Source organism: Streptomyces sp. NPDC001339 (genome assembly GCF_042895955.1).
Taxonomy (GTDB): Bacteria; Actinomycetota; Actinomycetes; order Streptomycetales; family Streptomycetaceae; genus Streptomyces.
Window position 1 is genome coordinate 229,488 of the sequence record NZ_JBIAWT010000002.1, and the last position, 461,373, is coordinate 690,860.

Sequence of the window (461,373 nt, forward strand, 5' to 3'; positions counted from 1 at the left end):
GACCGGCCCGACGGCCGGGATCTCCTCGTCGTCCACCAGCGTCCGTCCTAGCCGGTCAAGGCTCGGATCAGACCCTGGCCGGCCTGACGCATCACAGAATTACGCGAACTTTCAGACATGCTCACGATGGGCGGCACTTCCTGAAGTCCAGGGCTTCAGGGCTTTGACAGGCGCAAACGGTGGACGCTGTGTCCATGAAGGCCGGCGGACAGGCAGGACTCCGCGGGTTGACGAACACGGAGCGCACATCGAGGCTGGGCAGGTTGCCGGAGAGATCGTGCCCGGTAAGGCCCTGGTCCACCGAGCGCAGAACCCCGCAACCAGAGGTGATCGGAGCGCCGGGATACCAGACACTGGCGGTAGATATCTGGGGCCTGTCTACCGCTCACCGCAGTGACCGGCCCGGATCAGGTCATTCCCGGCCGACGCCAGCCTACTGTCGTGTGGCAGATCGGAACCTCGGACGTCATCAACTGCGGGGAGGATGGCATCGCCGACAAGCAGTTACGGCGAGGCGTTCACAAGGATCGTCCACGCTCTGCGGAAGGGGGCGCTCCCGCAGCCCGTCGCTCGCCACCGATCCAGGGCTCGACAACGCAGGTCAGGCCGCTCCGAACCAGGGACTGCTCAGGGATTTTTCAGGGACTTTCAGCTCTGTCCCAGGGACTTTCCAGGGACTTTTCGCTGAGTAAGCAGGAAAGGCCCCGACAGCCCTGAAAGGCGCGAAGCACCAGGTCAAGGCCGGTTTTCTACCAGCCGAGGATGCTCGCCAAGCCGTGTCCCTGCGCAGACCGTGCCGGCAGGTCGAGACTGCGGGGATGAGGGTGTCGGCGATGGTGGTGAGAGTCACCCGGATCAGCGTCACTGTGGGCGCTGATCCGGGTGAATTCGCCTTTGAGCAGGGCTGGTTGGCGGCGTTGCCGCACTCGTCAGTACGAGTAGAAGCCCGAGCCCGACTTGCGGCCCAGGCGGCCTGCGTCGACCATGCGGGCCAGGAGCGGGGGAGCGGCGTAGAGGGGCTCCTTGTACTCCTCGTACATGGAGGCGGCGACCGAGGCGACGGTGTCCAGGCCGATCAGGTCGGAAAGCTTGAGGGGGCCCATGGGGTGGGCGCAGCCCAGTTCCATGCCGTTGTCGATGTCCTCGCGGCTGGCGATGCCCGATTCGAACATGCGGATCGCGGAGAGCAGGTACGGGATGAGGAGGGCGTTGACGACGAAGCCCGAGCGGTCCTGGGCGCGGATGGCGTGCTTGCCCAGGACGTCCTGGACGAGCACCTCGGAGCGCTTGATCGTCTCCTCGCCGGTGGTGAGCGCGGGGATCAGCTCCACCAGCTTCTGCACCGGGGCCGGGTTGAAGAAGTGGATGCCGATGACCTGGTCGGGGCGGGAGGTGGCGACCGCGAGTTTCACCAGGGGGATGGAGGAGGTGTTGGAGGCCAGGATGGCGTCCGGGCGGGTCACCACCTGGTCCAGCACCTGGAAGATCTCGGTCTTGACCTGCTCGTTCTCCACGACGGCCTCGATGACGAGGTCGCGGTCGGCGAACTCCCCGAGGTCGGTGGTGAAGCTGAGCCGGTCGAGTGTCGCATCGCGTTCCGCGATGGTGATCTTGCCGCGTTCGGCGGCCTTGCCGAGGGAGTTGGTCAAGCGGGTGCGTCCCAGCTCCAGAGCCTCGCCGGTGGTCTCGGCGACCATCACGTCCAGCCCGGCGCGGGCGCACACCTCGGCGATACCTGCGCCCATCTGGCCGCAACCGACCACTCCGACACGTGCAATGTCGGCAATTGAGTTGGTCACCTCGTGCCTTTCGCTGATCTTCGGGGCCCGGCGGTACGCCGTAAGGGTCCGACGTCCGCCTCGGCCCCGACGTTACTCCGCGCCGTGCTGGGTTACGGGCACAGGGGCAGGCATTCTGATCTCTCACGACGGGACAAATCGGAAAAGATGGGGACTTTCGATGAGACGGATCACGCGGAGAGGCTTTGCGGTGGCCGCGCTCGGCGCGGGCTCCTCGCTGCTCACCGCCGGTGCCGTGACGCCCATGGGCGGCGGCGTGGCGCGGCGCGAGATGCGGGGGGTGTGGCTGGCGACCGTCGGCAACCTGGACTGGCCCTCCCGCACCAACCTCACACCCGCCGGGCAACAGAGGGAACTCCGCGCCCACTTCGACACCTTCGTCCGGTGCCGGCTGAACACGGTCTTCTTCCAGGTGCGCCCCACCGCGGACGCCCTGTGGCCCTCCCCGTACGAGCCCTGGACGCACGTCCTGACCGGGCAGCAGGGCCGTGACCCGGGCTGGGACCCGCTGGGCTTCGCGGTCCGCGAGGCACACCGGCGCGGTCTGGAGCTGCACGCCTGGTTCAACCCGTACCGGGTCGCCCACCACGCCGACCCCGAGCGGCTGGCCCCGAACCATCCGGCGCGCCGGCACCCCGAGTGGGTCGTCCCGTACGGCGGCAAGCTCTTCTACAACCCCGGGCTGCCGGAGGTCCGCCGGTTCGTCCAGGACGCGATGCTGGACGCGGTCAAGCGGTACCCCGTCGACGGGGTGCACTTCGACGACTACTTCTATCCGTACCCGATCGCCGGCAAGCACTTCGACGACGATGACGCGTACGCCGCGCACGGCGGCCGCTTCGGGAACCGGGACGCCTGGCGGCGGGAGAACACCGACCGGCTGGTGTACGAGATGGCGCGGCGGCTCGGCCGGATGGGGCGGAGCGGCCGGGGCGAGCGGTCGGCGGGGCGGCGGGTGCGGTTCGGCGTCAGCCCGTTCGCGGTCTGGCGCAATCGGAGCACCGACCCGCGGGGGTCCCGCACCCAGGCCGGGGTGCAGACCTACGACGATCTGTACGCCGACACCCGCCGCTGGGTGCGTGAGGGCTGGCTCGACTACATCGTGCCGCAGGTGTACTGGCCCCTCGGCACCAAGGCGGCGGACTACGCCGAGCTGGTGCCCTGGTGGTCACGGACGGTCGAGGGCACCGGCGTCGACCTCTACATCGGCGAGGCCCTCTACAAGCAGGGCGCGTCCGAGCCGGCCGCCTGGCACGACCCGGGCGAACTCTCCCGTCACCTCACCTTTGCCCGCCGCTATCCGCAGGTCGGCGGCCATGTGTACTTCTCGGCGAAGGAGGTGGCCGGCGACCGGTCGGGTGCCATGGCGCGGGTCGTGCATGATCATTACGGCCGCCGTGCGTGAGCATTGCGGCGGCCGTGTGTGAACATTGCGGCCGCGTGCGTGACCTTGCGGCCGTCGTGAGTGATCTTTGCGGCCGTCGTGCGTGACCCGTGAGTGATCACTGTGGTGGCTGTCTTCTACCGGCTACCGGCTACCGGCTTTTACCGGCCGGGCTCGACGTCGGAGGTCTTCGCGTGCTTGACGACCGAGTCGGGGCCGGGCGACATGATCGTCTCATGTCCGTCCGCGCCGCGGACGCGGTAGGGAGGATCGCCGTTCGTCCCCATCACCTCGATGATTTCGACCTCGTGGTCGTGCTGCCCGACGATCCTGCCGTGCACCACCAGCCGGTCGCCCTTGGACGCGTGCATCAGGGGTCCTCCCCGCTTCGGGCGGCCGTGCGACCGACCCGTACGGCCGACGACGCGACGGCCGGGCGGTTGAACGGCCAACGGTTCCAACGTTCCAACGGTTCTGACGGTTGACGAGCCTGAGCGGCTCGGGCGGCGGTACCGGACGGCGGTTCGGCGGTGCGGTACCCGCCCTCGCGGCAAGTTTACGTCCGGGGGCCGCTCACGCATCTGGGCAGGCTCCGTCCGCTCCCCGCCAGGACGTTTCCCCGCCGGGACGTTTCCCCGTGGGGACGTTTCCCCGCCGGCAGGTTCACCCCCGCGTCCGCTGGGTGACCGCGATGCAGGCCAGGACCGCCACGGCCGCCACCGGGGCGGCCGGCGGGAGGTGCTCGCCGAGGAGTACCACGGACCACACCAGGGTCAGCAGCGGCTGGGCGAGCTGCAGCTGGCTCGCCTTGGCGACGCCGATCGTGGCCATACCGCGGTACCACACGACCATGCCGAGGAACGTCGAGCCGACCGCCAGCCACAGCAGCCCGCCGACCGCGTGCGCCGTCAGGTGGAGCGGCTCGGTGGTCAGGGCGACCGCCGTGCCCGCCGCCGTCACCGGGAGCGTGAGCACCAATGCCCAGCCCATCACCTGCCACCCCGGCATATGGCGGGCCAGCCGGCCACCCTCCGCGTACCCGGCCGCGCACACCAGCAGCGCCGCGAACAGGTACAGATCGCCGCGGCTCGGCGCCCCGCCGCTCTGCTGTACCGCAAAGCCGATGACGACGGCGGCGCCGGCCACCGCCGCGATCCAGAACGTACGGGAGGGCCGCACCCCGGTCCGTACGACGGAGCAGGCGGCGGTGGCCAGCGGCAGCAGACCGACCACGACGGCTGCGTGCGAGGTGGTGGAGGTCTGCAGGGCGACCGTGGTGAGCAGCGGGAAGCCGAGGACCACACCGCCGGCCACCACCGCGATCCCCGCCCAGTGGCGCCGCTCCGGGACGGGCACCCGGCACCACACGAGTGCGCCGCCGGCCAGTGCGGTGGCCAGCACACTGCGGAGCACCACGACTGTCCACGGGCCCATGCCCTCCAGCGCCCAGGCGGTCGCGGGGAAGGTGAGCGAGAAGGCCGCGACGCCCAGGGCGGCGAGCAGGGCGCCGCGGGTGGCGACGGTGCCGCGGGTGCCACAGGCGGCGACGATGCCGCGGGTGCCATGGGCGGAGGGAGCCGTGGGCGCACCGGAGGCGGCACCGGTGGGGGAGGGGGAGCAGGCGCTGCCGGCCGCGGGGGCGCCAGGGGCCGGCCGGGGCTCCGGGGTGTGCACCGCTATCGCGGCTGGTGCAGTAGCGCTATCGTGGTCTCTCATGCAAGAGCGTAGCAGTGTCGCCGAACTGGCCGCATTCCTGCGCGGGGAGCTGAACCGCTACTCCGCTGGACAGAAGCTGCCCTCCAGTCGCGCACTTGTGGAGCGGCATCGGGTCAGCCCGGTGACGGTCTCCCGGGCGCTCGCCGAGCTGGCCGCCGAGGGCCTCGTCGTCACCCGGCCCGGCGCCGGCGCCTTCCGGGCCGAGCCGTCGCACGAGGCGCCCCGGCCGGTCGACACCTCGTGGCAGGAGATCGCGCTGAGCGCCGAACCGGCCGCCGACCAGGTGCCGCGCAGCGTCGACGCCACGGGGGTGCTGGCCACCCTCGCCACCCCGGCCCCCGGCGTCATCGAACTCAACGGCGGCTACCTCCACCCGGATCTGCAGCCCGCCCGCGCCCTCTCCGCCGCCCTGGCCCGCGCCGGGCGCCGGCCGGGCGCCTGGGGGCGGCCGCCGGTCGAGGGCGTACCGGAGCTGCGGGCCTGGTTCGCGCGCGAGATCGGCGGCCCCGGCGGTCCGCTCGCCGCGAGCGACGTCCTGGTCACCGCGGGCGGCCAGAACGCGCTGACCGCCGCGCTGCGCGCGCTCGCCGCCCCCGGCGCCCCGGTGCTCGTCGAGTCCCCGACCTACCCGGGCATGCTCGCCGTCGCCCGCGCCTCCGGGGTGCGGCCGGTACCCGTACCGATGGACGCGGACGGGGTCCGTACGGATCTGCTCGCCGACGCCTTCCGCGCCAGCGGCGCGCGGCTCTTCGTCAGCCAGCCGCTGTTCCAGAACCCGACCGGCGCGGTGCTCGCACGCGAGCGGCGCCGCGAGGTGCTCCGGGTGGCCCGGGCGGCCGGGGCGTTCGTGATCGAGGACGACTTCGCGCGGCTGCTCGGCCACGACGACGCTCCCGCCCTCCCGCCGACCCTGATGGCGGACGACCGGCACGGCACGGTCGTCCACATCCGCTCCCTCACCAAGGCCACCTCGCCCAATCTGCGGGTGGGCGCCCTGGCCGCCCGCGGCCCGGTCCTCGACCGGCTGCGCGCCATCCAGGTCGTCGACAACTTCTTCGTGCCGGGACCGCTGCAGGAGGCCGCCCTGGAGCTCGTCGGCTCACCCGCCTGGCCACGCCATCTGCGGCTGATCGCCGGTGAGTTGAGCATCCGCCGGAACGCCCTGATCACCGCCCTGCGGACCCAGCTGCCCGGGCTCGTGGCACGGGGGCTGGGGCCCGGGGCGGCGTACGGCGGCGACCCGGGGAGGGGCGGCGGACCGTACGTCCCGCCGGGCGGCTTCCACCTCTGGCTGCGGCTTCCGGACGGCACCGACGAGGCGGCGCTGACCGGCGCGGCACTGCGGGCCGGTGTCGCGGTGGCGGCCGGCCGCCCCTATTTCGCCGCCGAGCCGCCGGCCGCACATCTGCGGCTGGGTTTCGCGGCGGTGGCCGGCGTCGGCGAGCTGGCGGAAGGGATCCGCAGGCTGCGCGCGGCGTGCGCGGAGGTGGGCGTTCCGGTGGGGGACCGGTGACCGGACCCAGGCCGGTCGCCGATCCCTCCGGCCCGTCCGACGCCGCTCTCATTCGACGCCGCCCGCGTTCGACTCCGCCTCCGTTCGACGCCGCCCCCGTTCCTCTGCGAACCTCCCGGCATGACCGATCACGCCCCCGACGGCTACGAGATATCCACCGACCCGGCGCGCCTCGACGCCGACCGCGTCCACCACTGGCTGTCCACCGACGCCTACTGGGCCCTGGGCCGCCCCCGGGATCTGCATGACCGCGCCGTCGCGAGCTCGCTCAACTTCGGCCTGTACGCGTCCGGTTCCGGCCGCCAGGTGGCCTACGCCCGGGTCGTCACCGACCACGCCACCTTCGCCTGGCTCTGCGATGTCTACGTCTGCCGCGACGACCGCGGCAAGGGGCTGGGCACGGCCCTGGTGGCGGCGATCGCCGAGCACCTGACGCCCTGCGGGCTGAGCCGGCTGACGCTCGCCACGAAGGACGCGCACGGTGTGTACGAGAAGATCGGCTTCCGCAGGATGGCGGCGCCCGAGGAGTGGATGACGCTCGGACTGGTCGACCCCGGCCCGATCGCGTTCTGATCGAGTCCTGGACGGCTCCTGAACGGCTCCTGGGCTGTTACGGCTCCTGAACGGCTCCTGGGTCTGTTACGGCGTTTGCGGCTCCCACGGCTGCTGCCGATGCTGCTCTCACGGCCGGCCTCGTACGGTCTCGGTCTCCTCCCCGGCCACTGTCGCCGTCGGCCTCCGCGTCAGCCAGGCGTTCGCCGCCGCCACCCGGCCGCCCACCCGCAGTTTCGTGTAGGCGTGCTCCAGGTGCTTGTCGACGGTGCGCGGGCTGATGTCGAGGCGGCGGGCGATCTGCTGGTTCGTCAGGCCACGGGCGAGCAGGGCGAGTACGGCGGATTCCCGGCGGGTGATCCCGGTGGCGTCCGGTGGTGCCGGGGAGAGCCGGTCGAGTGCGTGGCCGAGCCGGATGCGCAGCAGGTCGGCGTTCGCCACGTCGTCCTCGGAGAAGTCGCTGCCGATTCCGCTCCGGTTGATCGCCACACACACCTTGCGCGGTACGCCCTGGGCGTAGCCGGCCGGGAACGACATCGCCAGCTGCTGCTCGGCGCCGAACGGCCGGTAGACGTCGGTGTAGGCGGCGAGGGCGTGGAATTCGCTGCGGGTCTGCAGCGTCGAGCGGCGCATCGCGGTGCCGGGGCCGACGGTGGTGTGGACCACCAACGAGTCGCTCGCCGCCTCCCGCGCGAACGCCTCCCGTACGTCCGCGGTCAGCAGACCGGCGGGGACGGTGCGCGGAGGGTCGGTGGAGCCGGAGCGTGGCGCCCAGATGATGCTGTCCCCGGGGACCGCGGAGAGCAGCAGCGGGAGCAGGGCCGGAACGAGGGTCTCCTCGTCGACGGCTTCGATCAGGAGGTCCACGACCGCGAGAACGCGTCGCAGACCGGCAACCGCGGCCGTGCTCATGTCCCCAGCCTACGAGGGGGCAGGGGTCAGTCAAGGGACGGCCCACCTCGCCCTGCACGCCCCACTCGGCCCCGTACGGCCCACCTCGCCCCGCACACGCCACCCGGCTCCCGTACGCCACCCGGCCCCAGTACGCCACCGCCCCGCTTGCCGCCTTCGGCCCCGGGGAGAGCGACACCCGGCCGGTCGGGGGAAGGCCGGCCGGGCGCGTCAGGCGCGGTCAGCGCCCGACGGCAGGGACGCGGCCGACCGGGCTCCCGGCGGCGAGCCGCGCGGAGGTGAGCGGCTGCCCGGCACCGGCCGCCCGGTTCTCGTCCACCGCACCCCCGCGCGCGACGCCGGCCGCTGCCGTCACGGCACTCACCTCCTCATCTCCCACTTCAGCAGCACGGCCGGCCCGCACGCCATACGGGATTCGCCGTATGCGGCGGGCCGGGAGCGCGGGCCGATACTGGGAGCGCGGGGCGCACCTGCCGGGAGGGAGGAGGTGCACCATGCGCAAGAAGATCGACTGCCGGGACTACCCGAGCGAGACGAAGTGCAGTCTCGTCATCTCCGGCGAGGAGGAGGAAGTGATCCGCGCCGCCAGCGAGCACGCGGTCTCCGTCCACGGGCACACGGACGGTCCGGAGCTGCGGGAACAGATCAGGGCGTCGCTGAAGGACGAGATTCCGCAGCACGCCTGAGCCATGGCACGGCCGGCCGGCACCGCCCCTTCCCGGTGCCGGCGGCCCCACCGCGAACGGGACCCGCCGGTCACGCGCTGGTCGGTACGCCCGCGCTGGCGAGGATCTCGCGCGCCGGGAGGGCGGTGCTCTCGGCGGCGGTCAGCCCCGAGGCCCTGAGGTGCGCGTCCACGATCCGCAGGCCGACCGCGTATCCGGCGAAGTCCGGCAGCCCCACGGGCTGGTGCCCCATGAGCCGTGCGGTGGCGTCGCCGAAGACGTACGCGGGCAGATTCGCCATCCCGGCCACGTCGATGGCGGCAGTGATCTTCGCGTACGCGCCGTCCAGTTCGGCACCGGTCAGCGCTGTCGCCCACGGACCCATGGCCTGCTCGCCGGCCAGCTCCCGTACGAACGCCTCGGCCAGTCCCTCGGCGACGACATGTTCCCCCACCGTGACGGTCGCCGGGTTCCAGCGCACATTCGCATAGCGCACATTGTGATGGAGCTCGTGCGCGGCGGCGTGGCCGATGTTCTTCAGGCTCGTGTCGGTGGGCCACATCAGCAGCTGGATCGCACCCGGGATCCCGCCTATCCCGAAATAGCCGCCGCTGCGGACCGTCAGGTGGTCGTCGTCGGGGTCGCCGAGCACCAGGACGACGTGCACGGTCCCGGCGTGCCCGATGCCGGGCGCCGCGGTGCGCAGGCGCTCCCACGCGGTGGTGAGCGCACCCTCGACCCGTTCCCACACCTTCGCGTGCTGCATCCGGCGCAGGGCGGGCGCGTACCGCGGGTCCTCACGGTCGAGCCGGAAGCCGCTGCCCTGCTGGTGCATCTGGACCAGATCCACCTCCCCCATCACGGACATCGCCCCCTGGAGCGGGCTGAGCATGTCCCGCAGGGCGCCGGGCCGCTCCTCCAGCGGCCGTGCCAGCAGGTCGAGCATTGCGGTTGCCGTGTCATGAACAACGATCTTCATGACACGGGACCGTAGGACCTCCCGCCGCGTGAGGGGCAAGTCACGGCCGGCGCCCCGGGCCGGTCGGGCGGCTGCCTGTGACGCCCATGACCGGCCGGTCTCTCCGCGGGTGTGACTGAGCGCTCTAGGGCCTGTGTCGGACGCCGCGGGGCAGGCGGAACTTCCGACACAGGCCCTGGTTCGGCGGATGAGTGCCTGAGCCGCCGGGCTGAGCGGCTCGCGGCCTACCCGGCCGGCGGGGTGCGGGTCCTGGCGCGGCGGGTCGCGCCGGTCCGGGCTGTGGACGGGAGCGGGCCGATTGCCTTGACCATGCGCAGGACGGGCGCGGTCTCCAGGCTGCGGATCGCTTCCAAGGTGCCCACCTTCTCGATGAGATAGCGGTGCAGCGCTGTCGGGTCGGGGCACAGAGCCTGGGCGGTCAGGTTGCTGGGGCCGGTGACGGCAGCCACGTAGGCGAGCTCGTGGTGCCCGGCCAGGGTGCGGGCTACGTGGTCGAGGTGGGCGGGGGAGACGGCCATCCACAGCATGGCCTGTGTGGTGATGCCCAGCAGGGTGTTGTCGAGCTCGACGTCGAAGAAGAGTTCGCCGCCGGCTCGCAGTTCGGCCAGCCGGCGCGCGACGGTGGTGGCCGACCAGCCGGTGGCCGCGGCGAGGTCGGTGAGGCTGGCCCGGCCGTCGCGCTGGAGGGCGGCGAGCAGGTCGCCGTCGGCCGGGGTGAGGGCGTGCCGCGCGGGACGGGCGGGCGCGGTGGAGGGCTGGAGGCGGCGGCGCTGCGCGGCGTCGAGGGTCTGTTCGCGGCCGGGCCAGGTGGTGGGTCCGCCAAGGTAGGTGTGCAGCACGCAGTGCGCGGAGACGGCGGTGATGCCGGCCGTGCGCGGGATGTCGTGCAGCAGTAGTGCATGTCCGGCCTGTGCGGCGGCGGTGGACGTGTGGACGACGGCGACGATCTCGGTGCCGCCCGAGGCCAGCATGACCCAGGAGGTGTCGGCGCGGCGGGCGAGCGCGGCCGCGAGGTCCTGGGCGGAGTGCGGGCCGGCGGTGAGCCGCAGCAGCCACTGCGTGCGCCCGGCCCGGACGGGGTCGGCCAGGCCCACCACCCGCAGCGACGCCTCGGCGCACAACCGTCGGTAGCGGCGGGAGACCGTCTGCGTCGAGACGCCGAGGACGTCGGCGATCGCGCTGAACGGTGCCCGGCCATCGATGTGCAGGGCGTGGATGAGACCGCGATCGATGTCGTCCAGCATGTGAGAATCATGCACTCAAGGCGACAACGTGGAAAATCTGCTCACTCTGTCGGCAGAAGTGGAAGCGGGATCGCGCCTCGGCGCACCGTCGACCCATGCGTTCCGAATCCACCACCACACCGCATCCGCACCGGTGGGCCGCGCTGGCGGTGCTCCTGCTGGCTGAAGCGATGAACCTCCTCGACGCCACCGTCATGACCGTCGCCGCCCCCGTGATCCGCGCCGACCTGGGCGGCTCCGACGCCGCCATCCAGTGGTTCAGCGCCGCCTACACGCTGCCCTTCGCCGTCTTCCTGATCACCGGCGGGCGCCTGGGCGACATCGTCGGCCGCCGGCGGGTCTTCCGCGCCGGCGTGGCCGCCTTCACCCTCGCCTCGCTGGCGTGCGCCCTGGCCCCGTCCACGGCGGCATTGATCGCGGTACGCGCCGTGCAAGGGGCCGCCGCGGCGCTCGTCATCCCCCAGACCATCGGCATGATCCGTGCATTGTTCAACGGCCGCGAGCTGGCCCGGGCTATGGGCTGCGTCGGCCCTGTCATGGGTCTGGCCGCTGTCACCGGTCCCGCGCTCGGCGGCGTGCTGACCCATGCCGATCTCTTCGGCTCCACGTGGCGCGCGGTGTTCCTCATCAACGTCCCCCTCGGCGCCATGGTCCTGCCGGCCAGCCGCCTGCTGCGCGAGGACCGCGCCGCCCGGAGGCCGCGGCTGGACCTCACCGGTACGGCGCTGGCGGTGCTGGGCACCGGCCTGGTCGTCCACCCCCTGATCCAGGGCGGCGCGTCGGGGTGGCCGGTCCGGTGCTGGGCACAGCTGGCCGTCGGCGGCACGCTGCTGGCCGGCTTCGCTGTTCACCAGAGGTGGCGCGGGCGAGGCGGCCGCAGCCCGTTGGTGGAGCCGAGCCTGTTCCGCGGGCGTGGCTTCCCCGCTGCTCTGATGGCGTCCGTGCTGTTCTTCGCCGCGGTCAACGGTCTGATGCTGGTGGTCGTGGTGCAGCTGCAAGTGGGGCTGCACAGCGACGTGCTGGCGGCGGGCTTCACCCTGCTGCCCTGGTCGGTGGCGATGGCTCTGTCGTCCTGGGCTGCCGGCTCCTGGCTCGTACCGCGGTACGGGGCCCGAGTCATGTCCGCCGGACTGCTGGCCCTGTTCGCCGGCACCGTGGCTGCGACGGTGGTGTACGCCGCCGGGCGACCCGGCTCCTACCCGTGGCCGCTGCTCCCGGCGCTGGCGGTGGTCGGACTCGGCCAGGGCCTGTACGCCGTGCCGTTCTTCACCACCGCTCTGCACCACGTCCGCCCGCACGAGACCGGCTCGGCGGCCGGTCTGCTCAACGCCGTCCAGCAACTCGGCGGCACCCTCGGCGTCGCCCTGCTCGGCAGCGTCTTCTTCCGCACCGCGGCGTCCGGCGCTCTCGTGCAGGAGAGCGCCTCGCTGGTGGGCGCCCGGAACGCCTTCTGCGCCGCGGCCGGGTTCGCCCTCGCCACGGCGGTCACCACGGCCTTCATGCGCCCGCAGCGGGTGTGACGAAGACTGATAGGTGGCCCCGTGCCGTTAAGTAGCCGGTGGTCAGCAGTGTGCGAAGAGTAGTAGTTGGCCCCGGCGAAGAACGATAGGTGGCCTCAAACGGACTCGGGCAGTCGTGATCATTACTGTGTGAGGGGGTCCCCGCCGTCGATCTCCTGGGACAGCTTGCCTGCGTACTCGGTGAGGAGCTGGCGCAGGGCGGCGTAGTGCGGGCCTGGGTCCGGGCGGCCGGAGAGCTGGTGCCAGGTGGTGGGGCGGCGGGCGGCCCATGCTCGTCGGATGTGTTCTGGCTGGGCCTGTTCGAGGGGCCTGGGAGCGAAGAGGTGCTCTCCGCCGGTGACGTGGGTCCAGACGAGGATGGACGCCAGTTGACGCTTCCGGTCGTCGAGAACCGGTTGTTTGCCGTGAATTTTGGGGAGTCGGGCGGTCAGCGTGCGCCATGCGTCTTCGGGTAGCACCCAGTTCCGCAGGGTGTCTCGGCGCCGCTGATAGTCGACGCGTGGGGCTGTGGTGTCGCGCAGATGCATGGCCAGCTCGAACACGGCGAAGCGGAAGTCCATGGGCGCTTCCTTGTGGGCGATCCAGAAGCGGTCGTCGTTGATGCTGGCGGGCATCTTGTCCGCGGGGATTCCAAGGATCAGGGCGGCTTCCCGGTCTGTGCACTGTGCGGTTCCGCGGACGAGATGGATGGCTGCACTGCGCCGCAGAAGCCGGTCGTCGAAGGGGAGGCGGGCGGGGCGGATGAAGCGCTCGTACCACTCTGGTTCAAGGAACGCCGGGATGTGGTGAGGCGCGATGCCGAAGCTGTGGAGAAGGAGAGTGGACCGCCCGGGGACTGTCGGGTAGGTCCTGATCAGCGGCTGCATGATCTCTCTCATCTGGTCGGAGCATGACTTCTCGTGGCGCGCGAAGAGCCGTGCCCAGGAGTTGCGGCTGTCGCTGTTGCGGAAGGCTGCGTCGAAGAGGCCGACGATCCGCTTGCGGGGGTTGTCGGCGAACAGCAACTCGTCGGCGACGCCGATCAGCGTGCCGCAGACCACAGGATCTGCCGGGGCCTTGTCTAGGGAGTTCACGTGGTGGCCGCGGAGCTTGCCCGGGGCGCGTTCCTTCCGCGTTTGGAAGTGCGCGTTCACGGTTTCCACGAGGTGGGATTCGACCAGGTGCCGACTCTCGGGCCAGGCGGCGGCGACGAATCCGACCATCAGCCGCAGGTCCGTGAGGTTATGGCCGGTTTCAACCCCCGGAAGGGCGGGGTCGAGTTCGGCGAGGATGTCGTTTTGCAGGGCGAGGAGTTCTGGGCTGGGCCGAATCGGATTCGGGGTGACGTCCAGCCGGGCCCCGCAGGCCCGTGGGTTGGCGCCTCGCCTGGAGTCGGGGGCGGGGTAACGGCACTGGGCGGGGTGAAGGCCGCGGGCTCCGGTGCGGATTAGCAAAGGGCCGCCGGCGGGGCGGTTGCCGGGCTTGTGGCACTGGGGGCACTGGTGTTGCAGGAAGCACTCGTGCTTGGGGCAGGCGAAGGTGACGGCCAGGTGCCACTCCTTCTTCCAAGGGCCGCCGTGCACCTGTTGGTTGGGGGAACCGTCCCCGGCCAGGCACTGAGGGCAGTAGCGGGGAAAGCCTGCGAGGAGCCAGCCGTCGATCCGGTGCCGCCCTGTGGTGGGCGAGCGTTCGAGGCTGCGAGCCAGCGGAGGGTAGCGGGTGTGGAGATCGGCGAGGGTGAGGGCTGCGGCTTCCTGCCTGGTCAGGCGGGTCGCGGCGGCGAAGGCGTCAAGCGTCTGCGGGGCCAGGCCGAGCAGAAGACGGTGGCTGAGAGGGCCAACGCCGCGCTCGTCCTGGGGCAGTAGCCCGGTGTGACGGGCCAGCTCGACGGGCGCCAAGTCGAGCCGGTGGGCGAGCCGCATCAGGTAGCCGGGCAGAGACTCCCCAGGCAGCGGGTCGAGGCTTCGAGGAAGGGGACGCATCGGCGGCTCCTTCAGCTTCCGGTGTCCGCGGCGGCGGGGCCGTGGTCGTCGAAACTGCTGTTGCGGACACGCTTGCGCTGACCGGTGGGCTTGTGCTCGGGGACGTGGGGGACCTCGCCGGCCTCGCGGTCGCGGCCGGGACCGTCCTCGGCGTCGATCTCGATGCCCTCCAGGAGGCTTTCCGTCAGGCACTCCTCGCCTGAGCCGATCGCTTCTTCGCAGCCGTCCTCAACCAGCCGCTCCAGCAGGCCGGCGACGCCGTTGGTGCGCTTGTAGAGGTATTCGGGCATGGTGCCGTCGGTGAGCATCCCTGCGGGGGCCTTCAGCAAACGCAGGCACTCCTCGACGCCCGCCAAGTGCTCGACCCAGGCGGAGATCTGGGCGGGGGTGTCATAGTGGAATCGGTCGAGTTCGACCAGGTCGAAGCGGCGCTCGGTCTGGGTTGCTTCCAGTCCAAGGACCTCGGTGCGTTTCGGGGGCGGGAAGACGACCTGCCCGCTTCGGGTGTCAAAGCGGCCCTCTCGCAGCAGCCCGGATTTGGGGATGTTGACGCCGATCAAGACGAGTGTGACGTGCATGCTCATGAACGCTCGGATCAAGTCGAGGGTGTCCTGATCGTCGGCCCGGTGCATGCGAAGCCGCGTAATGTCGTCCAGCACCAAGGCGCGAGTGCCGTGGTCGTGCAGCGAGGTGGCGACCTGCCGGACCAGGTCGGGAAGGTCCATTCGGCTCGTGATCGGGGCGCCGTAGAAGTTCAAGATGGCTTTGCATGTGCTCTTCGGCTTCGCCGTCACCGGGGTCTGGACGTAGGCGACCGGCGCCGGGAGATCACGGGTGCCCGGCAGCCCGTGCGGTGCCAGGAGCTTGCCCAAGCGCTCCCACTTCTCCTGGGAGTCCGCGGCAATCGCGCAGACCGTCTCTGTCTTGCCCTGGGCGCCGCCGCCAGTGACCATCACCCCAGCCCGTGTGGTCGGCTTCTGCTTGAGTCGATTGGTCGTCAGCCGCGCGGTGAGCCGCCGGGCGACCTTCCGGGTCATTGGGGTTTCCAGCATGGGCAGGTTGGCGTGGGTGGCGGCCCGGTGCAAGTCGTGCAGCATCCGTCCGCGCGGGCCAAGTGCCCGCCATGCAGCCAAGTCCAGCTGCGGGGCCGGGGTGAAGCTATCGCGGTTCGCGCGCCATTCGTCCCAGCCCTGCAGGGTGTCGCGCATCGGCGGCGGCCCGGCCAGCACGAACCGGGCCAAGGCGGCGTTCTGGTCATCCTCGCCGGTCATGCGCCCTCTCCTCCCGGTCCGCCGGTAGTCGCCTCGGGCTCGGTGTCGTCGTCGAGTAGGGCGAACAGGCTCCTGCGTCGCAGTGCCTCGCCGAGTCGTGGCGGCGCCTTCGGGCGGGAGGTGACGGCCGCCTCGCGGCGGCGCCGCATCTCCGCCTGGATGGCCTCGCCGGTCTGCTGGGCCTGGCGCGGCCATTGCAGCTGCACCACCTCGCTACCCGCCTTCGAGGGTTCCGGACGTGGCGGGGACTGGTCGGGACGGTCAGCTCGGGCTGCAGCGGCCTGGACCGAGCGTCGCGCGTGCTGGGTGCGCGTGCCCTTGCTCATCGCGGTGGGCCACTTCTCGACCGGGATGGTGCCGCCAAGCAACTCCAGCAGCACCGGCAGCAAATCGGCATCGCAGTGTGGGGAGACGCCCTGTGATCGGGCCTCGGCCAGCAGAGCGTCGGCGGTCGCGGAGGAGAAGGCCGGCACCTCCTCCTTGGGTGGCAGACCGTTCCATCGCAGCACGTGCCAGACCTCGGCGTCGGCAGGGTCCTGGAAGAACACGGTGCGGCGATCACGCCGGTCGGAGCGGATGACCCACTTGCCCTTGTGCCGGCCGCCGCGAGCCGACGGCTGGTCCCACCGTTCACGCAGGGAGGGGTGGTCTTTGCCGTACCAAAGTCCGCCGATCTTCACCCCTCGCCGGGCATGGATCTTCACGTAGTGCGGCGGCAGCAGCCGGTAGTACAACTCCGGCTTGGGAATCTGCAGAGCGAAGCCGCCCTGGTTCATCGCGGCGGCGAACAGCGTGTTCGGGCTGTGATCCTCGCCCGGCCCCCAGGCCGGCGCGTACTCGCCCAACTGCCGGTTTTGCCACACCTTCACGGCCCAGGTCGCGATCAGATGCTCCATCGCTTCCAGCGTCAGCACCGCATCGCCCTCCGGATCGGCGCCCCGGTCAGCGACGTCGACGCCGGTGTAGCCGGGCAGCACCTCGAACAGCAGACTCCGGATTCCTCCGAAAGCGCGTTCAACGGCTTGCTTGTCGGTGGGACGCAAGGTGCGGGCGGGAAGCACGTTGCAGCCCAGCGTGCGCTCGGCCTCCACCAAATGGTGGCTCTTGTAGGGGCCGCCATGATCGGTGGTCACCGTCTCCGGGGTGACGAACGGCAGCGCGGCGGCCCGGTGCCCGGCCAACTGCGCGACCACCGCCGCCGGGACGCCAGGGTAGGGCCACTCCATCTCCTCGCCCCAGCCCGACCGCATCGGCAGCGGCATCATCACTTCCCGCAGCAACATCGCCACGTCCACCGAAGTATCGGAGACCAGCGTGAGGCGGAAGGCCACCAGCGAGTGCGAGTAGCAGTCCAGTGCCAGAGTCAGATGCGCCGATACCGGCTCGCCGAACACCGTCTCGCGGATCTTCACCGGCAGCACCGTGGTGTCCAGAGCGACCACCTGGCCGGGCCGGTGCACCACCATCCGCGCTGTGGACGTCTCCGTCTGTTCGGCTGAGCGGACATATCGCTGGCGGGCGCCGCCGGGACCGAACCACTCGCGCCAGATCGCCCTCAGCGTGTCATAGCCCGGGACCTTCACCTCCGGCCCGAACCTCTCCCGCACGTACTGGTGAATCAGCCTCTCGCGGCTTCGCATGCTCATCCGGGCGCGGTGCACGGTCTCCTTGCGGACGGCGAAGATGGCCTCCCGCACTTCCTCGCTGACGCTGCGACGCCCGCCCGACTCGCGCAGCCACCGCCCGTCCGCGCAGCCCAGCAGCCCATCCCGGCGCCAGGCCGCGGCCATCCGCTTCAGGGTGCGCTCGCTGACATGATCCAGGCCAAGCGCTGCCGCCTCGTCCCGGCCCAGGGCCTTCAGCTCCGCGACCTTCGCCCGCCTCCGCTGGCCCAGCGTGGTGCGATCCGGGTCGTAAGCCTCGCGGGGCTCGCCCGGCTCGGCCCTGCGAGGGTCACCGGAGCGGAAGCCAGTCTCCGCCTCCAGCAGATGCGCAGCCCGCAGGCGGGCCTTGGTCTGCTGGGCCTCGGTCAGGTCGCCCCAGGTCGGCGGCTGCCGCTCAGCTGCCGTCGCCACCGGGCCGGCGGGCAGCACCCGGCAGTCCGGGTGCTGCATCAGCCAGCGAAGTGAGCGCCGCTCAGCCCGCCCGTCCTCGGCCCGCAACAGCACCCGTCCGAACTGCGGCTCGATCCCGGCAACACTCCAGTCCAGGCCATCGAAGCGCAGCCGGGAACCGGCACGGACCTCCAGCAGCCCCGCCTCGCCGGTCACGCCCCCGCCTCCTCAGCCGACCAGACCATCGAGTCGTCATCCAGCGGCCGGCCCAGATCCACCCCGAGCCGACGGTGCCAGAGCAGATGCAGAGCATGGGCACGAGCCACCGCCGGAAGCGAGGTGCGACGTACCAGCTCACCGAAGGTGACCGGAGCGGCCGCCGCCCCACCCAGGACCTCCTGCTGCAGCCTCAGCGGGTCATCCAGGTGCCGCCGCTGGGCCGACAACGCGTCCAGCACCGACCACACATGCCTCCGCCAGCCGGTCACCACCGCATACCGCCACCCGCTGGCGAACGCCGCCTCGTCGGACGCGGCGAACTTCAGCGCATCCAACTCCTTGATCAGGTGACCGGGGCGCACGTCGAACAGCCACCGTGAGCCGTCCGCCATCACCGCCAGGAAGTCCGGCGTGTGCTCGGTGCGGCCCTCGGCGTGCGCGAACTCCAGCCGGAACGGCTGCGGCAGAACCTCCTGTACCCGCAGGAAGTCCAAGGCCAGCAGCAGCCGCTGTTCCTCCAGCGACTCGAACCCGTGATGACGGCTGGTTGAGACCAGAAACTGCAGGCCAGGCCGGTGTCGCTGACGAGCCCGCCAGGTGAACCGGCGCACGGGCTGCGATGACAGCAGCGGCACCGCCGCCAGGTCCCGTACCGGCCAGACCACCTCGTCGCCGTCAAAGGACCAGGACGTGGTCCACGAACGCGTCCAGCACCCGCCCAGCAACAGTCGACCGTGTACGGACTCGGCGATCGTGTACGGGGCGATCAGCTCTTCCAGCCCGCACCGGTCCGAGCACACCACAGCTCCGGCATCCGCGTACATGACCCCAGAGGAGCAGCCATACGCGTACGACGGGGAAGGATCTCGCTACTTGATCGAAAGACGACGGGCCCGTGTCGCGGCGGGGCCAACAACAGATCGGAAGGGCCAACTACAGATCGTCGTCACAGCGGGCGGTGCCGGACGCGGCCCCGGGTATTGCATAAAACTGCCAGCCTCCGTATAGTCATGCCATCAAGGAGGAGGGGTCATGACGGTACGAGCGGCAGTGGCCGGTGCGAGCGGGTATGCGGGCGGTGAAGTGCTGCGCCTGCTGCTGGGGCACCCGGAGGTGGAGATCGGCGCGCTGACCGGGCACTCCAACGCGGGCCGGCGCCTCGGGGCGCTGCAGCCGCAGCTGCTCCCGCTGGCCGGCCGGGAGCTCCAGGAGACCTCCGCCGAGGCCCTGGCCGGCCACGACGTGGTCTTCCTCGCGCTGCCGCACGGCCAGTCCGCCGCGGTCGCCGAGGAACTCGGGCCGGACGTCCTGGTCGTCGACATGGGGGCCGACTTCCGGCTCAAGGACGCGGCGCAGTGGCAGCGCTTCTACGGCGGCGAGCACGCCGGTACCTGGCCCTACGGCCTCCCCGAACTGCCGGGCTGCCGTGCCGCGTTGGAGGGGGCCAGGCGTATCGCGGTGCCCGGTTGCTACCCGACCGCCGTCACGCTCGCGCTCTTTCCCGCGTACGCCGCCGGGCTGGTCGGCGACGAGGCCGTGATCGTCGCCGCCTCCGGAACCTCCGGCGCGGGCAAGGCGGCCAAGCCGCATCTGCTGGGCTCGGAGGTGATGGGCTCGATGTCCCCGTACGGCGTGGGCGGTGTGCACCGGCACACCCCGGAGATGATCCAGAACCTCAGCGCGGTCGCGGGCAACCCGGTCACCGTCTCCTTCACCCCGACCCTGGCCCCGATGCCCCGGGGCATCCTCGCCACCTGCTCCGCCACCGCCCGGCCCGGTGTGGACGCCGCCGCCGTACGGGCCGCGTACGAGAAGGCCTTCGCCGACGAGCCGTTCGTCCATCTGCTGCCCGAGGGGCAGTGGCCCGCCACGGCCTCCGTGTACGGCTCCAACGCGGCCCAGATCCAGGTCGCGTACGACGCGGCGGCCGGCCGTGTCCTCGCGATCGGCGCCATCGACAACCTGACGAAGGGGACGGCCGGCGGCGCCGTACAGAGCATGAACATCGCCCTCGGTCTCGACGAGGCCACCGGGCTCACCACGATGGGAGTTGCGCCGTGACCGTGACGGCAGCGAAGGGATTCACGGCGGCGGGTATCGCCGCCGGGATCAAAGACAGCGGAGCCCCGGACCTGGCCCTCGTGGTCAACACCGGCCCCCGCCGCGCCGCCGCGGGAGTCTTCACCTCCAACCGCGTCAAGGCCGCCCCGGTCCTGTGGTCCCAGCAGGTCCTCAAGAGCGGTGAGCTGACCGCGGTCGTCCTCAACTCCGGCGGCGCCAACGCCTGTACGGGACCGCAGGGCTTCCAGGACACCCACGCCACCGCGGAGAAGGCCGCCGAGGTGCTGGACATCGGCGCGGGGGACGTCGCCGTCGCCTCGACCGGGCTGATCGGCGTCACGCTGCCGATGGACAAGCTGCTTCCCGGTGTCGAGCGGGCCGCCGAGGCGCTGTCCGAGCACGGCGGGGAGAAGGCCGCCATCGCCATCAAGACCACCGACACCGTCCACAAGACCGCGGTGGTGACCAAGGACGGCTGGACCGTCGGCGGGATGGCCAAGGGCGCGGGCATGCTCGCCCCGGGCCTGGCCACCATGCTCGTGGTGCTCACCACGGACGCCGACATGGACGCCGCGACCCTGGACCGGGCGCTGCGGGACGCCACCCGGCTCACCTTCGACCGGGTCGACTCCGACGGCTGTATGTCGACCAACGACACGGTGCTGCTCCTCGCCTCCGGGGCGTCCCGACTCACCCCCGGATACGGCGAGTTCGCCGCGGCCGTACGGGACGTCTGCGACGACCTCGCGCGCCAGCTGATCGGTGACGCCGAGGGCGCCAGCAAGGACATCCGGATCGAGGTGATCAACGCCGCGTCCGAGGACGACGCCGTCGAGGTCGGCCGGTCCATCGCCCGCAACAACCTGCTCAAGTGCGCCCTCCACGGTGAGGACCCCAACTGGGGCCGGGTGCTGTCCGCCATCGGCACCACACGCGCGGCCTTCGAACCCGACCGGCTGAACGTCGCCATCAACGGCGTATGGGTCTGCAAGAACGGTTCCGTGGGCGAGGACCGGAACCTCGTCGACATGCGCTACCGCCAGGTCACGATCACCGCCGACCTCTCCGCGGGGTCCGAGTCCGCGGTCATCTGGGCCAACGACCTCACCGCCGACTACGTCCACGAGAACAGCGCGTACTCCTCATGACCACCACCCGGAAGCACACCGCCCTGCCCAAGGCCCGGACCCTCGTCGAGGCGCTGCCCTGGCTCACCCGTCACCACGGCAAGACCGTCGTCATCAAGTTCGGCGGCAACGCCATGGTCGACGACGAGCTGAAGGCCGCCTTCGCCCAGGACGTCGTCTTCCTGCGCCACGCCGGACTCAAGCCGGTCGTGGTGCACGGCGGCGGCCCGCAGATCAGCGCGGCGCTCGACCAGGCCGGTCTGGCCAGCGAGTTCAAGGCGGGCCTGCGGGTCACCACCCCCGAGGCCATGGACGTCGTCCGCATGGTCCTCGCCGGACAGGTCCAGCGCGAGCTGGTCGGGCTGCTCAACCAGCACGGCCCGCTGGCCGTCGGACTCACCGGCGAGGACGCGCACACCATCACCGCGACCAAGCATCTGCCGCGTATCGACGGCGAGTTGGTGGACATCGGCCGGGTCGGTGAGATCACCGGTATCGACACCGGCGCCGTCGAGGCCCTGCTCGCCGACGGCCGGATTCCGGTCGTCTCCTCGATCGCCCGTTCCCAGGACGAAGGTGACCAAGGGCATGTCTACAACGTCAATGCTGATACGGCGGCTGCGGCACTCGCTGCGGCGCTGGGCGCCGAAACGCTGATGGTCCTCACGGACGTCGAAGGGCTCTACGAGGACTGGCCGCACAGCGACGAGGTCATCAGCCGCCTCACCGCCACCGAGCTGGAGAAGCTGCTCCCCGACCTCGCCAGCGGCATGGTGCCCAAGATGCGAGGCTGCCTGCATGCCGTACGGAACGGGGTGCACACCGCCCGGGTGATCGACGGGCGGGTCCAGCACTCGATCCTGCTGGAGATCTTCACGGACGAGGGGATCGGCACGATGGTCGTGCCGGACGGGGAGAACGAGGGGGCGGCATGACGAACGGGGCGAACGACGTGACCGGCAACGGTGCGGACGCTGTGACCGGCAACGGCGCGAACGGCCCTACCGGCAACGGTGCGGACGGCGACGTGACCAACAAGGGGCTCACCGGCCGCTGGCAGGGCGTCATGATGGACAACTTCGGCACCCCGCGCATCCCGCTCGTCCGGGGGGCGGGCGCCACGGTGTGGGACGCCGACGGCAACGCGTACCTCGACTTCCTCGGCGGGATCGCGGTCAACGCCCTCGGCCACGCCCACCCGGCGGTGGTCCGCGCGGTCTCCGACCAGGTCGCCACTCTCGGCCATGTCTCGAACTTCTTCATCGCCGAGCCCACCGTCACCCTCGCCGAGCGGCTGCTGGCGCTGGCCGGAGGGCGCCCCGGCCGGGTCTACTTCTCCAATTCCGGCGCCGAGGCCAATGAGGCCGCCTTCAAGATCGGCCGGCTCACCGGGCGCACCCATATGGTCGCCACGACCGGCGGCTTCCACGGCCGCACCATGGGTGCCCTCGCGCTGACCGGCCAGCCCGCCAAGCAGGCGCCGTTCGCCCCGCTCCCCGGCGAGGTGAGCTACGTCCCGTACGGGGACGCCGAGGCGCTCCGCGCCGCCGTCACCACCGACACCGCCTTCGTCATCCTGGAGCCCGTCCAGGGCGAGAACGGCGTGGTCGTACCGCCGCCCGGGTACCTCCGGGCCGCCCGCGAGATCACCGCCGCCACCGGCACCCTGCTCGTCCTCGACGAGATCCAGACCGGCATCGGCCGGACCGGGCACTGGCTGCACTCCCTGGGCCAGGGTGTCGAGGCGGACGTCATCACCCTCGCCAAGGGCCTCGGCGGCGGCCTGCCCATCGGCGCCACCCTCGCCTTCGGCCCGGCCGCCGGCCTCCTCACCCCCGGCTCGCACGGCTCGACGTTCAGCGGCAACCCGGTGGTCTGCGCCGCCGCGCTCGCCGTCCTGGAGACCATCGAGAAGGACGGCGTCCTGGAGAACGTCCGGCGCGTCGGCGAGCGGCTGCGCGCCGGAATCGAGGCCCTGGAGCACCCATTGGTCGGCCAGGTCCGCGGTGCGGGCCTGCTCCTGGGTATCGTCTTGACGGAGCCGCTCGCGCCACGCGTGCAGCAGGCGGCTCAGGACGCGGGCCTCCTGGTGAACGCGGCCGTGCCGGACGTCATCCGGCTGGCTCCGCCGCTGATCCTCTCCGACGGGGAAGCGGATACGTTCCTCCGGAAGCTCCCCGCCGTCCTCGACGCGGCCCGGCAGGGGGCCGACGGGGTACAACGATCCGGAGACTGACGACACAGATGACGACCCAGCCGCAGGACAACGGGGTGCACAACGGCGGCCAGGCGGTACCGCAGACCCGCACCGCCCGCCACCGCCGGATCGTGGACATCCTCAACCGGCTGCCGGTCCGCTCCCAGAGCCAGCTCGCGAAGCTGCTCGCCGACGACGGGCTGTCCGTCACCCAGGCGACGCTCTCCCGGGACCTGGACGAGCTGGGCGCCGTGAAGATCCGCAACACCGGTGGTGAGCTGATCTACGCGGTGCCCAGTGAGGGCGGCGACCGCAAGCCGCGGGCGCCGCTGGGGGAGTCGGCCAAGGAGGAGCGGATGCGCCGCCTCGCCGGTGAGCTCCTCATCTCCGCCGAGGCCTCCGCCAACCTGGTCGTCCTGCGCACGCCTCCGGGCGCCGCCCAGTTCCTGGCCTCGGCCATCGACCAGGCCGAGCTCCACGACATCCTCGGCACCATCGCCGGTGACGACACGCTGATGCTCATCAGCCGCGACCCGGCGGGCGGCCAGGCGCTCGCCGACCATCTCCTCCGGCTGGCCCAGAAATCGCATTGAGCCCGTAGTCGCATCGACGCGGTAGCTGCACTGGCGAGTAGTGGCACTGACGCGGTCGTGGCACTGACGCAGGAGTCGCGCGGACGCTGCCACGCTGACGCGCCGGGCCGCCCGTAATCACTGATTGTCCCGAAAAGTATGCATATAGTGATGGAGGTCTCACCACTCTCTGCTGCGTCGGCCGAGCCCGGCCCGCAGGAAGGAGCACCTGAGCGTGAAACTCCAGCGGAAGGGCGGGCCGCGCACCGGGGCGGCCGGCGCGGCGGTCCTCTCCGGTCTCCTGGCCCTGACGGCCTGCGGCTCGGACGGTGGCGCCGGCTCCGGGGCGGCGGCCGGCGCCAGTGCCGCGGCGCAGCGCACCGTCGCCGGGATCGCCTGCGGCAAACCGGGCACCATCCGGGCCTCCGGGTCGACGGCGCAGCAGTACGCCATGCGGGACTGGATCAAGAACTACACCCAGGCCTGCCCGGACACCAAGATCGACTACACCGGTAACGGCTCGGGCGCGGGCCAGGACGACTTCCTCGCGGGCAAGACGGCCTTCGCGGGCTCGGACTCCCCGATGACCGCCGATCAGGTCGACCGGTCGAAGAAGGTCTGCCCGGGCGGCGGCCACGCCATCCACCTGCCCATGGTCGGCGGCCCGATCGCGGTCGGCTACCGCCTCTCCGGAGTCGACAAGCTGGTCCTGGACGCCCCGACCCTCGCCAAGATCTTCGACGCCCGGATCACCCAGTGGAACGATCCGGCGATCGCGCGGCTCAACAAGGACGCCAAGCTGCCGGCGACGAAGATCCAGCCGTTCCACCGCGCCGACTCCTCCGGCACCACGGACAACTTCACCTCGTACCTCGGCACCGCCGCCCCGGACGCCTGGCCGTACGCGCACAGCAAGGAGTGGGCGGCCGACGGCGGCAAGTCGGTCAAGGGTTCCGCGGACCTCGCCGCCGAGGTGCAGAAGACCGAAGGCGCGATCGGCTACTTCGAGCTGCCGTACGCGGTCGCCCGGATGATCCACACGGTCTCCATCGACACCGGCGCCCCGGCCCCCGTCGCCCCCAACGTGATCGCGGCGTCCCAGGCGATCGCCGGCGCCAAGACCATGAGCTCCGGCCGTGACCATGTCCTCAAACTGGACTACGCCACCAAGGCGCCCGGCGCCTACCCGATCGACGTCGTCACCTACGAGATCGTCTGCGACAAGGGCAACAAGGCGTCGACCTGGCCGACGACCAAGGCGTTCCTGACGTACATGGCCAGCCGGAAGGGCCAGGAGAACCTGACCTTCCAGGGCTATGCGACCCTCCCGGCCGAGGTCGTGAACACGGTCCGCGACGAGATCGGCCGCCTGTCATGAGGCGGCGCACTTCCCGGCTGCGCTGACGCGGGAGCTGCACCGGTGCAGGAGCTGCACCGGCGTAGGAACTGTCCTGGCGCAAGAACGGCCCAGGGCCTGCCTCACTGTGTGAGACAGGCCCTGGGCCTCTGTGCACCGTCGGGACGACAGGATTTGAACCTGCGACCCCTTGACCCCCAGTCAAGTGCGCTACCAAGCTGCGCCACGTCCCGGTGCTCGAACCGGCCGGAGAATTCCCGGTCGGGGCGTGCAGAAAGAAAAATACCCTGTCCTGGGCCATGAATCCAAAGCGGGTCCCCCGCAGAGGCTTCCCACGCCTCCGGCAGGGGCCGGACTTCCATGCTTCGATGTGCTTATGGGCGAAATGTCGGCCCAGGTCGGGATCCGCGTGCGCCGGGTGTACGAGCCGCCGGAGCCGGCGGACGGGGCGCGGGTGCTGGTGGACCGGCTGTGGCCCCGTGGCCTGGCCAAGGCGGACGCGCGGCTCTCCGAGTGGTGCAAGGACGTGGCGCCCTCGACCGAGCTGCGGCGCTGGTACGGCCACCGGGCGGAGCGGTTCGAGGGGTTCGTGGCGCGCTATCGCGCGGAGCTGGACGGGGAGGCCGCACAGGCGGCGCTGGAGCGGTTGCGGGGACTCGCCCGCGAGGGGCTGCTGACGCTCCTGACGGCGACGAAGGAGGTCCCGGCGAGTCATGCGGCCGTGCTCGTCGAGGTGCTGGGGGAGGAGTAGCGGGGTGAGGGTGGCCCCGTGTGGCGCGCCGACGCCCGGCCGCTGACCTGCGTATGTGCTCGCGCGTTGACGAAGCATGCAGAGGAGTGCATACTTATGCCAATCAGCGAATGCACCGTAAGGAGAAACCCGTGACCGAGCGCGTCGTACTCGCCTACTCGGGCGGCCTGGACACCTCTGTCTGCATCGGCTGGATCGCCGAGGAGACGGGCGCCGAGGTCATCGCCGTTGCCGTGGACGTCGGCCAGGGCGGCGAGGACCTGGACGTCATCCGCAAGCGCGCGCTGGCCTGCGGGGCGGTCGAGGCCGAGGTCGCGGACGCCAAGGACGAGTTCGCCGACGAGTACTGCCTCCCGGCGATCAAGGCCAACGCGCTGTACATGGACCGCTACCCGCTGGTCTCCGCGCTCTCCCGGCCGACGATCGTCAAGCACCTGGTCGCCGCGGCGAAGAAGCACGGCGCGACGAGGGTCGCCCACGGCTGCACCGGCAAGGGCAACGACCAGGTCCGGTTCGAGGCCGGCATCTCCTCCCTCGCCCCCGACCTCAAGTGCATCGCCCCGGTCCGTGACTACGCGATGACCCGGGACAAGGCGATCGCCTTCTGCGAGGAGAAGAACCTCCCGATCGCGACGACCAAGAAGTCGCCCTACTCGATCGACCAGAACGTCTTCGGGCGGGCCGTGGAGACCGGCTTCCTGGAGGACATCTGGAACGCGCCGATCGAGGACGTCTACGAGTACACCGAGAACCCCGCCACCCCGCGCGAGGCCGACGAGGTCGTCATCACCTTCAAGGAAGGCGTGCCGGTCGCCCTCGACGGCCGGCCCGTCACCGTCCTCCAGGCCATCCAGCAGCTCAACGAGCGGGCCGGCGCCCAGGGGATCGGCCGGATCGACCTGGTCGAGGACCGGCTGGTCGGCATCAAGTCCCGCGAGGTGTACGAGGCGCCCGGCGCCATCGCGCTGATCACCGCCCACCAGGAGCTGGAGAACGTCACCGTCGAGCGCGAACTGGCCCGCTACAAGCGGCAGGTCGAGCAGCGCTGGGGTGAGCTGGTCTATGACGGCCTGTGGTTCTCGCCGCTCAAGCGGGCCCTCGACGGCTTTATCGACGAGGCGAACCAGCAGGTCAGCGGGGACATCCGGATGACGCTGCACGGCGGCCGCGCGGTGGTCACCGGCCGGAAGTCGGACCAGTCGCTGTACGACTTCAACCTCGCCACCTACGACACCGGCGACACGTTCGACCAGTCGCTGTCGAAGGGCTTCATCGAGCTGTTCGGCATGTCGAGCAAGATCGCAGCCAAGCGCGACCTCGCCTGAGCCCGTCTCGTTAGCCGCGTACGACGGCCGCCTCCCCGCCTTCGCTGTGGGGTGGGGGTCCCCCCTGGTCTTCAAGACCTTGGGGGAGGCCGTACATCCCAGCCTTGAGGAGCAGAGCAAGTGAGCAACGGAAACAGCGGTGATGTACGGCTCTGGGGCGGTCGTTTCGCCGACGGGCCAGCCGAGGCGCTGGCCCAACTGTCCGCGTCCGTCCACTTCGACTGGCGACTGGCCCCGTACGACATCGCCGGCTCCCGCGCCCACGCCCGGGTGCTCCATACGGCGGGCCTGCTCACCGCCGACGAGCTTCAGCGCATGCTCGCCGGGCTCGACCAGCTCGAACAGGACGTCGCCGACGGCTCGTTCACCGGCACCGTCGCCGACGAGGATGTGCACACCGCCCTGGAGCGCGGACTCCTGGAGCGGCTCGGCCCGGACCTCGGCGGCAAGCTGCGGGCCGGCCGGTCGCGGAACGACCAGGTGGCGACCCTCTTCCGGATGTACCTGCGCGACCACGCGCGGATCATCGGCGGGCTGATCGCCGGCCTCCAGGAGGCGCTGGTCGGGCTGGCCGAGGCGCACCCGGACGTGGCGATGCCCGGCCGTACGCACCTCCAGCACGCCCAGCCGGTGCTCTTCGCCCACCATGTCCTGGCCCATGTGCAGTCGCTGTCGCGGGACGCGGAGCGGCTGCGGCAGTGGGACACGCGGACGGCCGTGTCGCCGTACGGCTCGGGCGCGCTGGCCGGCTCCTCCCTCGGGCTCGACCCGGAGGCGGTCGCCCGGGACCTCGGCTTCGAGCGCGGCTCGGCGGGCAACTCCATCGACGGCACCGCCTCGCGGGACTTCGTCGCGGAGTTCGCCTTCATCACGGCGATGATCGGGGTCAACCTCTCCCGTATCGCCGAGGAGGTCATCATCTGGAACACGAAGGAGTTCTCCTTCGTGACGCTGCACGATGCCTTCTCCACCGGCTCGTCGATCATGCCGCAGAAGAAGAATCCGGACATCGCCGAGCTGGCCCGGGGCAAGTCGGGGCGGCTGATCGGCAATCTGACGGGGCTGCTGGCGACGCTCAAGGCGCTGCCTCTCGCGTACAACCGTGATCTTCAGGAGGACAAGGAGCCGGTCTTCGACTCCTGCGATCAGCTGGAGGTACTGCTCCCGGCGTTCACCGGGATGATGGCCACGCTCACCGTCAACCGCGCGCGCATGGAGGAGCTGGCCCCCGCCGGGTTCTCCCTCGCGACGGACATCGCGGAGTGGCTGGTCAAGCAGGGCGTGCCGTTCCGGGTGGCGCACGAGGTCGCGGGCGAGTGCGTCAAGGAGTGCGAGGCGCACGGCATCGAGCTGGACGAGCTGACCGACGAGCAGTTCGCCAAGATCTCGCCGCATCTGACGCCGGAGGTCCGGAGCGTCCTGAACGTCCCGGGGGCGCTCGCCTCCCGCAGCGGCCGGGGCGGCACCGCTCCCTCGGCGGTGGCGGTCCAGCTCGCCGAGGTGCGGGCCGATCTGGTGGAGCAGCAGGAGTGGGCGGCGGCCGGGCGGCCGCGGCCGGCGGCGCGGAGGTAACAGCGGAGGTAACAGAGGCAGTCGCCACCCGCGACACCTGACAGTGGCCCGTACCCGGTCTCTCCGGGTGCGGGCCGCAGTCGTCCGTGGCGGGCGTGAGCGGTGCGCAGAAATGTCGACGTCCGACATCCGGCGTCCGGCGTCCGGCGTCCGGCGTCGCGAATGAGACATGAGCGTCTCATTCGGCTATCCTGTGTCTCATGGCCTTGGATCGTGAACGGGTACTCAGAGAAGCCGCCGCGCTGCTCAGCCGCCGGGCGACGGCGTCGATGGACGAGATCGCCCGAGCTGCCGGCATCAGCCGCGCCACCCTCCACCGGCACTTCGCCGGCCGGGACGCCCTGATCAGAGCGCTGGAGGAGCACGGGATCGCCCGGTTCGGGCAGGCGATGGACGCGGCGCGGCTGGACGAGGGGGACGCGCCCGACGCGCTGCGCCGGCTGATCGAGGAGTCCGGACCGGTCGCCGCCGTGCTGGCCTTCCTCTTCACCGAGAACCAGCTCTTCGAGGGCGGCCATATCAACGCCGGCTGGTCCGAGCTGGACACCCGGATCACCGCGCTCTTCCGCCGCGGCCAGGAAGAGGGCCACTTCCGGATCGACCTGAGCGCCGCCTGGCTCACCGAAGCGCTCTACGGCCTGATGGGCGCCGGTGCCTGGGCCGTCCACGAAGGACGCGTCGCCCGCAACGACCTCAACCACTCGATCGCCGAGCTGCTGCTCGGCGGCGTTCGACGGAGCATGGAGAAATGACCGAGACCATAGCGTCAGGACGGGCCGGTTCGGCCCATGTGGACGACCAGCCCCGCCCGGGCCGCTGGCTCGCGCTCGGCGTCCTCGTCCTGGCCGTCCTGCTGGTCGGCGTCGACGCCACCGTCCTGGGCCTCGCCACCCCCTTCCTCAGCGAGGACCTGCGCCCTTCGGGCCCCCAGCTGCTGTGGATCGGTGACATCTACTCCTTCGTCATCGCCGGTCTGCTGGTCGCCATGGGCGGCCTCGGCGACCGCATCGGCCGGAAGAAGCTGCTGCTGCTGGGCTCCATCGCCTTCGGCGCGATGTCGGCCCTGGCCGCGTACGCCACCAGCCCGGAGATGATGATCCTGGCCCGCGCGCTGCAGGGTGTCGCCGGTGCGACGCTGATGCCGTCCACCCTCGCGCTGATCCGCAACCTCTTCCACGATCCCAGGGAACGCAGTCTGGCCATCGGTATCTGGGGCGCGATGGCCTCGGCCGGCATGGCGGTCGGTCCGGTGCTCGGCGGCTTTCTGCTGGGGCACTTCTGGTGGGGGTCGGTGTTCCTGATCAACCTGCCGGTGATGGCGCTGCTGGTGGCCGTGGGCGCCAAGGTGATCCCGGAGTCACGCAATCCGGATCCCGGCCCCTGGGACATCCCCAGTGTCCTGCTGGCCCTGGTGGGCATCGTCGGCGTCGTCTACGCCATCAAGGAAGCGGCGGTGGAGGGCTACCGCTGGGACATCGCGGCGGCCGCCGTCCTCGGTGTGCTGGCGCTGGTGGTGTTCGTCCGCCGGCAGCTCACCCTGGATTCCCCGCTGCTGAACATGAAGCTGTTCCAGCACCGGGGCTTCAGCGGCGCGGTACTGGCCGACCTGCTGACCATCCTCGGGCTGTCCGGGCTGGTCTTCTTCCTCTCCCAGTTCCTCCAGATGGTGCAGCAGCGCTCGCCGCTCAACGCCGGGCTGGTCGAACTCCCGGCCGCGATCGGCGCGGTGGGCGCCGGCCTGGCCGCCGGCTGGGTCGCCCGCCGGCTGTCCGTACGGGTCGTGGTGGCCGGCGGCCTCGCCATCGTCGGCCTCGCGCTCGTCGGCTGCACCACCCTGACCCGGGACACCGGCACCGCCGCGCTCGGCGTCATCCTCTTCGTCGTCGGTGTCGGCGCCGGCTTCGCGTTCACCGTCACCGCCGATGTGATCCTCTCCAGCGTGCCCAAGGAGGAGGCGGGCGCCGCCTCCGCGGTCTCCGAGACGGCGTACGAACTGGGTGCCGCACTCGGCATCGCCCTGCTCGGCTCCATCGTCACCGGCATCTACCGCGGCTTCGGCACCCCGGCCGGCGTGCCTGAGCAGGCCGCGCAGGCCGCCCGCGAATCGCTCGGCGGCGCGGTCGACGCGGCCGGCGGTCTCCCCGCCGACCGGGCCGCGGTGCTGCTGACGTCCGCTCAGGACTCCTTCGTGGCGGGCCTGGAGGTCGCGGCGGGGGTGGGCGCCGTGGTGCTGCTCGCCGCGGCCGGCGCGGCCTGGTTCCTGCTGCGCGGTCAGGAGCTGGCACACAGCCCGGCCCCGGCAACCGCCCCGCCGACCGCCCCGGCACCCGATACGACGTACCGCTGATCCGCCGGACGGCGGGCGCACCGCCGTCCCAGGGCGTGTCCTGTGGAACGCCTCGGCCGCAAACCGCCATGATCCACACGACACGCCCTGGGGGCGACTGTCCCCCGCCTGTACACGCCCGGTACGCGCTTCGGTGACCGGCCGTTCCGCGCGGCGCGTTTGACTCTCCGTCGTCCCCCCACGGACGGCCCGCTCAGGAGAGTGACGCAGTGCGCGACATCGGACGACGTTCCTTCTTCACCGCCGCAGGAGCCCTGGCCACCACGAGCGCCATCGGAAGCAACGCCTACGCCACGGGCCACGCCCGTGACGCCGCCACCGCCGACGAATACGTCGACGTCCAGCTCCTCAACATCACCGATCTGCACGGCTATCTGCAGGGTGCGCCCGGCGCCCATTCCCAGATCACCGGCGCCGGCGGCAAGACCTACACGGTCGGCGGCGTCGCGTACCTCGCCGCCCATCTGGAGCGGCTGCGCGACGGCCGCCGCAACTCCCTCTTCTTCGCCCCCGGCGACCTCTTCTCCGGCTGGGAGTTCGACGCCGCCGCCTTCGTCGACGAACCCACCGTCGAAGCCCTCAACGCCATGGGCATGGACTTCGCCTCGGCCGGCAACCACGAATTCGACAAGTCGGTCCGTTTCCTGACCGAGCATATGGAGAACGGTGACGGCTTCCCGGTCGTCGGATGGGACAACGACTTCAAGGACTCGGCCGGCCGCCGGTTCCGGGGCGCGGAGTTCCCGTACTACAGCGCCAACATGGTGTGGGATGCGACCGGCGAACTCGTCCTCCCGCCGTACAACATCGTGTCGGTGGACGCCGGCCGGGGCCGGCGGCTGCCGGTCGGCTTCATCCATCTGACCGCCATCGGCAGCGAGTCCTTCCCCGGCTCCTACCAGCCGGGCCTGCGCACCCTGGACGAGCTGGAGACCGCCAACCGCTGTGCCAAGGAGCTCAAGTCACGCGGCGTCAACGCGATCGTGCTCAGCATGCACGACGGCGCGGTGGCCGGCAGCGACTTCACCAGCGGTACGAACCCCTCCGGGCCGGCGTACGAACTGGCGCTGCGCGCCTCGCCGGACATCGACGCCATCGTCACCGGCCACTGGCACAAGGCCTTCACGATGATGCTGCCCGACCCCTCCGGAAACCCCCGCCCGTTCGTCGAGGCCGGCTGCTACGGCCAGATCGTCAACGAGATCAGTCTGCGGCTGGACCCGGACACCGGAGCCGTCATCCGGGAGCTGACCACCTCCGTCAACCACCCCAACACCCGGGATGTGGCGCCGGACCCGGAGCTGAAGTCGATCGCCGCCTACTGGGCCGACCGCGGCTCCCGGCGCGGCCGCAGCCGGCTGGGCACCCAGACCGCCTCCTTCACCCGGCGGCGCAACGCGATGGGGGAGTCCACCATGGGCAACCTCGTCGCCGACTGGGCCCTGTGGGCCGGCCGGCAGCCGCACGGGCCGATGGACGACCCCACGGATCACTCCGACGGTCCAGCGGAGCTCGCGGTGATCGCGGTCGCTCCACGTGTCGGACAGGCGGTCATCGCCGGCGATCTGATCCGCGACGCGTCCACGGGCGGCACCGTCACCTTCGCCCAGGCCTGGAACGCCGTCGGTTTCGGCGACCCGATCATGACCGTCACCGTCACCGGCCGGCAGATCCACGACGCGCTGGAGGAACAGTGGGCGCCGGCTGCCGGCGGCGGCCTCGGCTTCGCCCCGCTGGCGGTCTCCGGCAACGTCCGCTACGCCTTCGACGCGGCCGGCCAGGTCGGCCGGCGGGTGGAGCCGGCCGATGTGCTCATCGACGGCACCCCGCTCGACCTCGCACGCCCCTACCGCCTGGCCGCCCCCTCGTACACCCTCATCAACCAGGACGGCTTCAGCGCCTTCACCGGATTCACCGCGCCGGTCCGGCACACCCGCGACTACGAGAGCTTCATCGCGTTCATCCGGGCCACGAAGAAGCTGGTGCCGGCGCCGCTGAACCGGGTGGCGGTCAAGAACGCCGGCCTGCGCGGCGCCCGCACCGGCACCGTCGTGCCACGTCAGGAACTGCTCCAGGACAACCACGGCACGGTGCCCCGGCCCGAGATGGCGCTGCGGACGGCACGGACCGGCGGCGCCGAGGGCCAGCGCGCGCCGGGCGGCCACCGGGTCCCCTGCTGACGACGGCTGCTTGTGTTCGCGACCGGACCGGGCCCGAGCCCGGGCTCGCGGACCAGGTTCCAGCTAGGGCCCTAGGCGGCCGTCCGGGCCTTGGTGGCGTAGACGTCGACGTACTCCTGGCCGGACAGCTCCATGACCTCGCTCATCACCTCGTCGGTGACGGCCCGCAGGACGTAGCGGTCGCGGTCCATCCCCTCGTAGCGGGCGAAGTCCAGCGCCTCGCCGAAGCGGACGGTGACCGGGGCGATACGGGGGAGGCCCTTGCCGCCGGGCTGCACCTTGTCCGTACCGATCATGGCGAACGGGACGACCGGAGCCCCGGTCATCAGGGCGAGCCGGGCGATGCCGGTCCGGCCGCGGTAGAGCCGGCCGTCGGGGGAGCGGGTGCCCTCCGGGTAGATGCCGAAGGCCTTGCCCTCCTCCAGGACCCGGCGGCCGGTCATCAGCGCCGCGACCCCGCCGTGGCCGCCGTCGCGGTCCACCGGGATCATGCCGGAGCTGGTGAAGAACCAGGCCATCAGGCGGCCCTTGACGCCGGTGCCGGTGACGTACTCGTCCTTGCCGATGAAGTACACCGGGCGCTTGACGATCAGGCTCAGGAAGAGCGAGTCGATGAAGGTGACGTGGTTGCCGGCCAGGATCACCGGGCCGGTCGCCGGAATGCGCTCGGCGCCCTCGACCTTCGGACGGTAGAGGACACGCATGACGAGTCCGAGAATCGCCTTCAGCACAATGCGGGACAACGGGCCCTCCGGGTCGTGACGGATCAACGTCGAGCGGGCGCAGCGGAACTCTGCAGCCCAGGACGATACTCGCGGGTCACTGCCGTGCGCACACCGGGTTGACATGGTCGATACGCACCGTTGATGTGCGTTACCTCCATGTTCCCCGGGTTGTCGTCGGGCGTCTCCCCGGCATGAGCCGTCCGTGCTTACCATCGGCGAGGTTCCCGGGGCAGGTGCGCAACACGCTGTGGCGCACCCCGGAAAACACCCGGAAGCACCTGGAAATACGGGGAAAGTCTCCGGAACACCTGGAAGACGGACGCAAGGAGCAGAGGTATGCACAACGGGCAGAAGCCGGGACGACGGACGGTGCTGGGGGTCGCGGCCCTCGGCGCGGGAGCGGCGGTCCTCGGCGGGGCCGGCCAGGCGAGCGCCCGGGGGCGCGGCGGGGCGGACCGGCGACTGCCGGTGCCGCTGGTCGTGGGCCACCGCGGCGCCAGCGGTTACCGCCCCGAGCACACCCTCGGCTCGTACCAACTCGCCCTCGACATGGGCGCGGACGTCATCGAGCAGGACGTCGTCCCCACCAAGGACGGGCACCTGGTGTGCCGGCACGAGAACGACATCACCGCCACCACCGATGTCGCCGACCACGCCGAGTTCGCCGGCCGCAAGACCACCAAGACCGTCGACGGCAAGAAGCTCACCGGCTGGTTCACCGAGGACTTCACGCTCGCCGAGCTGAAGACCCTGCGCGCCAAGGAGCGCATCCCGGACGTCCGCCAGCGCAACACGCTCTACAACGGCCGCTGGGAGGTGCCCACCTTCGAAGAGGTCCTCCAGTGGGCCGAGCGCGAGGGGCGCAAGCGCGGCCGCCGGGTGTGGCTCTACGTCGAGACCAAGCACCCCACCTACTTCCGCAAGCTGGGCCTGGGCACGGAGGAGACGCTCGCCAAGCTGCTGCGCCGGTACGGCCGGGACAAGGCGGGCTCCCCGGTCTTCCTGCAGTCCTTCGAGCCCAGCAGCCTCCAGCGGCTCGGCAGGCTGGGACTGCGCTGCCCGAAGGTCCTCCTGCTCGACGAGCCGACCGTCAAGCCCTGGGACTTCGTGGAGTCCGGTGACCCGCGCACCACGGCCGACCTGCTCAAGCCGGAGGGGCTGAAGTGGATAGCCGGCTTCGCCCAGGGCATCGGCCCGTGGCTGCCGCAGATCATCGCGGAGGACGAGAAGGGCAAGCTCGGCAAGCCCACCACCCTCGTCCGTGACGCGCACGCCGAGGGGCTGCTCGTCCACCCGTACACCCTGCGCAACGAGAACAGCTTCCTGCCGAAGGACTTCCGGGTCGGTGACGACCCCGCCGCGTACGGCAACTCCTTCGGCGCCCTGAAGGCGTACTTCGCCACCGGCATCGACGGGATCTTCTCCGACAACCCGGACACCGCGCTGCTGGCCGCCGCGGATTTCCGTAAGCGGTGAGCAAGTGAGCATGTGTTGAAGCGAGTCCTGAGCAAGCGCTGAGCGAGTCCCGAGCATGCGCTGAGCAAGCGCTGGGCACGTCGCGCCCCCGGACCGGCCGCCGACTCTCCGGACATTCCTTGCACTCATCTGAGTTGGGAATGTCACAGAAGAGCCGGCGGCTGGTCCGTTCCGTTTGTCCTGATCGCCTGCGCAGAATGCTCGGCGGCGGAGATTGCCGCCGCCGCATTCCGGGGAGTCCGGAAGTCAGGGCACCACGTCCGGGCGCACACACCACCCCCTCGGGGGTCTGGGATCCCCCAGAAAGCACCACCGCGCGCCCGGGCCGACCGAACTAGGGGAGGCATACGCGCATGGGCACGAGTGTGACCATCTCTGCGGCGACCGACCAGGATGCCGAGCAGATCCTCAAGCTGCAGTACCTCTGTTACCAGGAGGAGGCCGCGCGGTACGACGACTACGGCATCGAACCGCTCACCCAGACCCTGGAGTCGCTCCGTGCCGAACTGGCGGACGGCTGCGCGGTGGTGGCCAGGCTCGGCGCGGAGGTGGTCGGTTCGGTACGCGGTACGGCCGAGGCCGACGGGACCGGGCGGATCGTCAAGCTCATCGTGCACCCGCGGATGCAGCGGCACGGCCTGGGCGGCCGGCTGCTCACCGCCGTCGAGGAGCGGCTGGCGGCCGAGCGGTCGGTCAAGCGTTTCCGGCTGCTCACCGGGCAGCGCAGCGAAGGTCTGCCGCTCTACCGCAGCCACGGCTACGCGCCGGTGGGCACCGAACGGCTCGGCAGGCGGCTGAGCCTGGTGGCGCTGGAGAAGGGGCCGGGGAGCGAGCCGGAGACGGCCGCCGGCGCGGAGGCCACGGAGTGCGCGGCCCGGGCGTAGCGCGACAGGGAGGGCCCGCGCGGGGCGGGCCCGTCCCGGCTACCCGGTATGCCGTTCTGGCTACGCGGTATGCCGTCCCGGCTGGCTAGGCGGTGGCGGTACGCGCCCGGCGCAGCCACAGCAGGCCGGTGACCGGCAGCAGGACCGGGATGAAGAGGTAGCCCATGCCGTAGTCGGACCAGACGGTGGCGTCCGGGAACGCGGAGGGCTCCATCCGCGTCCAGGTGCCAACGGCCAGTACGCCCACCAGCTCGGCGGCGCAGCACACCAGGGCGGCCTTGCGGGCGGTCTCCCCGCCGCGGACGAGGGAGTAGGTGATGAAGCCGTAGACGACGCCCGCGAGCGCGGACAGGGTGTAGGCGAGCGGGGCCCGGTCGAAGTCCATGGCGATCTGGACGACGGAGCGCGACACGGCGCCGACGACCATCACGCCGTACAGCCAGACCAGCAGGATGCCCGGGCCGCTGATCAGCCGCCGACGGCCGCGGGACGCAGGCTCCCCGGTGGGCTTGCCGTCCGCTCCGGCGGGCTTGCCGTCCGCTCCGGTGGACTTCCCGTCCGCTCCGGTGGACTTCCCGGTCGCCGTCATCTCAGCCTCCCCAGATGTCGAACAGGCGCACTTCGAGGACGGCCAGCACCACACCGCCCGCGGAGACCGTCAGCGAACCCCAACGGGTGCGTTCCGAAAGGGACATGAAGCCCGCCGCGGGGATACAGGCGAACGCGCCGAGCAGATACGCCACGAAAATCACGCTGCCCTGCTCCGGCCGCTCGCCGCGCGTCAGCTGGACGATGCCGATGAGCAGCTGGACCAGGCCGAGCACCGCCACCACGCCCATACCGATGAAGTGCCAGTCCTTGGTCGGCTGGTTCCGGTAGGCGGCGAAACCGCACCAGGCGGCGAGCGCGAGCGCGGTGACGCTGATCGCGACCGTCAGGGCATCACACATGCGGCAGACCCTATTACGGGCCAAATGGCCCGATGCGCTCGCCCCCGGGCGCTCCTCGTGCCCGGCAGGGTCGTCGGGGCGGTCAGGGCCGTCAAGGGCAGCAGAGCCGGCAGCAGAGCCGGCGGCGGGCACAGTGGCGGGAGCAGCGGCGGGTAGGGCGACCGTGGCGTTGGCCACAACGCGGCGGTCCGGCGAGCGGTCCGCCGAGGCCCCCGTTCGTCCCCGCCGACGCCTTACCGGCGGTATTCGCGCTGGCCACGGGCGCGACGCTGGAGATCACCGGTGCCGGCCGAGGGGCCGTCCACGAGACGGCCGGGCATGTCCGCCATCCGGACAGGCTTGATCGAGCCACACCGCTGTCTGGTTTACTGACCGCCATGACCACGACGAGCTGCCGCACTCCTGCGACCGAGGCGAACCTGACGCCCGGTGCTCGTCGCGTGTGTCGAATGTGTGACAGCTGAGGGCCCCCGACCGAGCCTCGCGCCCCGAAGCGAGCCTCCCCCGAGCTCTCCGGAGCAGGGGGACCGCCATGTGCCGTAGGCCGATCCCCGACAGCATCGGCCGCCCCGCGTCACCGGAACCCGGAGCAGGGCCCGCGCGTCCGCCGCCCCTCCCCGTTCCCCTCTGCCGCACTCGCAAAGAATGCCCCGTGCCCGGCGGGCGAGCCGCCGAGTACTCGACAGTGACGGAATTCCCTGTGATCACCACAACGGGCCTGACCAAGGTCTACCGCTCAGGAGACCGCCAAGTCACCGCCCTGGACGGCGTCGACCTGCACGTCCGCGAGGGCGAGGTCTACGGCGTCCTCGGACAGAGCGGCGCCGGCAAGTCCACGCTCATCCGCTGCCTCAACCTCCTGGAGCGCCCCACCTCCGGCACGGTCACCGTCGCCGGCCAGGACCTGACCGCCCTCGCCGGACGGGGCCAGCGCGCCAACGCCGCGCTGCGCGCCGCCCGCAGCCATATCGGCATGGTCTTCCAGCACTTCAACCTGCTGTCCTCGCGCACCGTCCAGGACAACGTCGAACTGCCGCTGGAGATCCTCAAGGTCGACCGGCGCGAGCGCTCCCGCAAGGCGCTGGAACTGCTGGATCTGGTCGGCCTCGCCGACAAGGCCAAGGCGTACCCCGCCCAGCTCTCCGGCGGCCAGAAGCAGCGGGTCGGCATCGCCCGCGCGCTGGCCGGCGATCCCAAGGTGCTGCTCTCCGACGAGGCCACCAGCGCCCTGGACCCGGAGACCACCCGCTCCATCCTGACGCTGCTGCGCGACCTCAACCGCCAGCTCGGCCTGACCATCGTGCTCATCACGCACGAGATGGACGTCGTCAAGACGATCTGCGACTCGGCCGCGCTGATGAAGAACGGCCGCGTCGTCGAACAGGGCACCGTCGCCGGACTGCTCGCCACCCCTGGCTCCGAGCTGGCCCGCGAGCTCTTCCCGGTCGGCGGCGAGCCCTCCTCCGACGACCACACCGTCGTCGACGTCACCTTCCACGGTGAGGCCGCCACCCGCCCGGTGATCTCCGAGCTGGCGCGCACCTACAACGTCGACATCTCGATACTCGGCGCCGCCATGGACACCGTCGGCGGCAAGCAGATCGGCCGGATGCGGATCGAGCTGCCCGGCCGCTTCGAGGAGAACGTCGTGCCCATCGGCTTCCTGCGTGAGCAGGGACTCCAGGTCGACGTCGCCGCCGCGGACGCGGCAGAAGCCGCCGACGCCGCCGACGCCACCGCCCCCGCCGCACGTCCGGCGAACCCGGCGCCCGCCGCCCCGCTGCAGAAGGAAAGTGCCCAGTGACCTGGAACGAGATGCAGCCGCTGCTGTACGACAACACCCTCGACACCCTCTTCATGGTGTGGTGGTCGACGTTCTACGCGGTGCTCATCGGCATCCCCGTCGGCATCCTGCTGCACCTGACGGGCCGCGGCGCCATGCTCCAGAACGTCGTGGTGTTCAAGGCCCTCGGCACGCTCGTGAACGTCGGGCGGTCCTTCCCGTTCCTGATCCTGATCGTGGTGCTGATCCCCTTCACCCGGCTCGTGGTCGGGGTCTCCATCGGTCCGACCGGCGCGGTCGTCCCGCTGGTCATCGCCGCGATCCCGTTCTTCGCCCGGCTGGTCGAGTCCGCGCTCCGCGAGGTCGACCACGGCCTGGTCGAGGCCGCCCAGGCGATGGGCGGCGGCACCTGGACCATCGTCTTCAAGGTGCTGCTGCCGCAGGCGCTGCCCGCGCTGGTCGCGGCCGTCACCACCACCGTCATCACCCTCGTCGGCTACTCCGCGATCGCCGGCGCGGTCGGCGGCGGCGGTCTGGGCAACCTCGCCTACACCTACGGCTACCAGCAGTACGAGACCACCCTGATGATCACCACCGTGGTGGAGCTGATCGTCCTGGTGACCCTCGTCCAGCTTCTCGGCGACCTGGTCGTCCGCCGGCTCGCCCGCCGCGGCACCCGCACCACCTCCGTGCGCGTCGGCCTGCGCCGGGCCCGTACGGAGGAGCCGGCCGCCGTCACCGAGGCGGCCTGACCCCGGAGCCACCGGCTCCGCACCATGAAGCCCGGACCCTTTGCCGGGCGGACACCACACGGGACTCCCGTGTGCACAGGAAAGAGGCACTCTTCGTGCGTAACACCGTCAAGATCACCGTGGCCGTCGCCGCCGCCTCCGCCGTCGTACTCGGCGCGAGCGCCTGCTCGGCCCCCTCCGATGTCACCGCCGGTGGTGGCGGCAAGAGCGACAAGGACGCGCCCCTCGTCGTCGCCGCGAGCCCCACTCCGCACGGCGTCATCCTGAACTTCGTCAAGAACGAGCTGGCCGCGAAGGCGGGCCTCAAGCTCGAGGTGAAGGAGTTCAACGACTACAAGATCCCCAACAAGGTCACCGACGACGGCCAGGTCGACGCGAACTTCTTCCAGCACAAGCCGTTCCTCGACACCTTCAACAAGGAGAACGGCACCCACATCGTGCCCGTCCAGAACGTGCTCATCGAGCCGCTGGGCGTCTACTCCAAGAAGATCGGCAAGATCTCCGAGCTCAAGGCCGGCAGCACGGTCTCCGTCCCCAACGACCCGTCCAACGAGGGCCGCGCGCTCAAGCTGCTCGCCGACCACGGCGTGATCACCCTCAAGCCCGGTGTGGGCTCCGGCGCCAAGCTGACCGATGTCAAGGACGCCAAGGGCGTCAAGATCACCGAGCTGGAGGCCGCCCAGACCGCGCCGCGCCTCGCCGACGTCGACGCCGCCGTCATCAACGGCAACTTCGCCATCGGCGCCAAGCTCAAGCCCTCCGAGGACGCCCTGGCCCTGGAGAAGGCCGAGAACAACCCCTACGCGAACTTCCTCGCCGTCAAGAAGGGCAACGAGGACGACCCGCGGATCAAGAAGCTCGCCGAGCTCCTGAACTCCCCCGAGGTCAAGAAGTTCATCGAGGACAAGTACCAGGACGGCTCCGTCATCCCCGCCTTCGGACCGGCGAAGGGCTGACGCCTCCGGAACGGCAAAAGGCCGACGCCTCCGGAGCCGATGACTCCGGAAGCCACCCCGGGCCCCGGCCGAGCGCACCGCGCGGCCGGGGCCCGGCGCGTGCACACCCACCGGCCCATGCTGCATGCTGGTGCATTCAAGACGGTCAAGATGCCCCTGACCTCCGGGTGTAACAGCCTGCGACGTCCTGGGCACCACGGTCAACGGCGTGGGAGCAGCGGTATGACATCCACCTTTCCGGACATCTCCATCAGCACGGACCGGTTGGTGCTGCGCCCCTTCGAGGAGGCCGATGTGCCCGCCCTCGCCGAGATGATGTCCGACGAACTGGTCACGGCCTGGACGGCGCTGCCGCACCCGTACACCACCGCCGACGCCCTCGCCTGGGCCACCGGCAAGGCCGCCGCCGTACGCACCGAAGGCCGCGGCATCGCGCTCGCCGTCACCGAGTTCCTCACCCAGCGCCTGGTCGGCAGCGTCCACCTCGACCACACCGACTGGCGGGTCCGCAGCACGGAGCTCCGCTACGTCACCGCCTCCTGGGCCCGCGGCGAGGGCTACGCCTGCGAATCGGTCCTCGCGGTCGCGCAATGGCTCTTCCAGGACCAGAAGTTCGAACGGATCGAGCTGCGCACCGCCGCCGACAACACCGCGTCCCAGCAGGTCGCCCAGAAGGTCGGCGGCATCAGCGAGGGCGTCCTGCGCAACGCCTGGATAGCCCGCAGCCGCATGGAGGACGGCGGCTGGACCGAGATCCGCACCGATCTGATCGTGTGGAGCCTGCTCCCGGAGGACCTCGACGGGCTCCCCGGCCCGCCGGCCGACGCGAACGGATTCGCCTACCCGGAGTGGAACTAAGCCGGGTCTTCCGGGCCGGGGCCTGCGGGGCGCTCCGCCTCGGGGAACTCGCGCCCGACGCGCGCTCCGTACCTCGCGCGGTACTCTCGGCCTGCCGTCGCGTACCCGCGCGACCAGTGCCCACTCCACCACGCATACAGCGGTACCACCACGCATACAGCGGTACCACCACCGGCCTGCCGCCGCCCCGCGGCAGCCACCCCGCCCGCGTATGCCCATCAGCCCCCATCAGCCCCAATCAGCCCCAGGAGACTGACGAGCATGGCCGACCGGGTCACGGTGATCGGATGGGACGGCTCCCCGCTGACCGACGCCGCCCGCTCCGCCCTCGGCGCCGCCACACTGGTGGCCGGCGCCGCCCACCACCTCGCACTGCCCGAAGTCCCGCCGCACGCGGAGCGGATCCGGCTCGGCAGTGTGACGCTGGCCGCCCGCCGGATCGCCCAGCACCGCGGCACCGCCGTCGTACTCGCCGACGGCGACCCCGGCTTCTTCGGCGTGGTACGCACCCTGCGCGCGCCCGAGCACGGCCTGGAAGTCGAGGTGGTACCGGCCGTCTCCTCCGTCGCCGCCGCCTTCGCCCGGGCCGGTATGCCCTGGGACGACGCCCAGATCGTCGTCGCCCACGGCCGTGACCTGCGCCGCGCGGTCAACGTCTGCCGCGCTCACACCAAGGTCGCGGTGCTCACCGCGCCCGGCGCCGGCCCCGCCGAACTCGCCCTGCTGCTCGGCGGCGTCCACCGCACCTTCGTCATCTGCGAGGACCTCGGCACCGACCGGGAGCGGGTGACCGTCCTCACCTCCGACAAGGTCGCCGACCACGTCTGGCGTGACCCCAATGTCGTCATCGTCGTCGGCGGTTCACCGGGCGGCGCCGCGGCCCAGGAGACCGGCTGGATCGCCGGCCACGAGGCCGGGCACCCGGCCGGCCCGCGCGGCTGGGGACTTCCGGCCCGCGCCTACGGCGGTGCCCTGGGCGAAGGCGAGTCCGTCACGCTGCGCACCGCCCAACTCGCCCGCCTCGGGCCGCGGGTGGGCGACCTGGTCTGGGACATCGGCACGGGCAGCGGAGCCGCCGCGGTGGAGGCCGCGCGCTTCGGCGCCGCGGTCATCGCCGTGGATGCCGACCCGGACGCCTGCGAGCGCGCCGCCGCCGTCGCCCGCCGCCACGGCGTCCAGCTCCAGGTCGTCCCCGGCCGGGCCCCGCAGATCCTGGAGGACCTGCCGGAGCCCGACGTGGTGCGGGTCGGCGGCGGGGGAGCGGAGGTGGTGACCGCTTGCGCGGCCCGCCGTCCCGAACGGATCGTCACCCATGCCGCGACCCGTGACGAGGCCGAAGCCCTCGGCCGGGCGCTGGCGGACGGCGGATACGACGTCGAGTGCGCCCTGTTGCAGTCGGTGGACCTGGACACCTCCGTCTGGGTCGAACGCGAGCGGTCCGTGGTGTTTCTGCTCAGCGGGTATCGCCTTCCTCACCCGTGACCTGCCCTGCCACCCGCGCGCGGTAGGCTGGCGGATCGTTGCGCCGCCGTTCCGCATTCGGCTTCGTACGCCAATATCCGGAAAATGCCCTGGTTTTGGACGAGTATGAAGCTCTGGAGAGCGGACGTGCCGCGAGGCGTGCTCGCTCGTTCTAGCTATCGGGGCGTCGGCGCGCCCCGGTCGCGCGTGTCGCACGAGCGGTTGGAAGGAGCACTACCGATGGGCGAGGGGTACGCATGACCGACACCGGCCGGGTCCCGGGCGAGGGACAGCCGGAGAACGCAGGCGGACATCCCGGGCAGCCTCAGCAGGCGGCCGCCCAAGGGGGGACCCCCACCTCCGCCGCGGACGCCGGACCGACGGAACTGCCGGGCATGGTGCCTCCTCCGGGCGAATACCCCTACGTCGACGAGGCCGGTCAGGCTGATCAGGTCGATCAGGCCGATCAGACCGACGGTATCGCCGAGGACGACGATCTGCTGCTGATGCCGGGCGCTCAGGGCGCCTGGAGCGAGCAGCCCGCGCCGCAGCAGCCGCTTTCCCCGCCGCAGGAGACCCACCAGAGCCCGGCCCAGCAGCCCCGGCCCGGCGCGCAGTTCGAGACCCCGGAACCGGCCGCCGCCGTGGGCTTCGAGCCGATGCCCGCGCACACCGGTGACCACGAGAGCGGCGGCCGGGACTCCGGTTCCGTCGACCTCAGCGCGGTACGCATCCCCCAGCCCTCGTCACCGCAGCCGTCCGAGCGCGCCCGTGCCGCCGCGCCGTCCCCCGCGCGCCGTCCGCTGCACCTCGGCCCGCCCGTGCCCGACGCGACCGGCGGCGTCGTCCGTTCGCTCGCCGACCGCGGTCCCACTCCCACTCCCACGCCCACGCCTGAACGGAGCGCGGGGACCCCCGTCGTCTCGACGCAGACCTCCGCGCGGCCCGTCGGCCCGCCGACCGGCAACCCCGAATACTTCGACGCCCCGGCCGAGGCATCGGCGGACGCTCCGATGGGGACCGCGGCCGGAGCTCCGGCCGAAGGCGCCCAGGGCCCTGAGGCCATGACGCCGGGACAGCCCGCGATGTCGGGACAGTCCGCGACGCCGGAGCAGTCTGTGACGTCCGGATCGCACATGACGCCGGGACAGCCGGTGTCTTCTGGACAGCCGATGCCGGGTGCGCAGCCTCCCGCGGGCCGGCCGCACTCCACCGAGCAGCCTGCCGGGGACCCCGCGGCGGCCGCGCAGGTCTTCGCGACGTACGGCGAGCAGGCCTACGGCGGGCAGTTGTCCGCCGAGCAGGTCTATGGGGCCGCAGGCCAGGGCCCGTTGCCCGGACCGCAGCTCGGGGAGATCCCGTCGCAGCAGCCGGTGCGGGGTGCGGCCCCGGTCCAGGCGGCTCCGGCACCGGAACCCGCACCGGTGGGGGAGACGGAAGCGCCCGGCGAGTCGGACAGCGAGCCCGCCGGGGCGGTGGCACAGGACGGTGCCGAGCCCGTGGCAGCGGCGCAGGATCAGGAGTCCGTGAAGCAGGAGTCCGTGGCGCAGGACCAGGAGTCCGTGACGCAGGATCAGGACGCTGTGGTGCCGACGGCAGCGCGCCCGCCGGCGACACCGCAGCCGGCCGAGGACACGGCGCAGGCCGTCGCGGAGGCCGGGGAGGGGGGCGCCGCCGGTACCGCCACGGGTGAGGGGCAGTCCGCCGGTGTGCCCGAGGATGCGCCGGGCGAGGCGGTCGAGGCGGTGCCGGGCCCTCCGGTCCAGCCGGAGGCCACGGCTGCCGAGGCGCAGCCGGCCGCGGTGCCGGAGCCGGAAGCCACCCGGCCCGGCGAGGAGAAAGCCTCACCGGCCGGCGACAAGAGTGTGGAGAGTGCGGCCGTGGCGGAGGCGCCCCACGCCGAAGAGGTCGCCGCCGGGGCCCCCGCGGCAGAGCCCGTGGCCTCGCCGGCACCGGCCCCGGACGCGGCGTCGGCGCCGACCCCGGACGCGATCGCCGTACCGGAGCCCGCTGTGGATGCCCCGGCACCGGATGCCCCCGTCGACGAGGCCCGCGCGGCAGCCCAGGCCGAAGCGGAGGGACCGCAGCGGCAGCCTGCGACCCCGGCAGCAGAGCCGGTACCGGCCGAGCAGTCCGCCCCGACCGAGCAGCCAGGAGCCGAGCAGCCCGTACCGGCTGAGCAGCCAGGAGCCGAGCAGCCCGTCGCCGCGGCCACCGTTCCGGACGCCGCCGACGCACCCCCGGTACCGCAGGACCCGTCCGCCACCGGGCAGTCGCAGACGCAGCCCGCCCCGGCCGAGACCGTCGAGCCGCTGGCCGTCGAGCAGTTGCAACCCGCCGCTGAGCAGCCGCACCCCGCCGAGTCGGCCGCGTCGGTCACCGCCGACGACCGGCCGGGGACCGAGGCCACCGCCCCGGCACCCGTGGCCGCCCCGCAGGGCCCGGTCGCCATGCCCCCGGCGGAGAGCGCCGTGCCTCCGGCCGCGAGCGGTGTGCCCCCGGAGCAGGCCGTCATAGAGCCGTCCGTGCCGCAGCAGCCGTCCGCCGAGCAGCCGCAGCCCGACGCCGCAGCGGACGCCGGGGACGTCGCAGAGCCGGCGACACCTCCCGCTTGCGGGGGACAGTCCGCCGACGGGGCCGCGCCGGAGGCCACCCCCCAGGGCGCGGACACCCCGGCCGCACCACAGTCCACCGAGACCGGCGACGACACCCCTGCCCCGACCGCCGCCCCCGCTGCCGCACCGACCCCGGACACCGCGCCCGTCCCGCCCGCTGCGGACAGCACGACCCCTGCGGACAGCACGCCCCCTGCGGACGGCACGCCCGCCGAGCCGCAGCAGGACGCCACCACGCCCGAACCGGCGCCGACCGCCGGTCCCGCCCCGGCCGACGCCACCGCCGAACAGCCCGCCGAGGCGCAGACCGTCGCCATCCACATCCCGGCCCAGGCGGCCGGCGACCGGCCCGTAGCCGAGCCCGCCACGGGGCAGACCGGCCCGCCGGTCGCCCCCGCCGGCGAGGCAGCCCCGCAGCAGCAGGACGCCGCCGCACTCGTCCAGCTCGGCGAGGGCCACGAGGAGGACGAGCCGCAGGCCGAGGAGCCGCCGCGGTCCATGGACGGACCGCAGCTCGCGGAGGTGGCCGAGGCGGGCGACGCGGGCGAGGCCGCCGACGCGTCCGGCTTCCCGCTCGCCTCCCCGGCCACCGGGTACGACGACTCCGAGCGCGCCGCCGTGCACCGCGTGATGCGCGAGCGCCGCGACATCCGCAACGGCTTCCGCAGTGACCCGATCCCCCACGACGTACTGCTGCGCGTCCTGGAGGCGGCCCACACCGCCCCCAGCGTCGGCCACTCCCAGCCCTGGGACTTCGTCGTGATCCGCTCCGCCGAGACCCGCGAGAAGATGCACCAGCTCGCCACGGAGCAGCGCGACGCGTACGCCAAGTCGCTGCCCAAGGCGCGCGCCAAGCAGTTCCGTGAGCTGAAGATCGAGGCGATCCTCGAAACCCCGGTCAACATCGTCGTGACCGCCGACGCCACCCGCGGCGGCCGGCACACCCTCGGCCGGCACACCCAGCCGCAGATGGCCCCGTACTCCTCCGCGCTCGCCGTCGAGAACCTCTGGCTCGCCGCCCGCGCCGAAGGCCTGGGCGTCGGCTGGGTCAGCTTCTTCGACGAGCGGGAGATGGTCCGCGAACTGGGCCTGCCCGAGCACCTCGAAGTCGTCGCCTACCTGTGCGTCGGCTATGTCGACGAGTTCCCGGACGAGCCCGAGCTGCTGCAGGCCGGCTGGTCCAAGCGCCGCCCGCTGTCCTGGGTCGTCCACGAGGAGACCTACGGCCGCCGCGCGCTGCCCGGGGAGAGCCCGCACGACCTCCTCCAGGAGACCCTGCAGGGCATCCGCCCGCTGGACGCCAAGGCGCTCGGCGAGGCCTGGGAGCGGCAGAAGCGGATGACCAAGCCCGCCGGGGCGCTGGGCATGCTGGAGATCATCTCCGCGCAGCTGTGCGGACTGTCCCGCAAGTGCCCGCCGCCGATCCCGGAGCCCGCCGCCGTCGCGATCTTCGCAGGTGACCACGGCGTGCACGCCCAGGGTGTGACCCCCTGGTCCCAGGAGGTCACCGGCCAGATGGTCGCCAACTTCCTGGGCGGCGGCGCGGTCTGCAACGCCTTCGCCAACCAGGTCGGCGCCGAGGTGTGCGTCGTGGACGTGGGCGTGGCAGGCGAACTCCCCGCCACCCCCGGACTGCTGCCACGCAAGATCCGCCCCGGCACCGCCGACTTCACCACCGGCCCCGCGATGACCCAGGACGAGGTCCTCAAGGCCATCGAGGTGGGCATCGAGACCGCCCGCGACCTTGTGGCGGCCGGCAACAAGGCGCTGCTCACGGGCGAGATGGGTATCGCCAACACCACCACCTCCGCCGCGCTGATCGCCGTCTACACCGGCGCCGACCCGGTCGAGGTGACCGGCCGCGGCACGGGTATCAACGACGAGACCCACGCCCGTAAGGTCGAGGTGGTCCGCCGCGCCCTGGAGCTCCACCAGCCCGACCCGGCCGACCCGATCGGCGTGCTCGCCGCGGTCGGCGGCCTGGAGCACGCGGCCATGGCCGGTCTGATCCTCGGCGGCGCCTCGCTCCGTACGCCGGTGATCCTGGACGGGGTCAGCGCCGGCGCCGCCGCCCTGGTGGCCCGCGCCATCGCCCCCGAGGCACTGGCCGCCTGCATCGCCGGTCACCGCAGCGCCGAGCCCGGCCATGTCGCGGCGCTGAACAAGCTCGGCCTGCGCCCGCTCGTCGACCTCGATCTCCGCCTCGGCGAGGGCACCGGCGCCCTGCTCGCCCTCCCCGTCGTGCAGAGCGCCGCCCGCGCCATGCACGAGGTCGCCACCTTCGACTCCGCCGGAGTGACGGAGAAGAAGTGATGGAGAAGAAGTGACGGAGAAGAGCTGACCGGCGGCGGCCGGAGAAGGCCGCCCCGTATGCCCCCGGCCCGCAGCCCCATAGGCTGTGGGCCGGGGCCGTACCGCCATACGGGCCGTACCCCCTCGTCAGCCGCTCCGGAGCCGCAGCGACTGAGCCGGTCGTCGCCTCGCACCCACCGCCCTCGCACGCCCTCGCACCGTCCGCACAAGGAGCCGTACCGCCATGGCCGATCACGTCGCCGAACACCCCGCCTACCCCGTCGGACTGCGGCTGTCCGGGCGCCGGGTGGTCGTCCTGGGTGCCGGGCAGGTCGCCCAGCGCCGGCTCCCTTCGCTCGTCGCCGCCGGCGCCGACGTCCTGCTGATCTCGCCGTCCGCCACGCCGTCCGTCGAGGCGATGGCCGACGCCGGTGAGATCCGCTGGGAGCGCCGCCGCTACCGGGACGGTGACCTCGCCGAGGCCTGGTACGCGCTGATCTCCACCGACGACCCCGCGGCCAACGCCGCCGCGTCCCAGGAGGCCGAGGACCGCCGGGTGTGGTGCGTACGGGCCGACGACGCCGAGGCGGCCACCGCCTGGACCCCGGCCACCGGCCGCAGCGAGGGCGTCACCGTCGCCGTGCTCACCGGCCGGGACCCGCGCCGCTCCGCCGCCGTACGCGACGCCATCGTCGAGGGCCTCCGGGACGGCAGCATCGCCGCCCCGCACCACCGGCGTCCGCGTACTCCCGGCGTGGCGCTGGTCGGCGGCGGACCCGGCGACCCCGACCTGATCACCGTCCGCGGCCGCCGCCTCCTGGCCGAGGCGGACGTCGTCATCGCCGACCGGCTCGGCCCCCGCGACCTCCTCGCCGAACTCCCGCCGCACGTCGAGGTCATCGACGCCGCCAAGATCCCCTACGGCCGCTTCATGGCCCAGGAGGCGATCAACAACGCCCTGATCGCACACGCCAGGGCCGGCAAGGCCGTGGTCCGCCTCAAGGGCGGCGACCCGTTCGTCTTCGGCCGCGGCATGGAGGAGGCCCAGGCGCTCGCCGAGGCCGGCATCCCCTGCACGGTCGTCCCCGGCATCTCCAGCACCATCAGCGTTCCCGCCGCCGCGGGCATCCCCGTCACCCACCGCGGCGTCGCCCATGAATTCACCGTCATCAGCGGCCATGTCGCCCCCGACGACGACCGCTCCCTGGTCGACTGGCCGGCCCTGGCCAGGCTCCGTGGCACCCTCGTCGTCCTCATGGGCGTGGAGAACAGCGGCGCGATCGCCGCCGAGCTCATCGAGCACGGCCGCCCCGCCGACACCCCGGCCGCCGTCATCCAGGAGGGCACCACCGCCACCCAGCGCCGGGTCGACGCCACCCTCGCGACCCTCGGCGAGACCGTACGGAACGAAGGCGTCCGCCCGCCCGCGGTCATCGTCATCGGCGACGTGGTCGCGCTCTCCACCGCCCCCACCCCCAGGTAACCGGTCCCGCACGCGGCACGGGAACCCCGACACCGACAAGGCACGATCTCCCCGTGGCAGACATCATCACCATCGACGACCCGGACGACCCGCGGCTGGCCGACTACACCGGCCTCACCGACGTGGAACTCCGCCGCCGGCGCGAGCCCGCCGAAGGACTCTTCATCGCGGAGGGCGAGAAGGTCATCCGGCGCGCCCGCCACGCCGGTTACGAGATGCGTTCCATGCTCCTCTCCGCCAAGTGGATCGACGTCATGCGCGACGTCATCGACGAGGTCCCGGCGCCGGTCTACGCCGTCAGCCCGGCCCTCGCCGAGCGGGTGACGGGCTATCACGTCCACCGCGGCGCGCTCGCCTCCATGCAGCGCAAACCGCTGCCGGCGGTCACCGAGATCCTCGCCGGCGCCCGCCGTGTCGTGGTCATGGAGGCCGTCAACGACCACACCAACATCGGCGCGATCTTCCGGAGCGCGGCCGCCCTCGGCATGGACGCGGTGCTGCTCTCCCCGGACTGCGCCGATCCGCTCTACCGCCGCTCGGTGAAGGTCTCCATGGGCGCGGTGTTCTCCGTGCCGTACGCCCGCCTGGAGAGCTGGCCGCGCGACCTGGCCGCCGTACGGGAAGCGGGCTTCAAGCTGCTCGCGCTCACCCCTGCGGAACAGGCCACCCCCGTCGACCAGGCTGCCCCCCACACGCTGGAACGCGTCGCCCTCATGCTGGGCGCCGAAGGCGGCGGCCTCACCACCGGCGCCCTCCGTGCCGCCGACGAATGGATCCGTATTCCCATGGCCCACGGCGTCGACTCCCTCAACGTGGGTGCCGCCGCCGCGGTGGCCTTCTACGCGGCGACGACCGGCACGCGGTGACCGGCACGCGGTGACCGGCGGGCAGACGCGCTGAGCCGCGGAGGCCGCAGAAGCCCGCCGGTTTCCGACAGGCCTATGGCCCCTGCGTGTCCCCGTACGGAGCGGCCGGTGCGAGCGGGCCCTGCCGTTCCACCGCCTGTCCGCGGGCCGGTCCCTGTCCGCGGGCCGGCCCCTGGCAGCCCTGTGCCGCCGCGATGCCCAGCGCCACCAGCAGCGTCACCACGACGAAGACGATGACCCGCTGGCGGAGCAGCCGCCGGTCGGGGCCGGGCCGCCGGGCGCCCGGTGCCGGCCGCGCCGGGCCGCGCGAACCGTTTCGCCCGGTGGGCCGCGACGCCGGTGCCGGGTGCGGAGCGCGCCGCCCACCGGTGCGCGGGTACGGACGACGCTTCCCCGCACCCGGACCCGCACCCGTACCCGACGCCGGGCCGGCCGGCCGGGCCCCGGAGTCCCGGGGTGCCGGGGGACGGGACGGGTGCGGCCGCGGCGTGGACGTGCCCGCGGTCCGCCGCTCGGTGCGCTGGCGCGCGTACTCCTCGGCCCTGTGCCCGGTCGGCCGCTCCGCGGGACGGCGCTCGACGCGGCCCCAACCGGCCCCGGAACCGGCCCCGTTCTCCAGCGGCCCGCCCGACAGGCCGTGCACCTCACGGGCCGCGATCTCCTTGAGCCGCAGCGACAGCGACAGGGTGCTGGGGCGGTCCGCCGGGTCCTTGGACAGACACGTGGCGAGCAGCGGAGCGAGCGCGTCCGGCACCCCGGCGAGCTGTGCCTCCTCGTGGACCACCCGGTAGAGCATCACCTCCGAACTGCCCTGCCCGAAGGGGGAGTCCGCGGTGCAGGCGTACGCCAGGGTGGCGCCCAGCGCGAAGATGTCGGTCGCCGGTGTCACCGCGGCCCCGCGCACCTGCTCGGGCGCCAGGAAGCCCGGCGAGCCGACCGCCGTACCGACGTGCGTCAGCGTGCTGGCGCCGGTCGCCCAGGCGATACCGAAGTCGATGATCCGCGGGCCCTTGGGCGACAGCAGGATGTTGGACGGCTTGAGGTCACGGTGCACGACGCCCGCGTCATGGACGGCCAGCAGCCCCTCGGACAGCGCGGCGCCGATGGAGGCGACCTGCGCCGGGGACAGCGGCCCCTCGTCGTTGACCTTGTCGTGCAGCGAGGGCCCCGGTACGTACTGCGTGGCGAACCAGGGTCTGTCCGCGTCGAGGTCGGCCGCCACCAGCCGCGCCGTACAGCCGCCGCGGATCCGGCGGGCCGCCGAGACCTCGCGCGCGAACCGTGAGCGGAACTCCTGGTCCTCGGCCAGATCCGGCCGGATGACCTTCAGCGCCACCCGCTGCCCGCGCTTGTCCGAGCCGAGATAGACCACGCCCATCCCGCCGGCGCCGAGCCGGCGGTGCAGCCGGAACGTCCCGACGACACGCGGGTCCTCGCGTCGGAGCCGCATCATCGCCATGTCCGTCCCCTACCTGCGGTGGGGAGGCCCCTCCGCTGCCAACCGTCTGACGTGGCACAGCTTACGGATTGACGGCTCGCTGTGCTGAGAGGCCGCGCATGCGTCGGCGACCGGATGTCAGCGGCGGGTGCGATGCTCGAAACGCGGGCGGGAACCGGCCGTCGTACGGCCCGACTTCCCGGGGCCGGGCCCAATGTTCCGTGGCGGAAGGGGGATTGACGGAGCGGAAGATGGGGGCGTCCGGCGGGGCGAGGGCGGCGGGGGCCTGTCCCGGGCGGAGGAAAGGGGGAAATGGGGGCCGGCGGAACGCGTTGCGGGGGCGGGGCGGGTTCCGTGGGGGAGTGGTTGACGTGAGCGAGGTCACTTCGAGAGGCCGTGGAGGGGCGGCCGGGCGGCGGTATCTGGGGGATGTCCCCAGGTCTTCGGTGCCCTGTCTCCACCCAGGGGAGTAGACGGGACCGCTCCTCGTCATCCTCCTGGAGGCCGACCAATCGGTACGACGGCATGACGCCCGGCGCCCGCCGGATGCCTACTGTTGTTCTCAAGCGGCGGGCGCAGCACTCGTCCCCCGAGGTCAGACGTCCGCCGCGCCAAGACGACAGGAGCAGGACGATGGACCGGGTGCCAGGACGGACGGACCTTCGGCCGCGGGGGCGCCGGTTCGACTCGGCGTTCGGCGGCCGGCCGTCCTCGGGTACCCGCCATCCGCTGGTCGCGGTGGCCATGGTGCTGCCGCTGGCCCTCGTGCTCGCGGCGGTCTTCGGCGGCTTGGAAGCCGTCGCCACACAAGCGTCGTCCGTGGCCGGAATGCTGGGGCGCTGAACGGAGCCCCGGGCCCGGGAGAGCGGCCCGGGAGGGACCTCCGGCCGAACCCCGTGGGGACGGGGGTGCGGCGGACGGCACGAGAGGCCGGGCATCTGGGGAGATGCCCGGCCTTCGAGCTTTTCCGGCCTCCCGCAGGCTTTCCGCGCCCTCTCACGAGAAGCCGCGCAACGCGAGGAACCACGCAACGCCAGGAACCGCGCGACCCCAGGAACTGCGCAACTCCCCGGGAACCGCGGAAAGCCCGAGGGCCGGAGTGAATGACTCCGGCCCTCGGGCTTCAGTGTGGACGATACTGGGATTGAACCAGTGACCTCTTCCGTGTCAGGGAAGCGCTCTCCCGCTGAGCTAATCGTCCTCGGGACCGCGGGCCACAAGGACCCGCAGCTGCGTGCGCGATACTGGGATTGAACCAGTGACCTCTTCCGTGTCAGGGAAGCGCTCTCCCGCTGAGCTAATCGCGCGGGGATCCGGAAGAACCGGATCAGTGGACGATACTGGGATTGAACCAGTGACCTCTTCCGTGTCAGGGAAGCGCTCTCCCGCTGAGCTAATCGTCCTTGGAGGTGGAGACGGGATTTGAACCCGTGTAGACGGCTTTGCAGGCCGTTGCCTCGCCTCTCGGCCACTCCACCAGGAGTGCGGGGGTTCGGGAAGATCCCCCACTTCGAGCGGACGACGAGACTCGAACTCGCGACATCCACCTTGGCAAGGTGGTGCTCTACCAACTGAGCTACGTCCGCAGTGTCGCCCCCAGACTACGTCCGGAAGCTACCTGGCCTCCGGGGCGCTCCCGCGTCCCGGCGACGTGTTGAACTTTAGCGGATTCCGGGGCCAGTACAAAAACGCGTTTGTGCAGCGTGCTGCGCCGCTCGCTCGGCACAGGCGGCTCATGGGCCGCCGCCATAGACTCACTGACGTGCACGACTTCGCTCCTATGGCCCGCTTCGGCGGCCTGATAGCCACCGATCTGCGCGATGTGACGACCGATCCCGCGGCCCTGGATTCCACGGGCTGGTGGGCGGTGGCCGCCGACTTCGAGGGCTCGGTGGTCTGCGCCCGCTTCGGCGACGTACGTCCCGCCACCGCGGCGGACGCGTCCGCCCCCGACGGCTGGCGGGGCCCCGCGCGCGACGCCTGGACCAGCTCCCTGGACCGCGCCGCCTATACAGCCGGCGTACGGCGGGTCCGCGCGCACATCGCGGCGGGCGACGTGTACCAGGTGAATCTCTGCCGGGTGCTGACCGCGCCGCTGCCCGACCCCGCCCGCGCCGACGTGGATGCGCTCTCCGCGGTACTGGCGCACGGCAACCCGGCCCCGTACGCGGGCACGATCCGGCTGCCCGGCCAGGGCGTCGAGATCGCCAGCGCCTCCCCCGAACTCTTCCTGCGGCGCGACGGCCGCACCGTCTCGTCCGGCCCGATCAAGGGCACCGGCCGGACCGCGGCCGACCTCACGGAGAAGGACCGGGCGGAGAACGTGATGATCGTGGACCTGGTCCGCAACGACCTCGGCCGGGTCTGCGCCACCGGCACCGTCACCGTTCCGGCACTGTGCGCCGTCGAGGAGCACCCCGGCCTGGTCCACCTCGTCTCCACGGTGAGCGGGGAACTGGACCCGGCCAACGAGAAGAGCGCCTGGGCGGACCTGCTGGACGCCACCTTCCCGCCCGGCTCGGTCTCCGGTGCCCCCAAGTCCAGCGCGCTGCGGATCATCGACGAACTGGAGACCGCGCCCCGCGGCCCGTACTGCGGCGGCATCGGCTGGGTCGACGCCGACCGCCGCACCGGTGAGCTCAACGTCGGCATAAGGACGTTCTGGATCGACCGCACCCCGCCCGGGGGACCCGTCCTCCGCTTCGGCGCCGGCGCCGGGATCATCTGGGACTCCGATCCGGAGCGGGAGTGGGCGGAGACCGAGCTGAAGGCGAGCCGGCTGCTGGCGATAGCGTCGGAGCCGCACGAGGCGAGCGGAGGAGAGCGATGAAGATCTGGCTCGACGGGGCACTGCGGGACGCCGAGGGCGCCCGGGTCTCGGTCTTCGACCACGGCCTGACGGTCGGCGACGGGGTCTTCGAGACCGTCAAGGCCGACCACGGACGTGCCTTCGCCCTCACCCGCCACCTCGAGCGGCTGACCACCTCCGCCCGCGGCCTCGGCCTGCCCGCCCCCGACCTCGACGAGGTACGGCGCGGCTGCGCGGCCGTCCTCGACGCGAACCCGATGCCGCTCGGCCGGCTGCGGATCACCTACACCGGCGGCGTCTCCCCGCTCGGCTCGGACCGCGGCGAGACCGGACCCACGCTGGTCGTCGCGCTCTCCGGGACCGCGCGCCGCCCCGACACCACCGCCGCCGTCACCGTCCCCTGGACCCGTAACGAACGCGGTGCGCTCGCCGGCCTGAAGTCCACCTCGTACGGCGAGAACGTCGTCGCCCTGGCCCGGGCCCGTGAACAGGGCGCCTCCGAGGCGCTGTTCGGCAACACCGTGGGTGCGCTCTGCGAGGGCACCGGCTCCAATGTCTTCGTCGTCCTGGACGGCGAACTGCACACGCCGCCGCTGCACTCGGGCTGCCTGGCGGGCATCACCCGCGCGCTGACCCTCGCCTGGGCCGGCGCCAAGGAGACCGACCTGCCGCTGGACGCCCTGGAGCGGGCCGAGGAGATCTTCCTGACGTCCTCGCTGCGCGACATCCAGGCGGTGACCCGGATCGACGGCCGCCAACTGGCCGACGGCCCGGGCCCGGTGACCGCCGAAGCCATGCGGATCTTCGACGAGCGGGCCGCCGCCGACTTCGATCCGCGGTAGGAGAGCGGGAGAGTAGGAGAGCGGGAGGCCGGCGGTAGGAGATCCGCGGTGCCGTAGGAGGAGATCCGCGGCGGCGGTAGCGGAATCCGCGGTGAGGGGATCCGGGTCCGAGGCAAGGGGTCCGGGGTGATGACGGGCCCGCGCGGGGCGGGTACAAAGTCCTCGTGACCACTACGCTGCGCCCCGCCGGACCGGAAGAACGCCACGACGACGGCACCCGGGCCCGCCGGTACGACGTCTGTGTCAACAGCCGCCGGGTCGGCGGGGTCCGGCTGGCGACGGACGCCCAGTTCGGCGCGGCCGCCGGCCGGATCGCGGACCTGCGCATCGACCCCGCCGACCGGCGGCGCGGCCGTGCCACGGTCGCCGCGCTCGCCGCCGAGGAGGTCCTGCGCGGCTGGGGCTGCCGGCAGATCGAGCTGACCGTCCCGGCCGAGGCCGGGGCCGCCGTACGGCTCGCGGCCGCGCTGGGCTACATCGAGCGCGGCAGGACGCTGAGCAAGCCGCTGACCGAGGCGCCCCGGCTGCCCGAAGGCAGCAGGGACCGCCCGTTGAGCGCCGGGGAGTACCCGGCCTGGCGGGACGCGGCGGTCGCCGAGTACGTCCGGACGCAGGTGGCGCAGGGGACGTCCCGGGACCGCGCCGAGGAGGCCGCGCGGGCCGATCACCATGCGCTGCTGCCGGACGGCGCGGAGACACCGGGCCAGGTGCTGCGCCTCCTGGTGCACGGCGGTACGGACGTCGGCCACCTGTGGGTCGCCCTGGGCCGGCCCGGGCAGCCTGGCGGCTATGTCGTCGATGTGCGGGTGGCGCCGGACCACCGGGGGCGCGGGCACGGCCGCACCCTGATGCTGGTCGCCGAGCGGATCAGCCTCGCCGCGGGCGATGCCGTCCTTGGGCTGTACGTCTACGCGGACAACGCGCCGGCGCGGCGCCTGTACGACTCGCTGGGCTACCGGCCCGCCGCGTACCGGCTGTGGAAGCCGGTCCTCTGACCGCGCCGGGAGCGCCGCCGGCCCGATAGGTGTGACCGCGCCGGGGAGCGCCACCGGGCCCGCCACGTGACGGGCCCGCGCGGTCTCGGTCCTGGCGGTCTCAGTCCTGTTCGGGCGGTCTCAGCTCTGCTCGGCCAGCAGCCGGTCGGCGATCTCCTCGATCCTGGTGCGCAGGCCCTCCTGGCCCGTGCCGCCGTCGAGCCGCTCGTCGCCGATCACATACGTCGGGGTGCCGGTCACCCCGATCGCCTTGCCCTCGGCCTGGTCCGCGTCGACGACCAGCAGATGCCGCCCGTCGATCAGCGCGGTGTCCAGCTCCTCGGCGTCCAGACCCAGCTCCCCGGCGATCTCCAGCAGCAACTTCTCGCCGCGCTCGCCGAGCTCCTCGGCGCGCGCCAGCACCGCCTCGGCGTACGGCCAGCCCTGGCCCTGCTCGGCGGCCTCCTCGGCGGCCTGTGCGGCCGCGTAGGCGTGCTGGTGCTTGGGCAGGGGGAAGTGGCGCAGCCGGATCTCCAGCCGGTCGCCGTAGCGCTCCCGCAGCGCCCGCAGGTCCTCCAGGGCGGTGCGGCAGTCCGGGCACTGCAGTTCGCACCACACGTCCAGAACGGGGCGGACGGGAGGGGCGGGGGTGGTGGCGTCGTTCATGGGGCCAGTCTCCCAGCCCGCCACCGGCCGGCGCCCGGAGGTACCCCGACCTGCCACCCGAACCGGGACCCTGGGAGGATCCCGACCCTGACGCGACCCGGAGATGTCCCTGATCCCGCGCCGGAACGTGGCCTGCGCGGGGCCGGACAGGGCAGGATGGAAGAGAGCAGCGCGCCGCCTGCTCGCCCCTCGACCGGCAGGAGGACCGGATGCTGACCTCGACTGTCTGTGCCGCACTGTCGGCGGCGGGCCTGGGCATCGCCGCGCTGACGGCGTACCGCAAGAGGTTCCTGGCCGCGACCCGTATCGCCGCCTACGCGCTCGTTCCGATCGGCCTGGTGATGACCGGCGTCATCGACTGGGTGACCAGCGTCGTCTTCAAGCCCACGGTCTGGGCCGGCTTCGGGCTGCTGGCGCTCTCCACCGTGCTGTTCATGATCAGCCGGGGTGTGGAGCGCCGCCGGGGGATCGTCGGCCGTAAGGAGCGCGAGGCCGCGGGGGCCGCCGCCGCGTCCGGTGCGGTGGCGCCGGCGGCTTCGATACCGTCGCTCGGCGCGGGCCGGCCGGCGGCCGCCAAGGGGAAGGCCCCGCAGGCCGCGGACAGTGCACCGAAGGATGACTTCTCGGACATCGAAGCGATCCTGAAAAAGCACGGGATCTGATGAACTCCCGCTGCTGAGGGGCTATTTGGGCGTACTCGGACGATCATCTGCGCCATGATGCGCGCGAGATGAACGATGAGTGCGCCCTCACCCAGGACGACGCCCCGTCCCCCGAACCCCGCGGTTGCCTGTTCGCGCTGTCCCAGCCGCCGCTGATGCTCTTCCTCGCCGTGATCGGCTTGCTGCTGCTCCTCGGGGCGGTACACGATCTCTTCCTCCTGTGAGACCGCTGTGTGGGAGACCGCCGTCTGTGAGACCGCTGTGTGACGCCGTCGCCCCGTGCCCCGCCGTCAGCCTGCGGCCTCCCGCCGCCGTGCCCGGTAGGCGGCGACATGCAGCCGGTTTCCGCAGGTGCGGCTGTCGCAGTAGCGCCGGGAGCGGTTGCGGGAGAGGTCGACGAAGGCGTGCCGGCAGTCGGGCGCCTCGCAGCGGCGCAGCCGCTCGCGCTCCCCGGCCACGACGAGGAAGGCCAGTGCCATCCCGCCGTCCGCGGCCAGATGGTCGGCGGCCGAGGCGCCGGGCGCGAAGTAGTGGACGTGCCAGTCGTAGTCGTCGTGATCGGTCAGTCGTGGGGTGGTGCCGGCGGAGGCGACCAGCGCGTTGAGCCGTTCGGCCGCGGTGCGGTCGTCCCCGGCCGCGAAGACCTCGGCGAACCGCTCGCGCACGGACCGCACGGCCGTCAGGTCGTCGGGACCGAGCACTCCGAGTTCGCTGAAGCTGTGCCGCCGTACGAACTCCTCCAGCGCCGCGACGTCGGCCAGACGGTCCGGCGCGTCGGGTGATCCGCCACCCGGAGCCGTGTTCAGCAAGTCGACGACCACCTCCAGCGCGTACCGGGTGTCATGGGTGATCATCACGGTTCCGCTCCCTGGCCGGGTGGGGTCGGACGGGCGCCGCCCCGGTGTCGATGCCGAATGGTCGCCGACTCTAGCGCGTCCAACAGGCTCCGGCGCCGTCTCCGCGGTGGTCCCGCGACGACGACGCCGAAGTGTGCCGTATGGACTTGTCGGTCCTGCGCCGTCTCCCCGAGTCGGACGGTCGCAAGTGAGCGGGTGGGTGCTTTCGGTAACCGTTCTGCGTCTCAGCTTTCCGCGAGGATGTGGGAAAGCTCGGTGTCGAGATCGAAATGCCGGTGCTCCGTACCGGGCGGTACGGCGGCGTCGGTCCTCTTGAGGAACGACTCGAGGGCCCGCGCGGGGGCCTCGAGCAGGGCTTCTCCTTCCGGGGAGCTCAGGGCGATGCAGACCACGCCCTGCCCGTGGCTCCGGGACGGCCATACCCGGACGTCTCCGGTGCCCGTGGGACGGTGCAGCCCCTCGGCGAGGAGGTCGCGGGCGAAAACCCACTCGACGGTCTCCTCGGCTCCGGTATGGAAGGTGGCATGCACGGCATAGGGATCGGCCGTGTCATACCGCAGGCCCGCGGGTACAGGCAGTGAGGACTCGCTCGACACAACGAGGCGCAGGTGCAGCTCGCAGCTGACCGTGGTGTTCATAAGCGCCAGGGCCTTTCGCTCAGTGTGCGCTCGGGGATTCGCACGTCGGCGAAATCGACATGCCACCTACGGTGCCGTTGTAAACCCCTCTGACGGTTTTGGGTGGCTTCAGGTACCTCTTACGGCGGATTGCGAGATCGTCCTCGCCGGTAATTCCGTGGACCGTCCCGTCCGGTAAGTTTGGCGATATGAATGCGCAGAGTAACGGGGGGCCGGGAGTCGTCGAGGAGGGCGCCGTGGCACCGTCCGAGCGGCCCCTCGGTTCCCGGGCGCCGCGGTTCGTCAAGCGTTCCCGGCCGCTGCACCTGAGCTGGCAGGTCGGCGTCTTCGTGATCGGCCTCGCGGTGGTGGTGGTCGGCGTGATCATGCTGCCGCTGCCCGGCCCCGGCTGGCTGGTGATCTTCGCCGGTATGGCGATCTGGGCGACCGAGTTCGTCTGGGCGCAGCTGGTGCTGCGCTGGACCAAGCGCAAGGTCACCGAAGCGGCCCAGAAGGCGCTCGACCCCAAGGTGCGGCGCCGCAACATCATTCTCACCACCATCGGCGTGGTCGTCATCGCGGTGGCGCTGGCGGTCTACGTCTGGAAGTTCGGTTTCGCGATGCCCTGGAACGTCACCGAGTGACCGCACGTGGTCAATGTGTCGGCCGACGTGCGGTAATGTTGGCGGTGCGCCCGGGCGATTAGCTCAGCGGGAGAGCGCTTCGTTCACACCGAAGAGGTCACTGGTTCGATCCCAGTATCGCCCACCCGGACGACGGCCCGGAGACTCCAAGTCTCCGGGCCGTCGCGGTTATTGGGCATCCGTACGCCACGGGCGCACACTCGGAACATGCCCGACTGGCCGCGCCGACCGCACCACTACCGCTTCCGCAGCGTCTGGCTGCTGCCCGCCCCGCCGGCCGTCGTCTACGCCGTCCTGGCCGACGCCGAGGCCTACCCCCGGTGGTGGCCGCAGGTCCGCGAGGTGACCCCGCTCGACGACCGCAGCGGCACGGCCCGGTTCCGCTCCCTGCTGCCGTACGACCTGAGGGTCGTGGCGGCCGAGCGGGTACGGGACCCGGGCGCGGGGGTCCTGGAGATTGCGATGCGCGGGGACCTGGCGGGCTGGGCGCGCTGGACGGTCGGGCCCGCGCCCGGCGGCAGCCGCGCGGTGTTCGATCAGGAGGTCGAGGTGCGCAAACCGCTGCTGCGGCGGTTCGCGCTGGTGGGCCGCCCGCTGTTCACGGCCAATCACGCGCTGATGATGCGGTCCGGCCGGCGCGGGCTGGTCGCCTGGCTGGCCGCGGCTGAGCGAATTTGATGGATGGCCCGCGAGGCCTGTATTGTTCAGGTCGTTCGCGAGGGAAACCTCGCCGACAACCCGGGCGATTAGCTCAGTGGGAGAGCGCTTCGTTCACACCGAAGAGGTCACTGGTTCGAACCCAGTATCGCCCACCGGGATCAAGGGCCGGGCCGCCGAAAGGCGGTCCGGCCCTTATTCGTTGCCGGATTCGTTACCGGCCGCGCTTCCGGCTGTCCCGGTGATAACTGGTGCGTTGCCGAGCTCCCGTGCGGGATTTGCCGGGAATTCCTCTCGGATGCCGTGGCTTTGCCGGGAGTTTGCCGGGGTTTGCCGACGGCGGTCCGGAAATCCTGATCTGCCGTCAGGCGGCAGCCGGGAGTTCCGGACGTACCGGCCAGTGCGGATCGACCGGCTCGGCATTGCCGGTACGGGCGAACCACGCCTCCAGCCCGCGGGCCTGGGCGGCGTGCCAGACCGCCTGGCGGGTGTGCAGCTGCGCCGGACGCAGCCCCCGCAGCCGGTCGGCGAATCGGTGCCCCAGGGCCCGGACGACATGCAGCGCGGCGAGCGCGTCGGCGGCCGCCTCATGCGCGTCGGCCAGCTCGACCTCGTACTGCGCGCACAGGTCGGTGAGCGTACGGCGGCCCTTGCGGTAGCGGTCCAGATGCTTGTCCAGCACCCGCGGGTCCAGCACGCACAGCGGATGCGCGCCCAGATAGGCGGCGAGCGAGCTCGCGCGGTGCCGCTTCAACTCGCGCTCCAGCAGGGTCAGATCGAACGGGGCGTTCATCACCACCAGCGGCCGCCCGGCCGCCGACTGGGCCGCCAGGGCCCGCCCGACCTCCTCCAGCACCGGCGCCGGCCAGCGGCCGTGCAGCGCGAGATGGTCCGCCGTCAGCCCGTGCACCGCGGTCGCGGCCTCCGGGATCCGCACGCCGGGGTTGACCAGCCAGCGGGTGACGCGGGGCGTCGAGCGCGGGGTCTCCTGGACGACCAGGGCCGCGGAGACGATGCGGTCCCGCTCGACGTCGATGCCCGTCGTCTCGGTGTCGAAGGCGGCAAGTGGACCGTCGTACCAGCACGGCATCATCCCAACTCCTCCCGGCCGTAAAGGGGATGGCACGGCGAGCTACCCGACCTGGTGATACCCGGGCCGCCCGGTGGCCGAACCGCCCTTGTTTGCGGACCACTTGACGCGGAGACAACCACAGGGACGGACCGCGCGCTCCGCGCCTCCCGTCGTCCCTTCACGCACGGCAACGGCACAGCCCGGAAGGCAGCTCCGCGATGACGCTCGCGCAGCCCGAACGGGGCGGGCTGTCCCCCGCGAGCGGGCGGTACCCCCAGCCCCGGCCGATCACCCCGCAGCGCGGTGGACTCGCCACCACGGCCTGCATGGAGACGCTCCAGGTGGCGTACCTGCACGCGGTCGCCGCCGCCTCAGGATGCTCGCTGGCGCAGCCCTTCCCGGACAACGGGATCGACTGGCACGTCAGCCATGGCGCGCCCGGCCACACCGCCGACGACGAGGTCACCATCAAGGTGCAGCTCAAGTGCACCTACCAGACCGCCCCGCGCCCGCCGGGCCCCACCTTCGCCTTCACCCTCGACAACGACCACCTGGTGAAGCTGGCCCGCACGCCCGTCGCCGTGCACAAGATCCTGGTCGTGATGCTGGTCCCGCGGACCCAGGAGGACTGGCTGCGGGCCTCCCATGACCGTCTCGAACTGCGGCACTGCTGCTACTGGACCAATCTGGCCGGTCATCCGGTGACCGGCCGGCGCAGGACCACTGTGCGGATCCCGACCTCGCGGATCTTCGACGACCGAGCGCTCTGCGAGATCATGACGCGGGTCGGGGCGGGAGGGAGACCCTGATGCACCGGCCGACCGACGAACCAGACGCGCGGCCCCCGGACCCCGCGCAGCTCGACCCGGCGGTGCTCACCGCGCTGCTGGCCCGGCACGGCTGGCGGCGCCGGGGCGCGGCCACCGGCCGCTACGCCCGCTGGACGCCGCCCGGCGGGTCGTACGGCACCACCAGCCTGCTGGTGCCCTGCGACCGCCGCTTCCCCGACAGCACCGAGCTGCTCGCCGAGGCGCTGGCGGCGCTCGACCGGAGCCCCGCGCCCTCCGCCCGCGAGGTGCTGACGGGGCTCGCGGTGCCCAGCGACGAGGTCCGCTGGGAGCGCGAGGTCCCCGACGGCGGCTCCGGGGCCGCCCGCTGGGTGGCGCAGGAGCAGCTGCGCGGCGCCGCCCGCGCGATGCTGATCGCCGGCGCCCTGGGGACGTACGGGCGGGCCGGCTACTACGGTGCCCGGCACAAACGGCGGGCCGAGGACTTCCTGGACGAGGTGCTGGTCGGCCCGGCGGCGGCCGGGCGCCGGCTGACCGCGTTCGTCCCGGTGCGCGACGGCCGCGCGGCGGTCGCCGGGCTCCAGCAGGCCCTGCACGCCGCCCGCGACGCCACCGACTACCAGCGGGCCACCGGCGGTATGGAGGCCTTCGACGCGGCCGTGGAGCTGGGCGTCTGCCATGAGCTGGCCCAGGCGCTGATCGCGCTCGTACGGGAAGCGGAGGGGACACGGATCGCGATCGAGTGGTCACCGGCGGCGGGGACCCCGGCCGGCTGCCCGGCCCGGCCCGAACCGGTGGAGTTCTCGCCCGGCGACCTGCCCGCGCTCCAGCGGGCCGCCCAGCGCTATGTCCGCGCCGAACCCTCGCTGCCGGTGCAGGTGACCGGCGCGGTCGTCCGGCTGCGCCGGGAACGGCCGGACGGGCGCGGCACGGTGCGGCTGCGGGTGCTCGCCGGGGCCGACGTGGTGCGGGTACGGGTCGCGCTGGGGGAGGAGGACTACCGGATCGCCGGGCACGCCCACCTGGCCGGCCTGCCGATACGGGTCAGCGGACGGCTGGAGAGCCGGGGCGGCTTCCGGCGGATCACCGGCGGCCACGACGTCACCCCCGTACAGGTCGACGAGGCGGAGCGGGACCGGCTGCTGAAGTTGCTGCAGGAGAAGCCCGGCTTCTTCGAGGAGGCGTGCGGGGACGCGCTGGACGAGGAGCAGGAGAAGCAGGACTAGCAGGACCAGGAGGAGTGGGGCGAGGAGCGGTCCGGGGGACGAACCTCCGGAGGGTCCTCCCCCGGAGGAGGGACAGACCCGGGACGGCGGGGGCGGGGCAAACCGTTTCGCGGTCGGGCGCCGTGGCTCGGTACGATTCGGCTGCGCAGCAATCGCTGACGTGAGAGAGACATGAGTCAGGAGAGACCGGTGTCAGACGTCCGTGTGACCATCCAACGCGATTCCGAGCGGGAAGAACGCGTGGTGACCACGGGCACTACGGCCGCCGACCTCTTCCAGGGCGACCGCGCCGTCGTCGCCGCACGGGTGGCCGGGGAGCTGAAGGACCTGGCGTACGAGGTGGCCGAGGGCGACGCGGTCGAGCCCGTGGAGATCACCTCCGAGGACGGCCTGAACATCCTGCGGCACTCCACCGCGCATGTGATGGCGCAGGCAGTCCAGGAGCTGTTCCCGGAGGCGAAGCTGGGCATCGGCCCGCCCATCAAGGACGGCTTCTACTACGACTTCGACGTCGAGACCCCCTTCCACCCGGACGATCTCAAGCGCATCGAGAAGAAGATGCAGGAGATCCAGAAGCGCGGGCAGAAGTTCGTGCGCCGGGCGGTCAGCGATGACGCCGCGCGCGAGGAGCTGGCCGACGAGCCGTACAAGCTCGAGCTGATCGGGCTCAAGGGCTCCGCCGCGGACGCCGCCGACGGTGCCTCCGCCGAGGTCGGCGCCGGCCAGCTGACCATGTACGACAACGTCGACGCCAAGACCGGCGACCTGTGCTGGAAGGACCTCTGCCGCGGTCCGCACCTGCCGAGCACCCGCGTCATCCCCGCGTTCAAGCTGATGCGCTCGGCCGCCGCGTACTGGCGCGGCAGCGAGAAGAATCCGCAGCTCCAGCGGATCTACGGCACCGCCTGGCCGACCAAGGACGAGCTCAAGGCGCACCTGGAGTTCCTCGCCGAGGCCGAGAAGCGCGACCACCGCAAGCTCGGCGCCGAGCTGGACCTCTTCTCCTTCCCGGAGGAGCTGGGCCCCGGCCTCGCGGTCTTCCACCCCAAGGGCGGCGTCGTCCGCAAGGTCATGGAGGACTACTCCCGCAAGCGGCACGAGGCCTCGGGCTACGAGTTCGTGAACACCCCGCACATCACGAAGGAGCAGCTCTTCGAGACCTCCGGGCACCTGCCGCACTACGCCGACGGCATGTTCCCGCCGCTGGAGTTCGACGGGCAGAACTACCGCCTTAAGGCGATGAACTGCCCGATGCACAACCTGGTCTTCAAGTCGCGCGGCCGCTCCTACCGCGAACTGCCCCTGAGGCTCTTCGAGTTCGGGACGGTGTACCGCTACGAGAAGTCGGGCGTCGTGCACGGCCTGACCCGCTCGCGCGGTTTCACCCAGGACGACTCGCACATCTACTGCACCAAGGAGCAGATGCCGCAGGAGCTGGACACGCTCCTGACCTTCGTGCTCGACCTGCTGCGCGACTACGGCCTGCACGAGTTCGAGCTGGAGCTGTCCACCCGCGACGACTCCGACAAGTTCATCGGCTCGGACGAGGACTGGGAGGAGGCCACCGAGGCGCTGCGCCAGGCCGCCGAGAAGCAGGGGCTGCCGCTGGTCCCGGACCCGGGCGGCGCCGCGTACTACGGCCCGAAGATCTCGGTGCAGGCGCGCGACGCGATCGGCCGGTCCTGGCAGATGTCGACCCTGCAGGTCGACTTCAACCAGCCCAAGCGGTTCGGCCTGGAGTACACCGCGGCGGACGGCTCCAAGCAGCAGCCGGTGATGCTGCACCGCGCGCTCTTCGGCTCGATCGAGCGGTTCTTCGGTGTGCTGCTGGAGCACTACGCGGGGGCGTTCCCGGCGTGGCTGGCGCCGGTGCAGGCAACCGGGATTCCGGTCGGGGACGCGCACGTGCCGTATCTGCAGGAGTTCGCCGAGGAAGCCCGGAAGCAGGGGCTGCGGGTCGAGGTGGACGCGTCCTCGGACCGTATGCAGAAGAAGATCCGCAACGCCCAGCGCAGCAAGGTGCCGTTCATGATCATCGTTGGGGACGACGACATGAACGCGGGCACGGTTTCCTTCCGGTACCGGGACGGGTCGCAGGAGAACGGGATTCCTCGTAACGAGGCCATCGCGAAGCTGGTTGACGTGGTGGAGCGCCGCGTACAGGTGTGAGGTGCGCCCCGCGCACGCGGGGTTGTGAGGGGGCGGCCTGCTACCTGGGGCCGCCCCCTCGTCACGCCCCCACCGGGGAATATGCTGACCATCATGACAAGCGAGCCGGAGCAGCAGATCGGAGTCGGGACACAGGACGCCTTCCAGCGCCTGTGGACGCCCCACCGGATGGCCTATATCCAGGGGGAGAACAAGCCGACCGGTCCGGGGGCGGACGACGGCTGTCCGTTCTGCACGATCCCCGAGAAATCGGATGAGGACGGCCTCGTGATCGCGCGCGGTGAGCGGGTCTACGCGGTGCTGAACCTGTACCCGTACAACGGCGGCCACCTCATGGTCGTCCCGTTCCGGCATGTCGCGGACTACACCGAGCTGGACGGGCCGGAGACCGCGGAGCTGGCCGAATTCACCAAGCGGGCGATGACCGCGCTGCGTACCGCGTCCGGGGCGCATGGTTTCAACATCGGGATGAACCAGGGCTCGGTCGCCGGCGCCGGTATCGCGGCCCACCTCCACCAGCACATCGTCCCCCGCTGGGGCGGTGACACCAACTTCATGCCGGTGGTCGGGCACACCAAGGTGCTGCCCCAGCTGCTCGCCGACACCCGGGCCATGCTCGCCGAGGCCTGGCCCGCGTAGTCCAGCGACACGAAACCGGGCGAATCGGATATATCACCCTTATTTGGGTGAGTTGCCTCTCTAATGGGGAGGTGACTTCGCTGGATCGCCGCTTTGTGCTGCGCGCGGCCGCCTCGGCCTTGGCGGCCGGTGCGCCGGCGGCGGGCTGCGACCCGCACCGGGACGAGGGCTCCGGCACCGTACGCACCACCGACGGGCCGAGCACGTCCGGTGCCGGGCGGCGCCCGCCCGCCCCGGCGCACGCCGCCCGGCCGCCCACCCGGGTGCCCGGCCTTCCCGTACAGATCGAGCACGGGCCCCGGGACCGCCGCGCGGTCGCCCTGACCTTCCACGGCGCGGGTGACCCCAAAGTGGCGACCGCCCTCCTGGGCGAGGCCGAGCGGGCCGGCGCCCAGGTCACCGTCCTCGCCGTCGGCGCCTGGCTCGACGTACAGCCCGCGATGGCCCGCCGGATCCTCGACGGCGGCCATGAGCTGGGCAATCACACCATGCACCACCGCGCCGTCTGCGCCCTGCCGGCCGCCGAGGCGTACGCCGAGATCAGACGGTGCGCGGACCGGCTGCGCCGGCTCACCGGGAGCATCGGCAGCTGGTTCCGTCCGTCGCGGACCCGGCGGGCCACGGACCTGGTGGTCAGGCTGGCCCGCGAGGCCGGCTACCCGCACGTCCTGTCGTACGACGTGGACTCCCTCGACGCGACCGACCCCGGCGCCCCGGCCGTCCAGCGCACGGTCCTGGACGCGGTCCGGCCGGGCTCGGTCGTGAGCCTCCATCTCGGGCACGCCGGCACGGTGGCCGCGCTGCCCCCGATCCTCGACGGCCTTCGCCGGCGCGGTCTGCGCGCGGTGACGACAACGGAGCTAGTGACCTGATGGCTGACCGGAACCGTTCCCATTCCCCGAGTCGTGCCGTTTCCCCGACCCGCGCCGCGGGCCGGGGCCTTGGCCGCCGGGCGGCCGCGCTGCTCGCCGCGGCGGCCTGCGCGCTGGCCGCCGCGGGCTGCGGTGGCGGCGGCGCCGAGCCCGCCGCGCAGAGCCCGCGGCCGGTCGAGCGCGGGCCGGTCAAGGCGGACAGGCCGGGACTGCCCGGAATGCCGCCGCTGCTCGACGCGCGCGATGTGTACGCGGCGGACCGGCCGGGCAAGCTGGCGCCGCAGGTCAAGAGCTACCCCTCGCGGATCTATGTGCCCAACACCGGCTCCGACACGGTCAGCGTGATCGATCCGAAGACGTACAAGGTCACCGAGACCATCCCCGTGGGCATCCAGCCGCAGCATGTGGTGCCGTCCTGGGACATGAAGACGCTCTGGGTCAACAACAACCGCGGCCATGACCTCACCCCGATCGACCCCGCCACCGGCAAGGCCGGCAAGAAGGTCGAGGTCCACGACCCGTACAACCTCTACTTCACGCCCAACGGGAAGTACGCGGTGGTGATGGCCTCGATGGACCGGCAGCTGGTCTTCCGGGACCCGCACACCATGGAGGTCCGCAAGACCGTCCCGGTCAGCTGTGCCGGGGTGAACCACGCGGACTTCTCGGCGGACGGCCGGTACTTCATCGTCTCCTGTGAGTTCTCCGGCGAGCTGCTGAAGGTCGACACCGAGAAGATGAAGGTCGTCGGACAGCAGCGGCTGCCGTTCGACGGGGCGATGCCCCAGGACGTGAAGGTCTCCCCGGACGGCAGGACCTGGTACATCGCCGACATGATGGCCGACGGCGTCTGGGTCCTGGACGGCGACCGGTTCGGCCGGCCGAAGCTGCTGCCGACCGGCAAGGGCGCCCACGGCCTCTACGTCAGCCGCGACTCGAAGGTCATGTACATCTCCAACCGCGGCGAGGGCACCATCTCCCTCCTCGACTTCGGGACCGGGAAGCTCGTCGGCAGATGGCACATCCCGGGCGGCGGCAGTCCCGACATGGGCGGACTGTCCGCCGACGGCAAGGTGCTGTGGCTGTCCGGCCGTTACCACTCCGAGGTCTACGCACTGGACACCCGCACCGGCAGGACCCTGGCCAAGATCCCGGTGGGTCAGGGCCCGCACGGCCTGGCCGTCTATCCGCAGCCGGGCCGGTACTCACTGGGGCACACGGGAATCTTCCGCTAGGGCCCTTCTGACGGATCTCCGCGGCGTCACGACGCCCGGCACGCACTCTCGCCGCACCGCGCGAAAGCCCACGTAGCGCCGCTACGCGGACTTCCGCGCGGCATGCCGAGAGCACGCACCAGACGCCGCTCCTTCTCCCACGGAGATCCGTCAGAAGGGCCCTAGGGCCTGCGCCGGAAGTACCTGGGGGATAGACCCGGGGATATCCGTAGGGGGTGGTCGAACGGATCCCCTAGGGGGCGTGAGGGCCCCCTGCGGGGCCACAACGGGCGGCGGGGGAGCGGTATTCCCGTACGGGATACCGTGCCCATGCGCTGTGCTCGTCGCCCATGCGCTGTGCTCGTCGTCTATGCGCTGTACTCGTCGGCCATCCGTGGCTCCGCGCTCTGGACCATGCCGCTGAGGAAGAGCGAGCGGTTGGTGAAGCGTTCGGTGTCCACGCCGTTGTCCTTGAGGACGCTCACCGCGGCGGTGTGGACCGCGCGCAGTACCGGAGTCGCGGTGCGCAGCGCGTCGTCGGCCATGAAGCGGTGCCGCCAGGGCTTGTCGGCCCAGACGTGCCGCAGGCCGAACGGCTCGGGGAGGGTCAGCTTGCCGCCGAGGAAGTCCAGGACCGGCGGGAACCACGTCAGCGGGGCGCGGGCGGCGAGCCGGACCACCTCCCGCGGCTCGATCAGCGGGAGGGTCTGGGTCCTGGTCTCCCAGAACTTGACGACCTTGGCGACGTCCTTGGTCTTGGGCTCCGGCTTGGTCGTGAACAGGCCGTTGACCGGGCCGAGGGCGTGGCCGGTCACCTCGATGCGCAGCGTCTCGTGCAGCACCGTGACCGTGATCATCAGGGTGATCACCAGCTGGCCGTCCCACAGGACGAACTGCACGCCGAGGTAGTGGCGGTTGCCGCTGCCGAACTGCTGCTCGTTGCAGATCCGCTCCATCTCGTGCCCGCGGACCTGGTACGCCTCCACGTCGGTGCCCTCCGGGCGGCTGACGGCGCCGGCCTTCTCCCCGACCGGTGAGACGATCCAGTGGCGTACGGAGGGCGTGGGGAAGCCGCCGGTGTGCAGCGGGCTGCGCTCCAGCAGCCGCAGCCGGTCGTGGATCGCCCGGATCACGTCCCAGCTGCGGAACGGGTTGATCTCGGTGCCCTCCTGTGCGGGCGTCAGCTCCTCGGCGAGCTGCCAGCTGCCCCAGCGGGTGCCCATGCCGAGTATGCCCTTGGGACCGGCGTAGAAGACGACATTGCTGTTCTGCTCGGCGGTGACCTTCGCGAGGTTCTTCCGGAGGGTTTCGGCGGCGGTCTGGTTCGGGTCCTGCGGCACCGCCTCGGGGATCTTCGCGGCCACCCCGCCACCCTCCAGCAGCCCCTTCCAGGCCTCCCGCATGGCCACCGCGGTCCGCTCGCAGATCTGCTTGGCCCACCACCAGCCGATCACCGGCGCGACGACCATGGCGCGGGCGTACAGCGGCCAGAAGCCGTTCACCGGCAGCTTGACCATGAAGACCAGGGCGACACCGGCGAGCACGGTCAGCAGCACCGCACCGAACAGGGAGACGCCCTTGCCGTCGCCGCCCTTGGCGAACGTCCTGCGCAGCTGGAAGGCGCCCAGCCACAGCACCACACCGGGCAGGAACAGCAGCCCGAACAGCACCATCAGCAGCGTCAGCCGGACGTCCCGCTGCTTGCGGACGCGGGTGGCCGACAGGCAGTGCTCCACGACGGTCTGCGGTTCCGTACCGAAGGACTGGATGAGCGGTTTACGGCCGCCGCCGAGCATCCGCGCCTGCACGGCGCGCGCGAACGCCTCACCGAGATTGGGCTCGAACAGCGACAGCCGGGGCTTCTTGATCCCCGACGTGCCGGAGTCGGAGTCCGCCTTGGAGATGTCGGCGAGCGGGCTGTCACGATAGGCGGCCGAGGCCAGGGCCTGGGTCGCCGCCGTCTGCCCGGCGCTCCCCGAAAGCGGCACCTGCGCCCCAGGACTGAAGTCAAAACCGTCTGCCACTACCGCCCCCACCACTCGCATCCGATGATGCGGCTCTTCCCGACTTCCGCCGCCGGCACACCTGTTGAGCCCGGTGCGCCCGGCGCCCACCGTCGCACAGCGTGTAACAGTGAGGACCTCAGCGTACAGGCGCCTTCCGGCCCAAGGGAGTTGGGCCGGAAGGCGGGCCCGGCCGGCGGGCGGCCGGGCGTCGACTATCCGCCGTCGCCGTCCTGTTCGCGCAGCTTCCCGGCGAGCTGCGGCGGCATCGCCTCATGCCGCAGGTGGCGGCGGGAGAACCGGCCGCTGCCGTGCGAGAGGGAGCGCAGATCGACCGCGTACCGGCCGATCTCGATCTCGGGCACCTCGGCGCGCACCACGGTACGGCCCGCCCCGGACTGCTCGGTGCCCACCACCCGTCCGCGGCGTCCCGACAGATCGCTCATCACCGGGCCGACGAATTCGTCCGGAATCATCACGCTGACCTCGCAGACCGGTTCGAGCAGGTCGATCCGTACGTCCGCGGCCGCCTCGCGCAGCGCCAGCGCGCCCGCCGTCTGGAACGCGGCGTCCGAGGAGTCGACCGAGTGCGCCTTGCCGTCGAGCAGGGTGACGCGGACGTCGACGAGCGGGTACCCGGCGGCGACCCCCCGCGCGGCCTGGGCGCGTACGCCCTTCTCCACGGACGGGATGAACTGCCGGGGCACCGCGCCGCCCACGACCTTGTCGACGAACTCGATACCGGAGCCGCCGGGCAGCGGTTCCACCTCGATCTCGCAGATCGCGAACTGGCCGTGCCCGCCGGACTGTTTGACATGGCGTCCGCGGCCCGCGGCGGCCTCGCCGAAGGTCTCCCGCAGCGACACCTTGTGCGGGACGGTGTCGACCTGCACGCCGTACCGCGAGCGCAGCCGCTCCAGCGCCACCTCGACATGCGCCTCGCCCAGGCACCACAGCACCACCTGACGGGTGTCCTGGTTGTGCTCCAGCCGCATCGTCGGGTCCTCCGCCACCAGGCGGGCCAGGCCCTGCGAGAGCTTGTCCTCGTCGGCCTTGCTGTGGGCCCGGATGGCGACCGGCAGCAGCGGGTCCGGCATCGACCAGGGCTCCATCAGCAGCGGTGCGTCCTTGTCGGACAGCGTGTCGCCCGTCTCGGCGCGGGTCAGCTTCGCCACACAGGCCAGATCGCCGGCGATCGCCTGGGGCAGCGGGCGCTGCTGTTTGCCGAACGGGGCGGACAGCGCGCCGACCCGCTCGTCGACGTCATGGTCCTCATGGCCCCGGTCCGCCAGGCCGTGGCCCGAGACGTGAACCGTCTCATCGGGCCGCAGAGTGCCGGAGAACATCCGCACCAGCGAGATCCTGCCGACGTACGGGTCGGAGGAGGTCTTGACCACCTCGGCCGCCAGCGGGCCGGCGGGGTCGCAGCTGAGCGCCGGGCGCCGGGCGCCGTCCGGGGTGGTCACCTCGGGCGCCTCCCGCTCCGCCGGAGTGGGGAAGCCACCGGTGATCAGCTCCAGCAGCTCGACGGTGCCCAGCCCGTGCCGGGCGCCGTCGGGCGCCGGGGCCGCGGCCAGGACGGGGTGGAAGGAGCCGCGGGCGACCGCCGTCTCCAGATCCCCGATGAGCGTCTTGATGTCGATGTCCTCGCCGCCGAGGTAGCGGTCCATCAGGGTCTCGTCCTCGCTCTCGGCGATGATCCCCTCGATGAGGCGGTTACGGGCCTCCGCGATCCGCGGCAGCTCCTCGGCGGTCGGCTCGCGTTCGGTGCGCTCACCGGAGGAGTAGTCGACGACCCGCTGGGAGAGCAGGCCGATCAGGCCGTGTACGGGGGAGTGGCCGTCGGCGCCCGGCCGCCCGTACAGCGGGAGGTAGAGCGGCAGCACCGCGTCGGGGTTCTCACCGCCGAAGGCGGAGCGGCACACCTCGGTCATCTCGTCGAAGTCGGCGCGGGATGCCTCCAGGTGGGTGACGACCAGCGCCCGCGGCATCCCGACGGCCGCGCATTCGTCCCAGATCATCCGGGTCGCACCGGCCACCCCGTCGGCCGCCGAGACAACGAAAAGGGCCGCGTCCGCGGCGCGCAGACCGGCCCTGAGTTCCCCGACGAAATCGGCGTATCCGGGGGTGTCCAGGATATTGATCTTGATTCCGCCCCAGTCCACCGGGACCAGGGAGAGCTGTACGGAGCGCTGCTGGCGGTGCTCGATCTCGTCGTAGTCCGACAGGCAGCCGCCGTCCTCGACCCGTCCGGCCCGGTTGACCGCGCCGGATGCCAGCGCGAGGGCCTCGACCAGTGTGGTCTTTCCCGATCCGCTGTGGCCGACCAGCACCACGTTGCGCAGGGCGGTGGGCTGGCCGGCCGTTGGAGCCCGGCCGGCGGCTCCCGGGCGGGTAGTCGTCTTCTCGCTCATGTGTCTCGCCTCCAGGTCGACACTTTGCGGTGATTCGAGCTTTCCACCGAGGTCATCCCGCGTCCATACATGGCGCACGCCCGGATCCTCCCAACGGCTCCCCGGCCGGTCCGCGCGCCGGACGGCGCCGACCGCCGCCCGGAGCCGCCGCATGCACCCCGTGCCGCGGTGCGTACGCTGAGGCCCGTGGCCCCGTGGCTACGATGGGCCAGCCGGTGGCCCCATGACCGCGCGGCCCGTTTCGACCTCCGGGAAGGCCATGCTGAACAAGTACGCGCGTGCTTTCTTCACGCGTGTTCTCACGCCGTTTGCCGCGCTGCTCATCCGTCTCGGTGTCAGCCCGGACGCGGTCACCCTCGTCGGGACCGGGGGCGTGGTGGCCGGCGCCCTGGCCTTCTACCCGCGCGGCGAGTTCTTCTGGGGCACGGTCGTCATCACCCTGTTCGTCTTCTCCGACCTCGTCGACGGCAACATGGCGCGGCAGCTGGGCCGCTCCAGCCGCTGGGGTGCCTTCCTCGACTCCACCCTCGACCGGGTCGCGGACTCGGCGATCTTCGGCGGGCTGGCCCTCTGGTACGCGGGGGGCGGCGAGAACCTGGTGCTCTGCGCCATCGCGATCTTCTGCCTCGCCAGCGGCCAGGTGGTCTCGTACACCAAGGCCCGCGGTGAGGCCATCGGCCTGCCGGTCGACGTCAACGGCCTGGTCGAACGCGCCGAGCGCCTGGTGATCACGCTCGTCGCCTGCGGCTTCTCCGGCCTGTCCGCGTTCGGCGTCCCCGGTATCGACGTCCTGCTGCCGATCGCCCTGTGGATCGTCGCCATCGGCAGTGCTGTCACCCTCGGCCAGCGCGTGGTGACGGTACGCCGGGAGTCGGCCGAGGCCGACGCCGCCATCGCACAAGGGGGGAACCACGCATGACCCGGCTGCCGGGGATCAACACCGACAAGTTCACCGACGCGCTCTACGCACTGGGCTGGAGCACCGTCAAGAAACTGCCCGAAGGGGCCGCCACGGCCCTCGGCCGGACGCTCGCCGACACCGCCTGGAAACGCCGCGGCCCGGGCGTCCGCCAGCTGGAGGCGAACCTCGCCCGCGTCGTCCCCGACGCCTCGCCCCAGCGCCTGACCGAACTCTCCCGGGCCGGTATGCGCTCCTACATGCGCTACTGGATGGAGTCCTTCCGCCTGCCCGCCTGGCCCCAGGACCGGATAAGGACGGCCTTCGCCCCCGAGGACGTCCACCACCTCACCGACGGCCTCAAGAGCGACCGCGGCGTCATCCTCGCCCTGCCCCACATGGCCAACTACGACCTCGCGGGCGTCTGGGTCACCACCGCGCTGAACACCCCCTTCACCACCGTCGCCCAGCGCCTCAAGCCGGAGTCCCTCTACGACCGCTTCGTCGCCTACCGCGAGAGCCTGGGCATGGAGGTGCTGCCGCACACCGGCGGCGCCGCCTTCGGCACGCTCGCCCGCCGGCTCCGTGCCGGCGGCCTGGTCTGCCTGGTCGCCGACCGCGACCTCTCCAGCTCCGGCGTCCCCGTGACATTCTTCGGCGAGCAGACGAAGATGCCGGCCGGCCCCGCGATGCTCGCCGTCCAGACCGGCGCCATGCTGCTCCCGGTCACGCTCTGGTACGACGACACGCCCGTCATGCGCGGCCGGGTCTACCCCGAGATCGAGGTCCCCGGGACCGGCACCCGCGCCGAGAAGGCCGCCCGGATGACCCAGCAGCTCGCCGACACCTTCGCCTCCGGCATCGCCGACCACCCCCGGGACTGGCACCTGCTCCAGCGCCTGTGGCTGGCCGACCTCGAACAACCCCGGGAGGCACCGTGAAGATCGGCATCGTCTGCCCCTACGCCTGGGACGTCCCCGGCGGCGTCCAGTTCCACATCCGCGACCTGGCCGACCACCTCATCCGCCGCGGCCACCAGGTCTCCGTCCTCGCCCCCGCCGACGACGAGACCCCCGTGCCGCCCTACGTCGTCCCGGCCGGCCGCGCCGTCCCCGTCCCCTACAACGGCTCGGTGGCCCGCCTGAACTTCGGGTTCCTCTCCGCCGCCCGGGTACGCCGCTGGCTGCAGAACAACGCCTTCGACGTCATCCACATCCACGAACCGGCCTCCCCCTCCCTCGGCCTGCTCTCCTGCTGGGCCGCCCAGGGCCCCATCGTGGCCACCTTCCACACCTCCAACCCCCGCTCCCGCGCCATGATCGCGGCCTATCCGATCCTCCAGCCCGCCCTGGAGAAGATCAGCGCCCGCATCGCGGTCAGCGAGTACGCCCGCCGCACCCTCGTCGAACACCTCGGCGGCGACGCGGTGGTCATCCCCAACGGCGTCGACGTCGACTTCTTCGCCCGGGCCGAGCCCAAGGCCGCATGGCAGGGCAGGACCATGGGCTTCGTCGGCCGCATCGACGAACCCCGCAAGGGCCTGCCGGTCCTGATGAAGGCGCTGCCCAGGATCCTCGCCGAGGTCCCCGACGCCCGCCTCCTCGTCGCCGGCCGCGGCGACGAGCGGGAAGCCGTCGCCGGCCTCCCCGCCGACCTGCGCTCCCGGGTCGAATTCCTCGGCATGGTCAGCGACGAGGACAAGGCGCGCCTGCTCCGCAGCGTGGACCTCTACATCGCCCCCAACACGGGCGGCGAGTCCTTCGGCATCGTCCTCGTGGAGGCCATGTCGGCCGGCGCACCCGTACTCGCCAGCGACCTCGACGCGTTCGCCCAGGTCCTCGGCCAGGGCGAGGCCGGCGAACTCTTCACCAACGAGGACGCCGACGCCCTGGCCACCGCCGCCGTACGCCTCCTGGGCGACCCCGCCCGCCTCGCGGAACTGCGCGAACGCGGCAGCCGCCACGTCCGCCGCTTCGACTGGTCCACGGTCGGCGCCGACATCCTCGCCGTCTACGAGACCGTCACCGCCGGCGCCGCCTCCGTAGCCACCGACGAACGCGTGGGCCTACGGGCCCGCCGCCGGATGGCGAGGGACTGACCACCCGCCCAACCCTGCGGGGAACCACGCACGTTCGCCCCCACCGGCCTTCTTCCTCCCCCTCACGGGAGGGGCCGCGCCGCAGGACGAAGTCCGGAGGCGCGGACCCGCACCCGACAAACAACGCCCGCCGCAGGCGCTACGGCGAGAAACCACCACGGCGGGCAAGCCGACAACGTGCGGGGTGCCGCGACGGGCCAGCGGCGAAACGGAAGGTACGGCGCCGCAGCCGACAACGTGGGAAGCAAGACAAGCGCAGCGGACCGGTAGCGTTCCTCCGCGTGACCACGTTCCTCTCCCTCGCCACCGCCCTCATCCTCATCGGCCTCTACCTCGGCTGGACCGCAGGCCGCCTGGACCGGCTGCACGCCCGCATCGACGCGGCCAGGGCGGCCCTCGACGCCCAGCTCCTGCGGCGGGCCTCCGTCGCGCAGGAGATCGGTACGTCGGGCGTCCTGGACCCGGCCGCCTCGATCGTCCTCTACCAGGCCGCGCACGAGGCCCGGCAGGCCGAGGAGGACCAACGTGAGGTCGCGGAGAGCGAGCTGAGCCAGGCCCTGCGGGCCATCTTCGCGGAGGAGGCGCAGCTGGAGGCCGTACGGGAGGCACCGGGCGGTGAGCGCACGGTCACCGAACTCACCGCCGCGGTCCGCCGCGTCCCGATGGCCCGCCGCTTCCACAACGACGCCGTACGGGCCGCGCGCGCGGTCCGCCGCCACCGGGTGGTGCGGTACTTCCGGCTCGCCGGGCACGCGCCGTTCCCGCTGGCCTTCGAGATGGACGACGAGCCGCCGGCCGTGCTGGACGACCGTACGGCCGGAGCCTGACGGTCTCCGGCGGGGCGGGAACCCGCCACCTCCCCGCCCTGACGATCCAACGTTCCGGCCCCGACGATCCACCGGCCGCAAATTGGCCCTTTCCGCGGACACCCGGCAACCGGTTGGCTGGGCGCCACGCACAACCACCCCGCATCGAGTGAGGTCTAACCGTGTCCAGCACGCCCACCACGCCCCAGCACCCCGAGACCGGAACCGCCCGCGTCAAGCGCGGTATGGCCGAACAGCTCAAGGGCGGCGTGATCATGGACGTCGTCACGCCGGAAGAGGCGAAGATCGCCGAGGACGCGGGCGCCGTCGCCGTCATGGCCCTGGAGCGGGTCCCCGCCGACATCCGCAAGGACGGCGGCGTGGCCCGTATGTCCGACCCCGACATGATCGACGGCATCATCAACGCCGTCTCCATCCCGGTCATGGCCAAGTCCCGCATCGGCCACTTCGTCGAGGCCCAGGTCCTCCAGTCGCTCGGTGTCGACTACATCGACGAGTCCGAGGTCCTCACCCCCGCCGACGAGGTCAACCACTCCGACAAGTGGGCCTTCACCACCCCCTTCGTCTGCGGCGCCACCAACCTGGGCGAGGCGCTGCGCCGGATCGCCGAGGGCGCGGCCATGATCCGCTCGAAGGGCGAGGCCGGTACCGGCAACGTCGTCGAGGCGGTCCGTCACCTGCGCCAGATCAAGGGCGAGATCGCCAAGCTGCGCGGCTGCGACCACAACGAGCTGTTCGCCGCCGCCAAGGAACTGCGCGCCCCGTACGAGCTGGTCAAGGAGGTCGCCGAGCTCGGCAAGCTGCCGGTCGTGCTGTTCTCCGCCGGCGGTGTGGCCACCCCGGCCGACGCCGCGCTGATGCGTCAGCTCGGTGCCGAGGGCGTGTTCGTCGGCTCCGGCATCTTCAAGTCGGGTGACCCGGCCAAGCGCGCCGCGGCGATCGTGAAGGCCACCACCTTCTACGACGACCCGAAGGTCATTGCGGACGTCTCCCGCAACCTGGGCGAGGCCATGGTCGGCATCAACTGCGACACCCTCCCCGAGGCCGAGCGCTACGCCAACCGCGGCTGGTGACGTAAGAGCATGACTGGCACCCCCACCATCGGTGTGCTGGCCCTCCAGGGCGACGTCCGCGAGCACCTCACGGCGCTCGCGGACGCCGGTGCCCAGGCGCGGCCGGTCCGCCGTCCCGAGGAACTGGCCGAGGTCTCCGGCCTGGTCATACCGGGCGGCGAGTCCACCACGATGTCCAAGCTGGCGGTCGTCTTCGGCATGCTGGAGCCGCTGCGCGCCTTCGTACGGGCCGGGAAGCCGGTCTACGGCACCTGCGCCGGCATGATCATGGTCGCGGACAAGCTGCTGGACGGCCGTGAGGACCAGGAGACGCTCGGCGGCATCGACATGATCGTGCGCCGTAACGCCTTCGGGCGGCAGAACGAGTCCTTCGAGGCGGCCATCGACGTCGCCGGCGTCTCCGGCGGTCCGGTCGAGGGCGTCTTCATCCGGGCGCCCTGGGTCGAGTCGGTCGGCGGCGGCGTCGAGGTCCTGGCGACGTACGACGGTCACACGGTGGCCGTGCGGCAGGGTAACGTCCTCGCCACCTCCTTCCACCCGGAGCTCACCGGTGACCACCGGGTGCACGCCCTGTTCGTGGACATGGTGAGAGCCGCGGCCCGCGGGCAGGATGCGGCCCCGGCTGAGTAACGCCGGGTGATCCGGTCCCGGTAGGATCGAGGGCGTTCGTTTCGGAAATTGGTGACGCGAAGGAGACAGGCGGATGTCCGGCCACTCTAAATGGGCTACGACGAAGCACAAGAAGGCCGTGATCGATGCCAAGCGCGGCAAGCTCTTCGCGAAGCTGATCAAGAACATCGAGGTCGCGGCCCGTATGGGCGGCGCCGACATCGACGGCAACCCGACCCTCTTCGACGCCATCCAGAAGGCGAAGAAGCAGTCGGTGCCGAACAAGAACATCGACTCCGCGGTCAAGCGCGGTGCCGGCCTGGAGGCCGGTGGTGCCGACTACGAGACGATCATGTACGAGGGTTACGGCCCCAACGGTGTCGCGGTGCTCATCGAGTGCCTCACCGACAACCGCAACCGCGCCGCCTCGGACGTCCGCGTCGCCATGACCCGCAACGGCGGTTCGATGGCCGACCCGGGTTCGGTGTCGTACCTCTTCAACCGCAAGGGCGTGGTGATCGTCCCCAAGGGCGAGCTGACCGAGGACGATGTGCTCGGCGCGGTCCTGGACGCGGGTGCCGAGGAGGTCAACGACCTGGGTGAGTCCTTCGAGGTGCTCAGCGAGGCCACGGACCTGGTCGCCGTCCGTACCGCCCTCCAGGAGGCCGGGATCGACTACGACTCGGCCGAGGCCAACTTCGTGCCGACCATGCAGGTCGAGCTGGAGGAAGAGGGCGCGCGCAAGATCTTCAAGCTGATCGACGCGCTGGAGGACAGCGACGACGTGCAGAACGTCTTCGCCAACTTCGACGTATCGGACGCGGTCATGGAGAAGGTCGACGCCTGAGCCGTTGAGGGCAGGTATGAGCGGGCCGGTGGGACACGTCCCCCGGCCCGCTGCCGTTGTCAGTGGCGGCGGATAGCCTCGCAAGGACATCAAATCGCCGCTACGGGCCGCAACCATCAATTGAGGTACCCCGACGGCGATTGACCACGTCCGCGAGAGCGGCGGCGGTTTAGCCGCAGAGAGGGGAGGGGCGCCCGTGAAGGTGCTCGGGGTGGACCCGGGGCTGACGCGCTGCGGCGTCGGCGTGGTCGAGGGGGTGGCCGGCCGCCCGCTGACGATGGCCGGCGTCGGGGTCGTCCGCACGCCCGCGGACGCCGACATCGCCCACCGCCTCGTCCTCATCGAGCGCGGCATCGACGAGTGGCTGGACGCCCACCGCCCCGAATACGTCGCCGTGGAGCGGGTGTTCAGCCAGCACAACGTCCGTACGGTCATGGGCACCGCCCAGGCCAGTGCGGTCGCCATGCTCTGCGCCGCCCGCCGCGGACTGCCGGTCGCCCTGCACACCCCCAGCGAGGTCAAGGCCGCCGTCACGGGCTCCGGCCGGGCCGACAAGGCCCAGGTCGGCGCGATGGTCACGCGCCTGCTCCGGCTCAGCGCACCGCCGAAGCCGGCGGACGCCGCCGACGCCCTCGCCCTCGCCATCTGCCACATCTGGCGCGCCCCCGCGGTCAACCGCCTCCAGCAGGCGCAGGCCGCCGCCCGCCGCACCTCCGCTCCCGTCCGTACGCTGAAGGGCACCCGATGATCGCCTTTGTCTCCGGCCCGGTCGCGGCCCTGGCTCCCGATACCGCCGTGGTCGAGGTCGGCGGGGTCGGCATGGCCGTGCAGTGCACGCCGAACACGCTCTCCGCGCTGCGCGTCGGACAGCAGGCCAAGCTCGCCACCTCCCTCGTCGTCCGTGAGGACTCGTTGACGCTCTACGGCTTCGCGGACGACGACGAACGGCAGACCTTCGAGCTGCTGCAGACCGCCAGTGGCGTCGGCCCCCGGCTCGCCCAGGCGATGCTCGCGGTGCACTCCCCGGACGCGCTCCGGCTGGCGGTCGCAACCGGCGACGAGAAGGCCCTCACCGCCGTGCCCGGCATCGGCAAGAAGGGCGCCCAGAAGCTGCTGCTGGAGCTCAAGGACCGGCTCGGCGAGCCGGTGGGCGGCGGCCGCGCGGGCGTCGGCAGCGCCGTCACAGCCGGCTGGCGCGATCAGCTGCAGGCCGCCCTGATCGGGCTGGGCTACGCCACCCGCGAGGCGGACGAGGCGGTCGCCGCGGTCACCCCGCAGGCCGAGGCGGCCCTCGCCGCGGGCGGCGCACCCCAGGTGCCGCAGTTGCTCAAGGCCGCCCTCCAGACCCTCAATCGCGCGCGATGACCGCCGCCACCTGGGCCCACCGCCCCCGACCGCGCGCGATGACCGGCCCGGCCGGCGGGGCGCACCGCCCCCGACCGTACGACCATGACGGCGGCCCGGCCGCCCCGACCCCGCGAGGCAATCCGCAGTGAACTGGGACGACACCGCACCGCCCACCGAGGACGCCGCTCCCGGCGGCCCCGACCGGCTGGTCGGCGCCGCCGCGGACGGTGAGGACACCGCCGTCGAGGCCGCGCTGCGGCCCAAGGATCTCGCCGAGTTCGTGGGCCAGGAGCGGGTGCGTGAGCAGCTCGACCTGGTGCTGCGCGCCGCCCGGGCCCGCGGCGCCACCGCCGATCACGTCCTGCTGTCCGGCGCGCCGGGCCTCGGCAAGACCACCCTCTCGATGATCATCGCCGCCGAGATGGGCGCCCCGATCCGGATCACCTCAGGCCCCGCCATCCAGCACGCCGGCGACCTCGCCGCGATCCTCTCCTCCCTCCAGGAGGGCGAGGTCCTCTTCCTCGACGAGATCCACCGGATGTCCCGGCCGGCCGAGGAGATGCTCTACATGGCGATGGAGGACTTCCGCGTCGACGTGATCGTCGGCAAGGGCCCGGGCGCCACCGCCATCCCGCTCGAACTCCCACCGTTCACCCTGGTCGGCGCCACGACCAGGGCCGGACTGCTGCCGCCCCCGCTGCGCGACCGCTTCGGCTTCACCGCCCATATGGAGTTCTACGCCCCCGCCGAGCTCCAGCGGGTCATCCACCGCTCGGCCGGACTGCTGGACGTGGAGATAGAGGCCGACGGCGCCGCCGAGATCGCCGGCCGCTCCCGCGGCACCCCCCGTATCGCCAACCGCCTGCTGCGCCGCGTCCGCGACTACGCCCAGGTCAAGGCCGACGGCCTGATCACCCGCGAGATCGCCTCCCAGGCCCTGGGCGTCTACGAGGTCGACGCCCGCGGGCTGGACCGCCTCGACCGCGCCGTGCTCACGGCGCTGCTGAAGCTGTTCGGCGGCGGGCCGGTGGGCCTGTCCACCCTCGCGGTCGCGGTGGGGGAGGAGCGCGAGACGGTCGAGGAGGTCGCCGAGCCGTTCCTCGTACGGGAGGGACTGCTGGCCAGGACCCCCAGGGGCCGGATCGCGACGCCGGCCGCCTGGACGCATATGGGCCTGGTCCCGCCGCAGCCCCCGGCGGGCGGCGGCGGGCAGCAGGGCCTGTTCGGCCCCTGACGGCGCGGGGACTCGCCCGGGCAGGAACTGCGGTGCGATGCTGTGCGTTGTTCCACTGGTGGGGACTCGCTTAGACTCCGCCGATGCCGTCCGTAGCGGTCGGCATACCCACCCCCGTATATGAGGCCGCGGATGCGCGGTCGTGTGAAGGATCTCCGTCCCGTGAAACAACTCGTGACCCTCCTCCCGTTCATCGTCCTCATCGGGGCCATGTTCCTGATGACGCGGTCCGCCAAGAAGAAGCAGCAGGCGGCCGCGGCAATGCGCAACGAGATGCAGCCGGGCGCCGGCGTGCGGACCATCGGCGGCATGTACGCCACCGTCAAGGAGGTCCACGACGACACCGTCCTCCTCGAGGTCGCCCCCGGCGTGCACGCCCTCTACGCCAAGAACGCCATCGGCGCGGTGCTCGCGGACGAGGAGTACAACCGCATCCTGGACGGTGCCGAGGCCGTGCAGGGCGCCGAGCCGGTCGTCCCGGACGACGCCTCGTCGCTGACCGGCGAGGGCGCCGGCGCGGGCGACAAGATCGACCTCGGCAAGACCGAGGGCGAGCCGGGCAAGGACACCGGGGACAGCAAGGACACCGGGGACGCCAAGGACGCCGACAAGGCCGCTGCCGCGGACGAGAAGAAGACCGGCGGCGACGCGAAGTAATCCATCCCACGGAACCGCGGAGCACGCGTCGTGTCGTGCACCGCGGTTCCGGGACGGTTTAGGCTCCGGCGGGGGCAGTCCCCACAACATTCGTGGCCGCCCGGCCGATCACCCCGGGCCGAGGCGGTTGGACAGGGAGAAACGAGAAGGTGGCAGCACCGAAGAAGGGCCGCAGGGCGCCCGCGGGCCAAGGGCATCCGGGCCGCACATTGGTCCTGATCCTGATCGTGATGGTGGGGCTGATCGGAGGGATGTTCGTCTCCGGCACGCTGACCCCCCGCCTGGGCATCGACCTGGCGGGCGGTACGAGCTTCACGCTCCAGGCCCAGAACACGCCGGGCAAGCCCAACGCGATCAACGAGACCAACATGAAGACCGCGGCCGGGATCATGGAGCGGCGGGTCAACGGTCTGGGTGTGTCCGAGGCCGAGGTCCAGACCCAGGGCACGAACCACATCATCGTGAACATCCCGCGGGGGACGGACGCGAAGCAGGCTCGCCAGCAGGTCGGCACGACCGCCCAGCTCGGCTTCCGCCCGGTGCTGACCACGACCGTCGGTACCAAGAGCCCCGAGCCGGCGCCCGGCGCCTCGAAGGACGCGAAGGCCAAGAGCGGCAAGGGCGACAAGGACAAGGACGCCAAGGCCAAGAGCGGCGACAAGAAGGACGACAAGGCGAAGGGCAGCGAGGGGGACGAGGCGAAGAACGCCTCCGCGACCCCCAGTGCCACGCCCACTGCCCAGGGCCGCGCCGCCACGGCCGCCCTGAAGAAGGCGCCGTCCGACAAGCCCGGCCCGTCCGGCTCGCAGAAGCCGTCCATCCCCCCGGTGCCGCCGCCCGGCGGCGGTGCGGACATCCCGCCGGCCCTCCAGAAGCAGCTGGCCGCGCTGGACTGTTCCACGGACCGGAACCGCGCCCTGGCCAGTGAGAAGGCCGCCGGCGTCAAGCCGTCCGACCCCGTGGTGGCCTGCAACGAGGACGGCTCGCAGAAGTACGTGCTCGGCCCGATCGCCGTCGAGGGCACCGACGTCAAGGGTGCCAAGGCGGTCTTCGAGAGCCAGCAGGGCCAGGGCTGGATCGTCCAGCTGGACTTCACCTCCGAGGGCGGCAAGAAGTTCGCCGACATCACCGGCAAGCTCGCCGCCAAGGCCCAGCCGCAGAACCAGTTCGCGATCGTCCTGGACGGCCACGTCGTCTCCGACCCGCGGGTCAACGAGCGGATCAACGGCGGCAACGCCACCATCTCCGGCGGCTTCACTCAGCAGACCGCCGAGGACCTGGCGAACATGCTGTCCTACGGCGCCCTGCCGCTCTCCTTCAAGATCGACGACGAGACCACGGTCACCGCGGCGCTCGGCGGCGAACAGCTGAAGGGCGGCCTGATCGCCGGCGCCATCGGCCTGGCCCTCGTCGTGATCTACCTCGTCGCCTACTACCGAGGGCTGGCGCTGGTCGCGCTGGCGAGCCTCGCCGTCTCCGGCATCCTGACGTACGCGATCATGACGCTGCTGGGCCCGGCCATCCAGTTCGCCCTGAACCTCCCGGCGGTCTGCGGCGCCATCGTCGCCATCGGTATCACCGCCGACTCGTTCATCGTCTACTTCGAACGCATCCGGGACGAGATCCGCGAAGGACGCACGCTGCGCCCGGCCGTCGAGCGCGGCTGGCCGCGGGCCCGCCGGACGATCCTGGTCTCCGACTTCGTGTCGTTCCTGGCCGCGGCGGTGCTGTTCATCGTCACCGTCGGCAAGGTGCAGGGCTTCGCGTTCACGCTCGGCCTGACCACGCTCCTCGACGTCGTCGTGGTCTTCCTGTTCACCAAGCCCCTGATGACGCTGCTGGCCCGGCGGAAGTTCTTCGCCGACGGACACTCCTGGTCCGGCCTCGACCCCAAGCGCCTGGGCGCCAAGCCGCCGCTGCGCCGTCGTCGCACCGCCCCCACCCAGACGAAGGAGGCGTGAGATGTCCAAGCTCGGAAACCTCGGCGCCCGGCTCTACCGCGGTGAGGTCGGCTACGACTTCATCGGCAAGCGGAAGATCTGGTACGGCATCTCGATTCTCATCACCATCACGGCCATCGTCGGCCTGGCGGTGCGCAGCCTGAACATGGGCATCGAGTTCTCCGGCGGTGCGGTCTTCACCACCCCGAAGACCTCGGTGTCCACGTCCCAGGCGCAGGAGTACGCCGAGTCGGCGGCCGGCGGCCATCAGGCGATGGTCCAGCAGCTCGGCGACGGCGCGCTGCGCATCCAGATCTCCGATCTCGACACCAAGCAGGCGGTGCCGGTCCAGGAGGAGCTCGCCAAGCAGCTGAAGGTCCCGGCCAAGGACGTCAACACCCAGCTGGTCGGCCCGAGTTGGGGTGAGCAGATCGCCAACAAGGCCTGGCTGGGCCTGGGGATCTTCATGGTCCTCGTGGTGCTCTACCTGGCCATCGCCTTCGAATGGCGCATGGCGCTGGCCGCGCTGATCGCGCTGATCCACGACCTCACGATCACGGTCGGCGTCTACGCCCTGGTCGGCTTCGAGGTCACCCCGGGCACGGTCATCGGTCTGCTGACGATCCTCGGCTACTCGCTGTACGACACGGTCGTCGTCTTCGACAGCCTGAAGGAATCCTCGAAGGACATCACCAAGCAGTCCCGCTTCACCTACGCCGAGATCGCCAACCGTTCGATCAACGGCACCCTGGTGCGGTCGATCAACACCACGGTCGTGGCACTGCTCCCGGTCGCCGGTCTGCTGTTCGTCGGTGGCGGTGTGCTGGGCGCGGGCATGCTCAACGACATCTCGCTGGCCCTGTTCGTGGGTCTCGCCGCCGGTGCCTACTCGTCGATCTTCATCGCCACCCCGCTGGTGGCCGACTTCAAGAGCAGCGAGCCGGAGATGAAGGCGCTGGCCAAGCGGGTGAAGGCGAAGCGCGCCGCGGCCGCTGCCAAGGCCGCGAGCCAGGAGTCCGAGGACGTACCGGGCACGGAGGAGGCCGAGGACGCCGAGGACGGTGCCGAGGCCGGCACCGCGGTCGTCGGCCAGCGCCGGCAGCCCGCCGCCCGCCCCCGCGGACGCGGCCGTACGTCGGGCAAGCGCCGATGAGCGCCCCGGCTGCCCTGCGGGAGCAGCTGCTCAGCCGGATCGCCGATGTCCCCGACTATCCCAAGCCGGGGGTGATGTTCAAGGACATCACGCCGCTGCTGGCCGACCCGGCCGCGTTCGGCGCGCTCACCGACGCCTTCGCCGAGCTGTGTGCGCGCCACCGCGCGGACAAGGTCGTCGGCCTGGAGGCGCGCGGCTTCATACTCGCCGCCCCGGTCGCGGTCCGTGCCGGTATCGGCTTCGTGCCCGTACGCAAGGCCGGCAAGCTGCCCGGCGCCACGCTCGGCCAGGCGTACGAGCTGGAGTACGGCACCGCCGAGATCGAGATCCACGCCGACGCGCTGGGCCCGGGCGACCGGGTCCTGGTGATCGACGACGTCCTGGCCACCGGCGGCACGGCCGATGCGTCGGTGCAGCTCATCCGGCGGGCGGGCGCCGAGGTCGCCGGCCTGGCGGTGCTGCTGGAGCTGGGTTTCCTGGACGGCCGGCAGCGGCTGGAGCCGGGGCTGGCGGGCGCTCCGCTGGAGGCCCTGATCACGGTCTGAGGCGCAGCCCGGCCCGGGTCCGGCCCGCCTGTACGCACCCTCGTCGCAGCAGGGGCATCCGGAACGATCCGGGTGCCCCTGCTGCTGTGTCATGTACGGTCCATGGCCGCGCGGCAGCCGCGGCCGCAAGGTCGATACCATGGCATCCCGGCCCGTTCGAGGTCCTGGGGTCCGGAACCGCTTGAGGAGTGCTCTTGCCAGACGAGGCCCAGCCGCTCTCCCCCGGACTGCGTCCGACGGGGTCCGATGCCACGCGCCCGGACCAGCCGAAGCCGGCGAACGCGGCGTCCTCGCCCGCGCCCGGGCCCGAGCGGAACGGCGGGTCCGGCCGGACGGACCCGCCCCCGCCGCCGGCCACGGCGCCCGCCGCGCCCCCGGCCTCCGGCGACCGGTCCCGTCAGGCGCCCGCACCAGGGCCCGCCTCCGCCTCGTCCCGGCCCGCTGCCGCCCCGGCCCGCGCGCCCAAGCCGCCCGCCAAGGCCGACCAGCCCGCCGCACCCCGACCGCTGCCGCCGGCTCCCGCCGGCCGCTCCGGCTCCCCCAACCGGGTACGGGCCCGCCTCGCCCGGCTGGGCGTGCAGCGCTCCAGCCCGTACAACCCGGTCCTGGAGCCGCTGCTGCGGGCCGTCCGCGGCAACGACCCCAAGATCGAGACCGCGACGCTGCGCCAGGTCGAGCGGGCCTACCAGGTCGCCGAGCGCTGGCACCGCGGCCAGAAGCGCAAGAGCGGCGACCCGTACATCACCCACCCGCTCGCGGTCACCACCATCCTCGCCGAGCTGGGCATGGACCCGGCCACGCTGATGGCGGGGCTGCTGCACGACACCGTCGAGGACACCGAGTACGGCCTGGAGCAGCTGCGCCGCGACTTCGGCGACCAGGTCGCCCTCCTCGTCGACGGCGTCACCAAGCTCGACAAGGTCAAGTTCGGTGAGGCCGCGCAGGCCGAGACGGTCCGCAAGATGGTCGTCGCCATGGCCAAGGACCCCCGCGTCCTGGTGATCAAGCTCGCCGACCGCCTGCACAACATGCGCACGATGCGCTACCTCAAGCGGGAGAAGCAGGAGAAGAAGGCCCGCGAGACCCTGGAGATCTACGCTCCGCTCGCCCACCGGCTGGGCATGAACACCATCAAGTGGGAGCTGGAGGACCTCGCCTTCGCGATCCTCTACCCCAAGATGTACGACGAGATCGTGCGGCTGGTCGCCGAGCGGGCGCCCAAGCGGGACGAGTACCTGGCGATAGTGACCGACGAGGTCCAGGCCGATCTGCGCGCCGCCCGTATCAAGGCCACCGTCACCGGCCGTCCGAAGCACTACTACAGCGTCTACCAGAAGATGATCGTGCGCGGCCGCGACTTCGCCGAGATCTACGACCTGGTGGGCATCCGCGTCCTCGTCGACACGGTCCGCGACTGCTACGCCGCCCTCGGCACCATCCACGCGCGGTGGAACCCGGTCCCCGGCCGGTTCAAGGACTACATCGCGATGCCGAAGTTCAACATGTACCAGTCGCTGCACACGACGGTCATCGGGCCCAACGGCAAGCCGGTCGAACTCCAGATCCGCACCTTCGACATGCACCGCCGGGCCGAGTACGGCATCGCCGCCCACTGGAAGTACAAGCAGGAGGCGGTGGCCGGCGCCTCCAAGATCCGTACGGATGTGCCGAAGTCCGCCGCCGGCAAGGCCGGCAAGGACAGCGCCGCCGTCAACGACATGGCCTGGCTGCGGCAGTTGCTCGACTGGCAGAAGGAGACCGAGGACCCGGGCGAGTTCCTGGAGTCGCTCCGCTTCGACCTGTCCCGCAACGAGGTCTTCGTCTTCACGCCGAAGGGCGATGTGATAGCGCTGCCGGCCGGCGCCACCCCCGTCGACTTCGCGTACGCGGTGCACACCGAGGTCGGCCACCGCACGATAGGCGCCCGGGTCAACGGACGGCTCGTACCGCTCGAATCGACCCTGGACAACGGCGACTTGGTGGAGGTCTTCACCTCCAAGGCGCCGGGCGCCGGACCGTCCCGCGACTGGCTCGGCTTCGTCAAGTCCCCGCGCGCCCGCAACAAGATCCGCGGCTGGTTCTCCAAGGAGCGCCGCGACGAGGCGATCGAGCAGGGCAAGGACGCCATCGCGCGGGCCATGCGCAAGCAGAACCTGCCCATCCAGCGGATCCTGACCGGCGACTCCCTGGTCACCCTCGCGCACGAGATGCGCTACCCCGACATCTCCTCCCTCTACGCGGCCATCGGCGAGGGCCATGTCGCGGCGCAGGGCGTCGTCCAGAAGCTGGTGCAGGCGCTCGGCGGCCAGGACGAGGCCACCGAGGACATCGCCGAATCCACCCCGATCCGGCCGCGCTCCAAGCGCCGCTCCAGCGCGGACCCCGGTGTGGTCGTCAAGGGTGTCGACGACGTCTGGGTCAAGCTGGCCCGCTGCTGTACGCCGGTGCCGGGGGACCCGATCATCGGCTTCGTCACCCGCGGCAGCGGCGTCTCGGTGCACCGCGCCGACTGCGTCAACGTCGACTCGCTGTCCCGGCAGCCGGAGCGGATCCTGGACGTCGAATGGGCGCCCACCCAGTCCTCGGTGTTCCTGGTCGCCATCCAGGTCGAGGCCCTGGACCGCTCCCGGCTCCTCTCCGATGTCACCCGGGTCCTCTCCGACCAGCACGTCAACATCCTGTCGGCGGCCGTCCAGACCTCCCGCGACCGCGTCGCCACCTCCCGCTTCACCTTCGAGATGGGCGACCCGAAGCATCTGGGGCACGTCCTGAAGGCGGTACGGGGCGTGGAGGGCGTGTACGACGTGTACCGGGTCACGTCGGCCCGCCGGCCCTGAGCACATACGAAAGAGGGCCCGGTATGAGCTTCGTACCGGGCCCTCCTCGTCTGGCACCTCAGCCATTAATTGAGGAACCCCTACGGCGAGAAACCACCTCCGCGAGAGCGGCGGCGGTTTAGCCGCAAAAGTCAGCCGCCGAACTCCTCAAGGCCCTTGAGCGCCTGGTCCAGCAGCGCCTTGCGGCCCTCCAGCTCCCGGCCGAGCTTGTCGGCCTTGGCGTCGTTGCCGGCCGCCCGGGCCGCGTCGATCTGCTTCCGCAGCTTGTCGACGGCGTCCTGGAGCTGGCCGGTCAGCCCCGCGGCGCGGGCCCGCGCCTCAGGGTTGGTACGCCGCCACTCGGACTCCTCGGCCTCCTGGATGGCGCGCTCGACGGCGTGCATCCGGCCCTCGATCTTGGGGCGGGCGTCCCGCGGGACGTGGCCGATGGCCTCCCACCGCTCGTTGATCGACCGGAACGCGGCCCGTGCGGCCTTCAGGTCCGTGACCGGGAGGAGCTTCTCGGCCTCGACGGCCAGCTCCTCCTTGCGGGTGAGGTTCTCCCGCTGCTCGGCGTCGCGCTCCGCGAAGACCTCGCCGCGCGCCTGGAAGAAGACGTCCTGGGCGCTGCGGAAGCGGTTCCACAGGTCGTCCTCGTGCTCGCGCTGGGCGCGGCCCGCGGCCTTCCAGTCCGCCATCAGCTCGCGGTAGCGCGCCGCGGTGGCGCCCCAGTCCGTCGAGCGCGACAGCGACTCGGCCTCGGCGACCAGCTTCTCCTTGGCCTTGCGGGACTCCTCGCGCTGGGCGTCCAGCGATGCGAAGTGCGCCTTGCGCCGCTTGGAGAACGCCGAGCGGGCGTGCGAGAAGCGGTGCCACAGCTCGTCGTCCGTCTTGCGGTCCAGCCGCGGCAGGCCCTTCCAGGTGTCGACCAGGGCCCGCAGCCGTTCGCCGGCCGACCGCCACTGCTCACTGGCCGCCAGCTCCTCGGCCTCGGCGACCAGCTTCTCCTTGGCCTGCCGGGCCTCGTCGGTCTGCTTGGCCTTCTGCGCCCTGCGCTCCTCGCGGCGCGCGTCGACGGTCGCGACAAGCGCGTCCAGCCGCTTCCTCAGCGCGTCCAGGTCGCCGACCGCGTGGTGCTCGTCGACCTGCTGGCGCAGATGGTCGATCGCGGTCGCGGCGTCCTTCGCCGACAGGTCGGTGGTCCTGACCCGGCGCTCGAGGAGGCCGATCTCGACGACCAGGCCCTCATACTTGCGCTCGAAGTAGGCGAGGGCCTCCTCGGGAGTTCCCGCCTGCCACGATCCGACGACCTGCTCGCCGTCGGCGGTACGCACGTACACGGTCCCCGTCTCGTCGACGCGGCCCCATGGGTCGCTGCTCACAGCGCCTCCTCCACATGATGCCGACGAGGGCGTGCGGCCCCCCGGCATCGTCCACAGTTTCTGTCCGGCAGGGCCGCGCCCTGGCCGGTCCGACGGGCCGTTATGCCGTTATGCGGGTGAGGGTGGCAGCCGTCGGATCAGGCACCCTACACAACGCCAATCTAGGCGACCGGCAGGTCGGCTGTCCGCATCCAGCACGACCGAAATTCCGCGGTTCGCACGCGGGGGCGAACACCGCCGGCCCCGCGTACCGGGCAGGTCAGGACTTCTTGACGGCTGCCTTGTCGATCACGACGGTGGCGTTCGGCGGGGTGTTGCGGGTCCGCGGGTCCGGCGGTGCGGCACCGGCGTCGGCGATCTTGCGCAGTACGTCCATCCCGCTGGTGATGGTGCCGAACGGCGTGTAGTTCGGGGGCAGCTCGCTGTCCTGGAAGACGAGGAAGAACTGGCTGCCGCCGGTGTTGCGGGTCTTCTCGTCGCTGCCGTCGTACCTGTTGGCCATCGCGAGCGTGCCCGCCGGGTAGACGTTGCCCTTGAGCCGTGGGTCCTTGAGGTTCTCGTCCGGGATCGTGTAGCCGGGTGTCCCGCTGCCGGTGGCCGTCGGGTCGCCGCACTGCAGGACGTGAATGCCCTGATCCACCAGACGGTGGCACCTGCTGTGGTCGAAGTAGCCCTGACCGGCCAGGAAGGCGAAGGAGTTGACCGTGCGCGGCGCCTTCGCCGGGTCCAGCTTCAGGCCGATCGTGCCGCAGGTCGTGCTGAGCGTGGCGGAGTAGGAGGTCTCGGTGTCGATCGACATCGCCGGCTCCTTCTTCCAGGTCTTCTTCGACGGGCTGCCCGGTGCGGGCTTGCCGCAGGGGTCCGTCGCCTTCCGCGCGTCGGTCCGCTCGTCACCGTCGCCGGCGAGTCCGATGCCGGCGTAGGCGGCGGCGCCGGCGGCCAGGGCGACGGCGACCGCGGACGCGATGATCACGTTGCGGCGCCTGGCCTGGCGCCGCGACTCGGCCCGCCGCTGCCGCTGCCGCTCGAACTTCTGCCGGGCGAGCTGCCGCCGCCGCTGATCCCTGCTGACCACCGGTCGTCTCCTTGTCCGATCGTCCGTCTGTCGCTTCGCCGTGGCCGTACCGTATACGGGTTCGCCCTACGGGCGGCCATACGGGTTCGCCCTGCCGGGAGTCCCGCCGGTAGGCTCTGGAGCTGCCGAGATGTCCGGGAGCGGTCCCGCGGACCGACCCTCCACACCGACCTTTAAGGACGAACGTGCTGATTGCCGGGTTCCCCGCCGGGGCCTGGGGCACCAACTGCTACCTGGTTGCCCCCGCCGCCGGCGAGGAGTGCGTCATCATCGACCCGGGCCACCAGGCGGCCCAAGGAGTCGAGGACGCGGTCAGGAAGCATCGGCTCAAGCCCGTCGCCGTCGTTCTCACGCATGGTCATATCGACCATGTCGCCTCGGTCGTGCCGGTGTGCGGCGCACACGACGTCCCGGCCTGGATCCACCCCGAGGACCGCTACATGATGAGCGACCCGGAGAAGGCCCTCGGCCGCTCCATCGGTCAGCAGCTCATGGGCGAACTGACGGTGGGGGAGCCGGACGACGTCAAGGAGCTGAGCGACGGCACCGCCCTGGAGCTCGCCGGGATGGAGTTCTCCGTCGCGCACGCACCGGGCCATACCAAGGGGTCGGTGACGTTCAGGATGCCCGAGCAGGCGGACATTCCGCCGGTCTTCTTCTCGGGCGACCTGCTGTTCGCCGGCTCCATCGGACGCACCGACCTGCCGGGCGGTGACCACGCCGAGATCCTCCGGTCGCTGGAGCGCGTATGCCTCCCCCTGGACGACTCGACCGTGGTCCTCTCCGGCCACGGCCCCCAGACCACCATCGGCCGCGAGCGCGCCACCAACCCCTTCCTGCGTGAGGTGGCGTCCGGCCTCGGAGACGGCTTCACCGCCGCTCCACGACGAGGAATGTGACGAGAAGGCTTTCCGTGAGCACCTTCAAGGCCCCCAAGGGCACGTACGACCTGATCCCGCCGCAGTCGGCCACCTACCTCGCGGTGCGCGAGGCGATCGCCGCGCCGCTGAAGAACTCCGGCTACGGCTACATCGAGACGCCCGGCTTCGAGAACGTCGAGCTGTTCGCGCGCGGTGTCGGTGAGTCCACCGACATCGTGACCAAGGAGATGTACGCCTTCGAGACCAAGGGCGGCGACCAGCTCGCGCTGCGCCCCGAGGGCACCGCGTCCGTCCTGCGCGCCGCACTGGAGGCCAACCTCCACAAGGCCGGCAACCTCCCGGTCAAGCTCTGGTACTCCGGCTCGTACTACCGTTACGAGCGTCCGCAGAAGGGCCGCTACCGCCACTTCTCCCAGGTGGGCGCCGAGGCCATCGGCGCCGAGGACCCGGCGCTGGACGCCGAGCTGATCATCCTGGCCGACCAGGCCTACCGCTCGCTGGGGCTCAGCGACTTCCGCATCCTGCTGAACTCCCTGGGCGACAAGGAGTGCCGCCCCGTCTACCGGGCCGCGCTGCAGGACTTCCTGCGCGGGCTGGAGCTGGACGAGGACACCCGCCGCCGGATCGAGATCAACCCGCTGCGGGTCCTGGACGACAAGCGCGAGTCGGTCCAGGAGCAGCTCATCGGGGCGCCGATGCTGCGCGACTACCTGTGCGAGGCCTGCAAGGCGTACCACGAGCAGGTGCGCGAGCTGCTGTCCGCGGCGGGCGTGGCCTTCGAGGACGATGTGAAGCTGGTCCGCGGCCTGGACTACTACACCCGCACCACCTTCGAGTTCGTCCACGACGGTCTCGGCTCGCAGTCCGCGGTGGGCGGCGGCGGCCGCTACGACGGCCTGTCGGAGATGATCGGCGGCCCCGCGCTGCCGTCCGTCGGCTGGGCGCTGGGCGTCGACCGCACGGTGCTGGCGCTGGAGGCGGAGGGCATCACGCTCGACCTCCCGCCCACCACCGCCGTGTACGCGGTCCCGCTCGGCGAGGAGGCCCGCCGGGTGCTGTTCGGCGTGGTCACCGAGCTGCGCCGGTCCGGTGTCGCCACCGACTTCGCGTACGGCGGCAAGGGGCTGAAGAACGCCATGAAGTCCGCCAACCGCTCCGGTGCGCGGCTGGCCGTCGTGGCCGGTGAGCGGGACCTGGCCGAGGGCGTCGTCCAGGTGAAGGATCTGGAGAGCGGCGAGCAGACCCCGGTCGCGGTGGACGCGGTGGCCGACGAGGTCCGGCGCCGGCTGGGCTGAGGAGGCCCGTACGAGGCCCGGGGCCCGTACCCCGGGGCTCGCAGGGCCGGGGGCTCGTACCGCCCGGGCCGAGGCTGTACGACGGCGTCCCCGGCGGTGGCGCCGTCAAGCGTCCGCCTGCGGATTCACCCCGTTCGACTGCCGCCTCTTTATGCGCAGCGAACAGAGGGTCGTTGTCGAATTGGGGCACAATGAAGGGCGCGCTCGCCACCCCGCGGGCGCGCCCGGCCTCATCTCCCACCGACCGACGGAACGGCCCATGACGACGACAGCGGTTGACGACGTCTCTCTCGATGACGACCAGGCGAACGGCGCGGGCACCATCGGTGCGGGCCGCGGCTTCGCGTTGCTCCTGGTGATCACGGGCGCGCTCGGCGCGCTGGCGGCCTGGATCATCACGCTGGACAAATTCGAGCTGCTGAAGGACCCGAACTTCAAGCCGGCCTGCAGCTTCAACCCGATCATCTCCTGCGGCAGCGTCATGCAGAGCGAGCAGGCGGAGGTCTTCGGCTTCCCCAACCCGATGGCGGGGCTGGTCGGCTTCGGCGTGGTCATCGCGATCGGAATGGCCCTGCTGGCGGGCGCCCGCTTCCGCGGCTGGTACTGGATCGGGCTGAACATCGGCACCGGCCTCGCCTCGGTGTTCTGCATGTGGCTGATGAGCCAGTCGCTGTACAGCATCAACGCGCTCTGCCTGTGGTGCACGCTGACCTGGTGCGTCACGATCCTGATGTTCTGGTACACCACCGTGCACAACATCAAGCACGGCATCATCCCGGCCCCCGCGGGTCTGCGGAAGGCCGTCCTGGAGTTCCACTGGGTCGTGCCGGTGATCTGGTACGGCGTGATCGCGCTGCTGATCCTCACCCGGTGGTGGTCGACGTACTGGAGCACGCTGCTCTAGGACCCGTGCCCGGAAGTACGTGCCCGGAAGTACGGCGCCTGCCCCGGCGCCCGGATTCCTCAGGCCTCCTTCCTGACTGACGCCCCTGGTCACCGCCGTGGCCGGGGGCGTTGTCAGTGGGGTGGCATAGGCTCGTGATCGTGGAACCCGACCTGTTCACCGCCGCCGCCGAAGACCGCCAGGAGAAGGACCCCGCCGGGTCCCCGCTCGCCGTGCGGATGCGTCCGCGCACCCTCGACGAAGTCGTGGGCCAGCAGCATCTGCTCAAGCCCGGTTCGCCGCTGCGGCGGCTGGTGGGGGAGGGCAGCGGCGGCCCGGCGGGGCCGTCCTCGGTGTTCCTGTGGGGGCCGCCCGGCATCGGCAAGACGACCCTCGCGTACGTCGTCAGCCAGGCGACCAACAAGCGCTTCGTCGAGCTCTCCGCGATCACCGCCGGGGTCAAGGAGGTCCGCGCGGTCATCGACGGCGCCCGGCGGGCCTCCGGCGGCTTCGGCAAGGAGACCGTCCTCTTCCTCGACGAGATCCACCGCTTCAGCAAGGCGCAGCAGGACTCCCTGCTGCCCGCCGTGGAGAACCGCTGGGTCACCCTGATCGCCGCGACGACCGAGAATCCGTACTTCTCGGTGATCTCCCCGCTGCTCTCCCGCTCGCTGCTGCTGACCCTCGAACCGCTCACGGACGACGACCTGCGCGGCCTGCTGCGCCGCGCGCTCACGGACGCCCGCGGGCTGGCGGGGGCGGTGTCCCTCCCCGAGGACACCGAGGCGCATCTGCTCCGGATCGCCGGCGGTGACGCCCGGCGCGCGCTGACGGCTCTGGAGGCCGGGGCCGGGTCGGCGATAGCCAAGGGCGAGGAGGAGATCACCCTCGCGACGCTGGAGGAGTCCGTCGACCGGGCCGCGGTCACGTACGACCGCAGCGGCGACCAGCACTACGACGTGGCCAGCGCGCTGATCAAGTCCATCCGCGGCTCGGACGTCGATGCCGCGCTGCACTACCTCGCGCGCATGATCGAGGCGGGGGAGGACCCGCGGTTCATCGCCCGCCGGCTGATGATCTCGGCGAGCGAGGACATCGGCCTGGCCGATCCCACCGCCCTGCCGACGGCGGTGGCGGCTGCCCAGGCCGTCGCGCTGATCGGCTTCCCGGAGGCGGCCCTCACCCTCAGCCACGCCACCATCGCGCTGGCCCTCGCGCCCAAGTCCAACTCCGCCACCACGGCCATCGGCGCGGCGCTGGAGGACGTCCGCAAGGGGCTCGCCGGCCCGGTCCCGCCGCATCTGCGGGACGGCCACTACCAGGGCGCCAAGAAGCTCGGCCACGCCCAGGGCTATCTGTATCCGCACGATCTGCCCGGCGGTATCGCGGCCCAGCAGTACGCCCCGGACGCGCTGCACGGCAAGCAGTACTACACCCCCACCCGCTACGGCGCCGAGGCGCGGTACGCCGATGTCGTCGAGCGGGTGCGCGCCCGGCTGCGCGACGCCTCCGGCGAGGCCGCCGCGGAGTAGCCGGGGCGGACAGGGCACTTCTGCCGGGGCGGACAGGGCACTTCTGACGGATATCCGCGGCCGTCAGGCCGTCAGCAGTGCCCTACCCCTCCGCCGCCTCGAAGAGCACATGCATCGCCCGCCGCAGCTCCGCCACGTCCCGGACGGGCTCGGGGAAGTCGAAGCGGGCGTCGAAGGTCTGCCCGCGGTCGCCCGGGGCACGCTCCCCGGACCCCGGGACGAAGCGCACGCGCAGGCCGAAGCGGTCCAGGGCCACCGGCACGGCGCGGTCGCGCAGCCCGCAGAGCCGCCCGCGCTCGCCCAGCAGGGCACACAGGCCGCGCACCTGCTCGCTGTGCGCCGCGTCCAGATGCTGGAGGAGCTCCGCCTCGTGCGCCACCAGTGGGTCGGGGGCCGCGGCGGCGAAGGCGTCCGGCTCGACGGCCTCGGCGCCCCACAGGTCGTCCACCGCGCCCTCGCCGACCTCCAGGCGCAGCATCATCCAGGCGGCCCGCCCGCACGGGCCGGTGCTGCCCGGCTCCGGCCGCAGCGCCTCACCGATGCCGAGCAGCTCGCCCACGGGGTGCCGCTCGGCGAGCAGCATCGCCGCCCGGGCGCGCTGCTCGTTGCGTACGGGGGTCAGCCAGCCGGCCACCCAGGCCCGTCCGCGGATGCGATGGGGCACCGAAACCGGCGCGACGTCCGTGATTTCCATCACTGCGGTGAGGTCGTCGTCCTGGGCGTAGGCGGCCGCCCGAGCGGCCGCGGAGTCCCCAGGAACCAGCAACAGCACGTCTCCCTCGGGTGTTACGGTCCGGCAGACGGGTGCCGAGAGCCCGGTCTCGTCGGGGTCCTCGACACCGGGCAGGTTCAGGGACGCCATACCATGGGACTCGACGAGGGTTCGTACGCGCTCGGCGGCACTTGGCTGCTGGGCGTTTTCCTTGGGACGCGGCTGACCCGCTTCGGTGCTCTGACCAGCACCGGGCAGGGGGATCCCAGGTCGAAACATGCGTTCTCCTCGCGCTAAGGTAAGCCTCACCTAACTTACATGGAGGAACGTTCCACGTGAACCAGTCGCGCCCCAAGGTCAAGAAGTCCCGAGCGCTCGGCATCGCGCTCACCCCCAAGGCCGTCAAGTACTTCGAGGCCCGCCCCTACCCGCCCGGCGAGCACGGCCGTGGCCGCAAGCAGAACAGTGACTACAAGGTCCGTCTGCTGGAGAAGCAGCGTCTGCGCGCTCAGTACGACATCAGCGAGCGCCAGATGGCCCGTGCCTACGACCGCGCTCGGAAGGTCGAAGGCAAGACGGGCGAGGCCCTCATCGTCGAGCTTGAGCGCCGTCTGGACGCGCTCGTCCTGCGGTCGGGCATCGCCCGCACCATCTACCAGGCCCGCCAGATGGTCGTCCACGGCCACATCGCGGTCAACGACCGCAAGGTCGACAAGCCGTCCTTCCGCGTCCGCCCCGGCGACGTGGTGATGGTCCGCGAGCGCAGCCGCGAGAAGCACCCCTTCCAGGTTGCGCGTGAGGGCGGCTACGCCCTCGACGGCGAGACCCCGCGCTACCTGGAGGTCAACCTGCAGGCTCTGGCGTTCCGCCTCGACCGGGACCCGAACCGCAAGGAGATCCCCGTGATCTGCGACGAGCAGCTCGTCGTCGAGTACTACGCCCGCTAAGCACCACCGCAGGCGCAGCACCGCACCAGGCCCGCCGTCTCCCCACCGCTCGCGGAGGGGGAGCCGGCGGGCTCGCTCGTTGGCGGGCGGCGCGATCCGCCCGCGTCACGGGGAACGGGGTACGGACGGACAGTCACGGCGCGATAAGGTCGAGGCTGCCGTTCGAGCAGGACGAGACCAGATCAGAGCAGCAGTCGGACCAATCGAGGAGTAGGTGCCATCGTGTCCGGTGGAGAGGTGGCCGGGATCCTCGTGGCCGTCTTCTGGGCGATCCTCGTGTCGTTCCTCGCCCTTGTGCTGGTGAGGCTCGCGCAGACACTGAAGGCGACCACGAAGCTGGTGGCCGAGGTGTCCGAGCAGGCCGTGCCGTTGCTCGCCGACGCCTCCGCGACGGTCCGCTCCGCGCACACCCAGCTCGCCCGCGTCGACGCCATCGCCGCCGATGTGCAGGAGGTCACCGCCAACGCCTCCGCGCTCTCCTCGACCGTCTCCTCCGCCTTCGGCGGACCGCTGGTCAAGGTGGCCGCGTTCGGCTACGGCGTACGCCGCGCGATCGGCAGGAAGGGCGAAGCAGCCCCTGCCGCCGGGCGCGCGGAGCGCACCGTCGTCGTCGGCCGTACCCTGCCCGGCGCCCGCCGCGGCGGGCGCCGCAACCGCCGCTCCAAGGACTGATCACCGCGATGTTCCGCCGCGCATTCTGGTTCACCACCGGCGCCGCCGCCGGGGTGTGGGCCACCAACAAGGTCCACCGAAAGCTGCGCAAGCTGCAGCCCGACAGCCTCGCCGCCCAGGCGGTGGAGAAGGCCGTCGAGACCGGACACCGGCTGCGCCAATTTTCATTGGACGTACGGACCGGAATGGCGGACCGTGAAGAGCAGCTGCACGATGCCCTCGGGCTCGGTGCCCCCGATGAGGTGCGCCGGCTGCCCGCACCGCGCCGCGCGGCGCTCGAACCGCAGTACCGAACCACGAGAAGCACCGGACCGAACGGTCTGACCGGATCGAACGGTCCCACCGGACCGACTGGAAAAGAGGACCACTGATGGAGTCGGCTGAAATCCGCCGCCGCTGGCTGCGCTTCTTCGAGGAGCGCGGGCACACCGTCGTGCCGTCGGCGTCGCTCATCGCGGACGACCCGACGCTGCTGCTCGTCAACGCGGGCATGGTCCCCTTCAAGCCGTACTTCCTCGGCGAGGTCAAGCCGCCCTACAAGACGGCCACCAGCGTCCAGAAGTGCGTCCGTACGCCGGACATCGAAGAGGTCGGCAAGACCACCCGGCACGGCACGTTCTTCCAGATGTGCGGCAACTTCTCCTTCGGCGACTACTTCAAGGAAGGCGCCATCAAGCACGCCTGGGAGCTGCTGACCAGCTCGCAGGACGACGGCGGCTACGGCCTCGACCCGGAGAAGCTCTGGATCACCGTCTACCTCGAGGACGACGAGGCCGAGCGCATCTGGCACGAGGTCGTCGGGGTGCCCAAGGAGCGCATCCAGCGCCTGGGCAAGAAGGAGAACTACTGGTCCATGGGCGTCCCGGGCCCCTGCGGCCCGTGCTCCGAGATCAACTACGACCGCGGCCCCGAGTTCGGCATCGAAGGCGGCCCGGCCGTCAACGACGAGCGGTACGTGGAGATCTGGAACCTGGTCTTCATGCAGTACGAGCGCGGCGCGGGCATCGGCAAGGAGGACTTCGAGATCCTCGGCGAGCTGCCCAGCAAGAACATCGACACCGGCCTCGGCCTGGAACGCCTGGCGATGATCCTCCAGGGCGTCCGCAACATGTACGAGACGGACACCCTCCGCGTCGTCATCGACAAGGCCACCGAGCTCACCGGCGTCCGCTACGGCGCCGCCGACGGCTCCGACGTCTCGCTGCGCGTGGTCGCCGACCACCTCCGTACGTCCACGATGCTCATCGGCGACGGCGTCACCCCCGGCAACGAGGGCCGCGGCTACGTCCTGCGCCGCATCATGCGCCGCGCCATCCGCAACATGCGGCTGCTCGGCGCCACCGGCCCGGTCGTCGGCGAGCTGCTCGACGTGGTCATCAGGACCATGGGCCAGCAGTACCCCGAACTGCTGGCGGACCGCAGCCGCATCGAGACGGTCGCCCTCGCCGAGGAGGCCGCCTTCCTCAAGACGCTCAAGGCCGGCACCAACATCCTCGACACCGCGGTCACCGAGACCAAGGCCGCCGGCGGCACCGTCCTCGCCGGCGACAAGGCCTTCCTGCTCCACGACACCTGGGGCTTCCCGATCGACCTCACCCTCGAAATGGCCGCCGAACAGGGCCTGTCGGTGGACGAGTCGGGCTTCCGCCGCCTGATGACGGAGCAGCGCGAGCGCGCCAAGGCCGACGCCCAGGCCAAGAAGAGCGGCCACGCCGACCTCGGCGCCTACCGCGAGATCGCCGACGCCTCCGGCGAGACCGACTTCATCGGCTATGCCCGGACGGAGGGCGAGTCCCGCATCGTGGGCATCCTCGTCGACGGCGTGTCCTCGCCCGCCGCCTCCGAGGGCGACGAGGTCGAGATCGTCCTCGACCGCACCCCGTTCTACGCCGAGGGCGGCGGCCAGATCGGCGACACCGGCCGGATCCGGCTGGACTCCGGCGCCGTCGTCGAGATCCGCGACTGCCAGAAGCCGGTCCCGGGTGTGTACGTGCACAAGGGCGTCGTCCAGGTCGGCGAGGTCACCGTGGGCGCCGCCGCGCACGCCTCGATCGACGTGCGCCGCCGCAAGGCCATCGCCCGCGCCCACTCGGCCACCCACCTCACCCACCAGGCGCTGCGCGACGCCCTCGGCCCGACCGCCGCCCAGGCCGGTTCGGAGAACCAGCCCGGCCGCTTCCGCTTCGACTTCGGCTCCCCGTCCGCCGTACCGCAGACGGTCATGACCGACGTCGAGCAGAAGATCAACGAGGTGCTCGCCCGCGACCTGGACGTCCAGGCCGAGGTCATGAGCCTCGACGAGGCCAAGAAGCAGGGCGCCATCGCCGAGTTCGGCGAGAAGTACGGCGACCGGGTGCGCGTCGTCACCATCGGCGACTTCTCCAAGGAGCTCTGCGGTGGTACGCACGTCCACAACACCGCCCAGCTGGGCCTGGTGAAGCTGCTCGGCGAGTCCTCCATCGGCTCGGGCGTGCGCCGTATCGAGGCCCTGGTCGGCGTCGACGCGTACGGCTTCCTCGCCAAGGAGCACACGGTCGTCGCCCAGCTCCAGGAGCTGCTCAAGGGCCGCCCGGAGGAGCTGCCCGAGAAGGTCTCCGCGATGCTCGGCAAGCTGAAGGACGCCGAGAAGGAGATCGAGAAGTTCCGCGCCGAGAAGGTGCTCCAGGCCGCCGCCGGGCTGGCCGAGGGTGCCAAGGACGTCCGCGGGGTGGCGCTGGCCTCCGGCCAGGTCCCGGACGGCACCTCCGCCGACGACCTGCGCAAGCTCGTCCTCGACGTCCGCGGCCGGATCCAGGGCGGCCGCCCCGCCGTGGTGGCGCTCTTCTCGGTCGCCAACGGCCGCCCGGTGACGGTCATCGCCACCAACGAGGCCGCCCGCGAGCGCGGTATCAAGGCCGGTGACCTGGTCCGCACGGCCGCCAAGACGCTCGGCGGTGGTGGCGGCGGCAAGCCGGACGTCGCCCAGGGCGGCGGCCAGAACCCCGCCGCGGTGCCCGAGGCCATCGAGGCCGTCGAGCGCCTGGTGGCCGAGGCGGTCTGACGCGGTGAGCGACATGCGACGCGGCCGGCGCATCGCGGTGGATGTCGGGGACGCCCGGATCGGGGTCGCCTCGTGCGACCCCGACGGGGTCCTCGCCACCCCCGTCGAGACCGTCCCGGGACGTGACGTCCCGGCGGCTCACCGCCGGCTCAAGGCGATCGTCGAGGAGTACGAGCCGCTCGAAGTCGTGGTCGGCCTGCCCCGCTCCCTCAGTGGGGGAGAGGGGCCGGCCGCGGCCAAGGTCCGGGCCTTCGCCCAGGAGTTGGCGAGGAACATCTCACCCGTAGGGGTCCGGCTGGTCGACGAGCGGATGTCGACGGTCACCGCGACCCAGGGCCTGCGGGCCTCCGGAGTGCGCAGCAAGAAGGGCCGTTCGGTGGTCGACCAGGCCGCCGCGGTGGTCATTCTGCAGAGCGCGCTGGAGACCGAGCGCGTCTCCGGGGAGCCTCCGGGCGAGAGCGTCGAAGTGGTCATCTGATCGCGATACGGTAACGTGCCGCGCGATGCGGCGGCGGTTCGAACAGCCGCGCGTGCAAGTAGAGGCGGATCGGTACAGCAAGCGCGCTGCCGGAACGGAGCGCACCGTCTCTCGGCTCTAGGGGATCGATGACCGAGTATGGCCGGGGCTATGGCTCCGAACCGTGGCATCCCGACGACCCGCTCTACGGAGACCAGGGGTCCTACGGAGGCCAGGCGCAGCAGCCTCAGTGGGGCGGGCAGCAGTCCGTCCCACAGCAGTACCGCGGTCCCCAGCAGCACCCGCAGCAGCAGTACCACGAGGGCGGCGGCTGGGACGGTTCCCAGGCCGGGCCGCCCGTGCAGGGCGGGCCCGGCGCACCGGGAGGGCACCCGCCGCACGGCGGGCAGCTGCCGTACGACCCTTACGACACCTACGGCCGGCCGGCTCCGGCCGATCCGTACGCCGGCACCGGCCAGGACTACATGGGCCAGGGCTACGCCGGCCAGGACTACACAGGCCAGGACTACTACGGTCACGGCCACCAGGACCCGTACCAGCAGCAGCCGCAGCAGCACGTACCGCAGGTGCCGCAGCAGATGCCGCCGTACCCGCGGCACGAGCAGCCGTACCCGCCGCAGCAGTACGAGCAGCCCGCACCACCACCACCGCCACCGCACCACCAGGACGTAGGGGACGACTGGCGGGACGGGCCGGAGCGCCCGCGGGATCCCGAGCGCCCGCGCGAGCCGGGGCCGGAGCACTCGTTCTTCGCCGACGATGACGAGGGCGGCCGCCCCGAGGACGATCCGCGCGAACGGCGCGGCAAACGGAACGGCAAGGACCACGAAGAGGACCGCGAAGACGGCACGGTCGGGAAGAAGACCGGCAAGAAGGCCGGCAAGAAGAAACGACGCAGCGGTACCGCCTGTCTCATCGTGACGCTGCTCCTCGCCGGTACGGTCGGCGCCGTCGGCTATTTCGGCTACGACTTCCTCAAGGCCCGCTTCGGATCGGCGCCCGATTACGAGGGAGAGGGGTCCGGCGATGTCCAGGTCGAGATTCCGGACGGTTCGCCGGTCGTGAAAATGGGGCAGATCCTCGCGGAGAAGGGCGTCATCAAGAGCGCCGGTGCCTTCACCGAGGCGGCCGAGGAGAAGAAGGCGACGGCCCTTCAGCCCGGCACGTATTCCCTGCGCAAGAGCATGTCGGCGGCCGCGGCCATCGAGCTGATGCTGGACCCCAAGAGCCGTAACGGCCTCACGATTCGCGAGGGGCTGCGGGCCGGCGCGGTCTACGAGCTCATCGACAAAAAGCTCAAGCTCAAGCCGGGCACCACCAAGGACGTCGCCAAGAACGAGGTGAAAAACCTCGGACTGCCGTCCTGGGCGAACAACTCCCCGAAGATCAAAGACCCGTTGGAAGGCTTCCTCTTCCCGTCGACCTACAGCGTCGGCGGCCATGTGAAGCCGGCGGACGTCCTCAAGCAGATGGTGGGCCGGGCCACCAAGGCGTACTCGGGTTACGACCTCGAAGCGGCCGCGCGGAAATTCGGTCTGAAGTCCCCGCTGGAGGTCATCACCGTTGCCAGCCTCACCCAGGCCGAAGGCATGACCCACGACGACTTCCGGAAGATGGCCGCGGTCGTCTACAACCGGCTCGCCCCGGCCAATACCGACACCAACCAGAAGCTCCAGTTCGACTCGACGTACAACTACCTGAAGAACCAGAGCAAGATCGATATCTCCCTCAAGGAGATCAACAACTACGACGACCCGTACAACACGTACTTCTACCGGGGTCTGCCGCCCGGCCCGATCGGCAACCCGGGCATCGAAGCGCTGAAGGCGACGGTCGCCCCGGACACCACGAAGCGGTGGCTCTACTTCGTCTCCATAGACGACAAGAAGACGGAATTCGCCACCGACCTCACCGAGCACAACAAGCTCGTCGAGGCACGCAAGAAGTGGCAGCGGGAACACCCACAGAACGGGAATTGAGAACCAGCCGTGACGGACAGCAAGGCGGTACCGGCGGACCGGAAGCCGGCGCACCGGAGGGCGGCGGTCCTGGGGTCCCCCATCGCCCACTCCCTCTCCCCGGTCCTGCACCGCGCCGCATACGCCGAACTCGGGCTGACGGACTGGACGTACGACCGCTTCGAGGTCGATGAGGCGGCCCTGCCCGGCTTCGTGGAGAAGCTCGGCCCCGAATGGGCGGGGCTCTCCCTGACCATGCCGCTCAAGCGCGCGGTGATCCCGCTGCTCGACGAGATCACCCCCACCGCGTCCGCGGTCGAGGCGGTGAACACCGTCGTGTTCACGGCCGACGGGCGCCGCCTCGGCGACAACACCGACATCCCCGGCATGCTCGCCGCGCTGCGCGAGCGCGGGGTGCACCGCGTCGAGCGGGCGTCGATCCTGGGCGCCGGCGCCACCGCCTCCTCGGCGCTCGCCGCGCTCTCCCGCGTCTGCGCCGGCGAGGTCACCGCGTACGTCCGCAGCGACGCCCGGGCCGCCGAGATGCGCGGCTGGGGGGAGCGGCTCGGCGTGACCGTCCGTACCGCCCCCTGGACGGACGCCGCCGAGGCCTTCACGGCGCCGCTGACCATCGCCACCACCCCGGCCGGCACCACCGACGCGCTCGCCGCCGCGGTCCCCGGCCGGCCCGGCACCCTCTTCGACGTCCTCTACGAGCCCTGGCCGACGGCGCTGGCCACCGCCTGGGCCGCCCGCGGCGGCGCGGTGGTCGGCGGCCTCGACCTGCTGGTCCACCAGGCCGTCCTTCAGGTGGAGCAGATGACCGCTTGCGCGTCGGCGCCGCTGGCGGCGATGCGTGCGGCCGGAGAGGCGGCGCTGGCCGGCCGCTGAGGTGTCCGCCGCTGAGGTGGCGTCGTCGCAGGGTGGCGCTCCGGCGCCCGCCGATCCGAGGGGCGGGCACGGTGGTCCGCTCCGCGGACGGGGCGTCGGCCGGCCCGCGTGACGTGGGAGGATCAGAGGGAGACCGTACGCGGATGAGCAGTACTGAGGAGCACCGTTGAGCAGGTTGCGCTGGCTGACGGCGGGGGAGTCGCACGGCCCCGCACTCGTGGCGACGCTGGAGGGCCTCCCGGCCGGCGTCCCGATCACCACCGACCTGGTGGCGGACGCGCTGGCCCGCCGCCGCCTGGGCTATGGCCGCGGTGCCCGGATGAAGTTCGAGCGGGACGAGGTCACGTTCCTGGGCGGCGTACGGCACGGCCGGTCGCTGGGCTCCCCGGTGGCGGTCATGGTCGGCAACACCGAGTGGCCCAAGTGGGAGCAGGTCATGGCGGCCGACCCGGTGGACGAGGAGGTGCTGGCCTCGCTGGCCCGTAACGCGCCGCTGACCCGCCCCCGCCCCGGCCACGCGGACCTGGCCGGGATGCAGAAGTACGGCTTCGACGAGGCCCGCCCGGTCCTGGAGCGCGCCTCGGCCCGCGAGACCGCCGCCCGTGTCGCGCTGGGCGCGGTGGCCCGCTCCTTCCTCAAGGAGACCGCCGGTATCGAGATCGTCTCGCATGTCGTGGAGCTGGCGTCGGCCAAGGCGCCGTACGGCGTCTACCCCACGCCGTCCGACGTGGCGAAGCTGGACGCGGACCCGGTCCGCTGTCTGGACGCGGACGCCTCGAAGGCGATGGTCGCGGAGATCGACCAGGCGCACAAGGACGGTGACACCCTCGGCGGTGTGGTCGAGGTCCTGGCCTACGGCGTACCGGTGGGCCTGGGCTCGCACGTCCACTGGGACCGCCGTCTGGACGCCCGCCTGGCCGCCGCCCTGATGGGCATCCAGGCGATCAAGGGCGTCGAGGTCGGTGACGGCTTCGACCTGGCCCGGGTACCCGGCTCGCAGGCGCATGACGAGATCGTCGCCACCAAGGACGGCCTCCGGCGCAGCTCGGGCCGTTCCGGCGGCACCGAGGGCGGGCTGAGCACCGGTGAACTGCTGCGGGTGCGGGCGGCGATGAAGCCCATCGCGACGGTGCCGCGGGCGCTGGCCACCGTGGACGTCGTGACCGGTGAGGCGGCCAAGGCGCACCACCAGCGCTCGGACGTCTGCGCGGTCCCGGCGGCCGGTATCGTCGCCGAGGCCATGGTGGCGCTGGTGCTGGCGGACGCCGTGCTGGAGAAGTTCGGCGGCGACAGCGTGGCCGAGACCCGCCGCAACGTCCAGGGCTTCCTCGACAACCTGGCGATCACGTGAGGTCCCCGGCCGTCGTCCTGATCGGCCCGCCCGGGGCCGGCAAGTCCACGGTGGGCGCGCTGCTCGCCGAGCGGCTGGGCGTCGGCTACCGGGACACCGACGCCGATGTCGTCGCCACGGCCGGCCGGCCGATCGCCGAGATCTTCATCGACCAGGGCGAGCCGCACTTCCGGGAGCTGGAGCGCGAGGCGGTGCGCGCCGCGCTCGACGAGCACCCCGGTGTGCTCTCGCTCGGCGGCGGGGCGATTCTGGACGAGGGCACCCGTAAGCTGCTGACCGGGCTGCCGGTGGTCTTCCTCGACGTCGAACTCGCCGACGCCGTCAAGCGGGTGGGCCTGGACGCCCCCCGCCCGCTGCTGGCCGTCAACCCGCGCAAGCAGTGGCGCGACCTGATGGAGCGCCGCCGCCCGCTGTACACGGAGGTGGCGCGCGCGGTGATCGCCACCGGGGAGCGCACCCCCGCCCAGGTCGCCGAGGCGGTCCTGGAGGCACTGGAGCTACACCCGGCGGCGGGCGGTGCCTCGCGCGCCGCCCAGAGGGAGGAACAGGCATGACGGAGCAGGTCACCCGTATCCAGGTCGGCGGTACGGCGGGCACCGACCCGTACGAGGTGCTCGTCGGGCGGCAGCTGCTCGGGGAGCTGCCCGGCCTGATCGGCGGGGAGTGTCACAGCGGCGCGGAGCGCCTCGACTCGGGGCGGTGGCGGGCGACGGGCGGGCGCATCGCGGTGCTGCACCCGGAGGCGCTGGCCGCCACCGGTGAGGCACTGCGCGAAGACCTGGCCTCCCAGGGCTACGAGGCGATCGCGATCCAGCTGCCGAACGCCGAGGAGGCCAAGACCGCCGAGGTGGCGGCGTACTGCTGGAAGGCGCTGGGGCAGTCGGGCTTCACCCGCAGTGATGTGATCGTCGGGGTCGGCGGCGGTGCCAGCACCGACCTGGCCGGCTTCGTCGCCGCGACCTGGCTGCGCGGAGTCCGCTGGATCGCCGTACCCACCACCGTGCTCGGCATGGTCGACGCCGCGGTCGGCGGCAAGACCGGCATCAACACCGCCGAGGGCAAGAACCTGGTCGGCGCCTTCCACCCGCCGGCCGGCGTCCTGTGCGACCTCGCCGCCCTCGACTCCCTCCCCGTCCACGACTACGTCTCCGGCCTCGCCGAGGTGATCAAGGCGGGCTTCATCGCCGACCCGGTGATCCTCGACCTGATCGAGGCCGATCCGGAGGGCGCCCGGACGCCGGCCGGCCCGCACACCGCGGAGCTGATCGAACGCGCCATCCGGGTCAAGGCCGAGGTGGTGTCCGCGGACCTCAGGGAATCCGGTCTGCGGGAGATCCTCAACTACGGCCACACCCTGGCCCACGCGATCGAGAAGAACGAGCGCTACAAGTGGCGGCACGGCGCGGCGGTCTCCGTCGGCATGGTCTTCGCCGCCGAACTCGGGCGGATCGCCGGGCGCCTGGACGATGCCACCGCCGACCGGCACCGCGCCGTCCTGGAGTCCGTCGGGCTGCCGCTGACCTACCGCGGTGACCAGTGGCCCAAGCTGCTGGAGACCATGAAGGTCGACAAGAAGTCCCGGGGGGACCGGCTGCGCTTCATCGTCCTGGACGGCCTGGCCAAGCCGACCGTCCTGGAGAGCCCGGACCCGGCCATGCTGCTGGCCGCCCACGCGGAGATCGCGGAGTGAGCCGCATGACCACACGCGTACTGGTCCTCAACGGGCCCAATCTCGGGCGGCTGGGCTCCCGGGAGCCCGATGTCTACGGCGCCACCTCGTACGCCGGGCTGGTCGAGGAGTGCACCCGGCTCGGCGGCGAGCTGGGCTTCACGGCCGAGGTGCGGGAGACCAACGACGAGGGGGAGATGGTCCGCTGGCTGCACGAGGCGGCCGACGGCGCGATCCCGGTCGTCATCAACCCCGGTGCCTTCACGCACTATTCGTACGCCCTGCGGGACGCGGCCGCCCAGCGCACCGCCCCGCTCATCGAGGTGCACATCTCCAATCCGTACGCGCGGGAGGAGTTCCGCCACACCTCGGTCATCGCGGCCGTCGCCAGCGGTACGGTCGCCGGATTCGGCATCGGCTCGTATCGTCTGGCGCTCCGGGCGCTGGCCGAGGAGCTGAACAACTAGGGCGCTCAGGGCCCTTCTGACGAATCTCCGCGGCGCCTGGTACGCACTCCCCACCACGCCGGAACGGCGCGGGGCCCCATGCCGGAACGGCGCGGGGCCCTCATGCCGTACCGGGCGCCGCTCCTTGACGGGCAGACGTTGCCCGCCGGAGCACTGGACGTACCATCAGGGGCACAACGGCCCCCCGAGGCCGGTGGGTTATCGCACCACGTCGACCGCACGAGACGGAGAGCCGCCTGATGCAGTACGCAGTGGGGGCTCCGCTGCCGCCGCCCCACGGGCAGGCATCAGGGACCGGGGGCGCCATGCACTGGCCGCCCCACCCGGGACGGCCCGCCGTGCCCGGCACCCCGCCGGCCCCCGCGGCTCCGCCGCCGCCCGCGCCCCAGCCCGGCTGGCACGGGCCCGCCCCCCAGCAGGCGCCGCCCACGGGCCACAGCACCGCGGACCTCACCGGCCATGTCCGGCTGCCCGCGGGCGCCCCGGTGCCGCTGCCCAGCCCGCCCGCCGGAGCCGCGGCGCCGGACGCCGCGCACGCGGCCGTCGCGGTGCTGCTGATCGGCCCGGCCGGCGCCGGCAAGACCAGCGTGGCGCGCCACTGGGCCGACACCCGGCGGGTGCCGACCGCGCACATCAGCCTCGACGACGTCCGCGAATGGGTCCGGGCCGGGTTCGCCGATCCGCAGTCCGGCTGGAACGACCACTCCGAGGCCCAGTACCGCCTCGCCCGCCGCACCTGCGGCTTCGCGGCCCGTAACTTCCTCGCCAACGGCATCTCCTGCATCCTCGACGACGCCGTCTTCCCGGACCGTCCGGTGGTCGGCCTCGGCGGCTGGAAGCGCCATGTGGGGCCCGGCCTGCTGCCGATCGTGCTGCTGCCCGGCCTGGAGATCGTCCTGGAGCGGAACGCCCGGCGGACCGGCAACCGCCGGCTCTCCGACGAGGAGGTCGCCAGGATCCACGGCCGGATGGCCGGCTGGTACGGCTCGGGGCTGCCGATCATCGACAACTCCCAGCACGATGTCGCCACCACGGTCCGGGTCCTGGACGAGGTCGTCGCCCGTTCCCTCGCCAGCCCGCCCAGCTGGTAGCGCCCACGTTCCCCGGCGGTCCGCCGCGGTCCCCCGGGCGGGGGCGCTCGACCGGCCGCCCCGGGGGAGCGGCCGTACGCTGACGATATGTCCGAGTTGTACGCGGTCCGGCGCACGCGGCTGCGCGACCGCTGCGCCGCAACCGGAAGTACCGGCGCCCTGATCTCGCGCCCGGCGAACGTCCGCTACCTCACCGGCTGCGCTCCGCCGGGCGCCGCCCTGCTGATGGGCCCGGGCGAGGACGTGCTGCTGTGCGGCGGTCCGCTGAGCGGCGACCCGTCCGAGGGCCGGCCGGTCGACGACGTACGGGTCTCGGTGCTGCCCGCCCGCGACGGTGACCCGGTCGTGGCCGGCGCCGATCTCGCCGTACGGGCCGGCGCCGACACCCTGGCCGTCGAGGAGCACCACCTCACCGTCACCCGGCACCGGGCGCTCTCCCAGGTCGCGCCGCGGCTGCGGCTGACCGACCTGGCGTGTGCGGTCGAGGCGCAGCGGCTGGTCAAGGACGACGACGAGATCGCCTGCCTGCGGATCGCCGCCGAGATCGCCGACCAGGCGCTGGGCGAGCTGCTGGAGTCGATCCTGGTGGGCCGTACCGAGCGGCATCTCGCGCTGGAACTGGAGCGCCGCCTGGTCGATCACGGCGCGGACGGCCCGGCCTTCCCCACATCCGTGGCGACCGGGCCGAACGCCGGCCGCCCCGGGCACCTGCCCACCGACCGGCGGGTCGAGGAGGGCGACTTCCTCAGCGTCGGCCTGGGCGCGAACTACCGCGGCTACCGCTGCGAGATCGGCCGGACCTTCGTCATCGGCACCACCCCCTCGGACTGGCAGATCGAGCTGTACGACCTCGTCTTCGCAGCCCAGCGGGCCGGACGGGAGGCGCTCGCGCCGGGTGTGGAGTGCCGTGAGGTGGACCGGGTGGCCCGCCATGTACTCGACGTCGCGGGGTACGGCGAGCGGCTCGGCGCGTGGACCGGGCACGGTGTGGGACTCGAAATCGACGAGGACCCGCAGTTGTCCCCGGCGGCCATGGGTAAACTGGACGCTTGCGTGCCGGTCACCGTCGAGCCGGGGGTTCACATCCCGGGCCGTGGGGGTGTCCGGATCGACGACACACTCGTCGTCCGTCCCGATGCGGACGGCGGGCCCGAGCTACTCACGATCACGACCAAGGAGCTGCTCGCACTCTGAGCCGGAGCGGCTCGGTGGGCGCGCCTCCCGGTCCCACCACCTGCAGTCCAGGAGATTCCGCAACCGTGGCATCCACGAACGACCTCAAGAACGGCATGGTGCTCAAGCTCGACGGCGGCCAGCTGTGGTCCGTCGTCGAGTTCCAGCACGTCAAGCCCGGCAAGGGCCCGGCCTTCGTCCGCACCAAGCTCAAGAACGTGCTCTCCGGCAAGGTGGTGGACAAGACCTTCAACGCCGGCGTGAAGGTCGAGACGGCCACCGTCGACAAGCGTGACATGCAGTTCTCCTACATGGACGGCGACTACTTCGTCTTCATGGACATGGAGACCTACGACCAGCTGCACATCGACCGCAAGACGGTCGGCGACGCCGCCAACTTCCTCATCGAGGGCTTCGAGGCGACCGTCGCGCAGCACGAGGGCGAGGTCCTCTTCGTCGAGCTGCCGGCCGCCGTCGAGCTGACGATCCAGGAGACCGAGCCGGGCGTCCAGGGCGACCGCTCCACCGGCGGCACCAAGCCCGCCACCCTGGAGACCGGCTACCAGATCCAGGTGCCGCTCTTCATCACCACGGGCGAGAAGATCAAGGTCGACACCCGTACGAGCGACTACCTCGGCCGGGTGACCAGCTAACCGTGTCAGCCCGTAGCAAGGCCCGTAAGCGCGCCTTCCAGATCCTCTTCGAGGCCGATCAGCGCGGCGCCGACGTGCAGTCCGTGCTGGCGGACTGGATGCGCCACGCCCGGACTGACCCCCGGCAGCCGCCGGTGAACGAGTACACCCTGCAGCTGGTCGAGGGCTATGCGGAGCACATCGCCCGCATCGACGAGCTGATCTCCACCTATGCCGTCGACTGGGACCTGGACCGGATGCCGGCGGCCGACCGCTCGATCCTGCGGCTGGGTGCCTATGAGCTGGTCTGGGTGGACGCCACGCCGGACGCGGTGGCGATCGACGAGGCCGTGCAGCTCGCCAAGGAGTTCTCCACGGACGACTCCCCGGCGTTCGTCAACGGCCTCCTCGGCCGGCTCAAGGAGCTGAAGCCCGGTCTGCGGCGCGAGCCCGAAACGCGGTAGACGCCCGACAGAGCGTGCGAACGGGCCCGGAGGTTTCCATCCCCTCCGGGCCCGTTCGTATGCCCGCAGAGAGCCGCCGAGGGCCGTTCCCGCCCCTCCTCGCGCTCCCCGCGCTCCTCGTCCGATGTCGTCCGCCCTTGACGGATACCGGTTCTACCGGCTGAGCAGACGAAACCGCCGCCCCGGAAGTCCGAGGCGGCGGTACGTTTCTGCAGTGGTCTGCAGGCGGACTGCGGCTGATCCGCGGGTGCGGCGAGAGGCCGGTCAGATCTCCTCGTGCGTCACCGCGCGGCGGGCGTCGGCGTCCAGCACGCCCCAGCTGATGAGCTGCTCGGTCAGCACCGAGGGCGACTGGTCGTAGATCACGGCAAGGGTGCGCAGGTCGTCCTGGCGGATCGAGAGCACCTTGCCGTTGTAGTCACCGCGCTGGCTCTGGATCGTGGCGGCGTAGCGCTGCAGCGGGCCGGCCTTCTCCTGCGGGACGGTGGCCAGGCGCTCCAGGTCGAGCACGAGCTTCGGCGGCGGCTCGGCCGCACCGCCCGGTGTCGTACCCGGCAGCAGTTCCTGCACCGGAACGCCGTAGAAGTCAGCGAGCTCGGCGAGACGCTGCACGGTCACGGCGCGGTCGCCGCGCTCGTACGAACCCACCACCACGGCCTTCCACCGGCCCTGGGACTTCTCCTCGACGCCGTGGAGGGAGAGGCCCTGCTGGGTGCGGATGGCGCGGAGCTTGGCCCCGAGCTGTTTGGCGTATTCGCTGGACATAAGGCTCCCCGGACGCTGTGTCGATAATGCGGCTCAGCCGCGGGCTGGTAACTCACTGTGAGGTTACGCAGCGTAATCTGACTTCGTCAAGCGGAATGGGCCAGACCCTCACCCGTCAGGGGTGCGGACGGGTCCTGACGGGGCTCCTGGTAACCTGACTGCGTAATTCCGACGTCCTTTAAGACCGTCCCGTGAGGCGGAGAAGGAGGTCCGTTTCGTATGGACACGAACAGTTCCAGCGGTTCCGACGCGAGCGCTCGGCTCCCCGCGCGACCGGTGCTCGAAGGCCCGGACATCGCGCGCATGCTCACCCGGATCGCCCACGAGATCGTCGAGCGTGCCAAGGGCGCGGACGACGTGGTGCTCCTGGGGATCCCCACCCGTGGCGTCTTCCTCGCCCGGCGGCTGGCCGCCAAGCTGGCGGAGATCACCGGCCGCACGGTCCCGGTCGGCTCGCTCGACATCACCATGTACCGCGATGACCTGCGGCTGGGCCCGGCCCGTGCGCTCGCCCGCACGGAGATCCCCGCCGACGGCATCGAGGGCCGGCTCGTCCTGCTCGTCGATGACGTGCTCTTCTCCGGCCGCACGATCCGCGCCGCACTCGACGCCCTGAACGACATCGGCCGTCCGCGCGCCGTACAGCTCGCGGTCCTCGTCGACCGCGGCCACCGCGAGCTGCCGATCCGCGCCGACTACGTCGGCAAGAACCTCCCCACGTCACTGCGGGAGGCGGTCAAGGTCCAGCTCACCGAGGAGGACGGCCGGGACGCCGTGCTGCTCGGCGCCAAGGAATCCGCCCCGGCCGGCGGGCGCTAGCCCACCCCCGGCGGACCCGGTGACCCCGGGCCCGCAGGCATGCCCGCCCGGCGGACACGCCCCGTACCCCTCCACTCTCGGATCCTTCACCCACGGAGAAAACCGGATGAAGCGTCACCTCATCTCGGCCGCCGACCTCACCCGTGACGACGCCGTCCTGATCCTCGACACCGCCGAGGAGATGGCCCGGGTCGCGGACCGGCCGATCAAGAAGCTCCCCACCCTGCGCGGACGCACCGTCTGCAATCTGTTCTTCGAGGACTCGACCCGGACCCGGATCTCGTTCGAGGCCGCCGAGAAGCGCCTCTCGGCGGACGTGATCAACTTCGCCGCCAAGGGGTCCAGCGTCTCCAAGGGCGAGTCCCTCAAGGACACCGCCCAGACCCTGGAGGCGATGGGCGTCGACGCCGTCGTCATCCGGCACAGCGCCTCCGGGGCCCCCTACCGGCTCGCCACCTCCGGCTGGATCGACGCCCCCGTCATCAACGCCGGCGACGGCACCCACCAGCACCCCACCCAGGCCCTGCTCGACGCCTTCACCATGCGCCGCCGCCTCATCGGCCCGGACGCCGGCCTCGGCCAGGACCTCGGCGGCAAGCGCATCACGATCGTCGGCGATGTGCTCCACAGCCGCGTCGCCCGCTCCAACGTCGACCTGCTGCACACCCTCGGCGCCGAGGTCACCCTCGTCGCGCCGCCCACCCTCGTACCGGTCGGCGTCGAGACCTGGCCGTGCGAGGTGGCGTACGACCTCGACAGCACGCTGCCCAAGTCCGACGCCGTGATGATGCTGCGGGTGCAGCGCGAGCGGATGAACGCCGCGTTCTTCCCCACCGAGCGCGAGTACTCGCGCCGCTACGGCCTGGACGGCGACCGGATGGCGCGGATGCCCGAGCACGCCGTCGTGATGCACCCCGGCCCGATGGTCCGCGGTATGGAGATCACCGCCGAGGTCGCCGACTCCGGCCGCTGCACGGCCGTCGAGCAGGTGGCCAACGGGGTGTCCATCCGGATGGCCGTCCTCTACCTGCTCCTGGGCGGCAACGAGCCGGCCGCCTCCCACCCCCGTACCGAGGAGAAGTAAAGAACCATGAGCAAGATTCTGATCCGCGGTGCGAAGGTGCTCGGTGGCGAGCCGCAGGACGTGCTGATCGACGGCGAGACGATCGACCGGGTCGGTACGGGCATCGAGGCCGGTGACGCGACCGTCGTCGAGGCGGCGGGGAAGATCCTGCTGCCCGGGCTCGTCGACCTCCACACCCACCTGCGCGAGCCCGGCCGCGAGGACTCCGAGACCGTCCTCACCGGCACCCGCGCCGCGGCGAGCGGCGGCTACACCGCCGTTTTCGCCATGGCCAACACCTTCCCGGTCGCCGACACCGCGGGCGTCGTCGAGCAGGTCTACCGGCTCGGCCAGGAGTCCGGCTACTGCGATGTACAGCCCATCGGCGCCGTGACGGTCGGCCTGGAGGGCCGGAAGCTCGCCGAACTCGGCGCCATGCACGAGTCCGCCGCCGGGGTCACCGTCTTCTCCGACGACGGCAAGTGCGTCGACGACGCCGTGATCATGCGCCGTGCCCTGGAGTACGTGAAGGCCTTCGGCGGTGTCGTCGCCCAGCACGCCCAGGAGCCGCGGCTGACCGAGGGCGCCCAGATGAACGAGGGCGTGGTCTCCGCCGAGCTGGGGCTGGGCGGCTGGCCGGCCGTCGCCGAGGAGTCGGTCATCGCCCGCGATGTGCTGCTCGCCGAGCACGTCGGCTCACGGGTGCACATCTGCCACCTGTCCACCGCCGGCTCCGTCGAGATCGTCCGCTGGGCCAAGTCCCGCGGTATCGACGTGACCGCCGAGGTCACCCCGCACCACCTCCTCCTGACCGACGAGATGGTGCGCACCTACAACCCCGTCTACAAGGTCAACCCGCCGCTGCGCACCGAGCGCGATGTCATGGCCCTGCGCGAGGCGCTCGCCGACGGCACCATCGACATCGTCGCCACCGACCACGCCCCGCACCCGCACGAGGACAAGGACTGCGAGTGGGCCGCGGCCGCCATGGGCATGGTCGGCCTGGAGACCGCGCTGTCGGTCGTCCAGGCGACGATGGTCGAGACGGGCCTGCTGACCTGGGCGGACGTCGCGGACCGGATGTCCTTCAAGCCCGCGCAGATCGGCCGGGCCGCCGGGCACGGCCGGCCCATCGCGGCGGGTGAGCCGGCCAACCTCACCCTGGTCGATTCCGCTTACCGTGGAGAGGTGGACCCCGCGGGCTTCGCCTCGCGGAGCCGCAACACCCCGTACGAGGGCCGTGAGCTGCCGGGCCGGGTCACCCACACCTTCCTGCGGGGCCGCGCAACGCTCGTCGACGGGAAGCTGGCGTGACGTCTCCACTCATCCTTCTGGCCGAAGCGCAGCTGGCCGAAGCACAGCGGTCCGCACCGGTCACCGACTGGGCGGCCCGCCTCGGCTGGGTCGTCGGCCTCCTGGTCTTCGTCGCCTTCATCTACTGGCTGATGCGCCAGGGCTGGAAGTGGCGCGGCACCCTCCAGGGCGATCTGCCGGAGCTGCCCGCCCGCCCGTCGCCCACCACCACCCTTGCCGGAGGCGGCAAGCCGCCGCTGCCTGGAATGCCCGATGACCTGGGCGAGCCCCGGCTGACGCTCAGCGGCCGCTACCACGGCTCGACCACCGCCGGGCAGTGGCTCGACCGGATCGTCGCCCGCGGTCTGGGCACCCGCAGCCGGGTCGAGCTCACCCTCACCGACCAGGGCCTGGACGTGGTCCGGCCCGGCGCGACCGACTTCTTCGTGCCGGCCGCGCAGCTGCGCGAGGCACGGCTCGACAAGGGCATCGCCGGCAAGGTCCTCACCGAGGGCGGCCTCCTGGTCGTGACCTGGGAGCACGGCGACAAGCTGATCGACTCCGGATTCCGCTCCGACCGCGCGGCCGACCACACCGCATGGGCCGACGCCCTGAACCACCTGATCCACACGACGGAAGGCGCACGATGACGACCTCCAGCACCAGGGGAGCCGCCAGGGTTCCCGCCGTTCTCGTCCTGGAGGACGGCCGGACCTTCCGGGGCCGCGCCTACGGGGCCACGGGCGTGACCTTCGGCGAGGCCGTGTTCAACACCGGCATGACCGGCTACCAGGAGACCCTCACCGACCCGTCGTACCACCGCCAGGTCGTCGTGATGACCGCCCCGCACATCGGCAACACCGGTGTGAACGACGAGGACCCCGAGTCGCAGCGGATCTGGGTCGCCGGCTACGTCGTCCGCGACCCCGCCCGCGTGCCCTCCAACTGGCGGGCCCAGCGCTCCCTCGACGAGGAGCTGCGCACCCAGGGCGTCGTCGGCATCAGCGGCATCGACACCCGGGCGCTCACCCGCCACCTGCGGGAACAGGGCGCCATGCGCGTCGGCATCTTCTCCGGCAACGCGCTGCCCGACGAGGGCACCATGCTCGCCGAGGTGCGCCAGGCCCCCGAGATGCAGGGCGCCGACCTCTCCGCCGAGGTGGCCACCAAGGAGGCGTACGTCGTCCCGGCGATCGGGACGAAGAAGTTCACCGTCGCCGCGATCGACCTGGGCATCAAGGGCATGACGCCGCACCGCATGGCGGAGCGCGGCATCGAGGTGCATGTGCTGCCCGCGACCGCGACCGCCGAGGACGTCTACGCGGTCGGCCCCGACGGCGTGTTCTTCTCCAACGGCCCGGGTGACCCGGCCACCGCCGACCACGCCGTGTCTGTCATGCGCGAGGTGCTCTCCCGCAGGACCCCGCTGTTCGGCATCTGCTTCGGCAACCAGATCCTCGGCCGCGCGCTGGGCTTCGGCACGTACAAGCTCAAGTACGGGCACCGCGGGATCAACCAGCCGGTGCAGGACCGTACGACCGGCAAGGTCGAGATCACCGCGCACAACCACGGTTTCGCCGTCGACGCCCCGCTCGATCAGGTCTCCGACACCCCCTACGGCCGCGCCGAGGTCTCCCACGTCTGCCTCAACGACAACGTGGTGGAGGGCCTCCAGCTGCTCGACCAGCCGGCCTTCAGCGTCCAGTACCACCCCGAGGCGGCCGCCGGCCCGCACGACGCCGCGTACCTCTTCGACCGCTTCGTACAGCTCATGGAGGGCCAGCGTGCCTAAGCGCACCGATATCCAGTCCGTCCTGGTCATCGGCTCCGGCCCGATCGTCATCGGGCAGGCCGCCGAGTTCGACTACTCCGGTACCCAGGCCTGCCGGGTCCTCAAGTCCGAGGGCCTGCGCGTCATCCTGGTGAACTCCAACCCGGCGACGATCATGACCGACCCGGAGATCGCCGACGCCACCTACGTCGAGCCGATCACCCCCGAGTTCGTCGAGAAGATCATCGCCAAGGAGCGCCCGGACGCGCTCCTGCCCACCCTCGGCGGTCAGACGGCCCTGAACACGGCCATCTCGCTGCACGAGGCCGGCACCCTCACCAAGTACGGCGTGGAGCTGATCGGCGCCAACGTCGAGGCGATCCACAAGGGCGAGGACCGCGACCAGTTCAAGGAGGTCGTGGCGGCCGTCAACGCCCGCATCGGGCACGGCGAGTCGGCCCGCTCGGTCATCTGCCACTCCATGGACGACGTCCTCAAGGGCGTCGCGGAGCTCGGCGGCTACCCGGTCGTCGTCCGCCCCTCCTTCACCATGGGCGGTGCCGGCTCCGGCTTCGCCCACGACGAGGAGGAGCTGCGCCGGATCGCCGGCCAGGGCCTGACGCTCTCCCCGACCACCGAGGTGCTCCTGGAGGAGTCCATCCTCGGCTGGAAGGAGTACGAGCTGGAGCTGATGCGGGACAAGCACGACAACGTCGTGGTCGTCTGCTCCATCGAGAACTTCGACCCGATGGGTGTGCACACCGGCGACTCGATCACCGTCGCGCCGGCCATGACGCTCACCGACCGCGAGTACCAGATCCTGCGGGACATCGGTATCGAGGTGATCCGCGAGGTCGGGGTGGACACCGGCGGCTGCAACATCCAGTTCGCGGTCAACCCCGAGGACGGCCGGGTCATCGTCATCGAGATGAACCCGCGGGTCTCGCGCTCCTCGGCGCTCGCCTCCAAGGCCACCGGATTCCCGATCGCGAAGATCGCCGCCCGGCTCGCCATCGGCTACACCCTCGACGAGGTCCCCAACGACATCACCGAGCAGACGCCGGCGTCCTTCGAGCCGACCCTCGACTACGTCGTCGTCAAGGTGCCGCGCTTCGCCTTCGAGAAGTTCCCGGCCGCCGACGCCACTCTCACCACCACCATGAAGTCGGTCGGCGAGGCCATGGCCATCGGCCGGAACTTCCCCGAGGCGCTGCAGAAGGCGCTGCGCTCGCTGGAGAAGAAGGGCAGCCAGTTCGACTTCGTCACCGCCCCGGGCGACAAGGCGGAGCTGCTGGAGCTCGCCCAGGTCCCCACCGACGGCCGGATCAACACCGTGATGCGGGCGATCCGGGCCGGCGCCACCCCGCAGGAGGTCTTCGACGCCACGAAGATCGACCCGTGGTTCGTCGACCAGCTCTTCCTCGTCAAGGAGCTCGCCGACGAGATCGCCGCCGTCGACAAGATCGGCCCTCAGATCCTTGCGGAAGCAAAGCGCTACGGCTTCTCCGACGCCCAGATCGCGGCGATCCGCGGGCTGCGCGAGGACGTCGTCCGCGAGGTCCGGCACGCCCTCGGCATCCGCCCCGTCTACAAGACCGTCGACACCTGCGCCGCCGAGTTCGCCGCCCGGACCCCGTACTTCTACTCGTCCTACGACGAGGAGACCGAGGTCGCCCCGCGCGAGAAGCCGGCCGTGATCATCCTCGGCTCCGGCCCCAACCGCATCGGCCAGGGCATCGAGTTCGACTACTCCTGCGTCCACGCCTCGTTCGCGCTCAGCGACGCCGGCTACGAGACGGTGATGGTCAACTGCAACCCGGAGACCGTCTCCACCGACTACGACACCTCCGACCGGCTCTACTTCGAGCCGCTCACCCTGGAGGACGTTCTGGAGATCGTGCACGCCGAGACCCAGGCGGGCCCGGTCGCCGGCGTCATCGTCCAGCTCGGCGGGCAGACCCCGCTGGGCCTGGCACAGGCGCTCAAGGACAACGGTGTACCGATCGTGGGCACCTCGCCCGAGGCGATCGACCTCGCCGAGGAGCGCGGCGCGTTCGGCCGGGTGCTGACCGAGGCCGGACTTCCGGCCCCCAAGTACGGCACCGCCTTCTCCTTCGACGAGGCCAAGGCCATCGCCGCCGGGATCGGTTACCCCGTCATGGTCCGCCCCTCGTACGTGCTCGGCGGCCGCGGTATGGAGATCGTCTACGACGAGCCGTCGCTCGGCGAGTACCTTCAGCGGCACGCGGGGCTGATCTCCGAGCACCCCGTCCTCATCGACCGGTTCCTCGACGACGCCATCGAGATCGACGTGGACGCGCTCTACGACGGCCACGAGCTCTACCTCGGCGGCGTCATGGAGCACATCGAGGAGGCCGGTATCCACTCCGGCGACTCCGCCTGCGCCCTGCCCCCGATCACCCTCGGCGGCTTCGACATCAAGCGGCTGCGGGCCTCGACCGAGGCCATCGCCAAGGGCGTCGGCGTCCGCGGACTGATCAACATCCAGTTCGCGATGGCCGGGGACATCCTCTACGTCCTGGAGGCCAACCCGCGCGCCTCCCGTACGGTGCCCTTCACCTCGAAGGCCACCGCGGTGCCGCTGGCCAAGGCCGCCGCCCGGATCTCGCTCGGCGCCACCATCGCCGAGCTGCGCGCCGAGGGCATGCTGCCGAAGACCGGCGACGGCGGCACTCTGCCGCTGGACGCGCCGATCTCCGTCAAGGAAGCCGTCATGCCCTGGTCGCGGTTCCGCGACGCCTCGGGCCGCGGGGTGGACACCGTCCTCGGCCCGGAGATGCGCTCCACCGGCGAGGTCATGGGCATCGACTCGGTCTTCGGCACCGCCTACGCCAAGTCACAGTCCGGCGCCTACGGGGCGCTGCCCACCAAGGGCCGCGCGTTCGTCTCCGTCGCCAACCGCGACAAGCGCTCGATGATCTTCCCGGCGCGTGAGCTCGTCGCGCACGGCTTCGAGCTGCTGGCCACCTCCGGCACCGCCGAGGTGCTGCGCCGCAACGGCATCAACGCCACCGTGGTGCGCAAGCAGTCCGAGGGCGAGGGCCCGAACGGTGAGAAGACCATCGTCCAGCTGATCCACGACGGCCAGGTCGACCTGATCGTCAACACCCCCTACGGCACCGGCGGCCGGCTGGACGGCTATGACATCCGCACCGCGGCGGTGGCCCGTTCCGTGCCCTGCCTGACCACGGTCCAGGCCCTCGCGGCCGCCGTCCAGGGCATCGAGGCCATGAACCGCGGCGATGTGGGTGTCAGGTCGCTCCAGGAACATGCGGAGCACCTGACCGCGGCCCGCGACTAGCAGCCCACGAGCGAGGGGGACACCGGTACCGGTGTCCCCCTCCTCATGAGGACCCACTCAGGACCCACTCAGGACCCCCTGAGGATCCACTGAGGACCTACCGAGGACCCGTCTATGTACCAGCTCTTCTTCCGGCTCGTCTTCCGGCGCATGGACCCCGAGCGCGCCCACCACCTGGCCTTCCGCTGGATCCGCCGTGCCGCCCGCGTCCCCGTGCTCCGCACGTTCCTCGCGGCGCTGCTCGCCCCCCGCCACCGCGAACTGCGCACCGAGGCGCTCGGCCTGCGGATGCACGGCCCGTTCGGCCTGGCCGCCGGCTTCGACAAGAACGCCGCCGCGGTCGACGGGATGGCGATGCTCGGCTTCGACCACGTCGAGATCGGTACGGTCACCGGCGAGCCGCAGCCCGGCAACCCCAAGAAACGCCTCTTCCGGCTCGTACCGGACCGCGCGCTGATCAACCGCATGGGCTTCAACAACGAGGGCTCGGCCTCCGTCGCCGCCCGGCTGGCCGTCCGCAACCCGGTCTTCCGGACCGTCGTGGGCGTCAACATCGGCAAGACCAAGGTCGTCCCGGAGGCCGAGGCCGCCGCCGACTACGTGAAGTCCACCGAACGGCTGGCCCGGCACGCCGACTACCTGGTCGTGAACGTCTCGTCGCCGAACACCCCCGGCCTGCGCAACCTCCAGGCCACCGAGGCGCTGCGGCCGCTGCTCACCGCCGTCCGCGAGGCCGCCGACCGGACCGTCACCGACCGTCGCGTCCCGCTGCTGGTCAAGATCGCCCCCGACCTGGCCGACGAGGACGTGGACGCGGTCGCCGACCTCGCCGTCGAGCTCGGCCTGGACGGCATCATCGCCACCAACACCACCATCGCCCGCGAGGGCCTCGGCCTGGTCTCCGGCCCGGAGCTGACCGCCGAGACCGGCGGCCTGTCCGGCGCGCCCCTCAAGGAGCGCTCCCTGGAGGTGCTGCGCCGCCTCTACGCCCGTGTCGGCGACCGGATCACCCTGATCGGCGTGGGCGGCATCGAGACCGCCGAGGACGCCTGGCAGCGCATCCTGGCCGGCGCCACCCTCGTCCAGGGCTACAGCGCCTTCATCTACCAGGGGCCGTTCTGGTGCCGGACGATCCACCAGGGCCTCGCCGAGCGGCTGCGCGACAGCCCGTACGCCACCCTCGCCGACGCGGTCGGCGCCGAGCACCGGAAGGTGACCGCATGAGTCCCCTGGAGCCCTTCGGGGCGCGCCTGCGCCGCGCCATGGACGAGCGCGGCCCGCTCTGCGTCGGCATCGACCCGCACGCCTCGCTGCTGGCCGACTGGGGCCTGAACGACGACATCGCCGGCCTGGCCCGCTTCACCCGCACCGTCGTCGAGACGCTCGGCGAGCGGGTCGCGGTCTTCAAACCGCAGGCGGCGTTCTTCGAACGCTTCGGCTCGCGCGGCCTCGCCGTCCTGGAGACCGCCGTCGCCGAGGCCCGCGAGCGCGGTGCCCTGGTCGTGATGGACGCCAAGCGCGGGGACATCGGCTCGACCATGGCCGCCTACGCCGAAGCTTTCCTGCACCCGGACTCGCCGCTGTTCTCGGACGCCCTGACGGTCTCCCCGTACCTCGGCTACGGTTCCCTGCGGCCGGCCGTCGACCTGGCCCGGGAGAGCGGCGCCGGGCTGTTCGTCCTCGCCCTCACCTCCAACCCGGAGGGCGCGGAGGTGCAGCGGGCGGTGCGCGAGGACGGCCGGACCATCGGGGCGACCATGCTGGGCCACCTCACCGCCGAGAACGCCGGCGCCGAGCCGCTGGGCTCCTTCGGCGCGGTCGTCGGCGCCACGCTCGGCGATCTCTCCTCGTTCGACCTGGCGATCAACGGCCCGCTGCTGGCACCCGGCATCGGCGCCCAGGGCGCCACCCCCGCCGACCTCCCCACCGTCTTCGGGAACGCCGTGCGCAACGTCGTCCCGAGCGTCAGCCGGGGGGTGCTGCGGCACGGTCCGGACGCCGCGGGGCTCCGTTCCGCGGCGGACCGATTCACCGCCGAGGTGCGCACCGCGGTGGATCAAGCACCGTAAGGCGGGGCGTTTGGTCCCGAATTGTCCTGGTCAGCAGAGTCTGACCAGGACTTTTCCGCTGTTCTCGCTGACTCTGGCGCGATCGGCCGCTAGTCTCCGACGAGAGCACCGCGTGCAAGCGCGTTGCTCGTTGCTCCGCAGGTGTGGGGCGACTAGGTTCCACAACCGGTCCGTAATCCGACAGTTCGACATCCGAGGTGACGTAGGCGTGGCTCTTCCGCCCCTTACCCCTGAACAGCGCGCAGCCGCGCTCGAGAAGGCCGCCGCGGCTCGCCGGGAGCGCGCCGAGGTCAAGAATCGGCTCAAGCACTCCGGTGCCTCCCTGCACGAGGTCATCCAGCAGGGCCAGAAGAACGACGTCATCGGCAAGATGAAGGTCTCCGCCCTCCTGGAGTCCCTGCCGGGCGTCGGCAAGGTCCGCGCCAAGCAGATCATGGAGCGGCTGGGGATCTCCGAGAGCCGCCGCGTCCGGGGCCTCGGCTCCAACCAGATCGCGTCGCTGGAGAAGGAGTTCGGCAGCACCGGTTCCTGAATTTTCCGGCATCGCCGGGAAGCTGGAATAATCGCTGCATGAGTTCAGCAGTCTCCCGGGGGACGACCCCCGCGCCCCCGGCCAGACGACCGCGACTGACCGTGCTCTCCGGCCCCTCCGGGGTCGGCAAGAGCACGGTCGTCGCGCATATGCGCAAGGTCCACCCCGAGGTCTGGCTCTCGGTCTCGGCGACCACCCGCAAGCCGCGGCCCGGGGAGCGGCACGGCGTCCAGTACTTCTTCGTCGACGACGAGGAGTTCGACAAGCTCGTCGCCAACGGTGAGCTGCTCGAATGGGCCGAGTTCGCGGGCAACCGCTACGGCACGCCCCGCCAGGCGGTGCTGGACCGGCTGGACGCCGGCGAGCCCGTCCTGCTGGAGATCGACCTGCAGGGCGCCCGCCAGGTCCGGGAGTCCATGGACGACGCCCACCTGGTCTTCCTGGCCCCGCCGAGCTGGGAGGAGCTGGTCCGCCGGCTCACCGGCCGGGGCACGGAGGCGCCCGAGGTCATCGAGCGCCGCCTGGAGGCCGCCCGGGTCGAGCTGGCCGCGGAGAAGGAGTTCGATGTGACGCTCGTCAACACCTCCGTCGAGGACGTCAGCCGTGAGCTGCTAGCCTTGATGCTGCATCGATCTGGGGACGGGGACATCAGCGGCTGACGCAGGGATGTCCCCCGGCTCCCGGATCGCCGACGATCGACGCACCTCAGCGTTTCGTCGTGGGAACGCAATGATCGCAATTTCGTGGGATCGCAAGGATCGCAACCGGAAGGCAGAGAGTGTCCTCTTCCATCACCGCACCCGAGGGCATCATCAACCCGCCCATTGATGAGCTGCTCGAGGCCACCGACTCGAAGTACAGCCTTGTGATCTACGCCGCCAAGCGTGCGCGCCAGATCAACGCGTACTACTCGCAGCTCGGCGAGGGCCTGCTCGAGTACGTCGGCCCGCTCGTCGACACCCACGTCCACGAGAAGCCCCTCTCGATCTCGCTCCGCGAGATCAACGCGGGTCTGCTGACCTCCGAGTCCATCGAGGGCCCGGCTCACTGACCGGCACGGCATGCACCAAGGGCCCGGCGGAGCTTCCGCCGGGCCCTTGGTGTGTCATAGGGACAGGCGTGCCATCGGGGCACACCGGCGTACGGACCTGAGCTCGGGGAGCGGGGAAGCGATGGACAAGCGGGAACAGGAGCGGGAGCGGCGGCCCAGGGTCGTCCTGGGGGTCAGCGGCGGTATCGCCGCCTACAAGGCCTGCGAGCTGCTGCGCCGGCTGACCGAGTCCGGGCACGACGTACGGGTCGTCCCCACCGCCTCCGCCCTCCACTTCGTCGGCGAGGCGACCTGGTCGGCGCTGTCCGGCAACCCGGCCGGCACCGAGGTCTGGGAGTCCGTCCACGAGGTCCCGCACGTCCGCATCGGCCAGGCCGCCGACCTGGTGGTCGTGGCCCCCGCCACCGCCGACATCCTGGCAAAGGCCGCCCACGGCCTCGCCGACGACCTGCTGACCAACACCCTGCTCACCGCGCGCTGTCCGGTGGTCTTCGCCCCGGCGATGCACACCGAGATGTGGGAGCACCCGGCCACCCAGGAGAACGTCGCCACCCTGCGCCGCCGCGGCGCGTTCGTCGTCGAGCCCGCGGTCGGCCGGCTGACCGGCGCCGACACCGGCAAGGGGCGCTTCCCCGACCCGGTCGAGATCTTCGCGCTCTGCCGACGGGTCCTGGCGAGGGGAGCCGACGGCGCTTCCGCGCAGGACCTCGCCGGCCGTCATGTCGTGGTCACCGCCGGCGGCACCCGCGAGCCGCTGGACCCCGTGCGCTATCTGGGCAACCGCTCCTCCGGCAAGCAGGGCTACGCGCTCGCCGCCACCGCGGCCGCGCGCGGCGCCCGGGTCACCCTGATCGCGGGCAACACCGAGCTGCCCGACCCGGCCGGTGTGGACGTGGTCCCGGTCGGCACCGCGCGTCAGCTCCGTGAGGCCGTGCTGAAGGCCGCCGCGGACGCCGACGCGGTGGTCATGGCCGCGGCCGTCGCCGACTTCCGGCCCGCCGTCTACACCACCGGCAAGATCAAGAAGATCGACGGCCAGGAGCCCGAGCCGGTCATGCTGGTCCGGAATCCGGACATCCTCGCCGAGCTCTCCGCCGACCGGGCCCGCCCCGGGCAGGTCGTCGTGGGCTTCGCCGCCGAGACCGACGACGTGCTCGCCAACGGCCGGGCCAAACTCGCCCGCAAGGGCTGTGACCTGCTGGTCGTCAATGAGGTCGGTGAACACAAGGCGTTCGGCTCGGCCGAGAACGAGGCGGTCGTCCTGGCGGCCGACGGCACCGAGACCCCGGTCCCGTACGGCCCCAAGGAAGCGCTCGCCGACCGGGTCTGGGACCTGGTGGTGCCCCGAATGGCCGATACCCGTCCCTGAGCCCCGTCTCCCCGCGCCTTTTTCACCCTGTCGGCCCCGCAAAAGGCGGCGCGCCCCCTTGACCCCGTCCCATGATCAAGGTGATCGTCCTACCGTACTGCGTGGTGTCCCAGGTCACGGGGGGTCGATAAATCGAGACCATGTGCCCGAACGCCACAGACGACCGATAAACTGGCGAGTGGATCGGGCCGAGCGCAGCTCTCGGCCCTTCCGCCAATGATCAGCCAGCAGCCGCTGCAACCCCAGGGAGCGATGTGTCCCGCCGCCTGTTCACCTCGGAGTCCGTCACCGAGGGCCACCCCGACAAGATCGCTGACCAGATCAGCGACACCATCCTCGACGCGCTCCTCAAGGAGGACCCGACCTCCCGGGTCGCCGTCGAGACGCTGATCACCACCGGCCTGGTGCATGTGGCCGGTGAGGTGACGACCAAGGCGTACGCCGACATCCCCAACCTCGTCCGTAACAAGATCCTGGAGATCGGTTACGACTCGTCCAAGAAGGGCTTCGACGGCGCGTCCTGCGGCGTCTCGGTCTCCATCGGTGCGCAGTCCCCGGACATCGCCCAGGGTGTCGACACCGCGCACGAGTTCCGTGTCGAGGGTGCCGCCGCAGGTGAGGACGCGGACGAGCTGGACCGGCAGGGCGCCGGTGACCAGGGCCTGATGTTCGGCTACGCGTGCGATGAGACGCCGGAGCTGATGCCGCTCCCGATCAACCTCGCGCACCGGCTGTCCAAGCGCCTCTCCGAGGTCCGCAAGAACGGGACCATCCCCTACCTGCGCCCCGACGGCAAGACCCAGGTCACCATCGAGTACGACGGCCACAAGGCCGTCCGCCTCGACACCGTCGTGGTCTCGTCGCAGCACGCCTCCGACATCGACCTCGACTCCCTCCTCGCGCCCGACATCCGCGAGTTCGTCGTCGAGCACGTCCTCAACCAGCTCGTCGAGGACGGCATCAAGCTGGACACCGACGGCTACCGCCTGCTGGTCAACCCGACCGGACGCTTCGAGATCGGCGGCCCGATGGGCGACGCCGGCCTCACCGGCCGCAAGATCATCATCGACACCTACGGCGGTATGGCCCGCCACGGCGGCGGTGCCTTCTCCGGCAAGGACCCGTCCAAGGTCGACCGCTCGGCCGCCTACGCGATGCGCTGGGTCGCCAAGAACGTCGTCGCCGCCGGCCTCGCCTCGCGCTGCGAGGTCCAGGTCGCCTACGCCATCGGCAAGGCCGAGCCGGTCGGGCTCTTCGTCGAGACCTTCGGCACCAACGCCGTCGAGACCGACAAGATCGAGCAGGCCATCTCCGAGGTCTTCGACCTCCGTCCGGCCGCGATCATCCGCGACCTCGACCTGCTCCGCCCGATCTACGCCCAGACCGCCGCTTACGGCCACTTCGGCCGTGAGCTGGAGGACTTCACCTGGGAGCGCACCGACCGCGTGGACGCCCTGAAGAAGGCCGCGGGGCTGTAAGCCGCGTAAACCGCTGCCGTTTGATCCGACCCGGCCCCGGACCGTTCGACGGTCCGGGGCCGTGGGCTGTCCACAGCACCCCGTCGGCTGTCGGTCCCGTCTGCTAAGACTGATGCTGTGAGCAGGGAGAACGGGCGGGCGGAGGCATCGGAGGCCGGGGAGCAGCTGGCGCTGATCCGGGAGGCCGTGCGGGAGCGCAAGGAGGAGCGGGCCAGGCCGCGGACGTGGCGGGGGGCCGAGCTCGCGGCGGAGCTGCCGGTGGCGCGGGTGCTGGTGGACAAGGGACTGGTGCACCTGGACCGGTTCTTCGACTACGCCGTACCCGCGGCGATGGACGCCGAGGCGCAGCCCGGGGTGCGGGTGCGGGTGCGGTTCGGGGCCGGGGAGAAGGGGGGCCGGCGGGAAGGGGGAAAGCTGGTCAGCGGGTTCGTCGTGGAGCGGGCGGCACAGAGCGACTACCGGGGGGTGCTGGCGCCGATCGCGCAGGTGCTGTCGCCGGAACGGGTGCTGTCGCCGGAGCTGCTGGCGCTGTGCCGGGCGGTGGCGGACCGCTACGCGGGGACCCTGGCCGATGTGGTGCAGCTGGCGGTGCCGCCGCGCCGGGCGCGCGCCGAGGCCAAGCCGTCGCCCGCCCCCTTGCCGCCCAACGCGCCTCCTGAAGTGGGGAGTTGGTCACGTTACGGAGCCGGAGCCGGGTTCCTGGCGGCGCTGGCGCGGGGGGACGCGCCGCGGGCGGTGTGGACGGCGCTGCCGGGGCCGACCTGGCCGCAGGAGCTGGCGCGGGCGGCGGCCGCGGCGCTGGCGGGCGGCCGCGGAGCGCTGGTGGTGGTGCCGGACGGACGGGCCGCGGCGCGGGTCGACACGGCGCTCCGCGAGCTGATCGGAGAGGGCCGTCATGTGCTGCTGACCGCCGACGCCGGGCCCGAGGAGCGGTACCGGCGCTGGCTGGCGGTGAGCCGCGGCGCGGTGCGCGGGGTCGTCGGGACCCGGGCGGCGATGTTCGCGCCGGTCGCCGACCTCGGACTGGTGGCGCTGTGGGACGACGGCGACGCCAGCCACAGCGATCCGCACGCACCCCAGCCGCATGCCCGGGAAGTGCTCATCCAGCGGTCGGTGACCGAGCGGTCCGGGTTCCTGCTCGGCGGACTGGGCTGCACGGTCGAGGCGGCGCAGCTGGTCGAGTCGGGCTGGGCGCGCCCGCTGGCGGCGGACCGGGAACAGGTCCGGGCCGCCGCGCCGTTGGTCCGTACGGTCGGCGACGGCGACGAGGCCCGGGACGCCGCCGCGCGGGCCGCCCGGCTGCCGACCATGGCCTGGCAGCTGGTGCGGGACGCGCTCCGCAGCGGGCCGGTCCTGGTCCAGGTGCCGCGCCGTGGCTACGCACCCCGGCTGGCGTGTGAGCGGTGCCGTACGCCCGCCCGCTGCCGGGCCTGCGCCGGACCGCTCCAGGCGCCGGGGGCGGGTGAGTTGAGCTGTGTGTGGTGCGGACGGGCGGAGCCCGGCTGGCACTGCGGCGAGTGCGGCGGCGGGCGGCTGCGGGCCCAGGTCGTGGGCGCCCGGCGGACGGCGGAGGAGCTGGGCCGGGCGTTCCCGGCGGTCCCGGTGCGTACGTCCGGGCGCGACCACGTCCTGACGACGGTGCCCGCCGCGCCCGCCCTCGTGGTGAGCACCCCCGGAGCCGAGCCGGTGGCCGAGGGCGAGGGGTACGCGGCCGCGCTGCTGCTGGACGGCTGGGCGCTGCTAGGGCGGCCGGACCTGCGGGCCGGGGAGGAGGCGCTGCGTCGCTGGCTGGCCGCCGCCGCGCTGGTCCGGGGCCAGGCGGCGGGCGGCACGGTCGCGGTGATCGCGGAACCCACACTCCGTCCGGTGCAGGCGCTGGTGCGCTGGGATCCGGCGGGCCACGCGCTCCGCGAACTGGCCGAACGGGCCGAGCTGGGGTTCCCTCCGGTGTCCCGGATGGCCTCGGTGGCCGGCCGTGGCGAGGACGTGGCCGAGCTGTTGCGAACCGCCGAACTCCCGGCGGGAGCAGAGGTGCTGGGTCCGGTTCCGCTACCGGTCCCGGACCCCGGGCGACCGCGCCGCCCGGGTGATCCACCACCGGGCGAAGAGTGGGAACGCGCGCTCGTACGGGTCCGCCCCGGCCAGGGTGCGGCCCTCGCCGCGGCGCTCAAGGCGGCGCGCGTGGCCCGCCTGGTCAAGCGGGAGGGGGAGGCGGTACGGGTACGGATCGATCCGCTGGACCTGGGCTAGGGCCCGTCAGAAGGGCACTAGGGCCGGGCCAGGGCCTGTCCAGGGGCCTGCGCCGGAAGTCCGTCGTCTCCCCAAGGGGGGAGCGGGTCAGCCGTTGCGGGGGCCGGGGAAGGCGCCCGGGCGGGTCGGTTCGTCGCGGGACGCGCCCGAGGGCTGGGTGGGCATGGAGCGGGCGGCGGGGACGGACGGTGTGCCCGGCAGGCCCGAGGCCATCGTCACCGCGCGGGACGAGGCGGACGCCGGGGCCGCCGGAGGCTCCGCCGTCCGTACCGCCGACTCGCCGCCGCTGTCGGCAGCCGGCTGTGTGGTCGCCCTGCGGGCGCCGTAACGGCGGTGCACCGCCTGCTTGGTGACGCCGAGCGCCGAGCCCACCGCGTCCCACGAGAACCCCAGCGAGCGGTCGAAGTCGACCGCGGCGGTGACGAGGGTCTCGACGCTGTCCCGTAGCTCCTGGGCAAGACGCACGGTCGGCGCGGGCGCGCGTCCGTAGACGACGAAGCCCGCTGAGGGGCCCGTACGCCGCGGCCGGTAGACGTTGCCGAGCTGAGCGGTCAGCGTGCGCAGTGCGTCCACCTGCCGGCGGACCCGCTCGATGTCCCGCACCAGGAGATGCAGGCTGGCGCGCGCCTGGGCGTCGTGGGTTGCGTGGTCGGCCATGAGCAAGCCTCTCGAACCGGCGTGGAAAAGGTATCGGTGAAAGCGAGCGGGCCGCCAAAGCGGCCCGGTCGTAGGTCAATGCTGCTTGACCAACGCAACAGCAGCGGCTCTGGTCACGGTATGGGGGCGTACGAGCTTCCGTACGAGGCGCGGGAAATGTCGTACGCCCCCTGGGTGCACCGCCGCGGCCTGGGCCAAGGCCCCTAGACTGGTCCGTCGTTCCGCTGCGTGTGAGAGGTAGATCGCCACCCATGAGGCTTGTCTTCGCCGGCACCCCCGAGGTCGCCGTACCCGCCCTCGATGCCCTGATCGCCTCGGACCGGCACGAGGTCGTGGCCGTCGTGACCCGGCCCGACGCGCCCGCCGGGCGCGGCCGGCGGCTGGTCGCCAGCCCCGTCGCGGAGCGCGCCGAGGAGGCCGGCATCGAGGTGCTCAAGCCCGCCAGGCCGCGCGACGAGGACTTCCTCGACCGGCTGCGGGAGATCGCGCCGGACTGCTGCCCGGTGGTCGCCTACGGCGCGCTGCTGCCGAAGGCCGCGCTCGACATCCCCGCGAAGGGGTGGGTGAATCTGCACTTCTCGCTGCTGCCCGCCTGGCGCGGCGCGGCGCCCGTGCAGCACTCCGTGCTCGCGGGCGACGAGGTGACCGGAGCCTCGACCTTCCAGATCGAGGAGGGGCTGGACTCCGGCCCGGTCTATGGGGTGTTGACCGAGGAGGTCCGGCCGACGGACACCAGCGGCGATCTGCTCACCCGGCTGGCGTTCGCCGGCTCCGGGCTGCTCGTCGCGACGATGGACGGTATCGAGGACGGCACCCTCAAGGCCGTCCCGCAGCCGGCCGACGGCGTCACCCTCGCCCCGAAGATCGAGGTCGAGGACGCCAAGGTGGACTGGACGGCGCCGGCGCTCCGCGTCGACCGGCTGATCCGCGCCTGCGCGCCCGCGCCCGGCGCCTGGACACTCTTCCGCGGCGAGCGCCTCAAGCTGATGTCCGCCACCCCCGCCGCCGACCACACCGGACCCGGCCTCGCGCCCGGCGAACTGGCCGTCACGAAGAAGGCGGTGTACGTCGGTACGGGGAGCCACCCGGTCGAACCGCTCTGGGTCCAGCCGCAGGGCAAGAAGCCGATGAAGGCGGCGGACTGGGCCCGCGGCGTCCGCATCGCGGCGGGGGAGCGGCTGGGCGACTGACGACCGGCCCCAGGGCCCGCGTCTGGGCCCAGGGCCCGCGTCGGAAGTGCCGCCCGCTCGTCGCCGGTCCCCGCGCGCCGGTGTCTTCCGGCCCGCGTAGGCTGGGACGGAACCCCCCTCTCGTATCCGGAGCACCTTTTCTGTGAGCCAGCAGCCGCCCCGCCGTCACGGCACCCGTAAGCCCTATCGCCGCCCCAAGAAGGACCCGGTACGGATCCTCGCGTTCGAGGCGCTGCGGGCCGTCGACGAGCGGGACGCCTATGCGAATCTCGTTCTGCCGCCGCTGCTGCGCAAGGCGCGCGAGGGCGGCGACTTCGACGGCCGGGACGCCGCGCTCGCCACGGAGCTGGTGTACGGGTCGCTGCGGCGCCAGGGGACGTACGACGCGATCCTCGCGCAGTGCGTGGACCGGCCGTTGCGCGAGGTGGACCCGCCGGTCCTGGACGTGCTGACGCTCGGCGCGCACCAGCTGCTCGGTACCCGGATCCCGACGCACGCCGCGGTCAGCGCGACCGTCGAGCTGGCCCGGGTGGTACTGGGCGACGGGCGGGCCAAGTTCGTCAACGCGGTGCTGCGCAAGGTCGCGGCCGAGGACCTGGACGGCTGGCTGGCGCGGGTCGCGCCGGACTACGACGAGGACCCCGAGGAGCACCTCGGCATCGTGCACGCCCACCCCCGCTGGATCGTCTCGGCGCTGTGGGACGCCCTCGGCGGCGGCCGCGCCGGCATCGAGGACCTGCTGGCGGCGGACAACGAGCGCCCCGAGGTGACCCTGGTGGCGCGCCCCGGCCGGGCCACCGCGCAGGAGCTGCTGGCCGCGACCGGTGAGGAAGGCGCGCTGCCCGGCCGCTGGTCGCCGTACGCGGTGCGCCTCGCGGAGGGCGGTGAGCCCGGCGCGCTGGACGCGGTCCGTGAGGGGCGCGCCGGGGTCCAGGACGAGGGCAGCCAGCTGGTCGCGCTCGCGCTGGCCAACGCGCCCGTCGAGGGCCCGGACCGCACCTGGCTCGACGGCTGCGCGGGCCCCGGCGGCAAGGCGGCACTGCTGGCCGCCCTCGCGGCGGAGCGCGGTGCCGCGCTGCTGGCGTCCGAGAAGCAGCCGCACCGGGCGCGGCTGGTGGCGCGGGCACTGGCCGGCAACCCCGGCCCGTACGCGGTGATCGCCGCCGACGGCACCCGTCCCGCCTGGCGCCCTGCCGCCTTCGACCGGGTGCTGGTGGATGTGCCGTGCACCGGGCTGGGCGCGCTGCGCCGGCGGCCGGAGGCGCGCTGGCGCCGCCGCCCCGAGGACCTCGACGGCTTCGCCCCGCTCCAGCGCGCCCTGCTGCGGGAGGCGCTGGCCGCCGTACGGGTCGGCGGCGTGGTCGGCTATGCGACCTGCTCGCCGCACCCGGCCGAGACCCGGGCCGTGGTGGAGGACGTCATCAAGGGCCGCGGCGGCCCGGCGGTGGAGGTGGAGTGGGTCGACGCCCGGCCGCTGATGCCCGGCGTCCCGGCCCTCGGCGACGGACCGGACGTCCAGCTGTGGCCGCATCTGCACGGCACCGACGCGATGTATCTGGCCCTGCTGCGCCGCACCGGGTGAGGGCGGCCGGCGCCCCGCTTCCGTCCCGCGCCGACAGCGCCCCTGGTCCCGCGTCCGGGGGCGCCGGACCAGGGCGCCATACTGGTGGCATGGCCTTGATCAACCCCAGCATCCTGTCCGCGGACTTCGCCCGCCTCGCCGAGGAGGCGAAGGCCGTCGAGGGCGCCGACTGGCTCCACGTCGACGTCATGGACAACCACTTCGTCCCCAACCTCACGCTCGGCGTCCCGGTCGTCGAATCGCTGAGCAGGGCGACGGACACCCCGCTCGACCTGCATCTGATGATCGAGGACCCGGACCGCTGGGCGCCGCAGTACATCGAGGCCGGGGCCGGGTCGGTGACCTTCCACGCGGAGGCGGCGGCCGCGCCGGTGCGGCTGGCGCGGGAGATCCGGGCCAAGGGCGCGCGGGCGTCGATGGCGCTCAAGCCGGCCACGCCGATCGAGCCGTACGAGGACCTGCTGCCCGAGCTCGACATGCTGCTGATCATGACGGTGGAGCCCGGCTTCGGCGGCCAGGCGTTCCTGGACATCATGCTGCCCAAGATCCGCCGCACCCGTGAGCTGATCTCCCGGCACGGCCTGGAACTGTGGCTCCAGGTGGACGGCGGGGTCTCGGACGCCACCATCGAGCGGTGCGCCGAGGCGGGCGCCGATGTGTTCGTGGCCGGTTCCGCGGTCTACGGCGCGGACGACCCGGCCAAGGCGGTCCGCGAGCTTCGCGCGAAGGCCGAATCGGCGACCGCGGCGGCGGGCTGGGGCTGCGCGCACTGATCCCGGGAACCGGGGGGGCGGCGGTAGCCAGTGGAAACCCAGGGGCGGCGGGGTGGCCGGATCCGGCCACCGGCAGCTCCTTCGTGGCGGGGCCGTGCCACCGATCGTCCGTGGCGCCACTGAGTGTTCACGATCGTCGGGGCGCCGTTGGTCCCCGTTGCCCTCGGGTTTCTGAAAGGATGAGCAAAGACTCGATCAGGTGCGCAAAAGGGGAGAATTTCGTGGTAGCCAGCCGCCCGCAGTCGGGTATGGGCCCTGCCGAGCTGGTGCAGGCTGCGGCCATGGCCCGCCGTTTCTATCTCGAGGGCAAGTCGAAGATCCAGATCGCGGAGGAGTTCGGCGTCAGCCGGTTCAAGGTCGCGCGGGTGCTGGAGACGGCCCTGGAGCGTGATCTCGTACGGATCGAGATCCGGGTGCCCTCCGAACTGGACGCCGAGCGCTCCGACGCCCTGCGGGCCCGCTACGGCCTGCGGCACGCCGTGGTCGTCGAATCGCCCGCGGACGCTCCCCCCGCCTTCGGCGGCCAGACGCCGCCCGAGGACGCCGCCGACCCCGAGAACCTCGGTGAGGTCGCCGCCGACCTGCTCGGCGAACTGGTCACCGAGGGCGATGTGCTCGGGCTCGCCTGGGGCCGTTCGACCATCCACATGGCGGCCGCGCTGCACCGGCTGCCGCCCTGCACGGTCGTCCAGCTCACCGGGGTGTACGACGCCGGCACCGCCGACCGCGGCTCGGTCGAGGCGGTGCGCCGCGCCGCCGATGTCTCCGGAGGCGAGGCGCACCCGATCTACGCGCCGATGCTGCTGCCCGACCCGGCGACCGCCGAGGCGCTGCGCCGGCAGACCGGTATCGCCCGCGCCTTCGAGTACTTCGACAAGGTCACCGTCGCCTGTGTCTCCATCGGCTCCTGGGAGCCCGGCGTCTCGACCGTCTACGACATGCTGACGGAGGAGGAGCGGGAGCACTACGCCTCGCTGGGCGCCGCCGCCGAGATGTCCGCGCACCTCTTCGACGCCGAGGGCCGCCGGATCGGACGGGACCTGGGCGAGCGGTGCATCACCGTCGAGGCGGACCGGCTGCGTCGTATCCCCGAGGTCGTCGCCATCGCGGGCGGCCGGCGCAAGGCCGCGGCGATCGGCGCGGTGCTCCGCTCCGGCCTGGTGACGAGCCTGGTCACGGACACCGCGGCGGCCGATCACCTGCTGCTGGAGACCGGCCCCGGGCCGCGCCCCGCCCTGGACCGCGCGGACCCGGACGGATCGTGACGCCCGGCCGGCCGGGGCCGCCGGCCGGCCACCCCGGAGGCGCCCACCGGCGGGCAGCCGGTGCGGGCCTGTGACAGCATCGGCGCCATGAAGATCAGCTTTGCCCCGCGGCGTGCCGCCGCCGTCCTCGCCGCGCTGCTCGCCGGACTGCTCCTCGTCCTGAGCGGATGCGCCACCGGCGGTGCGGACAAGGGGAGTTCACCCCGGCCGCCGCGGGCCACCGCCTCCGGCGGCACCGTCGCGCCGGGCACCTCCGGCGTACCGGACTGGGCGCACGGCATACCGGTCGTCGAGGCCGGCCGGCTGCCCGTCCAGGCCCGGGACACCCTCCGGCTGATCGACGCCGGCGGGCCCTTCCCGTACCGGCAGGACGGGACCGTCTTCGGCAACCATGAGCGGCTGTTGCCCCGTCAGCCGCGCGGCTACTACCACGAGTACACGGTCCCCACGCCCGGCTCACGGGACCGCGGCGCCCGCCGCCTCGTCACCGGCAAGAGCCACGAGACCTACTACACCGACGACCACTACCGATCGTTCAGGGCGGTGCTGCGATGACGTTGCTGGTACTCGGCGGCCGGTGCGGGGTGCGGCCGGGGGTCCGGGGGGCGACCCCCGGGGGATGGGGCAGGGCGGTGCTGCGATGACGTTCCCGGTGTCCGGCAACGGCGGTGAGGTGCCCCGCCCGGTGCCCCGCCCGCTGGCCGCGGTGCTGGCCGGGCGTACGCCGCCGGGGGTGCTCACCTGGCCCGCGGACCGGCCCGTGGCGGATGCGCTGGAGGCCGCGCGGGAGGCCGGCTGGCGCGGCGCGGCCCTGGATCTGGCGGGGACGGCCGACAAGGCCGCGTTCATGGATCGGTGCGCCCGCTCGCTGCGGCTGCCGGACTGGTTCGGCCGCAACTGGGATGCGCTCGCCGACTGCCTGATGGACCTGTCCTGGTGCCCGGCCGGCCGCGGCCGGCTGCTGGTCGTCACGGGCTGGCAGGACTACGCGGCCGCCGCGCCCGACGACTGGAGCGTCGTGGAGTCCGTACTGGCCGACGCGGTGGGCTACTGGCGCGACACCGACACCGGACTGGTGGTGATCATGGCCAGGGGACGGGGCCGGCAAGGGACGTAGGGGGCATGCAAGGGATGTAGGGCACGCAAGGGGCGTAGGGCACGCAGGGGGCACAGCGCCGTCCGGAGGCCCGGCCCGCGCGCGGCCTTGGCGGATCGCACACATGGCCCCACGGCAGCTCGGACAATCGTATGAGCCCAGGTCAGGGCCCGTATCCTGGCCATATGCGATTCCTCAATCCGAAGAACGGCGCGCTCGAAGAGAGTTCTTCGGTGCCCTACGACCTGACCTACGACGATGTGTTCATGGTGCCCAGCCGCTCCGCCGTGGGCTCCCGCCAGGGTGTGGACCTCTCCGCGCCCGACGGGACCGGCACCACCATCCCCCTCGTGGTCGCCAACATGACGGCGATCGCCGGCCGCCGGATGGCCGAGACCGTCGCCCGCCGTGGTGGCCTGGTCGTCATCCCGCAGGACATTCCGCTCGATGTCGTCACCGACGTCGTGACCTGGGTCAAGCGCCGTCATCTGGTACTGGACACGCCGATCGTGCTCTCCCCGGTCGCGACGGTCGCCGACGCGCTGGCGCTGCTGCCCAAGCGGGCACACGGCGCGGGCATCGTCGTCGAGGGCGGCCGCCCGATCGGTGTCGTCACCGAGCACGACCTGGCCGGGGTGGACCGCTTCACCCAGGTCTCCGAGGTCATGTCGAAGGACCTGCTGGTCCTGGACGCGGACATCGACCCGCGTGAGGCGTTCAACCGCCTCGACGCCGCCAACCGCAAGCTCGCGCCCGCGGTCGACGAGAGCGGCATGCTGGTCGGCATCCTCACCCGCAAGGGCGCCCTGCGCGCCACCCTGTACACCCCCGCCGTGGACGCCGACGGCAAGCTGCGGATCGCCGCCGCCATCGGCATCAACGGCGATGTGGCCGGCAAGGCCCAGGCGCTGCTGGACGCCGGCGTGGACACCCTCGTCGTCGACACCGCGCACGGCCACCAGGAGTCGATGATCGAGGCGGTCAGGAAGGTACGGGCGCTGGACCCGCAGGTGCCGATCGTGGCCGGCAACATCGTCGCCGCCGAGGGCGTCCGCGACCTGATCGAAGCCGGTGCGGACATCATCAAGGTCGGTGTCGGACCGGGCGCGATGTGCACCACCCGCATGATGACCGGCGTCGGCCGGCCGCAGTTCTCCGCGGTGCTGGAGTGCGCCGCCGAGGCCAAGAAGTACGGCAAGCACGTCTGGGCCGACGGTGGGGTGCGCCACCCGCGCGACGTCGCCATGGCGCTGGCCGCCGGTGCGTCCAACGTCATGATCGGTTCCTGGTTCGCGGGCACGCTGGAGTCGCCCGGCGACCTCCAGCACACCGCCGACGGCCGCCCGTACAAGGAGAGCTTCGGTATGGCCTCGGCCCGTGCGGTGCAGCGCCGGACGAGCGAGGAGTCGGCCTACGACCGGGCCCGCAAGGCGCTCTTCGAGGAGGGCATCTCCACCTCGCGGATGTTCGTCGACCAGGCGCGTCCCGGCGTCGAGGACCTGATCGACTCGATCATCGCCGGTGTCCGCAGCTCCTGCACCTACGCGGGCGCGGCCTCCCTGGAGGAGTTCGCCGAGAAGGCCGTCATCGGCGTGCAGAGCGCCGCCGGCTACGCCGAGGGCAAGCCGCTGCACGACAGCTGGAGCTAGTTCCCGACAGGCAACGTTCGGGCAACTCTCGCCCACCGGCCCCGCACCGACCACTCGGTGCGGGGCCGGTCGCGTATCCGGTCCGGGACGCCGGGTGACCATGGCGTCCACCCCTTGGACGGTTCCTTCGGAGACCGTCCGGAATCCGTCCTACCGGTGCCCGATACGCAACGAATCTCCGGGCTGCCCGCCGGTGCGCAACGATCGTCCGCGGTTGCGCAAGGAACCTGCATTACGGCAGCTCAGCGGCGCACCGTAAGGTCTGCGCTAAGTACGTGGAGTGGCGGCGACCGCCTGCTCGGCGGTCGGCGTAGGCTGCTTTGGCATGCCCGCGTACGGATCGCTGTCGGTGGCCGCCATCCGACCGGCAGCGATTAAGGAGCCACCTCAGTGTTGGAGCACGGCGCAGCCCCGCCCCCGGGGGACACCAACACCGAACCGCCCGCCCCTGGAGCCGTCGGCACCGGGGTGATGCGGCGCAAGCCGGTCGAGCGGCTGGTCGCCGAGAGCGGCAAGGGGCAAGGGGGTTCGCTCCGCCGCTCGATGGGTGTCTGGCAGCTGACCATGATCAGCGTCGGCGCCACTCTCGGCACCGGCATCTTCGTCGTCCTCGGCAAGGCCGTCCCGGTCGCCGGTCCCGCGGTCATCCTCTCCTTCGTGCTCGCCGGCCTCACCGCGCTGTTCTCGGCGCTGTCGTACGCGGAGCTGGCGGGCACCATCCCGGTCTCCGGGTCCTCGTACTCCTACGCCTACGCCACCCTCGGCGAGGTGGTCGCCTGGGTCTGCGGCTGGTGCCTGATCCTGGAGTACGGCGTCTCGGTCGCGGCTGTCGCGGTGGGCTGGGGCCAGTACCTGAACGAGCTGCTCGACGGTGTCTTCGGCTTCACCATCCCGGACGCGCTGGCCGCGCCGCCCGGTGACGGCGGGATCTTCAACCTGCCCGCACTGCTGGTCGTCCTGCTGGCCATGGTGTTCCTGATGGGCGGGGCCAAGGAGAGCGCCCGGGCCAACACGATCATGGTGGTAGTCAAGATCGTCGCGCTGCTGCTCTTCTGCGGCGTCGCCGTGCAGGGTGTGCGCTCCGGGAACTACGCCAACTTCATGCCGCTGGGCATGGCGGGTGTCAGCGCCGCCGGCGCGACCCTCTTCTTCTCGTACATCGGCTTCGACGCGGCCTCCACGGCCGGCGAGGAGGCCAAGAACCCGCAGCGTGATCTGCCGCGCGCCATCATGCTCTCGCTGGTGATCGTCACCGTGCTGTACTGCCTGGTCGCGGCGGTCGCGGTGGGGGCGATGCCGTGGCAGAGCTTCGAGGGCTCGGAGGCCGCGCTGGCCGGCATCCTCAAGGCGGTCACCGGCCAGAGCTGGTGGGCCGTGCTGCTGGCCTTCGGCGCGGTCATCGCCATCGCCAGCGTCGTGCTGACCGTGCTCTACGGCCAGACCCGCATTCTCTTCGCGATGTCCCGGGACGGGCTGGTGCCGAAGGCGTTCTCCAAGGTGCACGCCAAGACCGGGGTGCCGCGCATCAACACCGTGATCGTCTCGCTGTTCTGCGGTGTGCTGGCCGCCGCGGTGCCGCTGGCCGAGCTGGCGGACGCCACCAGCATCGGCACGCTCTTCGCCTTCGCGCTGGTCAACGTGGCCGTGATCGTGCTGCGCCGCACCCGGCCCGAGATGCCGCGGTCGTTCCGTACGCCGCTCGCTCCGCTGTTCCCGGCGATCGGCTTCCTGATGTGCGTCGGGCTGATGCTCAGCCTGGGCGTGGTCACCTGGGTGGTCTTCGGTGCCTGGATGGCGGTGGGCCTTGTGATCTACTTCGGTTACGGCAAGCGCCGCTCCCGATTGGCCACACCAGAGAAGTGATCCACCCGCAGTGCGACTGAACGATCTCGACGAACGCATCGTCCACGCCCTCGCCGAGGACGCCCGCCGCAGCTACGCCGACATCGGCCAGGAGGTCGGGCTCTCCGCCCCGGCCGTCAAACGCCGGGTGGACCGGCTGCGGGCCGACGGTGCCATCACCGGCTTCACCGTACGGGTGGACCCGGCGGCGCTCGGCTGGGAGACCGAGGGGTACATCGAGGTCTACTGCCGCCGGAACACCTCGCCCGAGGCGATCCACCGCGGCCTGTCGCGCTACCCGGAAGTGGCGTCCGCCTCCACCGTGACCGGTGAGGCGGACGCCCTCGTCCAGGTCTTCGCCTCCGACATGCGGCACTTCGAGCGGGTGCTGGAGCGGATCGCGGGCGAGCCGTTCGTCGAACGGACCAAGTCCGTCCTGGTGCTGTCGCCGCTGCTCCGCCGCTTCAGCTCGGGCGCGCCGGGCTGACCTCTCCGTCGTCGCCCGGTGTGCTCGTCCGGCGCAGGCCGGTGACCACGGCGGTGCCGAGGACGAGCACCACGCCCGCCGCGATCCGGTAGCCCAGCGCCGCGCCATCGGTGAAGGCGGCCGCCGCCGAGGTGCCGTCGCCGGTGCCGGCCGTGAAGCGTACGGACAGGACGGTGCCGACGACGGCGATGCCCAGCGCCGCGCCCAACTCCCGTGCCGCGCCCTGGAGTCCGGAGCCCATCCCCGCGCGCCGGGGCGGCACGGAGGCCACGATCGCATGCGACAGGGACGGCATCGCCAGCCCCGCTCCGGCCGACATGATCAGCAGGAACACCACATAGCGGAGGTACGGGGTACCGGCGTCTGCCGTGGACAGCAGCAGCAGTCCGGCCGCGATGAGCGCCAGGCCCACGCCGACCGTCCGGGCCTCACCGGCCCGCTGGGCCCAGCGCAGCCCGTAGCGCGTCACCGCCATCATCCCGGCGGCCAGCGGCACGATCGCGAAGCCGGTCTGGAGCGGTGAGTAGCCCTTGACGTACTGGAGGAACTGGGCGTTCACGTAGAAGAGCGCGAACATCCCGAAGAACGCCAGGCCGATACCGAGGACGCCGGCCCGCAGCCGCGGCAGCCGGAACAGCCGGGGATCGAGCACCGGGTGCGCGGCCCGCAGCCCGTGCCGTACGAACACCGCGAAGGCCACCAGGGCGAGGGCGAAGGCGCCGGTCACCGCGGCGGAGGTCCAGCCCCGGCCCGGGCCCTCGATGACGCCGAAGAGCAGCGCGCCCGCCCCCAGGACCAGCAGTGCCGAACCGGGCAGGTCGAGCACCGCGGTCTGCCGGGGAACCCGCGGCGCGGCCGAGGCGACCCAGACCAGCAGGGCCGGCCCGAGCAGGACGTACGCCCAGAAGAGCCCCTGCCAGGGCAGGTACTGGAGGATCAGCGCGCCGCCCGCGTTGCCCGCCATCCCGCCGATGCCGAGCGCCGTGCTCCAGGCGGCCACCGCCCCGGCCCTGCGCTCCGGCGGTGTGGCGTGCAGCAGAACGGACATGGTCGCCGGGACCAGCAGGGCAGCGCCCGCGCCGGAGAGGGCGCGGCCCGCCAGCAGTACCGGAAGGGCTGGTGCCAGCGCGCTCAGCAGCGCGCCCGCCGCGAAGACGCCGAGGCCGGTCAGCAGCATGCCCTTGCGGCCGAATCTGTCGCCGAGCGCGCCCGCCGGGATCAGCAGCCCCGCGAAGACCAGTACGTAGCTGTCGACGATCCACAGCAGCTGGGAGGCGGACGGATGCAGCCCGCTCGCGGCGATCTTGGGTATCGCCAGGTTCATCGCGGCCACCAGCGACTGGGCGACCAGCACACAGGCGCACATCGCGGCGGTCACCGAGCGGCGTCCGGCGCGCGGGCCGGTGGCCAGGGCGGGGGAGGGAGTCACGGTCGAGGTCATGGCCGGGACGCTAGAGTCCGGGTGGGATAACCTCAACTGCAAGGTGTGCACTCCATGATTGCGCGAAACGCAAACATCGACCTCAACCTGCTGACGGCGCTGGACGCCCTGCTCGAAGAGGAGAGCGTGACCGCGGCGGCCGACCGCCTCGGGCTCTCCGGCCCGGCCATGAGCCGCGCCCTCGGCCGGATCCGCCGGACGATCGGCGACCCGGTCCTGGTCCGCGCCGGCCGCCATATGGTGCCCACTCCGCGCGCCCGGGAGATCCGGGCCGAGGTCCGCCGCCTGGTCGAGGCGGCCCAGGGCGTGCTGGCCCCCGCCGCGCCCGCCGACCCGGCCCGGCTGGCCCGGGCGTTCACCCTCACCGCCAACGACCTCCTGGTCACCGCCGTCGGCCCGCGGCTGGTCGCCCTCGCCGCCGCGGAAGCGCCGCAGGTCGTCCTGCGCTTCCTCGGCGAAAGTCCGGTCGATGTACCGCTGCTCCGCGAGGGCGCCGCGGACCTGGAGCTGGGCGTCATCGACAGCCATGAGCCGGAGATCCGCACGGAGCGCCTGTACCGCGACCACCCGGTGGCGGTGGTCCGCGCCGGCCATCCGCTGACCACCGGGAAGCTCACCGCGCGCCGCTACGCCGACGCCCCGCACCTCAACCACACCCGCCGCGGCCGGCTGACCGGGCCCATCGACGCCGCGCTCGCCGAACTCGGACTGCGCCGCAAGGTCATCGCCACCGTCCCCACCTTCGCCGCCTCCCTGCTGATGGTCCGCGACAGCGATGCGGTCGGCATGGCGAACGAGGCCACCGCGGCCTCGACGATCCGCAGCCTGGGCCTGCGCACCCTGCCGATCCCGCTCGACCTGCCGCCGATGACCATGGAGATGGCCTGGCACCCGCGTCAGGAGGCCGACGCCGGGCACCGCTGGCTGCGCGGGCTGGTACGGCGGGCGGTCACCGAGGTGATCGGCGCGGCACCCGACACGGCACCCGATACGGCACCCGATACGGCACCCGATACGGCACCCGCTCCCACCTGCGAGAACGCCGTACGCAACGAATCGCCGCGGAGCCGCTTGAACGCGCAATGAATCGTCCGTCGGCACGCAACGGAGGCGCCTTGTCCGGCATCGCCGGCGCCCCGTACCGTCAATGCGTCCCGCCGCCCGCACCCGTTCCGCCGAGGGGTCCCATGACGTCGCTGCACACCGCCCTGCTCCAGAGCTCGGGGCAGCCCGGCGACGTCGCCCACAATCTGCGGGTGCTCGACGACGCCGCCCGCACGGCGGCCGCGCACGGCGCCGGACTGCTGGTCACGTCCGAGATGTTCCTCACCGGGTACGCCATCGGCGACGACGTCCCCCGGCTCGCCGAGCCCGCCGACGGCGACGCGGCGCGTGCCGTCGCCGAGATCGCGGTGCGCCACGGCCTCGCCGTTGCCTACGGCTTCCCCGAGCGCGACGGTGGGACGGTGTACAACGCGGTCCAGCTGATCGGCCCGGACGGGCGGCGCCTGGCCGCCTACCGCAAGACGCACCTCTTCGGCTGCTTCGAACGCGAGTGGTTCACCCCGGGCGACCAGCCCGTCGTCCAGGCCGAGCTGGGCGGCCTCCGCATCGGCCTGATGATCTGCTACGACGTGGAGTTCCCGGAGAACGTCCGCGCGCACGCCCTCGCCGGCACCGACCTGCTGCTGGTGCCCACCGCACAGATGCACCCGTTCCAGTTCGTCGCTGAATCGCTGCTGCCGGTGCGCGCCTTCGAGAACCAGATGTACATCGCGTACGTCAACCGCACCGGCCCGGAAGGGGAGTTCGAGTTCGTCGGGCTCTCCACGCTGGCCGGACCCGACGGCGTCGCCCGGGCCCGGGCCGGCCGCGGCGAGGAGCTGGTCTTCGCCGACGCCGACCCGGAGTTCCTCGCCGCCTCGCGCGAGCACAACCCGTATCTGCGCGACCGCCGCCCCGGCCTGTACGGGTCCCTCGTCTGAACCCCTTCCTCCACCCCATCCCTCCTCTCCACCAGCTCCACCGTCAGTTCCCCGCGCAAGGAGTCCCCGCCCCATGACGTCCACGGTGCCCCCCGCCGTCCAGCACACCGACGGCCAGCCGCCGATCACCATGTTCGGCCCGGACTTCCCCTACGCGTACGACGACTTCCTCGCCCACCCGGCGGGCCTCGGCTCCGTCCCCGCGACCGAGCACGGCACCGAGGTCGCGGTCATCGGCGGCGGGCTCTCCGGCATCGTCGCCGCGTACGAGCTGATGAAGATGGGCCTCAAGCCCGTCGTCTACGAGGCCGACGAGATCGGCGGCCGGCTGCGCACCGTCGGCTTCGACGGTTGCGACGAGGAGCTCAACTGCGAGCTGGGCGCGATGCGCTTCCCGCCGTCCTCCACCGCCTTCCAGCACTACATCGATCTGGTGGGCCTGGAGACCAGGCCGTTCCCCAACCCCCTCGCCCCCGACACCCCGTCGACCGTCGTCGACCTCAAGGGCGAGTCCCACTACGCCCGTACGGTCGATGACCTGCCGCAGGTCTACCGCGACGTGATGAACGCGTGGAACGCTTGCCTGGAGGAGGGCGCCGACTTCTCCGACATGAACCGCGCCATGCGCGAGCGCGACGTCCCGCGCGTCCGCGAGATCTGGTCCAAGCTCGTCGAGAAGCTCGACAACCAGACCTTCTACGGTTTCCTCTGCGACTCCGAGGCCTTCAAGTCCTTCCGCCACCGCGAGATCTTCGGCCAGGTCGGCTTCGGCACCGGCGGCTGGGACACCGACTTCCCCAACTCCATCCTGGAGATCCTCCGCGTCGTCTACACCGAGGCGGACGACCACCACCGCGGCATCGTCGGCGGCAGCCAGCAGGTCCCGCTGAGGCTGTGGGAGCGCACCCCGGAGAAGATCGTCCACTGGCCGTACGGGACCTCGCTGAAGTCGCTGCACGACGGCGAACCGCGCCCGGCGGTGACGCGGCTGAACCGCACCGCCGGGAACCGGATCACCGTCACCGACACGTCCGGCGACATCCGTACGTACCAGGCGGCCATCTTCACCGCGCAGTCCTGGATGCTGCTGTCCAAGATCGCCTGCGATGACGAGCTGCTGCCCATCGACCACTGGACGGCGGTCGAGCGCACCCACTACATGGAGTCCAGCAAGCTCTTCGTGCCCGTCGACCGGCCGTTCTGGCTGGACAAGGACGAAGAAATCGGGCGGGACGTCATGTCGATGACGCTGACCGACCGGATGACCCGCGGTACCTATCTGCTGGACAACGGCCCGGGCCGGCCCGCCGTCATCTGCCTCTCGTACACCTGGTGCGACGACAGCCTCAAGTGGCTGCCGCTGGACGCGAACGAGCGGATGGAGGTGATGCTGAAGTCGCTCGGCGAGATCTATCCGAAGGTCGACATCCGCAAGCACATCATCGGCAACCCGGTCACCGTGTCCTGGGAGAACGAGCCGTACTTCATGGGCGCGTTCAAGGCCAACCTGCCCGGCCACTACCGCTACCAGCGGCGCCTGTTCACCCACTTCATGCAGGACCGCCTGCCCGAGGACAAGCGCGGCATCTTCCTCGCCGGTGACGACATCTCCTGGACCGCCGGCTGGGCCGAGGGCGCCGTACAGACCGCGCTCAACGCCGTATGGGGCGTGATGCACCAGTTCGGCGGCGCCACCGACCCGACCAACCCGGGCCCCGGCGACGTCTACGACGAGATCGCCCCGGTCGAGCTGCCCGAGGACTGAGTCCCGGGAACCGAGTGGGCGGCCGGGGAGTTCAGACCCCGGCCACCCGCGCCGCCGTGTACATCTCCGCCGCGAGATCCGTCAGCTCCGCGGCGTCCCTGGCCCCGCCCTGCAGATCGATGAGGATCTCCTCCACGCCCACCGCGGCATGCGCGGCCAGGTCCTCGGCGATCTGCTCGACGCTGCCCTGGAACGGGCGGCGGTTGCCGCCCTCGTACGGGGCGCGGGTGTGCTGGGTGTTGACCCGCAGCACGCTCCGCACCGGCTCCTCGCGGCCCCGCTCGGCGGCCGTCTCCCGCAGCAGCCGCCACTGCTCGGCGAGCGCTTCGGCGCCCGCGCCGACCGGCATCCAGCCGTCCGCCCGGTCGACCAGGCGGCGCCGCGCCCGCGCGCTGGTGGCGGGCAGCAGGATCGGGATCGGTCGCTTCGGCTTGGGGCCGACGGCGGACGGGGCGATGGTCGTCAGCGATCCCTCGTACGCCACCGGGTCCGGGCCCCACACCGCGCGGCAGACGTCGATCACCTCGTCGAGGACTGCGCCGCGCCGCTCGAACGGGGCGACCGCGGCGGCCGCGTACTCGTCCAGCGACCAGCCCGTGCCCAGGCCCGCGACCACCCGGCCGCCGCTCGCCGCGTCCAGGGTGGCGAGGCCGCGGGCCAGCTGGAACGGTACGTGCAGCGGGGCGACCAGGACGCTGGTGCCCAGCCGGGCCCGCTCCGTGGCCGCGGCGGCCAGCGCCAGCGTCACCAGCGGGTCGGCGACCGCGCGGTACTGATCGGGCCAGGGCAGGCCCGGAATCCCGTACAGCCCCTGGGTGGCGGGCTCGGGGAACAGGATCCGCTCGAAGACCCAGAGGCTCTCGTAGCCGGTCCGCTCCGCGGCCCGCGCCACCTCGGGAACGTCCCGTCCGATGTCGTACTGCCGCGTCTGCGGAAGGCCCAGACCGAGTCGGATGGCCATGCGCCGCACTCCTTCGTCTCAGGTGTCCCGGCTGTCCAAGGTGTCCCCTGACTGTCTCCGGCACTCCAGAGCAACGTACCCACGGTGTACGGAAGTTCAGCGGTGAAATGTCGGTGCGGCGGCCCGTGCGGCGGCGCGGTCACCCGTGCGGCGGCCCGGTCACCCGGGCAGCGGCCGGCGGCCCGGTCACCCGGGCAGCGGCGTCAGCAGCATCCGGCCCACCAGCCCCACCCCGGCGTCCAGCCGCTCGGTGAACTCCTCCGTCACCTCCGGCAGCCCGCGCACGCACCACAGCGCCCGGGCCGCCACCCAGGCACCGTCCCGGGCCTTGTCCAGGCTCCAGGACCCGATCAGATGCGTCAGCGGATCGGCGACGTCCAGTACGTCGGGGCCGGGCATCAGCCGTTCGCGGATCCGCTCCTCCAGGCTGGTCAGCACCCCGCCCACCCGGGCGAAGTCGGTCTCCAGCGCGTCCGGTTCGCACTCCAGCGCCCGGCAGGTGTCCAGCACCGCCAGCGCCAGGTCGTGGCCGATATGGGCGTTGATCCCGGCCAGCGCGAACTGCAGCGGACGCACCCCCGGGTGGCGGCGCAGCTGGAACAGCGGCCGCCAGCAGGCGGGCGGCCGCCGCCCCGCCGTCGCGGCGTCCACCGCGTCGAAGTAGCGCCGCGCGAACCGGACGTCCAGCTCACCGGCGGCCCGCGCGTCCTGGAAGGCGCCGCCCTCGATCCGCCGCGCCACCTCCTCGGTGACGGTCAGGTAGACGCTGTTGAAGACGGCCACCCCGTCCCCGGCGGGCAGCGCCGCGTCCAGTGCCCGCATCCGCGCCAGGACGTCCACGATGCCGCGAGCGGGAGAAGCGGGAGAAGCGGGGGAAGCGGGGGAAGCGGGAGAAGAGGGAGGAGCAGGAGGAGCGGTGGGAGCGGCCGGAGCGGCCACGGTGTCCGCCGGCCCGAGGCCGTCGTCCTCACCGCGTTCCCGGTCCGTCGATTCCTGAGATGTCGTCATCCGCCCAGCCTGTCAGCGGAACGACGGAAATCCGCCGGTGCCGGACGGCGTTGACCGGAACGGGGGAACGTCCGGCGCCGAGGTGATGTCCGGCAACGGGGCAATGTCCGGCGCCGCCCTGCCGCTACGCCTTGTCGTAGGACGAGGTGCCCTCGTCCAGCAGCGGCGGCTGCGCCTTCAGATGCGCGGGGGCCAGTGCGCGCAGCACGTGGTAGCCGGTGAGCACCACGATCGTGCCCAGCGCGATACCGCTCAGCTCGAAGTGGTCGCCGAGGCGCAGGCTGACGCCGCCGATGCCGATGATGATGCCGGCGGCGACCGGTACGAGGTGCAGCGGATTGCGCAGATCCACCTTGTTGTGCACCCAGATCTGGGCGCCGAGCAGGCCGATCATGCCGTACAGGATGACGGTGATGCCGCCCAGCACCCCACCGGGTATCGCGGCCACCACCGCGCCGAACTTCGGGCACAGACCGAAGAGCAGGGCGAACCCTGCCGCTGCCCAGTAGGCCGCGGTGGAGTAGACCCGGCTCGCCGCCATCACGCCGATGTTCTCGGAGTATGTGGTGTTGGGCGGGCCGCCGAGCGCCGTGGAGAGCACCGAGGCCGCACCGTCCGCGGAGATCGCGGTGCCGAGCTTGTCGTCCAGCCGGTCACCGGTCATCTCCCCGACCGCCTTGACGTGCCCGGCGTTCTCCGCGACCAGCGCGATCACCACGGGCAGCGCGACCAGGACCGCCGACCATTCGAAGCTCGGCCCGTGGAGGTGCGGAAGGCCGATCCAGTCGGCCTGGCCGACGGCGGAGAAGTCCAGCCGCCAGTGGTCGGTGACCTTCCCGGCCCCGTTCACGGAGTGGATCATTCCGAAGACCCGGTCGAAGAGCCAGGAGACGGCGTAGCCGAAGACCAGCCCGAGGAAGATCGCGATACGGGACCAGAAACCACGCAGGCACACCACGGCACCCCCGGTGACCAGCATGGTCAGCAGCGCCACCCACTGGTCCTGCGGCCAGTACGTACGCGCCGTCACCGGCGCCAGGTTGAAGCCGATCAGCATCACCACCGCGCCGGTGACCACCGGAGGCATCGCGGCGTGGATGATCCGGGCCCCGAACCGCTGCACGGCCAGCCCCACGAGGAACAGCACCACACCAACGGCCAGCACCGCACCGGTCACCGTCGCACTGGTGCCGCCCTGCGCCCGGATCACCGCGGCGACCCCGACGAACGACAGCGAACAGCCCAGGTACGAGGGCACCCGGCCGCGCGTCGCCAGCAGGAAGATGACCGTCGCGACACCGGACATCATGATCGCGAGGTTGGGATCGAGACCCATCAGTACCGGGGCGACGAAACTCGCACCGAACATGGCGACGACATGCTGCGCGCCCAGGCCCGCCGTCCGCGGCCACGACAGCCGCTCATCCGGTCTGACCACGGCTCCCGGGGCCGGGTTGCGCCCGTCGCCATGCACGGTCCAGCGCACACCGAGGCCCATGACTGCTCCAGTTCTCCATGACGGTGATGACCGTCCGTACGGGGGATGACCGGGCAATGTTAGAGCGGCGTCAGTCCCTCTCCTCCCGGTATGCCAGGATCCGGGACGGCCGGGAACCGGCTATGTCCTCCGTCACTGTCCCGTCACTCGTCCCGACCGTCCCGTCAGTCGTCCCGACTGTCCCGTACTGTCCCGTCACTCGTCCCGGCTCACCGCCCGGAACGGGGCCCGGTACGCACCCGCGGGCTGTGAGGCAGCCCACAGCACCTCGCCCGCATGGGTCGCGATCAGCCGTGGCAGACTGAAGCTGTACTGACATAAGAGCAGCAGCGCACTCCGGGGTCGGTGTAATTCCGAACCGGCGGTAACAGTCCGCGACCCGTCCGCAGCCAGCGGCCGGTTGAGCAGGTGGAATTCCTGCACCGACGGTGAAAGTCCGGATGGGAGGCAGTGCGCGGCGGGCGAGTCTCGGTACACCGCCGTCGGCGGCGCGTCCGGTCGTTCTCCGGGCGGGCCTTGTCGTACGTCCGTGGTGTTCCCGTTGCTCCGTCCCGCTTCTGTCGTATCCGACAGCCCCGGAGTCCGTGCCCGAAGAGGCAGGAGGACCCGGTGGCCACCCGAGCCCCCGTCGAGACCGCGGCGATGCGCCGAGCCATCGAGCTCGCCGCGCGCGGCCTGGGGCACACCAGCCCCAACCCCGTGGTCGGCTGTGTCGTCCTGGATTCCGGCGGCCGTACCGCCGGCGAGGGCTGGCACCAGCGCGCCGGCGGCCCGCACGCCGAGGTCCACGCCCTGCGCGCCGCGGGTGACCGGGCCCGGGGCGGGACCGCGGTGGTCACCCTCGAACCCTGCAACCACACCGGCCGTACCGGCCCCTGCGCCCGGGCGCTGATCGACGCCGGGATCGCCCGCGTCGTCTACGCCGTCTCCGACCCCACCCCGGCCGCCACCGGCGGCGCCGTCACCCTCGCCGAGGCCGGTATCGACGTCGAGGGCGGACTCCTCGCCGACGAGGCCGCGGCCGGCAACGAGGCCTGGCTGACCGCGGTCCTGCGCCGCCGCCCCTTCGTGCTGTGGAAGTACGCCGCCACCCTCGACGGCCGGATCGCCGCCGCCGACGGCACCAGCCGCTGGATCTCCTCGCCCGAGTCGCGCGCCGATGTGCACCGGCTGCGGGCCGCCGCGGACGCCGTGATCGTCGGCTCCGGCACCGCCCGCGCCGACGATCCGCAGCTCGGCGCCCGGACCAGCCTGTCCGACGACGACATCAGCCAGCCGCTGCGGGTCGTCGTCGACTCCGGCGCCACCGCCGTCAAGGCCGGCGCCCGCGTCCTGGACGGCACCGCGCCGACCCTCATCGCGGTCGCCGAGGACGCCGACGCCGCCCACCTCGAAGGTCTCGCCCCGCTGCTGCGGCTGCCGCGCGCCGCCGACGGGCCCGGCCTGTCGATCCCCGCCCTGCTCCAGGCCCTGTACGAGCGCGACGTCCGCTCCGTGCTCCTCGAAGGCGGGCCCACACTCGCCGGGGCCTTCCTCGCCGCCCAGGCCGTCGACAAGGTCGTCGGCTACCTCGCACCGGTGCTGCTCGGCGCCGGACCGGCCGCCGTCGGCGACGCCGGAATCACCACCATCGCCCAGGCGTTGCGGCTCGATGTGACCGGTACCGAACGGCTCGGCCCCGATCTGCGCATCACCGCCACGCCCATCCGTCCTGCCGTCTCTGCGCATGCCGTCTCCGCGCATGCCCGCCACGAGGAGAACTGAAGTGTTCACCGGAATCGTCGAAGAACTGGGTGAGGTCGTCGCCGTCGAGAACCTCGGTGACAGCTCCCGGTTCCGGCTCCGCGGCCCCGTCGTCACCGAAGGCGCCAAGCACGGCGACTCGATCGCCGTCAACGGCGTCTGCCTGACCGTCGTGGACACCGTCGACGGAGAATTCACCGCCGATGTGATGGCCGAGACCCTCCACCGCTCCAGCCTCGGCGCGCTGACCACCGGCTCGCGGGTCAACCTGGAGCGCCCCATGGCGCTCGGCGGGCGGCTCGGCGGCCACCTCGTCCAGGGCCATGTCGACGGCACCGGCACCCTCGTCGAACGGATCCCCGGCGAGCACTGGGAGATCGTCAGGATCGCCCTGCCTGCCGCGCTGTCCCGCTATGTCGTCGAGAAGGGCTCCATCACCGTCGACGGGGTCAGCCTCACCGTCGTCGACGCCGGTGACGCCCACTTCACCGTCAGCCTCATCCCGACGACCCTCGCGCTCACCACCCTCGGCATCAAGCAGGCCGGCGACCCCGTGAACCTGGAGGTCGACGTCCTCGCCAAGTACGTCGAGCGGCTGCTGGCGCGGGGCTCCGGCGACCTCGCGGACCTGACGGACGTCGAGGAGATCAAGGAGATGGGCCGGTGAGCCTCCTCGACCCGCTGAACGGCGAGGCCTTCACGGCCTTCGGACAGCACGTCATCTGGTCGGACATGATCGGCAACACCGTCGGTCTGGCCGCCCTGGCGCTCGGCTGGCGGCGCTCGATATGGACCTGGCCGGCCCAGTTCCTCTCCGGCCTGATCCTCGTCGCCGCCTACGCCTCCGCCCACCTCAGTGGCGGTGTCGGCAAGCAACTCCTGGTCATCGGCGTGGCGTTGTGGGGCTGGCGGCAGTGGCAGCGCGGCCGGCGGCAGGCGCAGGACGGCTCGATCGCCGTCCGCTTCGCGAGCTGGGGCGAGCGCGGTCTGCTGCTCGCCGGCACGGCCCTGGGCACCGTCGCCGTCGGCACGCTCTTCACGCTGATCCCGCAACTGTCCTGGAACCCCTGGCCGGACGCCTACATCTTCGTCGGCACGCTCGCCGCGATGGTGGCCCAGGCCCGCGGCCTGGTCGAGTTCTGGTTCGCCTGGCTGCTGGTCGACCTGGTCGGCGTCCCGCTCGCCTTCGGCAGCGGGCTCGCCTTCTCCGGTCTCGTCTACGTCGTCTATTTCGCCCTCGTCGTATGGGGCCTGCGCGACTGGTGGCTGCGCTCGCGCCGCGCCGCGGCGGCCGCTGAGGCCCGGGCCGTCCTGGAAGGAGCACTTTCGTGAGCGACGCACGCGCGGCCGCCGGGTCGCAGACAGCAACGAAGGCCGCACCTCTGCGCCGCGCGGGCGGAGAAGCGAACAAGGGAGCACGAGCATGACCGCCCTGAAGAGCTGGTACGACGCCGGGGACTCCGAGTCCCTGGCGCTCGACCCCGTCGAGCAGGCCATCGCCGATATCGCCGCCGGCCGCCCCGTCGTGGTCGTGGACGACGAGAACCGCGAGAACGAGGGCGACCTCGTCGTCGCCGCGGAGAAGGCCACCCCCGAGATCGTCGCCTTCATGATGAGCGAGTGCCGCGGACTGATCTGCGCCCCCATGGCGGGCCCGGACCTGGACCGGCTGGAGCTCCCGCAGATGGTCGAGCGGAACACCGAGTCGATGCGGACCGCCTTCACGGTCTCCGTCGACGCCACCGCCGCGCACGGCGTGACCACCGGCATCTCCGCCGCCGACCGCGCCACCACGCTGCGGCTGCTCGCCTCCGGCGACGCCACCCCCGGCGACTTCGTCCGGCCCGGCCACATCTTCCCGCTGCGCGCCAAGCCCGGCGGCGTCCTCGTCCGCAACGGCCACACCGAGGCCGGCGTCGACCTCGCCCGGCTCGCCGGACTGCGTCCGGCCGCCGCCATCGTGGAGATCGCCGGCGAGGACGGCGCCATGCTGCGGCTGCCCGAGCTGGTGCCGTTCGCCCGCAAGCACGGCCTGTCGATCATCTCCATCGAGGACCTGATCGCCTACCGGCAGTCGTCCGAACCGACCGTCCGCCGCGAGGCCGCCACCCGCCTGCCCACCGCGCACGGCGAGTTCACCGCGTACGGCTACCGTTCCACGGTCGACGGAGTCGAGCACATCGCACTGGTCGCCGGCGACCTCGGGGACGGTGAGGACGTCCTGGTCAGGGTCCACTCCGAGTGCCTGACCGGCGACATCTTCCACTCCCTGCGCTGCGACTGCGGCCCCCAGCTGGACGCCTCGCTGCGGCGGATCACCGAGGCGGGCCGAGGGGTGGTGATCTACCTCCGCGGCCACGAGGGACGCGGCATCGGACTGCTGTCCAAACTGCGCGCCTACGAGCTCCAGGAGCGCGGCCGCGACACCCTCGACGCCAACCTCGAACTGGGGCTGCCGGCCGACTCCCGCGACTACGCGGCGGGCGCGCAGATGCTCCGGGACCTGGGCGTCCGCTCGCTGCGCCTGATGACCAACAACCCCGACAAGACCGCCGCCCTGGTGCGGCACGGCCTCACGGTCACCGGCCGCGAGCCGATGCCCGTCCAGGCCGGCGAGCACAATCTCCGCTACCTGCGCACCAAGCGGGACCGGATGGGCCACGACCTCCCGTGGCTGGACGGCGAGCACGCCACCACCTGCGGCAACCAGTAGCCACCACACCCTCACTCCATCCACCACCCCACTTTCACTCGTACGAGGAGAACCGTGAGCGGCAAAGGCGCACCTGAACTGACCGTGAAGAACTGTGGCGACCTGCGGGTGGCCGTGGTCGCGGCCCAGTGGCACACCGAAGTCATGGACGGCCTGGTGAACGGCGCGCTGCGCGCCCTGGCGGACCTGGGCATCGACGAGCCGACCGTGCTCCGGGTCCCCGGCAGCTTCGAGCTGCCGGTGGCCGCCAAGGTCCTCGCGGGCCGCGGCTACCACGCGGTGGTCGCCCTCGGCGTGGTCATCCGCGGCGGCACCCCGCACTTCGACTACGTCTGCCAGGGCGTCACCCAGGGCCTGACCCAGGTCAGCGTGGACACCGGCGTCCCGATCGGATTCGGCGTGCTGACCTGCGACAACGATGAGCAGGCGAAGGACCGCGCGGGCCTCGAGGGCTCGCACGAGGACAAGGGCCACGAGGCGGTCACCGCCGCTGTCGCCACCGCCGTCACCCTCCGCTCGCTGTCCGAGCCCTGGCACTGAGCGGGCGGGGCGAGCGCGTAGGGTGGTGACCATCATGTCCAAGAAGACGTTCGAGGAGCTGTTCGCCGAGCTCCAGCAGAAGGCCGCCACCGGCGACCCGGCCACCTCCCGCACCGCCGAGCTGGTGCAGGCCGGCGTCCATACGATCGGCAAGAAGGTCGTCGAGGAGGCCGCCGAGGTCTGGATGGCGGCCGAGTACGAGTCCCATGAGGCGGCCGCGGAGGAGATCTCCCAGCTCCTCTACCACCTCCAGGTGATGATGGTCGCGAAGGGCATCTCCCTCGACGACGTCTACGCCCACCTCTGAACCACCCCTCGCCCCCCACTTCTCCTCCCCGCTTCAACTCGCCCCAGTCGCAAAGGAATTCGCTCTCATGCTGCGCATCGCTGTCCCCAACAAGGGTTCACTGTCCGAGCCTGCGTCGGCGATGCTCCATGAGGCCGGCTACCGCCAGCGCAAGGACCGCCGGGAACTGGTCCTGGTCGACGCCGGGAACGAGGTCGAGTTCTTCTTCCTGCGCCCGCGCGATATCGCCGTCTACGTCGGCTCCGGCAAGCTCGACATCGGCATCACCGGCCGTGACCTGCTGCTGGACTCCGGAGCCGACGCCGAGGAGATCCTCCAGCTGGGCTTCGCCGGCTCGACCTTCCGCTACGCCACCCGCCCCGGCACGGCCAAGGACGTCGCCGACTTCGGCGGGATGACCATCGCCACCTCCTTCTCCGGTCTGGTCGGCAAGCACCTCGCCGACAACGGCGTCGACGCCTCCGTCGTCCGCCTCGACGGCGCCGTGGAGACCGCGATCCAGCTCGGCGTCGCCGAGATCATCGCGGATGTCGTCGAGACCGGCACCACCCTGCGCAACGCCGGCCTGGAGATCATCGGCGAGCCGATCCTCAAGTCCGAGGCCGTCGTCATCCGGCGTACCGGCGCCCCCGAGGACGACCCGAAGGTGCGCCAGTTCCTCCGCCGCATGCAGGGCGTCCTGGTGGCCCGCCGGTACGTGATGATGGACTACGACATCCGGGTCGAGCACGTCGAGAAGGCCGTTGCCCTCACGCCCGGCCTGGAGTCGCCGACCGTCTCCCCGCTGCACCACGAGGGCTGGGTCGCGGTCCGCTCGATGGTCCCGTCCAAGGATGCCCAGCGCATCATGGACGAGCTGTACGACCTCGGCGCCCGCGCGATCCTCACCACCGGCATCCACGCCTGCCGGCTCTGACCACCGGGATCCACGCCGGCCGGCCCCGACCGGCCGGCACCCCGGCTCCGGTTCCTCCGCTCCTCCCTCTCCTCCGGGCCCCCTCCGGCACCCCCTACGTACGACGGAAGGCGACGACGTGTCCGCGGTACCCCAGCCTTCGCTGCCCAGCCTCCCGGTGACCTTCCGGCCGACCCGTACCCGGGTGGTCCTGTACGCCGTCGCCGTCGCCCAGCTCGCCGCCCTCACGGCGATCGCGCTGGCGCTGCCGGAGCTGAGCGGCGGCGAGCGGCTCAGCTTCATCGTCACCGGACTGCTGGTGGGGTCCGTCCTCCTGCTGCTCAGCCGCCCCAAGGTGGTCGCGCGGCAGGAGGGCGTCACCGTGGTCAACCTCACCACCAAGCGCGAGCTGGCCTGGGCCCAGGTCGTCCGGGTCAACCTCCGGCCCGGCGACCCCTGGGTCCACCTCGACCTCGCCGACGGCACCAGCCTGCCCGCCATGGGCATCCAGCCCGGCATCGGCCGGGACCAGGCCGTCCGCGACGCCCGGGCGCTGCGCGACCTCACCGAGAAGCATGGTGTGCTGGACCACACGGCCCGGTGAACCTGCCGTACCCCGGGCCCTGATGTTTACTCTGTTCCCCGGGGCGCGCCCCTGCGCCCTGCCCCTCAGTGGGCCCATCGCGACCCGAGGAGTGACTCCCTCCGGCAATGGACGGATCGTCCTGTAGTACCTGCGCCGCCCCTCCGCATACGACGGGGGCGGCGGCATGACCGGCCCCCTGCTGCTGCTCGCGGCGGCTCTTGCGCTGATCCTGGCCAACGGCTTCTTCGTCGCCGCCGAGTTCGGCCTCGTCACCGTCGAGAAGGCGGATGCCGAACGGGCCGCGGCCGGCGGCGACCGCCGTGCCCGTACCGTCGTCTCCGCACTGCGCGAACTCTCCTTCCAGCTCTCCGGCACCCAACTCGGCATCACGATCACCTCTTTGGTCGTCGGTATGCTCGCCGAGCCCGCGCTGGCCCAGCTGCTGTCCGGCCCGCTGCACGCGACCGGTCTGCCCGCGGCCGTGGTGCCGGGCGTCGCGGTCGCCCTCGGCATGCTGGTGGCGTCCGCCGTCCAGATGGTCGTCGGCGAGCTCGTGCCCAAGAACTGGGCGGTCTCCCGGCCACTGTCCGTCGCCCGTTTCGTGGCCGGTCCGCAGCGGGCCTTCTCCGGCTTCTTCCGCCCGGTGATCACCCTGCTGAACACCGTCGCCAACCGGCTCGTCCGCATGCTGGGCGTGCAGCCGACCGAGGAGCTGGCCTCCGCCCGCACCCCTGGCGAACTGGTCTCGCTGGCCCGGCACTCGGCCCGGGCGGGCGCCATCGAGCAGGACACCGCCGACCTCTTCGTCCGTACCCTCTCCCTGGGCGAGCTCACCGCGGAGAACGTGATGACTCCGCGGGTACGGGTCAGCGCCCTGCAGGACACCGCGACCGCCGAGGACGTGGTGAACCTGACCCGCGCCACCGGCCTGTCCCGCTTCCCCGTCTACCGCACCCGCCTCGACGAGGTCGTCGGCATGGTCCACCTCAAGGACGCGCTGGCCGTCCCGGCACACGACCGGCTGCGCACCCCGGCGGCCCGGATCGCGGTGCCGCCACTGCTGGTGCCCGAGACGCTGCCGGTGCAGCCGCTGCTGGAACGGCTGCGCAGCGAACAGCCGATAGCAGTGGTCGTCGACGAGTACGGCGGCACCGCCGGTGTGGTCACGCTGGAGGACATCATCGAGGAGCTGGTCGGTGAGGTCCGTGACGAGCACGACGGCGTGGACCTGCCGGAACTGGGCCAGGCCCCGCCCGAGGAGGGCCGCCCCGCCTGGGACGCCGACGGCGGCTGCCGGGTGGACACCCTGCGAAGGATCGGCCTGCAGGCCCCGGAGGGGCCGTACGAGACGGTGGCCGGGCTGGTGGCCCACATACTCGGCCGGATCCCGGCCCCCGGCGACACCGCGGAACTCGACGGCTGGCGGCTCCGGGTGCGGCTGGTGTCGCACCACCGCGCCGAGCGGATAAGGCTCGTCCGGACCGCGACGGCCACCGTACCCGCCGTGCGCGAGCCCGCCGCGGCCGTTGCGGAGGTGTCCCGATGACCCTGGCCCAGCTGCTCTTCGCGATACTCCTGGTCCTCGCCAACGGCTTCTTCGTCGGTGCCGAGTTCGCCCTGGTCTCGGTACGCCGTTCACAGATCGAACCGCTGGCGACGGAAGGTTCCGGCAGGGCCCGGCAGGTGCTGCACGGGCTGGAGAACCTTCCGCAGATGATGGCCGCCGCCCAGTTCGGCATCACCGTCTGCTCCCTGACGCTGGGTGCGGTGGCCGAACCGACCGTCGCCCGCCTCCTGGAACCGCTCTTCGAGGCGGTCAGCCTCCCCGCTCCGCTGGTCCACCCGCTCGGCTATGTCATCGCCCTGGCGCTGGTGGTCTTCCTCCACCTCGTCATCGGCGAGATGGTCCCCAAGAACCTGGCGATGGCCGCACCGGAGAAGACCGCCCTGTGGTTCAGCCCGGGCCTGGTCGCCTTCGCCCGGGTGTGCCGCCCGGTCACGGCCCTCCTCGGCGCCTGTGCCCACGGTGTGCTGCGGCTCTTCCGCGTCGAACCGAAGGACGAGGTCGAGGCGGTCTTCACCAGCGAGCAGCTGACCCACCTCGTCGAGGACGCGGGCCAGGCGGGCCTGCTCGAACCGGCCGCCCAGGAGCGCCTCGCCGACGCCCTGGAACTGGGCAGCCGCCCCGTCACCGATGTCCTCCTCGACCCGTCGGGCCTGATCACCGTCGAGCCGACGGTGACGCCCCGCCAGGTGGAGGAGCTGACCGTACGGACCGGCTACTCGCGCTTCCCGGTGTGCGCGCCCGGTGGGGCGTACATGGGCTATCTGCACGTCAAGGACGTCCTCGACCTCGAGGACCGGGACCGTGCGGTGCCCCAGCGGATCTGGCACCCCATGGCCACGCTGCGCGCCGAGCTCCCCCTGGACGACGCCCTGACGGCGATGCGCCGGGCCGCCTCCCATCTGGCGGCGGTGGCCGACGGGTCCGGGCGGGTGCTCGGGCTGGTGGCCCTGGAGGACGTGCTGGAGATGCTGGTCGGTGAGGTCCGTGATCCGTCGCACCGCCGGACGCCGGCCGTCCGCCGGGAGCGCCGGGACGCGGGGGAGCGGGTCACCGAGCCGCGCGCGGAAGCCGTGCTGCCGGCGGAGGACCGCGCCCTGGCCGGCTGAGGCCGGGGGCCGGGCGGGGCCCGGGACGTCAGGCTGTGTCTTTCCGGTCTCCAGCTCATGGAGAACCGGATAGACACGGCCTAGAGCTCCGGGCCGTCCGGCCCCCGGCCCGACAGGACCTCGCCGTAGGCCTGCATCAGGTCCGGCAGCCGCAGAGTGGCCAGGTCGTCCCGGGCCGGTGTGCCCCGCCAGGTGGACAGCCGCAGATCGCGGTAGGCGCAGCTCTTCTCGTAGAGGGTGCGCAGAAAGCGGCCGTTGCCGAGCTCGTCGATCCAGCCCTCCTCGACGACATGGGCGCTGATGCTGGCGAGCTCCTCGAGGGCCTCCTCGTCCCAGTGGTCGCCGTTCTCGGCGGCCAGCACCTCCCCGATGGCGGTCAGCTCCGCCGGCCGGTAACTGGGGAAGTCCACGCGGCTGGTGAAGCGGGAGGACAGGCCGGGGTTGGCGGCCAGCAGCCGGTCCATGCCCTCCGGGTAGCCCGCCAGGATCACCACCAGCCGGTCGCGGTTGTCCTCGGCGCGCTTGAGCAGCACCTGCAACGCCTCGTCGCCATATGCGTCGCCCTTGCTGTAGCCGGAGTTGGACAGGCTGTACGCCTCGTCGACGAAGAGCACACCGCCCAGCGCGGAGTCGATCAGTTCATTGGCCTTCACCGCGGTCTGGCCGAGGAACTCGCCGACCAGATCCGACCGTTGGGCCTCCACGAGATGGTCGCCGCCGAGCAGCCCCAGCGCGTAGAAGACCCGTCCCAATATCCTGGCCACGGTCGTCTTGCCGGTGCCGGACGGCCCGGAGAAGACGAAGTGCCGTTTCGGCGGCTGCACCGGCAGCCCCTGGCTCGCCCGCAGCCGCGCCATCCGCAACTGCGCCGACAGCGCCCGCACCTGCCGCTTGACCGGCTCCATGCCGACCATGCGCTCCAGCTCCGCGAGCGCCTGCTCCAGCAGGACCGGGTCGGCGGGCCCGGCGGGCAGCCGCTCGGCGCCCCGCGGCCCCGGCGTCGCGGCTCTCGCCCGGACCGTGGGGTCGCCGCCGGCCGGCGCGCCGCCGCCGCCCGCCTGGAGGTCCGGCCCCTCCGCCTCGCCGGCCGCCAGCAGTTCCCGGCCGTCGACCGGGTCGAGCGGCGCCAGCGGGTCCGGATCGCCGCCGGCCTCCTGGACGGGGCCTGACGCGGAGACCGTCGCGAGGCCCGCGCCCTCGTCCAGCCCGTCCACGTCGGCGATCGCGGTGAGCCGGGCCGCGGTGTCCATGAAGGCCGGGTCCACACGGTGCACCGCCCGGTACAGGGGGAGGGCCGCGGCGCTGCGTCCCGTCCCCTCATGGGCCCGGGCGAGCCAGTACCGCAGCTCCTTGCGCTGCGGCTGCTCGCTGCGGCACCGCATCAGCGCGGCCGACAGCAGCGGCTCGGCCTGTCCGTACATCTCCAGCCGCACCCGCGCCATCCCGCCGAACAGCCCGGCCTCGATGCCCAGTACGGGATCGCTCAGCAGCGGCTCGGTGTGCCGTACGAGCTGCTCCCAGTCCTTGACGAGGTAGGCCCGGCAGGCGTGCAGAAAGCGCACCTGGGGGTCGGTGTCGACCGGCGGGCAGCCGGCCAGTGCCTGGTCGAGTTCGGCGACATGGCGGCCGTCGAGCCAGTGCGAGGCGTGCGCCAGCAGCAGATCGCGGGGGGTCTCCAGCACCGGCTGCACCCACCAGCCAAGCCAGTACCAGGAATTGAGGGTGCGTCGGTGGCGGGTGCGCATCTCGCCGAAGCGGTCGCGGTGCCGGTGCATCCGCAGCAGGGCGATGGCGGTGTCGGCGCGCAGGGCGTGCAGCCCGAGCCAGGCATCGGCCATCGACGGGTCGAGCCGCACCGCGGCCCGGAACTCCTCCTCCGCCTGCGGATACGCGCCGACCGTGTAGGCGTCGACCGCGCGCAGCCAGGCGAGCTCGGCCGGGGCGGGCGAACCCTGAGTGCCGCATTCCATCCGTCCCCCTACAACCGTCCCCCGTGTGTGCCGCCGGGCGCGTGCCTGCCGCTCCTGGGGAACGGGCGTACGGCGTAAGGAAGTTGACCTCGCCGCGCATGGGAGTCCCCTGGCCTGCGGTGGCACCGACTCGCATGGTACCCGCGGGATCGCCGCAGGCCGTAGAGGGCGGCACGGGGCAAGAGTGGAGTGGGAACAGACGCTTTGGCGCAGCGCCACGGCGCGAAGAGTGCGGTGACCCAGGGTGAGGGAGGGGCGGCACGCGGCGGCGGCGCGGGATAGTTTTACGCAGAACGAAGCCCCCGATCACGGGGGAACAACCGGGGGCTTCGCATCTGCGGGCGGTCCGTTGAACCGCACATTGAGAACGTAAGTCCTGTACGCCCCCCAGGTCAAGCCGAGTTGGAGCACTCGGCGGGTCCCTGTCGTCCGCAAACGGGGTACCGGCCACTCTCTGCTACGGAGCGTGAACTGTGGGGCCGGTCATGGCGTCGTGGAAGGCCCCACGCGTACCTCGTACCCCACCCGCCCCTGGTGCACCAGGAAATCGGCGTACGGGCGCGAAGGATCCGCCGCGAAGTGCGCGCGCTCCGCCGGAATCCAGCCACTCCAGAAAGCGGAGAGGTCTGGTCCGTCCCGGAGTTGACCCCTCTCCCAGGAATGCTCGCTCGCCAGTTCCATCCACAACAGGCAGGCCAGAGAGGGCCGGATGGCCCGCCGGCCCGCGCCGACGCCCTCGATCAGCACCACCGGCGCGGGCGCCAGCTCACGCGCCCCGGTGAACTCCCCGCGCGCCCAGTCATAGATCTCGTACCGCGCGGTCTCCCCCCGGGACAGCGGCTCCAGCACCTGCGCACCGAACCGGCCGCTCCACGCGAACAGCTCCTCATGGGTGGCGAGGTCATCGGTGTGCACCACCGGGGCGCCGCCCAGCTCCTCCGCCAGCCGCCCGGCGAAGGTGCTCTTGCCCGACCCGGCATGCCCGTCCACGGCGATCAGCCGCACCGGCCCGCAGGACGGCGGCAGCCCGCGCAGCCGGGCGGCGAGCCGGGCCAGGTCACCAGTCATCCCGCCAGCGTACGCGGCTGCCCCGCACCCTCCGCCGCGCGAGTGGTCCGCACCCGTATTGCCGCCGCGCCGCGCGGCGCACCGGCTTCCGCAGCACATCCGGACCGGTGATAGTTGACCCACTGCCCCTCCCGCACCACCGTTCCGCCCACCGCCCGCCCCGCCCCCTCGTACCCGCCCCTCGTACCCCGCCCCTCACACCCGATCGCACGCATCCGACCGCACGCATCCGACTGGGGGAGACCACCATGACCAGTTCCGCGCCCCGGCGCACCGTCCTGGCCGCCGCGCTCGCCGCCGCGGCGGGCATCGCCACACCGGCCTCCGCGGCCACACCGGACGCCCTCGCACCCCGACCGAGCCGCCCGAGCCGACCGGAGGGCCCCGTGGACCACGTCGACCAGCACGCCTGGACCACCGCGGCCGACTGGACCGAGGGCACCGGCCGCGGCACCCGGGTCACGCACGACCCCCGCCCCGGCGTCGTGCTCGCCCGGCCCACGGGCACCACCACCTACCGGGACCCGCACACCGGCCGCACCACCACCTGGGAGTACGCCACCTGGACCTCCCCGGCCCACCGCCTCAGGGTCCCGTCCACCGAGGCCGTCGCCTCCTGGAACGCGCACACCCCGGCCGGCACCTGGATCACCGTCGAACTGCGCGGCAGGTACAGCGACGGCACTCGCACCCCCTGGTACGTCATGGGCCGCTGGACCGCCGGCGACTCCGACGCCGACATCCGCCGCACTTCTGTCGACGGCCAGAAGGACGGCAAGAGCTCCGTCTCCACCGACACCCTCGCCATCGACACCCCGTCGAGCGGCCTCCGCCTGACGTCGTACACCCTCCGCCTCACCCTCCACCGCAAGCCCGGCACCACGCTCACCCCCACCGTCTGGCGGCTGGGCGCCATGGCCTCCGACGTCCCCGACCGCTTCGAGGTCCCGGCCTCCGAGCCCGCCCTGGTGGGCCGTGAACTGCCCGTCCCCCGGTACTCGCAGGAGATCCACAAGGGCCAGTACCCGGAGTACGACAACGGTGGCGAGGCCTGGTGCAGCCCCACCTCGTCCCAGATGGTCATCGAGTACTGGGGCCGCAAGCCCACGCCCGCTGATCTCGCCTGGGTCAACCCCTCCTACGCCGACCCCCAGGTCTGCCACGCCGCCCGCCGCACCTTCGACTACCAGTACGACGGCTGCGGCAACTGGTCCTTCAACGCCGCCTACGCCGCCACCTACCGGGACCTCCAGGGCGTCGTCACCCGCCTGGCCTCCCTCAACGACGCCGAGCGCCTCATCCACGCCGGCATCCCGGTGATAACGTCCCAGTCCTTCCTCAAGACCGAACTCGACGGCGCCGGTTACGGCACCGCCGGCCACCTGATGACCGTCATCGGCTTCACCAGAACCGGCGACGTCATCGCCAACGACCCCGCCTCCCCCGACGACCACGCCGTCCGGCGCGTCTACCCCCGCCGCCAGTTCGAGAACATCTGGCTGCGCACGAAGCGATACGACGAAAAAGGCCAGGTCAGAAGCGGTACAGGTGGTGTCTGCTACCTCTACTTCCCCCTAAAGTCAGCACCAAGTCAGCACCGCATCCTGAAGGAGCTCGGAATCCTGTAGCGGATCAGGCCGCCAGTCCCACCGACAGCTCCTCGGGCAGGTAGCCCTGGAAGGTCGTCGCCACGACCTGACGGCAGTGCTCACGCCCGTCCTGGGTGAGGTGCCCGTAGCGATCGACCGTGACCTTGATCGACCGGTGCCCAGCCAACGGGACACCTCATGAATGGACACCCCGTTAGCCAAGGTCACGGTCGCCCATTTATGCCGGAGGTCATGCGGTGTGTATTCCCGGAGCCCCAGCCGCTTGATGACCCGGTCCCATGCAGACCCTTCGCAGCCCAGGCACACGATTGATCAGCCTTCGGACAAGCGGCAAGCTCACTGCCATTTCCACCCTGTTGGCGAACAGTCTGCGAGCCTACGGCGTCCAAGACTGCTGTCTTGCTGGGCGCCGAGAACTACTGGAGATCCCCTCGACGCGGAGCCGGAACGGCACCATGTGACCATGCCGATATGACATCTGGCCGAATCATCTTCCTCAATGGCACCTCCAGTTCAGGGAAGTCAAGCATCGCCCGGGAGCTTCTGGACATCCTGAATGACGGCGTCTTCTTCCACTTGGCGGTCGACAGTTTCAACGCGATGCGCAGCAAGCGGGAGCTCGGGGCGGAGGAGCTCGACGCCACGCTGCGGCGGACCAGGATGGGCTTCCACCGCTCGATTGCAGCCATGGCCGAGGTGGGCAACGACATCGTGGTCGACCATGTGTTGAGCGAGCCGTGGCGGCTGCTCGACTGCCTGACGGTGCTGCCGACCGAGGACGTACTGTTTGTCGGCGTCCACTGCCCGCTGGACGAGCTGGCCCGCCGCGAGCTGGCCCGGGGCGACCGCCCGCCGGGCCTCGCGGCGCACCAATACGACCTGGTCCACGCCCACGCCGACTACGACGTGGAGTGCGACACCAGCACGGCAAGCCCACGCGAATGCGCACAGCGCATCAAGGAGTTCCTCCCGCACCGCCCCAGCCCCGCCGCCTTCACTCGCCTCCGACGACGCTACCTGACGGACAGCCAAGAACCGCCGCCGGCGAAGCACAGCCTCTTCGGCTAGGGCCAAACGCGCTCATGCCACGCGTCCGACAGGGCAACTTTCGCCTGATCGTTGACTCGTGGTAGTGCTGATCCCGGTGTCGATCTACGCAGCGGCTCTCTCCAACCTGATTGTGGAGACGCCGCAGCTGATCGAGACCGGGGTTTCTGCTCCCAGTTCTTGCTGCTCGCAGTCTGTCGATGCCTCCGGACCCGGTGACACCACCCCGAGCCAGGGGAGAGCTGCCTCGCCGCCGACCGGGCTGGGCCGGTCGGCGGCGAGGCAGGGCGAGGGCGAGGGCGAGGGGTCAGGGTGTGGTGGTGAGGGTGGGCCAGAGGGTGGTGGCGGTGAGGGGGCGGGCCAGGCGGTGTGCCCAGTAGGTTTCGTCGCCGTCTTCGTCGCGCCAGGACCACAGGCGGGTGGTGGCGAGGTGGAGGGGGTTGAGCCGGGTGATGCCGATGGCGCCGTGGAGTTGGTGGGCGATGCGGGTGATCTCGGTGGCCGAAGCGGATGCCTGGGTCTTGGCGGCGGCGACGGCGAAGTATGCGGCCGTCCCGCCGGTGTCCAGTGGCACGGCGGCGGCCTGGACGGCTGCGCGGACCAGGGCGGCTTCCTCGATCAGCCGCGCCTCTTCCTGCTTGACGGCCTGGAAGCGGCTGAGCGGACGGCCGAACTGGGTGCGGGCGGTGGTGTGAGTGACCGTCAGGTCGACGCAGCGTTCGGCGGCTCCGGCGATCAGGGCGGAGCGAGCCAGGGCCGCGCGGAGCCGGGCTTCGTCGAGCAGTTCGGGGGAGATGCGGCGGACGTGGGAGGCGGGGATCTCGAGGGCGGCGAGGTGCAGGTCGTCGCGGGGTTCCTCGGCGAGGTTGCCGCCGGGGGTGAGGGCGGCCTGGTCGGGGGTGAGGGTGAGCAGGACGGGGCCGAAGGGGGCGGTGGCCAGGACGACCACCGCGGCGGCGGCGCGGGCCCAGGGGACGCGGCGCAGGGTGCCGGTGACCAGCAGGGTGTCGTCGTCGCCCAGGCAGCCCGACGAGCCGACGGGGGAGGCGGCCGGGTGGGCGTAGCGGACGGTGAGCTCGGGGGCGATGGCGTAGCTGAGCGGGCCGTCGGGGACGGGGAGATGGGCGCGGTGCAGCAGCGGGCGGGCGACCAGGGCGGTCTCGGCGAACGGCTCGGGGACGACTCGGCGTCCCGACTCCTGTGCGGCGGCGAGGAGTTCGGCGGTGGAGGCGTCCGCGGCCGGGAGGGGCACGGCGTCGGGGGTGGTGTTGGTGACGACGGCGATGGTGTCCGGGTCGGCGAAGAAGGTGGTGGTGTCGTAGGCGTCGGCGGGGATGACGGGGGTGCTGGTGTCGATCGTGTGGGTGCTCATCGGTGCTGCTCCAGACCGCGAGTGATGATGCCGCGAAGGATTTCGTTGGTGCCGCCGCGCAGGGTGTAGCCGGGGCTGTGCATCTGGGCGAAGGCAAGCAGTTCGGGGTGGGTGCCGGGGGTGGCGTGAGGGTCGGCCGGGGTCGGCAGGATGCTGCGGACGGTGTCGGTCAGTGTGCCCTCGAAGCGGGTGCCGAGGTCCTTGACCAGGGCGGCCTGGATATCGGGCGACGCCCCGGCGTCCAGCGCGGCGGCCACGCCGAGGGACAGTCGGCGGATGCTGTGCAGACGGGCCGTCAGGATGCCGACCCGGGTGAGTTGTTCGGCCGTGGCAGAACGCTGCTCGAGCTCGCGGAGCAGGGAGACCAGCAGGGGGAAGGCGGACAGGTAGCGTTCCGGGCCGCTGCGTTCGAAGGCGAGCTCGCCGGTGACCTGCTTCCAGCCGTCGCCCCGCTGTCCGAGCAGCATGCCGTCGGGGACGTCGACGCCTTCGAGGTGGACGGCGTTGAAGCGGTGCTCGCCGCTCATCAGGTGGATCGGCTCGATGCGTACGCCCGGGGCGCGCAGGTCGACGATGAACTGGCTGAGTCCGGCGTGCTTGTCCTCGGCCTCATCGGTGCGGGCAAGGACGATGGCGAAGTCGTTGACGTGGGCGCCGCCGGTCCACATCTTGGTGCCGGTCAACTGCCAGCCATCGGAGGTGCGTTCGGCGCGCGTGGCGACCGAGGCGAGGTCGGAGCCGCTGCTCTTCTCGCTCATGCCGATGGAGAAGAAGCACTGCCCGGCGGCGATCTGGGGCAGGAAGAAGCGGCGCTGCTCCTCGCTACCGTGCTGGAGGATGGAGGGGCCTGCTTGCCGGTCGGAGACCCAGTGGGCGCTGACCGGGGCGCCGGCGGCGAGCAGTTCCTCGATCACCACATAGCGCTCCAGAAAGCCGCGGCCCGCCCCGCCGTACTCGGTGGGCAGCGCCATGCCGACCCAGCCGCGCCCGGCGAGGCGGCGGCTGAAGCCGGGATCCCAGCCCGCCAGCCAGGAGTCGGGGCGGCCGAGTACGGTGCCGCGGGCGCGCTCCTCCTGGAGAAAGGCGCGGACCTCGGTGCGGAGTCGACGGGCCGATTCGGGCAGGGCGACATCAGGGAATGCGATCGGTGAAAGCGTCGAAGGAGACATGGTTCATTCGCTCCCGGGTTGGTGAATTGATCGATGCACTTCTTTTCGTGACGGAAACAGGTCAGCTCGTGGGGTGCAGCAGGGAAGGGGCGAAGCCGACTTCGCGGAGCACCTCGTCGGTGTGCTGGCCGATGCCCGGGCAGGGCCGCAGGCGCGGCTCGGGGTCGGCCGAGTAGCGCACCGGGCGGCCGATGACCCGGTAGCGGCCCTCGGTGGGGTGCTCGGCCTCGTACAGCAGGCCGCCCTCTTGGGCGTAGGCGGTGGTGGCGGCGGAGGCCAGGTCGAGCACGGGGGTGGCGGCGATGCCCGCCCGGTCGCAGAACTCCTGCCACTCGGCACTGGTGTGCCGCAGCGTCAGCTCAGCGAGCAGCGGATAGAACGCGTCGGCGTTGCGGGCCCGGTCGGGGCCGGTGGAAAAGCGCGGGTCGGAGGCCAGTTCGGGGCGGCCGACGAAGGCGGTGAAGTCCTGCCAGTTGCGGTCGCTGTGCGGCAGGATGCACATCCAGCCGTCGGCGGTGCGCAGGGCGCGGCGCTGCGGGCTGAGCGAGCGGGCCGAGCCGAACTCCCCGTCGGCCTCCAGAGCGGCCGCTCCCAGGTGCTCGACCAGGTTGAAGGCGAGCATGGTGTCGGCCATCGGGACTTCGATGCGCTGACCGGTGCCGCCGTGTTCCCGGTAGTGCAGTGCGGCCAGTACCGACTGGGTGATCTGCATGCCGCAGATCTTGTCGGCCAGCACGGTGGGAACGTAGTGGGGTTGGCCGGAGACCTTGTGGTTGAGCCAGATCAGGCCACTGGCCGCCTGGATGATGTCGTCGTAGGCGGCGCGGGTGCCGTAGCGGCTGTCGCTGCGAAAGCCCTGGGCTCCTGCGTAGATCAGGCCGGGGTTGACGGCCGCGACGTCGTCGTAGCCGAGGCGGAGCTTCTCCAGGGCCTGCGGGCGCAGGTTGGTGATGAAGACGTCGGCGGTGCGCAGCAGGGCGAGCAGGGCGTCGCGGCCGTGCGGGGCCTTGAGGTCGATGGCGGCGCTGCGCTTGTTGCGGTTCAGGTTGAGTGCCGGGCCGCCCATGCCGGGGTGGCGCCGGGGCGGGTAGTGGCGCGTCATGTCGCCCGTGGGCGGCTCGACCTTGATCACGTCCGCGCCCAGGTCGCCGAGTTGCTGGGCGGCGTACGGGGCCATGATCACGCCGGCCAGTTCGATGACGCGGACTCCGGCGAGGAGTCCGCGGCCGGACGGGCCGGTCGGCTTCTCGGACATCTTCCGGTGCCTCCTGGGGATTCGGGTGGGACGGGCGAACGGGGTGGTGCGGTACGGGATCGCGCTCCGAAGGGACGCGGGGCTGTGTCGATATGCGGCTTTGCCGGGGGCGCGACCATCCCCCAAGCTCTCAACTTCGTTCGAGCAGGGGGGACCCCCACCACCGGCCCGCAGATGACGTACGGCACTTCCTGCGGATCGCTCAGCGCCACTGGAGCGCAGCAGACCCGAGCGGGGAACGCCGGCCGGGCTGGGGGACCGTGCGCCTGCTGTACGCGAAGGGTGTCGCCGGTTCGGTGAGCGGGCCGAAGTCGGTCCCGGTGGTCGAAAGGGCGGCGAGCGGCGTACGCCCGGGCCGGGGCAGGTCGATGACGTCCCCCCGTGCCAGCAGCCCGAGTTCCTGCACCCAGTGACACACCCCGGCCAAGGTCACGCGGATCCGCCAGGAGCCGCCCTCCGCCGCACGCCGGCGCAGGACCGTTGCCACGGCGGCGGCCCCGAGGTACGCGGCGAGGTAGTCATTGAGCAGGTACGTCGGCGGCAGCGACGGCCGGTCGGTCCACTCCTCGACGGCGAACCCGGTTGCCGCGCAGGCGAGTTGGTCGAACCCGCCGCGTTCACCCCAGGGTCCTTCGGCGCCCCAGGCGTGGTATTCGAGGGTGATGAGTCCGGGGCGGCGCCGCACGAGGTCCTCGGTCGACGCCCCGTGCCGGGCAAGACCCCGGTAGGCGTGCACGAAGACGTCCGCGTCCTGGAGCACGTCGTGGAAGGCCGCACGGTCGTGACCGTCGCGCAGGTCGCAGTAGGCGTTGCGCTTGCCGCCGCCGGTCATCGCGATCATCGGGATCGGGTCGGGGCGGTCGGGACGCGACAGGTGCAGCACGTCGGCGCCGAACTGGGCGAGCAGTCGCGCCGCGACGGGACCCGCGATGACATGGGTGAGATCGAGCACCCGTACACCCGCGAGCGCCTCATCGGCCGCACCGATCGGCTCCAGTGGCCGGACCGGTCCGTCACCGACGCGTTCGATCTCGACGACCGGGCGCTGCGCGACATACCGCCCCGCGGGGTGCGCGAGCCACTCGTCCCGGCTGCGCACCACGCAGGCGACGCCGCCCCGTGCGCAGATGGCCTCCTCCAGCGTGAAGGCGTCCCAGCCGGCCGCGGCCCGCGCGATCCCTACCTTGTCGAGCCCGCACCTCAGCACGGAGCCGACCGCGTCCCGCAGATGCGGATAGGTGGTGATGAGGAAGATCCACCGGCCGTCGCGGGCCCGGTAGAAGTCGTTATTGCCGAGCAGCGTCGGATCATCGAGCAGAACACCGAGCGGGCGCCCCGAGAGCGTCGTGTGGTACGTCGCCATGAGCTGGTCGATCGCGGCCCCGGCCTGCACTTCCACCCTCTGGTGCGGGTGGCCGCGCTGTTCGCCGACCGCCGCCGTCTGCCGCCCGAAGACCCCGATCGCGGCGGACATGGCATCGGCGAGGCGGTGCACCGAGGGCACCAGGGGATCGGCTTCGACGACGGTGATGTCCTCGGCTCCCCGGGCCGGATAAGGATCGCCGAGGGTGTGCAGCAGCCGGGAGAGCATCTCGCCGGTGGACGACGGAGGTGTCGGCTCGGTCGTGGTGAGCGCGTTCGAAGTCATGCCGGGATGCTCGTTCCCGGCACTGCACGGGCGCCCGCATTCACGGATATCCGTGAACTGATGCGAACGTCACGTCCGCCTCTCCTGGATGTGCGCGAGGAGCCGGGCCGCCGCCCGGTCCAGACTCAGCCGCTCCGAGCGGCCGCGACGCCGGTGCGTCAGAACGAGGGCGCCCGTGACGATGGAGCCTTCGGTGACGGGGATCGCGAGTGCGCTGACCTCGGGGTCGGCCAGACCCTCGCTGCGGCTGATCCGCGACGCGCGGATCGCAGGAAGGGCGCGGCGGAACTCCGCGACCGCCTCGGGGTCGTGGCGGGCGAGCTCGTCGAGCAGCCCACGGCGCTCCGCCTCGTCGGTGAAGGCCAGCAGCAGTCGGCCCGCGGCGGTACGCAGCAGCGGCCGGGCCATATGCTCGTCGGCGAGCGGCAGGAGGCGGGGGATCTCGTCCTCGCCGCCGCGCGCGAGGTGCACGGCGTCGAGCCCGACCCGCACCGTGAGCAGCACCGGGGTACCCGCGACGCGGCTCAGTTCGTTGAGCTCGGCCTGACCGATCCGCGGGACGACCCGGCCCGCGATGAGGTTGAGGACGTGCGGGGCGGGCCCGAGCCTGAAGCGCCCGTGCTGTTCCAGCAGAAAGCCGGTCGCGGCAAGGCCGTTGACCAGGTCCTGCACCGAGCTCGCCGGCGCCCCGACCGTCCGCGCCAACTCGGCCACGGTCACCCCGCCCGGCGCCCGCGCGGCGGCCTCCAGGATCCACGCGACCCGGTCCACCGTACGGTGACGCCGCCGTCGGCCGTGCTCGCTCATCCCGCCCCACCTTGTCCTTCTTGTACGCCGCCGGTCACGAGCGCCGACACGGCCCGTCGATCCTTTCCCGCACCACCCCGACGAGCAATCCGGCCCCGGCCCCCGCAGACGTCACAAGCCCGGCAGCAGAAGGTGGTTCACGCAAAGGCGGAAGGACCGTATCCGGGTCGAAGCCGTCCGCCTCGGCGAGCTCATCGAGGTGATGGCACGTTGCGCAGTGGACTTCCCAGGCCCCGTCGAGTCCCTTGCCGAGAAACCCGCCGCCACACCCACACCGAGCACGGCGAACAGCCGCCCGCGAACCGATTCCTCATGCCTCCCCTTTCGCGCCGGCGCACACCTACGATCAGGTAATTGCGGTTGCTCTGAGCAACGTACCGGCCTCGCACGCCCTGGAGTCATACCTGAACCGCGTCGAGGCGGACGCCGGCAAAGGGACAAGATCGTGAGACAAGTTGCCGTGGCCCCTGGAGGAGACACACCAAGAACACGCAGACCGCCATCACGGAACGGAACATTTCAATCGAGGGCCTGCACGCATCGCCTCCGCAGCCCTGGCGGGCGTGTTGCTCTTGGGAATGACCGCTGCTCAGAGCCAGACGTTCGCAGCTCCGGCCACCGCCTCGGTGTCCGCTGCAAGTGATGTCTCGCCGGCGCGGGCACTGTGTGAAGGCGGTGACGAGTTCCGTGGGGGTGTTGTTGTCGAAGGTGGCCAGCCGGCGGGGCGGGCCGAACGGTTCGGAGTGCACCGCGATCTTTTCGGGTGAGCTTCTTCAGGGCGCGGTCCAGGTGCTCGGCCCGCGCGGCGAGCGGGCCCATCACCTCGATCACCCAGCGGCGCGCCGTGGACGCGGAGAATCCGGTTGCCGTCCGCCATGTCCGAGAGGCGCTGGTCATGGCGCAGGACCGCGAGGACGATCGCGGCGATCTGTCCGGGCGGCAGCTTGCGCCACCGCGAGCGGATCCTCATCAGATGTCCGCGCAGCACATCGCCGATCAACGTCAGGGTGGCCGTGGACACGTGAGGCTGGACTGGTAGACAACCGTCGCGGCGCTCCTGGCGGAGCTGGTTTTCTTTGACATGCGCTATCAACTGCCGCCAGGTGCACGCACGTTATGGCAACGGCCACAGCCGCGCCGGGGCGTGCTCACAGCGTGGTGGTGAACTTCCCGTCACCGAGCTTGCACAGCCAACCCCGCTCCCCGAGCCGCTTCAACTTGACGCGCAACGCCTCCACGCGGGCCGGCTCCAAGGAGGCGCCGAGTTTGGTGCAGACCTGCTTGACCATCATCGGACCGTCGGCCCGCCGCACCGCATCCATGATCCGCCGGTAGTCCTCGGGCAACGCCGCCTCGTCCTTGCCCCGCTCGCGTCGCGGCACCAGCAGCACTGTAAGAACCGCGACTTGCCCGACGGCCGGCGGTGTCCGATCTGTTTCCTCGCGGTGCTGTTCGACCAGTCGGCGCGCGACCCGCTCGGCCACGGCGAGTTCCTCCAAATCGTCGCGCACCTCTTGGAGTTCGGCGTTCGTACTGGTGGGCTCGCCTATGCAACTGTCGCCAGTTCCGCACTTCTCAGGAGCCGTCTTGCGCATACTCAGATACGTCACCGCCGTCTGTGCCGCCGCCGCGGCGACGGTCTTGGCCACCTCCACGTCCGCGGCAGCGGAGACCGGCCCCGAGCAGGACAATTTCCTTCCCGCCCTCGGCCATTCCATCCTCCACCTCGACATCGATCCGCCGGGCGCCAACGACTGGAACTGCCGTCCCAGCGCCGCCCACCCGCGTCCGGTCGTCCTGGTACACGGGACCTACGAGAACCGCTACAACAACTGGGCCCGGATGTCCCCCGAGTTGAAGGCCCAGGGCTACTGCGTCTACGCCCTCGACTACGGCGACACCGACGACGCCGGAGTGGCTCTCGCTCCCACCGTCAAGGGTTACGGAGACATCAGGAAGTCCTCCGAGGAGCTGGCAGCCTTCGTGGACAAGGTGCTCGCTGCCAGCGGCTCCGGCCAGGTGGACCTTGTCGGCCACTCCCAGGGCGGGATCCTGGCCCGCTGGTATCTCAAGGCCGACGGAGGCGCGAACCCGACCGACCCCTCGAAGAACAAGGTCAAGAAGGTAGTCCAACTCGCCGCGACCAACCACGGCACCACCCTCAGCGGCATCGAGACTCTCGCCGACATGCTCCACATGCTGGGATCCGGGGAGAAGTACTTCGGGAAGGCGGGCATCCAGCAGTACGAGAAATCCGACTTCATCAAGGAGCTCAACGCCGACGGCGACACCGTTCCCGGGGTCGAGTACACCGTGATCGGCACGAAGTACGATGAGGTCAGTACCCCCTGGCAGAACACGTTCATGACGGCGGGGCCCGGAGCAACGGTGCAGAACATCACCTTGCAGGAGGGCTGCTTCGTCGACTTCTCCGCCCATCTGAGTATGTCGTACAGCCCGCGTGCGATCGGACTGGTCAAACGGGCCCTGGACCCCTCAGCCCCAGCGGCTCCCTGTGTGCCGAGGGCGCCCGCCTTCTGATTCCGGCCCGCCCAGCTCTGGTGGCTGATGGCGACATCGCGCCGGTGAGGACGGAGATGCTCCCCTTCCATCGCGTACTCGTGGGGCTCGGCTCGGACGCGGCCACGACCGTGAGCCTGGCGGTGCCGATCACCTCGTACTTGGGGCTGACGAGCGCGTAGTCGATGTTGTGCCGCACGCAGTACGCGTGACGGGTGGAGACGCCATCCCGGTGTTTGCCGGACGCGCACAGGGCCGCCGCGTCGTCCAGGGGGTGGCGGTGACCCGGGCGCCGGTGAGGTGGGCGAGGATGCGGGCCGGCTCGCGAGCGGAGACGGGGCTCTGTCTTGGTGCAGGTCCACGCCGCGCCCTGGCGCGCGGGCCCGGAGCCGGGGGCGGTGGCCGTGCACGTGCCGTGGCCCTTTGGAACCACCCGGCTGGCCGCCGACGGTGCGGCGGCGGCCGGTGAGGCCCAGGGCTAGGAGGGCTGCGGCCAGGGCGAGTGCGGCTGATGCCGCGAGCAGATGCCTGGCGCGTTTCACGATGGTCCCTTCTGGTGTGGTCCTTGTTGGTCACGCGGTCGTACGGATGATCGGGATGGCAGGAACCACTGACCGGACCCAGGTTCGAAATTTGCAATCTTGTCCGGATTTCATGACGGGTCCGGCGCTCTCCGGGGGTGGGTAGCCATCCGTCGGAGCCGGATACGAGCGCCGTGCGGGGAGCCGGCACCGGGAACGAGGCGCGGGGTGGTCCGCGGCCGGCTTCAATCCCCAGGCTGGCGCGCGGGTATGCCCCCTCGTCAGGTCCGTGCCCTGTCTGCCGCGTCCGGCAGACCCCCGGTCGTCCCGCGGCTGTACCTGCTCCCGGCGCTCTCGGCGCCCGCTGGCCGCGTGCTGGACGGACATCACGGTGAACTCGGGCAACGCCCGCGCGTACCAACCGAGAACAAGCCATTCCGCCCCGGCGTGATCAAATTTGCTGATTCCGTCATCGTTTTTTCATCGGGTGGCCCTAGGTTCAGTCGCGCTCAGCGCCATCACACTGACCACACCACCGGCCGGGGTTCCCGCCTGCGTGCGGGCCGGCCAAAGGGGGAAGACAACGATGCGTCACTTAAGATCGACCGGCCGCTTTGGCAGAGGGCTCATAGCCTTCACTGCTGCGGCTGCCTCCGCGGTAGCCGCCATGAGCTTCGCGGCCGAACCGGCCGCCGCCGCCCCGGCAAAGCCCGCCGCTGCTCAGGCAAAGCCCGGCGAAACCTGTACGGCGGCCGACCTCGGCACACGCCACCCGTACATCAAGAGCACCGAAGTGTCCCCGACGATCACCCACTTCAAGGGCTGGTACGTCACCGAGGGCACAACCGGCACCCAGACCGTCACCACCAGCACCCAGACGACCATCTCGGTCTCCGTCGGCCTCAACGGCAATGTCGAGGGCAGCTTCGCCGTCGAGACCCTCGGCAAGGTCGGCGCGAGCCTGGGCCTGAATGTCAAAGTCGACTACACCTCCACCAGCACCGAGTCGAATGCGGTCACGTGGAACTTCAACCAGCCCGGATACTACGGCGCCTACAAGGGCACCAAGAAGGTCACCGGTACGTATGGAAGCCTCAACTGCAACCGCGTCCAACAGGGCGACGGCAGTTGGGCGCTGAAGTGGATCGAGGGGCCCGACGGTGGCAACTTCACCACCTACACCGCCCTCGAGGAAGGCGCGGTGCGCTGCCAGGACAAGGTGCCCGCAGGCAGCATCATGGCCAAGGCACAAGGCCTCCTCGACTGCGGCTCGGCCGCTGCGAAGGCCAAGCACCCGGCGGGTGCGGTGGCGCCGACGGCGAAGCAGATGCGGGACCGCCCCGTGCAGCGCCCGGCTCTCACCAGCGGCACCTCCGCCGAACAGCCCAAGGCCACCGGGCGTAGCGTGCGAGCCGCTCTCAACTGCACGGCCGAGGTCTACAAGATCGCCGTACCCGGCAAGCCCCTGTCCTGGGGCGCGCCGATCCTGGCGGCCGACGGTGTCCGCCTGCGGCCCTCGTCGATCTTCAGCGCCCACCTGGACAACTGGCGCCTGTGCAACGTGACGGAGCGCAACGGGGTCCTCGAGGCGTCGCTGTGGAACTGGGGCATGGGCACGTGCGCGACCATCGCCGCGCAGAACGCGGCCACCGACCGGGCGGTCCTGCAGACGGCCTCCTGCACGGAGGACGACCTCCAGCGGTTCTACATCTACCGCGACGTACCCGGCAGCTCGAAGATCGGTGTGCAGAACAAGTACACCGGCTCCATGATGGGCCACGACCGGTACGCGGACGGGGAGTTCATACGCCAGTACTCCAGCGGCAGGCAGGACGGTACGGGTACGTACACCCTGATCGGAGTCTGACGGCCCACACTCCGTGAGCAGCCCCGCACGCGAACCCCCGACCTCCCGGTTTCGTGCGGGGCCCTCCGCGTCGCTACTCGGAGTTGCTGACTCAACTTCTCTGCCCGGACCTCCAGTTCCGCCCTGCGAGCAGTGATCAGCTCGTGCAGGCCCCCTCGCGCATCCTCGATCACCCCACGCACCTCCCGCCCGGATCGTGCGGACAGGCGTCCCGCGCACACCGGGGAATCCCCGGATCAGTGATCACCGCAACGGCAGGCGATCTTGACTATGGCGGGTCACGGGAGTGTAAGCGAGCCGCGTCGGGCTTGGGACAGGGGCTTGTGGAGGGAGGCGGTGGATCGAGTTCGTGGGTCGGACTGATCGGCTCAGTGCAGCCAGGATGCGGGGTGGAGTGCCGTCCAGGCGGTCGGCCGAGCCCCGGAGAGTGTTGGTGGCTTCCTTCAGGTCGTCGCGGGCGTAGACCATCTGCTCCTGGATGACGCAAAATGCGGCCAGCCGGGCGTCCTGGAGGTCTGCGTTGGCGGGGGCTTCGGCGAAGCGGCGCAGGGAGCCGAGCTGGGCGTACGCCTGGGTGTAGTTCTCTATAGCGCGCCCGGCAGGTACCGATGCTGAGGTGTAGGCGTCGATGACCAGTCCGAGGTCGAGCCCGGGGGAATCGATCTCCGCTGTACCGGGCCGCCTCCGACAGGGCCTTGGTCAATTCCGCGTTGTGTCGGCTAGTTCTGTGTCGGCGGTTGAGGGAAGCAGGGCAGCGCGGTGGTGCGGGCGCAGTAGAGCGAGTGCGTCTGGCTCCAGGGCGTGCAGAAGTTGCCTCTCATGCTCCTGGACCCACTCGTGGAGCCCGGAGTCGAAGGCGAGCTGGATGAGGCCGGCGAGGAGCGCCGGCTCGTCTTCGGCGACCTCCTCCAAATCCAAGCGGCTCATCACGCCGTCGAGTTGTTCGCGAGTGGGCTTTCTGTATGGCGGGGCGTCCCAGGCTGCCAGGAGGAGAAGTCTGCGCAACTCGGCCCAGCAATCGTCGTAATAATTCCCGTCAGAGATCTTGGCGAAGCGCTCCAGGAGCTCCGTCATTTGGTTCCGATCGGCACCGGGACGCCCGCGTTGTGCGATAACGCACTCCATCAGTGGGGTGGCGACGCCCGGAATGAATTCCGGATCGCGGAACTCCGGGCTCAGTCGATCAAGTATGGACAACACCGTCTTGGCGGGAATTCGTGGAGTCTCTTTGCGCAGGATGCCAAGGACCTGGCAGAGGTAGCGGGATGCATGGAGTGAGTCGCCAAAGTCGCCAATGTCCTCCAGCGCAGCTGCTGCCTGCCGGTACAGGGCGACCCGCTCTGACAGCGAGCCGGTCTCGAGTTGGGCGTCCAGGTGCAGTCGGCGCAGGGTCGCGCCCGCGAAGGTGGCATCAGCATCCCCTTCGGGGACCACCACAGTGTCCACCTCGTACTCATTCAGTACGGGCCAGGCGGTATGGAAGAGGACATCGAGGTCCCGGTCGCACCTGAACGTGATCCGCTTCCACATGCTGGCGATGTCGGCCCTGGCGGGTATCGATGAAGCCGTCGCCTGCTCTCCGAGGTCCAAAGCCCAGTTGAGCCGCCGCAGTTCCTTCCTTTCAGGGAAGTGTTGCTTGCGCTTGGTGAGCAGAACATCGCGCCGTTCCTCCCTTTCCTGGCGCCAGACCCGTGCCACTCCCACGTGTCGGCACAGTGCTTTCCAGGACACGTCCGTGAGTTGGGACTGCCACAGCGCCGTCAGACTGCGCCACTCCTCCACAGGGTTATCAGCCTTCGTGAGGTCAGAGAAGTGGATGCCCTGTTCGCCCGCGAGCTGATAGCACAGCAGGACCAGGTTGGCGCTGTAGCAGGCCAGTCGACCCGGGATGGTGCGTGGGCGCGGCGTGTACGGCAGATGCGTACGGGTCGGGCGATCGGTGAGAGCTGTGCGGAACAGGTCCTTCAGGAGGGCCATCACCCGGTCCCGAAAATCTGGTGGCCCGCCCGCAATCAGCGCCTCCACATTCGGCAGTACCTGTTCGCGGTCCGTGAGCGGCGCGAAGGAGAGCAGCGCGTACAGGAGGCCGTCGTCTGGCTCTGCCACCCCGCCTTCTAGTGCTTCCCGGAGGGCAAGCATTACCCGACGGGCCGCTAGGTATTCACCGAACGTCGCGTGCAGGAACTCGAACGCTCGATACGTGGTGTCGGCCAGGACCGCCTGCGCTTCGTGGACGAAGAAGAACCGGCCGAAGAACTGCCCCGACTCGGACATGTCCAGGCCGTCGGGACCGTGCAGCGCACACGTATCGCTCCGTACATCCTCGGCGCGGACGCTCTGCACGCTGCGGTTGATCATGCCCAGGGCAACCACTGATAGCCGCTCCAGTTCGCGCTCCGTTTCGGCCGCCACTTCCTCGGGGAGCGGCTCGCGGTGGTGGGCTTTGCGGACCTGGCGGCGCACAAAACTGCACAACAGCTCCTCGTACAGCTGGACCTGGCTCAGCCCGTTGGCCTCGGCGTGGGACAGGGCGCCCGTCGTGGCCTCGTACAGCGCCAGCAGAAGTAGCAGCAGCGGCTGGCGGGCAAGGTCCCTGTGGCGCAGCACGGTTTCCGCGGCGAGTGGGCTGGTGGCGTTCTGGGCGAAGAAGGTGGCGTTGGCAGCGTTCCAGGTGGCCAACCAGCGTTCGATGCGGGCGTCGTCGAAGGATTCGAGGCGGACTACGGGGGTGCCGTTGGGGATTTCCGCGCGGTCGGTGACGACCGTGCGGCTGGTGACCAGCACAGCGACCGGCCGGCCAAGTGCCGCCTCACGTTCCTGGAACTCGGCAATGTGCTGAAGGTAGCTCCAGTGGCTGGCCGTACTGGCCTGCAGCAGTTCGTCGAAGCCGTCGAGCAGCAAGAGAGGCAAGCGGCCGGGTGCTGATCTGACCAGTTCTGGCCAGGTGGTGGGCTCGCCGGTGGCCCTCTCCAGAGCCTGCTCGATCTGCTGCTGGAGATGTGCGTCGGCGTCCACGGTCCGTAGCTCGACCGTCACGGGCAGGAAGTCGCAGTTTGGGAGGCGGGCTGCCAGCAGGCGGCACAGCAGAGACTTGCCAGCCCCGGGGTGGCCGAGGACCAGGAGAGGCCGCAGGACGGCTTGGGGCGCGGTGAGATGGGTGGCCAGATACTGCTGTAGGTCCGGGCCCAGCGGCTGCTCCAGCCACCAGTCATCGTGTTCGGGCCGGGCGCTGCTGATCATAGTCACCGCGCGGAATGCGGGGTTGATGTAAGCGTCCTCCAGCACCGGTACGACAGGCTCCGCATCGCTGCCCGGCATACCGAGGCGACGCGGTATTGCAGCCACAGGGCGGTGGGCGGCGGCCAAGGCCAGCCGTGCGACCGCGGCTGCCGCACCGTCCAGGGGTGCACGTTGGGGTCCACCCGCGGCCGAGTCGGCCATCAGGCTGCCTAGGCCGCGCAGGCCCGGCGAGCTGTCGTCGGTGAGCATCTTGGGTGGCTGTGGGGATCCGGGCTGCAGGGCCAACTCCGGGCAGCCGCCCTCGGTGGCGAGCCGGTGCAGCTCGCGCGCGTATGCCTCGGCGACCAGCCGGGCCATCACCTCCCGCGTGGGTGCGCCCGGGCGATCCAGCGCGGCAGGCAGCGAACGGCGGCAGCCCTCGCGCAGCGCGGTAGCCGAAGCGCTGTCGCCGATACCGGTCCCGCGGGACGGCGCGGGAGCCGAGGGCCGTGGCCTGAACAGATCCTCGACAAGAATGCTCGCCGCGAGTGCGCGGAGCTTGGTGTGGTCATCCTCGCGGGCATCGGCGACCTCCTCGTTGCGCGTCTCCGCGCAGCCCTCACTGCCCCCCGCATTCGGCTCCACTGCTGACCCATCGCACAGCCCAACGTCCAAGCCAAGCGTCACCTTCAGCAGAACCATCAGCCGCACCACATGCCCCACCACGGACCCGACCGCTGTTCGCGTCAGCCGGTCGGCGCCCACCGCCTGGGCTGGGAAGTCCGCCAGCACTGCCCGGCACAGGGCGTACAACCGGTGGGCGAAGTCCAGCGGCTCGGTGACTGCACGGTTGGTCTGTTCGCCGAGCAGTGACGTGAGTTTGTCGATGTGCCGACCGCCTACGTGGATCAGGAAGACCAGCGCTTGCGGCCATTCGTACTCGGGGAGCCGGGTGAGCTCTGCAGGGTCCATAGTGAAGGGAGGTGGCGGCACGCCCGGACCGGATGGATAGGTCCCTTCCGTACTCCTACCAGCCACCGTAGGGTTCCGGGTCGCCGGGCCGCCGTACCGCTGCAGCCCTTCAACCACGTCCTCCAGCTTTGCCAAGCGGCGATGCCAGCCGTGGAGCTCCCGGTCCAGAGCCGTGCCCTTCAGCCCCTTCTCCGTCCCGCAGCGCGCGACGATCTCGCGGACATCGTTCCAGGCGGGTGGCTGCTTGATCCGCCCGCGCAGCAGGTCGCTGACCGCGGCTTCCGACTTGGCCAGCGTCCGGGCGATCTGATTCTGGCGCAGCCCCGCGGCCCGTACCAGGCACCGCAACTCTTCACAGAAGTCGGCCACAGGCCCTCGATCGATCTCTTCGTCCGCCACCCCTGGCGCCCCCCCCGCTTTCCAGTCCCCGTGTGCGTTCTGTCCCCAGTCACCGCATACGGCGCCCTTCAGCGCACTTCGGTGTCCGCTCCTCAGCCTAGGTCCTGACCAGTGGCGTTCACGGGTTCTTCGGCGTTCTTCGGCGGGCACCGGGCGGCAACATGTTGGCCCCGAGATTGGTGGAGTAACCGATTCGCCGATGAGCTAAAGGATTTCCTGATGACCCATCACTTCATCTCGCTGGGCTGGCTGCTTCTCATCGCTGCGGTGGTGCTGCCCGCCGTATGGTCGCGACGGGCCGATCGTCGCCGGGCCGCCGCCCGGCTGGTGCAGGCCATGGTGGAGGCCTTTGGGTCTGGGCGACGGGGCTGAGACCCGTGGGGCTTCAGTCGGACTGCCCTGCGCGTGGCTGTTCTAGTCCTCCCTCGCGGCCGGCTGGACTCGATTCAGGCGCCTGGTCCCGTATTTCGGAATCGCAGCCGTTGCACGCTGCCGAGGCAACAACGCCCTAGCGGACGCCCGCCGTTGCCAAGACCGCGACGCGCACACGTAGGCCACCGCGCCACGTGATTGGCCAGCCAACCACCATGCGTAAGCGGACGGTGGAGCCCGCGTCGTAGGGCAGAGCATCATGCAGGGTGGCGCTGACCGGCAAGGACAGCACCATCCAGCTTGACCCAACACCCCGGGTCAGGGATTCGATTCCGCACGTAATGCGCATCTCGTTGTAGGGGATGGATGCCCGTTGTCCCATGGTCGCGAAAACTGCCGTCGACCAGGGATATCCCAGGAGATTTTCACGGACTTCCCGCCCTTCCCAGGGGGGACACGGACTTTCCAGCCGTGTAAGCAGGGTGGGCCCTGACCAGCACTGAAAGACGAAAACGCACTGGTCAGGTCCTGCGGCATCAGCGCTCGATGATGATCACCGCGAGCCCGCCCTGCGCCGTCTCTTTGTACTTGACGTTCATGTAGCCTCTCGCTCACGGTAATTGTCTTCCAGCCAATGCTCTATCTCGCTGGGCCAGAACCGCAGTTGTTGCCCTACCCGGAAGTTTGGTATGGCCTGCTTCTCGTGATTGTCGTAAATCCATGAGGCGGGCTTTCCGAGAAATTCAGCCAGGGCCAGCACGGTCCACATCGCTTGATCCATCGCTTTTCACTCCGTGGGTCGGGAGTGCGACACGTTAGGGACGAATCCCGGCCGCGCCAAACGACTGCGTGCGGTGGCCCTGGAGTTGTAAGCCGCCATGGCCGGGCTCTCTGCGGGGGAGACGGGGTAGCACAGAGCGAGGAATGAGCGCGTCCCGGCCGAGGGCTACCACCACTTCCATGCATCAGCGTCTGAAGTCAGCACGGATCCAGGGCAGCGCCCCCCCAACGGACCGGGAAGGGCAGCAGCGGAGTCGAGCGTCTGCCAGGAAACCGCACCCAGTTCGAGAACATCTGGCTGCGCACGAAGCGCCACGACGCGAACGGCCAGGTCAAGAGTGGTTCCGGGGGTGTCTGCTACCTCTACTTCCCGGTGGAGGCGGCGCCCGCTCAGTACCGTGTGCTGAAGGAGCTGGGAATCCGGTAGCGGTGCACGCCGCCGACCCGGCCGACAGCTCCTCCGGCATGCCTCACCGCGTGTGAAGTGCCCACTTGCCGCTCTCGACGGGGGCCGTTCCGGGCAGGGCGATGAGTTCGGGCTTGAACAGGGGCGGGGCGCCCATCGCGGGCTCCCAGGTCGCCAGCTTCTCGTCCTGGGGGACCTCGATGCGACGGTCCACGGCGAGGTCGGCGACCACCTTCAGCAGCAACCGCACACCGAGCGGGGCCAGGTGCTCGCGCCAGAGGCTCTGCGCGGTCGAGCCCGGGGGCACGAAGAGGTGCTCCTGGGCGGCGAGCGGGCCGGCGTCGGTGCGCTCGGTGAGGTGGTAGACACTCCCGCCGGTCACCTTGTCACCGTCGCGGATCGTCCACCGGATCGCGTCCCGGCCGCGGTGCAACGGCAGCAGGCTGGGGTGGTAGCCGATGGTGGCGACGGCGGCCCTGGCACGCGTATGGCGGCCGAGGAAGGCGTGGGAATGCGCGGCGATGATGATGTCCACGCCGTCCGGGATGTGCATCGCGCGCAGTTCGGCCGAGTCCGTCCACGGGATGTCCCGGGGGTACGCCCAGGAGCGCAGGCGGTCCCAGGACATCGCGTTGCTCTCGTCGGACTGCCCCTTGCGCAGCCGGGGGGCGGCGACGCCGACGATCTTGTGTCCTTCGTCCAGCAGGGCGTCCGCGACCTGTACCGCGAATCCCCCCTGGCCTGAGATGTAGATGTTCATCACTCGTGCTCCCTGCGGTCGCTGGTCGGGTTCTCCACGGTGGTCAGGCCGCCGGCGTTTCCGTCATCGCCGTGAAGTGCCGCTCGACGTAGTCCAGGGCAGCGTCACGGTCCGGGCAGGAGTGGACGACCTGCCAGCCCTTCGGCACGTCCAGGTACGGCCGCCACAGCGCGTACTGCTTTCCGGCATTCATCACCACCAGCCAGTCGCCCTCGCCGCCGGTGAAGGGATTGCCGCTCATCAGTCGACCTCTTTCAGTCCGGAGTGATCGGGCCGGAACCGCACCGGCATCGTGGAGAACCCGGTCAGGAAGTTGGACCGGATGCGCAGCGCCTCGTCGGTCTGCTCGAATCCGGTGGTGAAGTCCCGCAGCGCCATGAGCAGTTCGGAGATCTCCACCTTGGCCAGGTACGAGCCGACGCAGAAGTGCGGGCCGTAGCCGAAGGCCATGTGCTTGTTGGGGGTACGGCCGAGGTCGAACACCCCGGGCCGGTCGAAGACCCGCTCGTCCCGGTTGCCGGAGGCGTGCCAGAGCGTGACGATCTCGCCCGGCCGCAGCCGTACGCCGTGCAGTTCGGTCTCCTCCAGGACACTGCGCCCGAAGTGCATCGTGGGGGACGCCCAGCGCAGCACCTCGTCCACGGCGGTGTCGGTCCCGACCTCACCATGCTTGAGCCGCCGCCACTGCTCGGTCTCCGCCGCGAGGGTGCCGACGCAGTCGATCATCGTGAGCCGGCTGGTCTCGTCGCCGCCGATGATCAGGCTGTAGCAGTTGAGCACGACGTCCTCGTCGGACAGCGGCACACCGTCGATGGAGCTGCCGACCAGCATGCTGATCACGTCGTCGCCCGGTGATTCGCGCCGCTCCTCGACGAGGTCCATGAAGTACATCAGGATCTCGTTGCGGGCCATCTCGGAGTCGACCTCGTCGACGTCCTCGTCGTCGGCCGACAGCGCGGTCTTGGTCTGGGTGAGCAGGAAGTCCCGGTCCTGCTCGGGCACGCCGAGCAGGTTCGAGATCGTGGTCATCGGGATCCGGCTGGCGATCTGCTCGGCGAAGTCGCAGCCGCCGGCCTCGACCGCCTCGCGGATCCACTGCCGGGTGTTGGCCCGCACCGTCTGCGCGACCTCGTCGAGCACTCTCGGCGAGAGCACCCGCTGGAGGATCTTGCGCAACTCGTGGTGCCGGTGCCCGTCGGTGACGGCCAGCATCCGGCCGGCACCGGCGTCACCGCCGCCCAGCAGCGTGACGAGCACATTGCCGCGCTCGGACGTGAAGTTCACGTTGTCGCGGTAGGTGGCCATGATGTCGTCGTAGCGGGAGAGCACCCAGAACCCGCGGCGGCCGTCGACCGGAGGGTTCCAGTGCACCGGGGCGCTGTCCCGCAGGGTGCGCCAGTACGCGTCGAGGTCGTGGTCCGCGAAGGTGTTCGGGTCGCCCAGGTCCACGGTGTCCAGTGCCGGTGGCTGTGCCTGCGCCTGTGTCGGTGTCACCACGGTCACCAGTCCGTACGCCAGAACCGGCGGGGCCGGAACGGGTAGGTGGGCAGGGGCACGCGGTGGCTGGTCTCCCCGAGGTGCAGGGAGCTGAAGTCCACCCGCTGGCCGTTCACCCAGGCGGCGGCCAGATCGGACAGCGCCTGTTCGTCCTTTCCGGACGGCACGATCCCGTTGTCGTTGCGGCGGAAGGAATCCGCGTTCACCTGCGGCGCGTTACCAGTGGTGGCGACCGGGCCGCGGGGGGTGTCGTCGCACAGCGCTTCGATGAGCTCCGCACGGCTGCGGACCACGGCCGCCCACCGGCGGTCCATCACCTTGCGGCCCATGGTGAGGCTGAAGCAGATGTCGTCGAGCCGCAGCTCGGGGTGGGCGATCAGCCAGTCCTTCAGCTTCGCGCGCTGACGGGCCAGCGCCTCGTCGTCCAGGGCGGAGAGGGTGGCCAGGCGCGGCCTGCCGACGGCCTCGGGGGCGCGCTCGGCGACCGCCGGCGGCTCCTCCAGCACCAGGTGCGCGTTGTAGCCACCGCCGCCGATCGAGGTGATGCCCGCACGGCGGATGCCGGACTCCGGCTCCCAGTCCGCCGCCTCCAGCTGCGGTACGAACGGGGTGCTGGGGAAGTCGAGGTCCTGGTTGACCTCCGTCAGGTTGATCGTCGCCGCCAGCTTCTTGTGGTACAGGGCCATCACGGCCTTCATCGCACCGAAGCCGCCGGACACCACACCGCCGTGGCCCACGTTGCCCTTGACGCCGCCGATCGAGGTGGTGCCGGTCTGCTTGCCGAACGCCATGCTCGCCGCGTGCACCTCGAGCTCGTCGGTCATCGGCATGCCGAGACCGTTGGCCTCGTACATCGACACGGTGTCCGGGGTGACGCCACCGACCTCCATGGCGTTGGCGATGCAGGCGCTCATCCGCTCGGGCTGGGCCAGACCGTAGGCCATCACGCTGACACCGTTGTTGTTGACGGCCGAGCCCTTGACCACGGCGTAGATGTGGTCGCGGTCGGCGACGGCCTGGGCCACCGGCTTGAGCAGCACCGTGACGACACCGCTGGACAGCGCGGTGCCGGTGCCGTTGGCGTCGAACGGGCGGCAGTGGCCGTCCTTGGACAGGATGCGGTTCTCTTCCCACAGATGGCCGCGGGGGTGCGGCAGGCGGACCATGGCGCCGCCGGCGATCGCCATGTCGGTCTGGCCGAGCAGCAGCGACTGGCAGGCCAGGTGCACCGCGTAGTGGAAGCCGGCGCAGACGGCGGCGACGGTGACGGCCTCGCCGGTCAGCCCCATGTAGTACAGCGCGTTGGAGGTCATGGTGTCCGGCGACCACGCCAGGCTGGCCTCGATCGCCTCGGGGCCGACCGACACCCGGTCCGGCGGGGAGCTGTAGAGCGCGGCGGTCTGCGGGTTGTTGGCGCCGTACATGCCTATTTCGGCCTTGAGCCGGTCCGGGTCGTAACCACCGTCCTCGAGCGTCTCCCACGCGCTCTCCAGGAACAGCCGGTTCTCCGGGGTCATCGCGGCCGCCATGCGGTCGCTGATGCCGAACACCGACGGGTCGAACTGGTCGTAACCGTCGAGCACGCCGCAGGCCCGCACGTAGAACGGGCTGTGGATCAGGGTCTCGTCGACCTGGATGTCGTCCTTGGCCAGGAACGACACGGTCTCCCGGCCGTGGAGGAGGTTGTCCCAGAACTGTTCTTTGGTGCGGGCGCCGGGCGCCCGGCACGACATGCCGATGATGGCCACATCGCCCGGGTCGTACTCCTGCTCGGGGCTGTCGGTCATGGAAAGGCTCCTGGTTCGAGTCGAGTTGGGGGTGGCTCAGCTGCCGGTGGAGGTGGCGCGGCCCCGCAGCGCGGCGCGGCGGGCGTTGGCGCGGACGCGGGCGGACTGGACCACCTCGGAGGTGCCGCTCTCGTCGTCGAGCCAGCGGCCGAGGGAGGAGATGTCACGGAAGTTGAACAGGTCGGGCACGCGGACGCGGCGGTCGAACCGCCGGGTCATCAGCCGGGCCAGCCGGACGAGCAGCAGTGAGTCGCCGCCGAGGTCGTAGAAGGCGGCCTTGACGTCGATGCTCGCCGGTTCGAGGTCGAGCAGTTGGCCCCAGATCTCCGCCAGCGCCACCTCGGTCGGCGTGCTCGCGGCCGTCATGGGCGGGCCGGCATCGGCGGCCGGCGGCTCGGGCAGCGCGGCGCGGTCGAGCTTTCCGCCCGGCGCCAACGGCAGTGCGGTCAGGAACACGATCGTCCCCGGCACCATGTAGTCGGGCAGCTCGGTGGCGAGCTTGCCGGCGATGGCGGTCTGGAGTCCGGTGTCCAGCCAGGCGCCGTCCCGGGGGTCGCCCTCGGGCACGACGTAGCCGATGAGCCGGTTGCCCCGTACGACGGCGGCGGCTTCCCGGACCTCGGGGCAGCCGGTCAGCCGGGCCTCGACCTCCTCCAGCTCGATGCGGTAGCCGCGCAGCTTGACCTGGTGGTCGGCGCGGCCGCCGAACTGGAGCTCACCGTCGTCGGTGAAGGTGACGACGTCACCGGTGCGGTACATGCGCTCGCCGTCCAGGAACGGGTCCGGCACGAACCGTTCGGCCGTGGTGCCCGGCCGGTTGACGTAGCCGTGGGCGAGGCCGGCGCCGCCGATGTAGAGCTCACCGGGCGCGCCCGCGGGCAGCCGCTTCAGGTTCTCGTCGAGCACATAGGCACGGGCGTGGGCCGACGGCGGGCCGATCGTCGGCTCGCCGGTCTCGTCCTCCGGCACCAGACCGATCGAGCAGAAGACGGTTCCCTCGGTGGGCCCGTAGGCGTTGAAGACCCGGTCGGCGCTGGTCTCCCGGTACGCCCGGTCCACCAGCTTGCGCCGCAGGGGCTCGCCGCCGAACACGACCGTGCGCACGTTCGGCGGCAGATACCCGGCATCGAGCAGGCTGTTCATCACCGACGGGATGACATTGAGGTGGGTGATCCTGTCGGCGTACCGGCTCTCCGGCAGGTGGACGGCGCTCTCCACGAGCACGACGGCGCCGCCGCGGCACAGCGCGGCGAAGATCTCCATCACGGACATGTCGAAGCAGACCGAACTCGCCGCCGAGACACCGCTCAGGTCACGGCCCTCGAAGACCCGGTCCATCTCGGACAGCATGGCCACGCAGCCGCTGTGGTGGATGGCCACGCCCTTCGGCCGGCCGGTGGATCCCGACGTGTAGATGAGGTACGCGGTGTCGCCGGGCACGACCGGCACGGGCTTCTCGCCGGGCTCGGTCGTCACGGTCTCGCCCAGCACGACCACGGTCGGGCCGGCCGGGCAGTTGGCCCGGGACGCGGGCGTGGTCAGCAGCAGGCGGGTCCCGCTGTCCCGGACCATGAAGGTCAGCCGCTCGGCCGGATAGTTCGGGTCCAGGGGCACGTAGCAGGAGCCGGCCCGCAGCGTGGCCAGCATGGCGACCAGCAGGTCGGGGGTGCGCTCGACGCAGATGCCGACCGGGACACCGGGACCGGCGCCGTCGGCGACGAGCCGTTCGGCCAGCACACGGGAGCGCTCGTCCAGCTCGCCGTAGGTCAGGACGCCGGCTTCGGAGTAGACCGCGGTCGCGTCGGGGTTCTTGACCGCTTGCTCGAGGAACTCGGAGTGCAGGGTCTCGGTCACTGGTCCGTCTCCTCGGGGAGGCCGTTCGACGCGATGTCTTCAAGGGGCAGGTCGGGCTGGGCGATCGAGTCGAAGAGCACGGTGCGGTAGAGCGCGAGCAGTGCCGTCACGGTCTCCCTTTCCAGGTAGCTCGGTTTGTACTGGACGTGGCCGGCGACCTCGCCGTCGATGTCGGCCATCGAGATCTCCAGGTCGAACTTGGCGAGGTGCCTGCGGACCTGAAGCGGTTCGAGCGGCAGGGCGCCGTCGGGCGCGAGGGTGTCGCCGAGGCCGTGGAAGAGCTTGACGGACCGGGGGAACGCGTCCGAGGACAGCCAGTTCACCACCACGTCGAACCACGGGGAGCGGCCCTCGGCCCTCGGCGGCTTCAGCTGGGACGCCAGCAGGTCGAGGGGGTAGTTCATATGCTCCAGGAGCCCGAGCGAGAAGGCATGGACCTCGCGCAGCAGGTCGCGGAAGCTGCGGTCACCGGACGGGGTCGCCCGTACGAGGACCGTGTTCAGGTAGTAGCCGATGGCGGATTCCCAGCCGGGTTCGGCGCGTTGGGCGATGGCGGTGGCCAGTACGGAGTCCTCGGCCCGGGCCGCGCGGTTGAGCGTGGCGAAGAACCCGGTCAGGACGACGGTGCTGATCGACACGCCCTCGCGGACCGCGAACTCCCGGAGCCGGCACGTCTCTTCGGTGCTCCAGCGGAACGTGAGGTCGCGGCCCTCGTAGGTGACGCCCGGCGGCCGCTCCTTGGTGGACAGGTCGAGGTGGGCGGGCGCGTCGGCCAGCTTCTCCGACCACCAGTCCAGTGCCGCCTCGGCCGCCGGTCCCGCCAGCCACTGGCGCTCCCACTCGACGAACTCGGTGTACGGGGCGACCGGCGCGCTGTCGGCGGGGTCGGCACCCTCGTAGTACTCCTGGAGTTCGCGGATCATCACGTCGGCCGACGCCGCGTCCGACGCGATGTGGTGGACGAGCACCAGCAGGTAGTGGTCCGCGGGACCACGCGTCATGAGGACGACCCGCACCAGCGGTCCGTTGTCCATGTCGAGCGGCAGGTGCCCGTACCGGGCCAGTTCCTCGCGGGCCTGTTCGTCGTCCAGGTCCGTGCTGTCCACCACGAGGAACTCGTAGACCGGTTCGTCCAGAATGACTTGGTACGGACGGCCGCCGGCCTCCACGAAGATCGTGCGAAGCGCGGGGTGCCGTTCCATCACGGCCTGTACGGCGCGGTCGAGCGCCTTCTCGTCGACCGCGGTCCGGATCCGGGCGGCCACCATGAAGTTGTAGGGCACGGCGTCCGGCGAGACCATCTGCATGAACCACAGCGAGGCCTGGCCGTGCGAGGCCGGTGCCAGTTCGAGGCCGAGGCCGTCGGCGCGCAGCTGGTCCAGTGCCGGTGCGTCGGTGGGCTCCAGCAGTCCGCGCGCGTCCAGTTCCTCCAGCAGTTCCTCGGCGTCCAGCTCGGACAGTTCGTCGAGGAACGCCGGGGCCGTCCTGGCCTCCGGTTCCGGATCGGGAACCGGCACGGCCACCGCCGTCGGCCGGGCCGGCTCCGGCTCCGCGGCCGGTGCCGGCGCGGCCGCCGCGGTCGCCGCCGCCCCGCCGGTGATCTCGACGAAGTGGCCGACGACCTCGGATATCGTCCGGCCGTCCAGGAACACCACCGGCGACACCCGATGCCCGAACAGCGCCTGCATCCGGTTGACGAGGCGGATCGCCAGCATCGAGTCCAGGCCGAAGTCGCGCAGGCCCGCGTGGGCGTCGAACCTGCTCACCGGTACGCCCAGCGCGTCGGCGAGCTCGGCGAGGACGATGTCCTCCACCGACCTGTCCGCCGCGGGCTCGTTCGCCACCGGTGCGACCGCGACCGGGGCCTCGGCCATGGGTGCGGCGGGGGCAGGGGCGGGCGCCTGCGCGCTCTCGCGGCGGGGCGTGGTGTCCAGCCAGTAGCGCTCCTTCTGCCACTGCACGAGCGGGGTCTCCACGGCCTCGACGTCGTCGGCGAACAACGAGTCGAAGGTCAGCGGAAGGCCCCTGACGTACAGGGACGCGGCGGCTCCCAGCAGGCAGCGGACGTCGCTCTCGCCGCGCCGCAGGGAGTTGATTGCGTGCACCTGGGCACCACGGGTCAGCGCGATCTCCTCGACCGCGCCGCGCAGCGTCTCGTGCGGGCCGATCTCGATGAAGGTGCCGATGCCGTCCTCGACGAGCGCACCGATCGTCTCGGCGAACCGGACCTGGTTGCGCAGGTTGTGCACCCAGTAGTCGACGTCGGCGACCGGGTCCACCGTGTCGGCCAGTGCCGTGGAACGGAACTCGATGGTGTTCGCCAGCGGGGTGATGCCGTCGATGCGCTCGCGCAGCGGCTGGATCAGCGGATCCATGCCGGGGCTGTGCACCGGCCGTTCGACCCGGATGTTCCTGGTCGAGATCCCGGCCCGCTGGAGGTCGGCCTCCAGGGCGCGGACGGCGTCGGGCGCGCCGGAGACCGCCGCGCTGGTGGGGCTGTTCACCACGGCGATGGCCAGGTGCTCGGCGTACGGGGCGATCCTCGGCAGCAGTTCCTGCTCCGGCAGGTCGACCGAGATCATGACGCCGGGGGCCGCCTTGCGTTCGAGCAGGTGAGACCGGGCGACCACGACGCGGGCGGCGTCGTCCAGCGACAGCGCGCCGGCGACACAGGCGGCCGCGACCTCCCCCAGGCTGTGCCCGACGACGGCGGCCGGCCGGATGCCGAGTTCGAGCCAGACCTTCGCCAGCGAGACCTGCAGGGCGAACAGTACGGGCTGCTGGAAGTCCATCTCCTCGTACCTGGACTCGTCGGCCAGGGCGGCGAGTTCGTCGAGCACCGAGCAGCCGTCGGCCGCGCGCACGGCGGCGTCGCAGGCGTGCATCCACGTACGGAAGCCGGCGTGCTCGCGCATGAGCTCACGGCCCATGCCGACCCACTGCGTTCCGCCGCCGGAGAACACCAGCGCCACCCGCCGGTCGGTGTTGCCGGCGACCGTCCCCGTGACGGCATCGGGGTGCGGCTGACCGGCGGCGACCCGGGCGAGCCCGTCCAGGACGTCCTGACGGTTGCGGGCGAACAGCGCGATCCGGTGGTTGTGGTGGGTGCGCCTGGCCGCGAGCGTGTAGGCGAGGTCGGAGACCCGCAGGCCCGGGTCGCGTTCGACGTGGTTGGACAGCTCGCGGCAGGTGTCGGTCAGCGCACCCGCCGTACGGGCCGTGACGGGGACGAGGTGTACCCGCTCGTCGGCCGCGGCGTCGCCCTGGCCCGGCGTGACGTGCCGTCCCCGGTCGCCCGTGGTGAACGGGCCGGGGGTGACGGTGAGTCCGGCGGTGTACAGGGCGCCGAGCGAGCCGAGCAGGGTCGAGGCCTCGTCGGCGCCGCGGCGGAGCGAGGGCAGGGTGGTAGCCGTCAGGATCTCCGCCACCGACTTGAGCAGGACGGGGTGCGGGCTGAGTTCGATCACCGCGTCGATGTCGTGGTCGCGCAGGTTCGTCAGGGCGTCGACCACCCGGATCTCCTGGCGCAGGTTGTCCGCCCAGTAATCGGGACCGAGCTCCGCGCCGTCGACGAGTTCGCCGGTGACCGTCGAGATCATCGGGATACGCGTGGTCCGCGGCGTGATGCCGTCGAGTTCGACCTTCAGCGGGGCGAGGACATGGTCGACCAGCGACGAGTGCGGGGCGTGGCCCATCCGCACCCGGTGGTTGGTGACGCCCGCTTCGGTCAGCCGCTGGACGAGGTCGTCGATCTCCTCCGGGGTGCCGGTGACCAGGGTGGAGTTCAGGCCGTTGCGGCCGGAGACGGTGAGGCGGCCGGTCAGGTACGGCTCGACCTCGTCCGCCGGGGTCATGACGACGATGCCCTCGCCGCGGCCCACGGCCAGTTGCTGGAGGAGCCGGCCGTGGTGGGCGGCCAGGCGGGAGGCGTCCTCGAAGTCCAGGGCACCGGCGATATGGGAGGCGGCGAACTCGCCGACGCTCTGTCCCACGACGACTTCCGGCTCCACCCCCAGCGAGCGCCAGGCTTCGGCCAGCGCGACCTGCATGGCGAACAGCAGCGGCTGGAAGACGTCCATGTCGTCGATGCGGCCGTCGGGGGCCAGCAGCTGGTCGACGAGCGAGAAGCCCAGCAGCTCCCGCATCCGCTTGTCGGACCTCATCATGGACCGGCGGAACACGGGCATCCCGGCGAGCAGTTGCCTGCCCATGCCCACCCACTGCGAGCCGTTGCCCGAGAACAGGAACGCCACCCGCGGCGGGCGTGCGGTCTTCTCCCCGACGCTCAGTCCGGCGGCCGTCGCACCGCTGCCGAAGGCGTCCAGCCGAGTCCTGAGCTCGGCCATGTCGCGGGCGGTGGCCGCGAGCCGGAACGTTCCGTCGCCGGGCGCCCGGCCGCAGACCGCGCGCAGGTCGGTCTCGTCACGCAGCGCCAGGGCCTGCTCGGCCAGCGCCTCGCGGGAGTCCGCGGCCAGCAGGAGGAGCGAGCTCTCGGGGCGCGGCAGTTCCTCGACGGCGACGTGACAGATCGCGCCGCCGAAGCCGAACGAGCTGACGCCTCCCCGGCGCGCGTCGGACCGTCGCGGCCACGGCGTCAGCCGGTCCTGGACGGTGAGGTGGTACTCGTCGAACATGATCTGCGGGTTCGGCGCGGTGTAGTGCAGGCTCGGCGGCAGCACGCCGTTGCGCATCGACATCGCGAGTTTGACCAGGCCGACGATGCCGGCGGCCGCCTCCAGGTGCCCGACGTTGGATTTGACGGAGCCGAGCCGCAGCGGCTCGGCGCGGTCGCCGCCCAGGACCGCGCCGATGGCGTTGGCCTCGATCGGGTCGCCCAGCGGCGTCGCGGAGCCGTGGCACTCGATGTAGTCCACGAGGTGCGGTGCGATGCCCGCCCGCTGGTAGGCGGTGCGGAGCATCTTCTCCTGTGCCTGGGGGTTCGGCGCGGTCATGCCGTTGCTCAGACCGTCGTTGTTGGAGGAGCTGCCCTTGATCAGGCAGTACACCGGCAGGTCACGTTCGAGCGCCACGCTCAGCGGGGCGAGTACGACGACGCCGGCGCCCTCACCGCGGACGTAGCCGTTGGCGCGGGCGTCGAACGACTTGCAGCGGCCGTCCGGAGCGAGCGCGCCCATCGCGTCCATGGCGGTGTAGTAGTCGGAGACGAAGCTCAGGTTCACGCCGCCGGCGAGCACCAGATCGCTCTCGCCCAGCCAGATCGACTGGCATCCCACGTGCACCGAGACCAGCGATCCGGCGCAGGCGGCGTCTATGGCCATGCTCGGGCCCTGCAGGCCCAGGATGTAGGAGACGCGGTTGGCGATGATGCCGTCGTGCATACCGGTCGCGGTGTGCGGGGTGATCTGGCTGTCGGGACCGCGGTAGTGCGCCAGCGCGGCGTAGTCGCCCCAACAGGACGCCATGAACACGCCGGTGTCGCTGCCGACGAGGCTGTCGGGCGCGACCCCCGCGTCCTCCAGAGCCTCCCAGCACAGCTCCAGGATCAGGCGCTGCTGCGGGTCCATCTGGACGGCTTCGCGGGGTGAGATACCGAAGAACAGCGGATCGAACTGGTCGATGCCGTCGATGAACCCGCCCCACCGCACCCGGTCGTTGAGGAGCTCGCGCCGTGCGGCGGGCACCGGTCCCACGGCATCGCGGCCCTCGGACAGCAGCTGCCAGAACGCGGCCGGGTCGGGTCCGCCGGGGAACCGGCAGCCGATGCCCACGATCGCCACGGGTTCGTGCGTTCCCGTACGACGGCGGTCGTCGCCCGGAGCCGCGGCCTCCGCGGCACGCGGCCCCTCGGCGAGCGCACGGGACAGCTCGTCGACGGTCGGGTACTGCCACATCCAGGTGACCGGAACTTTCCAGCCGAGGAATTCGGACAACGAGGCGGCAAGAGCCGACGACTTCACCGAGTCCAGGCCGTACTGGTGCAGCGGTGCCCGGCGGTCCACCGCGTCCTGGGACACGTCCAGCAGATCGACGACGCGAGAAAGCAGGAAATCTGTGAGGGCGCGTAGATCACGCGCTCCGCGCTCTTGGGGCACTTCGCCTCCTCGGCAGGGCGAATGGAAGGGGTGGGAAGAGGCTGCCGCCGCCGGATGGAAGGCCCGGAAACTCCTTCAACCGCGTAAGAGCAGCGGGATCGACGGCTCGGCGCACATGCGGCCGTGCCGGTTCACAGGGCCGGGGCCGACGGTCCTCACAAGGGATCAGTCAGTGCCCGGACATCTGGCCATGGGAACGGTTGACGACACGGAAGGTTCGCTACGCCGGCGTTCGCCGCGGCGCGCTGGAGAAAGTTGAGGAAGCCCGGTCAGGGCAGAGAGAGCCGTGTGGCGCTCGGCGGCCTGTACCGCCCCGGAGATGAATGCTCAGCTGCCGAAAGACCAGTAAGTGCACGGTAATTGACCCCCCGATGAGTCACCCTGACCGCAGCAGATCATGACCTGACGCGGATCACTGCCGACGAGCCTCAAGGTCCGCTTTATCCACGTCCACGCCTATGTGGACTGGAGTGGACCGGATTACGAGGTGATCACCCGATCGGCGAACGTCAGACTGCCACTCTGTGAGCGGGTGAGACAAGAGTGATCCACTGGCTGGAAGCTGCACTGGCAGGATTTGACCCCCGAGTGGCTGGTTCACCAGTGTTCAAAATGGGGCATTCCTGGCCTATCCCCGGACTGTATCGATGAGTCGTCGAAGTCGCCGGCGATACAGGCCGACGGTAGGCAGGCCGTTTTCGGTTTCGCATTCCGGTTTCGCAGGCGCACCACCAGCGCGGGTTCCGGCTTCCGTAATCTGCCGGACGCTTTGAACTATGCGTTGTTTCCGGCCAGTTGGAAAGTAAGCGGTTGACCTGCTGCGCGGCGCAGTGATCGTCTTGTGCGGTTCGTGTCCAACCCGCCTGGGGAGAGGAAGCAACACCGCCATGCGCAACAGACCATCACGGGGGCGGGGCCTGCCGGCCGCGATAGGCGCGGCGCCGCTGGTGACCGTCAGCTTTGCCGGCCAGGCGCATGCCGGCCCTCACGAGTTCCTCGGCAGGTGCGCATGACCAGCACCGCGGCGATGCCGCGGCACAGGCCGGGCCTGGCGCTCGGGGTGCTGGCCGGGGCGCTCGCACTGGATCTGAGCGGAATGGCCGTCCTGAACGCGGCCCTGCCGTCCGTCGGAGCACGCTTCGGTCTGGACGAGACCACCCTCCAGTGGGTCATGACCGCGTACGCCGTCACCTTCGCCGGTTTCCTGCTGGTGGGCGGCCGGCTGGCCGATGTGTTCGGCCGCCGGCGGGTGTTCGAGGCCGGGGTCGCCCTGTTCACGGTGGCGGCGCTGGCCGGGGCCCTGGCACCGGATGGCGCGGTGCTGCTCGGCGCGCGGGCGGTCCAGGGAATCGGCGCGGCGCTGTCGGGTCCGGCCGCACTGGCCCTGCTGACCGAGGTGTTTCCGGCCGGACCGGAGCGCGGCCGCGCGCTGGGTGTGTACGCCGCGGTCGGCGCGGCCAGCTTCAGCGGCGGGATGCTGCTGGGCGGCGTACTGACCGAGTTCCTCGGCTGGCGGTCGGTGCTGTGGTTCTCGGTGGCGCTGGGCGTGCTCGTGCTCGCGGTCACACGGGCCGGACTGCCCGATGGGGCGGGCCGCAGAGGTCCGCTGGACATGGCCGGTGCCATTCTCGGCACCCTCGGCCTCACGCTGCTCGTCGTCGGCGTGAGCTGGGGCGGAGCGGGGGCATGGGGCATCCTCGCTGCCGCGGTGGTCTTCCTGGTGCTCTTCGTCGTGCGTGAACGCCGCACGGCCGACCCGCTGTTGCCGCTCGCCCTCTTCCGGATCTCCTCGGTGCGGCTCGCGACCGCGTCGGCGTTCCTCCAGTACACGGCGGCGGTCGGGATCGTCTTCTTCGCGCCGCTGTACTTGCAGGGGATGCTGGGGTACTCCCCGGTCGAATCCGGTCTCGCCCTGGTGCCGATGTCGCTGACGGTGTTCCTCACGGCCACCTTCGTCACCGGACGGCTGCTGGCCAAGTACAGCCCGCGGACGCTGATGGTCACCGGACTGATCCTGATCGGCGCGGGAACGGCGCTGTGGATGACCACCCCGCAGGACGGCAGCTTTGTGCTGCATGTGATGCCCGGGCTGGTGGTCAGCGGTATCGGCCAGGGGCTGAACTTCCCCGCGATGACGACGTCCGGGCTCACCGGCGTTCCGGAGCACCAGCACGCGGTTGCCGGAGCGGTGAACGTCGTCGCGCAGCAGATCGGTTCCAGCGCCGGAGTCGCGGTCCTGGTCCTGGTCGCGGCGACCGGCGGCACCCAGCTGGGGGGCTATCACCTGGCCTACCTCGCAGCCGCCGTCGCGTGCGTGATCGGTGCCGTGGGAATCGCGATGGTGCGACCGAAGCCGGCCTGACCGTCGCCCGGTTCCTCGACCATCGAGGACTCGGCGCCCTCCTCCGCCGTCATCGCTCCGACGATCCGTTCGCCAGAGCGATGACGCGGCCGCCGACTCGGCCGTCAGGCCCTCACGAGCTCGAAGAGCCGGTGTTCGACATGGGCGTCGGGCTCGCCCCGGGAGGCGGCGACCAGCTGCACCTGCCATCCGTGCTCCGCGGCGGCACGCTCCATGGCCGCACGGTCCCCGATGTCGCCGAGGCCGAGGAACAGCCGCCCGCCGGGGGCCAGTACCCGCGCGGCTCCGGCCACGTAGGCGTGACAGCCGGCCATCCCGGCGTCGAACACGGCCCGGGTGAGTCCGTCCGGGTAGCGGTAGTCGGGGGAGATCGCCACGTACGGCATGTTCCAGAAGACGCAGTCGAACCGGTCATCGCCGTCGAGCTCGGCGAAGACGTCGCTGACCATGGCGGTCACGCCGGACGCGCCATGCCGCCGGGCGTTGCGCGCGGTGTTGTCCACGGACTGCGAGGTGATGTCGGTCGCCGTCACCTTCGCACACCCGGACAGGGCCGCATGGACCGCCGTCACGCCGGCGCCGCACCCCACCTCGAGGAGCGAGCCGCCCTGTGGGTACGGCAGGTGCGTGGTGTAGAACTCGGTGGAATAGGAGAGGGTCGGCAACCACACCTCCGGTAGCAGCTCCCAGGTGCGCCCGAGGAGCTGGAACTCGCCGGCGCCGTGCCGACGTGTCTCGGCCACCAACGCCATGCTTTCGTCGTATCCGTCGACGGGCAACGGTTCCTCCTTGCTCCGGCTTACTGGCTCCGGCTTACGGGTACCGGGACAGAAGCGGTGTTGTGTGCGCAGGATCACCATCCGGCGGACGCTGTTCAAGCTCCGTGACTCGGCGCGCCTCGTCGGAGGGCGTTTTAGTTGTATAAATTGCGCTGTATGCCCTAGTGGGGCATGGTCACGTATGGACGGAAGCTGGCTACGGCGATCAGCTCGACCCGAAGGCGAAGGCAGGGTGAAGGCGACCGAGATGCCTTGACCTCCCCTGACCTCGTCCCCGGAGTGTACGGGCCGGTTTCAGGGGGCGGTGACCGTATGGGGGACGACTACCGGGGCGCCGTCGCCGGGGGCGTGGAGGATGTCGGCGTTCAGCCCGTACAGCTCCTTGACGAGGGGCGCGTCGACCGTCTCGCGGGGAGGGCCCTGGGCGATGACCCGGCCGTCCTTCATGGCGACGACGGTGTCGGCGTAGCGGGCGGCGGCGGCCAGGTCGTGCTGGACCATGACGACGGTGCGGCCCGAGGCGGCGACGTGGCGGACGAGTTCCAGGACCTCGACGACATGGCCCAGGTCGAGGGCGCTGGTGGGTTCGTCGAGCAGGACGACGGGGGTGTGCTGGGCGAGGACCATCGCGAGCCAGCAGCGCTGGCGCTGGCCGCCCGAGAGCCGGTCGAGGCGTTCCGCGGCCAGGTCGAGCATGCCGGTGGCCGCCAGTGCCTCGTGCACGGCCCGTTCGTCCTCGCGTGACCACTGCCGCAGCAGCCCCTGGTGGGGGTGGCGGCCGTAGCGGACGAGCCCGGCGGCGGTGACGGCCTCGGGGGCACGCGGCGACTGGGGGAGCAGGGCGATGAGGTGGGCGGCCTGCCGCTGCCGGAGGCGCCAGACGTCGGCGCCGCCGACGCGTACCGTGCCCGACGCGGGCCGGTGCAGGCGGGCGAGGGCGCGCAACAGGGTCGACTTTCCACAGCCGTTGGGGCCGACGATCGCGACGACCTGCCCGGCGGGGACCGTGAGGTCGACGTCCCGCACGACGGGGCGGCCGGGGAATCCGGCGTGGAGAGCGCGGACTTCGAGGTCGGTCGAGGGGGGCGTTGAGGGGCCGGTCGACAGGTGGGCCGACGGGGCCGTCGGGTCGGCCGAGGGGCCGGTCGAGGCGTCCGTCGAGGAGGCGGTCGACGGGTCGGTCGCGGAGGTGTCGGATGCGGGCGTGTCGGTCATCTTGGTCATGCCTTTCCGGCGGTCCGGTCCGGGCGGGACTCCCCGCGGAAGAGGACCCAGAGGAGGAAGGGCCCGCCGAGGACGCTGGTGACGACGCCGACGGGGAGTTCTACGGGGGCGACGACGCGACCCAGCGCATCGGCCGCGGTGATGAGGGCGGCGCCGGTGAGGGCCGAGCCGGTGATCGGGACGCGGGTGGGTCCGGCCAGCCGCTGGGCCAGGATCGGGGCGGCGAGGGCGACGAACGCGATGGGCCCGCCGACCCCGACGGCGACACCGGCCAGGGCGACGGCGAGGGCGAGCGCGGCGGCCCGCACCCGTCGCAGGTCGGTGCCGAGGCAGGCCGCCACATCGTCGTCGAAGCGCAGGAGCTGGAGGCGGTGTCCGGCCGCCAGCGAGAGCGGGACCAGGAGCAGAAGGGCGATCAGCATCGGCGTGCCCACGCTCCCGTCACGCCCGTTGAGGCTGCCGACGGTCCAGAGGAAGACGCCGCCCGCGGTGTTCTCGTTCTGGCGGGACATGATGAGGTCGCTCACGGCGCCGATGAACGTGGAGACGCCGATACCGACCACGAGCACCCGGTAGCCGGCTGCGCCCGCCCCGCCCGCGCACAGTACGACGACCACCGCGGCGGCGACGGCGCCGAGCGGCCCGAGCCACCAGTCGCCGACCATGCCGGTCGTCGAGCCGGCCGCGGCGGCGACGACGGCGGCGGTGGCGCCCTCGTTGACGCCGACGAGGTCGGGGGTGGCGAGCCGGTTGCCGGCGAGGGTCTGGGTGAGGCATCCGGAGATGCCGAGCGCGGCGCCGGCCATCAGTCCCACGACGATACGCGGCAGCCGGAAGTCCCGTACGACCATCACGGTCCCGGGGTCGCCGGTGCCGAGCAGCCCGGAGACCGTCTGCGCCAGGCTCATGCCGGTCGAACTCGCCACCGCTGCAAGGGTGATGAGGACGGCGAGCAGCGGTACGAGGAGTGCGGCGGCGAGCGCGGCGCGGCGCGGGAAGAGCCAGGAGAGGGGGCCGGTGCGCAGCACGGTGCTGTCGGGCGGGGTGACGTCCATGGCGTACGGCTTCTCCTCCAGGGACTTCTGCGCCTTCAGAAACTTCTGCGCCTTCAGGGACTCCTGAGCCTCCAGGGACTTCTGTGACGACTCCTGCGACGCCCTGTCCCTCATGCCCCTCGCATCCCTCCTGTCCCTCGGGTCCCTCATGCCGAGGCCCCCGCGGTGGACAGCCGGGAGGAGCGGGCGATCCAGACGAGCAGCGGTCCGCCCACGAAGGCGAGCAGCACGCTGACCGGGGTCTCCCAGGGCCGGATGACGACCCGGGCGAGGACATCGGCGAGGATCATGACATCGGCCGCGATCAGTGCGGACAGGGCGAGTTGGGCCGTCAGACGCGCTCCGGTGAGGGCCCGGGCGGCGTAGGGGGCGAGCAGTCCGAGGAAGGCGATGGGGCCGGCGACGGCGACCGCGCAGCCGGAGAGCAGGGAGACGGCCGCGGCGGCGGCGAGCCGGATCCGGCCGGGGTGGTGGCCGAGCGAGCGGGCGCTGTCGTCGCCGAGTCCGAGGGCGGAGAGCGGACGCGCGCAGCCGAACGCGGTGAGCAGGCCGGCGGCGGCCGGCGGCAGCAGGGGGAGGAGGTCGGAGGCCTCGACCCCGGCGAGCGAGCCGATCGTCCAGTAGCGGTAGGTGTCGTAGGTCGACTGGGTGCCGAGCAGGACGTACGAGGTGAGGCCGTGGAAGGTGGCGCCGAGCGCGGATCCCGCGAGGACGAGCCGGAGCGGGGATCCGGCGGCGCGCCCGGACCCGGCGAGCAGCAGGACGACCGCGCTCGCGGTCATCCCGCCCAGCAGGGCCCACACCAGCAGCGCGGCGGGGGAGGAGGCGCCGAAGAAGGTCAGCCCGAGGACGACGGCGAAGGCGGCGCCGGAGTTGACGCCGAGCAGCCCGGTCTCGGCGAGCGGGTTGCGGGTGGCGGCCTGGAGGAGGCAGCCGGCGGTGCCGAGGCAGACGCCCACGAAAACCGCGGCCAGGGTGCGCGGCAGGCGCACGTCCTCGATGGCGAGTCGCATTTGGGTGTCGGCGCGGGCGGCCGGGTCGCCGACGAGGTAGTCCCAGGCGTCGCCGACGGAGCTGGAACCGGTGCCGACGAGCAGGGACACCAGGCCGAGGCCCAGGAGGAGGACGAGAAGTCCCGCGGCGGGCCAGAGGAGGGGGCGGGGCTCCCGCGCGCGGCGTTCGCGTCGGCGGGACCGGTACCGATCCGGCCAATTCGGCCGTGTCGTTGCGCGTGTTGTCGCCATTGTCGTCCGTAATCCATTGTGGCGGTGTTGGCCATAGGTTAGCCTAGCCTAAGTTCACGCCGACTCCGGCGATACTGCGGACTTCCGCATGCCTCAAACGCGCCCCGTGTCACGCGCGTTCACCGCATGCGACGCCGGGACCCCGGTCCGGGGCCGCCCCGCAGTCCCCCACCGACAGAGACAGAAGGTCATGGAGCCGAACCCGCCCCGTCCCTCCTCGCGCCGTGCCCGCGCCACCGTCGTGGCCGCCTTCCTCGCCCTCGGCGCGTCGGCGCTCACCGCCTGCGGATCCTCCGGCGGGGGCGACGGTTCGGCCGGTGCGGGCAAAGGACCCACGACCCAGGTCGCCGACGCGACCGGCGCGAAGGTCGACGTTCCGGCCTCGCCCCGGCGGGTCGTGACGCTCAGCGAGATGGACCTGGACTCGGCGCTCGCGCTCGGCGTGCGGCCGGTGGGGCTGACCGCCGGCCGCGGCCAGAAGGGCGCCCCCGCCTACCTCGCGGACCGGGCGAAGGGCATACCCGTGGTGGGCGCGGTGACCGGCCCGGACGTGGAGAAGGTCGTCCAGGCCAAGCCGGACGTGATCCTCGCCGGGCAGCTCGCCGACAAACAGGTTCTCCAGCAGCTGCGGAGGATCGCCCCCACCGTCGTCACCGTCGACAAGACCAAGAACTGGAAGAAGTCCCTCGAGATCACCGGCCGGGTGCTCGGCAAGAGCGACGCGGCCGAGAAGTTCCTCACCGGCTACGGCACCAAGGTCGCGGCCCTGAAGAAGGACCTCGGTGCCGAGGCCGGGGCCAAGGTGTCCGTGGCCCGCTACTCGGCGAAGGGCACCAACGTCATCCAGCAGGGTGTGTTCATCAGCGATGTCCTGAAGGACATCGGCTTCGCACGGCCCGGCATCCAGGCCCGTAAGGGCGAGGGCCACTCCACGCCGATCAGCGAGGAGAACCTCAAGGAGATCGACGGGGACTGGCTGTTCATCGGCACCCTGGACCCGGGCACCACGCGCGACAGCCTGCTGGACAAGCTGGCCGGCAAGCCCGCCTACCAGCAGCTCGACGCCGTACGGGACAAGCACGCGACCGTGACCGACGGCTCCAAGTGGACGAGCCTGGGCGGTGCCGAGGCGGCCGTCTCGGTGCTCGACGACATCCGGAAGGCGATGGTCAAGTGAGCGCCCACAGCCTGCCGGGCACCGACGGCCCGCTGATAACCGACCGTACTCCAGCGGTGACTGACGCCCTCTCGGGAGCTGACGGCAGGGCGGACGTCGGCCAGGAGCTCGCGGGACGGCTCGCCCTGGTGACGGGGGCGGGCCGGGGTATCGGCGAGGCCGTGGTCGCGGCGCTCGTCGAGCGGGGTGCCCGGGTCCTCGCCACCGACCTGGCTCCCGAGGGCCTCGACGCGCTCGCCGCGAAGTACGGCGCACACGGGACGGATGAGCACCGCACGCACGGGACGCCTGAGCGGGGGACGCACCGCAAGTACCGCGACCAGGTCACCGTCCGCCCGCTCGACGTCACGGACGCCGCCGCCGTCGAGGCCCTGATCGCCGAGGCCGAGGACACCCTCGGGCCGCTGGACATCGCCGTCAACGTCGCCGGGATCCTGCGCTGTTCGGACGTCGTGGACCTCACGGACGAGGACTGGGCCGCGGTGTTCGCCGTCAACACCACCGGCGTCTTCCACGTCTCGCGCTCCGCCGCCCGCCGGATGGCCGGGCGCGGCGGCGGCAGCATCGTCACCGTCGCCTCGAACGCGGCGGGCATCCCGCGCGCGGGCATGTCCGCATACGCCGCGTCGAAGGCCGCGGCCGTGATGTTCACCAAGTGCCTGGGTCTGGAGGTGGGTTCGCGGGGCGTGCGCTGCAACACGGTCTGCCCCGGCTCCACCCGCACCGAGATGCAGCGCGCCATGTGGGCCGCGGCCGGCCTGCCCGACGACGAGGGCGCGCGACGCGTGATCGAGGGGGACCCCGCCGCCCACCGCACCGGTATCCCACTCGGCCGGATCGCCGACCCCGCCGACATCGCCGAGGCCGTCGCCTTCCTGGTCTCCGACCGCGCCCGCCACATCACCCTGCACGACCTGTACGTCGACGGCGGTGCCACCCTCCGGGCCTGACCCGGCCCGGGGCCCGAGCCCTGGACCCGGGTCCGCACCGGCCCAGGGCACGGACCCGCCCCGGAAGCGGAACCGGCCCATCCGAACACCTCACGCCGCCCACAGCGGCTCGTCCCGCACGGGAGACCCCCATGCCACGCTGGAGACACGCATGTCCGCCTCGCTGACCGAAGCCACCGCTTCCCTCACCCCGCCCCCGGTCGCCCCCGGTGCGGCGACCGTCCTGCTCGACGCCTACCGGCCCGCCACGGACCGGTTCCTCGCCACGCCCCGGCACACCCTGCTGGGCCACGGCACCGCCGTCGAAGTACCCCACGACACCCGGCCGTTGACGGAGCGGGTGCGCGAGGCCCTTGAAGCGCGCCGGTGCGCGGGCGACCCGGCACCGGTCGTCGTCGGCTCGCTGCCCTTCACCCCGGACGCCCCACCCGCCCTGGCCGTCCCGGAGTCCGTACGGTGGGCGCCGCCGCTGCGCGAGGACCCGCCGGCCGTCCTGCCCGCACCCGGCACCGGCGGGCGGACCGGCTGGCAGGTCAAGGAGGTTCCGGCCCCCGAGGAGTACGGTGCGGCCGTCGCCGCCGCGGTCCGGCGGATGCGGGCCGGGGAGTTCGACAAGGTCGTCCTCGCCCGCACACTGGAACTGACCGCTCCTCATGAGCCGGACCTGACGGCCATGCTGGGCCGCCTGGCGCGCCGCGACCCGGCCGGGTACACCTTCGCGGTGCCCAGCGGCCCGGGCCGTACCCTCATCGGCGCCAGCCCCGAGCTTCTCGTCGCCCGGCACGGCGGCCGCCTGACCGCCAACCCGCTCGCCGGGTCCGCCCCGCGCAGCGCCGACCTGGCCGAGGACGTACGCCGCGCCGCCGCCCTCCTGGAGTCGGCGAAGGACCTGCACGAACACGCCGTCGTCGTCGACGCCGTACGCGAGGCGCTCGCACCGTTCTGCCCCCGCCTGGAGGTGCCCGGCCGCCCCACGCTGGTGCGCACCGCGGCCATGTGGCACCTGTCGACCACCGTCACCGGCGAGCTCGCCGACCCGGACGCCACCGCCCTGGACCTGGCGCTGGCCCTGCACCCCACCCCGGCGGTGTGCGGCACCCCGACCGATGTGGCGCGCGCCGTCATCGCCGAGTCGGAGCCGTTCGACCGCGGCCCCTACACCGGCATGGTCGGCTGGCAGGACGCGGACGGCGACGGCGAGTGGGTCGTGACGATCCGCTGCGCCGAGGCCGAGGGCCGCGCCCTGCGGCTGTTCGCGGGCGCCGGAGTGGTGGCCGCCTCGTCGCCCGAGGCCGAGACCGCCGAGACCGGCGCCAAGTTCCGTACGTTCCTGGACGCCGTGGGGGCCGCGCTGTGAGTGAGCTCGCTAAGCAGCCCGTTCCCGCCACCACCCCGGGCGTCGACGCGCCCACCTGGCCCGACGGGTTCGCCCGGCGCTACCGGGCGGCGGGCCACTGGCGCGGGGAGACCTTCGGCGGCATGCTGCGCGAGCGCGCCGCCGCCCACCCCGACCGGATCGCCCTCGTCGACCCGGCGCCCGCACGGCGCACCTGGACCTATCGCGAACTGGACGAGCGAGCCGACCGACTGGCCGCCGGATTCACCGCCCGCGGCATCGCCAAGGGCGACCGGGTGGTCGTCCAGCTGCCGAACATCGGCGAGTTCGCCGAGGTCGTCTTCGCCCTCTTCCGGATCGGCGCCCTGCCCGTGTACGCGCTGCCCGCCCACCGGGAGACGGAGATCGGGCACTTCTGCTCCCTCACGGAAGCCGTCGCGTATGTGATCCCCGACCGGCACGCGGGGTTCGACCACCGCGATCTCGCCACGCGGATCGCGGCGCGCACCCCGAGCCTGCGGCACGTCTTCGTGGCCGGCGACCCGGGGGAGCACACCGCGCTCGCGGACGTACCGTGCGACCCGGCGGAGCCGCTCGCCGGACCCGAACCGCACGAACTGGCCTTCCTCCAGCTGTCGGGCGGCACGACGGGTGTACCGAAGCTGATCCCGCGCACCCACGACGACTACCTCTACTCGCTGCGGGGCTCCAACGAGATCTGCGGTGTCGACGCGGACACCCGCTTCCTCGTCGTCCTGCCCGCGGCCCACAACTTCCCGATGAGCTCGCCCGGCTGGCTGGGCGCGCTGTACGCCGGGGGCACGGCCGTCCTCTGCCCGCGCCCCGACCCGGAGACCGCCTTCCCCCTCATCGGGCGGGAACGGATCACCATGACCGGGCTGGTCCCGCCGCTCGCCCTGGTGTGGACGGAGGCCGGCCCGGCGACGGACAGCGACCTGTCCAGCCTGGAGCTGGTGCTCGTGGGCGGCGCCAAGTACAGCGCGGAGGCGGCGCGCCGCCTCACCCCCGCACTGGGCTGCCGCCTGATGCAGGTCTTCGGCATGGCCGAGGGGCTCGTCAACTACACCCGCCTCGACGACGACGAGGAGACCGTCCACACCACACAGGGCCGGCCGATCTCCCCGGACGACGAGGTCCGGATCGTCGACGACGCCGGACACGACGTCCCCGAAGGCGGCACCGGCCACCTGCTGACCCGCGGCCCGTACACGATCCGCGGATACTGGCGCGCGCCCGGGCACAACGCGACGGCCTTCACCGAGGACGGCTTCTACCGCACCGGCGACCTCGTGCGCCGTACCGCGACCGGTCACCTCGTCGTCGAGGGCCGGGCCAAGGACCAGATCAACCGGGGCGGCGAGAAGATCGCCCCGGAGGAGGTCGAGAACGTCCTCCTCGCCCACCCATCCGTGCACGACGTCTCCGTCGTCGCGGTGCCCGATGAGTACCTCGGTGAACGGTCCCTCGCCTACGTCATCCTGCGCGCGGGAGCCGAACCGCTGAAGCCCGTCGCCGTCAAGCGGTTCGTCCGCGAGCGCGGCCTGGCGGCGTACAAGGTCCCCGACCTCGTCGAGTTCGTGACCGCGTTCCCGCAGACCGGTATCGGCAAGACCAGCAAGAAGGGGCTGCGGTCCGCCGCCGCCCCCGCCGAGCAGCACTGAAAGGTCCCCCACCACCATGGCACTTCCCGCCATCGCCCCCTACCCGCTGCCGGCCGGGGACGAGCTGCCCGCCAACCGCGTCGACTGGACCGTGGACCCCACCCGCGCGGCGCTGCTCGTCCACGACCTGCAGAACCACTTCCTCGACGCGTTCCCGGCCGGTGAGCAGCCGCTGACCGGCATGCTCGGCAACACCGCCCGGCTGCTGGACGGGGCCCGCCGCCTCGGCGTACCGGTCGTCTACTCCACCCAGCGCGGGGGGCAGACGCCCCAGCAGCGCGGCCTCCAGCTCGACTTCTGGGGCCCGGGCGTCGCCAACGACCCGCACGCGCTCGCCATCCCGGACCAGGTCGCGCCGCGGCCCGGCGACCGGATGCTGACCAAGTGGAAGTACAGCGCTTTCGTCCGCACCCAGCTGGAGAAGGTGCTCCGCGACACCGACCGCGACCAGCTGGTCATCGTCGGCGTCTACGCGCACATCGGGGTGCTCATGACCGCCTGCGACGCGTGGATGCGGGACATCCAGGCCTTCGTCGTCGCCGACGCCGTCGCCGACTTCTCCCGCGAGGACCACGACCTGGCCCTCCGCTGGGCCGCCGGCCGCTGCGCGGCCGTGACCACCACCGACGCACTCTTCCAGGAGTCCTGAACACCATGGCCCTCACCCTCGACCAGATCCGCACGGACGTCGCCGACTGCCTCGGCGAGGACCCCGCGGACATTCCCGTCGACGACAACCTCGTGGACTGGGGCCTGGACTCGGTCCGGATCATGGCGCTGCTCGGACGCTGGCGCCGTGAGCACGGCGTCCAGGCGGACTTCGCGGACCTCGCCGAGCGCCCGGCCCTCGAGGCCTGGGCCCCGCTGCTCGGAGCCGACGCGTGACCGCGCTGCTCACCGCCGGTACCGCCGCCACCGGCTCCGGGCCCGGTGCGCCGGACGCCGGTGCCGCCGTACTGCCGCTGACCGCGGCCCAGTCGGGCATGTGGTACGCGCAGGCCCTCGATCCGCTCAGCCCCGCACAGAACACCGCGGAGTGCCTGGAGATCGACGGGCCGCTGGACCCGGACCTGTTCGCCGCCGCCCTGCGGCGGGTCACCGCCGAGGCCGACGCGCTGCGCCTGCGCGTCACGGACACCCCCGACGGTCCGCGCCAACACCTCCTGCCCTCCGTCGAGTTGCCCCTGACCGTGCACGATCTGACGGCCGCGGACGACGCCGAACGGCAGGCCGAGGCCTGGATGCGCGCCGACCTCGCCGAGCCCTGCGACCTGGCGGCCGGACCGCCGTTCCGGCACGCCCTGTTCCGCACCGGCGAACGGCGGTGGCTGTGGTACCAGCGCATCCACCACCTCGTCATGGACGGATACGGCTACTCGCTCCTCGTACGGCGCACCGCCGAGGTCTACGCGGCGCTGGTACGCGGCGACGAGCCCGGCCCGCGCACCTTCGGATCCCTCGCGGACCTCGTCGCCGAGGACGCCGCGTACCGCTCCTCCGACGGCTTCGCCGCCGACCGCGCCCACTGGACCGAGGCCTTCGCCGACCGCCCCGAGGCGCCCCGGCTGGCCGGCCGCGGCGCGCTGCCCGCCCGCACCTTCCGCCGCCGCACCGCGTACCTGCCGGAGGCGGCCGCCGAGCGGCTGCGCGACCTCGCCGACAGGCTCCGCGCGACCTGGCCGGACGTCCTGATCGCCGCCCAGGCCCTCTACACCTCCCGGGCCACCGCCCGGTCCGAGGTGGTGCTCGGGCTGCCCATGATGGGCCGCATGGGGTCCGTCGCCCTCCGCGTCCCGGGCATGGTCATGAACGTGCTGCCGCTGCGGCTCACCGTCACCCCCGACGCCACCTTCGCCGAGCTGGTGCGCCAGGTCGTGCTCGGCATCCGCCAGGTCCGCCGCCACCAGCGCTACCGCTACGAGGACATCCGCCGCGACCTGGGGCTGCTCGGCGAGTCACGGGGCCTGGTCGGCCCGCTCGTCAACGTCATGCCCTTCGACTACGGCGTGGACTTCGCGGGCGCGCCGGCCCGGGCCCGGAACCTGTCCGCCGGCCCCGTCGACGACCTCACGGTCAACATCTACGACCGCGCCGACGGCCGCGGCCTGCGCATCGACCACGACGGCAACCCCGCGCTGTACGAGGACGCCGACCTGGCCGCACACCAGGAACGGTTCCTGCACCTGCTGCGGCGGCTCGCCGAGACCGACCCCGGGCAGCCGCTCGCCGTGCACACCATCGCGACACCCACCGAACACGCCCTGGTCACCGAGGAGTTCAACCGCACCGACCGCGCACTGCCGCCGACGACCCTCATCGGCCCCATCGAGGCCCAGGCCGCGCGGACCCCGGACGCGACCGCGCTGGTCTTCGGGAACACGTCCCTCACCTACGCCGAGCTGAACGTGCGCGCCAACCGGCTGGCCCGGCACCTGCAGACCCTCGGCGCCCGGCCGGGAGCGCTGGTGGCGGTCTCGGTGCCGCGCTCGGCCGACCTGGTCATCGCCCTGCTCGCGGTGCTCAAGGCGGGAGCCGCGTATCTGCCGCTCGACCCCGACTACCCGGCCGAACGGCTCGCGTACATGCTCCAGGACGCGTCGCCGGTCTGCGCGATCACCGACCGGGCGGGCCACCTCCCGGAGGACACCGGGACCCCGCTCGTCGCGCTCGACAGGCTCGACCTGTCCGGGTACCTGTGGGTGAACCCGCCGCGCCCGCTGACCCCCGCCCACCCCGCGTACGTCATCTACACCTCCGGCTCCACGGGCCGCCCCAAGGGTGTCGTGGTGTCGCACCGGGCGATCGACAACCGGCTGCGCTGGATGCAGGACGCGTACCGGCTCACCCCCGGGGACCGGGTGCTCCAGAAGACCCCGTCCTCGTTCGACGTCTCCGTCTGGGAGTTCTTCTGGCCGCTGCGCGAGGGCGCCGCGCTCGTCGTCGCCGAGCCCGGCGGCCACAAGGACCCGGCCTACCTGGCCCGCCTGATCCGCGAACAGACCGTCACCACCTGCCACTTCGTCCCGTCGATGCTCCAGGTCTTCCTCGCCGAGCCGGGTGCCCCCGCGTGCGCGGACGCGCTGCGCCGGGTCTTCTGCAGCGGTGAGGCCCTGCCCCGCGAGACCGTGAACGCCTTCGGGCGGGCGCTGCCGGGCGTCGAGCTGCACAACCTGTACGGGCCGACGGAAGCCGCCGTCGATGTCACGTACCACGCCTGCGCCCCGGACGGCACCGGTCCGGTACCGATCGGCCGGCCCGTGTGGAACACCCGCCTGTACGTGCTGGACGCGGCAGGCCGGCCCTGCCCGCCCGGCATCCCCGGCGAACTCCACCTGGCGGGGCGGCAGTTGGCCGAGTGCTACCTCCGCCGCGCCGAGCTGACGGCGTCCCGGTTCGTCACCGACCCGTTCGGCCCGCCGGATACCCGGATGTACCGCACCGGCGACCTGGCGCGCTGGACGGCGGACGGCGAGGTCGAGTACCTCGGCCGCACCGACCACCAGGTGAAGCTGCGCGGCCAGCGCGTCGAACTGGGCGAGATCGAGGCCGCGCTGGCGGCCCGGGAAGGCGTGGACGGCGCCTGCGCCGTGGTGTGGGAGGACCGGCTCGTCGGCTATGTGACGGGCGGAGCCGATCCCTCCGCGGTACGCGCCGCGCTCGCCCGCGAGCTGCCCGAGCACATGGTCCCGGCGGCGGTCGTCGCCCTCGACGCGTTCCCGCTCAGCCCCAGCGGCAAGCTCGACCGCCGTGCGCTGCCCGCCCCGGTCTTCGCGGGCGGCGAGGGCGCCAGGCGCCCGGCCGGTCCCCGCGAGGAGGCGCTGACCCGGCTCTTCGCCGAGGTCCTCGGCGTCGAGAGCGCCGGTCCCGACGACGCGTTCTTCGACCTCGGCGGCACCTCGCTGCTCGCGGTGCGGCTGGTGACACGGGTACGGGAGGAGCTCGGCGCCGAGCTGACCATCGGCTCCCTCTTCGAGGCGCCGACCCCGGCCGCGCTCGCCGCCCGCGTGGCGGCCGCGGGCCCGGCCTCGGGGGACGCCCTCGATGTCGTCCTGCCGCTGCGCGCCGACGGGGACCGGCCGCCGCTGTTCGCGATCCACCCCGCGGGCGGCATCTCCTGGTGCTACGCGGGTCTGGCCGCCCGCCTCGGCCCCGGCCGGCCCGTGTACGGAATCCAGGCCCGCGGCCTGACCGGCGACGAGCCGCTGCCCCGCACCCTGGCGGAGGAGGCCGCCGACTACGCCGCACGCATCCGCGAGGTCCAGCCGCACGGCCCCTACCGGCTCGTGGGCTGGTCCGTCGGCGGTGTCCTCGCGCACACCGTCGCCGTACTGCTCCAGGAGGCCGGAGAGGCGGTCGAACTCCTCGCCCTGCTCGACGCGTTCCCTGCCGAGCAGTGGCGCGGACGGCCCGCACCCGAGGAGGGCGACGCCCTCACCGCGGTGCTGCGCATGGCGGGCTTCGACCGCACCGGCGAACGCACCCGCGACGACGTCCTGGCCACCCTGCGCCGGGCGGGCAGCCCGCTGGCCGGACTCACCGACCGCACCCTGTCGCGGATCGTCGACATCGTGCCCAACCACGCCCGCATGATGCGCGAACACCATCACCGCCCGTACACCGGCGACCTGCTGTTCTTCACCGCCGCCGCACCCCGCGCCGAGGACTGGCTCACATACGAGGCCTGGCACCCCCACGTGACCGGCACCCTCACCAACCACGACCTCGACTGCACCCACCCCCAGCTGATGCGTGACCAGCACCTGGACCACGTCGCCGCGGCGCTGACCGCCCGGCTGAAGGAGCTCGACCAGGGCTTGCAGTCCGTATAGCGGGAATACCCACCGGCCTCCTGCGGTGGTGATCCCGCAGGAGGCCCTCGCTATCCCTGGCTATCCCTGGGTGCCGAATTCTGCAACGGGGGAGCGGTCGTGCGGTCAGGACGCCGCGGCGGGGATGCGTGCGATATGGCTTCTTCGTTCGAGGCAACCAGGTACCTCTCATGCCTCAGCGCGCACCAACAATGTGCCTTCCTGCTCACTCTCCGGCGGCGCAACGACTTTCGCCGTGATGTTCGAGAAGCCGACCGACGCCAAGAGGTCAACCCATTCATCGGCCGAGCAGTCCCACCGTGAGACCGCTCGTGCCTGCCGTAGCGCTGCCCCTGGCTGTTGGTCCTTGGCCGGTGGCTTGTGTGAGAAGGCGAATACCCCGCCTTGGCTCAGACGCTCCCGCACCAGGGGCAAGAGTCGTTCCGGATCGGTGAACCACACTGCTCCAAAGATCGAGAACACTACGTCGAAACGCTCGGTGTGATCACTCAGGAATTGCGTCGCCTCCGCCGTGCGAAAGGTAAGGCCAGCAATGTGACCCCACCGTGCTTCCGCCTTCATGCGTTGGGTAGGGGCGACGTCGATTCCTACGCACCGAGCGCCGACTGTTGCGAGGTGGGCGAGGTTGCAGCCCGTACCGCACCCCAGTTCCAGCACCCGGCGCCCGCGCATCTGGCCGAGCAGGGACTCGCCCGGGCCGTGGTCGGGGTACTGGGTCCAGTTCAACCACGTGGTGGCGCCGGCGGCGTTGACGGCCCTTCTGGGCGTTCTGCCTGCGGCGTACCGTTCCCACGCTGCGGTAAGTGCTTCCATGCCGCTCCTTCCACGCAGGATGGCTCCCCCTCTCTGCGAGGGGGAGCCACCGGACCTTACTCGGCTCCGTCAGGCGACAGGGCTATCAGAACAGCAGGCGTGGCACTGGTGGCAGTCCGCCGCCTTGGCGTTCCACAGTTCCCGGTCGATGACGAATCCGGCGTCCCGGATGGCCTGGATCGTGGCCTTGAGGACGTACGGCTGGCCGGCCTCCTCCTCGGGCAGGTGCGGGACGTGGTGGATGTACTGTCCCGCGTGATTGAGGCAGAACTCCGTGTAATTGTTGGTGTCGAGCACGAACGTATGAACCCCGAAGTCCACGAGCCGGGCCGGGCCCATGTCCACGTCAGGGCGTTCGGCGGAGGTGACCAGATAGGCGATCGTCTGGTCGAAGGTGCGTTCGGCCAGATCGCGGGCCATCTCGTGGTCGCGCATGATGAGCCTTACCTCGCGCTCCCAGACTTCCGGGCTCACGCAGGTTCGGGGGTCCCGCGTTTGGACTGCTGTTGCCACGTGCGTCTCCTTCGTTGTCGGAGTGGTGCAGTGCACTTGCGACCCGGCCGGCCGACTCCGCTTCTCAGCGGCGTGCGACCGGGCGGGAGTCTGTCAGTTCGCTGGGGTAGGCCTTCCGGTGGCTGCCATGGTCAGCAGCACGACGGCTGTTCCCCACGTCAGTACGGCGAAGGTCCCGCCCCAGAACGTCCCGTGACAGGTGACCTCCTGCCCCTGAGCACGGCATGGCCCTGCACATTCCTGGCATGCTTCGCCAGAGCGGCGAGTTGGACCCGTTCCCTGCCGCTGGCCGGGCGAACGGCGATGGCGCGGGTATCCCAGCGAAAGCCAGAGGGGCGTATCAGGGTCATCCGCGCCCCCTTCCGCTCCCAGACCATGCCGACCATCTGAGAACCGCTGTCGAACACGGCCGTCCCGCGCGGCCACTCCGCCGTCTGTCTCATCGCTCCAGCCCTGTCGCCTGGGCGCGGCGTGGCTTCGACCCTTCACGGCGTTGCACCGTTCCTGTGGTGTCCGGCTGGCCGCCATCTCGTGCAAGCGCCACGCAGCGAAGGCACTCGCAAGAGGGCATGCCACTGCGGGTCGGAATCGCCGTGGGGCGGATCGTGCGTTCTCTTCGGATCACCGTCGTCTGCCCGGTCTCTGGGGCGATCCGATAGACCGTCAGTGTCATGGCCATTCCCCACTCCTTCCGTGCCCCCGTGTCGGTGAGAGACCACAGATGTACCGGGGTGAGCAGGCGAGGGGCGGCGACCGTCAAGGCGTCAGTCCGGCGTCATTTGTTTGCCAGAACCCGAGACCGACTGTCGTCCGGCGCCGTACCGTCGAAGGCGTGGGTGAACCGAACACGATCCTTCACGCCGTCAGGGTCAGCCTGCGCATGTCTCAGGACGAGTTAGCCCAGGCCATACGCGAGGATGGACGGGAGCACGGCGAACCAAACGACTGCGCCAAACGGAACGTGCAGCGCTGGGAGTCCGGAGCCGTTCGGATGCCTCGGAAGATCTACATCAGATCTCTGGAGCGCGTGACGGGCCTCCCCATCGAGGCTCTAGGGTTCGCGATACCGGTCCCGAACGCCCGAACGGCAGAAAGGACATCGGCCAATGGGCATGAACCGGTGCAAGGAGAGGCGGTAATCATGGGAGCCGAAACAGCCCTGGGAGGTGCTGTCCCCATGTCCAAGCACAACGATCACGGCACCATGTCGGGCATCTGGCTGTCCCGGTATGAGTACCACTCGTCAGGCAGGGAAGCCGACTTCACCGGCGAACACTTCGTCGTGATCATTCAGCACCGCAACAAACTAACCGTGCGGTCCCTGCCCGAGGCTTCGTCCAACCCCGACTCCCCGCTGACTATGGACCTGACCGTGGACGGGAACGTCGTAACGGGATCATGGCGTGAGGAGACGGCCCGTGACGGCTACTACGCCGGAGCGGTCTATCACGGCGCCTTGCAACTGCTGGTCGAACCGACGGGCCGGAAGATGACCGGGAAGTGGGTCGGGTTCGGTAAGGACTTCGATGTGAACACCGGCCCCTGGGAACTGATCTTCAAAGACGCGTCCACTTCCAAGGCCACGATGGAGCAGTACAGCCACCGGCCTTGAGCAGGGCTTCCCCGGTTGGTCACGTGACCGTGAGTCGGGTACGTTTTCCCAGTTCAGCTAAGTAATCCGCTGGTGCGCGAGGCGAGAGTTCGAGGCCAAGGTCGCCCTCTACCTCGATAGCCGGGACGTCCCCGATCCGTGGGGCAAGTACGCGGACGCAATCGCCGCGGTCGCCGCCCTGATCGAGGACGGCGCCACCCGGCACGTCCGGTAACACTGCCCGCGCGCCGTTCAGCCGGACGCCACGGACAGGATCACGTCCACCAGCCTGTCCGCCGCGTCCGGCCTCCCGTGCATCCGAGCCCGCTCCGCCATCGCTCCTCGCCGGGCAGGGTCCGTCAGCAGCGGCCCGACGGCATCGCGCAAGGAGTCGGCGGTGACGTCACCGACAAGGGAGACCGCGGCGCCGGCTTCCTCAAGGTGCCTGGCGTTGTGGGCCTGCTCGTTGCCGGCCGACGAGGCGAGCGGGATGAACACCGCCGGTTTGCCGAGGGCGGTGAGCTCCGCCAAGGTGCCCGCGCCGCTCCGGGAGACCACGACATCGGCGAGAGCCAGGACGTCGGGCAGTTCCGGGCCGACGAACCCGGTCAGGTAGTACCGCCCAGCCAGATCCGTGGGCAGTGCCGCGGCGTGCTGCCGCAGCCCCTCGACATGGGCCGGCCCGCACTGATGAACGACGTTCGCGCGCTCCAGCAGCCACGGCAGCACGCCCCGCACCACCTCGTTGATCTGCTGAGCGCCTTGCGCGCCGCCCGTGACGTAGAGGGTCGGCAAACGCCGGTCGAAACCGTGCAACTCCAGCGCCGCAACGGCCTTCTCTGCGTGCCCGGCCAGCACATCGGGCCTCACGGGGTTCCCCGTGACGACCGCGGCATCGCGCACCGCCTCCGGCAGAAGCGGCAGCGTCGACTCCGACGACACCGCGATACGCGTCGCCGAACTCGCCAACTTCCGGTTCGCCAGTCCCAGGCGCACCGTCTGCTCATGCAGCACGAGCGGCCGACGGCACATGCGCGCCGCCAGCCCAGCCGGAACGGCGACGTACCCTCCCGTAGCCAGGACCACATCCGGCCGGAAATCGCCAACCACCTTCCGGGCCTGGGCGACTCCGAGCGGCACCCGCGCCATATCCCGCACGTTCGCCGGCGACACGAGCTTGAGTGGGTTGCCGGACCGGCGGATCTTGCCGGTGGCGACGCCGGCGAAGGGAATGCCCTCGGACGGAGCCACCTGGGCCTCAAGGCCGTCCGGTGTGCCGATCCAGAGGACGTCGAGGGTGCCGCCGACCGCCGCCAGCCGGGCCTGCAACGTGCGGATCGGTCGTCCAGGGCCGGGCTCTGCCCCGGCTCGGGCCCTGTGTGCTGGGCTCCCGGTGGCGACGTGTCGGGCGGGCCGCTCGCCGGCGGTAGCCGGTTCAGGTGCCGGACAGCAGGTCCACCAGGCCGTCGGCCAGTTCCGTGCGCCAGCACAGGTAGTCGTGTCCGCCGTTGAACTCGCGGTAGGAGGCGTCGTGGTAGCCGGCGGCCGCGAGGGTCGCGCGCAGGCGGCGGGCGGCGGGGAGGTTCGCCCACTCCTGTTCGCCGAAGGAGAGCCAGAAGCGCACCGGCAGCCGCGGGCCGTCGGCGATCCGGCCGGTGAGCCACTCCGCGTCCGGACCGACCGGCCACCAGAACGACCCCGACTGCACCAGGGCGTTGCCGAAGCGGTCCGGCGCGGTGAGCGCGGCGTACGCGGCCGTCAGCCCGCCCAGGCTCTGCCCGGCGATCACGGTCCGGGCGGGGGCGGCGGTGATGGGCAGCCGCCCGGACGCCCACGGCAGCAGCTCGTCGGTGAGGAAGGCGACGTACTCCGGACGGCAGGTCAGCTCGGCCCAGCGGGTGGACGCGTCCACGGAATCCGGCAGCACGGCGGCGAGCGGCGGGATGCGGCCGTCCGCGATGAGGTTGTCGAGGAGGTGCGCGAGGCCGAGCCGGGGCTGCCAGTGCTCACCGTCCAGCAGGACCAGGACCGGGAGCTCCGCCGTTCCTGTCGCCGGCTGCTCCGCTGCGACCGGCGGCTGGTACAGCCAGACGCGCCGGGGAGCGCCGAGGTGTTCGCTCGCCACCTCGTGCTCGGTGACGGTGCCGCGCCCGGTGCCCGGCCTGGGCTCCCAGTCCACCGCGCGGGGGGCGGCGGGGAGTTCCGTGTACGGGACCGGGTCGGCGTCCCAACGGCCGGGAAGCGTACGGGTGTTGAACGGGTCGGTGCGCCGCTGGGTGCGCAGCCACCCCCAGTATTCCGGGCTGCCGGGTGCGGGTCCGTCGCTCTCGGCGCTCTTGGCGCTCTCCGTGCATGCGTCGACGCAGAGGTCGTACGTGCCGCGCCAGTCGTGGCGCAGCCGGAGCGTCCAGTGCCAGATGTCGGTACCGGGGACGTGCTCCATCAGGTTGCCCTCGGGGGCCCGTGGGTCGCCGAGCTTGTTGGGCAGGACCATCACGGCGCGGGTGGCGGGGGTGCCGCGCCACAGGAACGTCACGGCCAGGTGGTCGGCGCTGCCCTGAGGGTCGGCCGCGACGAGCGGGGTGCCGCGCTTGCGGACGTCCGCCCAGAACGCCTCGGTGGTGCCGTCCGCGGCGTCCGCGAGGTCCTCCGGAGCGGGCAGGGGCCACCCCGGGTCCGTGAGCCGGGGCACCGCCTGGGGGCGGGCGAGGCGCGGGGGGTGGTGCGGGGCACCCTCGGGCGGAACGGGCACGGGCATGCGGTGCACTCCGATGACGGTGAGATCAACTTAGGTACACCTTACCTTTGGGTCGGGTGCTGCTGCGAAGTCCGGTAGTAGCCACTGCGAAGCCTGGTAGTAGTCACTGCGAGGCCCGGTAGTGGGGGCGGGCGGCGTCGGACGGTCCCTGATGACGCCGGATGACACCGGATGACGCCGAACGGTCCTTGATCACGACGGCCGGGGGGATTACCGCGCTCCGCCCGTGCCACCGGAGATCCTCCGTCCGGAGGGCGCCGGGGCCGGAGCATTCCCGGTGACTTGAACCGCGCCGCCCGGGCGGTGACCATGTGCTTCAGCCCGGCGACCTCGGGCACCGGCACGACGAGAGACGCACGATCCATGCACCGCAGCCCTGCCGCTCAGCACCCCGAGACCGGTCCTGACTCGCACAATCCAGCCAAGGCTCCCTTCCGGATGAGTCTGCTGACCGCCACCTGCCTGGTGATGGGCAACATCATCGGCGGCGGCATCTTCCTGCTTCCGGCCTCGGTGGCCCCGTTCGGCACCCTCAGCCTCGTCGCCTTCGGCGTGCTGACCATCGGCGCCGTCGCCCTCGCCCTGGTCTTCGGCCGGCTCGCCGAACGCCACCCGGACACCGGCGGCCCCTACGTCTACGCGCGCGAGGCCTTCGGCGACTTCGCCGGATTCCTCTCAGCCTGGTCGTACTGGACCATGACCTGGGTCAGCAACGCGGCCCTCGCGGTCGCCGCCGTCGGCTATGTGCACGTCCTCTTCCCCGGCAGCGCGTCTGCCGGTACGGACCTCCTCGTGGCCCTGGGTGCGCTCTGGCTGCCGGCCCTCGCCAACCTCGCCGGGACCCGCTACGTGGGCGCCGTCCAGCTGGTCTCCACCATCCTCAAGTTCGTCCCGCTGCTGTTCATCGCCGTCGTGGGCCTGTTCTTCTTCGACCCGGACAACCTCGGGCCGTTCCAGACCGGCAGCGGCAGTGCCAGCGCGCTCGGCGGGATGTCAGCGGCCGCCGCGATACTGCTCTACTCCTACGTCGGCGTGGAGTCCGCCGCGATGAGCGCCGGTGAGGTCCGCGACCCCAAGCGCAACGTCGGACGGGCCACCGTCCTCGGCACCGTCGGCGCCGCCGTGGTCTACCTCCTGGGCACCGTCGCGGTCTTCGGCACCGTCGCGCACGACAAGCTGGTCGCCTCCAAGGCGCCGTTCTCGGACGCGGTCGACGCGATGTTCGGCGGCCACTGGGGCGGCACCATCGTCGCCTGCGCGGCCGTCGTCTCGATCATCGGCGCGCTCAACGGCTGGACCCTGATGAGCGCCCAGTCCCCGTACGCCGCGGCCAAGGACGGCCTGTTCCCCGCCGCGTTCGGCACCAAGCGGCGCGGGGTGCCGACCTTCGGCGTCCTGGCCGCGAGCGTGCTCGCCAGCGCCCTGACCGTCATCAACTACCTCATCGGCAGCGGCGGCGTCTTCGAGATCCTCGTCCTGATCACCACCTTCTCGGTGACCGTGCCGTACCTCCTCGCCGCCGCCGCCCAGGTCTACTTCCTGCTCAGCGGCCGCCGCGACAAGGTTCGCCCGGCCCGCTTCGCCCGCGATCTGACCCTCGCCCTCGTCGCCTTCGGCTTCACCTTCTGGCTCGTCGCCGGCGCGGGCTACGCCGCGATCTACCAGGGCGTGCTCTTCCTGTTCGCCGGCATCCTCGTCTACGCCTGGATGGCGGCCCGGCGGCGGAGCCGCCGGACCCCGGTGGCCGACGGCGCGCACACCGGCCAGGCACAGGCCGAAGCCGCACTGGTGGACCAGGAGGAACACCAGCGCCTTGCCGGGTGACAGCACGAGGGACAGCGCGCACAGGTAGAGCGTGAGGTGGGCCGGCAGCAGCGCAGCCTCCGTCCCCCAGTGCCGCAGGACGGGGGAGCGGAGCGCCCTGATGCCGGCCGGCCGTCCCGCCCGCCCACCGGGCGCGGACCGCCGGCCGGCGCGCCGTCTCCCGGGCGACCCGCGCCGTCCGCCCGTACACCCAGGCCAGGAACCCGGCCACGGCCGGCTGCCACCAGCTGTCACCCAGCACGAAGAACCCCGCCAAGCCCCCGGCGTACACCACACCCACCAGCGCGAACCGTGCCACGGCGCGGCCGTCCCCGATCGGCACACCCCTCGTCATACCGTCGAGTCTCCGGGCCCGGCCCGGCCCGCGACAGCCGGTACGCCCCCGGACCGGCCGGGGGGCCGCCGGTGGCGGACGGTGGGCCGGCCCCACCCCGGGTAGACAGCACACGGCACCGGCGAGACCAAGTACGGGGCACATGGCACCGGCGAGAGGAGAACGCGATGACCGCTCAGGCGCAACCGCTCACGGAGACGGAGATCGAGGACGGGCTGGCGGAGCTGCCCGGGTGGACCGCGGCCGACAACGCACTCCACCGCAGCTACCACTTCGGCGGGCACCTCCCGGCCGCGGTGATGGTCATGCACATCGCCCGGATCCAGGAGGAACTCGGGCACCACGCCGATCTGACGCTGGGCTACAACCGGCTCTCCATCGCGGTCAACACCCACAGCGCCGGCGGGCGGATCACCCGCCTCGACTTCGGGCTGGCCCGCCGTATCGAGGAGATCGCGCCGGCACACGGCGCGGGGTCCCAGTAGTACTCGCCGAAAGAACAACGGAGTAGCCCCTGACCTGGGAATACTCCCTGATCCCTTTCAGACGCCGCTGCCGGGGGCGTTGACGCGGTTCTCATACTCGCGGCGGGCCTTGCGCTGAGCCGGGACGACCGGGGCGCCCTGGGTGCCGTCGAGGGGCTGGCAGCGTACGAGGAGCCCGCGGTGCACGGAGGGGATGGCGCTGACTCGCAGGGTGTGGCCCTGGCCGCGCCGTACGATCACGCCCTGGTCGAGCGCGGCCCGCTCGGCGGGGTCCAGGTCGGCCGTGCGGAGGAAGTCGGCGACCTTGCCCGGCATGTCGAGGGTGGCCGGTAGTTCCGGGGCGGGGATGTCCTCGTGGCCGGCGTCGGTGCGCTCGCCGGGCTGCCTCGTGCAGTGAGGCACGAGGTACGTCTTTCCTCTCCGCCGACCGCAGGAACCACCGCTTCTCGCGCGCGGGGGCAGTCCCGTTCCCGTATGTGCTCACCTTTGATGCCAGAGCACCCCTACGTGGGATTGCGGAAGCGGGACAGCCGCTTCATGACCTGCCTGGTGGGGTGGCCGAAGGTGATGGCCGGGTGCCTGCCCGGTACTGCCCGGCCTGTGGTGAAACGGCTTCGGCCGGACGCCGGTCCGCGGGCCCGGTTCTGTTCGGCGGTGTGTCGTTCCAGGCAGTGGTATCAGGCCCGGCGGGTGCGGGCGAGGGTGGCTGCGTTGCGGGATGCCCGGGACGCGGCGGAGTGCCCGTCGTGCGGGACGCGGTGGACGCCCGGGGTGGAGCATCCGGCCTCAGGGGAACAGTCCGCTCGCGGAGGCGTTCGGTCAGTGGTCGGTCGAGCCGACCAGCCCTGCCACCAGCTGACGCGCGTACGCGGTGTCGAGCCCGTCGGGGCGGAAGAGGATGCGGTACATCATGGGGGCGACGACGCGGTCGAGGACCGTCTCGACGTCGGGTGTGGTCTCCTCGCGGCCGGCCGCGCGGTCGAGGATGACGTCGATCTGCTCGGCCGCGTAGGCGGAGCACTGGCCGGCGTTGCTGCCGTCCGGGTCACCGAGCAGGGCGTCGCGGATGTAGGCGCGGCCCGTGGGGGCGGCCATCTCCTCGAGGAACTGCTCGGCCCAGGCCTCGAGGTCGGACCTCAGGCTTCCCTTGTCCTGCGGCGCCGTCTCGGGCCGCAGGCGCTCGACCGCCACGTCCGACAGCAGCTCCTGCAGATCGCCCCAGCGGCGGTAGATCGTGGACGGGGTGACTCCGGCGCGGGTTGCCACCAGGGGGACCGTGAGCGCTTCGCGGCCCACCTCCGCCTCGAGTTCGCGCACGGCGGCGTGCACCGACGCCTGCACCCTGGCGCTGCGCCCGCCGGGGCGCACCATTGGCTTTCGGCTCATACAACCACCGTAAAGCAAATATGTTGCTTCAAGCGCTCGTCCGTGACCCCGGCCGGTCAGGCCGGGGCCACGCGGTCGGTTCGTTACACCGCCGCCGGCCGGCGCGCGGGCTGCGTCTGCTCGTAGGCGTGGCCGACCCTCAACAACGCCGGCTCCCCGAGGGGGCGGCCGAGCAGCTGCATGCCGATGGGCAGGCCTGTCGTGTCGTGTCCGACCGGCACGGACAGCGAGGGCACCCCGGTGATGTTGGCGGGGGCCGAGAGGCGTACGTAGGCGTCGGAGACACCCTCGACGGTGCCGTCCGGCCAGGTGAGAGTGGACTGGTCCGCCTTCGCCGCGGTCGCCGGGACCGTCGGGGCGGCGATCACGTCGACCTCCTCCAGCAGGCGCGCCCAGGCCTGCCGCATGAGGGTGCGGGAGCGCTGGGCGCGCAGGTAGTCCCCGGCCGGCATCAGCTCGCCGGCTTCGAGAAGGATGCGGACGTCCGCCTGGTACAGCTCGGGGACCGCGCGCAGGGTTCGCTCGTGGTAGGCGGTGGCCTCCGGCACCATCAGGCCCCACTGGGTGGCCTGGATGTAGCGCGTCATCGGGATCTCGACCTCGACGAGGCGCGCGCCGAGGGTCTCGAGTTCGGCGATGGCGCGCCGGACGGCGGCCTCGACCTCCGGGTCGACGTGGTCGAAGTAGTAGTTGCGCGGCACACCGACACGCAGCCCTGTCAGATCCGTACCCGCGCCCGGCCGGTAGTCCGCGGTGGACGTGGTCAGGGAGGCGGGGTCGCGGGGGTCGTGGCCGGCCAGGGCGGTCAGGACCAGGGCCGCGTCCTCGACGGTGCGAGTGATCGGCCCGACGTGGTCCAGCGACCAGGACAGTGACGTGATGCCGTGGCGGGGGACGAGGCCGTAGGTCGGCTTGAGGCCGACGACTCCGTTGAGCGCAGAGGGCACCCGGATCGACCCGCCGGTGTCGGTGCCCAGCGCGAAGGTCGCGGTGCCCGCGGCGACGGCGACGGCGGATCCGCCGCTGGAGCCGCCCGCGACCCGGTCCTGGTCCCAGGCGTTGTGGGTCTGCGGGGTGGTCAGACCGTAGGCGAACTCATGGGTGTGGGTCTTGCCGACCAGGACCGCGCCGGCCGCGGTCAGGCGTGCGGCGACCGTGCTGTCGGCCACCGCGCGGTGGTCCGCGCGGACCCGGGAGCTGGCCGTGGTGGCCGCGTCGGCGACGTCGATCAGGTCCTTCAGCCCCATGGGGATACCGTGCAGCGGGCCGTGCAGGCGGCCGGCAGCGACCTCCTGCTCGGCCTCGCGCGCCGCCCGGCGTGCCTGTTCCGCGGTGACGGTGACGTAGGCCTTCAGGTGCGGTTCCGCCTTCTCGATCCGGTCGAGGACGGAGTCCACCAGCTCGACGGGGGACAGCTTCCGTGCCCGGATCGCGTCAGCGGCTGCGGCGAGGGACAGCTCATACGGCTGCATCGTTCTTCTCCTCTCCCGCGCGGTAGGCGGCGGCGGGCGGGGCGTCCCCGAAGTCCAGTTCCCGCAGGACCGTGACGACGGAGTGGATGTGGTCGGCGGTGGCGGCCACCGCGGCGTGCCGGTCGGCCCGCAGCGGGAGCCCTGCACGGTCGGCCCACAGGGCCGCCTCCGGCGGCGTGAGTTCAGCAGCGGACATGAGCGTTCTCTCCCGATCGAGCTGGAGCTGTGGAGCAATCCCCGCACCAAAAGCTAACGGTTTGCTTTAAGCGACACTAGGGCATACGGTGGCTTAAAGCAAACCCGTTGCGTTTAGCGGAAGGAGTCTCATGTCCGGCGCCACACCGGGCGCACCCGCACCATGCCCCTCCTCGACCGCCTGCCCCGGCACGGTGAACCGCTCCGCGGCCTTCGTCCTCGACGCGTCGATCCTGGCCTCGCTTCTGGCGGCCTCCAGCGCGCCGACGCCCCTGTACCCCCTCTACCAGGACCAGTGGGGCCTGACCGCCCTGACGGTCACGGTGATCTTCAGCGCCTACTCCCTGACGCTGCTGGTGGCCCTGCTCACCGTCGGAGCGCTCTCCGACCACCTGGGGCGGCGCCCCGTCCTGGTGGGCGCCCTGGTCCTGGAGGCAGTCTCGATGCTGGTCCTGGCCTCGGCGGACGGCGCCGGCCCGCTGATCGCCGCCCGCATCCTGCAGGGAGCGGCCACGGGCGCGGCCACCAGCGCCGCGGGCGCCGCCCTCCTCGACCTGGCGGACCCCCGGCGTGCGGGCCGGTCCGCCCTGACCAACAGCCTCGCCCCGGTCGCCGGCATGGCCGCCGGCGTACTGGTCGCCACCCTCCTCGTCCGCTTCGCCCCCGCCCCCACGGCCACCGTGTACGTGCTCCTGGCGGCACTGTTCGCCGCCCAGGCGATCGCGGTCACGTTCATCCCGGAGACGGCCCGCACACGCGCCGGGGCGTTGCGCTCCCTGCGGCCGCAGCTCGCCGTGCCGCCCACGGCCCGCCGCGCCCTACCGGCGGCCGGCACCGGAGTCGTCGCCGTCTGGGCACTGGGAGGCTTCTACTCCTCCCTCGGCCCGGCGCTCGTACGCCTCGTGGCCCCCGGCGCCCCGTACGCGCTCGGCGGCATGGTCTTCTTCACCGTCAGCGCCGCGGCCGCGCTCACCGTGTGGACGCTGCGGCGAACAGCGCCGTTCGCCGCAGCCACCGGCGGAGCCGTGGTGGTGATCCCGTCCGTGGCCCTGAGTCTGCTCGGTCTGCACGGCGTCGGCCTGCTCGCCGTCTACGCCGGCGCGGCCCTGGCGGGCGTCGCCTTCGGCGCCGTCTCCCAAGGCGCGCTGCGCATGATGCTCACCTCGCTCGGCGAACAGGACCGCGCCGCGACCCTGGCCGCCTACTACGTCCTCAGCTACCTGTCCATGAGCGTCCCCGCCATCGCCGCGGGCGCCACGACCCAGCACTTCGGACTGCGGACCACCTCCCACACCTACGCCGTAGCCGCAGCCCTGCTCGCCGTCGCGGCGGTGGCAGCACTGACCGCGTCACGGCGCAAGGCGCTCCACGCCGCAGACGACCACCTCCGCTGAAAACCACTGAAGAACAAAGGAAACGACGGACCATGAACGCCTCACCGGCCGATGAGACCACCACCATCCCCTCCTGGACCGTGGGCGACGTCACCGTCCGCCGCATCGACGAGGTCCCCCTGCCGCCCGCGACCGGACCCTGGCTGCTGCCGGACGCCACCACGGATGTGGTCAAGCAACAGGACTGGCTGCGCCCCGACTTCGCCGACCACGACGGCATCCTGCGCATCGACAGCCACAGCTTCGCGTTCGCCCTGGGCGGGCTGCGCATCCTCGTCGACACCGGCATCGGCAACGGCAAGGAGCGGGCCAACCCCGCCTGGCACAACCTGAGGACCGACTTCCTCGATCGCCTCACCGCCGCCGGTTTCCCCCCGGACTCCGTCGACCTGGTGATCCTCACCCACCTGCACGCCGACCACGTCGGTTGGAACACGCGGGAGGTGGACGGCGAGTGGGCCCCCACCTTCCCCAACGCCCGCTACCTCACCTCCCGCATCGAGCGGGAGTTCTGGGCCACGTACGACATGGAAGAGGCGCGCAAGCAGATGTTCCACGACTCCGTGATCCCCATCGAGAAGGCGGGGCTGCTCGACCTCGTCGACGTCCCGGCCGAGGGAGCCGAGATCGCCCCGGGCCTGCGCCTGCTGCCCACGCCCGGCCACACCCCCGGCCACCTCGCCGTCGAGCTGACCAGCCAGGGTGAGACCGGGCTGATCACCGGCGACTGCATCCACCACCCGGTCCAGTTCGCCCACCCCTCCATCGGTGCGTGCGTCGACATCGACCCGGAGCAGTCCGAGGCCTCCCGCCGCAAGCTGCTCGGCTCCCTCGCCGACACGCAGACCCTGGTCCTCGGCACCCACTTCGCGCCGCCCACCGCCGGCCGCGTGATCACCGACGAGAACGCCTACCGGCTCGCGCCCGTCCCCGCAGCCCCGCAGACCGTCTCGCAGTGACCCGCTCCAGAGCCGCGGCTCGCACACGGGCAGTCACGGGTGTGCGGGACACCGGGCGCCCAGGGCGTCCTTCGGGGCGCGCAGCGCGTTGTGCGTACGGGACTTGACGGGGCCGGGGGGTATGCCGAGGTGTTCGTAGGTCTGCCGGACGCTGTGGCCGCGGTAGTAGGTGAGGGGGATCATCTCCCGTTGCCGGGCGGTGAGTTGGTCCAGGGCATCCAGGACGACCTGTGAGGTGAGGATGCGGTCGGCGGCGTCCCGGACGGGGAGGTTGACGTCGTCGATGCTGTGAGTCTCGAGCGGGCGGAGGAGGCTGCGGGCATCTTTCGGATCTTGCGCCAGACTCGCCTGGGCGTCGTGGGTGTCTGACGTTGCCCGTCGCGTGATGCCTGTCCGTTCGTCAGGTGAAGGGGCCGTCGAGCGTGAAGCGGCGCAGTTGGCGGGCGAAGGTCTCGGCCTCGCCGGGTGGCCATGAGGACAGGCTCGCCGTGATGTGGGCGGCCAGTCGTGTGCGCAGCTCGGCCACGGTGAGTCTGCCCTGCTCGGTGAGGACGAGTAGATGTGCGCGCCGGTCGGTGGGGTCCGGTTCGCGTCGGATGAGGCCGGCGTCCTCCAGCCGGGAAGCCCGGCGTGTGACGCCGGAGCGGTCGAGCCCCACATCGGGTGCCAGATCGGCCGCGCTGCACGGCCCGGTCCGGGCGAGTGCGCTGAGCACGGGGTAGGTCAGTTCGTCCACCGCCTCGCCTGCCCCTTCGGTCAGCTTCCTGTGCAGCTGCGTGCGGGTGGTGCGCCGCAGCAGGATGCCCAGCGCGTCCGCGATCTCGTGTCCTGCTTCTTTCTTCATTCCCCAAGAATAGCGTGCGCGGCGCACGCACTCGGTGCTACAGTCAAGGAGAAGCGTGCGCGGCGCACGCATATCTGTTCCTTCCGAAAGGACTCCCATGACTCGCACCGGCATCGAGGCCGCCCTGACCGACCTGCTCTTCAATGGCGACCTCACCCTGCAGGAGGCCGTTGACCGTCACTTCACGCCGGAGTACCGCCAGCGCACTGACGGAGAGTGGGCTGACCGCACCGAGTTCCTGGAGCACATCGCTCACCTGCGCACCCTCGTCGCCGACGGTCACGTCGAGGTCCACGAGGAGCTGTACGACGGCAACAAGTACGCCGACCGGCACACCGCCCACATCACGAAGAAGGACGGCACGAGCGTGCGCATGGAGGTGTACGTGTTCGCCGACCTGGCGGCCGACGGCCGGTTCAGCCGCATCGAGGAGACCACCCTGATGCTCCAGGGCTCCAGCTCCGACCGCAATATCGGCAGCGCCCGCTAGGCAGTTTCGTTTGGATCAGCGTGCGGACCAGAGGAAGATGCCTGCGATGTGGAGTCCAGCCATGTAGATGGTCGCGGTCTTCTCGTAGCGAGTCGCGATGCCTCGCCACTGCTTGAGGCGGTTGATGCATCGCTCGACGGTGTTGCGCTGCTTGTAGGTCTCCCGATCGAAGGCCGGCGGCCTGCCGCCGGCCTTCCCCGACGCAGCCGGTGACCTTGTTGGTCCGCCGGGACGGGGATCACCGCTCGGATTCCACGCCTGCGCAGGAGCTCGCGGATCGCGCGAGAGGAATACGCCTTATCGGCCAGGACCACGTCCGGCCGGGTGCGGGGCCGTCCACGACGTCGGGGAACGCGCAGGCGAGCCATGACATCCGTGAAGGCGGGCGCGTCACCGGCCTGACCGGCGGTGACAACGAAGGAGAGTGGACAGCAGCGGGCGTCGGCAGCGGATTCCTGACAACCGACGTCCTCATCCGATACAGAGCCGCACCTGCACCCCGGCGCCGAGAACCGTCTGGGGACGCAGGAACTTCCGCAGGAACGCCTCATCCGCCGGGGTGAGGGTGAAGTAGCGGATCAGCTCGTCCTTGCCGATCGCCGGGAACGAGCGCAGGGTCTCCAACTCCTCATCGGAGAACACCCGCGTTGCCATCTGCACGCCCCTCTCGCCGCCGGATTCACTCGTTCGGCGCAACGAGCCACCGGCTCCCCAGCAACGGGCCAGGTCAGGGGCTACTCCGTTGTTTTTTCGGCGAGTACTAATGGGACCCCGGCGCGCGCTGACCGGGCGGGCCGGGCAACCCCGAGCGGCCCCCGGGCCCCGTCCGGCCCGGGCGGCCGCTCAGTCGCCGCTGCGCGGCTTCACCACCCGTCCCGCCCGCGTGAGCTCCGCGTTGAACTGGGCGCCGCAGAGCAGCGACAGGTGGGAGAACCACAGCCAGATCAGGAAGACCACGGGCCCCGCCAGCGAGCCGTACAGGCGGTTGAAGGTGCCGACGTACGAGGTGTAGACGGCGAAGCCCGCGGACGACACCAGCCACAGGAGCACCGCGACCACCCCGCCGGGAACCATCCGCCGCACCCCACGGGTGCCGCGCGGCCCGGAGCGGAACAGGACCATCGCCAGCACCGTGGCCAGCAGGAGCAGCAGCGGCCACCGCAGCAGGTTCCAGGTCGTCTCGCCGGCGTCGCCCAGCCCCAGCTCCCGGCCCGCCCAGTCCGCGATCGGCCCGCTCACCAGCAGTGCCACCGCGCTGCTGAGCAGCAGCGCCATCAGCAGCAGCGCCGTCGCCAGGATCCGCGGTGCCTTGTGCCACGGCGGCCGGTCGTCCTTCGTCCGGTGCATGGCCTGCAGCGCCCGGCGGAACACCGCCAGATAGCTGCACGACGACCACAACGCGCTGGCCAGGGCGCCGCCCACCACCACCCAGGCGGCGGTGCGCTGATGGGACATGGTCACCAGCGCACGGTGCACGGTCGGGGCCGACTCGGCCGGGGCGATCGCACTGATCTGGTCGATCAGCTGCTCGGTGGCCGACGGGCCGGCGAGACCGATCAGCGACACGGTCACGATCAGCGACGGCAGCAGCGCCAGCACCGAGTAGTACGTCAGGCTCGCGGCCCAGTCCGTCACATCGTCGCGCCACACGGACACCGGCGTGCGACGCAGCGCGGTGCGGTAGTGGGCCCAGGCCGGCCGGGCGGGCGGCCGCCGGGGGACGCGTACGGGGTCGGGGACGAGGCCGGGGACGGGTGCGCCGCCCGCCGGCGCCGCCGCCCCGTCCGACCGGTCCGCCCCGTCCGTACGGGTCGGCAGCATCCGGTCCGCCCCTGCCCCCGCTCCCGGCTCCGGCGGCCCGCCGCTGTCGCCCATGTCGTAGCTGTCCTCTCCGCCCATACGTCGTGCGTCATCCTCCCCGACGCTCCCCCCGACGGACTGTCCCCGACGGTTCTCCGACGGATTCTCCCCGACGGTCCGCCCGACGGACTTCCCCGACGGACCGCCCGACGGATTCTCCCCGACGCCGGGACCGTCGGCCGACGGCCGTCAGGCGAACGGCAGCGCTCGCCAGGGAGAGGACGGGTCCTGGGTGAGGACCCGGTGGAGGTGCACGGCCTCGGCGTACTGGGGACCGAACCAGCCGTTGTCGAACGCCAGCAGCCGGCCCAGCAGGTAGCCCGCGGCGTACTCCTCCCACGAGCCGTACACCTCCCGGGCCCGTGCGGCGACCTGCTGGACGGCCTGCTCGGCCTGCTGCGGAGTGCACAGCCGGGCGCTCAGGCCCCAGCGGACCAGGCCGACGGCGTGTGCGTGGTCCAGCGCGCGCAGGGACACCACCCGGCCGTCGGCCGGCAACAGCCCCTCCGTGCGGAGCCGTTGCTCGTAGGCGGTGACGAGCTCGGGGACCTCCGTGGCGTCGCCGTCCTCCTCGCCGCTGCCCGCGCTGCCCTCACCACCTGCGCCGTCCCCGCCGTCCGCGGCGTTCCGCGCCCGCAGCGCCGCCTCCGTGCCGGCCGGGACGAACTGCCCGCCGAGCAGCTGGTCCAGGCGCTGCTGCCAGGTGGCCGGGTCGGTCACCGACCACTGCCCGCGGAGCGTCTCGGCGTCCGTGGCAGGGTCGAGGAAGGCGGTACCGAGCTCGTTCCACGGCACGCTGTGGTGCACCGCGACCGGTGCGCCACACGCCAGCCCCTGCGCCACCGGGCCGTGCAGCGGTCCGCTGAAGAGGGTGACGAGCAGCCCGCCGGGCCGTACTCCGAACTGGGCGCGGATCTGCTGCCAGGCGGCGCGCTGCGCGGGGAACGCGGCCAGGTACGCCGCGCACGGCGTCCCGGGGTTGACGGCGAGCTTCCACTTGTCGTTGGGCCAGTCCTGCGCCAGCTCCTCCACCGAGACCCGGTCGAAGAGCTGGTGTGGCTGCCACGGCGGCAGCATGCCGCGGGTCAGGACCGGAATACAGGTGCCGCCGATCGCCGGGTCGTCGTAGACCGGCAGCGGGTCCTGGCCCGGCAGCGGCGCCGCCAGGTACAGGTCCTCACCGGCGATCGCCGCGATCTGCCCATTGACGTCACCGCGCGCCGTCGCTTCACACAGCCGCCGCTCGGTATCCGTCGGCGGCATCCAACCCGGAGTAGCCACGGGCCAAGACCCTACGGCGGTCCCGCCGCGGCCCGGAAACCGGGGTGGACGGCCGGGCGGACGATGGGGTGGATGGCTGGGGGGACGGTGGGGTGGACGGCCGGGCGGACCGTGGGGTGGAACGGCGGACGCGCCGGCACGCGCGCCCCGCGCCGATCCGGTTTCGTGCGCCGCGCCGGCCCGGTTTCACCCCTGTGCCGTCGGCTGGGGATGGATGACGGCGAAAGCGGCCCCCTGAGGATCGGTCACCACGGCCATCCGGCCGGCCATCATGTCGAACGGCTGCTGGAGCGCCGCACCGCCGGCCGCGGTCACCTTGTGCACGGTCGCGTCGGTGTCGGCCACCGAGAAGTACGGCAGCCAGTGTGACGGCGTATCGGGCGGCATCTGCTCGGACATGGGCTGCATCCCGCCCACCGGGCGGCCGTCCACGTGGAGCGCGTAGTAGTGGTCGGCGCCCTCTACGGGGACGCTCTCGATACCGAAGACGGCCTGGTAGAAGGCGGAGGCGACGGAGCGTTCGGTGGTGTTGAGCTCGTTCCAGATCAGCGCGCCGGGTTCGTTCACGAGGCCGGCGCCGGGGAAGTCCACCGGCTGCCAGATGCCGAACACCGCTCCGGTGGGGTCGGCGGCGATGGCCATGCGGCCGAGCGTCATCACGTCCATGACGGGCATCAGGACCGTGCCGCCGGCGTCGCCGACCGCCTGCGCGGTGGTGTCCGCGTCGGCGGATGCCAGGTAGGTGGTCCAGACCGTCGGGGGCGGGGGCTGGCCGCCCATCGCCATGGCGGCCATGATGCCGGCCACCGGTTTGCCGTGCAGCTCGCACACGGAGTAGCCGCCGGTCTCCGCGGGCCCGATCTCGCCGGTCCAGCCGAAGACGCCGGAGTAGAAGTCGATGGCGCCCTGCTGGTCAGGGGCTGCGAGATCGACCCAGCAGGGGGTCCCGGGCTGATAGGACGAGGTGACTTCGGGCATCGTGACCTCCTCGGCGGGGGTGCCTCTCCGGCCCGCCCGGCCGGGGACGCGTCGGGCAGGGGAGAGGAGCGGGACAAGGGGAGAGGAGCGGGACGAAGCGGCGCGGGACGTCCGGTCCCGCCGTGCGTCGCGGAGATCCCTCCGCGCCCACTCTCCACCCTTCCCACCCTCTCCGCCGTCCGCGGAGCCCGCCACTCGGGCCCCGCCGGCACCCCACGCGGCGGCGTCGCCGGCACGCCACGCGACGGCGCCGCCCGTACGGGCCGGGCGGCGCCGCGGCAGTGGCCGGGCCGGAGCGGTCAGGCCGCTGCCGAAGGGTGTCCGGGCCGGAGCGGTCAGGCCATGTCGAAGGTGTCCGGGTCCGGGCCGAGGCGCGTGCCGTTGTCCAGCCCGGAGAGCTCGGCCAGGTCCGCGTCGTCCAGCTCGAAGCCGAAGACGTCGAAGTTCTCGGCGATGCGGGACGGCGTGGCGGACTTCGGGATGACGACGTTGCCGAGCTGGAGGTGCCAGCGCAGCACCACCTGGGCGGGGGTTTTGCCGTGCTTGGCGGCCAGCGCGGCGATCGCCGGCTCCTCCAGGAGGCCCTTGCCCTGGCCCAGTGGCGACCAGGCCTCGGTGGCGATGCCGTGCGAGGCGTGGAAGGCGCGGGCCTCGGCCTGCTGGAGCCGCGGGTGCAGCTCGATCTGGTTGACGGCCGGGACGACTGAGGTCTCGCCCAGCAGCCGCTCCAGGTGGGCGGGCTGGAAGTTGGAGACACCGATCGCCTTGGCGCGGCCGTCCGTGTAGATCTTCTCGAAGGCCTTGTAGGTGTCGACGTACGTGTCCCGGGCCGGGAGCGGCCAGTGGATCAGGTAGAGGTCGACGTACTCCAGGCCGAGCTTGTCCAGCGAGGCGTCGAAGGCGCGCAGTGCGGAGTCGTAGCCCTGCTCGGAGTTCCACAGCTTGGTCGTGACGAACAGGTCCTCACGGGGGATGCCGGAGGCGGCGAGAGCCCTGCCGGTGCCCTCTTCGTTGCCGTATATCGCCGCAGTGTCGATGCTGCGGTACCCGGCGTTCAGGGCGTGGCCGATCGCCGCGGCCGCCTCGTCGTCGGGGATCTGCCAGACGCCGAAGCCGAGCTGGGGCATCGTGATGCCGTTGTTGAGCGTGATGGACGGAACCTTGCTCACGGGGGAATCGATCCTTATGTCGCCGTACGTGGTACAGATCGTTCAACGATCATCCGCTCTGTCACATTCCCGCGCATCCCGATCGTGAGTTCGCTGAGGGCGAAGGCGCCGGCGCAGAGCACGGTGAGCCCGGTGCACAGCTCCAGCGCGCCGGTCAGGCCGGGGAGCCCGGTGGTGGCCGGGGAGGCACCGGAGGAGAGTCCCGCGGGGACCGCCGTGGCCAGCCACTGCCAGCCGGCGGAGGCGAACGCCGTGGCGCTGCCCGTCCAGGCCGCGGCGAGCGCCGTACGCACCCGCAGCCGGGGCGGCGGGGAGGGGAGGACCAGAAGCAGCAGTCCCACGGCCCCGGCCAGCAGGAGCAGCCCGTTCGACCAGTCCGAGGCCGCGCTGATGACCGTCCGGGCGTCTGCCTGGGCCGCGTCCATGCCCAGTGTCGAGCCCGCGCCCCAGAGCACGTCGAGCGCCCCGAGCAGGGCGAGCAGCAGCGCGGCCGGCAGCAGGAAGATCCGTTGCACCGCCCGGGTACCGGTGTCCGGGAGCGCCCCCAGCGGGAGCCGCAGCAGGTTGCCCCAGCGCTGGTGGGCGTAGACCGCGAACGCGCCGAGCAGCGTGACGGCCTCGACGGTGAAGCCGCCGTAGACCACCACGAAGACCCACGGCGCGAGGAAGTTGCCGGAGCCCATCGGGTGGGGGAGACCGGTGAACACTCCGGCCAGGCTGCCGCCCAGCACGCCGGCGATCAGCGGGATGAGCAGCCCGGACGCCGCCCACAGCGGGAACAGCAGGAGCCACGCGGGGGTCCGCCGGCCGGCCGGGCGGGTGAGGGTGTAGGCCACCACCGCGGCGACGGCATCGAGGAGGAAGGTGAAGGCATTGGCCGCGACCCAGGTGGTGCGGCTGAAGCGGTGGGGGTCGACGACACCGATGTCGAAGCCCAGCAGCCACAGCAGTTTGAGCGTGAGGTACGGCAGACAGGCGAGCATCGCGAGCCGGCCGAGCAGAGGGAGGCGACGGGAATCCATACTCCGCAGCCTTCCGGGGGCGGCGGCGGTGCACGTCGGACCTGCGGACGATCTGCCTCCGCCGTCCGGCGGAGCCCGCCGTACACCTCTCGCCCTGAGCCCTGGTAGAGGCTCGCCCTCAGCCCTGGCAGAGGTCAGCCCTGGCAGAGGTCAGCCCTGGTAGAGCGCGTCCACCTCCACCGAGTACGCCGCCTCGATCGCCTTGCGCTTGAGCTTCAGCGACGGCGTCAGCAACCCGTGCTCCTCGGTGAACTGGTGAGCCAGTATCCGGAACGTACGGATCGACTCGGCCTGCGAGACCAGGGTGTTGGCGGCGACGACCGCGCGCCGGATCTCGGTCTCCAGGTCCGGGTCGTGCACCAGGTCCGACGGCGGCAGCTCCGGCTTGCCGCGCATCGCCAGCCAGTGCGTGACCGCCTCCGGATCCAGCGTCACCAGCGCGGCGATGAACGGCCGGTCGTTGCCGACGACGATGCACTGGGCGACCAGCGGATGTGCCCGCACCCGCTCCTCCAGCCCCACCGGTGAGACCGTCTTGCCGCCGGAGGTGACCAGGACCTCCTTCTTCCGGCCGGTGATCGTCAGATAGCCGTCCTCGTCGAGGGCGCCCAGGTCACCGGTGGCGAACCAGCCGTCGTGCAGGACGGCATCGGTCGCCTTGGCGTCGTTGTGGTAGCCCGCGAAGATCTGGTCTCCGTAGAGCCAGACCTCGCCGTCCTCCGCGATGTGCACGGTCGTGCCGGGGATGGGGGTGCCGACCGTGCCGAAGCGGGTCTGCTCGGGCGGGTTGGCGGTGGCGGCCGCGGTGCTCTCCGTCAGGCCGTAACCCTCGAAGATCCGCACACCGGCGCCGGCGAAGAACAGCCCCAGCCGGCGCTCCATCGCCGAACCGCCGGACATCGCGTACCGCACCCGGCCGCCCAGTGCCGTACGGACCTTGCTGTAGACCATCTTGTCGAAGACCTGATGCTGCATCCGCAGCGCGGCGCCGGGTCCGGATCCGGTGCCGAACGCCCTGTTCTCCTGTGCCTCGGCGTAGCGGACCGCGACCTCCACGGCCTTGTCGAACGGCCCCGCCTTGCCCTCCGCCTCGGCCTTCCGCCGGGACGCGGCGAAGACCTTCTCGAAGATGTACGGCACCGCCAGGATGAAGGTGGGCCGGAAGGACTGCAGATCGGGCAGGAGGGCCTGGGCCGTGAGCGCGGGCTGGTGGCCCAGCTTCACCCGGCCGCGGACCGCGGCGACCTGCACCATGCGCCCGAAGACATGCGCCAGCGGCAGGAAGAGCAGCGTCGCCGCCTCGTCACCGGGCTTCGAGGTGAAGACCGTCTCGTAGCGCATGACGACGTTGTCGGCCTCGGCCATGAAGTTGGCGTGGGTGATCACGCACCCCTTGGGGCGGCCGGTGGTGCCGGAGGTGTAGATGATCGTCGCGATGGCGTCCGGGGTGACGGCCAGCCGGTGGCGGTGCACCACCTGGTCGTCGATGTGCGCACCGGCCGAGGTCAGTTCGGCCACCGGGTCGGCGTCCAGCTGCCACAGCTTGCGCAGCTGCGGAAGCCGGTCGATGACCGAGCCGATGGTCATCGCGTGGTCCTCATGCTCGACCAGGCACGCCGAGACGCCCGAGTCGTGCAGCATCCAGAAGACCTGCTCGGCCGACGAGGTCGGGTACAGCGGTACGGACTGGACGCCGATCGACCAGAGCGCGAAGTCGAACAGGGTCCACTCGTAGCGCGTACGGGACATGATGCCGACCCGGTCGCCGAACCGGACGCCCTGCGCGATCAGGCCCTTGGCCAGGGCGAGGACCTCGTCCCGGAACTGGCCGGAGGTGACGTTCTGCCAGTTTCCCGCGGCGTCCTTGCGCGCGAGGGCGACGCGGTCGGGGTCGGTCCCGGCGTGCTCGAAGACCGCATCCGCCAGCCCGCCGACCCGGGGCGCGGTCGCCAACGGCGGGACGGTGAACTCGCGCAATGGCTCAGCTCCTCGTGGTGTTGCTCACAAGGCCGCGACCGTACCCCAAGGCGATGACATCCGGCAGTGCCCTACCACGGAGTGAACGCACCCCCATGGGAACTGGCCATCGGAAGAATTCAGATGACTTCGGGCGATCATGGACACGATCCGGAGTCTTCGACGCGCGACGATCACGACGCCGGGACCATATCTGCACCAAATCTCTGCACATGACACCGAATCGCGCGCCGGGGCGGACAATCCGTTGGGAACGGGGCGTCGGGGCGTCGGGGCGGAGGGGCGCAGGGCACAGAGCCCAGGGCCTGCGCCGGAGTCCCTACTAGGGAAGCTGTAGCCGGTCGCCGCCCGCGAGGATCGCCTCGGCCAGTGCCTCCGCCGGGCCGCGCGCCGCGAGGTCGCGCTGCCCGTGGACGAGGACGAAGTCCACCCCGCCCAGATCCGGCAGCCCGGTGCGCGGCGGAAGTTGGACCAGGCCTGGCGGAATCATGCCCCTCGTATGCGCCATCACGCCCAGACCTGCCCGGGTTGCGGCGATCAGCCCGTTCAGGCTTCCGCTGGTACAGGCGATCCGCCACTCCCGGCCCTGCCGCTCCAACGCCTCCAACGCACGCGCCCGGGTCACCGCCGGTGGCGGATGGACCACCAGCGGGACCGGCCGCTCCGGATCCAGCCGCAGCCGCCCGGTGCCCACCCACACCAGCCGGTCGTGCCACACCAGCCGCCCATGGAACTCCTCCGGCCCCCGTTTGGCGAGGACGAGATCGAGCCGCCCGGCAGCCAGCAGCTTGTGCAGGGTGCCCGACAGCTCGACGGTCAGCTCCAGATCGACCTCGGGGTGCTCCCGGCGGAACCCCTCCAGGACCTCCGGCATCCGGGTCAGCACGAAGTCCTCGGAGGCGCCGAAGCGGAGCCGGCCACGCAGCCGGGTGCCCGCGAAGAAGCTCATCGCCCGCTCGTTCGCCTCCAGGATCGAGCACGCGAAGCCGAGCATCGCCTCCCCGTCCTCGGTCAGTTCCACGCCGTGGGTGTCCCGCGCGAACAGCCGCCGCCCGGCGGCCTCCTCCAGCTTCCGCACGTGCTGGCTCACGGTCGACTGCCGCAGCCCCAGCCGCCGGGCGGCCTGCGTGAAGCTCAGGGTCTGCGCCACCGCGAGAAAGGTGCGCAGCTGAGCGGGCTCGAACATGATCCCCTCCCCGGCACGTCATCGAGTCATCGAGTCATCGAGGTGTCCATCGCGAATGGTGATGACAGTGACCACGGTAAGCGGGGTTCCCGATCGCCGCACCACCCGACACCCTGGAGAGATCATCGTCCGCGTACCGTCCCAGAGCCGCCGCCCCAAAGCCGCCGTCACAGAGCCGCCGACCTCAGAGCCGCCGGCCGAAGAGAGATCAAGAGAGACCAAGAGAGATCATGCGCCGTCCCTTGTTCAAGCTGCCCGCCTGGCTTCCCGTGGACGGCTATCTCCTCGCTCTCGCGGGCACGGTCGCCCTGGCCGCGCTGCTGCCCGCCCGCGCGGCGGCCGCCCCGGTCGCCGACGGCGCCGCCACCGGAGCCGTCGCCCTGCTCTTCTTCCTTTACGGTGCCCGGCTCTCCACCCACGAGGCGATGGCCGGCCTGCGCCACTGGCGGCTCCACCTCACCGTCCTGGCCTGCACCTTCGCCGTTTTCCCGGTGCTCGGGCTGGCCACCCGGGTACTGGTCCCACACGTCCTGCCGCCCACCCTCCACACCGGTCTGCTGTTCCTGTGCCTGGTGCCTTCGACGGTCCAGTCCTCCATCGCCTTCACGTCCCTCGCCCGCGGCAATGTCGCGGCGGCGATCTGCGCCGGCTCGTTCTCCAGCATCGCCGGAATCGTCATCACGCCACTGCTGGCCGGGCTCGTCCTGCACGGTGCGGGCGGCGGCTTCTCGGCCGACTCGCTGCTCTCGATCGTCTGCCAGCTGCTGCTGCCGTTCCTCGCCGGGCAGGTGCTGCGCCCCCGGATCGGTGGCTTTGTCGCACGCCACAGGAAGGCCCTCGGCTACGTGGACCGCGGCTCGATACTCCTCGTCGTCTACGCCGCCTTCAGCGCCGGTACGGTCCAGGGCATCTGGCACCAGGTCTCCCCGCTGCGGCTGTTGTGCCTGCTGGGCGTGGAGGCCGCCCTGCTCACCGTGATGCTGACGGCCACGTCGTACGGCTCCCGGCGGCTCGGCTTCCCCCGGGAGGACCGGATCGCCATCACCTTCGCCGGCTCCAAGAAGAGCCTGGCCGCCGGCCTGCCCATGGCGAGTGTGCTCTTCGGCGCCCAGGCCGGCCTGATGGTGCTGCCGCTGATGCTCTTCCACCAGATGCAGTTGATGGTGTGCGCGGTGCTGGCGAAGCGGTACGCGGCTCAGACGGCATCGGAGGAGGAGGGGGAGAGGGAGCGTGCATCGGAGGGGAGAGGGGAACGGGAGACACCGCCCGCGTCCACCCCAGCCACCACCGATGGCAACGGCCAACAGCGAACAGTGAACAGCCAACAGCGAACGGCCAACGGTGAACGGCCAACAGTGAGGTGATCACCGGCCCGGCCGGCTGACCCGGTCCAGCGGCAGCCCCAGCACCATCGGTGCGCGCACCGACGCGTTCCGCCTGCGTACGCCGGCCAGCTCCGCGTCGGTCAGCGACCGCCGGTAGACCCGTACCTCGTCGAGCGCGCCGGTGAACTGGGCGCGGCCGTCCGGCCGCTGCCCCAGGTGGACGCCGAAGACCGAGCCGCGGCTGACCGAGCCGGGGACATCGCGGACCGCAGTGGTCCGGGTGCCGTCCACGGTGAGCAGCAGCCGGCCGCCCGTGCGGCGCAGCGCGAGGTGGTGCCACGTGCCGTCGTTGTCCGCGTCGTGGGTCCCGACCTGGGCGGTGGCGGCCGGCCGGGCGCCGTGGACCGCCGTGACGCGGGCGACGATCCGGTCGTGGCCGGGGTCCCCCGCCACCACGACCTGCGGGGCCGCGCTGCCCACCCCGCCCATCCACAGCAGCGGCTGTTCGCCCGTGCCGGCGTCGTAGCGGAACCACAGAGTGCAGGTGAAGTCATGGCTGCCCAGGGGGAGGTGGGCACGGAACGGCAGACGTACGGCGTCGTCCCGGCCGTCGAAGGACAGCGCCCTGCCGAAGCGGCCGCGGGTGGGGCGTGCACCGCCCAGGACGAGGGCCGGCCGGGCACGGGGCGCGAGGTCATGGGTGGTGGGGTCCGGGCCGCGCCGTCGGCCGAGCCACTCCTCGGTGAAGCGGACGAAGCGGACCTCGTCCCGCGAGTCGGCCGCACCGCCCTCGTACAGCAGGCCGGTGACCTCGGGGGAGATCGCCACCAGATCCGAGTAGCCGGACCAGTCGGAGGTGACCCGGGCGCCCCGGTCGGCGTCCTCCCAGGTGCGGCCCTCGTCCCAGGAGGAGCGGATGGTCATGGTCCGGCGCCGGTCGGGGTCGGCCGGCGCCGCGAGCAGGGTACGGCCGCGGCCGTGGCCGCCGGCGGTGCGCGAGCGCGGCAGGCGGAAGGCCGAGGCCTGCACCATCGGGGTGTAGAGGCCGGGGAGGGCGCGGAACGGCGCGGTGAAGGTGTCGCCGCCGTCGCGGCTGACCGCCGCGGTGCGATGGCCCAGGTCGGTGCCGTCCTGTTCGCGGCCGTTGACGTAGATCGAGCCGTCGGAGCGTTCCAGGAGGGTCATCTCCGAGGGCTTCTGACGGAACGTGCCTCCGGCGGCGACGGGCCAGGTATCCAGCGCGCCGATCCGCCAGGTGACGCCGCCGTCGTCGCTGTGGACCAGGGCGGCGTGTGCGGCGGTGACCCGGTTGCCCGCGGAGCTCTCGGAGTTGATACCGAAGACCAGCCGGCCCGCGTGCCGCCCGTGGGAGAGCTGGATGCCGTGCCCGGGCCCGGTGGCGTACCAGGCGTTCCACCGCGCGGGGCGGATACCGGCGGTCAGGTCGCGGGGCGCGGACCACGTCATGCCGTCATCGTCGCTGTACTGGAGGTGCGGTGTGCGAGGGCACGGAACAGCGCAGCCGAGGCCGTCGGCGCGGCCGTCGTTATGCGTCTCGACGAGGACGATGCGGCCGGTGCGGCGGTCGACGATGGGCACGGGGTTGCCGTGGGTGCCCCCGTTGCCGGGGCTGACGACCTGGAGCGGGCCCCAGGTCCGGCCGCCGTCGGTGGAGCGCTTGAGGACGAGGTCGATATCGCCGGCGTCGCCGCAGTCGTGCCGGCGGCCCTCGGCGAAGGCGAGCAGAGTGCCGCGCCGGGACTTGACGACGGCCGGTACCCGGAAACAGAAGTAGCCCCGTTCCCGTACGGCTTTGAAGAGGACCTGCTGCTCAAAACCACCGGTCGGAGGAGGTGCCGCCGCCGTCACGGCTGTGCGGCCGCCGCCCGCCGCCCTGCCAGAGGCGGCGTGCGCGGGGGCGGCGGGCGACAGCCCGACGGCTGCCGAGGTGAGTGCGGTGAGTGTGGTGAGTGCGGTGAGCAGGACAGCGGCACGCCGCCGCGGGGAGCCGGGCCGGTGGGGGAGGCCGGGGCGTACGCGGAGAACTGACCTCATGGTCCGGCCTGCCCTTCGGGGAATCGGCGGTCGGGTCATCAGGACATCCGGCGTTCCTGTGCGTCCCAGACGGAAGCTACTGTCGCCTCCCCCTCCCACCAAGGAACCGGCCTCGGTTCTCCGGGCCACAACCGGATTTCACCCGCCCGGCCCGCAGACACCACGCCGCAGACACCACGCCGCACACCCGCACCTGCCGCGTACCTCGTATCCCCTGCTCGCGGGGGTGTGGTCCGAAGGCGCCTCAGCTCGTGGCGCCGGCTGTGTGCAGCGCGATCCGGTGTTCACCCGCGTACACGTTCATCGAGGTCCCGCGCAGGAACCCGACCAGGGTCAGCCCGGTCTCCTGGGCCAGATCGACGGCGAGCGAGGACGGCGCGGAGACCGCGGCCAGCACGGGAATTCCCGCCATGACGGCCTTCTGCGCCAGCTCGAACGACGCCCGCCCGGAGACCATCAGCACCGCCGACGAGAGCGGCAGCAGCCCCTGTTGCAGCGCCCGACCGACGATCTTGTCGACCGCGTTGTGCCGCCCCACGTCCTCCCGGATGTCGAGCAGTTCCCCGTCCGCCGTGAAGAGCGCGGCGGCATGCAGCCCCCCGGTCCGCTCGAACACCCGCTGGGCGGCCCGCAGCCGGTCGGGCAGGGCGGCGAGTGTCGCAGGCGTCAGACGGACCGGGGTGTCAGGGGAGGCGGCGGTGGTCAGCGGCCAGCGCGTGGTGGCCCGTACCGCGTCCAGACTGGCCTTGCCGCACAGCCCGCACGAGGACGTCGTGTAGACGTTGCGCTCCAGGGTGATGTCCGGGATCACCACGCCGGGGGCTGTCTTCACGTCCACCACGTTGTACGTGTTGACCCCGTCCTCCGTGGCTCCCGCGCAGTAGAGGATGTTCCGCAGCTCGTCGGCCGCGCCCAGCACACCCTCGCTGACCAGGAACCCCGCGGCGAGCGCGAAGTCGTCGCCGGGCGTACGCATCGTGATCGCCAGCGGCTTGCCGTTCAGCCGGATCTCCAGCGGCTCCTCGGCGACCAGCGTGTCCGGGCGGGTGGAAACGACCCCGTCCCTGATGCGGATCACCTTGCGTCGTTCCGTGACTCGTCCCATGTCCCGATCAGTCCCAGGTTCGGCATACGGCGCTGCTGACGTGCCCGGCAGCTCTCGCGTTCATTGTCCTGCACGTGCACCGTGCACCGTGCGGCCGCAGCCCCCGCCACGGCGGGCGTCCTGGCGTGTCACGGAGGCACGCCATCATCACGCGCCCACGTCGTACGTGGCTGCGCCCTCACGTCACCGTGTCAGCGCATGGCCGTGTCCTCACGTGACCGTGTCAGCGAATGGCTGTGTCCTCACGTGGTCGTGTCAGCGCGCGGCCGCCGAAGGCGCCCGAGCCGTCGGCCGCCGCCCATGCCTTCGCCACCCCGTCCTGGTCCAGCGACCGCCAGTCAGGAGTGTCCTGCACCAGGAACCGGCCCAGTCGCCGCCCCAGTTCCACCATCGTGCGGCCGGTCTCGCCGCGCTCGGCACCGTAGGCCGCCAGTGCGTCGGGGCGCCGCGGGAGCGAGCGCAGTGCGGACTCCAGGGCGGCGGCGTCCTGGAGCGCCTTGACCGCGCCGGCACCGGTGTGCGGACGGACGACAGTGGCCGCGTCGCCCGCCAGGAGCAGCCTGCCCGCCGTGTACCGCGGCGCCGTGAAGTCGTACATCGGCTGGATGAACCGTTCCTCGGATGGCGTCAGGCGCACCAGACCGCCCCAGAACGGAGGCAGCAACTCCCCGGTGACATAGGCGAGATGGGAGTGCAGAGCATCGGCGAGGGTGCCGGGCGGCAGACTGGTGGGCGTATCCAGGTCCAGATCGAGACCGGCGGGCGGGGTGGTGTAGAGCACCCAGTTGACGCGATGTCCGCCGTGGCCGTCCGGAATGCGGTAGATGATGACGTGCCCGCCCGGGAAGACACCGTAGATGCAGTCCTCCTCCGGCCAGGGGCGCGCCGGAAGGCCCGGGAAGTCGAGTTCCGCAAGCCGGCCGGCGGGAACCGCGCCGCGCCAAGCCAGATAGCCGGCGTAGCGCGGCCGGATATCGGGAAAAGCCGCCTCACGAACCACCGAGCGATAGCCGTCGGCCCCGATGACCAAGTCGAAGCGCTCCGTGCGCCCTCCGTCTTCCCTGTACCCGACACCGTCCCCCGCACCGCCCTTTTCCCCTTCCCTCCTTTCCCCGTCCCCCCTTTCCTCGCCGCCGCTTCCGCTGCCTCTCTCGCCGATGTCCAGTGTGAGCCGTGCGCCGTCCGGATCGTCGCTGACCGCGCGGACCGTCACCCCGGACCGGAAGGAGGTGCCGGCGGGCAGCCGACGGCGTAACTCCTGCCAGAGCGGGCCCCAGCAGTACGAGCGGAACGGAAAGGGGAGTGCCGCGATCTGCCGGCCGAGCGGCGCGGCGCCGTCGCGGACGTACCAGCGGCGGGTGGTCAGCTGCACCCATGGCATTGCCGCGTCCATGTAACCGGCCGCGGTCAGCTCGGCGTACCGGTCGTTGTGCATGGCGAGGCCGACACCGCGGTCAGCCAGATGACCGGCGGCGCGTTCGTGGATGGTGATCCGGGTGGCACCGGCACGATGGGCGGCGAGCGCGGTGGCGCAGCCGGCGATACTGCCGCCGACGATGGCGACATCGGCTCCCTCGAATGAGATGTTGCCCGCGCCCGCGCCTGGGCCTGTGCCCCTGCCTGGGCCCGTGTCCTTGCTCATGCCCGTGCTCCTCCCCTTGCCCTTGCCCCTGCCCTTGCCCCGGTGGCCCCGCATCCGGTTCCGTCCCTCCCCTATCCGCCTGACCGTCCGTCCTTCTGTCCTTCTGCCCTTCCGGTGGCCGATGGCCGGCTCTCCTGGCTCAATTGGCGTCATTCTCCCAGGCGTTGAGGGCCACCGGGATCCGGCACATGGTGCCGCCGATGTGGCCTTCGGCACGATAGGGAGTGCGGAGGGATGGACCGGCGGGGACGTGGGTATGGGCCTACGCCGAGGCCGAGCCCCAGTGCGTGGGCGCGGTCCATACCGAGCGGCCCGGTGGTGGGTTCTGTGGGGGAGCCTGCCACCGGGCGTCCATCCCGACCGCACAGGCCACGTCGCCGCTGGCTGTTGGCCGCCAGGCGCCAACGCCAACCGCCGGGTGTCCGATCCGCGAGACCGTGCCCGCCCGCCAGGCCCGGCCGGGTAGTGTGCACTCGATCACCGAACGAGCACGAATGGCGAGTGGCACATGAGCGAAGGCACAGCACCGGCGGCCGGTGAAGCGGCCTCCGTCGCCGACGAGATGGCCCGCGAGCGGCTGCTCTACCTGCGCAGCAGTATCGACAACCTCGACGCCGCACTGGTGCATCTGCTCGCCGAGCGTTTCAAGTGCACCCAGCAGGTCGGGGAGCTCAAGGCTCGGCACAGCCTGCCCCCCGCCGACCCGGCCCGGGAAGCCGCCCAGATCGCGCGGCTGCGTCGCCTCGCCGAGGACGCCCGGCTGGACCCGGCGTTCGCCGAGAAGTTCCTCAACTTCATCATCGACGAGGTGGTCCGCCACCACCGCGCGATCGCCGACCGTACGCAGGGACAGGCGGGGGAGCCTGTCGAACCTGCCGCTGACTGAACCGGTCCGCTGCGCTTGGCTTGCTTCCCACGTTGTTGTCTGCGGCGCCGCGGTGGTTGCTCGCCGTTTGACTTGGCGGCCGGCTGTTCTTCTTCGCTTTCTCGCCGTGTCGCCTGGCGGCGGGCTGTTTGCCGCTGCGCGGGGCTGTACGTCACGGGTGCGCCCCTCCGGACTGCCGTCCTGCGGTCCGCCCCCTCCCGTGGGTGGGTGAAAGAAGACCGGTGGGGGCGTCCGTAAGCGATCACCTACCCGCAGTGGACCACTCACGCACGCCCCCACCCACCGTTTTTCCTCCCACTCCCGGGAGGGGCCGCTCCGCAGGACGAAGTCCGGAGGAGCGGACCCGCGCCCGACAAACCCACGCCCGCCGCAGGCGCAACGGCGAAACGGAGGTACGGCGCCGCAGCCAAAAACGTGGGAAGCCAGCCAAGCGCAGCGGACAGGTGGCCTGACCGCCCACAGTGAGTGACACTCGCTATACCCGGCGTCGCACGGCCCCATGCCACCACCCAGCCGCACCCCGCCCTCCGACCGAGCACCGAGAGTCAGAGCGGAGATACCCGATGGCCACCACCACAGAAACCGACGGCATCCGCCCGGCCCTCGCCGTCAAGCCCAGTACGTCCTGGCGGGACGCCTGGCAGCGCAGTCTCGCCGTCGCCCCGGAGGCGTTCCGCGATGACCAGGCCCTCAACCTCTGGGCCGGCACCTGGCATGCGGACGGCCGTCCACTGCCCGCCACCAGCCCGGTCGACGGCACCCCCATCGCCGGCCCGCCGCGCCTCGACGCGGATGCCGCCCGGCACGCCGTACGCGCCTCCCTCGACCAGCACCGTGACTGGCGGCGGACCCCGCTCGCCGACCGCAAAGCCCGGATCAGCGCCACTCTCGACGCCCTCACGGAACACCGCGAGCTGCTCGCCCTCCTCCTGGTCTGGGAGATCGGCAAGCCCTGGAAGCTCGCCCAGGCCGATGTCGACCGCGCCATTGACGGTGTCCGCTGGTACGTCTCCGAGATCGACCGGATGCTCGACGGCCGCACCCCGCTGAACGGCCCGGTCAGCAACATCGCCAGCTGGAACTACCCCATGTCGGTGCTGATCCACGCGATGCTCGTCCAGGCACTGGCCGGTAACGCGGTGATCGCCAAGACACCCACCGACGGCGGCCTGGTCTGTCTCACTCTCGCCTGCGCCCTGGCCGCCCGGGAGGGTGTCCCGGGGACCCTCGTCAGTGGCGGCGGCAGCGAACTCTCGCCGGCCCTGGTCGGCTCACCCGAGATCGGCTGTGTCTCCTTCGTCGGCGGCCGGGACACCGGTGCCCGCGTCGCCACTGCCGTCGCCGACCTCGGCAAACGCCACATCCTCGAACAAGAGGGCCTCAACACCTGGGGCATCTGGAACCACACCGACTGGCAGTCCCTCACTCCTCTCCTCCGCAAGACCTTCGACTACGCCAAGCAGCGCTGCACCGCCTACCCCCGCTTCGTCGTCCAGCGCGACGCCTTCGCCGACTTCCTCGCCGCCTACCTCCCGGCCGTACGCAGCGTCCGCTTCGGCCACCCCCTGGCCGTCGCCGACCCCGCAGACCCACTCCCCGAGCTCGATTTCGGGCCCTTGATCAACGCGGCCAAGGCCAAGGAGCTCGCCGATCTCACCACCGAGGCCATCTCCCGCGGCGCCGTCCCCCTCCACCGCGGTGCCCTCGCCGACGGCCACTTCCTCCCCGGCCAGGACACCACCGCCTACCTTCCCCCGACCACCCTCCTGGCCCCGCCGCCGTCCTCGCCTCTCCACCATGCCGAGCCCTTCGGCCCCGTCGACACCATCGTCCTCGTCGACACCGAGGCGGAGCTGCTCGCCGCCATGAACGCCAGCAACGGCGCCTTGGTCGCCACCCTCTCCACCGACGACCCCGACATGTACGCCCGTCTGGCCCCACAGATCCGCGCCTTCAAGGTCGGCCACGGGAAGCCCCGCTCCCGCGGCGACCGCGACGAGCTCTTCGGCGGCTTCGGCAATTCCTGGAGCGGCGCCTTCGTCGGCGGCGAGCTCCTCGTCCACGCGGTAACCGAGGGCCCCGCCTCCGAACGCCTACCAGGCAACTTCCCCGACTACCACCTGATGCCGTAGCCGATTGGTTCCATAGCCACCTCATGCCGTAGCCGACTGGTTCCATAGCCACCTGATGCCGTAGCCGACTGGTTCCGTAGCCCTGGCACCGGCACGTACCGCCCGCGACGCGCAGCGATGCCACGCCCGCTTGGACGGGCCCCATAACAGCCTTGGCGCCGCCGAACGCGCGTCGGACACCAAGGGCCAACAGGCTCCATCCACATCCACATCCAGATCAGCCCGCCCGGAGCCCGCCGGTGGGCGAGATCGCGAAGCCCCACCCAGCCGATCTCCATCACAGCGCCCGCCACCTGCAGGACCACACCACGAGACGAACCGCCACCGAACCACCGGTCCGCCGCACCGCACACTCACCCGAGACACCCCGCCACGGCGACCGCTGCCCGACACAGATACGCAGGTGAAAGGCACTCCAAAACCTTGGTATTGTTATCCATGTCGCCGCGGGGAACACCCCGCGAAGATCACACCTAGTCCGGGTGGCGGAATGGCAGACGCGCTAGCTTGAGGTGCTAGTGCCCTTTATCGGGCGTGGGGGTTCAAGTCCCCCCTCGGACACCGACTGGTAGCCCACAGGTAGCCGGAGAGTGCTGGTTGAGATTCATCTCAGCCAGCACTTTGTGTTTTCCGCAGTCGTAGGTGAGCCGGAGGCCCAGCTGCTGGTAGATCTCGGCTTTGTCCTCGGGTTCGGCCTGCCGGATGACGGCAGCAAGATCGCTGACGGACCGGACGAGGCGGGCGATCTCGTCACGGGACATCCGCCCGCTCGGGCCTTTGGTGGCAGTGCGCAGCTCGGCTTCGGCGCGGGCCCGGCGAGCCTGGGTCTCGGCGGTCCACTTGCTGATCAGGGCGGGGTCGGCACCGGCTTCGAGCGCGGCGCGGTGAGTGGCGAGCTTGGCATCACAGTCGGCGATCCGCGCGCGGGCGGCCTGAGCTGCGGCGGTGTCCTGAGTGGGGGCTGCTCCGGCTGCCATGAGGTCGATGGTGTCGTCGAGACGATGCGGCAGGAACACCTTGCCGAGCCAGTCGTCGAGCGGGGGCAGAACCCAGCTCTCACGCAGGTAGACGTTGCGCGGGTGGTGCACGTGGTTGGCCAGCGCGTACTCGGTGGCGTAGCGGCAGCGGTAGTACGCCTGGTCGTGCGACCAGTGCCCCTGCATCTTGCGCTGACAGAGGGCGTGGATGAGGGCGCCGCGCAGGACGTAGGTGTTGCGGGTCCGTTTGACGCCGTGGGCGGGGCCGGTGCGCGTGCGGGAGCCCAGGATGTCCTGGGCATCGGCGAAGGTCTCGTCGTCGACCAGGGGAGTGTGGACGATTTTCTTGGAGATGATCCACTTGTTCTGGGGGTTCCAGCGCATCGCGGTGGTGTAGCCGAGGGATACGTCAGCGATGTCGAGGAGCGACTCGTACTTGTGCTGGCGGTTCCAGATTTGGCGGCCGGTGTAGCGGGGGTTGGCCAGGATGGCGCGGACGGCGGTTTTGGCCCAGGCGCGGGTGTCGCGGTGCGGGTTGCGGGCCGGGTCGTGGGCGGAGGGGCTGGGGATGTTGTCGCGGGTGAGCCCTTCGGCGATGGCGAAGATGCCCAGCCCGCGGAGGTATTCGGTGAAGATGCGGACCACAATGGGGGCGGTGTCGGGGTCGGGTTCGAGGCCGTGGAGGCGTTTGCCGTCGGCGGCTTTGGAGGGGTTGGGGTGGGGGCCGAGGTCGGCGAGCCGGTAGCCGTAAGGGGGACGGCCGCCGAGGAAGCGGCCTTCCGTCAGGGCCTGGGAGGCCATGGCGGCGTGTACGCGGACCTTGATGCGGTTGCGTTCGCCCTTGGACATGCCGCCGAAGACGGACATGATCAGGTCGTGGGCCTCATTGTCCGGGTCGATCGGTCCGCCGACCTCGGGAACCCACAGCGGCACGCCGTAGTGGGCGAAGAGCGGGAAGGTGTTGCCGAACTGGCTGCCGAAGAAGGCACGCTGGGGCTCACCGATCACGACCGCGTCGAAGCCGCGCTGCGCATCGGCCAGTGCGGCCAGGAGCGCGGAGGCGTGGGGGCGGCGTTTCCAGGGCAGCGCGCGGGTGTGGCCGATGTCGAAGTACTCGGTGACGATCTCGCCGCCAAGCGGTTCGATCAGGGAGGTGGCGCGGCCCAGTTGCCATAGGCGGGAGGCTTCGGGGTCTTGCTGGTCCTCGGTGGAGACCCGGCCGTAGAAGGCGAACGTCAAGCCTCTGCAGGACAGGGGGGAGGGAGTCGGTGACGTGTCGTGGGGCTGAGGGTGTAGCCATGGGAGGGGAAGGTCATCATCTGACACGGTCGTGTTCCTTCTGCTGGTGGTGGACGTGGTCGTCCACGGATAGCTCGGGTCGGGGCAGAGCGCCAGCTGCTCTGGGGCCTGTTGCTGGGGCGTGGGGGTGTGCTCGGGTGGCGTGGCGGATCAGGATGCGCAGCAGGGTCGCGGCGGCGGGCAGGTTCAGTTCGGGTGTGGGCGGGGTGATGACGACGCGGAAGCCGTCGGGCGGCGCATCGTTCCGGGGATGTGGGCTCATGAGGTGAGGGAGGAGGTCGTGGGCACCAGTGGTGGGTGCCCGCAGCGGGTGGGGAATCCGGCTGGTGCTGAGGGAAGGTGACGGGGGTTCAGCAGCACGTCTTGGCTGCTGCCGCCAACTGGTTTCGCATGGTCCTGAGTCGGCGGGCCGGTGGGTTCCAGTGCCGAGGGGAACGCGGTATATGGCCAGGTCAATCGGCCAACGGGCCACCTGCGAGCCACCGCCGAGCCACCCGTGCCCGGCTCCGCGAAATCGGCCGGGCAGGGGCGGGAAGGCAGCCGGACGGGGTGCACGCGAGCGTGTTCAACTGGCGCGGTGGCGGGAGGGGGAATCCAGAGTGTCGGTCCCCGGCGGCCTGGGCACGGAGACCCAAGCCGCCTGTTCCTACAACCGCAGGGCCGATGGAGGGAACTAGCTTCGGCCACAGGTGCGGGACCGGAAGGCCGCCGTGTTGAGCAGCCTGTGCTCTCGTGGTTGCGCCGGTGTGGCGCGCCGTCCGAATTTGGTGAAAATCAGGACATCCTCGTGCTGGACGACCGAGAGGGGGATGCCCTGGCGGCGGGCGTCGCGGACGTTCTTCATCTGGAAGAACGACGGGCGGGTGACCAGGCGGCCGTTGCGGATGCCGGCGAGGAGGGCGACGCACCGTTCGGAAGGGGTGAGCCCGGCGGTCTTGCCTGCGGCGAGGACGGCGGAGGGCAGGTCGATGAGTTCGCCGTGCTCGCGCCAGGGGCGGGTGGTGACGACGACGGTGCCGCCGGGGCGGAGCATGGTGCGGCACTGGGCGAGGATTTCGGTGAACGCCTCCAGGAGGTGGGCGGTGGAGACATGGGCGAGGTTGGCGGGGTCGTGACCGTAGCGGAAGTCCTTCTTCACCACCCCGCGTTCGCCGGTCTCCCGGGAGGAGCGGACTTGTCCGTGGACGCTCGGACCGTACGGGGGTGAGGTGACGACGAGAGCCACCTCGCCGCGGGCGTCGGCGGGGGCGAGGTCGGTGAGGTGGCGGGCGTCGCCGCAACGGATGACGCCGGCGCTCGCGCCACTCTCTTGTGCGGCGGTGCGGGCGTTGAGTGAGGCGAGGGTGGCCCACTGGGGTTCGTATTCGATGCCGAGGGCGTTGCGGCCGAGGTGGAGGGCTTCGACGAGGGTGGTGCCGATGCCGCACATCGGGTCCAGGACCAGGTCGCCGGGCTGGGTGTAGGTGCGGATGGCGTGGGCGGCGATGCCGGGGTGCATCTTTGCCGGATGGGCCGCTGAGCCTGGGGCGTAGCGGCCTTTGCGCTTGGCCGGGGCGGAGGTGGGGGCGGTGTTCCACACCGAGAGGGGATGCGACACGAGCGGACTCCTTCAGGCGCCGGTGTGGTGGATGGCGGAAAGGGTGACCAGGTCACTGTGTGCGACACCTGGGCTGGCGTCCGGGGGCGGGGTGGGGATGAGGCGGTCGTCGGCGGGGTGGGCGTGCGCGACGATGACGTGTTGCAGGTACCGGAACCCGGCGGTGCGGGCGCAGGCGATGAGGGAGCCGAGCGGGTCGGTGAGGATGCCTTCGTCCCGGCGCTGACGGGTGGCCAGCAGGAGCAGTCCGTCGGCGGGCAGGAGGCGGTGGGCGCGGTGGAAGAAGCCCGGCCAGCCGTCCTCCATGGCCCCGGGCATCTCACTGACACCGCAGGGTGGATTGTCGGTGGGGTCCGGGAGAGCGTTGGGGTGGAGTTCGGCGAGCAGCATCGAGAGCCTGCTGGGCGTGCCGTCGCTGTAGGTGATGACCGGGGTCCGGGCGTCCATGCCCGGCTCGGTGTCCCGTACGGAGATCTTCAGCAGGGGCGCGGGCCGGTGTCCGGGCCGGGTGGTGAACACGGTCCGGATCCGCTCGATCGCCCAGTCGGGAAGGACAGTGCCGGGAGCGGGTGCAGCATGTGATTCGTCGGGGGCCGGGAGCCAGATCGTGGTCGGCAAGGGCCGGGGGGCGCGAGGCCGGGCAGTGGGCGAGGGGCTGTGGGGAGTGGTGGTCATGGGCTGGTGGGCCCGGGAAGAAGGATCGAATCCGTCTGGTGCTGACGTGAAGTAATAGAGAATCGGCCGGGCGATTTTGACATGGTTGCCGAGCGCGTTCGAATCGGCGAACTGGCCGAAGATCTGTATCTGCGCCGCGCCAGCGGGCAATCATGATCGGGCAGTTTTCCCAGTTCAACCCCCGGGTGAGCCACTGTCGAGCCACCAGCGAGCCAGTACCGAGCCAGTGCCGCGGAGCCTCGGGACGCGCGATCGCCGGGGCGGAAATTTTTTTCTCTGTTCGATACCGAATGGCGTATCGGCGGTGCCACTGTCCTTTGACAATCAACTTAGTGGTCGGCGCCGTAAGTCCTTCGGGGGTTGACTGCGGAGTCGGTCATGTGGGTTGGCTGGTCAGCTTGCTTGAAGTCCAGCCCGTAGTCCGGTGGGTCTGGAATTCTGGGGACATGACGTATCGCATCGAGTCCGATGAGGCTCTGGCTGAGCTGCTCCAGCGTGCCGTTGAGTCGTTGCGGCAGGGGAACCGTCGTGCGGACATCGAACTGCGTGGTCCGCTCGCGGAGTGGCTTGAGGATGCAGCAGCGGGGGACGATGAGGGTGTGATCAGCCCTTATGCGGTAGACGTGGCCCGAGCGGTGCTGGGCGATCGATCTGACTCCTGAGCAGTTCGCCGAGGTTTTGTTCCCCTTTTACGGCGGGCGGGGCAGGCTGCGGCTTGCCAGTGATCCACTTCGGCCGATCGGTTCGCCCGCCATGCCCGTCCGTACTGCCTGTCCGATAGCCCTGAGTGCCGCCGAACGGGTGCGGTTGAAGAAGATGGCCTACGGCCACAAGACCGAGCACCGGCTGCGGGTGCGTGCAGATGTGGTGCTGCACGCCGCGCGCGGACGCTCCAACGCGCGCATTGCCCGGGAGACGGGGCTGCACCTGGACACCGTGCGCCGCTGGCGTGGCCGGTTCGCCGAGGCGGGCCTGTCCGGCCTCAAGGACCGTCAGCGCTGCGGCCGTCCTGCCTCGTTCACACCGCTGCAGGCCGCCGAGGTGAAGGCGCTGGCCTGCCGGCTGCCCGCCGAGACCGGGGTGCCGGTCTCACGCTGGTCGTCCCCGGAACTGGCCCGCGAGGCGGCCCAGCGCGGCATCGCCACGTTCGTGTCGGCGTCTACCGTGCGCCGCTGGCTGGCCCAGGACGCGATCAAGCCCTGGCAGCACCGCTCCTGGATCTTCATCACCGACCCCGGCTTCCGGCTGAAGGCCACCCGGGTGCTGGACTTGTACGCCCGCGCCTGGCAGGGCCGGGCGCTCGGGGAGGACGAGTACGTGATCAGCGCGGACGAGAAGACATCTATCCAGGCCCGCTGCCGCTGCCACCCCACCCTCGCCCCCGGCAAGGCCCGCGCGATGCGCGTGAGCCACACCTACGGGAGGGGCGGTGCCCTGGCCTACCTGGCCGCCTACGACGTCCACCACGCCAGGGTGTTCGGCCGCACCGAGCCCAGGACCGGCATCGGCCCGTTCATGGCCTTGGTCACCCAGGTCATGAGCACCGAGCCCTACGCCAGCGCAAAACGCGTGTTTTGGATCGTCGACAACGGCTCCTCCCACCGCGGGCAGAAGGCCGCCGACCGGCTGATCACGGCGTTCCCGAACGCCGTGATGGTCCACACCCCCGTGCACGCCTCCTGGTTGAACCAGGTGGAGATCTACTTCTCCGTCGTGCAGCGCAAGGTAGTCTCGCCCAACGACTTCACCGACCTCAGCGAGGTCGGGGACCGGCTCCGGACCTTCGAAGACCGCTACAACGCCACGGCACAGCCATTCCAGTGGAAGTTCACCACCTCCGACCTGGACGATCTGCTGGCCAGGCTCGACCGGCACACCGCCGATCGCCCAGAACAATCCTCCGTCGCACTCACGGCATGATCAACCCCCGAAGGACTTACGGCGCCGACCACTTAGTCCACCGCAATCAGCTGATCTGGGTGGACTTACTTCGATGTCAAAGGGTGGTGGCGGAGGTACGTGGTGAACGAGAGCCCGGGGCGCGCCCGGCCCACCACGGAGGCTCATGGCGGCGGCATCGTCGCAGCTGTACCAGGCCCGGGCCAACCGTCCTTGACAGGGCTCTGCTTCCTACATCACGGTCTGCACCACACCGTGACCAGGCTGGCCCGAAGCCCTTGACTGCACGGCCTTGGCCTTTGGGTGAGTGACTCCGTGGCACCCGGCCACGGAGTCTCCGCAGAAACCGTTGGCGGACCACGACGACCACTGCTACTTTCCCGGAGGCCGTGCGAGAGAACGAGGAGGTGGTACCCGTGAACTATTCACATGGGTGCTCTCCTCTGGGGTCACGGTCGGGCGGTAGGTCGTCCGGGAGCGCCGTTTTTGAGCCCTCCCGAAAGGCACGACCATGCACTTCACTTCCGAACAGCGCCTCGACGGCGGCGTCCTCGAGCGCGAATTCACCCTGGGCGAGATCCCCGGCATCCTGTGGTCACCCGCGTCCGCGTCCGCACCGGTCCCGCTGATCCTGCTCGGCCACCCTCCCCTCGGGCTGCGCAAGATGTACCCCCGACTGGTGGCCCGGGCCAAGCACGCCGCGGCGGAGGGCTTTGCCACGGCCACCATCGAACTCCCCGGGAGTGGTAGCCGGCCCCGTTGGGCCGCCGCTGAGCAGGCACGCGCCGACCTGCGCCGGGCTAGGGAAGCCGGCGAGCCGGTCAGCGACGAGATCATCGACGCCCTCGTCCTCCCGCTCGTCGAAAAGTCGGTCCCGGAGTGGCAGGCCGCCCTGGACGCCCTCCTGTCGCTGCCCGAGCTCGGTGGCCCGGTCGGGTACTCGGGGGGAGTGATCTCCATCGGCATCCGGCTGGCGGTGGTCGAGCCGCGCATCGTGGCCGCCGGTTTCTTCGCCGGGAGTTTCGTGCCTCGCGCCATGTTCGAGGAGGCCCGCCAGGTCACGATTCCGCTGCACGTCCTGCTGCAGTGGGACGACGAAGGGAACGACCGGCAGGCGGCCCTGGACCTCTTCGACGCCTTCGGCTCCAAGGAGAAGACGCTGCACGCCAACATGGGCGGGCACACCGGCGTCCCACAGTTCGCGGGAGACGCCGCGGACCAGTTCTTCACCCGGCATCTGAAGTGAGGCCGCCAGATCCACTCGTGAGCCATCAGCGAGCCACTGGGGAAATGGCGCGGCAGGCTCGGGGTCTGCCGCATAAGAATTCTGTGTTCGATTCTGGCCGCGCGGGTGCAGCAACGGTGCAGGTCATGGATGAGGGTTGACGGGGCGTCATCGTACGGTCCGGGCCAGTGGTTCGGCTGGGGTGCGGGGGTGGTGCGCGGGTGGTCCGGCGGTGGCTCGGGGTGGTGACAGGGGTGCGGCGAACGTTGTCCGCCACTCCCGCAAGGAGCTGCACATGCACCACCACCCTTCCCACCACCGCGCACCTGCCCCCGTCTGCACACCGTCCGATGGCCGTTCGCCGCTGGCGGCGCTGGAGAAGTCGTTCCTCACCCTCGCCGCTGCCCCCAAGCCACTGACCCTGCCCGCGCACCTGATCTGCGGGGAGCCGGAGCAGGCCGTGCTTCCCGTCGATCAGGTCCGTACCCGCCTGGCCCACCCCGGTACGTCGCCGGCGCTGCGGGAGCGGACGTGGGGCGAGGTAGTGCGTCGTGCCCGGCGGCTTGGTGCGCCGTGGGACACGGTGGCCCTCGGCATGACCGTGCCGGTGCTGCACCGGATGCTCGCCCGCCTGGGGCGCTGTGATCACCTGGAGCGTGCGGAGGTGGAGCAGGAGGCACTCGCTGCGGTAACCGCCGCCCTGCACGCCGTGGACACCGACGGCCCGGAGGTCGGGCGGGAGTTGTTCACCGCGGCCGACCGGGCGGTGCATCGCCTGGTCTACGCCGCACGCCGCCGCGCCCAGCGCGAAACCGGCCCGGAGGAAGCGAGAAGTCTGAGCTGTCTTGGTCATGGCGGTGACCCGGCCGCATCGCCGGCCCTGGCGCTGGACGCCGCGAGCGGTGAGGCGGCGGACGAGTACACAGTGCTTGCCCTTGCGGTTAGGGCACGTGTGGTGACCATCGCCGAGGCGCAGCTGATTGCCCGTACGCGCCTGGAGGGTGAGCCGATGCAACGCCTCGCCACCGAGCAGGGAATGAGTTCCCGTCAGCTCTACCGCCACCGCGCGGCAGCCGAGCAGCATCTGGCCGCGCACCTACGGCACCGGCTGCACCACGGGTGATGTCGGCTGTTCGGAGACTCTTCCGGCGGCGGATGTCAATTTCGCGGCCCTGAGTCTCTATTACAAGTGAGGGTCACCGCCGGATCCGCGCCATGGATGCGGCGGTGACACTCCGGCAAGGCACCGTCACGGTCGCGCTGGCGGCGTCTGCTGCCACCGGTGGGGTGAGCACATCCCGTCTCGTGCTGACACCCGAGCCCTGTTCCCGCCACTCCATGAAGGAGGACGGCCCGGACAGAGGGATCCGTGGTCACCCCACCGCACAACGACCCACCCGGCGGCCTGCCCTGCGCCACCGCCGACCTGTCTTGTGTGCTTTCCCGTTTCCCCTGCGCTGCCGCTGGAGGCGTCCGTGTTCTTCGCAACGATCCGCCGAACAGGCCGACGGCTGATCTGCCGGGTGGGCCATTGGACGGCCCGGTTCGGCTTCATCACCGTGCTCGCGTTGCTTGTCCTGCTGGCCGACACGTCGCAGGGGTGGGCGGTCGCGACCATCCCTGCGGTGATTTCGAATCTGCGGAACTGGATCATCGGCCTCCTGGCCGGGCTCGCCACACTGTTCCTCACCTTCGGCGGGCTGCGCTACCTGATGGCCGGCGGCGATCCGGGGGAAGTCGAAGCCGCCAAGCGGGCGTTGAAGGCCGCGGCGATCGGCTACGGACTGGCAGTTCTGGCCCCGGCCCTGGTCACGGTGCTCCAGGGCATCGTCGGTGCAGGCGGCGGAGGCGGGCAGTGATCCGCACCAGACACTTCATGCGCACCGTGCTCATCCTGTGCGGCTTGGCCATCCTCGTCCTGGGGCCGCTATCGGCCCTGCCCGCCTCCGCGCACGAGGTACACACAGTGGCTCGGACGCCGACGGCCCCGGATCCACCGAGGCCGGAGCCCCAGCCCGCGCCAGGCCCCACCCCCTCCCACCCCACACCACCTGCATCACCGCAGCCCGCTCCCGGTCCGACGCCCGCTCCAGACCGCCCCTCACCACAACCGACACGGTCACCGTCTGTGGAGCCGGCTCCCGGGCCCACGCCTCCGGCGTGTGAGGCCATGGGAAAGGAGTGCGTCAAGGACACCTCCTCGGGCTGGGATGTCCTCACCGACATCCCCGGCATGATCACGGGCGCGATCACCTCGTTCCTCGGCACGCTGATCGAGCAGATCATGAAGCCGCTCCGCGAGTTCCTCGCCGACACCCTGCTGGCCACCCCCGACGTCACCCGGCACGCCGACATCAAACGGCTATGGAAAGCCATGCTCGCCATCACCACCGGAATCTACGTCCTCTTCGTCACGGCGGGCGGCATCACGATCATGGGTTACGAGACTGTCCAGTCCCGCTACGCCCTCAAACAGATCCTTCCCCGCCTATTGGTGGGGATGGTCGCGGCCACGACCTCCCTGACCGTGATGGGCAAGGCCATCGGCCTGGCCAACGCGCTCGCCCACGCGATCATGGCCACCGACCTGGCGGACTCCGGGCAGGGCATGGTTGAACGCGTCCTGCCGTTCGCGATCTTCGGGGTTGCTGGGCTGAAGCTGTATCTGGTGATCCTCGCGATTGCGGTGATCGCCCTGGTCCTGGCGGTACTGATCGGCTTCATGGTGCGGGTGGCGGTGATGGCGCTGCTGGCCGTCTGCGCACCCCTGGCCCTGGCATGCCACGCCCACCCCGCAACCGATCCGGTCGCCCGGCTGTGGTGGCGGGCCCTGGCCGGGTGTCTGATCATCCAGATCGCCCAGTCGGTGACGTTCATCCTGGCCCTCAAGCTGTTCTTCGCCCCGGGCGCATCGACGCTGGGGGTCCCGAAGTCCGACCAGCTGGGCACGCTGCTGGCCGGACTGGGCTTGTTCTGGGTGCTGTTCAAGATTCCCGGCTGGGCACTGCAGGTTGTCCTGCGGGGCACGCCGGCTCACCAGCCGCACGCGCCTGCGGCCGTGCGGGTGCTCAAGCACCTGGCGCTGTACCGGCTCATGGACCACTACCTGCCCGCAACCCGCATCCTGCGCCGCCGCAACGGCGGCGCAGGCGGCAGAGGGGGAGGAGGCGGGTTCGGGCCGAGCCGTGGCGGGCCAGGAGGCAGACGCGGCGGGCCCAGCGGTGGTGGAAGGGGTGGCAGTGGGCCACCCGCTCCTGGCCCCGGACGCGGCGGAGGTGCTCGACGTCGTGCCGGTCGGCCGACTGCTGCGCCCAGACCTGCTGACAGCCGGGGCGCAGCCGGTGGTCCCGCGGTAGGTGGAGCACACCGGACGGACTCCTCCGGCGTGAGGAACGCGAGGCCTGCCGTCACGACGGCTCCTGGCCCAGCGCCCAGACGCGTCGCTGTCGGCCAGGTTCTCCGGCGCCCTGGTCCGGCTGCCGCTCCCTTCGCCCGTGCATCGAACGGCCCACGAGCCGTGCTCCAGCCCGACCAGGCCCTCCGGCGACAGCAGCTCACCGCGCCTGTTCCCGCCGAGCGCACCCCGGGCGGGCCGTCTCGCCCCACCCAGACATCGCTTCCGATCCGCACTGAACACACACCCGCGCCCCCGCAGGCCTGGACATCCCTGCCGGCGCGCTCTGGTGCCGCCGCAGTGCCACGTCCACCCGCCCGGCAACCGATCCACCCCAGTCCCACCAGACACATTCGCCTGCGGCCTCCACGCCCTATGCAACTGCGACTCCCCCTCGAACCGCCCAGGAGATGAACCCGTGACAGAACCCGACGACGCCACAGACGCCCCCTACGCCACGCGTATCCCTGCGGACATCTCCCGTCCGGACCGGATTCTGGGCCCGTTTACCGCCCGGCAGTCGGCGGTCCTCGCCGTCGCGGCAGCGGTCTTCTACGGCGGCTGGTGGGCCACGCGCCCCCTCATGGGCACGCTCTCGTACGCGGCCTTGGTGGTCCCGATTGCGGGGGCGGTGGCCGCGCTCGTACTCGGCCGACGGGAGGGCATCGGCCTCGACCGCTTCCTGGCTGCCGCCCTCCGCCATGCCCGCACCCCCAAGCGCTGCGTGCACGCCCCCGACGGCGTTCCGCCGCTGTCGGACATTGTTCCTGCCCGCTGGGCGAAGAGTGCCGGGCTGCCTCCCGCCGCGATGCGCATGCCCTATGACGGCGTCACGCCTGGCGGCGTGCTCGATCTCGGCGGCGACGGGAAGGCGGCTGTGGCGGAGTGTTCGACGGTCAACTTCGAGTTGCGGTCGGCGGCCGAACAACAGGGCTTGAGTGCAGCGTTCGCGCGTTGGCTCAATTCTCTGACCGGTCCGACCCAGCTGCTGGTGCGCTGTCACCGCATCGACCTCGCACCGCTCGTCGACAACCTCCACCACCACGCCGCGGCACTGCCCCACCCAGCCCTGGTGCGGGCTGCCCGCGACCATGCCGACTTCCTCGCCGATCTCTCGCTGAGCCGAGACCTTCTGGGCCGGCAGACCCTGCTGATCGCCCGTGAAGAGACCGCAGGGCGCAATGTGCGCGGCGGTACGGGAGAGGGGCGAGTGCTCCAGCGTCTGGAGGAGGCGGCCCGGGGTCTGGCTCCGGCCGAGGTCACCGTCACGCCCCTGGACGGCCCGCGCAGCGCCGAGCTGGTCAGCGCGGCCTGCAACCCCAACACCCCCGCCCACAGCGACGACCGAACGGAAGGTGACCGGTGATGCTCCGACTCCTGCATGGCCGCCGTCGTCCCCCCATCGCACCGCAGGTGACCGGTGTCAAAGAGCTGCTCGATGTGTCCGGCCCCGAGTCCGTCGAGATCCGTGCTCGCACCCTCGCCGTTGGTGCCCACATGGCCACCACGATGGTTGTCACCGGCTACCCGGCCGAGGTCACCCCCGGCTGGCTCGCCCCCCTGTTGAACTTCCCCGGCCACCTCGACATCGCCCTGCACATCGAGCCCGTCCCCAACCCCGTGGCTGCCGCTGGACTGAAGAAGCAGCGCGCCCGCCTCGAATCCGGCCGCCGCGCCGGATTCTCCAAGGGACGCCTGGACGACCCCGAGGTGGAGGCGGCGGCCGCGGACGCAGCCGAGCTTGCGTACCGCATCGCACGCGGTGAGGGAAAGCTCTTCCACGTCGCCCTCTACCTCACCGTCCACGCCCCGGACGAGGACACCCTCGCCGACCAAGCCGCCGCCGTCCGCGCCATCGCCGAGTCGTTGCTGATGACGGTGGCGCCGACCACCTACAGGGCGCTGCCCGGTTGGCTGGCCACCCTCCCGCTCGGCCTCGACACCCTCAAGATCCGCCGGACCTTCGACACCGCCGCCCTCGCCACGTGCTTCCCCTTCACCAGCCCCGACCTGTCCACACAGACCAGCACGGACGGCCAGACATCAGGTGTCCTGTACGGGTTGAACGCGGTCTCCGGCGCCCCTGTTCTGTGGGACCGCTTCGCCCAGGACAACTACAACTCCATCACCCTGGCCCGCTCCGGCGCCGGCAAGTCCTACCTCGCCAAACTCGAACTGCTCAGGCTGATGTTCACCGGCGTCACCGCCTCAGTCATCGACCCGGAGGACGAATACGTCCGCCTCGCCGAGACCGTCGGCGGGCGTGTGGTGCGGCTCGGGTCCGACGGCGTATGCCTCAACCCCTTCGACCTCCCACCTGCAACGTGCAGCGAAGAGGACGTGCTGACGCGGCGCGTACTGTTCCTTCACACCTTCCTCGCTGTCCTGCTGGGCACCGACGTGACCGCCACCGAGAAGGCTGCGCTGGACCGGGCGATCCTCACTACGTACACCCGTGCCGGGATCACCACGGACCCCCGTACCTGGCAGCGCACGCCACCCACGCTCGCCGACCTGGCCACCGTGCTGACCGACGACAGCGGCGACATTGCGACGGATCTCGCCGACCGAATGGTCCCGTACACCTCCGGCTCGCACGCCCGGATGTTCAACGGCCCCAGCACCGCTGCCACCTCCGGCCATCTAGTTGTCTTCGCACTCCGCACCCTGCCCGAGGAGGTCAAAGCACCGGCGATGCTGCTCGCCCTGGACGCGATCTGGAGGCAAGTCACCTCCCGGAGCGACACCGGCCGGCACCTGGTCGTGGTGGACGAGGCATGGCTGCTGATGCGCGACGGCGCCGGAGCCCGCTTCCTGTTCCGCATGGCCAAAGCCGCCCGCAAGTACTGGACCGGACTGGCGGTCGTCACCCAGGACGCCGACGACGTCCTCGCCTCACCCCTGGGCAAGGCCATCGTCTCCAACGCCGCCACCCAGATCCTGCTCCGCCAGGCACCTCAAGCCATCGAGACGATCAACGAGAACTTCCACCTCTGCCACGGCGAGCGGGCATTCCTTCTCTCCGCCTCCCGCGGCGAGGCGCTGCTGTTGACCGGTGACCGCCGGCACAAGGTCGCCCTGATCAGCGTCGCCGCTCCCGGCGAACACGACGTGATCACGACTGATCCCGGCGAACTCGCGGTCCAAGGCACTGACGAAGGCGAAGAGCACCTCGACAGCGAGGACACCTATAACGCGACGCTCGGCGATGCCGAAGGGCGGGCGTCATGAAGCCGTACGCCGACTTCACCACCGCGGCGCAGCCAGACGGGCCGCTGGTGGATTTCCTCACCAACCCGGGCGGCTTCTGGGCGGACATCAGCGAAGGGACGATCAGCTGGCTCGGAACGTACGCGCCTGTGCTCGCCCCGTGCGTGGGCGTCGCGGTGACCGGCGGCTATGCGCTCAGGCGCCGCCTGCACCACTGGAGACAGGAGCGCCTTGCTCACGGCGCGCGCTGCGTGGAGATCCTCGCTCCTCCCCACGTCGCGCCGAAAGGCGGGGAAGTGCTCTGGGCGCAGCTGTCCGGTCTCCTTCGTCCCTGGTGGCGCCGTATCACCACCGGCCAGCCCCACCTCGCCTTCGAATACGCCTGGACCCACACCGGGCTACGCATCCAGCTGTGGGTCCCGGGAGGGGTGCCGCTGGGCCTGGTGCGGCGTGCGGTGGAGGCCGCCTGGCCAGGCGCCCACACCCACGTCACCGAACCCCAACCCCTCCTCCTGGGAGGGCAGCTGGTCACGGCCGGACGCCTTAGGCCGGCTCGCCCCGCTGTCCTGCCCTTGCGCACCGACCACCCCACCGACCCCCTCCGCCCGCTACTCCAGGCCGCCACCGGCATGGCCGAGAACGAAGCAGCATGCGTGCAGTTCCTGGCCCGCCCGGCCACAGGCCGGGTCCTACGCCGAGCCCACCGCCAGGCCCGTCACCTGAAAGCCGGACACACCCCCGCCCGCCTGCCGGCCCTGGCCGCGTTGCTCCTCCACCGCGCCCAGCCTGCCACCACCAGCAAACTGGACCCCGAACACAGCGCCACCGTACGGCAATCAGCAACCAAGCTCGCCGGCCCGCAGTGGAGTTGCGTCCTCACCTACGCCACCACCTGCGCACCCGAGCAAGAACGCGCCGACGACGTGGCACGGGGTCGGGCCCACGCCCTGGCATCCGCCTTCGGCCTGTACGCCGACCACAACTACCTCGCCCGCACCCGCCTGCGCCACCCCGAACCTCATCTGAGCGCGCGCCGCTTCTCCTCTTCCCGCACCACACTGTTGTCGGCCCCGGAACTCGCCGCTCTCGCCCACCTCCCCTTCGAGACGGACGCTCCGGGCGTACGGCGTGCCGGTGCCCGCTCCGTCCTCCCACCACCCCCGATCCCCGAACCCGCCCCCGGCAACGGCGTCAAACCCCTCGGCCGCTCTGACACCGGCGCCCACCGCGGTGTCGGTCTCGCGGTCGCCGACGCCCGCCACCACCTCCACGTCATGGGCGCGACCGGCTCCGGCAAGTCCACCCTCATCGCCAACCTCGCCCTGGATGACGTACGCCATCACCGTGGCGTCATCGTCATCGACCCCAAAGGCGACCTGGTCACCGACCTGCTGGACCGCCTCCCCGACACCTGCGCCGACCGCCTCGTCCTCATCGACCCCGACGACCCCCACACGCCCCCGTGCCTGAACGTCCTCGACGGCACCGACATCGACGTCGTCGTCGACAACATCACCGGCATCTTCCGCCGGATCTTCACCGCCTTCTGGGGCCCACGCACCGACGACCTCATGCGCGCCGCCTGCCTGACCCTCCTCAAACACAAAGGCCGCACCGGCCAACAAGTCACCCTCGCCGACATCCCCCGCCTCCTCGGCGAAAGCGCCTACCGCCTACGCATCATCCCAGCCCTCCACGACCCCGTCCTGCGCGGCTTCTGGGCCTGGTACGAGTCGATGTCCGAACCGTCGCGGGCAGCGGTGGTAGGCCCGGTGATGAACAAGCTGCGTGCCTTCCTGCTGCGCGACTTCGCCCGCCGCGCGATTGCCGCCGGCTCCTCCACCTTCGACCTCACCGACGTACTCAATGGCGGCATCCTGCTGGCCCGCCTGCCCAAGGGCGCGCTCGGGGAGGAGACTGCCCGGCTGCTGGGCTCCTTCATCGTCGCCGGAACCTGGCAAGCAGCCTCCGCCCGCGCCCGCACCCCCGAACACAGGCGGATCGACGCCACGCTCAACATCGACGAGGCCCACAACTTCCTGACCTTGCCCTACCCCCTGGAGGACATGCTCGCCGAGGCCCGCGGCTACCGCCTGTCCATGCTCCTGGCCCACCAGCACCTCGCCCAACTCCCACGCGACCTACGCGAAGGCATCTCCGCCAACGCCCGCAACAAGATCTTCTTCAACGCCTCCCCGGAGGACGCCAGCACGTTGGAACGCCACACCCTTCCCACCCTCGCCGCCCACGACCTCGCCCACCTCGGCCCCTACCAAGCCGCCGCCCACCTGCTCACCGGCGGCGCGGAATCCACCGCCTTCACCCTCACCACCCGCCCCCTGCCACCCGCCGTCCCCGGCCGCGCCAAAGATCTGCGAACGGCTGCCGCCGCCCGCACCAGTCCACGACCAGCCACCCGCCCCTGAACACCACCCACCTGCCCCTTCACCCCCGCCACCCGAAGGTGAACGCCATGTCCGCACTCCCTCGCCCCGCCTTCGGCCCCGGCTCCCGCTACACCGCCCGGGCCGCCACCACCCGCACCCGCACCTCCCCTCGGCACACGGACGTCGCCACCCTCTCCCGCCGTCTCACCCCGCGCGACATGTGGCTGGTCCGCATGCTCCACGAACACCACGTACTGACTACACACCAGATCGCCCGCCTCGCCTACACCTCACAGCGCTCCACCCAACGCCGCCTGCGCAGCCTCCACCAGCACGCGGTCCTCGACTCCTTCCGCCCCTTGACCGCATCCGGCACCGCCCCCGAGCACTACACCCTCGGCCCCGCCGGAGCCGCCGTCCTCGCCTCCCATGCCGGCCTGGACGTCTCCGCGCTCGGCTGGCGCCCCACGAACACCGGCCGCATCGCCTACTCCCCGTCCCTCGGCCACGACCTCGGCGTCAACGACTTCCTCACCCGCCTCGCCGCACATGCCCGCACCACCCCCGACGCCGGGCTGTCGCTGTGGCTGTCCGAACGCTCCGCCGCCCGCCGCTGGGGCGACATCATCCGCCCCGACGCCTACGCCCACTGGCAAGACGGCGACCACCTCCTGCCGTTCTTCCTCGAATACGACACCGGCAGCCAGCCCCTGCCCCGCGTCGAAGCCAAACTCGCCGCCTACGCCGCCTTCACCACCGCCACCAGCACCCGTCCCGCCCTGCTCATCCACACCCGCACAGCCTCCCGCGACCAAGCCCTACGCCAACGCCTCGCCGACTCCGCTCGCGAGCTGGGCCTGAACGTGGCCACCGCCTCCGCAGACTTCACCACCACCAGCCCCTGGGGCCGGTGGTGGGCACCACTGGATCGCGCAGGCCGCCGCACCACCCTGGCCCACCTCGCCGCCCAGTGGACCGACCTCAGCCCCGCCTCCGGACTGGAACCGACCGACGCCGACACCGCCCTGACCCTCCCCGTCCCCTCCCTCCCGCCCACACAGGGCAGATCATGAGCTCTCTGCTCGGCAAGACGGTCACCGGCATCAGCTGCGCAGTCATCGCCCTGCCCCTGCTCGCCGCCCTCACCATCGCCGCAGCCCTCGGCAGCCCGTCCTCGGGCAGCAGTGCAGCAGCCTCCCCAAGCGCACACGCCCTCACCGACATCCCGCCCCGCATACTCGCCCTCTACCAGCGCGCCGCCCCCGAGTGCCCCGGCCTGTCCTGGACCACCCTCGCCGCCATCGGCAAGATCGAAACCAACCACGCACGCCACCCCACCATGACCTCCCCAGCAGGCGCCGTAGGGCCGATGCAATTCATCCCGTCCACCTTCACGGCGTACGCTCACCCGGTACCGCCCGGCGGGAAGAAACCCCCCACACCGTGGGACCCGATCGATGCCGTGTACGCCGCAGCACGACTTCTGTGCGCCCACGGCGCCAGGCACGGCAAACACCTGTGGGCCGCACTCTTCGCCTACAACCACTCCCACGCCTACGTAAGCCACGTACTCACGACCGCCAGCGCCTACGCAGCCCGCATCTCCGCCTCAACCAGTGCGGCTGCCAAGGCGGTTGCCTTCACCCGCTCCCAGCTCGGTACCCCCTACGTCTGGGGCGGCGACGGCGCCGCCGACGGCGGCTTCGACTGCTCCGGCCTCACCCAAGCCGCCTACCGCACCGCAGGCATCACTATCCCCCGTACCGCCCAGGCCCAGTACAACGCCGGCCCCCGCCTCCCGAACGGCAGCACCCTCGCCGCGGGTGACCTGCTGTTCTTCGGCCCTAGCCCCCGGCACATCACCCACGTCACCCTCTACACCGGCAGTGGCAAGGCCATCGACGCCCCACATTCTGGAGCAGTTGTCCGCCAAGGCCCGGCGCGCACCCACTCCCCGTCCTTCCAGGGCGCAACCAGGCCCGCGGCACGAGCAGGCGGTGACCGGTGAAGCAGCTCGAAGCACGCGAAGCCATCAGCCTCCTGAGAACCATGACCCGGGTCCTGTGCGTCGTCGGGGTCCTGGCGCTGGTCTTCACCACGGTCAACGTCACCCGCTTCGCCACCAGCCGCGATGTTCCCCTCTTCATTGCTGTCCTCCTCGATCCCATGATCGGAAGTGCCCTGGCCGGCGTCCTCTACGTCGACGCACGCCTTGCCGCCTGGGGAATCACCCCACCCGCCTGGTCCACCACCCTGCGCTGGAGCGCCGGCTCCACCGCCGCCCTCATAAACACATGGGAAAGCCTCTGGCCCGACGGCCAGATCGGCTGGCCCGACCACGCCGACCCCGCAGCCGTCCTCCTCCACCTCACCCCCGCCCTCCTCCTGATCACCCTCACCGAAACCATCGCCGCCTACCGCCGCACCCTCACCGAACTCCTCGACCACACCAACCTCACCGACCAGCCCGGTCCGACCGAACCGACCGACCTCACCCATCCGACCGACCCACCAGACCCCCGCACAGCCCTCACCCCCAGATCGGGCGACGAGCACGCCGACCGGGAACCGACCACCGGCGCTGCTCCGCCACCCGACTCCCCACCGCAGAACACATCCGGCCCCACCCCGATCTGTGTCCCGACCGACCGCCCCGACCCGGCCCCCACCAGGCCCGACACGGCCAAAGAGCCGCCCCGCAGCCCACCGCCCGACCCTGACCGACCGCCACCCGGCCTGAGGGCGGCAGACGCCGACCTATGGCCGCACGCCGTCGCCCTCGACAACGCCCTCCGGGCCGCCACAGGCCAGCCCGCGAGCATCTGGCGCCTCCGCAACGAACTGCACCTCGGCTCTCACCGCGCCCGCCGCATCCACCATCAGCTCCACAACCGCCCCACCGACCGACCACCCCCGATCGGATGAACTCCGCTCCGATCGCTCCGACCGACCACACCGACCAGACAACGACCGGCCGACCGACCACTCCCAAACTCACGGCCCCCACACCGGCCCGGCCCCGTACATGACGCAATCCCGTATCCGCCCGGAAGCCACGGCACCCACTCCGACCAGGAACGATCCCGCGAAATGCGTCGCTTGACTTCCCGCCCGCATCGAGCGTCCATGGTCGTGGCCGAGAAAGCCCGTGGGTTCACCACAACGTGAACTCGCTCTCAACACGGCCACGTTCGCCCGGATCAACGCGCCGCGCTCGCGCCAGGCGAACACCGCGGCCCGCCCACGCGGCCCGCACCCCGGCCGGGGACCTCAACCACCACACCCCACTGGGAATCGAGGACCCAACATGTCCGACACCAACCTCGACACCACACCAACCTCGGACAGCACGTCCACCCCGGAGCCGCTGACGGGTCTGACCGGCGCAGCCGCCGATGTCTACACGGAACTGCTCGGCCTGACCGAACCCGTCACCGTCGCCGAGCTCGCCCACATCGCAGGCATCGGCCACTCCACCGCCGGACGAGCCGTAGCCGCCCTGGAGAAGCGCGGCCTTGCCACCCGCACCCGAGGCGGCCACGACGGCCCCCGCCGCATGCCCGACCTCTGGCACCCCGTAACCCGAGCATCCGCCCCCGAGGCCACCAACTCCGACATGTCAGAACACGGCGAACAGCCCACCGACGCGCAGCCGGAAAGCTCTCCCACCGACTCCGCAAAGCCGGTCGATGATGACGTGGAATGCGGCGAGGACACGTCCGGGCCCAGCACCTCCGACGCCTCCGGGATGCCTGACCCCGACAGCCTCGGCCACACCAGCACGGACGATGCCAACGTGCCCGCGGACACCCTGCCCGACGACATCTCCAACACCACACCCGCCAACAACACCAACTCCTACACCGAGCCGGAAGCCGACACCCCCCAGGTAGACCCGCCCCAGAACACCGAGCAGCCCGACGGCGACAACAGCCAGGACCACGGCTCACAGAGCGAGACCAACGACACCCCCACGTCGAGCGAAGGCATCGAGGCAACGTCGGCCCCGGCGCAACCGGTACCGGCCAAGGACGGGCGGCTCGCACCGGGAGCACTCCGGCAGATGGTCATCGACCACCTCCACGCACACCCCGACGAAGCATTCACCGCCACCCGCATCAGCCGCATCATCGACAAATCCTCGGGTGCCATCGCCAACGCCCTTGAGAAGCTGGCTAGTCAGGGAATCACCGAGCAGGTCACTGACCGGCCGCGCATGTTCCGACTCGCCAACACCGTTGTGAACAACACGAAGTAGCCGCCCACCGGCACTGGGCCGGGCGCACCCAGCACATCATGCGGGGTGCGCCGGGCCCCTTGTCCTTCGTCACCGTTGGGCTGTTGGTGTAGGCCCGCATTTCTCCTGTCCCTTTCTCATTGACCGTGGCCTGTGTCCGGCCCAAGGGACGGCGCGATAAGACGAACTCCTGTCTCATCGTTCACTTGTCGTACTCCGGGAAAGAGGTCCCGGTCGCGGCCCGCCCGCCGAATTCGGTGACACCACCACCCCAAAGCCAGGGGAGAGCTGCTGGGCCGCCGGCCGGGCTGGGCCGGTCGGCGGCGAGGCAGGGTGTGGGGGCGTGGCGTCAGGGTGTGGTGGTGAGGGCGGGCCAGAGGGTGGTGGCGGTAAGGGGGCGGGCCAGGCGACGTGCCCAGTAGGTTTCGTCACCGTCTTCATCGCGCCAGGACCACAGGCGGGTGGTGGCGAGGTGGAGGGGGTTGAGCTGGGTGATGCCGATGGCGCCGTGGAGCTGGTGGGCGATGCGCGCGATCTCGGCGGCCGAGGCGGATGCCTGGGTCTTGGCGGCGGCGATGGCGACGTGTGCGGCCGAGCCGCCGGGGTTCAGTGGGGCGGCGGCCTGGACGGCGGTGCGGACCAGGGCGGTCTCCTCGATCAGCCGGGCTTCTTCCTGCTTGACGGCTTGGAAGCGGCTGAGCGGACGGCCGAACTGGGTGCGGGCGGTGGTGTGGGCGACCGTCAGGTCGACGCAGCGTTGGGCGGCTCCGGTGATCAGGGCGGAGCGGGCCAGGGCTGCGCGGAGCCGGGCCTCGTCGAGCAGTTCGGGGGCGATCCGGCGGACCTGCGAGGCGGGGATCTCAAGGGCGACGAGGTACAGGTCGTCGCGGGGTTCCTCGGCGAGGTTGCCGCCGGGGGTGAGGACGGCCTGGTCAGGGGTGAGGGCGAACAGGACGGGGCCGAAGGGGGCGGTGGCCAGGACGACCACCGCGGTGGCGGCGCGGGCCCAGGGGACGCGGCGCAGGGTGCCGGTGACTAGCAGGTTGTCGTCGTCGCCCAGGCACCCGGCCGAGCCGACGGGGGAGGCGGCCGGGTGTGCGTAGCGGATCGTCAGGTCGGGGGCGATCGCGTAGCTGAGCGGGCCGTCCGGCACGGGAAGGCCGACGCGGCGCAGCAGGGGGCGGGCGACCAGGGCGGTCTCGGCGAGGGGGGCGGGGACGGCGCGGCGTCCTGCTTCCTGGGCGGCGGCGAGGAGTTCTGCGGTGGAGGCGCCGTGGGCGGGGAGAGCCACGGCGTCGGAAGCGGTGGTGTTGGCGACGGTGGCGGTGGCATCGGGGTCGGCGTAGAAGGCGGTGGTGTCGTAGTGGTCGGCGGAGATGACAGGGGCGCTGGTGTCGATCGTGTGGGTGTTCATCGGTGCTGCTCCAGTCCACGAGTGATGATGCCGCGAAGGATTTCGTTGGTGCCGCCGCGCAGCGTGTAGCCGGGGCTGTGCAGCAGGGCGAAGGCGAGCAGTTCGGGGTGGCTGCCTGGGGTGGCGTGCGGGTCGGCCGGGGTTGGCAGGATGCTGCGGACGGTGTCGATCAGTGTGCCCTCCAGGCGGGTGCCGAGGTCCTTGACCAGGGCGGCCTGGGTGTCGGGCGAGGTCCCGGCGTCCAGGGCCGCGGCCACGCCGAGGGACAGTCGACGGATGCTGTGCAGGCGGGCGATGAGGAGGCCCACCTGGGTGAGCTGTTCGGCCGTGGCCGGGCGCTGCTCCAGTTCGCGGAGGAGGGAGATCAGCAGGGGGAAGGTGGACAGGTAGCGTTCCGGGCCGCTGCGTTCGAAGGCGAGTTCGCCGGTGACCTGCTTCCAGCCGTCTCCCTGCTGTCCGAGCAGCATGCCGTCGGGGACGTCGACGCCTTCGAGGTGCAAGGCGTTGAACCGGTGCTCGCCGCTCATCAGCAGGATCGGCTCGACCCGTACGCCCGGCGCGCGCAGGTCGACGAGGAACTGGCTGAGGCCGGCGTGCTTGTCCTCGGTGTCGTCGGTGCGGGCCAGCACGATGGCGTAGTCGTTGACGTGGGCGCCGCCGGTCCACATCTTGGTGCCGGTCAACCGCCAGCCGTCAGCGGTGCGGTCGGCACGGGTGGCGACCGAGGCGAGGTCGGAGCCGCTGGACTTCTCGCTCATGCCGATGGAGAAGAAGCACTGCCCGGCGGCGATCCTCGGCAGGAAGAAGCGGCGCTGCTCCTCGGTGCCGTGCTGGAGGATCGAGGGTCCCGCCTGCCGGTCGGAGACCCAGTGGGCGCTGACCGGGGCGCCGGCGGCGAGCAGTTCCTCGATCACCACATAGCGCTCCAGGAAGCCGCGGCCCGCGCCACCGTACTCGGTGGGCAGAGCCATGCCGACCCAGCCGCGCTCGGCGAGGCGGCGGCTGAAGCCGGGATCCCAGCCGGCCAGCCAGGAGTCGGGGCGGCCGAGCACGGTGCCGCGGGCATGCTCCTCGTCGAGAAAGGCGCGGACCCCGGTGCGGAGCCGACGGGCCGATTCGGGCAACGTGACGTCGGGGAACGCGATCGGTGCGAGCGTAGAAGGCGACATGGTTCATTCGCTCCCGGATTGATGGATGGGTGGTGCGGATGTCTTTTCGGTAACGGGAATCCGGTCAAGCCGCGATGTGCAGCAGGGAAGGTTCGAAGCCGGCTTCGCGGAGGACCTCGTCGGTGTGCTGGCCGATGCGCGGGCATGGCCGCAGCTCCGGCTCGGGGTCGGCCGAGTAGCGGACGGGGCGGCCGATGACCCGGTAGGGACCCTCGGTGGGGTGCTCGGCGTCGCGCAGCAGGCCGCCTTCCCGGGCGTAGGCGGTGGTGGCGGCGGATTCCAGGTCGAGGACGGGGGCGGCGGCGATGCCCGCTCGGTCGCAGAACTCCTGCCATTCGGCATTTGTATGGCGTGGTGCCAGTTCCGCGAGCAGTGGATAGAGCTGGTTGGCGTTGCAGGCCCGGTCGGGGCCGGTGGAGAAGCGCGGGTCGGCGGCCAGTTCCGGGCGGCTGACGAAGGCGGTGAAGTCCCTCCAGTTGCGGTCGCTGTGCGGCAGGATGCACATCCAGCCGTCGGCGGTGCGCAGGGCTCGGCGCTGCGGGCTGAGCGAGCGGGCCGAGCCGAACTCCCCGTCGGTCTCCAGGGCGGCCGCTCCCAGGTGCTCGACCAGGTTGAAGGCGAGCATGGTGTCGGCCATCGGGACCTCGATGTGCTGTCCGGTGCCGCCGTGCTCCCGGTAGTGCAGCGCGGCCAGGACCGACTGGGCGATCTGCATGCCGCAGATCTTGTCGGCCAGCACGGTGGGTACGTAGTGCGGGTGGCCGGAGACCTTGTGGTTGAGCCAGACCAGGCCACTGGCCGCTTGGATGATGTCGTCGTAGGCGGCGTGCGTGCCGTAGCGGCTGTCGCTGCGGAAGCCCTGGGCGTTGGCGTAGATCAAGCCGGGGTTGGCGGCCTCGACGTCGTCGTAGCCGAGGCGGAGCTTCTCCAGGGCCTGCGGGCGCAGGTTGGTGATGAAGACGTCGGCGGTGCGCAGCAGGGCGAGCAGGGCGTCGCGGCCGTGCGGGGCCTTGAGGTCGATGGCGGCGCTGCGCTTGTTGCGGTTCAGGTTGAGTGCCGGGCCGCCCATGCCGGGGTGGCGCCGTGGCGGGTAGTGGCGCGTCATGTCGCCCGTGGGCGGTTCGACCTTGATCACGTCCGCGCCCAGGTCGCCGAGTTGCTGGGCGGCGTACGGGGCCATGATCACGCTGGCCAGTTCGATGACGCGGACTCCGGCGAGGAGTCCGTGGCCGGACGGGCTGTTCGCTTTCCCGGACATCTTCCGGTGCCTCCTGGGGTATCGGGTGGGGCGGACGAACGGTGGACTAACGCCACTGGAGCGCGGCGGACCCGAGCGGGGAACGCCGGCCGGGCTGGGGGACCGTGCGCCCGCTGTACGCGAACGGTGTCGCCGGTTCGGTGAGCGGGCCGAAGTCGGTCCCGGTGGTCGACAGCGCGGCGAACGGCGCGCGCCCGGGACGGGGCAGGTCGCGCACATCCTCACGCGCAAGGAGCCCGAGTTCCTGTACCCAGTGACACACCCCGGCCAAGGTCACGCGTATCCGCCAGGAACCGCCCTCAGTCGCACGTCGGCGCAGGACCGTTGCGACGGCGGCGGCCCCCAGATAGGCGGCGAGGTAGTCGTTGAGCAGGTACGTCGGCGGTAGCGACGGCCGGTCGGTCCACTCCTCGATGGCAAATCCGGTTGCCGAGCAGGCGAGTTGGTCGAAGCCGCCGCGTTCGCCCCAGGGGCCTTCGGCGCCCCAGGCGTGGTATTCGAGGGTGATGAGTCCGGGGCGGCGCCGGATGAGTTCCTCGGCCTGCGCCCCGTGCCGGGCAAGTCCCCGGTAGGCGTGCGCGAAGACGTCCGCGTCCTGGAGCGCGTCGTGGAAGGCCGTACGGTCGTGAGCGTCGCGCAGGTCGCAGTAGGCATTGCGCTTGCCGCCGCCGGTCATCGCGATCATCGGGATCGGGTCGGGGCGGTCGGGGCGCGTCAGGTGCAGCACGTCGGCGCCGAACTGTGCGAGGAGACGCGTCGCGACGGGGCCGGCGATGACATGGGTGAGATCGAGCACCCGTATGCCCGTGAGGGCCTCATCGGCCTCGCCGATCGGCTCCAGGGGCCGGACCGGCCCGTCACCGACGCATTCGATCTCGACGACCGGGCGCCGCGCGACATGCCGCCCCGCGGGGTGCGCGAGCCACTCGTCCCGGCTGCGCACCACGCAGGCGACGCCGCCCCGCGCGCAGATGGCCTCCTCCAGCGTGAAGGCGTCCCAGTCGGCCGCGGCCTGCGCGATCCCCACCTTGTCGAGCCGGCACCTCAGCACGGAGCCGACCGCGTCCCGCAGATGCGGATAGGTGGTGATGATGAAGATCCATCGGCCGTCGCGCGCCCGGTAGAAGTCGTTGTTGCCGAGCAGCGTCGGATCGTCGAGGAGAGCGCCGAGCGGGCGCCCCGAGAGCGTGGTGTGGTACGTCGCCATGAGCTGGTCGATCGCGGCTCCAGCCTGCACCTTAATCCTCTGGTGCGGGTGGCCGCGCTGTTCGCCGAGCGTCGCCGTCTGCCGCCCGAAGACCCCGATCGCGGCGGACATGGCATCGGCGAGGTGGTGCACCGAGGGCACCAGGGGATCGGCCCCGACGACGGTGATGTCCTCGGCTCCCCGGGCCGGATCAGGGTCGCCGAGAGTGTGCAGCAGCTGGGAGACGATCTCGCCGGTGGACGGCGGAGGCGTCGGCTCGGCCGTGGTCAGCGTGTTCGAAGTCATGCCGGGATGCTCGTTCCCCGTACTGCACGGCGCCCGGATTCACGGATATCCGTGAACTGATGCGGACGTCAGGTCCGCCTCTCCTGGATGTGCGCGAGGAGCCGGGCCGCCGCCCGGTCCAGGCGCGGCCGCTCCGAGCGGCCGTGGCGCCGGTGTATCAGGGCGAGGGCTCCCGTGACGACGGGGCCTTCGGTGACAGGGATCGCGAGTGCGCTGGCCTCGGGGTCGGCCAGCCCCTCGCTGCGGCTGATCCGTGACGCGCGGATCGCCGGAAGAGCGGAGCGGAACTCGGCGACCGCCTCGGGGTCGTGGCAGGCGAGCTCGTCGAGCAGTCCACGGCGCTCCGCCTCGTCGGTGAAGGCCAGCAGCAGTCGGCCCGCGGCGGTGCGCAGGAGCGGCCGAGCCATGTGCTGGTCGGCGAGCGGCACGAGGCGGGGAATGTGGTCCTCGCCGCCACGCGCGAGGTACACAGCGTCGAGCCCGACCCGCACCGTGAGCAGCACCGGGGTACCCGCGACGCGGCTCAGTTCGTCGAGTTCGGCCTGACTGATCCGCGGGACGACCCGGCCGGCAATGAGGTTGAGGACGTGCGGGGCGGGTCCGAGCCTGAAGCGCCGGTGCTGTTCCAGCAGGAAACCGGTCGCGACAAGGCCATTGACCAGATCTTGCACCGAACTCGCCGGCGCCTCGACCATCCGCGCCAACTCGGCCACGGTCACCCCGCCCGGCGCCCGTGCGGCGGCCTCCAGGATCCACACGACCCGGTCCACCGTACGGTGACGCCGACGCTGGCCGTGCTCGCTCATCCCGCCCGCCTTGTCCTTCTCGTGGGTCGCCGACCGCTCGGGTCGACACGACTCGTCGATCCTTTCCCTCACCGCCCCCGACGATCAAGTCGGCCCTGACCCCGGCCCCCGTAGACGCCACAAATCCGACAGCAGATGGGGGTTCACGCGACGACGGAGCGGGACCGTATCCGGGGCACCCCGCACGCCCTGGAGCCAGACCTGAACCGCGTCGAACCGGACGCCGGCAAAGGGACAAGATCGTGAGACAAGTTGCCGTGGCCCCTGGATGAGACACACCGAGAACACGCAGTCCGCCCTCACGGAACGGAACATTCCAATTGAGGGCCTACGGTTGGAGCGGCGAGGCGCGTGGCGGTCTCCAGCAAGCGGCGGTGCTCGGCCAGCGGGAGGCGGTCGACTTCGCTCAAGTCGAGTAGGTCGCTGTCGAACGGGAGCGTCGTTCGTTGGGGGTTGGCCAGGTTCAGCAGCCAAGCGGCGGCCTCGTCGACGACGAAGCCCAGAGAGCGTGAACGACTGCCGAACACGGACGCATCCCCCGATAGCAGGGTCCCGCCCAGCCCTATCGGGGCCAGAGGGCTGACCAGGCGATGGAAGAATCGTTCCAGAACCTCTGGCCCGAGACGCTCCCGGGCCCGCGGGAGCGAAGCGAGGGAGCGAGCGGAACCGGCCAGAAGTAGACAGTTCCAAGTCATCTATGCGGAACGTCGCGAAGCGGGACGACTCGAAGGTGCGACGGCGCGATCCGGGCCACGGTCGTGCAGATGAGACGGATGTTTACCGCCCGGTGCCCGGGCAAGTCCCGGAGCCCGAACGGGAGCGTTTGGAGGCGCCCGTGGAGGCGACTCCCTTCCGTGCTGCTTTGGGTATTCGGGCGAACACCAAAGGAAGCCAGTGGTCTTGGGGCTTCCTTTGTTTGTTCGCCTTGGGTGTCTTCTCTGGCCCTGCATGTGTGACCTGCGAGTTCACGGGAGGTTGTGCCTGCGACCTCACCCCCCTTTGCGTGATCGTTTTCAAGGTGGGTGCCGGGAGGTGGGTTGGCTGGGCTTGCGCCGTGGTGTGGTGTGGCGACGGGGGTTCATGTCCCTTTCGCGCGCCTTGACACTTTTTCAGGAAATCTTAAGACTTCGGCGCGTCCGCCCTGTACACAGCAGGTTGCCCCGAACCCCCAGGGGGCGGCGCAGGGCGGGCGCCAAGTCCACGTTGTACGCGTCAGGTCGCCCCTGCGGGGGTGGAAGGGTTGTTGAAGCACGATGCACACAAGTCACACCACTCCCGCACGTGTTCGGAGGGCCCTCACGCGAGGGGTCGTTGCCGCCACCGCGCTGGCCGCGGTCACGGGTATAGCGGTGCCGGCCACTGCTGCCGCCGCACCGTCACCAGCGGCGAGCCAGGGCGCTGATATAGGCACCAGTGAGACGGAGCGGGTCAAGGCGGCGGCCGTGGTTGGCCTCGACCCGACCCCGGACGTGATGCTGGTCAATGACCGGGACTTCATCTTCGCGCTGTGGGAGAAAGCCCGCGATGCCGGGGAGCGCTTGACGGCGGTGCGCCTGGCCGCCGAGGAGGCCATGGCCAGCACGGTGGCCGAGGACCATGTGCGGTTCATTGCCACCGGCATCCACCAGGCGTTCGAGGTGGACAAGCAGCGTGAGCGGGAAAGGGCAGATGCCGAGCGCGCGAACCGGCAGGCCAAGGCCCAGGTGCTGATCGCGGTGGGTATCCCGGTTACCCCGGAGCTGCTGGGGCTCAGTGATGACAACTTTATCCGCAAGGTCATGAAGCACCCCGACGCCGGGCCGGAGGTCAAGGCCGCGGCCGCGCGTGCTCTGGCTGGTGGGCCAGCTGAGTGGCGGGAGTTCATCACCAACGGGGCCCGCGAGGCGCATGACCGCGATGTGGCCAAGGAGCTCAAGGAGCTGGAGGAGAAGGACCGCGAGGAGGCCCAGCGCCGCAAGGAGCTGGCCGCCCGCACGAAGACCGCGGCACTGTTCGGTATCACGCCCACCCAGGCCATGCTCGCCCTGGGCGACGACAACTTCATCCGTGAGCTGGTCCGCAGTGCACCGGCCCGCTTGAAGGGCTCCGATCTCCTGGCCGCGGCCCAGCATGCGGTGCTCAGCTCTGATCCGGCGGACTGGAAGCAGTTCCTGTACACCGGTGCTGAGCAGGCCTACAAGCGCGATGCCGAGGCCGCGCGCAAGAAGACCGCCGACGCCAACCGCAAAATGGTGCTGACGATCCAGGCAGCGGCCAAGAGGACCGGTATGTACCCCAACCTGGTTGAGGCAGCTGCGAAGGCGCTGGCCGGCAGCGACGAGGACGTCGCCGAATTCCTCAAGCCGGAAAACCAGATCCGGGCAGCGCGGCAGTCGTTCAGGTCGGGCGACCCCGACCTGGCCGACGACCCCGGCGGCAGGTTCACCTGGTACATCCGCCAGTCCAGTACGGACGGTGGCGCGGCCTTCGTCGCACCTGTCGGCGAAGCGAGCAAGCAGTCCGTCCGTGAGGACGCCACCTGGGTCGTCAGGCCCGCGCTGAACGGCCAGGGCGGCTGCTACTCCTTTGAGTCGGTGCGCAAGCCTCACTACTACCTGGCGGCCCAGCCCAACCTCCAGGTGAGGATTTCCCCCGAAGACGGCAGTGCAACATTCCGTAAGGACGCCACCTGGTGCGCCCGCGAGGGCAGGTGGGGCATGGCCTTCCAGTGGGCCGGCAACTCGGAGTACGCGTACTGGCTGCAGTCCCGGTCCGGTGACCTTTACCTGACGCGCGACTACGCCGCGAGATTCGAGCCTGAGAGCAACTGGCAGATCTTCCCGCCGCTTGCACGCTGACTCGCCGCGACCGCACCCCTCCTCTGAGAAGAACGGAAATCGATGATGTCTCGGACTTTCCGGACCGCGCTTACCGTCGGCGTTAGTCTCGCCGCACTGACCGGCAGCGCGAGCACCGCGCACGCCGCCCAGGCCACGCCCCGCGCCTCTACTGCCGTGCCGTCGGTTGTGCAGTTCCAAAATGAGCACAGCGGCAAGTGCCTGACCATTGCAGGCGGCAGCCTGGGCAACGGCGCCAACGCCGTCCAGCAGACGTGCGCCGACGATGCGGACAACCAGGCCTTCGAGCTGACCCCAACCGGCAATGCGACCTTCATGGTACGGGCGGTGCACAGCGGCAAGTGCCTCGAAGTGGAGAACAGCGGCAAGGGGGACGGCGCGAACGTCCAGCAGTGGTGGTGCTCCGAGGGCCCACAGATGCGCTGGCGGCTGGTCATGGTCGACACCACCAACAAGCTCTACGAGCTGCGCCCCGCGCACGTCGACGACCGCTGTGCGGGCATCGCCATGTCCAGCAAGGACGACGATGCGAACGTACTGCAGTGGACCTGCAACCAGACCACACCCGAGCACTGGCGGCTCAAGCCGGTCATGGCCTGACGGTCTGCTGCTCGGTTCGCCGAGCGGCCGCGACACGATACCGAGCCGCGTTGTAGCGGTAACCCCCAACGGAAAGAAACGGAAGTTCCACGATGTCCCGGACCATCCGAGCCGCGCTGGCCATAGCTGGCAGCCTTGCCGCGCTGGCCGGCAGCGCAACCACCGCCCACGCAGCAGGGGCTTCCTCGTCCGCGGACAGGGTCCAGACCGCCAAGGACGCCGCCTCGGGAAAGGGCCAGATTGTTCGGCTCCAGGCTGCTCACAGCGGCGAGTGCCTGGGTATCGATGACCCTAAGACGGGCAACGGTACGGGTGCACTGCAGTGGACCTGCAACGACGGCAAGGCGCAGCAGTGGCGCGTTATTCCCACCGTCGGCTCCTCCTTCGTGCTGCGTAACGAGATGAGTGGCAAGTGCCTCGAGGTGGAGAACAGTAGTACCCAGGCCGGTGCCCGCGTCCAGCAGTGGGACTGCAGCGGCGGTGGCCCCCAGTTGCGCTGGCAGATGCTCCTCATCGACCCAGCCAAGGGGCTCTACCAGCTGCGCCCCGCCCATACCAAGGACCGTTGCCTGGACATCGATCACGCTCAGCAGGGGGATGGCGTGCGGGCCCAGCAGTGGTACTGCAACCAGACCGATGCCCAGCTGTGGCGGATCCGGCCGGTCAAGTAAACCACCGGCTTCACACCGCATGAGCGCGGTGGAAGTAACCGAATGCCGCGGGGGATGAAAGCTGCGGAAGCGCTTTCATCCCCTTCGTGGAAGTAATTGGCTGCCTTCTTCCGGCGAGAGGGGCGCGGCGTATGCAGCCCTGTCTCTTCCTGCCGTACGTGGCCTGTCGGAAGTTTCTGTCTCTCAGGGGGCTTTGAGTGAGTCGTACATGGTGGGCTGTGCAGGCATTGACGGTCAGCGTGCTGGCCGGCGCGAGTGCTGCCGCGTCCGTCGCACCGGCATGGGCACAGGCCTCGCAACCGGTCACCGTCTCGGCCGACGAGCCGTCCGGCCCGCAGTCTGGTCGCCGGTCTGACGGGCTGTCGGGTATCTCGGCTGCGGAGGCCGCGCAGGCGCGTGAGCGTGTGCGGGCGATAGCGATGTCGTACCTGCCGGCCGAGATACGGGTGTCGGCGTGGAATGCGCTGCGCAGTGCGCGGGGGGATGAGGCGATTGCGCAGTGGCTGGCTCCTGGCGGCGGCTATGACTTTGCCAAGCAGTGGGCCAGCAGTACCCGGGCGAGGAACAAGGCCTTCTGCGAGCGGGTGGTGCGCACCCATACCAGGGAGTTCTCTCCCGAGGTGCGCCGGGCGGCGGAGCGTGCGCTGAAGGGCTCGGCGGCCGATCAGGCGGCGTTCGTGAAGACCGGGTATGCCCAGGCCAAGGAGCGGGACCGGGTGGCGCGGGAGGCTGGCGCCGTCCACCGGCAGGAAGTCGCCGACCGGGAGCGGAACTTCGTCCGTGCGGTCGCGGAGAGCGATCCGGGTGAGCAGGTGCGGGTTGCAGCGCAGTGGGCGCTGCGGGACGGCGCTGGTGATGGGGATGTCGCGGAGTTCTTCGGTTACGGCTGGATGAGCGGTGCGGCGCTGGACCTGGCCGGCTACCGGATGCGGGTAGCGGACGCCGGCATCGGCCAGCACCGCATCCTGTCGCGTCTGATCAAGGAGGCGGAGGCGGCCGAGGCGGCGGTGCAGGGCGCGGCCGATGCCGCCAAGGCCCGGGCCGAGGCCGGACGTGCCTGGAAGGCGGTGTCCGAGCACTCCCGTGTTGCGCGCAAGGCGTGGCTGGCCGAGCAGGCCGCCGCGAAGGCGCAGGCGGAGAACTGGAAGAAGATCATCCAGGCCGCAGCGGAGACCACGGACGGGCTGTGGAAGAACATTGCCGGCCAGGCCGACGCGAACCAGGATGCCTGGGCCACGGAACAACAACAGGCCGACCGACAAGCGGCGTTCTGGAAGGACATGTCCGACCGGGCCCAGGACGCCGAAAGCCACGTCACGCCCTGATCTCGTCAAGGCCCGTCATCGTGGACCTCATCAGCGCTCCTGCCGTTTCCTACCGCTTCTGCTGTGGTGTCAATCGTCCCTGCTCTGCGCGTACATGCAGGGCAGGGAGCTCTTTACATTTTCCGTTCACTGAAGGGGGTTGTTTCCCTTGATAGGTAGATTCCGGCCGTGGGCTGTCGGCCAGCGACGTGGTCGTGTGACCCAGGTGGCGACGAAGGCTGTGTCCACGGCGGTGGTCGCGGCGATGCTGGGCGGCCTGTCGGCCCAGGCCGCTGCCGCCGCCCCTGCTCCTTCGCCGTCTGTTCGCCAGGGTGCGTTCACCCAGGCTCTGTCCACCCTGGACCGTGCAACCGCGTCGCTGCCGAAAACAGGCTCCACGTCAGCTCCCGCTCCACCGTCCAAGTTGGAGCGGATGAGCCGGGACTGGGACCGGGAGATGGTGGAGACCTACGCGGAGTTCGACGAGTTCGAAGAAGTCCGCGAGGCCGCCAAGAAGGCCCTGGAAAGCAGCGATCCGAACGCGATCCGGGAGTTCCTGGAACACGGTATGGCCGAGGCCCGTAAGCGGGCCCAGGAGAAGAAGGACGACACCGACACCGGCAACCGCAAGAAGATCGAGGCGATGCGCGGCACGGGCGGGCCGCACTTTAACGCCGAGGTCGAACGCGTTCTGGGACCCAAGGCCACGGCCAGGGACCGTGCCGACTTCCTTGCCTTCGGCGCCCAGATCGCCCGAGAGCGGGATCAGAAGGACGAACAGACCGCCAAGGACCGCGCGGCCGAGATGCGCAAGCGTGTGGAGATGCTGGCGGGTGCCGGCGGACCGGAGGTACAGAAGGCCGCCCGGGCCGCGCTGGCAGACGGCAGCGACAAGGCGATCGAGGAGTTCCTGGAAAAGGGCTACCAGACCGCCGCGCAGAAGGACGCCGACGACCGGGCCGCGCACGAGAAGGCGCTGAAGGAGGCCCAGGAGGCGGCGGAGAAGCTGCGGGACCTGGCGCAGCGGACCGCCCGCGCGGCCAAGGCGCGTACCGAGCTGATCGCCGTTCACGGGGATGCGGTCAGGGAGCTGAAGACAGCTTCCAACGCGATGACGCAGGCGGCCGCGGCCGCCCGTGAGGCTGACCGGATGCTGTCGGCCGACCGGGCCGGCAAGCGCCTGTCGGACTACGGCAATGTGAAGGCCGAGGTCGCCCGGCAGGTCAAGGACGCCGGTGATGCAGCCTGGCGTGCCAAGGTGGCGGCTCTGCAGGCCAAGGTGCAGGCCGACATTCTGGTGGAGACCGGGCTGACCCACGGCATCCAGTGGGCCGAGGTCGCCTATGGCATCCAGGCCGCGGCGGAGGCGGCGGCCAAGGCCGCTCAGACCGCCCAGCACGCCGTGGACGCCACCGAGGCCGATGCCGCGGCGCTGAACTCGAAGAACGCCGCCCAGGCGCATGAGCAGCAGGCCAAGAAGTGGCGGGCCAACGCCGAGGAGCAGGCCAGGGCCGCAGCGCAAATGGCTGCTGCCGCCGAGCGGCAGGCGAAGATCGCAGCCGATGCGGCCGCCCGGGCCAAGCAGGCCCGCATCGATGCGGAGCAGGCCGAAACTCAGGCGTGGGAGCATGCCAAGCAGGCCCGCCAGGCCCGCCTCGAGGCCGAACGGCAGGCCAAGATCGCCGCCGAACAGCGCGCGATCGCTGAGCGTGAGCGCAACTTGGCCGCCCAGGCGAGGGCACGTGCTGAGCGGGAGCGGAATGCGGCTGCGGCGGCACGGGCCCGTGCGGAGGCCGAGGCACGTACAGCGGCAGCACTGCGGGCACAGGCCCAGGCGGCCGCCGCACAGGCAGCATCGGCACGCGCCAGTGCCGCCGAGAAGGCAGGCGTCGCCGCCCAGGCGGACGAGCGCGCCCGTGGCGAGGAGAACAACGCCCGCGAGGCGCGGAACAAGGCGTTCGAGGCCGAGCAGAACCACCAAGCCAAGGAAGCACGCGCTCAGGCGACCGAGGCGATGGCCGCCTCGGGCCGTGGCACCGCAGCCGCCGGCGAAGCCAACGCCGCCGCCCAGGCAGCGCGAGCGGACGCCAACGCCGCCGGGGCAGCAGCCAGTTCGGCCCGCAGTGCAGCCGACGGATCCAGCGCCGCCGCCATGAGATCCCGCGCGGCGGCCACCGAAGCCGCCGGGCACGCCGCCCGGGCACGGGCCGCAGCGGCCGAAGCCACCGCGCACGCAGCCAAGGCCAACGCCGCAGCCAACAAGGCCGAGGCCGCCGCCGCCAAGGCGAACGCTGCGGCGAACAAAGCCGAAGCCGAAGCCGCCGCCACCCACGCCGCGGCCCAGCGTGCCAACGCCAAGGCCGCCGAGGCCACCGCCCAGCAGGCCCGCGCCGGCATCGCCGCCCACGAGTCCGCCCGCCTGGCCGGAGTGGCCGCCCAGCACGCCAACAACGCCCTGCAGGCAGCCAACCGCACCAAGGACGAGGCAAGCGGGGCGGCCCAAGAAGCCGCGATGGCCCGCATCCAGGCCACCACCGCGGTGCAGGCGTCTTCGGCGGCTCGTAACACGGCAGCTGGTATCGCCGATCCCGCCAACACCGCCATCGAACTGACCGCTCCCTTCTCCGGCGCGGACATCGACGCCGACTTCACCACCGAGGTCGCCAAGGCAGCCCAGGAGATCGGTCAGGAGCAGGTGGCCTCGGCCGAGGCTAAAGCCACCGAGGCACTCAAGGCCGCCCAGGCCGCCGAGGAAGCCGCCCAACGGGCAGGCGCCCAGGTCGCCCCAGCCTTCAAGGCCGCCGCCGACGCCGCCCACTCCTCCGCCAACGCCGCACGCTCGGCCGCGGCGGCGATGAAGTCCGCCGCCCAGGCCGCCGAAGACGGCGCCAAGGCCCGGGCCGCGGCAGCCTCCGCCAACAAGGCCGACACCCAGGCCCAGGCAGACGCTAAACAAGCCCGCCAGGCCGCCGACCAGGCCTACGCCGACGCGGCAGCCGCCCGTAAGGCCGCCAACGAAGCCGAAGCCGAAGCAGCCCGCGCCCGCGGCGCCGCCGCCGAAGCCCAACAGCACGCCAACGCCGCCAACAGCGCCGCCAGCCTCGCCGAACACGAGGCCACCGTCGCCCAAGGCGCAGCCGCCCAAGCCGAAAAGGACGCGGCCGACGCCAACAACCTAGCCGCCTCCGCCGAAAAACACGCCAAGTCGGCAGAAGAAGCAGCCAAGAACGCCAACACCTACGCCCAGGAAGCTAAGAAGGCCGCCGAAAAGGCCGAGGAATACGAGCGCGAACAAGAACGCAAACGCCGCGCAGAAGCCGCCAAACAAGCCGGCAAGAACGGCACCCGGAAGTTGGCCTCACAGCAAGAAGAGGCCCTCAAAGAGATCGGAATGACGCCCGAGGAGTACGAGAACGCGCGCAAGATCGACGGAAAGTCAATTGGTGACTTCCTGATCGAAAACGGCGGCGAGATCCTCAAAGAACTCATCGGCCTCGATGACATCGAGAAGTGCTTCACCGAAGGTAACGTCGAAAGCTGCATCTGGACACTCATCGGCGCCCTCCCCTGGGGTAAGGCCGCCCAGGTCGTGAAGAAATTCCCGGAAGTCTCCAAAGCCGTCTACCGTTCCGTCACCGGATTTGGCAAGTTCATCCGCGAGTCCTCTGCGGCAAAGAAGCTGCTCAGCAAGGGCCAGGACGCCATCGAAAATCTCTGGAACAGGCTCGGGACATGCAAACGCAATAGCTTCACGGCCACGACCCCGGTCCTGATGGCCAACGGCACATACAAACCGATCAAGGACGTCCAGGTCGGACAGCAGGTTCTGGCCACCGAACCCGAAACCGGAAAAACAGAGGCACGAGCCGTCACTGACGTGATCACCGGCTCGGGGCAGAAGAACCTGGTCGAGATCACCATCGATACCGATGGCAAGGCCGGGAACGCTACAGGAACGGTTAACGCCACTGACGAACACCCGTTCTGGGTAGACAATCAGCGGCGCTGGTTGGACGCCAAGGACCTCAAAGCAGGCGACCGGCTCCGGATCCCCAATGGCGAGTTGCGCGAAGTTGTCAACACTCGCGCTTGGAGCGGCACCCGCACCGTCTACAACCTCACCGTTGACGGCCTCCACACGTACTACGTACGGGCTGGAAACACGCCAGCACTGGTACATAACGCCACAGCATGCGACATCGGCGGCTTTAAGAATGGGTTTAAGCCAGACGAAATCATTGAAATCAACAAGAAATATGGAGGGGGCGACCTGCAGCACGGTCACCCCCAGAGTATTCTGCAAAATGCAGACCTGTGCAACAGCTTTTGGGAGAAAACAGCGGTCATCGTCAAAGAGATCGCCGGTGGTCACATGTTCGGCAACGGGAATAAGCGAACCGCCGTCGAAGCCGTACAGATGATAATGGACCGAAATAACATCACGAGCGGCCCAACGACCGATATGCTGTGGAGCGTGGTTGACAAGGTCGGCGATTCGACGAATCCGAATCACACGAAGGATCTAAAGAAAATCGCGTCGATGTTGCGAGGGTTCTGATGAGCAATCAAGCCATCAACATTGAGCAGCTCATGGAACGCCTGGGAGATTCCGGCGTGACAATACTCCTCAAGGTTGATCATGAGAGGACGGCGGAGAGGCGCAAGCCCTGGACGATCGTCATGTCCGGACCGAGTATGGGGGAAGGCGAATTCCTTCACACCGATTGTCACACCCTCGACAATTGCCTGGAGTACGGGCTTGGTGAGCTGCGCGCCGGCCCGGGCGACTGGAAGTGGCTCGACGGACTTAACAGCGTCGATGTTGAGAGGCTTCTGCTTCTGATGGGAATTCAAGCCATCATCGACATTGAACAGCTCATGGAACGCCTGGGAGATTCCGGCGTGACAATCTGCCTCAAGATTGATCACGAGAGGACGGCGGAGAGGTGCAACCCCTGGGCGATCAGCATGTCCGGCCCGGGCGTGGGAAATAATGAAGGCATTTACGCCGAATTTCGCACCCTCGCGGATTGTCTGGAGTATGGACTTGGCGAGCTGCGTGCCCGCCCAGGCGACTGGAAGTGGCTCGACGAGCTTTTCTAGCATCAGGCCTCGACGCCCTCTCTCTCGATAGCAGAAGCCCCACTGGAGTTGAATCCAGCGGGGCTTCTGTCTATGTTGGGGTAACGCCCGGGGCGGGTCTTCTCGGCTGTCTCGCTGATGAGGCCGGGATGGATGACGAAGCAGTTCGTCACAAACGCCTGGATGCTGCCGGGGAGTTCGGCCAGGCAGACCTACCACATCTGACGCGCTCGACCCATGGGGATATAGCAGTGCAGCACGGTCGGATATCCCTGTGTGCCGGTCCGACTGCGCTCTCGCTCGTCCTTGGGATGTGGGGCATCACGCGTGAGCACAGCATGTGGCGGGATGAGGCGGCGACCTGGCAAGCGGCGCATCGGTCGCTGGCCGGGATAGGGCACATGCTCGGCCAGGTCGACGTCGTCCACGGCCTGTACTACGCGGTGATGCACGGGGTGTTCGCCCTCTTCGGTGACAGCCTGGTCACTCTGCGGCTGCCCTCGGTCCTCGCCACCGCCGGCGCATGCGCACTGACGGCGCTGATCGGCGCCAGGCTCTCGGGGCGCTGGGTGGGGATCGGGGCGGGGCTCGCCCTCGCGGTCATTCCCGCGGTCCAGGAGTACGCCCAGGAGGGGCGGTCCTACGCGCTTGTCCTCGCCTCCGTGGCGCTGGCGACCTGGCTCCTGGTAGGCGCCCTCGAGCGGCCGAGCGCCCGGCGGTGGGCCGGGTATACGGCGGCCGTCCTGATCGCCGCGCTGCTCAACTGGTTCTCGCTGCTCGCGCTCGTCGCGCATGCCGTCACTGTGGTGTACGCCCGCCCGGGCCGAGTCCGATGCACCAGGTGGGCGCTTGCCGCCGCCGCGGCTGTGGCCGGGGCCCTGCCGCTGGTACTGGCCAGCCGAGCCCAGGCCGATCAGGTCTCCTGGATCAAGCCACTCGGCTGGTCGACGGTGCTCGGCGTGGTGATCACCGTGACGATCGCCGCTCTCTGCACGCGCCTGCCGCACGCGCGCCTGGCGGCAGGCCTGCGGGAGGATGTGCCCCGCGCGCACGTGAGCCTGGCGGCCGTCGCGCTCCCTCTGTGCGCGGTGCCGCAGATCGGCCTGGCCATCGTCTCCCTCGTCAAACCCCTCTACATCACCCGCTACGTCCTGTTCGCCTACATAGGCCTCGCACTTCTCATAGGCGTCCTCCTGGCCACGATCGCCTCCCGCATCAAGACACACCCCCGCGTACTGCTCCCCGCCACCACTGCCCTGGCCCTCCTGGTGCTGCTCCCGACCGAGCTCCGGCTGCGTACGGTGGACAGCCGTGTCGACGACGTACTGGCCGCGGCCGCCATCGTCGGCCACACGCACCCAGCTGCCGACGGCGTGCTCTACATTCCCGCAGCCCGCCGGGACACCGCCCTCGTCTCACCCCATCAATTCGCCGGCCTGCGAGATCTCGCCCTGGCCCAGAGCCCGGTGGAGTCAGGCACGCTGAAAGGCATAGAGGCTGGACCACGCGACATAGAGCGAGCCGTGCTGAGCGCCCAGCGCATAGTCCTCGTCACCGACCCCGGACCCGGCCACGCCGATTCTGCACGCGACCGCGCCAAGCAACGCACCCTCGACGAACACTTCGTATGCCGCTCGGTCAGCGTCGAGCGGGGCCGCCAGGTGAGCGTCTACGAACGAACGAAGTGATCCGGGGCACTCGCTGCGGAGGATCGACTCGCGTCAGGAGCCCCCTGCAGATGCTCGTCGACCACCTCCGGTCACACCCCGACCAGGCATTCACCGCCACCCGCATCAGCCGCATCATCGGGCGCCATCGCCAACACCTCGGGAAGCCGAACGGTCAGGGAATCGCCGGTCAGGCAGTGACCCGCCTTGGCAGTTCTGGCTCCGTCTCGGCCGTGATCGACGTGTAGGCGGCCCACCCTGCCTCTTTGATCACTGCTGGGCTGCCGGGGCAGTGCAGCGTGTCGCGGCCGCTAGCAAGCGGCGGCGTCCGGGCAGAGGGAGGCGGTCGACTTCGGCCAGTCGGGCGAGCACATCTGGGTCGAACGGGAGCGTCGTCCGCTGGGGGATCGCCACGTTCAGCAGACAAGCGGCGGCTTCGTCGACGACGAGGCCCAGCGAGCATGGGCGACCGCCGAGTTGGTCGCGATCGCTGAGCTGGACGACGAGCGTGGCAAGCAGGTCATGGAGGTGTGGGACGACGGCGTCGTCCGGATGCTCTGCCAGATAGGCGAGGGCCTCTGTGAGCAGGCTGTGGACGGCATAGTGACCGTGCGGATGCATGGCTACTTCTCCTTACCTAGGGGCGGGTTGCCGATGCGGCTGCGCCGGGATACCCAGACGTGCGATCCGGGGCGGGGGCCGCCCGCGCGTCCGGGCGGCCCTGGCTGGCTTAGGGGCGGGTGAGGGTGACGGGGTCGGTCCCTGGGGCAGGTCGGTGTTGGCGTGGAACGGGTGCGGGGTCGGCGATCGCAGTGCATAGACACCTCAGGGCGCTAACTCGTCAAGCGGCGACCGCGAGTTTGGTGGGGAAGGCCGTACCTTCGTCGAACAGCCTTCGCTGCTGCAGACAGTGATAGAGCATCCCCAGCATCCGATTGAAGAGGTGCCTTTGGGCTGCTGCGTGCCAGTCTCCGTGGTCGTCGCGTCGGCGCCGGTAGTGGGCCTTGGCGCCGGGTGAGGCGGTGATCGCGGAGAAAGCCCATAGGTATCCGGCATGGTTGAGCCGGTCGTTCTTCACCCATCGCCTGGTGATAGACGACTTCTTCCCGGAGGCCCTGGTGATGGGCGAGGAGCCGGCGTATGCCTTCAGACCGCGGGCGTCGGCGAAGCGGTTGCGGTCGTCTCCGATTTCGGCGAGCACCCGGGCGCCGAGCTGGATGCCGAGGCCAGGGAAGCTGAGAAGAATGTCAGCGTCCGGGTGCTGAGGGAAAGCCTCTTCCACCGCCTTGGCGAGGTCGTCGGCGGCGGTGCAGGCGGCGTCCAGCTGGACGAGCAGGGCCAGCATCTGCTTGCCGAGCGCATCCTCGACCAGCGGGGGTTGATGGGCCCAGCCGGCCCGGAAGACCTCACGGAGGCGTTCGGCCTCAGTCACGATGCCGCGTTTGCGGCCGGCCCGCTTCAGGGCGGCCTGGAACTGGGTGTGGGTCAGCCGCGCGGCGCGGGTCGGCGTCGGGGCGGCCTTGAGGATCTCCCGGGCCTCGGAGCGACACAGCCCGTTTTTCCAGGGCTCGAAGGCCGTCAGGGCAGCTGGGTAGTACTCCCGCAGCAGTGAGCGGAGCTGGTTGGAAATCTGCTGTCGATTCCAGGTGCTGTCCTGCTGTGCGCGGGCCAGGACGGCGACGGCGCGGGCCAGATCCGAGTCGTTCGGCAGGGACCGGTGGGCGTGCATGTCCGTGCGGAGGATGTTGGCGAGAACAAGGGCATCGCCTGGGTCGGACTTCTTGCGCGAGACGGAGTGACGGTCGCGGTAGCGAGCTGCGGCCATCGGGTTGATCGCGAACACCTTCCGCTTCCCGGTCCGCAGCACAGCAACCAGCAGACCGCGGGAGGTCTCGATCGCGACCGGGATCGGATTCTCCTCGGTGTCGCCGTACTCCGCGAGAAGGTCCAGAAGGATCCGGTAGCCAGCGGCGTCATCAGTGATGTGCCGCTTGGCCACCAGCTGGCCGCTGTCGTCGACCAGAGCGACGTCGTGCGTCCTTTCCGCCCAGTCGATACCGCAGTAGATCAACTTGCCCCTCCCTGAGCAATGAGTGTTTGCGCTGGTCACGAGCGCATGCGGGCCACGCAGCGACCTAATCCCAGGACTCAGCACGAGTGCCGGTCCACCACCTCAGTAGCCGTTCGTGGCACCAGCGCACCCCACGGGGCCTCGGTCTATGTGGGAGCTCAAGCGGCTCGGGCGATTTGAGAGGTCACCGCGCGGCGGGCTCGTACCACGAAGAGCAACGAGCGAGTACAGCAGGTGGTGGTCACGAGGACGCCGAACGCCGCCGCTCTATGCAGAGGCGCAGTTACGCCGGGGCTCGGAAAGGCATCCGTCCGGCGCCCACGCGACCACCACCATCAACACCAAGATCGTGCACCGCTCTAACGAAAGGCACCAAAGCCCGGCTCGGCGAAGGCATCACGATCCCAGTGCTCGAACAGCCCCACCTGGAAACCCGCGCTGGAAGCCGTCCTTAACAAGGGATTAGGGCTCGGATGATGTGGGCGGGGGTGTGGGGGTGGGCGGTGGCGTGCCAGAGGCCGGTGTCGTCGTTCGTGCGATGGGCAGCCAGGAGCCAGTTCGTGCCGCCGTCATCGAGTGCATCGGAGGGGAGGCTGACGACGATCGCTTGTTCGTCGGGTGCGTACCACGTGTACTTGTGCTGGGTGAGGTCGCGCATCCATCCGGCCGTCAGCAGCGGTGTGGTTGCTTCTTCTGGCCGGCCTGGGGGCTGCAGGTAGTGAGGGCGGCCATCGGTGCCTGGGGTGGCGACGAACGTGGTCAAGGCGGTGGCGAGTGCTGTGGGGAGTTCGGGTGGGGTGTGAGGGGAGAAGCGGACTGACCATGTCGCTGCGTGGCCGGGACCGAGGCGGGCGGTGAACTCCCAGTTCCCTGCGGGGCTGTTCCTGCATCGGGGCCGGCTGCCTTCGGGCGTGTGGAGCGCTTCGAGCAGTCCTTGGGGGTCGTGGTGACTGAGTACGAGGCAGTGCCCGAAGAATTCACCACGCCAGCTGTGGTCACGTAGACCTTGGATGAGGGCGCTGGTGGCCGGGCCGTCCGGGCCTGCGAGATAGCGGGGAGCGACCAGAACGGGTCGCGTCGATGCGCGGTGATGCACCTTGAACTTCCCTTCGTTGAAGCGGGTGCTGGTCGGTGATTCGGTTATCGGGGTTAACGCGGTCGGCCCGGCGGGGGCGTATCCGCGTGTGCGCGGCCGTGGGGCGCGGCCCCACAGCCAGCATGCGGCGCGCGGTTTGAGCCGGGCGGTCCGGAGGGCCGCCCCGGGCGGTGCCGGGGCGGCCCCAGGGGGTCATGTGGTGGTGGCGAGGGCGGTGGTGGCGGCCTTGCCGATGGCGGTGGCGGCCTGGGCCGGGTCGGTGAGTTCGAGCAGCGTGGTGCCGGGCAGGGGGCGGGGGCCGGGGTCGAAAGCGAGCCATAGCACCGCACATCCGGCTTGCCGTAGGGCGGTGATGCGTTCGGTGGCGTGGGTGGCTTCGTCGGGGTGGTAGTAGCCGTCGGAGGCGATGACCAGCAGGCGTTCCGCCCCCGGTTGGGTGAGGCTGAGTGCGGCGGTGAGGGCGTCGGTGGCTTCGGCGAGGCTGTGGCCCAGCCCGTTGGCGTTGAACTGTGTCACGCGTGCGGGGGCGCGTCCGGGTGCGGTGATGGCGGTGATGGCCTGGTCGTAGGCGACGGTGGCGGTGCGGGAGTCGGGGTCGGTGAGGGCTGCGGCCTTGGCAAGGATCCAGGCGGCCGAGGCGATCGGGGCGGTGGCGGATCCCATGGATCCGGAGACGTCCACGGCGATCCCGACGCGCAGTGGTGGGGTGGGGTGGGGGCGGTGGGTGGTGCGGGTCCAGGGGGTTGCGGTGGGGGTGACGCCTGCGGCGCGTTGTGCGTCGCGGGCCAGGGCCTGGCGCATGTTGAGGCGTCCGGGCGGGGCGGCCGAGGCGGTGGTGGTGGCGGTGCGTTCCCGGTAGGCGGCAGCCCTCAAGGCGCGGGCCAGTTGCCCGGCGGCGGCCTTCTCCGCAGGGGCCGGGGCGCGGGTGCCGGTCACCGGTGAGCGGCGGCGGCCCTTGCCGGGCTTGTTGCCTGGGGTGTGCGGGCGGCCGCCGGGGGCGAAGACCTTCTCGGCGGTCTTCGCGGCCTGCCGCGCCTGCTGGGCCTGGGCGGCCTTGGCCTGTGCGCGGGCCGCGCGGGCGGCGGCAACCCGGGCTTCGGCGGCGGCCTGCGCGGCCTCGTTCGCCCGTACCTGGCCGACGACCTTGCCGATCGCCTCGGCCAGCTCGCCCTTGCGGCCACCTGCCGGGCCCGTGGGTGGTTCGGGTGCGTTGGGTTGGGCGCCGAGGGCCTGGCACCAGGCGCGGGCGTGCTCCATCATCGTCTGGCCGTCCCCGTCCGCCGTGCTGTGGGCGGCTGTCCAGATGTCGGCGAGGGTTTGGAGGAGGTCGGGGCCGAGGATGCCGGTGACGGTGGTTTCGAGGGTTTCGGTTTCGTCCGGGTCGAAGAGTCCGGCGTCGCGGCGGGCCAGGATCAGTCCGGCCGCCAGGGCTGCCTGCCAGCGGTCGGTGGGGGTCTGGGCGGTGAAGTCGTCCAGGACCAGGGTGTGGATCGAGGCCCGCAGGTAGCGGCGATCATCCGGGCGACGGCCCAGGTGGGCATGTTCGGCGCGGGACTCCTCCAGCACCTGCGCTGCGGTGTCCAGGGCCGTTCCGCGCAGTGGGGGTGGGGTGAGCCAATGGCTGTGGGCGGCGTGGGCCGCCTCGTGCACCAGCGCACCCCAGGCCACCGGGTAGCGTTCCTCATCGCCTGGGCGCTCGGGGCGGATGGTCGCCGGGTTGACCGGGGCGAAGAGGGTGGCATCGATCTCCAGCTCGGCCAGGGTGGGGTAGAAGGCGGCCGGTGCGCCGGAGCGAGTGCCCACCTGGCAGGTGACCAGGACGTCTTCGCGACCGGTGAGTTCGGGCAGGCGGCCGCTGAGGGCTGCGCCGATGCGTAGCCAGTGGCTGCTGTGGGTGGGGGTGCGGGGTTCGGGGATGAGGCCGCCGTCGTCCTCCCAGCGTGCGATGGCTTCTTCGGCTTCGGACAGGGCGGGTGGAGTGGGCTGGACGTGGCTGTGCAACTGTGCAGCCATGGCAGGGTTCCCTTCACGCGAGGGTGATGTAGTGGTGTGGGTGGCGCGGAGGTGGGCCGTTGGGGCCCGGCGGGTGGCCGGGCCCGGGGCGGTTAGAGCTGGCGGCCCAGGGACAGGGCGGCAACTGGCCTGCCGACGGCCTTGGTGACGATTTCGGCGACGGTGTCGCGGTCTTCCAGGGGCGCGATGCCGACCAGGTTGGCGAAGGCCGCCTCAGTGCCCAGGACATCGGCGATCTTCTGGAAGGCGATCAACTCCCGCAGCTGTGGCGCCCATCCCAGTTCGCCTGCCTTCTGGCTGGTGGCCAGGCGCCGGGCGATCCGTACCGCCGTGGAGTTGATCTTCAAGGAGGCGGCCAGGTCGTAGTCGGAGCCGACCTGGATCTGCACGCTGAACCGCGAGGCCAGCGCCTCGGTCAATACCGCGCCGTGCACGCCCGGGTTATGCCCTGCGATCACGTAGAAGCCGTCGGTGGCCGTGATCGTCTCGCCCTTGTGGGCCTTGACCTGGATCTGCCGCCGCCCGTCCATCGCCGGATACAAGGCAGCCAGCACCTTCGGCGAGATCAGCGTCGCATCGTCCAGGAGCAGGGCGCGGCCCTCCTGCATCGCGGTGACCAGCGGCCCGTAGATGAACTCGTAGCCGCCGTTCTCGTCCTGGGTGTATTCGCCGATCAGATCGCCGACGGTGGTGTCACCATCTCCCGCGACGGTGATCAGGTCGGGGAAGGCAGCCTCGATCAGCGAGGTCTTGCCCGTGCCGGGCGGCCCGTACAACAGCACCGCCACGCCTGCTTCGCGCAGTCTGCGCAGAGCTTCGACATCGGGGAGTTGTGCCAGGGCCCTGGGGTGGTACTGCTGGCCGTTCGGACGGGTGACCGGCTGCGGCCTTCCGCTCGGAGGTGAAGCCGCTGGTGGCGCCTGCGGAACGGTCTGGCGGGGTCCGGGTAGAGACGTGCTGGCGCGGGGCGGAGTCGGCGGTGCTCCCTGGGCTGCGGCGGTGGTGCTGGAAGACGCCCGGTACATACGGGGCTTGGCACCTACCCTCACTGCCTCGCCCCGGGCTACCAGGGTCTCGCAGGCGTTGCCGACGGCGCCGCCCGAGTGCCCCAGCATCTTCGCCAGCTCGGTAACGCTGAACTTCAAACTGGCGTCGACGGCCAGGATTTTGGCGACCGCCGCGCGTAGTTCACCGGGGCGCGCCTTCGAGGGCGCCGTGGAGGAGGCGGGGGAATTGGGGGTGACGGGGACGGGTGGGGGCTGGGTGGTCATGCAGGGCTCCAATCGTGTACGTGGCAGGCGGCGTCGGTTACTTGTCGGCGGGTGGCGCCTGGCGCGGCACGTGGGGCCGCCGGGGCGGTCGAGGCTGCGGGGGTGCGGCGTCCAGCGGTCGTCTGGGCCGGGGGATGCGCGGGATGACAGGGGCGTTGTCGTCTGACGCGTGGTGCATGGGCGTACTCCGTCTTCGGATGTGTGTGGGATGGGGCCGCCGCACCGCGCAGGGCTTGCGGGCAGCGTTAGTTGAGTTCGGGTGGCTGACGTCATGGCGGTGATGAGCTGGCTATGCGCCAGCCTTGTTTTGGCCGCACTCCACCCGTGCGCGGATATCCTCCGCAAAAGGAATTGGCGGGATTTTCAATTCCCGTTTCCCGGGAACAATTTAAATATAGCTCGACTCGCGCATCACCTGAAGCTGGATTCCGGCTTGATAATGCTGGAATTCTCGTGAATTCACGACGGGTATTCAGGGGAAATGTCTATGGCGCGACGTAAGGCGTCGTGGCTGGCGGAATTCACGACCGTTTCCCAGCCACGCTTGAATGCGCGGTGCCCGGCGCGGTGCCCGGCGCGGCGGCACCTCGGCTATGCCTGGGCGCCGCCGCGCCTACCGGTTGTCGTGGCCACCCGGTGGTCCTGGGTCAGGCTTGCAGTGACAGCGTCAGGCTGAGCGGGAGGATCGGAGTGGGCGCGCAGGAAGAGAGCTGTGGCCGTCGGCATGCGCGCCGGGGTCCCGGGCCGGGGCCTGTCGCAGGTAGATCGGGATGCATTGCTGCACCGATATACAGTCGCCGCCGCCCACCGGTGGCTCGCAGGGGCCATGGCCTGCGGTTATATGCCGGGTGAGGGTGTCGCATCCAAGCGCGTACACGTATACGGCGGCAGAATCGACGCCGTATACGACAGGGCAAACGCCAAGGGCTCGCTCATGCCGGGCGATGAGGCTCGCAGGGGCAGTGAGCTGCGGCTTTACCGCGTGTGACGGGAGGGGGCTCGAGGCGTGAGAAGGGCTCGGGTTGCCGGCTCTGGTTCGAGGCCGAGCTCGGCGAGGTGGCGTTCGAGGCGGCTGTAGGTGTGCCGGGCCGCGTCGTGGCGGCCGGATGCTTGGTAGAGGCGGATGGCGTGCTGGGTGAGCCGCTCGTGATCGGGGTGGAGGGCACCCAGGTGCTCCAGCAGTCCCAAGACAGTGTCGCGCTGTTGCGGGTCGGTGGGAGTGTGCTCGGCTTGGTGGGCCAGGCGGAGGGCGGCGTCGGTGGCCTGGGTGGTGAGGTGTTCGCGGATCGCGTCGGCCCACAGGTAGTCGCCGCCCTGGGCGAAGGGGCCGCGGTAGTGAGTCAGGGCCTGGCGTACGGTGTGCGTGACGTCTTTTTCTGGATGCTTCGATCCCGTTGCGGATGCTTCTTTGAGTCTTTGGGTGAAATCGGCGATGTCGGTTTCTACGAGCCCTGTGTTGAGTTTGTGGAGTTCTCCTTGGCGCAGGATGAATTCCTGTGTGGTGATTCCGGTTGCGGTGCGCAGGGCGCGGCGTACGGCGCGGCGCAGGTTTTTGAGGGCGTTGTGTTCACTGCCGGTGGCGAGGTGGAGTTTGTCGGCGATGTCGGAGGTGAGGAGTCCGGTGGGGTGGGCGGCGAGTAGGGCGAGGAATTCGTGGACTTCGGGCCGCAGGTTGGTGCCGACGGGTTCTTCGTGGTCGCGGGCGTAGAGGGTGACGGGGCCGAGGACGTGGAGGCGAACGGGCTTGGTCTGCACCGGACGCGATGCGCTGGTGAGATGAGGGTCGTCAGAGGGGCCCGGTTCCTCCTCCGAGTCGTCAACGGCATCGGCTTCGGCCTCGGGTTCGGGCTGGTTGTCGTGCGGGGACGGGCTCTGAGCGGGGAGGACGGGGAGGACGCGCAGGTTCGGGCGCTGGCCGTGGGCGCCGAGGAGGACTTGGGTCATGTCGCGGCCGGCGTCAGGGGTGAGGTGGAACAGCTCCAGGCGGCTGGCGCTGTGAGGGCGCTTGTGGGGCCGTGTGGTGGTGCCGTCTGCGTCGATGTGCCAGTGCGTGGCGTCCGGGAGCGGGGTGTCCAGGGTGAGCACGATCAGGACGCCGGGTCGGCTGCGGGTGGCCACGGCTTGAACCTGGCCGATATGGGCGGCGTTCGGCCGGGTGAGCACAACCAAGGTGCCCGGGTCCTCCTCGTCGGGGCAGCGCGCCATCGCTTGCCCGCTTGCCGGAGTGTCGAGCTCGTTGTGGGCGCGGGCGTGGGCGATCAGGTGCTGCTCGGCCATGCGGACCGCCTGCGCGGTGTCGGTGGCTTGCGTGAGGGCGGTGAACCGTTGCGGCAGTCCGGGCAGCAGGCAGCCGGCGATCTCTTCGGTGACGATGGCCTTGACGTGGGGAGGGCGGGGGCGTTGGCGTTCGGCCGCGGTGAGGATACCGGTGAGCAGGGCGCGGGCGGCGCCCTCGGCCCCAGGGCCCGTCCAAGTGCAGCCGCCGGCGGTGGCCAAGACATCGAGGGGCACCTCGGCGTCGCCTTCCACGCCGATGGTGACCGTGTCCGCGCTGCGGGGTTGCTGGGGCGGGGTGCGGCGGGTGATCAGGGCCTCGGGGTCGTAGGGGCGGCGGGGTTGTGCGGCGGCGTGTGCGGCTTGTGCGGCCTTGTCGACCAGCGGGCTCAAAGCCGGTGCAGGCGCTTCGTCGCCGGGTCGGCGCAGGCGTCGTTGGTGCAGGTACCAGTAGCGGCGGGCTGCCAGCAGCCCTGCTGCCGCGGTGATACCGATCAGACTTGCCTCGCCGAAACCGATAGCTGCTGGTCCCGGCCCCGCCGCCGCCTTCTGGTCCCTCGCGTCACCGTGGTGTCGTGATGCTGCGTCGGGTGTCTGGTTGCCGTCGAGCTGTCGGCCACTGCCCGGCTTCTGATCCAGGGGCGGCTGCGCAGACGCTGTCGGAGCAGGCGGCGTCTCAGCTGCGGAATCCGGTGCGGGGCCCGCCGGGGTAGGGGTGGGCAGGGATGCGGTGGAGTGGTGGCTGACAGGGATGGTCAGTTGCCAGCCAGGCTTGATCAGGTCCGGGTCCCTGAGCCGGGCTCCGTCGCTCTGTACGCGGTCTTTGTTGAGTGCGTAGATTCTGGGCCACTTCAGCGCATCTCCCAGATGAGTGTGGGCGATGTCCCACAACGTGTCGCCTTCCCGCACCGTGTACTGCACCAGCCGAACGGCCTCGTCGCCGGCAGACGACCCCCGGTGCCCCTCACCGGAGATGGCTGACGCGATGTGTGGGGAAGTTGTCGCATCTGCCGTGCGAAGCGTGGCGGCCTGTTCCCCCGGGGAGGGGATGAGAGGAGCTGTCGCGGTGACGTGGAGTCGGGGATCGCTCGCCGAGGAGGGCTGCTGCGCACTGGCAGCGTGGGGGCGCCAGAGGGTGAGGGCGGCGGCGACGAGGGTGCCGATGCACAGCGCGGCCAGCGAGCCCTTCACGGACACGCTGGCGACATGGTCGTGGTGAGCACGGCGATCGTGCAGCAATTGCGGAAGGTGGGCGGTGTACCAGCAGATCTCCCGGAGCACCGTGAAGGCGAAGGCGGCCCAGCAGACCCAGCCAACCAGCGCCAGCAGGTCGACCACCAAGGGATCGCTGACCGGCTCCGCCAGCCGCTTACCCAACTCTGCCCACGACGGGACCTGTTCGGGCCAGGGGATGCCGGTGGCTCGCCACAGTACGTAGGGCATGCCGGCCAGCGCGGCGAGGGTCACGGCGAGGGTGCCGAGCACCGTGACGGCTGCGGTCAGACGCTGGCGTAGAGCAACGTGGTAGGGCATCGCCGGATTCGCTTTCTGCGGCCGCAAGGGGGAACAGCCGCTACGAGGAGGCGGTGGTGGCACGTTCGGCGTGCGCGGTGCCGGTGGCGTGCGTGGTGAGCGTGTGGAGACCGATCAGCTGGAGGATCTGCGTGCGGTAGCGGTGGGTGACCTGGACAGTGACGGCATCGCCCCTCACGGACGCACGGCTGCTGTCGCCGGCAGAGGCCACATAGGCGCGGGCGGCACGGATGGCTTCGGCACGGACGAGACGGACGTCGTCGTGGTGGCGCTGGCCTCGCAGGTGGCCGACATCGAGCTGCTGGGCGCCGGTGCGCGCGGCTTCCTGCGCCAGGTCGAGGGCCCGGGCTTTGCCGGCGAGGGCGAGGCCGCCGTCGACGACGATCCCGGCGAAGAGCCACAATGCGGCAACGATGCCGATGGCGAACGCTGTCATGCCACGTCTCCCCGGTCGTCCCCTGCCACCAGTTGTGCGTGGATGTGTTGTTTCACTGTGTGCCTCGGAAGGAGTCGACGATGGAGAAGGCTGTGCCGGTCAGGGGCACGTGGCCGGGGACCCAGGTGTGGGTCAGATGCGACAGGTCGGCGGTGCAGGAGATCTTCGCCGCCACGTTGGCACCCGGGGTCAGACCGCTCGTGGAGAGGCTGACGCGCGGATGCCTACAGGTGGCTCCGGCTTCCTTCAGGGCTGTGGCCGCGGCGCGTGCTGCCTGGGTTCGGGCGGCCTGTTCGGTGCGGGCCAGAGAGGCAGCGCGGGCAGCCTGGTGGGCGGCGTCCGTCACGACCAGGCGAGCGTCAGCGAGCCTGCCCAGCGCCACGACGACCAGCAGCACCACAATCAGCAGCGGAGTGACCAGCATCAGCTCCACCGACGCCGAGCCTCGATCACGCTCGCCGCGGCGGGCGCAGACCTGACGCCGGTTCATAGCCGACCTCCGGCAGGGGTGTTGATCTTCTCCGTGGGGCCGGACGTGGTACCGGAGGCGTGCAAGGCCAGGCCCGGGACCACGGTCATCACTGCCCCGTCGACGTGCACGGTGGTCTTGGCCGTGCTGCGGTCGACCGTCACTGACGGTTCCGTCAGGATCCGGCTGCCAAGTGCGGCAAGGCTGCGTCGGGCCCGGGCCCGGCCCTTGGCGGCAGTTCCGTCCTCGGCCCGTGCGGTGGCCAGGGCGCGCTGGGCGACGTACTGCGCGATGTGTCGCGCGTGCCAGACCACGGCGAACTGGACCACCAGCAAGGCGATCAGCAACAGCACGGGAACGACCAGCACCAGCTGCGTACTCGCCGACCCGCGGTCGTCGCGCAGCCTTCGCAGGAGAGCCATCACGGTCACGCCTCTACCCGAGGTCAAGCCCTTTGGCCTTGCCCAGGACTTTGGCCGTGATGATGCCCACCACGGTCAGGGCCAGGATGGCCAGCAAAGCGGTGATCAGGACGGTCTCGGTGGTATAGCCGGCGTCCCCGTGATCGCGGGCCTGCCGACGGACTTCGGCCAGATGTTCGCGCAGTCGGCGGGTCAGGGTGTCGAGGTGAAACATGGCGAGTGCTTTCTTCGTGATCTTGGTGGGTCGGTGGTGGTGGGAAAGGTGTCAGCTCAGAGTCAGCACGTGCGCGAGGGCCGGGTAGCCGATCAGCAGCAGGAACGCGGCGAACAGGCCCATCACGGGCAGCGACATCCGTTCGGTGGCCGCCTGGGCTGCCCCGTCGGCCTCGGAGACTCTCCGGCGCCGCATTGCCCGCGCCTTCGCCCCGAGCGAGCCGCGGATCTTGGCTCCCTCGGCGCCAGCCAGGCTCAGGGTCGAGGCCAGCTCGACCAGGTCCCCGACGGCCAGCTGCCGTCCCAGTTCGTCCACATGGGACCAGGGGCTGGTCCGAGTGAGCTGCGCGATATGCAGGGCGTGCCGCAATTTGCCCGCCGCCCAGCCCTGCGGCGCGGCGATGGCCTGCGTGAGAGCCTGCTGCACTCCGGCGCCACCGGCGAGCGCGATCACCGTCAGATCCAGGACGAGGCTGAGCGTGTGCCTCATCTCGCGACGCCGCCTCCGCGCCTGTTGGCGGAGGCTGAGGTCGGGGACGAAGAACAGCACCACCGCAAGGGCGAGCGAGCCGACCAGCGGCACCCACCACCCCGCCGCGACATCCGCACCCACACGCAGCAATCCAGCCGTGGCCCACGGTGCGACGAGCCCGGTCAGCGCGCAGACGGCCTTGCCCGCCAGGTGCCGCTCCTCGTCCACGCCGCACACCGCCAGATCCGCGCGCAGCGAGGCGGTAGGGAACCCGAGCGCCCGCACCAGGGGGACAGCGCGCCGCCCCAGCCTGGTCGCCCACTCCTCCTCGCCGACTTCACAGATTGCCGCAGGTGTTGGTTCTGCAGGTGTGTTGAGCGCGGTGAGGACGTCGGACAGTGCGGGCCGGGGCGGGCGCAGTCCGTAGAAGAGTGCGGTGGCTCCGGCGCCGAAGAGCGCTCCGAGCAGCGTGACGATCACCGAGGGCCTCCCTCTTCAGCAGGTGTCGCGCTCCCAGGTGGGTTGGTGGTGATGAGGCGGACGGGTTCGTCGATGCGGCCGATGATCGACAGGTAGGTGAAGCTGGCGGCGAACAAGGCCCCCACCGCCGCCAGGACGACCTGCCCGGTCCACGTGTTGAAGGGGTCCAGGTAGGGGCGGTTGAAGACCACCAGCCCCGCCGTCATCCCCAACGTGACGCTCACCGTGACGCGTACGCCGGTGCGTACGCTCGCACGTCCGGCGTCGACCCGCTGGCGCATGGCCACCTGCTCGCGCACCGACTCCGCCAGCTCACCCAACAGCGGCGCCAACTGGCCGGCCTGCTGCTCAGCCGCCATCACCAACGCAGCCACCACCACATCGGCCAACGGATCATCCACCTCGCTGGCGAACGCCCGCAGCGCGGAAGGTAGACCACGCCCGGAGCGGATGGCGGCGGCCAGGCTCCTCATCTCCGGCTCCAGTGCGGCCGGTGCAATGTCCGCCGTCGCCAGAACTGCCTGTTCCAGGCCGGCCGCTGCGGAGAGGGTGTCGCGCAGCATCTCTGTCCAGGCCGCCAGCGCCTCCATCCGCTCCGTACGCCGCGCCGCCGCCCGGTCCGGACCGAGCAGCCCGGGAAGCGTGAGGACGGCAACCGTGGTCAGCACCGCGGCCACCGGCCACGTCGTCAACGCGCCCGCGACAACCCCGATAGTCACCGCGATGACCACGCGTCGGGTGGTCCAGTCCGCAGGCAGCCGGGCAATCAACCCACGTAGGAAGCCAGGCCGTTCCCCGTGCTCTCTCCGCCGCACGACGCCGTGGCCGATGGCCACGATTCCCAGACCACACACCGTCCCGCAGGCCACCGCGACCGCTGTCACGGAACCCGCGCCCGGAGGGAACATGAACATCACGCTCCTCCCCACCACGGGAAACCAGCGCCCTGGACATCCAGCCCGGCCGCAGCCAGGTCGTTGAGGGTCTCGGTGCGCAGCGGGCTGGAGGGCGTGGCGCGTCCGTCCGGGCCGGGACGGTAGACCTCGTTGGAGATGATCTGGGAACCGTCGGCATCGATGACTTCACGCACCGAGTCGATCACCCGGTGCCCGGCGGCGTCCCAGCCGAGATGGACGACGAAGTGGACCGCGGAGGCGACCATCAGATTCGTCGCTTCCAATGAGAGCCGTTCGGGTGCCTGTGCGGCGTAGGAGGCGAGTTTGGTGAAGACTCCGCGCGAGGTGGAGGCATGGATGGTGGACAGCGAGCCGTCATTGCCCTGCGACATCGCATTGCACATCGGGATGACCTCGGCCCCGCGGATCTCACCGACGATGACCCGGTCCGGGGACATCCGAAGCCCCCAACGCACCAGCTCCGCCTGGTCGATGCCGCCCTTGCCCTCGATGTTCGGCTCCCGCGCCTGCATGGCCACCACATTCGGATGCGCCGCCACATCCGTATCCAGGCCGAGCTCGAAGGTGTCCTCGATCGTCACGAGCCGTTCCTCGGGCGGGATCTCGTGGGCGAAGGCGCGCAGCGCGGTGGTCTTGCCGACGTTGGTGCCACCGCCGATGACGATGTTCTTCCGCGCCCGCACCAGCGCCGTCAGGAACGATGCGAGCTGCTCATCGCATACGCCCAGGCGCACCAGCTCGGTCATCGAGGCAGCAGGGAAGCGGTGGCGGCGGATCGTCAGCGACACCCGCCCCGTGACCGCCATCACCGCAAACAACCTCGACCCGTCCGGAAGCTGCAGGTTCAGGCGAGGCATGCCCCGGTCGAAACGCCGCTCCTCGCCACCCGTACGGGCTGCCAGAGTGCGGACCAACTCCACCAGCTCGGCATCCGAAGCAGCCACCGGTCCCTCGCGATGCCACGCCCCGGCCGCGTCCTTGACCCACACCACGTCGCAGCCGTTGACGCAGATGTTCTCGATCGCCACATCCGCCAGCAGCCGCTCCAGACTCCCCGTACCGAACAGCGCATCCTCAACCGCCTGGGCAACCCGCTCCTCGACGGCAGCATCGATGATCTTGCTGCCTCGCATGAGGGCCAGGCGGCGCTGCGCGCCCAGTTCCTCGGCCAGCAGCCGCCCCACGGTGCCCCGGCGCGCCGCCTCATCCTCCGCCGGCAAACCCGCCGCTTCACGCTCGCCTGCATACTCCGCCAGTCGGGCCGCGACCCGCTGACGCACCACCCCCACCAACTCCTGCTCGCTCGAAGCGGGCACCACGCCCGGTGGCATCAGCCCGTGACTCATGATTCGCTCCCGTCATCTCCCGCGGCACGAACCAGACCCCGCCGACTGTGTCCGCCCAACCTCGAAGAACCGGCTTCGTCCTCGTGGGCCTGTCCGCTGGCCAGCTGCCGGGCCAGCATCCGTGCTGCAGCCATCAGCGGCGGCACTCGATGTCCTGTCGTCCGCAGTGCCCTGCGCCGGGGGCTGCGCATCACGTCCACGGTCCTGGGATCCCATGGCAGGAAGACCACCCGCTCGATCCCCAGGGTCTGCGCGATCTCCTCCGCCGGATACGGACACGGCCCGACCACGCCCAGCGTCAAACGCCCGGCGTACGCGTCGCTGTCGATGCCGTACGCGGAGACATGCGTCAGCGGTTCAGCTCCGCCCCGCGTCACCAGCACCACCTCGTCGGCCGCCCGCAGCAACGAGTCAACGTCCTCGCTCAGCCGCCCCGCATCGAGCAGCACCGTGCCCTGGTTGCTCTCCTCGCCCCGCAGCACGAGCCGTCCACCGTCGGTCGCCAGCAGCCGCACCGCCTCCGTACACGGACGACGCCCCGGCACCGCAACAACGGCCCGCACCCCGAAAGGAAGCTCTGCCACTGCCCCCAGCAAGGAGCCCGGATGCGGCTTCCCAGCCACGGCCGCCACATCCAGCAACGAGGGCGCCGACGAGAGTCCGAAGCGCATCATCAGGTCTCCGCCGGAGCAGTCTGCTTCCACCACCACCGGCCGCACCCCGCCATCCGTCTCCGGCGGCCATGCCGTAGCCAGCGCCAACGCTGTCGTCGTCACCCCCGGGGCACCCGTGACCGATCCGACCACCACAAGTCGTCTCACGGAGACTCGCCTCCCTCAGCGGGGAGTACCACCACATGCGGGTGCTCCAGCTGCGCTGCCCGACGCGCTGCCGCGGTCTCCACCAACACCGTGACCACCCGCGGACCGCCTGCAGACTCTGGCGCACGTACCCCCGCCACCGTCCCCGCCACCGAAGAGTCGGCCGACTCCTCCTCGGCTGCGTCCTCCATCGCATTGGCGCCGGTATCGGCGGAACCGGGAAGGACGGCAACGCGCTCTCCTCGGGAGAGATCCGGCGGCGCACCGCCCTGCTCCACCGCGAACGCCACCTGTGAGAATCCCTTCGGCGGGAATGCAGCACTCGTCCCTACCTGCCCTGGTGCCAGCAGCGCCCCGGCTACCAGCGGCACCCGCGTTCGCCTTCCAAGCACCGTGCCGCGGTCTGTTGCAGGGACTACTCCCGCCTCCGCGGCCACCTGCACCACGCGCAGATCGCCCGGCTTCAACGCCTGCCCCGTCGGCACATCACGAGCCAGCACCAACACCTCGGTCCGCTCGCCCACGATCTGCGCGACCAGCGTGAAGCCGACCGCCGAGACCACCACGGCCCCCAGCCCTGCCCACACCCAGCCCAGCCGACGCCGCCGACCACCCGTCACCGCTGGCTTCTTCTCAGGGCTCGACCGACGCGCCCCCGGCACACCGGAACCGGCGCCCTTCATGGCCGAAGAAGGCAAGGAGGTACCCACACTTCACCTCACAGGAAAGGAAAATCCGACTTCCGTCACCCGGCCCGCCCACAACGAGCCGGGCCGTCACTCCCAGACCGTCAGCGCGTAACGACGGCCTGCACCTCATCCACCACCAGCTGGCGCTCAGAGGCCATCACCAGCCCCGGCACCACACCGGCCCGGCCGCCCCCGCGCCACTCGACATCCCAGGACACCCGCACCGACACCGGAAACGCCCCCTTGGGCTTGCCAAACGACGCCCGCTGATAGGTGTAGCCGCAGTCCGGCGACGACGTCTTCGGACCGTAGCGGTCCGAGTACGGTGTCCCCGGCCCGCGACACACCACACTCCCGCCATCACCCATCAACCACACCGCCTTCCGCGGCCGAGCCGTCGCCGTCACCTTCACTCCGTCCACTGCGGCCGACACCGACACCGGCTTCCACGACTCTCGCTCCACCCACATCCACGTGGGGACGTGGACCACCTGGGCAAGGTCCTCAGGCGGACTGGTGCGAATCACCGGCTTCGGCAGCTTCAGTTGTTCCACCGCCCGCTGCACGACGGCCCTCACCGGAACCTGCTGCCCTGCGTCCGACTTGGGTTTGTGCCGCTCCTCGCCATCACCGAGCGGGAACATCCCCTTTCCTGCACTGAACAGCCCCATCGTGACGGGGTGTTCCCATTCCTTCTCCGCGCCGGCCGAAGGGCTCTGCATGCCTCCACCGCCCGGATTCGTATGTGCCTCTTGCGTTCTAGGACCGTTCGCGCCCGATCCATACGACCGCTTCGATTCGCTGCCAGCAGTCACCTCGCAGGCGCCGGGGGCACAGCTGACCCCGGCGAGACGGTGAGTGATGTCGTCGGCCCCTGCTACGACGGGCGGTGTCCCCGCAGCCCATACACAAGCCAACGAGATGACCGTGATTGCTCTGAGCGCCGACGGCGGCGATTTCGTCAGCACGACCCGGCTTCGTGAAGGTAGAGCTTCGCAACCTTCCACATTCCGCCGCTGAGCCGCACCGTGGCTTCCGCCTTTTCGTGACTACCGGGCACGTCATTCTTCAACTCGCCGTTCAGCTTGTACTCCAACCACCTTGTGCTGTCCACGCAGTCCCTCAGAACAACTTCCTGGTTTGTCTCCGAGACCACCTGCGGGTCCACCTTCGGCGCGCCCTTACTGACCACGTTGTCCGCCTTTGCCTTCCGCAAGCCGTACTTCATCAGCTCAAGAGCACCGTCGGTCGCGTGATCGTCGAGCAGCGGGGATGCCGCATTGGACGTCTCAGACGCGACTGCGAAATCACGCCACATGGCTCGGTAGACCGCCAGGGCTTCTGCATGCTGTGAATCGGGCTTTTGAGATGTCGTGGTCTCCGTCGCCTTCTCAGGCAGCGGCCTGCCGTCAGAACGGCCCCCTTCACATGCACCCAACAGCAAAGTCACAGCGGTCACGTAAACCGAGGCTTGAAGCAACTTCACCTGTTGACTGTGCGTCACCTTCCCCCACCTTTCGTTACTAGTTGCGCCTAAATAACCACTCTCTGTGACTGATTGCAAATGGGCTACCCGGCGTTGCGCCGTCCAACCGCAACGGGACGGGCAATCCCGCTCGCCTCCTACCCAATCCTCGGGAGTGCCCGGCGCTTGCCCCTGGCCGAAGGGGCGTGCAGGCTGTCGCTCAATACGGCGACAGCCCGTACGTTTCGTCCGCCGGGTCGGGCTCAGGCCCTCGGAATCGCCATCCAGGCCACCTTCACCCCTTCACGTCTCCGGACCGTGAAGCCCCAGGCGCCGAAGGTGAGTTGATGAACGATATGGAGCCCCCTTCCTCGCTCTCCCAAGACTTTCAGCAGCGCGTCCACGCCGCCGCCGCGCTTCTCCGGATCGGGCTCGAACGGGGCGGCTGCCGGAAATGCGGGGACCACCGGGATCCGAGGATCCCGGTCCTCCACTTCGCAGATCAGCTCGGCTGCGGTGCAACGCAGCCGCATCTCATACGGACCGGGCGCGTGCTCAAGCGCGTTGGCTACCAGTTCGGACGCGGCCAGCACGGCGTCATCGAGCACCTCGCCCCCGCAGCCGAACTGGTCCAGGGCGCAGATCAATGCAATGCGGGCTCGCGCCGGCACATCGGGGGTACGGCTGGTCCAGCGCCACAGAACTCGGGTGGTTCCGTCGGCTGCGGGCGGGGGTGTCAAGGTCATCGTCGGCCCCCTCGTGCTGCGTGCCGCCCGCGACCGACGCGACGGTGCCGTCCGCGTCCGGGTCGTAGGCACACGCTTACTTCGATAAGCGCCAGAGGAGCCAATTTGACGAACAGTGGAATCAGGAATGCGGCGGTGAACAGAACCGGGGTCATTTCGGCAGACCTCCACGGTGATCGCGGCCTGGACGCGACCACCGAACCGCAGCGCTCACGAAGAGCGGAAGCCGCTGGTCAAGAGGTCTTTAACTACTCACGAGCCCTGACTTCCATCCCATTCAAGACGTCTCGACGGAAACGACCCTGGCCCGGGCAGGCAGCCGAACGTGCTCATGCGGAATTACGTGCACCTCGAGCCCTCGGTGTGCGGCCGGGTTCGCGAGGGCCCAGGAGGTACGCAAGGCGGGAGGTAATTCGCTGATCGCGTGGGCTGGGGCATACGTAGTGCCAGTAGACGGTGGCGCCCCCTCTCGAGGCGCCGTCAACCTCATGCACGGTGTGCTTCTCGCCGGCCTGGATCGCCTGGTCACACTTCCCACAGATCATCGCTGTCCTCCTTGCCGTGATAGGGATTGCCGGGAGCGGGGACAACGCGGAGCAGGGCGGTCACGACCTCACGGAATCCCCGATGGCTCGTGCGGACTGCATGGCTGATAGCCCACATGTCGGGCCCGACCTGCTCCACGCCGTTCTCCGACTTCTCACCGCACGTCGTGCATTCGATCCGCCGCAGCGGCGAGGTTGTGTCCTCGTCACTGCGGTCCGGGCCGATGGTCCACGGCGCGAAGACGTACGTACTCATGAGACCCGCTCCATCCTGGGCCCGAGCACGGCGGCCAGTGCCTGGTACAACGCGGTGGCATCGGTGAGCGGCAGGCACCCGTCGGCTGGAGGTACGAGCCAGTACGGCCCCGGTGGTGCCTGACAGCGGGCCGGCGGCAGAATGATGTGCGTGGCCGCTCCCAGCGTGCTCACCTGTGGCAGGCTCCAGGCGGCAGTGCCAACGGGGACGAAGAAGTAGAGAGCCGGTTCAGCCGGCGCTGGATCCACCGCCACCGCACCGGGCCGTTGCAGCCGCTCGATCGCTTGCAGTCCGAAGAACCGGACTACCTTCACCGCGTCCCAGTCGATTCCCGCACTCACCAGGCGGGCGCCCGGGGGCCCCGGCAGGCTGGGCGCCGTTTCCTTCATACCCATTCGCATCTCATCTCGTCGCTGTGACTTGGCGCGACGGTATGGGCGAAGAGCGGGTACTACCGGAACTGGGAGTTCGGGTGAACTCGCAGTTCGGGTCAGGTGATCAGCCCGAGCCGCTCGGCCAGATCGGTGACCTGTCGGCGGTAGGTGGGTCGCACTCGCTTGAGGAGGTCGGCAACCATCTGGCAGGCTAGGGCACTGCGGACGAGGTCTTCAGCGCTCAGTGCTTCCAGGCTGAGAAGGTGGACGAGGACCGCGGCGTCATCGCGCTGTAGGTCGTAGCAGCGGGCGACGTCCAGGGTGAACGTGAACTGCCTCTCTCTGCTGGGTAGTCGGCTGACGTCGACCCTGTCGGCCAGATGGAGACCTTCTGCCGCTTCACCGGCCATCATTTCGATGCTGATGGCGTGCAGGTTGACGTTGGTGGGCCCGAAGACCGTCCACTCGACATTGCTGTCACCGACCCGTTCGCCGAGTGGAGCGGCTTTCTCCAGCCTCGCCCGGGCCTGCCACCAGTTGCGTTGCCGGGCGTCAGCCACCACGGCGACGAGCTCCAGAGCCCCGTGCATGGCGTCCGCTTCAGCTGTGGGAGGCGCCTGCCGAAGCTGCTCGACGGCCAAGGCGGCGACTTCGCCGGCCTCGGCCACGGCTCCCGGCTGATCGTGGGAGAGCAGGACGTGGCCAAGGTTCCACTGGGCGGCCGCGATGCGAATGGGGTCGTCGGCATCCTCAGCAGCGCGGATGGCCCTGTCGGCGACCATCAGGGACAGATCGAGGCGGCCGGTGCGGCGACAGTAGGACCGCAGCAAGCCGTACAGATCCGCCGCGGTGCGCAGGACTTCCCGTCGAGCCGAAGCGTCGTTGCCGTTGCGGTGAGAACGGACCGCATGCTCCACATCACCGATCAGGCCTGGAAGGATGTGCTCGGCTTCGGTGAAGCGGCTCGCGCTGGACTGCCAGACACGCCAGGCATGCTCCACCCGCTCCCGCAGATGCGAGGGGGAGACCGGCACGGAACTGCGAGGCGGACCATAGCCCATAAGCGCTCGCACGACGGCGGGTGCGGTGGTGAGTGGCGCGGCCGGCTCTGGAAGGGGCTCTTCTGTGAGGAGGCAGGCAACGGGCACGCCGAGCTCCGCGGCGATGCGGGCCAGTACTTCCGCCGACGGGACCTTCCGTCCGTTCTCGATGTCGCACAGGTAGCGCTCGGTGATGCCGCACAGGCCGGCGATGGCGGCCTGCTTGCGGTTGCCGTTCTTGCGCCGGTAGTACCTGATGCGTTCGCCGACCGGCAGCCTCGGTGTGTCCACTGAGGTGACCCTCTCTTCGCAGCCCAGCCCGGTGCGTCCAGACTAGGACGAGATCACCCTCGTCGTGCACGTTCCGTAGATGACAAGATGACCTACTGCTACCACGTGGATCACAGGCAGTTGGGGAGGATCAGGCATGGCACAACTGGTTCTGTGGGACATCGACCACACGCTCATCGCCACACGAGGCGTGGGGCGGGCACTGTCCGCGGCGGCGTTCGAGGCGACGCTCGGCTTTCCCATGCGTGAGCAAGCCAAGGTCGATGGCATCACCGAACCGGTGATCTTCAGGGAGACCGCAAGGCTGCACGGTCTGGAGACCGATCGCCCCACCTTCGAACGCTTCGCACGAGCCCTCGCCGAACAACACCTCAAGCGGGCGGCCGAACTACGAGAACGCGGCCATGCCCTGCCGGGCGCCGCCGCTGCCGTAGCAGCGCTGGCCGCCACAGGCGTGCATCAGACCGTGGTGACCGGCAATGTCCGTCCCGTCGCCGAGATCAAGCTCGCCGTGTTCGGCCTCGACCAGCACATCGACTGGGACACCGGCGCCTACGGCGAGGACCACGACGTGCGTTCTGAGCTGGTCCGGCTCGCGCTCGGCCGCTCGGGCGCGGAGGTCGCGGACGTGGTGCTGATCGGAGACACCCCAGCCGACATCGAAGGCGGGCGCGCGAACGGGGTGCGGGTCATCGCGGTCGCCTCAGGACGGAGTACCGCGTCGGAACTGCGCCGCGCAGGGGCCGATGCCGTCGTCCCGGACCTACGTGACACGGAACTGCTCATGAAACTCGTCCGTGGCGGCGACCGGTCGTAGGCCGCTTTCACGTTCCGTCTCGTTGTGAAGACTTTCCCTATCGAGTCCTGCAGCGCCCCGCGCTCTCGGTCAGCTCGGCCCTGACTCGGTAACACGACGCGGATGGCCAGTCCGGTGAAGTCTTGCGAGTGGGGGCTCAGCGGCGAGCAAGCCAGCGCCGGGCCATCACCGAGGTAGGCCAGGGCCCATGCCGGGCATTCACCCGTTCGCCGCATTCGTGAGCCGGCGCTGCTCAACGCGTGGAGCAGGCTATGCCTGAGCTGATGCAAGCGACGAAGGGGGCCACTCGCCGCTCTTTTGGCGACGAACGTCGCTCGGGTCGGTGCTGCCGGCAATACTCCACGAGGGCTACTGGCAGCCGTAGTTCCGCTCAACAGAGCGCGACTCCACGCGCCACCAGATCGACCGTACGCTGGCTATCTCCGAGTACTACGTCAGCCGACTACTGTTCTCGCTCATCAACGTCTCGGCAGCCACGCCACCACGGTGCACGACATCGGCGACAGCACCGACTCCTGGCTCTCTCAGACCGCCGCGCTCGCGTTCGCCGACAAACAACCTGGCCGCGTGATCGATGGGCTCACCAGTACCAAAAGCCCTGGCGACTCTGAGCACCGGAATCTTGCCAGCAGAGACCCGAGCATCGGGGCGACGGCGCTGTCAGTGCCGGGTCATAGGCTGCGCGAGCAAAGCCTGTTCCTGTTAGTGATGGGGGGTAGTGGTGCGCAGGTTGGTCGAGGGTGAGGTCCATGTTCACTACGGTCAGATTTACGTTGAAAGCGATCCGGATAGCTTCGGCCCGGACCTCGCGGAGGCGTTCGCCGGGCAGAGCTCTGGGCTGTGCGGGGCAGCGATACCCGGCGCGTTGTGGCTGACGACCGGGCTGCATACCGGCAACGTCGGCTTCGCCGTGGAAGTGCACAGCCGGGCCCCGTCGCTGGATGCGGCGTGGGAAGACGTCGTGGAGGTGTCCTTCCGCCCCGTCTCGGGCAACAGCGTGCTCGTGCAATGGGCAGGCGAAGCCTCCTGGGAACTGAACCTGGAGGAGACCGACTACCGGGTGCGCTACTGCGCCAAGGGCATGGACGAGGCACACCAGCAGGACACCCGGATGGATGACGAACCCCAGGTGGACTGCTATCTCCTGCAGTTCTGGCCCGCTCCGCCCGCCCCGGACCGCGTCCTCAAACAGACCTCACAGATGGCTGTCTACTGGCATGACTACGCCCGCAAGCAGCCGCCCCCGCCCACACCCGCGCAACGCGCCGAAGCCGAACGCCTCGCCCGCCTCGCGCAGGAACAGGCGGAGGAAGATCTCCGGCTCGCGTACGAAAGATGGGAATGGGGCGGGCAGCTGCCGAGCCAGGCCTTGCGCGACGTCGGTGGCAATGTCCGTGGCGTGCTCGACTTCGACCCGGAACTCGTCCACGCCATCGACGCCGCCGGTCCCGAAGCCCAGCGTGCGGTGGGTCTGTTGGCCGCGGGCCGTGCGTGCGAGGCGGCTGGTCTCACCGAGCTCGACTGGATCGCCGCAGGACTCATCGCCTTGGCCGAGGGGCGCCCGCTGCCGCCACCCCTCGACGACCCGGACCGCGCGTGGCAGGCCCTGGAATCCGACCCGCGCGTCCCGGACAGAACCGTCGGCCGGGCCATCCCGCCCGAGCGGCCCGCCTTCCAGCCGCCCGCCCGGGACGACGCGCACGTGCCGATCCCCCAGGCCGGGCAGGCCGCATGGATAGTCGGCTCCGCAGCCGCTGCTGCGGTGGAGCCGTCGAGCCCGCCCGGAGCACCGATGCCGCAGCCCGATGGAGCCACGCCGTACACGGTGAAGCTCACGATCGGCGAGCCGGACCCGTCCCTGCGCATGTCCCAGCCGCACATGGCTCTCCCCGCCCTGCTCGATGCCGCTGAAACCGACCCGCTTCAGGCGGCCCTCGACGCGGTGTACGCAGCCGTGGCCACCTACGGCGCAGACTACCGGGCACTTCTGCAGGAGGTCTGGTCCGTCTGCCAGAGGCGTCCGTAGAGATCGGAGAGCCGGGTCTGGGACACCGACCGACGTCAGCGCACGGGGGCGTCGCGACGCCACGAGGTCAGCGGAACGCCGTGCTCGTCCCACGTGTCCTCCTCACGGAGAGAGGCGATGGCGCTGTCAAAGAACTTGCGGGACTTCAAGACCCCGTTGCGGTGCCACTCGTTGAATTCGCCCATGGGGCGAGCGTCCCGGACAATCCCTTCGGAACGCAGCACTCCGTCCAGGTACCACTCACGTGACTGTCCGTTCAGGATTCCATCGGTGTACTCGTCCAGGCTGATCAGGTGTCCGTCCTGGTACTCGGCTACTTCTCCTGTGAAAGGCTCGCCCTGGTAGAGCACACGTTGAGCGTGATCTATGTCAACGGCCGGATCATCAATGTCGATTCGCAGTACAGAAGTCATCAGAGGATCCAGTTCTTGTCACTCGGCGCGAAGCCGGTGAACCTGCCATGGCTGTTGGGCAGCCCTTACAGCATATGGTTGCAGTTCGCACCGAAGTGAGCTCGCCTGCCAGGAAACCCCGTCAAGACGTCGGTGTGGTTGAGAAGTCGATCGCGTCTGCGAACTTCTCCAGGCGGTCGACTCGAGGCTACTCGTTCGCTGAGTCGCTCCGCGCACCGCGGAGCATCGGCTCGTGGCGCACCATGCCGAGGAATCATGACGGTTATGGTGTACTTCGAGCGGAGCCAAGGGATTTCGTCACCGATTCGATGAACGCGGCAGCCTCGATCTCTGTAATCTCGACATGGCCGACTTCGTTGTGACCAAGGTCGTACAGTTTGAGGTACTCGGTCGGCTTCCAATGAAGATGTCGGGTGAAGGCTTCGTCGTACGTCTGGCCTTCGTCGATTCGGCGCCGGATGATTCCGCGAGGGTTGTGCCGGGGGTAGCCCTTGCTGACCTTCGCGTAGTAGGTGATCTGGCCTTCACCATCGAGTGCATCGAGTGTGGCTGGTGCAAGTGTGACGAAGGGCGTGGCGGAAGCATTGCTCTCCACGCTGCCGAGCAGGATCATTACGCCGTTGAGGTCGAGATACTCCTGCAGGAAGTATCCACCGCCTCGTTCGTACATGAGGAGGAGTGGTTCATAGGGGTCCGGCAGATCGGCCGGCACGTCGTCACGAGCGTCACAGAGCACCGCCCACCGGATCGCGGCTCGGCAGGTCCGCTTCAACGAAGCCGGGGCGAGCCCGGTCAGGACTTCTTCCGCTTCGGCAGCGACATCGAGTGGGGTCTGGATTTCCGCATCGACATGCTCCGCGATGTCGAAGAACGGCCAAGACTGCTCCGCCCCATAAGCACATGCCCACAGAGCCGCTCGTCGCAGATATTCGCGCATCAGCAGAGCACGCGAATTGGCGTGATCGGATGCCGCCAAGTCGTTGGCCCAGTCAATTGCGCGCAGTTGTTCCAACACCTTGCGTGAAGACTTCTCGGTCACTTCAGGTTCATGCCCTTCGCGATGTACATCATCGGGGCGATCAGTTGCGGCAGGCTGTCCAGCCGACCTTTCGTCACAGTAGATCGGTCAGATCGGGCCCGAGTCCGTCGATGATGTCGGGGGCTTTGATCCCGTGGCCGTCAGCAAGTCGCCGATGTGGCCGAAGCTGGGTGTGAGTATGCGGCGGGAACCATGCTCTTATCTGCCTTACTGAGCCCCTACCTGAAGTATCAGTAACGGCCGGAGTACTCCTGCAGTGCGTCTAGCGAGTTGATGTCGTGCAGCTCGGACACCCCGTGGGATCCAGCCACTTCCCGAAGCGCTTCCAGAGGCGGCATCCCCGCCTGACGTGTCTTCGCGAAGTGCAGCAGCCACGGGACGCCCCCCCGCAAAGGCAGCCTCGCCGACGGCGGTCCGCGGCTCGTAGCCCGCCGCGTCATCGGCCGTGCCGGCCCAGAGGTAACCCATCACCCGGTCTCGGCTCAGTAACTTCGCATACCGGACGGGACCATTGGTCCAACTCCCGTAGCCCTGCTCCGGATATCCGTGCGGCAGCAGCCTCATCAGCTTCTGCCGGCGCGCCGGGATTTCGAACGTGGCCCATGAGTCGTCGTAGTCGGCATCTTCTTCGGACAGGTCCTCAAAGCCCGTGGCCGTGGGGTGGGCATGTCGGGTCGGATCACCGGGATCGGGCGCGCTACCGAGGAGCTTGGAAACGCACCGTAGGACCGTGGAAAGGCGTAGTGCGTTGCCCTCATACGCCGCTGGTGGAGTTGTCCAGTCCGCTGGCGCCCGGAGCGGCCTGACTCCTCAAGACCGCCGAATTCCCTCACAGATGTCTGCTCAGCTGCTGTACGAACCGCTCAACATCGAAGCTGTTGGTAGGCCATGCCTGGCGATACATACGGTAACGGAAGAGTCTCTTGGTGACGTCGAGTCGCCAGCTCCTCATTCCTCATTGCGACGGTTTCAGAGCTTGTCCGTCAGATTTGGGCCCAAGCCGTCTTCATCGGCATCTGGCGCCGCGATGCCGAATTCGGTGGCGACCCCGAAGTAACTTGGCTCGCCGAGTTCTGGTGCGACACCGAGCACAGTATTGATTCCCTTCAACGCGCCCGCAAGCCGCGGCGCATTCCTAGCCTGCACTTCATGGTGAGGACGGCCAAAAAAGTCGAACGACCCCCAGATGTCATGGTGGACGGAGAGAGTGGCCGTCGGTCCATAGGAGCCAGTCGTCACGGACAGATCCACCAGTCGCGGCTCCTGGTGCGCCTTACCTTCAGTATCAAACCATGTTCCAGAACCAACAATCTGCAAACTATTGATCTTCGAGTCCGGGAAGGAGGCGGGCTGGCTTCCGAGCACCTTATCAGGCAAGGAAGGATCATCCAGTGGCGTGAAGACGAACACCCTACTCATGGTGCCGGTGAAGCCAGAGCCGCGTACATACCATTTGCAGTCCAGGCTGACCGGAGTAAACAGGTCGAACCGGTTTAGTACTTCAACCATCCTGGCAGCAATACGCAAGGCGGATTGAAGTCCTGGAGGAGTGACCTCTCCAAGGTCCCAGAACCATGATCCGCATTCCTTCGGGGCGCGCATTAGAGTTGACATTCTTTCCCCTTACGGATAGATGGAGCCGTCAGCCGGAATCTTAATCGCTCCATCGTCGAAGCGCAGGAGAAACGTCACTCCGGTTTCCTCCGCTAGCTCCTCCATGGCTCCAAAAACCCGAGGCTTCAAGGTCGATATCGAATGATGAACATCGAGGATGGCAACGCCTTGCCGCATAAGCTCATAGTCCAACTGGTTAGCTGAACTCTCTGCATTCTTTAGCACTTTCTTGGCGCTAGATACATTTTTGAGCTGGTACCCGTAATCGATCCCCCCGTCGGCGTTTCGGGTGTAGACATCCAGGTCCCACGGTGTCGTAGCGTCTCCGAACTCGAACCCAAGACGTGTAAACCCTCGACTCTGCAGCTCGGTCGCATGAGTAAGAGCCATGTAAGCGGCGGGAACCATGCTGCTGAGGGGGTCATTCCGGCTGGGCCCCTTCTTGCACATCTTTAGAATCCCATCGTAATTCTCCACCCCGCGAAGATGCCCGCGGTTGATGAGTTCAGCGACGCCTGCCCCGTAGGGGTCCTTGCTGAGGCTACGCACGATAAGTGCGCGATCTCCCTGATCCAGCTTTGCATGGCTGAGCTCTGCGAGAAGGTCGGCTTCCTGCTCCGGCCTTAGCGGCCCCGTGTGTGTCTGCGCGACCTCGTTGGGCACCCGGCCGTACCTGCTCGGATCGACGTCCGGCACAATGCCGGCCGCGTCGTTGTGTGCACCGGTTTCGAGGCCGTCGCCCGTATGGGCCGCGCCGTCGGCGCTGTCGCCCAGATCGTCGAGGCCGCCCGCGCCCGGGCTCTCTGGGTGGCCGGAGCCGGGTATGGCGTTGTCGGCTGTTGTGCCGCCCGGGATCGCATTGTCAGTCGTGGAGCCGCCAGACACGTCGCGGCCGCCGCCCGTGGACGGCGTCTCCGTGTGGCCGCCACCAGTCGTGGGGGCGTGGTCACCGGTGCGGCCTGGCCCGCCTGCCCTGTTGTCCACGTTGTTCGTGGGCATATGACTGCCCGCGCTGCCGCCCGGGGCACTGTGGTCGCCGACGCGGCCCGTGGGGGTGTTGTCGCCTGGCCCGGTGCCGCCGCGGCCTGCGTTGTCACTGGTGCGGACCGGATCGGATATGTCCGAGCCGACGCGTGTGATGTCGTCGCCGCGTCCGCCGACGCTGGCTAGGGCAGGCTGTTTCTGGGGGGCCGGTGTATCGATGCGTGGGTTGTCCGTTCCTGTGGCAGGTGGGGCGGGCTTCTCCTTGGTGGCGTCTTCGGCGCGCTGGAAGAGGCTGCCGTCCTTGTTGTAGAGGTCGCCTCCAGCATGCATGTACTTTCCGGTGAAGGGGTCCTTCAACGTGTTCGGCGGGAAGGTGACCGTGCCATCGGGCAGTTTGACATTGCCGTTGGGGAGCCTGGTTGCCCCTTCGGGAATAGGGGTGTCCTTGGGCAACTGGACGGTGCCGTCCGGCAGCTCGACGGAGCCCTCGGGCGGGCTGTAGGCACCGTCGGAGATCTTCGGGACCTCGGCGTGGCCGGTGTTCTTGAGGTGGGCTACCAGGTCGCCGATCTTCGACAGGCCCGCGCCTGCGCCCTTGAAGACGTACGTCATCGGGTCGATGGCATGGCCGACCTTGCCTGCGACGGACACGACCTTGGCCACTGTGCCGGCCTTGCCCGCGCCCGAGATGGCGGCACCGCCGCCACGGGTGACGATGGCGGTGAGGACATTGAAGGTGACGGCGCCGGCGGCCCGGGAGGGGTTCGATCCCCACTGGTCCCAGGCCACAAGCGCCTTGCCGGTCTCCTTCATGGCCGTACGCGACTCCCGCAGCCAGGAGGGAAGTTTGTCCTCCGGCGCCGCCCAGAACGCAGCACCCAGCCCCAAGGGGAGGGTGGTGATCGCTACGCCGGTGGCGAGCTGGGCCAGGCCCTTCCATGCCTGGCCGGCGGCGTCCGCGCCGTCGACGCCGATGAGGGTGCCCAGCCCCTTGATGGTGCCCCATACGCCGTCGACGATGACGCCCTTGCCGAAGTCGTAGGCGTGTTCCCACACCTGCCACCAGGGAACGGACTCCTCGACCGCGTCGCCCCAGGGCAGGCTCTTGGACTGCTTGAGGGCTTCGGCGTCGTAGCCGTACATGCCCTGCTTGTTGGAGCCGTCGTTGACCGTGAGGGCCTTGCCGCCCACGAGGGCGACGATCGTGGCGTGGCAGTCGCGTTCAGCTGCCTGGAACGCGGTCCACACCTCGGCGATCTTGTTGCGGCGACTCAGGTTCTCGTCGGTCAGGTCGCCGTCCTCGCGCCATTTGTCATCGCCGTCGACCTTGTCGCGGAACGCGGCGGCATCGGCTTTGAGCTGCTCAAGCTGCTTGACCAGCGGCCTGACCTCACGGGCGTAGGTCCCCAGAGCGCCGGCGATGGTGTGCGCGTCCCGGCTCAGGTCGTGCGCGGTGTCCGCGACCGGTTGGGTGACGCCGAACAGCTGCTCCGCCTCGGGCGCCTTGTAGAAGGCGGACAGTCCGCCGAAGGACTTGTGGACGTCCGACCCGGCGGTCTCCACTTTGGAGCCGCCGCTGGAGATGGCCTTGATCTTGGTTTCGAGAACGTCCAGATTGCCGGTGAAGACCGGCACCTCGGCCGGGTCGACCGGCGCGTTATTCATTTCTTCCCCCCGAAGTCCTTCAGCGCATCCACCTGCACGGCCGAGGCAGCGTTCTGGGCGTTCTTCGCCGCTTCCAGATCTCCCTGGACGTATTCATTGGTGGCTTTGGCCGCGCCCAGGACGGCGGCCTGGCAGCGATCGGCCATCGCCTTGAGGTTCTTCTTGCGCTGCGCCGCGTACTCGGCCAGCGCGGCGGCGACCGGGCCCGTCGACTGCTGCTTCGCCCACAACGGAGCCTGCTGCGGCGCTACCACCGGCCCCTGGGGACGCATCATCACGGCCTGCGAGCCCGGCACCGCCGTCCCCGCCGCCGAAGCAGCCTCCTGCATATCCGCCAGCAGCGCGGTCAGGGCCTTCCCCAGGTCCTCGGCGTGTGTGCCGACGACCTTCAACTGGCCCTGTACACCCTGCGGCTGAATGTCCCACGACGCCATGAACGCCCCCTGCATACCTCTCTGTCACACCGGCGCTACGACCTGTGCGGGCGCCGTCACCCCCGACAGCCCCATGGCGCACTGCGACCGGATTACTTCTCCTGCCGATGCGCCACGGCTGGTTCAGCCGATGTTGTCGACCGCGGACTTCGCGCGCGCCAGCGTCTGGTGCGCGGTCGCGTCGTTCTTCTCCAGCGTCGTCTTCAGCAGCTGGATGATGCTCCTGACCTCCTGCGAGGCGCGGTTCCAGCGCATTTCCTTGCCGTGGTACTCCTCCGCGACACCATCCGCCGCGAAGTCCGCCATCGCCGCCTTCACCTGCGCATCACGCGCCGCAATCACCTGCTCCAGACGGCCGATCACCGCCTGTACGTTGCCCTGCGCCTCCGCCGAGGCGCCCGTGTCGTACGAACGCCGGTCCATGCCAGCAGCCATCACAAACCACTCCCCGCTGAGATCTGAGTACTTCTGTCGCTTCTCGGGCGGTCAGCGGCCCGAGAAGCGGGCCGCGTCGAAGTTCGCCGCCGACATCTGCGACCGCGCGTTGTCCGCCTGCTCCTGGACGCCCGTGCTGAACGCCGACTCCATGCCCGACTGGCCTCCCACGATCGCCGCCAGGGCACTGTTCAGCGCCGCGGTGATCTCGTCCGCGCGTGACTTGAACGAGTCGAACGCCGCCTTGCCCGCACCGTTGAACTTGCCCTCCAGCGGCTGGGCGGCCTGGACGAGCTGGCGGATCAGCGTCCCCAGCTCCGTACTCGACCCCTGCGACTGCGTCCTCAGTGTCGAGAGCGTCTGCGCCCCCATGTCGAACTTCATCGGGCTCCCCCCGTCAGACTTGACGATCGTATGTACGGTCATGCCTATCAACCGAGGCGTGACCGGTGCAATTCACAAACCCGATCCTATGGCCAGGGTGTGACAATGGCTCAAAGCTGCCAGACGTCCGCCCCCTGTGCGTGCAGTCTGCCCTCTGAGTAGGTAAGCGCTGGCAGTGGTTGGTGCCCGAACGCCGGGGCGACCAGCGTGCCCACCGGCGGAGCCTCGGCGGCAGGGGTAGAAGCCGCAGGCTTCGGCCAGCTCGTTTGTACGCTCCATGGCACGGCCCCCTGTTGCTGCGGTGCGGTTGTGGCTTCGCTCGTGAGCTCAGCGCAAAAGCTGGGTCACGGTTCCGGAGCCGGCGGCACGACCGCGGTAGCGGAAAGGGAAGGAATGGCCTTCCTCGAGGGCGACGGGCTGTTCGAGCATGACCGTCACCGCACCCTGGTGAAGCGGATGCAGCACGTCGGTGCCACGGGGCAGCGTCACAGCGCCACACACCGCAGCAGCACGGATATAGAAGCAGAGACAGTCGCCGGTCCGTATCTCGGCGCCACCCTCCTCCTCCGAGAGTAGCGCGATGTCGGCTGCGAAGCCGGAGTATGCCTCGATTGATCGCGGTGCTGCGAGCACCACCCCCCGTTCAATCGCTCCCGCCGCTGCCCCCGGCAGGAGCAGTCCCACGTGCATGCCCGCGCTCGCCTCGTCGACGCGACGCCTGATCGGCTCGCCGACGCGAAGCCTGCCCGTCTCGATGTCAGTAACGTGAGTTACCGCGCAGCTGCCGAAGCCAACGATCTCCACGTCGTCGCCCCTGCGAACCCGCCCACGCTCGATCCGGCCCGTCGGCATCACCAGCCTGCCCTGATTGAGGTGGAAGACATCTTCGACACACATCAGGAACGGCTTCTCGACCGCGCTCACCAACGCTCCCCTGACAGCCCCACACACCGATAGCGAACAAAGATTCGACAGCGGACGGTAATTGCCTCACGATCACGGCATCGCTCCATGCTGGCCCCCATCCAGATGCTCTCACGCGCCCTTCAGATGCCGCATCAAGCGTTCGAAGTCCTGCCAGCCCGACAGGTCCGACGGGTCGCCCGGCAGTGGGTAGTACAGGGCAGGGCGGGTCTTCGACCCGAGGAGTACAGGCTGCTGTGGCAGCGGGGTGTTCCGGGCGCGGTCGCCGGGCATCTGGCGGACCTCCTCCGCGCCGAGCACGAAGGCGAGGGGGACGCCGGGGCCTTCGAAGCGGGGTGGCACTGCCAGGTCGCGGCGAGCTTTGCGGAGCTGGATGAGCATCGACTGCAGGTGGTGGCGGGTAGCGAGCAGCTCGGCGGCCTTGGGCAGGGCGTCCAGCGGCGGTTCCTCCTCGGTGCGGTAGCCGAAGGCCAGCGTGGTGTGCTCCTCCACGCCTGCCTTTGTTCGGCTGACGCGTACCGTGGCCAGGCCAGGCTGGTCCGGGCTGCCGACCACGACGAACCATGTCGGCTCGGGCGCCCTTTCGCGGGCAAGGTCGGTGATCTGGCGTGGGGACCAGGGCAGGTTGGCGGGTTCTGCGGTTCCCCATCCGGCTGGGGGCTGGCCGGTGAGTTCGCGCCAGATCGTCTCCAGCGCGCCGCCGAGGACCAGGCGGTCGTCTGCAGGGTGGACCGTGCGGAACGTGATGGCCAGCTGGCGTTCGCCGGTGGCCGTGACCTCCTGGTAGGCGGCGGCCACCGGGGTGTGCGGGTCGTTCTCGGTCGCCTCAGCCGCCGCTATGGGGGCGAACATGCCGTCCTGCCAGCGCAGGATGGCTCCGGTCAGTCCGTCGTAGTAGCCGTCCTGTTCGTCGCGTACGACCCAGCGGGAGGGCCAGTTGCTGAGGCTGTCGCGTACAGCCGGGGAGAGGGTGGTGCTGGGCGGGGTGACGATCTGCAGACCCAGCTCGGCGCCTGCGGCGGTCTGCAGCGCGTTGGACAGCCAGGCCGTCATGGCGACCACAGGGCGGTCCTGGATGACGACGGCGACCTTGTCGGTGAGGACGTCGACGGCGGGCTGCGCGGAGGCGGGCGCGGGCGCCACGTTCACCTCGTCGGTCTTGACGACGGCAACGGAGCGCGCGGCCTCCGGCGGCCAGGCGGAGCCGTCGGCCAGGGAGGCGAGCCGTGCGGCGAAGGTGCCAGCGAGGTGCTCGGCGTGTTCGACGCCGGTGGTGGCGCGGGCTTCGGTCCACCAGTACGGAACCGGTGGTGGGGTGGCTCCGAGTAGCCGCTCGGCCTCGCCGGCGACCTGCACGAGCAGTGGTGGCTCGACGGAGACCAGCGGTCGGCCCTCACTGTCGCACAGGCGCATGACGGCGCCTTCGCCTGTGGTGTCCACCAGATTGTCGGGGCCTCCGGAGAGCAGGCCCGCGAGCATGCCCCATGGGTCGGGCATGCGCTGGGTGAGGGCGATGACGTCCTTGGTCATGTGGTCATCCGGTCCTTCGTCATTCGTGGCATGGATGCGCTGATGAGACTCCTGGAAAGTGGCTGTGGCCGCAATTCCAATGTCGATGAAGCGGGTCCGTCGGCCTCTGGGATGCCGTCCCTCCGTTGTTGACTTGCGTGCCCAGGTGTCAGCAGGAGCCGGCGGCGTGCTGGGACACCCAGCCGCGGTAGGTACGTGTCGGGTGTCAGTGACCGCTTCGACCGTTGGGGGATAGTCGGGCGGGCGGCGGGCATATCGGCGTGGCTGTCGGGGAGGGGGCCAGCCATGGGGATGAGAGCATGGACAGCATGTCCGATATATCCGCGCTGTGGCAGCTCGCTGCCTCGGCTGAGACCGCGTGGCTGGCCGAGCTGTGCCAAGACGACGGCTACACGGGGTTCCTGCCGTCCGGCGTGCCGGACGCGGCCTGGGTGCTGCACGCGATGTACGAGCACGAGCGGGGCCCCGGAACGGTCTCGCACCACCAGACGTACCAGGCTGCGCTGGCCGACGGCACTATCGAGCCGATGGTCGTCGGCGGTATCGACGTCGATGCCACGCCGGGGCTGGTGGCCACGGGTGGCGGGCTCGGGTGGGCCGAGCACCCGGGGAGCGGCTGGCGGCGGCTGCGGTGGGCGGAGCTCGCCCGCCGGGTCGGTGAGCCGGTCGTGGCCGAGGGGCTGTTGCCCTCCTATCGCAGCGCGCCCGACGGCCGTGCGGCGGATGGCAGCTGGCCGGCGGGAATCGAGCCCCCGACGGAGGGAAGCCTGGACCGGGAGTCCTGGTACCGGCTGATCCAGATCCTGCAGGCATACAGCTCAGCCGGCCCGGACACCCGCTGTCTCGCCTACTACAACCCTTGGGTGATGGGGGCCCTGGACTTCGACAACCGGCACGTCCTCACGGGGCGGCTGGGCGATGCGGTGGCGCTGTACGGCCTGGACGATCCGGACTTCAGCCCGTCCAACCTGTGGCCGCAGGACCGCACATGGATCGTCGGCACCGACTACGACCTGTGGGGGGCCAAGGTCGTGGGCCCCACGGAGCTCATCGATGCCCTGGTTGACGATACGGAGATCGAGGCCGTACGGCTGCCGTGGGCCAGTTGACGCGGCAGTGTCTTGTGATAGTCAAGGCTTAACGTGGCGGGTTGCATCTCCTCGGTCTGCGGGCCGTGCAGGCGTCGGTGGTCGGGCTGTCAGCCCTGGTCCTGGGCGTATCGGGTGGCGTACCCACGCGCATCGATGTCGGGGTTACGCAGTACCGCCCAGAACAGGTCGTCCGGTATGGGCGGAAGCGATGGGCTGCCGAGATCCGCGAGCAGTTCGTCGCGCCAGGTGACGCTCAGGTGGCTGCGAGCGTTCGCGATCCCCGTCACCGCCCGGTGCGGCAACCCCCACACCACCTCCACCATCTTCTCCGCTGCCCATCTGCGGTAGCTGTCCCGCTGTTCCGTCGCCTCAGCGATCACCGCACGCAGCCGCAGGCCCAGCGGGCCGTTCTGGTCCACCGGGACGATCTCGCCCCGCTGCGTCGCCTCGAGGGCGGCGGTGACCTCGGTGTACTTGGCCAGCCCGGTCTCGATGGCCAGGCGGCGCATCTGCTTCAACGCCGCCTGGGCCACCCGCTGACGGGGCAGCGTGGCAACCAGCGCGCCCAGCTCATCCAGGCCGTGCAGGAAGCCGACCATCAGCGGTTCCGGCGGGGTCTGGGGCAGAGCCAGCGGCGGCAGCTCGGTCGCCGTTCCGGGGAGTGGGTCATCGGCGCTGCCCCAATCCGAGCTCGGAGGGTCCACCGTCTCCCATATCAGCCGGCCGTTGAACGTTACCGGGACGTCTCTTTGGAACGTGCGACCGCTCTCCAGACTGTCCGCTACATGTGCCAGATAGGCGCCCAGTGACTCGGCGTTGCCGAAGTCGGTCCCGGATTCGTCGAAGAACCGCCCGATCGCGCCGTACGCGTCACGCCCGGGTCGGCAGTCGATCGTCAGGCCATCAGAGGTGGCGTCGTAGGAACCGAACTGGACGTAGCCTTGGTGCCACCAGTAAAAGCCCTCGTCCCCGTCGGCGTCCTCCTCGTCCAGTTCAGCGGCGATGTCCCGCAGGAACTGGGTCGCCTCGATGATCTCCCGCACGCCGAGCAACCGGTCGTGCGTCGGGAACCGGAACGCCGCCTCCGCCGCTGCGTCCTGCACCCCGTTGTGTCGGCGCAGCGATGCCACCAGATCGGGCGGGAAGGTAACGTTCAGTTCCTTCTCCGCCGCCCGTATCTCCTCATCCGCTGCGGGTGGGCAGAGCGAGGCGAGGGTGTGTGGCGCATGTGTCCGCAGCCAACCGTCGATGCGGTCCCACGAGCTCTCTACGAGGTCAATTGTCATGAAACCGACCCTAGGCGGGGGCACTGACAGCGCGGCCACCCGCCGCCGCAGTCAACGTTCGGTGCCACGCACTCAAGTTTCTCTGGCGCAGGCAGGCAAACCAGAGTGCCTCCTGCCGTCCAACCCAGGCGCATGACAGCGAATCCAGCCGTCCCGCTATCTGCGACTGGCCGCGTTCACGAAGTGCTCGGGCAGGATTTCAGTGAGGCCGCTGGCCCTTTTACGGACTATGAACAGGCAGCCAGAATCGAGAGGACAGGGCGCGGGGCCGCACGTATCCTCCGAGCCGTGACACCGATATATGTGCTGGACGGCACGCAGATCAGAACGCTGGAAGACTTTTGGCGAGTCGTCGGCGAAGCGATCAACGGTCCGGGGGGCTACTTCGGTCGAAACCTCGATGCCTTCGCCGACTGCCTCAGCGGTGGCTTCGGAACGCCCGACGACGATGACTATGTGGTCGAGTGGCGTGACCACCAGGTGTCCCGCGAGCATCTTGGCTATCCGGAGACAGCAAGCCAGTTGGCGATCCGGTTGTCACGCTGTCACCCCACGAACCGCCCTTCGGTAGGCGCCGACCTTGCCGCAGCAAGAGAAGAGCGTGGAACCACTGTCTTCGATTGGCTGGTCGAGATCTTCGACGATCGCGCTCCTGGTGTCCTGCGACTCCGGTGACGGTTGCGAGGACGCCTTGTTCAGCACGCGGGGGAGGTGGATGTGGAAGTGCTCGACTTCGACGTCGCGGCCGCGTTCGCGAAGTGCTCTGGCAGGGTGTCAGTGAGGCCGCTGGGCTCCTTTCCGGCAGGGTGTGAAACCCAGCGGCTCATGGGCATCGTCCCTATTACGCTGCCGGGATGTCTGATCACGAGGGCTATCGCCGTCACTCCGCTCGCGTTCTGTTGTTCGATGAGATGGACCGTGTGCTGTTGCTGAAGTTCCATGTCGATCCGGATGTCCCCGGGAGCGGTCACGGCTGGTGCACGCCCGGCGGGGGTGTAGAGGACGGCGAGACCCTGGCTGAGGCAGCGGTCCGCGAACTGCGCGAGGAGACAGGGCTGTCGGTAGCCCCGGAGTCTCTCGGGCCGAAGGTTGCGGAGACTTCCGGGTATGCAGACCTCGGCTGGGCCAAAGGGACCTTCCAGGACGACTTCTTTCACCTTCGGATCACGGCTCACCAGGTGGACATCAGCGGCCAGGAAGCCCATGAGCGCAAGTACCATGCAGGACACCGCTGGTGGACGCTTAGTGAGCTGGTTACCAGCAGCGACACGATCTACCCGTGTGGCCTGGCCGGGCTGGCGTCCGACCTTGTCGCCGGATGTATCCCGCCCGATCCGGTTCGGTTGCCCTGGCACCACTGAGGGCACAGCCATGGAGCCGTCGGCTTCAGCACGCGGGGGAGGTGGACGCGGAGGTAGCTCGACTTCGACGTCGCCGCTGCGTTCGCGGAGTGCTCGGGCAAGGAGTTGTGTGAGTCCGCTGGCCCTGTGGCGACTGCCGGTGCATCCGATTGCGATGCGCCGGGGCCTGCCGGGAGGTCGGCGTAGTCCGCGAGGCTGTCGAGCAGTTCGCGGGCGCCGGGGATGTTGAGGACGATGTCCTGGACGCGAGGGCGGAAGCCGTCGAGGTCGAGGATGTCGCGGGCAGCGGCCGCGTCGCGCAGCCGGTCGCGGACGTCCTCGATCCGGTCGGCGGCGGGCGGTACGGGGAGCCGTCCGGGCCGGTGGGCAGGTGCAGGTAGCCGAACGAGATCAGGCTGATCGAGCGCACGAAGGTGTGTCCTTCTGCCTCCCTGCGGCGGTGACATGGGCTCGCACCTGGCCGCGCCCCGTTCAGCGCGTGCGCAGGCCGCGCCCGGCCACGGCAGCGAGTGCCCCGGTCAGCACGACGAGCGCGGCCGTCTGTGCCAGGACACCGGCGAGGAGCGCGTCGGGGGTGGGCACGTCGAGCCACTGGTACAGGACCGCCACGCGTATCGCCAGGATCAGCAGGCCCAGTGCCGCGAGGGCGACGGCTGCGCAGGCGGTGCCCTGGTCCGTGCGCGGGGCGCGCCACAGCAGCCAGCCCAGTGCGCCCACGAGGAAGCAGGTGGCCGGTGCCCACACCGAGTCGGCGGCTATCGGCGACAGCACGATGGAGGCTGCCATCACCACGCAGCAGGCCATGAAGAGCAGTCCCGGAGAGCCTCCGGGAAGCGAGGCCGGGGGCGCGTCACGGTGGTAGGCCGCGCAGAGCGCGAGCGCCGTCAGCCAGGCAAGGAGCGCCGAGGCGGCCGCGTACGCGGGGTCCGGCGGGACCGATTCGTCCACCAGCGGTGCCACCAACGGCCAGGCCGTGGGCAGGGCGGCCAGCAGCACGGCCGCCCGCGCGAGGCGCCGGCGGTCACGCAGGAGGGCGACGTATCCGGCCGTCCAGAGCAGGGGGAGCGTCCAGCCGGCGACGGAGATGATGCCGGTCGGCAGTCCGTGGCCCGTGAAGCCCGACGCGAACATCTCCCACCGCGCGGCATCGCCGGTCGACGCCCAGGTCAGTGCCAGGACGCGGTCGACGACCGCGGAGGCCGCCTGGAGCAGGACGGCGAAGAGCACGAAGAGCCGCGCCGCCGCGCCGAGCAGGGCATAGGGCCGGGGCGCGCCGGTGGCCGCCAGCCGGCTGCGCACCGCCAGAGCGGCGACGCTCGCCACCTCTCCCACGGTGGGCCTGCTCTGGTCCGCCGTCTCCTGGTCGATGTCCCACAGGTACGTCTCGACCATCTCGTCCTCCCGCGCCCGGCGGTAGTACGCGGGCAGCAGGCGCAGTACCGCGCGGTAGCGCGTCTCTAGCAGTGTCGTCATGCGAGACCTCCGGCGAGTCGGGGACCGGTGGCGGGCTTGGCGGGTTTGACGTCGGCCGGGGCGGGGGCGCGGCGGCCTGCGGTGATCCGTTTCCTGGCCGCGCTGGCACCGGCCGCCATCCGTTCCGCCTCGGCGGTGAGGGCCTGGACGCCCTCGTCGGTGAGGCGGTAGTACCGCCTGAGCCGTCCCTGCTGGACTTCCTCGCGGTCCAGGACGATCAGTCCGTCGGCGGTGAGCCGGTCCAGCACTCCGTAGAGGGTGCCGACGCGCAACTGCACCTCGCCGGAGGACAGCTCCTCGACCTCGCGCAAGATGCCATACCCGTGCCGCGGCTGGTCGGCCAGGGCGGTCAGGACGAAGAACGCCGCCTGTGTCATGCTCCTCGATGTCATGAAGCCATGTTATCTCGGCTGCCGATATATTCAGCTTTGGTGAGGCCGGGCCCTTCGCGGAACGCTTCGAACCTCCAGGTGACGTGGTCCCGGAAGTGTCCCGGGCGCGGTGCATGCCGGATGCCGTCTCAGCTGATCTGGTCCCGCTCCGCTGTGGCGAACCGATACCCCGCCTGAGTCGTCGGCCACGACTGGTAGTCCTGGTAGTCCCTGAAGGGTCGTCCTGGTTCGAGGCCAGGTTCTCGTGAACGGTGGAGGAGGCGCCCTTCACGCTTGCCGGCCAGTCCTCCGCGGCGGTCCGGGCAACGCCGATCTCGTCCGCCCGTCCGCCTTTCAGGTCGGCCGATCTGCCTGTTGAGTGAGGACCGGGTGAATTGCCATGCCCTGTCGGCCTGGATTCTGCTCATCTGGAAGGAATGACCGAAACGTGCCCCCGGTGTGAGGCATCGCCGACAGCGGATGCATCATCGCAGGTGGGAGAGGTGATGCGGATGAGTGGACAGGTAATGGCGGAGAGCCCGCTGGGGCAGGGCGTCCACGGGGCGTGCCCTCGGGACATCTGGACGGGCAGGGCCATCCTGGTGTCGGCGGCGGCCCTGGTGGCTGAAATGGCCATCGGGGGTGTGGTCCTGATTCTCATCGGCCTGTCGCAGGATCCCGGGACCGAGCTCAACGGCCTCGGTCTCGTCTTCATGATTCTCCTCCTGCCGGTGCTCGCCCTCGCCAGCGTGATTCTTGGCCTTCTCGCAACGCTCTTGCTGGTACTGCCCACTGTTTGGTTGGCGCGCTGGGCGGAGGATCGCTGGGGGTGGACGCAGAAGTGGGCATCGTGGGGCGTGTTGCTTGCGGCTTCGGTGGTGTCGGCGGCGCTGCTTGTCGTGGGCAGCGTGTTGTACGCGATGGCTTCGGGGGCAGTGGGCTCGCCGACGGCCCATGCCTGGTGGTGGCTGGCACTGACCGGGATCATCGTCCCGGGCGCGCTGCTCGCCCGGCTGGCGGCGTCCCGCACCGAGCCGCGGAGCGGCCTGAAGCTGGGCCTACAGGTGGTCGCATCGGGAGCTGCCAGTGCTGTGGGGCTTGCGCTGGTGGGCGGGCTGGCCTATGCGACTGGCCTGGTGAAGCTGTATGAGCCGCCCCACCTGAGCCTTACCGATGTGGTCGGCATCTGGCAGGACGGCCGCGGCGGCACACTCGAACTCGCTGCCGACGGGCGGGCGACTGCCCGCCGGCTGAGCGACACCGGCCATGGCCACTGCGAGGGAACGGGCAAGTGGAGCCTGGGGAACAGCGGGACGCACAGCCAAGATCTGCAACTTGCGGGCGCCTGTGGCACCACCTGGAGCATCGCCGGAACGCCGGAACGCCCCACCCTCTACTACTACGTCGGCGACCCGGACAGTGGGCAGCGCTACACCCTGCTGCGTGGCAGCGAACGCTAGGTCATCCGTGTTGGCTCTTGCTCGGCGCGATGGGGCAGTTGCCGTACCGCAGCCCTGACCGCACTCCACACATCCCTCAGCGGAGAGGGCCGTGCGTTATTCCGGGGAGTAGGCGGTCTGGATCAGGCGGTTGGGCTGGCCTCTGCGGATGAGGACGCCGCGGCCGGGCGGTTGCTGTGCGGCGTAGACGCCGGGGAACAGCTGGCCCTCGCCGCGGTCTCCTGCCATGACGATGGCTGAGGATCCTGATTCGCGCAGGCCTTGGACGAGGGGTTCGTAGATGCCGCGGGAGGCGCCGGCGACGCGGCGGGTCAGGACGAAGTGGAGTCCGATGTCCACTGCGGAAGGGATGTACGGCAGGAATGCCGCGAGGGGTTCCTGGCCGGCGGTGGTGAGCACGTCGTAGTCGTCGACGAGGACCACGATCCGTGGTCCGCCGCCCCAGCTGCCGGGCTGAAGGTCCTCCAGGCGGGTGCTCTCATCGGGCAGTCGCTTGTCCAAGACGGTGGCGATACCGGCGGCGAGGCCCGCGCAGAGCTTGGCGTTGTACGCGTAGCCGCCGTTGAACTCTTCGGGGATTGCGCCGCGCAGACCGCGGCGCGGGTCCATGACCGCGAAGACCAGCTCGTCCTCGCCGTAGCGCTCGATGAGGCCGCGGGCGATGGTCTTGAGGAGGTTGGTCTTGCCGCATTCACTGTCGCCCATGATCAGCAGGTGCTGGTCGTGCTGGAACAGGTCGAGCACGACGGGCTGGAGCGCAGCTTGGTCCAGGCCGATCGGAACCCGCTTGGGTTCGGCGGCCGGCCCCGGCAGTTGGCCGGGTTCCAGGATGTGCGGCAGAACCCGGATCGGTTGGGCGACGTCGCCGCTCCAGGTGGCGCGGATCGTGCGGGCCGCTCGTTCCAGGGTGGTGCCCAGGTCTGTGGTGTCGGTGAGTGAGTCGGTGCGGGGGAGTGCGACCTGGGCGAAGAGTCTGCCGTCGGTCAGGACGCGGCCGGGCTCGTCGGGCGAGAGGGTCTTGGCGAGGTTGTGGTCGATGCTGGATTCGCTGGGGTCGTTCAGCCGCAGTTCGAGGCGGGTGCCGAAGTTCGACTGGACGGCGATGCGTGCGTCGTTCCAGCGGAGCATGCTGGCCACGACGTGGATGCCGTAGCCGCCGCCGCGTTTGAGGATGTCGGCGACAGCGTCGTCCAGCTCTTCGAAGTCGTCGCGCAGCGCGCCGAAGCCGTCGATGACGAGCACGATCTCGGCGGAGGCTAGCTGAGGCAGCCGGCCCGTCGCGTGCAGGGTGCGCAGTTGGTCGACGGAGTCGATGCCGTGCTCGCGGAAGAGGTCCTCCCGGGCGGCGAGCATGGTGCGTACTTCGTCGATGGTGCGGGCTGCGCGTTCGCGGTCGGCGCGGCCCGCGATGCCGCCGACGTGCGGCAGGCCCGACAGGGCTGCCAGGCCGCCGCCGACTAGATCGAGGCCGTAGATACCGACCTGCTGCGGGGTGTGGGTCAGCGCGAGGGAAAGGACGAGAGTGCGCAGGAGGGTGGTCTTGCCGGACTGCGGGCCGCCGATGACGGCGGCGTGTCCGCCGGCCACCGTCAGATCCAGGTACCACTGGCCCTGCCACTGCCTGGCCGGATCATCGAGCAGCCCGAGTGGTACCTCCAGCGGCCCACGACGCGCCGCGAGCTGCATACCGCGCGCCCCGACGTCCAGGGGGCCGACGACGGTGTCCAGGGCGATCGCGTCGGGCAGCGGGGGCAGCCAGATGCGGCGCACCGGGCTGGCGGCGTGGGCCAGCTGGTCGACCATGACGCCGAGCTCGGTCGGCCCCATCTCCCGGCGCGGCATCGCCGACTCCTGCTCGCTCTGATCCTCCGCGCCGGTGGTGGTGCTGTAGGTGTCGTAGGGGAAGGCGAGAGGCCCGGTGTCCTCGTCCTCCTCGCGTTGCACGGGGCCGCGGTAGGCGCCGGAGACGTAGCTGGCTTTGAAACGGTCGTAGTGGCTGGTGTCGACCTTGAGATAGCCGAAGCCGGGCAGCGGCGGCAGGTGGAAGGCGTCGGTGGTGTCCAGGACGGTGCGGGATTCGTCGGCAGAGAAGGTCCGCAGGCCCAGCCGGTAGGACAGGTAGGTGTCCAGGCCCTTGAGATGGCCGCCCTCGATGCGCTGACTGGACAGCAGCAGATGCACCCCGATCGAGCGGCCGATGCGGCCGATGGACAAGAACAGGTCAATGAAGTCCGGCTTTGCGGTGAGCAGTTCACCGAACTCGTCGATGACAACGAACAGGTGCGGCAGTGGTTCCAGGTCGGGCCGCCGGCTGGCGCGCAGCGCGGCGTAGTGGCCGATGTCGGCGATGTTCCCCGCGTCCTTGAGGACCTGCTGACGGCGCTTGACCTCACCGGCCAGCGAGGCGTGGACGCGTTCGACCAGGCCCGCCTGGTTCTCCAGGTTGGTGATGACGCCGGCTACGTGCGGCAGGTCGGCGAACGGCGCGAAGGTCGCCCCACCCTTGTAGTCGACCAGGACCAGGGCGAGGTCCTCGGGCGGGTGCGTGGCCACCAAGGCGAGGACGATGGTGCGCAACAGCTCCGACTTCCCCGAGCCGGTGGCGCCGACGCACAGGCCGTGCGGGCCCATGCCCAGCTCGGAGGACTCCTTCAGGTCCAGCAGCACCGGCTCGCGGGCATCGTTGATGCCGATCGGCACGCGCAGATAGGCACGCTCACCCCGTGGTGCCCACAGACGTGACAAGTCCAGTTGCGCCACATCGTCGATGCCGAGGAGGTCGGCGAAGTCGACCGGACCGGTCAGGGGAGCATCGGCGAGCGATTCGGCGGACAGACGCAGCGGCGCCAGCATCCGGGCCAGGCCCTCGGCGAACGGGATGCTGACCTCGTCCACCGTGCCCTGCGCGTGGATCGGCTCCTGCTCGCGCAGGTCCTCGATGACCACCTGATCGCCATCGACGGTGATCCGGACGCTGACGTGTCCCGGCTCCTGGACCTGCTGCTCAAGCAGGTGGACAACGGTGACGCCCATCTCGCGCAGGCCGACCGCCTCGTCGGGACGCGGCAGCTCGACCGCGTCCTCGCCGTGCCCGTCGGCGACGACCACCAGCCGGGACGTCATGGACAGGGCGTCGTTGCCGGACAGGCCGCGGCGCACCTCGGCCGCGTAAGAGGCGCGGCGGCGCAGTTCCGGGCCGAGCTGCCGGGCGAGCTGGGGCGTGGAAGGCGCGATACGGCGCGCGGCGACGGGGCCGTCGAACTGCTCGCCATCGAGCAGATGCGGCATCCACTTGGCCCACTCCCAGTCCGCCAGCCGGTCCCCGGGCACCGCGACAGCCATCGCGACATCGTCGGGGGCATGCAGGGCGGCAGCCTGGATGAGCAGGGCACGCGCGACGCGCAGGCAATCCTCGCGCGGGCCGATGACGCTGACGTTGCCGACCCGGTCCAGTGGGACGGTGAGCGGGAGTTCGGTGCCGATGCGGAAGCGGGCCATCAACGCCGAAGCCTCGTTGAGCATGAAACGGTCAGGCGGGGTGAGGACCGACGAGCCCTGCTGAGCGATCTGCAGATCGCGTACGGGCATCTCACCGGTGCCGACCCGCACCCGCAGGAAGTCGCCATCGACACGACGGCGCTCCCACAGGCGCGCCGGATCACGCACGACGTCGTACAGAGCGGCCGGCGGCGGGTTGAGGACCCCAGCGCGCTCGCGACGCTGGCGCTCCTCGGCAGCAAGCTCTTCGCGCAGGTCCTCCAGATAGGCGAGATACGCCTCACGCTGGGTGCGCCGGGTGCGCTGGGCCTTGCCACGCTGCGAGAAGACGAGCGCGACGGAGCCGATGACGGTGACGACGAGGATGATCGCGCCCAGTGCGGCGAACTGGCTGTTGCGCACCACCGTCATCATCACCACCGACGACATGACACCGGCGATGGGCAGTAGCGACATCGCGATGTTGCCCGCCTTCCCCTCGGGAAGGTTGGGCGGGGCCTCGATGATGCGTGCCTCGGAGGCGGCCGGGGGCCTGGTGGTTCGGGCCGGGCGGTGGATCAGTCGGGTACTCATCGTTGTCCGTCATTCACGATCGGGCACGGCATGGAGGTCAGTATCTGGGTCAGTGACGCTGCAGGGATAGCTGGAAGACGGACGCGGCGATATCGGCGGCCGCCTTCCTGGTCGGGTGAGCGAGCAAGTCGGTCTGGACCGGGCCACCGGCCGCCAGATGCCGGTCATACGGCAGAACCTGCACGCTCACGCCGGTGGACCTGAGCCTCTGCGCTGCCTCATCGAGGTCAAGTCCTGAGTGGGGCGCCATTTCGGTGAGCACGACGACCGTTCCGGCGATCACATGCCGCGGCAGTCCCTGCATCCACTGCAGCACCGAGAACGTACTCGTGACGCCCTCCGGCGTGGCGGGCGCGGTCAGAACACGGCCATGCGCGGCGGCGAGCGCAACCCGGGCCACTTCGGCAGGGAGCGTCTCGCAGTCGATGACGGTCACACCGAAGTAGCGGCGCAACGCCACCACAGCACGCTCATACGCCCGGCTGTCCAGCATTACACCGATCTGCCCTTGGCTGGCCGGCAACAGCCAGGCATTGTTGGGCAGCTGGACGAGATAACCGGTGACATCGAGCAGCGACATATCCGGCTTGACGATGTCCCCGATATCGCTCGTGGTCCAACGTCGCGTCTTCGCACCGAGCCGCAACGGCAGCGAACCGAGCGCCGGATCGGCCTCAAGAACCAGGACCGGATCCTGCCGGTAATGCGCGAACGTGGTGCCGAGCAACGCGGCGACGGTCGACTTGCCGGACCCGCCCCGAATGGCTGTCACCGCGATCTGCCGACCGGTCGTCACAGGCTGCTGCAGCACCTCGGCGGTCCGGGTCACCTCAGCGACCTCATGCGCGGCCGACGAAGAAAACGTGCGGCGCACCGCACGAGCGGCACGAGCGACGACCGACTCGCCGTGCCGCGGCTTGCGCCGTACCGCCCAGGCCAGCTCCTCGTCCACAACGGGCAGGGAACCAGAGGCACTGCTGGGCTGGGGCCCCGTGGCGTACGAGGCCGGGGCCTGCTGCGGCCAGCCGACCTGCTGGCCTGCCTGCTGTGGCCAGCCGACGTGCTGGCCCGCCTGCCGCTCTGGCCCCGTATACGGGTAGCCGGCCTGCTCCGGCGCACCACCCGCACAGGCGGCGTCCGGCACCGGGGCGCTCTGCGCAGGAAGACCCGAGTCCGGCACGGAAGCGGAGTACGTCTGCCCGCCGGGCACGTGCGCACCCTGCTGGGCGCCGCCCCTCAGGTCGCGCAGTACGTCGCCCTGCCAGCCATCAGCGTTCGGCATGCCTGCCCTTCACCCCCACCTGCCGCTCCGCTGGAGCGCCTGCACATCGACTCGGAACTTCAGAACTGGTTGAGCAACTGCCCGTACACACCGAAAACACCGAAGGCGAGGGGGAAGAGCCCCACCATGCCGATGGACTCGACCAGGTCAGCCACACGCCGCAGCCGCACCCGTACATGCTCCGGCAGCTCGACCGCCAAAGCGAACAGCGGTAGCACCGCAACCACGCCCAGCACAGCGAGCGGCCCAGCGCCCCCTGCATGCTCCGCCCACACCATCACCAAGCGCACGACGAGACACGACGCAGCGGCCAAGAGCGCCAGGACCTCGGCCACCAGCGGGAACGCCCGTGCCCTCGATACCAGCACCACCACGACGAGCGACGCCAGCACCACGGCCCACACCGTCGGCTCCTTGGCCAGGGTGAGCAGCCAGCCGGCGGCGGTAGCCGAGACCGCCGTGACAATTGTCGACAAGGCCAGTCCGCGGTGCGTCGCCGCGAGCGCGGTACCCACCTGATGACGGCTGACAGAGGCTCCACCAGAGCGGCGATCGTCGAGCGCGGTGAGACCCGACGCCATCAAAGCCAGCCGCGGCAGCACCCCCAGCAGTACCAGAGAGAACACCGCCATGACGGCACCGAGCCGAGCCGGATCCCCCTGGCTGGCGGCAACCACCTCCCACACGACCGCGATCGTGGCGGTGGTCACCGCACCAACGAGCCCGCCCCTACCGAGCGGCGAAAAGTATCCAAGAAACACAAGCGTCAGGACCAGCACACCCGCCACGGCAGCCAGCCGCGCGGTACCCGGCCAGCCATACGCGTCGGCGGCCGTCCACGCGGCGAAAACCCCAAGCCCAGCGGCAGCGACCAGGAGCGCCGTCGCCAGACCCCGGTTTCCCCGCCCGATCTTCGCGACAAGGGCACCGGCCGCCAGGAGGACGAGCGTGATCGCCGAGAAGCCGCCGGCCAGGGCGTCGAGCGCGAACTCGTGGCGGGCGAGCAGCGCGGCGACCACGGTGAAGGCGACAGTCGCCACGCCCGCACTCGCCCGCCGCGCAGCCGGACGCCAGCGCCAGGCCCTCAGGTCGAGGTCGTCAGCCACCTGATCGGTCACATCGTGCACCACGGGGGCAGGCGGAGCAGAGTGCGTCCTGACGAGCCGAAGCACGGCACCATCAGCAATCCCCGCCGATGCCAGCGTGCTGTCATGCGGAAGGGCAGAACCATCGGACGTCATCAACTGCCGCGTCACGGGACGCGACCCGGACCGGTCATCCAACAACTGCAGGACATCCGGAAGCAACTGCCCAATGGGCGTATCAGAGAGCAGAACGACGTCAGCCCGACGCCGCTCACCGACCAACGTCACTCGGCTCAGTTGCGCCTGCGAAGTCGTTCCTCTGCTCACCACCTACCGGAACCTATCATCGCCACGCGAAGGCGTCCGGGCCAACCAGCCATGCCTGTGCAGCCCACCTCCACCCAGCCCGCTTCAGAGAACGCCCTGTCCGTTACGGGAAGCTTTCGTATATTCCTAGAGAACGATGCAAAAAGCCCCAAACCTGGACACTTCAAGACTTCGTCGGCTGCTCGTACTGCTGCACCTTGCGCTGCTGCTTTTCCTGCTCTGCCTTCTGCTGCGCCAGCGTGTGCTGAAGGAAGGACCACCCGACACACCCCGCGCACAAGACCGCTGTGATGGCGATCCCCGCGAAAACCTTCCCGAGCCGCTCGTCCGCCGTACGCCGCCCCCGCTGCGCGCCGAACAACAGGGCATCCCGCATCCTGCGCCGGCGTACAGCCACCGACTCCAGCAGCTGACTGTCGTAATCCCGCGCCATGTCCTCGTCCGTCGCTTCCGTCACGGTCCATCTATGAATCCCCGGCCACGGACGGAACGCGCCTACCATCACGCCGAGGCCCTCCCGCATGATGGCGCACTTCCGCATCTGACGCCGCACAGCCGATTGGTCGAGCAACCTCATACGTTGCCCGGAACCTCCCGTTCTTCACCAGCACGTCTGGCCGGCGCATACGAGGCGCCTTTGTCTCCCGTGGGGGCGGCTTCGTCGGACCTTGCTTACTGATGTCTCCTGGGCCGGGGTACAGGGTCCCTGCATACCCACAGCAACCACTCACCGCCTGATCGGTTGGAATCTTTGTCGTTTCCAGGGACCATTCGAGGCTGTTCCGCGCTGCGGGAACGTCGCCGGTCAGCAAGAACAGTGTTCTGCTACGCAACCGGTGCGTCGCTCATCCAGCGGTCCGGGCGGGCCTTCCACCGCCCCGTGCGGGAGCGCTCCGCCTGCTCCACCGCGATGTCCAGTGCCTCGTCCGCCGCCCGCAGCCGCGCCCGTACCGTGGTGTTCGCTCCGGTGTCGACCGCGACGCTCATCAGGCCCAACGCCCTCTGCCAGGGCCCTTGTTGGCAACGTACGCTCTGCACTTTGGCGTGCGGCACCAGCGACAGCTTTCGGGTGAGGAGGCCCGTCGCCGCCGCGAACACCTCGTCCTGCGCCGCATAGCCGAAGCCGCGCCACCGCGCCGGGGCCCGCCACCGAGCTCGTCGCGGCACCGGCCGTAGCCCGTTGCGTACCTGCTCCAGGTCCGTACCCGGCAGGATGCAGGAGACCACCCGCTGTGCTGTGCCGGGCCCGGCCACCGGTATCAGCAGGCTGTTGTCCGAGCCCGCGACATCCAGTTCGATACGCACCCAGTCCCGGCCTGCCAGCCGCCACGCCAACGGTCGTACGAGCCGCACGGTCTGCACCCGTCCGGGCGGCACCGTCTCGTGTTTGCGGTCCAGCAGTCCGTGGTCGAGCCGCAGCCCGTCCGGGGACTCGCCGACCGTCCAGCCGTACTCGCCCATGTAACGCCCGCCGGTCGCCGCCCAGATCAGCCCGAGCCCGCCGGCCACCGCAGCGACCACCGCCCAGATACTGTCCAGCGCCCACACCGCCGCCACACCCGTCAGCGCGACGCCGACCAGCGTCGAAGCCACGGAGCCGTCCAGCAACACTGCGGCCGCCAGCCGCTTGGGGGCCACCCGCGCCAGCTCGCGCACCGGCGCCTCACCCGCCTCCTGCGCGGACTCGGGCGTGAACCCGGCCGCCAGCGCAAGCAGTTCGGCCCGCAGCGCCCGTGCCTCCCGCTTGCCCACATAGGCCAGCTCGTCCTTGTCCTCGGTGCCGATGACGTCCATCTTGAGCTTGGCGACGCCCGCCACCCGGGCCAGCAACGGCTCGGCGATCTCCACGGCCTGCAGGCGTTCAAGGCGGATGTGCGCGGTGCGACGAAAGAACAAACCAGTGCGGATGCGCAATTCGCTGTCAGTGAGGGCGTAGTACGTACAGCGCCAGGACTGCACGCCGTACGCGGCCGAGGCCAGCAGGACGAGAATCCCGCCCGCCACCAGCCATCCACGGTCCAGGCCGGACAACCACTCGCGGGCCCAGTCCTGGCGCAACAAGAAGACGACGCCCGCCAGCGGCGCCCAGGCGCGGCGCAGCGGGGTGAGCGGGTGCAGCCGACGCTCACCGGCCCCCTGCGCACCCGGGGTACCTACCGCCTTGGGAGTAACCGAGGTATCCGGTGCGGTGTCCGGCACAGACTGCTCGTCCACAGCGCTCACAGCCCCGCCGAACGGGCCTCGCCCAGCTCCGTCAACCGGTCCCGCAGCCGAGCCGCCTCCTTCGGCTCCAACCCCGGGATCCGGGCGTCGCTCGCGGCCGCCGCGGTGCGCAGCTGCACCGTGGCAAGCCCGAAGTGCCGCTCCAGCGGCCCGGAGGTGACCTCCACGAGCTGCATCCGCCCGTACGGCACCACCGTCAGTTCACGCCACAGCACACCCCGGCTAATGAGCAGGTCGTCCGCACGCTCCGCATACCGCCAAGACCGCCAGTTGCGCTCCAGCAGCCGCCAGCACCAGGCCAGCGCCAGCAACGGAAGCAGCCCCAGCAGCGCCAGGACCGGCACCACCAGCCACCCCAGCAGTCCGGCCAGCACCGCCGCCAACGGCACCAGCGTCAAGGCGAGCAGCAGCCGACGCAGCCGCAGCAGTTCCCTGGGCACTCCCCGCTATTCGGCGGATATCTCCGATGCCGCCGACATCCCCGTATCTGCGTTCCCCACGTGCATTCGTACACCCTAATGCTCGATTTCCGCAGAGGGCGTTGTGCGTGGACGGGCCCCGGGGCTAGGCCGCCGACTTTGAGGACTCCGGCCGCGGCGGTGGTGACAGTCCTTCTGGCGCAGGTTACGGCCAGGGGCGCCGGTCCTGTCGCAGGAGGTCGTCCCGGTGCGCGCTGCACGCCTGGCCGCCACTGTCGGGACCGGTCGGGATCGCGGTGATCGCACTGTCCCTGGTGGTCTTCTCCTACGAGCCGGTCCCGCTGTGCTCCAACATTGTCTCCCCGAACGTCGGGCTGCTCGCCGAACTGGGCGACCTCCTGTGACAGTGGTTGCTGCTCGGCTTCTGGCCGGACCAGCGGGAGCACCGCTTGGCGACTGGCTGCTCGATCGTGCCGACGACGTGCTGCTGCTCACCGTGGTGTGGTGGACGCTGCGGCGGCTGTCCGGAATGCTCACCCGAGCCACGGTCACCGCGAGGACGGCCGGCGCAGTGTGCACGACCGTCCTCGGGCTGCTGCCGAGAGCCAATTGCTGCGGGTGGCGACGGATGGGACGGGCCTGCACTGGGGGATGCTGCACCTGTTCGCCGGCATCGGCGACGGCGTGCCGGCCGACCTGGCCTGCGGTCTGGTGGCGGGAGCCGAAGGTTGTCGTGACGCCGAGGGTGGCCGTGGGCCGCGCGGAGACCGCCGCGATCTCCGTTCAGAGCCCCGCCTGGCCATAGCGCTGCAGGGCTGCTTGCGGGGTAACCTGCCGGTCATCCGGCGCGTCGGTTGTACAGCGTTCAGGATTTCGCCACGGTGACGCCGTGCGCGCTCCACATCTGCCCACCGTGATGACGATCCTGCTGCTGGCAACCACCGGCTGCATTTCCGTTGACGCAGACGGCCCTCCTCCGGCGGCGCTAGCCCCACCCGCTGGGCAAACCGCTGCGCCAGTTCCCCGGCCTCTGATGACACCGGCACAACAGCCCCGCGAGCAGCTGGTGACCGCACCGTCCATGGCACGCACACCTCACGAGCGTCAGCGGCCGCCAAAGGCAGCCAAGCCCACCCCTGGTCATACGCATCACGCGATGCCTCAGTGGCACCCCACGCGGGTGCGTACATTGCCCCCGCAGCATCATGCGTACTCGTCTTCGGTTCATCCGAAACAACGCAAGAGCCGCCCTAAGTACCGAGCGTCCATTGTTCCTCGGGGGAATTCGAGAGTTCAGCGTCCATCAGCGACTGTGAATCCTCGGTTCGTGTGTCAGATGGCATCCGGCAAGGTTCGTTCGGACCTGGTGCAGCTATGTCGTGGAATGTTCGGAGGCTGACGTCCTCACCAAGAGGTCTTCCTGGGCTCGGCCAGTTGGGTGGTCACGAGGAGGCGATGACTCCTTTGTGGCCGGTCGTGCGTTGATCAAGCATGACATTTACAGCAATTAGTCCACTCTTGATGCGTTTCATTCCTCTGGGAATGGCTGCGGTGCTGCTTTCCATCGCCACCGCTGAACCGGCCGCGGCCGACACCAGTGCATGCACGCACCACTTCTCGGGCCCTCAGGTATGTATCCGTCTGGACGGTCGCAATCATCTGAACTCTGTGACGGCGGTCTGGACTAATCCTTCTCGAGGGACAGAACGCAGGAGCGTCAGCCTCTTCATGAATGGGCGGCACTTCCGCACAGCACAGGCGCACCGGGTTGGGAATACGCTCAGCTACACCTGGAGCACCTTCGATACCGGCACCGACACCAAACTGTGCGTCAAGTTCGCCCGCATCTCCCGGACGGCCTGCGAGACGACTCGGTACATCGGCGACCGTGCACAGTTCTGACAGCAGCAGCTCACCCGTCACTTCACACAGGGGTACCTACGGACATGGACGACGGCCGAGCTCGGTGGTGCTCTCCCAAGATCGGGTGGGGTGCGCTGGCTCCGCCACCAGGTCCCGAGCGACTGGTCCCAGTGGGCCGACGGTGGGCCGGTCAGAATCAGATGCGGGACGAGAGCAGTTCCAGCTCGCTCCACCGGCCTGCGGCCACACCCACAACGGCCCGTCGAGGCGTAGCCGCAGGACCTTCGTACCCGGGCCTTTTCTCGATCCGTGCCAACACTCGATCGCGCTCCGCCGCCCACCGCGAGGTCGCCTCCGCCCCAGCAGACGAGGGCCACCTCGGCAGCGGTCAGCATGCATCGCCAGCTCAGCCCGGCAAGCCACCGCCGCATCCGGGCCCCAGCGAGTGGAAGAGCACGGTCACCGGTTGGCCGTGCAGAGACAAACTCGACGGACGCGTCGACCATCTCATACATCGGCCTCACCGCCGCATGATGCGCAGCTCGCCCCAATAACGGGGCTGCGCGACGACACAGACGACAAGGGTGGCTGGGCACTCCCTAATCGATGGTGCCGCAGCGGATGCCAGCATACTCGTTGGCGCCGACGGACCCTACGAGCTCGACCAAAGCTCGGGTGCTGGCCGGCGACTGACAGCTACTCCCGGGTGCTGCCGATGTCTCGTGCCTGGCTCGTTGATGGCGAACGTATGATCGATCCGATCATTCCCAGGTGAGCGTCAACTGGCTTGCCTCACAGCCCTCTTGACAGTGCAGAGCTGGGAGCGTGAGGCTGGGGCAGGTGGACGGTGTCGTGAATCACGAGGGGCTCACGCAAGCGAGCGCAGCACGAGCTCTGGCCTCGGCATGCGGCCAGGTGGGACTGCCCTGTGAGCACGTCGATCTGCTGCGACTGGGCGAGAACGCGATTTACGCCATACCGTCCGAGGGCGTCGTCGTTCGTGTGGCCCGGGCTGATACCGACGACATCGAGCAAAAGGTTGCCAAAGAGCTGGCGGTCTCGCGTTGGCTCGCCTCCCACGACTTCCCGGCTGTCCGCCCCCACGATGAACTACCACAGCCAGTCCAGGCCGAGGGCAGGCTCGTTACGTTCTGGGAGTACGTGCCACTGAGCCAGGCCGAACCCGCCCTGGTGGATCTCGCCGGCCTCCTGCGTGACCTCCACGGACTGCCACGCCCTGACATCGCTCTTCCCGTCCTCGATCCGTTTCCTCTCATGCGGCGCCGTCTCGCGCATGCCCAGGGCATCGCACAGCAGGACATGGAGTTCCTCACCGAAGCGTGCGACCGCAGCGAAGCGGCCTTCCGCAGCATCATGGCCGAAGACGCCGGAGGCCTGATCCACGGAGACGCCCACCGGGGTAATCTGCTGGCCCGCGACGGACAGGTGCTCCTCATCGACTACGAAGCCGTCGCGATCGGCCCCCGTGCCTGGGACCTCATCCCGACCGCTATCGCCGTCGACAGGTTTGGCCTGTCACCCACCGACTACACCACCTTTTGCCGAACGTACGACGGGGATGTCACCGACTGGCACGGATACGAGCCGCTGCGCACCGTGCGGGAGCTGGGCATGACCACATGGCTGATGCAAAACGCCCACTCCGGACCGGCAGCGGCAGAATTCGCCCTCCGCATGGACTCGCTACGGAAGGAAGACCGTGAGCGGCGCTGGCACGCTCTCTGACGGGCCGAACCCGTTCCCTTTCGCCCCCTACGCCGCCCGAGAGACCATCCGCCTGACCACCGTCTACGCGACACCCTGGACCTACGACCCCACCATGGTCGATCAGACCACACAGCGCCCAGGGGATGTCCTCAACCTGGGCCGGCTGGCGACGTACTACAACACATCCGACCAGCAGCTACCGCGGGTCCTCAGACGGGAAGTGCTCGACTGCTCCAGCCTTGCCTGTCAGCGTTGGCGCGCCGGTGAACCGGTCTCGGCGCAGCTGTGGCACTTCCTCGTCCCCTCAGGCCAGGTAGTGGTCGCCCTGACCTTGGATATCACCGGGACTCTCGTCGAGGCCATCCCCCTGCTGGAGGACCTCTACTACGCCAGCATCACCTGTGCAGGGCTGTCGCTTGAGCAGCTCGCGGCGGACCGGATCGGCTGCGGCCCGAACGATGACGAGACGCCAGGATTCCTACCCGAACGGCATCAGCTGGTCTTCCGCAGCGTCGATACGCCGGACCAGGCTCCGGACGACGACCTCGTCCAGCGCGTCATCTACCGCAGCGACCTGCCCTACCGGGCCGAGCACAGCTCGATCCGCTATCCCGCAGAACTCAACCGACGCCCCACCACCGTGGGCGCGCTCGGCCCCTACGTCAGCCTCATTGCCGGCCACCAGGACTACATCGAAAACTGCGTCCTGCTCTCCGCCGTGCAAGCCGTAGGCTCCGCAGCCCGCCTCCGCGAGGTCCGCGCCGTCGCCTACACCTACGTGCACCGCTTCCGACACCGCACCACCGCTCAAGGCGATGCGCACGACCGACGCACCGCACTGGAAGAGATCTCCGACGGGCTGAGCCAACTCGAGGTCGAACTCAGCTACAGCGTCGAGGTCGGCGGAGAGATCGGCATGCTCGTTCCCGCCCTGCGCGTCGAAAGCTTCCACCAGGAACTGTTCGCCGCCATAGGAGTCACCGAACGCGCAGCCACCATCGGACAGATGCTCAACCGCCTCGGCAACGCCATCGCCGCCGAACTCACCTCGGTCGAAAGCATGGAACAACGCGCCGCCGACCGCCGCCGCGTCCGCACCGTCGTCGCCGTCACCTTCGTCACCACCGTCAGCGGAACCCTCGGCCTCCTCTTTGCCTTCTTCGGCATCAACGCCCGCCAAGTCGACGAACACCGCTCCATGTTCGACGGCCGCTACACCCCCATCTACGCACTGATCGCGACCATCCTCCTGTGCGCCCTCGCTATCTTCGCCGGCATGCGCCTCCAAGAACGCTGGGAAGAACGCCGAGACCGCAGCAGAACCCGCACCTGGGAAAGCACCCACCGCCTCCTGGCCCGCGAAGCCGGCACCGTCATCCTCGAGCCCGCAACACCACCCTCTCCGCCCCAGCGCCTTCCTGGCTCTCGCCGTCCGGAGAACAGAACCCAGCCCTCACGCGCCACTCCCCGCTGACGCACCCGCCGGTCACTCCGACCGGTACCCCACCGCGTGACCCCGCCTTGTTGACGCTGGCCACGACATCGAGCTGCTCCACATCGACGGGGTCGGCTGGGCTGGATGGCCCGGCGGCCTGGAGCTTCTATTCCAAAGCGTCGATGGGGTTCCGGATGCCACGACGGATCACTTCCACCTGCGCGGAGAAGAGACGCCGTAGTCCGGGTGGGCCCTGGCGACGTCCGGTTCACCTCCGCCTGCGCAGAGAAGAGTCCGTCACTTCCACGATCACCTCGCTCATGAGCGGATCACCTCCGCCTTCGCGGAGAAGAGGGGGTGTGGGTGCGGCCGAGGGCAGAAGAGGGCGGATCACCTCCGCCTTTGATGAGGATTCTTGAAAACGGATCTGACCGCGATTCCGTGAACGATCTAGGTGCCGCGGCAGGTTGCCGTCGGGTCGGTCTGACCTCTCGACTGCGCTGTCGAAGTGGCAGTCATCTCCCCCGGCCATCGGCCCGATGTTTCGCCCGTCACGGCATGCGGTGCAGGCGGCTTGATGCTTTGCGGTCCGGGATGCGGCAGCACGGGCGAGCGCCGATTTCCGATGAGGCTCATGCTTTCGGCAGGATGGGCGCTATGACCGAGATCCACACCCCCCGCCTCCTCCTCCGTCGCTGGCACGACGACGACCTCGCGCCCATGGCGGACATCAACGCGGACCCGCGGGTCATGCGCTGGATCGACGACGGCTCGGTGCGCGACCTGGACCACACGGCGGAGGACATCGAGCGGTGGGAGGAGGAATGGGACGAGGAGGGCTTCGGCTTCTTCGCCGTCGAGCTGTTGGCCTCGGGCGAACTGGCCGGCTTCACGGGTCTGTCCGTGCCCGAGTTCTTGCCGGAGGTACTGCCCGCTGTGGCGATCAGTTGGCGGCTCGGCTCGCAGTACTGGGGCCAGGGATACGGGTCCGAAGCCGCCCAGGCCACACTGGAGTTCGCGCTCCAGGACCGTGGCCTCGACCGCGTCATCAGCATCAGCCGGGTGGGTGACGACGCCTCTGAGAACGTCATCCGCAAGCTCGGTATGGTGCTGGAGCGCGAGACGGCACACCCGGTGTACGGCTTTCCGCTGCGTGTTCACACCATCGATCTCACTGAGTTCCAGGGGTGAACCGGCCGAGCCGTCAGCTCATCGCGAGACAGTCGACCGCTGTCCATACGCGCTCGACCGCATGGATCGCCATGGAGTGGAACGCCTAGGCGAAAGATGTTGCTTTCCCACCGCTGACCTGTGCTTTCACGGAATCGCGGTCAGAGCCCTTGATCGTCCCACAGTCAGTCATTGAAACTCCTCACACGGTCGGCAACGCGGTCAGCTGAGGAGACACCGCCCACCAAGGTACGGTTCGTGGCTCTTGGAAGGATCACCCCAACAAGACTCCCTCACAGCTCCGCGGCTGCTGTCATCCCGGCCCAACACCCCGCTGCCGTCGACTGGTTGGCGACGGAAGCGGGGCGTGGTGACCTTCACAGGTGATTGGCGGACGGGACGTGGGAGGGGCGATCACCGTCATCGAAGAGGCACTTGATGCTGTCACGGGTCCAACGCAGGAGCACCAGAAGCATCTCGGTGGTGGCCAGCAGACGGGTCATGACCAGATGAGCCTTGGAATCCGGCGGGAAGGCCGTCAGGGTGTGCTGGAGCGCGGCCTGGAAGGTGGTGATGCCGCTGCGGGCGCGGGTGTGTAGGGCCAGTGCCTCCTGCCGATCGACGGCGCGGTGCACAATCCCTCCCCTGAGCTGGGTGAGGTGCAGGTGGCTCTCGGCGAGGAAGTCTGCGGCGAGCCCCCACTGAGCGCGCATGCTGTCCGGTAGCAGGGCCCGGCCGACGACGGTCATGGTCCTGGTGGTGGAAATGGCCTTGCTGAGCTGTTGGGACAAGGTATGAGGGGCCGCGAGTGCGACCCAGTGCGCGATGCTGTCAGCCGCCTCCCTCAGCACAGCCTCCAGATGCGCCCACTGTTCCGGCTCCTCCTCCACCGTCGACACGGTCTCTGCGGTGACGGATGCCACGAAGATCTGGGCACGGCCGGCATCGACATTCAGTGCGGCTTCCACCTTCTCCTGGAGGGCGGCGTCTGTGGCGGCGAGCCAGGCATCGAATGCAGCCTCATCCCCGGCGTTGGTCTCCGGGCGCGGTGCCGCCTCGCTCACTGGTGATCCTCCTTCATCGTTTCCCAGGCCTGCTTCAGGCTCTTACGGGCTCGCTCCAGGTTCTTCCTGACGGCCTCTGGGGTTGTTTCCAGCAGTTCAGCGGTCTCCTGGGCGGAGAACCCGTCGTAGATCCAGGCAAAGACGCGGCGCTGCTGCATCGGCAGGTCGGCCAGCACTTTCAGGACGAGCTCTTCTTGCGCATCGAGCTCGATCCGATCGAGGGGACATACCCCGCCGGGTGGATCCTCCAGATCCTGGAGAGGGCCTTCCCTGCGGTTGCGGAGCCGCAGCAGGTGACGGAAGGCGACCGTCCTCAGCCATGCGTTGGGGTGCTCGATGGTCTCCCACCGTTCCCAGGCCTGGGCGAAGGCGGCCTGCGCGGCCTCCGCGGCTTCATGACCGTCGGCCCCGTGTCGCAGGACGAACACCACCAGCCGGGGCATCGTCTGCGCATAGAAGCCGGCGAACTCGGACCGGGCGGTCGAGTCGGCCGGGGGATGCGGGCGGCGGCGCGTGTCGACCAGCTGATCCCGCTGTGCCAGCGCCGTCCTCGGCTCCCGCGGAGGGGTCGGGTCAGTCATCACCACCGCCACGCCCGCCGAAAGGTCCGCCCACCTCGATGACCACCTCGCTCCGGTCCGCGCGCTGCTCGACCAGGCGGCTGCCCGGTGGAAGCTCACGCACGCGGCGGGTGAGGCCGTGGTCGTGCAACTGGGCGATCTGCACTGCGGCCCGTCCACGCAACCACACATACAGCGTGCGTCCACCGCAGGTAATCACTCCTGCGATCAGGGACATCACCGCTATCGCATTCATGGTCGACCCATTCACTCGCGCACCCCAACTCATGGGGAGCTGATCCTTTCTGACGGGGTGTAGTGCAATCCAGGCTGCCAACCGTGACGCTCTAGCGAGCCTCAACCCCAAACTGTGCGCAGTGTCACACCGAGCGGAATCCGGCCACCTCGCCGGTACGCAGCACCAGGTGTCCTCGTGCCATCCCCAACCCGCACGCGCACGACGGCCGACAGACCCACGTCGACGCCGTGCAGCCGCCCCGGCGCCCAGCCCGCGGACCCGTCTCGGTCCCGCATCTCGTGCTCCGTCACGGCTTGATGGCGCCTTGCCCACCCGACTCCCGGAACGAAAGGATCAACTGGACACCGACGACGGCATCAAGGGGGAAGGCGATGGTGAGCAACTCACTGCTGTCACCGGATGGTTGGCTCGTGCTAGGGCTTCCCTGGCCGACCGAGACACGCGACGGCTGGGGGGAGTGCGCTGCCGCCATCGCCCCGTCGATGATTCCCCGCTCCCTCGTCAGCAAAGGCGCCGGTACCACACTCGATCTCGCCTCCGCTCTGGTCCGGGACGCGCAGGAGGGGCCCGGCAAGGCCGTCTTCTTCTCCGACGTCACCCTGTGGCTCGACGAGCAGGGCAATACTTGGGCAGACCTCGGCATCGACTACGACGCAGTCATCGACGAACTCCTGAAGGCGCCCGTCCCGCAGCTGTTCCTCACACTCACGCAGAAGGCCCACGCCATCCTGTGCGACGCCAGCCGAGAAGGCCTGCGCCTGCACTACCCGAACGGCGATGTCGAACACGTCACGCCGCAGCTACGCCAGGATGTCCACAACGGCATCGCCCAGAGCCTGGCAAGAGACTGGCCGCCGTACGGCCAGGGACTCATCGACCGCGGCGCCCTGCAGACCCGATGAACCTGACACATGAAGGCCGTCCCATCCTGGCTTTCCTGCCGCACGACCCCCGGCTTCGCTGGCCTGCCTGCGCTTTCCCATGCGACTGCTTTGGCGTGCCGTGGGCTCCGTACGAACGGTGCCTGGCCCATTTGGAGCCGGAGGAGCGGCGCCAGGCACTCGGAGCGTTATCGCCCGGCGCCGCAGTGGACTGCCGCGGCGTGCTCTTCACCCGCGCACTGTTGGACGAGCTCAAGGCGGCGGTCGACAACACCTTCGGCAAGGCCCTGTTCGGCCGCGCCCGCTTCCCCGAGCCAGCCGACTTCAAGGCCGTCACGTTCACTGAAGAGGCCTTCTTCTGGCTCGCCGACTTCTCGGACGACGCCCTGTTCTACGGGGTCACTTTCAACGGCGACGCAATTTTCGAGGAAGCCGTGTTCGAGCTGGGAGCTGGCTTCGAGGACGCGGAGTTCCAAGGCACCGCCTGGTTCCAGGACACCCTCTTCGGTTCGGACGCCGACTTCGACCGGGCCACATTCACCAGCGGGGCCCTGTTCTCCCGCACCCAGCTGTTTGGCGGGGCTTTCTTCCACAACGTGACGTTCACCGACGGGGCCGTCTTCGTCTCGGCGGAAGTCGAGGAGAGAGCACGGTTCAACGGCTCGACGTTCGGTCACGACGCCGTCTTCGCCGGGGCCCGCTTCAAGGGCGCCGCCGACTTCCCCGACACGACGTTCACCGGGCCGCTGGTGGGGCCCATCGTCTGCGGCGGCCTGCTGGACATGAGCCGGACGGTCCTCACCTGCCCCATACGGATACGGATCGCCGCCGCGCGCGTTTTCCTGCAGGCGGCGCAGATCAACACGGCGCTCACCCTCGACGTCCGCTACGCCGACATCAATCTGCTGGACGCCGTGCTCTCCCAGCCGGTCGCCGTCAACTTCCACCCCCACCCGTTCCCCTTCAACGACGGCCTGGTCCCCGAAGACCCGCTGACCGGGCAAGACCCACGACCGTCGATCGACATGCTGGCGGGCGTGGACGTCGCCTTTCTCGCGCTGTCCGGAGTGGACTTGTCTGCCTGCCTGTTCACCGGCGCCCACCACCTCGACCAGCTCCGCTTCGGAGGGCACGTCCCCTTCGCCGAACCGCCGGCCCGCGCTCGCACGCGCCTGCTCAACCTTCCGGTACGGCGATGGACCCGCCGCCGGACGATCGTCGAAGAGCACCACTGGCGTGCCCTTTCCCTACATGGCCGCCGTACCGAGCAGACTCGGGGCTGGCAGCCCGGACCTGCCCACCCCGATCCCGCCACGGTCCCCGGGCCCAAGGAGGTGGCCGCCGCCTACCGGCAGCTGCGCAAGGCCTTGGAGGACGGCAAGAACGAGCCCGGCGCCGCGGACTTCTACTACGGCGAGATGGAGATGCGCCGTCTGGACCACGACACCCCCTTCGGCGAACGCGTCCTGCTGCATGCCTACTGGCTGGTCTCCGGCTACGGCCTGCGTGCGTCCCGCGCCCTGGCCGCCCTTGGAGTCGCGATGGCCGTGACCGTCGTGCTGATGATGCTGTGGGGTCTGCCCAATCCGACGCCGAAACAGATAGCGACCGGCTCCATGCCCGCCCCTGGCAGCCGGATCCATCTGGTGATCGACAAGAGCGATCCCGTCCTTTCCGGACCACTCAGCCAGCGCTGGACCGCCAACCGCGCGAAGGACGCCGGTCACGTCGTGCTGAACTCCGTCGTCTTCCGCAGCAGCGACCAAGACCTCACCACCGTCGGCACCTGGATCGAGATGTTCAGCCGGTTCAGCGAACCAGTACTCCTCGGACTTGCCGCACTCGCGGCACGCGGCCGGATCAAACGCTGACCAGGCCCATCCCAGCGGAAATCTGTCGGCAAGCCCAGACGCTGCGGAGACGACCTCCTGCTGCGCCGGCCCGGCCGTTCGCGGTCGGCGACAAGCTGAGTCCATCACACAGCGTCATCGTAGAGCGAGGCTACGATCCCTGCTGTACGGCGTCGCGACCGCTCCTTCGAATGCCGCGGACAACTCCTTCGTCCCTCGTTGAACATGTCCGCACCCGCATAAGCGAGGACCTGGACGAACTGATCGCTAGTGGCTCGTCATAGAGCCTTGGCCGGGTACTGGCACTGCTGCTCGCCGTTCAGCAGACTGTCTCCAAGAGGTGATCTTGGAGGTGGTCGTGGGACGTCGACCGAGTGTGTTCGTCCGGCCGGTGAGCATGGAGGAGGGCCGGAAGCTGCAGCGGATCAGCCGGAGCGCGAAGGACCCGGTAAGACTCCGCCGGGCAATCGTGGTGCTGATGTCCGCCCAGGGCCAGACGGTCAAGGACATCACCACGCTGATGCAGGTCGGCGAGGACTACGTCCGCGATGTCATCCACGCCTTCAACGAGCAGGGGCTGGACGCACTGGACCCAAAATGGAGCGGGGGACGCCCCAGGACGATCAGTGACCAGGTGCGCGAGCGCATCTGCCTGATCGCCCGGACGTCCCCCGCCGACTGGAAGATCACCGCCTTCTCCACCTGGAGCCTGAGCAAGCTCGCCGACCACCTCATCAAGTACAAGGTGATCACGGCCGTCAGCCGGGAGACCCTGCGCCGGATCCTGCGCGAGGGCAAGGTCTCCTGGAAGACCACCACCACGTGGAAGGCGTCCACCGACCCGGAGTTCATCGCCAAGATGCACCGCGTCCTGGCGCTGTACGACACCTCGCCCGCTGATGGACGGGTGATATGCGTGGACGAGTTCGGGCCGCTGAACCTGATGCCCCGCAAGGGCAAGGCATGGGGGCCGGTGAGGCGTCCGCGCAGGCTGCGGGCCACCTACAACCGCTACGGCGGCGTGCGGCACATGCTTGCCGCCCTCGATCTGGCCACCGGCAAGCTGTACTACCGCATCCGCCCCCGCAAGCGGTGGCGGGAGTTTCTCGGCCTGCTCAAGGCCCTGCGCGCCCGCTGGCCTGGTCAGAAGCTGTATGTGGTGCTGGACAACTTCTCCCCGCACAAGCACGCCAAGGTCCGCGACTGGGCAGCCGACAATAACGTCGAGCTGGTCTTCCTGCCGACCTACGGCTCCTGGCTGAACTGGATCGAGGCCGAGTTCGCGGCCCTGCGCTACTTCGCGCTCAACGGCACCGACCACCGCAGCCACGATGAGCAGAACGCGGCCATCGCCGCCTACGTCCGCTGGCACAATGCCCACGCGGAACCGAAGACGAACTTCGCGCCCGAGTCACCGATCCGATCATGGACCGAATACCCGGCCAGGGCCGCCTGAGCGGCTTCACGCCCCGGGTTCCTCCACGATCATCAACGTGCCGCGACTGCCAGGGCGGACAGCGTGTCGCGCGCCTGCCGACACCCGGTACATCTCGCCTGCCTCTACAGCGACTTCGGCGCCCTCCACCAGCAGTTCCAGCCGTCCGTCAAGCACCAGCAGTACCTCATCAGCCCCGTGAGCCTCTTCCTGGACCGGTCTGCTGTCCATACGCAGGACTTTCACACAGGCCGTCCCCACCTGTCCCAAAGAGCAGGAGCTCCAGGCAGCCGGCAGCGCGGCCGCTGTCTCCACGACGTTGATCGAACTCATCACATACCTCCCAGCGGGTTGCTGCCACCATGGCCGAAGCAGCCCGCCCGTCACATTTCAGCGGATGCCGGGAAGCTATCTGAGCAGGGACGATCGTTGGCCGACCGTTTAGCAAAAACCTCCCGCCCACCACACCTCGACTACATGGCCAAGGTCACGAGACAAGCCACTAGCTGGCTCCACCGGCCTGCCGCCACACCCACAACGGCCCGTCGAGGAGCGCCGCGGGGGCCGTTCCTCGATCCGTGCCGACTACGCGCTCGTCACGAAACCCGGGGGCCGCTGGGGCTGAACTTACGCGCGCTCGTATTCGACGTCTGTGTCGGTGCAGTCGGCAGCGAGCTCGCGGAGGGTGTCGCGTTCGTCCCGGTCGATGGTCAGGGACCAGCGGAGTTTGGTGCCTACCCAGTCGGACAGGTAGGTGCACTGTGCGTCGGCGTCTGGCGGCATCCACTCGGCTGGGTCCTGGTCGGCCTTCTGCCGGTTGCTCCGGGCGGTGACGGCGACCAGGGACCGTTCGGCATCGAGGTCGTTGGCGTATGCCTGCCGCCGTGCGGCGGTCCACTGCGAGGCGCCGGAGTCCCAGGCCTCGGCGAGGGGCACCATGTGGTCGATGTCGAGGCCTGAGGGGCTGTCAACGGTTTTGTCGTCGTAGTAGGACAGCCAGGTTCCGCCGGTGAGTTTGCAGCGGGGGCCCACGTCGGGTGGGGCGACGGCTTCCTTCAGCAGGACCTCGTTGCGGGTGTTGCAGCCGTCTTTGTCCTCGTCGATCCAGTGGCGGAATTTGGTGCGTGCGTAGCCGTCCCGGGATTCGGCGGCCTGGGGGAGGTCTTCGATGGCGTCGTGGAGGCTGAGGGTCTCGCTGGCATGGGCGGGTGTGATGGTGGTGGTGAGGGGCAGCAGTGCGAAGGCGGCGGCGACGATGGCACGGACTGTGGTCGAGGTCACGGTGTGTTGATAGCGTCGGTGTGCTGGTGATCGTGGGGAATACGGGAGGCCGATCACTCGGGGGAGTGGAAAGTCATACCGGCCTGCGACACCACTGCGCAGTTGGCCCCAGCCGATGCGCGGTTCGCGGGGTCGGCAGCCGCGCTGCCCCGCACCCACCCCGCAGCCTGAGCTCCGCATGCGCGAACCACCCTCGAGCGTGCGGGGAGCAGGAGCCCGAGGCATCGCCGTTCTCAACTGAACGGTCGATGGGTGATCCGAGGGAACTGACAGATCGCCATCGGGGTGGTTACGATGTTGGAGATGATGAACTTCTCCTCGTACGGATTGGGGGAATCGTTCGCTCAGGGTGAGTGCTGATGGCACATCACTTCGCGAACGAGATTCCCACCCACCTGTTGATGTGGCAGCGCGTGCGCGAGTACGCCGTGCCACCGTCCATGATCGAGACCGCGACTGCACGGCGTGCGGTCGGTGACTGGGCGGGGGCTTGCGCTGCCGCCCGGATCGACGTCGATCTTGATCTGCGCGCCGTGCGTGACCGCCACGGTACCGATCTCGTCACCCATCTTCGTGCGGATCTGCGTCGGCTGGCGCCGGATCTGCTCCGATGGCACATGCCCCGGATCGCCCCCGAGGGGCGGCTCCGGCCCGGCCTCACCCTCTCTCTGGCCCGTTACCGGAGTTCCGGCGACACTCCGCTGCAGCTGGTGGTGCGGACGCCGCCGGCCTGGGCGGACGCCGGACAGCGGATGTCCCTGGCCCTGTGGGAGGGGTCCGGGAAGGGCACCCCCGGGCACCACCCACACCCGCATCCCGACCGGCGTTTCCGGCTCGACCTGCACCGGCATCTCTGGGACTCCGGGCGGAGCGGCGAACTGGCGCGGCGGTGCGGTGCGGGCGGTGAGCCGTCCATGGCGCCACCCGCCCACGCACCCGGCCAGCCAGTCCTGCCGGATCTGCCCGATCAGCCCAGGGTCGGCGATTCTCCGTGGGCGGTGGCTAGTTGGGCTGCCGAGGCGGAGTTGCTGTTGCGGGCCGAGGGGCGTTCTCGCGGGGCCTTCACCGTGCGGCTCGGTGCGCGGAGGCGTGCTGTACTCGAGCTCATCGCCCCCGACGACAGCCATGTCCCGACGTTCCGGCCGCTGCGGGAGGCGCTGCCACCGCAGGAGGTCGCGGCGCTTCCGGTGCTACCGGAGGTGGCGGCCCGGGTCCTTCCGGATCTGGAGCTGGTGCGGGCCGGACTGGTCGCGACCGAGCGGCTGCATCCGCTCGTCGCCGCAGCACTGGCGGCGTCCGGCGCGGCACCGGTGGCCGGCCCCGCGCCCGGCCCCGACGATCCGCACCGGGTGGAGTGCCGGGGCGAGGTCCACCGGATCGCGCTGCGGGACGGGGTGCTGACGGCGGTTGATCACGATCCGGCCCAACTACGCCGGGAGGAGCTGCTGGTGGCGCTTGGCGGGCCGGCGCTGCCCTGCCTGCGGGCGATCGACGCGGTGCACCGTAATCCGGAGGCGTTGCCTGCGGTCCGGGAGCGGCTCGGCCACGGCGACGTCGCCGTGGCGCTGGCCGTGGTCGAGGGCCTGATCGGACCCAGTGCGGTCCTGCGCGACGGGCCGCTCCGAGAGGAACTGGAGTCGGCCGCGGCCCGCCACATCGACCACGGGCTGTTCCGCTCGGGGCTGGTCGCCGTGCACCCCGGTGCCGGTGCGGTAGGGGGCGGGAACGCCTCGGGCCTGGGGCACGCGGAGGCGGGCCACCGTCCCCGGCTCGACCGCCGTACGCCTCCCACAATGCGCCGCAAGCGGAGCCTCCGGGCCCGACCCCGTACCGGACGGGCCTGCTGACCGGCTGCCCCACCGAAGTCCCTTTCCCGCACTGCGCATTTCGCGCCGCACATCCCCACGACATCCGGGACGGGTCGTCCCGTTCCCTTATCCCACCCCAGGTGATGCCCATGACCTCCAGCACGCTCCTGTCCATCCCCGTCCCGGCCGCCGACATGCCCGTACCCACCCCCGTCGGCACCTCCGGAACCGGCACCCACCTCGCCCTCGCCGAGGACCTTCTGACCCTCCTGCGGACGACTACCACCGAGCCGCGCCCCGACGAGCAGCTCGAAGCGCTCACCCTGGCCGTCGCGGCCGACCTGCCAGTGCTGCTCTGGGGCGAACCGGGCATCGGCAAGACCGCGGCTCTGACGCAGCTCGCCACCTCCCTCGACCTGCCGCTGACGACCGTGATCGCGAGCGTCCACGAGCCGTCCGACTTCTCCGGGCTGCCCATCGTGGGCGACGACCCGGCGGTGCAGGGGGTGCCGATGGCGCCGCCGCAGTGGGCCGTGGAGCTCGTGCGGGCCGGGCGGGGGCTGCTCTTCCTGGACGAGCTCTCCACCGCCACCCCGGCCGTCCAGGCCGCGCTGCTCCGGGTCGTCCTGGAGCGGAGGGTTGGCGCGCTGCAACTGCCGTCGGGGGTACGGATTGTGGCTGCCGCAAATCCGCGCGCGTCGGCGGCGGACGGATGGGAGCTGAGCCCGCCGCTGGCCAACCGGTTCGTGCATCTGAACTGGGTGCACGACCGGGAGGTGGTGGTGCGCGGGCTGGGCGGAATCTGGCCCCGGGCGGAGCTGCCCCGACTGGTGCCGGAGCGGCTGCCGGAGGCGGTGGCGTTCGCCCGGCGCGCGGTCTGCGGCTTCCTGGAGGTCCGGCCGACGCTGGTCCACCGGCTGCCGAGCACCGAGACGCGGCGCGGCGGTGCCTGGCCCTCGCCCCGGAGCTGGGAGGCCGCATTGACCCTGCTGGCCTTCGGCATGGCCGCCTCCGTCTCCCGGGAGGTGCTGGCGCTGCTGGTGCGGGGCGCGGTGGGGGATGGGCCTGGGCTCGAACTCCTCGCCCATCTGGACCGGATGGATCTGCCGGACCCGGAGTCGCTGCTGGCCGATCCGGCCTCCGCCGAGCTGCCGGTGCGGGGCGATCTGCGTCAGGCGGCGCTGGAGGCAGTGGTGGCCGCCGTCGGGGCGCGGCCGGAGCGAGAGCGGTGGGAGGCGGCCTGGGCGGTACTGGTCCGGGCGCTGGAGACCGGCGCCCCCGACCTGCTGGTCGCCCCGGCGACGGCGCTGGCCGGGCTGCGGCGCGACGACTGGGAGGTGCCAGAGGCGGTGGAGCGGCTGGCCGGGGTGATCGGTCTCGCCCGGCGGGCGGAACGGTCGGTGGGGCGGGCCGCGGCGTCGGCCGATGCCGGTCGTGCGACGGGGGCGGGCCGATGACCGGGGCCGCGAAGCGCCCGGCGCCGCGCCCGTTGCCGCGACCGATGTCCCGGCCCGCGCCGCCGCGCCCGGTGCGGGCCACCCTGCCGAGGCCGCCGGCTGGCTCGGGCGGGCCGGTCGGCCGGGCCGGACTCCCGCTGGACATGGAGAAGTTGCTGGCCGCCCGGCTGCACGCGGTGAAGGTCCGTCCCTACCTGGCCGACGCGCTCTTCGCGCTGCACGTGGTGGAGGACCGGTCGGTGCCGACGATGGCGGTCGACGCGCACTGGCGCTGCTACGTCTCGCCCGGTTTCGTGGCCCGCACCCCGGTGGAGGAGCTGGCGGGCGTGTGGGTGCACGAGGTCTCCCATCTGCTCCGGGACCACCACGGGCGGGGCGAGCGGTATGCGCGGGAGCATGAGGAGCACGGGACGGGCGAGCGAAGCGAGATGGGGGTCCCCCCGGCCGAAGGCTGGGGAAGGTTGCGGCGGAATATCGCCGCCGACTTCGAGATCAACGACGACATCTACGGTGACGGTCTGCCCCTGCCCGCCGGGGCGGTGCTGCCGTCGCTGCTGCGGCTGCCCGACGGGCTGCTGATGGAGGAGTACCTGCGGACGGCGTCGATGTCCGGTCTCGCCCCGGACCTGGCCTGGCTGGACTGCGGCAGTGGAGCCGACGGGCAGGACCGGCCCTGGGAGCTGGGGCCTGACGGGGCACATGGGCTGAGCAGGCAGCAGCGTGACGCGGTCCGCTTCCGGGTCGCAGAGGGGATCAAGGGCCGGCCGGGCGACGCGCCGCAGGGGTGGCTCCGATGGGCGGACGAGGCATTCCATCCACCGCAGCCGTGGCGGCAGTTGCTGGGCGCGGCAATCCGCTCGGCGGCGGGCGCGCCGGGGGCGGGGGAGGACCACAGCTACCGGCGTCCCTCCCGGCGCTCGGCCGGTGTCCCCGGGGTGCTGCTGCCGAGCCTGCGCCGTACGCCGCCCCGGGTCTGCGTCGTGATCGACACCTCCGGGTCGGTGAGCGACGCCGAGCTGGGCAGCGCGCTGCTGGAGGTGGCGGCAATCTCGCGGGCGGTGGGCGGGCGCCGCGACCTGGTCTCGGTGATCTCCTGCGACGCAGCGGCCGGGGTCGCCGTCCCGCTCTGCCGCGCCGAGAACATCGACCTGGTCGGTGGCGGGGGAACGGATCTGCGCTCCGGTTTCTCCCGGGCGCTCCGCTCCCGGCCACGCCCTGACGTGATCGTCGCCCTGACGGACGGTCAGACGCCGTGGCCCTCCACCCAGCCGCCCTGCCGCACCGTCGTCGGTCTCTTCCCCCGCCCCGCCCGTACCGTGGACGAAGAGAACCCCGACTACATCCCGGACGCCCCGCCGCCCTGGGCCCGTGTCGTCACCATCAGCTGACAAAGCGCAGTGGCGCGGCATCGCCACCCGTTACGAGCAGCCCGCGACCCTCTACCTGGCCGGACTCCAGCGGCCACTTCAACGCCCATTCATTAGATATGACTTTCAGGCGTGAACTGCACTCTTTCGAGGGGCTGCGCCCTGGAGTCGACCTTCGCTAGCGTTTGCATATGGGCCGCCATGCAATCCCATATGGGAATTGTGCCGGGCGGCGGAGGACGGAAGTGGCGACAGGTCCAGGAAGGGAGAATGCGCTCATGCGACTCAGGAACGGTGTTCCTGCTCGTGAGATTTCCGGTGTGACGTGGCAGAAGGCCAGCGCGAGTATCGGGGATGGTAACTGCGTCGAAGTTGCCGGGCTCTCTGGCGGGGAGGTGGCGATCCGCAACTCTCGGTTCCCAGGCGGGCCGGCACTCGTCTTCACCTCGGCGGAGTTGGCGGCCTTCATTACAGGAGCCAAGAGTTCGGAATTCGACCACCTGACGGACGAATGACCGTAACGGAATGCTAATGTTCAGGCCATAACTTGCGGCGATGGGCATATGACCGACACTCTTGGGGCGTCCTCTGCCTCTTGCCGTTCCGGAGTTCATATGCCCGTCGCCCAGCCTTTGGAGCCGCAAGGCGACCCGTCTGTCCTTCGCATGGCGTCGCCGGACAGCAACACGGCTGCGGGCGAAATGCTGGGCGAGGAGCTCCGCCGCCACCGGGAACTGTGCGGTCTGACTCTGAAGGATGTTGCGCCCGTTATCCGAGGCTCGACATCGAAGGTGAGTCGGCTGGAACGCGGAGAAAGCCCGCCCAAGCCCAGGGATGTCTACGACCTCGCCCGACACTACGGACTGTCCGATGCGCAGATGCGGGTGGTGGAGCAGCTCCTCGCGCAGACGAACAACCAGGAATGGTATGAGCAGTTCGCAGATGTCACCCCCGACTACCTCCGCCGTCTCATTCGGTTGGAGGGGCGAGCCGACTGGATCACGATCTTCGAGAACCAGGTGGTCCCAGGACTGCTGCAGACCCGCGCATACGCCCAGGCGATGGTGCGGCTGGTGCGGCCTGACGCTCCCGAAGACGAGGTCATGCGCATTGTCATGCTGCGCCTTCGCAGACAGTTCATCCTGGAACAAGGGCGGCGGCTTACGCTTCTGCTGGACGAGACCGTACTCGATCGGTGTCGCGGCGGCGCGGATGTCATGCGTGAGCAGATGGAGCACCTGGTCAAGGCGGCCACATCCCAGAAGGTCAACATCCGTCTCTTGAGCAAGGACTGCGTACTTCCCCCCTACCCTTTCACCCTGCTCAAATTCCCTACAGGTGGACCGTCCGAGCTGGCGTATGTGGAGCATGTCAGCAGCGCCACATACGCCACGCACAGGAAGGCACTTGACGGGTATCACAAATGGCTGACCCTCATGTGCGCCGCGGCAGACAGCATGGAGTCCAGCCTGACCAGGCTGCAGGCAGCCGCAGAGCGGTACGCGCAGCAAACCACGCTTGACGGCTGAGCGCCGCATGCACTGCTCTACGGCACACCTTCATGAGACGCGGGCTACACCTCCCCACTCCACGCAGTCCTTGGGTCGAAGATTCAACGGCGGTGGCGGGGTGTCCGGTCGCCAGTCGACAACGTCCACCAGGCCCGGGGGCTCGACCTCCATCCCCTCGAAGTATCGGCGTACTTCGTGACTCTGGCGGACCCTTCCCCAGCTGTTGTTGGTCACCTCGGCCATCAACGCCGTGACCTTCTCCCGCACGACAGCGTCGTCACTGACGAGTTGGCAGGCGACCACGTAGCTGCCGGCCGGGAGGCTGGTAGCAACCCGCTTGACCAGCGCCGCCGGGTCGCGATCGTCGCCCGTGTCGCGGAGGCAGTCCAGAACGGAGACGAAGAGCGCTGCGATCGGCTGCGTCCAGTCGAAGAAGTCGGCTGTGGCTTCCAGGATCTCCGCCGTATCCCGCACGTCCCGATCGACGACCATGACATTGCTGTTGTCCCGCATGGTCGTCCGAGCGTGGGCGACGACCATGGGGTCGTTGTCGATGTAGGCGACCTTCGCGTTCGGGTCCACTCGCTGCGCGACCTCGTGGACGTTGTCCCGAGTGGGCAGGCCTGAGCCGTGGTCGAGGAACTGGGCCACCCCGAATCCTTCGGCAAGGATGCGCACTACGCGCCTGAGAAAGGCGCGATTCGCGCGGGCCAGCTGCTGGCTTGTAGGGGCGATTTCCAGCAGTTTGACGCATGCATCGCGGTCGGGCTGAAAGTTCTCAGAACCCCCTAACAGGCAGTCGTACATGCGAGCGACACTGGGGGTGTTCATGTCGATAGAGCGAGATTGGGATTTCTCCCCGTGGGCCATGCGCGCTCCTTGGGCCTTGGATGAAGGCCAGAGGTCCCGGTGGAAGGGCTCATGGTAGGGGGGTATGGCACACACGCCAATCGCTCAATCGAGCGGCAGGTAAGTGGAGTTGGCGCTGTTGTGTGGTGAAGAATCAGGCGTGTGTGTGCCATGCTGCGGCTGATCGCCCGGGCGGAGTGGACACTCAGTGGGATACGCACGAAGGGATGGCTCGGAGGCTCCGTTCGGCCGTCCTCAGCAGCGCCCGCACGGTGTAGTCGTCTATGCCCATGAGAACTGCTACCTGGGCCACGGGCAGGCCCAACCTGTCGTGCAGGAGGACCACATCCGCCTGCGGATCCTCCAGGAGGCAGTGAATGCGCCAGGTCTGGCCCGGTCGGCAGCAGGCTCGGGCGGCCGCCTCATGACGTAACAAGCACCAGGCTCGCGCCGCAGGGCAGTCGCTGCGCAGGGTTGCTGGCCACACGGTGGACAGTGTCTCGAAGACGGCGTCCACGCACTGCTTGGCGCGATGCCAGTCCTCGGTCCTCACGGAGGCATAGCGCAGGTATACGTCGTGATGAAGTTGGCGGAATGCCGTGTACGCCAGGCGGAAACCTGTCGGCCGGCAGTGCGCTGTCATTGCGGCAAGCTGAGGGCGATGACGAGACGTGGTCATGACGCCCCGGGCCCTTCGTGCCCCACGTCGCCAGAGTCCTGGCACGCTGCCCACAGTCCGCGGAAGTCGTCGCGGTCCGCCCCCAACTGGTCGAGGGTGCCGGCGAGCAGCGCCCAGGACGGGACCACTCGCCCGGCGAAGATGAGGGCAAGCTCCTCTGGTCCGGCATCGACCTGAGCACTCAGCATCGGAATCTCCGGGCCGCCGGCGGCCAGATGAGCCCCTCGCAAAGCAGCCGCGAGTGCACTGGGGCCCTGCGAAGCGGCGGTAGGCGCCGGCCGGCCCCAGGCACGCTCCCACAGCAGCCGCAGGTCGGCGGGGTCGCCTTTCAGGAGGTCGGCCAGCATATAGATCACCGGCCACGGCGGCACATGCGTTCCTTGCAGCACCAGGCTCACGACCGCCGGCGGCAGACCAGCCTGCTCAGCGACGGATGCCTCACTACGGCCACAGCGCAGATGCAGCGCCCCCAGCGCCTTCGCAAGCGCCTCGGCGGCACGGCGGTTCCTCGCGACGGCCGGTAGCAACGCCATGTCGAAGACCGGGGCGGCGGCCTCACCCGTCCCGTCGTACCGATCCCGCGACCGTAACTGGGCACTGCGCGACGCAAGGAGCGCAGCAGTCTTGACTCCGCCCCATCGCGCCCGTGCGACCGCCTCGCTCATCCTTGCCGCCGCGGCGACCTCCGACCAGCTGGCGCCTTCGGCGCGGGCCTCGTCAACAGCGGCGGCCGCCAGGCACACGGCGTCCTCCCCCACCTGTACCGCCAGCTTCAATAGCGCGGCGAGCGGAACGGAGGCACCTTCACAAGCCAGCACCTCTTGTGCCCGCACGGCAAGGTCGCAAGCGATCGATCGGCGGACCGTGCGGTCAACCCTGGCTGCCCGGCGCTCACGGTCCCGTTTCCGCTGTGCCCGGCGCCGACAGATCGGATCGCAGTAGTCTCGTCGGCGCCCACCACGGCTGTCGTGCATGATCAGTCTTCCGCAATACGCGCAGCCTGTCGGATGCGGCGGCTCGAACATCAAAATCCCTTCGCCGGCCCCGTGCGGCGGCTTCACCGCACGGGGCTGTGACAGTGGCTCCACGCGGGCCTTACCGCGAGGCAGTACCCGCCCTCAGGCGATCAGGCCGTCCGTACACGTACGTACCGCACGCCGCTGCGGCGGCACGAGGCCAGCAGCAGGGCGATGACACGCGCGCCAAGCGGCCAGATTGCCGGAACCCCCACGATGAAGGGCCAGAGGTCGGGGAGAGCCACCACGATCAGCACGACGACGAACACCACCACCAGAAGGCTGGAACAGAGGTGAACCTCCCACCGATCAAAGGAACGGGTTTCGCCGCGTTCCGGAGAAGGGATAATCCCCTTACGAGAGGCCGGGGGCTCCATCGCCGAACCCCGGCTCTTGTTGATGGTCATCAACGAAGACCTTTCACGGTTATTGACGGCCTATCAGGTGGCCTCGGGTGGCACCCCGAGGCCACCACACACAGCCGGCCATCACTCGACTGCGTGCAGTGACTGAACTTTATCGTCATATCGAGCCACCTTCGCAGTCCTTTCCCCTTGCCCCCGTCGGCCGTCCCGCCATGGGAACCCATCTCACATGCAACGCGATACGTAATAACCGATGTGGCATTTCACGCACCTGCCCGTGACCCGTTCAGTACCGATCCGAGGCGCTAATTCGATCACTCTCATTCATGAAAGGATCGCCACGTGATCGTTATTGATAGATCAGCAGGTCAATGATTGTGCACACCTCACTCAACTGCACCCCCGAAGCGGAAGCATGGCATCCGTACCGAAGGCGCGTGCATATGAGAATTGGAGCAAATCGCAAAAGTGAATCTCGGAGTGGAGGGGCTTCGAACTCTCACTCACCGCCACGGAAATGCTGGGGCGCACGGCAGCGGAGGCGTCGCCGGCCAGGCGATCTCATCTGCGGACAGCGTTTGCCTGCAAAGCGGAGCCATGCCTTCCTGTTGGGAGCGCGCGAAACATACAAGGTGATTCACGTATCATTTCAAATATTTGACCGATCGCGGCATGACCGGCCCAGGCATCGGCATCAACCGCCTCCTGCCCCCATCATCCACGTCCAGGCCGACACCCTCGCCCGCTACTTCGATGGCCTCCCGGGCCATTTCACCGCTGCGCTGACGCTCCGCCCCGCCCCTGCCTCCCGCGCCACCAAGGGTGTTCAGCGCGTGCCGCAGGCCCGCCACCGGGGCAAACCGCCACCTCGCACCACGGCTCCGGCCACCGTCCGGCTCACCACAGACATGCCCGGAGACGGTAGCGACCACGCAGTACCAGCAGTGCTGTTGACGACGACCATCACCCACCGTTGCCCGCATTGCGGGCTTCAGCCGCCCCCGCCGTGACCACTCACCGCCCCATCCACACCCACCACGGATTGCCCAGGAAGCGGGTAGTCACCCCGCAGCCGCGCCACATGCCCACCTACGATCGGGGTCAGCACAGCCAGGGCGCCGGCTACGTGTTGGTGCCTCACCAGGGGCGTTCAGGACAGCCCTTCCCGGCCGGGACGGTCGCGGTCTTCCGCCAGTTGGTATCCCTCCGAGAGGCGAAGAGGACCAGTCGGTCGCCGGCGTCGATGACGCGGATGAGCTGTTGGTATCCCGCCGAGGGACGATGAAGACGGGGTGAGCGCGCCAGGCGCGCGACAGCGGCGATCAGGTTGGCGCCACCCCTCCCAGGGGCGATGAGGGCTGCGGCCGCGCTCGTCGATTCGGACGTGGTGGTGCTGTTGGTACCCCTCCCAGGGGTGATGAGGACCAGCCGCTGGGAACCCCAGGCGGTCGTGAAGTCCATTTTGGTACCCCTCCCAGGGGTGATGAGGACCCGCGGCCTGGTGCCCACATTGGGCAACCTCATCGCGTTGGTACCGCTCCCAGGGGTGACGAGGACACCCGTCCTACGTCATCGCCGTGACGCCGGAGCTGACGTTGGTACCCCTCCCAGGTGTAATGAGGACGCCGTCACCGAGCGGCTCCATCTGCACGGCGTGGAAGTTGGTACCCCTCCCAGGGCTGATGAGGACCGGCCGTCCAGCCGAGTTCGGCAACGTGCCCTTCCGGTTGGTACCCCTCCCAGGGGCGATGAGGACACGCACGAGCCTCGTCGACGGAGTGCCCGCCCTCACGTTGGTACCCCTCCGAGGGTCGATGAGGCCCGGGAGTTCGGCGAACTGGCCGGGCGCGGTGGTCGACAGGTTGGTACCCCTCCCTGGGGTGATGAGAACACGAGGAGACCGCCGCCCACATGTACCGTGCGGTCGCGTTGGTACCCCTCCCAGGGACAATGAGGACGCCGGGACCAGCCGCGTCTCCAGCGTCGTTTCCACCTGTTGGTACCCCTCCCAGGGACGATGAGGACACGCGATCGACCCCGGGTCGCGGCCGACATCCTGCCGTTGGTACCCCTCCCAGGACGATGAGGACGCGGCGCTCATCCTGGTCAAGCCCATCATGGTCGCCAGTTGGTACCCCTCCCAGGGACGATGAGGACCGGCGAACCTGGCCCAGACGGTGGGTTGGCACCGCTTGTTGGTACCCCTCCCAGGGACGATGAGGACCCGGTCGCACCTTCATCCGGCTCGACCTGGCCGGAGTGTTGGTACCCCTCCCAGAGGTGATGAGGACCGGGGACAGTCGTCCCGCAACACCTGTCCAGGCCAGGTTGGTACCCCTCCCAGGACGATGAGGACACGGCACCGGCGGCCGTCTGCGGGGTGGCCGGTCATGAGGTTGGTATCCCTCCCCGGGGCGATGAGGACAGCAAGCTCGGCGGTGTCGAGGGCGCGGCGGTACTGGTTGGTACCCCGCCCAGGGACGATGAGGACCGCCCCGTGTCCACACGCACCCACTGACACAGCCCCGTTGGTACCCCTCCCAGGAGCGATGAGGACCGTGGCGCTGGCACATTCCGGCCTGCGATCCACGCAGTTGGTACCCCTCCCAGGGGCGATGAGGACCCGCCGGCCCCCAAGCCAGGACCCCCGGCCTTCGTGTTGGTACCCCTCCCAGGGGCGATGAGGACCACGGCAAAGGACGCGCTGGGGCCGAATGGCTACTTGTTGGTACCCTTCCCAGGGGCGATGAGGACGGGTGCTGGCCCGTCATCGCGCCCACATCCCGACTCGTTGGTACCCCTCTCAGGGGCGATGAGGACCAGCGGCAGGCGCGTCGGCTGGGCTGGTGGCACAGAGTTGGTACCCCTCCCAGGGGCGATGAGGACCGGAGACGACCGGACTGGGAGCCGAGGCGCGCATCGTGTTGGTACCCCTCCCAGGGACGATGAGGACCCACACTTTCCCCGCCCTGGTCATCCGTATCCTGTCGTTGGTACCCCTCCCCGGGACGATGAGGACGCCGCAGCACCACGTCAAAGAGCCACCAGGACAGCACCTTGGTACCCCTCCCAGGGACGATGAGGACGGGATACGTTCCCCGTTCGATGGCTTCTCGCAGCTCGTTGGTGGCCCGCCCAGGGACGATGAGGACCGCCGGCCGCGATCCGGGCCTCGCGGAGGTTGTGCTGTTGGTACCCCTCCCAGGGACGATGAGGACTGCACAGCGGCGCCCTCGCGGCACGCCTCCACCAGCTGTTGGTACCCCTTCCAGGGACGATGAGGACCAGGACGGCAAAGCGCCCGCGCTGGAGCTGGCCCGCGCGTTGGTACCCCTCCCAGGGACGATGAGGACATGGGTCCGGCTCCCCGTACGCATCCGCGACCACCTGTTGGTACCCCTTCCAAGGACGATGAGTACCCGTGGTGGGCTGGTCACAGGGACAGACCCAGTACGTTGGTACCCCCCAGGGACGATGAGGACTCGCCCTGCCCGGTCGGGTCGGTGGCCTCCTCCACGTTGGTACCCCTCCCCAGGGACGATGAGGACCCGTGACGGGGTGCTGGCGTCGGAGTTCTCCTCCATGTTGGTACCCCTCCCCGGGGCGATGAAGATCCGGGGTCGCCTGCCCGCCGATGTGGTTGTTGAGCAGGTTGGTACCCCTCCGAGGGGCGATGAGGACGCTCGGTGTCCGCGGCCTGGCTCCAGGCCGACATGCTGTTGGTACCCCTCCGGGGGCAATAAGGACAGCGTCACATCCAGTGCGGGCCAGCGGATATGGCCGTTGAATCCTTCCGAGGGAGGTGGAGATCCGTCGCCCTGGATGACCCGCTGGTACCAAGTCGTTGGTACGGAGGAGCGATGCGGACAATCGGATGCTTGCAGAGGACACCAACAACCAGGCATTGGTACCCCTCCCAGGGTCGATGAGGACACGACCAGCGCCGTGGGCTGTGGCTGTACCACGTGATGTTGGTACCCCTCCCAGGGGCGATGAGGACCTCCTGGGAGGCCCGCCTCCACCGCCTGTGTGGCATGTTGGTACCCCTCCAAGGGGCGATGAGGACGCCCCGCTCGCCCGCCGCGGCTACGCGGTGCTGCAGTTGGTACCTCTCCCAGGGTCGACGAGGACTCGGAGGCGTGGCTCCGCCCCGAGGCCGGCCGCTACCTGTTGGTACCCCTCCCAGGGGCGATGAGGACTCCACCGCGACGTTCTGGCGCGCGGGCGGCCGGACGTTGGTACCCCTACCAGAGTCGATGAGGACCCGCTCCGGCCATCGCGCGCGCCAGCGCCGTGCAGGAGTTGGTACCTCTCCCATGGGCAATGAGGGCCTCGGCAGGCCGATCCGCGTCACCGCCATCGAGCCGTTGGTACCCCTCCGAGGGGCCATGAGGTCCCGGCGGGCATCGACTCGTGCATGTCATCACCGACGGGTTGGTATCCCTGCGAGCGACGACGAGGACTGCGGCCGCCTTCGAACTACTCACCCTCGCCGCCAGGTTGGTACGCCGCCCAGGGGCAATGAGGGCCTGCCCGCATCCTGGCGGGGCTCATCAACCGGTACGGGTTGGTACCCCTCTCAGGGTCGATGAGGACCGTCAGCATGCAGGAGTACGTGCTCTCCGCCGCCTAGTTGGTACCCCTCCCAGGGGGGATGAGAGCTCGTCGCCATCGTCTGGCGGGTCCACAAGCTCATGGAGTTGGTACCCCTCCCGGGGCGATATCGACCGGGCCCTCCCGGGAGGCGTTCGTCCACCTCCTCCAGTTGGTACCCCTCCCAGGGACGATGAGGACGGGTCGGGCGGCGCGACGATCGCCCTCTTTGACCTGTTGGTACCCCTCCCAGGGACGATGAGGACGCGGGTGTCGGCGAGGTTGCGGTGGGCGGCTTCGTGATGTTGGTACCCCTCCCAGGGACGATGAGGACCTACAGGTCATCGACTCCACCGTTCCTGACTCCGGGTTGGTACCCCTCCCGGGGGCGATGAGGACCAGTTCGGCGGCGCGGGCGGTGGCGGTGATGATGTCGTTGGTACCCCTCCCAAGGACGATGAGGACAGGGCGTGCAGCCGCAGTCCGTTGTCGGACCGTTCCTGTTGGTACCCCGCCCAGGGACGATGAGGACCGGACGCCGCCGTGGTCATCGTGGTGAAGGTCGACGGTTGGTACCCCTCCGAGGGTCGATGAGGACTTGTGGCACAGCGCCGGCGCCTGGTGATACATCCCGTGTTGGTACCCCTCTCAGGGGCGATGAGGACCAGCGGCGACCAGAGCCTCCGCCTCGACGACGCTGATGTTGGTACCCCTCCCAGGGACGATGAGGACGCGACGTGGCCGCACTCAATGTGCGCACCTTCGTGGGGTTGGTACCCCTCCCAGGGACGATGAGGACCCGCCGGGCGGCACCGGATACCCGTAGCCCTTGAAAGTGTTGGTACCCCTCCCAGGGGTGATGAGGACGTGCGGCGGCGGCCGGATCCGGCTCCGACGTGTCTGGTTGGTACCCCTCCCAGGGGTGATGAAGACACCGGCCCTCACGTGCGCCTCCACGTTCGTGCTGTGTTGGTACTCCTCCCAGGGGTGATGAGGACGGTCGCCGCGTTCCTCGGGGGGCCACACAGCCATCCCGTTGGTACCCCTCCCGGGGGTGATGAGGACCGTACGGCACCTGGGCTATGCGGTGCGGCCGCTCATGTTGGTGCCCCTCCCAGGGGTGATGAGGACCCGTCCTGGACGCGGTCGTCGACAACGTCCTGCGCATGTTGGTACCCCTCCCAGGGGTGATGAGAACCCGCGATCACCGACGTCCGGTCGACGCTCACCACTGGGTTGGTACCCCTCCGAGGGGTGATGAGCCCCGGGGCTGGTATCGGCTACGGCGCCGGCCTGATCACGTTGGTGCCCCTCCGAGGGGCGATGAGGACATCGACCTCGTGGTGTGCCACCTGGTGCTCCCTTTCCTGTTGGTGCCTCTCCGAGGAGCGATGAGGACCGACCTGATCGAACAGTTCGCGCCGGCGGAGTACCGGTTGATACCCCTCCGAGGGACGATGAGCACGCGGCCAGCGCACGACGCGCAGCTCCTCCAGCGTCGGGTTGGTACCTCTCCGCGGGACGATGAGGACCCGGGCCCGATGTTGATCAGTCCGGCGATACCGGCGAGTTAGTACGCCTCCGAGGGGTGATGAGGACCGGCGCGGAGGCTGCACCGTCAGCGACCCGTCAGCCTTGGTACCCCTCCAAGGGGCGATGAGACCGGCTGCTCCCACCACCGCGGCCCCCTCGACGTCGGGTTGGTACCCCTCCAAGGGGCGATGAGGGCGCGGATGCGGGCGCGGCCGGTGGCAAGCCGGTAGAGGTTGGCACCCCTTCCAGGGTCGATGGCCCGTACCACCGCGAGATCAATACGGCGGTAGCCGTAGTTGGTACCCCTCCGAGGGGCGATGAGGACTGGCGATACTGGGCATCGGTGAGTCCGTCCAGCGCACGTTGGTACCCCTTCCGAAGGGCGATGAAGACCCTGCGACCGTCGTCGCCGAGGCGTGCTACCTCGTGTTGGTACCCCTCCGAGGGGCAATGAGGGCCGGTCGGTCGGAACGGATTCGAGTCCCCGCTCGTGAAGTTGGTACTCCTCCGAGGATCGATGAGGACCCGCCGCCCGCTCGGGACCGGCCACGACCACCCCTGGTTGGTAACCCTCCGAGGGGCGATGAGGACCCCAGTCATCCGCGCACACCGGGCCGCCGCCTCGCGGTTGGTACCCCCTCCCAGGGTCGATGAGGACCGGCCAGGACGTCGCCGTCCGGGTCGGAGCCTTCATGTTGGTACCCCTCCGAGGGTCGACGAGGAACTCCGTGGTGCGCCTGGCCGACTCCTTGCCCAGCCTGTTGGTACCCCTCCGAGGGGCGATAGGGAGCCCTGCGGGAGCTGCAGGACTCCTCACTGCGCAACTCTTTGGTACTCCTGAGGGGCGATGAGAACCAGAAGCATGGTTCATGCTCGACAGCTCGAACACGTTGGTACCCCTCCGAGAGTCGATGAGGACTGGGGACCAGCACGGCCGCCACCGCCGTGATCGTGCGGTTGGTACCCCTCCCAGGCCGATGAAGGTCCGCGCATGCCAGAGCAGTTCAGACATGCTCGGCACATTGGCACCCCGCCCACGCGATGAGGGCACGCACGAGCCTCGTCGACGGAGTGCCCGCCCTCACGTTGGTACCCCTCCCAGGGGTGATGAGGACTCGTACGACGGCCAGCGGCGGACGCTGCCGGGCCTCGCGTTGGTACCCCTCCCAGGGTGATGAGGACCTCCATCTGGGATCCCGTCGCCCCACCCACCCGCAAGTTGGTACCCCTCCCAGGGGTGATGAGGACTCGGCACCACGCTCCAGCAGCTCGTTGACGCCTACGAGTTGGTACCCCTCCCGGGGGTGATGTCGCCGGCCTCATCTGGACCCAGCTCGTCGACGAGTTAGATCCCTCCGAGGATCGATGACGACTCGCGTACACCGCGCACAGCGGCCACTACGCCCGCACGTTGGTACCTCGTCGAGGGGCGATGAGGAACCGCGTCGCCTGCGCCGGCGGGCAGCAGCTCCTCGTGTTGGTACCCCTCCGGGGGGCGATGAGGACGCGGCCTTTCGCCCGGGATGTGGACCTGAGAAGCATTGGTATCCCTCCAGGGGCGATGAGGGCAAGCGTTGGTGGTCAGCGCCGCGCGCCGCACCATGTTGGTACCCCTCCGAGGGGCAATGAGGACCCGGGACCGGCTGGCGATGGTCGGCCGCACGTTGCGCGCGTTGGTACCCCTCCAAGGATCGATGAGGACAGGGCGCGCAGACCAACCTGTGGGCAGAGGCCGCCTAGTTGTTACCCCTCCGGGGGGGCGATGAGGACGCGGGACGAGGTCGCCGGCCTCCACACGGCACACCCAGTTGGTACCCCTCCCCTGGGCGATGAGGACATGAGATCAAGGTCTACGGCCCGGGACTCCACGTGTTGGTACCCCTCCCCGGGGAGATGAGGACGCGCCGTATCAGTGGGCACATGCGGTTGCTGGCTCTGTTGATACCCCTCCCCGGGGCGGTGAGGACCGTCCTACGGCGGCGGCCCCCCTGCTCAACTCGCTGTTGGTACCCCTCCCCGGGGCGATGAGGACGGGACGGGCAGGACTCCGGGCCGCTGCTGGCCCTCACGTTGGTACCCCTCCCAGGGACGATGAGGACTTTCGCCGCCGTCCCCGTTGTCTCCGCCCTGCTGCTGTTGGCACCCCGCCCAGGGGCGATGAGGACGGCCGAGGCCGGCCCGGACGCATCCTGGCGTACCGCCCGTTGGTACCCTCTCAGGGTCGATGAGGACGCGCCCACCTGCGGCTCACCAAAGCCCTGCACGGCGCGTTGGTACCCCTACGAGGGGCGATGAGGGCGTCGCGGCTGCTGTCCAGGATCGACCTCGCCTCGGAGTTGGTACCCCTCTCAGGGTCGATGCGGGCTAGCTCGTTACGCCGCGCGGCGGTCGAACCACTCCTGTTGGTACTCCTCCCAGGGGCGATGAGGGCGGCCCCGCTCCTCCCGAAGGAGAAGAGCCAGCATGACGTTGGTACCCCTCCCAGAGGCGATAGGGGCAGGTGGGACTGCACCACATCCGCGGCTGCCAGCTGAGGTTGGTACCCCTTCCCAGGGCGATGAAGGCCGGTGCTCTACTGCGGGTACGGGCGTTCACCGCCGCGTTGGTACCCCTCCCAGGAGCGATGAAGACTTCGCAGCGCAACGCGACCGACGTCCACAAGGACGTGTTGGTACCCCTCCGAGGAGCGATGAAGACCATCAACCCACTGCCCGGCTGGGACCGCTACCTCCAGTTGGTATCCCTCCTAGGGGTGATGAGGACCGCCCAACCGGGCAACCCGCCGACGGGCGATGGCGAGTTGGTACCCCTCACAGGGGTAATGAGGACCTGATGCAGCTGTGCCAGCCGGCCGGCATGGACGTGTTGCTACCCCTCCTAGGGGTGATGAGGACCCGCGCCTGTCGGTCATGCTGGTGCAGACCCTCCTGTTGGTACTCCTCCCGGGGGTGATGAGGACCCATGTACATCGACGGCCAGCCGGTGGAGATCCCCGGTTGGTACCCCTCCGAGGGGGACGATGAGGACGATCCCCGCGCTGATGGCCGCCATCGCGTGCTGGGTGTTAGTACCCCTCCAAGGGGCGATGAGGACGACCTACCCGGGGGCCTGCGCGGTCCTGGTGGCCGTTGGTGCCCCTCCCCGGGGTGAGAGGACCACACTCCTGGTGGAGCTGTCCACGTAGGACATGGCGTTGGTACCCCTCCCAGGGGTGACGAGGACGCTCCGCCGCCGCCTCCTCCCGCTGGGACGGCAGCGGCGTGTTGGTACCCCTCCCAGGGGCAATGAGGACCGGCGCCGGCCTGCCGCGCGCCTTCGAGGATGTCGGGTTGGTACCCCTCCCAGGGGTGATGAGGACCCGCTGCCGGCGCCCGCCGCGTTCCTGATCAACGAGTTGGTACCCCTCCCAAGGATGATGAGGACCGTTCAACTCCCTCGCCTACCGGGCCCGGACGCACACGTTGGTACCCCTTCCCAGGGGTGATGAGGACGTGCCGACTCGACCCGAACACCGCGCTCGACGTGATGTTGGTACCCCTCCGAGGGGCGATAAGTACCCGAGTTCGCGTTCCTCGACCTGGGCCGCACACGCAGGTTGGTACCCCCCAGGGACGATGAGGACCTGCGAAGATCCGTGGCCGGCGCTCGAACCTCTACTAGTTGGTACCCCTCCCAGGGACGATGAGGACCGCTGCGCCGGCCCGGGGCCACGGCCTGCCAGTCGTGGTTGGTACCCCTCCCAGGGACGACGAGGACGGTCCAGCTGTCCGTCCTGACGGAGGCCGGCCTGAGGTTGGTACCCCTCCCAGGGGAGATGAGGACGACGCACCCGGACCGGCCGACGGTCTACCGCCTGGCGTTGGTACCCCTCCGAGGGTAGGTGAGGACAGGACATCAGCGGTGGCTGCACGCGGCGATGCCGCAGTACCGGTTGGTACCCCTCTCAAGGGCGATGAGGACACGACGACACGGCCGCCTTCGGCGTGCCGCCCGACGAGTTGGCACCCCTCCCCGGGGCGATGAGGACCCAGCCCCGGGCTGCTGGACTGGCGGCAGAACTCCCGGTTGGTATCCCTACCAGGGGTGATGAGGACGCGGTGAGCGCGGCCGTCGCGCCCTTGGCATCGAGGCGTTGGTACCCCTCCGAGGGCCGATGAGGACGCGCGAGGCCCGCGAGCACGAGCTGGCGCTCGCCCGGCTGTTGGTACCCCTCCGAGGGTCAATGAGGACCTGGCTACGTGACGGCCTGCTTCGACGCGGTCATCGTGTTGGTACCCCTCCGCAGGGCTATGAGCCCCACCGAGCGGCTCCGACGTGGCCCGCAGAGTTCGCGGGTGTATCCCCTGATATGGGGCGAATGAGTGATGTGAAGTTCTCAAACAGCAGTCCCTGCAAGGTAGTACGCAATGATTGCACGTCCCACTGACATCTTCTGCGGCTGGAGGCTGTCTGCTTGTGGGCTGGGGCCGCGAACTCAGCCGGCCAGTTGGACACGGCGAGAGGCTACCCTTCCGTAGGCGCGTACGTCTCGCCAGCCCGGCGTCGCTGTACATGCCCGATTGGCCCGTTAGGGGTCGCAATGTGTGCGCCTTCGCTTTGAGGCACGTGCGACACGCATCTCATCGCCCCGAGCAGGGGCACCCGAAGGGGCTCTGACCGAACCGGCCAGAGCCCCTTTTCTGTTGCCCGTTGAACAAACTGACCGATTGTCAGTGGCTCCTGCTAGACAGTCAACTACCGCTCCTCATAAGGGCGGACAGTGTGATAGACCTTCTGCCATCCATCCCGAACTGAAGCTAAGGCACACACCGAGACAGACACTCTGCCCTGTGTGCGCCCGAGGCCACAACCAGCAGAAAGGAGGGAAGAAGCATGCGCCTACGGGTCACTATCAGCACCCGGGCCCGGGAAATCCCCTGGGATCAGGTCCAGGCCCCCGGACGCGGCGTGTTCTACGAGGCCCTGGAACGCCAGGACCCCCAGCTCGGAGCCACCATCCACGCCAACGGATGGGGTCCACACGGCATCGCACCGTTCGGCCACTCCGCGCCTACCTTCCCCACCCCCAAGCGTCAAGAAGGCAAGTACGTCGCCGGCGGCACCGGCACCGTGGAATTCGGCAGCCCAATCCCGGAGATCATCACCGCGCTGGCGAAGGACTTCACCACCATCCCTGTCCTGGACTGGGGCGGCACCGCGCTGAAGGTGGAGAAGACGACCGTCGTCGATCCTCCTGCATTCGCCTCCGGCCGCGGGCGGTTCCGCACCATCAACCCCATCACCGTCAAGGCGGAGGCCACCCGTACTCCCGAAGGCCGCGTCATCCGCGGAAAGCACCTCCTGCCCGGCGAGCCAGGTTTCGACGTCGCGTTGCAGCACAGCATCCGCCGCAAGTGCGAAACCTTCGGCCACGGCAGCGATGTCCAGCTCGAAGGAATCACCTGGATCGGCCCGAAGCGGTCCTTCGCCGTCACCGGCCACGGCCACTGGGGTAAGAAGCTCGGCGCGCCCATCGAGGTAGAGGTCAGCGGACCGCCGGCCGCACTTCAGGCGCTGTGGTCCACCGGCATCGGCGGATCAACCGCCTCGGGCTTCGGGTGGGTGGTCGCATGACCACCACTACGTCCCGCGCCGACGGCCAGTACACCCTCCGCGACACCCCTCACCCTCTGGCCCGTATCGGGGCCCACGTCATCGCGTCCTTCGCCGATGTCGAGACCCCCGCAATGGTCACCAGCGCACTCTTCCAGGAGGTCATGAGCCGGCTGATGGACGCCGCTGTCACCGCAGCGCTGCTGCGCGACGGTAAGGCGGAGAACGGCTTCCTCCTCAAGTGCTCGCACAGCCTGTGGCCGAACAGCGACATGAACCACCCGTTCAACGCCAAGCGCGACGACACAACCGTCACGGAAAAGGTCCGCACCTGGCGCACAATGCCCGCACCGGACACGTGGCCCGGCGCCGCCTGCGCTCTCTGCGGACATCAGGCCGTCGGCTTCTACGGCAAAGCGGACATGATGCTCGCGGCGTCCGTGGACTACCGCAACACCACTCCCCGCAGACATGCCGGCACCGCCCTGTGCTGGCCGTGCATCTGCTGCTTCTACGCGGCCCCCTACGGCTGCTACCTCACCGGAGGACGCACCGAAGCCCTCCATACCTGGGACGACGGCTTTCTCGCGGAAGCCGTCGACCTTCAGGTCTCCCGCAACGAGATGCTCATGATCACCGGGAAGAGAGCCTCTCGCACCAAGGCCGAGACCCTCGCCCTCCAGACGCTGCGCCGCTACGACCACGAAACCACCGCTGGTATCGAACTGGTCATCTTCAATAACCACAACAAGGGGCAGGCACTGGACACTTACGCCGTCGACCAGCCCTTGGCCGAATGGCTGCGGAAGTCCTCCCGCAGAGACGCCCACCGGGATGGATTCCCCACTCTCGTCCGGGCTTTCACCACCCCCGAACCCGCCGGCAAGAGCGGTGGGCAGAAGACCAACGCCACCACCTCCGGCGTGGAAAACCTCGCCTGGGCCTGCTTCCACCGCCCCTGGACCATCCCGCGGCGCCTGACCAGCTACATCGTCGGCCGCTCGACAACCCTCGAAGGTCCCACCCGCGAAGCACCCCCCGCCGCCAACCTCCTCACCACCTACCTGCACGAGGTACTCAACGTGAACGAAACGGACCTCCAGGAGATCCGCGACACCGCCGCCCGCATCGCCCTCCTGTTCACCGAAGACGACCCCGGCGGCAAACTCACCGGCTTCTACACCCTCTTCCAGCGCGGCAACAGCGCCCGCCTGCGCGCCTGGCTACAGCGCCACGGCATCACCTGGATCCTGGACCGCCCCACCGACGAGTCCGAACTCGTCACCAGCCGCGGCTTCGAGATCCTCTTCAGCCCCGCCCCTGACTCCTACTCCTGGTACTACCGCGAATACCTCCTCGCCTGCACCATCTCCGCCCTCTTCCAACGCGGATGGCGGCCCCGCGACGCCGAGAAGGCCGCCCAGGACTTCGACCCCGACACGATCACCGCCAAGGACATCGCCGTCCTCGACGGCACCGAAGCCGACCCGGCCGCCGTATAGCCGCCCCCGCCCGCAAGCGCCTCTACCTGTAGGCGGACAGCACGCCTGAGGACCACCGTGCACGGCGTCCTCGACGGCCTCAACACCGGAGCCACCGCGCCAACCTGATCACGAAGGAGATCACCAAGTGACGTACCTCGCAGGCAAGATCGCGTTCGACATCAACGCCGGCGCCCCCAACAACGGCGAAGGCGAAGACCAAAAGGGCCGCGTCAAGCAGATGCGCGTCGGCCGCGACGTCTACCCCTATCTCGCACCCCAGGCCGTACGTCGCTGGCTGCGCGACAGCGTCCCCGCTGACGAGCCCCGCTCCCGCGTCTTTCGCACCGGATCCGGACAGAAGCAGCAGGCGTTCACCCAGGGCCGGCCCGACAAGTACTTTGACGACGACCTCTTCGGCTACATGGTCGCCCTCAAGGACAGTGAGCGGAAGAAGGACCCCGCCCTCCCCGAGACCTGCCAGCGCGACACCGTCCTCGCCACGGGCACCTTCGTCGCCGTCGTCCCCAACAACCCCACCATGGACTTCGGCACCATGACCCGCGGCTTCGACGCCGGCGAGAACCCGGTCATCCACCAGCACGAGTTCTACACCGCCGTCTGCGCCGGAGACGTCCTCCTCGACCTGCCCCGCGTCGGTGTCTTCGAGACCGACGGCGGCGGCCTGAAGGTGGCCCTCGGCAAGCAGGCCGCGCAGGAAGCCAAGGACGCAGGCGCCACCGAGACCACCCTGCGCGGCACCGCCGCGCTCGCCCTCCCCCTCGAGGAACGCCGCCGCCGTACCGCGCTCATCCTCCGCTCCCTCGCCACCATCCAGGGCGGCGCCAAGCACAACGCCCATTACGGCGACCGCACCCCCGCCTTCCTCGTCCTGGCCCCCATGAAGGGCGGCAACAACCCCTTCACCCGGCTGCTCCAAAACCAGCTCGGCAAGGTCACGTTCTCCGCCACCACCCTCGAAGCCGAGATCACTGCCTGGGAAGACCAGCTCGATGGCCCCGTCCGCATCGGATGGGCCCCCGGCTTCCTCACCGACCAGCGCGAGAAGGCCCTCACCCACTTCGCCGGAAACGACCGCGTCACCATCGGCCACCCCCGCACCATCCTCAACGCCCTCGCCGACGAGATCACCGACAAGCAGCACGACGACTGGTTCCAGGACGCCCAGTGACCAGCATCGAAGCCCTCGAAGCAACCATCACCACACCCGTCGCTTCCTTCCGCAACCCCCTCTACACCGGCGTGCAGGTCACCCTTCCCTGCCCGCCGCCCTCCACCATCGGCGGCATGCTCGCAGCCGCCGCCGGAAGCTGGGACAAAGTCCCCCACGACTTCCGGTTCGCGGCCGCCTTCCACGCCGAAGGCCGCGGCACCGACCTGGAGACCTACCACCCCCTGCCCACAGCCCGGAAACCCGGAAACTACGGGCCCCAGAACCGCGAATTCCTCGCCTTCACCACCCTGAAGATCTGGATCCTCGACGACCTCGACCACTGGGAACACCGCCTGCGCCGCCCCGTGTGGCCGATGCGCCTGGGCCGCTCCCAAGACCTCGCAGCCCTCACCACCCGCCGCACCGCTCTCACCACCACCCCCGGTGAACAACGCGGCGCCCTGATCGCCGACCACCCGGCCGCCGGCGGAACCAGCCTGCGCATACCCACCGCGATCACCCTCGACCGAGGCCGCACCCTGTGGGGCTCCTACCGCTACGACCCCACCGGACACGCCACCGCCACCGTCCCCGACAGCTACAGCACCCCCACCGGACAAGCCGTAGCCCTCCTGCCCCCCACCCACCCGGCCACCGCCGAACCCGTCTGACGCAATACGTCAAGGGCGGTGCCAGACACCAACCCACGTGCCTGGCACCGCCCTTGACGTCCCCAGCCCACGCCGCATGGAGCCTGATATGACAGACCTCCGCGACATCAACGCAAAAAGCGCCCGCGGAAACCGGCCCCCCGAACGACTCACCACCCATCTCGACCTCACCGAGAAGAGCGCCGCCCTCATCCAGCAGCGCACCGGCCGCATCGACGCCGCCCACACCGTCATCCCCGACTTCTGGACCATCGCGCGCCTGGCCTGCCTGTTCCACGACTGCGGCAAGATCAACTGCGAGTTCCAACGCCAACTAGCCGAAACCGGCTACTTCTGGGCCGAACGCCACGAAGCGCTCTCCCTGGGATACCTCCACCTCATCCCCGACTCCACCCACCGCGCATGGGCCGCCGTCGGCATCGCCACCCACCACCGCGCCCTCACCGGAGAAAACGCACGCAAGACCACCCTCGCCACCCTCTATCAGGGCACAGACCTCACCGAATGGCGCGACCGCTTCGAACCCCTCCCCGAGGCCACGGCCGAACAGCTCGCCCACTGGCTCCACGAAACCGCCACCCGTCGCGGCCTGCCCACCACCGCCCCCACCGCCGGGCACAGCTACACCACCACCGCACACACCGAATTCACGGCCTTCCTGGCCACCTGGCGCCGTCGCACAAACCCCGCCACCGGCCTTGCCGCCGTCCTCCTCCAAGGCGCCGTCACCTACGCCGACCACCTCGCCTCCGCCCACGGCACCCTCAACATGACCCAGCCCATGAACGCCGACTTCGCCCGCACCATCAAGGAAGCCTTCCCCCTCAAACCCCACCAGGAGCGCGCAGCGAAAACCCCCAGCCACCTCATCCTCCGCGCCCGCACCGGCAGCGGAAAAACCGAAGCCTCCTGGCTCTGGTGCTGCCAGCAGGCAGCCCTCCTCCAAGCCGAAGGCCGCGGCACCCCCCGCGTCTTCTACACCCTGCCCTACCTCGCCAGCATCAACGCCATGACCACCCGCACCACCGAAAAACTCGGCCGCGAAGGGCTCGTCGGCCCCGACCACTCCCGCGCCGGCGACTACTGGCTCCAGCAGTTCTGCTGTCCCGACGACGACGAAACCACCCGCGTCCAAGCCGCCCGAGACGCCACCCACCGCAAAGCCGCCACCAAACTCTTCAAAGAAACCATCCGCATCACCACCCCCTACCAACTCCTGCGCGCCGCCCTCGTCGGCGCCGCATACTCCTCCCGCCTCATCGACGTAGCCAACTCCGTCTTCGTCTTCGACGAACTCCACGCCTACGACACCAAACGCCTCGGCTACATCCTCGCCATGATGCAAACCCTCGAAGAACTCGGCGGACGCATCGCCGTCCTGTCCGCCACCATGCCCGACGCCCTCACCACCCTCATCACCGAAACCCTCACCGGCGACGTCACCTGCGACGACGACTCCGACAGCACCCAACAGCCCCGCCACCGCATCGAAACCCGCAACCACCACATCACCGACCCCGCCGCCCTCACCGAAATCACCCACCACCTCCGAGCCGGCGAATCCGTCCTCGTCATCGCCAACAACGTCGCCCACGCCCAACAGCTCTACGACAACCTCACCGCCGCCCTCCCCGACCACCACGGAACCCTCCTGCACTCCCGCTACAAGCGCGGCCACCGCGGCACCATCGAAAAAGCCATCACCGACCGCTACGGAACCGACCAGACACGGAACAAAACCCGCAAGGGCGGCTTCGTCGTCGCCACCCAAGTCGTCGAAGTCAGCCTCGACGTCGACTTCGACGTCCTCTTCACCGCCTGCGCCGACCTCGAAGCCCTCGCCCAACGCTTCGGACGCATCAACCGCATCCGCGCCCGCGAAGCAGCGCCCGTCATCATCCACACACCCCGCTACAAGCAACGCCGCGGACAACCCGGCCTCTACTGCGACGGCATCTACCCCCACGACCCCGTATCCGAGACCTGGACAATTCTCAACGAAAACACAGGCAACGAAATCGACGAAAACGAAATCACCCACTGGCTCAACCGCATCTACAACACCACCTGGGGCCACAAGTGGCGCCAAGAAGTCCTCCGCCACCGCGACGATTTCCGCCGCGCCTTCCTCACCTTCAAACGCCCCTTCGACGCCCGCGACCAGCTCGAAGAACGATTCGACGAAATGTTTGACGGCCTCGAAGCAGTCATGGAAGAAGACCTCAAAAACTACAAGGAAGCCCTCCACCAGGACGTAGACGCCGACGGCAAACCAAGAATCTCCGGCCAGCTCCTCGCATCCGAATACCTCATCCCTCTCCCTCACTGGGGATCCGCCAAAGCCGCCTACGACACAAACCTCAAGGTCCACGTCATTCGAGGCGCATACAGCGACACCGACGGCCTCAAGGCAATCCACAACCCCGGCGGCGACACCGGCTACCAGCTCGACCAACTCACATAGGCCCGTCCTCGTGACAACTACCGAGTGGCTGATCGCGCGGACGACTGCGATGCCGCCATCAACCTTGACATCCTGGCCCTGACCTGCCACGTCCGCCACAGGGGCTGGAACATCCAGGTCGAGTCCCCTTACCTGCCGCAACGGCTCATCCAAGCAGGAGGTGTCGCTGCGTGACGCCAGCGTCGGGAGGCGGTGACGCTGTGCCGCCGCTCTTGTGCAGGCCGATCTCGGCCTGGCCATGGGCACCGGCGCCGCGAACCGCCTCCGACCTCACCCTGGTGAGCGGCGACCTGCGGACCGCGGGCGACGCCATCCGGCTGGCTCGCAGAACCCCGCGAACCATCAGGGCCAACCTGTTCTGGGCCTTCGCCTACAACGTCGCCGCGCTGCCGTTGGCTGCGTTCGGCATGCTCAGCCCCTGAACCGCTGACGGCTGACGATCACCAACGGCCGATTCCTCCAGCGCCCGATTCTGTGATCTTCCGGAGGAACCGGATCGCTCGTCACCTCCGTCCTCTGACGCCTACGGGAGGCTGGTGGGCTTGCGGGCAGCGAGGCGCTCGACAATGCCGAGCTTGAAGCGGTCCCGCTGCTCGATGGGCAGGCCCGCCGCCTGAATATGCCGGAGCGGTCGGCGCAGCAGGTGCTCGCCGCCGAGCGGAACGGTGATGAGTTCGATGAGCCGCTGGAGTGCGCGGACGGGCCAGACAGAGCTGGGCACGTGGTCCAGGAGGAGGAGCCGGCCGCCGGGCTTGAGCACGCGGTTCATCTCGGCGATGGCGCGCTGGTCGTCGGGGATCGCGCACAGCGCCAGGGTGCACACCACGGTGTCGAAGGAGGCGTCGGGGAACGGCAGGGCCTGGGCGTCGCCTTCTCGCAGGTCTGCGGGCCGGCCGAGTTCGTCGGCGCGGCGACGGGCGACGGCCAGCATTTCCGGGCTCCACTCGATGCCCGTCAGCCGGACGCCGGGAGGGTAGAGAGGAAGGTTCAGGCCGGTGCCGACAGCCACCTCCAGTACATCGCCGCTGGCCTGGGAGCAGACCCAGGTACGGCTTTCACCGAACAGGGTGCGGTCGAAGAACCGCATCTGCCGGTCGTAAGAGCGGGCGTGCTTGTCCCAGTAGCGGCGCAGCCGCTCGCTGTCCTTTGGCTCGGGCACAGCGTCATCCTCTCCGCTACGGGCCCCTCCCGCACCTCATGGTTCGCCCGCCGGACGCCCGGCCGGGGAACGTTCCGGCCGGGCGTCGTGGCGCGGCGCTTTGGGAGGCGACGGCGGCGCCCCCGGCAACCCCGGCCAACGGGGGGCGGAGGTCTACGTCGAGCCGTCGAAGGTCGTTCGGTGGCCGTGGCCGCCGCGGTGAGGGCGAGCAGGGGGTTCATCCGTGAGCGGGCGAGGGGGGATTCCCCCGCCCACACGGAGTCGAACCCGCGCTCCTCGGCCATCGCCGCGATCGAGGCCAGGTTCTCGGGGTACGGGCCCTCGTCCACCACGGACTCCCGTCCGGGCAGCACGATGCCCACCTTCAGGCCGCTCACCGGCTCCACCCCACGCCCGGCACGATCCCCTCGATCTCAACGAGAAGGTCGTCACAGCAGACCGCGACGTTGAGGTACTTCACCTCAACACCAGGACCAAACGCTTCCTCACACGCCACACGTACCGCCGGCAGGTCACTGTCATGTCGTACATACGCCTTGATGAGCCGTAGCTCCTGCAACTCGTACCCCTGTGCCGGGCTCTTCCTGTCCGCGAGCGCCACCGTCTGGATCGGCGTCCACGCGGCACTGGGTGTCTTCGCCTTCGGCGTCCGCCATGCCGCGCCTGGACCCCGCCGTCCAGGCCGCCGTCGCCGCGCCCCTGCACCAGATGGGATCCCTCCTGCTGGCCGCGTTCTTCGTGGTCACCGGCCTCTCCGCTGACCTGACCACCCTAAGCGGCCTGGGCGTCCTCAGCGCGGGGCTCCTGCTGCTCGCCGCCTGGGCGAGCAAGTTCGTCGGCGCCGCCCTCGCCCACCGCGCCTTCGGTGCCACCTGGCGGGAGGCGGGGACGGTCGGTGTCCTGCTCAACTGCCGTGGCGTGACCGCACTCATCGTCCTGGCCATCGGCCGCCAGGCCGGGCTGATCGGCGACAAGCTGTTCACCATGCTCGTCCTCATCGCGCTCCTCACCACCGCCGCTCTCCCCCCTCACCCGCCTCCTCAACCCCCGCGCCAACACTCCGCCCCAGCCACGGCACCTGCGGATTCGCGCTGCGGCCCGCGCCCGCGTAGTCATCGTGGCCGGAGAAGAGATAGGTGAAGGTCTCGATCAACCAGCGGAAGGCGATCGAGCCGAGCCCGGCGCCCGCGCCAACTGTCGCAGCGAGGACGAACAGGCCAAGCCCACCACGGCAAGTCATACGTCGCAGTCACGGTGACCCGCCCGCCGCAAACCCGCTGGTCGCGCCCGTTCCCAATGGTTGGACCCCCTGCCGGGGGCATCTCTAATGAGGTACCACAGACCCCCACTACCAGCGAGTTCGCTGAGTTCGGGGGTCCTCGCGTATGGGCAGGCGGATGCCACGCTGAGCGGCATGGCGGGGGCTGCGACGTACTTGCGGGATGGATCTTGGACAATTTCTGCAGGTCGCCCAGAGAAATGGGGAAGCCCCGGGGAAACCCAGAAGCTTGGAGCGTAGCGCCGCGTGGTCAGCGAGCAGGTGGGGTGATTTCAGTGTGCTCAGTATCGTTGTAGCGGCGAAGGAAGTGGCGCGCGGTCGTGTCGATCTCTGCGACGGCATCGGAAAAGCCCTGGAAGCCAAACCACTCACCGTGGGTACACAGCTTCGCGAAGTGGTTGTGCAGGTGTCGCTCTAGCGGGTATCCGCCACGAGCACTCCAACGGAGTTCCAGCCTGGCCGCGGATCCCACCTGCAGAGACTTTATGCGTTGAGTAATGTCCTTTGCGACTCCGATCTTGATCGATTCCGGATTGTCATCGGTCGATATGGCGTAGACCCACCGATGGTCGAACCGTTCCTGCTTGCGCGCGGAGGGGGACGAGGGCTGCTCCATGGCCTCAATGAGTTCGTCGTACTCGCGGTCCATGCGTTCGTTGATCACAGTCGCGAGACGGTTCAGGTAGTCGCGGGCTTCTTCCGCAGCGATTGCTCCACTCGCAATCAGGTCAAGGAGCTCGACCACAGCCGGAACTTCGATGTCCGTGCCGTAGCTCGGAGCGTCCTGCCGCACGTCGCTTCCCCTGAGCCCCCAGTTCAAGGAGACGCTTTCGATACGGTGACCGCCCACGTTCAACTGAACGGTGAAGGATTGAGCCACAGAGGGTCCTTTCAAGCAAAGCCTGCAAGCTGTCTGATGCTGGGCGATGCCATCGTCCTTGATCCCTCTGACAATGGCGGCCGCGAACGGGTAGTGCCATCGCCCCCACCGGCACACGACTGAGCGGTGTGCGTCGTGAAATTGCAGGTCACGAGCCTGGTGTGCGCGGCGTCGGGAGTGCTTGGGCTGGTCGGCGGCGATGTCCATGGTGAAGATCGTCTGACGGTCGGCCGGGAGGGTTACCTGGTCCTGCTGCGCCTGCGTGAGTGGGCCACCTACGATCCTTCACCACGTCGGTACGCCGGAGGTCGTGGAGAGGTGTGGGGAAGTCCGATCTGGAGCGGATCACCGCTTGCCGTAGCGAACTGGACACGTTCGCCAAGGAGTTGGCCAAGCGGCTTCAGGAGGTCGGGGCCGAGCGGGAGGTTGGGGATCGCCGAGCGGGTCCTGCGCCGCCTGTTTGCACAAGACAGGTTCGATACGGGGGGCTGCTGAGGCGGCGGTTCCGGTGAAAGCGTGGAACAACGACGAAGCGCTAGTAGGGCTTGGTCAGGTTGGTGTCGCGGTAGGTATGTCGCGGTGGCAGGTGGGGCAGATGCCGGCCCAGACGGTGAGGAGTGTCTGTAGCTCGCGGACGATCTGGTAGAGGCTCAGCCCTGAGCCGCGCCTTTTGGGTCTCTTGTCAGCCGTTGCAGTGTGCAGAAGGCGTGCGCGACGGAGACGAGAGTGACGTGATGGTGCCAGCCGTTCCACGTGCGGCCCTCGAAGTGCGCAAGTCCCAGAGCCTGTTTCATCTCGCGGTAGTCGTTCTCGATGCGCCAGCGGAGCTTGGCCAGCCGCACCAGAGAGGCCAGCGGCATGCCGGAAGGCAGGCTGGACAGCCAGAACTGCACTGGCTCGGGCTCGGTTGCGGGCCATTCGGCCAGCAGCCACCGCTCAGGCAGTTCGGGGCCGCAGGTGGCCTGGCGGATCTCGCGCCCGGCGGGCCTGATCCGCAGGGCGACGAAACGCGAGTACATGCGCTTGAACCCGCTCTGGCCCTTGCCCGGCCGGGAACCCTCACGCCAAGACACCGGCCTGGCCGCCTCCCGGCCGGCCGCGACCACCAACTCCTTCACCGTCATGGGCTTGTCCGGGTACTTCGCCACCGGCGGGCGGCCGCTGCCCTGGTAGGGCGGGGTAACAGGTCTCGCGTGTCCGAGATGGGCACTGATCCGGGAGGAGATCCCAACGGCATAGGCCAGGTCACGTTCCTCCAGGCCCAGACGGAAGGCGGTGGCATCACCGTAGCCGGCGTCCGCGACGACCAGCGGAACATCCACGCCCCAACTGCGCGACTCATCGATCATGTCCAGGGCCAGCTGCCACTTCTCCACATGCCCGACCACGGCGGGGATCTGGCAACGCTCCCGGCGGGCGACCTTGTCCGTATCCGCCTCCGACGAGGCGGGATCCCAGGCAGCGGGCAGGAACAGACGCCAGTCCACCGGCGCCGAGGCGTGGTCGGCGGCCAGGTGCAAAGACACCCCGGCCTGGCAGTTGGTGACCTTGCCCGCGGTCCCGGTGTACTGCCGCGACACACACGCCGAGGCGTCCCCGTCTTTGAGGAAGCCGGTGTCGTCGACGATCAAAGCCGTCGGCCCGATCGCCTCCTGCATCGTCCAGGCCAGGCGGGCACGCACGTGCGCCGGATCCCACGGGCTGGAGGTCACGAAGTGCGCAAGCGCCTGCCGGTTGCCGTCCTCGCCCAGCCGGGCAGCCATCGGCTCCACCGACTTGCGCCGCCCGTCCAGCAGCAGCCCGCGCACATACGCCCGCCCCCAACGCCGCTGATCAGCACGCGAAAACGCCTCAAACAACTCTGCCGTGAACGTCTCAAGGCCCTCCCGGACCTCAGCCATCTCTTCAGGTGTCACACCACACCAACGCCACCCACAGACAGGCGGACACGCCACCCACGGGCGAACCTGACCAAGCCCTACTAGTGTCCTGCGCCAGAGATCCGTCGGCAGAATTGGGCGAGGGAGTCGAGGATCTCCTCGGCCGTTTTCGTCCAGATGAACGGCTTCGGGTCCTCGTTCCAGTCCTTGACCCACGCGCGGATGTCGGCCTCAAGTGCCTGGACGTTCTTGTGTGCACTGCGGCGAATCTTCTGGTCAGCCAAAAAGCCGAACCATCGCTCGACCTGGTTGATCCAGGAGGAGCCGGTCGGAGTGAAGTGCATGTGGAACCGTGGGTGCTTGGCGAGCCACGTCTTGATCGCGGGCGTCTTGTGAGTGCCGTAGTTATCGCAGATCAAGTGGATCTGGAGATGCGCGGGCACCTCCTTGTCGATCCTGATCAGGAACTTCTTGAACTCCGCTGCTCGGTGCCGGCGGTGCAGGGCACTGATGACCTCGCCGGTGGCCACGTCGAACGCGGCAAAGAGGGTGGTCAGGCCGTTGCGGACGTAGTCGTGGGTGCGCCGCTCGGGCATGCCCGGCATTATCGGCAGCACCGGCTGAGACCGGTCCAGCGCCTGGATCTGGGACTTCTCATCGATCGAGAGGACCACGGCGCCCTCGGGCGGGTTGAAATACAGACCGACGACGTCGTAGACCTTCTCCACGAACAGCGGGTCCGTCGACAGCTTGAAGGTGTCCGTCAGGTGCGGCTTGAGCTGGAACTTGCGCCAGATCCGGCCGACGGTGGACTTCGACAGGCCGCTGTGCTCTGCCATCGACTTCCGCGACCAGTGGGTGGCGTTCTTCGGGATCTCCTCCAGCGTGGTGACTACGACCGCCTCTACCTGGTCAACGCTGATGGTGGGAGGCCGGCCCGGCCGCGGCTCGTCGGCCAGGCCGTCCAGCCGATCCGCCAGGAACCGGCGCCGCCACTTGCGGACGGTGTCGGCGGCCACCCGCAACTCGCGCGCGACCGCGACGATCGGCGGGATCTCCGGGCCTGCGCACGCCAGCACGATCCGCGCGCGCAGGGCGAGCGCCTGGGCCGACGACGCCCGCCGCATCCACCGCTCCAACACCGCCCGCTCGTCATCAGACAACAGCAACGGTTCCAGCTTGGGGCCCCGACGAGGAACTGACGTACCAGCAGCAGAAGTCACGCAACTACTAACGATCAACTACTGGCGCAGGACACTAGATGCCTGTCGCTGCTGAGCAGGCGACCCTTGTCAGCGCACCCGGTTAGGGTGCCCGCCATGAACGTGGGACACCTGATCGCATTGCTCGCCGATTCTGCTGAGTGTCGCCTTCCGCCCGGTCGGATGGTCACGTCCGATGTAGGCGACGGAGACGTACAGCCCCTGTGGCTCAGTGACGGGCCGGCCGCGATCGAGCTGTGGACGCGGATGCACGCCGAACACGCACGTTCCGGCCTGTGGCCGCTGCTGCTCGACTCGCTGGATCCGAGCGACGGCGAATTTCGCCCGTGGGGATCCGGAGAGGTCTTTCCCGAGCAGATGTCCTCCACGGCGAGCCACGACTCTGCCGGCCTCCTCACGCGGTGGTGGGATGCCTACACAGCGGTCGACGAAGACGACATGATCGACGCCGACAGGCGCCTCGCCGTCACGGCTCCCTTCGGGCAGACCTGGCCCGGTCTCGCGCCCAGTCGGGAGACGACAACGAACCCCGATCAACTGGTCGGCGAGTTCGCGCAGGCGTTCCTCGCTGACCGCCCCCAGACGCGTCTGGGGCTCGTCGCCGCAGCATCCGGTGCCGAGGCGCTGACGGCCGCGGGCTGGGCCGGCCCCTGCAACTACGACAACGACACCGCGAAGTTCTCCGCGGTCGTCCGAGGTTGGGAGCATTGGTTCGGTGCTCGTGTCGTAGCGGTCGGCTTCTCCACGCTGCACCTCAGCGTCGCCTCGCCTCCAGCGGACGAGCACGAGGCTCTCCTGGTCGCGGCCGAGCACTTCGCCTTCTGCCCGGACAACATTTGGCAGGGCAGCAGGCCATACACACTGGCCGCATACGCCGAGCGGATCATCGGTGCCCACCACTGGGACTTCTGGTGGGACTGATCCGCTACACGGAAGACGTTCGACTGGGCAATGGCCTTCAGAGTGCGGTGCTGGGTTGTCAGGCGACGGACAGTCTGTGCCACCAGTGACTGCAGCCGCCGGAGCAGAAGCGCTCGCGGCGCCGTGTGTCGGCGATCGAGAGCACTGCGATCAGCAGCCTGAACGCCTTGCGGCGCTCGTCGAGAGGCGCGAGACCGGCGATCTTTCCCAGTTGCTCGTCGATCCGGCCTTGTGAGATCAACACTGCGGGCGTATGCGTCGGGCGCAGCTCAGCACGGCGGATGCTCTCCGGCGCATCCTCGGCGACGGCGCGCGCCTGAACGCAGTGATGGCGCAGGAACAGCAGCACCTCAGACTGCTCATCCTGGCCGAGGACGTCGAACCATTCGATGCCCTCTGACATAGGGCGCAGCCCCTGCGCGAGCTCGTTGAGCAGGACATCGCGTTCGTTCATGACTGCCTCCCGTGGGACAGACGCCGCTTCGCAGCGGTGATCAGGATTCCGAGCAACACCGCCAGATCGGCCGCGCCCTCGGCGTCGTCGGCCCAGCGGGTGGTCTGCAGTGGTTGAACCTGGTCGAGTAGGACGCCTTCCCGCGCCAGGACGAAGGCCAACGCCAGCATGGCCGCGCGCGCGTTGCCGTCCGCGAACGGATGGAAGAAGAGCGTGTCCAGGTAGGCCCGGGCAGCACGTGACGGGAGGGGTAGATCCGGTTGAGCGCTCTCGGACAGACAGCGCTCGAATCGCGCCGGCGTATCGGGTGCCAGGCCGTAGCGCTCCCGTCCGCCCTTCGCGAAGGCCGGCATCGTGCGGAAACCGACGAGGTCGTGGCCCAGCACGGTCCGCTGCCACTTCGCCATGAGGGCGAAGGTCAGCGGCCTGCCCTGCTCAGCGTCGGCGAATGCCCAGTCGAGGGCGGTCAGGATCCGCGCGGTTCCCCCGCTGTCACGTCCGCCTCGCGTTGCCGTGAAGAAAGTCCGGAAGCCGTCGTGGGCCGGCGCTCCGGAGGCGAGGCATGCGCCGCGCCAGGACGGCCAGGAGATCTTCGGCCGGATGAGCAGCCAGTCGGCGAGGCTGTCCTTCGGCCGGCCGGGCGCGGAAGTCATCTGATGCCGCCCACGCCTCTGGCGAACCGCGAGCTCACTGCGTCGACCACCGGAACGTCAGGTGTGATCCAACTGCCGAACTGGCCGCCGACCGCGTTCTTGACGATCTCCTGAGCCTGTCCCTCGTCGATGCCGTTGTAGGCGAGAAACCATCGGAGGACTTGCATGCAATGCCCGTACCAGCCGCTCTCGGCCTGGGTGCGGTCAGCCACCACGGTGACCAGGCGTGTGCACGCCCGCTCCCAGTGCCAGAGGTCCGCCGAAGACACGGGCGTGTCATCCGGCGGAGCCAGGTCCGCGAACCGTTCCGCCAGGTCCTCAAGCCAGCCGCGCCATTCCTGAAGGGCCTCAACTACCAGACGGGCAGTCGCATCCGGGGTCGTCACAGAGTCGGATGAACAGCACCACGCCCCGACGACACCTCCGTCGACGTCACCCTCGCCAACCGACCAGTTCCATCCGCAGGCCCACCGGCCGTACCGGCCCGCCAGGAACTCGGTGACAGGATCCAGCGAACGCCAGCGATCCTCGCGAGCGACTTCAGCGCTGGGCAGCAAGGACGCGACAAGGCTCGCCAACTCCTCCGCTCCATCGTCGTCCATCTCGAACGGATGTCGAGCCGGATCCACGTCTGCCCACGTCAGGGTATGTGCCCACAGTTCACTCACCGTCCCACTCTGCCTTGTGTAACCACCCTGGCTCCACTCCATATCGAGTGGCCGCCCCGAACGCGGGAAACGATCTTCGGCCAATTGGGAAGCGATCTTCAATCGCTTCTGTCCCACCTGATCAGCAGCACTCGTGAACACCCCGACCCCGCTACAGCAGCTGCAACTCACCCCTCATCACCGGCATGTGTGTATGGTGCGTGTCGGGCCTGCCTCAAAGCGAAGGCGCACACATTGCGTCCCCTAACGGGCCAATCGGGCATGTACAGCGACGCCGGGCTGGCGAGATGTACGCGCCTACGGAAGGGTAGCCTCTCGCCAGGTCCAACTGGCCGGCCGAGTTCGCGGCCCCAGCCCACACGCAGACAGCCTCCAGCCGCAGAAGATGTCAGTGGGACGTGCAATCATTGCGTACTACCTTGCAGAGCCTGCTGTTTGAGAACTTCACATCACTCATTCGCCCCATATCAGGGGTTACATCCGAACTCTGCGGGTCACGTTGGAACCGCTCGGTGGGGCTCATTCGCCCAGCGGAGGGGTCCCAACCGCACGAGCACAGCGGTGGTGGCTGCGGTGGTCGTCAGTGCTCATCGCCTCTCGGAGGGGTATCAACGCGGGCTGCCTCCGCCAGGTCGGGATCCACCTCAAGTCCTCATCACCCCTGGGAGGGGCACCAACAGCTGCTTCATGTTCTGCATCGGAGTACGGCCCATGGTCCTCATCACCCCTGGAGGGGTACCAACATGCGCCACGACGGCGACCGCCATCCTCCGCCCGGCGGTCCTCCTCACCCCTGGAAGGGGTACCAACTCGGGGAGGTAGATGTCACCTCGGCAGGTGCGGCAGCTGTCCTCATCACCCCTGGGAGGGGTACCAACCTGAGCGTAAGGCTCTCGCGCGGGCTGGGCGTGGCCGTCCTCATCGCCCCTGGGAGGGGTACCAACACGCATTCGCCGAGCTGATCGGCCGGGCGCGTCAGCGTCCTCATCTCCCCTGGGAGGGGTACCAACTACAGCTCCTCCAGGATGGAGAGGGGCCACGTGCCGGACGTCCTCATCGCCCCTGGGAGGGGTACCAACGACCACGGCGGCCGGCGGGCGGGGGCCGACGTGCTCATCCTCATCGCGCCCTCATCGCCCCTGGCAGGGGTATCAACCACAACGCCGCGATCCGCTCGGCCCCGAAGACTTTCGTCCTCATCGCCCCTGGTATGGGGTATCAACGTGACGACGGGCAGCTGACCACCCGCCGGGTCGCTGGGCCTCATCGCCCCTGGGAGGGGTATCAACGAGTAGTCCACCGGCTGCCTGCCCACGTGGCCGTCTTGTCCTCATCGTCCCTGGGAGGGGTACCAACTACGTCCGGCCGGCGGCTCCCCGCCCGTGCCCCGCGGGTCCTCATCACCCCTGGAAGGGGTACCAACCCGTGTCACGGGAGATTCCGCCAGCTTTTGCCAGCTGTCCTCATCGCCCCTGGGAGGGGTACCAACTCCCAGAAAAGCTGACCAGCAGTCGGGGCGATAGCGCCCTCATCACCCCTGGGAGGGGTACCAACAGCAGGTTGATGCTGGTGCCGCCGGTACGGCTGAACGTCCTCATCACCCCTGGTAGGGGTACCAACGAGGAGCAGTAGCCCTGGCCCCGTCAGCCTCTGCCGACCTCATCGCCCCTGGTAGGGGTACCAACATGTTGGCGACGCGGGAGAACGAACCATCAGGGCATGTCCTCATCACCCCCTGGGAGGGGTGCCAACGCGTACATCGACTTGCCCGAGGCACCGGGGCCGAGTTCTCATCACCCCTCTGAGGAATACCAACAGGGCATCCAGGGCCGGGTCTTCGATCCAGCGGATCGTCCTCATCGCCCCGAGGAGGGGTACCAACAGCTTGGTGCCGGACAGGCCGGCGGCTCCGAGTTCGTGTCCTCATCACCCTGGGAGGGGTACCAACGGCACCCGCAGGCGCTTACGGTCATCCAGCCGCACCGTCCTCATCGCCCCTCAGACGGGTACCAACAGCTGGCGCGCACCAGGGTGGTCTCCTCGGAGACCTGCCGCACTCATCGACCTGGGAGGGGTACCAACAGGAGCTGGTGGGCGAGCGCGAGCTCGTCGTCAGCCCGTCCTCATCGCCCTTCGGAGGGGTACCAACGAGGCGCCGTTGGTGAGCCCGCCCCCGATCCCTCCCTTCCTCATCGCCCCTCGGAGGGGTACCAACACGGGATGTATCACCAGGCGCCGACGCTGTGCCACAAGTCCTCATCGTCCCTCGGAGGGGTACCAACCGTCGACCTTCACCACGATGACCACGGCGGCGTCCGGTCCTCATCGTTCCTGGGAGGGGTACCAACTCCGACTGCGGCTGCTCAGGCTCCGGAGCGGGCCGGGGTCCTCATCGTCCCTGGAGGGATACCAACGCGGCAGCGACCCCCAGTGGCTTTATCGACGACTCCCAACAGCAGTTGTCGACGACCGCGGGAGGCACCGGCTGCGCCGAGATGTCGTTGCCGATGGGTTCGGGAGGCAGTTGTGCCGACCGCGGTTTCGCCGGCGACGGCGAGGTCACGACCCCGTTCCTGGCTCCGTAGCCAGCGCTATTGTCGGTGCCCGCGGTGAGAGGCAGTCGGCCGGGCGCCGGTCGCTGCCACCGGCCGGTCGTCCCGTGCTCCCGTCCGCTGCCCTCCAGGTCGGCAGCCGTGGTGCCTCCGGAACTCGTCGAGAAACGCTGCTCTTCGGCGTGGACAAAGCCACTCCAGCCCCCCGCTCCTCCGGCAGTCCTCATCGTCCCTGGGAGGGGTACCAACGCCATGGCCGCGATCGCACCCGCCGAGTGCCGCACCCATCCTCATCGTCCCTGGGAGGGGTACCAACACTTGCTGTTCGCGGCTGGTGGCCCAGGGGAGTGGTGGTCCTCATTGCCCCTGGGAGGGGTACCAACCAGGAGGGCTTCTACCGCTACGAGGACGAGCCGCTGGTCCTCATCACCCCTCGGAGGTGACCGTCTTCGGCACCCCGTACCGCGACGGCAGCGGTGCGTTCCGCACGAGCGGTGACGCGGCTGGTGGCTCGCATAGGGGCTACGGCCCGGCATTGCCGACAGCGCCGCAGTCGAGCTCTGCGATCGGAGTAGTCAGCGACGCTGCGGCGAAGCAGGTCATTCATCGTTATAGCCAGCACATAGCCGCAGCCTGGAAGGAGGACGGCACGACCAGCTCTTGTCTCCGAATCTTCCCAGGACTTCCATGTGCCACTACGATGGAAAAAGCTCCAATTCGGCCGTGTTGGGACTACGCCAGCCGCAGCTTCCCGCGCATCACCGGCATGTGTGTAAGGTTCAACTCGGACCTCGGACACACACGCAAAAAGCCTGGTCAGTGCGCTGACCAGGCTTTTTGCGTGAGGGGGATGGATGGGCGGTCGAAATGGGCGCGCAGGCCATTGGCGGAGCAGTGCGCTGACCTGGGGTTTCTCCTGAGCTCCGTCGTGGGGGTTCGTGTCGGGCTCATGTGGGGATCGTGTGTGTTCAGGGCTTTGCGACCTCGTGCCGTCAGCGCTGTGACCTGCACTGTTGTCCGCGCGTGGCGTGGGGGTTCGTATCGGCGATGGGTTGCGGTTGGCGCCGAAGGAAATTCGGGAAATGCGACGCGAGTGCATCCTTCGGTATTGAAGAGTGGGTTGTCTGCCGGCTCGCCGTATGCCGCTCCGGAGCGGCGTGCACGCCAACGGATCCGGTCAGCGGCATACGGCATGCCGGTCCTCAGGAGCTCCTACGTGGACGCATCGTCAGCGGCTGCCCTTCAGTTTGGCCAGGGCTTCGGCGACGGTGTGGGCGTAGATCTTGCCGCCGCCGGGTCCGGGGTGGATGCCGTCGCTGGCGAGGAGGTCGGTGTGGCCGGAGATGGCCTGGTCCCAGTCGGCGACGGCGACATGGGAGGAGTTCTTCGCGGCCACGTCCTTGACGGCCTGGTTCACCTTGTCCTGCCAGCCCTGCTTGGGGGCGTGCACGGTGACCAGGACGATCCGTTTGTCCGAGCCGATGGCGTCGATGGCTGACTGGAGGTCCTTGGCCCCGCCGACCCCGTTCGTGCCGAGGCCGATGACCACGGCGTCGCCCAGCGGGCCTTTCTGCTTGATCGCGTCGATTTCCTTGGAAGCCGCAGAGAGCTGGCGGCTGACCTTGGCGTCGATGGCGATGCCGGGGAACTTCTGCTTCAGAGCCGGGGCCGCGGCGACCATCACCGAGTCGCCGATCGCGGTGACCTTTCCGGCGGCAGCGGCCGGGGAGCCGTCCTCCAGGGCGCGTTGGCCTTCCTTGACTTGATCGGCGCCGCTGTTGCCGTCCTTGGGGGCCGTGGCTACCCCGCAGCCCGCGACCACCACGGCCGCCACGGCGGTACCGGCCACGGCCCTGGTCCACAGCACCGCCCCGGTGCGCCGGGCAGTGGTGCCGGTCGCCAGGGCGCGGCGCAGCCGGTATGTGGCCGTACGGAATCCGTGGCGCCGTATGGGCTCTTCCACCAGCCGGTACGAGAGAGCCGCGAGGCCGACGGAGGCAACGGCCGCGGCGAGGGCGTTCAGGGGCACGTCGGCGGGCGTAGCACCATCCGGCGTGGCCAGCGCGATCGCGGGCAGGTGCCACAGGTAGATCCCGTAGCTGCGTTTGCCGATCCAGCGTAGCCAGGGTGCGCCCAGGGCCGGGCCGAGCAGGCCGAGGGGCTGCACGGTGGCGAGCACCGTGGCGGCGGAGGCGAGTGCGGCGACGGTGAAGCCGCCGGGGTAGAGGGCGTCGGCGCTCTGTGAGGCGGTGAGGGCCACAGCGACGAGGGCGGCCAGGCCCGCGGCGCCCGCCAGGTCCAACGGCCGTACAGTGCGCAGCAGTTTGCCGGGCAGCAGCCCCGCGGTGGGCCGTAGCAGGGCCAGCGCGGCGCCGGCCAGCAGGGGGAAGGTGTGGGTGTCGGTGCCGAAGTAGACCCGGGAGGCGTCTGTCCCCGGCGCGTACAGCAGGGCCATCGCGGTGCCGGAGGCAAGGGCCGCGGCGAGGACCAGCGCCACCCGTGCCCCCTTGCGGGGCACCGCCCGCAGGAGCACGAGCAGCGCCAGGGGCCATAGCAGGTAGAACTGCTCCTCCAGGCTGAGGGTCCACAGGTGCTGGAAGAGTGGTGGGGGTCCGAAGTGTGCGAAGTAGGAGGCGTCGGTGGCTATTTGCCACCAGTTGTTGGTGAAGGTGGCGGCGGAGAACAGGTCCCCAGCCGCGGTGGCCAGCCGGTGGGGGTGCAGCACGGTGGCGGCGCAGGTTGCGGTCAGCAGGACGAGGGCGAGGGCGGGCAGCAGCCTACGGGCCCGGCGTACCCAGAAGCCGCGTAGGTCGATCCGGCCGCCGCGGTGGTGTTCGGCCAGCAGCAGGTCGGTGATCAGATAGCCGCTGAGGACGAAGAAGACGTCGACGCCGAGGAAACCGCCGGGCAGCCAGGCCGGGTTGACGTGGTAGAGGACCACGGAGGTGACGGCGAGGGCGCGCAGGCCGTCCAGGCCCGGCGCGTACGGGCGCCGGGGCGGGGACGTATCCGGCCGGGGCGGGAAGAGCCGCAGGGTCTGATCGATGGGGGCGGAGTGGTGGTTGGCCATGGCGTGGCTCACCTCTCTTTCGTGGTCACGGGCGGTTGGGCGGTGTCGTCGCGTACGGCGGTGAAGAGGGTGTCCGCTTCGGGCTGTTTGACCGTGACGCGGTTGGGGTCCTTGGGGTACGGGCCGACGGGCAGCGTCCGGAAGGTGATCTCGTTCGGTTGCAGGTCCGCCAGGCTGCGGGCCAGGCCCAGCAGGGCCTGTGCCGAGCCCAGGGCCTTGTCGGTGGTCAGTGCGCTGGTCGCGGCGTCGGCGACCTTGTAGAGCCGCACCGGGTCGGTGAGCAGACCGGAGCCGCTCAGCTGCTGGGCGAGCGCGGCCATGAACGTCTGCTGGAGCTTGATCCGGCCCAGGTCGCTGCCGTCCCCGATGCCGTGCCGGGTACGGACCAGGCCGAGGGCCTGCTCGCCGTTGAGCCGGTGGCGGCCCGCGTCCAGGTCGAGATGGCTGTCCTTGTCGTGGATGGCCTTGTCGGTGGTGACGGTGACGCCGCCGACGGCGTCCACCAGCCCCTTGAACCCGGTGAAGTCGACGTCCAGGACATGGTCGATGCGGACCTTGCCGAGCCGTTCGACGGTCTTGACGGCGCAGGCCGAACCACCCACGGAGTACGCGGAGTTGAACATGGCCGCGGCGGCGTCCTGTGAGGTGTGGCCGTTCGGCAGCGGGCAGGCGGGGCGGGTGACCATGGTGTCGCGGGGGATGCTGACCACTGTGGCCTTGCGCCGTCCCTTGGCGAGGTGGACGAGCATCGCGGTGTCGGAGCGGGCGCCGCCGCCGTCCGCGCCGTACTCCGCGTTCTGTCCGGCCCGCGAATCCGAACCGAGCAGCAGGATGTTGAGCGAGCCGTCCGGGCCGCGGGCCGGACGGTCGGATCCCAGGGCGGCGTTCACGTCGGTGGTGGCGAGGTTGGCGTCGAGCCTGGCGTACAGCAGCCAGCCGCCCAGGGCCAGGACGGCAGCGAGGGACGTGGCCGTCCAGGCCAGACGACGCCTCTTGAGGCCCGGCCTGGGGCCCGCGCGCCGCCGTCCGTGCCCTCGCGTCGGCCGTCGTCTGGTCCGTGTGTGTGCAGCGCCCATGAAGAACACCTCCGAGTCCGTGGTGTGCGGATCTGGTCGCGGATGCGGGTCATCCGCGACGGCCGCAGCCATCGTGGGAGGTGAAGATCTCCGCCTGGAGATGGCGGGATATCCGCCGGTTCTAGGGCGTGTATAGGGTCTGCGAGGCGATGTATCGGTTCTGTAGGGCTGTGTATCAGTGGTGTATCGGTGCTGGACCTGGCGCAGGCGATGGGCGGGCGCGGGTCAGGACAGCGGGTGTTCGGGGAGCCGTACGGTGGCGATCGCGCCCCCGCCCGCCGCGTTGGCGAAGTCGAGTCCGGCGCCGATGACGTGCGCCTGGCCCAGGGCGATGGTCAGCCCCAGGCCGTGGCCGCGGCCGCGCTCCCGGGCGCCGGTACGGAACCGCTGCGGGCCGTCCGCCAGCAGCGCGCCGGGGAAGCCCGGGCCGTGGTCGCGTACGGTGATGGCCGCCCCTGCCACCGTCACCTCGACCGGTGGCCGGCCGTGCCGGTGGGCGTTGGCCACCAGGTTGGCCACGATACGGTCCAGCCGCCTCGGATCGGTCTCGACCACGGCCCCGTCGACGACCCGCACCTTGGCTTCAAGTCCCGTCCGCCGCACGCACTCCTCGATGAGCGGACCCAGCGGGCACGGTGCAAGATCCGCCCGCTCCACGCCCGCGTCCAGCCGGGAGATCTCCAGCAGCTCCTCGACCAGCGTGCGCAGGACCCGCACCCGGTCCCGTACGTAGCCTGCGGCCTCGCCCTCCGGCAGCAGCTCGGCCGAGGTGACCAGGCCCATCAGTGGTGTGCGCAGCTCGTGGGCGACATCGGCGGTGAACTGCTGCTCGCCGCGGAGCCGTTGTTGCAGCGAGGCCGCCATGGAGTCCACCGCGGTGGAGATCTCCGCGATCTCGTCGCCCGGCCGGTCACCCGCGCCGATGCGCGCGTCCAGGTCGCCGTCCGCGATCCGCCGCGCCGTCCCGGCCGCGTACCGCAGCTGCCGCGCCAGCCGCTCCGCGCTCAGCGCGCCCAGTGGCAGCACCACGCCGACGGCGATGAGCCCGGCCAGGCCCATGGTGGCGTCCAGCTGCTTGAGATTGCGCAGGTCGGCGCGCATGTCGACGTCGACGCTGAGCATCCGGTCGCCGACCGGCCGGGCGGCCCACATCGCCGGCCCGTACCGGTTCCGGCCGAACGCAGTGCCCTGATGGCCTCTGCGCACCAACTTCCGCAGTTCGTCCGGCACTTCGGGCGCATCGAGCCGGGCTCCCGACCCCTGGGTGCTGCCGGTCCGGGAGTAGGTGGTGACCGCCAGGTCGAGCTGGCGCTGCGCGGTGTCGCGGGCCTGGCTCAGGGCCCGGGCGTGGGTGGCCTGGTGCACCAGGACGCCGATCCCCACGGCCACGGCACAGACCGCGGCCGTCACCAGCGTGGCGACCCGCCAGCGCAGCGACCGCCGGCGCCTGGAGACCGACGCCGCCCGCACTCGCATCCCGATCATGATCAGCGCCGCATCTTGTAGCCGAACCCGCGCACCGTCTCGATCCGTTCGGCACCGATCTTCGCCCGCAGCCGCTGCACATGCAGATCGACCACGCGGCTGTCACCCTCCCAGGAGTAGTCCCAGACCTCGCGCAGCAGCGTCCGCCGGTCCAGCACGACCCCGACGTTCGCGGCGAACTCCAGCAGCAGCCGCAACTCGGTCGGGGTCAAGGAGACCGGCTTCCCGCCGCGGTGCACCTCCATCGCACCCGGGTCGATCGACACCTCGCCGAAGACCAGCACAGCGGGATCCGGCGCCCGCTCAGGTTGCCCATCGTCCTGCGCGGACGGGTGCCTGGCAAAGCTCGCCCGGCGCAGTAGCGAACGGATACGGGCCACCAGCACCGCGCTCTCCACCGGCTTGGTGACGTAGTCGTCCGCCCCCGCCTCCAGGCCCGACACCACATCCAGCGCATCGTCCCGCGCCGACATCATCAGGATCGGGACCAGACTGAACTCGCGGACGCGGCGGCACAGCCCGATCCCGTCCAGCTCGGGCAGCATCACGTCGAGCAGCAGCAGGTCCGGCTGCTCCTCACGGAAGCGCTCCAGGCCGGTGAGGCCGTCCTCGGCCACGGACACCTGGTATCCGTAGCGCTCAAGCGCCATACGTACCGTATTGCGGATCACCTCGTCGTCCTCGACGAGCAGCAGACGGGGCATGGAATCCTCGGTCATGGAATCTTCACAGCAATCGGCAGATGGTAGGGGCGAGGCGGGGGGCAGAGTCATTCGCCGGGCACGGGGACCAACACCTCGCCGTTCCAGCGGTAGCGAACCGTCGCCTTACGGCCCCCACCGGACTCGTCCACGACCAGGTCCCGGCCAACGGTGGCGGCGGCCATCTGTGACGGCCCCGCGTAGTCCAGTACCCGCCGCACCGAGTCCCCCGAAGCCGTGTACACCCACATCAACGTACGTCCGGCGTCGTCGAAGGCCAGCACCAGCTCGGGTTTCCCGTCGCCGGTGAGGTCCACATAGACGGGGCCCGCAACCGGCAGCGCGTACCAGGGCAGTCCCCCAGCGAGCCCTTCACCACTTCCGGCACACCGGGGTCTGCTCGGAGAAGCCGCTCCGGCGAGACCTTGCGCAGACCGCCGTCGGAGCCCCCGGGGACGGTGACATCCGGCACAGGCACGGCGGAAGGGGCGGGCCCGCTGCGGGACGGGGCGGGGGACCGGCCGGGCCACAGCGGAGAGGCACTGGCCGGGACGGACACCGAAGGGGCCACACCGGCATCCCGCGTCCCCTCGTCAGGCGCGCAGCCAGCCAGCACCGTCCCCAAGGCCCCCACGGCCGTCAGCCCGGCCAGGACCGCGGTGAGGACGGGGACGGATCGCCGTCGGGCGGAGCGCAGCATGAGAAATCCAGCAATCGGGGCCTTCGAGGCCATGCGAGACGTGTGTGCAGAGAGGAGACATAGGTGTGAGGAGACATGCGTATATGGAGACAGACGGGCTCAGCCCCGGCTGCGTTGCCTCCACGCCCCGGTCAGCAACCGGTCACCACCGCGCAGGCTGCCTGGCCCACTGCGCCGTTCCGGACCGAAGCGCCTCCCCCTGCCGCCGTCCGACGGCCGCGATCGTCTACTCCGCCCTGATCGGCTGTGTGCGCCAGGATGCCTAGAAGGCCGGGCCTGGGACGGCCGGTCAACTGCAAGCCGGCACGGGCAGGCGAAAGCCGACCCTGGCATGGTGGCGGTGCGGCCACAGCAGATGTCCGACCACGGCGACGATCGCGATGCCGATAAGACTGTCAGCGAGGCGGGGGGCGAGCATGGCGGTGCCGGCGTGGCTCAACTGCTCGGACAGGAGCAGGATCAGGACGGTCACGGCGCCCGTCTGGAGCGTGTAGTTGAGGGCGGAAGCCCAGGGAAGCAGCACGGCCGCAGCGGTGATCACGGCGAGGTACTCGAAGCCGGGCGTGGCCCAGGCCAGGGCGGCACCCGCGATGAGCACCCCGGCCACGGTGCCGATGCTGCGCATCACGCCCCGGGCGAGGGGGTGGCCGAAGTCGGGTTTGAGGACGAAGGCGATGGTCAGCCCGATCCAGTAGGAGCGGGGCAGGTTCACGGCCATCGTCAGGACACCGGCCGAAGCTATGCACGCGGCGACCCGGAGGCCGTACAGGGCTGCCACCGGCGTGCGGATCAGCTCGGGCAGGCGGCTGCGTGCACGGCCCAGCCGCCTGTCGCCACGGACGGGCGGTGCCGCGGCGGTGGCCCGGCGGCGGCCGAGCATGGCCCAGTCGAGCAAGGACAGCCCAAGCAGGAACAGGCCGCCGAGGAACTGCTGGAGCAGCGACTGCCACCACGGGCCCGGCATCGGCATACCGGCGCCGACGACGGCCACTACCAGGAACACCATCCCAGCCGCTGAGGCGGTCGGGCCGAGCACGCTGACGAATCCGGAGACGAAGGCGGCCAAGGTGAGGATCACGACGCTCTGCCAGCCGCCACCGCCGGCCTGCATGCCCACCGCCAGGCCGGCAACGGCGGCAAGGACGGGCAGGCCGATCCCGGCAAGGCGGCCGCGGTAGCCGTCGACGTGGTCGGCGAAGACCGCGGGCAGGGCGCCGATGGCCACCATGGCCCACGGCTCGACGTTGCCACTGGCCATGCCGACGGCCACCGGGCCGGCGAGGGCAAGGGCGGCCCGCAGCATCGCCGCATACGGCGTGCGTCCCGGCCGCAGATGCAGTACATGTCCGGCCCAGCCGGGCAGGCGGGCGTGCCTCACGGAACCTCCTGAGGGTTCGACATCGAGAAATAGAGATACAGGACAGCCCTGTATCGAAACTAGTGTACGCTTTCCCCGAAGGGGAGAAGAGGGCATGTGTGCCCGTGGAGGCAGAGGGCGAGGCGACAGGGATCATGGCTGCCGGCTATCGGGAAGGCGCCGCACAACCGGGAGCGGGCGGCAGGCCCAGGCAGGGGCGCATCGACACCGCAGTGATAGCGGCCACCTTGGATCTGATCGGCCAGGACGGCGCGACGCTCAGCGGCCTCTCGCTGGTGGCTGTCGCACAGCGGGCCGGAGTGTCGAGGGGCAGCCTGTACCGGCGCTGGCCGGACAAGAATTCCCTCCTGGCCGATGTCCTGACCGCGGTGACCGAACCGCCCCCGCCGGTCCCGCCGCACGCCGCCCTACGGGAACGACTCCTGGCCGTGGCCGAGGGCGTCGCCCGCCGCGCCCGCGACCCACGGTCCCGGCGCCTCCTCCGGCTCCTGGCCGTCGAGCAGAGCCAGTTCCCCGCTCTGGCCGCACGCTACGAACGCGACGTGCTCGACCCGCGCCGCGCCTCCGCCGTCGACCTCATCACCCAGGCCCAGCGCGCCGGTGAGATCCGCTCCGATGTCGCCCCCGAGGTGATCCTCACCGCCCTGACCGCTCCCGCACTCGCCCTGACCTACGCGGGGTCCGACCACAACCAGCCGGACCTCGACGCCCAGATCGACCTGCTGATCACCGGCCTCCGGCCAACCCCGTAGCCCGGCCGCCGGATACGATCCGCCCTTTTATGTCCCCTCCGTCGCAGCAAGGGGCAGCGGACCCGGCGGCGCCGACTGTGACATGCCGGCCGTGACGTGCGGGGTCACGCAGGGGTCAATGGCAACTCGTACTCCATGAAGCGTGCTCCGATGCGCAGACCGGCCAGCGGCAGCGCACGGCGGACCACCTCGTCGTCGAATTCGCTGATGGTCAGCTCGGTGACGTCAGGATGGTCACGGCGCAGGCAGGTGAGGAGGTGCGCGAGGAGCGCGGCGAGGACGCGCGGGGCGGTGGTGTGATGGCGGATCCCCTCGCTGGCGTTGAGGTGAGACCCGCATCCGACCAGTCCGAGCGAGATCTCGGCGTCCGGTGCCGCCAGCGTGAGACCGGGGCCGGGCCGCTGCTGGACCGGCACGTCGGGCAAGCCGTCGGGAGGCTGCCAGGTGGCAGGCTCGGCGCTCCATTCCCGCGCGAGCTCGCGGCACACATCGGCATTCAACTCCGTCGCGGCCCGGCCGTCGACGCCCGTGTCCATGCCGCTGAACCGCAGAGTGCGGTATCCAGCGCCACCGGCCCCTTGCGCGGCATGCCGGTACAGACCGACGAAGACGTCGAACTCCTCGTCCGTAGGCGGGAGTTGGTCGTAGTAGCCGGTCGCGATACGGCGCGCCATGCGCGGCCCGTACAGCCCTTGTACGCGCGCGGCCCGATCACCTTCCGGCTCCTCGTACACCTCCGCCAAGCCCAGCAGGGAACCGTCCCGGCGGGCCGCGACCGCGCCGATGATGGTGCGCGGGCGCTCTTGGCCGTCCTGGTCCTCGGCGGTTTCCTCGTCCTGGTCCTCGACGACTTCCGGCACGGACTCGCCGATCCCCATGAACATCTCGTCCTCAAGACGCTCTGCCGCGTCCGGCCGCCCATCCCACACAAAGGATATTCCGGAAGACATACGCGAAGGGTACGTTGCGCGCCCCATGAACCCGGGCGCCGCGTCGCCGCAGGGCCGGCCGCCTTGGCCGCCACCCCTTGGCTGTCACTACAGGGTGTACACGCATCTCGTCGCGACGCCATCAACGCGGCCTCTTCTCGTCACTTGGGGATCAAGTGGCGTAGGGCAGGGAGGGCTTGCTGTGGCGCTCGTGTGGCGAGGGGCTGGGCAAGCGGTGGTTTTCGTTCAGGCCGTTGCTGACGTGAGCTGCTGTTCGAGCTGGATACACAGCTCGGTGAGGGCGGCATCGGCGGCTGGTGAGAGGGGGAACATGTTCAGGAAGCCGTGGATCATGCCGTCGTAGTTGCGTACGAAGACGTGCACCCCGGCGTTGCGGAGGGCTTGGGCGTAGGCGAGGCCCTCGTCGCGCAGGGGGTCGTACTGTGCGGTGCCGACGATCGCGGGTGCGAGTCCGGTGAGGCTCTCGGCGCGCAGTGGGGAGATCTTGGCCGAGCTGCGGACGGCGGGGTCGTCTCCGGCGTACAGGTGCTGGATGTCAGCGATGTTGTCGGCGGTGAGCAGGTAGCCGGTGGCGTTCTCGGTCCGGGAGGGGTACTGGCCGTCGAAGTCGGTTGCCGGGTAGGCGAGCAGCTGGGCGGCGAGGGGGCGGTCTTCGTCGCGGAAGGTCTGGGCGATCACGGCGGCGAGGTTGGCGCCGGCGCTGTCCCCGGCCACGGCGAGGCGGTCGCCCCGGGCCCCGTACTCCTCGATGCGGTCGGCGACGTGGCGCGCAACGGCCAGGCAGTCTTCGTAGGGTGCAGGGAAGGGGTGTTCCGGGGCCCGGCGGTAGTGGACGGCGACCACGACCGCGCCGACGTCGCGGCACAGGCGGCGGGCGACGAGGTCGTGACTGTCGAGGTCGCCGGTGATCCAGCCACCGCCGTGGAAGAAGACCACCGTCGGGACGGGCTCCGCGGAGGCCGGCCGGTAGATCCGCACGGGGATGTTTCCGGCGGGGCCGGGCACAGCGGTGTCGTGCACCGCCCCTACATCAACCCGGCAGCCGGCCGCCATGGCAGCCAGCTGCCCCTCCGCCTCGCGCAGCAGCCGGGGGTCGGTGCTGCGGATGGGCATCGATGTGGAGGCGTTCACCTGGTCGAGGACGGCCGCGATGGCCGGGTCGACGGGCATGGATGCACCTTTCCTCAAGGGGGCGGAAGAAGCGGTTTCCCCGTCGTGGAGGCCGACGGGGTCATCTGGGGGCGGTCTCCTCGGAGAGCACGTGGATGAGCAGCGGCAGCATGCGCCTGTGGAGGTCACCGGCCTCACCGCGCGCCTCGTCCGTGAGGCGCAGGGCGTTGCAGCCCTGGTGGAGGGCGATCAGCAGACGAGCCAGCTCGCGCAGATCGAGGGTCGGTCTGCGTCCGGCGCCCGCGAGCGTCCGCCCGACTGCCTCGGCCATGCGGTCGCACAGTGCGTCCTCGCGCTCGGCCAGCCGGCGTGCGGCCTCACGGTCGCGGGCTGCGTGCAGGACGAACTCGGAGCTGATGAGGAACCACCGCCGGTCCTCCTCCTGTCGCGCGGCGAGCATTCCCATCAGGTGGCCGATCGGATCTTCGGTGGTACGCCCGGTCTCGGCGGCAGCGTCCAGGAATTCGATCAGCCGGTCGGCCTGCGCGTCGTACAGGGCCAGGAAGAGCTCCTGCTTGTCGCGGAAGTTGGAGTAGAAGGCGCCACGGGTCAGTCCCGCGCGATCACAGATGTCGCCGATCGAGGCACCGTGAAAGCCGCGTTCGGCGAACACCTCCAGTGCGCCGTCCAGCAGGCTGGCCACGGTACGCGGCCGGCGCTTGGTGGGTGACTTCGGCACCGGATGACCTCCTGCTTCCTAGCAGCTCGCGTGAGCCATACCCCTAGCCATACGATACAGATCCGTATCCGATACATGACTGTACCGGATACGGATCTGTGCGCAATCGGTCGACAGCTCCGAAAACTCCCGAGGACTCGCGTCGACCCCGAAGGCGGCGATAAGTGCCGTACCGTTGGCTTCCTCAATGGCCTGTGCCGAGCGGTCGGCGTGATTACCAGACAGCAGGTTCACCGGCAGCGCGACGGTCGGGAGTCAGAGCGTTGAGAAAGGCATTCGTGTGCTGCAACTGGAGAGCAGCTACAGCCCTGGGCTCGCGCGGCGACCGGCTCGGTGCAACCGACGGCGGAGACGGTTCTCCGTCCTAGCCCTTGCGGGCGTGGTAGGTGCGGCGCACAGTCTCCGCTCATGTCTGCGGACTGGGCGCTGTGGGCGTCGGGTGAAAAGTGGCTCCAGCACCAAGAGCGATTCAGAGCTATTTTTCAGGCGGCGTCGACACGGGTCTGGCTACAGAGCAACTGGTAGGGCTTTGAGGCCGCGCATCAGGCGTGTTTGTCGCCATTCCAGGTCTTCGCCGTTGGCGGCGAGGTGGATGCCGGGGAAGTACATGATGACCGTTCGGAGTGCGATCTCCGCTTCGGCTCGGGCGAGCGGCGCCCCCAGGCACCGGTGGATGTCGTGGCCGAAGGCCAGGTGGGCCTTGGCGTCGCGGCTGAGGTCGAGTTCATCGGGCTCGGCGAAGCGCGCCGGGTCACGGTTGGCAGCTCCGGGGGCGATGAGTACAGGCACGCCGGCGGGGATGTCGGTACCGCCGAGGGTGAGCGGTTCGGTGCTGTAGCGGAATGTGGCGATGCCCAGGGGGAGTCGAAGCGCAGCAGTTCGTCGAGTACGGCGCTCATCAGCCCTGGCTCGTCTCGCAGTTGTGCGAGCGAGGCTGGGTGCTGGAGAAGCGCCAGGGCGGCGTTGCCGATGAGGTTGGTGGTGGTTTCGTGGCCGGCCACCACCAGGAGCACGGCCAGGGAGACAACTTCGTCCTGGGTGAGGGGGCCGTCGTCACCGCTGTGTGTGACGAGGTCGTGGAGGAGGCTGTCGTCGGGACTCTTCTGCTTGGACGCGACGAGTTCAGTCATGTAAGTGGCGAGGGCGTGGGAAGCGGCGTCGATGCGTTCAGCCTGGCCGTCCCGGAAAGCGAACTCCGCCGCCATACTCAGACATTCACCCAGCACCTCTCCGGCGTTCCCATCAGCTGGTGACCTGCCGCACTCTAGGCCGTGCTTTCTGCCCATCTGATCAGTGGCCCCGGAGTGCCGTTGACTGATGCCCAGTGGGCGCGGATCGAGCCGCTGCTGCCGGTCCGGACACCGAAGTGGGGCGGACGGTGGCGGGACCATCGAGAGGTGGGGACAGGACATGAGACACCGCGCGCGTCGATGCCGGCACTGGCTGGGTTTGCTGCTGACGGCACTTCCCTGTCGTTCTGCACTTTGTGCGCGGACGGGCCACAGAAGGTCTTCTGCGTAGTCATCACCAGCGGTGGGCAAACGCAGACCGCCCGGATCCTGAACGGTCCATGAAGTCTGCGAGTCGACCGGCACCGCACATGCGCATCGGAACGATACTTCTTGACTCCTTCCCCATGGCGAGGAGCCTTGGTGAAGGTCTGTCCAGCGGGTGACGGCGAAGGTGCCATCGCGGGATTCGACCGCGGCTTCCGTGTTCGGGGGTGGTTTCCGATGACGGGCGTCTGCGGCACCCTCCTTGCAGCGGACTGGTCGGGACGCTGCCGGACTTCTGCCGTCAAATGCAGGGATTTTCGGCCAATCTTGTCGAAGCCCTTGCAGGGCTGGCCGCTTCACCACCGTTCTCTGTGTAAGGCTCCGGTGCGGAAGGGCACGGCCGCACTGCGCCATCCGCCCGTCAGTACGATCGCGCGTGCGAGAACGATTGGGACCGAAATGCGTTCATTCCTGACGCCGAATACGCCGCCGACCACCCAGACACCTGAGGTCGGGCCGCACGAGCCTCCCCTCCTACTGAGCGTTCTGGGCCCCATGTCGGCACGTCACGACGGCCGCGATCTCCCACTCGGTCCGCCACGTCGCAGGGCCCTGCTCGCCTTGCTCCTCATACGCCTGGGGCGCGTGGTGCCTACGGAACTGCTCATCGAGGAGCTGTGGGGCGAGGAGCCCCCGCGTCAGGCCCTGGCCACGCTCCACAGCCACCTGTCCCACCTGCGCCGCGCACTGCAGTCGTCGTCCAGACCGGACCGCCCCACCGTGCTGCGCCACCGCGCGCCCGGCTACGTCCTGGAACTCGTCTCCGAACAAGTCGACGGCTGCCGCTTCGAGCGCCTGGTCGCCGAAGGGCGGCGGCTGCTGGAACGAGGCGACCCGCGTACCGCGCGGGACCGGTTCACGGCAGCCCTGTCACTGTGGCGGGGCTCGCCCTATGCGGAGTTCAACGGCCATCCTCCGCTCAGCGACGAGAGTTCACGCCTCGAAGACGTCCGGCTCACAGCCGTGGAGTCCTGCGCGGAGGCCCAACTCGCACTTGGAGCGGCCCAGGAAGTGGCTGCGGGCCTCGACCGCGAGGTGCGCCTCCACCCGGCGCGAGAACGCCTGGTCGGCCACTTGATGACGGCCCTGTCCCAGCTCGGGCGTCAAGCCGAGGCCCTCGAAGTGTACGAACGGACCCGCGCCTACCTGGACGAGGAGTTCGGCGTGGGAACGGCCGCCGGACTCCGCGGGATCAGGACCGCGATCCTGCGCCAGGAGCCAGGGGTGGGCGGGCCCGCCGCGGGACCGCGTCCCGGTCGCCCCGAACCGGCCGGGCCCGCGCTGGGAGCCACGGTGATCGGCGGAGCCACGGCGAACGACGGCGACGGTGCACGAGGGGCGGAGGCAGGCCCGCCGCGCGCGGCGCAACAGCCCGAGCGACCGACAGCGGCCGAGGCATCCGAGGGGGTCGGCAGGGCAGCAGCGGCTCCGGACGAGCCGTTCGTAGCAGACTGCGGTGCTGACGCTCCCCAGGACGACACGCTGTCCGCGGGACCGGGAAAGGACGGAAGCGCTGCCGCGGACGGGACGAGGGCGGACGGCCCCACCGCCGGACGCGGATCCGCACGCCGGCCGGTGACGATCATCGCGGACTCGCGGTCGACCACCGCAGATCCCCATGAGCGCGCGCGGCCGGCGCAGGGTGGGAAGGCCCGGGAGGACGACACGCGCACCGAGGCCTTACGGCCGGAGTGCGGAGGTCCGGGCGCCCAGTCGCCGTTCACCGGCCGCAGCGAGGAGTTGCAGCGCCTGACAGCCGCGGCGGCGAGCGCGCTCGCCGGTCACGGCCACGTTGCGGGCGTCCTCGGCCCCGCCGGCGTCGGCAAGACCCGTCTGCTCCTCGAACTCGTACCGCGGCTGGCAGCCCTCCGCGCAGGCCAGGACGGTGACGATCAGGATGACGCCGGCCTGGAGGTGATCTGGGGTCACTGCTTCCTGGACGAGGGGGTGCCGACGTACTGGGTGTGGACCCAGATTCTCCGCCGCCTGTCCGCGACTCGCCCGGACGCCTTCCGCGAGGCGGCGGAACCGTTCGGCTCCCTGCTTGCCCCGCTGATGCCCGAGCGCGCGGCCCGGCCCGGCGGACCGGCCGCTGAATCCGACTGGGGCCGGGCCCGGTTCCTCACCCACGACGCGGTCTGCGAAGTCTTGCTCGCCCTCGCCGCTCAGCGCCCACTCGTCCTGCTCATGGAGGACCTGCACTGGGCCGATACCGCCTCCCTGGACCTCCTCAGACTGCTGAGCACCCGCAGCCAGGGCCACCCGCTCGGCATCGTCCTGACCGCCCGGGAGTACGAGATCGAGTCCGACGCGACGCTGCGCCGCATGCTCTCCGAAGTCCTGCGCGGCCCCAGGACCGAGACCCTGCGGCTCGGCGGCCTGTCCCGCAGCGCTGTCTCCGATCTCGTCGTCGCCCAGGCCGGGCCCGGCGTCGACGCGCGGGTCGTCGAGTTGCTGCATCGGCGCAGTGAAGGCAACCCGTACTTCGTCATGGAGCTCCTCTCCCTCCTGGGCGACGCCCGCAGCCTGCGGCGGCCCGACGCGGCGGACGTGCTCCTGACCCGCGTCCCGACGGGCGTCCGCGAGGCGCTGCACCAGCGGTTCGCCGCACTGCCCGAGGCGGTGCTGCGCGTGCTGCGGCTGTGTGCCGTCATCGGCACCGAGGTCGACACCGATCTGCTGGAACGCACCGCCACCGAGGAAGAACCGGTCGCCACGGCGCTGGAGTCGGCGATCCGAGCCGGGCTGCTCGGCGAGGACCCCCACCACCCGGACCGGCTCCACTTCACCCACGCCCTGGTCCAGGAGACGCTCATCGACGAGCTCCCCCGCGAAGACCGGCGGCGGCTGCACGCGAGGCTCGTCGAGGCGATATCCAGTGGCAGGCTCGGACAGGTGGAGGATGAGGAGATCGAACGGATCGCCCACCACGCCTGGCACGCCAAGAGCGCACTGCCGATCACAGAAACGCTTCCCCTGCTGCTGCGTGCCGCCGAGCAGGCCGAGCAGCAACTCGCCTACGAACAGGTGGAGATCTGCCTGCGCCGCGCGGTGCACCTGGTCGGCCTGCTGCCGCCCGGCGACCCCTCGGCCGCGCCCCTGAACCAGCGGCTGCACGTTCAACTCGGCCAGGTGCTGGCCACTACCCGGGGCTACGGTCATGTCGAGGCCGAGACGGCACTCGCCCGCGGACGGGCCCTCAGCGCAGCCACTCGCTCCCCCGAAGACCCGTCGGTGCTCTGGGCCCTGTGCGCGGCGTACATCGTCACCGGCCGCTACGACGCCTCACGCAAGTTCTCGGGCCTGCTGCGGGACCTCGCCGACCGGACCGGCCAGCCCGTCGCCGTGCTCGGCGCGGCCTACGGCGAGGGCCTCGTCCTGCACGTCCGCGGCCGGTTGCGGCAGGCGCTCGCCGAACTGGAGCACGGCGTCGCCATGGCGGACCGGTACGCCAGCGAGGGTCACTCCCTGGCCCGCACCTTTCAGCACGACCCACGCGTCTCCTGCCGATCCTACGAAACCTTCACCCACTGGCTCATGGGCGACCGCAAGACCGCCACGGCACGCCGTCGCGAAATACTGCGCTTCACCGAGTACGACAGCAGGCCCTCCGACCGCTCCTTCGCTCTCTACGTGGACGCGGTCGTGGCGGCTTGGGAAGGCGATGCGCGTACGGCCCGCGCTTCCGGTGCCGAGGGAGCCCGCTTGGCGGGCGAACACGGACTGCGCTACTGGAAGGCGATGCTCGGCGTGCTGGAGGGCTGGGGCCGCACGCACTCCGGACAGGAGGACGGCCTCGCCCTGATGCACTCCTCCCTCGCCGAACTCCGCAACTGCAGAACCCATGTGCGCCGCCCCCTCCATCTGGGCCTCCTCGGCCAGGCCCAGCACCGGGCCGGACGGACGGAGGACGCGAAGACCACCTTCCGCGCGCTCCTCGCAGCCGTTGCCCAGCGGGACGAACAGATCTACCTTCACCCGGAGCTCCCCGCCACCCGCCTCCTCCACGACCTCCTGGGCCGTGGGGCCGCGGAGGAGGTGGCGGCCGGTTGAGGGGTGGTCCACGACCTCAATGGGGCGCCCGCTGACCAGAAGCGCTGATCTTCCGCACCATGCCGACGAGGGACCGGCCGCCCACCTCTTCGCACTCCAGCGGAGAGTCCTGGTCGAGCAGGTGGCGGATGCTGTCGGTCCACCGCACGGGCCGGGTGAGCTGGTCACCGAGAGTCCGGACGAACTCGCCCCGCACATGGGGGAGACCGGATACGTTGGCGATCACCGGTGTATGCGGGTGCGCGAAGGTGAACTCCCTCAGGTACTCCTCGAACTCGACGCGCGCGGCGTCCATGTACCGGGAGTGGAACGGCCCGCCGACCCGCAGCGGGACGAAGCGCACGTCCCGCCGCGTGAGCGCCTGATGCGCGCCGCGCAGGGCTTCGTCCGGGCCCGCGATGACGGTCTGGTCGTCGGTGTTGAAGCCCGCCACGTCGACCGCCTCGACGCCGTCCTCCTCGAAGATGTCAAGGAGGCGTTGCCCGGAGATGTCCAGCACCGCGGTCATGCCTCCACCGGAGGCCGCAGCCATGAGTTCGCCCCGCTTCTTGACCAGTCGCAGTCCGGTCTGGAAGTCGAAGACCCCGGCGGCCAGCAGGGCGTTGTACTCGCCGAGACTGTGCCCGAGGTAGTAGTCGGCGCGGCGCTCCTCGCGGCGCTCCCTCTCGAACGTGTGCAGGGCGTTGACGACGAAGAGCGCCGGCTGAGTGCATTCCGTTCGCGCCAGGATGTCGTCAGGGTTGTCCCGGCAGACCGCGGCGAGGTCGTATCCCAGGAGATCGCAGGCGAACTCCGTGAGCGCGGGATAGTGGTCGAAAACATCCGCGCCCATTCCCCGGAACTGCGCCCCTTGTCCGGGGAAGAGAACTGCAAATGGCATGGCGTCTCCCAGAGCGGAAATTCGGTGATGGCGAGTCGGTTTCGGTCAGCTGCCCGCATCGGGACCGTCGAGGGCGGCCCGGCCGAGTACGTCGAAGAGCAGCAGCGCGCTGTGCAGCCGCAGGCGGTCTTCCTGGACCGGGCGGCCCAGGAGGCGCTCGGCCTTCCTGATCCGGTAGGCGACGCTGCTCTTGGCGATGTGCAGTCGGTCGGCGACGGCGGACATACTGCGCTCCATGTCCAGATAGCACTTGACGGTGGCCCTCAGTTCGGACATGTCGTCGGTGACCAGCGGACCCAGTTCGCGGCGGACGAACTCGGTGCTGAGGTCGGGCCGGGAGCGGAGCAGAACGGCCAGCTCCAGTTCGGCGTAGTCGTACGGCGGCCTTCGGTCACCGGCGCCGACGCCGGCCGCGTGGATGATCCCGGCCGTCTCCCTGGCCTGCCGGTGGCTCGTCCGGAAGCCCTCGATCCCCTCACCCGGCAGCCCCGCCGCGATGTGCACCGCCGGGGACGTGGCGACCTGCCGGTGCGGTCCGTCGCCGTGGCGCAGCTGACGAAGCGACAGGGGACGTCCGCGGGTGCGCGAGCCCCACGCCCACAGCGACGACACTCCGACGGGGACGGTCAGCAGTGCGGAGCACCCGGCGCTGCGCAGCAGCTCCGTGGCGGCGGCGGCCAGGTCCGCTGTACCACCGGTCTCCCAGTCGTCGCGCCAGACGACGAGCGCGAGATGGCTGCGGCTGATGTCGTAGCCGAGCCGCAGGAACGCCTGCGGCGCGTCCACGTCCGCGCCGTCGAGGATGTCGAGGACCAGTTCCTGATGGTGTGCAGCGGCGCTTCCGAACCAGCCCCGCCGCTCGTTCTCGGCCTGCTCGGCCAGGGTCAGGAGGATGTGCTGCACCTTGGCCACCAGCGCCTCGGACAGCGTGCGGGTGACGTTCGCCGCCTCCGTTGGGCCGAGAACGTCATGGCACGACCGGAATAACTCACCTACCAGACAGTCCAGCTGGCTCTTCAGGGAGTGGAACGTCCCGCCCACGGGAAGGTTGCGACGGGTGAACTCGCGGACGGGCACGCCGACGATCTCCGGGATGTCGTCGTCGGCGTATCCGGCCAGGCAGGTGAGGAAGTACAGCGCCAGCGCCTCCGCACTGCGCGCCCTCAGATCGTCGGGAACCCTGGACAGCACGGAGACCCCGGCCGGTGCGGTCGGCTGCCGGCCCGTGTGCCGGGAGGCGGCGACGGGCCCCTCCGCCTGGTCGGGGGCTGCCGCGGCCATCAGGCCGGCCACCTCCACGGCCCAGCCCACGGCTCCGTCGCCGATCAGCAGCCGAGCCTCACGGAGAGCCTTCTCCTCGCTCACCGCTTCCAGGAGCGCGGCGGCGTTACGGGGCCGCAACCGCAGGATCCACGACTGGTACGGCGGGGACGGAAACCCGCCGGTCGTTCTTGGGCCGTCCGACTCGGCCAGGACATGGAGGCGATCGCGCGGACCGCTGAGTTGATTCATGGGTGCTCGTCCTCGTTCGGGGCGGTGCGGGATGTCACCGGTGGTCTCGCGGGCCGGCTACAGGAGGCCGAGCCCGAGCAGGTCGGTGACGTACTTGCGGACGAGGTCGGCCGACAGGTGGGGGATGTCCTTGCCGGGACCGATCTCGGCGTCTTTCACGGCTGCGTGGAACCGCTCGGCGGAGAGCGCCGGGCCGACCCCGCCTTCCTCGGGCTGCGCGAAGGCCTGCAGCAGCGGCAGCAGCGAGTGCTGACGCTTCTTCTGAGGCAGGGCACGCAGCGCGGCCGTGAACCGGGTGAGCCATGCGTCGTAGTCGTCGATCCGCTGGATCGGGTGGCCGGCCTCGGTGAGCCAGTCGACGCAGGTGTCCAGCGAGACGCCGTCGTCGTGCGGGTTCCGTACATGGAAGGTCCGGTGGCCCTCGGTGACCCGCGCGCCCAGTGTGGTGATGGCCTCGGCGCTGAAGTCGACCGGCAGACCGTCGTAGTGCGCTCGGGCGCCGCTCCGGTAGAACGAGCTCGGCGCGACGCCGGTGGCGACCAGGCTGAGCAGGAGCCGGGTGAAGAGGTCGGGCACATTGACCTGACCGGTGTACCTGGTGTGTGCGAGGAGGATGTTGGAGCGGAAGACCCCGACCGGCAGGCCGTACCGCTCGTGCGCCTCCCGCAGCAGGACTTCGCCGGCCCACTTGCTGGTCGCGTATCCGTCGGCGTAGCCCTGACCGACGCGCCGCGTCGGGACGGCGGCGCGGATATCGGCGTCCTCGTCGAGTGCCGTGGCCGAGGTGCCGAGCTGCACGGCGACGGTGGAGACGTAGGTGACGGGCTTCATCCGCGTGGTGAGCGCCAACCGGATCAGTTCGGCCGTACCGACGACGTTGGGGCCGAACAACTGGCTGTAGGGCAGCACGTGGTTGACCAGGGCGCCCGGGTGGACGATGAGATCCACGGTGTCGGCCAGTCTGCGCCAGGTGTCCTCGTCCAGGCCAAGACGCGGCTCGCCGAGGTCCCCCGCGAGCACCTCCAGGGACGTGCCGGCCGCTTCCCGGTAGCGCCGGAGCAGTGCGGCGTCGCCGCTGTCGAACGCTTCCGCCAGCCGTCGCGCCGCCGTGGCCGAGTCGCTGCCGCGGACGATGCAGATCAGCCTGCCGCCCGAGGAGGCCAGCCGCTCCAGCCATTCCAGGCAGAGGAACCGGCCCAGATAGCCGTTGGCCCCGGTCAGCAGGACGGTCCGCACGCCGCCGTCGGGGTGGGGCAGTGCGGGGGCGGCGGCGAGCGTCGACGCGTCGAGGAACTTCTCCAAGTCGAGGTCACCGGCACGGACCTCGGTGCTGTGCTCGCCGTGTACGGAGGCGAACGTCGGCCGCCGTGCCCCGGACCGGCGTTCCGCCTCGATGTACCGCGCCACCCCTGCCAGGTCGTTGGCCGGGCTGAGGACCACCCCGACCGGAACCTCGACGTGGAAGATCTCCGCCAGCAACTGGGAGAAGGACAGCGCGGACAGGGAGTCCCCACCCAGGTCCGTGAAGTGCGCGCCGGCGCTCGGGCTGGCGTCCGAGGAGCCCAGCAGCGCCTGGGCGGCCCGGCCGACCGTCTCCACCACCGGCCGGTCCGTCCCGGCCTGCCGCAGCTCGCGCAGCTGCCGGTCCTGTCCCTCGGCGAGTTCGCCGTACAACCGTTCAAGGGCGGCACCGTAGCGTTCCTTCAGCCGGGGGCGCAGGACCTTGTGGCTCTCGGTGTACAGGCCGTTCTCGGGGCTGAAGGGCTCGGTCTCGATCAGGAAGTCGCGCGGGATCTCGTACGAGTTGAGTCCGGCTTCCCTGGCGATGTGCTGGAGCGACGCGCCGAGCGACGACCTGAGCGACGCGAGATCCCCGCCGTACCGGGCCAGCGCGTCCGGGGTGGGCACCACCACCGCGAGCAGGTACGCGCGTTCGCTGTTGCCGTACACGTAGATCTGGCGGACGAGAGGACTGCCGAGGAAGACGGTCTCCAGGCGGGAGACGGCCACGAACTCGCCCTGGGAGAGTTTCAGGGTGTCCTTGGTGCGGTCGACGTGGACGAGCCGGTCCGGCCCGATCTCGGCGAAGACGTCGCCGGTCCGGTAGTAGCCGTCCTCGTCGAAGAGCTCGGCGGTGAGCTCCGGACGCTTGTAGTACCCGGGAACGAGGGTCTCCGACTTGAGCAGCAGTTCCCCGCGCGGATACGGCAGGTCGGTGCCGTAGTAGCCGAGTTCCGGGACGTCCACCAGCTTGTAGTCGATCACGGGCGGACGTTGCACCACCGTGTCCAGCAGGACCCCGCCCGCTTCGGTGGACCCGTAGCCGGTGTACAGGTGGATACCGAGGCAGGACTCGACGAAGGCCGCCAACTCGTCGGACAGCGGGGCGGTACCGACGAACGCCTTGGCGACCCGCCCGCCCAGGACGTTCTCCCGCAGGTCCTGCTTGACCGCCGCCTCGACGTCACCCGGCTCACTGGCCCGCCGGTCCAGTTCGCTGCGGTACCGCTGGAACAACATGTCGCAGATGCGCGGAACCATGGTCAGTTCCGTGGGGCGGACCAGCGCGATGTCCTCGAACAGGGTGGACAGGTCGCTCTTGGCGGTGAAGTAGCCGACGCCGCCCCGGACGAGCGAGCCCATCAGCGCGTAGCGGCCGGCGAGGTGGCTGTGCGGCATGTAGAGGACGCTGACCGCGGGCACGTCCGCTGACCCGTAGCTGAACCCGTACCATGCGGTGCCGACCAGCCGCTGGGTGTACATGGCCCCCTTGGGGGCTCCGGTGCTGCCGGACGTGTAGATGAGCAGGGACAGCGGATCGTCGCCCGGGTCGGCGGTGAACAGGGGAGGGGCTGGCAGTTCTCCGCCCCGGTCGATCACCTCCGCCAGTGTGTCGACGACCACCGGGCCGCCGGCCTCGGCCAGGCGCCGCCGGGCGAGGGCGAGGGCGGCACGCTGCCCGGCGTCCTCGGGGCGGTGGTCGAACACGGTCAGGCGCCGGATCGACGTCGCCCCGAGGACCAGGTCGACGGCGTTGTCCAGGTGCTCGGTGCTCGCGGCGAGGACGTGTGGCTCGGTCTCCGCGATGATCGCCCGCAGCTGGTCCGGGTGCGCGCTGTGCTGGAGGGGCACGGGTACGACGCCCACGTGGATGCACGCCAGGTCGAGCGTCGCATGGTCGATGCTCGGGAAGCCCAGGGTGCACAGCCGGTCCCCCGCGCCCAGCGGGTACTCAGGGTCCTGGTGCCACCGGCCGGCGACCGCACGGACGCGGGCCCACAGCTCGCGGTAGCTCACGGTGTCGAACCGGGGGAGCAGCTGCCCCGTCGACGGATCTTTGGCCCGTTCACCGAGGGCAGGCCGGTCCCCGTGGCTCTCCATGACGGCCGCCATGACCTCGGCGAGTGCCTGGCCCGGATCGACGGATGCCAGAACCTCGGCGAGCCCCCTGCCCGGATCGTGGGCGGGCGCGGTGTCCGCATCCCGTGGTACAGCCATGATCAGCTCTCCTGTGGTGTTTCGGTGCTGTCGGCAAGTTGTGTGTGATCGGGGCGCCGGGCGGTTCTCACCAGCTGACCGGCAGCGCCGCCACTCCGCGGACCAGGCGCTCGGTCCGCCAGGACAACTGGTCGGCCGGAACGGCGAGCCGCAGACCGGGCATACGGTCGATCAGGATCTCCAGGACGACGCGCAGCTCCAACCGGGCCAGTTGGGCGCCGAGGCAGTGGTGGAGACCGTGCCCGAAGGTGACGTGCGGGACGCGCTCACGCTGGAAGTCGATCTCGTCGGGCCGCTCGAACACCTCGGCGTCGTGGTTGGCCATTCCCAGTTCGGCCACCACCGCGTCACCGGCGCGGATGAGCTGCCCGCTCAGTTCCACGTCCTCGGTGGCGACACGGGTGAAGCCGGCGGTCGCGCTGTTCGGGATGAACCGGAGGAGTTCCTCAACCGCCTTGGGGACGAGCGCGGGGTCGGCGCTGAGCTGCTGCCAGAGGGCGGGCCGGGTCAGCAGCGTGTAGACGAAGTTGCCGATCTGGTTGGCGGTCGCCTCCTGTCCGGCGGAGAGCAGGCTGACGCCGAGACCGATCAGCTCCTCCTCGCTGAGCGGGTCGTCCTCGTCGTCCTCGGCGACCAGTTCGCCGAGCAGGTCGTCGGTGGGGGTGACGCGGCGCTGCGCGATCAGACCGGCGAGGTACTCGTCGAGCTGTGCGCGGGCCCGCGCGGCTTGCTCGGGGTCGGCCAGCATCAGCAGGCCGTCCACCCACTCACTGAACCGTTCGCGGTCGGCGAGGGGCACTCCGAGCATTTCGCAGATCACCGTGATCGGCAGCGGCCAGGTCAGGGCCGTGGTCAGATCGGCCGGCGCCCCCGTCGCCACCATGGCGTCGAGCAGTTCGTGCACGATCTCCTGGATGCGCGGGCGCAGTGCTTTCAGCCGGCGGACGGAGAAGGCGTTCATCACCCGGCGCCGCAGCCGGGTGTGCTCCGGCGGGTCCATGCTGAGCATCGAGGTGCGGGGCAGACCGACCGCGACCGTGCGGGGCACGTGGTCACCCACGGCGGCGGCGCGGCTGAACCGGGGGTCGGCCAGTACTGTCCTGACGTCCGCGTGCCGTGTGACCAGCCAGCCGTCGCCGCCGAAGGGCAGGCGTACGCGCAGCACGGGCTGTTCGCCGCACAGCTCCACCAGCGTCGGGTCCAGGTCGAGCCGGGTGATCGGGCCGAATGGGTAGGACCGTACTTCTTCCTCTGCCGTGGTCATCGTGCGCATCCTTTGCGTGGTGTCGAGAGGTGCATACGGGGTGGTGGCGTCGTGGCCCGGCGGTGGCCGGAGCCGGATCGGCGCCACGGGCTCTCAGGCCAGGCTCGCGGTCTTCCCGCCGTCGATGACGACGTTGCTGCCGGTGATCCACGACGCGCGGGGCGAGACCAGGAAGCTCACCGCGTCGGCAACGTCCTGGGACTCGCCCATGCGTCCGAGCGGGATCTCGGCGGCCCACTCCTTTGCGAGGGCGTCGAGATCGGCGCTGCCGGGGTCGCCGCCGAAGTACTCGACGATCTGGCGGCGCGCGGTCTGTGAGGCCGGCGTCTCCACGTTGCCCAGACAGACGGAGAGCACGCGGATGCCGTCCGCCGCGAGCTCGGTGGCGAGGCCCTTGCTGTACGTCTCCAGCGCGGACTTGGCGGCGGCGTAGTGGTAGAGCATCGGGTACGCCGCGATGGTGGCGGTGCTCGAGACGTGGACGACGGTTCCGCCGCCGCTCTCCCGCAGGGACGGCACGAGTGCCGCGTTGAGCCGGACGGGGGCGAGGAAGTTGATGTCCATCGTGTACTGCCAGTCGTTCTCCAGGTCCAGCACGCTGTGGAACGAACGGCAGCCGCCCGCGTTGTTGACGATGATGTCCACGCCGCCCAGGGTGTCCAGCGCGGTGTCCGCGAACGCGCGCACCCCGTCGGACGTGCTCAGGTCGGCCTCGACGAACGTGGCGCCGGGCGGTGTCTGCCCCTGCGGACTGCGGGCGGCAGTCACGACGGCGGCGCCGGAGCCGACGAAGTTGCGCACGATCGCGGCGCCGATGCCGCGGCTGCCGCCGGTGACGACGGCCCGCTTGCCCTCCAGCTCCTGGAAGACCGCTGCAGTGGGACGGTCTTGGCTCGCCATGGGTTTCACTCCTTTCTTTACCGTGCTGGCGGAAATTCCGCTACTTTTACTCTTCATTGCATCCGGAGGCGTGGTCGACGTCAATGTTTCGATGCACTGCATCGCGTAATTCAATACAACGTTTCAACGCATCCGCTTTTTTCGGCATCAGCCTGAAAAAATTTCGCCGGATTGGCATCGAAGGTTCGGCAGGAATAACGGCTCGGCGAGTCGGCGTCACCAGACGACCGGCATACGGCGCAGGCCGTGGACGATGTCGTTGAGTTTGAAGTCGGCCTGTTCCAGCGGCCTCGCCAGCCGAAGGCCCGGCAGGCGGCGCAGCAGGGTGGACAGCGCGACCTGCATCTCGACCTCGGCCAGCTGCTGGCCGATGCACTGGTGTGGGCCGAAGCCGAAGGCCAGGTTCGTGCGGGCCCGCCGGCCGAGATCGACGGTGTCGGGGTCGGGGAACACCCGCTCGTCCCGGTTTCCGGACGGGAGCGCGGCGACCACCCACTCACCCGCCTTCACCTTCGTGCCGCCGACGGTGACGTCCTCAGTGGCGTACCGGACCAGCCCGAACTGGATCACCGTAAGGTAGCGCAGCAGCTCCTTCACGGCGGTGCCGATCGTCTCCGGGGCGGCCCGCAGCGCGGCCATCCGCTCCGGATCCTCCAGCAGCACCGCCATGCTCAGCGTGATCATGTTGGCGGTCGTCTCGTGCCCGGCGACCAGCGTCAGCACGCCGAGCGTGGACAGCTCCGGCACGGTCAGCGGCCGGTCGGTCTCGGCGGCGCGGGCGATCAGCCGGCTCAGCATGTCGTCCTGCGGCTCGACGAGCCGTTTCTCGATCAGCTCGCCGAGGTAGTCCTCCAGCCGCCGGGTGGCCGCGGCGCGGGCGGCCTCGTCCGCCTCGAAGCTCGTCAGCACCTCGCTGTCGTGCTGGAAGGCGGTGTGGTCCTCGTAGGGCACGCCCAGCATCTCGCAGATCACCTGTGAGGGGATCGGCAGCGCGAAGTCCTGCACCAGGTCGGCGCTCGACCCGGCGAGCATCGCGTCGGTGTGCTCGTCGGTGATCTTCTGGATGTACGGCCGCAGCGCCTCCACCCGCCGTCCGGTGAACTCGCCCATCATCAGCCGCCGCAGCCGCGCGTGCTCCGTGCCGTCCAACTGGATCATGAAGCCCGGCAGCGGGTCGCGGCCGTCGTAGGACGGCAGCATGTGGTCCGAACCCGCGGCGCGGGAGCTCAGCCGCGGATCCGCGAGCACGCTCCGGATGTCCTGGTACCGGGTGACCAGCCACGCGTCCATCCCAGCCGGGCAGCGCACCAGTGACAGGGGATCGTCCGCCCGCAGCCGGGTGTAGGTCTCGTCCGGGTCGAAGGGACACGAATCCGGCCTGCTGACCGGGAAATCGGGGATTCCGTTACCCGAGGCAGTGCGAGTGTTCGTCATGCGGGACATCTCCAGACCGACGGGATTGCGGCGACCTACCGAGCGGCAGAATGTTCAGGGACCGGAATCGGCTTCTCGGCCTGTCTGGGCTTCTGGCTGAAGCGTCGAACCGCGGGACGTTCGACCATTGTGTAGAGGGCCACCGCGAGGGCGAAGCTGATCACGACAGTCAGCAGAATGCGGACCAGCGTCATCATCGGAGAGCCGGTCTCTACTCCGTTGATGCCGTCGAGCGGGCCGTACTGGATCACGAGCCAGTGCACCATGTAGAAGGCGAACGAGATTTCTCCCAGCCACACCATGATTCGGCCACTGAAAGGCGTTCGCACACCGCGTATGTCGGCGCTGGCACATGCGGCGATCGCCAGGGCGACCGGGAACGCGGTCATCCCGGCGGAAATGCGGAATATGCCGGGAAGGTATGCCTGGATCAGCGTGCAGACGGTCAACAGAAGGAACGCCGGCGCCATGCCGAGGCGGATCCACTTCCCGTTCATCATGACGCGCGCCAACAGGATGCCGAGGACGAATTCAAGCATCCTGGTGAAGGGGAAGCTGTACACGAACCAGCTGTGCCACTCCGGAATCGTCGATTCCCATGAGGTGGCCGGGTGCGTCGGCAGCAGCAGAGCGACGAACGGGACGAGGGTGGTCGCCACGGCGGTGCCCGTCACCCACAGCCACAACCGCTCTCGACGGATGCGCCTGATGAATCGGATCAGCCACGGGAACGCGAGGTAGAAGACCAGCTCGCAGCAGAGGGACCAGGTCGGCACGTTGATGCCGTTCAGCCCGCCGAGGGTGTCGAAGTTGGGCACCCAGGGCTCGACCAGAAAAAACACCGGGATCGTGTTTATTGCCATGATGGGAACGCTTGCGGAGGCCATCAGCGCCAGGGTGATCGCAAACGTCACCCAATGGTTCGGAAATACCTTCACCAGGCGCCGACGCCAGAACTTCATCGCGGTGTCGTTCGGATCGTCGACCCATGCGAGAATGAAGCCGCTGAGTATGAAGAAGAAAGTCAGTGCGACCGGTCCGATGGTCATGAACACATGCGGCTGTCCGGGGTACAAGCCCGTCAGGTGAGTGATCAGCACGGCCAGGGCCGCGAAAGCCCGCGTGCCGGTCAATGACGGCAGACGACTTGGGCGAGCGGACGGTTGCAGCTTCTCCATAACCGTTTCCCTTCGGATTTATGCGGTCGAGTTGATTGTCTTGCCGCCGAGCAGGATCAGGATTCATTTCCCGTCGGCATGGGGTAGACGTACTCCTCGATCCGGTCGATGAGGTCGCCCTCGAACCGGAAATAAAGCAGGGCATGGATCTCGTTGCTGGACCCGTCGGTCATGTTCAGGCGGAGCACTTGCTGCTGGAATATCTCGTCCGAATTCTTGAACTGGCGGACCACGTCGTACCGCATTGAATCGACAGTGGCGGCAAAGGACCTGAACTGTTCCAGCCGCTCGCCGATCGCCTGCTCTTCCTCGCCGTCGTTCTGCCATACGGTGGCTTTGTCGGTGCACATCTCCTGGGCGCTGGAGAAGTCGTACTTCTCCAGGCGCCGGAGAAACAGGTCAACCTTCTCGCTGATGTTGTTACCCATGTCGATTCTCATCTCTCTGTTTCTTGTCGAGAGTGCGGCTGGAACCAATGTCGGCGGCCGCCGTGGAGGAGCTGCTGCGGCTGCTGGCCGACCACGGAGGCGTACGGCGGCCTGTCCACCGCCCGGCTGCGGTCCTGCGGGGCCGGTTCCCGCCGTTTTCTCGGCCGGTTCCTTCTTGGAGAGTCTGCCGCCGTGCCCCGGGCCCGGTGCCGCTGCACACCGTGACCGGAGTCAGGCACGCCACTGCGCGGTACGTTCCGGTGAGGCCGCTGCCAGTGCCTTCGCGATGGTGTCGGCATCGCCCCGGTTTCCGTAGACGGGCGTTCCGGGCTGCTGGCGCCACGACTCGTCAAGACCACCTGCGTCCACGGTGTCGAAGCCGAGTTCATCGATCAGGTCGCACACGGTCTGCTTGGCCCCTGCGTCGTCACCGGCGACCGGCAGCGCCTGACGGCCGGGGCTGCCCTGGGGACGGCCCCGGTCCAGAAGGTCCTGGGCGTACGTCCCGTTGAACGCCTTGATCACAGGGTGCCCGATCTGCCGCTCGGTCCATCGGCTCTCGGTCAGTCCGTCCTCGATGACGGCGATCCTGCCGTCGCGTTGTGGGTAGTAGTTGCAGGTGTCGATGACCACGGCGCAGGGCGCCGCGCCGTCGAGAAATCCTGCGGGAAGGTCGGGGATCGCCCTGAGGGGGATGGTCACCACGACGACCTGGGCGTCCTGTGCCGCCTCGGACACGGGGACCGGGGTGGCGCCGGTCTCCTCGGCGAGCGCCGTGAGCGTCTGCGGCCCACGCGAATTGGCCACGGACACCTTGTGCCCGAGTGCGGTGAGCCGCCGGGTCAGGTTGCCGCCGATGTTGCCCGCTCCGATGATGCCGATTTTCATGGATCCGACCTTCCAGTGCTGACTGGGTGACGAGAAACGTGTGGTGACGACGGTCCCGGCGGCCAACTCCCGCCGGGACGTAGTGAGACGGCTGTCAGGCCAGGGTCTGGAGGACGGAGGGGTCGTAGGGGACGGCCCGTGCCAGTTCGCCGCGCAGGGCCAGTGCCGCCCAGTCCGGGTTGGCCAGCAGCGACCGGCCCACGGCGACGAGGTCGAACTCGTCGCGCTCCAGGCGGGCCACCAACTCGTCGATACCGGTCACCCCGGACGGCCCGGTGAAGCCGGAGGTGAAGTCGCCCTCGCCGTACTGCTGGTCCATGCCGACCGAGCCGACCGTCACGGCGGGCCTGCCGGTGAGTTTGCGCATCCAGCCGGCCAGGTTGAGGGTGCTGCCCTCGAACTCGGGCTGCCAGTAGCGGCGCGTGGAGCCGTGGAACACGTCGACACCGGCGTCGGCCAGTGGTGTCAGCAAGTGCGCCAGCTCGTCCGGGTTCTGGGCGGTGCGGGCCTCGTACTGACCCACCTTCCACTGGGACAGCCGGAAGAAGACCGGGAACCCCGGACTGACGGCCGCGCGGACGGCCCGCACGACCTCGGCTCCGAAGCGGGCGCGGGAGGCCGGCTCGCCGCCGTAGCGGTCGGTACGCCGGTTGGTGACGCCCCACAGGAAGTTGTCGATCAGGTAGCCGTGCGCGCCGTGCACCTCGACGCCGTCGAACCCGAGTCGTTCGGCGGTCGCGGCGGCCTCCGCGAAGGCGGCCACCGCGTCGTCGATGTCCCGCTGGGTCATCGCCCTGCCCAGCGGAGCGCCGTCCAGTCCGATCCCGGACGGGACATCGGCGGGCGGTTCGGTCGCGGTGCGGGCGGCCCCGGTGTGCCACAACTGCGGGATGATCCGGCCGCCGGCCTCGTGCACCCGGCGCACCACGTGGGCCCAGCCGGCGAGGGCCGACTCGCCGTAGAAATGGGGCACGTTGTCGTACGCCCCCGCGGCGGGGCGGTTGACGTACGTGCCCTCGCTGATGATCAGCCCGACCTGGTGGGCCGCCCGGCGGGCGTAGTACTCCGCGACGTCCGGGCCCGGCACGCCGCCGGGGGACGCCGTTCTGGTCATCGGGGCCATCACGATCCGGTTGGGGACCGTGAGGTCGCCCACGGTGAACGGTTCAGACAAGCCGGCCATGGTTTCTCCCTCTCGTTGAAAGTGCGCACTCCTCGGCGCAGGGCAGGTAGCCGAAAGATCGCAGGCCCCATTCATCCGGAAAAGCGATCGATGAGCCCGCCCATGAGCGGAGTCAGGCACGCCGCTCGGTCTCCTCGGCGAGCGCCGTGAGGGTTTGTGGCCCGCGTGAGTTGGCCACGGACACCTCGCGCCCGAGCGCGGTGAGCCGCCGGGTCAGGTTGCCGCCGATGTTGCCCGCTCCGATGATGCCGATCTTCATGGGTTTGACCTTCCGGTGCATGCGGCTAGTCCGTCGACATCGAGTAGTGGTACTCCTCGATGCGGTCGATGAGGTCACCCTCGAATCAGAAATACAGCAGGGCGTGGATCTCCTGGTGGGACCCGTCCGTCATATCCAGGTGAAGAACGTGCTGCTGGAGCACCTCGTTCTCGTGCTGGAATTGGCGTTCCACGTCGTACCGCAGCGACTTGACGTTGGTGATGAAGGACTCGAACTGTTCCAGCCGCTCGCCGATCGCCTGGTCCGCCGTGCTGTCGTTTTTGCCACACGGTGGCCTTGTCGGTGCACATCGCCGGCGCGCCGGAGAAGTCATACTTCTCCAGAATCCGCAGAAACGCATTCACCTTCTCGCTCACGTTCTGCACCATGCCGATTCCTCATTTCTCTGCGATGGATTGTTCTCTGCAAGGGAACGCCACTCGTCCATCCACTTCTGCGCGGGCCAGGTCGGCGAGCTCGGCAGACGCCACAAAGAACGGTCGAACATGTTCGACAACCCCATTCCACTTGCTCGTTCTCTTCGGCACGATCCGCACCCGCTGTCCGGGTCCGACCTCGGGGGTCATGGTGTGCCACCCCCCTTGCAGAGTCCTTCCGTTTTCCTTGCCGACCGCTTGCCGGCCGGTTGCCGACCGTCCCCCCGCGGTGCCGCCCAAGGGGGGAACTCGCGCCGAGGTCCGGTCCCCCGATCACCCCACCCCGCCCGATTGCGACCGCCGGACCGAAGGGAGCCGTCGAATTCGCTCCCGGGGAGCTTCCATTGGCCGTGACGGCGTGGATGTACTGGGAAGCCAAGGCTCAGTGCGAGTGACGCGACCGGACGGAGCCCCCCGTGACCATTCCCCCCGCAGCGGCCGAGGTGACCACGCTCGGCCCTACGGCGCACCGGCCGAGCAAGGAACAGGCATTGACCAGAACAGACAAGATAATTCGGTTCATCGAGGAACAGTTCCTGATCGAGTTCGGTGACGAAGTGACGCCGCAGAGCGATCTCTTCAAGGACGGAATCATCGACTCCTTCGGATACATCCGTCTCATGGGGTATCTGGAGGAGGAATTCTCACTGAAGATCAAGAGCGAGGAATTCCTGCTCGACGTCCCCTCCACGCTGGAGCAAATCGACCGGTTCGTGGCCGACCGGCAGGGAGGTCCGGCATGTGCGGGATAGCGGGCTTCCTCGCCTCTTCGCTCGACGCCGGCGCTCACCGGGGCGTCATCACCGACATGCTGTCGGAGATCCGGTACCGGGGGCCGGACGAGGCGGGGTACTACCTCGACAACGGTGTCGCGATGGGGACGGTCCGGTTGTCGATCGTCGACCTCGCGACCGGCGCGCAGCCCATGCCGGACGTCTCGGAACGCTATTGGATCTGCTTCAACGGCGAGTTGTACAACCACATCGAACTGCGCGCCGAACTCACCCGGCTCGGCCGGGAGTTCCGTACCCGGTCCGACACGGAGGTCGTCCTCCAGGCGTGGATCCAGTGGGGGCCCGCCTGCCTGACCCGCTTCAACGGTGCTTTCGCCTTCGCCGTCCGTGACACGGTCGCCGACGAACTCTTCCTGGCCCGCGACCGCTACGGCAAACGGCCGCTCTTCTACACCTCCTGCGCCGACGGGTTCCTCTTCGCCTCGGAGATGAAGGCGTTCCGGGCCTTCCCCGGCTTCCGCTTCGCACTCGACCCCCACGAGCTGAAATCGATCTACGGTATCTGGACCCCGCTGCCGGACCGGTCCCCGTTCAAGGGCGTCGCCCAGCTCCCGCCCGGCGGTCTCCTCGCGATCAGGGCCGGGCAGCGGACCCTGCGGACGTACGAGGAACTCGCCGTCGACGCCGAGCCGTTCACCGGCACACCGGCGGAAGCCGCGGCGTTCGTGCGCGACGCGCTGCGCACCAGCGTCGAGGTGCGGCTGCGCACCGACGTCGAGGTCGGGGTCTATCTGAGCGGCGGCCTCGACTCGTCGATCGTGGCCAGGCTCGCCACCGACCTCTCCTCCCACGAGGTGCGCACCTTCTCCGTCGAGTTCGAGGACCGGACCCTCGACGAGTCGAGCAGTCAGCGGTCCGTCGCCACGTACCTCGGCACGCGCCACTCCTCCGTCACCATCTCCACGGCCGACATCACGGAGAACTTCCCCGCGGCCGTCTGGCACGCGGAGTTTCCCGTGTTCCGCACCGCTTTCGTGCCGATGTACCTGCTGTCGCGGCATGTGCGCGATGCCGGGATCAAGACGATCCTCAGTGGCGAGGGCGCCGATGAAGCCTTCCTCGGCTACTCGCTCTTCCGCGAGACGATGCTGCGCGCCGCGTGGCACGAACTGTCCGACGCGCAGCGGCAGCAGCGCATCGCCGTCCTGCACCCGGAACTGGCCCACTTCGGGCCCGAGCACCGGTCCCATGTGACGGGCCTGCTCAGCCAGTTCGCCGAGGAGCGGATGCCGGGCCTGTTCTCCCACGAACTGCGCTACCAGAACGGCCGGTTCGTGCAGCGCCTGCTCAAGGACCGCGCCGAACCGTTCGCTGACCTGCTGGCCGTGGTCCGGGACACGCCCGGCTATGCGGCGCTGTCCCCGACGCAGAAGGCCCAGTGGCTGGAGTTCAAGACCCTCCTCGCCGGCTACCTGCTCTCCAGCCAGGGGGAGCGCATGGGGCTCGCGCACGGCGTCGAGAACCGCTGCCCCTTCCTCGACCCGGCCGTCGTACGGGCGGCGGCCTCGGTCAACCTGCGCTTCGACGACGGCTGGGAGGAGAAGGCCATCCTCAAGGAAGCCTTCCGGGACAGCCTTCCGCGCGAACCCCTCACCCGGCGCAAGCAGCCCTACCGGGCCCCGGGTGCCGGGGCCTTCCAGGAGCACCGGCCCGACTATCTCGAACTCGTGCTTTCCAGAAGGGAGTTGGAGCAGATCGACGGCATCGACCCGGTCTTCGCGCAGCGACTGGTGAACAAGGTGATGACCACCCCCGCAGCCGAGATCAGCACCAAGGAGGACCACGCGTTCATCCACCTGCTCTCCACCGCCGTACTCAACCAGCAGTTCGTGCAGGACCGCCACGACCACGCGCGGACCGCGCCGGAGGCCGCACTGAACCTGACGACGGTGATCGACCGCCGGCAGACCGGGCTGCTCGTCGGAGGACAGCGATGACCGCACAGGAGCGGCCCGAGTCCGCGCACGACATCGCGATAGTCGGGCTGGCGCTCCGCCTGCCCGGCTCGAACACCCTGCGGGAGTTCTTCGGCCACCTGGCCGAGGGGCGCTCGCTGATCTCCGAAGTAGCGCCCGAGCGCTGGGCCAAGGAGCGCTGGTTCGGCAGCCCTCGGCGCGGCGCCGAGAAGACGAACAGCGTCTGGGGCGGCTTCATCGAGCAGGCGGACTGCTTCGACGCCGCCTTCTTCAACATCTCCCCGCGCGAAGCCGAGAGCATGGACCCTCAGCAGCGCTTCGCCCTGGAACTCGCCTGGCAGGCCGTCGAGGACGCCGGCTACCGCGCGGGCGCGCTGGCGGGCACCAGGACCGGCGTCTTCATGGGGGTCTGCCACGCGGACTACGCGGAACTGATGGAACGGGACGGGGCGCGGACCGACGCCTACTTCCCGACCGGCACCGCGTACTCGATCATCTCCAACCGGGTCTCCTACTACTTCGACTTCCGGGGCCCCAGCATCACCAACGACACAGCGTGCTCCAGCTCGCTGGTCTCGGTGTACGAGGCGGTCACCGCGCTCCAGAACGGTGACTGCGACCTGGCCCTGGCCGGCGGGGTCAACCTGTGCTGGTCGCCCAAGCACTTCGTCGCCTTCAGCCAGGCGAGCATGCTGTCGCCCACCGGCCGCTGCCGCGCCTTCGATCAGGGCGCCGACGGATACGTACGAGGCGAGGGAGGCGCGGTCCTGCTCCTGAAACCCCTGGCGCGGGCGATCGCCGACGACGACCTCGTGCACGCCGTCATCAAGGGCGCCGCCACCAACCACGGCGGCCGCACCAGCTCGCTCACCGTGACCAACCCGGACGCGCAGGCCGACCTCATCAAGGGCCTCTACACCCGCGCGGGCATCCGCCCGGAGACCGTCTCCTACATCGAGGCCCACGGACCCGGCACGCCCGTCGGCGACCCCATCGAGGTCCTCGCACTCAAGCGTGCCTTCCGTGACCTCCACCGCGGGCAGGGCACCGAGCCGCAGCCGGGGACCACCGGCATCGGCTCGGTCAAGACCAACATCGGGCACCTGGAGGGCGCGGCGGGCGTCGCCGGCCTGGTCAAGGTGGTCGGCGCCCTCGCTGACCGGACGCTCCCCGCGACCGTCGGCTTCACCGAGCAGAACAAGCTCATCGACCTCGACGGCAGCCCCTTCCACATCGTCCGCGACACCCAGCCCTGGGACGAACCGCCCATGGGCCCGGACGGCACCCCCGCACCGCGCCGGGCCGGCGTCAGCTCCTTCGGGTTCGGCGGGACCAATGCCCATGTCGTGCTGGAGGAATACCCCGCCAGCGACCCGGCGGAGGCGGCGGACGAGGCCGAGGGCCCGCACGTCGTACCGCTCTCGGCACGCACCCCGGAGCGGCTGCGGGAGGTGGCGCGGCGGCTGCACGCCTTCCTGACCCAGCCGGGCGCCGCGCCGAGCGGTCTCGCCGACATCGCGTACACCCTCCGGACCGGCCGCGAGCCGATGGCCGCACGGGTCGCCTTCGTGGTGAAGGACCGGCAGCAACTCCTCACCGCCCTGGCGGACTTCGCCGACGGGACCCTCCCCGACGCCGCCGCGCACACCCCCGCCGGGGAGCCGGACCCGGACGCGACGCGGTGGGCCGAGGGCGGCGACGTCGACTGGGCCGGGCACGCCCGGGGGCGTCGCGTACGGCTGCCCGGGTACCCCTTCGCACGGGAACGCCACTGGTTCCGGACCCACCCGGCGGACGGGACACCGACGGGCGGCGCGCTGCACCCGCTGCTGCACCGCAACGCCTCCGCCCTCGACGAACTGCGCTACACCTCCGTCTTCACGGGCGACGAACCGTTCCTCGACGCCCACCGCGTCCAGGGCACGCGCGTCCTGCCGGCCGCCGCCCAGCTGGAGATGGTCCGCGCGGCCGTCTCGTACGCCACCCGCCGCGCCGACCTCTCCGGTACGACGGTCCGCCTCGGCGACACCGCGTGGCTGCGCCCGCTGCCGGTGGACGGGCAGCCGCTCGAAATCCACGTGGCCCTCACCCCCCAGGACGACGGCACCCTCGGGTACGAGATCCGCACGGGGGGCGGGGACGCGCCCGCCGTCGTCCACAGCCGGGGCACCGCCGTGATCGACGCGCCCGAGGAGCCCGCGGAGCCCGAAGAGCCCGTGACACTCGACCTCGGCGCTCTGCGCGCCTCCTGCGACACCCCCCACGACCCCGCCGAGGCGTACGCGGCCTTCCACGAGGCCGGCCTGGAGTACGGACCCGCGATGCGCGGGCTGACCGAGATCCGGCTGGGAGAGGGGGAGTTGCTGGCGCGTATCGAGCGGCCCGCCTCGGATGCCCCCGACGACGCCGTGGTGCTGCCGCCGAGTGTGCTGGACGCCGCGCTCCAGGCATCGGTACTCCTCCAGGCCGCCATGGCCCCCGAGACGAGCCGGGCACTGGCGTTGCCGCTCACTCTCGACCGGCTCGACGTCCACGACCCGTGCCCGGACGTGACCTGGGCCTGGGTCCGTCGGCGCGGCGGTGGCAGCGGGCTCGCCACATTCGACATCGACCTGTGCGCCGGCGATGGGGCCGTCCGGGCCCGGCTGCGCGGGCTGGCCCAGCGGACCGTCGCCGAACCCGCCGAACCCGCTGTACCGGCCGGCCCCGGCGGGCCCCGCGTCGTGGCCGCCACCTCCCGCTGGGTGGACGCTCCGGCCGGGGAGACGGGCGGTCCCGTCACCGTGCACGGTTTCCTCACCGGACGGCCGGACGCGTTCGCCTCCGAGGTGTCCGCCGCGACGGGCCACCCGTTCACCGTCCTCCCCGGCATCACCCCCGGTGCCGTGGCGGACGGCGTGGGCGACACGCTGGACCTCGTCCTCGGGCGGGTGCGGGAACTGCTGCGCTCCAAACCCAAGGGAGCGCACCGCTTCCTCGTCCTCGTCGACGACCGGGTACCGCGCTTCTTCCACGCCCCCCTCGCCGGCCTCTTCAGGACCCTGAACCTGGAGAACCCGTCCGTCTCCGGGCGCGTCGTACGTGTCGCCGGGCTCACCGCCGCACCGGCCGGGCGGGTCGCGGACCTCGTCCGCCAGGAGGCCGCCGACCCGGCCGCCGCCGACGCGGAGGTCCGCCGCACCTCCGAGGACACCCGCCGCGCCTGGCGTCCCGTCGGCCTGGAACCGGGGGCCGGACCGCAGGTCCCGCCGCTCAAGTCCGGCGGGGTCTACTGGCTGACCGGCGGCCTCGGCGGCATCGGCCGCAGCGTCGCGCGGTACTTCGCGCGGCACCCCGGTGTCACCGTCGTACTGAGTGGCCGTACCCCGGTGGGGGAGAGCACCGACGCGGCGCTCCAGGCGCTGCGGACGGCCGGCGTCGACGCCCACTACCTCGCCGCCGACGTCGGCAGCGCGGCGGACGTGGAGCGTGCCGTGGCCGTCATCGTGCGCGAGCACGGTTCGCTGGACGGGATCGTGCACGCGGCGGGGACGCTACGTGACGCCTACCTCCTCACCAAGGATCCGCAGGACGTGGCCGAGGTGCTGCGTCCGAAGGTGAGCGGCGTCCTGCACCTCGACGCGGCCACCCGCGGCCTCGCCCTCGACTTCTTCGTGGTCTTCTCCTCCGTCGCCGGGGTGTACGGCAACGCGGGCCAGGGCGACTACGCGGCGGCCAACGCTTTCCTGGACGCCTTCGCCCACCACCGGCAGGCACTCGTCGACGCCGGTGAGCGGGCCGGCCGGACCGTGGCGATCAGCTGGCCGCTGTGGGCCGAGGGCGGGATGACGGTCGACGACGTGACCCGCGCGTCGATGCGCCGGCAGCGCGGCTGGGAGCCGTTGCCGACCGAGGACGGGCTGCGCGTCCTCGGACGCGCCCTGCTCGACACTCCGGAGCACATCGTCGTCGCATACGGCGCCGAGGCGTCTCTCACGCCCGAGCGGCGCGACGAGCCGGCCCCGCAATCCGCCCCCGGCACCGTCGGGTTAGCCGAGGGCGACCTCGTCGCGCGTACCACGGACCTGGTGAAGGACGTGCTGGGCGAGGTGCTGCACCACGACCCGGCGGCCCTGGAGCTGACCGTCGGCCTGGTCGAGTACGGCATCGAGTCGCTCGGCATCCTGGAGGCCACCGAGCGCCTCCAGGAGATCGTCGGGCCGTTGCCCAAGACGCTCTTCTTCGAGTACCTGGACATCGCGAGCGTCGTCGGCTACCTGACGGAGGAGCACCGGGCGGCTCTGGAGGCACACTTCGGCGCCCGACCGGAGACGGCGTCGCACGAGGAGACGATCCCCACTCCGGCCGTCGTGCAGGAGCCTTCCACCGTGGCCGTCGTAGGGCAGGACACCGCCCCGGCCGTCGTACGGGAGGACCCCGCGCCCGATGACTACCACGACATCGCGATCGTTGGCATATCGGGCCGCTACCCCGGCGCCGACACCCTCGACGAACTGTGGACGGTTCTCGAAGAGGGACGCCACCTCTTCGAAGAGGTGCCGCGCGACCGGTGGGACCACGACGCGATCCTCAGCCCCGAGCGCAGCGTCCTCGGCAAGAGCGCCATCAGGACGGGAACGTTCCTCCGGGAGATCGACACCTTCGACCCCCGGTACTTCCGCATCTCCCAGCGCGACGCGGAGAAGATGTCACCGGAGGTCCGCCTCTTCCTCCAGGCCGGTGTCGAGGCACTGGAGGACGCGGGCTACTCGCGCGAGACCATCCACCGTCAGTACGAGGGCGACGTGGGCGTGCTCGTCGGCACGATGAGCAACCATTACGGGCTGTACGGCTTCCAGAACGGCCTGACGCGCGGCGCCCCGGCCACCGGCAGCTACACGGGGACGATCCCCAACATGCTGTCGTACTTCTACGGCTTCACCGGGCCGTCGATCTTCCTCGACACGATGTGCTCGGGGTCGTCGATCTGCGTCCACCAGGCCGTGCAGATGCTGCGGGCACGCGAGTGCCGGATGGTCGTGGCGGGCGGTGTGAACCTCCTGCTGCACCCCTACAACCTCGTCACCTCCTCGCACGAGCACTTCACCACCGCCACCTCCGACGTCATCCGCAGCTTCGGACTCGGCGCGGACGGCACGATCCTCGGGGAGGGTGTCGGCGCCGTCGTCCTCAAGCCGCTGGTCGAGGCCGAACGGGACGGCGACCACGTCTACGCCGTCATCAAGGGCACCGGGCTGTCGAACGCCGGGGTGCGCAACGGGTTCACCGTCCCGAGCCCGCGCATGCAGGCCCGCGCCATCGAGAAGGCCATCGACGACGCGGGTGTCGACCCGCGCACGATCAGCTATGTGGAGGGCCATGGCTCCGGTACCTCACTCGGCGATCCGATCGAGGTCAGGGCGCTCACCACGGCCTTCGGCAGGTACACGAAGGACACCCAGTTCTGTGCGCTCGGCTCGGTCAAGTCGAACCTGGGGCATCTGCTGCACGCGGCCGGGATGGTGGGCTTCGCGAAGGTGATCCTCCAGCTTCGCGAACGCACCCTCGTCCCCTCGCTGCACAGCGAGGAACTCAACCCGGACATCGCCTTCGAGACGACACCCTTCCGGGTGCAGCGTGAACTCGCCGAGTGGAAGCCGGCGGTCACCGTGGACGACGGCACCACAACCGTCCATCCCCGGCGGGCCGGCATCACCTCCATCGGCGCGGGCGGTATGAACTCGCACATCATCCTGGAGGAGTACGACGACGCCGAGCCCCCGGTCGATACCGGCGGTCCGGGGAAGGCCGAGCTGTTCGTCTTCTCCGCGATGACCGACGCCGCGCTGGAGACCTCGCTCACCCGCTTCCGCGACTACCTCGCGGCGGCCGACGAGGCGGATCTGCCCTCGATCGCCCACACGCTACGGGTCGGCAAGAACGAGCTGCCGCGCCGCTGGGCCTTCCTCGCGCGTGACCGCGCAGGCGCCGTGGCGGCCGTCGACCGCTACCTCTCCGGCGACCGCGACCAGGCCGCCGCGCTCGCCGACCCCGACCCCGCCACCGTGGTCGCCCGTGACCTGGCCGTCGCCTGGACCGGCGGACGCGGTGTCGACTGGGCGCCGCTCACGGGCGTACGACCGCCGAGGCGGATCTCCCTGCCCGCCTATCCGTTCGCGCGGGTGCGGTGCTGGACGGACCCCGAGCCCGGCGCGCCCACCGTCACCGCGCCGCTGGCGCTGCGCGAGAAGCCGCACCCGTTCCTCGGGGCCAACCGCTCCGACGTCGACGGGGTGCGCTACAGCCTGGACGTCCACCTCGACGACCTCGCCGACTACGGCTTCCGGCAGGACAAGGAGCGCGGGATCGTCCCGACGTTCGTCGTGGACCTGGCGCTCGCCGCCGGGAAGGTGTCCGGCTTCGCCGCGACGCCGCGGGTGAGCGGGCTACGCCTGTACGCCCCGGTTCCCTGGGCCGATACCGCGCGTCTGGTCACCACCGTGACCAGGGTGAGCCCTGACGCCGCCGTCGCCGCCGTGTTCCGCGAGGACGGGTCCGGGGCACGCGCCCCGGTCGCCGAGTTCGGCCTGCACCCGGACGACCGGGGGGCAGCACCGGACGCCGTGCCGCACCCGCGTGACGCGGTGCGCACCCTGGACCGGGAGGAGGTCCTGGCCGAACTGGCGGAGGGCGGCATCACCCCGGAACCGCTCCACTGCGGTGTACAGGGCGCCCACTGGCTGCCGGACGGACAACTCGTCCTCACCGTCGCGGTCCCGGAACTCCGCCAGGACCACACACGCGGCAATGTCAGCATCGCCCCGCACGTCCTCGCGGCGATCGCCCACGGCGGCCAGCTCGCCGCGAAGCGGGCCGGCGAGCCCGCGTGGGCGCGGCAGATCCCCGGCCTGATCGACGAGGTACGCCTCTTCGACGCCCCGCGTGCCACCGCCGACGACGTGACGTACGTGGTCCTCGACCTGCCCCCACAGGCCGACACCCCCGGTGGCCGGGTCCGCCTGACGGACAGCGACGGCCGGATGCTGGCCGAACTCGTGGGCATCCGGTGGGGCGACGGCGACCCGGCGACCGAGTACCCGGACGTGGAACGGAGCGGAACACCTGTGCAGACCCCCCAACCGCCGTCGGCGCCCACCGCACAGGTGCCGCGTCCGAGCGGTGACGAAGCCCTCGTCGCCTTCGCGGTCGACGAACTGCGCCGTCTCGCGGCGGACATCCTCAAGTTCGAGGCCGATGAGCTGGACGTCCACACCGGGTTCGACGCCTTCGGTTTTGACTCCGTCTCGCTCATAGCCTTCAGCAAGCTCGTCAAGGAGTCGCTCGACATCGACCTGACCCCCGCGGTCTTCTTCGACGTCACCACCCTCGACGCGCTGGCGCGGCATCTGGTCACGGAGTTCGAGGACCGGGTGCGCGCGGCGCGGCCATCGCCGGAGACGGGGACGGAGACGGATCCGGAGAGGGATCCGGAGACGGCTGAGGCGACCGAAGTGACCAAAGTGTCCGAAGCGATCCGGGAGAGCCTGGGGGAGGAGGCCCCTGCCCCGCCGCGCGGCGAACGGCGCCCCATGCCCATCGCTGTCATCGGCGCCTCGGGCCGCTTCCCCCGCTCACCCGACCTCGACACGTACTGGTCCCGTCTGGTCGAAGGCAGGGACTGCGTCTCGGAGTTCCCGGTCCACCGCTACGACGAGACCTATGCGCGCATCGCCGAGAACGCGGACTTCCCGCACCACGCGGGCGTCGTCGACGACGTCGACGCCTTCGACGCGGGCTTCTTCCAGATCTACCCGCGCGAGGCCGAGCTGATGGACCCCCAGCACCGCCTCGCCCTGGAGACGGTCTGGAGCGCCATCGAGCACAGCGGCCACACCCGAGGCACGCTGCCGAGGAACACCGGACTGTTCCTGGGCGTCTCGGGCACCGACTACGCGACCCTGCTCACGGCCTACGGCGTCGAGCCGGACGCGTTCACCTCCACCGGCAACGCCCACTCCATGCTCGTCAACCGGATCTCGTACATCCTCGACATCCGGGGCCCGAGCCAGCCCGTCGACACGGCCTGCTCCAGCTCGCTCGTCGCCGTGCACCGTGCGATGGAGGCCATCCGCTCCGGCGCGTGCGACGTCGCGATCGCCGGCGGTGTCAACCTCCTGCTGAGCGTGGACACCTTCGTCAGCGCCCACCGCGCCGGGATGCTCAGCCCGACCGGACGCTGCCGGACCTTCGCACGGGACGCGGACGGCTACGTACGGGGTGAAGGCGTCGGCGCCCTCGTGCTGAAGCCCCTCGACGCCGCCGAACGCGACGGCGACGCGATCCTCGGTGTGCTCGTCGGCAGCGCCGAGAACCACGGCGGACGCGCCAACTCCCTGACGGCACCGAACGCGGACGCCCAGGCCGATCTGGTCGGCGCGGCGCTGGCCGGGATCGACCCGGACACCATCGACTACATCGAGACCCACGGCACGGGCACCGCACTCGGCGACCCCGTGGAGGTCCGCGCGCTGCGCACCGCCTTCCGGCGGCTCGGCGGCACGCGCGCGGACATCGCGCTGGGCTCGGTGAAGACGAACATCGGCCACCTGGAGGCGGCGGCCGGCGTCGCCGGGCTGGTGAAGGTGCTGCTGGCCATGGAACACGGTGTCATCCCGGCGTCACTCCACTGCGCCGAACCCAACCCGTACCTCGAACTCGACCGGGGCCCGTTCCGCATCGTGCGCGAGAACGAGCCGTGGCGGCGGCGCCCCGCGCCCGCCGGGGTCCTCGTCCCCCGGCGGGCCGGTGTCAGCAGCTTCGGGTTCGGCGGCGCCAACTGCCACGTGGTCGTCGAGGAGTATGTCGCCGGCGACACCGGCCGCGCCGACGACCCCGGCACCCCGGTCGCCATCCCCCTGTCGGCCCGTACCCCCGAGCAACTGCGCCAGGTCGCGCGCGATCTCCTCACGCACCTGGAACAGGCCCCCGAACCGTGCGCGCTCGGCTCGCTCGCCCGGACCTTGCAGACCGGGCGCGAGGCGATGCGGGAGCGCGTCGGCTGGGTCGTCGGCTCCCAGCACGAACTCGCCGCCAGACTCCGTGCCTTCACCGAGGACGGCGAGAGTGTCGGCGACGGAGTCCGGGGCAGCGTCACCCGGCCCGCCGAACCCACGCCCGTCGCGCCGGACGGCGACTTCGCCCGTCTGCTCGCCCGCTGGGCCGAAGGGAGCGCCGTCGACTGGTCCGCGCTGTACGAGGCATCCGGGCCCCGGCGCGTCCATCTGCCGACCTACCCGTTCGCCCGCGAGCGGTACTGGATCCCCGGCGCCGCTCCGCAGCAGCCGGCGTCGCCGGTCGCGGGGACCGCGCTGCTCGTCCCGCGCTGGACCCCGAAGTCCGGGTCGGCCGGCACCCCGGCGGACCGCCGAGTGGTGATCCTGTGCGGAGCGCTCGCCGCCGCACGGGAGGCCGTCGAGCAACGGGGTGCGCGGTGCTTCACCGTCGGGACGGACAAGCAGCGCCTCGACAACCGCTTCGAGGACGTCTCACGGCAGGTCTTCGAGATCGTCCGCGACCTCGTCGCCGACCCGGCTGTCGGCCGGACCCTCGTCCAGGTCGTGGCACCCGAGGGCGGCGACGACGCCGTCCACCTGGCGCTCGCCGGGCTGCTGCGCACCGCGACCGCCGAGGACCCCTCGCTCACCGCGCAACTCGTCTGCCTCGACGACACCTTTGACGCCGAGGCGGTCATCGAGGAGAACGCGCACGCCACCGCGGACGACCTCGTCCGCCACCGGGACGGTGTCCGCTCCGTCCTCGCCTGGGAGCGGGCGGAGCCGTCGCCCCCGTCCGATGCGACGACCGTGCCGTGGCGCGACGGCGGCGTCTACTTGATCACCGGCGGCACGGGCGGCATCGGCGCCGTTCTCGCCCGCGCCATCGCGCGTGACGCCGTACGGCCGACGCTCGTCCTGACCGGCCGCTCACCGCGCAACGCGCGGATCGACGGGCTCCTCGACGAACTGCGCGCCGCCGGAGCCATCGCCCGGTACGCGCGGGCGGACGTGTCACGCTGGGAGGAGGCGCGCCACCTCGTTCGGACGATCCGGGAGCAGGACGCGGACCTGAACGGCGTCATCCACTGCGCGGGCGTGGTGCACGACGCCGCGCTGGTGCGCAAGACGGCGCAGGAGTGGACCGACGTCCTCGCGCCGAAGGCCGGCGGCGTCGTCCACCTCGACCGTGCCATCGGCGACGCTCCCCTCGATTTCCTGCTGCTCTGCTCCTCCGGCTCCGCGATCACCGGCAACCCCGGACAGGCCGACTACGCCACCGCCAACGCCTTCCTGGACGCCTTCGCCGCGCTGCGCAACGCACGCGTGGCCGCAGGGGAGCGCTCGGGACGCACCCTGTCGCTCGCCTGGCCGCTGTGGCGCGAGGGTGGGATGACCGTCGACGCCGCCGCCCTCGCCGGGCTCCGGCACAGCCGGGGCCTGACCCCCATGGAGTCGGCGGACGGCCTCGCGGCACTCGCCCACGCCTGGCAGCTGGGGGAGGGGCAGGTGTGGGTCCACCACGGAGACCTGACCCGGATTCCGACGGCGACGGCAGCACCCGTCGCACCGTCCGCGCCCCCGGCGGCCCCGGACGGGGACGAACCCGAGACGCTCCGCCGCCTCACCGGCCTCTTCGCCCGGGTCACCAGGACCCCGGCCTCCGCCGTCGACCCCGACGCCCCGCTCACCTCGGCGGGACTGGACTCGATCATGGTGGTGCAGCTCAACAAGGAGCTGTCTCTCCTGTACGGCACGGTCTCGAAGACCCTCTTCTACGAGTTGCCGACCCTGCGGGCGATCGCCGAGCGGCTTGCGTCCCGGCACAGCCCGGCGGACACCGCCCGGACCGCCGTACCGGCGCAGGCCGTACCTCCGTCCGGTGCCCCCGGACAGCGGGAGCCCATCGCCGTCATCGGCATGAGCGGCCGCTACCCGGGCGCCGCGAACCCCACCGAGTTCTGGGAGAACCTGAAGGCCGGGCGGGACCGCATCGGTGAGATCCCGGCCGACCGGTGGCCGCTGGAGGGCTTCTACGAGCCCGACCGGGCCGCCGCCGTCGCGAGCGGCCGCAGCTACAGCAAGTGGGGTGGCTTCGTCGACGACTTCGCGGCCTTCGACCCGCTGTTCTTCCGGATCGCCCCCCGCGACGCCTATGCGATGGACCCGCAGGAGCGGCTGTTCCTCCAGGCCTCCTGGGAGGTCCTGGAGGACGCCGGCCACACCCCCGAGACGCTCGGGCACCAGGTCGGAGTCTTCGTCGGCGTCACCAAGTCCGGCCATGCCCGGCACGCCGCGCGCCGCCTGCCGTCCGGGGAGACGGTCGTACCGGCCCTGTCCTTCGCGTCGTTGAGCGCCCGTACCTCCCACGTCCTGGACCTGCACGGGCCGAGCCTGACCATCGACACGATGTGCTCGGCGTCCCTCACGGCCATCCACGAGGCGTGCGAGCACCTGCACCAGGGCTCCTGCGAGGCGGCCATCGCGGGCGGGGTCAACCTGTACCTGCACCCGCTGGACTACGTCGAACTGTGCCGCTCCACCATGCTGTCGACGGGGCCCCGGCTGCGCAGCTTCGGCAGCGGCGGTGACGGCTTCGTGCCTGGTGAGGGCGTCGGCGCCGTACTGCTCAAGCCCCTCTCGCGGGCCCTGGCCGACGGCGACCGGGTGCTTGCCGTGATCCGGGGCACGAGCGTCAACCACGGTGGCCGCACCCATGGTTACACGGTGCCCAGCCCGGTCGCGCAGGCCGAGGTGATCCGTGACGCCCTGGACCGCGCCGGTGTCTCCGCCCGCGACGTCGGGTACGTCGAGGCGCACGGCACCGGCACCGAACTCGGTGATCCGATCGAGGTGGCGGGCCTGACCACTGCCTTCGCCCAGGACACCGACGACCGGCAGTTCTGCGCCCTGGGCTCCGTCAAGTCGTCCATCGGGCACCTCGAAGCCGCCGCCGGCATCGCGGGCCTGACCAAGGCCGTCCTGCAACTGAGGCACGGACAGTTCGCGCCCAGTCTGCACGCCGAGGAACTCAACCCGAACCTCGATCTGGAACAGACCCCGTTCTTCGTCCAGCGCGAACTCGCCGACTGGCCGAGCGACCGCCCGCGTCTGACGTCGGTCTCGTCGTTCGGCGCCGGTGGCTCGAACGCTCATGTCATCTTGGAGGAAAACGTGTCCGAGCCCGCATCCGGCCGGGCGTCGGCCGGGCAGGGGGTCGAGCAGGGGGCCGAGCAACTGGTAGTCCTGTCGGCCCGCACTTCCGAACGCCTGCGTGACCAGGCCACGCGCCTCGCGGACCACCTCGACCGCACGGAGGTCGACCTTGCGGACCTCGCCTTCACCCTGCAGACCGGTCGCGAGGCGATGGCGGAACGCCTCGCCGTGGTGGTCGCCTCGGTGCCCGAACTGCGCCGTGTGCTGCGCGGATACCTGGACGGCGACTCGGCCCCCCGCGGCCTGCACCGGGGCACCGTCGACGTCGGGAGCACACGCAGCGCGGTTGCCGAGCTGGCCGAGGACGAGGAGCTCCGGGACCTCCTGGTGAACCGCTGGATCAGGGCGGGTGACCTCTCGAAGCTCGCGGCCCTGTGGACCGAGGGCGTGCCCCTGGACTGGGCCGCCCTGCACGGTTCCGCCACACCCCGGCGGGTCCCGCTGCCGACGTATCCGTTCGCGCGGGACCGGTACTGGGTCGGGGACCTCGAAACCGTCGACGTCCCCGGAGCCGTCGCCATTCCCGAGACCGAAGCCGTCCCCGGGGCCGTCGCCATCCCCGAGACCGCAGCCGTGCCCGAAACCGCCGGCGTTCCGGAAACCGTTGACGCCCCCGTCGCGGTCGATGCCGCTGCCGCCGTACCGGCCGCGTCGCCCCCGCTCGACGTCGACGTACGGGTCCGCCGCCTCGTACGCGAGAAGCTGGCCGACGCCCTCGTCATGGACGAGCAGGAGATATCCGGCACCCGTGCCTTCGCCGAATACGGCCTCGACTCCATCCTCGGCGTCCGCTTCGTGCACGAGCTCAACGAGGCGCTCTCCCTGGACCTGACGACCAGCGTCATCTACGACCACAGCTCTGCCGACCGCCTCATCGCACACCTCCTTGAGGCGCACCGCGACACGGTCACGCTCGCCCCGCTGCCCACCGTCACTGCCACCGCCGTACCTGCCGCACCCCGCCCCGGGCCGAACGCCCGTGGCCCGGTGGCCATCGTCGGCATGAGCGGCCGGTTCGCCGGCTCCGACTCCCTCGACGAGCTCTGGGAGCACCTCGCGGCGGGCCACGACCTGGTCGGCGAGGCGACCCGATGGCCCCTCCCGTCCCTGGACTCCACCGGCAGGCCCCAGTGCACGCGCGGCGGATTCCTCGACCGCATCGACGAGTTCGACCCGCTGTTCTTCAACATCTCCGGCGTCGAGGCCGCCGCCATGGACCCCCAGCAGCGGCTTCTCCTCGAAGAGTCCTGGAAGGCCCTCGAAGACGCGGGCTACGCCGGGCGTGCCGTCAGCGAGCGCGACTGCGGCGTGTACGTCGGCTGCTGGGACGGCGACTACCAGGGGCTGCTCGACCGGGACGGACCGGCGCAGACCCTGTGGGGCAACATGGCGTCGGTCATCCCGGGCCGGGTGTCCTACTTCCTCGACCTCAAGGGCCCGGCGATCGCCGTCGACACCTCGTGCTCCAGCTCGCTCGTGGCGATCGACCTGGCCTGCAAGGACCTCTGGTCCGGTGAGACCTCGATGGCGTTGGCGGGTGGGGTGTTCGTCCAGTCCACGCCGCGGCTGTACGGGCTCGCCGGCCGCGCCAAGATGCTCTCGCCGACCGGCCGTTGCCACACCTTCGACCACCGCGCCGACGGCTTCGTACCCGGCGAGGGCGTAGGCGTCCTGGTGCTCAAACGCCTTGCGGACGCCCTCGCGGACGGCGACCACATCCACGGGGTGATCCAGGCCTCCGGCACCAACCACGACGGCGCCACCAACGGCATCACCGCCCCCAGCTCGGTCTCCCAGGAGCGGCTGCTGAGCGAGGTGTACGAGCGGTTCGGCGTCGACGTCGAGACGATCCAGGTCGTCGAGGCGCACGGCACCGGCACGAAGCTCGGCGACCCGATCGAGTTCCAGGCGCTGACCCGCGCGTTCCGCAAGGGCACCGACAAGTCCGGCTACTGCGCCCTCGGTTCGATCAAGACGAACCTCGGCCACACCCAGTTCGCCGCCGGCGTCGCGGGCATCTTCAAGGTCCTCCTCGGCATGCGGCACGGGCAGATCCCCGCCTCGCTCCACGTCGAGCAGCCGAACGAGGCCCTCCCGCTCGACGGCAGCCCCTTCTACCTGAGTACCCGCACCCACCCGTGGCCGACGCCCGCGGGCTCCCCGCGCCGCGGTGTCGTCAGCTCCTTCGGCGCGAGCGGCACCAACGCCCACCTCGTCCTCGACGAACCGCCGGCGGTGACCGCCTCCCGCGCGCCCGCCCCGGCCCACCTCGTCGTGCTGTCGGCGCGCTCCCGGGACCAACTCGCCCAGCAACTGGCCCGCCTGGCCGCGCACTGCCGCCGGGAGACCACGCTCGACTGCGGCGACATCGCCTGGACCCTCGCCGTCGGCCGCGCGCACCTCACGCACCGCTTCGCCTGCGTCGTACACGGCCTTGACGACCTGATTCAGGTCCTGGAGCAGGGCCTCGACGGACCGCGCGCCCGAACGGGTGAGACCAAGGCGTCCGAGGCGCCCGCTGCCACCCCCACGGACCTCGCCGAACTCGCCGGACTCTTCGTGCGGGGCGCGGAGATCGACTTCGCGCAGCTCTTCCCCAGGGAGCGCCACGGCCACCGGCGGGTCCCCCTGCCCACCTACCCGTTCGCCCGTGAGAGCCACTGGGCCACGCCGGAGGTTCCCGCCGCTGCCGCACCCACACCCGTTGCCTCAGCACCCGTGCCCGTCGCCCCGCGCCACCCGTTCATGAGTGACACGGCTCCGGTGCCCGGCGAGCCCGGCGCCGTACGCGGCACGGTGAAACTCACGGGGGACGAGAGCTTCCTGCGCGACCATCTGGTGCGTGGCCAGCAGGTCCTGCCCGGTGTCGTCCACCTGGAGCTGGCCCGTGAGGTCGCCGCCCGAGCCCTCGGAGCGGACGCCGGTACCCCGCTCACGATGCGGAACGTGACCTGGGTCCGGCCGCTCGCCGTCGACGGCCCCCTGGACGTCGACGTGGTGGCGAAGCCGGCCGTTGACGGCGTCACCTTCACGGTGGTGTCCGGGACCGACGACGCGGGTTCCTACTGCGAGGGCCGCGTCCTGCGGTCCACCACGCCCCGCCCGGCCCCCGTGGACCTCGCGGCCCTGCGGGCGACCTGCCGGACCCGCGTGCCGGGCAGCCGCATCGCCGAGACACTCGTCGCGATGGGCATCACCCACGGACCGACGCTCCGCGCGATCGACGAGGCATACGTCGGCCCCGGCACGGTCGTCGCCCGCCTCTCGGCAGCACCGGGGGAGCCGTATCCGTACGTGCTGCACCCCGCGCTGACGGACTCGGCGATCCAGGCGTCCACGGCGCTGGACCTCGACGGTTCCGGAGCACCGTCCCAGGAGGTGATGGTGCCGTTCGCCCTGGACGCACTGGACCTCTTCGGACCCTGCACGCGGACCATGTGGGCCGTGGTCCGCGTCGCGGACGGCCAGGAGACGGCGGGCGCACTCAGCCGGCTCGACATTGACCTCGTCGACGAGACGGGAGACGTCCGCGTCCGTATGACCGGCTACACCTCGCGTGCCGTGCCCGAGCCCGTGCCCTCCCTCTTCGCCCCTGTATGGGAGCCGGTGCGCGGCGAAGCCTCGCCGCTCCCGCAGGACCGCGTGCTCGTGGTCGGCGCGTCGGACGAGCAGTTCGCCGAGATCGCCCGGAACTCCCCTCTCGCGTCGGCATGGCACCTTGCGCCGACCGCCTCGGTGGAGGAGAACCTCACCGCGCTGCGGTCCGCCGGACCGGTCGACCACGTGCTGTGGATCGCACCCGACACCGCACCGCACCCGACGGACGCCGCGGGTTTCACCACCGCGCAGGAGCACGGCGTGATCGCAGCGTTCCGCCTGGTCAAGGCGCTGCTGCTGGCTGGGTACGACGCCCGCCCGCTCGGCATCACGCTGGTCACCCGGAGCGCCGTCGCCACCCGTCCCGCCGAGCCGATCCGCCCGGCCCATGCCGGCCTGCACGGCCTGTTCGGCTCCCTCGAACGCGAGTACGCGCACTGGACGGTCCGCCGCGTCGACCTCGACGACACGGCAGGCCCGGCCGCGCTCGGCGACCTCCCGGTCCGCACCCCCGGCGGCACCTGGGCCCGCCGCCGAGGCCAGTGGCTGCGTCGGCAGCTCGCGCCGTGCTCCGCCGGGCACCCGGCGACGGCCCCGTACCGGGAGGGCGGCGTGTACGTGGTCATCGGCGGCGCGGGTGGCCTCGGTGCGGCGTGGACCCAGCACGTCGTAGCCCGCCACGGTGCCCGCGTGGTATGGATCGGCCGCCGGCCGCGGGGCGCCGCTGTCGAGGCACGCCTGCACGACATCCGGGGACGCGGCGAGGTCCACTACATCTCGGCCGACGCCACCGACCCCGAGGCGTTGCGGAGGGCCTACGACGAAATCCGCGCCCGGTACGGGAGCATCCACGGCGTCGTCCACTCGGCGCTCGTGCTGTGCGACCGCAGCCTCGCCAACATGGCGGAGACCGACTTCCGCGCGAGCCTCGCGGCGAAGATCGACACCAGCGTGGCCATGGCCCAGGTCTTCGGCCGCGAACAGCTCGACTTCGTCCTCTTCTTCTCCTCGCTCCAGTCGTTCACGACGGCGGCCGGACAGAGCAACTACGCGGCCGGCTGCGCCTTCGCGGACGCCTACGCCCACGCCCTGGACGGGCAGCTGAATTGCCCGGTGAAGGTGATGAACTGGGGTTGGTGGGGCTCCACCGGCAGCGTCGCCTCCGCGTTCCACCAGCAGAGCATGGCCCGTTGGGGGCTGACGTCGATCGAGCCGCCGGAGGCCATGGCCGCGCTCCGCGTCCTCCTCGACGGCCCGCAGACACAGGTGAGCTTCGTCAAGCTGAGCGACCCGACGGCCATCGAGCCGATCGACACGACGCTCCGGACGACCGTTTACGGGCCTTCACCCCTGCGCATCCCCGCCGATGCGGTCACCGCCCCGGCGGAGCTGTCCGACGGCGAAGACCGCTTCCTGCAGGGTGCCGCCGACTGGCGCCGCACCGAACGCGACCCGCTGCTCACCCAGTTGATCCGCGCGCACCTGGAGTCCCTCGGCGTGGTCCGGGCAGGTGAGCCCGCGCACGGCGATCTGACGGCGCTGCGCTCCCGGGGCGGTATCCACGAGCGCTACACGGCCTGGCTGGAGCACTCCCTGCGCGTCATGCCGGACCACGCGCCGCCCCTCGCGGTGCTCGAACAGCGGTGGGCCGACGCGTGTGCGCGATGGTCGGCCGACCCCGACCGGGCGGCGGAACTCGCCCTTGTCGACGCCACGTTGAAGGCCCTGCCGGACATCCTCACCGGCCGCGTACCGGCGACAGACGTCATGTTCCCGCGCGGTTCCGTCGAACTCGTCGAGGGCTGCTACCGCAACAACAGGGTGGCCGACACCTTCAACCGCACCATGGCCACCGCCGCCGCCACCATCGTCGCCGAGCTGCTGAGCCAGGACCCGACCACCCGTATCCGCATCCTGGAGATCGGCGCCGGCACCGGCGGCACCAGCGTCGGCATGTTCGCCGCGCTGCGTCCGTACCAGGACAGCATCGAGACGTACACGTACACCGACCTGTCGAAGGCGTTCTTGAACCGGGCCCAGGCCAGGTACGGGCCCGACGCCCGCTATCTGGACTGCCGGCGCTTCGACGTCGAACAGCCGCTCGCGCCGCAGGGTATCGAGACGGGCAGCTACCACCTCGTCATCGCCGCCAACGTCCTGCACGCGACCCGGGACATGCGCAACACGCTGCGCAACGCCAAGGCCGCGCTGCGGGACAAGGGGTGGCTGCTGCTGAACGAGCTGACCGCCTTTGACGTGTTCAGCCACCTCACCTTCGGGCTGCTCGAAGGCTGGTGGCTTTCCGAGGACGCACCCCTGCGCGTCCCGGGTTCACCCGCGCTGGCGCCGGAGGCCTGGCGCGAGGTACTGCGCGGCGAGGGGTTCTCCTCGGTCGTCTCCCTCCTGCCGCGCGCCCGCGATCTCGGGCAGCAGATCATCGCCGCCGAGAGCGACGGCATCGGGCGCCAGCGGGTCGCGGACACCGAGCGGCGGCCGGTGGACGCTCCCACGGCACCGACGGCACCTGCGGAGGCGGCAACGCCGCCGGCCCCGGCTGTGGCTGCGGACGAGGCCCGAGCCGCGCTGCTGGCCGCCCATCTCACGGAGAAGGCGGCGGAGATCCTGAAGGTTTCCCCCGACAAGATCGAACCCGACACGTCCCTCACCGCGTACGGCATGGACTCGATCCTCGTCCTTCAGTTCACCAACGCGCTCCGCCAGGACCTGGGCGAGCTGTCGTCGACCCTGCTCTTCGAGGCGGACTCCATCGAGAAACTCGGCGCCCATCTCCTGGAGCACCGCGCCGCGGAGGTGGACGCACTGGTGGCGACACCACGCCCGTCGCCCGCGGCGGGGGAGAGGCCCGTCGGCGGTGCCGCAGCCCCGCCGGCGAGCGCCGCGTCCGCCACCGCCCCGTCCGTCACCACTCTTTCCGCCACCGCTCTGTCCGTCCGCATGCTGTTCGACACGGCCGTACAGGAGGGGAACCCGGCCGAGGCGAGCGCCCTGCTGTCGGTCGCCGCGCGCTTGCGGCCCGCCTTCGCCTCGGAGACCGCCACCCCGGAGCCCGAGACCCTGCATCTGGCGGCAGGCGCGCACGATCCCGCACTGGTCTGCCTGCCGTCCCTCATCGCCCCCACAGGAGCCCACCAGTTCCTCAGGTTCGCCAAGGCACTGCGCGGTCTGCGCTCCGTCTGGGCGACCGGTCTGCCCGGCTACGGCGCGGGCGAGCCACTGCCGCAGACCGTGCGGGCGGCGGCGGACGTCCAGGTCGAGGCCCTGCGACGCCGGTTCGCCGGACGCCGGTTCGCGTTGGTGGCGTACTCGTCGGGCGGTTGGCCGGCCCACGCGATCGTACGGCGCCTGGAGGCGGCCGGTACTCCGCCTGCCGCGCTGGTACTGCTCGACTCGCCCGCGAAGGCCGGCGACGACATGGCCGGCATGATCACGATCAGCCGCTGGCTGACCGAACGGTTCCCGCAACTGCCCGTCGCAGACGAACAGCTCACCGCGATGGCTCGGTACGCGGAACTGTTCGATGGCTGGCAGCCGCAGCCGGTGTCCACCCCCACCCTGTTCGTCGGCGCTGCCTCGACGGAACGCCTCTCCGAGGTCCTCGGCGACACCACCAGGAGCCTGTGGCGGCCCGAGTGGCCGCTGGAACACACCAGGCTGGAGGTACCCGGCAACCACTTCAGCATGCTGGAGGAGCACGCCGACTCCACCGCGCTCGCCGTCCACCAGTGGCTAGCTCAGCGATTCGGCTAGGGCCTGTCCGATGGGTCAGGGCCGAAAGGTCCGCGGCGTCTGGTGCGGCGCATCGCAAGGCGCCGTGCCTGGGGGCACCTCCCAGCGTCAGCTGGGGGAGCGTCGCGGACCCGGCCATGCCCCATCGGAAAGGCCCTAATACTCCAGCAGCGTTTTGGTATCTGCGCTGGTCAGAGTGCTGTTTCTGAGGCTATTTGGCTGACGGCACGTCATGTGGTGGCGCTTCGTGACTTGTCGTCGCGGTGCGCCGTTGGTCCGGTGTGGAACGTATGGAGATCGGATCGTGGTCGGCTGATCTGGAGTCGTTGCTGGTGCGGGTGGGCGGACGGTTCTGCCGCGCGGAGCCGCGGCGGCGGATGCGGGACTACGTGCGGGGGCTACTGGGGCCGGTCGGCAGGAAGAACGGCTGGCAGCTGGCGGAGTACGCAGGTCACGGTCACGGGACACCGGATGGGCTGCAGCGGCTGCTGGCCTCATGCCGCTGGGACCCGGACGAGGTGCGCGACGACGTCCAGGAGTACATCGCCGAGCGGCTGGGCTGCCCGGACGGCGTGCTGGTCGTGGACGACACCGGCTTCCTGAAGAAGGGGGTCACGTCGGCTGGTGTCCAGCGGCAGTACTCCGGCACGGCCGGGGCCTGTGTCTGAATAACTGTCAGAGTTGATCTGTGCAGGTGCCGTCGTGTGACGGTAGACGGGCGTGTAGTTGGGCGAGGGTGCGGTTCGGGATTCCGGGTAGCGGAGGCCGACCGGCAGGCAAACCGGGCCGACATCACCCAATCAAGTTCAGTACCCACGGCAACGCCGAATGCATCTCGGTTCGCCGTTGCCGGGCCTGCGCCGAATTACCGTGCTCTCTCCACGAGGGTGGAGATGAACCTGAATAGGTAGGTGGGGCTGGGCGGCAGACATCGCGGCTCTCCGGCGGAGGAGAAATGCTCCTGGTGGCCCGGATACGGTCCTCAGTCCGGCCTTTCCAGCGGTGCTGCGGTGAGCTCCGCTATCGGAGCGTCTGTGGTGCTGCGGCGAAGCAGGCAGGAGTGGAGGCACTCGTCAGGAGTCTCGGCCTTGGCCCCATCCTGCCGGGCGAGATGCCCGTTAAGCACATGGTGCCCAATGGGCATCTCTTGCCTGAAGCCCCTTCCAAGGACTCCGATCTGTGACTACGCTGAAACCAGCTCCAATTCGGCGGTGAGCGGCGTGATCCGTAGGCTCCCGGTACAACTCGGACCTCGGACACTTTCCATTGACCAACGTCATGCGGGTCGGGAGCAATCCCGACCCGCATGATGCGTTTCGCGGGCTGGTATGTCATGCGTACCCCCAGCGCCCGGTACAACCGGTTCTTCTTGTCTCCGGGAGCGGTCTGCAGCACGTCTGCCGTGCTGCCCGCTGCGTCGACGAGCTCGGTGATCCGGGTGCGGGTGAGCAGGGTGGGCTTGCGGGTGCGCATCTGGGCTGCTGCGCTGGCGCGGCGGGTTTCGGTCTCCGCGATCCACTGGGCGACGGTCTCCGAGCTGGCAGCTCCGGAGTCGATCAGCGACCGGTACCGGGCGAGCTTGACGTTGCAGTCGCGGACGACGGCGTTCGCCTCTGCGGAGAGGTCGGCCCTCTGCGCGCGCATGAGCTGGGCCTGATGCATCCGCTCGATGGTGGCGGTCTTGTGGCCGGGGGCGAACTGCAGGGAGATCCACTGGTCGAGCCGCGGTACGACGTCCTGCTCGCGGAACAGAATGTTGCGGGGATGGGCGATCTTGTTGGCCAGCGCGTATTCGAGGGGGAAACGGCACCGGTAGTAGGCCGTCTCGTGCGACCACTGCGTGCCCATGATGCGCTGGCAGAGCCCGCAGTCGACCAGTCCCTGCAGCTGGTAGTCGTGGCAGCGGCCCCGGCGCTCCTTGGTGACGCGGCGGCTGGTGCCGCGCGCGGCCATCACTTCCTGGACGCGGTGGAAGTCGGCGCGGTCGATGACCGGCGGGTGGACGATCTCCTTGGACCACATCCATGCGTCGGAGCCGTTCCACCGCATCCGGGTCTCATAGCCGAGCGCGACATCCTCGACGTCGAGGAGGATTTCCTGTTTTCGCTGCTTGTTCCAGACCTGGTGGCCGGTGTAGCGGGGGTTGACGAGAATGGCGCGGACGGCTCCCTTGGTCCAGGCGAGGCCTTCCCGGTGCCGGTTTCGCGCCGGGTCATGTGCGGACGGACACGGGATGCCGTCGGCAGTCAGCCCCTCAGCGATGGCGTAGAAGCCGCGGCCCTCGACGTACTCCCGGAAGATGCGCTGGACGATCGGGGCGGCGACGAGATCAATTTCGAGCCGGTGTAGACGCTTACCGTCGGCTGCCTTGGCCGGATTGGGGTGCGGTCCGGCGTCCACGATCCGGTAGCCGTACGGTGGTCGGCCGCCGAGGAAGCGGCCTTCGAGCTGAGCCTGGGAGGACATGGCGGCCCGGACGCGGATCTTGATGCGGTTGCGTTCGCCCTTGCTCATGCCGCCGAAGACGGACATCACCATGTCATGGGCTTCACTGTTGGGATCAACCCGCCCGCCGACCTCGGGAACCCACAACTCGACGCCGTAGTGCACAAAGAGCGGGAAGGTCAGGCTGAACTGGTTGTCATAGAAGACCCGCTGAGGTTCACCGACGACCACCGCCTCGAAGCCGCGATCGGGATCCTTGAGGGCATCGAGGAGCTGGGAGGCACGCGGCCGGCGCTTCCACGGCAGCGAACGGCTGTGCCCGACGTCGAAGTACTCGGCGACGATGCGGCCGCCCGCCGGTTCAACGAGTGTTCTGGCGCGGGTGAGCTGCCAGTCCCGGGAAGCCTCCGGGTCCTGCAGATCTTCGGTGGAACACCGGCCGGCGAAGGCGAAGGCCGTCATCTGGAAAGTCCTTCCGACTCAACCGCCCCGGCATGCAGGTCACAGGTAGTGGTGGGGCAGGGCGGACGTCCTGTCGTACAGCGACTCTCCGCAAGAGCGCCAGCTGGAACGCTGTCCGGGCGGTGCGGGAGCTGGTCGGCAGCGGCGACGAAGATCTCCAATAGAACGGCGGCAGCGGCCAAGGACAGCCTCGGCACCTCATCCGGCACTTCGAGTGTGATCTCCCCGGGCGCAGTGACTTCGTCGGGCGGTACCCGGAGCGGTTGAGCGGGGCTCGGTTCATCGCCCAGGTGAGTGGGTGGGGCTGGTGTGGGTGACATCGCGGCTTTCCCTCTGCATCGCTGACACGGTCACCCTTTATGGAGAATGGGGCGTCGGAAATTGACGTCTTCCCATGTCGGTACACCTGTCCGGAGTAGGGGGTGTCCGGTAGGTCACCTATGACTCTTTGGCCTGCCCCAACGCGGCTTCATGCACTATGGGGAGGTGGCTGTGCCATTCATCAACAACCACGGCGTGCCGGAGGACGGCTCCTGCGCCTGCCCCTGCTGCTTTCACATGACCCTCAGGGAACGCGGTGGCTTCGAAATGTGCCGCGTCTGCTCATGGGAAGACGATGGCCAGGATGACCACGATGCCGCGATTGTCAGAGGCGGGCTCAACGGCACGTACAGCCTGGCGGAAGCACGCCGCCGCTTCCAACTCAGGCGATCCTGCGACAACCGTTGCTCTCCCGTCCGCCAACCCGGCTGAGAACTGTTCGGCCGCCCCTCAACGAAGCCACCGCCGGATCGCGCGGTCACCGTCACCGCGGCCGCCTCTGGCTGCGAGGGTGACTCGCCGGAGATCCACCTATTAGCAAGCGCAGTGCGCGGACCCGACCGGTGCCGTCAACGGGTCAGCCACCCGCTGCTCAACGCCGTCTGGCCCCTCGACGGGGAGCCCTTCGCGGATCCAGTACTCGATCCCGCCGATCATCTCCTTGACGCGGTAGCCGAGCTGGGCGAAGGCGAGCGCCGCACGGGTCGCGCCGTCGCAGCCGGGCCCCCAGCAGTACGTGATGATCGGAACCGCCGGATCCAACAGGCTTGCGGCGCGCTCCGCGATCTCGGCAGTGGGCAGGTGCACCGCACCTGGCACGTGTGCCTGCGCCCACGCGGCGTCTCCCCGTGAGTCGACGAGCACGAAGCCTGGGCTGTCGGATTCCAGCGAGGCATGGACATCGGACACATCTGCCTGGAAGGCGAGGCGTGCGGTAAAGAAGGTGGCCGCCTCGGCGGGTGCCGCCGGCGGTACCCGAAGGGCGGCGCTGAGCTGGGTCTTGGTCATGCCCTGAACGCTATGCTTTCTACCCCTTCCCTTATAACCCACGATCCACGCCTCTGCTCGCCTTTCGCCGTGGACTCCGTGGTATTTATCGGCCATGGCCGCTGAATCCCTTGACACTACCGACATACGCATCCTAGAAGCCCTGCAACGCAACGGGCGTGCCAGCTATGCCGAGTTGGCCCGTAGCGTCTCCATGTCGCCGAGCGCCGTCACGGAACGAGTCCGACGGCTGGAGGAAAGCGGTGTCATCTCCGGCTACTCCGCCGTCGTGAGCCCCGAGGCCCTGGGGCTCGACATCCTTGCTTTCGTCCGGCTCCGCTACCCCACGGGCAACTACAAGCCGTTCCACGACCTGCTCAAGACCACACCCGAGATCGAGGAGGCCCACCACGTAACGGGCGAGGACTGCTTCGTTCTCAAGGTTGTCGCTCGCTCGATGCGCGACCTGGAACGCACCACGGGCCGCATCGCCGCTCTGGGCTCCGTCACCACGAGCGTTGTCTACTCCAGCCCGCTTCCAAGCCGCTCAGTAACGGCCGTCGTGTCCCAGGGCCGCCTGGCGGGCCCGGCGACTGACCCATCAGGCAGGCCCTAGCGGTTCAGCCAGGTGTACCCGGCGTACAGGCCGACTCGTCCGCCTTTCCTCCCCTGACCAGGGAAAACACCCTGGTGAGGGCCGTTGTGCGCCCCGACGGACTGCCTCCCCTGACCTGCGGTTTCCCGGAAGTTCCCGCGTGAATGTGCACTGGTTGTGCACGCGGTTGTGTACGTACTCCAGGCCCGCCAGGAGGCGTGCACGTGTGATCGTCGGTGCAACTGGCGGGCTAAGCCCGGTATGGCACACGGGCTCGGTGCGATGCCCCGACGGAGAGCACGACGCAGAACCTGACGCAGGTCATGGCCGCAGGTTCGAGTCCTCGGTGGGGGAGCCAGATGGGAACGGCCACCGGCTGCGGGGTTCCGGCGCCGAGGTGCGTGTGGAGGCCGTATTCCCCGTACGTGGGCGGTAGGAGTGCTTCGCGCGCAGTGCCTGGCGGGCTGGTCGACCGGTGACCACCTGCGGGACCTGGCGGAGACCGGGCTCGACTACACCGCGGTTGGCTCCCGCATCGTGCTTCTGCCCGAGTCCCACGCGGTAACGGTGGGGCGCCTGTCGGACGCCGACCTGCCCGAGGGCCTGGTCGTCGCCGAGGACGGCACAGCGCTGGGCACCCGGTGGATCGTGCGGGGGACGAGGACGGCGATGTGACGGGTGAGGCCGGCGGAGCCGATCCGTACTACGGGCTGCTGGAGCGGTACGTCGAGCAGACGACCATCACGAGCGACGCGGCGGCCGTGGACGCGGCCCGATCGCGGCTGAGGTCGTCGCTGCCGGTGCCCGTCTTCATCGACACGCAGGAGGTGACCATCAGCCCGGACGCGGCGGTCGAGGTCCCGCTGCTGGTGCCAGGCTGGTGCCTCGACATCACCACACAGATGACGTGCCGTCCGATCTCACAGCGCCTCAAGACCATCGGACTGACGGCTGACCCTGCGACACCTTGCCGTGTATATCCGCCGTTGGGGACCGGATACTTCCCGACGACGGCTGAACTCCGGCAAGCCCGGTGGAACTAGGCTGAGTCGTCAAGATTCAGTGCAGGTACGGCCATTTCCGTTGGGAATCGATGTGGAGACCTTGAACAGCTGTACGTGCATGGTCGGCTTGGGTCCGTCAGGATGCTTGGCGCGTTCTGGATCCCAGAGCCACATTCGCCCATTGGACGTCCCGAAAATGAGCACAGGATGACCTTTCGGCAACGGGCCATTATAGACGGGAACTTTCCCGGAGACGGGAGTCACGCACATCAGCGTGCCTTTGATTCCGAAGTAAGGATTCGGCTGCTTCCCGTTCATAGCATCCCGGGCGGTGGTCTCTGCTGCTGCGGTCACCCTGGACATTCCCGTGGTCAATACCACGAGCGTGTACAGGAGGGCGAGCAGCAGGACCATGATCATGGCCCAGTTCCGCGAGAAGGCTATCCAGTGGTAGTGGCGCAGCCATCCTGCGATCGCAGCAAAGATGGCCACGAAGAGCAGGCAGATACCCGTCGGTTTCAGAGCGATCGCGTACTGCCAGAAGACCTCTGTAGTTCCTGCACTCGTCGGAATGCCGAACGTTTCGAGGTAGCCGAATTGGAGAAAATATCCGAAGGCTGGGATGGCTACCGCGAGAGGGAGGACAATGGACGACAACACGGCCAAGAGATGACGGCTCACCCATGAGTTCCGGAGGGCGAACCAACAACCTCGGATGATGAGCCAGGCCCCTCCGCCGATGGCAATGGACGGGACGAAGGAGGGAGCGCCGGCTGCTTCCTTTGCTTCCCAGAGGTATCCCAGTAGGACAGGTGCTCCAACGATCACCGCCCCGGCGGCCAATCGAACGATGCGGGGGCGATGTGCGTTGCCGGTGATCCACTCCCCGACAAACCACGCGGTAGCCAGGAGCGGGAAGGCCCCCAGCGCGGTCCACAGGCCGGTGAAGTGCTGGAAGAGCCCGCCATAGGCCATGAGCCCCAGCATGAGGAGCCCCCGGGCGGCTGCACTGCCCCACTTCTGCCACCAGGTCAGGTGCCTGTTGGTATTGGTTGCCCTGGGGCCGATGGACAGGCGCACGTCGTGCGCCTGTATGTCGAAACCTGACTGTCCCGAAGTCCGGAGGGCAAGAGCCTCGCGTGCGGCATCTTTGTCGGTCGAAGAGCCGGAGAGGACAATTGTCTGCTGAATGTCGGCGCGCCCGAAGTGTACCCACAGTGACGCCAGCTTGCCTTTAAAACCTCGCCCGCTGCTTCCCCACATCGGCTTCCGGTAAACGTGCCAGGTTGTCGTCCGAGTCGGTTGCTGGGCAGGGGGGCTGATGACCCGTGCGTCCCGGATCTCCAGCGTCAAACGGTGGGCGGCAACGGAACGCAGCTGTTCCACCGCACCCGCCCGGGACCCGAATTTGGCTCCGTCGAGACGAACTTCGACGAGACATGGAACAAAGCCCTGTTCCTGCTCAACTCCGTCGCCTCCTTCGCCAGATCTGAATCTCCATCCCCGATCCGTGAACAGTCGCTTGGCTAGAGCGATTTCCTCGGGGCGATCAGCGATCTGTACATTTATCTCGACTCGTCGGTTGAATGGCCCATCGGGCACTGGCTCGTCAGTCCACTCCGCGGACGCGCCCGCTTCTGGCGAGCGCTTTCCGGTGGTTGTATGGGCGGTCTCACCCCTGTGGCCAAACAATGCCGTGGACAGCCAGCTCATTGTCTCCATCCCTACGTTCCACTGTAGTTGTCGAGCAGTCAGTCCATCATGCCCCGCGCTGGTCAACACGCGTCCGCACGTCCCGCCGAGCCTGCGGCTGGAGGCGCCCGGACAGCATGTCCGGGCGCCTCCAGCGGAGCGTCGTAGACTCAACAGCCACATGCCGCTGGTTCTGGGCCGGGCCAAGACACCTCCCCCCCCCCCGAGCCGATCCCTGTGCTGAGAAGGTAATCCGCTTGGCGAGAATTCATTCTCCGACGGCTTGACGGATGATCTGAAGTGGTTCTTCTGGTGGCGGGCTGTGCACGATAGGCATGGAGGCCCTATCGACAGTAATTGCCGTCGGTAGCCACCCGGCTGGGTGCGGTTATTGGTCGGGTTGCCAGCCGAGTTGGATTAGGGATGTGCCGCGTTTGCGGGTGATGTAGTGGGCGCGGCCGGGTGGCATGGGGCGGGGGCGGATGTTGGCGAGGATGTCGCCTTCGTTGGGGTCGCCGGAGAGGATGAGGGCTTGGGCGCCGAGTTCGGTGAGGCGTTGGAGGGTGGGTTCGTAGAGTGCGCGGGAGATGCCGGCGGTGGTGCGGGTGAGGATGAGGTGGATGCCGGTGTCGCGGGCGTAGGGGAGTTTGTCGGTCAGGATGGCTAGGGGGTTGTTGGTGGTGGCGATGAGGTCGTAGTCGTCGAGGAGGATGAAGAAGCGGGGGCCGGTCCACCAGCTGCGGTCGCGGAGTTGCTGGGGGGTGACGTCGGGGGTGGGGCGGCGGCGGTCCATGAGGCCGGCGAGGGCGTTCATGTGGATGTCGAGGGAGTCGTCGGTGGGGGCGTATTCGAGGAGGTGGGTGTCGGGGATGGCGTCGAGGAGGGTGCGGCGGTAGTCGCCGACGACGATTTTGGCTTCGTCCGGGGTATAGCGTTCGGCGATTTTGTGGGCGAGGTGGCGGAGGGTGGCGGTCTTGCCGGATTCGCTTTCGCCGAAGATGAGGAGGAAGGGGTCGGTTTCGAAGTCGGCGTAGACCGGTTCGAGGTTGGTCTCGTCGAGGCCGAGGGCGATGCCGCGGTGAGGGAAGTCCGAGCCCTTGGGGAGGTGGGCGGCGGGGACGGCGTGGGGGAGGAGCCGGACGGCAGGGGCCGAGGGGCCGGACCAGTTTTCCGTAACGGTATGGACGAACTCGGTGGTGGTGTCGGCGAGTTCGGTGGGGGTGCCGTCGGCCTGGTGCGTGTGGGGGAGGGCGGTCATGAAGTGGAGTTTGGTGGGGGTTTGGCCGCGGCCGGGGACGCCGGGTGGGACGTTGGCGGCGGTTTTGCGGTCGAATTCGGAGTCCATGGGGTCGGTCAGGCGCAGCTCCAGGCGGCCGAGGATCTGGTCCTTGAGGGCGGCGCGGACTTCGAGGTGGCGGGAGGCGGTGAGGATGACGTGGATGCCGAAGCCGAGGCCGCGGGAGGCGAGGTCGGTGACGACCGGTTCCAGGAGTTCGTATTCGTCCTTGAAGGGGCCCCAGCCGTCGATGGCGAGGAAGACGTCGCCGTAGGGCTGGTTGGGGAGGTGGCCTTCGGCGCGGCGTCGGCGGTAGGTGGCGATGGTGTCGATGTTGTGGGTGCGGAAGTACTCCTCGCGGCGGGCGAGGATGCCGGCGACTTCGGCGATGGTGCGGCGGATGCGTTCGGGGTCCAGGCGGGAGGCGATGGAGCCGACGTGCGGGAGGCCGGCGATGGAGCTGAGGGCGCCGCCGCCGAAGTCGAGGCCGTAGAACTGGACCTCGTGGGGGGTGTGGGTGAGGGCGAAGGCGCTGATGAGGGTGCGTAGGAGGGTGGACTTGCCGGACTGGGGGCCGCCGACGACGAGAAGGTGGCCGGTGGCGCCGGAGAAGTCGTGGTGGAGGAGGTCGCGGCGCTGTTCGAAGGGCTTGTCGACCAGGCCGAAGGGGACAGTGAGCTGGCCGGTGGCGCGGTAGGTGGAGGCGTGCAGGCCGCGGTCGGGGGTGGTGGTCAGGGCTGGGAGGAGTCGGTCGAGGGTGGGGGAGATATCCAGGGGCGGGAGCCAGACCCGGTGGGCGGGCGGTCCTTGGCCGTCCAGGCGGCGGACGATGACGTCCAGGACGGTATCGGCCAAGGCGCCGTGGGCGTCGTCGGCCGGTGCGGGGACCTCGGGGGTGGGCTGCGTGGTCGGAGTGCTGGCGACGGGGACGGGCGTGGCGGTGAACAGGGCCGCGGGCTGCTGGACGGGGAGGGCGCCGTGGTCCGTAGGACTGTTGGCTGAGTGGTGGGGGCCTGAGACGTAGGCGGCCTTGAAGCGGGTCATCTCGTCCGTGCCGTGCTTGAGGTAGCCGGAGCCGGGGACGGATGGGAGGTGGTAGGCGTCGGGGACGCCGAGGGCGACGCGGGATTCGGCGGCGGAGAAGGTGCGCAGGCCGATGCGGTAGGAGAGGTAGGTGTCCAGGCCGCGCAGGCGGCCCTCCTCCAGGCGCTGGGAGGCGAGGAGGAGATGGACACCCAGGGACCGGCCGATGCGGCCGATCTGGATGAACATCTCGATGAAGTCGGGCTTGGCGGTGAGCAGCTCGCTGAACTCGTCGATGACGATGACGAGGGACGGCAGCGGGTCGAGGGCGTGGCCGGCGGCCCGGGCCTTTTCGTAGTCGTGGATGTTGGCGAAGTTGCCGGCCTGGCGTAGCAGCTCCTGGCGGCGCTGGAGTTCACCGCGTATGGAGTCGCCCATGCGGTCGACCAGGGAGAGGTCGTCGGCGAGGTTGGTGATGACGGCGGCGACGTGAGGCAGGGCGGACATCCCGGCGAAGGTGGCGCCGCCCTTGAAGTCGGCGAGGACGAAGTTGAGGGTCTCGGAGGAGTGGGTGACCGACAGGCCCAGGACGAGGGTGCGCAGGAGCTCGGACTTGCCGGAGCCGGTGGCGCCGACGCACAGGCCGTGCGGGCCCATGCCGTTCTGGGCGGCTTCCTTGAGGTCGAGCATGACGGGCTGGCCGGATTCGTCGATGCCGATCGGGACGCGCAGGCGTTCGGCCTGGGAGCGGGGGCGCCAGGTGCGGGCGACCTCGATGTGGGCGGGGTCGCCGAGGTCGAGGAGGTCGGTGAAGTCCAGGTTGGCCAGGAGCGGTTCGTCCTCGTCCGTGCCGTCCACGTACAGAGGTGCGAGCTGGCGGGCGAGGGTGTCGGCGCGTTCCAGGGAGAGCAGGTCGGGAGTGCCGTCATAGACCGAGACGGCGGACTCCAGACGCAGGCGGCTCGGGTGGACGGATACCGACAGACCGCCGCGGGGCTCGTCGAGCTCGCCGGAGACGACCTCGATGACGGTGACACCCTGGAGGCCCTCGGGCGCAGCGAGCGCGGAGTCCGCGGGGACCATGCCACCGTCCAGGATGACGACGAGGTGAGGCTGGTCGAGGAGGGGCGGGGCGTCGCGGCTGAAGCGGGGGCGGTCGGCGAGGTGGCCGGCCAGGAGGGTTTCGAGTTCGGTGACGTCGTCGGTGAACAGACGCCGGGTGCCGGCCCCGTCGGCCGAGCCGGGCAGCTGGGCGTGCGGCAGCCACTTCGTCCACTCCCAGCGTCCGACGGCGCCGGGGGCCGCCACCACGGCGACCAGGAGGTCGGCGGGGGAGTGCAGGGTGACGAGCTGACCGATCATTGCGCGGGCCGCGCCCTGCGCGGAGGCTGGGTCGCCGGAGACGGTGAGGTGGTAGAAGGCGCGCAGGGAGACCGCGACCGGCATGTTGTGCAGGGAGGCGTGGGCGGCCAGGAAGCGCTGCATGATGCCGGCGGTCAGCGGTTCGAGTTCGTCGACGGGGGCGGTGTCGGGGGCGACGAGCGGGGTGGACAGTTGCTGGGTGCCCAGGCCGATGCGGGCCTGGGCGAAGTCGGCGTCGCCGATGCGGCGCTCCCAGATGCGGCTGCCCTCGGCGACGAGGGACCACAGCTGGTCGGGCGCGGGGTGGAGGTAGTGCTGGGCGCCTTGCTGGGCGGTGGCCGTACGGCGGATCCGACGGCGGGTCTGCGCCAGGTACTTGAGGTAGTCCCGGCGGCTCTGCGCCATCTCGCCCTGGGTGCCTCTGCGGTAGCGGACGACCTGGGCGATGACCATGCCAATCGTCGAAAGCAGCATCAGCGCGCCCATGATGCGCATGAAGCCAGGCAGGCCCGGCATGAAGAAGAACACCACCGACGAGCCCATGCCGATCATCGGCAGGAGCTGCATCAGCACGCCCTCCTGCTGGCCGCGCGGCAGCTCCGGCGGGGCCTGCAGCTGCAGCTCGTCCGTGGCGGGGCCGGGCGGAAGCGCCCGCGGCGGGCGCTTGACGACGATCTGGCTCACCGAGCATCAATCCCTCGACACGGAGGGAAGTTCCGTACCGATCGCCCCCTGGCGACGGCGCCCCCCGCACCAGGCGATCCTACTGCCGACTAATGTGACAGATGGGAAGGGCTGCACGGCGCGATGACGCAAAGGAGCCGGTGGCCCAGAAGTGCGGTGGCACGATGGCGTCGCGGCACCGACCGCGTACGGAGCGACCGTGGCGGTGACTACGTGACCGAGTAGCCGAGTGGCCGGATGACCAGTGAGCAGGGGGCAGAGCTGAACACGATGAGCACGAGCACGGGAACCGGCTTCCGCAGGGTCGCGGTGGTCGCCCCCGACAGCCGTATCGACGTGGCGCTGCCCGAGAACATCCCGGTCTCCGACATCTACCCGGAGATCCTGCGCCTGACCGGCCAACGACAGCCCCCGGGTGCGCCGACTGGCTACTACCTCTTCCGCGCCGACGGCAGCGCCCTCGACAGCGCCCGTACGCTCGCCGACCAGCGCGTCGTCGACGGCGAAATGCTGCACCTGCGCCCCTTCGCGCAGTCGCTGCCCCCGGCGGTCTTCGACGATGTCTCCGACGCGGTGGCCGCGGCTGTCACCCGCGACCGGCGCCTGTGGAACGACGGCCTGCTGCGCGGGGCGGGCCTGATCGGCGTCGGGGTGCTGCTCGTCCTCCTCGCCCTCGTATTGTGGTCCGCCGACCCGGTACGGCACGACATGCACGGTCTGCCGGGCGTGATCGCCGGCACGGCCGGTGTGCTGTTGGCCGCGTTCGCGGGGGTCCGGGCCCGGGTCTACGGGGACCAGCCGCCCGCCGTCGCACTCGGCCTGGGCGCACTGCCGGTCGTGCTGTGCGCAGGCTCGGGGATCGTCGGCCCGGACGCCGGCCACGGGGCCGGGCGACTGCAGTTCCTGCTGGGCTGTATTGCCGTACTCGTGGTCTCCGTCACGCTGGTCGTGCTGTCGCCGTCCGGTGATGCGCCGTTCATCGCCGCCACGTTCGCCGCGGCCATCGGCACCCTCGCCGCATTCCTCGCCATCATCAGCGAAGCCACGGCTACCCAGGTCGCAGCCGTCTGCACGCCAGTGGCCATCGGCCTGATGGCCTTCCTGCCGGGACTGGCCACACGCCTGGCCCGGCTGCCCATCGGGTACGTCACACCGCGCAGCCTGAACGAGGGACGGGAGGCGGGGGCAGAGGTGAGGGTTGGTGAGGAGCCCGTCGGCCTGGACCCCGTCGACGAGGAGCGCGTCGCCGCTCAGGCCCGCCGCGGACATGAGCTGCTGCTCGGACTGCTCGGCGGCTGCTGCGCGGTCCTCGTCGGCGCCGCGAGCGTCCTGGGTTTCTCCTCCTCCATATGGTCACAGCTCCTCGCCCTCGCCACCGGCCTGGCGACGCTGCTGCGCGCCCGGCTCTTCCGCTACACCGCCCAGGTCGCCTGCACGGCCGTCGCCGGTCTGACAGCGCTCTCCCTCCTTCTACTGGGCGTGGCCTTTAACCCGCCCGCCGGGACGCTGAACGACTTCCTCACCGGAGACCGCACCCCGCTGGACCTGCGTACGCTGTGGCTGGCACTCGTGGTCATCGGCGCGGTGGCGCTGGTAACAACGGTCGCGCTGACCGTGCCGAAGAAGGGGCTGACGCCCTTCTGGGGCCGAGTGCTCGATCTCGCCGACGGATTCCTGCTGCTGTCCCTGATGCCGCTGTGCCTGGCGGTCCTGGACCTGTACAGCCGGGCACGGAGCATGACCAGCGGCTGAGGAAACGCCAGGGGCCCGAGGCCCGAGAACACGCAGGACCGGACGGCTGAGGAACGGCCGCAGAGGAAGCAGGGGGGAAGCGCAGCGTCATGGCATCACGGCGGGACGAGCTCAACGGCTACACCTTCGCCAAGAAACGTCTGGTGGCCGCGTTCCTGCAGCCTTCCCCGGACCGTACGGACGAGGGCGCCCCGAGCCCACTGCGCGCGGTACTGCCCGGCCTGGTCATCGCCGCACTCGTCCTGGCCGGATTCGGCGCCTGGGGCATGTTCCGCCCCAAGGCCCCCAAGGGCTGGGACACCCCCGGCGCACACGTCATCCTCGGCAGCAAATCCACCACCCTGTACGTGGTCCTGGAGACAGGCGGCAAGAAGCAGCTGCACCCCGTCCTGAACATGGCCTCCGCCCGGCTGCTGCTCAAGCCCGACCGGTTCGACGTACTCAAGGTGGACGAGAGCGAGCTGGACAGCGGAAAACTCCCCCACGGTCCGACCCTGGGCATCCCTTACGCCCCCGACCGTCTCCCGGAAGCGGCCGAGGCAGCGAAGGGCAAACGCTGGGCGGTCTGCGAACAGCCCGGCAGCAACGGCAAGTCCGTACAGAAGGCCACCTTCCTCTTTGCCGACCGCGACACGGACAAGGTGGAGGGACCGGGCCGGCTCCACGGCGGCCAGACCCTCTACGTCCAAGAAACCAGAGGATCCGAGGAGTCCGGAGGGCCCCGCTATCTGATCGACCCGAAGGGCACCAAGTACCTCATCGACGGCGGCGCTGACACGGAACTGCTGCTGCGCGCCCTGGTGGGCAACCGACAGCCACAGCAGGTCACCAAGGACTGGCTCGCCACCTTCCACGACGGCACCCCGATCGCCTTCCCCACCCTGCCCGATACGGTCAACCAGCCCGCCCACGTCAACGGCCTCGGCGCACGCGAAAACCGCACCGGCATGGTGCTGCGCGCGACGACCGGCGCCGGCACCCAGCACTACGTCGTACTCCCGGGCAAGGTCATCCCCGTCTCCGACTTCGTGGCCAAGCTGCTCCTGTTCTCCAAGCAGACGGCCCCGCTGGAGCAGCACAACCGCCCCACCGAGGTGGACGCACAGTCCTTCACCCCGCAGGCGGAGCACCTGTTCGCCGAGAAGCACTGGCCGCAGAGCGTTGCCGAGCAGGTCAACACGGCCACGGCGCAGGGCGACCGCAGTACGGTCTGCAGCGTGCTGCGCGCGGTGTCGAAGATCGGCAATACGGAGCTGAGCACCTGGGCGGGAGCAGATTTCCCCCAGCAGATCGCCAACGGCGGCACCAGCGCCTACGTCACCCCGGGAACCGGCCTGTTCTACAAGCAGATCCAGCCGGGCGACGCCAGTTCCGGAGCGCATTTCCTCGTCACGGACACCGGCCTGCGCTACGGGGTCCAGACGAATAACGACAGCAACGCCAAACAATCCGGCATCGGTAACCCAGACACAGCCAAGGAACAGCACTCTGGCGAGCGCCCGCAGGAGACCAACCGGGCACAGACCCTCCTCGGCTACAAGGACATCAAACCGGTGCTGGTGCCGACGAACTGGTCGCAGTTCCTGCCGATGGGACCCCGGCTGGATGCGAACGCCGCCCGCCAGCCCCAGGGCTCATAAGGAACGGGGAGACGCAGTGAGGAGGAGAACACCAGCCGCACACGCGGCGGCCACCCTGCTCGTGGCACTGATCGGGGGCATTGCACCCGTAGCCCCAGCCGGTGTCGCCCGCGCCGAGGACGGTGAGGGCGTGACCCCGGTCCCTGAGGGCAACGGTGTCTGCACCTTCCCCATGAAGCAACAGATCAAGGAACGCCCCTGGGCCCTGCAGCGCGTCGTCCTCGACCAGCTGTGGCAGGACACCAAGGGCCGGGACGCGCACGGCCGCCCCGTACGCGTCGCCGTCATCGACACCGGCGTCGACAACACCAACCCGCAGCTGAGCGAAGCCGTCGACGCCAAGCACGGCTGGGACTTCCTGCACAACACCAAGGACGGCCGGAACGGAACGGCGGGGGATCCCAAGGCACCGACGGACGGCACGTACGACCCGGTGGGCCACGGCACCAAGGTCGCCGGCATCATCGCCGCCCGCCCACGCGCCGGCACCGGCTTCGTCGGACTGGCCCCCGAAGCCACGATCATCCCCTTCCGCCAGAACGACGAGAAGGGCACCGGCACCGCCGCCACCCTGGCCCAGGCCATCCGCAAGGCCATCGCCGCCGACGCGCACGTCATCAACATCTCCCAGGACACCACCAAGCCGCTGACCACCACCTCCGACCTGGCGGCTGCCATCAAGGAAGCCCGGCACAAGAACATCGTCGTCGTCGCCTCGGCAGGCAACGACGGCCTCGACGGCCAGCTCAAAGAGACCTACCCAGCCGCATACGACGGCGTGCTCGCCGTCGCCTCCTCCGACCGCAACAACGAGCGCGCCCCCTTCTCCCAGAGCGGCGACTTCATCGGCGTGGCCGCCCCCGGCGTGGACATGGTCTCCACCGTCCCCAAGGGCGGCCAGTGCGTCGACAACGGCACCAGCTTCTCCGCCCCCTACGCCGCCGGCGTCGCCGCCCTGCTGAAGGCCAAGCACCCGGACTGGAAAGAGCACCAGATCGTCGCCCAGATCGAGCAGACCGCCGAACGCACCGTCAACGGCAAAGACCCCTTCGTAGGCTGGGGCGTCGTCGACCCGGTACGCGCCCTCACCGACGACGCCCACCCCATCGACCGCCCGAGCGCGGACAGCGGCCTGGCCAAGGCCCCATTCCCGGACCCCACCGCCTGGCCCAATGGCGAGAGCCCGCAGCAGCGGATGGAGCGGTACGCGACGTACGGCATCGGGGCGGGCGGCGTCGCCGTCGCGGTCATCGCGGGCACGGCAGTCGTCTGGCGGGACATACGCAAACGGGACATACGCGGGCGGGCCACGCGCGTCAATGAGTAGCCGTACTCATGTCGACGGGGCCTGAGCTCATGAGTTCGAAAGCACGGTCAACTACTCTTGCTGTTACGACTAACAGGCAGTTGGAGCTTTCGAACGCGTGAGCGCAAAACGGGCGGTCGTTGTCAGAGGTGGTAGCTAGAGTGGCTCCTGACGTTGGTGACTTACGAGTAGCAGTTTCCGGGGGAGGGACGCGCCATGGAGGCTGACGCGACCACAGGTACGCGGGTGAACGGGGCGGCGCCGCAGGACAAGAGCGCCGACCTGGCCGTCGAGGCCGAAACGCTGGCGAACTTCAAGAAGCGCGTTGATGCCCTGCTGGAGCGTTTGAAGGCATCGAACGCCGCCCCTGGGACGCTGAGCCACCGCAGGATCGCTCCGGCTTCCTTCGGGCAGGGGTTCGGCGAGGCGGAGGGCCTGGCTTCGGCGTACGAGAAGGTGCTGACCCAGCTGGAGACGTTCTCCAAGGCGTTCGGCGACCAGATCGACACGCTGGGCATCGGCTCCCAGGTCGCCGAGCACGGCTACGAGGGCATCGACACGAGCGTGAAGGACCGCCTGGCGGCCATCCAGCACCGCACTCAGGAGCTGTACAAGGCACCGCGGCCGGAGCAGCAGCCCGCCGATGCCGCCAGTCCTGCCGCTCCGGGCAGGGGCGAAGGGCAGTCCGCGGGCGCCGACGGCATCTGACGCGAGGGGGAAGAGGAAGAGAGATGGCGGGGAACTCCAGCTGGCACGGCTGCACCAACTTCGAGAACGCCACGCACCAGTCCCTGTACGGCATGGTGGCCGACGGGGACCACATGGAGATCGGGTACAAGGGCGCCTGCCTTGCCGACGCCGGCAAGGAGATCGAACGGATCGCTACAGAGCTCAAGGCGCACATCGAGCAGGTGCAGTGGGAAGGCGAGGGTGCTGAAGCCTTCCGCGAGTGGGGCCACGACACCGTCAAGGAGAGCCACAAGCTGGCACAGTTCGCCACCAACACCGGAGACGCCCTGACAGACGCCGCAGGCGCACTGGGCTCGGCCAAGCTGATGCCCGCACCCAAGCAGGGCAACTTCGTCGAACTCGACGGCGCAGCACCCGCTGCGCGCAGCGCCACGGACGCGCTCATCATGAAGGACCCGGAGCGCGACGAGGCCGTAGCCGCGATGAACCGGCTGGCCTCCTACTACCGCACGGCCCAGGCGAAGATCGAGAGCCAGGAACCGCCGAACTTCAGGCCGGCTTCGGGGTTCGTACCGTCGCCAGCGGGTTGGGGCGAAGGCGTCGGTACGAACTATGTCCTGGACCAGTCCTCGAACAGTGGGAGCGTGAGCGCGGCGGGCGCTCCAGCAGCAACTTCCGCGTGGAGCAATAGCAGCGGTGAGCAACACGCAGGGGGGCACCGGTCCGTTACTCCTGCTGCCGGGCATCAGGACCAGCACGTCGGGATGGCTGTCAACGCCACCGCGCCTGTGATCACGCCCGATACGATGCCGTCGCAGGGCAATGCGATTCCTACCAACCCTGGGATCTCCGGAAATCCCACCAATCCCGTCGTACCTGGTCCACATGCGATCCCCGGGACAGTGAAGGCCCCCACGGAGCGTGGAAAGACGACACGGGCCCCGCAGCCCGATACCGCCCGCTCCGGCATGGTGCAGGAGCGATCCCGCAGCGCCATGAGGGAAGGCATCGTCGGCACTACCGCTCAACGGGACACCGCAGCCGGACGTCCGCGGTTGCCGGGCGGGACCGTGATGGGTGAGGAACACGGCGTTTCCCCGTCCAGGCCGGTGGTTTCCGGAGGGAATCCCCCTGCCTCTGGAAGCGGAACGACTGGCGAGGGGACGGGAAGTTCTGGCAAGCGCCTGGCCTCGCATCGCGGGGAGATGATGGATAGGCCCCGTGGGCTGGTCATGGGCGAGGAACGTGGCTCGATGGCTCGGGGCATTCCGGGCGGCGGCCATCCGGGCAGTGCCAGCAGCAGTGTGAGCCACGGGGGCCCAGGGCGTCGCTGGGCATACGAGCCCGGCGGCACTGTAGGCGCGGGGACCGGTGGACCAGTAATGGGTGGGGAGCAACACCGTGGGGTACACGGCTCGGCGTCTGAACAGGGAGGGACAGGCAGCAGAGCGCAGACATCGCGTGGTGTGGCGGGGGACTTCACGTCGGGAGGCACCGGTTTGGCCCGGGGGAACCCCTCCAGTGCCACGCACGTCGTGCCGGGGGTGCCGTCATCTTCCCGAGGACGGCGTAGCTCCGCTCAACGGCCCGACTACCTTCAGGAGGATGACGAGACGTGGACGACGCAACACCGACCTGTCATGCCACCCGTCATCGAATAGCCCCGGCCCGATCGTGCAAGGGACAGGAGGCAACCGCACCGTGACTCGTGTGGCAATTCGCGTGCGGTGGAAGAACCCATTCCGGCTGGCTGTGTGCATCTCCCTCTCGGCCCTATGCCTGGGTTTGCTCGCACCACCAATTGCTGCGGCAGACAAGAGATCACGCCAGTGGTATCTGGACGCGATGCAGGCCGAGCGCATGTGGCAGACCAGCACGGGAGAAGGCGTCACCGTTGCTGTGATCGACAGCGGTGTCGATGACTCCGTACCTGAGCTGCGCGGTCAGCTGATGCCCGGAAGGGACTTCTCGGGGCAAGAACGCAGCGCGAATTATGACGCCGAGGGCCATGGCACGAGTATGGCGATGGTCATCGCTGGTCGGCGGAGCGGAGACGGAGCCTGGGGTCTGGCGCCGGGATCGAAAGTCCTGCCCGTCCGCGCCGGAGGAGTAAACGGGATCACCAGCATGGCGAAGTCCATCCGCTACGCAGCGGATCAGGGGGCGAAGGTCATCAACATCTCCCGTGCCGGAGGAGCCAGCAAGGAAGCGAAGGCCGAGCTGCAACCAGCGGTTGACTATGCGAACAAGAAAGGGAGTCTGATCTTTGCGGGCACGGGGAATCACAGTGCCGAGGGAAATGCCCCTGCCTATCCCGCAAGCCTCCCAGGAGCCGTCGGGATCGGCGCAGTCGACAAAACGCTGAAAGTAGCAAAATTCTCCGTTCATGGGCCTCAAGTGGCACTGGCAGCACCAGGAGTCGACATTCCGACCCGGTGCACAAAGGAACTGGTGGGATGCACTGCAGACGGCACTAGCTACGCCACCGCAATTGCATCGGCCTCGGCGGCCCTGATCTGGGCTTCCCACCCGAACTGGACCAACAACCAGGTTCTGCGGGCCATGATGGAGACCGCCGGCAAGCCGGAGGACGGCAAGGTTCCGAGCCAGTACCTGGGCTACGGGATTGTCCGGCCACGCAAGGTCTTGCTGGACAAGGAGGGCGATCCCGGTCCCGCTGACGTCAACCCGCTGCTCGCCGCCCGCGAGACTGCCGCGCCGTCCACGACGCCGCAACCAGAGCGCAGCAAGGACAGCGCTGGCGCGGTGCAGAAGCAGACCCGTCAGGTGGACGGCAATGGCTCCACAACCTGGCCGATCATCGCCGGAGTCGGTGCCGCGGTACTGGCTCTCATTCTTGGCGGCTTTGTGATCGCCCGGCGTCGGCAAACGCAACTATGACTTCGAGAAAGGGGATCGAGACTGCGGTCGCTTACTGAGAGAGCAGCTAGATAATCGGGTCGCATCCAGAGAGGGATGCGGCTTTCAATCGAAGTCGAGGGCCGAAAGATATTCTCGGCTTGATAACTCACTCCTGGGGGAAGGCGGATCATGGCAGGGAACACCGCACTTACGTATGCGGAAATCGAGAAGCTCAAGAGCGAGATCCAGAGCGGCAGCCAGTCGATGTCGGCCCAGCTGCGGACGCTGGTGAACGCCATCGCGGCCGTCGAGACCGCGTGGACGGGCCAGGGTGCGAGCGCCTTCCGGCAGGCACAGAACGCGCTCAACGAGGACCACGCCGCGCTGCGCCGCATGCTCGACGGCATCAACGACGCCGTTGCCCGCACCAGCGTCACCAGCGACGCCAATGACTCCGAGGTGCTGTCCAGCTTCCGGAGCATCGACGTGAACGGGGGCGCGCCGGGTGGCCACCTCGCCCCCGGCTCAGCCAGCGGCATCAGCAACTACTAGCCAGTGCCGTAGGGCCGGGGCATAGCCCCCGGCTGGCACATCACAACCACCGAGTATCAACTCCGAGAAGTGGGGGAGAGTATGGCCGGCGACCAGAACCTTCGGGTTACTTATGGCGCTCTGGAGCAGACCGCCGCCGATATTGAGCGGGCCGCAAAGGAACTGCAGGCCGAGCTCGACAAGATCTGGGGCGCGGTCAGGCGTGTCTCCGATTCCTGGGAGGGCGAGGCACACCAGGCATTCCAGGCCGCGGAGCGGCAGTGGAACTCCCGGGCGAGCCACATCCAGAGCACCTTGCAGCAGGTTTCCACCAAGATCCGTGCGGGCAGCGCGGACTACCAGGCGACAGACCGTCGTGCTGCTGGTTTCTTCCACTAGCAACGACGGATGGCATGGCTGTGGGGTGGGCGCGCATCGGACGGGCGTCCACCTCATGCCATTCTGAAAATGCGGTGTGGCAGTTGGCTGACTGCAGACGAAGGACAGCAAACGTGATCGCGCGCGAAAATGTGCGTGGTGCTGCGCTGGGCTGCTTTGAGCCTTGTCTGAGTTCCGCTGACCGTAACGCCGCCTCTGGAGGTCCGCTGACGCGATCACGTTGAGGCGCGTCGGCCAGACTGAGTATGTGTACCCAGGCGGTATAGGGAGCGGTACGTGTGACGGAGTGCGCTGTCATGTGTAGCGTCGATCCCGTGTGCAGCAGGCCGTGGGTTGGGGAGGGCAAATGGAGTTCCTGGAGGAGTGGGACCAGCTGGTCAAGGCAGCGCAAAACGGGCCGGTGGGTGCGGCTCAAGACCCTGATCGCAGTGCCCGAATGACGCTCGCCTCGACGCAGGCGAGGGGAAGTGGCGGTGGCAGCGGATCTCCCGACCTGAAAGCGAGTCAGGGCCCATGGACTGCTGCCTCCGGTGTCGCAACTGCCTTGCAGGCGAGCACAGGCTCCGCAGCAACCAGGCTCAATACCGCGCATGAGGGTGTCACGTGGGGGCTCGAAGGGTTCATGACTCCAGCGGTCCTTAACGAGGTGCGTACCTCATGGAGCGATCGCCTCGCGGACGTTAAGGCCGAGTGCCACCGACTGGAGGGCGCGCTCAGGGCGGCGGGCAAGGAGTTTGGCGAGGTCGACGCGAGAGTGGCGCGCTCGTTTACGCAGCAGCAGGGTCGCGACTCAAGGGTGGGGCGGTGACGGTGATTACCTGGCAGCAGCTGCGGGACTTCAAGGCCCAGGAATACAAGGATGCAGCCGAGGGCTGGGCAGAGGTCAGCAGTCGCGCGAGAGCCGCAAAGGACAGGGTCGACAGCGAGATGCTCGCGAAGCTCCGCGACACCCAGTCCGGTGACACAGCCAGTGACGCGATCAGCGACCTGGAGCAGTTGAGCCGCAACTTCCAGTACATCCACACCGAGTGCGGTCTGATCCGTACCGCGCTGAACGGCTTCGCTTCGGAACTCGCCGGCCCGCAGAGGAAACTCAAGAGCGCTTTGGATGAGGCGCAGCAGCTTGGCTTCACAGTGAAGCCGGACGGCTCGGTCCAGTACCCGGCTTCGGTCCCCTTCGCCGCTGATACGGGTGGTACCGCGGTGCCTGGCGCCCCCATCCCGTTCTTCCCCGGCAAGGCCGAGGGGGGCGGCAACCTCAACAAGGGCAGAGCAGAGGACATCGCCGAGCGTATTGCCGCCGCGGTACGTGATGCGGTCGAGGTGGACGGGCGCTATCGGTCGGTCTTGACCAAACTCAAGGCGGCTCGAGGGCTGAAGGTCGACGACTCGGTCTGGGCCGACGCAGGGCAGGACCTGAAAGACGTGCGGAAAGCTGCTGGCGGTTTTCTCAAGGAGAGCGACATCCCTAAGGACAAGTCGCCTGCCGATAACAAGAAGTGGTGGGAAAGCCTCACACAGGAGCAGCGCGAGGAGTACACCGCCCTTTACCCTGCGAGCATCGGCGCTCTGGACGGGGTCCCCTCCGTCGTACGTGATGAAGCAAATCGTGTCGTACTTGCCGAGGCGCGGGGCGGCATGCAGCTGCAACTGAACTCCTGGCTCAAGAAGGAGCCCGAGCACTATCAGATGCGCATCAACCCCGTGACTGGGCTACCGATGCATGGTGTGCTCGAACCGACACGGCAATGGAAGGATTGGAATCAGAAGAAGGAGGAAATTGAGGGCAGACTCCGGGGGATGAAAGCCATCCAGAACCGCTTTGACAGCAGCGACAAGGAAGGTGTTCCTAAGGCGTACTTGCTGGGGTTCAGGGAAGATGGCAACGGTCGTGCCATCATCGCCAACGGAAACCCGGACACAGCCGACCACACTGCGGTCTATGTGCCTGGTACCGGATCGAACCTCGCAGGTATCCAAGGAGATATCAGCCGGATGACCGATCTCTGGCGAGCGGCCGTTCCAATGACCGGGGGTCAGAAGGTCTCGACCATTACCTGGCTTGGGTACGACGCGCCGCAAGACATCGTCAAGGATTCCCCATTCAGTCACTATGCGGATGACGGTGCACCGGCGTTCAATAAGTTCATTGATGGCCTCAATGCCTCGAACGGGACGGAGGCCGGCGGCCACCTCACTACTATCGGCCACTCTTACGGCACCACACTTATAGGCTCCGCTGCGCGGCAGGGCGATCTCAACGCCGATGACGTGGTGCTCGCAGGAAGCCCTGGTGTTCAGGTGGGAAAGGCCACGGACCTGGACGTCCCCAAGGGGCACGTGTGGAACGAGGAAGCCGACTGGGATTTCGTGCCGGACATAGGTGCGTTCGGGCATGGCGGAGCACAGTGGAAGG

At 70.2% G+C, this 461,373-nt stretch carries 362 protein-coding genes, 9 tRNA genes, 8 pseudogenes, 3 CRISPR repeat arrays and 1 riboswitch (1 of these 383 cut by a window edge); of the genes and pseudogenes, 207 read left to right on the plus strand and 172 right to left on the minus strand.

The genetic code is table 11. From position 1 onward, the window contains the following. Nucleotides 1-929 precede the first annotated feature (929 nt). The gene (locus tag ACFY12_RS06235; protein ID WP_390715061.1) at nucleotides 930-1,787 is read right to left on the minus strand and encodes a 3-hydroxybutyryl-CoA dehydrogenase; all 858 of its coding nucleotides are present in this window, start codon (nucleotides 1,785-1,787) and stop codon (nucleotides 930-932) included. A gap of 172 nt (nucleotides 1,788-1,959) precedes the next feature. On the opposite strand from ACFY12_RS06235, the gene ACFY12_RS06240 reads away from it, so the two are divergent. Further along, nucleotides 1,960-3,204 carry a glycoside hydrolase family 10 protein gene (locus tag ACFY12_RS06240; protein WP_390714570.1) on the plus strand — a complete coding sequence of 415 codons (1,245 nt, stop codon included), beginning with the start codon at nucleotides 1,960-1,962 and terminating at the stop codon, nucleotides 3,202-3,204. Nucleotides 3,205-3,344: 140 nt separating this feature from the next. Here ACFY12_RS06240 and ACFY12_RS06245 read toward each other — a convergent pair whose 3' ends face one another. Together ACFY12_RS06245 and ACFY12_RS06250 are read right to left on the minus strand one after the other, a co-directional pair. Continuing rightward, nucleotides 3,345-3,554, minus strand: a complete 210-nt coding sequence (locus ACFY12_RS06245) for a DUF1918 domain-containing protein (protein WP_390714571.1) — start codon at nucleotides 3,552-3,554, stop codon at nucleotides 3,345-3,347. A 292-nt stretch (nucleotides 3,555-3,846) separates the two neighbouring features. Next, a complete protein-coding gene (locus tag ACFY12_RS06250; RefSeq protein ID WP_390714572.1) occupies nucleotides 3,847-4,899 on the minus strand; it encodes a DMT family transporter in 1,053 nt (350 codons plus the stop codon). On the opposite strand from ACFY12_RS06250, the gene ACFY12_RS06255 reads away from it, so the two are divergent. Together ACFY12_RS06255 and ACFY12_RS06260 are read left to right on the plus strand one after the other, a co-directional pair. After that, entirely contained in the window at nucleotides 4,898-6,412 is a 1,515-nt protein-coding gene (locus tag ACFY12_RS06255; RefSeq protein WP_390714573.1) for a PLP-dependent aminotransferase family protein, read from the plus strand. The genes ACFY12_RS06250 and ACFY12_RS06255 overlap by 2 nt on opposite strands. Nucleotides 6,413-6,532: 120 nt before the next feature. Then, nucleotides 6,533-6,985, plus strand: a complete 453-nt coding sequence (locus ACFY12_RS06260; protein WP_390714574.1) for a GNAT family N-acetyltransferase — start codon at nucleotides 6,533-6,535, stop codon at nucleotides 6,983-6,985. 108 nt (nucleotides 6,986-7,093) lie between these two features. Here ACFY12_RS06260 and ACFY12_RS06265 read toward each other — a convergent pair whose 3' ends face one another. Further along, a complete protein-coding gene (locus ACFY12_RS06265) occupies nucleotides 7,094-7,876 on the minus strand; it encodes a response regulator transcription factor (protein WP_390714575.1) in 783 nt (260 codons plus the stop codon). Nucleotides 7,877-8,096: 220 nt separating this feature from the next. Next, the gene (locus ACFY12_RS06270; RefSeq protein WP_390714576.1) at nucleotides 8,097-8,231 is read right to left on the minus strand and encodes a hypothetical protein; all 135 of its coding nucleotides are present in this window, start codon (nucleotides 8,229-8,231) and stop codon (nucleotides 8,097-8,099) included. Between the two features lie 139 nt (nucleotides 8,232-8,370). On the opposite strand from ACFY12_RS06270, the gene ACFY12_RS06275 reads away from it, so the two are divergent. Next, entirely contained in the window at nucleotides 8,371-8,562 is a 192-nt protein-coding gene (locus ACFY12_RS06275) for a DUF1059 domain-containing protein (protein WP_390714577.1), read from the plus strand. 70 nt (nucleotides 8,563-8,632) lie between these two features. On the opposite strand, the gene ACFY12_RS06280 is transcribed toward ACFY12_RS06275, so the two are convergent. Then, a complete protein-coding gene (locus ACFY12_RS06280) occupies nucleotides 8,633-9,520 on the minus strand; it encodes a DUF2268 domain-containing protein (RefSeq protein WP_390714578.1) in 888 nt (295 codons plus the stop codon). A gap of 224 nt (nucleotides 9,521-9,744) precedes the next feature. Beyond that, nucleotides 9,745-10,764 (minus strand): Lrp/AsnC family transcriptional regulator, encoded by a 1,020-nt coding sequence (locus tag ACFY12_RS06285; RefSeq protein ID WP_390714579.1) that lies wholly within the window; start codon nucleotides 10,762-10,764, stop codon nucleotides 9,745-9,747. Between the two features lie 95 nt (nucleotides 10,765-10,859). Here ACFY12_RS06285 and ACFY12_RS06290 point away from each other — a divergent pair, with 95 nt between their 5' ends. Beyond that, entirely contained in the window at nucleotides 10,860-12,284 is a 1,425-nt protein-coding gene (locus tag ACFY12_RS06290) for an MFS transporter (protein ID WP_390714580.1), read from the plus strand. A 122-nt stretch (nucleotides 12,285-12,406) separates the two neighbouring features. Here ACFY12_RS06290 and ACFY12_RS06295 read toward each other — a convergent pair whose 3' ends face one another. From ACFY12_RS06295 to ACFY12_RS06310, 4 genes are read right to left on the minus strand one after another with little or no spacing between them, the layout of a single operon-like run. After that, on the minus strand, nucleotides 12,407-14,245 hold the full coding sequence (locus ACFY12_RS06295) for a TniQ family protein (protein ID WP_390714581.1): 1,839 nt from the start codon (nucleotides 14,243-14,245) through the stop codon (nucleotides 12,407-12,409). Nucleotides 14,246-14,256: 11 nt separating this feature from the next. Continuing rightward, the gene (locus tag ACFY12_RS06300) at nucleotides 14,257-15,516 is read right to left on the minus strand and encodes a TniB family NTP-binding protein (protein ID WP_390714582.1); all 1,260 of its coding nucleotides are present in this window, start codon (nucleotides 15,514-15,516) and stop codon (nucleotides 14,257-14,259) included. After that, a complete protein-coding gene (locus ACFY12_RS06305; protein WP_390714583.1) occupies nucleotides 15,513-17,786 on the minus strand; it encodes a transposase in 2,274 nt (757 codons plus the stop codon). Before ACFY12_RS06305 ends, ACFY12_RS06300 begins: the two co-directional genes overlap by 4 nt. After that, nucleotides 17,783-18,613, minus strand: a complete 831-nt coding sequence (locus ACFY12_RS06310; RefSeq protein WP_390714584.1) for a TnsA-like heteromeric transposase endonuclease subunit — start codon at nucleotides 18,611-18,613, stop codon at nucleotides 17,783-17,785. The genes ACFY12_RS06305 and ACFY12_RS06310 overlap by 4 nt, the downstream gene beginning before the upstream one ends. 208 nt (nucleotides 18,614-18,821) lie before the next feature. Between ACFY12_RS06310 and argC the strand changes: the two genes are divergently transcribed. From argC to pstS, 6 genes are all read left to right on the plus strand, one after another. Further along, entirely contained in the window at nucleotides 18,822-19,850 is a 1,029-nt protein-coding gene (gene argC / locus ACFY12_RS06315; RefSeq protein WP_390714585.1) for an N-acetyl-gamma-glutamyl-phosphate reductase, read from the plus strand. Then, nucleotides 19,847-20,998, plus strand: a complete 1,152-nt coding sequence (argJ, locus tag ACFY12_RS06320; RefSeq protein ID WP_390714586.1) for a bifunctional glutamate N-acetyltransferase/amino-acid acetyltransferase ArgJ — start codon at nucleotides 19,847-19,849, stop codon at nucleotides 20,996-20,998. The genes argC and argJ overlap by 4 nt, the downstream gene beginning before the upstream one ends. Beyond that, nucleotides 20,995-21,912, plus strand: a complete 918-nt coding sequence (argB, locus tag ACFY12_RS06325) for an acetylglutamate kinase (RefSeq protein ID WP_390714587.1) — start codon at nucleotides 20,995-20,997, stop codon at nucleotides 21,910-21,912. The genes argJ and argB overlap by 4 nt, the downstream gene beginning before the upstream one ends. 92 nt (nucleotides 21,913-22,004) lie before the next feature. Beyond that, nucleotides 22,005-23,213, plus strand: coding sequence for an acetylornithine transaminase (locus ACFY12_RS06330; RefSeq protein WP_390715062.1), 1,209 nt, complete (start codon nucleotides 22,005-22,007; stop codon nucleotides 23,211-23,213). An 8-nt stretch (nucleotides 23,214-23,221) separates the two neighbouring features. Beyond that, nucleotides 23,222-23,767, plus strand: coding sequence for an arginine repressor (locus ACFY12_RS06335; RefSeq protein ID WP_390714588.1), 546 nt, complete (start codon nucleotides 23,222-23,224; stop codon nucleotides 23,765-23,767). A gap of 214 nt (nucleotides 23,768-23,981) precedes the next feature. After that, the gene (pstS, locus tag ACFY12_RS06340) at nucleotides 23,982-25,124 is read left to right on the plus strand and encodes a phosphate ABC transporter substrate-binding protein PstS (protein ID WP_390714589.1); all 1,143 of its coding nucleotides are present in this window, start codon (nucleotides 23,982-23,984) and stop codon (nucleotides 25,122-25,124) included. Nucleotides 25,125-25,262: 138 nt separating this feature from the next. Here the strand turns inward: pstS and ACFY12_RS06345 are convergent. After that, nucleotides 25,263-25,336: transfer RNA gene (locus ACFY12_RS06345), tRNA-Pro, on the minus strand. A 152-nt stretch (nucleotides 25,337-25,488) separates the two neighbouring features. Between ACFY12_RS06345 and ACFY12_RS06350 the strand changes: the two genes are divergently transcribed. The 6 genes from ACFY12_RS06350 (at nucleotide 25,489) to ACFY12_RS06375 (ending at nucleotide 33,278) form a co-directional block, all read left to right on the plus strand. Then, nucleotides 25,489-25,854, plus strand: a complete 366-nt coding sequence (locus ACFY12_RS06350) for a DUF488 domain-containing protein (RefSeq protein WP_390715063.1) — start codon at nucleotides 25,489-25,491, stop codon at nucleotides 25,852-25,854. Between the two features lie 131 nt (nucleotides 25,855-25,985). Beyond that, entirely contained in the window at nucleotides 25,986-27,179 is a 1,194-nt protein-coding gene (locus tag ACFY12_RS06355; protein WP_390714590.1) for an argininosuccinate synthase, read from the plus strand. Between the two features lie 120 nt (nucleotides 27,180-27,299). Continuing rightward, nucleotides 27,300-28,751, plus strand: coding sequence for an argininosuccinate lyase (argH, locus tag ACFY12_RS06360; protein ID WP_390714591.1), 1,452 nt, complete (start codon nucleotides 27,300-27,302; stop codon nucleotides 28,749-28,751). Between the two features lie 200 nt (nucleotides 28,752-28,951). Continuing rightward, nucleotides 28,952-29,503: a TetR/AcrR family transcriptional regulator gene (locus ACFY12_RS06365; RefSeq protein WP_390714592.1), complete on the plus strand. Its 552-nt coding sequence runs from the start codon at nucleotides 28,952-28,954 to the stop codon at nucleotides 29,501-29,503. Beyond that, entirely contained in the window at nucleotides 29,500-31,098 is a 1,599-nt protein-coding gene (locus ACFY12_RS06370) for an MFS transporter (RefSeq protein WP_390714593.1), read from the plus strand. Before ACFY12_RS06365 ends, ACFY12_RS06370 begins: the two co-directional genes overlap by 4 nt. 209 nt (nucleotides 31,099-31,307) lie before the next feature. Continuing rightward, nucleotides 31,308-33,278, plus strand: a complete 1,971-nt coding sequence (locus ACFY12_RS06375) for a bifunctional metallophosphatase/5'-nucleotidase (protein WP_390714594.1) — start codon at nucleotides 31,308-31,310, stop codon at nucleotides 33,276-33,278. 71 nt (nucleotides 33,279-33,349) lie between these two features. Here ACFY12_RS06375 and ACFY12_RS06380 read toward each other — a convergent pair whose 3' ends face one another. Continuing rightward, nucleotides 33,350-34,021, minus strand: a complete 672-nt coding sequence (locus tag ACFY12_RS06380; protein WP_390714595.1) for a lysophospholipid acyltransferase family protein — start codon at nucleotides 34,019-34,021, stop codon at nucleotides 33,350-33,352. Between the two features lie 318 nt (nucleotides 34,022-34,339). On the opposite strand from ACFY12_RS06380, the gene ACFY12_RS06385 reads away from it, so the two are divergent. Together ACFY12_RS06385 and ACFY12_RS06390 are read left to right on the plus strand one after the other, a co-directional pair. After that, the gene (locus ACFY12_RS06385; protein ID WP_390714596.1) at nucleotides 34,340-35,479 is read left to right on the plus strand and encodes a glycerophosphodiester phosphodiesterase; all 1,140 of its coding nucleotides are present in this window, start codon (nucleotides 34,340-34,342) and stop codon (nucleotides 35,477-35,479) included. A gap of 353 nt (nucleotides 35,480-35,832) precedes the next feature. Continuing rightward, nucleotides 35,833-36,363, plus strand: coding sequence for a GNAT family N-acetyltransferase (locus tag ACFY12_RS06390; RefSeq protein ID WP_390714597.1), 531 nt, complete (start codon nucleotides 35,833-35,835; stop codon nucleotides 36,361-36,363). Nucleotides 36,364-36,448: 85 nt separating this feature from the next. Here ACFY12_RS06390 and ACFY12_RS06395 read toward each other — a convergent pair whose 3' ends face one another. Both ACFY12_RS06395 and ACFY12_RS06400 read right to left on the minus strand, forming a co-directional pair. Continuing rightward, nucleotides 36,449-36,952, minus strand: coding sequence for a hypothetical protein (locus ACFY12_RS06395; RefSeq protein ID WP_390714598.1), 504 nt, complete (start codon nucleotides 36,950-36,952; stop codon nucleotides 36,449-36,451). 1 nt (nucleotide 36,953) lies between these two features. After that, on the minus strand, nucleotides 36,954-37,313 hold the full coding sequence (locus ACFY12_RS06400) for a hypothetical protein (RefSeq protein WP_390714599.1): 360 nt from the start codon (nucleotides 37,311-37,313) through the stop codon (nucleotides 36,954-36,956). 700 nt (nucleotides 37,314-38,013) lie between these two features. Here ACFY12_RS06400 and ACFY12_RS06405 point away from each other — a divergent pair. The 8 genes from ACFY12_RS06405 to ACFY12_RS06440 all read left to right on the plus strand — a co-directional run bounded on the left by ACFY12_RS06405 (nucleotide 38,014) and on the right by ACFY12_RS06440 (nucleotide 50,379). After that, the gene (locus ACFY12_RS06405; RefSeq protein ID WP_390714600.1) at nucleotides 38,014-39,117 is read left to right on the plus strand and encodes a methionine ABC transporter ATP-binding protein; all 1,104 of its coding nucleotides are present in this window, start codon (nucleotides 38,014-38,016) and stop codon (nucleotides 39,115-39,117) included. Next, entirely contained in the window at nucleotides 39,114-39,848 is a 735-nt protein-coding gene (locus tag ACFY12_RS06410) for a methionine ABC transporter permease (RefSeq protein ID WP_390714601.1), read from the plus strand. Before ACFY12_RS06405 ends, ACFY12_RS06410 begins: the two co-directional genes overlap by 4 nt. Before the next feature lie 95 nt (nucleotides 39,849-39,943). After that, on the plus strand, nucleotides 39,944-40,804 hold the full coding sequence (locus ACFY12_RS06415; RefSeq protein ID WP_390714602.1) for a MetQ/NlpA family ABC transporter substrate-binding protein: 861 nt from the start codon (nucleotides 39,944-39,946) through the stop codon (nucleotides 40,802-40,804). Nucleotides 40,805-41,026: 222 nt separating this feature from the next. Further along, nucleotides 41,027-41,662: a GNAT family N-acetyltransferase gene (locus ACFY12_RS06420; protein ID WP_390714603.1), complete on the plus strand. Its 636-nt coding sequence runs from the start codon at nucleotides 41,027-41,029 to the stop codon at nucleotides 41,660-41,662. Between the two features lie 261 nt (nucleotides 41,663-41,923). Next, nucleotides 41,924-43,144 carry a precorrin-6y C5,15-methyltransferase (decarboxylating) subunit CbiE gene (cbiE, locus tag ACFY12_RS06425; protein ID WP_390714604.1) on the plus strand — a complete coding sequence of 407 codons (1,221 nt, stop codon included), beginning with the start codon at nucleotides 41,924-41,926 and terminating at the stop codon, nucleotides 43,142-43,144. Nucleotides 43,145-43,380: 236 nt separating this feature from the next. After that, the gene (gene cobT / locus ACFY12_RS06430; RefSeq protein WP_390714605.1) at nucleotides 43,381-48,051 is read left to right on the plus strand and encodes a nicotinate-nucleotide--dimethylbenzimidazole phosphoribosyltransferase; all 4,671 of its coding nucleotides are present in this window, start codon (nucleotides 43,381-43,383) and stop codon (nucleotides 48,049-48,051) included. A gap of 223 nt (nucleotides 48,052-48,274) precedes the next feature. After that, a complete protein-coding gene (cobA, locus tag ACFY12_RS06435) occupies nucleotides 48,275-49,513 on the plus strand; it encodes a uroporphyrinogen-III C-methyltransferase (protein ID WP_390714606.1) in 1,239 nt (412 codons plus the stop codon). Between the two features lie 53 nt (nucleotides 49,514-49,566). Beyond that, nucleotides 49,567-50,379 (plus strand): TrmH family RNA methyltransferase, encoded by an 813-nt coding sequence (locus ACFY12_RS06440; RefSeq protein WP_390714607.1) that lies wholly within the window; start codon nucleotides 49,567-49,569, stop codon nucleotides 50,377-50,379. 73 nt (nucleotides 50,380-50,452) lie between these two features. On the opposite strand, the gene ACFY12_RS06445 is transcribed toward ACFY12_RS06440, so the two are convergent. Then, nucleotides 50,453-51,838, minus strand: coding sequence for a protein kinase (locus ACFY12_RS06445; RefSeq protein WP_390714608.1), 1,386 nt, complete (start codon nucleotides 51,836-51,838; stop codon nucleotides 50,453-50,455). Nucleotides 51,839-52,450: 612 nt separating this feature from the next. Between ACFY12_RS06445 and ACFY12_RS06450 the strand changes: the two genes are divergently transcribed. After that, nucleotides 52,451-52,660, plus strand: coding sequence for a hypothetical protein (locus ACFY12_RS06450; RefSeq protein WP_390714609.1), 210 nt, complete (start codon nucleotides 52,451-52,453; stop codon nucleotides 52,658-52,660). Between the two features lie 286 nt (nucleotides 52,661-52,946). Here the strand turns inward: ACFY12_RS06450 and ACFY12_RS06455 are convergent. The 5 genes from ACFY12_RS06455 to ACFY12_RS06475 form a co-directional block, all read right to left on the minus strand. Continuing rightward, a tRNA-Val gene (locus tag ACFY12_RS06455) sits at nucleotides 52,947-53,018 on the minus strand. Between the two features lie 34 nt (nucleotides 53,019-53,052). Then, nucleotides 53,053-53,124: transfer RNA gene (locus ACFY12_RS06460), tRNA-Val, on the minus strand. A gap of 24 nt (nucleotides 53,125-53,148) precedes the next feature. After that, a tRNA-Val gene (locus ACFY12_RS06465) sits at nucleotides 53,149-53,220 on the minus strand. Between the two features lies 1 nt (nucleotide 53,221). Further along, nucleotides 53,222-53,295: transfer RNA gene (locus ACFY12_RS06470), tRNA-Cys, on the minus strand. A 35-nt stretch (nucleotides 53,296-53,330) separates the two neighbouring features. Further along, nucleotides 53,331-53,403, minus strand: a tRNA-Gly gene (locus tag ACFY12_RS06475). 176 nt (nucleotides 53,404-53,579) lie between these two features. Here ACFY12_RS06475 and ACFY12_RS06480 point away from each other — a divergent pair. From ACFY12_RS06480 to ACFY12_RS06490, 3 genes are all read left to right on the plus strand, one after another. Further along, nucleotides 53,580-54,647: a chorismate-binding protein gene (locus ACFY12_RS06480; RefSeq protein WP_390714610.1), complete on the plus strand. Its 1,068-nt coding sequence runs from the start codon at nucleotides 53,580-53,582 to the stop codon at nucleotides 54,645-54,647. Continuing rightward, the gene (locus tag ACFY12_RS06485) at nucleotides 54,644-55,468 is read left to right on the plus strand and encodes an aminotransferase class IV (protein ID WP_390714611.1); all 825 of its coding nucleotides are present in this window, start codon (nucleotides 54,644-54,646) and stop codon (nucleotides 55,466-55,468) included. Before ACFY12_RS06480 ends, ACFY12_RS06485 begins: the two co-directional genes overlap by 4 nt. Nucleotides 55,469-55,632: 164 nt before the next feature. Further along, nucleotides 55,633-56,463 carry a GNAT family N-acetyltransferase gene (locus tag ACFY12_RS06490; RefSeq protein WP_390714612.1) on the plus strand — a complete coding sequence of 277 codons (831 nt, stop codon included), beginning with the start codon at nucleotides 55,633-55,635 and terminating at the stop codon, nucleotides 56,461-56,463. A 120-nt stretch (nucleotides 56,464-56,583) separates the two neighbouring features. Here the strand turns inward: ACFY12_RS06490 and ACFY12_RS06495 are convergent, their stop codons facing one another. Then, nucleotides 56,584-57,108, minus strand: coding sequence for a DsbA family protein (locus ACFY12_RS06495; RefSeq protein ID WP_390714613.1), 525 nt, complete (start codon nucleotides 57,106-57,108; stop codon nucleotides 56,584-56,586). Between the two features lie 209 nt (nucleotides 57,109-57,317). Between ACFY12_RS06495 and ACFY12_RS06500 the strand changes: the two genes are divergently transcribed. Then, nucleotides 57,318-57,770 (plus strand): hypothetical protein, encoded by a 453-nt coding sequence (locus ACFY12_RS06500; RefSeq protein WP_390714614.1) that lies wholly within the window; start codon nucleotides 57,318-57,320, stop codon nucleotides 57,768-57,770. Nucleotides 57,771-57,838: 68 nt separating this feature from the next. Beyond that, nucleotides 57,839-57,994 (plus strand): hypothetical protein, encoded by a 156-nt coding sequence (locus ACFY12_RS06505; protein WP_390714615.1) that lies wholly within the window; start codon nucleotides 57,839-57,841, stop codon nucleotides 57,992-57,994. Nucleotides 57,995-58,060: 66 nt separating this feature from the next. Here ACFY12_RS06505 and ACFY12_RS06510 read toward each other — a convergent pair whose 3' ends face one another. Continuing rightward, on the minus strand, nucleotides 58,061-58,627 hold the full coding sequence (locus tag ACFY12_RS06510; RefSeq protein ID WP_390714616.1) for a CGNR zinc finger domain-containing protein: 567 nt from the start codon (nucleotides 58,625-58,627) through the stop codon (nucleotides 58,061-58,063). Nucleotides 58,628-58,851: 224 nt separating this feature from the next. Then, complete coding sequence (locus ACFY12_RS06515) at nucleotides 58,852-59,265, minus strand: SsgA family sporulation/cell division regulator (protein WP_003959770.1); 414 nt, start codon at nucleotides 59,263-59,265, stop codon at nucleotides 58,852-58,854. Nucleotides 59,266-59,453: 188 nt separating this feature from the next. Between ACFY12_RS06515 and ACFY12_RS06520 the strand changes: the two genes are divergently transcribed. The 4 genes from ACFY12_RS06520 to ACFY12_RS06535 all read left to right on the plus strand — a co-directional run bounded on the left by ACFY12_RS06520 (nucleotide 59,454) and on the right by ACFY12_RS06535 (nucleotide 60,700). Continuing rightward, nucleotides 59,454-59,888 (plus strand): TIGR02611 family protein, encoded by a 435-nt coding sequence (locus tag ACFY12_RS06520; protein WP_390714617.1) that lies wholly within the window; start codon nucleotides 59,454-59,456, stop codon nucleotides 59,886-59,888. Nucleotides 59,889-59,940: 52 nt separating this feature from the next. Continuing rightward, nucleotides 59,941-60,012, plus strand: a tRNA-Val gene (locus ACFY12_RS06525). An 83-nt stretch (nucleotides 60,013-60,095) separates the two neighbouring features. After that, nucleotides 60,096-60,566, plus strand: coding sequence for an SRPBCC family protein (locus tag ACFY12_RS06530; RefSeq protein WP_390714618.1), 471 nt, complete (start codon nucleotides 60,096-60,098; stop codon nucleotides 60,564-60,566). A 62-nt stretch (nucleotides 60,567-60,628) separates the two neighbouring features. Further along, nucleotides 60,629-60,700, plus strand: a tRNA-Val gene (locus tag ACFY12_RS06535). Between the two features lie 209 nt (nucleotides 60,701-60,909). Here the strand turns inward: ACFY12_RS06535 and ACFY12_RS06540 are convergent. Beyond that, a complete protein-coding gene (locus tag ACFY12_RS06540; RefSeq protein WP_390715064.1) occupies nucleotides 60,910-61,635 on the minus strand; it encodes an exonuclease domain-containing protein in 726 nt (241 codons plus the stop codon). A 200-nt stretch (nucleotides 61,636-61,835) separates the two neighbouring features. On the opposite strand from ACFY12_RS06540, the gene ACFY12_RS06545 reads away from it, so the two are divergent. The 6 genes from ACFY12_RS06545 (at nucleotide 61,836) to ACFY12_RS06570 (ending at nucleotide 68,546) form a co-directional block, all read left to right on the plus strand. Continuing rightward, on the plus strand, nucleotides 61,836-62,426 hold the full coding sequence (locus ACFY12_RS06545) for a DUF4365 domain-containing protein (protein ID WP_390714619.1): 591 nt from the start codon (nucleotides 61,836-61,838) through the stop codon (nucleotides 62,424-62,426). After that, a complete protein-coding gene (locus ACFY12_RS06550) occupies nucleotides 62,426-63,631 on the plus strand; it encodes a hypothetical protein (RefSeq protein WP_390714620.1) in 1,206 nt (401 codons plus the stop codon). The genes ACFY12_RS06545 and ACFY12_RS06550 overlap by 1 nt, the downstream gene beginning before the upstream one ends. Nucleotides 63,632-63,820: 189 nt before the next feature. Further along, complete coding sequence (thrS, locus tag ACFY12_RS06555; protein WP_390714621.1) at nucleotides 63,821-65,800, plus strand: threonine--tRNA ligase; 1,980 nt, start codon at nucleotides 63,821-63,823, stop codon at nucleotides 65,798-65,800. An 81-nt stretch (nucleotides 65,801-65,881) separates the two neighbouring features. Continuing rightward, a complete protein-coding gene (locus tag ACFY12_RS06560) occupies nucleotides 65,882-66,439 on the plus strand; it encodes an HIT family protein (protein ID WP_390714622.1) in 558 nt (185 codons plus the stop codon). Nucleotides 66,440-66,534: 95 nt separating this feature from the next. Then, a complete protein-coding gene (locus ACFY12_RS06565; RefSeq protein ID WP_390715065.1) occupies nucleotides 66,535-67,311 on the plus strand; it encodes a polysaccharide deacetylase family protein in 777 nt (258 codons plus the stop codon). Beyond that, complete coding sequence (locus ACFY12_RS06570) at nucleotides 67,311-68,546, plus strand: YncE family protein (RefSeq protein WP_390714623.1); 1,236 nt, start codon at nucleotides 67,311-67,313, stop codon at nucleotides 68,544-68,546. Before ACFY12_RS06565 ends, ACFY12_RS06570 begins: the two co-directional genes overlap by 1 nt. A 347-nt stretch (nucleotides 68,547-68,893) precedes the next feature. Here ACFY12_RS06570 and ACFY12_RS06575 read toward each other — a convergent pair whose 3' ends face one another. Both ACFY12_RS06575 and ACFY12_RS06580 read right to left on the minus strand, forming a co-directional pair. Next, nucleotides 68,894-70,570 (minus strand): hypothetical protein, encoded by a 1,677-nt coding sequence (locus tag ACFY12_RS06575; RefSeq protein ID WP_390714624.1) that lies wholly within the window; start codon nucleotides 70,568-70,570, stop codon nucleotides 68,894-68,896. A 173-nt stretch (nucleotides 70,571-70,743) separates the two neighbouring features. Continuing rightward, on the minus strand, nucleotides 70,744-72,942 hold the full coding sequence (locus tag ACFY12_RS06580; RefSeq protein ID WP_390714625.1) for an elongation factor G-like protein EF-G2: 2,199 nt from the start codon (nucleotides 72,940-72,942) through the stop codon (nucleotides 70,744-70,746). A gap of 259 nt (nucleotides 72,943-73,201) precedes the next feature. Between ACFY12_RS06580 and pgsA the strand changes: the two genes are divergently transcribed. The 15 genes from pgsA to ACFY12_RS06655 all read left to right on the plus strand — a co-directional run bounded on the left by pgsA (nucleotide 73,202) and on the right by ACFY12_RS06655 (nucleotide 89,007). Next, the gene (gene pgsA, locus ACFY12_RS06585) at nucleotides 73,202-73,861 is read left to right on the plus strand and encodes a phosphatidylinositol phosphate synthase (RefSeq protein WP_390715066.1); all 660 of its coding nucleotides are present in this window, start codon (nucleotides 73,202-73,204) and stop codon (nucleotides 73,859-73,861) included. After that, the gene (locus ACFY12_RS06590; RefSeq protein WP_390714626.1) at nucleotides 73,858-74,781 is read left to right on the plus strand and encodes a phosphatidylinositol mannoside acyltransferase; all 924 of its coding nucleotides are present in this window, start codon (nucleotides 73,858-73,860) and stop codon (nucleotides 74,779-74,781) included. Before pgsA ends, ACFY12_RS06590 begins: the two co-directional genes overlap by 4 nt. Further along, complete coding sequence (locus ACFY12_RS06595; RefSeq protein ID WP_390714627.1) at nucleotides 74,778-75,938, plus strand: glycosyltransferase family 4 protein; 1,161 nt, start codon at nucleotides 74,778-74,780, stop codon at nucleotides 75,936-75,938. Before ACFY12_RS06590 ends, ACFY12_RS06595 begins: the two co-directional genes overlap by 4 nt. A gap of 281 nt (nucleotides 75,939-76,219) precedes the next feature. Continuing rightward, nucleotides 76,220-76,765, plus strand: a complete 546-nt coding sequence (locus ACFY12_RS06600; protein ID WP_390714628.1) for a hypothetical protein — start codon at nucleotides 76,220-76,222, stop codon at nucleotides 76,763-76,765. Between the two features lie 161 nt (nucleotides 76,766-76,926). Then, nucleotides 76,927-77,838, plus strand: a complete 912-nt coding sequence (gene pdxS, locus ACFY12_RS06605; RefSeq protein ID WP_390714629.1) for a pyridoxal 5'-phosphate synthase lyase subunit PdxS — start codon at nucleotides 76,927-76,929, stop codon at nucleotides 77,836-77,838. A gap of 9 nt (nucleotides 77,839-77,847) precedes the next feature. Next, entirely contained in the window at nucleotides 77,848-78,468 is a 621-nt protein-coding gene (gene pdxT / locus ACFY12_RS06610; RefSeq protein WP_390714630.1) for a pyridoxal 5'-phosphate synthase glutaminase subunit PdxT, read from the plus strand. A gap of 73 nt (nucleotides 78,469-78,541) precedes the next feature. Further along, nucleotides 78,542-79,294, plus strand: a complete 753-nt coding sequence (locus ACFY12_RS06615) for a YebC/PmpR family DNA-binding transcriptional regulator (protein WP_390714631.1) — start codon at nucleotides 78,542-78,544, stop codon at nucleotides 79,292-79,294. Between the two features lie 196 nt (nucleotides 79,295-79,490). After that, nucleotides 79,491-80,042, plus strand: coding sequence for a crossover junction endodeoxyribonuclease RuvC (gene ruvC, locus ACFY12_RS06620; RefSeq protein ID WP_390714632.1), 552 nt, complete (start codon nucleotides 79,491-79,493; stop codon nucleotides 80,040-80,042). After that, a complete protein-coding gene (ruvA, locus tag ACFY12_RS06625) occupies nucleotides 80,039-80,659 on the plus strand; it encodes a Holliday junction branch migration protein RuvA (RefSeq protein WP_390714633.1) in 621 nt (206 codons plus the stop codon). The genes ruvC and ruvA overlap by 4 nt, the downstream gene beginning before the upstream one ends. Before the next feature lie 127 nt (nucleotides 80,660-80,786). After that, nucleotides 80,787-81,875 carry a Holliday junction branch migration DNA helicase RuvB gene (gene ruvB, locus ACFY12_RS06630; protein ID WP_390714634.1) on the plus strand — a complete coding sequence of 363 codons (1,089 nt, stop codon included), beginning with the start codon at nucleotides 80,787-80,789 and terminating at the stop codon, nucleotides 81,873-81,875. A gap of 132 nt (nucleotides 81,876-82,007) precedes the next feature. Further along, nucleotides 82,008-82,532 (plus strand): preprotein translocase subunit YajC, encoded by a 525-nt coding sequence (gene yajC, locus ACFY12_RS06635; RefSeq protein WP_390714635.1) that lies wholly within the window; start codon nucleotides 82,008-82,010, stop codon nucleotides 82,530-82,532. A gap of 149 nt (nucleotides 82,533-82,681) precedes the next feature. After that, nucleotides 82,682-84,493, plus strand: a complete 1,812-nt coding sequence (secD, locus tag ACFY12_RS06640; RefSeq protein ID WP_390714636.1) for a protein translocase subunit SecD — start codon at nucleotides 82,682-82,684, stop codon at nucleotides 84,491-84,493. A 1-nt stretch (nucleotide 84,494) separates the two neighbouring features. Beyond that, nucleotides 84,495-85,625, plus strand: coding sequence for a protein translocase subunit SecF (gene secF / locus ACFY12_RS06645; RefSeq protein ID WP_390714637.1), 1,131 nt, complete (start codon nucleotides 84,495-84,497; stop codon nucleotides 85,623-85,625). After that, entirely contained in the window at nucleotides 85,622-86,170 is a 549-nt protein-coding gene (locus ACFY12_RS06650) for an adenine phosphoribosyltransferase (protein ID WP_390714638.1), read from the plus strand. The genes secF and ACFY12_RS06650 overlap by 4 nt, the downstream gene beginning before the upstream one ends. 194 nt (nucleotides 86,171-86,364) lie before the next feature. Next, nucleotides 86,365-89,007 carry a RelA/SpoT family protein gene (locus ACFY12_RS06655; RefSeq protein WP_390714639.1) on the plus strand — a complete coding sequence of 881 codons (2,643 nt, stop codon included), beginning with the start codon at nucleotides 86,365-86,367 and terminating at the stop codon, nucleotides 89,005-89,007. A gap of 131 nt (nucleotides 89,008-89,138) precedes the next feature. Here ACFY12_RS06655 and ACFY12_RS06660 read toward each other — a convergent pair whose 3' ends face one another. After that, entirely contained in the window at nucleotides 89,139-90,368 is a 1,230-nt protein-coding gene (locus ACFY12_RS06660) for a DUF349 domain-containing protein (protein ID WP_390714640.1), read from the minus strand. 259 nt (nucleotides 90,369-90,627) lie between these two features. Further along, the gene (locus ACFY12_RS06665) at nucleotides 90,628-91,443 is read right to left on the minus strand and encodes a peptidylprolyl isomerase (protein ID WP_390714641.1); all 816 of its coding nucleotides are present in this window, start codon (nucleotides 91,441-91,443) and stop codon (nucleotides 90,628-90,630) included. Between the two features lie 185 nt (nucleotides 91,444-91,628). Here ACFY12_RS06665 and ACFY12_RS06670 point away from each other — a divergent pair, with 185 nt between their 5' ends. The 4 genes from ACFY12_RS06670 to ACFY12_RS06685 all read left to right on the plus strand — a co-directional run bounded on the left by ACFY12_RS06670 (nucleotide 91,629) and on the right by ACFY12_RS06685 (nucleotide 96,034). Beyond that, nucleotides 91,629-92,342: an MBL fold metallo-hydrolase gene (locus tag ACFY12_RS06670; protein ID WP_390714642.1), complete on the plus strand. Its 714-nt coding sequence runs from the start codon at nucleotides 91,629-91,631 to the stop codon at nucleotides 92,340-92,342. A gap of 14 nt (nucleotides 92,343-92,356) precedes the next feature. Beyond that, a complete protein-coding gene (gene hisS / locus ACFY12_RS06675) occupies nucleotides 92,357-93,619 on the plus strand; it encodes a histidine--tRNA ligase (protein ID WP_390714643.1) in 1,263 nt (420 codons plus the stop codon). Between the two features lie 259 nt (nucleotides 93,620-93,878). Further along, entirely contained in the window at nucleotides 93,879-94,523 is a 645-nt protein-coding gene (locus ACFY12_RS06680; RefSeq protein ID WP_390714644.1) for a vitamin K epoxide reductase family protein, read from the plus strand. 140 nt (nucleotides 94,524-94,663) lie between these two features. Beyond that, nucleotides 94,664-96,034: a replication-associated recombination protein A gene (locus ACFY12_RS06685; RefSeq protein ID WP_390714645.1), complete on the plus strand. Its 1,371-nt coding sequence runs from the start codon at nucleotides 94,664-94,666 to the stop codon at nucleotides 96,032-96,034. A gap of 82 nt (nucleotides 96,035-96,116) precedes the next feature. On the opposite strand, the gene ACFY12_RS06690 is transcribed toward ACFY12_RS06685, so the two are convergent. Further along, a complete protein-coding gene (locus ACFY12_RS06690) occupies nucleotides 96,117-96,896 on the minus strand; it encodes a DUF2470 domain-containing protein (protein WP_390715067.1) in 780 nt (259 codons plus the stop codon). Between the two features lie 185 nt (nucleotides 96,897-97,081). On the opposite strand from ACFY12_RS06690, the gene rpsD reads away from it, so the two are divergent. From rpsD to nusB, 15 genes are all read left to right on the plus strand, one after another. Further along, entirely contained in the window at nucleotides 97,082-97,693 is a 612-nt protein-coding gene (gene rpsD, locus ACFY12_RS06695; protein WP_390714646.1) for a 30S ribosomal protein S4, read from the plus strand. Between the two features lie 222 nt (nucleotides 97,694-97,915). Next, nucleotides 97,916-98,365 (plus strand): DUF948 domain-containing protein, encoded by a 450-nt coding sequence (locus ACFY12_RS06700; protein WP_390714647.1) that lies wholly within the window; start codon nucleotides 97,916-97,918, stop codon nucleotides 98,363-98,365. Between the two features lie 8 nt (nucleotides 98,366-98,373). After that, a complete protein-coding gene (locus tag ACFY12_RS06705; RefSeq protein ID WP_390714648.1) occupies nucleotides 98,374-98,736 on the plus strand; it encodes a DUF6167 family protein in 363 nt (120 codons plus the stop codon). Further along, the gene (alaS, locus tag ACFY12_RS06710) at nucleotides 98,736-101,405 is read left to right on the plus strand and encodes an alanine--tRNA ligase (RefSeq protein WP_390714649.1); all 2,670 of its coding nucleotides are present in this window, start codon (nucleotides 98,736-98,738) and stop codon (nucleotides 101,403-101,405) included. Before ACFY12_RS06705 ends, alaS begins: the two co-directional genes overlap by 1 nt. Nucleotides 101,406-101,418: 13 nt before the next feature. After that, complete coding sequence (ruvX, locus tag ACFY12_RS06715) at nucleotides 101,419-101,883, plus strand: Holliday junction resolvase RuvX (protein ID WP_390715068.1); 465 nt, start codon at nucleotides 101,419-101,421, stop codon at nucleotides 101,881-101,883. Between the two features lie 128 nt (nucleotides 101,884-102,011). Continuing rightward, the gene (gene mltG, locus ACFY12_RS06720; RefSeq protein ID WP_390714650.1) at nucleotides 102,012-103,862 is read left to right on the plus strand and encodes an endolytic transglycosylase MltG; all 1,851 of its coding nucleotides are present in this window, start codon (nucleotides 102,012-102,014) and stop codon (nucleotides 103,860-103,862) included. Nucleotides 103,863-103,871: 9 nt separating this feature from the next. Continuing rightward, nucleotides 103,872-104,732 (plus strand): shikimate dehydrogenase, encoded by an 861-nt coding sequence (locus tag ACFY12_RS06725; protein ID WP_390714651.1) that lies wholly within the window; start codon nucleotides 103,872-103,874, stop codon nucleotides 104,730-104,732. 166 nt (nucleotides 104,733-104,898) lie between these two features. Continuing rightward, nucleotides 104,899-106,083, plus strand: coding sequence for a chorismate synthase (gene aroC / locus ACFY12_RS06730; RefSeq protein WP_390714652.1), 1,185 nt, complete (start codon nucleotides 104,899-104,901; stop codon nucleotides 106,081-106,083). Further along, nucleotides 106,080-106,637, plus strand: coding sequence for a shikimate kinase (locus ACFY12_RS06735; RefSeq protein ID WP_390714653.1), 558 nt, complete (start codon nucleotides 106,080-106,082; stop codon nucleotides 106,635-106,637). Before aroC ends, ACFY12_RS06735 begins: the two co-directional genes overlap by 4 nt. After that, the gene (gene aroB, locus ACFY12_RS06740) at nucleotides 106,634-107,773 is read left to right on the plus strand and encodes a 3-dehydroquinate synthase (RefSeq protein WP_390714654.1); all 1,140 of its coding nucleotides are present in this window, start codon (nucleotides 106,634-106,636) and stop codon (nucleotides 107,771-107,773) included. Before ACFY12_RS06735 ends, aroB begins: the two co-directional genes overlap by 4 nt. A gap of 5 nt (nucleotides 107,774-107,778) precedes the next feature. Beyond that, on the plus strand, nucleotides 107,779-108,219 hold the full coding sequence (gene aroQ / locus ACFY12_RS06745; protein WP_390714655.1) for a type II 3-dehydroquinate dehydratase: 441 nt from the start codon (nucleotides 107,779-107,781) through the stop codon (nucleotides 108,217-108,219). A 239-nt stretch (nucleotides 108,220-108,458) separates the two neighbouring features. Next, on the plus strand, nucleotides 108,459-109,310 hold the full coding sequence (locus ACFY12_RS06750; RefSeq protein WP_390714656.1) for a Pro-rich N-terminal domain-containing protein: 852 nt from the start codon (nucleotides 108,459-108,461) through the stop codon (nucleotides 109,308-109,310). Between the two features lie 87 nt (nucleotides 109,311-109,397). Further along, nucleotides 109,398-110,504 (plus strand): aminopeptidase P family protein, encoded by a 1,107-nt coding sequence (locus ACFY12_RS06755; RefSeq protein ID WP_390714657.1) that lies wholly within the window; start codon nucleotides 109,398-109,400, stop codon nucleotides 110,502-110,504. Nucleotides 110,505-110,569: 65 nt separating this feature from the next. Continuing rightward, nucleotides 110,570-111,136: an elongation factor P gene (gene efp / locus ACFY12_RS06760; protein WP_390714658.1), complete on the plus strand. Its 567-nt coding sequence runs from the start codon at nucleotides 110,570-110,572 to the stop codon at nucleotides 111,134-111,136. 2 nt (nucleotides 111,137-111,138) lie between these two features. Continuing rightward, nucleotides 111,139-111,579: a transcription antitermination factor NusB gene (gene nusB, locus ACFY12_RS06765; protein WP_390714659.1), complete on the plus strand. Its 441-nt coding sequence runs from the start codon at nucleotides 111,139-111,141 to the stop codon at nucleotides 111,577-111,579. 264 nt (nucleotides 111,580-111,843) lie between these two features. On the opposite strand, the gene bldD is transcribed toward nusB, so the two are convergent. After that, nucleotides 111,844-112,344: a transcriptional regulator BldD gene (gene bldD, locus ACFY12_RS06770; protein WP_066927940.1), complete on the minus strand. Its 501-nt coding sequence runs from the start codon at nucleotides 112,342-112,344 to the stop codon at nucleotides 111,844-111,846. A 219-nt stretch (nucleotides 112,345-112,563) separates the two neighbouring features. Here bldD and pyrR point away from each other — a divergent pair, with 219 nt between their 5' ends. The 14 genes from pyrR to ACFY12_RS06840 all read left to right on the plus strand — a co-directional run bounded on the left by pyrR (nucleotide 112,564) and on the right by ACFY12_RS06840 (nucleotide 129,361). After that, entirely contained in the window at nucleotides 112,564-113,163 is a 600-nt protein-coding gene (pyrR, locus tag ACFY12_RS06775; protein ID WP_390714660.1) for a bifunctional pyr operon transcriptional regulator/uracil phosphoribosyltransferase PyrR, read from the plus strand. Between the two features lie 106 nt (nucleotides 113,164-113,269). Continuing rightward, nucleotides 113,270-114,247: an aspartate carbamoyltransferase catalytic subunit gene (locus tag ACFY12_RS06780; protein WP_390714661.1), complete on the plus strand. Its 978-nt coding sequence runs from the start codon at nucleotides 113,270-113,272 to the stop codon at nucleotides 114,245-114,247. A 6-nt stretch (nucleotides 114,248-114,253) separates the two neighbouring features. Then, nucleotides 114,254-115,540: a dihydroorotase gene (locus ACFY12_RS06785; RefSeq protein ID WP_390714662.1), complete on the plus strand. Its 1,287-nt coding sequence runs from the start codon at nucleotides 114,254-114,256 to the stop codon at nucleotides 115,538-115,540. Then, nucleotides 115,537-116,169: a hypothetical protein gene (locus tag ACFY12_RS06790; RefSeq protein ID WP_390714663.1), complete on the plus strand. Its 633-nt coding sequence runs from the start codon at nucleotides 115,537-115,539 to the stop codon at nucleotides 116,167-116,169. The genes ACFY12_RS06785 and ACFY12_RS06790 overlap by 4 nt, the downstream gene beginning before the upstream one ends. Next, nucleotides 116,166-117,311, plus strand: a complete 1,146-nt coding sequence (carA, locus tag ACFY12_RS06795; RefSeq protein ID WP_390714664.1) for a glutamine-hydrolyzing carbamoyl-phosphate synthase small subunit — start codon at nucleotides 116,166-116,168, stop codon at nucleotides 117,309-117,311. Before ACFY12_RS06790 ends, carA begins: the two co-directional genes overlap by 4 nt. Further along, entirely contained in the window at nucleotides 117,304-120,612 is a 3,309-nt protein-coding gene (gene carB, locus ACFY12_RS06800) for a carbamoyl-phosphate synthase large subunit (protein ID WP_390714665.1), read from the plus strand. Before carA ends, carB begins: the two co-directional genes overlap by 8 nt. Nucleotides 120,613-120,726: 114 nt before the next feature. Then, nucleotides 120,727-121,836 (plus strand): quinone-dependent dihydroorotate dehydrogenase, encoded by a 1,110-nt coding sequence (locus tag ACFY12_RS06805; RefSeq protein WP_390714666.1) that lies wholly within the window; start codon nucleotides 120,727-120,729, stop codon nucleotides 121,834-121,836. After that, nucleotides 121,833-122,681, plus strand: coding sequence for an orotidine-5'-phosphate decarboxylase (gene pyrF / locus ACFY12_RS06810; RefSeq protein WP_390714667.1), 849 nt, complete (start codon nucleotides 121,833-121,835; stop codon nucleotides 122,679-122,681). Before ACFY12_RS06805 ends, pyrF begins: the two co-directional genes overlap by 4 nt. A 208-nt stretch (nucleotides 122,682-122,889) precedes the next feature. Further along, complete coding sequence (locus tag ACFY12_RS06815) at nucleotides 122,890-123,213, plus strand: integration host factor (RefSeq protein WP_066927922.1); 324 nt, start codon at nucleotides 122,890-122,892, stop codon at nucleotides 123,211-123,213. 38 nt (nucleotides 123,214-123,251) lie between these two features. Beyond that, the gene (gene gmk, locus ACFY12_RS06820) at nucleotides 123,252-123,872 is read left to right on the plus strand and encodes a guanylate kinase (protein WP_390714668.1); all 621 of its coding nucleotides are present in this window, start codon (nucleotides 123,252-123,254) and stop codon (nucleotides 123,870-123,872) included. 119 nt (nucleotides 123,873-123,991) lie between these two features. Then, a complete protein-coding gene (gene rpoZ / locus ACFY12_RS06825; protein WP_390714669.1) occupies nucleotides 123,992-124,264 on the plus strand; it encodes a DNA-directed RNA polymerase subunit omega in 273 nt (90 codons plus the stop codon). A 121-nt stretch (nucleotides 124,265-124,385) separates the two neighbouring features. Further along, nucleotides 124,386-125,633 carry a bifunctional phosphopantothenoylcysteine decarboxylase/phosphopantothenate--cysteine ligase CoaBC gene (gene coaBC, locus ACFY12_RS06830; RefSeq protein ID WP_390714670.1) on the plus strand — a complete coding sequence of 416 codons (1,248 nt, stop codon included), beginning with the start codon at nucleotides 124,386-124,388 and terminating at the stop codon, nucleotides 125,631-125,633. Nucleotides 125,634-125,887: 254 nt separating this feature from the next. Continuing rightward, a complete protein-coding gene (gene metK / locus ACFY12_RS06835; RefSeq protein ID WP_390714671.1) occupies nucleotides 125,888-127,111 on the plus strand; it encodes a methionine adenosyltransferase in 1,224 nt (407 codons plus the stop codon). A gap of 117 nt (nucleotides 127,112-127,228) precedes the next feature. Then, entirely contained in the window at nucleotides 127,229-129,361 is a 2,133-nt protein-coding gene (locus ACFY12_RS06840) for a primosomal protein N' (protein WP_390714672.1), read from the plus strand. Between the two features lie 87 nt (nucleotides 129,362-129,448). Here the strand turns inward: ACFY12_RS06840 and ACFY12_RS06845 are convergent, their stop codons facing one another. Beyond that, entirely contained in the window at nucleotides 129,449-130,018 is a 570-nt protein-coding gene (locus ACFY12_RS06845) for a hypothetical protein (RefSeq protein ID WP_390714673.1), read from the minus strand. Between the two features lie 251 nt (nucleotides 130,019-130,269). On the opposite strand from ACFY12_RS06845, the gene fmt reads away from it, so the two are divergent. The 9 genes from fmt to ACFY12_RS06890 all read left to right on the plus strand — a co-directional run bounded on the left by fmt (nucleotide 130,270) and on the right by ACFY12_RS06890 (nucleotide 139,902). Continuing rightward, complete coding sequence (gene fmt / locus ACFY12_RS06850; protein ID WP_390714674.1) at nucleotides 130,270-131,208, plus strand: methionyl-tRNA formyltransferase; 939 nt, start codon at nucleotides 130,270-130,272, stop codon at nucleotides 131,206-131,208. A 142-nt stretch (nucleotides 131,209-131,350) separates the two neighbouring features. Beyond that, nucleotides 131,351-132,790, plus strand: coding sequence for an RsmB/NOP family class I SAM-dependent RNA methyltransferase (locus ACFY12_RS06855; RefSeq protein ID WP_390714675.1), 1,440 nt, complete (start codon nucleotides 131,351-131,353; stop codon nucleotides 132,788-132,790). A gap of 89 nt (nucleotides 132,791-132,879) precedes the next feature. Further along, entirely contained in the window at nucleotides 132,880-133,563 is a 684-nt protein-coding gene (gene rpe, locus ACFY12_RS06860; protein ID WP_390714676.1) for a ribulose-phosphate 3-epimerase, read from the plus strand. Nucleotides 133,564-133,811: 248 nt separating this feature from the next. Further along, complete coding sequence (locus ACFY12_RS06865; RefSeq protein WP_066927903.1) at nucleotides 133,812-134,828, plus strand: sugar-binding transcriptional regulator; 1,017 nt, start codon at nucleotides 133,812-133,814, stop codon at nucleotides 134,826-134,828. A gap of 87 nt (nucleotides 134,829-134,915) precedes the next feature. After that, on the plus strand, nucleotides 134,916-135,383 hold the full coding sequence (locus tag ACFY12_RS06870) for a ribonuclease domain-containing protein (protein WP_390714677.1): 468 nt from the start codon (nucleotides 134,916-134,918) through the stop codon (nucleotides 135,381-135,383). An 85-nt stretch (nucleotides 135,384-135,468) separates the two neighbouring features. After that, nucleotides 135,469-135,945, plus strand: a complete 477-nt coding sequence (locus ACFY12_RS06875; protein WP_390714678.1) for a barstar family protein — start codon at nucleotides 135,469-135,471, stop codon at nucleotides 135,943-135,945. A gap of 164 nt (nucleotides 135,946-136,109) precedes the next feature. Then, nucleotides 136,110-137,573 (plus strand): GuaB1 family IMP dehydrogenase-related protein, encoded by a 1,464-nt coding sequence (locus tag ACFY12_RS06880; protein ID WP_390714679.1) that lies wholly within the window; start codon nucleotides 136,110-136,112, stop codon nucleotides 137,571-137,573. Nucleotides 137,574-137,963: 390 nt separating this feature from the next. Continuing rightward, a complete protein-coding gene (locus ACFY12_RS06885) occupies nucleotides 137,964-139,436 on the plus strand; it encodes an amino acid permease (protein ID WP_390714680.1) in 1,473 nt (490 codons plus the stop codon). Between the two features lie 10 nt (nucleotides 139,437-139,446). After that, entirely contained in the window at nucleotides 139,447-139,902 is a 456-nt protein-coding gene (locus tag ACFY12_RS06890) for an Lrp/AsnC family transcriptional regulator (protein WP_066927893.1), read from the plus strand. On the opposite strand, the gene ACFY12_RS06895 is transcribed toward ACFY12_RS06890, so the two are convergent. Then, nucleotides 139,880-141,343 carry an MFS transporter gene (locus ACFY12_RS06895; RefSeq protein ID WP_390714681.1) on the minus strand — a complete coding sequence of 488 codons (1,464 nt, stop codon included), beginning with the start codon at nucleotides 141,341-141,343 and terminating at the stop codon, nucleotides 139,880-139,882. The genes ACFY12_RS06890 and ACFY12_RS06895 overlap by 23 nt on opposite strands. 54 nt (nucleotides 141,344-141,397) lie before the next feature. Here ACFY12_RS06895 and ACFY12_RS06900 point away from each other — a divergent pair, with 54 nt between their 5' ends. The 3 genes from ACFY12_RS06900 (at nucleotide 141,398) to ACFY12_RS06910 (ending at nucleotide 145,093) form a co-directional block, all read left to right on the plus strand. Beyond that, complete coding sequence (locus ACFY12_RS06900) at nucleotides 141,398-142,429, plus strand: LysR family transcriptional regulator (RefSeq protein ID WP_390714682.1); 1,032 nt, start codon at nucleotides 141,398-141,400, stop codon at nucleotides 142,427-142,429. 101 nt (nucleotides 142,430-142,530) lie between these two features. Beyond that, nucleotides 142,531-143,328: a carbon-nitrogen hydrolase family protein gene (locus tag ACFY12_RS06905; protein ID WP_390714683.1), complete on the plus strand. Its 798-nt coding sequence runs from the start codon at nucleotides 142,531-142,533 to the stop codon at nucleotides 143,326-143,328. Between the two features lie 73 nt (nucleotides 143,329-143,401). Beyond that, complete coding sequence (locus tag ACFY12_RS06910) at nucleotides 143,402-145,093, plus strand: flavin monoamine oxidase family protein (protein WP_390714684.1); 1,692 nt, start codon at nucleotides 143,402-143,404, stop codon at nucleotides 145,091-145,093. A 31-nt stretch (nucleotides 145,094-145,124) separates the two neighbouring features. Here ACFY12_RS06910 and ACFY12_RS06915 read toward each other — a convergent pair whose 3' ends face one another. The 3 genes from ACFY12_RS06915 to ACFY12_RS06925 form a co-directional block, all read right to left on the minus strand. Further along, nucleotides 145,125-146,054, minus strand: coding sequence for a TIGR03619 family F420-dependent LLM class oxidoreductase (locus ACFY12_RS06915; RefSeq protein WP_390714685.1), 930 nt, complete (start codon nucleotides 146,052-146,054; stop codon nucleotides 145,125-145,127). Between the two features lie 186 nt (nucleotides 146,055-146,240). Then, complete coding sequence (locus ACFY12_RS06920; protein WP_390715069.1) at nucleotides 146,241-146,897, minus strand: DUF5995 family protein; 657 nt, start codon at nucleotides 146,895-146,897, stop codon at nucleotides 146,241-146,243. Between the two features lie 289 nt (nucleotides 146,898-147,186). After that, nucleotides 147,187-148,560: a uracil-xanthine permease family protein gene (locus ACFY12_RS06925; protein ID WP_390714686.1), complete on the minus strand. Its 1,374-nt coding sequence runs from the start codon at nucleotides 148,558-148,560 to the stop codon at nucleotides 147,187-147,189. A 327-nt stretch (nucleotides 148,561-148,887) separates the two neighbouring features. Beyond that, nucleotides 148,888-149,018, plus strand: a riboswitch (FMN riboswitch). A gap of 184 nt (nucleotides 149,019-149,202) precedes the next feature. On the opposite strand from ACFY12_RS06925, the gene ribD reads away from it, so the two are divergent. From ribD to ACFY12_RS06975, 10 genes are all read left to right on the plus strand, one after another. After that, nucleotides 149,203-150,324, plus strand: a complete 1,122-nt coding sequence (gene ribD, locus ACFY12_RS06930) for a bifunctional diaminohydroxyphosphoribosylaminopyrimidine deaminase/5-amino-6-(5-phosphoribosylamino)uracil reductase RibD (protein WP_390715070.1) — start codon at nucleotides 149,203-149,205, stop codon at nucleotides 150,322-150,324. 1 nt (nucleotide 150,325) lies between these two features. After that, complete coding sequence (locus tag ACFY12_RS06935) at nucleotides 150,326-150,970, plus strand: riboflavin synthase (RefSeq protein ID WP_390714687.1); 645 nt, start codon at nucleotides 150,326-150,328, stop codon at nucleotides 150,968-150,970. After that, entirely contained in the window at nucleotides 150,967-151,635 is a 669-nt protein-coding gene (locus tag ACFY12_RS06940; RefSeq protein WP_390714688.1) for a nicotinamide riboside transporter PnuC, read from the plus strand. The genes ACFY12_RS06935 and ACFY12_RS06940 overlap by 4 nt, the downstream gene beginning before the upstream one ends. Before the next feature lie 91 nt (nucleotides 151,636-151,726). Further along, nucleotides 151,727-153,016 carry a bifunctional 3,4-dihydroxy-2-butanone-4-phosphate synthase/GTP cyclohydrolase II gene (locus tag ACFY12_RS06945; RefSeq protein WP_390714689.1) on the plus strand — a complete coding sequence of 430 codons (1,290 nt, stop codon included), beginning with the start codon at nucleotides 151,727-151,729 and terminating at the stop codon, nucleotides 153,014-153,016. A gap of 54 nt (nucleotides 153,017-153,070) precedes the next feature. Next, nucleotides 153,071-153,556: a 6,7-dimethyl-8-ribityllumazine synthase gene (gene ribH / locus ACFY12_RS06950; protein WP_390714690.1), complete on the plus strand. Its 486-nt coding sequence runs from the start codon at nucleotides 153,071-153,073 to the stop codon at nucleotides 153,554-153,556. 34 nt (nucleotides 153,557-153,590) lie between these two features. After that, nucleotides 153,591-153,863, plus strand: coding sequence for a phosphoribosyl-ATP diphosphatase (locus ACFY12_RS06955; RefSeq protein ID WP_030412067.1), 273 nt, complete (start codon nucleotides 153,591-153,593; stop codon nucleotides 153,861-153,863). A gap of 67 nt (nucleotides 153,864-153,930) precedes the next feature. Then, a complete protein-coding gene (gene hisG, locus ACFY12_RS06960) occupies nucleotides 153,931-154,779 on the plus strand; it encodes an ATP phosphoribosyltransferase (RefSeq protein WP_390714691.1) in 849 nt (282 codons plus the stop codon). Nucleotides 154,780-154,897: 118 nt separating this feature from the next. Further along, complete coding sequence (locus ACFY12_RS06965) at nucleotides 154,898-155,362, plus strand: PH domain-containing protein (RefSeq protein ID WP_390714692.1); 465 nt, start codon at nucleotides 154,898-154,900, stop codon at nucleotides 155,360-155,362. 166 nt (nucleotides 155,363-155,528) lie between these two features. Further along, nucleotides 155,529-156,890 carry a hemolysin family protein gene (locus ACFY12_RS06970; protein ID WP_390714693.1) on the plus strand — a complete coding sequence of 454 codons (1,362 nt, stop codon included), beginning with the start codon at nucleotides 155,529-155,531 and terminating at the stop codon, nucleotides 156,888-156,890. Beyond that, nucleotides 156,887-158,017, plus strand: a complete 1,131-nt coding sequence (locus ACFY12_RS06975) for a hemolysin family protein (RefSeq protein ID WP_390714694.1) — start codon at nucleotides 156,887-156,889, stop codon at nucleotides 158,015-158,017. Before ACFY12_RS06970 ends, ACFY12_RS06975 begins: the two co-directional genes overlap by 4 nt. A gap of 80 nt (nucleotides 158,018-158,097) precedes the next feature. Here the strand turns inward: ACFY12_RS06975 and ACFY12_RS06980 are convergent, their stop codons facing one another. Further along, nucleotides 158,098-159,987, minus strand: coding sequence for an AAA family ATPase (locus ACFY12_RS06980; RefSeq protein ID WP_390714695.1), 1,890 nt, complete (start codon nucleotides 159,985-159,987; stop codon nucleotides 158,098-158,100). A 483-nt stretch (nucleotides 159,988-160,470) separates the two neighbouring features. Continuing rightward, the gene (locus ACFY12_RS06985; protein ID WP_390714696.1) at nucleotides 160,471-161,055 is read right to left on the minus strand and encodes a uridine kinase; all 585 of its coding nucleotides are present in this window, start codon (nucleotides 161,053-161,055) and stop codon (nucleotides 160,471-160,473) included. Between the two features lie 248 nt (nucleotides 161,056-161,303). On the opposite strand from ACFY12_RS06985, the gene ACFY12_RS06990 reads away from it, so the two are divergent. Next, nucleotides 161,304-162,683 carry a peptidase C39 family protein gene (locus ACFY12_RS06990; protein ID WP_390714697.1) on the plus strand — a complete coding sequence of 460 codons (1,380 nt, stop codon included), beginning with the start codon at nucleotides 161,304-161,306 and terminating at the stop codon, nucleotides 162,681-162,683. Between the two features lie 4 nt (nucleotides 162,684-162,687). On the opposite strand, the gene ACFY12_RS06995 is transcribed toward ACFY12_RS06990, so the two are convergent. Next, nucleotides 162,688-162,831: a hypothetical protein gene (locus ACFY12_RS06995; protein WP_390714698.1), complete on the minus strand. Its 144-nt coding sequence runs from the start codon at nucleotides 162,829-162,831 to the stop codon at nucleotides 162,688-162,690. Between the two features lie 305 nt (nucleotides 162,832-163,136). Here ACFY12_RS06995 and ACFY12_RS07000 point away from each other — a divergent pair, with 305 nt between their 5' ends. Beyond that, nucleotides 163,137-163,733 carry a chloramphenicol phosphotransferase CPT family protein gene (locus ACFY12_RS07000; RefSeq protein WP_390714699.1) on the plus strand — a complete coding sequence of 199 codons (597 nt, stop codon included), beginning with the start codon at nucleotides 163,137-163,139 and terminating at the stop codon, nucleotides 163,731-163,733. A 286-nt stretch (nucleotides 163,734-164,019) separates the two neighbouring features. Here the strand turns inward: ACFY12_RS07000 and ACFY12_RS07005 are convergent, their stop codons facing one another. The 6 genes from ACFY12_RS07005 to ACFY12_RS07030 all read right to left on the minus strand — a co-directional run bounded on the left by ACFY12_RS07005 (nucleotide 164,020) and on the right by ACFY12_RS07030 (nucleotide 171,474). Continuing rightward, nucleotides 164,020-165,084: an acyl-CoA dehydrogenase family protein gene (locus ACFY12_RS07005; RefSeq protein ID WP_390714700.1), complete on the minus strand. Its 1,065-nt coding sequence runs from the start codon at nucleotides 165,082-165,084 to the stop codon at nucleotides 164,020-164,022. Then, nucleotides 165,081-166,253, minus strand: a complete 1,173-nt coding sequence (locus tag ACFY12_RS07010) for an acyl-CoA dehydrogenase family protein (RefSeq protein WP_390714701.1) — start codon at nucleotides 166,251-166,253, stop codon at nucleotides 165,081-165,083. The genes ACFY12_RS07005 and ACFY12_RS07010 overlap by 4 nt, the downstream gene beginning before the upstream one ends. 61 nt (nucleotides 166,254-166,314) lie before the next feature. Beyond that, on the minus strand, nucleotides 166,315-167,508 hold the full coding sequence (locus ACFY12_RS07015) for a CaiB/BaiF CoA transferase family protein (RefSeq protein ID WP_390714702.1): 1,194 nt from the start codon (nucleotides 167,506-167,508) through the stop codon (nucleotides 166,315-166,317). A gap of 202 nt (nucleotides 167,509-167,710) precedes the next feature. Beyond that, on the minus strand, nucleotides 167,711-169,156 hold the full coding sequence (locus tag ACFY12_RS07020; RefSeq protein WP_390714703.1) for a CoA transferase: 1,446 nt from the start codon (nucleotides 169,154-169,156) through the stop codon (nucleotides 167,711-167,713). A gap of 69 nt (nucleotides 169,157-169,225) precedes the next feature. Beyond that, complete coding sequence (locus ACFY12_RS07025; protein ID WP_390714704.1) at nucleotides 169,226-169,963, minus strand: helix-turn-helix domain-containing protein; 738 nt, start codon at nucleotides 169,961-169,963, stop codon at nucleotides 169,226-169,228. 1,148 nt (nucleotides 169,964-171,111) lie between these two features. After that, nucleotides 171,112-171,474 carry a hypothetical protein gene (locus ACFY12_RS07030; protein WP_390714705.1) on the minus strand — a complete coding sequence of 121 codons (363 nt, stop codon included), beginning with the start codon at nucleotides 171,472-171,474 and terminating at the stop codon, nucleotides 171,112-171,114. Between the two features lie 76 nt (nucleotides 171,475-171,550). On the opposite strand from ACFY12_RS07030, the gene ACFY12_RS07035 reads away from it, so the two are divergent. The 4 genes from ACFY12_RS07035 to ACFY12_RS07050 all read left to right on the plus strand — a co-directional run bounded on the left by ACFY12_RS07035 (nucleotide 171,551) and on the right by ACFY12_RS07050 (nucleotide 174,871). After that, nucleotides 171,551-172,504 carry an esterase/lipase family protein gene (locus ACFY12_RS07035; protein WP_390714706.1) on the plus strand — a complete coding sequence of 318 codons (954 nt, stop codon included), beginning with the start codon at nucleotides 171,551-171,553 and terminating at the stop codon, nucleotides 172,502-172,504. A 20-nt stretch (nucleotides 172,505-172,524) separates the two neighbouring features. Beyond that, on the plus strand, nucleotides 172,525-172,665 hold the full coding sequence (locus tag ACFY12_RS07040) for a hypothetical protein (protein ID WP_390714707.1): 141 nt from the start codon (nucleotides 172,525-172,527) through the stop codon (nucleotides 172,663-172,665). 165 nt (nucleotides 172,666-172,830) lie between these two features. Next, on the plus strand, nucleotides 172,831-172,965 hold the full coding sequence (locus ACFY12_RS07045) for a hypothetical protein (protein ID WP_390714708.1): 135 nt from the start codon (nucleotides 172,831-172,833) through the stop codon (nucleotides 172,963-172,965). Between the two features lie 625 nt (nucleotides 172,966-173,590). After that, on the plus strand, nucleotides 173,591-174,871 hold the full coding sequence (locus ACFY12_RS07050; protein WP_390714709.1) for a hypothetical protein: 1,281 nt from the start codon (nucleotides 173,591-173,593) through the stop codon (nucleotides 174,869-174,871). A 699-nt stretch (nucleotides 174,872-175,570) separates the two neighbouring features. Here the strand turns inward: ACFY12_RS07050 and ACFY12_RS07055 are convergent. Then, a complete protein-coding gene (locus tag ACFY12_RS07055) occupies nucleotides 175,571-179,461 on the minus strand; it encodes a hypothetical protein (protein WP_390714710.1) in 3,891 nt (1,296 codons plus the stop codon). 219 nt (nucleotides 179,462-179,680) lie between these two features. On the opposite strand from ACFY12_RS07055, the gene ACFY12_RS07060 reads away from it, so the two are divergent. Further along, complete coding sequence (locus tag ACFY12_RS07060; protein ID WP_390714711.1) at nucleotides 179,681-179,833, plus strand: hypothetical protein; 153 nt, start codon at nucleotides 179,681-179,683, stop codon at nucleotides 179,831-179,833. A 595-nt stretch (nucleotides 179,834-180,428) separates the two neighbouring features. Here ACFY12_RS07060 and ACFY12_RS07065 read toward each other — a convergent pair. Further along, on the minus strand, nucleotides 180,429-180,614 hold the full coding sequence (locus ACFY12_RS07065) for a helix-turn-helix domain-containing protein (protein WP_390714712.1): 186 nt from the start codon (nucleotides 180,612-180,614) through the stop codon (nucleotides 180,429-180,431). 273 nt (nucleotides 180,615-180,887) lie between these two features. Here ACFY12_RS07065 and ACFY12_RS07070 point away from each other — a divergent pair. Next, nucleotides 180,888-181,040 (plus strand): annotated as a pseudogene (locus ACFY12_RS07070) (peptidase C39 family protein); the annotation flags it as partial. Between the two features lie 43 nt (nucleotides 181,041-181,083). On the opposite strand, the gene ACFY12_RS07075 reads toward ACFY12_RS07070, so the two are convergent. The 6 genes from ACFY12_RS07075 to ACFY12_RS07100 are packed head-to-tail and all read right to left on the minus strand — an operon-like array spanning nucleotide 181,084 to nucleotide 192,970. Then, the gene (locus tag ACFY12_RS07075) at nucleotides 181,084-181,779 is read right to left on the minus strand and encodes a formyltransferase family protein (protein WP_390714713.1); all 696 of its coding nucleotides are present in this window, start codon (nucleotides 181,777-181,779) and stop codon (nucleotides 181,084-181,086) included. A gap of 43 nt (nucleotides 181,780-181,822) precedes the next feature. Beyond that, nucleotides 181,823-182,020: an MbtH family NRPS accessory protein gene (locus ACFY12_RS07080; protein ID WP_390714714.1), complete on the minus strand. Its 198-nt coding sequence runs from the start codon at nucleotides 182,018-182,020 to the stop codon at nucleotides 181,823-181,825. Beyond that, nucleotides 182,020-183,273: a cytochrome P450 gene (locus ACFY12_RS07085; RefSeq protein WP_390714715.1), complete on the minus strand. Its 1,254-nt coding sequence runs from the start codon at nucleotides 183,271-183,273 to the stop codon at nucleotides 182,020-182,022. The genes ACFY12_RS07080 and ACFY12_RS07085 overlap by 1 nt, the downstream gene beginning before the upstream one ends. Before the next feature lie 5 nt (nucleotides 183,274-183,278). After that, nucleotides 183,279-185,063, minus strand: coding sequence for a beta-ketoacyl synthase N-terminal-like domain-containing protein (locus ACFY12_RS07090; protein WP_390714716.1), 1,785 nt, complete (start codon nucleotides 185,061-185,063; stop codon nucleotides 183,279-183,281). A gap of 36 nt (nucleotides 185,064-185,099) precedes the next feature. Further along, nucleotides 185,100-186,917 (minus strand): amino acid adenylation domain-containing protein, encoded by a 1,818-nt coding sequence (locus ACFY12_RS07095; protein ID WP_390714717.1) that lies wholly within the window; start codon nucleotides 186,915-186,917, stop codon nucleotides 185,100-185,102. After that, on the minus strand, nucleotides 186,914-192,970 hold the full coding sequence (locus ACFY12_RS07100) for an acyltransferase domain-containing protein (RefSeq protein WP_390714718.1): 6,057 nt from the start codon (nucleotides 192,968-192,970) through the stop codon (nucleotides 186,914-186,916). The genes ACFY12_RS07095 and ACFY12_RS07100 overlap by 4 nt, the downstream gene beginning before the upstream one ends. Before the next feature lie 1,009 nt (nucleotides 192,971-193,979). Between ACFY12_RS07100 and ACFY12_RS07105 the strand changes: the two genes are divergently transcribed. Then, complete coding sequence (locus ACFY12_RS07105) at nucleotides 193,980-195,332, plus strand: MFS transporter (protein WP_390714719.1); 1,353 nt, start codon at nucleotides 193,980-193,982, stop codon at nucleotides 195,330-195,332. Nucleotides 195,333-195,436: 104 nt separating this feature from the next. On the opposite strand, the gene ACFY12_RS07110 is transcribed toward ACFY12_RS07105, so the two are convergent. The 4 genes from ACFY12_RS07110 to ACFY12_RS07125 form a co-directional block, all read right to left on the minus strand. Continuing rightward, on the minus strand, nucleotides 195,437-196,111 hold the full coding sequence (locus ACFY12_RS07110) for a methyltransferase (RefSeq protein ID WP_390714720.1): 675 nt from the start codon (nucleotides 196,109-196,111) through the stop codon (nucleotides 195,437-195,439). Nucleotides 196,112-196,405: 294 nt separating this feature from the next. Next, nucleotides 196,406-197,335: an ABC transporter ATP-binding protein gene (locus ACFY12_RS07115; RefSeq protein WP_390714721.1), complete on the minus strand. Its 930-nt coding sequence runs from the start codon at nucleotides 197,333-197,335 to the stop codon at nucleotides 196,406-196,408. Then, nucleotides 197,332-198,390, minus strand: a complete 1,059-nt coding sequence (locus ACFY12_RS07120; RefSeq protein ID WP_390715071.1) for a FecCD family ABC transporter permease — start codon at nucleotides 198,388-198,390, stop codon at nucleotides 197,332-197,334. Before ACFY12_RS07120 ends, ACFY12_RS07115 begins: the two co-directional genes overlap by 4 nt. A gap of 146 nt (nucleotides 198,391-198,536) precedes the next feature. Beyond that, nucleotides 198,537-199,634, minus strand: a complete 1,098-nt coding sequence (locus ACFY12_RS07125) for a FecCD family ABC transporter permease (protein ID WP_390714722.1) — start codon at nucleotides 199,632-199,634, stop codon at nucleotides 198,537-198,539. Nucleotides 199,635-199,824: 190 nt separating this feature from the next. Here ACFY12_RS07125 and ACFY12_RS07130 point away from each other — a divergent pair, with 190 nt between their 5' ends. The 7 genes from ACFY12_RS07130 (at nucleotide 199,825) to ACFY12_RS07160 (ending at nucleotide 209,608) form a co-directional block, all read left to right on the plus strand. Then, a complete protein-coding gene (locus tag ACFY12_RS07130) occupies nucleotides 199,825-200,811 on the plus strand; it encodes an ABC transporter substrate-binding protein (RefSeq protein ID WP_390714723.1) in 987 nt (328 codons plus the stop codon). A gap of 128 nt (nucleotides 200,812-200,939) precedes the next feature. Then, nucleotides 200,940-201,761, plus strand: a complete 822-nt coding sequence (locus tag ACFY12_RS07135) for a 2,3-dihydro-2,3-dihydroxybenzoate dehydrogenase (RefSeq protein ID WP_390715072.1) — start codon at nucleotides 200,940-200,942, stop codon at nucleotides 201,759-201,761. Nucleotides 201,762-201,912: 151 nt separating this feature from the next. Further along, complete coding sequence (locus ACFY12_RS07140) at nucleotides 201,913-203,118, plus strand: isochorismate synthase (RefSeq protein ID WP_390714724.1); 1,206 nt, start codon at nucleotides 201,913-201,915, stop codon at nucleotides 203,116-203,118. Further along, the gene (locus ACFY12_RS07145; protein WP_390714725.1) at nucleotides 203,115-204,779 is read left to right on the plus strand and encodes a (2,3-dihydroxybenzoyl)adenylate synthase; all 1,665 of its coding nucleotides are present in this window, start codon (nucleotides 203,115-203,117) and stop codon (nucleotides 204,777-204,779) included. Before ACFY12_RS07140 ends, ACFY12_RS07145 begins: the two co-directional genes overlap by 4 nt. 16 nt (nucleotides 204,780-204,795) lie before the next feature. Continuing rightward, nucleotides 204,796-205,428, plus strand: a complete 633-nt coding sequence (locus ACFY12_RS07150) for an isochorismatase family protein (protein WP_390714726.1) — start codon at nucleotides 204,796-204,798, stop codon at nucleotides 205,426-205,428. Nucleotides 205,429-205,433: 5 nt separating this feature from the next. Next, a complete protein-coding gene (locus tag ACFY12_RS07155) occupies nucleotides 205,434-205,664 on the plus strand; it encodes a phosphopantetheine-binding protein (protein ID WP_390714727.1) in 231 nt (76 codons plus the stop codon). Then, nucleotides 205,661-209,608 carry an amino acid adenylation domain-containing protein gene (locus ACFY12_RS07160; protein WP_390714728.1) on the plus strand — a complete coding sequence of 1,316 codons (3,948 nt, stop codon included), beginning with the start codon at nucleotides 205,661-205,663 and terminating at the stop codon, nucleotides 209,606-209,608. Before ACFY12_RS07155 ends, ACFY12_RS07160 begins: the two co-directional genes overlap by 4 nt. A 168-nt stretch (nucleotides 209,609-209,776) precedes the next feature. Here the strand turns inward: ACFY12_RS07160 and ACFY12_RS07165 are convergent, their stop codons facing one another. Both ACFY12_RS07165 and ACFY12_RS07170 read right to left on the minus strand, forming a co-directional pair. Continuing rightward, entirely contained in the window at nucleotides 209,777-210,421 is a 645-nt protein-coding gene (locus ACFY12_RS07165) for a class I SAM-dependent methyltransferase (protein WP_390714729.1), read from the minus strand. Nucleotides 210,422-210,490: 69 nt separating this feature from the next. After that, entirely contained in the window at nucleotides 210,491-210,856 is a 366-nt protein-coding gene (locus ACFY12_RS07170; protein ID WP_390714730.1) for a glycine-rich domain-containing protein, read from the minus strand. A gap of 958 nt (nucleotides 210,857-211,814) precedes the next feature. Here ACFY12_RS07170 and ACFY12_RS07175 point away from each other — a divergent pair. Further along, on the plus strand, nucleotides 211,815-212,546 hold the full coding sequence (locus ACFY12_RS07175; RefSeq protein ID WP_390715073.1) for an XRE family transcriptional regulator: 732 nt from the start codon (nucleotides 211,815-211,817) through the stop codon (nucleotides 212,544-212,546). Between the two features lie 231 nt (nucleotides 212,547-212,777). Here ACFY12_RS07175 and ACFY12_RS07180 read toward each other — a convergent pair whose 3' ends face one another. Next, nucleotides 212,778-213,863: a glycosyltransferase gene (locus ACFY12_RS07180; protein WP_390715074.1), complete on the minus strand. Its 1,086-nt coding sequence runs from the start codon at nucleotides 213,861-213,863 to the stop codon at nucleotides 212,778-212,780. 97 nt (nucleotides 213,864-213,960) lie between these two features. Continuing rightward, nucleotides 213,961-215,283 carry an enterochelin esterase gene (gene fes / locus ACFY12_RS07185; protein ID WP_390714731.1) on the minus strand — a complete coding sequence of 441 codons (1,323 nt, stop codon included), beginning with the start codon at nucleotides 215,281-215,283 and terminating at the stop codon, nucleotides 213,961-213,963. A gap of 438 nt (nucleotides 215,284-215,721) precedes the next feature. Here fes and ACFY12_RS07190 point away from each other — a divergent pair, with 438 nt between their 5' ends. Continuing rightward, nucleotides 215,722-217,107 carry an amino acid permease gene (locus ACFY12_RS07190; protein ID WP_390715075.1) on the plus strand — a complete coding sequence of 462 codons (1,386 nt, stop codon included), beginning with the start codon at nucleotides 215,722-215,724 and terminating at the stop codon, nucleotides 217,105-217,107. Between the two features lie 501 nt (nucleotides 217,108-217,608). After that, entirely contained in the window at nucleotides 217,609-217,926 is a 318-nt protein-coding gene (locus ACFY12_RS07195; RefSeq protein ID WP_390714732.1) for a 4a-hydroxytetrahydrobiopterin dehydratase, read from the plus strand. Between the two features lie 57 nt (nucleotides 217,927-217,983). On the opposite strand, the gene ACFY12_RS07200 is transcribed toward ACFY12_RS07195, so the two are convergent. The 4 genes from ACFY12_RS07200 to ACFY12_RS07215 all read right to left on the minus strand — a co-directional run bounded on the left by ACFY12_RS07200 (nucleotide 217,984) and on the right by ACFY12_RS07215 (nucleotide 220,980). Continuing rightward, nucleotides 217,984-218,328 carry a resolvase gene (locus ACFY12_RS07200; protein WP_390714733.1) on the minus strand — a complete coding sequence of 115 codons (345 nt, stop codon included), beginning with the start codon at nucleotides 218,326-218,328 and terminating at the stop codon, nucleotides 217,984-217,986. Between the two features lie 417 nt (nucleotides 218,329-218,745). Next, nucleotides 218,746-219,312, minus strand: a complete 567-nt coding sequence (locus tag ACFY12_RS07205; RefSeq protein ID WP_390714734.1) for a TetR/AcrR family transcriptional regulator — start codon at nucleotides 219,310-219,312, stop codon at nucleotides 218,746-218,748. An 83-nt stretch (nucleotides 219,313-219,395) separates the two neighbouring features. Continuing rightward, the gene (locus ACFY12_RS07210; RefSeq protein ID WP_390714735.1) at nucleotides 219,396-220,784 is read right to left on the minus strand and encodes an amidase; all 1,389 of its coding nucleotides are present in this window, start codon (nucleotides 220,782-220,784) and stop codon (nucleotides 219,396-219,398) included. Beyond that, on the minus strand, nucleotides 220,771-220,980 hold the full coding sequence (locus ACFY12_RS07215; protein WP_390714736.1) for a hypothetical protein: 210 nt from the start codon (nucleotides 220,978-220,980) through the stop codon (nucleotides 220,771-220,773). Before ACFY12_RS07215 ends, ACFY12_RS07210 begins: the two co-directional genes overlap by 14 nt. 130 nt (nucleotides 220,981-221,110) lie before the next feature. Here ACFY12_RS07215 and ACFY12_RS07220 point away from each other — a divergent pair, with 130 nt between their 5' ends. Next, entirely contained in the window at nucleotides 221,111-222,373 is a 1,263-nt protein-coding gene (locus ACFY12_RS07220) for an MFS transporter (protein WP_390714737.1), read from the plus strand. Between the two features lie 32 nt (nucleotides 222,374-222,405). Next, entirely contained in the window at nucleotides 222,406-223,332 is a 927-nt protein-coding gene (locus ACFY12_RS07225; RefSeq protein WP_390714738.1) for an MBL fold metallo-hydrolase, read from the plus strand. A 33-nt stretch (nucleotides 223,333-223,365) separates the two neighbouring features. On the opposite strand, the gene ACFY12_RS07230 is transcribed toward ACFY12_RS07225, so the two are convergent. Both ACFY12_RS07230 and ACFY12_RS07235 read right to left on the minus strand, forming a co-directional pair. Continuing rightward, nucleotides 223,366-223,719, minus strand: coding sequence for a sigma factor-like helix-turn-helix DNA-binding protein (locus ACFY12_RS07230; protein WP_390715076.1), 354 nt, complete (start codon nucleotides 223,717-223,719; stop codon nucleotides 223,366-223,368). Nucleotides 223,720-223,732: 13 nt separating this feature from the next. Next, a complete protein-coding gene (locus ACFY12_RS07235) occupies nucleotides 223,733-224,176 on the minus strand; it encodes a MarR family winged helix-turn-helix transcriptional regulator (RefSeq protein ID WP_390714739.1) in 444 nt (147 codons plus the stop codon). 97 nt (nucleotides 224,177-224,273) lie between these two features. Here ACFY12_RS07235 and ACFY12_RS07240 point away from each other — a divergent pair, with 97 nt between their 5' ends. After that, nucleotides 224,274-224,666 (plus strand): nuclear transport factor 2 family protein, encoded by a 393-nt coding sequence (locus ACFY12_RS07240; RefSeq protein ID WP_390714740.1) that lies wholly within the window; start codon nucleotides 224,274-224,276, stop codon nucleotides 224,664-224,666. A gap of 15 nt (nucleotides 224,667-224,681) precedes the next feature. On the opposite strand, the pseudogene ACFY12_RS07245 reads toward ACFY12_RS07240, so the two are convergent. The 9 genes and pseudogenes from ACFY12_RS07245 to ACFY12_RS07285 all read right to left on the minus strand — a co-directional run. Then, nucleotides 224,682-225,115, minus strand: a pseudogene (locus ACFY12_RS07245) (IS5 family transposase); the annotation flags it as partial. Between the two features lie 22 nt (nucleotides 225,116-225,137). Next, a complete protein-coding gene (locus ACFY12_RS07250) occupies nucleotides 225,138-225,320 on the minus strand; it encodes a DUF4158 domain-containing protein (protein WP_390714741.1) in 183 nt (60 codons plus the stop codon). Between the two features lie 189 nt (nucleotides 225,321-225,509). Beyond that, complete coding sequence (locus ACFY12_RS07255) at nucleotides 225,510-226,565, minus strand: YihY/virulence factor BrkB family protein (RefSeq protein ID WP_390714742.1); 1,056 nt, start codon at nucleotides 226,563-226,565, stop codon at nucleotides 225,510-225,512. A gap of 150 nt (nucleotides 226,566-226,715) precedes the next feature. After that, a complete protein-coding gene (locus ACFY12_RS07260) occupies nucleotides 226,716-227,789 on the minus strand; it encodes a DUF1266 domain-containing protein (protein WP_390714743.1) in 1,074 nt (357 codons plus the stop codon). Between the two features lie 204 nt (nucleotides 227,790-227,993). Next, nucleotides 227,994-228,785: a VOC family protein gene (locus tag ACFY12_RS07265; protein ID WP_390714744.1), complete on the minus strand. Its 792-nt coding sequence runs from the start codon at nucleotides 228,783-228,785 to the stop codon at nucleotides 227,994-227,996. A gap of 335 nt (nucleotides 228,786-229,120) precedes the next feature. Further along, the gene (locus ACFY12_RS07270; protein WP_390714745.1) at nucleotides 229,121-229,954 is read right to left on the minus strand and encodes an aldo/keto reductase; all 834 of its coding nucleotides are present in this window, start codon (nucleotides 229,952-229,954) and stop codon (nucleotides 229,121-229,123) included. Between the two features lie 14 nt (nucleotides 229,955-229,968). Continuing rightward, a complete protein-coding gene (locus ACFY12_RS07275; protein ID WP_390714746.1) occupies nucleotides 229,969-230,976 on the minus strand; it encodes a hypothetical protein in 1,008 nt (335 codons plus the stop codon). 150 nt (nucleotides 230,977-231,126) lie between these two features. Further along, on the minus strand, nucleotides 231,127-232,953 hold the full coding sequence (locus ACFY12_RS07280) for an AMP-dependent synthetase/ligase (protein WP_390714747.1): 1,827 nt from the start codon (nucleotides 232,951-232,953) through the stop codon (nucleotides 231,127-231,129). A gap of 322 nt (nucleotides 232,954-233,275) precedes the next feature. Further along, nucleotides 233,276-234,139, minus strand: a complete 864-nt coding sequence (locus tag ACFY12_RS07285; RefSeq protein WP_390714748.1) for a LysR family transcriptional regulator — start codon at nucleotides 234,137-234,139, stop codon at nucleotides 233,276-233,278. A 230-nt stretch (nucleotides 234,140-234,369) separates the two neighbouring features. On the opposite strand from ACFY12_RS07285, the gene ACFY12_RS07290 reads away from it, so the two are divergent. Then, the gene (locus ACFY12_RS07290; protein WP_390714749.1) at nucleotides 234,370-235,503 is read left to right on the plus strand and encodes a bile acid:sodium symporter family protein; all 1,134 of its coding nucleotides are present in this window, start codon (nucleotides 234,370-234,372) and stop codon (nucleotides 235,501-235,503) included. Here ACFY12_RS07290 and ACFY12_RS07295 read toward each other — a convergent pair whose 3' ends face one another. The 3 genes from ACFY12_RS07295 to ACFY12_RS07305 form a co-directional block, all read right to left on the minus strand. Next, nucleotides 235,504-237,519 (minus strand): exo-alpha-sialidase, encoded by a 2,016-nt coding sequence (locus tag ACFY12_RS07295; protein ID WP_390714750.1) that lies wholly within the window; start codon nucleotides 237,517-237,519, stop codon nucleotides 235,504-235,506. It abuts the gene before it with no gap. A gap of 244 nt (nucleotides 237,520-237,763) precedes the next feature. Next, entirely contained in the window at nucleotides 237,764-238,624 is an 861-nt protein-coding gene (gene fdhD / locus ACFY12_RS07300; RefSeq protein ID WP_390714751.1) for a formate dehydrogenase accessory sulfurtransferase FdhD, read from the minus strand. A 223-nt stretch (nucleotides 238,625-238,847) separates the two neighbouring features. Continuing rightward, on the minus strand, nucleotides 238,848-240,266 hold the full coding sequence (locus ACFY12_RS07305; RefSeq protein ID WP_390714752.1) for an FAD-dependent monooxygenase: 1,419 nt from the start codon (nucleotides 240,264-240,266) through the stop codon (nucleotides 238,848-238,850). Between the two features lie 508 nt (nucleotides 240,267-240,774). Between ACFY12_RS07305 and ACFY12_RS07310 the strand changes: the two genes are divergently transcribed. The 3 genes from ACFY12_RS07310 to ACFY12_RS07320 all read left to right on the plus strand — a co-directional run bounded on the left by ACFY12_RS07310 (nucleotide 240,775) and on the right by ACFY12_RS07320 (nucleotide 243,845). Continuing rightward, a complete protein-coding gene (locus ACFY12_RS07310) occupies nucleotides 240,775-241,152 on the plus strand; it encodes a chorismate mutase (RefSeq protein ID WP_390714753.1) in 378 nt (125 codons plus the stop codon). Nucleotides 241,153-241,715: 563 nt separating this feature from the next. Beyond that, nucleotides 241,716-243,284: an aldehyde dehydrogenase family protein gene (locus ACFY12_RS07315; RefSeq protein ID WP_390714754.1), complete on the plus strand. Its 1,569-nt coding sequence runs from the start codon at nucleotides 241,716-241,718 to the stop codon at nucleotides 243,282-243,284. Between the two features lie 476 nt (nucleotides 243,285-243,760). After that, nucleotides 243,761-243,845, plus strand: a tRNA-Leu gene (locus tag ACFY12_RS07320). Here the strand turns inward: ACFY12_RS07320 and ACFY12_RS07325 are convergent. The 4 genes from ACFY12_RS07325 to ACFY12_RS07340 all read right to left on the minus strand — a co-directional run bounded on the left by ACFY12_RS07325 (nucleotide 243,827) and on the right by ACFY12_RS07340 (nucleotide 247,832). Continuing rightward, nucleotides 243,827-245,500, minus strand: coding sequence for a recombinase family protein (locus tag ACFY12_RS07325; RefSeq protein ID WP_390714755.1), 1,674 nt, complete (start codon nucleotides 245,498-245,500; stop codon nucleotides 243,827-243,829). The genes ACFY12_RS07320 and ACFY12_RS07325 overlap by 19 nt on opposite strands. 76 nt (nucleotides 245,501-245,576) lie before the next feature. Further along, nucleotides 245,577-245,822, minus strand: coding sequence for a hypothetical protein (locus ACFY12_RS07330; protein ID WP_390714756.1), 246 nt, complete (start codon nucleotides 245,820-245,822; stop codon nucleotides 245,577-245,579). A gap of 411 nt (nucleotides 245,823-246,233) precedes the next feature. After that, nucleotides 246,234-247,157 carry a TRM11 family SAM-dependent methyltransferase gene (locus ACFY12_RS07335; protein WP_390714757.1) on the minus strand — a complete coding sequence of 308 codons (924 nt, stop codon included), beginning with the start codon at nucleotides 247,155-247,157 and terminating at the stop codon, nucleotides 246,234-246,236. Between the two features lie 12 nt (nucleotides 247,158-247,169). Then, nucleotides 247,170-247,832 (minus strand): hypothetical protein, encoded by a 663-nt coding sequence (locus ACFY12_RS07340; protein WP_390714758.1) that lies wholly within the window; start codon nucleotides 247,830-247,832, stop codon nucleotides 247,170-247,172. A 446-nt stretch (nucleotides 247,833-248,278) separates the two neighbouring features. On the opposite strand from ACFY12_RS07340, the gene ACFY12_RS07345 reads away from it, so the two are divergent. From ACFY12_RS07345 to ACFY12_RS07405, 13 genes are all read left to right on the plus strand, one after another. Beyond that, complete coding sequence (locus tag ACFY12_RS07345; RefSeq protein WP_390714759.1) at nucleotides 248,279-248,494, plus strand: hypothetical protein; 216 nt, start codon at nucleotides 248,279-248,281, stop codon at nucleotides 248,492-248,494. Between the two features lie 91 nt (nucleotides 248,495-248,585). Beyond that, nucleotides 248,586-249,752: an IS630 family transposase gene (locus ACFY12_RS07350; RefSeq protein WP_390714760.1), complete on the plus strand. Its 1,167-nt coding sequence runs from the start codon at nucleotides 248,586-248,588 to the stop codon at nucleotides 249,750-249,752. Between the two features lie 490 nt (nucleotides 249,753-250,242). Continuing rightward, on the plus strand, nucleotides 250,243-250,977 hold the full coding sequence (locus ACFY12_RS07355) for an alpha/beta hydrolase (protein WP_390714761.1): 735 nt from the start codon (nucleotides 250,243-250,245) through the stop codon (nucleotides 250,975-250,977). Nucleotides 250,978-251,251: 274 nt separating this feature from the next. Beyond that, entirely contained in the window at nucleotides 251,252-252,079 is an 828-nt protein-coding gene (locus tag ACFY12_RS07360) for a hypothetical protein (RefSeq protein WP_390714762.1), read from the plus strand. Nucleotides 252,080-252,431: 352 nt separating this feature from the next. Beyond that, the gene (locus tag ACFY12_RS07365; RefSeq protein WP_390714763.1) at nucleotides 252,432-252,815 is read left to right on the plus strand and encodes a pilin; all 384 of its coding nucleotides are present in this window, start codon (nucleotides 252,432-252,434) and stop codon (nucleotides 252,813-252,815) included. A 311-nt stretch (nucleotides 252,816-253,126) separates the two neighbouring features. Next, on the plus strand, nucleotides 253,127-254,764 hold the full coding sequence (locus ACFY12_RS07370) for a hypothetical protein (RefSeq protein ID WP_390714764.1): 1,638 nt from the start codon (nucleotides 253,127-253,129) through the stop codon (nucleotides 254,762-254,764). 4 nt (nucleotides 254,765-254,768) lie between these two features. Further along, nucleotides 254,769-255,716 carry a PrgI family protein gene (locus ACFY12_RS07375; protein ID WP_390714765.1) on the plus strand — a complete coding sequence of 316 codons (948 nt, stop codon included), beginning with the start codon at nucleotides 254,769-254,771 and terminating at the stop codon, nucleotides 255,714-255,716. Further along, nucleotides 255,716-257,581, plus strand: a complete 1,866-nt coding sequence (locus tag ACFY12_RS07380; RefSeq protein ID WP_390714766.1) for a VirB4 family type IV secretion system protein — start codon at nucleotides 255,716-255,718, stop codon at nucleotides 257,579-257,581. The genes ACFY12_RS07375 and ACFY12_RS07380 overlap by 1 nt, the downstream gene beginning before the upstream one ends. After that, on the plus strand, nucleotides 257,578-259,986 hold the full coding sequence (locus ACFY12_RS07385; RefSeq protein ID WP_390714767.1) for a type IV secretion system DNA-binding domain-containing protein: 2,409 nt from the start codon (nucleotides 257,578-257,580) through the stop codon (nucleotides 259,984-259,986). Before ACFY12_RS07380 ends, ACFY12_RS07385 begins: the two co-directional genes overlap by 4 nt. 47 nt (nucleotides 259,987-260,033) lie before the next feature. Then, on the plus strand, nucleotides 260,034-261,020 hold the full coding sequence (locus tag ACFY12_RS07390) for a replication-relaxation family protein (protein ID WP_390714768.1): 987 nt from the start codon (nucleotides 260,034-260,036) through the stop codon (nucleotides 261,018-261,020). Beyond that, nucleotides 261,017-261,955: an NlpC/P60 family protein gene (locus ACFY12_RS07395; RefSeq protein WP_390714769.1), complete on the plus strand. Its 939-nt coding sequence runs from the start codon at nucleotides 261,017-261,019 to the stop codon at nucleotides 261,953-261,955. The genes ACFY12_RS07390 and ACFY12_RS07395 overlap by 4 nt, the downstream gene beginning before the upstream one ends. Then, nucleotides 261,952-262,872 (plus strand): extensin, encoded by a 921-nt coding sequence (locus ACFY12_RS07400; RefSeq protein WP_390714770.1) that lies wholly within the window; start codon nucleotides 261,952-261,954, stop codon nucleotides 262,870-262,872. Before ACFY12_RS07395 ends, ACFY12_RS07400 begins: the two co-directional genes overlap by 4 nt. Nucleotides 262,873-263,254: 382 nt before the next feature. After that, on the plus strand, nucleotides 263,255-264,205 hold the full coding sequence (locus ACFY12_RS07405) for a helix-turn-helix domain-containing protein (protein WP_390714771.1): 951 nt from the start codon (nucleotides 263,255-263,257) through the stop codon (nucleotides 264,203-264,205). Nucleotides 264,206-264,533: 328 nt separating this feature from the next. On the opposite strand, the gene ACFY12_RS07410 is transcribed toward ACFY12_RS07405, so the two are convergent. From ACFY12_RS07410 to ACFY12_RS07435, 6 genes are all read right to left on the minus strand, one after another. Beyond that, complete coding sequence (locus tag ACFY12_RS07410) at nucleotides 264,534-265,598, minus strand: acyl-CoA dehydrogenase family protein (RefSeq protein WP_390714772.1); 1,065 nt, start codon at nucleotides 265,596-265,598, stop codon at nucleotides 264,534-264,536. Beyond that, the gene (locus ACFY12_RS07415) at nucleotides 265,595-266,767 is read right to left on the minus strand and encodes an acyl-CoA dehydrogenase family protein (protein WP_390714773.1); all 1,173 of its coding nucleotides are present in this window, start codon (nucleotides 266,765-266,767) and stop codon (nucleotides 265,595-265,597) included. The genes ACFY12_RS07410 and ACFY12_RS07415 overlap by 4 nt, the downstream gene beginning before the upstream one ends. 64 nt (nucleotides 266,768-266,831) lie before the next feature. Then, nucleotides 266,832-268,025 (minus strand): CaiB/BaiF CoA transferase family protein, encoded by a 1,194-nt coding sequence (locus tag ACFY12_RS07420; RefSeq protein WP_390714774.1) that lies wholly within the window; start codon nucleotides 268,023-268,025, stop codon nucleotides 266,832-266,834. 46 nt (nucleotides 268,026-268,071) lie between these two features. After that, nucleotides 268,072-269,517, minus strand: coding sequence for a CoA transferase (locus tag ACFY12_RS07425; protein WP_390714775.1), 1,446 nt, complete (start codon nucleotides 269,515-269,517; stop codon nucleotides 268,072-268,074). Nucleotides 269,518-269,585: 68 nt separating this feature from the next. Continuing rightward, nucleotides 269,586-270,395, minus strand: a complete 810-nt coding sequence (locus ACFY12_RS07430) for a helix-turn-helix domain-containing protein (protein ID WP_390714776.1) — start codon at nucleotides 270,393-270,395, stop codon at nucleotides 269,586-269,588. 227 nt (nucleotides 270,396-270,622) lie between these two features. Then, nucleotides 270,623-270,850 carry a hypothetical protein gene (locus ACFY12_RS07435; RefSeq protein WP_390714777.1) on the minus strand — a complete coding sequence of 76 codons (228 nt, stop codon included), beginning with the start codon at nucleotides 270,848-270,850 and terminating at the stop codon, nucleotides 270,623-270,625. An 822-nt stretch (nucleotides 270,851-271,672) separates the two neighbouring features. Between ACFY12_RS07435 and ACFY12_RS07440 the strand changes: the two genes are divergently transcribed. The 8 genes from ACFY12_RS07440 to ACFY12_RS07475 all read left to right on the plus strand — a co-directional run bounded on the left by ACFY12_RS07440 (nucleotide 271,673) and on the right by ACFY12_RS07475 (nucleotide 282,732). Then, a complete protein-coding gene (locus tag ACFY12_RS07440; protein ID WP_390714778.1) occupies nucleotides 271,673-273,160 on the plus strand; it encodes an AbfB domain-containing protein in 1,488 nt (495 codons plus the stop codon). 42 nt (nucleotides 273,161-273,202) lie between these two features. After that, the gene (locus ACFY12_RS07445) at nucleotides 273,203-273,760 is read left to right on the plus strand and encodes an RICIN domain-containing protein (protein WP_390714779.1); all 558 of its coding nucleotides are present in this window, start codon (nucleotides 273,203-273,205) and stop codon (nucleotides 273,758-273,760) included. Nucleotides 273,761-273,852: 92 nt separating this feature from the next. After that, nucleotides 273,853-274,431, plus strand: coding sequence for an RICIN domain-containing protein (locus ACFY12_RS07450; protein WP_390714780.1), 579 nt, complete (start codon nucleotides 273,853-273,855; stop codon nucleotides 274,429-274,431). 218 nt (nucleotides 274,432-274,649) lie between these two features. Then, nucleotides 274,650-275,756 (plus strand): hypothetical protein, encoded by a 1,107-nt coding sequence (locus ACFY12_RS07455; RefSeq protein WP_390714781.1) that lies wholly within the window; start codon nucleotides 274,650-274,652, stop codon nucleotides 275,754-275,756. A gap of 196 nt (nucleotides 275,757-275,952) precedes the next feature. Next, nucleotides 275,953-280,293, plus strand: a complete 4,341-nt coding sequence (locus tag ACFY12_RS07460) for a polymorphic toxin-type HINT domain-containing protein (RefSeq protein ID WP_390714782.1) — start codon at nucleotides 275,953-275,955, stop codon at nucleotides 280,291-280,293. Next, nucleotides 280,293-280,838: a hypothetical protein gene (locus ACFY12_RS07465; protein ID WP_390714783.1), complete on the plus strand. Its 546-nt coding sequence runs from the start codon at nucleotides 280,293-280,295 to the stop codon at nucleotides 280,836-280,838. Before ACFY12_RS07460 ends, ACFY12_RS07465 begins: the two co-directional genes overlap by 1 nt. A gap of 290 nt (nucleotides 280,839-281,128) precedes the next feature. Beyond that, nucleotides 281,129-282,505, plus strand: a complete 1,377-nt coding sequence (locus tag ACFY12_RS07470) for a glycosyltransferase family 39 protein (RefSeq protein WP_390714784.1) — start codon at nucleotides 281,129-281,131, stop codon at nucleotides 282,503-282,505. A gap of 50 nt (nucleotides 282,506-282,555) precedes the next feature. Then, a complete protein-coding gene (locus ACFY12_RS07475) occupies nucleotides 282,556-282,732 on the plus strand; it encodes a hypothetical protein (RefSeq protein WP_390714785.1) in 177 nt (58 codons plus the stop codon). Nucleotides 282,733-282,754: 22 nt separating this feature from the next. On the opposite strand, the gene ACFY12_RS07480 is transcribed toward ACFY12_RS07475, so the two are convergent. The 22 genes and pseudogenes from ACFY12_RS07480 to ACFY12_RS07585 all read right to left on the minus strand — a co-directional run bounded on the left by ACFY12_RS07480 (nucleotide 282,755) and on the right by ACFY12_RS07585 (nucleotide 303,724). After that, the gene (locus ACFY12_RS07480) at nucleotides 282,755-283,105 is read right to left on the minus strand and encodes a hypothetical protein (protein WP_390714786.1); all 351 of its coding nucleotides are present in this window, start codon (nucleotides 283,103-283,105) and stop codon (nucleotides 282,755-282,757) included. A 220-nt stretch (nucleotides 283,106-283,325) separates the two neighbouring features. Beyond that, nucleotides 283,326-284,555, minus strand: a complete 1,230-nt coding sequence (locus ACFY12_RS07485) for an IS110 family transposase (protein WP_066940567.1) — start codon at nucleotides 284,553-284,555, stop codon at nucleotides 283,326-283,328. Between the two features lie 451 nt (nucleotides 284,556-285,006). After that, nucleotides 285,007-285,318, minus strand: coding sequence for a DUF317 domain-containing protein (locus ACFY12_RS07490; protein WP_390715077.1), 312 nt, complete (start codon nucleotides 285,316-285,318; stop codon nucleotides 285,007-285,009). A gap of 3 nt (nucleotides 285,319-285,321) precedes the next feature. Further along, a pseudogene (locus ACFY12_RS07495) lies at nucleotides 285,322-285,651 on the minus strand (DUF317 domain-containing protein); the annotation flags it as partial. A gap of 192 nt (nucleotides 285,652-285,843) precedes the next feature. After that, on the minus strand, nucleotides 285,844-287,664 hold the full coding sequence (locus ACFY12_RS07500; protein ID WP_390714787.1) for a VWA domain-containing protein: 1,821 nt from the start codon (nucleotides 287,662-287,664) through the stop codon (nucleotides 285,844-285,846). 92 nt (nucleotides 287,665-287,756) lie between these two features. After that, entirely contained in the window at nucleotides 287,757-288,779 is a 1,023-nt protein-coding gene (locus ACFY12_RS07505; RefSeq protein ID WP_390715078.1) for an AAA family ATPase, read from the minus strand. Nucleotides 288,780-289,910: 1,131 nt separating this feature from the next. Further along, nucleotides 289,911-292,742 (minus strand): BTAD domain-containing putative transcriptional regulator, encoded by a 2,832-nt coding sequence (locus ACFY12_RS07510; protein WP_390714788.1) that lies wholly within the window; start codon nucleotides 292,740-292,742, stop codon nucleotides 289,911-289,913. Between the two features lie 40 nt (nucleotides 292,743-292,782). Further along, nucleotides 292,783-293,178, minus strand: a complete 396-nt coding sequence (locus ACFY12_RS07515; RefSeq protein WP_390714789.1) for a pilus assembly protein TadG-related protein — start codon at nucleotides 293,176-293,178, stop codon at nucleotides 292,783-292,785. Nucleotides 293,179-293,230: 52 nt separating this feature from the next. After that, nucleotides 293,231-293,611: a TadE/TadG family type IV pilus assembly protein gene (locus ACFY12_RS07520; protein WP_390715079.1), complete on the minus strand. Its 381-nt coding sequence runs from the start codon at nucleotides 293,609-293,611 to the stop codon at nucleotides 293,231-293,233. Nucleotides 293,612-293,664: 53 nt separating this feature from the next. Beyond that, nucleotides 293,665-294,069, minus strand: coding sequence for a TadE/TadG family type IV pilus assembly protein (locus tag ACFY12_RS07525; RefSeq protein ID WP_390714790.1), 405 nt, complete (start codon nucleotides 294,067-294,069; stop codon nucleotides 293,665-293,667). A 13-nt stretch (nucleotides 294,070-294,082) separates the two neighbouring features. After that, nucleotides 294,083-294,283 carry a hypothetical protein gene (locus tag ACFY12_RS07530; protein WP_390714791.1) on the minus strand — a complete coding sequence of 67 codons (201 nt, stop codon included), beginning with the start codon at nucleotides 294,281-294,283 and terminating at the stop codon, nucleotides 294,083-294,085. A 51-nt stretch (nucleotides 294,284-294,334) separates the two neighbouring features. Further along, nucleotides 294,335-295,234: a type II secretion protein F gene (locus ACFY12_RS07535; protein ID WP_390714792.1), complete on the minus strand. Its 900-nt coding sequence runs from the start codon at nucleotides 295,232-295,234 to the stop codon at nucleotides 294,335-294,337. Beyond that, a complete protein-coding gene (locus ACFY12_RS07540) occupies nucleotides 295,231-295,953 on the minus strand; it encodes a type II secretion system F family protein (protein WP_390714793.1) in 723 nt (240 codons plus the stop codon). The genes ACFY12_RS07535 and ACFY12_RS07540 overlap by 4 nt, the downstream gene beginning before the upstream one ends. Before the next feature lie 194 nt (nucleotides 295,954-296,147). Further along, nucleotides 296,148-297,497, minus strand: coding sequence for a CpaF family protein (locus ACFY12_RS07545; protein ID WP_390714794.1), 1,350 nt, complete (start codon nucleotides 297,495-297,497; stop codon nucleotides 296,148-296,150). Further along, a complete protein-coding gene (locus tag ACFY12_RS07550; RefSeq protein ID WP_390714795.1) occupies nucleotides 297,494-298,318 on the minus strand; it encodes a MinD/ParA family protein in 825 nt (274 codons plus the stop codon). Before ACFY12_RS07550 ends, ACFY12_RS07545 begins: the two co-directional genes overlap by 4 nt. After that, nucleotides 298,315-298,938: an SAF domain-containing protein gene (locus tag ACFY12_RS07555; protein WP_390714796.1), complete on the minus strand. Its 624-nt coding sequence runs from the start codon at nucleotides 298,936-298,938 to the stop codon at nucleotides 298,315-298,317. The genes ACFY12_RS07550 and ACFY12_RS07555 overlap by 4 nt, the downstream gene beginning before the upstream one ends. A gap of 170 nt (nucleotides 298,939-299,108) precedes the next feature. Continuing rightward, complete coding sequence (locus ACFY12_RS07560) at nucleotides 299,109-299,729, minus strand: hypothetical protein (RefSeq protein ID WP_390714797.1); 621 nt, start codon at nucleotides 299,727-299,729, stop codon at nucleotides 299,109-299,111. Between the two features lie 239 nt (nucleotides 299,730-299,968). Continuing rightward, nucleotides 299,969-300,511, minus strand: coding sequence for a hypothetical protein (locus ACFY12_RS07565; protein ID WP_390714798.1), 543 nt, complete (start codon nucleotides 300,509-300,511; stop codon nucleotides 299,969-299,971). 224 nt (nucleotides 300,512-300,735) lie between these two features. Continuing rightward, entirely contained in the window at nucleotides 300,736-301,218 is a 483-nt protein-coding gene (locus ACFY12_RS07570; RefSeq protein ID WP_390714799.1) for an ATP-binding protein, read from the minus strand. 525 nt (nucleotides 301,219-301,743) lie between these two features. Beyond that, on the minus strand, nucleotides 301,744-302,019 hold the full coding sequence (locus ACFY12_RS07575) for a hypothetical protein (protein WP_390714800.1): 276 nt from the start codon (nucleotides 302,017-302,019) through the stop codon (nucleotides 301,744-301,746). Further along, entirely contained in the window at nucleotides 302,016-302,414 is a 399-nt protein-coding gene (locus ACFY12_RS07580; protein ID WP_390714801.1) for a hypothetical protein, read from the minus strand. Before ACFY12_RS07580 ends, ACFY12_RS07575 begins: the two co-directional genes overlap by 4 nt. Nucleotides 302,415-302,509: 95 nt before the next feature. After that, nucleotides 302,510-303,724: a helix-turn-helix domain-containing protein gene (locus tag ACFY12_RS07585; protein WP_390714802.1), complete on the minus strand. Its 1,215-nt coding sequence runs from the start codon at nucleotides 303,722-303,724 to the stop codon at nucleotides 302,510-302,512. Between the two features lie 136 nt (nucleotides 303,725-303,860). On the opposite strand from ACFY12_RS07585, the gene ACFY12_RS07590 reads away from it, so the two are divergent. Continuing rightward, nucleotides 303,861-304,541 carry an HAD family hydrolase gene (locus ACFY12_RS07590; RefSeq protein WP_390714803.1) on the plus strand — a complete coding sequence of 227 codons (681 nt, stop codon included), beginning with the start codon at nucleotides 303,861-303,863 and terminating at the stop codon, nucleotides 304,539-304,541. Between the two features lie 721 nt (nucleotides 304,542-305,262). Beyond that, nucleotides 305,263-306,567, plus strand: a complete 1,305-nt coding sequence (locus ACFY12_RS07595; RefSeq protein WP_390714804.1) for a hypothetical protein — start codon at nucleotides 305,263-305,265, stop codon at nucleotides 306,565-306,567. A 35-nt stretch (nucleotides 306,568-306,602) separates the two neighbouring features. On the opposite strand, the gene ACFY12_RS07600 is transcribed toward ACFY12_RS07595, so the two are convergent. From ACFY12_RS07600 to ACFY12_RS07640, 9 genes are all read right to left on the minus strand, one after another. After that, nucleotides 306,603-306,980 carry a toxin-antitoxin system YwqK family antitoxin gene (locus tag ACFY12_RS07600; RefSeq protein WP_390714805.1) on the minus strand — a complete coding sequence of 126 codons (378 nt, stop codon included), beginning with the start codon at nucleotides 306,978-306,980 and terminating at the stop codon, nucleotides 306,603-306,605. A 262-nt stretch (nucleotides 306,981-307,242) separates the two neighbouring features. Next, nucleotides 307,243-308,019 (minus strand): hypothetical protein, encoded by a 777-nt coding sequence (locus ACFY12_RS07605; RefSeq protein ID WP_390714806.1) that lies wholly within the window; start codon nucleotides 308,017-308,019, stop codon nucleotides 307,243-307,245. A 969-nt stretch (nucleotides 308,020-308,988) separates the two neighbouring features. Further along, nucleotides 308,989-309,621: a hypothetical protein gene (locus ACFY12_RS07610; protein WP_390714807.1), complete on the minus strand. Its 633-nt coding sequence runs from the start codon at nucleotides 309,619-309,621 to the stop codon at nucleotides 308,989-308,991. A 21-nt stretch (nucleotides 309,622-309,642) separates the two neighbouring features. Next, a complete protein-coding gene (locus tag ACFY12_RS07615) occupies nucleotides 309,643-312,282 on the minus strand; it encodes a hypothetical protein (RefSeq protein WP_390714808.1) in 2,640 nt (879 codons plus the stop codon). After that, entirely contained in the window at nucleotides 312,279-312,716 is a 438-nt protein-coding gene (locus tag ACFY12_RS07620; RefSeq protein WP_390714809.1) for a DUF6507 family protein, read from the minus strand. The genes ACFY12_RS07615 and ACFY12_RS07620 overlap by 4 nt, the downstream gene beginning before the upstream one ends. A 123-nt stretch (nucleotides 312,717-312,839) precedes the next feature. Further along, nucleotides 312,840-313,151 carry a pore-forming ESAT-6 family protein gene (locus ACFY12_RS07625; RefSeq protein WP_390714810.1) on the minus strand — a complete coding sequence of 104 codons (312 nt, stop codon included), beginning with the start codon at nucleotides 313,149-313,151 and terminating at the stop codon, nucleotides 312,840-312,842. 51 nt (nucleotides 313,152-313,202) lie between these two features. Next, on the minus strand, nucleotides 313,203-313,535 hold the full coding sequence (locus ACFY12_RS07630; RefSeq protein ID WP_390714811.1) for a hypothetical protein: 333 nt from the start codon (nucleotides 313,533-313,535) through the stop codon (nucleotides 313,203-313,205). Nucleotides 313,536-313,862: 327 nt separating this feature from the next. After that, nucleotides 313,863-314,459 carry an EF-Tu/IF-2/RF-3 family GTPase gene (locus ACFY12_RS07635; RefSeq protein ID WP_390714812.1) on the minus strand — a complete coding sequence of 199 codons (597 nt, stop codon included), beginning with the start codon at nucleotides 314,457-314,459 and terminating at the stop codon, nucleotides 313,863-313,865. A 111-nt stretch (nucleotides 314,460-314,570) separates the two neighbouring features. Continuing rightward, nucleotides 314,571-315,989 (minus strand): DUF6177 family protein, encoded by a 1,419-nt coding sequence (locus ACFY12_RS07640; RefSeq protein ID WP_390714813.1) that lies wholly within the window; start codon nucleotides 315,987-315,989, stop codon nucleotides 314,571-314,573. Nucleotides 315,990-316,297: 308 nt separating this feature from the next. Here ACFY12_RS07640 and ACFY12_RS07645 point away from each other — a divergent pair, with 308 nt between their 5' ends. Beyond that, a complete protein-coding gene (locus tag ACFY12_RS07645) occupies nucleotides 316,298-317,098 on the plus strand; it encodes a hypothetical protein (RefSeq protein WP_390714814.1) in 801 nt (266 codons plus the stop codon). 89 nt (nucleotides 317,099-317,187) lie between these two features. Here ACFY12_RS07645 and ACFY12_RS07650 read toward each other — a convergent pair whose 3' ends face one another. Beyond that, entirely contained in the window at nucleotides 317,188-318,366 is a 1,179-nt protein-coding gene (locus ACFY12_RS07650; protein ID WP_390714815.1) for an SMI1/KNR4 family protein, read from the minus strand. Nucleotides 318,367-318,654: 288 nt separating this feature from the next. Here ACFY12_RS07650 and ACFY12_RS07655 point away from each other — a divergent pair, with 288 nt between their 5' ends. From ACFY12_RS07655 to ACFY12_RS07665, 3 genes are all read left to right on the plus strand, one after another. Continuing rightward, complete coding sequence (locus ACFY12_RS07655) at nucleotides 318,655-319,041, plus strand: barstar family protein (protein WP_390714816.1); 387 nt, start codon at nucleotides 318,655-318,657, stop codon at nucleotides 319,039-319,041. Nucleotides 319,042-319,220: 179 nt separating this feature from the next. After that, a complete protein-coding gene (locus ACFY12_RS07660) occupies nucleotides 319,221-319,727 on the plus strand; it encodes an NUDIX hydrolase (RefSeq protein WP_390714817.1) in 507 nt (168 codons plus the stop codon). 149 nt (nucleotides 319,728-319,876) lie between these two features. Next, nucleotides 319,877-320,107, plus strand: coding sequence for a hypothetical protein (locus ACFY12_RS07665; protein ID WP_390714818.1), 231 nt, complete (start codon nucleotides 319,877-319,879; stop codon nucleotides 320,105-320,107). Nucleotides 320,108-320,198: 91 nt separating this feature from the next. Here ACFY12_RS07665 and ACFY12_RS07670 read toward each other — a convergent pair whose 3' ends face one another. Beyond that, entirely contained in the window at nucleotides 320,199-321,200 is a 1,002-nt protein-coding gene (locus tag ACFY12_RS07670; RefSeq protein ID WP_390714819.1) for a hypothetical protein, read from the minus strand. Continuing rightward, the gene (locus ACFY12_RS07675; RefSeq protein WP_390715080.1) at nucleotides 321,197-321,577 is read right to left on the minus strand and encodes a PadR family transcriptional regulator; all 381 of its coding nucleotides are present in this window, start codon (nucleotides 321,575-321,577) and stop codon (nucleotides 321,197-321,199) included. Before ACFY12_RS07675 ends, ACFY12_RS07670 begins: the two co-directional genes overlap by 4 nt. Nucleotides 321,578-322,083: 506 nt before the next feature. Here ACFY12_RS07675 and ACFY12_RS07680 point away from each other — a divergent pair. Further along, on the plus strand, nucleotides 322,084-323,031 hold the full coding sequence (locus ACFY12_RS07680) for a hypothetical protein (RefSeq protein WP_390714820.1): 948 nt from the start codon (nucleotides 322,084-322,086) through the stop codon (nucleotides 323,029-323,031). 96 nt (nucleotides 323,032-323,127) lie between these two features. On the opposite strand, the gene eccCa (ACFY12_RS07685) is transcribed toward ACFY12_RS07680, so the two are convergent. The 6 genes from eccCa (ACFY12_RS07685) to ACFY12_RS07710 form a co-directional block, all read right to left on the minus strand. Further along, nucleotides 323,128-327,102: a type VII secretion protein EccCa gene (gene eccCa, locus ACFY12_RS07685; RefSeq protein WP_390714821.1), complete on the minus strand. Its 3,975-nt coding sequence runs from the start codon at nucleotides 327,100-327,102 to the stop codon at nucleotides 323,128-323,130. A gap of 49 nt (nucleotides 327,103-327,151) precedes the next feature. Continuing rightward, nucleotides 327,152-328,054: a MinD/ParA family protein gene (locus ACFY12_RS07690; RefSeq protein ID WP_390714822.1), complete on the minus strand. Its 903-nt coding sequence runs from the start codon at nucleotides 328,052-328,054 to the stop codon at nucleotides 327,152-327,154. Between the two features lie 389 nt (nucleotides 328,055-328,443). Next, nucleotides 328,444-329,799 (minus strand): type VII secretion integral membrane protein EccD, encoded by a 1,356-nt coding sequence (eccD, locus tag ACFY12_RS07695; protein WP_390714823.1) that lies wholly within the window; start codon nucleotides 329,797-329,799, stop codon nucleotides 328,444-328,446. 160 nt (nucleotides 329,800-329,959) lie between these two features. Beyond that, complete coding sequence (locus ACFY12_RS07700) at nucleotides 329,960-330,229, minus strand: hypothetical protein (RefSeq protein ID WP_390715081.1); 270 nt, start codon at nucleotides 330,227-330,229, stop codon at nucleotides 329,960-329,962. 392 nt (nucleotides 330,230-330,621) lie between these two features. After that, entirely contained in the window at nucleotides 330,622-332,010 is a 1,389-nt protein-coding gene (locus ACFY12_RS07705; RefSeq protein ID WP_390714824.1) for a PH domain-containing protein, read from the minus strand. Between the two features lie 5 nt (nucleotides 332,011-332,015). Then, on the minus strand, nucleotides 332,016-332,459 hold the full coding sequence (locus tag ACFY12_RS07710) for a PH domain-containing protein (protein ID WP_390714825.1): 444 nt from the start codon (nucleotides 332,457-332,459) through the stop codon (nucleotides 332,016-332,018). A gap of 1,521 nt (nucleotides 332,460-333,980) precedes the next feature. Between ACFY12_RS07710 and ACFY12_RS07715 the strand changes: the two genes are divergently transcribed. The 4 genes from ACFY12_RS07715 to ACFY12_RS07730 all read left to right on the plus strand — a co-directional run bounded on the left by ACFY12_RS07715 (nucleotide 333,981) and on the right by ACFY12_RS07730 (nucleotide 338,655). Next, nucleotides 333,981-334,340 (plus strand): hypothetical protein, encoded by a 360-nt coding sequence (locus ACFY12_RS07715; protein WP_390714826.1) that lies wholly within the window; start codon nucleotides 333,981-333,983, stop codon nucleotides 334,338-334,340. A gap of 801 nt (nucleotides 334,341-335,141) precedes the next feature. Beyond that, nucleotides 335,142-336,047 carry a phosphotransferase enzyme family protein gene (locus ACFY12_RS07720; RefSeq protein ID WP_390714827.1) on the plus strand — a complete coding sequence of 302 codons (906 nt, stop codon included), beginning with the start codon at nucleotides 335,142-335,144 and terminating at the stop codon, nucleotides 336,045-336,047. Continuing rightward, nucleotides 336,022-337,503 carry a hypothetical protein gene (locus ACFY12_RS07725; RefSeq protein ID WP_390714828.1) on the plus strand — a complete coding sequence of 494 codons (1,482 nt, stop codon included), beginning with the start codon at nucleotides 336,022-336,024 and terminating at the stop codon, nucleotides 337,501-337,503. Before ACFY12_RS07720 ends, ACFY12_RS07725 begins: the two co-directional genes overlap by 26 nt. Before the next feature lie 618 nt (nucleotides 337,504-338,121). Beyond that, nucleotides 338,122-338,655, plus strand: coding sequence for a GNAT family N-acetyltransferase (locus ACFY12_RS07730; RefSeq protein WP_390714829.1), 534 nt, complete (start codon nucleotides 338,122-338,124; stop codon nucleotides 338,653-338,655). Between the two features lie 356 nt (nucleotides 338,656-339,011). Here the strand turns inward: ACFY12_RS07730 and ACFY12_RS07735 are convergent, their stop codons facing one another. From ACFY12_RS07735 to ACFY12_RS07745, 3 genes are read right to left on the minus strand one after another with little or no spacing between them, the layout of a single operon-like run. Then, nucleotides 339,012-339,698 (minus strand): hypothetical protein, encoded by a 687-nt coding sequence (locus ACFY12_RS07735; RefSeq protein ID WP_390714830.1) that lies wholly within the window; start codon nucleotides 339,696-339,698, stop codon nucleotides 339,012-339,014. Beyond that, nucleotides 339,695-340,291, minus strand: coding sequence for a sigma-70 family RNA polymerase sigma factor (locus tag ACFY12_RS07740; RefSeq protein ID WP_390714831.1), 597 nt, complete (start codon nucleotides 340,289-340,291; stop codon nucleotides 339,695-339,697). The genes ACFY12_RS07735 and ACFY12_RS07740 overlap by 4 nt, the downstream gene beginning before the upstream one ends. Then, entirely contained in the window at nucleotides 340,272-340,496 is a 225-nt protein-coding gene (locus ACFY12_RS07745; protein WP_390714832.1) for a hypothetical protein, read from the minus strand. Before ACFY12_RS07745 ends, ACFY12_RS07740 begins: the two co-directional genes overlap by 20 nt. Nucleotides 340,497-340,888: 392 nt before the next feature. On the opposite strand from ACFY12_RS07745, the gene ACFY12_RS07750 reads away from it, so the two are divergent. From ACFY12_RS07750 to ACFY12_RS07760, 3 genes are all read left to right on the plus strand, one after another. Continuing rightward, nucleotides 340,889-341,419 carry a hypothetical protein gene (locus tag ACFY12_RS07750; protein ID WP_390714833.1) on the plus strand — a complete coding sequence of 177 codons (531 nt, stop codon included), beginning with the start codon at nucleotides 340,889-340,891 and terminating at the stop codon, nucleotides 341,417-341,419. 200 nt (nucleotides 341,420-341,619) lie between these two features. After that, nucleotides 341,620-343,269 (plus strand): pentapeptide repeat-containing protein, encoded by a 1,650-nt coding sequence (locus ACFY12_RS07755; RefSeq protein WP_390714834.1) that lies wholly within the window; start codon nucleotides 341,620-341,622, stop codon nucleotides 343,267-343,269. Nucleotides 343,270-343,606: 337 nt separating this feature from the next. Continuing rightward, nucleotides 343,607-344,704: an IS630 family transposase gene (locus ACFY12_RS07760; RefSeq protein WP_390714835.1), complete on the plus strand. Its 1,098-nt coding sequence runs from the start codon at nucleotides 343,607-343,609 to the stop codon at nucleotides 344,702-344,704. A gap of 6 nt (nucleotides 344,705-344,710) precedes the next feature. On the opposite strand, the gene ACFY12_RS07765 is transcribed toward ACFY12_RS07760, so the two are convergent. Then, nucleotides 344,711-345,016 carry a cupin domain-containing protein gene (locus tag ACFY12_RS07765; RefSeq protein WP_390714836.1) on the minus strand — a complete coding sequence of 102 codons (306 nt, stop codon included), beginning with the start codon at nucleotides 345,014-345,016 and terminating at the stop codon, nucleotides 344,711-344,713. Nucleotides 345,017-345,310: 294 nt separating this feature from the next. Beyond that, nucleotides 345,311-345,964 carry an HNH endonuclease family protein gene (locus ACFY12_RS07770; protein WP_390714837.1) on the minus strand — a complete coding sequence of 218 codons (654 nt, stop codon included), beginning with the start codon at nucleotides 345,962-345,964 and terminating at the stop codon, nucleotides 345,311-345,313. 359 nt (nucleotides 345,965-346,323) lie between these two features. On the opposite strand from ACFY12_RS07770, the gene ACFY12_RS07775 reads away from it, so the two are divergent. The 5 genes from ACFY12_RS07775 (at nucleotide 346,324) to ACFY12_RS07795 (ending at nucleotide 352,125) form a co-directional block, all read left to right on the plus strand. Continuing rightward, nucleotides 346,324-347,811, plus strand: coding sequence for a hypothetical protein (locus ACFY12_RS07775; protein WP_390714838.1), 1,488 nt, complete (start codon nucleotides 346,324-346,326; stop codon nucleotides 347,809-347,811). Nucleotides 347,812-347,921: 110 nt separating this feature from the next. Then, complete coding sequence (locus ACFY12_RS07780; RefSeq protein ID WP_390714839.1) at nucleotides 347,922-349,229, plus strand: sigma 54-interacting transcriptional regulator; 1,308 nt, start codon at nucleotides 347,922-347,924, stop codon at nucleotides 349,227-349,229. Nucleotides 349,230-349,372: 143 nt separating this feature from the next. Then, on the plus strand, nucleotides 349,373-350,617 hold the full coding sequence (locus ACFY12_RS07785) for a VWA-like domain-containing protein (protein ID WP_390715082.1): 1,245 nt from the start codon (nucleotides 349,373-349,375) through the stop codon (nucleotides 350,615-350,617). A gap of 257 nt (nucleotides 350,618-350,874) precedes the next feature. Beyond that, nucleotides 350,875-351,111 carry a DUF397 domain-containing protein gene (locus ACFY12_RS07790; RefSeq protein ID WP_066939497.1) on the plus strand — a complete coding sequence of 79 codons (237 nt, stop codon included), beginning with the start codon at nucleotides 350,875-350,877 and terminating at the stop codon, nucleotides 351,109-351,111. Between the two features lie 99 nt (nucleotides 351,112-351,210). After that, nucleotides 351,211-352,125: a helix-turn-helix transcriptional regulator gene (locus ACFY12_RS07795; protein WP_066939494.1), complete on the plus strand. Its 915-nt coding sequence runs from the start codon at nucleotides 351,211-351,213 to the stop codon at nucleotides 352,123-352,125. A gap of 30 nt (nucleotides 352,126-352,155) precedes the next feature. On the opposite strand, the gene ACFY12_RS07800 is transcribed toward ACFY12_RS07795, so the two are convergent. The 3 genes from ACFY12_RS07800 to ACFY12_RS07810 form a co-directional block, all read right to left on the minus strand. Then, on the minus strand, nucleotides 352,156-352,977 hold the full coding sequence (locus ACFY12_RS07800; protein ID WP_066939492.1) for an SAM-dependent methyltransferase: 822 nt from the start codon (nucleotides 352,975-352,977) through the stop codon (nucleotides 352,156-352,158). A 654-nt stretch (nucleotides 352,978-353,631) separates the two neighbouring features. Next, entirely contained in the window at nucleotides 353,632-354,468 is an 837-nt protein-coding gene (locus ACFY12_RS07805) for a hypothetical protein (protein ID WP_390714840.1), read from the minus strand. A gap of 293 nt (nucleotides 354,469-354,761) precedes the next feature. Further along, the gene (locus tag ACFY12_RS07810; protein ID WP_147264768.1) at nucleotides 354,762-355,058 is read right to left on the minus strand and encodes a hypothetical protein; all 297 of its coding nucleotides are present in this window, start codon (nucleotides 355,056-355,058) and stop codon (nucleotides 354,762-354,764) included. Between the two features lie 1,288 nt (nucleotides 355,059-356,346). After that, a CRISPR array of direct repeats spans nucleotides 356,347-358,765; the repeat unit is 18 nt; unit sequence GTTGGTACCCCTCCCAGG. 750 nt (nucleotides 358,766-359,515) lie between these two features. Continuing rightward, nucleotides 359,516-361,932: a CRISPR direct-repeat array (repeat unit 19 nt; unit sequence GTTGGTACCCCTCCCAGGG). Between the two features lie 99 nt (nucleotides 361,933-362,031). After that, nucleotides 362,032-362,446: direct repeats of the CRISPR family, unit length 30 nt; unit sequence GTTGGTACCCCTCCCAGGGGTGATGAGGAC. 3,568 nt (nucleotides 362,447-366,014) lie between these two features. On the opposite strand from ACFY12_RS07810, the gene ACFY12_RS07815 reads away from it, so the two are divergent. The 7 genes and pseudogenes from ACFY12_RS07815 to ACFY12_RS07845 all read left to right on the plus strand — a co-directional run. Further along, nucleotides 366,015-366,755, plus strand: coding sequence for a CRISPR-associated endoribonuclease Cas6 (locus tag ACFY12_RS07815; RefSeq protein WP_066936342.1), 741 nt, complete (start codon nucleotides 366,015-366,017; stop codon nucleotides 366,753-366,755). Further along, nucleotides 366,752-368,236: a hypothetical protein gene (locus tag ACFY12_RS07820; RefSeq protein ID WP_390714841.1), complete on the plus strand. Its 1,485-nt coding sequence runs from the start codon at nucleotides 366,752-366,754 to the stop codon at nucleotides 368,234-368,236. Before ACFY12_RS07815 ends, ACFY12_RS07820 begins: the two co-directional genes overlap by 4 nt. 127 nt (nucleotides 368,237-368,363) lie before the next feature. Further along, nucleotides 368,364-369,407 carry a type I-B CRISPR-associated protein Cas7/Cst2/DevR gene (gene cas7i / locus ACFY12_RS07825; protein WP_390714842.1) on the plus strand — a complete coding sequence of 348 codons (1,044 nt, stop codon included), beginning with the start codon at nucleotides 368,364-368,366 and terminating at the stop codon, nucleotides 369,405-369,407. Continuing rightward, nucleotides 369,404-370,060 carry a CRISPR-associated protein Cas5 gene (gene cas5, locus ACFY12_RS07830; protein ID WP_390714843.1) on the plus strand — a complete coding sequence of 219 codons (657 nt, stop codon included), beginning with the start codon at nucleotides 369,404-369,406 and terminating at the stop codon, nucleotides 370,058-370,060. The genes cas7i and cas5 overlap by 4 nt, the downstream gene beginning before the upstream one ends. Before the next feature lie 88 nt (nucleotides 370,061-370,148). Further along, nucleotides 370,149-372,524 carry a CRISPR-associated helicase Cas3' gene (cas3, locus tag ACFY12_RS07835; RefSeq protein ID WP_390714844.1) on the plus strand — a complete coding sequence of 792 codons (2,376 nt, stop codon included), beginning with the start codon at nucleotides 370,149-370,151 and terminating at the stop codon, nucleotides 372,522-372,524. A 24-nt stretch (nucleotides 372,525-372,548) separates the two neighbouring features. After that, nucleotides 372,549-372,698 (plus strand): Imm49 family immunity protein, encoded by a 150-nt coding sequence (locus ACFY12_RS07840; protein ID WP_390714845.1) that lies wholly within the window; start codon nucleotides 372,549-372,551, stop codon nucleotides 372,696-372,698. A 28-nt stretch (nucleotides 372,699-372,726) separates the two neighbouring features. Next, nucleotides 372,727-372,943 (plus strand): annotated as a pseudogene (locus ACFY12_RS07845) (heavy metal translocating P-type ATPase); the annotation flags it as partial. A gap of 104 nt (nucleotides 372,944-373,047) precedes the next feature. Here ACFY12_RS07845 and ACFY12_RS07850 read toward each other — a convergent pair. From ACFY12_RS07850 to ACFY12_RS07860, 3 genes and pseudogenes are all read right to left on the minus strand, one after another. Further along, on the minus strand, nucleotides 373,048-373,683 hold the full coding sequence (locus tag ACFY12_RS07850) for a class I SAM-dependent methyltransferase (RefSeq protein WP_390714846.1): 636 nt from the start codon (nucleotides 373,681-373,683) through the stop codon (nucleotides 373,048-373,050). A gap of 185 nt (nucleotides 373,684-373,868) precedes the next feature. Then, nucleotides 373,869-374,069 (minus strand): annotated as a pseudogene (locus tag ACFY12_RS07855) (LLM class flavin-dependent oxidoreductase); the annotation flags it as partial. Beyond that, the gene (locus ACFY12_RS07860; RefSeq protein WP_390714847.1) at nucleotides 374,057-374,284 is read right to left on the minus strand and encodes a hypothetical protein; all 228 of its coding nucleotides are present in this window, start codon (nucleotides 374,282-374,284) and stop codon (nucleotides 374,057-374,059) included. The pseudogene ACFY12_RS07855 and the gene ACFY12_RS07860, both read right to left, overlap by 13 nt. Nucleotides 374,285-374,313: 29 nt before the next feature. On the opposite strand from ACFY12_RS07860, the gene ACFY12_RS07865 reads away from it, so the two are divergent. Continuing rightward, a complete protein-coding gene (locus tag ACFY12_RS07865) occupies nucleotides 374,314-374,823 on the plus strand; it encodes a cation:proton antiporter (RefSeq protein ID WP_390714848.1) in 510 nt (169 codons plus the stop codon). A gap of 389 nt (nucleotides 374,824-375,212) precedes the next feature. On the opposite strand, the gene ACFY12_RS07870 is transcribed toward ACFY12_RS07865, so the two are convergent. The 3 genes from ACFY12_RS07870 to ACFY12_RS07880 form a co-directional block, all read right to left on the minus strand. Beyond that, nucleotides 375,213-376,049: a GIY-YIG nuclease family protein gene (locus tag ACFY12_RS07870; protein WP_390714849.1), complete on the minus strand. Its 837-nt coding sequence runs from the start codon at nucleotides 376,047-376,049 to the stop codon at nucleotides 375,213-375,215. Nucleotides 376,050-376,492: 443 nt separating this feature from the next. Continuing rightward, nucleotides 376,493-377,743: an IS701 family transposase gene (locus ACFY12_RS07875; RefSeq protein ID WP_390714850.1), complete on the minus strand. Its 1,251-nt coding sequence runs from the start codon at nucleotides 377,741-377,743 to the stop codon at nucleotides 376,493-376,495. Nucleotides 377,744-377,823: 80 nt separating this feature from the next. Next, complete coding sequence (locus ACFY12_RS07880; RefSeq protein WP_390714851.1) at nucleotides 377,824-378,945, minus strand: IS630 family transposase; 1,122 nt, start codon at nucleotides 378,943-378,945, stop codon at nucleotides 377,824-377,826. Between the two features lie 96 nt (nucleotides 378,946-379,041). On the opposite strand from ACFY12_RS07880, the gene ACFY12_RS07885 reads away from it, so the two are divergent. Continuing rightward, nucleotides 379,042-379,866, plus strand: coding sequence for a DUF4253 domain-containing protein (locus ACFY12_RS07885; protein WP_390714852.1), 825 nt, complete (start codon nucleotides 379,042-379,044; stop codon nucleotides 379,864-379,866). A gap of 58 nt (nucleotides 379,867-379,924) precedes the next feature. Here ACFY12_RS07885 and ACFY12_RS07890 read toward each other — a convergent pair whose 3' ends face one another. The 9 genes from ACFY12_RS07890 to ACFY12_RS07930 all read right to left on the minus strand — a co-directional run bounded on the left by ACFY12_RS07890 (nucleotide 379,925) and on the right by ACFY12_RS07930 (nucleotide 392,603). Continuing rightward, complete coding sequence (locus ACFY12_RS07890) at nucleotides 379,925-380,320, minus strand: DUF5958 family protein (protein WP_390714853.1); 396 nt, start codon at nucleotides 380,318-380,320, stop codon at nucleotides 379,925-379,927. Next, nucleotides 380,317-380,973, minus strand: coding sequence for a Fic family protein (locus ACFY12_RS07895; protein WP_390714854.1), 657 nt, complete (start codon nucleotides 380,971-380,973; stop codon nucleotides 380,317-380,319). Before ACFY12_RS07895 ends, ACFY12_RS07890 begins: the two co-directional genes overlap by 4 nt. Then, a complete protein-coding gene (locus ACFY12_RS07900; protein ID WP_390714855.1) occupies nucleotides 380,970-381,641 on the minus strand; it encodes a hypothetical protein in 672 nt (223 codons plus the stop codon). The genes ACFY12_RS07895 and ACFY12_RS07900 overlap by 4 nt, the downstream gene beginning before the upstream one ends. 3,780 nt (nucleotides 381,642-385,421) lie before the next feature. Beyond that, entirely contained in the window at nucleotides 385,422-387,263 is a 1,842-nt protein-coding gene (locus ACFY12_RS07905) for an acyltransferase family protein (protein ID WP_390714856.1), read from the minus strand. Between the two features lie 8 nt (nucleotides 387,264-387,271). Continuing rightward, nucleotides 387,272-388,339: an LCP family protein gene (locus ACFY12_RS07910; RefSeq protein WP_390714857.1), complete on the minus strand. Its 1,068-nt coding sequence runs from the start codon at nucleotides 388,337-388,339 to the stop codon at nucleotides 387,272-387,274. A gap of 225 nt (nucleotides 388,340-388,564) precedes the next feature. Next, nucleotides 388,565-389,824, minus strand: coding sequence for an ATP-binding protein (locus ACFY12_RS07915; protein ID WP_390714858.1), 1,260 nt, complete (start codon nucleotides 389,822-389,824; stop codon nucleotides 388,565-388,567). Between the two features lie 2 nt (nucleotides 389,825-389,826). Next, nucleotides 389,827-390,543, minus strand: coding sequence for a two-component system response regulator CseB (gene cseB, locus ACFY12_RS07920; RefSeq protein WP_390714859.1), 717 nt, complete (start codon nucleotides 390,541-390,543; stop codon nucleotides 389,827-389,829). A gap of 50 nt (nucleotides 390,544-390,593) precedes the next feature. Further along, complete coding sequence (locus ACFY12_RS07925) at nucleotides 390,594-390,842, minus strand: hypothetical protein (protein ID WP_390714860.1); 249 nt, start codon at nucleotides 390,840-390,842, stop codon at nucleotides 390,594-390,596. Between the two features lie 672 nt (nucleotides 390,843-391,514). Further along, nucleotides 391,515-392,603: an FUSC family protein gene (locus ACFY12_RS07930; RefSeq protein ID WP_390714861.1), complete on the minus strand. Its 1,089-nt coding sequence runs from the start codon at nucleotides 392,601-392,603 to the stop codon at nucleotides 391,515-391,517. A gap of 98 nt (nucleotides 392,604-392,701) precedes the next feature. On the opposite strand from ACFY12_RS07930, the gene ACFY12_RS07935 reads away from it, so the two are divergent. Beyond that, nucleotides 392,702-393,355 carry a TetR/AcrR family transcriptional regulator gene (locus tag ACFY12_RS07935; RefSeq protein WP_390714862.1) on the plus strand — a complete coding sequence of 218 codons (654 nt, stop codon included), beginning with the start codon at nucleotides 392,702-392,704 and terminating at the stop codon, nucleotides 393,353-393,355. 104 nt (nucleotides 393,356-393,459) lie between these two features. Here ACFY12_RS07935 and ACFY12_RS07940 read toward each other — a convergent pair whose 3' ends face one another. From ACFY12_RS07940 to ACFY12_RS07955, 4 genes and pseudogenes are all read right to left on the minus strand, one after another. Further along, entirely contained in the window at nucleotides 393,460-394,305 is an 846-nt protein-coding gene (locus tag ACFY12_RS07940) for a hypothetical protein (RefSeq protein WP_390714863.1), read from the minus strand. Between the two features lie 225 nt (nucleotides 394,306-394,530). Continuing rightward, nucleotides 394,531-395,475, minus strand: a complete 945-nt coding sequence (locus ACFY12_RS07945) for an alpha/beta hydrolase (RefSeq protein ID WP_390714864.1) — start codon at nucleotides 395,473-395,475, stop codon at nucleotides 394,531-394,533. 61 nt (nucleotides 395,476-395,536) lie between these two features. Continuing rightward, on the minus strand, nucleotides 395,537-396,154 hold the full coding sequence (locus ACFY12_RS07950) for a TetR/AcrR family transcriptional regulator (protein ID WP_390714865.1): 618 nt from the start codon (nucleotides 396,152-396,154) through the stop codon (nucleotides 395,537-395,539). Between the two features lie 507 nt (nucleotides 396,155-396,661). Beyond that, a pseudogene (locus ACFY12_RS07955) lies at nucleotides 396,662-397,341 on the minus strand (cytochrome P450); the annotation flags it as partial. A 768-nt stretch (nucleotides 397,342-398,109) separates the two neighbouring features. Here ACFY12_RS07955 and ACFY12_RS07960 point away from each other — a divergent pair. Next, on the plus strand, nucleotides 398,110-401,763 hold the full coding sequence (locus tag ACFY12_RS07960; protein ID WP_390714866.1) for a BTAD domain-containing putative transcriptional regulator: 3,654 nt from the start codon (nucleotides 398,110-398,112) through the stop codon (nucleotides 401,761-401,763). A 16-nt stretch (nucleotides 401,764-401,779) separates the two neighbouring features. On the opposite strand, the gene fabD is transcribed toward ACFY12_RS07960, so the two are convergent. The 12 genes and pseudogenes from fabD to ACFY12_RS08020 all read right to left on the minus strand — a co-directional run bounded on the left by fabD (nucleotide 401,780) and on the right by ACFY12_RS08020 (nucleotide 415,521). Then, the gene (gene fabD, locus ACFY12_RS07965) at nucleotides 401,780-402,643 is read right to left on the minus strand and encodes an ACP S-malonyltransferase (protein WP_390714867.1); all 864 of its coding nucleotides are present in this window, start codon (nucleotides 402,641-402,643) and stop codon (nucleotides 401,780-401,782) included. A 45-nt stretch (nucleotides 402,644-402,688) separates the two neighbouring features. After that, the gene (locus ACFY12_RS07970) at nucleotides 402,689-404,155 is read right to left on the minus strand and encodes a PucR family transcriptional regulator (RefSeq protein WP_390714868.1); all 1,467 of its coding nucleotides are present in this window, start codon (nucleotides 404,153-404,155) and stop codon (nucleotides 402,689-402,691) included. 57 nt (nucleotides 404,156-404,212) lie between these two features. Next, a complete protein-coding gene (gene car / locus ACFY12_RS07975) occupies nucleotides 404,213-407,653 on the minus strand; it encodes a carboxylic acid reductase (RefSeq protein ID WP_390714869.1) in 3,441 nt (1,146 codons plus the stop codon). Nucleotides 407,654-407,720: 67 nt separating this feature from the next. After that, nucleotides 407,721-408,917: a cytochrome P450 gene (locus ACFY12_RS07980; protein WP_390714870.1), complete on the minus strand. Its 1,197-nt coding sequence runs from the start codon at nucleotides 408,915-408,917 to the stop codon at nucleotides 407,721-407,723. 93 nt (nucleotides 408,918-409,010) lie between these two features. Beyond that, nucleotides 409,011-409,817: an oxidoreductase gene (locus tag ACFY12_RS07985; RefSeq protein ID WP_390714871.1), complete on the minus strand. Its 807-nt coding sequence runs from the start codon at nucleotides 409,815-409,817 to the stop codon at nucleotides 409,011-409,013. A gap of 216 nt (nucleotides 409,818-410,033) precedes the next feature. Continuing rightward, nucleotides 410,034-411,251 carry a cytochrome P450 gene (locus ACFY12_RS07990; RefSeq protein WP_390714872.1) on the minus strand — a complete coding sequence of 406 codons (1,218 nt, stop codon included), beginning with the start codon at nucleotides 411,249-411,251 and terminating at the stop codon, nucleotides 410,034-410,036. Nucleotides 411,252-411,286: 35 nt separating this feature from the next. Continuing rightward, nucleotides 411,287-412,429 (minus strand): acyltransferase family protein, encoded by a 1,143-nt coding sequence (locus ACFY12_RS07995; protein WP_390714873.1) that lies wholly within the window; start codon nucleotides 412,427-412,429, stop codon nucleotides 411,287-411,289. A 56-nt stretch (nucleotides 412,430-412,485) separates the two neighbouring features. Then, a complete protein-coding gene (locus tag ACFY12_RS08000; protein ID WP_390714874.1) occupies nucleotides 412,486-412,869 on the minus strand; it encodes a nuclear transport factor 2 family protein in 384 nt (127 codons plus the stop codon). Between the two features lie 219 nt (nucleotides 412,870-413,088). Next, nucleotides 413,089-413,811, minus strand: a complete 723-nt coding sequence (locus ACFY12_RS08005; RefSeq protein WP_390714875.1) for an NADPH-dependent F420 reductase — start codon at nucleotides 413,809-413,811, stop codon at nucleotides 413,089-413,091. A 28-nt stretch (nucleotides 413,812-413,839) separates the two neighbouring features. After that, entirely contained in the window at nucleotides 413,840-414,928 is a 1,089-nt protein-coding gene (locus ACFY12_RS08010; RefSeq protein WP_390714876.1) for an NADH:flavin oxidoreductase, read from the minus strand. A 127-nt stretch (nucleotides 414,929-415,055) separates the two neighbouring features. Then, nucleotides 415,056-415,265, minus strand: a pseudogene (locus tag ACFY12_RS08015) (NAD(P)-binding domain-containing protein); the annotation flags it as partial. A gap of 7 nt (nucleotides 415,266-415,272) precedes the next feature. Further along, nucleotides 415,273-415,521 (minus strand): hypothetical protein, encoded by a 249-nt coding sequence (locus ACFY12_RS08020; RefSeq protein ID WP_390714877.1) that lies wholly within the window; start codon nucleotides 415,519-415,521, stop codon nucleotides 415,273-415,275. 519 nt (nucleotides 415,522-416,040) lie between these two features. Between ACFY12_RS08020 and ACFY12_RS08025 the strand changes: the two genes are divergently transcribed. The 4 genes and pseudogenes from ACFY12_RS08025 to ACFY12_RS08040 all read left to right on the plus strand — a co-directional run. Further along, nucleotides 416,041-416,376, plus strand: a complete 336-nt coding sequence (locus tag ACFY12_RS08025) for an acyl carrier protein (protein WP_390714878.1) — start codon at nucleotides 416,041-416,043, stop codon at nucleotides 416,374-416,376. Then, nucleotides 416,364-418,355, plus strand: coding sequence for an asparagine synthase (glutamine-hydrolyzing) (gene asnB / locus ACFY12_RS08030; RefSeq protein WP_390714879.1), 1,992 nt, complete (start codon nucleotides 416,364-416,366; stop codon nucleotides 418,353-418,355). Before ACFY12_RS08025 ends, asnB begins: the two co-directional genes overlap by 13 nt. Continuing rightward, entirely contained in the window at nucleotides 418,352-437,947 is a 19,596-nt protein-coding gene (locus ACFY12_RS08035) for an SDR family NAD(P)-dependent oxidoreductase (RefSeq protein WP_390714880.1), read from the plus strand. The genes asnB and ACFY12_RS08035 overlap by 4 nt, the downstream gene beginning before the upstream one ends. A gap of 269 nt (nucleotides 437,948-438,216) precedes the next feature. Continuing rightward, a pseudogene (locus tag ACFY12_RS08040) lies at nucleotides 438,217-438,582 on the plus strand (transposase); the annotation flags it as partial. Between the two features lie 364 nt (nucleotides 438,583-438,946). Here ACFY12_RS08040 and ACFY12_RS08045 read toward each other — a convergent pair. After that, nucleotides 438,947-440,833, minus strand: coding sequence for a recombinase family protein (locus ACFY12_RS08045; protein ID WP_390714881.1), 1,887 nt, complete (start codon nucleotides 440,831-440,833; stop codon nucleotides 438,947-438,949). Nucleotides 440,834-441,304: 471 nt separating this feature from the next. On the opposite strand from ACFY12_RS08045, the gene ACFY12_RS08050 reads away from it, so the two are divergent. Continuing rightward, the gene (locus tag ACFY12_RS08050; RefSeq protein ID WP_390714882.1) at nucleotides 441,305-441,586 is read left to right on the plus strand and encodes a CPCC family cysteine-rich protein; all 282 of its coding nucleotides are present in this window, start codon (nucleotides 441,305-441,307) and stop codon (nucleotides 441,584-441,586) included. Nucleotides 441,587-441,688: 102 nt separating this feature from the next. On the opposite strand, the gene ACFY12_RS08055 is transcribed toward ACFY12_RS08050, so the two are convergent. Beyond that, nucleotides 441,689-442,162 (minus strand): rhodanese-like domain-containing protein, encoded by a 474-nt coding sequence (locus ACFY12_RS08055; RefSeq protein ID WP_390714883.1) that lies wholly within the window; start codon nucleotides 442,160-442,162, stop codon nucleotides 441,689-441,691. A gap of 94 nt (nucleotides 442,163-442,256) precedes the next feature. Between ACFY12_RS08055 and ACFY12_RS08060 the strand changes: the two genes are divergently transcribed. The 3 genes from ACFY12_RS08060 (at nucleotide 442,257) to ACFY12_RS08070 (ending at nucleotide 443,779) form a co-directional block, all read left to right on the plus strand. Then, a complete protein-coding gene (locus ACFY12_RS08060) occupies nucleotides 442,257-442,757 on the plus strand; it encodes an Lrp/AsnC family transcriptional regulator (protein ID WP_390714884.1) in 501 nt (166 codons plus the stop codon). Between the two features lie 417 nt (nucleotides 442,758-443,174). After that, the gene (locus ACFY12_RS08065) at nucleotides 443,175-443,411 is read left to right on the plus strand and encodes a hypothetical protein (RefSeq protein ID WP_390714885.1); all 237 of its coding nucleotides are present in this window, start codon (nucleotides 443,175-443,177) and stop codon (nucleotides 443,409-443,411) included. Beyond that, entirely contained in the window at nucleotides 443,408-443,779 is a 372-nt protein-coding gene (locus tag ACFY12_RS08070; RefSeq protein ID WP_390714886.1) for a hypothetical protein, read from the plus strand. Before ACFY12_RS08065 ends, ACFY12_RS08070 begins: the two co-directional genes overlap by 4 nt. A gap of 9 nt (nucleotides 443,780-443,788) precedes the next feature. Here the strand turns inward: ACFY12_RS08070 and ACFY12_RS08075 are convergent, their stop codons facing one another. Then, nucleotides 443,789-445,453 carry a hypothetical protein gene (locus ACFY12_RS08075; RefSeq protein ID WP_390714887.1) on the minus strand — a complete coding sequence of 555 codons (1,665 nt, stop codon included), beginning with the start codon at nucleotides 445,451-445,453 and terminating at the stop codon, nucleotides 443,789-443,791. A 367-nt stretch (nucleotides 445,454-445,820) separates the two neighbouring features. After that, nucleotides 445,821-449,777: a type VII secretion protein EccCa gene (eccCa, locus tag ACFY12_RS08080; protein ID WP_390714888.1), complete on the minus strand. Its 3,957-nt coding sequence runs from the start codon at nucleotides 449,775-449,777 to the stop codon at nucleotides 445,821-445,823. 270 nt (nucleotides 449,778-450,047) lie between these two features. Here eccCa (ACFY12_RS08080) and eccD (ACFY12_RS08085) point away from each other — a divergent pair, with 270 nt between their 5' ends. From eccD (ACFY12_RS08085) to ACFY12_RS08125, 9 genes are all read left to right on the plus strand, one after another. Beyond that, a complete protein-coding gene (gene eccD, locus ACFY12_RS08085) occupies nucleotides 450,048-451,529 on the plus strand; it encodes a type VII secretion integral membrane protein EccD (RefSeq protein ID WP_390714889.1) in 1,482 nt (493 codons plus the stop codon). Nucleotides 451,530-451,618: 89 nt separating this feature from the next. After that, the gene (eccB, locus tag ACFY12_RS08090) at nucleotides 451,619-453,169 is read left to right on the plus strand and encodes a type VII secretion protein EccB (protein WP_390714890.1); all 1,551 of its coding nucleotides are present in this window, start codon (nucleotides 451,619-451,621) and stop codon (nucleotides 453,167-453,169) included. Nucleotides 453,170-453,341: 172 nt separating this feature from the next. Then, nucleotides 453,342-454,496, plus strand: a complete 1,155-nt coding sequence (gene mycP / locus ACFY12_RS08095) for a type VII secretion-associated serine protease mycosin (protein WP_390715083.1) — start codon at nucleotides 453,342-453,344, stop codon at nucleotides 454,494-454,496. 195 nt (nucleotides 454,497-454,691) lie between these two features. Then, nucleotides 454,692-455,183, plus strand: coding sequence for a hypothetical protein (locus tag ACFY12_RS08100; protein ID WP_390714891.1), 492 nt, complete (start codon nucleotides 454,692-454,694; stop codon nucleotides 455,181-455,183). A gap of 23 nt (nucleotides 455,184-455,206) precedes the next feature. Continuing rightward, nucleotides 455,207-456,826 (plus strand): WXG100 family type VII secretion target, encoded by a 1,620-nt coding sequence (locus ACFY12_RS08105; RefSeq protein ID WP_390714892.1) that lies wholly within the window; start codon nucleotides 455,207-455,209, stop codon nucleotides 456,824-456,826. A 49-nt stretch (nucleotides 456,827-456,875) separates the two neighbouring features. After that, a complete protein-coding gene (locus tag ACFY12_RS08110) occupies nucleotides 456,876-458,066 on the plus strand; it encodes a S8 family serine peptidase (RefSeq protein WP_390714893.1) in 1,191 nt (396 codons plus the stop codon). A 150-nt stretch (nucleotides 458,067-458,216) separates the two neighbouring features. Then, the gene (locus ACFY12_RS08115; RefSeq protein WP_150239401.1) at nucleotides 458,217-458,579 is read left to right on the plus strand and encodes a WXG100 family type VII secretion target; all 363 of its coding nucleotides are present in this window, start codon (nucleotides 458,217-458,219) and stop codon (nucleotides 458,577-458,579) included. An 81-nt stretch (nucleotides 458,580-458,660) separates the two neighbouring features. Next, the gene (locus tag ACFY12_RS08120) at nucleotides 458,661-458,957 is read left to right on the plus strand and encodes a WXG100 family type VII secretion target (protein WP_390714894.1); all 297 of its coding nucleotides are present in this window, start codon (nucleotides 458,661-458,663) and stop codon (nucleotides 458,955-458,957) included. Between the two features lie 804 nt (nucleotides 458,958-459,761). Continuing rightward, on the plus strand, nucleotides 459,762-461,373 hold the 5' portion of the coding sequence (locus tag ACFY12_RS08125) for an alpha/beta hydrolase (RefSeq protein ID WP_390714895.1). The gene runs 197 nt beyond the window's last position; 1,612 of the gene's 1,809 nt are visible here — the first part of the coding sequence; its start codon is at nucleotides 459,762-459,764; the stop codon falls past the right edge of the window.

Coding starts and splice junctions, on each gene's coding strand:
- ACFY12_RS07480 (WP_390714786.1), bottom strand. CDS start 283,105: ATGCATCCGCACGGTCACTATGCCGTCCACAGCCTGCTCACAGAGGCC.
- secF (WP_390714637.1), top strand. CDS start 84,495: ATGTCCAAGCTCGGAAACCTCGGCGCCCGGCTCTACCGCGGTGAGGTC.
- ACFY12_RS07405 (WP_390714771.1), top strand. CDS start 263,255: ATGTCCGACACCAACCTCGACACCACACCAACCTCGGACAGCACGTCC.
- ACFY12_RS07785 (WP_390715082.1), top strand. CDS start 349,373: ATGGAGAAGTTGCTGGCCGCCCGGCTGCACGCGGTGAAGGTCCGTCCC.
- eccCa (WP_390714821.1), bottom strand. CDS start 327,102: ATGAGTACCCGACTGATCCACCGCCCGGCCCGAACCACCAGGCCCCCG.
- ACFY12_RS06705 (WP_390714648.1), top strand. CDS start 98,374: ATGTTCCGCCGCGCATTCTGGTTCACCACCGGCGCCGCCGCCGGGGTG.
- hisG (WP_390714691.1), top strand. CDS start 153,931: ATGCTGCGCATCGCTGTCCCCAACAAGGGTTCACTGTCCGAGCCTGCG.
- ACFY12_RS06280 (WP_390714578.1), bottom strand. CDS start 9,520: ATGAAGATCGTTGTTCATGACACGGCAACCGCAATGCTCGACCTGCTG.
- ACFY12_RS07945 (WP_390714864.1), bottom strand. CDS start 395,475: ATGCCCGTCGACCCGGCCATCGCGGCCGTCCTCGACCAGGTGAACGCC.
- ruvA (WP_390714633.1), top strand. CDS start 80,039: ATGATCGCCTTTGTCTCCGGCCCGGTCGCGGCCCTGGCTCCCGATACC.
- ACFY12_RS07130 (WP_390714723.1), top strand. CDS start 199,825: ATGGAGCCGAACCCGCCCCGTCCCTCCTCGCGCCGTGCCCGCGCCACC.
- ACFY12_RS07645 (WP_390714814.1), top strand. CDS start 316,298: ATGTCCGATATATCCGCGCTGTGGCAGCTCGCTGCCTCGGCTGAGACC.
- ACFY12_RS07620 (WP_390714809.1), bottom strand. CDS start 312,716: ATGGCGTCGTGGGACATTCAGCCGCAGGGTGTACAGGGCCAGTTGAAG.
- ACFY12_RS06545 (WP_390714619.1), top strand. CDS start 61,836: ATGACGCTCGCGCAGCCCGAACGGGGCGGGCTGTCCCCCGCGAGCGGG.
- ACFY12_RS06845 (WP_390714673.1), bottom strand. CDS start 130,018: ATGGCCGACCACGCAACCCACGACGCCCAGGCGCGCGCCAGCCTGCAT.
- ACFY12_RS07885 (WP_390714852.1), top strand. CDS start 379,042: ATGAACGTGGGACACCTGATCGCATTGCTCGCCGATTCTGCTGAGTGT.
- ACFY12_RS06690 (WP_390715067.1), bottom strand. CDS start 96,896: ATGGCGTCCCTGAACCTGCCCGGTGTCGAGGACCCCGACGAGACCGGG.
- ACFY12_RS07750 (WP_390714833.1), top strand. CDS start 340,889: ATGGTGAGCAACTCACTGCTGTCACCGGATGGTTGGCTCGTGCTAGGG.
- ACFY12_RS06985 (WP_390714696.1), bottom strand. CDS start 161,055: ATGACTGGTGACCTGGCCCGGCTCGCCGCCCGGCTGCGCGGGCTGCCG.
- ACFY12_RS06350 (WP_390715063.1), top strand. CDS start 25,489: ATGTCGGCCCAGGTCGGGATCCGCGTGCGCCGGGTGTACGAGCCGCCG.
- ACFY12_RS07730 (WP_390714829.1), top strand. CDS start 338,122: ATGACCGAGATCCACACCCCCCGCCTCCTCCTCCGTCGCTGGCACGAC.
- coaBC (WP_390714670.1), top strand. CDS start 124,386: ATGGACAAGCGGGAACAGGAGCGGGAGCGGCGGCCCAGGGTCGTCCTG.
- ACFY12_RS07910 (WP_390714857.1), bottom strand. CDS start 388,339: ATGGGCGCTGCACACACACGGACCAGACGACGGCCGACGCGAGGGCAC.
- ACFY12_RS07205 (WP_390714734.1), bottom strand. CDS start 219,312: ATGAGCCGAAAGCCAATGGTGCGCCCCGGCGGGCGCAGCGCCAGGGTG.
- ACFY12_RS07360 (WP_390714762.1), top strand. CDS start 251,252: ATGCACCACCACCCTTCCCACCACCGCGCACCTGCCCCCGTCTGCACA.
- cobA (WP_390714606.1), top strand. CDS start 48,275: ATGGCCGATCACGTCGCCGAACACCCCGCCTACCCCGTCGGACTGCGG.
- ACFY12_RS07125 (WP_390714722.1), bottom strand. CDS start 199,634: ATGGCGACAACACGCGCAACGACACGGCCGAATTGGCCGGATCGGTAC.
- ACFY12_RS06550 (WP_390714620.1), top strand. CDS start 62,426: ATGCACCGGCCGACCGACGAACCAGACGCGCGGCCCCCGGACCCCGCG.
- ACFY12_RS07600 (WP_390714805.1), bottom strand. CDS start 306,980: ATGACTTCTGTACTGCGAATCGACATTGATGATCCGGCCGTTGACATA.
- fmt (WP_390714674.1), top strand. CDS start 130,270: ATGAGGCTTGTCTTCGCCGGCACCCCCGAGGTCGCCGTACCCGCCCTC.
- cbiE (WP_390714604.1), top strand. CDS start 41,924: ATGGCCGACCGGGTCACGGTGATCGGATGGGACGGCTCCCCGCTGACC.
- ACFY12_RS07385 (WP_390714767.1), top strand. CDS start 257,578: ATGAAGCCGTACGCCGACTTCACCACCGCGGCGCAGCCAGACGGGCCG.
- ACFY12_RS06785 (WP_390714662.1), top strand. CDS start 114,254: ATGAGCAAGATTCTGATCCGCGGTGCGAAGGTGCTCGGTGGCGAGCCG.
- argB (WP_390714587.1), top strand. CDS start 20,995: ATGACCACCACCCGGAAGCACACCGCCCTGCCCAAGGCCCGGACCCTC.
- ACFY12_RS06900 (WP_390714682.1), top strand. CDS start 141,398: ATGATTGCGCGAAACGCAAACATCGACCTCAACCTGCTGACGGCGCTG.
- ACFY12_RS07615 (WP_390714808.1), bottom strand. CDS start 312,282: ATGAATAACGCGCCGGTCGACCCGGCCGAGGTGCCGGTCTTCACCGGC.
- ACFY12_RS06250 (WP_390714572.1), bottom strand. CDS start 4,899: ATGAGAGACCACGATAGCGCTACTGCACCAGCCGCGATAGCGGTGCAC.
- ACFY12_RS07305 (WP_390714752.1), bottom strand. CDS start 240,266: ATGAGCAAGGACACGGGCCCAGGCAGGGGCACAGGCCCAGGCGCGGGC.
- ACFY12_RS07090 (WP_390714716.1), bottom strand. CDS start 185,063: ATGACCGACAGCCCCGAGCAGGAGTACGACCCGGGCGATGTGGCCATC.
- ACFY12_RS08045 (WP_390714881.1), bottom strand. CDS start 440,833: ATGACGGCCTTCGCCTTCGCCGGCCGGTGTTCCACCGAAGATCTGCAG.
- ACFY12_RS06265 (WP_390714575.1), bottom strand. CDS start 7,876: ATGAGCACGGCCGCGGTTGCCGGTCTGCGACGCGTTCTCGCGGTCGTG.
- ACFY12_RS06580 (WP_390714625.1), bottom strand. CDS start 72,942: ATGAGCGAGAAGACGACTACCCGCCCGGGAGCCGCCGGCCGGGCTCCA.
- ACFY12_RS06275 (WP_390714577.1), top strand. CDS start 8,371: ATGCGCAAGAAGATCGACTGCCGGGACTACCCGAGCGAGACGAAGTGC.
- ACFY12_RS07020 (WP_390714703.1), bottom strand. CDS start 169,156: ATGACTTCGAACGCGCTCACCACGACCGAGCCGACACCTCCGTCGTCC.
- ACFY12_RS07120 (WP_390715071.1), bottom strand. CDS start 198,390: ATGGACGTCACCCCGCCCGACAGCACCGTGCTGCGCACCGGCCCCCTC.
- ACFY12_RS06520 (WP_390714617.1), top strand. CDS start 59,454: ATGAATGCGCAGAGTAACGGGGGGCCGGGAGTCGTCGAGGAGGGCGCC.
- ACFY12_RS07210 (WP_390714735.1), bottom strand. CDS start 220,784: ATGCAGCCGTATGAGCTGTCCCTCGCCGCAGCCGCTGACGCGATCCGG.
- ACFY12_RS07075 (WP_390714713.1), bottom strand. CDS start 181,779: ATGAACATCTACATCTCAGGCCAGGGGGGATTCGCGGTACAGGTCGCG.
- ACFY12_RS06990 (WP_390714697.1), top strand. CDS start 161,304: ATGACCAGTTCCGCGCCCCGGCGCACCGTCCTGGCCGCCGCGCTCGCC.
- ACFY12_RS07010 (WP_390714701.1), bottom strand. CDS start 166,253: ATGTCTCCTTCGACGCTTTCACCGATCGCATTCCCTGATGTCGCCCTG.
- ACFY12_RS07395 (WP_390714769.1), top strand. CDS start 261,017: ATGAGCTCTCTGCTCGGCAAGACGGTCACCGGCATCAGCTGCGCAGTC.
- ACFY12_RS07250 (WP_390714741.1), bottom strand. CDS start 225,320: ATGGCAACGCGGGTGTTCTCCGATGAGGAGTTGGAGACCCTGCGCTCG.
- cseB (WP_390714859.1), bottom strand. CDS start 390,543: ATGACCGAGGATTCCATGCCCCGTCTGCTGCTCGTCGAGGACGACGAG.
- ACFY12_RS07155 (WP_390714727.1), top strand. CDS start 205,434: ATGGCCCTCACCCTCGACCAGATCCGCACGGACGTCGCCGACTGCCTC.
- cobT (WP_390714605.1), top strand. CDS start 43,381: ATGACCGACACCGGCCGGGTCCCGGGCGAGGGACAGCCGGAGAACGCA.
- ACFY12_RS08035 (WP_390714880.1), top strand. CDS start 418,352: ATGACCGCACAGGAGCGGCCCGAGTCCGCGCACGACATCGCGATAGTC.
- ACFY12_RS07350 (WP_390714760.1), top strand. CDS start 248,586: ATGCCCGTCCGTACTGCCTGTCCGATAGCCCTGAGTGCCGCCGAACGG.
- ACFY12_RS07590 (WP_390714803.1), top strand. CDS start 303,861: ATGGCACAACTGGTTCTGTGGGACATCGACCACACGCTCATCGCCACA.
- ACFY12_RS07995 (WP_390714873.1), bottom strand. CDS start 412,429: ATGGAGAAGCTGCAACCGTCCGCTCGCCCAAGTCGTCTGCCGTCATTG.
- ACFY12_RS06395 (WP_390714598.1), bottom strand. CDS start 36,952: ATGACGGCGACCGGGAAGTCCACCGGAGCGGACGGGAAGTCCACCGGA.
- ACFY12_RS07355 (WP_390714761.1), top strand. CDS start 250,243: ATGCACTTCACTTCCGAACAGCGCCTCGACGGCGGCGTCCTCGAGCGC.
- ACFY12_RS07340 (WP_390714758.1), bottom strand. CDS start 247,832: ATGACCACCACTCCCCACAGCCCCTCGCCCACTGCCCGGCCTCGCGCC.
- ACFY12_RS07505 (WP_390715078.1), bottom strand. CDS start 288,779: ATGCTGGGGCACTCGGGCGGCGCCGTCGGCAACGCCTGCGAGACCCTG.
- ACFY12_RS06245 (WP_390714571.1), bottom strand. CDS start 3,554: ATGCACGCGTCCAAGGGCGACCGGCTGGTGGTGCACGGCAGGATCGTC.
- ACFY12_RS07510 (WP_390714788.1), bottom strand. CDS start 292,742: ATGCCCTACCACGTTGCTCTACGCCAGCGTCTGACCGCAGCCGTCACG.
- ACFY12_RS07065 (WP_390714712.1), bottom strand. CDS start 180,614: ATGGATCAAGCGATGTGGACCGTGCTGGCCCTGGCTGAATTTCTCGGA.
- ACFY12_RS08115 (WP_150239401.1), top strand. CDS start 458,217: ATGGCAGGGAACACCGCACTTACGTATGCGGAAATCGAGAAGCTCAAG.
- ACFY12_RS07225 (WP_390714738.1), top strand. CDS start 222,406: ATGAACGCCTCACCGGCCGATGAGACCACCACCATCCCCTCCTGGACC.
- eccB (WP_390714890.1), top strand. CDS start 451,619: ATGGCATCACGGCGGGACGAGCTCAACGGCTACACCTTCGCCAAGAAA.
- car (WP_390714869.1), bottom strand. CDS start 407,653: ATGGCTGTACCACGGGATGCGGACACCGCGCCCGCCCACGATCCGGGC.
- ACFY12_RS06290 (WP_390714580.1), top strand. CDS start 10,860: ATGCGTTCCGAATCCACCACCACACCGCATCCGCACCGGTGGGCCGCG.
- ACFY12_RS07215 (WP_390714736.1), bottom strand. CDS start 220,980: ATGTCCGCTGCTGAACTCACGCCGCCGGAGGCGGCCCTGTGGGCCGAC.
- ACFY12_RS07905 (WP_390714856.1), bottom strand. CDS start 387,263: ATGGCCAACCACCACTCCGCCCCCATCGATCAGACCCTGCGGCTCTTC.
- ACFY12_RS07260 (WP_390714743.1), bottom strand. CDS start 227,789: ATGCCGCCGACGGATACCGAGCGGCGGCTGTGTGAAGCGACGGCGCGC.
- mltG (WP_390714650.1), top strand. CDS start 102,012: ATGACCGAGTATGGCCGGGGCTATGGCTCCGAACCGTGGCATCCCGAC.
- ACFY12_RS07795 (WP_066939494.1), top strand. CDS start 351,211: ATGCCCGTCGCCCAGCCTTTGGAGCCGCAAGGCGACCCGTCTGTCCTT.
- ACFY12_RS07625 (WP_390714810.1), bottom strand. CDS start 313,151: ATGGCTGCTGGCATGGACCGGCGTTCGTACGACACGGGCGCCTCGGCG.
- cas3 (WP_390714844.1), top strand. CDS start 370,149: ATGACAGACCTCCGCGACATCAACGCAAAAAGCGCCCGCGGAAACCGG.
- mycP (WP_390715083.1), top strand. CDS start 453,342: ATGAAGCAACAGATCAAGGAACGCCCCTGGGCCCTGCAGCGCGTCGTC.
- ACFY12_RS07890 (WP_390714853.1), bottom strand. CDS start 380,320: ATGAACGAACGCGATGTCCTGCTCAACGAGCTCGCGCAGGGGCTGCGC.
- ACFY12_RS07315 (WP_390714754.1), top strand. CDS start 241,716: ATGGCCACCACCACAGAAACCGACGGCATCCGCCCGGCCCTCGCCGTC.
- ribD (WP_390715070.1), top strand. CDS start 149,203: ATGCGCCGAGCCATCGAGCTCGCCGCGCGCGGCCTGGGGCACACCAGC.
- ACFY12_RS07745 (WP_390714832.1), bottom strand. CDS start 340,496: ATGTCCCTGATCGCAGGAGTGATTACCTGCGGTGGACGCACGCTGTAT.
- ACFY12_RS07105 (WP_390714719.1), top strand. CDS start 193,980: ATGACCAGCACCGCGGCGATGCCGCGGCACAGGCCGGGCCTGGCGCTC.
- ACFY12_RS07190 (WP_390715075.1), top strand. CDS start 215,722: ATGAGTCTGCTGACCGCCACCTGCCTGGTGATGGGCAACATCATCGGC.
- ACFY12_RS06590 (WP_390714626.1), top strand. CDS start 73,858: ATGACCCGGCTGCCGGGGATCAACACCGACAAGTTCACCGACGCGCTC.
- ACFY12_RS06385 (WP_390714596.1), top strand. CDS start 34,340: ATGCACAACGGGCAGAAGCCGGGACGACGGACGGTGCTGGGGGTCGCG.
- ACFY12_RS07670 (WP_390714819.1), bottom strand. CDS start 321,200: ATGACGACACTGCTAGAGACGCGCTACCGCGCGGTACTGCGCCTGCTG.
- ACFY12_RS07580 (WP_390714801.1), bottom strand. CDS start 302,414: ATGGGTATGAAGGAAACGGCGCCCAGCCTGCCGGGGCCCCCGGGCGCC.
- ACFY12_RS06875 (WP_390714678.1), top strand. CDS start 135,469: ATGACGTTCCCGGTGTCCGGCAACGGCGGTGAGGTGCCCCGCCCGGTG.
- ACFY12_RS07570 (WP_390714799.1), bottom strand. CDS start 301,218: ATGACCTTGACACCCCCGCCCGCAGCCGACGGAACCACCCGAGTTCTG.
- ACFY12_RS06750 (WP_390714656.1), top strand. CDS start 108,459: ATGCAGTACGCAGTGGGGGCTCCGCTGCCGCCGCCCCACGGGCAGGCA.
- ACFY12_RS07470 (WP_390714784.1), top strand. CDS start 281,129: ATGTGGGGCATCACGCGTGAGCACAGCATGTGGCGGGATGAGGCGGCG.
- ACFY12_RS06515 (WP_003959770.1), bottom strand. CDS start 59,265: ATGAACACCACGGTCAGCTGCGAGCTGCACCTGCGCCTCGTTGTGTCG.
- ACFY12_RS07875 (WP_390714850.1), bottom strand. CDS start 377,743: ATGGCTGAGGTCCGGGAGGGCCTTGAGACGTTCACGGCAGAGTTGTTT.
- ACFY12_RS06500 (WP_390714614.1), top strand. CDS start 57,318: ATGCTGACCTCGACTGTCTGTGCCGCACTGTCGGCGGCGGGCCTGGGC.
- ACFY12_RS07515 (WP_390714789.1), bottom strand. CDS start 293,178: ATGACAGCGTTCGCCATCGGCATCGTTGCCGCATTGTGGCTCTTCGCC.
- carA (WP_390714664.1), top strand. CDS start 116,166: ATGACGACCTCCAGCACCAGGGGAGCCGCCAGGGTTCCCGCCGTTCTC.
- aroQ (WP_390714655.1), top strand. CDS start 107,779: ATGACCACACGCGTACTGGTCCTCAACGGGCCCAATCTCGGGCGGCTG.
- bldD (WP_066927940.1), bottom strand. CDS start 112,344: ATGTCCAGCGAATACGCCAAACAGCTCGGGGCCAAGCTCCGCGCCATC.
- ACFY12_RS06575 (WP_390714624.1), bottom strand. CDS start 70,570: ATGCGAGTGGTGGGGGCGGTAGTGGCAGACGGTTTTGACTTCAGTCCT.
- ACFY12_RS07650 (WP_390714815.1), bottom strand. CDS start 318,366: ATGACAATTGACCTCGTAGAGAGCTCGTGGGACCGCATCGACGGTTGG.
- ACFY12_RS08120 (WP_390714894.1), top strand. CDS start 458,661: ATGGCCGGCGACCAGAACCTTCGGGTTACTTATGGCGCTCTGGAGCAG.
- ACFY12_RS07525 (WP_390714790.1), bottom strand. CDS start 294,069: ATGGCTCTCCTGCGAAGGCTGCGCGACGACCGCGGGTCGGCGAGTACG.
- asnB (WP_390714879.1), top strand. CDS start 416,364: ATGTGCGGGATAGCGGGCTTCCTCGCCTCTTCGCTCGACGCCGGCGCT.
- ruvX (WP_390715068.1), top strand. CDS start 101,419: ATGCGACGCGGCCGGCGCATCGCGGTGGATGTCGGGGACGCCCGGATC.
- ACFY12_RS06805 (WP_390714666.1), top strand. CDS start 120,727: ATGTACCAGCTCTTCTTCCGGCTCGTCTTCCGGCGCATGGACCCCGAG.
- ACFY12_RS07080 (WP_390714714.1), bottom strand. CDS start 182,020: ATGAGCGGCAATCCCTTCACCGGCGGCGAGGGCGACTGGCTGGTGGTG.
- ACFY12_RS06300 (WP_390714582.1), bottom strand. CDS start 15,516: ATGACCGGCGAGGATGACCAGAACGCCGCCTTGGCCCGGTTCGTGCTG.
- ACFY12_RS07715 (WP_390714826.1), top strand. CDS start 333,981: ATGGCTGCGGTGCTGCTTTCCATCGCCACCGCTGAACCGGCCGCGGCC.
- ACFY12_RS06970 (WP_390714693.1), top strand. CDS start 155,529: ATGACCGGCCCCCTGCTGCTGCTCGCGGCGGCTCTTGCGCTGATCCTG.
- ACFY12_RS07465 (WP_390714783.1), top strand. CDS start 280,293: ATGAGCAATCAAGCCATCAACATTGAGCAGCTCATGGAACGCCTGGGA.
- ACFY12_RS07425 (WP_390714775.1), bottom strand. CDS start 269,517: ATGACTTCGAACACGCTGACCACGGCCGAGCCGACGCCTCCGCCGTCC.
- rpe (WP_390714676.1), top strand. CDS start 132,880: ATGGCCTTGATCAACCCCAGCATCCTGTCCGCGGACTTCGCCCGCCTC.
- ACFY12_RS07530 (WP_390714791.1), bottom strand. CDS start 294,283: ATGTTTCACCTCGACACCCTGACCCGCCGACTGCGCGAACATCTGGCC.
- pyrR (WP_390714660.1), top strand. CDS start 112,564: ATGGACACGAACAGTTCCAGCGGTTCCGACGCGAGCGCTCGGCTCCCC.
- ACFY12_RS06420 (WP_390714603.1), top strand. CDS start 41,027: ATGACATCCACCTTTCCGGACATCTCCATCAGCACGGACCGGTTGGTG.
- ACFY12_RS07170 (WP_390714730.1), bottom strand. CDS start 210,856: ATGCGCGACCACGAGATGGCCCGCGATCTGGCCGAACGCACCTTCGAC.
- ACFY12_RS06870 (WP_390714677.1), top strand. CDS start 134,916: ATGAAGATCAGCTTTGCCCCGCGGCGTGCCGCCGCCGTCCTCGCCGCG.
- ACFY12_RS06485 (WP_390714611.1), top strand. CDS start 54,644: ATGAAGATCTGGCTCGACGGGGCACTGCGGGACGCCGAGGGCGCCCGG.
- ACFY12_RS07475 (WP_390714785.1), top strand. CDS start 282,556: ATGCTCGTCGACCACCTCCGGTCACACCCCGACCAGGCATTCACCGCC.
- ACFY12_RS07675 (WP_390715080.1), bottom strand. CDS start 321,577: ATGACACAGGCGGCGTTCTTCGTCCTGACCGCCCTGGCCGACCAGCCG.
- ACFY12_RS07790 (WP_066939497.1), top strand. CDS start 350,875: ATGCGACTCAGGAACGGTGTTCCTGCTCGTGAGATTTCCGGTGTGACG.
- ACFY12_RS07610 (WP_390714807.1), bottom strand. CDS start 309,621: ATGCGCGCCCCGAAGGAATGCGGATCATGGTTCTGGGACCTTGGAGAG.
- ACFY12_RS07060 (WP_390714711.1), top strand. CDS start 179,681: ATGACCCATCACTTCATCTCGCTGGGCTGGCTGCTTCTCATCGCTGCG.
- ACFY12_RS06255 (WP_390714573.1), top strand. CDS start 4,898: ATGCAAGAGCGTAGCAGTGTCGCCGAACTGGCCGCATTCCTGCGCGGG.
- ACFY12_RS08010 (WP_390714876.1), bottom strand. CDS start 414,928: ATGGCCGGCTTGTCTGAACCGTTCACCGTGGGCGACCTCACGGTCCCC.
- ACFY12_RS06400 (WP_390714599.1), bottom strand. CDS start 37,313: ATGTGTGATGCCCTGACGGTCGCGATCAGCGTCACCGCGCTCGCGCTC.
- ACFY12_RS07815 (WP_066936342.1), top strand. CDS start 366,015: ATGCGCCTACGGGTCACTATCAGCACCCGGGCCCGGGAAATCCCCTGG.
- ACFY12_RS07960 (WP_390714866.1), top strand. CDS start 398,110: ATGCGTTCATTCCTGACGCCGAATACGCCGCCGACCACCCAGACACCT.
- argC (WP_390714585.1), top strand. CDS start 18,822: ATGACGGTACGAGCGGCAGTGGCCGGTGCGAGCGGGTATGCGGGCGGT.
- ACFY12_RS07560 (WP_390714797.1), bottom strand. CDS start 299,729: ATGCAGAGCCCTTCGGCCGGCGCGGAGAAGGAATGGGAACACCCCGTC.
- ACFY12_RS07000 (WP_390714699.1), top strand. CDS start 163,137: ATGACATCTGGCCGAATCATCTTCCTCAATGGCACCTCCAGTTCAGGG.
- ACFY12_RS06915 (WP_390714685.1), bottom strand. CDS start 146,054: ATGGCCATCCGACTCGGTCTGGGCCTTCCGCAGACGCGGCAGTACGAC.
- ACFY12_RS07970 (WP_390714868.1), bottom strand. CDS start 404,155: ATGAATCAACTCAGCGGTCCGCGCGATCGCCTCCATGTCCTGGCCGAG.
- ACFY12_RS07255 (WP_390714742.1), bottom strand. CDS start 226,565: ATGGGCGGAGAGGACAGCTACGACATGGGCGACAGCGGCGGGCCGCCG.
- ACFY12_RS06505 (WP_390714615.1), top strand. CDS start 57,839: ATGAACGATGAGTGCGCCCTCACCCAGGACGACGCCCCGTCCCCCGAA.
- ACFY12_RS06910 (WP_390714684.1), top strand. CDS start 143,402: ATGACGTCCACGGTGCCCCCCGCCGTCCAGCACACCGACGGCCAGCCG.
- ACFY12_RS07410 (WP_390714772.1), bottom strand. CDS start 265,598: ATGAACACCCACACGATCGACACCAGCGCCCCTGTCATCTCCGCCGAC.
- ACFY12_RS07800 (WP_066939492.1), bottom strand. CDS start 352,977: ATGGCCCACGGGGAGAAATCCCAATCTCGCTCTATCGACATGAACACC.
- ACFY12_RS07005 (WP_390714700.1), bottom strand. CDS start 165,084: ATGAGCACCCACACGATCGACACCAGCACCCCCGTCATCCCCGCCGAC.
- ACFY12_RS06335 (WP_390714588.1), top strand. CDS start 23,222: ATGACGACCCAGCCGCAGGACAACGGGGTGCACAACGGCGGCCAGGCG.
- ACFY12_RS06975 (WP_390714694.1), top strand. CDS start 156,887: ATGACCCTGGCCCAGCTGCTCTTCGCGATACTCCTGGTCCTCGCCAAC.
- ACFY12_RS06240 (WP_390714570.1), top strand. CDS start 1,960: ATGAGACGGATCACGCGGAGAGGCTTTGCGGTGGCCGCGCTCGGCGCG.
- ACFY12_RS07775 (WP_390714838.1), top strand. CDS start 346,324: ATGGCACATCACTTCGCGAACGAGATTCCCACCCACCTGTTGATGTGG.
- ACFY12_RS06615 (WP_390714631.1), top strand. CDS start 78,542: ATGTCCGGCCACTCTAAATGGGCTACGACGAAGCACAAGAAGGCCGTG.
- pgsA (WP_390715066.1), top strand. CDS start 73,202: ATGCTGAACAAGTACGCGCGTGCTTTCTTCACGCGTGTTCTCACGCCG.
- ACFY12_RS07810 (WP_147264768.1), bottom strand. CDS start 355,058: ATGACCATCAACAAGAGCCGGGGTTCGGCGATGGAGCCCCCGGCCTCT.
- ACFY12_RS07415 (WP_390714773.1), bottom strand. CDS start 266,767: ATGTCGCCTTCTACGCTCGCACCGATCGCGTTCCCCGACGTCACGTTG.
- ACFY12_RS06680 (WP_390714644.1), top strand. CDS start 93,879: ATGACGACGACAGCGGTTGACGACGTCTCTCTCGATGACGACCAGGCG.
- ACFY12_RS07980 (WP_390714870.1), bottom strand. CDS start 408,917: ATGACCACGGCAGAGGAAGAAGTACGGTCCTACCCATTCGGCCCGATC.
- ACFY12_RS07990 (WP_390714872.1), bottom strand. CDS start 411,251: ATGACGAACACTCGCACTGCCTCGGGTAACGGAATCCCCGATTTCCCG.
- ACFY12_RS07195 (WP_390714732.1), top strand. CDS start 217,609: ATGACCGCTCAGGCGCAACCGCTCACGGAGACGGAGATCGAGGACGGG.
- ACFY12_RS06905 (WP_390714683.1), top strand. CDS start 142,531: ATGACGTCGCTGCACACCGCCCTGCTCCAGAGCTCGGGGCAGCCCGGC.
- ACFY12_RS06450 (WP_390714609.1), top strand. CDS start 52,451: ATGGACCGGGTGCCAGGACGGACGGACCTTCGGCCGCGGGGGCGCCGG.
- ACFY12_RS07235 (WP_390714739.1), bottom strand. CDS start 224,176: ATGAAGAAAGAAGCAGGACACGAGATCGCGGACGCGCTGGGCATCCTG.
- ACFY12_RS06285 (WP_390714579.1), bottom strand. CDS start 10,764: ATGCTGGACGACATCGATCGCGGTCTCATCCACGCCCTGCACATCGAT.
- ACFY12_RS06650 (WP_390714638.1), top strand. CDS start 85,622: ATGAGCGCCCCGGCTGCCCTGCGGGAGCAGCTGCTCAGCCGGATCGCC.
- ACFY12_RS07310 (WP_390714753.1), top strand. CDS start 240,775: ATGAGCGAAGGCACAGCACCGGCGGCCGGTGAAGCGGCCTCCGTCGCC.
- ACFY12_RS07895 (WP_390714854.1), bottom strand. CDS start 380,973: ATGACTTCCGCGCCCGGCCGGCCGAAGGACAGCCTCGCCGACTGGCTG.
- ACFY12_RS07985 (WP_390714871.1), bottom strand. CDS start 409,817: ATGGCGAGCCAAGACCGTCCCACTGCAGCGGTCTTCCAGGAGCTGGAG.
- ACFY12_RS08000 (WP_390714874.1), bottom strand. CDS start 412,869: ATGAGAATCGACATGGGTAACAACATCAGCGAGAAGGTTGACCTGTTT.
- fabD (WP_390714867.1), bottom strand. CDS start 402,643: ATGCCATTTGCAGTTCTCTTCCCCGGACAAGGGGCGCAGTTCCGGGGA.
- ACFY12_RS07660 (WP_390714817.1), top strand. CDS start 319,221: ATGTCTGATCACGAGGGCTATCGCCGTCACTCCGCTCGCGTTCTGTTG.
- ACFY12_RS06755 (WP_390714657.1), top strand. CDS start 109,398: ATGTCCGAGTTGTACGCGGTCCGGCGCACGCGGCTGCGCGACCGCTGC.
- ACFY12_RS08060 (WP_390714884.1), top strand. CDS start 442,257: ATGGCCGCTGAATCCCTTGACACTACCGACATACGCATCCTAGAAGCC.
- eccD (WP_390714889.1), top strand. CDS start 450,048: ATGAGCACGAGCACGGGAACCGGCTTCCGCAGGGTCGCGGTGGTCGCC.
- ACFY12_RS07450 (WP_390714780.1), top strand. CDS start 273,853: ATGTCCCGGACCATCCGAGCCGCGCTGGCCATAGCTGGCAGCCTTGCC.
- ACFY12_RS07575 (WP_390714800.1), bottom strand. CDS start 302,019: ATGAGTACGTACGTCTTCGCGCCGTGGACCATCGGCCCGGACCGCAGT.
- ACFY12_RS07115 (WP_390714721.1), bottom strand. CDS start 197,335: ATGACCAAGATGACCGACACGCCCGCATCCGACACCTCCGCGACCGAC.
- ACFY12_RS06540 (WP_390715064.1), bottom strand. CDS start 61,635: ATGCCGTGCTGGTACGACGGTCCACTTGCCGCCTTCGACACCGAGACG.
- ACFY12_RS06865 (WP_066927903.1), top strand. CDS start 133,812: ATGGGCCCTGCCGAGCTGGTGCAGGCTGCGGCCATGGCCCGCCGTTTC.
- ACFY12_RS06570 (WP_390714623.1), top strand. CDS start 67,311: ATGGCTGACCGGAACCGTTCCCATTCCCCGAGTCGTGCCGTTTCCCCG.
- ACFY12_RS07345 (WP_390714759.1), top strand. CDS start 248,279: ATGACGTATCGCATCGAGTCCGATGAGGCTCTGGCTGAGCTGCTCCAG.
- ACFY12_RS06310 (WP_390714584.1), bottom strand. CDS start 18,613: ATGTACGCGGATGCCGGAGCTGTGGTGTGCTCGGACCGGTGCGGGCTG.
- ACFY12_RS07545 (WP_390714794.1), bottom strand. CDS start 297,497: ATGAGTCACGGGCTGATGCCACCGGGCGTGGTGCCCGCTTCGAGCGAG.
- ACFY12_RS07870 (WP_390714849.1), bottom strand. CDS start 376,049: ATGGACATCGCCGCCGACCAGCCCAAGCACTCCCGACGCCGCGCACAC.
- ACFY12_RS07765 (WP_390714836.1), bottom strand. CDS start 345,016: ATGAGTTCGATCAACGTCGTGGAGACAGCGGCCGCGCTGCCGGCTGCC.
- ACFY12_RS07370 (WP_390714764.1), top strand. CDS start 253,127: ATGGGAAAGGAGTGCGTCAAGGACACCTCCTCGGGCTGGGATGTCCTC.
- ACFY12_RS06895 (WP_390714681.1), bottom strand. CDS start 141,343: ATGACCTCGACCGTGACTCCCTCCCCCGCCCTGGCCACCGGCCCGCGC.
- ACFY12_RS06495 (WP_390714613.1), bottom strand. CDS start 57,108: ATGAACGACGCCACCACCCCCGCCCCTCCCGTCCGCCCCGTTCTGGAC.
- ACFY12_RS06530 (WP_390714618.1), top strand. CDS start 60,096: ATGCCCGACTGGCCGCGCCGACCGCACCACTACCGCTTCCGCAGCGTC.
- ACFY12_RS07390 (WP_390714768.1), top strand. CDS start 260,034: ATGTCCGCACTCCCTCGCCCCGCCTTCGGCCCCGGCTCCCGCTACACC.
- ACFY12_RS07220 (WP_390714737.1), top strand. CDS start 221,111: ATGTCCGGCGCCACACCGGGCGCACCCGCACCATGCCCCTCCTCGACC.
- ACFY12_RS07330 (WP_390714756.1), bottom strand. CDS start 245,822: ATGAGCCCACATCCCCGGAACGATGCGCCGCCCGACGGCTTCCGCGTC.
- ACFY12_RS07680 (WP_390714820.1), top strand. CDS start 322,084: ATGAGTGGACAGGTAATGGCGGAGAGCCCGCTGGGGCAGGGCGTCCAC.
- ACFY12_RS06880 (WP_390714679.1), top strand. CDS start 136,110: ATGCGATTCCTCAATCCGAAGAACGGCGCGCTCGAAGAGAGTTCTTCG.
- ACFY12_RS07820 (WP_390714841.1), top strand. CDS start 366,752: ATGACCACCACTACGTCCCGCGCCGACGGCCAGTACACCCTCCGCGAC.
- ACFY12_RS08055 (WP_390714883.1), bottom strand. CDS start 442,162: ATGACCAAGACCCAGCTCAGCGCCGCCCTTCGGGTACCGCCGGCGGCA.
- ACFY12_RS07165 (WP_390714729.1), bottom strand. CDS start 210,421: ATGGAAGCACTTACCGCAGCGTGGGAACGGTACGCCGCAGGCAGAACG.
- ACFY12_RS07295 (WP_390714750.1), bottom strand. CDS start 237,519: ATGAGGTCAGTTCTCCGCGTACGCCCCGGCCTCCCCCACCGGCCCGGC.
- ACFY12_RS07175 (WP_390715073.1), top strand. CDS start 211,815: ATGTCTCAGGACGAGTTAGCCCAGGCCATACGCGAGGATGGACGGGAG.
- ACFY12_RS06955 (WP_030412067.1), top strand. CDS start 153,591: ATGTCCAAGAAGACGTTCGAGGAGCTGTTCGCCGAGCTCCAGCAGAAG.
- gmk (WP_390714668.1), top strand. CDS start 123,252: ATGAGTTCAGCAGTCTCCCGGGGGACGACCCCCGCGCCCCCGGCCAGA.
- ACFY12_RS06980 (WP_390714695.1), bottom strand. CDS start 159,987: ATGGAATGCGGCACTCAGGGTTCGCCCGCCCCGGCCGAGCTCGCCTGG.
- ACFY12_RS07015 (WP_390714702.1), bottom strand. CDS start 167,508: ATGTCCGAGAAGCCGACCGGCCCGTCCGGCCGCGGACTCCTCGCCGGA.
- ACFY12_RS07380 (WP_390714766.1), top strand. CDS start 255,716: ATGCTCCGACTCCTGCATGGCCGCCGTCGTCCCCCCATCGCACCGCAG.
- ACFY12_RS07025 (WP_390714704.1), bottom strand. CDS start 169,963: ATGAGCGAGCACGGCCGACGGCGGCGTCACCGTACGGTGGACCGGGTC.
- ACFY12_RS08020 (WP_390714877.1), bottom strand. CDS start 415,521: ATGACTTCTCCGGCGCGCCGGCGATGTGCACCGACAAGGCCACCGTGT.
- ACFY12_RS07630 (WP_390714811.1), bottom strand. CDS start 313,535: ATGAAGTTCGACATGGGGGCGCAGACGCTCTCGACACTGAGGACGCAG.
- ACFY12_RS08100 (WP_390714891.1), top strand. CDS start 454,692: ATGGAGGCTGACGCGACCACAGGTACGCGGGTGAACGGGGCGGCGCCG.
- ACFY12_RS06370 (WP_390714593.1), top strand. CDS start 29,500: ATGACCGAGACCATAGCGTCAGGACGGGCCGGTTCGGCCCATGTGGAC.
- ACFY12_RS07140 (WP_390714724.1), top strand. CDS start 201,913: ATGTCCGCCTCGCTGACCGAAGCCACCGCTTCCCTCACCCCGCCCCCG.
- ACFY12_RS08075 (WP_390714887.1), bottom strand. CDS start 445,453: ATGAGCTGGCTGTCCACGGCATTGTTTGGCCACAGGGGTGAGACCGCC.
- ACFY12_RS07780 (WP_390714839.1), top strand. CDS start 347,922: ATGACCTCCAGCACGCTCCTGTCCATCCCCGTCCCGGCCGCCGACATG.
- ACFY12_RS08105 (WP_390714892.1), top strand. CDS start 455,207: ATGGCGGGGAACTCCAGCTGGCACGGCTGCACCAACTTCGAGAACGCC.
- ACFY12_RS08050 (WP_390714882.1), top strand. CDS start 441,305: ATGCACTATGGGGAGGTGGCTGTGCCATTCATCAACAACCACGGCGTG.
- ACFY12_RS06295 (WP_390714581.1), bottom strand. CDS start 14,245: ATGCGTCCCCTTCCTCGAAGCCTCGACCCGCTGCCTGGGGAGTCTCTG.
- pyrF (WP_390714667.1), top strand. CDS start 121,833: ATGAGTCCCCTGGAGCCCTTCGGGGCGCGCCTGCGCCGCGCCATGGAC.
- ACFY12_RS07420 (WP_390714774.1), bottom strand. CDS start 268,025: ATGTCCGGGAAAGCGAACAGCCCGTCCGGCCACGGACTCCTCGCCGGA.
- alaS (WP_390714649.1), top strand. CDS start 98,736: ATGGAGTCGGCTGAAATCCGCCGCCGCTGGCTGCGCTTCTTCGAGGAG.
- pdxT (WP_390714630.1), top strand. CDS start 77,848: ATGACTGGCACCCCCACCATCGGTGTGCTGGCCCTCCAGGGCGACGTC.
- ACFY12_RS07265 (WP_390714744.1), bottom strand. CDS start 228,785: ATGCCCGAAGTCACCTCGTCCTATCAGCCCGGGACCCCCTGCTGGGTC.
- ACFY12_RS07150 (WP_390714726.1), top strand. CDS start 204,796: ATGGCACTTCCCGCCATCGCCCCCTACCCGCTGCCGGCCGGGGACGAG.
- ACFY12_RS07290 (WP_390714749.1), top strand. CDS start 234,370: ATGCGCCGTCCCTTGTTCAAGCTGCCCGCCTGGCTTCCCGTGGACGGC.
- ACFY12_RS06560 (WP_390714622.1), top strand. CDS start 65,882: ATGCTGACCATCATGACAAGCGAGCCGGAGCAGCAGATCGGAGTCGGG.
- ACFY12_RS06925 (WP_390714686.1), bottom strand. CDS start 148,560: ATGGGCCTCGGTGTGCGCTGGACCGTGCATGGCGACGGGCGCAACCCG.
- ACFY12_RS07050 (WP_390714709.1), top strand. CDS start 173,591: ATGCGTCACTTAAGATCGACCGGCCGCTTTGGCAGAGGGCTCATAGCC.
- ACFY12_RS06260 (WP_390714574.1), top strand. CDS start 6,533: ATGACCGATCACGCCCCCGACGGCTACGAGATATCCACCGACCCGGCG.
- ACFY12_RS06445 (WP_390714608.1), bottom strand. CDS start 51,838: ATGGCGATGATGCGGCTCCGACGCGAGGACCCGCGTGTCGTCGGGACG.
- ACFY12_RS07915 (WP_390714858.1), bottom strand. CDS start 389,824: ATGATCGGGATGCGAGTGCGGGCGGCGTCGGTCTCCAGGCGCCGGCGG.
- ACFY12_RS07940 (WP_390714863.1), bottom strand. CDS start 394,305: ATGTCTTCCGGAATATCCTTTGTGTGGGATGGGCGGCCGGACGCGGCA.
- fdhD (WP_390714751.1), bottom strand. CDS start 238,624: ATGGGACGAGTCACGGAACGACGCAAGGTGATCCGCATCAGGGACGGG.
- ACFY12_RS06780 (WP_390714661.1), top strand. CDS start 113,270: ATGAAGCGTCACCTCATCTCGGCCGCCGACCTCACCCGTGACGACGCC.
- aroB (WP_390714654.1), top strand. CDS start 106,634: ATGACGGAGCAGGTCACCCGTATCCAGGTCGGCGGTACGGCGGGCACC.
- ACFY12_RS06390 (WP_390714597.1), top strand. CDS start 35,833: ATGGGCACGAGTGTGACCATCTCTGCGGCGACCGACCAGGATGCCGAG.
- ACFY12_RS06365 (WP_390714592.1), top strand. CDS start 28,952: ATGGCCTTGGATCGTGAACGGGTACTCAGAGAAGCCGCCGCGCTGCTC.
- yajC (WP_390714635.1), top strand. CDS start 82,008: ATGCGCGGTCGTGTGAAGGATCTCCGTCCCGTGAAACAACTCGTGACC.
- ACFY12_RS07275 (WP_390714746.1), bottom strand. CDS start 230,976: ATGGATTCCCGTCGCCTCCCTCTGCTCGGCCGGCTCGCGATGCTCGCC.
- ACFY12_RS07445 (WP_390714779.1), top strand. CDS start 273,203: ATGATGTCTCGGACTTTCCGGACCGCGCTTACCGTCGGCGTTAGTCTC.
- ACFY12_RS07640 (WP_390714813.1), bottom strand. CDS start 315,989: ATGACCAAGGACGTCATCGCCCTCACCCAGCGCATGCCCGACCCATGG.
- ACFY12_RS07285 (WP_390714748.1), bottom strand. CDS start 234,139: ATGTTCGAGCCCGCTCAGCTGCGCACCTTTCTCGCGGTGGCGCAGACC.
- fes (WP_390714731.1), bottom strand. CDS start 215,283: ATGCCCGTGCCCGTTCCGCCCGAGGGTGCCCCGCACCACCCCCCGCGC.
- ACFY12_RS07700 (WP_390715081.1), bottom strand. CDS start 330,229: ATGGCGCGGGATTACGACAGTCAGCTGCTGGAGTCGGTGGCTGTACGC.
- ACFY12_RS07240 (WP_390714740.1), top strand. CDS start 224,274: ATGACTCGCACCGGCATCGAGGCCGCCCTGACCGACCTGCTCTTCAAT.
- ACFY12_RS07500 (WP_390714787.1), bottom strand. CDS start 287,664: ATGGCTGCACAGTTGCACAGCCACGTCCAGCCCACTCCACCCGCCCTG.
- ACFY12_RS06945 (WP_390714689.1), top strand. CDS start 151,727: ATGACCGCCCTGAAGAGCTGGTACGACGCCGGGGACTCCGAGTCCCTG.